325 protein-coding genes, 2 tRNA genes, 1 pseudogene and 2 riboswitches (1 of these 330 cut by a window edge) are annotated in these 368,981 nt (G+C 61.4%); of the genes and pseudogenes, 140 read left to right on the forward strand and 188 right to left on the reverse strand.

The window, feature by feature from the left end; translation table 11 throughout:
* The 3 genes from DYI22_RS05240 to pntB form a co-directional block, all read left to right on the forward strand.
* A protein-coding gene (locus DYI22_RS05240) for a TetR family transcriptional regulator (RefSeq protein WP_213476989.1) crosses the window boundary here: on the forward strand, window positions 1–104 show its 3' end. It extends 529 nt beyond the left edge of the window; only the last 104 of its 633 coding nucleotides appear in the window; the start codon falls outside the window, past its left edge; its stop codon occupies window positions 102–104.
* A 113-nt stretch (window positions 105–217) separates the two neighbouring features.
* Entirely contained in the window at window positions 218–1,795 is a 1,578-nt protein-coding gene (locus tag DYI22_RS05245; protein ID WP_213476990.1) for a Re/Si-specific NAD(P)(+) transhydrogenase subunit alpha, read from the forward strand.
* Window positions 1,796–1,807: 12 nt separating this feature from the next.
* Window positions 1,808–3,199 (forward strand): Re/Si-specific NAD(P)(+) transhydrogenase subunit beta, encoded by a 1,392-nt coding sequence (gene pntB, locus DYI22_RS05250; RefSeq protein ID WP_213476991.1) that lies wholly within the window; start codon window positions 1,808–1,810, stop codon window positions 3,197–3,199.
* 5 nt (window positions 3,200–3,204) lie between these two features.
* Here the strand turns inward: pntB and bamE are convergent, their stop codons facing one another.
* Entirely contained in the window at window positions 3,205–3,513 is a 309-nt protein-coding gene (gene bamE / locus DYI22_RS05255; protein WP_213476992.1) for an outer membrane protein assembly factor BamE domain-containing protein, read from the reverse strand.
* A gap of 90 nt (window positions 3,514–3,603) precedes the next feature.
* Entirely contained in the window at window positions 3,604–4,716 is a 1,113-nt protein-coding gene (locus DYI22_RS05260) for an NADH:flavin oxidoreductase (RefSeq protein ID WP_213476993.1), read from the reverse strand.
* Window positions 4,717–4,806: 90 nt separating this feature from the next.
* Between DYI22_RS05260 and DYI22_RS05265 the strand changes: the two genes are divergently transcribed.
* Entirely contained in the window at window positions 4,807–5,277 is a 471-nt protein-coding gene (locus DYI22_RS05265) for a winged helix-turn-helix transcriptional regulator (RefSeq protein ID WP_213476994.1), read from the forward strand.
* A gap of 140 nt (window positions 5,278–5,417) precedes the next feature.
* Here the strand turns inward: DYI22_RS05265 and DYI22_RS05270 are convergent, their stop codons facing one another.
* A complete protein-coding gene (locus tag DYI22_RS05270; RefSeq protein WP_213476995.1) occupies window positions 5,418–6,740 on the reverse strand; it encodes a DEAD/DEAH box helicase in 1,323 nt (440 codons plus the stop codon).
* 350 nt (window positions 6,741–7,090) lie between these two features.
* Here DYI22_RS05270 and DYI22_RS05275 point away from each other — a divergent pair, with 350 nt between their 5' ends.
* Together DYI22_RS05275 and dsbG are read left to right on the forward strand one after the other, a co-directional pair.
* Window positions 7,091–7,936: a TlpA disulfide reductase family protein gene (locus DYI22_RS05275; RefSeq protein WP_213476996.1), complete on the forward strand. Its 846-nt coding sequence runs from the start codon at window positions 7,091–7,093 to the stop codon at window positions 7,934–7,936.
* Window positions 7,933–8,697, forward strand: a complete 765-nt coding sequence (gene dsbG, locus DYI22_RS05280; RefSeq protein WP_213476997.1) for a thiol:disulfide interchange protein DsbG — start codon at window positions 7,933–7,935, stop codon at window positions 8,695–8,697. Before DYI22_RS05275 ends, dsbG begins: the two co-directional genes overlap by 4 nt.
* 12 nt (window positions 8,698–8,709) lie before the next feature.
* On the opposite strand, the gene DYI22_RS05285 is transcribed toward dsbG, so the two are convergent.
* From DYI22_RS05285 to DYI22_RS05305, 5 genes are all read right to left on the reverse strand, one after another.
* On the reverse strand, window positions 8,710–10,020 hold the full coding sequence (locus DYI22_RS05285; RefSeq protein ID WP_213476998.1) for a hypothetical protein: 1,311 nt from the start codon (window positions 10,018–10,020) through the stop codon (window positions 8,710–8,712).
* Between the two features lie 95 nt (window positions 10,021–10,115).
* Window positions 10,116–10,571, reverse strand: a complete 456-nt coding sequence (locus DYI22_RS05290) for a DUF302 domain-containing protein (RefSeq protein WP_213476999.1) — start codon at window positions 10,569–10,571, stop codon at window positions 10,116–10,118.
* Window positions 10,572–10,644: 73 nt separating this feature from the next.
* Window positions 10,645–11,565 (reverse strand): lysophospholipid acyltransferase family protein, encoded by a 921-nt coding sequence (locus DYI22_RS05295; RefSeq protein ID WP_213477000.1) that lies wholly within the window; start codon window positions 11,563–11,565, stop codon window positions 10,645–10,647.
* A gap of 101 nt (window positions 11,566–11,666) precedes the next feature.
* Window positions 11,667–13,196 (reverse strand): flavin-containing monooxygenase, encoded by a 1,530-nt coding sequence (locus DYI22_RS05300; protein WP_213477001.1) that lies wholly within the window; start codon window positions 13,194–13,196, stop codon window positions 11,667–11,669.
* 152 nt (window positions 13,197–13,348) lie between these two features.
* On the reverse strand, window positions 13,349–13,906 hold the full coding sequence (locus DYI22_RS05305) for a YgjV family protein (protein WP_213477002.1): 558 nt from the start codon (window positions 13,904–13,906) through the stop codon (window positions 13,349–13,351).
* Between the two features lie 135 nt (window positions 13,907–14,041).
* Between DYI22_RS05305 and DYI22_RS05310 the strand changes: the two genes are divergently transcribed.
* Together DYI22_RS05310 and DYI22_RS05315 are read left to right on the forward strand one after the other, a co-directional pair.
* Entirely contained in the window at window positions 14,042–15,073 is a 1,032-nt protein-coding gene (locus tag DYI22_RS05310) for a histone deacetylase family protein (RefSeq protein WP_213477003.1), read from the forward strand.
* A gap of 96 nt (window positions 15,074–15,169) precedes the next feature.
* The gene (locus DYI22_RS05315) at window positions 15,170–15,841 is read left to right on the forward strand and encodes a transglutaminase-like domain-containing protein (RefSeq protein WP_213477004.1); all 672 of its coding nucleotides are present in this window, start codon (window positions 15,170–15,172) and stop codon (window positions 15,839–15,841) included.
* A 4-nt stretch (window positions 15,842–15,845) separates the two neighbouring features.
* On the opposite strand, the gene DYI22_RS05320 is transcribed toward DYI22_RS05315, so the two are convergent.
* The 3 genes from DYI22_RS05320 to ahpC all read right to left on the reverse strand — a co-directional run bounded on the left by DYI22_RS05320 (window position 15,846) and on the right by ahpC (window position 19,464).
* On the reverse strand, window positions 15,846–16,970 hold the full coding sequence (locus tag DYI22_RS05320; RefSeq protein ID WP_213477005.1) for an ABC transporter substrate-binding protein: 1,125 nt from the start codon (window positions 16,968–16,970) through the stop codon (window positions 15,846–15,848).
* A 168-nt stretch (window positions 16,971–17,138) separates the two neighbouring features.
* Complete coding sequence (gene ahpF, locus DYI22_RS05325; RefSeq protein ID WP_213477006.1) at window positions 17,139–18,704, reverse strand: alkyl hydroperoxide reductase subunit F; 1,566 nt, start codon at window positions 18,702–18,704, stop codon at window positions 17,139–17,141.
* 196 nt (window positions 18,705–18,900) lie between these two features.
* On the reverse strand, window positions 18,901–19,464 hold the full coding sequence (gene ahpC / locus DYI22_RS05330; RefSeq protein WP_213477007.1) for an alkyl hydroperoxide reductase subunit C: 564 nt from the start codon (window positions 19,462–19,464) through the stop codon (window positions 18,901–18,903).
* Window positions 19,465–19,752: 288 nt separating this feature from the next.
* Between ahpC and DYI22_RS05335 the strand changes: the two genes are divergently transcribed.
* Entirely contained in the window at window positions 19,753–21,870 is a 2,118-nt protein-coding gene (locus tag DYI22_RS05335; RefSeq protein ID WP_213477008.1) for a PQQ-dependent sugar dehydrogenase, read from the forward strand.
* An 11-nt stretch (window positions 21,871–21,881) separates the two neighbouring features.
* Here the strand turns inward: DYI22_RS05335 and DYI22_RS05340 are convergent, their stop codons facing one another.
* The 9 genes from DYI22_RS05340 to yghU form a co-directional block, all read right to left on the reverse strand.
* The gene (locus DYI22_RS05340; RefSeq protein WP_213477009.1) at window positions 21,882–23,099 is read right to left on the reverse strand and encodes a BCCT family transporter; all 1,218 of its coding nucleotides are present in this window, start codon (window positions 23,097–23,099) and stop codon (window positions 21,882–21,884) included.
* 102 nt (window positions 23,100–23,201) lie between these two features.
* Window positions 23,202–24,887, reverse strand: coding sequence for a choline dehydrogenase (betA, locus tag DYI22_RS05345; protein ID WP_213477010.1), 1,686 nt, complete (start codon window positions 24,885–24,887; stop codon window positions 23,202–23,204).
* Between the two features lie 27 nt (window positions 24,888–24,914).
* A complete protein-coding gene (gene betB, locus DYI22_RS05350) occupies window positions 24,915–26,390 on the reverse strand; it encodes a betaine-aldehyde dehydrogenase (protein ID WP_213477011.1) in 1,476 nt (491 codons plus the stop codon).
* A gap of 58 nt (window positions 26,391–26,448) precedes the next feature.
* Window positions 26,449–27,042 carry a transcriptional regulator BetI gene (gene betI / locus DYI22_RS05355; protein ID WP_213477012.1) on the reverse strand — a complete coding sequence of 198 codons (594 nt, stop codon included), beginning with the start codon at window positions 27,040–27,042 and terminating at the stop codon, window positions 26,449–26,451.
* 119 nt (window positions 27,043–27,161) lie between these two features.
* A complete protein-coding gene (locus DYI22_RS05360; RefSeq protein ID WP_213477013.1) occupies window positions 27,162–27,374 on the reverse strand; it encodes an acetyltransferase in 213 nt (70 codons plus the stop codon).
* A 28-nt stretch (window positions 27,375–27,402) separates the two neighbouring features.
* Window positions 27,403–28,431, reverse strand: a complete 1,029-nt coding sequence (locus DYI22_RS05365; protein WP_213477014.1) for an Ldh family oxidoreductase — start codon at window positions 28,429–28,431, stop codon at window positions 27,403–27,405.
* Window positions 28,432–28,455: 24 nt separating this feature from the next.
* Window positions 28,456–29,559, reverse strand: coding sequence for a histone deacetylase (locus DYI22_RS05370; protein WP_213477015.1), 1,104 nt, complete (start codon window positions 29,557–29,559; stop codon window positions 28,456–28,458).
* Window positions 29,560–29,646: 87 nt separating this feature from the next.
* Window positions 29,647–30,906: a DUF2254 domain-containing protein gene (locus tag DYI22_RS05375; RefSeq protein ID WP_213477016.1), complete on the reverse strand. Its 1,260-nt coding sequence runs from the start codon at window positions 30,904–30,906 to the stop codon at window positions 29,647–29,649.
* A gap of 42 nt (window positions 30,907–30,948) precedes the next feature.
* Window positions 30,949–31,827 (reverse strand): glutathione-dependent disulfide-bond oxidoreductase, encoded by an 879-nt coding sequence (gene yghU, locus DYI22_RS05380; RefSeq protein WP_213477017.1) that lies wholly within the window; start codon window positions 31,825–31,827, stop codon window positions 30,949–30,951.
* A gap of 174 nt (window positions 31,828–32,001) precedes the next feature.
* Between yghU and DYI22_RS05385 the strand changes: the two genes are divergently transcribed.
* Entirely contained in the window at window positions 32,002–32,811 is an 810-nt protein-coding gene (locus DYI22_RS05385) for a DUF1206 domain-containing protein (protein ID WP_213477018.1), read from the forward strand.
* 373 nt (window positions 32,812–33,184) lie between these two features.
* Here DYI22_RS05385 and DYI22_RS05390 read toward each other — a convergent pair whose 3' ends face one another.
* The 3 genes from DYI22_RS05390 to DYI22_RS05400 all read right to left on the reverse strand — a co-directional run bounded on the left by DYI22_RS05390 (window position 33,185) and on the right by DYI22_RS05400 (window position 34,629).
* Entirely contained in the window at window positions 33,185–33,904 is a 720-nt protein-coding gene (locus tag DYI22_RS05390; RefSeq protein ID WP_213477019.1) for a hypothetical protein, read from the reverse strand.
* A gap of 114 nt (window positions 33,905–34,018) precedes the next feature.
* Window positions 34,019–34,417, reverse strand: a complete 399-nt coding sequence (locus DYI22_RS05395) for a hypothetical protein (protein ID WP_213477020.1) — start codon at window positions 34,415–34,417, stop codon at window positions 34,019–34,021.
* Between the two features lie 44 nt (window positions 34,418–34,461).
* On the reverse strand, window positions 34,462–34,629 hold the full coding sequence (locus tag DYI22_RS05400) for a hypothetical protein (RefSeq protein ID WP_213477021.1): 168 nt from the start codon (window positions 34,627–34,629) through the stop codon (window positions 34,462–34,464).
* A 179-nt stretch (window positions 34,630–34,808) separates the two neighbouring features.
* Here DYI22_RS05400 and DYI22_RS05405 point away from each other — a divergent pair, with 179 nt between their 5' ends.
* Window positions 34,809–35,834: an IS110 family transposase gene (locus tag DYI22_RS05405; RefSeq protein ID WP_213477022.1), complete on the forward strand. Its 1,026-nt coding sequence runs from the start codon at window positions 34,809–34,811 to the stop codon at window positions 35,832–35,834.
* Between the two features lie 333 nt (window positions 35,835–36,167).
* Here DYI22_RS05405 and DYI22_RS05410 read toward each other — a convergent pair whose 3' ends face one another.
* The 6 genes and pseudogenes from DYI22_RS05410 to DYI22_RS05435 all read right to left on the reverse strand — a co-directional run bounded on the left by DYI22_RS05410 (window position 36,168) and on the right by DYI22_RS05435 (window position 41,430).
* A complete protein-coding gene (locus DYI22_RS05410; RefSeq protein ID WP_213477023.1) occupies window positions 36,168–36,989 on the reverse strand; it encodes a DUF2971 domain-containing protein in 822 nt (273 codons plus the stop codon).
* Between the two features lie 107 nt (window positions 36,990–37,096).
* On the reverse strand, window positions 37,097–37,597 hold the full coding sequence (locus DYI22_RS05415) for a hypothetical protein (protein WP_213477024.1): 501 nt from the start codon (window positions 37,595–37,597) through the stop codon (window positions 37,097–37,099).
* A 636-nt stretch (window positions 37,598–38,233) separates the two neighbouring features.
* Window positions 38,234–39,064, reverse strand: a pseudogene (locus DYI22_RS05420) (IS3 family transposase); the annotation flags it as partial.
* Complete coding sequence (locus DYI22_RS05425) at window positions 39,043–39,414, reverse strand: transposase (RefSeq protein WP_213477025.1); 372 nt, start codon at window positions 39,412–39,414, stop codon at window positions 39,043–39,045. The pseudogene DYI22_RS05420 and the gene DYI22_RS05425, both read right to left, overlap by 22 nt.
* 91 nt (window positions 39,415–39,505) lie before the next feature.
* Window positions 39,506–40,837 carry a reverse transcriptase domain-containing protein gene (locus DYI22_RS05430; RefSeq protein WP_213477026.1) on the reverse strand — a complete coding sequence of 444 codons (1,332 nt, stop codon included), beginning with the start codon at window positions 40,835–40,837 and terminating at the stop codon, window positions 39,506–39,508.
* Complete coding sequence (locus DYI22_RS05435; protein ID WP_213477027.1) at window positions 40,834–41,430, reverse strand: SLATT domain-containing protein; 597 nt, start codon at window positions 41,428–41,430, stop codon at window positions 40,834–40,836. Before DYI22_RS05435 ends, DYI22_RS05430 begins: the two co-directional genes overlap by 4 nt.
* A gap of 588 nt (window positions 41,431–42,018) precedes the next feature.
* Here DYI22_RS05435 and DYI22_RS05440 point away from each other — a divergent pair.
* A complete protein-coding gene (locus tag DYI22_RS05440; RefSeq protein WP_213477028.1) occupies window positions 42,019–44,169 on the forward strand; it encodes a molybdopterin-dependent oxidoreductase in 2,151 nt (716 codons plus the stop codon).
* Here DYI22_RS05440 and DYI22_RS05445 read toward each other — a convergent pair.
* From DYI22_RS05445 to DYI22_RS05525, 17 genes are all read right to left on the reverse strand, one after another.
* Complete coding sequence (locus DYI22_RS05445) at window positions 44,087–44,839, reverse strand: ABC transporter permease (protein ID WP_213477029.1); 753 nt, start codon at window positions 44,837–44,839, stop codon at window positions 44,087–44,089. The genes DYI22_RS05440 and DYI22_RS05445 overlap by 83 nt on opposite strands.
* Complete coding sequence (locus tag DYI22_RS05450; RefSeq protein ID WP_213477030.1) at window positions 44,839–45,786, reverse strand: ABC transporter ATP-binding protein; 948 nt, start codon at window positions 45,784–45,786, stop codon at window positions 44,839–44,841. The genes DYI22_RS05445 and DYI22_RS05450 overlap by 1 nt, the downstream gene beginning before the upstream one ends.
* Window positions 45,787–45,807: 21 nt before the next feature.
* Window positions 45,808–46,998, reverse strand: a complete 1,191-nt coding sequence (locus tag DYI22_RS05455; RefSeq protein ID WP_228300826.1) for an ABC transporter permease — start codon at window positions 46,996–46,998, stop codon at window positions 45,808–45,810.
* 3 nt (window positions 46,999–47,001) lie between these two features.
* Window positions 47,002–47,904 (reverse strand): ABC transporter substrate-binding protein, encoded by a 903-nt coding sequence (locus DYI22_RS05460; RefSeq protein ID WP_213477031.1) that lies wholly within the window; start codon window positions 47,902–47,904, stop codon window positions 47,002–47,004.
* A 107-nt stretch (window positions 47,905–48,011) separates the two neighbouring features.
* Window positions 48,012–48,707 (reverse strand): aspartate/glutamate racemase family protein, encoded by a 696-nt coding sequence (locus DYI22_RS05465; RefSeq protein ID WP_213477032.1) that lies wholly within the window; start codon window positions 48,705–48,707, stop codon window positions 48,012–48,014.
* A 53-nt stretch (window positions 48,708–48,760) separates the two neighbouring features.
* Window positions 48,761–49,594 (reverse strand): MipA/OmpV family protein, encoded by an 834-nt coding sequence (locus DYI22_RS05470; RefSeq protein ID WP_213477033.1) that lies wholly within the window; start codon window positions 49,592–49,594, stop codon window positions 48,761–48,763.
* A 133-nt stretch (window positions 49,595–49,727) separates the two neighbouring features.
* A complete protein-coding gene (locus tag DYI22_RS05475; RefSeq protein WP_213477034.1) occupies window positions 49,728–50,102 on the reverse strand; it encodes a phosphopantetheine adenylyltransferase in 375 nt (124 codons plus the stop codon).
* A 423-nt stretch (window positions 50,103–50,525) separates the two neighbouring features.
* Complete coding sequence (locus tag DYI22_RS05480) at window positions 50,526–50,942, reverse strand: hypothetical protein (protein WP_213477035.1); 417 nt, start codon at window positions 50,940–50,942, stop codon at window positions 50,526–50,528.
* A 98-nt stretch (window positions 50,943–51,040) separates the two neighbouring features.
* Window positions 51,041–51,376 carry a hypothetical protein gene (locus tag DYI22_RS05485; protein ID WP_213477036.1) on the reverse strand — a complete coding sequence of 112 codons (336 nt, stop codon included), beginning with the start codon at window positions 51,374–51,376 and terminating at the stop codon, window positions 51,041–51,043.
* A 94-nt stretch (window positions 51,377–51,470) separates the two neighbouring features.
* Window positions 51,471–51,785 (reverse strand): HigA family addiction module antitoxin, encoded by a 315-nt coding sequence (locus DYI22_RS05490; RefSeq protein WP_213477037.1) that lies wholly within the window; start codon window positions 51,783–51,785, stop codon window positions 51,471–51,473.
* 10 nt (window positions 51,786–51,795) lie between these two features.
* Window positions 51,796–52,074: a type II toxin-antitoxin system RelE/ParE family toxin gene (locus tag DYI22_RS05495; RefSeq protein WP_213477038.1), complete on the reverse strand. Its 279-nt coding sequence runs from the start codon at window positions 52,072–52,074 to the stop codon at window positions 51,796–51,798.
* 153 nt (window positions 52,075–52,227) lie between these two features.
* Entirely contained in the window at window positions 52,228–52,539 is a 312-nt protein-coding gene (locus DYI22_RS05500; protein WP_213477039.1) for a hypothetical protein, read from the reverse strand.
* Window positions 52,540–52,602: 63 nt separating this feature from the next.
* Window positions 52,603–52,896 (reverse strand): HigA family addiction module antitoxin, encoded by a 294-nt coding sequence (locus DYI22_RS05505; RefSeq protein WP_012137899.1) that lies wholly within the window; start codon window positions 52,894–52,896, stop codon window positions 52,603–52,605.
* Entirely contained in the window at window positions 52,896–53,174 is a 279-nt protein-coding gene (locus tag DYI22_RS05510) for a type II toxin-antitoxin system RelE/ParE family toxin (RefSeq protein ID WP_213477040.1), read from the reverse strand. Before DYI22_RS05510 ends, DYI22_RS05505 begins: the two co-directional genes overlap by 1 nt.
* 322 nt (window positions 53,175–53,496) lie before the next feature.
* The gene (locus DYI22_RS05515) at window positions 53,497–53,946 is read right to left on the reverse strand and encodes a hypothetical protein (protein WP_213477041.1); all 450 of its coding nucleotides are present in this window, start codon (window positions 53,944–53,946) and stop codon (window positions 53,497–53,499) included.
* Window positions 53,947–54,179: 233 nt separating this feature from the next.
* Window positions 54,180–55,238: a ribonucleotide-diphosphate reductase subunit beta gene (locus DYI22_RS05520; RefSeq protein WP_213477042.1), complete on the reverse strand. Its 1,059-nt coding sequence runs from the start codon at window positions 55,236–55,238 to the stop codon at window positions 54,180–54,182.
* A gap of 31 nt (window positions 55,239–55,269) precedes the next feature.
* Complete coding sequence (locus DYI22_RS05525; protein ID WP_213477043.1) at window positions 55,270–58,035, reverse strand: ribonucleoside-diphosphate reductase subunit alpha; 2,766 nt, start codon at window positions 58,033–58,035, stop codon at window positions 55,270–55,272.
* Window positions 58,036–58,158: 123 nt separating this feature from the next.
* A riboswitch (cobalamin riboswitch) is annotated at window positions 58,159–58,364 on the reverse strand.
* Window positions 58,365–58,462: 98 nt separating this feature from the next.
* On the opposite strand from DYI22_RS05525, the gene DYI22_RS05530 reads away from it, so the two are divergent.
* A complete protein-coding gene (locus DYI22_RS05530) occupies window positions 58,463–59,185 on the forward strand; it encodes a DUF3047 domain-containing protein (RefSeq protein WP_213477044.1) in 723 nt (240 codons plus the stop codon).
* A gap of 1 nt (window position 59,186) precedes the next feature.
* Here DYI22_RS05530 and DYI22_RS05535 read toward each other — a convergent pair whose 3' ends face one another.
* From DYI22_RS05535 to DYI22_RS05635, 21 genes are all read right to left on the reverse strand, one after another.
* On the reverse strand, window positions 59,187–59,969 hold the full coding sequence (locus DYI22_RS05535) for a substrate-binding periplasmic protein (RefSeq protein WP_228300827.1): 783 nt from the start codon (window positions 59,967–59,969) through the stop codon (window positions 59,187–59,189).
* A 68-nt stretch (window positions 59,970–60,037) separates the two neighbouring features.
* Complete coding sequence (locus DYI22_RS05540; RefSeq protein WP_213477300.1) at window positions 60,038–60,889, reverse strand: universal stress protein; 852 nt, start codon at window positions 60,887–60,889, stop codon at window positions 60,038–60,040.
* Between the two features lie 40 nt (window positions 60,890–60,929).
* Complete coding sequence (locus tag DYI22_RS05545; RefSeq protein WP_213477045.1) at window positions 60,930–62,417, reverse strand: SulP family inorganic anion transporter; 1,488 nt, start codon at window positions 62,415–62,417, stop codon at window positions 60,930–60,932.
* A gap of 86 nt (window positions 62,418–62,503) precedes the next feature.
* A complete protein-coding gene (gene nhaB, locus DYI22_RS05550; protein ID WP_213477046.1) occupies window positions 62,504–64,009 on the reverse strand; it encodes a sodium/proton antiporter NhaB in 1,506 nt (501 codons plus the stop codon).
* Window positions 64,010–64,200: 191 nt separating this feature from the next.
* Window positions 64,201–65,415 (reverse strand): D-amino acid dehydrogenase, encoded by a 1,215-nt coding sequence (locus tag DYI22_RS05555; protein WP_213477301.1) that lies wholly within the window; start codon window positions 65,413–65,415, stop codon window positions 64,201–64,203.
* 102 nt (window positions 65,416–65,517) lie between these two features.
* The gene (glmS, locus tag DYI22_RS05560; protein ID WP_213477047.1) at window positions 65,518–67,350 is read right to left on the reverse strand and encodes a glutamine--fructose-6-phosphate transaminase (isomerizing); all 1,833 of its coding nucleotides are present in this window, start codon (window positions 67,348–67,350) and stop codon (window positions 65,518–65,520) included.
* Between the two features lie 43 nt (window positions 67,351–67,393).
* Window positions 67,394–68,761, reverse strand: a complete 1,368-nt coding sequence (gene glmU, locus DYI22_RS05565) for a bifunctional UDP-N-acetylglucosamine diphosphorylase/glucosamine-1-phosphate N-acetyltransferase GlmU (protein WP_213477048.1) — start codon at window positions 68,759–68,761, stop codon at window positions 67,394–67,396.
* Window positions 68,762–68,928: 167 nt separating this feature from the next.
* Window positions 68,929–69,351, reverse strand: coding sequence for a F0F1 ATP synthase subunit epsilon (locus DYI22_RS05570; protein ID WP_213477049.1), 423 nt, complete (start codon window positions 69,349–69,351; stop codon window positions 68,929–68,931).
* Window positions 69,352–69,388: 37 nt separating this feature from the next.
* Window positions 69,389–70,783 (reverse strand): F0F1 ATP synthase subunit beta, encoded by a 1,395-nt coding sequence (atpD, locus tag DYI22_RS05575; RefSeq protein ID WP_213477050.1) that lies wholly within the window; start codon window positions 70,781–70,783, stop codon window positions 69,389–69,391.
* Between the two features lie 55 nt (window positions 70,784–70,838).
* Complete coding sequence (gene atpG, locus DYI22_RS05580; RefSeq protein ID WP_213477051.1) at window positions 70,839–71,699, reverse strand: F0F1 ATP synthase subunit gamma; 861 nt, start codon at window positions 71,697–71,699, stop codon at window positions 70,839–70,841.
* 66 nt (window positions 71,700–71,765) lie between these two features.
* On the reverse strand, window positions 71,766–73,310 hold the full coding sequence (gene atpA / locus DYI22_RS05585; RefSeq protein WP_213477052.1) for a F0F1 ATP synthase subunit alpha: 1,545 nt from the start codon (window positions 73,308–73,310) through the stop codon (window positions 71,766–71,768).
* A 28-nt stretch (window positions 73,311–73,338) separates the two neighbouring features.
* Entirely contained in the window at window positions 73,339–73,875 is a 537-nt protein-coding gene (locus DYI22_RS05590; RefSeq protein ID WP_213477053.1) for a F0F1 ATP synthase subunit delta, read from the reverse strand.
* Between the two features lie 12 nt (window positions 73,876–73,887).
* Window positions 73,888–74,358, reverse strand: a complete 471-nt coding sequence (locus tag DYI22_RS05595; protein ID WP_213477054.1) for a F0F1 ATP synthase subunit B — start codon at window positions 74,356–74,358, stop codon at window positions 73,888–73,890.
* 95 nt (window positions 74,359–74,453) lie between these two features.
* Entirely contained in the window at window positions 74,454–74,681 is a 228-nt protein-coding gene (gene atpE, locus DYI22_RS05600; RefSeq protein ID WP_152205805.1) for a F0F1 ATP synthase subunit C, read from the reverse strand.
* Between the two features lie 55 nt (window positions 74,682–74,736).
* Window positions 74,737–75,591, reverse strand: a complete 855-nt coding sequence (atpB, locus tag DYI22_RS05605; RefSeq protein WP_213477055.1) for a F0F1 ATP synthase subunit A — start codon at window positions 75,589–75,591, stop codon at window positions 74,737–74,739.
* A gap of 15 nt (window positions 75,592–75,606) precedes the next feature.
* Window positions 75,607–75,999 carry an ATP synthase subunit I gene (locus DYI22_RS05610; protein WP_213477056.1) on the reverse strand — a complete coding sequence of 131 codons (393 nt, stop codon included), beginning with the start codon at window positions 75,997–75,999 and terminating at the stop codon, window positions 75,607–75,609.
* Window positions 76,000–76,207: 208 nt separating this feature from the next.
* Window positions 76,208–77,080, reverse strand: a complete 873-nt coding sequence (locus DYI22_RS05615) for a ParB/RepB/Spo0J family partition protein (RefSeq protein WP_213477057.1) — start codon at window positions 77,078–77,080, stop codon at window positions 76,208–76,210.
* A gap of 50 nt (window positions 77,081–77,130) precedes the next feature.
* Window positions 77,131–77,925: a ParA family protein gene (locus tag DYI22_RS05620; protein ID WP_213477058.1), complete on the reverse strand. Its 795-nt coding sequence runs from the start codon at window positions 77,923–77,925 to the stop codon at window positions 77,131–77,133.
* A 16-nt stretch (window positions 77,926–77,941) separates the two neighbouring features.
* Window positions 77,942–78,586: a 16S rRNA (guanine(527)-N(7))-methyltransferase RsmG gene (gene rsmG / locus DYI22_RS05625; RefSeq protein ID WP_213477059.1), complete on the reverse strand. Its 645-nt coding sequence runs from the start codon at window positions 78,584–78,586 to the stop codon at window positions 77,942–77,944.
* 9 nt (window positions 78,587–78,595) lie between these two features.
* On the reverse strand, window positions 78,596–80,482 hold the full coding sequence (gene mnmG / locus DYI22_RS05630; RefSeq protein WP_213477060.1) for a tRNA uridine-5-carboxymethylaminomethyl(34) synthesis enzyme MnmG: 1,887 nt from the start codon (window positions 80,480–80,482) through the stop codon (window positions 78,596–78,598).
* A gap of 311 nt (window positions 80,483–80,793) precedes the next feature.
* Window positions 80,794–82,089, reverse strand: coding sequence for an MFS transporter (locus tag DYI22_RS05635; RefSeq protein WP_213477061.1), 1,296 nt, complete (start codon window positions 82,087–82,089; stop codon window positions 80,794–80,796).
* Window positions 82,090–82,321: 232 nt separating this feature from the next.
* Between DYI22_RS05635 and DYI22_RS05640 the strand changes: the two genes are divergently transcribed.
* The gene (locus DYI22_RS05640) at window positions 82,322–83,596 is read left to right on the forward strand and encodes an EAL domain-containing protein (protein WP_228300829.1); all 1,275 of its coding nucleotides are present in this window, start codon (window positions 82,322–82,324) and stop codon (window positions 83,594–83,596) included.
* 9 nt (window positions 83,597–83,605) lie between these two features.
* On the opposite strand, the gene DYI22_RS05645 is transcribed toward DYI22_RS05640, so the two are convergent.
* From DYI22_RS05645 to DYI22_RS05655, 3 genes are read right to left on the reverse strand one after another with little or no spacing between them, the layout of a single operon-like run.
* Complete coding sequence (locus DYI22_RS05645) at window positions 83,606–86,752, reverse strand: efflux RND transporter permease subunit (protein ID WP_213477063.1); 3,147 nt, start codon at window positions 86,750–86,752, stop codon at window positions 83,606–83,608.
* Window positions 86,753–86,755: 3 nt separating this feature from the next.
* Complete coding sequence (locus tag DYI22_RS05650) at window positions 86,756–87,850, reverse strand: efflux RND transporter periplasmic adaptor subunit (protein WP_213477064.1); 1,095 nt, start codon at window positions 87,848–87,850, stop codon at window positions 86,756–86,758.
* 12 nt (window positions 87,851–87,862) lie between these two features.
* Window positions 87,863–88,432: a DUF3833 domain-containing protein gene (locus DYI22_RS05655; RefSeq protein ID WP_213477065.1), complete on the reverse strand. Its 570-nt coding sequence runs from the start codon at window positions 88,430–88,432 to the stop codon at window positions 87,863–87,865.
* Window positions 88,433–88,678: 246 nt separating this feature from the next.
* Between DYI22_RS05655 and DYI22_RS05660 the strand changes: the two genes are divergently transcribed.
* On the forward strand, window positions 88,679–90,499 hold the full coding sequence (locus tag DYI22_RS05660) for an acyl-CoA dehydrogenase C-terminal domain-containing protein (protein ID WP_213477066.1): 1,821 nt from the start codon (window positions 88,679–88,681) through the stop codon (window positions 90,497–90,499).
* 84 nt (window positions 90,500–90,583) lie between these two features.
* On the opposite strand, the gene DYI22_RS05665 is transcribed toward DYI22_RS05660, so the two are convergent.
* The 6 genes from DYI22_RS05665 to rpmH all read right to left on the reverse strand — a co-directional run bounded on the left by DYI22_RS05665 (window position 90,584) and on the right by rpmH (window position 95,229).
* Window positions 90,584–91,237, reverse strand: coding sequence for a DUF2959 domain-containing protein (locus tag DYI22_RS05665; protein ID WP_213477067.1), 654 nt, complete (start codon window positions 91,235–91,237; stop codon window positions 90,584–90,586).
* Between the two features lie 11 nt (window positions 91,238–91,248).
* Window positions 91,249–92,619 (reverse strand): tRNA uridine-5-carboxymethylaminomethyl(34) synthesis GTPase MnmE, encoded by a 1,371-nt coding sequence (gene mnmE / locus DYI22_RS05670; RefSeq protein ID WP_213477068.1) that lies wholly within the window; start codon window positions 92,617–92,619, stop codon window positions 91,249–91,251.
* A 105-nt stretch (window positions 92,620–92,724) separates the two neighbouring features.
* Complete coding sequence (gene yidC / locus DYI22_RS05675) at window positions 92,725–94,425, reverse strand: membrane protein insertase YidC (protein ID WP_213477069.1); 1,701 nt, start codon at window positions 94,423–94,425, stop codon at window positions 92,725–92,727.
* Window positions 94,426–94,429: 4 nt separating this feature from the next.
* Entirely contained in the window at window positions 94,430–94,675 is a 246-nt protein-coding gene (gene yidD, locus DYI22_RS05680) for a membrane protein insertion efficiency factor YidD (protein ID WP_213477070.1), read from the reverse strand.
* Window positions 94,675–95,079 carry a ribonuclease P protein component gene (gene rnpA, locus DYI22_RS05685; protein ID WP_213477071.1) on the reverse strand — a complete coding sequence of 135 codons (405 nt, stop codon included), beginning with the start codon at window positions 95,077–95,079 and terminating at the stop codon, window positions 94,675–94,677. The genes yidD and rnpA overlap by 1 nt, the downstream gene beginning before the upstream one ends.
* A gap of 15 nt (window positions 95,080–95,094) precedes the next feature.
* The gene (gene rpmH, locus DYI22_RS05690; RefSeq protein ID WP_082146510.1) at window positions 95,095–95,229 is read right to left on the reverse strand and encodes a 50S ribosomal protein L34; all 135 of its coding nucleotides are present in this window, start codon (window positions 95,227–95,229) and stop codon (window positions 95,095–95,097) included.
* A gap of 657 nt (window positions 95,230–95,886) precedes the next feature.
* On the opposite strand from rpmH, the gene dnaA reads away from it, so the two are divergent.
* The 5 genes from dnaA to gyrB all read left to right on the forward strand — a co-directional run bounded on the left by dnaA (window position 95,887) and on the right by gyrB (window position 103,621).
* Entirely contained in the window at window positions 95,887–97,338 is a 1,452-nt protein-coding gene (dnaA, locus tag DYI22_RS05695; protein ID WP_213477072.1) for a chromosomal replication initiator protein DnaA, read from the forward strand.
* Between the two features lie 54 nt (window positions 97,339–97,392).
* Window positions 97,393–98,493 carry a DNA polymerase III subunit beta gene (dnaN, locus tag DYI22_RS05700; RefSeq protein ID WP_213477073.1) on the forward strand — a complete coding sequence of 367 codons (1,101 nt, stop codon included), beginning with the start codon at window positions 97,393–97,395 and terminating at the stop codon, window positions 98,491–98,493.
* A gap of 90 nt (window positions 98,494–98,583) precedes the next feature.
* Window positions 98,584–99,861: an ABC1 kinase family protein gene (locus DYI22_RS05705; RefSeq protein WP_213477074.1), complete on the forward strand. Its 1,278-nt coding sequence runs from the start codon at window positions 98,584–98,586 to the stop codon at window positions 99,859–99,861.
* 134 nt (window positions 99,862–99,995) lie between these two features.
* Window positions 99,996–101,126 (forward strand): DNA replication/repair protein RecF, encoded by a 1,131-nt coding sequence (gene recF, locus DYI22_RS05710; protein ID WP_213477075.1) that lies wholly within the window; start codon window positions 99,996–99,998, stop codon window positions 101,124–101,126.
* 80 nt (window positions 101,127–101,206) lie between these two features.
* Window positions 101,207–103,621, forward strand: coding sequence for a DNA topoisomerase (ATP-hydrolyzing) subunit B (gene gyrB, locus DYI22_RS05715; protein WP_213477076.1), 2,415 nt, complete (start codon window positions 101,207–101,209; stop codon window positions 103,619–103,621).
* 82 nt (window positions 103,622–103,703) lie between these two features.
* On the opposite strand, the gene DYI22_RS05720 is transcribed toward gyrB, so the two are convergent.
* The 3 genes from DYI22_RS05720 to DYI22_RS05730 all read right to left on the reverse strand — a co-directional run bounded on the left by DYI22_RS05720 (window position 103,704) and on the right by DYI22_RS05730 (window position 107,704).
* Window positions 103,704–104,441 carry a VC0807 family protein gene (locus DYI22_RS05720; RefSeq protein WP_213477077.1) on the reverse strand — a complete coding sequence of 246 codons (738 nt, stop codon included), beginning with the start codon at window positions 104,439–104,441 and terminating at the stop codon, window positions 103,704–103,706.
* A gap of 165 nt (window positions 104,442–104,606) precedes the next feature.
* A complete protein-coding gene (gene gabT / locus DYI22_RS05725; RefSeq protein WP_213477078.1) occupies window positions 104,607–105,884 on the reverse strand; it encodes a 4-aminobutyrate--2-oxoglutarate transaminase in 1,278 nt (425 codons plus the stop codon).
* A gap of 89 nt (window positions 105,885–105,973) precedes the next feature.
* Window positions 105,974–107,704, reverse strand: a complete 1,731-nt coding sequence (locus DYI22_RS05730) for an ABC transporter transmembrane domain-containing protein (protein WP_213477303.1) — start codon at window positions 107,702–107,704, stop codon at window positions 105,974–105,976.
* A 300-nt stretch (window positions 107,705–108,004) separates the two neighbouring features.
* Here DYI22_RS05730 and DYI22_RS05735 point away from each other — a divergent pair, with 300 nt between their 5' ends.
* A complete protein-coding gene (locus DYI22_RS05735; RefSeq protein WP_213477079.1) occupies window positions 108,005–109,798 on the forward strand; it encodes an ABCB family ABC transporter ATP-binding protein/permease in 1,794 nt (597 codons plus the stop codon).
* A 125-nt stretch (window positions 109,799–109,923) separates the two neighbouring features.
* On the opposite strand, the gene recD is transcribed toward DYI22_RS05735, so the two are convergent.
* Genes recD through recC form a run of 3 tightly spaced genes read right to left on the reverse strand, consistent with a single transcriptional unit; the run spans window position 109,924 to window position 119,497 of the window.
* Window positions 109,924–112,176 carry an exodeoxyribonuclease V subunit alpha gene (gene recD / locus DYI22_RS05740; protein ID WP_213477080.1) on the reverse strand — a complete coding sequence of 751 codons (2,253 nt, stop codon included), beginning with the start codon at window positions 112,174–112,176 and terminating at the stop codon, window positions 109,924–109,926.
* On the reverse strand, window positions 112,173–115,898 hold the full coding sequence (recB, locus tag DYI22_RS05745; RefSeq protein ID WP_213477083.1) for an exodeoxyribonuclease V subunit beta: 3,726 nt from the start codon (window positions 115,896–115,898) through the stop codon (window positions 112,173–112,175). The genes recD and recB overlap by 4 nt, the downstream gene beginning before the upstream one ends.
* Window positions 115,895–119,497 carry an exodeoxyribonuclease V subunit gamma gene (recC, locus tag DYI22_RS05750; RefSeq protein ID WP_213477084.1) on the reverse strand — a complete coding sequence of 1,201 codons (3,603 nt, stop codon included), beginning with the start codon at window positions 119,495–119,497 and terminating at the stop codon, window positions 115,895–115,897. The genes recB and recC overlap by 4 nt, the downstream gene beginning before the upstream one ends.
* Before the next feature lie 159 nt (window positions 119,498–119,656).
* Between recC and DYI22_RS05755 the strand changes: the two genes are divergently transcribed.
* The 7 genes from DYI22_RS05755 (at window position 119,657) to DYI22_RS05785 (ending at window position 129,052) form a co-directional block, all read left to right on the forward strand.
* Window positions 119,657–120,979 carry an imelysin family protein gene (locus tag DYI22_RS05755; RefSeq protein ID WP_213477085.1) on the forward strand — a complete coding sequence of 441 codons (1,323 nt, stop codon included), beginning with the start codon at window positions 119,657–119,659 and terminating at the stop codon, window positions 120,977–120,979.
* A gap of 6 nt (window positions 120,980–120,985) precedes the next feature.
* Window positions 120,986–122,389 carry a di-heme oxidoredictase family protein gene (locus DYI22_RS05760; protein ID WP_228300830.1) on the forward strand — a complete coding sequence of 468 codons (1,404 nt, stop codon included), beginning with the start codon at window positions 120,986–120,988 and terminating at the stop codon, window positions 122,387–122,389.
* A 43-nt stretch (window positions 122,390–122,432) separates the two neighbouring features.
* On the forward strand, window positions 122,433–123,467 hold the full coding sequence (locus tag DYI22_RS05765; protein WP_213477086.1) for an imelysin family protein: 1,035 nt from the start codon (window positions 122,433–122,435) through the stop codon (window positions 123,465–123,467).
* A 7-nt stretch (window positions 123,468–123,474) separates the two neighbouring features.
* Window positions 123,475–124,569, forward strand: coding sequence for a DUF1513 domain-containing protein (locus tag DYI22_RS05770; RefSeq protein ID WP_213477087.1), 1,095 nt, complete (start codon window positions 123,475–123,477; stop codon window positions 124,567–124,569).
* A 91-nt stretch (window positions 124,570–124,660) separates the two neighbouring features.
* Window positions 124,661–125,101 (forward strand): DUF4864 domain-containing protein, encoded by a 441-nt coding sequence (locus tag DYI22_RS05775; protein WP_213477088.1) that lies wholly within the window; start codon window positions 124,661–124,663, stop codon window positions 125,099–125,101.
* 1 nt (window position 125,102) lies between these two features.
* Entirely contained in the window at window positions 125,103–126,797 is a 1,695-nt protein-coding gene (locus DYI22_RS05780) for a VRR-NUC domain-containing protein (RefSeq protein ID WP_416234557.1), read from the forward strand.
* Between the two features lie 2 nt (window positions 126,798–126,799).
* A complete protein-coding gene (locus DYI22_RS05785) occupies window positions 126,800–129,052 on the forward strand; it encodes an ATP-dependent DNA helicase (protein WP_213477305.1) in 2,253 nt (750 codons plus the stop codon).
* Here the strand turns inward: DYI22_RS05785 and DYI22_RS05790 are convergent, their stop codons facing one another.
* From DYI22_RS05790 to DYI22_RS05800, 3 genes are read right to left on the reverse strand one after another with little or no spacing between them, the layout of a single operon-like run.
* Window positions 129,053–129,424 carry a VOC family protein gene (locus DYI22_RS05790; protein ID WP_213477090.1) on the reverse strand — a complete coding sequence of 124 codons (372 nt, stop codon included), beginning with the start codon at window positions 129,422–129,424 and terminating at the stop codon, window positions 129,053–129,055.
* A gap of 59 nt (window positions 129,425–129,483) precedes the next feature.
* On the reverse strand, window positions 129,484–130,770 hold the full coding sequence (locus DYI22_RS05795; RefSeq protein WP_213477092.1) for a sensor domain-containing diguanylate cyclase: 1,287 nt from the start codon (window positions 130,768–130,770) through the stop codon (window positions 129,484–129,486).
* Between the two features lie 20 nt (window positions 130,771–130,790).
* Window positions 130,791–133,163, reverse strand: coding sequence for an EAL domain-containing protein (locus DYI22_RS05800; protein WP_213477093.1), 2,373 nt, complete (start codon window positions 133,161–133,163; stop codon window positions 130,791–130,793).
* Window positions 133,164–133,343: 180 nt separating this feature from the next.
* Between DYI22_RS05800 and DYI22_RS05805 the strand changes: the two genes are divergently transcribed.
* Complete coding sequence (locus tag DYI22_RS05805; protein ID WP_213477094.1) at window positions 133,344–133,787, forward strand: hypothetical protein; 444 nt, start codon at window positions 133,344–133,346, stop codon at window positions 133,785–133,787.
* Window positions 133,788–133,840: 53 nt separating this feature from the next.
* Here DYI22_RS05805 and DYI22_RS05810 read toward each other — a convergent pair.
* From DYI22_RS05810 to def, 8 genes are all read right to left on the reverse strand, one after another.
* Window positions 133,841–133,917 (reverse strand) — tRNA-Pro (locus tag DYI22_RS05810).
* A gap of 35 nt (window positions 133,918–133,952) precedes the next feature.
* The gene (gmhB, locus tag DYI22_RS05815) at window positions 133,953–134,510 is read right to left on the reverse strand and encodes a D-glycero-beta-D-manno-heptose 1,7-bisphosphate 7-phosphatase (RefSeq protein WP_213477095.1); all 558 of its coding nucleotides are present in this window, start codon (window positions 134,508–134,510) and stop codon (window positions 133,953–133,955) included.
* Window positions 134,511–134,534: 24 nt separating this feature from the next.
* The gene (gene glyS / locus DYI22_RS05820; protein ID WP_213477096.1) at window positions 134,535–136,616 is read right to left on the reverse strand and encodes a glycine--tRNA ligase subunit beta; all 2,082 of its coding nucleotides are present in this window, start codon (window positions 136,614–136,616) and stop codon (window positions 134,535–134,537) included.
* A gap of 2 nt (window positions 136,617–136,618) precedes the next feature.
* Window positions 136,619–137,626: a glycine--tRNA ligase subunit alpha gene (gene glyQ / locus DYI22_RS05825; RefSeq protein WP_323132886.1), complete on the reverse strand. Its 1,008-nt coding sequence runs from the start codon at window positions 137,624–137,626 to the stop codon at window positions 136,619–136,621.
* A gap of 153 nt (window positions 137,627–137,779) precedes the next feature.
* Window positions 137,780–139,183 carry a Trk system potassium transporter TrkA gene (gene trkA / locus DYI22_RS05830; RefSeq protein ID WP_213477099.1) on the reverse strand — a complete coding sequence of 468 codons (1,404 nt, stop codon included), beginning with the start codon at window positions 139,181–139,183 and terminating at the stop codon, window positions 137,780–137,782.
* Window positions 139,180–140,481, reverse strand: coding sequence for a 16S rRNA (cytosine(967)-C(5))-methyltransferase RsmB (gene rsmB, locus DYI22_RS05835; RefSeq protein ID WP_213477103.1), 1,302 nt, complete (start codon window positions 140,479–140,481; stop codon window positions 139,180–139,182). Before rsmB ends, trkA begins: the two co-directional genes overlap by 4 nt.
* A complete protein-coding gene (gene fmt, locus DYI22_RS05840; protein WP_213477306.1) occupies window positions 140,482–141,417 on the reverse strand; it encodes a methionyl-tRNA formyltransferase in 936 nt (311 codons plus the stop codon). It lies immediately after the preceding gene.
* 117 nt (window positions 141,418–141,534) lie between these two features.
* The gene (gene def, locus DYI22_RS05845; RefSeq protein ID WP_213477104.1) at window positions 141,535–142,038 is read right to left on the reverse strand and encodes a peptide deformylase; all 504 of its coding nucleotides are present in this window, start codon (window positions 142,036–142,038) and stop codon (window positions 141,535–141,537) included.
* Between the two features lie 351 nt (window positions 142,039–142,389).
* Here def and DYI22_RS05850 point away from each other — a divergent pair, with 351 nt between their 5' ends.
* From DYI22_RS05850 to DYI22_RS05885, 8 genes are all read left to right on the forward strand, one after another.
* On the forward strand, window positions 142,390–143,406 hold the full coding sequence (locus tag DYI22_RS05850) for a LysM peptidoglycan-binding domain-containing protein (RefSeq protein WP_213477105.1): 1,017 nt from the start codon (window positions 142,390–142,392) through the stop codon (window positions 143,404–143,406).
* A 269-nt stretch (window positions 143,407–143,675) separates the two neighbouring features.
* Window positions 143,676–144,773, forward strand: coding sequence for a DNA-processing protein DprA (gene dprA / locus DYI22_RS05855; RefSeq protein ID WP_228300860.1), 1,098 nt, complete (start codon window positions 143,676–143,678; stop codon window positions 144,771–144,773).
* A gap of 3 nt (window positions 144,774–144,776) precedes the next feature.
* Window positions 144,777–145,352, forward strand: coding sequence for an L-threonylcarbamoyladenylate synthase (locus DYI22_RS05860; RefSeq protein ID WP_213477109.1), 576 nt, complete (start codon window positions 144,777–144,779; stop codon window positions 145,350–145,352).
* 9 nt (window positions 145,353–145,361) lie between these two features.
* Window positions 145,362–146,288 (forward strand): oxygen-dependent coproporphyrinogen oxidase, encoded by a 927-nt coding sequence (gene hemF, locus DYI22_RS05865; protein WP_213477110.1) that lies wholly within the window; start codon window positions 145,362–145,364, stop codon window positions 146,286–146,288.
* Window positions 146,281–147,108: a shikimate dehydrogenase gene (aroE, locus tag DYI22_RS05870; RefSeq protein ID WP_213477111.1), complete on the forward strand. Its 828-nt coding sequence runs from the start codon at window positions 146,281–146,283 to the stop codon at window positions 147,106–147,108. Before hemF ends, aroE begins: the two co-directional genes overlap by 8 nt.
* Window positions 147,109–147,163: 55 nt before the next feature.
* Window positions 147,164–147,937 carry a motility protein A gene (locus DYI22_RS05875; RefSeq protein ID WP_213477112.1) on the forward strand — a complete coding sequence of 258 codons (774 nt, stop codon included), beginning with the start codon at window positions 147,164–147,166 and terminating at the stop codon, window positions 147,935–147,937.
* 4 nt (window positions 147,938–147,941) lie between these two features.
* Entirely contained in the window at window positions 147,942–148,775 is an 834-nt protein-coding gene (locus DYI22_RS05880; RefSeq protein ID WP_213477113.1) for a flagellar motor protein MotB, read from the forward strand.
* 117 nt (window positions 148,776–148,892) lie between these two features.
* Window positions 148,893–149,210 (forward strand): PA4642 family protein, encoded by a 318-nt coding sequence (locus DYI22_RS05885; protein ID WP_213477114.1) that lies wholly within the window; start codon window positions 148,893–148,895, stop codon window positions 149,208–149,210.
* A gap of 32 nt (window positions 149,211–149,242) precedes the next feature.
* On the opposite strand, the gene DYI22_RS05890 is transcribed toward DYI22_RS05885, so the two are convergent.
* From DYI22_RS05890 to DYI22_RS05905, 4 genes are all read right to left on the reverse strand, one after another.
* A complete protein-coding gene (locus tag DYI22_RS05890; RefSeq protein ID WP_213477115.1) occupies window positions 149,243–149,698 on the reverse strand; it encodes an Hsp20/alpha crystallin family protein in 456 nt (151 codons plus the stop codon).
* A 172-nt stretch (window positions 149,699–149,870) separates the two neighbouring features.
* Window positions 149,871–151,430: a hypothetical protein gene (locus DYI22_RS05895; RefSeq protein ID WP_213477116.1), complete on the reverse strand. Its 1,560-nt coding sequence runs from the start codon at window positions 151,428–151,430 to the stop codon at window positions 149,871–149,873.
* The gene (locus tag DYI22_RS05900) at window positions 151,427–151,822 is read right to left on the reverse strand and encodes a hypothetical protein (protein ID WP_213477117.1); all 396 of its coding nucleotides are present in this window, start codon (window positions 151,820–151,822) and stop codon (window positions 151,427–151,429) included. The genes DYI22_RS05895 and DYI22_RS05900 overlap by 4 nt, the downstream gene beginning before the upstream one ends.
* 117 nt (window positions 151,823–151,939) lie before the next feature.
* Entirely contained in the window at window positions 151,940–152,476 is a 537-nt protein-coding gene (locus DYI22_RS05905; protein ID WP_213477118.1) for a gamma carbonic anhydrase family protein, read from the reverse strand.
* Between the two features lie 211 nt (window positions 152,477–152,687).
* Between DYI22_RS05905 and prlC the strand changes: the two genes are divergently transcribed.
* Both prlC and DYI22_RS05915 read left to right on the forward strand, forming a co-directional pair.
* On the forward strand, window positions 152,688–154,733 hold the full coding sequence (gene prlC, locus DYI22_RS05910) for an oligopeptidase A (RefSeq protein WP_213477119.1): 2,046 nt from the start codon (window positions 152,688–152,690) through the stop codon (window positions 154,731–154,733).
* A 1-nt stretch (window position 154,734) separates the two neighbouring features.
* Window positions 154,735–154,986 carry a YheV family putative zinc ribbon protein gene (locus DYI22_RS05915; protein ID WP_213477120.1) on the forward strand — a complete coding sequence of 84 codons (252 nt, stop codon included), beginning with the start codon at window positions 154,735–154,737 and terminating at the stop codon, window positions 154,984–154,986.
* 350 nt (window positions 154,987–155,336) lie between these two features.
* On the opposite strand, the gene DYI22_RS05920 is transcribed toward DYI22_RS05915, so the two are convergent.
* Entirely contained in the window at window positions 155,337–156,659 is a 1,323-nt protein-coding gene (locus tag DYI22_RS05920; protein ID WP_213477121.1) for a Na+/H+ antiporter family protein, read from the reverse strand.
* A gap of 116 nt (window positions 156,660–156,775) precedes the next feature.
* Entirely contained in the window at window positions 156,776–157,006 is a 231-nt protein-coding gene (locus DYI22_RS05925) for a DUF1653 domain-containing protein (protein WP_213477122.1), read from the reverse strand.
* 157 nt (window positions 157,007–157,163) lie between these two features.
* Here DYI22_RS05925 and DYI22_RS05930 point away from each other — a divergent pair, with 157 nt between their 5' ends.
* The gene (locus DYI22_RS05930) at window positions 157,164–158,984 is read left to right on the forward strand and encodes a diguanylate cyclase domain-containing protein (RefSeq protein WP_213477123.1); all 1,821 of its coding nucleotides are present in this window, start codon (window positions 157,164–157,166) and stop codon (window positions 158,982–158,984) included.
* Here the strand turns inward: DYI22_RS05930 and DYI22_RS05935 are convergent.
* The 7 genes from DYI22_RS05935 to DYI22_RS05965 all read right to left on the reverse strand — a co-directional run bounded on the left by DYI22_RS05935 (window position 158,929) and on the right by DYI22_RS05965 (window position 165,762).
* Entirely contained in the window at window positions 158,929–159,315 is a 387-nt protein-coding gene (locus DYI22_RS05935; RefSeq protein WP_213477124.1) for a DoxX family protein, read from the reverse strand. The two genes, DYI22_RS05930 and DYI22_RS05935, sit on opposite strands and share 56 nt — an antisense overlap.
* A gap of 16 nt (window positions 159,316–159,331) precedes the next feature.
* The gene (locus DYI22_RS05940; protein ID WP_213477125.1) at window positions 159,332–159,781 is read right to left on the reverse strand and encodes a group I truncated hemoglobin; all 450 of its coding nucleotides are present in this window, start codon (window positions 159,779–159,781) and stop codon (window positions 159,332–159,334) included.
* A gap of 2 nt (window positions 159,782–159,783) precedes the next feature.
* On the reverse strand, window positions 159,784–160,659 hold the full coding sequence (locus DYI22_RS05945) for a DUF3034 family protein (RefSeq protein WP_213477126.1): 876 nt from the start codon (window positions 160,657–160,659) through the stop codon (window positions 159,784–159,786).
* Window positions 160,656–163,010, reverse strand: a complete 2,355-nt coding sequence (locus tag DYI22_RS05950; RefSeq protein ID WP_213477127.1) for a putative bifunctional diguanylate cyclase/phosphodiesterase — start codon at window positions 163,008–163,010, stop codon at window positions 160,656–160,658. The genes DYI22_RS05945 and DYI22_RS05950 overlap by 4 nt, the downstream gene beginning before the upstream one ends.
* Window positions 163,010–163,627 (reverse strand): methylamine utilization protein, encoded by a 618-nt coding sequence (locus tag DYI22_RS05955; RefSeq protein ID WP_228300833.1) that lies wholly within the window; start codon window positions 163,625–163,627, stop codon window positions 163,010–163,012. Before DYI22_RS05955 ends, DYI22_RS05950 begins: the two co-directional genes overlap by 1 nt.
* A gap of 64 nt (window positions 163,628–163,691) precedes the next feature.
* Window positions 163,692–164,342 carry a hypothetical protein gene (locus DYI22_RS05960; RefSeq protein WP_213477129.1) on the reverse strand — a complete coding sequence of 217 codons (651 nt, stop codon included), beginning with the start codon at window positions 164,340–164,342 and terminating at the stop codon, window positions 163,692–163,694.
* Window positions 164,343–164,490: 148 nt separating this feature from the next.
* On the reverse strand, window positions 164,491–165,762 hold the full coding sequence (locus DYI22_RS05965) for an MATE family efflux transporter (RefSeq protein WP_213477130.1): 1,272 nt from the start codon (window positions 165,760–165,762) through the stop codon (window positions 164,491–164,493).
* Window positions 165,763–166,022: 260 nt separating this feature from the next.
* Here DYI22_RS05965 and coxB point away from each other — a divergent pair, with 260 nt between their 5' ends.
* The 4 genes from coxB to DYI22_RS05985 are packed head-to-tail and all read left to right on the forward strand — an operon-like array spanning window position 166,023 to window position 170,309.
* Entirely contained in the window at window positions 166,023–167,147 is a 1,125-nt protein-coding gene (coxB, locus tag DYI22_RS05970) for a cytochrome c oxidase subunit II (protein ID WP_213477131.1), read from the forward strand.
* Between the two features lie 53 nt (window positions 167,148–167,200).
* On the forward strand, window positions 167,201–168,787 hold the full coding sequence (gene ctaD / locus DYI22_RS05975; RefSeq protein WP_213477132.1) for a cytochrome c oxidase subunit I: 1,587 nt from the start codon (window positions 167,201–167,203) through the stop codon (window positions 168,785–168,787).
* A gap of 15 nt (window positions 168,788–168,802) precedes the next feature.
* Entirely contained in the window at window positions 168,803–169,405 is a 603-nt protein-coding gene (locus tag DYI22_RS05980; protein WP_213477133.1) for a cytochrome c oxidase assembly protein, read from the forward strand.
* Between the two features lie 16 nt (window positions 169,406–169,421).
* Complete coding sequence (locus DYI22_RS05985) at window positions 169,422–170,309, forward strand: cytochrome c oxidase subunit 3 (RefSeq protein WP_213477134.1); 888 nt, start codon at window positions 169,422–169,424, stop codon at window positions 170,307–170,309.
* Between the two features lie 7 nt (window positions 170,310–170,316).
* Here DYI22_RS05985 and DYI22_RS05990 read toward each other — a convergent pair whose 3' ends face one another.
* Window positions 170,317–170,520 (reverse strand): twin transmembrane helix small protein, encoded by a 204-nt coding sequence (locus DYI22_RS05990; protein ID WP_213477135.1) that lies wholly within the window; start codon window positions 170,518–170,520, stop codon window positions 170,317–170,319.
* 50 nt (window positions 170,521–170,570) lie between these two features.
* Here DYI22_RS05990 and DYI22_RS05995 point away from each other — a divergent pair, with 50 nt between their 5' ends.
* The 8 genes from DYI22_RS05995 to DYI22_RS06030 all read left to right on the forward strand — a co-directional run bounded on the left by DYI22_RS05995 (window position 170,571) and on the right by DYI22_RS06030 (window position 180,221).
* Complete coding sequence (locus DYI22_RS05995) at window positions 170,571–171,311, forward strand: SURF1 family protein (protein ID WP_213477136.1); 741 nt, start codon at window positions 170,571–170,573, stop codon at window positions 171,309–171,311.
* On the forward strand, window positions 171,292–171,939 hold the full coding sequence (locus DYI22_RS06000; RefSeq protein WP_228300834.1) for a hypothetical protein: 648 nt from the start codon (window positions 171,292–171,294) through the stop codon (window positions 171,937–171,939). The genes DYI22_RS05995 and DYI22_RS06000 overlap by 20 nt, the downstream gene beginning before the upstream one ends.
* Before the next feature lie 114 nt (window positions 171,940–172,053).
* A complete protein-coding gene (locus DYI22_RS06005) occupies window positions 172,054–173,055 on the forward strand; it encodes a COX15/CtaA family protein (RefSeq protein ID WP_213477308.1) in 1,002 nt (333 codons plus the stop codon).
* A complete protein-coding gene (gene cyoE, locus DYI22_RS06010; RefSeq protein ID WP_213477137.1) occupies window positions 173,052–173,972 on the forward strand; it encodes a heme o synthase in 921 nt (306 codons plus the stop codon). Before DYI22_RS06005 ends, cyoE begins: the two co-directional genes overlap by 4 nt.
* A gap of 23 nt (window positions 173,973–173,995) precedes the next feature.
* Entirely contained in the window at window positions 173,996–174,658 is a 663-nt protein-coding gene (locus DYI22_RS06015) for an SCO family protein (RefSeq protein WP_213477138.1), read from the forward strand.
* A gap of 82 nt (window positions 174,659–174,740) precedes the next feature.
* Entirely contained in the window at window positions 174,741–175,931 is a 1,191-nt protein-coding gene (locus tag DYI22_RS06020; RefSeq protein ID WP_213477139.1) for a YbfB/YjiJ family MFS transporter, read from the forward strand.
* A gap of 441 nt (window positions 175,932–176,372) precedes the next feature.
* Window positions 176,373–178,853, forward strand: coding sequence for an ATP-dependent helicase HrpB (hrpB, locus tag DYI22_RS06025; RefSeq protein WP_213477140.1), 2,481 nt, complete (start codon window positions 176,373–176,375; stop codon window positions 178,851–178,853).
* 549 nt (window positions 178,854–179,402) lie between these two features.
* On the forward strand, window positions 179,403–180,221 hold the full coding sequence (locus tag DYI22_RS06030) for an ATP-grasp domain-containing protein (protein ID WP_213477141.1): 819 nt from the start codon (window positions 179,403–179,405) through the stop codon (window positions 180,219–180,221).
* 9 nt (window positions 180,222–180,230) lie between these two features.
* On the opposite strand, the gene DYI22_RS06035 is transcribed toward DYI22_RS06030, so the two are convergent.
* Window positions 180,231–182,585, reverse strand: coding sequence for a fatty acid cis/trans isomerase (locus DYI22_RS06035; protein ID WP_213477142.1), 2,355 nt, complete (start codon window positions 182,583–182,585; stop codon window positions 180,231–180,233).
* Between the two features lie 270 nt (window positions 182,586–182,855).
* Between DYI22_RS06035 and DYI22_RS06040 the strand changes: the two genes are divergently transcribed.
* Window positions 182,856–184,031, forward strand: a complete 1,176-nt coding sequence (locus DYI22_RS06040) for a type III PLP-dependent enzyme (protein WP_213477143.1) — start codon at window positions 182,856–182,858, stop codon at window positions 184,029–184,031.
* 140 nt (window positions 184,032–184,171) lie between these two features.
* Here DYI22_RS06040 and DYI22_RS06045 read toward each other — a convergent pair whose 3' ends face one another.
* From DYI22_RS06045 to DYI22_RS06060, 4 genes are read right to left on the reverse strand one after another with little or no spacing between them, the layout of a single operon-like run.
* A complete protein-coding gene (locus tag DYI22_RS06045) occupies window positions 184,172–185,374 on the reverse strand; it encodes a CynX/NimT family MFS transporter (RefSeq protein WP_213477144.1) in 1,203 nt (400 codons plus the stop codon).
* 10 nt (window positions 185,375–185,384) lie between these two features.
* Window positions 185,385–185,780: an ectoine synthase gene (locus DYI22_RS06050; RefSeq protein ID WP_213477145.1), complete on the reverse strand. Its 396-nt coding sequence runs from the start codon at window positions 185,778–185,780 to the stop codon at window positions 185,385–185,387.
* Window positions 185,781–185,830: 50 nt separating this feature from the next.
* Window positions 185,831–187,261: a GTPase/DUF3482 domain-containing protein gene (locus DYI22_RS06055; protein WP_213477146.1), complete on the reverse strand. Its 1,431-nt coding sequence runs from the start codon at window positions 187,259–187,261 to the stop codon at window positions 185,831–185,833.
* Entirely contained in the window at window positions 187,254–188,666 is a 1,413-nt protein-coding gene (locus tag DYI22_RS06060) for a DUF2868 domain-containing protein (protein ID WP_213477147.1), read from the reverse strand. The genes DYI22_RS06055 and DYI22_RS06060 overlap by 8 nt, the downstream gene beginning before the upstream one ends.
* A gap of 83 nt (window positions 188,667–188,749) precedes the next feature.
* On the opposite strand from DYI22_RS06060, the gene DYI22_RS06065 reads away from it, so the two are divergent.
* Window positions 188,750–189,112, forward strand: coding sequence for a DUF6164 family protein (locus DYI22_RS06065; RefSeq protein ID WP_213477148.1), 363 nt, complete (start codon window positions 188,750–188,752; stop codon window positions 189,110–189,112).
* On the opposite strand, the gene DYI22_RS06070 is transcribed toward DYI22_RS06065, so the two are convergent.
* A complete protein-coding gene (locus tag DYI22_RS06070) occupies window positions 189,069–190,010 on the reverse strand; it encodes an alpha/beta hydrolase (protein ID WP_213477149.1) in 942 nt (313 codons plus the stop codon). The two genes, DYI22_RS06065 and DYI22_RS06070, sit on opposite strands and share 44 nt — an antisense overlap.
* Window positions 190,011–190,360: 350 nt before the next feature.
* On the opposite strand from DYI22_RS06070, the gene DYI22_RS06075 reads away from it, so the two are divergent.
* The 8 genes from DYI22_RS06075 to DYI22_RS06110 all read left to right on the forward strand — a co-directional run bounded on the left by DYI22_RS06075 (window position 190,361) and on the right by DYI22_RS06110 (window position 201,317).
* Window positions 190,361–192,469 carry a 3-hydroxybutyrate oligomer hydrolase family protein gene (locus DYI22_RS06075; protein ID WP_213477150.1) on the forward strand — a complete coding sequence of 703 codons (2,109 nt, stop codon included), beginning with the start codon at window positions 190,361–190,363 and terminating at the stop codon, window positions 192,467–192,469.
* Window positions 192,470–192,524: 55 nt separating this feature from the next.
* Window positions 192,525–193,937: a sigma-54 interaction domain-containing protein gene (locus DYI22_RS06080; protein WP_213477151.1), complete on the forward strand. Its 1,413-nt coding sequence runs from the start codon at window positions 192,525–192,527 to the stop codon at window positions 193,935–193,937.
* A gap of 323 nt (window positions 193,938–194,260) precedes the next feature.
* Window positions 194,261–195,346 carry a TRAP transporter substrate-binding protein gene (locus tag DYI22_RS06085; RefSeq protein ID WP_213477152.1) on the forward strand — a complete coding sequence of 362 codons (1,086 nt, stop codon included), beginning with the start codon at window positions 194,261–194,263 and terminating at the stop codon, window positions 195,344–195,346.
* A 77-nt stretch (window positions 195,347–195,423) separates the two neighbouring features.
* Window positions 195,424–196,038: a TRAP transporter small permease subunit gene (locus DYI22_RS06090; RefSeq protein ID WP_213477153.1), complete on the forward strand. Its 615-nt coding sequence runs from the start codon at window positions 195,424–195,426 to the stop codon at window positions 196,036–196,038.
* Between the two features lie 18 nt (window positions 196,039–196,056).
* A complete protein-coding gene (locus DYI22_RS06095; protein WP_213477154.1) occupies window positions 196,057–197,427 on the forward strand; it encodes a TRAP transporter large permease in 1,371 nt (456 codons plus the stop codon).
* A 48-nt stretch (window positions 197,428–197,475) separates the two neighbouring features.
* Complete coding sequence (locus DYI22_RS06100) at window positions 197,476–198,255, forward strand: 3-hydroxybutyrate dehydrogenase (protein ID WP_213477155.1); 780 nt, start codon at window positions 197,476–197,478, stop codon at window positions 198,253–198,255.
* 16 nt (window positions 198,256–198,271) lie between these two features.
* On the forward strand, window positions 198,272–200,257 hold the full coding sequence (locus tag DYI22_RS06105; protein WP_213477156.1) for an acetoacetate--CoA ligase: 1,986 nt from the start codon (window positions 198,272–198,274) through the stop codon (window positions 200,255–200,257).
* Between the two features lie 100 nt (window positions 200,258–200,357).
* Window positions 200,358–201,317, forward strand: coding sequence for a phospholipase D-like domain-containing protein (locus DYI22_RS06110; RefSeq protein ID WP_213477157.1), 960 nt, complete (start codon window positions 200,358–200,360; stop codon window positions 201,315–201,317).
* Between the two features lie 156 nt (window positions 201,318–201,473).
* Here DYI22_RS06110 and DYI22_RS06115 read toward each other — a convergent pair whose 3' ends face one another.
* On the reverse strand, window positions 201,474–201,806 hold the full coding sequence (locus DYI22_RS06115) for a hypothetical protein (RefSeq protein WP_213477158.1): 333 nt from the start codon (window positions 201,804–201,806) through the stop codon (window positions 201,474–201,476).
* Here DYI22_RS06115 and DYI22_RS06120 point away from each other — a divergent pair.
* On the forward strand, window positions 201,775–203,631 hold the full coding sequence (locus DYI22_RS06120; protein WP_213477159.1) for a cytochrome c3 family protein: 1,857 nt from the start codon (window positions 201,775–201,777) through the stop codon (window positions 203,629–203,631). The genes DYI22_RS06115 and DYI22_RS06120 overlap by 32 nt on opposite strands.
* A 7-nt stretch (window positions 203,632–203,638) precedes the next feature.
* Here DYI22_RS06120 and DYI22_RS06125 read toward each other — a convergent pair whose 3' ends face one another.
* Window positions 203,639–204,289 carry a hypothetical protein gene (locus tag DYI22_RS06125; RefSeq protein ID WP_213477160.1) on the reverse strand — a complete coding sequence of 217 codons (651 nt, stop codon included), beginning with the start codon at window positions 204,287–204,289 and terminating at the stop codon, window positions 203,639–203,641.
* A 321-nt stretch (window positions 204,290–204,610) separates the two neighbouring features.
* Here DYI22_RS06125 and DYI22_RS06130 point away from each other — a divergent pair, with 321 nt between their 5' ends.
* A complete protein-coding gene (locus DYI22_RS06130) occupies window positions 204,611–206,854 on the forward strand; it encodes an NADP-dependent isocitrate dehydrogenase (protein ID WP_213477161.1) in 2,244 nt (747 codons plus the stop codon).
* Window positions 206,855–206,917: 63 nt separating this feature from the next.
* On the opposite strand, the gene ybaK is transcribed toward DYI22_RS06130, so the two are convergent.
* Complete coding sequence (gene ybaK / locus DYI22_RS06135) at window positions 206,918–207,385, reverse strand: Cys-tRNA(Pro) deacylase (RefSeq protein ID WP_213477162.1); 468 nt, start codon at window positions 207,383–207,385, stop codon at window positions 206,918–206,920.
* A gap of 174 nt (window positions 207,386–207,559) precedes the next feature.
* Between ybaK and DYI22_RS06140 the strand changes: the two genes are divergently transcribed.
* Window positions 207,560–208,744, forward strand: a complete 1,185-nt coding sequence (locus DYI22_RS06140) for a sensor domain-containing diguanylate cyclase (RefSeq protein ID WP_213477163.1) — start codon at window positions 207,560–207,562, stop codon at window positions 208,742–208,744.
* Between the two features lie 111 nt (window positions 208,745–208,855).
* Complete coding sequence (locus DYI22_RS06145; protein ID WP_213477164.1) at window positions 208,856–210,142, forward strand: serine hydrolase domain-containing protein; 1,287 nt, start codon at window positions 208,856–208,858, stop codon at window positions 210,140–210,142.
* Window positions 210,143–210,163: 21 nt separating this feature from the next.
* On the opposite strand, the gene DYI22_RS06150 is transcribed toward DYI22_RS06145, so the two are convergent.
* Complete coding sequence (locus DYI22_RS06150; RefSeq protein ID WP_213477165.1) at window positions 210,164–210,508, reverse strand: hypothetical protein; 345 nt, start codon at window positions 210,506–210,508, stop codon at window positions 210,164–210,166.
* Between the two features lie 196 nt (window positions 210,509–210,704).
* Here DYI22_RS06150 and DYI22_RS06155 point away from each other — a divergent pair, with 196 nt between their 5' ends.
* Complete coding sequence (locus tag DYI22_RS06155) at window positions 210,705–210,956, forward strand: hypothetical protein (protein WP_213477166.1); 252 nt, start codon at window positions 210,705–210,707, stop codon at window positions 210,954–210,956.
* On the opposite strand, the gene DYI22_RS06160 is transcribed toward DYI22_RS06155, so the two are convergent.
* Window positions 210,950–211,945 (reverse strand): hypothetical protein, encoded by a 996-nt coding sequence (locus DYI22_RS06160; RefSeq protein ID WP_213477167.1) that lies wholly within the window; start codon window positions 211,943–211,945, stop codon window positions 210,950–210,952. The two genes, DYI22_RS06155 and DYI22_RS06160, sit on opposite strands and share 7 nt — an antisense overlap.
* A 187-nt stretch (window positions 211,946–212,132) precedes the next feature.
* Here DYI22_RS06160 and DYI22_RS06165 point away from each other — a divergent pair, with 187 nt between their 5' ends.
* The 3 genes from DYI22_RS06165 to DYI22_RS06175 are packed head-to-tail and all read left to right on the forward strand — an operon-like array spanning window position 212,133 to window position 216,633.
* Entirely contained in the window at window positions 212,133–215,609 is a 3,477-nt protein-coding gene (locus tag DYI22_RS06165) for a response regulator (protein WP_213477168.1), read from the forward strand.
* A 39-nt stretch (window positions 215,610–215,648) separates the two neighbouring features.
* Window positions 215,649–216,191, forward strand: coding sequence for a hypothetical protein (locus DYI22_RS06170; RefSeq protein ID WP_213477169.1), 543 nt, complete (start codon window positions 215,649–215,651; stop codon window positions 216,189–216,191).
* Window positions 216,192–216,219: 28 nt separating this feature from the next.
* Window positions 216,220–216,633 carry a response regulator gene (locus tag DYI22_RS06175; protein WP_213477170.1) on the forward strand — a complete coding sequence of 138 codons (414 nt, stop codon included), beginning with the start codon at window positions 216,220–216,222 and terminating at the stop codon, window positions 216,631–216,633.
* A gap of 21 nt (window positions 216,634–216,654) precedes the next feature.
* Here DYI22_RS06175 and DYI22_RS06180 read toward each other — a convergent pair whose 3' ends face one another.
* Window positions 216,655–216,927: a hypothetical protein gene (locus DYI22_RS06180; RefSeq protein ID WP_213477171.1), complete on the reverse strand. Its 273-nt coding sequence runs from the start codon at window positions 216,925–216,927 to the stop codon at window positions 216,655–216,657.
* Window positions 216,928–217,517: 590 nt separating this feature from the next.
* On the opposite strand from DYI22_RS06180, the gene DYI22_RS06185 reads away from it, so the two are divergent.
* On the forward strand, window positions 217,518–217,757 hold the full coding sequence (locus DYI22_RS06185; RefSeq protein ID WP_213477172.1) for a hypothetical protein: 240 nt from the start codon (window positions 217,518–217,520) through the stop codon (window positions 217,755–217,757).
* Window positions 217,758–217,791: 34 nt separating this feature from the next.
* On the opposite strand, the gene DYI22_RS06190 is transcribed toward DYI22_RS06185, so the two are convergent.
* A complete protein-coding gene (locus tag DYI22_RS06190) occupies window positions 217,792–218,328 on the reverse strand; it encodes a hypothetical protein (RefSeq protein ID WP_213477173.1) in 537 nt (178 codons plus the stop codon).
* A gap of 169 nt (window positions 218,329–218,497) precedes the next feature.
* Between DYI22_RS06190 and queC the strand changes: the two genes are divergently transcribed.
* Complete coding sequence (queC, locus tag DYI22_RS06195) at window positions 218,498–219,163, forward strand: 7-cyano-7-deazaguanine synthase QueC (RefSeq protein WP_213477174.1); 666 nt, start codon at window positions 218,498–218,500, stop codon at window positions 219,161–219,163.
* Entirely contained in the window at window positions 219,163–219,819 is a 657-nt protein-coding gene (gene queE / locus DYI22_RS06200; RefSeq protein WP_213477175.1) for a 7-carboxy-7-deazaguanine synthase, read from the forward strand. The genes queC and queE overlap by 1 nt, the downstream gene beginning before the upstream one ends.
* 16 nt (window positions 219,820–219,835) lie before the next feature.
* On the opposite strand, the gene DYI22_RS06205 is transcribed toward queE, so the two are convergent.
* From DYI22_RS06205 to DYI22_RS06220, 4 genes are all read right to left on the reverse strand, one after another.
* On the reverse strand, window positions 219,836–220,906 hold the full coding sequence (locus DYI22_RS06205; protein WP_213477176.1) for an AraC family transcriptional regulator: 1,071 nt from the start codon (window positions 220,904–220,906) through the stop codon (window positions 219,836–219,838).
* 122 nt (window positions 220,907–221,028) lie between these two features.
* Complete coding sequence (locus DYI22_RS06210; RefSeq protein ID WP_213477177.1) at window positions 221,029–221,916, reverse strand: alpha/beta fold hydrolase; 888 nt, start codon at window positions 221,914–221,916, stop codon at window positions 221,029–221,031.
* A gap of 106 nt (window positions 221,917–222,022) precedes the next feature.
* Complete coding sequence (locus DYI22_RS06215) at window positions 222,023–223,792, reverse strand: ExeM/NucH family extracellular endonuclease (RefSeq protein WP_323132877.1); 1,770 nt, start codon at window positions 223,790–223,792, stop codon at window positions 222,023–222,025.
* 9 nt (window positions 223,793–223,801) lie between these two features.
* On the reverse strand, window positions 223,802–224,707 hold the full coding sequence (locus DYI22_RS06220; protein WP_213477178.1) for a helix-turn-helix transcriptional regulator: 906 nt from the start codon (window positions 224,705–224,707) through the stop codon (window positions 223,802–223,804).
* Between the two features lie 296 nt (window positions 224,708–225,003).
* On the opposite strand from DYI22_RS06220, the gene DYI22_RS06225 reads away from it, so the two are divergent.
* The 7 genes from DYI22_RS06225 to DYI22_RS06255 all read left to right on the forward strand — a co-directional run bounded on the left by DYI22_RS06225 (window position 225,004) and on the right by DYI22_RS06255 (window position 232,585).
* Window positions 225,004–226,290: an MFS transporter gene (locus DYI22_RS06225; protein ID WP_213477179.1), complete on the forward strand. Its 1,287-nt coding sequence runs from the start codon at window positions 225,004–225,006 to the stop codon at window positions 226,288–226,290.
* 120 nt (window positions 226,291–226,410) lie between these two features.
* Window positions 226,411–226,836, forward strand: a complete 426-nt coding sequence (locus tag DYI22_RS06230; RefSeq protein ID WP_213477180.1) for a MarR family transcriptional regulator — start codon at window positions 226,411–226,413, stop codon at window positions 226,834–226,836.
* 30 nt (window positions 226,837–226,866) lie between these two features.
* Window positions 226,867–228,258 carry a DHA2 family efflux MFS transporter permease subunit gene (locus DYI22_RS06235; RefSeq protein ID WP_213477310.1) on the forward strand — a complete coding sequence of 464 codons (1,392 nt, stop codon included), beginning with the start codon at window positions 226,867–226,869 and terminating at the stop codon, window positions 228,256–228,258.
* A 240-nt stretch (window positions 228,259–228,498) separates the two neighbouring features.
* On the forward strand, window positions 228,499–229,062 hold the full coding sequence (locus DYI22_RS06240) for a TMEM165/GDT1 family protein (protein ID WP_213477311.1): 564 nt from the start codon (window positions 228,499–228,501) through the stop codon (window positions 229,060–229,062).
* A gap of 43 nt (window positions 229,063–229,105) precedes the next feature.
* Window positions 229,106–230,155 carry a L,D-transpeptidase family protein gene (locus tag DYI22_RS06245; protein WP_213477181.1) on the forward strand — a complete coding sequence of 350 codons (1,050 nt, stop codon included), beginning with the start codon at window positions 229,106–229,108 and terminating at the stop codon, window positions 230,153–230,155.
* Window positions 230,156–230,278: 123 nt separating this feature from the next.
* Window positions 230,279–231,745: an NfeD family protein gene (locus DYI22_RS06250; protein ID WP_213477312.1), complete on the forward strand. Its 1,467-nt coding sequence runs from the start codon at window positions 230,279–230,281 to the stop codon at window positions 231,743–231,745.
* Window positions 231,746–231,787: 42 nt separating this feature from the next.
* On the forward strand, window positions 231,788–232,585 hold the full coding sequence (locus DYI22_RS06255; RefSeq protein WP_213477182.1) for a slipin family protein: 798 nt from the start codon (window positions 231,788–231,790) through the stop codon (window positions 232,583–232,585).
* A gap of 77 nt (window positions 232,586–232,662) precedes the next feature.
* Here the strand turns inward: DYI22_RS06255 and DYI22_RS06260 are convergent, their stop codons facing one another.
* The 3 genes from DYI22_RS06260 to DYI22_RS06270 form a co-directional block, all read right to left on the reverse strand.
* Entirely contained in the window at window positions 232,663–232,944 is a 282-nt protein-coding gene (locus DYI22_RS06260) for an Lpp/OprI family alanine-zipper lipoprotein (RefSeq protein WP_213477183.1), read from the reverse strand.
* Window positions 232,945–233,154: 210 nt separating this feature from the next.
* Window positions 233,155–233,667 (reverse strand): L,D-transpeptidase family protein, encoded by a 513-nt coding sequence (locus tag DYI22_RS06265; protein ID WP_416234560.1) that lies wholly within the window; start codon window positions 233,665–233,667, stop codon window positions 233,155–233,157.
* A 150-nt stretch (window positions 233,668–233,817) separates the two neighbouring features.
* Window positions 233,818–235,551 (reverse strand): potassium/proton antiporter, encoded by a 1,734-nt coding sequence (locus tag DYI22_RS06270; protein ID WP_213477185.1) that lies wholly within the window; start codon window positions 235,549–235,551, stop codon window positions 233,818–233,820.
* Window positions 235,552–235,675: 124 nt separating this feature from the next.
* Between DYI22_RS06270 and DYI22_RS06275 the strand changes: the two genes are divergently transcribed.
* Window positions 235,676–235,749 (forward strand) — tRNA-Gly (locus DYI22_RS06275).
* A 20-nt stretch (window positions 235,750–235,769) separates the two neighbouring features.
* Here DYI22_RS06275 and DYI22_RS06280 read toward each other — a convergent pair.
* The 4 genes from DYI22_RS06280 to DYI22_RS06295 form a co-directional block, all read right to left on the reverse strand.
* A complete protein-coding gene (locus DYI22_RS06280; RefSeq protein ID WP_213477186.1) occupies window positions 235,770–237,080 on the reverse strand; it encodes an NAD(P)/FAD-dependent oxidoreductase in 1,311 nt (436 codons plus the stop codon).
* A gap of 190 nt (window positions 237,081–237,270) precedes the next feature.
* Window positions 237,271–237,876: a TetR/AcrR family transcriptional regulator gene (locus DYI22_RS06285; protein WP_213477187.1), complete on the reverse strand. Its 606-nt coding sequence runs from the start codon at window positions 237,874–237,876 to the stop codon at window positions 237,271–237,273.
* Between the two features lie 79 nt (window positions 237,877–237,955).
* Window positions 237,956–238,696 (reverse strand): spermidine synthase, encoded by a 741-nt coding sequence (locus DYI22_RS06290; RefSeq protein ID WP_213477188.1) that lies wholly within the window; start codon window positions 238,694–238,696, stop codon window positions 237,956–237,958.
* Window positions 238,697–238,701: 5 nt separating this feature from the next.
* The gene (locus DYI22_RS06295) at window positions 238,702–239,031 is read right to left on the reverse strand and encodes an ankyrin repeat domain-containing protein (RefSeq protein WP_213477189.1); all 330 of its coding nucleotides are present in this window, start codon (window positions 239,029–239,031) and stop codon (window positions 238,702–238,704) included.
* A gap of 123 nt (window positions 239,032–239,154) precedes the next feature.
* On the opposite strand from DYI22_RS06295, the gene DYI22_RS06300 reads away from it, so the two are divergent.
* Together DYI22_RS06300 and DYI22_RS06305 are read left to right on the forward strand one after the other, a co-directional pair.
* A complete protein-coding gene (locus tag DYI22_RS06300) occupies window positions 239,155–239,778 on the forward strand; it encodes a YbhB/YbcL family Raf kinase inhibitor-like protein (protein WP_213477190.1) in 624 nt (207 codons plus the stop codon).
* A 98-nt stretch (window positions 239,779–239,876) separates the two neighbouring features.
* A complete protein-coding gene (locus DYI22_RS06305) occupies window positions 239,877–240,728 on the forward strand; it encodes a UDP-2,3-diacylglucosamine diphosphatase (protein ID WP_213477191.1) in 852 nt (283 codons plus the stop codon).
* Between the two features lie 10 nt (window positions 240,729–240,738).
* Here DYI22_RS06305 and DYI22_RS06310 read toward each other — a convergent pair whose 3' ends face one another.
* Genes DYI22_RS06310 through DYI22_RS06325 form a run of 4 tightly spaced genes read right to left on the reverse strand, consistent with a single transcriptional unit; the run spans window position 240,739 to window position 244,153 of the window.
* Window positions 240,739–241,923 carry an ADP-ribosylglycohydrolase family protein gene (locus DYI22_RS06310; RefSeq protein ID WP_213477192.1) on the reverse strand — a complete coding sequence of 395 codons (1,185 nt, stop codon included), beginning with the start codon at window positions 241,921–241,923 and terminating at the stop codon, window positions 240,739–240,741.
* Between the two features lie 31 nt (window positions 241,924–241,954).
* Entirely contained in the window at window positions 241,955–242,701 is a 747-nt protein-coding gene (locus tag DYI22_RS06315; protein WP_213477193.1) for an amino acid ABC transporter ATP-binding protein, read from the reverse strand.
* Entirely contained in the window at window positions 242,698–243,372 is a 675-nt protein-coding gene (locus DYI22_RS06320) for an amino acid ABC transporter permease (RefSeq protein WP_213477194.1), read from the reverse strand. Before DYI22_RS06320 ends, DYI22_RS06315 begins: the two co-directional genes overlap by 4 nt.
* A 25-nt stretch (window positions 243,373–243,397) precedes the next feature.
* The gene (locus DYI22_RS06325) at window positions 243,398–244,153 is read right to left on the reverse strand and encodes an amino acid ABC transporter substrate-binding protein (RefSeq protein ID WP_213477195.1); all 756 of its coding nucleotides are present in this window, start codon (window positions 244,151–244,153) and stop codon (window positions 243,398–243,400) included.
* Between the two features lie 347 nt (window positions 244,154–244,500).
* Here DYI22_RS06325 and DYI22_RS06330 point away from each other — a divergent pair, with 347 nt between their 5' ends.
* From DYI22_RS06330 to DYI22_RS06365, 8 genes are all read left to right on the forward strand, one after another.
* Window positions 244,501–246,711, forward strand: coding sequence for an FAD-dependent oxidoreductase (locus DYI22_RS06330; RefSeq protein WP_213477196.1), 2,211 nt, complete (start codon window positions 244,501–244,503; stop codon window positions 246,709–246,711).
* Complete coding sequence (locus DYI22_RS06335; protein WP_213477197.1) at window positions 246,677–247,648, forward strand: radical SAM protein; 972 nt, start codon at window positions 246,677–246,679, stop codon at window positions 247,646–247,648. Before DYI22_RS06330 ends, DYI22_RS06335 begins: the two co-directional genes overlap by 35 nt.
* A gap of 301 nt (window positions 247,649–247,949) precedes the next feature.
* Entirely contained in the window at window positions 247,950–249,359 is a 1,410-nt protein-coding gene (locus tag DYI22_RS06340; RefSeq protein WP_213477198.1) for a sodium:solute symporter family transporter, read from the forward strand.
* A gap of 4 nt (window positions 249,360–249,363) precedes the next feature.
* A complete protein-coding gene (locus tag DYI22_RS06345) occupies window positions 249,364–250,314 on the forward strand; it encodes a hypothetical protein (protein WP_213477199.1) in 951 nt (316 codons plus the stop codon).
* A gap of 149 nt (window positions 250,315–250,463) precedes the next feature.
* On the forward strand, window positions 250,464–250,979 hold the full coding sequence (ectA, locus tag DYI22_RS06350; RefSeq protein ID WP_213477200.1) for a diaminobutyrate acetyltransferase: 516 nt from the start codon (window positions 250,464–250,466) through the stop codon (window positions 250,977–250,979).
* A gap of 168 nt (window positions 250,980–251,147) precedes the next feature.
* A complete protein-coding gene (ectB, locus tag DYI22_RS06355; RefSeq protein WP_213477201.1) occupies window positions 251,148–252,416 on the forward strand; it encodes a diaminobutyrate--2-oxoglutarate transaminase in 1,269 nt (422 codons plus the stop codon).
* A 50-nt stretch (window positions 252,417–252,466) separates the two neighbouring features.
* Window positions 252,467–253,909 (forward strand): aspartate kinase, encoded by a 1,443-nt coding sequence (locus DYI22_RS06360; RefSeq protein ID WP_213477202.1) that lies wholly within the window; start codon window positions 252,467–252,469, stop codon window positions 253,907–253,909.
* A 241-nt stretch (window positions 253,910–254,150) separates the two neighbouring features.
* Window positions 254,151–255,146 (forward strand): sigma-70 family RNA polymerase sigma factor, encoded by a 996-nt coding sequence (locus DYI22_RS06365; protein ID WP_213477203.1) that lies wholly within the window; start codon window positions 254,151–254,153, stop codon window positions 255,144–255,146.
* On the opposite strand, the gene DYI22_RS06370 is transcribed toward DYI22_RS06365, so the two are convergent.
* Genes DYI22_RS06370 through pdxH form a run of 5 tightly spaced genes read right to left on the reverse strand, consistent with a single transcriptional unit; the run spans window position 255,133 to window position 257,902 of the window.
* On the reverse strand, window positions 255,133–255,582 hold the full coding sequence (locus DYI22_RS06370; RefSeq protein WP_213477204.1) for a DUF3429 domain-containing protein: 450 nt from the start codon (window positions 255,580–255,582) through the stop codon (window positions 255,133–255,135). The two genes, DYI22_RS06365 and DYI22_RS06370, sit on opposite strands and share 14 nt — an antisense overlap.
* Complete coding sequence (locus DYI22_RS06375; RefSeq protein WP_213477205.1) at window positions 255,579–255,884, reverse strand: DUF6482 family protein; 306 nt, start codon at window positions 255,882–255,884, stop codon at window positions 255,579–255,581. The genes DYI22_RS06370 and DYI22_RS06375 overlap by 4 nt, the downstream gene beginning before the upstream one ends.
* A 59-nt stretch (window positions 255,885–255,943) precedes the next feature.
* Window positions 255,944–256,525 carry a DNA-3-methyladenine glycosylase I gene (locus DYI22_RS06380; RefSeq protein ID WP_213477206.1) on the reverse strand — a complete coding sequence of 194 codons (582 nt, stop codon included), beginning with the start codon at window positions 256,523–256,525 and terminating at the stop codon, window positions 255,944–255,946.
* Window positions 256,525–257,298 carry a 4'-phosphopantetheinyl transferase family protein gene (locus DYI22_RS06385; RefSeq protein WP_213477207.1) on the reverse strand — a complete coding sequence of 258 codons (774 nt, stop codon included), beginning with the start codon at window positions 257,296–257,298 and terminating at the stop codon, window positions 256,525–256,527. The genes DYI22_RS06380 and DYI22_RS06385 overlap by 1 nt, the downstream gene beginning before the upstream one ends.
* Complete coding sequence (gene pdxH / locus DYI22_RS06390; protein ID WP_213477208.1) at window positions 257,267–257,902, reverse strand: pyridoxamine 5'-phosphate oxidase; 636 nt, start codon at window positions 257,900–257,902, stop codon at window positions 257,267–257,269. The genes DYI22_RS06385 and pdxH overlap by 32 nt, the downstream gene beginning before the upstream one ends.
* A 126-nt stretch (window positions 257,903–258,028) precedes the next feature.
* On the opposite strand from pdxH, the gene DYI22_RS06395 reads away from it, so the two are divergent.
* Complete coding sequence (locus DYI22_RS06395) at window positions 258,029–260,827, forward strand: DUF748 domain-containing protein (protein ID WP_323132878.1); 2,799 nt, start codon at window positions 258,029–258,031, stop codon at window positions 260,825–260,827.
* A 19-nt stretch (window positions 260,828–260,846) separates the two neighbouring features.
* On the opposite strand, the gene DYI22_RS06400 is transcribed toward DYI22_RS06395, so the two are convergent.
* On the reverse strand, window positions 260,847–261,623 hold the full coding sequence (locus DYI22_RS06400; RefSeq protein ID WP_323132879.1) for a transporter substrate-binding domain-containing protein: 777 nt from the start codon (window positions 261,621–261,623) through the stop codon (window positions 260,847–260,849).
* 168 nt (window positions 261,624–261,791) lie between these two features.
* On the opposite strand from DYI22_RS06400, the gene yfbR reads away from it, so the two are divergent.
* A complete protein-coding gene (gene yfbR, locus DYI22_RS06405) occupies window positions 261,792–262,391 on the forward strand; it encodes a 5'-deoxynucleotidase (protein ID WP_213477209.1) in 600 nt (199 codons plus the stop codon).
* Between the two features lie 20 nt (window positions 262,392–262,411).
* On the opposite strand, the gene DYI22_RS06410 is transcribed toward yfbR, so the two are convergent.
* Together DYI22_RS06410 and DYI22_RS06415 are read right to left on the reverse strand one after the other, a co-directional pair.
* Window positions 262,412–263,446 carry an SPFH domain-containing protein gene (locus DYI22_RS06410; RefSeq protein ID WP_213477210.1) on the reverse strand — a complete coding sequence of 345 codons (1,035 nt, stop codon included), beginning with the start codon at window positions 263,444–263,446 and terminating at the stop codon, window positions 262,412–262,414.
* Between the two features lie 5 nt (window positions 263,447–263,451).
* Window positions 263,452–263,907: an NfeD family protein gene (locus DYI22_RS06415; protein WP_213477211.1), complete on the reverse strand. Its 456-nt coding sequence runs from the start codon at window positions 263,905–263,907 to the stop codon at window positions 263,452–263,454.
* Between the two features lie 177 nt (window positions 263,908–264,084).
* Between DYI22_RS06415 and DYI22_RS06420 the strand changes: the two genes are divergently transcribed.
* Both DYI22_RS06420 and DYI22_RS06425 read left to right on the forward strand, forming a co-directional pair.
* Entirely contained in the window at window positions 264,085–264,900 is an 816-nt protein-coding gene (locus DYI22_RS06420) for an SDR family NAD(P)-dependent oxidoreductase (RefSeq protein ID WP_213477212.1), read from the forward strand.
* A 106-nt stretch (window positions 264,901–265,006) separates the two neighbouring features.
* Window positions 265,007–266,116, forward strand: a complete 1,110-nt coding sequence (locus tag DYI22_RS06425) for a GGDEF domain-containing protein (protein WP_213477213.1) — start codon at window positions 265,007–265,009, stop codon at window positions 266,114–266,116.
* On the opposite strand, the gene DYI22_RS06430 is transcribed toward DYI22_RS06425, so the two are convergent.
* Window positions 266,061–266,954 carry a metal-dependent hydrolase gene (locus DYI22_RS06430; protein ID WP_213477214.1) on the reverse strand — a complete coding sequence of 298 codons (894 nt, stop codon included), beginning with the start codon at window positions 266,952–266,954 and terminating at the stop codon, window positions 266,061–266,063. The two genes, DYI22_RS06425 and DYI22_RS06430, sit on opposite strands and share 56 nt — an antisense overlap.
* Before the next feature lie 244 nt (window positions 266,955–267,198).
* Between DYI22_RS06430 and DYI22_RS06435 the strand changes: the two genes are divergently transcribed.
* Window positions 267,199–268,305 carry a helix-turn-helix domain-containing protein gene (locus DYI22_RS06435; RefSeq protein ID WP_213477215.1) on the forward strand — a complete coding sequence of 369 codons (1,107 nt, stop codon included), beginning with the start codon at window positions 267,199–267,201 and terminating at the stop codon, window positions 268,303–268,305.
* 382 nt (window positions 268,306–268,687) lie between these two features.
* Entirely contained in the window at window positions 268,688–269,095 is a 408-nt protein-coding gene (locus DYI22_RS06440; RefSeq protein WP_213477216.1) for an NINE protein, read from the forward strand.
* Here DYI22_RS06440 and DYI22_RS06445 read toward each other — a convergent pair.
* The 9 genes from DYI22_RS06445 to DYI22_RS06485 all read right to left on the reverse strand — a co-directional run bounded on the left by DYI22_RS06445 (window position 269,088) and on the right by DYI22_RS06485 (window position 280,885).
* The gene (locus tag DYI22_RS06445; RefSeq protein ID WP_213477217.1) at window positions 269,088–270,461 is read right to left on the reverse strand and encodes a WS/DGAT/MGAT family O-acyltransferase; all 1,374 of its coding nucleotides are present in this window, start codon (window positions 270,459–270,461) and stop codon (window positions 269,088–269,090) included. The two genes, DYI22_RS06440 and DYI22_RS06445, sit on opposite strands and share 8 nt — an antisense overlap.
* A gap of 432 nt (window positions 270,462–270,893) precedes the next feature.
* The gene (nirD, locus tag DYI22_RS06450; protein ID WP_213477218.1) at window positions 270,894–271,262 is read right to left on the reverse strand and encodes a nitrite reductase small subunit NirD; all 369 of its coding nucleotides are present in this window, start codon (window positions 271,260–271,262) and stop codon (window positions 270,894–270,896) included.
* A gap of 161 nt (window positions 271,263–271,423) precedes the next feature.
* Complete coding sequence (nirB, locus tag DYI22_RS06455; RefSeq protein WP_213477219.1) at window positions 271,424–273,940, reverse strand: nitrite reductase large subunit NirB; 2,517 nt, start codon at window positions 273,938–273,940, stop codon at window positions 271,424–271,426.
* 29 nt (window positions 273,941–273,969) lie between these two features.
* Window positions 273,970–275,223, reverse strand: coding sequence for an NAD(P)/FAD-dependent oxidoreductase (locus tag DYI22_RS06460; protein WP_213477220.1), 1,254 nt, complete (start codon window positions 275,221–275,223; stop codon window positions 273,970–273,972).
* A gap of 198 nt (window positions 275,224–275,421) precedes the next feature.
* A complete protein-coding gene (locus DYI22_RS06465) occupies window positions 275,422–276,312 on the reverse strand; it encodes an ABC transporter ATP-binding protein (protein WP_416234561.1) in 891 nt (296 codons plus the stop codon).
* Window positions 276,313–276,368: 56 nt separating this feature from the next.
* Complete coding sequence (locus DYI22_RS06470) at window positions 276,369–277,376, reverse strand: ABC transporter permease (RefSeq protein WP_213477222.1); 1,008 nt, start codon at window positions 277,374–277,376, stop codon at window positions 276,369–276,371.
* Window positions 277,377–277,398: 22 nt separating this feature from the next.
* Window positions 277,399–278,769, reverse strand: coding sequence for a CmpA/NrtA family ABC transporter substrate-binding protein (locus DYI22_RS06475; RefSeq protein ID WP_213477223.1), 1,371 nt, complete (start codon window positions 278,767–278,769; stop codon window positions 277,399–277,401).
* 236 nt (window positions 278,770–279,005) lie between these two features.
* Window positions 279,006–280,235 (reverse strand): CmpA/NrtA family ABC transporter substrate-binding protein, encoded by a 1,230-nt coding sequence (locus DYI22_RS06480; RefSeq protein WP_213477224.1) that lies wholly within the window; start codon window positions 280,233–280,235, stop codon window positions 279,006–279,008.
* A 29-nt stretch (window positions 280,236–280,264) separates the two neighbouring features.
* Window positions 280,265–280,885 (reverse strand): ANTAR domain-containing response regulator, encoded by a 621-nt coding sequence (locus tag DYI22_RS06485; RefSeq protein WP_213477225.1) that lies wholly within the window; start codon window positions 280,883–280,885, stop codon window positions 280,265–280,267.
* A 420-nt stretch (window positions 280,886–281,305) separates the two neighbouring features.
* On the opposite strand from DYI22_RS06485, the gene DYI22_RS06490 reads away from it, so the two are divergent.
* Window positions 281,306–284,044: a nitrate reductase gene (locus tag DYI22_RS06490; RefSeq protein ID WP_213477226.1), complete on the forward strand. Its 2,739-nt coding sequence runs from the start codon at window positions 281,306–281,308 to the stop codon at window positions 284,042–284,044.
* Here DYI22_RS06490 and DYI22_RS06495 read toward each other — a convergent pair.
* The 8 genes from DYI22_RS06495 to DYI22_RS06530 all read right to left on the reverse strand — a co-directional run bounded on the left by DYI22_RS06495 (window position 283,990) and on the right by DYI22_RS06530 (window position 290,759).
* Window positions 283,990–284,700: a hypothetical protein gene (locus DYI22_RS06495; RefSeq protein WP_228300837.1), complete on the reverse strand. Its 711-nt coding sequence runs from the start codon at window positions 284,698–284,700 to the stop codon at window positions 283,990–283,992. The genes DYI22_RS06490 and DYI22_RS06495 overlap by 55 nt on opposite strands.
* Before the next feature lie 133 nt (window positions 284,701–284,833).
* The gene (locus DYI22_RS06500) at window positions 284,834–285,352 is read right to left on the reverse strand and encodes an Hcp family type VI secretion system effector (protein ID WP_213477227.1); all 519 of its coding nucleotides are present in this window, start codon (window positions 285,350–285,352) and stop codon (window positions 284,834–284,836) included.
* Between the two features lie 225 nt (window positions 285,353–285,577).
* Window positions 285,578–287,305 (reverse strand): bifunctional protein-serine/threonine kinase/phosphatase, encoded by a 1,728-nt coding sequence (locus tag DYI22_RS06505; RefSeq protein ID WP_213477316.1) that lies wholly within the window; start codon window positions 287,303–287,305, stop codon window positions 285,578–285,580.
* Between the two features lie 10 nt (window positions 287,306–287,315).
* Window positions 287,316–288,134: a formate/nitrite transporter family protein gene (locus tag DYI22_RS06510; RefSeq protein ID WP_213477228.1), complete on the reverse strand. Its 819-nt coding sequence runs from the start codon at window positions 288,132–288,134 to the stop codon at window positions 287,316–287,318.
* A gap of 289 nt (window positions 288,135–288,423) precedes the next feature.
* Window positions 288,424–289,158 (reverse strand): energy transducer TonB, encoded by a 735-nt coding sequence (locus tag DYI22_RS06515; protein ID WP_213477229.1) that lies wholly within the window; start codon window positions 289,156–289,158, stop codon window positions 288,424–288,426.
* Window positions 289,155–289,568: an ExbD/TolR family protein gene (locus tag DYI22_RS06520; protein WP_213477230.1), complete on the reverse strand. Its 414-nt coding sequence runs from the start codon at window positions 289,566–289,568 to the stop codon at window positions 289,155–289,157. The genes DYI22_RS06515 and DYI22_RS06520 overlap by 4 nt, the downstream gene beginning before the upstream one ends.
* Window positions 289,565–289,966 (reverse strand): ExbD/TolR family protein, encoded by a 402-nt coding sequence (locus DYI22_RS06525; RefSeq protein ID WP_213477231.1) that lies wholly within the window; start codon window positions 289,964–289,966, stop codon window positions 289,565–289,567. The genes DYI22_RS06520 and DYI22_RS06525 overlap by 4 nt, the downstream gene beginning before the upstream one ends.
* Entirely contained in the window at window positions 289,953–290,759 is an 807-nt protein-coding gene (locus DYI22_RS06530; protein ID WP_228300838.1) for a MotA/TolQ/ExbB proton channel family protein, read from the reverse strand. Before DYI22_RS06530 ends, DYI22_RS06525 begins: the two co-directional genes overlap by 14 nt.
* Before the next feature lie 202 nt (window positions 290,760–290,961).
* Here DYI22_RS06530 and DYI22_RS06535 point away from each other — a divergent pair, with 202 nt between their 5' ends.
* Entirely contained in the window at window positions 290,962–293,307 is a 2,346-nt protein-coding gene (locus DYI22_RS06535; RefSeq protein WP_323132880.1) for a diguanylate cyclase domain-containing protein, read from the forward strand.
* A 5-nt stretch (window positions 293,308–293,312) separates the two neighbouring features.
* On the opposite strand, the gene DYI22_RS06540 is transcribed toward DYI22_RS06535, so the two are convergent.
* Both DYI22_RS06540 and DYI22_RS06545 read right to left on the reverse strand, forming a co-directional pair.
* Entirely contained in the window at window positions 293,313–294,101 is a 789-nt protein-coding gene (locus DYI22_RS06540; protein WP_323132881.1) for a sulfite exporter TauE/SafE family protein, read from the reverse strand.
* Window positions 294,059–295,174: a hypothetical protein gene (locus tag DYI22_RS06545; RefSeq protein ID WP_323132882.1), complete on the reverse strand. Its 1,116-nt coding sequence runs from the start codon at window positions 295,172–295,174 to the stop codon at window positions 294,059–294,061. The genes DYI22_RS06540 and DYI22_RS06545 overlap by 43 nt, the downstream gene beginning before the upstream one ends.
* A gap of 40 nt (window positions 295,175–295,214) precedes the next feature.
* Between DYI22_RS06545 and DYI22_RS06550 the strand changes: the two genes are divergently transcribed.
* Together DYI22_RS06550 and DYI22_RS06555 are read left to right on the forward strand one after the other, a co-directional pair.
* Complete coding sequence (locus tag DYI22_RS06550; protein WP_228300839.1) at window positions 295,215–296,717, forward strand: amidase; 1,503 nt, start codon at window positions 295,215–295,217, stop codon at window positions 296,715–296,717.
* A gap of 155 nt (window positions 296,718–296,872) precedes the next feature.
* Entirely contained in the window at window positions 296,873–297,490 is a 618-nt protein-coding gene (locus tag DYI22_RS06555) for a hypothetical protein (RefSeq protein ID WP_213477232.1), read from the forward strand.
* 70 nt (window positions 297,491–297,560) lie between these two features.
* Here the strand turns inward: DYI22_RS06555 and DYI22_RS06560 are convergent, their stop codons facing one another.
* From DYI22_RS06560 to DYI22_RS06575, 4 genes are read right to left on the reverse strand one after another with little or no spacing between them, the layout of a single operon-like run.
* Entirely contained in the window at window positions 297,561–298,709 is a 1,149-nt protein-coding gene (locus tag DYI22_RS06560) for a HupE/UreJ family protein (RefSeq protein WP_213477233.1), read from the reverse strand.
* On the reverse strand, window positions 298,706–299,944 hold the full coding sequence (locus tag DYI22_RS06565; RefSeq protein ID WP_228300840.1) for a tetratricopeptide repeat protein: 1,239 nt from the start codon (window positions 299,942–299,944) through the stop codon (window positions 298,706–298,708). Before DYI22_RS06565 ends, DYI22_RS06560 begins: the two co-directional genes overlap by 4 nt.
* Window positions 299,904–300,137, reverse strand: a complete 234-nt coding sequence (locus DYI22_RS06570) for a hypothetical protein (protein ID WP_213477234.1) — start codon at window positions 300,135–300,137, stop codon at window positions 299,904–299,906. The genes DYI22_RS06565 and DYI22_RS06570 overlap by 41 nt, the downstream gene beginning before the upstream one ends.
* A gap of 12 nt (window positions 300,138–300,149) precedes the next feature.
* Window positions 300,150–301,607 (reverse strand): DUF4331 domain-containing protein, encoded by a 1,458-nt coding sequence (locus tag DYI22_RS06575; RefSeq protein WP_213477235.1) that lies wholly within the window; start codon window positions 301,605–301,607, stop codon window positions 300,150–300,152.
* 17 nt (window positions 301,608–301,624) lie between these two features.
* On the opposite strand from DYI22_RS06575, the gene DYI22_RS06580 reads away from it, so the two are divergent.
* Genes DYI22_RS06580 through DYI22_RS06590 form a run of 3 tightly spaced genes read left to right on the forward strand, consistent with a single transcriptional unit; the run spans window position 301,625 to window position 303,035 of the window.
* On the forward strand, window positions 301,625–301,792 hold the full coding sequence (locus DYI22_RS06580; RefSeq protein WP_213477236.1) for a hypothetical protein: 168 nt from the start codon (window positions 301,625–301,627) through the stop codon (window positions 301,790–301,792).
* Window positions 301,789–302,346 (forward strand): sigma-70 family RNA polymerase sigma factor, encoded by a 558-nt coding sequence (locus DYI22_RS06585; protein WP_213477237.1) that lies wholly within the window; start codon window positions 301,789–301,791, stop codon window positions 302,344–302,346. Before DYI22_RS06580 ends, DYI22_RS06585 begins: the two co-directional genes overlap by 4 nt.
* Window positions 302,343–303,035: an anti-sigma factor domain-containing protein gene (locus DYI22_RS06590; RefSeq protein WP_213477238.1), complete on the forward strand. Its 693-nt coding sequence runs from the start codon at window positions 302,343–302,345 to the stop codon at window positions 303,033–303,035. Before DYI22_RS06585 ends, DYI22_RS06590 begins: the two co-directional genes overlap by 4 nt.
* 18 nt (window positions 303,036–303,053) lie before the next feature.
* Here DYI22_RS06590 and DYI22_RS06595 read toward each other — a convergent pair whose 3' ends face one another.
* Window positions 303,054–304,475, reverse strand: coding sequence for an HDOD domain-containing protein (locus DYI22_RS06595; RefSeq protein WP_323132883.1), 1,422 nt, complete (start codon window positions 304,473–304,475; stop codon window positions 303,054–303,056).
* A gap of 227 nt (window positions 304,476–304,702) precedes the next feature.
* Between DYI22_RS06595 and DYI22_RS06600 the strand changes: the two genes are divergently transcribed.
* From DYI22_RS06600 to DYI22_RS06610, 3 genes are read left to right on the forward strand one after another with little or no spacing between them, the layout of a single operon-like run.
* Window positions 304,703–305,710, forward strand: coding sequence for a methionine ABC transporter ATP-binding protein (locus DYI22_RS06600; protein ID WP_213477239.1), 1,008 nt, complete (start codon window positions 304,703–304,705; stop codon window positions 305,708–305,710).
* Window positions 305,710–306,375 (forward strand): methionine ABC transporter permease, encoded by a 666-nt coding sequence (locus tag DYI22_RS06605; RefSeq protein WP_213477240.1) that lies wholly within the window; start codon window positions 305,710–305,712, stop codon window positions 306,373–306,375. Before DYI22_RS06600 ends, DYI22_RS06605 begins: the two co-directional genes overlap by 1 nt.
* Before the next feature lie 21 nt (window positions 306,376–306,396).
* Window positions 306,397–307,179, forward strand: a complete 783-nt coding sequence (locus DYI22_RS06610; protein WP_213477241.1) for a MetQ/NlpA family ABC transporter substrate-binding protein — start codon at window positions 306,397–306,399, stop codon at window positions 307,177–307,179.
* 66 nt (window positions 307,180–307,245) lie between these two features.
* On the opposite strand, the gene DYI22_RS06615 is transcribed toward DYI22_RS06610, so the two are convergent.
* Both DYI22_RS06615 and DYI22_RS06620 read right to left on the reverse strand, forming a co-directional pair.
* Complete coding sequence (locus DYI22_RS06615; protein WP_213477242.1) at window positions 307,246–307,899, reverse strand: peroxiredoxin; 654 nt, start codon at window positions 307,897–307,899, stop codon at window positions 307,246–307,248.
* 99 nt (window positions 307,900–307,998) lie between these two features.
* Complete coding sequence (locus DYI22_RS06620; RefSeq protein WP_213477243.1) at window positions 307,999–309,366, reverse strand: alanine/glycine:cation symporter family protein; 1,368 nt, start codon at window positions 309,364–309,366, stop codon at window positions 307,999–308,001.
* 215 nt (window positions 309,367–309,581) lie between these two features.
* Between DYI22_RS06620 and DYI22_RS06625 the strand changes: the two genes are divergently transcribed.
* The 3 genes from DYI22_RS06625 to fghA all read left to right on the forward strand — a co-directional run bounded on the left by DYI22_RS06625 (window position 309,582) and on the right by fghA (window position 311,985).
* Entirely contained in the window at window positions 309,582–310,538 is a 957-nt protein-coding gene (locus DYI22_RS06625) for an alpha/beta fold hydrolase (RefSeq protein WP_213477244.1), read from the forward strand.
* A 141-nt stretch (window positions 310,539–310,679) separates the two neighbouring features.
* Entirely contained in the window at window positions 310,680–311,111 is a 432-nt protein-coding gene (locus tag DYI22_RS06630; protein WP_213477245.1) for a CBS domain-containing protein, read from the forward strand.
* A gap of 28 nt (window positions 311,112–311,139) precedes the next feature.
* Complete coding sequence (fghA, locus tag DYI22_RS06635; RefSeq protein WP_213477246.1) at window positions 311,140–311,985, forward strand: S-formylglutathione hydrolase; 846 nt, start codon at window positions 311,140–311,142, stop codon at window positions 311,983–311,985.
* On the opposite strand, the gene DYI22_RS06640 is transcribed toward fghA, so the two are convergent.
* Entirely contained in the window at window positions 311,982–313,103 is a 1,122-nt protein-coding gene (locus DYI22_RS06640; RefSeq protein ID WP_213477247.1) for an HD-GYP domain-containing protein, read from the reverse strand. The two genes, fghA and DYI22_RS06640, sit on opposite strands and share 4 nt — an antisense overlap.
* 313 nt (window positions 313,104–313,416) lie before the next feature.
* On the opposite strand from DYI22_RS06640, the gene DYI22_RS06645 reads away from it, so the two are divergent.
* The gene (locus tag DYI22_RS06645) at window positions 313,417–314,427 is read left to right on the forward strand and encodes a GGDEF domain-containing protein (RefSeq protein ID WP_213477248.1); all 1,011 of its coding nucleotides are present in this window, start codon (window positions 313,417–313,419) and stop codon (window positions 314,425–314,427) included.
* A gap of 15 nt (window positions 314,428–314,442) precedes the next feature.
* Here the strand turns inward: DYI22_RS06645 and DYI22_RS06650 are convergent, their stop codons facing one another.
* Window positions 314,443–315,834: an MATE family efflux transporter gene (locus DYI22_RS06650; protein ID WP_213477249.1), complete on the reverse strand. Its 1,392-nt coding sequence runs from the start codon at window positions 315,832–315,834 to the stop codon at window positions 314,443–314,445.
* A 135-nt stretch (window positions 315,835–315,969) separates the two neighbouring features.
* Here DYI22_RS06650 and DYI22_RS06655 point away from each other — a divergent pair, with 135 nt between their 5' ends.
* From DYI22_RS06655 to DYI22_RS06665, 3 genes are all read left to right on the forward strand, one after another.
* A complete protein-coding gene (locus tag DYI22_RS06655; protein ID WP_213477250.1) occupies window positions 315,970–316,839 on the forward strand; it encodes a carboxylate/amino acid/amine transporter in 870 nt (289 codons plus the stop codon).
* Window positions 316,840–316,917: 78 nt separating this feature from the next.
* The gene (locus DYI22_RS06660) at window positions 316,918–318,492 is read left to right on the forward strand and encodes a PAS domain-containing methyl-accepting chemotaxis protein (protein WP_213477251.1); all 1,575 of its coding nucleotides are present in this window, start codon (window positions 316,918–316,920) and stop codon (window positions 318,490–318,492) included.
* Between the two features lie 159 nt (window positions 318,493–318,651).
* Entirely contained in the window at window positions 318,652–320,034 is a 1,383-nt protein-coding gene (locus tag DYI22_RS06665) for a sodium-dependent transporter (protein WP_213477252.1), read from the forward strand.
* A 91-nt stretch (window positions 320,035–320,125) separates the two neighbouring features.
* On the opposite strand, the gene DYI22_RS06670 is transcribed toward DYI22_RS06665, so the two are convergent.
* The 5 genes from DYI22_RS06670 to dctP all read right to left on the reverse strand — a co-directional run bounded on the left by DYI22_RS06670 (window position 320,126) and on the right by dctP (window position 325,554).
* Window positions 320,126–321,700: a methyl-accepting chemotaxis protein gene (locus DYI22_RS06670; RefSeq protein ID WP_213477253.1), complete on the reverse strand. Its 1,575-nt coding sequence runs from the start codon at window positions 321,698–321,700 to the stop codon at window positions 320,126–320,128.
* 177 nt (window positions 321,701–321,877) lie between these two features.
* Window positions 321,878–322,456 (reverse strand): hypothetical protein, encoded by a 579-nt coding sequence (locus tag DYI22_RS06675; protein WP_213477254.1) that lies wholly within the window; start codon window positions 322,454–322,456, stop codon window positions 321,878–321,880.
* A gap of 102 nt (window positions 322,457–322,558) precedes the next feature.
* The gene (locus DYI22_RS06680) at window positions 322,559–323,869 is read right to left on the reverse strand and encodes a TRAP transporter large permease (RefSeq protein WP_213477255.1); all 1,311 of its coding nucleotides are present in this window, start codon (window positions 323,867–323,869) and stop codon (window positions 322,559–322,561) included.
* Window positions 323,866–324,411, reverse strand: a complete 546-nt coding sequence (locus tag DYI22_RS06685) for a TRAP transporter small permease subunit (protein ID WP_213477256.1) — start codon at window positions 324,409–324,411, stop codon at window positions 323,866–323,868. The genes DYI22_RS06680 and DYI22_RS06685 overlap by 4 nt, the downstream gene beginning before the upstream one ends.
* 96 nt (window positions 324,412–324,507) lie before the next feature.
* A complete protein-coding gene (gene dctP, locus DYI22_RS06690; RefSeq protein ID WP_213477257.1) occupies window positions 324,508–325,554 on the reverse strand; it encodes a TRAP transporter substrate-binding protein DctP in 1,047 nt (348 codons plus the stop codon).
* Window positions 325,555–325,724: 170 nt separating this feature from the next.
* Here dctP and DYI22_RS06695 point away from each other — a divergent pair, with 170 nt between their 5' ends.
* From DYI22_RS06695 to DYI22_RS06730, 8 genes are all read left to right on the forward strand, one after another.
* Window positions 325,725–326,465, forward strand: coding sequence for an enoyl-CoA hydratase-related protein (locus DYI22_RS06695; protein ID WP_213477258.1), 741 nt, complete (start codon window positions 325,725–325,727; stop codon window positions 326,463–326,465).
* Between the two features lie 181 nt (window positions 326,466–326,646).
* Complete coding sequence (locus tag DYI22_RS06700) at window positions 326,647–327,441, forward strand: SDR family NAD(P)-dependent oxidoreductase (RefSeq protein ID WP_213477259.1); 795 nt, start codon at window positions 326,647–326,649, stop codon at window positions 327,439–327,441.
* Window positions 327,441–327,905 (forward strand): PaaI family thioesterase, encoded by a 465-nt coding sequence (locus DYI22_RS06705; protein WP_213477260.1) that lies wholly within the window; start codon window positions 327,441–327,443, stop codon window positions 327,903–327,905. The genes DYI22_RS06700 and DYI22_RS06705 overlap by 1 nt, the downstream gene beginning before the upstream one ends.
* On the forward strand, window positions 327,898–329,100 hold the full coding sequence (locus DYI22_RS06710; protein WP_213477261.1) for an acyl-CoA dehydrogenase family protein: 1,203 nt from the start codon (window positions 327,898–327,900) through the stop codon (window positions 329,098–329,100). Before DYI22_RS06705 ends, DYI22_RS06710 begins: the two co-directional genes overlap by 8 nt.
* Before the next feature lie 165 nt (window positions 329,101–329,265).
* Window positions 329,266–330,033, forward strand: coding sequence for an SDR family NAD(P)-dependent oxidoreductase (locus DYI22_RS06715; protein WP_213477262.1), 768 nt, complete (start codon window positions 329,266–329,268; stop codon window positions 330,031–330,033).
* A 172-nt stretch (window positions 330,034–330,205) separates the two neighbouring features.
* Window positions 330,206–331,270, forward strand: coding sequence for a phosphotransferase (locus DYI22_RS06720; RefSeq protein WP_213477263.1), 1,065 nt, complete (start codon window positions 330,206–330,208; stop codon window positions 331,268–331,270).
* Window positions 331,267–332,046, forward strand: a complete 780-nt coding sequence (surE, locus tag DYI22_RS06725) for a 5'/3'-nucleotidase SurE (protein WP_213477264.1) — start codon at window positions 331,267–331,269, stop codon at window positions 332,044–332,046. The genes DYI22_RS06720 and surE overlap by 4 nt, the downstream gene beginning before the upstream one ends.
* A 22-nt stretch (window positions 332,047–332,068) precedes the next feature.
* The gene (locus DYI22_RS06730; protein ID WP_213477265.1) at window positions 332,069–333,736 is read left to right on the forward strand and encodes a long-chain fatty acid--CoA ligase; all 1,668 of its coding nucleotides are present in this window, start codon (window positions 332,069–332,071) and stop codon (window positions 333,734–333,736) included.
* Window positions 333,737–333,749: 13 nt separating this feature from the next.
* Here the strand turns inward: DYI22_RS06730 and DYI22_RS06735 are convergent, their stop codons facing one another.
* The 4 genes from DYI22_RS06735 to DYI22_RS06750 form a co-directional block, all read right to left on the reverse strand.
* Window positions 333,750–334,205: a MaoC family dehydratase gene (locus DYI22_RS06735; RefSeq protein ID WP_213477266.1), complete on the reverse strand. Its 456-nt coding sequence runs from the start codon at window positions 334,203–334,205 to the stop codon at window positions 333,750–333,752.
* A gap of 30 nt (window positions 334,206–334,235) precedes the next feature.
* On the reverse strand, window positions 334,236–334,997 hold the full coding sequence (locus tag DYI22_RS06740) for a class II aldolase/adducin family protein (RefSeq protein WP_213477267.1): 762 nt from the start codon (window positions 334,995–334,997) through the stop codon (window positions 334,236–334,238).
* A 124-nt stretch (window positions 334,998–335,121) separates the two neighbouring features.
* Window positions 335,122–336,264, reverse strand: coding sequence for an acyl-CoA dehydrogenase family protein (locus DYI22_RS06745; protein ID WP_213477268.1), 1,143 nt, complete (start codon window positions 336,262–336,264; stop codon window positions 335,122–335,124).
* Window positions 336,265–336,274: 10 nt separating this feature from the next.
* Window positions 336,275–337,471: an acyl-CoA dehydrogenase family protein gene (locus tag DYI22_RS06750; protein WP_213477269.1), complete on the reverse strand. Its 1,197-nt coding sequence runs from the start codon at window positions 337,469–337,471 to the stop codon at window positions 336,275–336,277.
* Window positions 337,472–337,815: 344 nt separating this feature from the next.
* On the opposite strand from DYI22_RS06750, the gene DYI22_RS17450 reads away from it, so the two are divergent.
* Together DYI22_RS17450 and DYI22_RS17455 are read left to right on the forward strand one after the other, a co-directional pair.
* Window positions 337,816–338,568 (forward strand): hypothetical protein, encoded by a 753-nt coding sequence (locus tag DYI22_RS17450; protein WP_228300841.1) that lies wholly within the window; start codon window positions 337,816–337,818, stop codon window positions 338,566–338,568.
* 24 nt (window positions 338,569–338,592) lie between these two features.
* On the forward strand, window positions 338,593–339,141 hold the full coding sequence (locus DYI22_RS17455; protein ID WP_228300842.1) for a hypothetical protein: 549 nt from the start codon (window positions 338,593–338,595) through the stop codon (window positions 339,139–339,141).
* A gap of 111 nt (window positions 339,142–339,252) precedes the next feature.
* Here DYI22_RS17455 and DYI22_RS06760 read toward each other — a convergent pair whose 3' ends face one another.
* Both DYI22_RS06760 and DYI22_RS06765 read right to left on the reverse strand, forming a co-directional pair.
* The gene (locus tag DYI22_RS06760) at window positions 339,253–340,422 is read right to left on the reverse strand and encodes an acyl-CoA dehydrogenase (RefSeq protein ID WP_213477270.1); all 1,170 of its coding nucleotides are present in this window, start codon (window positions 340,420–340,422) and stop codon (window positions 339,253–339,255) included.
* A 51-nt stretch (window positions 340,423–340,473) separates the two neighbouring features.
* Entirely contained in the window at window positions 340,474–341,679 is a 1,206-nt protein-coding gene (locus DYI22_RS06765) for a 3-oxoadipyl-CoA thiolase (RefSeq protein ID WP_213477271.1), read from the reverse strand.
* Window positions 341,680–341,877: 198 nt separating this feature from the next.
* Between DYI22_RS06765 and DYI22_RS06770 the strand changes: the two genes are divergently transcribed.
* Window positions 341,878–343,230 (forward strand): hypothetical protein, encoded by a 1,353-nt coding sequence (locus DYI22_RS06770; protein WP_213477272.1) that lies wholly within the window; start codon window positions 341,878–341,880, stop codon window positions 343,228–343,230.
* Between the two features lie 26 nt (window positions 343,231–343,256).
* Here DYI22_RS06770 and DYI22_RS06775 read toward each other — a convergent pair whose 3' ends face one another.
* Window positions 343,257–344,186 carry a 2-hydroxyacid dehydrogenase gene (locus DYI22_RS06775; RefSeq protein ID WP_213477273.1) on the reverse strand — a complete coding sequence of 310 codons (930 nt, stop codon included), beginning with the start codon at window positions 344,184–344,186 and terminating at the stop codon, window positions 343,257–343,259.
* 293 nt (window positions 344,187–344,479) lie between these two features.
* Between DYI22_RS06775 and DYI22_RS06780 the strand changes: the two genes are divergently transcribed.
* From DYI22_RS06780 to DYI22_RS06805, 6 genes are all read left to right on the forward strand, one after another.
* Window positions 344,480–345,304: an IclR family transcriptional regulator gene (locus tag DYI22_RS06780; RefSeq protein WP_213477274.1), complete on the forward strand. Its 825-nt coding sequence runs from the start codon at window positions 344,480–344,482 to the stop codon at window positions 345,302–345,304.
* A gap of 291 nt (window positions 345,305–345,595) precedes the next feature.
* Entirely contained in the window at window positions 345,596–347,689 is a 2,094-nt protein-coding gene (locus tag DYI22_RS06785; RefSeq protein WP_213477275.1) for a 3-hydroxyacyl-CoA dehydrogenase NAD-binding domain-containing protein, read from the forward strand.
* Window positions 347,690–347,953: 264 nt separating this feature from the next.
* Window positions 347,954–349,138 carry an acetyl-CoA C-acyltransferase gene (locus tag DYI22_RS06790; protein ID WP_213477276.1) on the forward strand — a complete coding sequence of 395 codons (1,185 nt, stop codon included), beginning with the start codon at window positions 347,954–347,956 and terminating at the stop codon, window positions 349,136–349,138.
* 174 nt (window positions 349,139–349,312) lie between these two features.
* Window positions 349,313–351,115, forward strand: a complete 1,803-nt coding sequence (locus DYI22_RS06795; RefSeq protein WP_213477277.1) for an acyl-CoA dehydrogenase — start codon at window positions 349,313–349,315, stop codon at window positions 351,113–351,115.
* A 197-nt stretch (window positions 351,116–351,312) separates the two neighbouring features.
* Complete coding sequence (locus tag DYI22_RS06800) at window positions 351,313–352,419, forward strand: zinc-binding dehydrogenase (protein ID WP_213477278.1); 1,107 nt, start codon at window positions 351,313–351,315, stop codon at window positions 352,417–352,419.
* Window positions 352,420–352,459: 40 nt separating this feature from the next.
* Window positions 352,460–353,875, forward strand: coding sequence for an aldehyde dehydrogenase family protein (locus tag DYI22_RS06805; protein WP_213477279.1), 1,416 nt, complete (start codon window positions 352,460–352,462; stop codon window positions 353,873–353,875).
* Between the two features lie 238 nt (window positions 353,876–354,113).
* Here the strand turns inward: DYI22_RS06805 and DYI22_RS06810 are convergent, their stop codons facing one another.
* On the reverse strand, window positions 354,114–354,692 hold the full coding sequence (locus tag DYI22_RS06810; protein WP_323132884.1) for a QsdR family transcriptional regulator: 579 nt from the start codon (window positions 354,690–354,692) through the stop codon (window positions 354,114–354,116).
* Between the two features lie 55 nt (window positions 354,693–354,747).
* Between DYI22_RS06810 and DYI22_RS06815 the strand changes: the two genes are divergently transcribed.
* From DYI22_RS06815 to msrB, 4 genes are all read left to right on the forward strand, one after another.
* Window positions 354,748–355,728, forward strand: a complete 981-nt coding sequence (locus DYI22_RS06815) for an NAD(P)H-dependent flavin oxidoreductase (protein WP_213477280.1) — start codon at window positions 354,748–354,750, stop codon at window positions 355,726–355,728.
* A gap of 91 nt (window positions 355,729–355,819) precedes the next feature.
* Window positions 355,820–356,527: a winged helix-turn-helix domain-containing protein gene (locus tag DYI22_RS06820; protein WP_213477281.1), complete on the forward strand. Its 708-nt coding sequence runs from the start codon at window positions 355,820–355,822 to the stop codon at window positions 356,525–356,527.
* Window positions 356,528–356,530: 3 nt separating this feature from the next.
* Window positions 356,531–358,018: a sensor histidine kinase gene (locus DYI22_RS06825; protein ID WP_213477282.1), complete on the forward strand. Its 1,488-nt coding sequence runs from the start codon at window positions 356,531–356,533 to the stop codon at window positions 358,016–358,018.
* Between the two features lie 109 nt (window positions 358,019–358,127).
* The gene (gene msrB, locus DYI22_RS06830; protein WP_213477283.1) at window positions 358,128–359,309 is read left to right on the forward strand and encodes a peptide-methionine (R)-S-oxide reductase MsrB; all 1,182 of its coding nucleotides are present in this window, start codon (window positions 358,128–358,130) and stop codon (window positions 359,307–359,309) included.
* On the opposite strand, the gene DYI22_RS06835 is transcribed toward msrB, so the two are convergent.
* The gene (locus DYI22_RS06835; RefSeq protein WP_213477284.1) at window positions 359,298–360,011 is read right to left on the reverse strand and encodes a 3'-5' exonuclease; all 714 of its coding nucleotides are present in this window, start codon (window positions 360,009–360,011) and stop codon (window positions 359,298–359,300) included. The two genes, msrB and DYI22_RS06835, sit on opposite strands and share 12 nt — an antisense overlap.
* A complete protein-coding gene (locus tag DYI22_RS06840; RefSeq protein ID WP_213477285.1) occupies window positions 360,004–361,878 on the reverse strand; it encodes a putative nucleotidyltransferase substrate binding domain-containing protein in 1,875 nt (624 codons plus the stop codon). The genes DYI22_RS06835 and DYI22_RS06840 overlap by 8 nt, the downstream gene beginning before the upstream one ends.
* A gap of 86 nt (window positions 361,879–361,964) precedes the next feature.
* Window positions 361,965–362,187: riboswitch (cobalamin riboswitch) on the forward strand.
* Window positions 362,188–362,318: 131 nt separating this feature from the next.
* Between DYI22_RS06840 and DYI22_RS06845 the strand changes: the two genes are divergently transcribed.
* The 4 genes from DYI22_RS06845 to DYI22_RS06860 are packed head-to-tail and all read left to right on the forward strand — an operon-like array spanning window position 362,319 to window position 366,769.
* Window positions 362,319–364,124: a TonB-dependent receptor domain-containing protein gene (locus tag DYI22_RS06845; RefSeq protein ID WP_213477286.1), complete on the forward strand. Its 1,806-nt coding sequence runs from the start codon at window positions 362,319–362,321 to the stop codon at window positions 364,122–364,124.
* 17 nt (window positions 364,125–364,141) lie between these two features.
* Window positions 364,142–365,044 carry a cobalamin-binding protein gene (locus DYI22_RS06850; RefSeq protein ID WP_323132885.1) on the forward strand — a complete coding sequence of 301 codons (903 nt, stop codon included), beginning with the start codon at window positions 364,142–364,144 and terminating at the stop codon, window positions 365,042–365,044.
* 10 nt (window positions 365,045–365,054) lie between these two features.
* The gene (locus DYI22_RS06855) at window positions 365,055–365,999 is read left to right on the forward strand and encodes a FecCD family ABC transporter permease (protein ID WP_228300874.1); all 945 of its coding nucleotides are present in this window, start codon (window positions 365,055–365,057) and stop codon (window positions 365,997–365,999) included.
* Window positions 365,999–366,769, forward strand: a complete 771-nt coding sequence (locus DYI22_RS06860; RefSeq protein WP_213477288.1) for an ABC transporter ATP-binding protein — start codon at window positions 365,999–366,001, stop codon at window positions 366,767–366,769. Before DYI22_RS06855 ends, DYI22_RS06860 begins: the two co-directional genes overlap by 1 nt.
* A gap of 17 nt (window positions 366,770–366,786) precedes the next feature.
* On the opposite strand, the gene DYI22_RS06865 is transcribed toward DYI22_RS06860, so the two are convergent.
* On the reverse strand, window positions 366,787–367,770 hold the full coding sequence (locus tag DYI22_RS06865; RefSeq protein WP_213477289.1) for an integron integrase: 984 nt from the start codon (window positions 367,768–367,770) through the stop codon (window positions 366,787–366,789).
* A 700-nt stretch (window positions 367,771–368,470) separates the two neighbouring features.
* On the opposite strand from DYI22_RS06865, the gene DYI22_RS06870 reads away from it, so the two are divergent.
* Window positions 368,471–368,857 carry a VOC family protein gene (locus DYI22_RS06870; protein ID WP_213477290.1) on the forward strand — a complete coding sequence of 129 codons (387 nt, stop codon included), beginning with the start codon at window positions 368,471–368,473 and terminating at the stop codon, window positions 368,855–368,857.
* The last annotated feature ends 124 nt before the right edge of the window (window positions 368,858–368,981 follow it).

Below are 368,981 nucleotides of genomic sequence, written 5' to 3' on the forward strand. Positions count from 1 at the left end.
TCCAGCGGGAAACCGAGCGCTTCATCAATCGCCAGTTCCGCGGCGCCATGCTGGATCACCTGTCCCAGACCGAGGTGGAAACACTCACTTCAAGACTGGCCTGAACAGCGGTCCGTTTCTTCTTCGCGCCGACCCACCGGGCAGATTTTGCAGCTTGAACTAGTATTGGGGTATCTAACCATCTGGTTCATCGGGCAATCCGGAGGTCGCAGCCACCATGATAATCGGTATCCCCAGGGAAATTTTCACGGATGAACGACGGGTCGCGGCCACGCCGCCGTCGGTTCACAAGCTGATTGGCCTTGGCTATCAGGTGGTCGTGGAAGCGGGCGCCGGCGAGGCGGCGCACTATTCCGACGAAGCCTACGAGAAAGTGGAGGCGGCAATTGCCACCGACACCGCCTCCCTGTGGCAGGAGGCGGACATCATCCTCAAGGTTCGCGCGCCCATGGAGAACCCGGCTCTGGGCAAGCACGAAGTGGATTTGATGAAGGAGGGCGCGTTCCTGGTCAGTTATCTCTGGCCGGCGCAGAATCCGGAGCTGCTGGAGAAACTGGCGGCCAGGAAGGTCACGTCCTTCGCCATCGACAGCCTGCCCCGCATCAGCCGCGCCCAGAAGATGGATGCCCTCAGCGCCATGGCCAACATTGCGGGCTACCGGGCGGTGATCGAGGCGGCCAATCATTTCGGCCGCTTCTTTACCGGACAGGTGACCGCCGCGGGCAAGGTACCGCCCGCCAAGATCATGGTGATCGGCGCCGGGGTGGCGGGGCTTGCCGCCATTGGCGCGGCCAACAGCATGGGGGCCGTTGTGCGGGCCTTCGATACCCGGTTGGAGGTGAAGGAACAGGTCGAGAGCATGGGCGCCGAGTTTCTGGTGCTGGATTTCGACAGCGAAGACGGTAGCGGCTCCGGCGGCTACGCCAAGCAGATGAGCGACGAGTTCATCAAGGCGGAAATGGCGCTGTTCGCGGAACAGGCCAAGGAAGTGGATATCATCATCACCACCGCGCTGATTCCCGGCAAGCCGGCGCCCAAGCTGATCACCGCCGACATGGTGAAGTCCATGAAGCCGGGCAGCGTGATTGTCGATCTGGCCTCCGAGCGCGGCGGCAACTGCGAGCTGACCGAGCCCGGTAAGGTGGCTCACCATCACGAGGTCACGCTTATCGGCTACACCGATCTGCCCAGTCGCATGGCCAAGGTGGCCAGTGACCTGTACGCCACCAACCTGGTGCACCTGCTCACCGAACTGACGCCGGAAAAGGACGGCCAGCCTGTGGTCAACATGGACGACGATGTCATCCGTGGCCTGACGGTGGTCCGTGAGCACGACATTACCTGGCCACCACCTCAGCCGGAGGCGCCGGTCAGCCCGGCGCCGCCCCCCGGCACCGAGGAGCCGTCGGCCGCCGACAAGGCAGCGGCCAAGAAGGACGCCGACCGCCGCAGCCTGATTGGCAAAGGCGTTTTGCTGGTGGTGACGGCGCTGGCGCTCTACGGCGTCGGTGCCCACGCGCCGGAGAGTTTCCTGCAGCACTTTACCGTGTTCGTGCTGGCCTGTTTCATTGGCTGGCAGGTGATCTGGAATGTAACGCCGTCGCTGCATACCCCGCTGATGAGTGTCACCAACGCCATCAGCGGCATCATTGTGATCGGCGCCATCCTGCACCTGGCCCAGGCGGAAAACATCGCCGTGGGCATCATGGCCTTTGTCGCGGTGCTGATCGCCAGCATCAACGTGGGGGGAGGCTTCCGGGTCACCCATCGCATGCTTAAAATGTTCCGCAAGTAGGAGACGCCCGAGATGAGTACAGGACTGGTGAGCGTGGCCTACGTGGTCGCAAGTATCTGCTTCATTCTCAGCCTGGGCGGCCTCAGCCACCAGGAATCCGCGCGGCGGGGCAACCTGTACGGCGTGGCCGGCATTATCATCGCGGTGGGGGCGACCCTCGCCAGCGTTGACGGGGGCGTGATTGCCATTGTGATCGCGGTGCTGCTGGGGGCCGGCATCGGCATTCCCATCGCCAACAAGGTGGAAATGACCCAGATGCCGCAACTGGTCGCCCTGTTGCACAGTTTTGTGGGGCTGGCCGCGGTGCTGGTGGGTTTCTCCGGCTACATCGAACCGCTGATCGCCACTGCCGGGGCGGAACACACCATCAAGCTGGTGGAGGTGTTTGTCGGCATCTTTATCGGTGCGGTGACCTTCACCGGGTCGCTGGTGGCCTGCGGCAAGCTGGATGGCCGCATCGACAGCAAGGCCCTGACCCTGCCCGGCCGCCACCTGATGAATCTGGTGGCGATCATCGTCTGCGTGTTGCTGGGCGCCTGGTTCCTGGCCACCGACAGCGTGGCGCTGGGCATCATCGCCCTGGTGCTGATGACCGTGATCGCCTCTGTGCTGGGTATCCACCTGATCATGGCCATCGGCGGCGCCGACATGCCGGTGGTGGTGTCCATGCTCAACAGCTATTCCGGATGGGCCGCGGCGTCCATCGGCTTCATGCTGGGCAACGACCTGCTGATCGTGGTGGGTGCCCTGGTCGGCAGCAGCGGTGCCATTCTCAGCTACATCATGTGCAAGGCGATGAACCGCTCATTCATCAGCGTGATTCTCGGCGGTTTCGGCCAGACTAGCAGCAGCTCGGCCGCCGCGGATTCCGACCAGACGGTTCACGAATCCAGTGTCGATGATGTCTGCGAGGAACTTCGCAATGCCGATTCGGTGATCATCGTGCCCGGCTACGGTATGGCCGTGGCCCAGGCCCAGAACGGGGTCAGCGATATGACCAAACTACTGCGGGAACGGGGTGTGACCGTGCGTTTCGGCATCCATCCGGTGGCCGGCCGGTTGCCGGGACACATGAACGTGTTACTGGCGGAAGCCCACGTGCCTTATGACATTGTGCTGGAAATGGACGAGATCAACGACGACTTTCCAAGCACCGACGTGGTACTGGTGATCGGTGCCAACGACACCGTGAACCCGGCCGCCGCGGAAGATCCCGGCAGCCCGATTGCAGGCATGCCGGTGCTGGAAGTATGGAAAGCCCGGCAGGTGGTTGTCCTCAAGCGGGGCATGGCCACCGGTTATTCCGGTGTCGAGAACCCGCTGTTCTTCAAGGACAACACCCGCATGCTGTTTGGCGATGCCAAGGACAGCATCGACAAACTGGTCAGTGGGCTGAGGGGCTGACGCCCTTACTCCGTTGAGTTGTAGTTATACGACTCAACGGTGCCATCGGCATTGAAGGTAATGATCAGGTCGGTGGTCTCGGCCTCATCGAAGGCGGACCAGCGGTATTTGCCATAGGTCCAGGTGCGCTTGCCATCTTTCAGGCCGGTGCGCCAAGGCTCACCGAACATCTCCTGAACCTGGGAGCGCGTGGTCTCGCCCACTTCCAGCTGATCCACGTTGTGGGTGGCGAAGTCCTGGCCTACCGTGGCACAACCAGCGAACACCAGGGTGGTGGCCAACGTACCGGCAACTGCAAGTTTCCGAAACAGCATGTGCTTACCTCCTTGATTGCAAAACAGAAAGCCATCATACCCTGTACGATGGCTTTGTGTTGTTACGCGGCGGCAAGGTTCTGTCCAGAATCAGTACAGTTTTGCCAGGGACTTCTTCGCGAAAGCTTCCACTTCGTCGAGCCGGCCTTCCTTCACTTTCACCAGCCATTCCGGGTCCTGCAGCAGGGCACGGCCGACGGCGATCAGCTCGAACTCATGGTTGTTCATGCGCTCGACCAGCTCATCAATGCCGGACTGCTCCACCGCTTCCTTCTTGCTGGCGAAGGTACCGCTGATGAAGTCCTCGGTCAGGCCCACGCTGCCCACCGACATGGTCGGCTTGCCGGTCAGCTTCTGGGTCCAGCCCGCCAGGTTGAGGTCGGAACCCTCGAATTCCGGTTCCCAGAATCGACGTGTGGAGGCGTGGAAGATGTCTACGCCGGCGTCCACCAGAGGCTTGAGGAACTGCTCCAGCTCTTCCGGGGAGTTAACCAGTTTCGCCTCGTAATCCTGCTGCTTCCACTGGGAGAAACGCAGCATAATCGGATAATCCGGGCCCACACGGTGGCGCACAGCCTCAACGATTTCCACAACGAAGCGCAGGCGATTTTCCAGGCTGCCGCCGTACTCGTCGTCACGCTGGTTGGTGCCTTCCCACAGGAACTGATCCAGCAGGTAGCCGTGGGCCCCGTGGATCTCGACACCGTCAAAACCCAGCGCCTTGGCGTCCTGGGCGGCGTCGGCGAAGGCCTTGATCACGTCGTCAATGTCGCCCTTGCTCATGGCCTTGCCATTGGGCTTGTCCGGGGCGAACAACCCGGACGGGCTGTAACCGGGCACTGACGGATCCGGCTCGGTGCCTTCCTTACGCACGGCACCCACGTGCCAGAGCTGGGGGAAAATCGCCCCGCCGGCCTCGTGTACCGCATCCACCACGTCTTTCCAGCCGGCAAGGGCATCGACGCCGTGGAAGAACGGCACGTTGGGGTAACCGTTGGCGCCCGGATGGTTCACCGTGGTGCCTTCGGTGATCAGCAGGCCGACCCCGTTTTCGGCACGGCGACGATAATAGGCAACCACGTCTTCGCTGGGCACGTTGCCCGGGGAGAAGTTGCGGGTCATCGGGGCCATGGCGACGCGATTGCGCAGCTTCAGATTGTGAATTTCAAACGGCTCAAACATCGGACCAAGATTCATGCTCATGGTATTTCGCAACCTCACTAATTTGGTTTCGTTAAGCAACCCTATTAAATCTGGTTTTACAATGCAACCCTTTTGGGTACACTCACGGACATGGCCAGAAAACGTTTTGATGACTCCAACTGCTCCGTCGCCCGCGCCCTGAATGAGGTCGGCGACTGGTGGTCACTGCTGATCGTGCTGCACGCCATGCACGGCACCCGCCGGTTCGTGGACTTCCAGCAGGAGCTCGGCATTGCCCGCAATATCCTCTGTGACCGCCTGGCGCGGCTGGTGGATAACGAAGTGCTGAGGAAAGTCGACGTTGGCGAGCACGGCTCGCGCTTCGAATACCGCCTGACCGAAAAGGGCCGCGACCTGTTCCCCATCGTCATTGCCCTGCGCCAGTGGGGTGACAAATGGAACCCGGCGCCGGACCAGACTCCCCTGGATCTGCGGGACCGGGAGACCGGACGTACCATTCTGCCGGTTGACGTGCGGGACGCGGATGGCAAACCACTGACGGTTCGCGATGTGTTCGTACCAGAGTCGGACGAGCCAGAGGGCAAAAAACGCACCGGCTGACAACCCGAAGATCTACCCACACCTTCGCTTTTCTTGAGTTAAATCAATCCCTCAGCGAACCTTGCACGGCGGGCCGATACGCTCTCCGGTGCGGGGCTTCTTCGGCCCCGCCGTTTTATGGCAGCGAGGCCGGATGCGGGTTACGCGCTCTGGCGAGCCGGTGAACGGCGACCCTGGCCACCGCCGCCGTTCTGGCTGCGACCACCACTACGGCCACCGGGCTTGGGGCCAAAGCTGCGGCCATTGCCGCCGGGCTTGCCGTTTCCACCGTTACCGTTGCGATTGCGGGCACGGCTGGGGTCAGCCTTGGCCTTCGGCTTCAGAGGCAGGTTGTTGGTCGGCTCAAAGCCTTCCACGCTCTTGCGCGGCAACTGCTTCTTGATCAGGCGCTCGATACCCGCCAGCAATTTACCCTCATCGGCGCTGACCAGAGACAACGCGTGGCCACTCTCACCGGCACGACCGGTACGACCGATGCGGTGCACGTAGTCTTCCGCCACGTTCGGCAGTTCAAAGTTCACCACCTGGGGCAGCTGCTTGATGTCCAGGCCACGGGCGGCAATGTCGGTCGCCACCAGCACACGCACTTCGCCGGCCTTGAAATCCGCCAGTGCGCGGGTACGGGCACCCTGGGATTTGTTGCCGTGGATTGCGGCGGCGGTAATACCGTCTTTCTCCAGCTTCTGGGTCAGGCGGTTGGCACCGTGCTTGGTGCGGGTAAACACCAGCACCTGCTCCCAACTGTTGTCACGCACCAGCTTGCTCAGCAGTGCGGTCTTCTGGCTCTGATCCACCGGGTACACCGACTGCTTCACCTTCTCGGCGGTGGTGTTGCGGGTAGCCACTTCCACCTGCACCGGGTTGTCCAGCAGGCCTTCGGCCAGGGTGCGGATCTCGTTAGAGAAGGTGGCAGAGAACAGCAAGTTCTGGCGCTTGGCCGGCAGCAACGCAAGGATCTTGCGGATATCGCGGATAAAGCCCATGTCCAGCATGCGGTCGGCTTCGTCCAGTACCAGGATTTCCACTTCGTTGAAGCGCACAGCGTTCTGCTGATAGAGGTCCATCAGGCGACCCGGTGTTGCCACCAGCACGTCCAGACCCTTGCGCAACTTCATCATCTGCGGATTGATTTTCACGCCACCGAAAACCACGGCGGCCTTGGTGGGAATGTATTTGCTGTACAGGTTCACACTGTCGTGAACCTGTGCGGCCAGCTCCCGGGTCGGCGTCAGAATCAGCGCGCGGGGGCCTTTGCCGGTGCGCGGGTTTTCACCCAGGCGCTGCAACAACGGCAGGGTAAATCCGGCGGTTTTGCCGGTGCCGGTCTGGGCGGCAGCCATCACATCCCGGCCGGACAACACCGCAGGAATGGCCTGGGCCTGAATGGGAGACGGGGTTTCATAACCCTGATCGGAAGTGGCACGGACCAGCTGCTCGGACAAACCGAGTGAAGAAAAACTCATATAAGATCAACTCTTGATTGTTCTGCCTCCACGAACACCGTTCTCGGCGAATGCGGGCAGAAGCCATGAAAATTCATGGAATAAAAGACGACTACGGTCACGCGCCGTTAACGGGGTGACGTCCTCTGACAGGTCGTATCGGATGGGTCGCAAAGCGGCACTTGGCCGGAAACTGCGGAAATCCTTAGAGGCAGGATGCAGGCACGGTAACAGAGGGTCCGGGAAATAGCCATAGGGGCTTTTCAGTAGTCCGCTATTTATTTTTCGACCAAAAGATGGAACTCCCGTCCATCTCTTGGGTCACTAGCCGCCGTGCGGCAATGCAAAATCACCCGATGACCGGAGAAGTCATGATTAGTATAGGCGTTGGCCCCGTCAGCCTTTCCATGGGGCATCTGTTGCTGGTTCTGGCCTTCGTGGTGGCCCTGATCGTGGGCGCGCTGGCCGGCCGTAAGGAAAAGCTCCCCGTATCCGGCGCCCTGGCGGACATATTCCTCGCCGCCATGGTCGGCGCCCGGATCGGCTTCGTCATCCGCTACCATGAACATTATCAGGGCGACTGGCTGGGCATCATCGATATTCGTGATGGCGGTTTCGACCTGGTATCGGGACTCGTGGTGGCGCTGTGTTTCGCGGGTTACCTGCTCTGGCGCCGCGCCAGCATCCGCCGGCCCCTGGGGTCTGCCGTGGCCGCGGGCCTGTTGACCTGGGGCTTCACCACCGGGGTGATCGCCTTGATTGATGACCAGACCAGCGGATTGCCCGAGGTCGCACTCACCAACCTCAATGAGCAACCGGTCAGTCTGGACATCCTGCCCCAGGGGCAGCCCACGGTGATCAACCTCTGGGCGACCTGGTGCCCACCCTGCATCCGTGAGATGCCGGTGCTGGAGGAGGCCCAGAGCCGATATCCGGGCGTTAATTTCGTGTTTGCCAACCAGGGGGAGCACCCCGAGACCATCCGCCGTTTTCTCAGCGAGCAGAACCTGGAGCTGCAGCATGTACTCAGTGACCGCCAGGGCGGTTTCGGCCGTGCCACCGGCTCCCAGGGCCTGCCCACCACCCTGTTCTACAACGCCGAAGGCAAGCTGGTGGACAGCCACATGGGCGAATTATCCAGCGCCAGCCTGGCCCGAGGCCTTGAGCGCTTTGCGCCGCGCCATCTCGAATCTTCACAGGAGGTAACAACCCGATGAAACCGTTCCTACTGCGCCATGCGTTGTTCGCCACTGCGGTCTTCGCCGCGACTGTCCAGGCAGCTGAGTTTCCGCCGGCTGTTCAGACACTGGAACGGCAAGGTGTGAAGGTCATCGACAGTTTTGAGGCACCCGGCGGTATGACCGGTTATGTCGGCGAAATGAGGGGGCGCTCACTGGCCTTCTACCTGACACCCGATGGGGATCACGTACTTGTAGGTACACTGCTGGATCAGCAGGGCAACAATCTGAGCGAAGCCAGCATCCAGGACCTCATCTTAGGTCCGAAATTCGCCAATGCCTGGCCTGATCTTGAAGACAGCCACTGGGTCCGCGATGGTCACGAAGCCGCAGAAACCGTGATCTATACCTTTACCGATCCCAATTGTCCTTACTGCCATAGGTTTCGTGAGCAGGCCGAACCCTGGATCGCGGCGGGCAAAGTCCAGCTGCGTCACATCATGGTGGGCATTCTCGCAGAAGACAGCCTGACCAAAGCAGCCACCATCCTCGGCGCCGACACGCCCGAAGCAGCACTGCAAGAGCATCAGGCGTCCTTCAGCCAAGGCGGCATAGAGATTGACCGAAAACGGGTGAGCGCCGCACACCTGGACGTAAAGGCTAACAACCGGCTGATGCAGGCTCTGGGTTTGCAGGCTACGCCCAGCACGCTTTACCGGGGCAACAACGGCAAAGTCACCATGGTGCAGGGCCTGCCCAATCCGCAGGCTCTGGAACGCATGATGGGCCCCCGCCCCTGACGGCGACCGGCTTCAGCCCAGCAAGAGCGTCAGGGAAGAGGCCATCAGACTCGCCAGGGTCAGCGCTGACAGGGAAAGCGCCAGGCTCCAGCGCAGGGACGCGTCACGGGCAGGATAGCCAGTCAGCCGTTCCATGATCAGCGCGTTGGCGGCAAAGGGCGTCCCGAAGGCGGTTATCCCCCAGCCACTGACCATGGCACACCCCAGCCCCAGCAGGGCATCGGCGGGCCACACTGACCCCAGAATACCGCCAGCAAGTGTGCCGATCACGATCGGGTTCACCCCTGCTAGCCCGGCGAGATAAAAGGTCCAGGGCACCAACGCGGCCAGCAGCGGCCAGGCCCAGCCGGGCAGGCTCACCGAACCACCCATTTGCCCCAGTACCACGGCACTGATGATGGAACCGATAAAGGCTGAACCACCCACAATGGCCAGCTCATTACTGACGTTGGCCATGTTGGGCAGCTTGGGGTTATTTCCATTAAACCAGGACAACAACCAGCCCCCGGCCACCGCCGACAGGCAGCTTAACGTGACCGAACGGGCGTAACTCAAGCCGTAAGTGTGGCTGAACAGGAACACCCCGACACAGATGGCGGCAATAATACCGCCGAACCGCAACCAGCTCGCCCACCCGGCCCGATCCGTCGACGCAACCGGGGCAATCACGGCGGGCTCAGGCTCCCGCCAGAGAAAGCCCGCTAACAGCACCAGCAGCGCAAATGGCAGTGCTACCGAAAACAACTGCGCACTGCCCAGGCCCGGCAACAGCGTCAACGTGAGGGCAACCGAGATCGACAGGGGTGACCAGATCGGCGACACGCCGAAACCGCGGAGTACCGCACGGGTAGCGTTGCGAGTGGCACTGGAGTCCCCTTCGGTACGGATACGCTCCGCGATCAAGCTGCCCACCACAGCCACCGAGCCAAAATTCAACGGCACTGACACCAGGGCGGTACCAAAGGTGACACTGGCATAGCGGGCACGGGGATTGCCCGAGAACAGACTGGCGGAGATTTTTTGCAGATCCCGGGATCTGGCCAGCACCGACGATAGCAGCAGCACCGCCAGAATCAGTCCGGCAAGGCTGGTCATATTGGTGGCGGCGCCGGCAATAAGCGCCGGATCACGGCCCAGCGCAAACACCAGTGCCAGCCCCGCCACCACGAAGACACCACGGGGAACAACCCGCATACTGCGCCAGCCCAGCACCACCGCCAGGCTGACTGCCAGCGCCCCCAGTATTCCGGCACCGGGCAGGAACGCCAGCACACCAGCCAGCAACGCGCTGTAGGCCAGAAGGGAGCTGAAAAAAGCGTACATAGGATAAGGGCCCGTGGAGGGAGAAGCCCCTATTGTAAGGAAGCTATATAAAACTGGCCATCATCCATTCATCCGGTTGGGGGAAGATCACTCAATTACTCAGTGGCGGCCTTGGCGAGCCCTTCCAGTGCGACACTGATCTTCGACAATGCATCGTCACATCCCTCAATATCGTGGCGGGATTTCAAGTAATCCGGATCGTTGTAACCCAGCCAGGTGTCACCGTTTTCATCTTCCCAGATCAGGGCTTTCTGGGGCAGATCGATGGCCACGCTCTGCGCACACTGCATCAGCGGGGTGCCTGCTTTCGGATTACCAAATATCAGCACTTCCGTCGGGCGCAGTTCCATCCCGGCTTTCTCGGCCCCTTGCTGATGGTTTACACGGGCCATAACCGTCATGCCCTTTTCTTCCAGCACGGCTTCGAGCTTGTCGGCCGTGGCCTGCACATCATGACTGCTTTTGACAGAGACCAGCCCGTCGGCGCCTTGGCTGAGAGCGGCATACAACAAACAGGCTACCACCAGAAAGGATCGCAGAACGCAGCGCATAGACACCCCCATGGCTTTCATTGGCAAGTGGATTGAGCATAGAACATCCGCCAGCGATACGCCGGGAACACCCTTAATAGATTTTTTCAGCCCCCTCGGGCCGGCTCTTGAACCGCTTGTGCAACCACAGGTACTGATCCGGGAACTCGCGAATGGTGGATTCGATAAAGCCATTCCAGGTGGCGGCGTCGAGGTCTTTGTCTTCGCCGAAATCCTCCTGAATAGGTGAGAACTCCACACGATAGCGGCCGTCGGGCAGGCGCAGGTGGCTGACGCACAGGACCGCCGCGCCGGATTCCCGGGCGATGTAACTGGGGGACGTAATACAGCCGGCCTCCACGCCGAAAAACGGCACAAAAAGCTCGGTTTTGCGACCGAAGTCCTGATCACAGGCGAACCACACCTGGCCGCCTTCCTTGAGGAATTTCATCATCCGCGGCAGGTTGCGCTTGGAAAACGGGCGGATATTGAAATGACGGCGCCGCCCCTTTTCGATCATACGATCGATCACCGGGTTGTCATTGGGGCGGTACATGTAGCCGGGCTTGTCCAGCTTGCAGGCAATCAGCGGCAGGGCAAAGTCGAAGATGCTGTAGTGGGCGCCGATCAGGAGCACACCCTGATTGCGGGCCTTGGCCTCTTCGAGATGTTCCAGGCCATGAATTTCCGTGCTCTCGCAGTACCCCGACATGTCCCGCCACCAGGCGTGGGTGCTTTCCAGAAAGCCACGGGTGCAGGCCACGAAGTTGTCCTGCACCAGTTGCGCACGGGCGTCGTCACTCAGCTCTGGCAGACAGGCACTGAGGTTGGTGTGGGCAACCCGGGAGCGGGACTTCAACTTGCGCTCCAGGAAACGCCCGAGGCGATGGCCAAACCGTTGTTTGACCGACATCGGCAGCAGCGACAACAGGTACAGGGTGAAGACGATCAGCCACGAAGGCCAGTGGGTCGGGTACCATAACGGACTGCTTTGTTTTTTGGGGGTGCGCGACATAACAACTTGCCTGTGCAGGGAATTCGAGGCCAGAGCCTGACACACTCCTGCACAGACTAACAGTTGCGAAAGGTAACCAGCCGCCGTCGGCGTGCGGTCGATCAGGAGCCGAACAGCGCCGAACGCAGGGGTTTCAGGAAGCCATCGTTACCGCCCTGCAGCTGCTCGCGGGGGCGCACGCCGTCGAATTCCAGGTATCCGTCTTCAATCGGGTCGAAACGCAGGACCTTCACATCTTCCAGGTAATTCTGGGAGGCTTTCCAGGGCCCGTGGGTGCCCTGCTTTGGCAACCGGTCTTCGGCCCGTTTGATGTAGCCGGAATTGAGTGCACCCAAAATGGTGTCCTCACCGCGGCTGTCAGCCGTATCGCGGGGCACCACCACACGGCTGCCCTTACGATCCATGTGGTTAATCAGCCGGCACAGGTACTCGCTGGCAATATCCGCCTTCAGGGTCCAGGAAATGTTGGTGTAGCCGAAGATCATCCCGGCGTTGGGCACGCCCTCCACCAGCACGTTCTTGTAGATAATCTTGTCTTTCATCACCACCGGCGCGCCATCCACCGACGGTTCGATGCCGCCGAGCATCTGGATCTCCAGGCCGGTGGCCGGAATGATGATGTCCGCCGCCAGTTCTTCGCCGGATTTGAGACGAATGCCGGTTTCGGTAAAACGCTCGATGTGATCGGTGGCGATGGAGGCCTTGCCCGCCTTCAGTACCTTGAACAGATCGCCGTCCTTCACCACGCACAGGCGCTGATCCCAGGGATTGTAGTCCGGCGTGAAGTGACGCATATCCGCCGTGCCGTTAACCTGCCGCCGGATCACACTCAGGAACAGCCGGCGCATGGCCTTCGGGCTCTTGCGCGAGCGCTCATACAGCAGGCGGGCAATGGAAATATTGCGGGCACGGGTCAGTTTGTACGCCACCTTGGCCGGCAGTACCTTCTGCAGCGCCAGGGTCACCTTGTCGGTGGACGGCAGAGGCATCAGATACGTGGGCGAGCGCTGCAGCATGGTGACGTGGGCCGCCTTCTCCGCCATGGTCGGCACCAGGGTGATGGCGGTGGCGCCACTGCCGATCACCACCACTTTCTTTCCGGTGTAGTCCAGGTTCTCCGGCCAGTGCTGGGGATGAACCACCTGGCCCGTGAAGTTTTCCTCGCCGGGGAAATCAGGCTTGTAGCCCTTGTCGTAGTTATAGTAACCGGTGCAGCCCACCATGAACCCGGCGGTGAAGGTTTCGGTGTCGCCGGTATCCGCGCGCTCCGCGGTCACCGTCCAGCACTTGTCGGCACTCGACCAGTCTGCGGTTTTTACCGCCAGGCCATAGTGAATATGCCTGTCGACACCGTTTTCCTCGGCGGTCTCTTTCACGTAATTCTTGATCGAGGCACCATCCGCCAGCACCTTGCCACCGGTCCAGGGGCGGAAATTGTAGCCAAAGGTGAACATGTCGGAATCGGAACGGATGCCCGGGTAGCGGAACAGATCCCAGGTGCCGCCGAGTGACTGACGGCGCTCCAGAATGGCGAACGACTTGCCCGGGCATTCACGCTTGAGGTGACACGCCATGCCAATGCCGGACACCCCGGCGCCGATGATCAGTACGTCAAAATGGTGTTGGCTCATGGTAGCGGCCTCGCTCCGTGTAGATTCTTATTTTGGCCCTTACACAGATTAGACAACATTGGGCCATGCATGGGTCAACGTTAGCGAGTTACAGCAACCGGGGAATTGGCCAGACTCCCGCCGCCCCACCGTTCGGCCGGCCAGTTGCGGGGTCATCGATCCGCTAAATTCTCCAGCACCTCGGGGTATTTGCGCTTCAGCCGGTAGAGCCGCACGATGGTAATGATATTAGTCACCAGCACCATACCCTCGGCCAGCGTGCCGCCGACCGAGCCGATCACGATGTTGTTCAGCATCCACGCCAGGGCGGCAAGGCCGAGCACAATCCTCAGGGGTATGCCCCGCAGCATGAACATGCCCACGGTCCCCAATACCGCTGCCGTCAGCGGGAAGATATCCGTCGGCACCCGCCAGGTCGCCGCGGCCACCAGAAGGTTGATTGCCAGGATCACCGCCATGATGCGCCAGCTACCCTGAAACTTGCGCGCCAGGGCAATGCGCAGGATCACCAGTACCGTCAGTGCCGCCGCGGTCCAGCTTGCGAAGAACGCAAACATCAGCGCGAACGCCACATTGGCGGAAATCAGCAGCACCATCAGCCGGTCGTCGTTCTTGTTGGCGAAGCCGGCGATGCAGAAACCCAGGGCCACCAGGCCGCAGATCTGCCCCAGCAGCGCAGACAGCGACAGGTCGGCTACAAACCCGCTCATTTCGGTAATCCCTCTCGCGGAAACAACCTCCACACTGCCACAATGACCGGCATTGAGCTACGGCACGGCCTGTGCCAGAGTGAATCGCGTCCACCAATCACCAATCACCATCCATCAGCCGGCGAAGTCCCTGTTATGAAAACCGTATTCTCCCCGCTCCACGCCCGCCGCACCGTGAAAACCGAACTCGACGGCGGCCTGCTGATCGAACCCCACGAGAAGCCTTCGCGGGCAGAAACCATTCTGGCGCGGGTGAAACATCAGGGTCTGGGGGAGATTCTGGAACCGGAGGATTTCGGCCTGGCGCCGATCAAACGCATTCACCCGGCCGACTACATCGCCTTCCTCGAAACTTGCTGGCAGGACTGGGTCGCTGCCGGCAAACCCGGCGAGGCGATTCCCGCGGTCTGGGCCGGTCGCGGCATGCGCCACCGCATCCCCAAAGACATTGACGGCCGGCTGGGGTACTACAGCTTCGCCGCCGAGACCTCGATCACCGAAGGCACCTGGGACGCCGCCTGCGCCTCGGCCAATGTCGCCCTCACTGCACAGAAGCTGGTGGCCGGAGGGGAGCGCGCCGCCTTTGCGCTGTGCCGGCCGCCGGGGCATCACGCCCACGCCGATCTGTTTGGCGGTTACTGTTTTTTCAACAATGCGGCCATCGCCGCCCAGGCGTTCCGCGACCAGGGTTACCGGCGGATTGCCATTCTCGATGTGGATTTCCACCACGGCAACGGCACCCAGGCCATTTTCTACCAACGCAGCGACGTGCTCACCATCAGCCTGCACGGCGATCCGGACCTGGTGTTTCCGCACTTCCTGGGCTTTGAGGACGAAACCGGCGAGGGCGAGGGTGAAGGCTACAACCTCAACCTGATCTACCCGCCCAACACGCCCTACAGCGTCTGGAGCCAGGGCCTGGAAACCGCCTGCCAGCGCATTGAGGCGTTCCGGCCGGACGCGCTGATCGTCGCGCTGGGGGTCGACACCTTCGAGGAAGACCCCATTTCCTTCTTCAAGCTCACCAGTGGGGATTACCTCTCCCTCGGCCAGCGCCTGCAGCAACTGGGATTGCCCACGGTGTTCACCATGGAGGGCGGGTACGACGTGGAGGCCATCGGCGTCAACGCCGTCAACGTGATGGAAGGCTTTGAAGGCAGGGGGTGATCAAACGGGGCAGTCGCCTTGGCGGAAATGGCCATTGCCTGTAGCTTGCTAATTGGTCACGATGGACCCTCAATGCCCCGAAACCGGATCAGCCCTATGGAACGCTACCTTCAGCCCACCGAGTTTTTTGATTACGATAAACCAGAAGTTCAGGCCTGGATTGCCGATCAACTGGCGGACGTGCCGAACGATCCGGTGGCGCAGGTCAGGGCGCTCTACCTGTCGGTGCGGGACAGCATCCACTACAACCCCTACGTGTTCAGCACCGAGGCGGCCACTTTCAGCGCCAGCTATGCCCTGTCCAGCGGAGAGACCTACTGCATTCCGAAAGCAGTGTTGCTGGGCGCGGCGGCGCGTTCCATCGGCATTCCCAGCCGCCTGGGTCTGGCGGACGTGCGCAACCATCTCTCCAGCCCGAAACTGATCGAGTGGTTGCAGTCGGACATCTTCCGCATGCACGGCTTTATAGAGCTGTACCTCAACGGGCGCTGGGTGAAGGCCACGCCGGCGTTCAACCGCCAGCTGTGTGAACTGATGAAGGTAGAGCCGCTGGAGTTTGACGGCGTCAACGACTCCATATTCCAGGAATACACCGAGTCCGGGCAGGCGCATATGGAGTACGTGCAGGATCACGGCGTGTTCGATGACGTTCCCCACGAGTTTATCGTGGCCGGCGTACGCGAGGCATACGGCCACCTGTTTGCCGAAGACACGCCGCAACCGGCAATCTCCGGCAGCCTTGAGGAAGAGGTCGGCGGCCGGCGGTAAGCCGTCAGCGTGCGGCGGCCCTGGTCTCGGCCAGCGCAGACACCAGGGCGTCCATCTGCTGATCAGCACTGGGCGCCTGATCGGCGAGGTCCTGGTTCAACGCCCGGCTGAACTGGCGGAAGTCCACACGCTGCCAGCTCTCGGGATCCATCACCCGCTCAATACGGTCGACATTGCTCTGGGTGGCGGCCTCGAAGCGGTATTTCAGTGCGGCGGTTGACGGGCCCTGAGCGAAATCCACACCAGCGTGGTAGTCGTGCAGCTGGATCAGAGCCAGCGCCCCACCCAGGAAATGCCGCCCCAGGCTGACGGTCAGCTCGCCACGGCGAATGGCGTCCAGAGCTTCCGGCTCCCAGTCAAATCCACCGATCACCACGTCCTTACCGGGCTGGCGCTCCACGTCCCTGGCCGCAGCGATCGCACCAACCGCCATGCCATCACTGGCACTCCACACCAAGGTCACTTCCGGGTACCGTTGCAGCAGCACCCGGGTTTTATCCCCGGCCACCTCCCGGCTCCAGTCGGCGAAGCTCAGTTGCCGCAGCGCGATGCGGTGATCCTGGGCCGCCTGCATTAAACCGAGGTTGCGGTCTTTGGCGGCGGAAGAATCCCGGGTACCGCTCAGCGCGATGGTGTCCGGCGCGGTGTCCTGCTGAGTCAGCCCGAGCTTTGCGGCCTGCTCAGCCAGTGCCACGGCCAGCTGGCGCCCGGCGGCGACGTTATCCGGCACCAGATGCCCGATCCAGTTTGGCAGCGACTCCCGCGGCATGCCTAGTAACTCCCGGGCCTGCGCCGGGATATCCGTATTGAAGGTGAACACCTTGACGCCCTCATCGCTGGCCAGCGTCAACATCTCTGCGGTGACGTTTTCCTTGGCCATGAACATCAGGTAGTCCGGCCGAACCTCCCGCTCGAGCACCTGTTCGGCCAGTTGCTGGTAGGTAAAGCGGTCACGGCCGCGGTCAAACAGAACCTCCAGATCCATCTCAAGGTCGGCGGCGGCTTCGGTCATCACCTCTGCCACCATCGTCCAGAAGACCGAATCGTCCGGTGACAGGAACACCACCGACGGGCGGGCCGCGGCGCCTGCCGCAGGAACCAGCAACAGCCAGCATAAGGTGACTGCCATCCACCGTGATCGAATCCCCATACCGCTCTTTGCTCCCAATAAGCCGTGCCTGCCGGAAATTGTACGCCGTTACCGTCAGCATGGCATATCAGCGCACAACACGTGGGTAGGGAACCACAAAAAAGGCACCGGTGCTCACCGGTGCCTCTTGTTGCGCGCGAAGCGGGTTCAGTCCGCGGAGTTGCGGATCAGGAAGTCAAAGGCGCTCAGCGCTGCCTTGGAGCCTTCTCCCATGGAGATCACAATCTGCTTGTAGGGCACGGTGGTGGCGTCCCCCGCCGCGAACACACCCGGCAGGGAGGTTTCGCCGCGCTCGTTGACGATGATCTCGCCGTGCTGGCTGAGTTCAATGTCGCCTTTCAGCCACTCGGTGTTGGGCACCAGACCAATCTGCACGAACACCCCTTCAAGCGCCACATGGTGGCTTTCACCGGTATTGCGGTCGGTGTACTGCAGGCCATTTACCTTGCCGTTCTCACCGGTGATCTCGGTGGTCTGGCCGGAGGTGATGATTTCCACGTTCTTCAGGCTGCGCAGCTTCTTCTGCAGCACCTCGTCAGCGCGCATCTCGGCGCCAAACTCGATCAGCGTGACGTGGCCGACAATGCCGGCCAGATCGATGGCCGCTTCCACCCCGGAGTTGCCGCCGCCGATCACCGCCACGCGCTTGCCCTTGAACAGCGGGCCGTCGCAGTGCGGGCAGTAGGCCACGCCCTTGTTGCGGTATTCTTCCTCGCCGGGCACGCCCATCTGGCGCCAGCGGGCACCGGTGGACAGCACCACCGTGCGGGATTTCAGGGACGCGCCGTTGGCCAGGCGAACCTCATGCAGGCCGCCCTTGCTGGCCGCCGGAATCAGCTTCTCGGCGCGCTGCATGTTCATAATGTCCACGTCGTATTCCTTGACGTGCTGCTCCATCGCCGCCACCAGCTTGGGGCCTTCGGTGTAGGGCACGGAAATCAGGTTCTCGATGCCCATGGTGTCCGCCACCTGGCCGCCAAAGCGCTCGGCGGCAATACCGGTGGCAATGCCCTTGCGAGCGGCGTAGATCGCGGCGGACGAGCCGGCTGGGCCGCCGCCGATGACCAGCACTTCGAAGGCGTCTTTAGCGTTCAGCTTCTCCGCGTCGCGGGCGTCGGAGTTGGTGTCTAGTTTGGCCACGATTTCTTCCAGCGTCATCCGGCCCTGGCCGAAGGTTTCGCCGTTCAGGTACACGCTGGGCACCGCCATCACTTCGCGCTGCTCCACTTCGTCCTGGAACAGGGCGCCGTCGATGGACGTGTGGCGGATCTTCGGGTTCAGCACGCTCATCAGATTGAGCGCCTGCACCACGTCCGGGCAGTTCTGGCACGACAGGGAGAAATAAGTCTCGAACTCGAAGTCGCCATCCAGCGACTGCACCTGCTCGATCACTTCCTGACTGGCCTTGGACGGATGGCCGCCCACCTGCAGCAGCGCCAGCACCAGCGAGGTGAATTCGTGGCCCATGGGAATGCCGGCGAAACGCACACCAATATCGGTGCCTACACGGTTGATGGCAAAAGACGGGCGCCGCACGTCCGGATCGTCCTCGGTGCGCAGGCTGATCTTCGCGGACATCGGCTCCAGCTCTTCCAGCAGCTCACGCAGCTCCTGGGACTTTGCGCTGTCGTCGTACGCGGCCACCAGCTCGATCGGCTGCTGCAGCTTGTCCATGTAGGCGTTGAGTTGTTCCTTGATATTGGCATCCAACATGTAGTCAATCCTCGTAAAACGTCAGGTAATGTAAATGTTTCGATTCAACAGATGGTCGCTAAGATACGGACAGCCATACCAATGCTCAAATTAATTGACCTTAAATGTTTAATAGCCCAGACCTATTTTAATTCCTGGCTGTCATAAAAAAGGCCCGCGATGCGGGCCTTTCTCATAAGCAAGCCTCGGAGGCTGCTTAGATCTTGCCAACCAGGTCCAGAGACGGTGCCAGAGTGGCTTCGCCTTCTTTCCACTTGGCCGGGCACACTTCGCCCGGGTTGTTGCGAACGTACTGGGCCGCTTTCACCTTGCGCAGCAGGTCGTCGGCGTCACGGCCGATACCTTCGGCAGTGATTTCCATCGCCTGGATCACGCCATCCGGGTCGATCAGGAAGGTGGCGCGGTCTGCCAGGCCCTGGCCTTCACGCATCACACCGAAGTTGTTGGTGATGGTGCCGGTCTGGTCGCCAACCATGTAGTAGTTGATCTTGCCGATGGTCTCGGAGCTGTCGTGCCATGCTTTGTGGGTGAAGTGGGTGTCGGTAGACACGGAGAACACTTCAACGCCCAGCTTCTGCAGCTCTTCGTACTTGTCCGCCACGTCGCCCAGCTCGGTCGGGCATACGAACGTGAAGTCGGCCGGATAGAAGAAAAAGACAGCCCACTTACCTTTTACGTCTGCATCGCTGATTTCAACAAACTCGCCCTGCTTGAAGGCGGTGGCGTTGAACGGTTTGATCTCGCTGTTAACAATACCCATTTAAGATATCTCCTGTTTCATGGATTCAAGGGTTAGTGATCAAGTCGGGGGCAAAGATACGGCCTTTCCATGCTTCGTTTAAATTGATTATTTCCAAACTCAACATAGGCATTCCCTATCTTCAAAAAATCGGCACAGCGGCCGTCCCTATGGCCGCTGACTTCCCTATATCGGGCCGTACCCCAGGATTTCAACCGCCGCTTCCGGCTACATCACCAGGTGCCATTGCGCGCTTTCACAATGCTCAGGATCGACTATTCTTAAAACTCTGACCGGAGGACAGGGCTCATGGAACGATGTCTTCTGCTACTCATCTGCCTGATGCTTACCGCCTGCGGCGGTGGTTCAGGAAGCGGCTCCGGCGGCGCGACCCTCGGCCTGTCCGAGCGCCCCGGTAACACCGAATGCCTGGCCTTTGAGGGCTCCGGGGAAGTGCAGCTTACCCCGGTTGCCCCTGACCTGAGTTTCAACCGCCCCTTACTGATGCTTCCCCACCCCAGCCAGAGCGGCATTGTCTACGTCGTGGAACAGGGCGGCGTCATTTATCGCCTTGACCTGACGACTGCCAGCCGCACCCAGCTGGCAGACCTGTCCCAGGCTTACCCACTGAGCACCTGCGAAGAATGCGGGCTGCTGGGCATGGCGTTTGATCCGGACTTCGCCAGCAACGGGTTCATCTACCTGTCGTTCACCGAGGACACCGGCGGCGGCAGGACCTCATTCGTCGCCCGCTTCGAATCCGCCGATAACGGCCAGAGTCTGCGGGTCGATGGCGGTGGTGCGTTGCTGCGCACCAACCTGCTGCAACAGTCCCAGCCTTTCGCCAACCACAACGGCGGTCACATTGTGTTCGGTCCCGACAACCTGCTGTACGTGGGGCTCGGCGACGGCGGCAGTGCCAACGACCCCGGCAACCGCGCCCAGGATCTGTCGACCCGACTGGGCAAGCTGCTGCGCTTCAACCCGGATGGCAGCCCCAACGGCAGCGGCGTCTCGGGCTCGGTGCCGGAAATCTACGCCTACGGCCTGCGCAACCCCTGGCGTTTCAGCTTCGATCGCCAGAACGGCGACCTCTGGGCCGGCGACGTGGGCCAGAATGCGTTTGAGGAAATCAACCGCATCACCGCTGGCGGCAACTACGGCTGGCGCTGTTACGAGGGTTTTGAGCGCACCAATAACAGCTGTGGCGCCTCCCCGGACGGCCCGTTTATCGATCCGGTGGCCACCTATGGTCGCTCCGAGGGCATTTCCGTCACCGGTGGCTACGTTTACCGCGGCAACAACATCCCCGCCCTGCAGGGCCACTACCTGTTTGCCGATTTCGGTTCCGGCACCCTGTGGGCCCTGGCGCCCCACGGCGACGGCAGTTTCCAGCGCCGCACCCTGCTAGAAACCGGCCGCAATGTGGCCTCCTTCGCCCAGGACAACGCCGGCGAACTCTACCTGGTGACCTTCTCCGGCCTGTTCCGCATTGATCCGGTGGCGGAGGAGATCGAACTGCCACAGCAGTTGTCGGAGACCGGCTGCGTGCAGGCCAGCGCGCCCTGGGAGCCGGCGGACGGGCTGATTCCCTACACCGTCATCGAACCCTTCTGGTCCGACGGCGCCGACAAGACCCGTTATCTGGCGCTGCCGGACAACACCCGCATCACCCTGGACGACAGCGGCGATTTCGCCCTGCCGCGGGGTTCCGTGCTGGTGAAAAACTTCCTGCTGGGCCAGAGCCTGATCGAGACCCGGCTGTTCCTGCACAACGCCGACGGCAGCTGGTCCGGGTACAGTTATCAGTGGGACGAGGCCGGTACCGACGCCACCCTGGTGGACGGCAGCCGAGACGTGCCTGTGGCAGGCCAGACCTGGCACTACCCCTCTGCCGGGGAATGCAGCCTGTGCCACACCGCTGCCGCCGGCTTCAGCCTGGGGCTGGAAACCCTGCAGCTGGACACCGACTTCACCTACCCGGGCAGCGGCGTCACCGCCAATCAACTGTCCACCCTGGCCGGAATCGGGGTGTTGAGTGAACCGCCAACCGCCGCCCAGCGCAGTGCCCGCCTGACCCGCAGCACCGATGCCGAGGCGTCAGTCACCGACCGGGCCCGCAGTTACCTGCACAGCAATTGCAGCCACTGTCACCGACCGGGCGGCACCACCCAGAGTGGCATGGATCTGCGCTTCAGCACCCCGTTGGCAAACACCGGCGCCTGCGGGGCGGCCCCAGACAACACCGATCTGGGCCGGCCCGGCGCCCAGTTGCTGACACCGGGCGACGCCGAGAATTCCCTGCTGTACCTGAGAATGCTCGCCGAAGCGCAGTTCCGCATGCCCCCGATCAGTGTGCTGGAACCGGACACCGAAGGCGCCCGGCTGGTGGCGGACTGGATCAATCAGCTGGCCGGCTGCAACTGAGCCGGGCCGGCTCAGCTGGCCAGTTCGATCTTGCGGAAATCGAGAGTGTTTTCCTTCGGCGACGCCTTGATGGCGGCCACTTGCGCCCGCTTGTTCGCCAGAATGTAGGCGAAACAGGCGAAGTACAGGCCGATCACCAGCGCGCCCACCCACTGGATGCGCAGGAAATCCAGCTGGAACAGCATGGTCAGCCCCACCATCGCCAGGAAGTTGAACACCACGTAGTTGGCGCGCCCGAGCCGTTGTGCGGTCAGGTTCAGGTTGTCGGTGTACAGGCGGATCAGCGAATCCAGCGAGTTCACCACCATCAACACGCCCACGCTGATCATCGCCAGATTGGTGAACGCGGCGATGTTCAGGCCCTGCTCGTGGTAGTGGTAGAGCACGGTAAACCACACCCCGATGGCGATGGAAGGCACCACCAGCATGGCGATCAGCAACTGCCAGGTGCGCAGGCCGCTGACAAAGCGCGCGGTGAACTGGCCGATCATGATGCTCCAGGAGAACCACCAGAACAGGTAGAACTCGTGGTAGTCGTTGATGGGCAGTACAAAGTGGTGAAGGTTGCTGAAGTACTCCCCGATCAGGCCCACGGTGCCGAAGAAGTCCCCGGGGGAGCCCTTGCCGAGGGCGAATGCCCGCAGCCACATGCCGGCTATCAGGGTGAGGAACAGCACGCTGGAGCCGATGCTGAGAATCCGCACGTACTTGATCTTGGAGCTGGAGTACACCGCCAGCCCGATTGCGGCAAACACGATGACATAGAACGCCGGCACCACCGATTCGCCATCCCCGAGCTGGGGCAGGTACCAGGGCAGGTTGGCCAGCAGCAGGTACGCGGTAAAGGCGCAGGTGCCAATGATCACCACGTTGTTGATCACTTTCACCAGCGGGATCTCGAAGAACTTCACCCGCGGTTCGATGATCGCGAAATAGAAGCAGGTCAGGAAATAGAAGCCCCAGATCAGAAACGCCCAGAACCCGAACTCAATGGCCAGCGGGTTGGCGAAGCCGTACTCGGGGCTGGCCGAGAGATCACCATAGCCGCCGAACTCGGTGAGCGGGAACATGATCAGCCCCACATCCAGCCCGGAGGTGAACAGAATGGCGATGAAGGTGAAGGTGCGTACCGGCGTCACGCCGATGCACCGGACGTCCCACCACTTGTACAGAATCAGGGCGATGGCGGCGAAGGTAAAGATCAGGCCTGTGGATAACCAGAGTGTCATGACGTCCTCCGGTTATTGGGTCTCTTTGCAATGAACAGCATGGGTGTTCCTCCTCTACTTTGTAAGCGCTGCTTCTTTCGAATCGGATACAGAAAAGGTGAGTCAGGTAAGCGCGCGCTTTGCCTGTCCCGGTCGTTGACGGGCCTGCCACTGGTCGTCCATCACCACGGGCGCGTCAGAAGGTTGCAGGGGCTCCCTGCCCCGGATCAGGTCGGCGGCCCGCTCGGCCACCATGATGGTGGGCGCGTTCAGGTTGCCGTTGGGAATGGTCGGGAAGATGGACGAATCCACCACCCGCAGATGTCGGATGCCGTGAACCCGGGTGTCGGGGTCCACCACCGCCAGCGCGTCGGTGCCCATCTTGCAGGAGCAGGAGGGGTGGTAAGCGCTCTCCACCGCCTGGCGGACGAAGGCATCGATATCCTCGTCGCTCTGCACGTCGGCGCCGGGCTGGATTTCCGCTCCGCGGTACTCATCCATGGCGGGCTGGCTGATGATTTCCCGGGTCAGGCGCACGCAATCGCGGAAACCTTCCCGGTCCGCCTCGTGCTGCAGGTAATTGAAACGAATGCTCGGCGCCTGCCTGGGGTCGGCGGACTGTACGTGCACATAGCCCCGGCTTTTCGGCTTGTTGTGGCCGATGTGCAGCTGGAAGCCGTCGCCGTCAAAGGCTTCTTTGCCGTCGTAGCGCATGGCCGCAGGCAGAAAATGGTATTGCAGGTCCGGCCACTCGACGCCAGCCTTGGAGCGGATAAAGCCGCAGGACTCAAAGTGGTTGGTGGCACCCAGACCGTCCTTGCGCAGAATCCAGCGCACGCCGATCTTCAGTTTGTTCCACCAGTCGAGCTTGCCGTTGAGCGAGACCGGCTGCTTGCAGCGGTACTGAAAGTAGAACTCCAGATGATCCTGCAGGTTCTCGCCAACGCCGGGCAACTCGTGCTGCACGGCAATGCCAGCCTGCTCCAGTACCTCCCGCTTGCCGATGCCGGAGAGTTGCAGCAGATGGGGCGAACCGATAGAGCCCGCTGACAGAATGACTTCCTCGGCGGCTTTCGCCTCGTGGACCTTGCCGCCCTGCTCGTAGCGGACACCGGTGGCGGTTTTGCCATCGAGCAACACCTTGTGGACCAGCGCGTGGGTGACCACGGTCAGGTTCGGCCGCGCCATGGCCGGGCGCAGGTAGGCATTGGCGGTGGACCAGCGGCGACCGTTTTTGACGGTCATGTGCATGGCGCCGAAGCCTTCCTGCCGCGCGCCGTTGTAGTCGTCGGTCTCGAAGTAACCGGCATCGGCACCGGCCCGGACAAAGGCGGTGTAGAGCGGGTTGCGCATGTTGTTGCCGTTATTCACACCCAACGGGCCTTTGTCTCCACGGTAGTCATCACCGCCAAACGCCCAGGTCTCGGCCTTCCTGAAATACGGCAGAACGTTGCGGTAATGCCAGCCGGTGGCGCCCTCGGAATCCCATTCGTCAAAATCCCGGGCGTGGCCGCGCACATAGACCATACCGTTGATGGACGATGAGCCACCCAGGACCTTGCCCCGGGGGCAGTGCATGCGGCGGTTGTCCAGATAGGGCTCGGGCTCAGTCTCGAACTGCCAGGCGTATTTCCTGGTGTTCATGGGAATGGACAGGGCGGTGGGCATCTGGATGAAGATGCTCTTGTCGCTACCGCCGGTTTCCAGCAGCAGCACCCGATGGCGGGCGTCTTCGGTCAGGCGGTTGGCCAGCACGCAGCCGGCCGAACCCGCGCCCACAATGATGTAGTCGTATCGGTTTTCTGTCATACGCGTTCTCCTCTGCAGCCCGCGGGATTAAAACGGGGCGTCGAGATCTTCCATCCCTACATACACCGATTTGAGCTGGGTGTAGTGGGCAATGGTCTCGCGCCCGTTTTCGCGGCCAACGCCGGAGAGTTTGTAGCCACCCACCGGCATTTCCGCCGGCGACGCACCGTAGCTGTTGATCCAGCAGATACCGGCCTGAATGCGATGAATCACCCGATGGGCACGGCGGATGTCGTTGGTGAACACACCGGCGGCCAGGCCGGTGTCGATGTTGTTGGCGCGGGTGATGACTTCCTCCTCATCGGAGAACGTGAGTACCGACATCACCGGCCCGAAGATCTCCTCCTTCACGATGGTCATGTCATCGGTGCAGTCGGTGAAGATGGTGGGCTCCACGAAATACCCCCCTTTGGAGTCCTCCGGCTCGAACGCCCGCCCACCGTGGCTGAGGGTCGCGCCCTCGGAGAGCCCTTTGGCGATGTAATCCAGCACCAGGTCCTGGTGTTTTTTGGAGATCAGCGCACCGTAGTTGGTGTCCGGGTTCATCGGGTCACCGGGCTTGATGTTCTTGCGGGTGCGCTCCAACAGGCGCTCCATGAAGCGCGGGTAGAGGTTTTCATGGACGAACACCCGGGTGCCGTTGGTGCAGATCTCGCCCTGGGTGTAGAAGTTCCCCACCATGGCGGCGGAGATGGCGTTTTCCAGATCGGCGTCGTCGAAGATGATCAGCGGGGACTTGCCCCCCAGCTCCATGGTCACGTCCTTGATGGTCGACGCTGCCGCTTCCATGACCTTGCGGCCGGTGCCCACCTCTCCGGTGAACGACACCTTGGCAATGTCCGGGTGATGGGTCAGCCACTGGCCAACCTCGCCGGCGCCCTGCACCACGTTGAACACGCCCGCCGGCACGCCAGCCTCAATGAAAATCTCCGCCAGCTTGATCGCCCCCATGGGGGTCTCTTCGGACGGCTTGAAAATCATCGCGTTCCCGCAGGCCAGCGCCGGCGCCGACTTCCAGCAGGCAATCTGGATGGGATAGTTCCAGGCGCCGATCCCGGCGCAGATGCCCAGCGGCTCGCGGCGGGTGTAGTAGAAGTCGCCGCCCAGGTCCTGCTGGTTGCCCTCGATGGACGGCGCCAGCCCGGCGAAGAATTCGATGGCGTCGGCCCCGGTAACCACATCCACCGCTTCGGCCTCCTGCAATGGCTTGCCGGTATCCCGCACTTCCACCGCGGCCAGCTCGTCGTTGCGCTCATGCAGCAGCGCCACCGCCCGCAGCAGAATCCGGCTGCGCTCAATGGCCGTCATCGCCGACCACTGGGCGAACCCGGCACGGGCACTCTCGATGGCGGCCTGCTGGATGGACTCGTCGGCCACTTCCACCCGGTAGATCTCCTGGCCGGTGGCGGGGTTCACCACCGGGAAGCTGTCGCCGGAGCTGTTGGCCAGAAAGCGGCCATGAATGAAGTTCTGAACAACGGTATCGGCAGTGGACTGTGACATGGTAGCGGTACCTTTCATCGAGCGATCGGTGGACGTCGAGGTCTTGTGAACCCCGGGTTCAGGCGCGGGTCGGCGCCAGTGTCTCGTGGACGAATTTCTTGCAGAGCCGTTCGCCGGCCTCGAAGCTCTCGGCCGGGTCAAGGCTCAGGGCACTGCGCAGCCAGAAGCCGTCGATCAGCGCTGCCGTCTGGCGGGCGGCCTCGGTTGCCTCCTGCGCTGGCAACACACGGGCGAAGGAGTAACGCAGATTGCTGTACAGCCGGGCGTTGTTGATCTGCTGCAGGCGCTTGAGCCCGGGCTCGTGCATGGAGCGCGCCCAGAAACTGAGCCAGGTCTTGGCCGCCAGCGCCGAGCGCTGGAACTCGGAAAAGTTGGACTCAATAATGCAGTTTAGCCGCTGTTCCGGGGAGCCGTCGGTCTTTGCCATACGCTCCCGCAGCTCTTTTCCCAGCTGATCCAGCATGTACCTCAGCGCCGCTTCGATCAGGCCCTGTTTGCCGCCGAAATAGTGGCTGATGATGCCGGAGGACATCCCCGCCCGCTTGCTGATGCTCACGATGGTGGTGTTTTGCATACCCAGCTCGGCAATGGACGCCATGGTGGCATCAATCAGCTGCTGTTTTCGGGTGTCTTTGACTCCAACAATCGGCATGGCGGCTTCTCTGCTTGCGGCTCCGAATTTTGTTAATTGAACGTTCAATTAAAATAAAGGCTACAGAAATGCCCGGAGCGTTTCAACTGCGGGCAGAAGCCGACAGACTTCTAGGAGCTCTACTTTTTCAGCCGGTAATTGGGATCGGTCCAGCATTTCGGCAGGGCTTCGCCGGAGGGAAACCCCAGCACGGCCTTGTCGTAGAATTCCGGGTCCTGGGCTTCCTCACCGTAATGCATGCTGCCCTTGATGCGGCTTTTGTGAGGATCGAACAGCGCCGGGGTATCCAGCACCTCGATCAGATGCCCGGTGGATTTCTCTGCCACAAACATAACCGTCTCCTTTGTTCGCGTTTCGGGCTCAGCCCGGTACCTTTGCCAGTTCCCGTAAATGAGCGAGCTCGTCGGCCCCGATTACCACGCCGTTAGCCATGGCCTCGGCCCGTTGCTGGTAGCGTTTGTCGCCCGGCTGCCGGGTCTGGCCTGCCCATTCCATTTCCTGCACCAGGGTTTCCACCCGTTTGGCAAAATCACTGCCCGCGCCCCGGGACGGGTCGATCACGATCACCAGCTCGCCGGTCCAGGGGGTTTTGGCCCCCGGGTAGGGGGACCAGTCGAATTCGAACGAAAAGTTGCCACCGGTGAGCGCGGCCGCCAGCAACTCCACCATCATCGACAACGCCGAGCCCTTGTGGCCGCCGAAGGGCAGCAGGGCCCCACCATTCAGGATCGCAGCGGGATCGGTGGTGGGTTTGCCATCGGCGTCGACACCACAGCCTCTGGGCAGTGTTCTCTCTTCCCGCGCAGCAATCTGCACGTCGCCGTGGGCCATGGCACTGGTGGCCAGATCAAACACCAGCGGATCGGAATGGGCGCGGGGCGCGGCGAAACTGATGGGGTTGGTGCCGAACAGCGGCTTTTTGCCCCCGAAGGGCACCACACAGGCCATGCTGTTGACGAAGGCCAGCGCCACCAATCCCTCACGGGCGTAGGGCTCCACATCCGGCCACAGCGCCGCAAAATGATGGGAGTTGCGGACCGCCAGCATGGCAATGCCATTAGCCCGGGCCTTCTTCAGCATCAGGTTGTGGGCGGCCGCGAGCGCCGGTTGGGCGAAGCCGTTGCCGGCATCGACCGTGACAAAGCCGGGGGCCACGTCTTCCACGCTCGGCACTGCCTGGCCGTTCACCCAGCCGCTTTTGAGAGTCGACAGGTAGCCGGGTATGCGGAATACCCCGTGGCTGAGGGCGCCGTCCCGCTGGGCACTGGCGCAGTTATTCGCCAGCGTGCGCGCAACCTCCGGAGAGGTGCCGTGACGTTCAAATATCGTCGCCAGCAGGGCTTCCAGTTCAGAAAAATCGATGCGCGTTGATTGCGCAGACGCCGTCATGGCGGGCCTCCTTCAGCAGACAGATCATTCAGTGTCACCCACGAAGGCACCCCGGTGAAACTCGATGGCCTGCTCCACCTCTTCCATACCACACACCCGCGGCTCCGGAACCGGTCCGCCCGCCAGCACACTGAGCACGGAATGCACGCCACGAGCCAGGGATTCGGTGTTGTACCCCCCTTCCAGCACAAACGCCAGACGGCCGTCACAGTGTTTGCGGGAGATCGCCTGCAGCGCGGCGGTCATCGCGGCGAACCCCTCGTAGGTGACGTTCATGGCCAGGTCATACCAGTGGGCGTCAAAGCCTGCCGAGACCAGAATCACATCGGGTTTGAAGTAATCCGCCGCCGGCACCACGATCTCGTTCATGGCACGCAGGTAGGCCATGTCACCGGCACCCCCGGGCAACGGAATGTTCACTGTCGCCCCTTCACCGAGGCCCGCGCCCACGTCCTGCAGCCCGCCGCTGCCCGGGTAAAATGGCGAGGCGCGATGCAGGTCAATAAACATCACATTCGAATCGGCCCAGAAGATGTCCTGAGTGCCATTGCCATGGTGGGCATCCCAGTCGACGATCAGTACGCGCTCGCAACCCAGTTCCGCCTGGGCATGGGCGGCGGCCACCGCGACGTTGTTAAACAGGCAGAACCCCCGCGCCCGCACCGGTTCGGCGTGATGGCCCGGGGGGCGGACAATGGCAAACGCGCTTTCGGTCGTCCCCCTGACCACTGCCTCAACCGCCGCAATGGCCGTACCGGCGGCGACTTCGGCGGCCTCGATACTGCCCGGCGACACCGCGGTGGTGTCCACATCCAGCCAGGCGCTCTGATCACGCAGGGAGAAAATGTCGTCAAGGAAGGACATGGTATGGACCCGCGACAGCTGCTCCCGGGTGGCCACAGCCCCGCTGGCAAGGGCTACCCCGGGTATGGGCTCGCGCTGCAGCAGATCCATGATGGCGGTGATGCGCCCCGGATGTTCCGGATACTTCCACTGCACGTTCAGGCCGGAGAGGATGTGACGAATCCGTTTGTCCAGGCGCCCCGGCAGAAAGGCCACGTTGACATCCGGGGCGTGACGCAGAACCCGCTCATCGTAGAATACAGTGACTTGGGTACGCTCTGACACAGGGCCCTCCGCAGTTGCAGTTCATGGAATGGTCATGCCCGGTCACCCGGGCCGGAGCCTATGTCCAAGCATAGTTGCAAATGCCGGCTAGCGCTCGATCCCGGCCGCCCGGCGCACCGCCGCGAGGTCTTCGGCCATCACCAACGCCTTTTCGGCCCGCGCCAGCGCCATGCGGGCGTGGTCATCGGCGGCCTCCGCCATGGCGCGGTTATCCAGCCCCGCCAGGCTGGCCAGCGCCCGCTGCAAGGTGACCGCCACCTCCACCATACCGGCACCGTCGCGGCCAATGGCGGTGAAGGCATCATTGAACACACCACGCATCGACAGCTCAGGCACTTCGATGCGGTCGCAGGCCGACTCGGCGGTGTGTTCAACGGGTTGGCGGTACCAGAAATGCAGCAGGCGAATCATCGTCTGGATGACCTTGTTCGCGGTACCGGGATCGTTGATCCCCGGCGACAGCGCACGCACGGCGATTTCTGACAACACGACGAAGCCGAAACGGGGGTCCTGGTCGAACACCCGGTCCGGCCCCAGGGTAAAACAGCCCGACACCGCCTCGGGCCAGTCCTCCGAGTCCGGAGGGCTGTCGAACGCGACCCAGGCCAGCGGGTCACCGGGCATCAGGAAGTCCCCCGGCAACGCCGCCAACCGCAGGCGGGCATTGGCCTCCTCGGCCCAGCTTTGCAGTTTGCGGACGTGGATTTCCTGCAGGTGGCCCGGGGACGGCACCGGCACGGCCTGCCCCTTGAAAGGCTCTGCTCCGGCGGGTTTACCGCCCAGCAGCGGCGCACGAAGCCTGTCCTGCAGCATCAGCATGGTGGCCCTTTCGGTCTTGTCGATGATCGGTCCCAGCAGCCCCAGGCGGGCAATCCGGTCGACCCAGCGCACGAACACCAGGATCACGATGGCGAACACACACATGGCGACCGCAAAGATGGTGAAGTAACCGGTGGGCTCGAAATACCCCTCTTCCACCGCCACCCGCGCCACCACACTGAAGATAAAGGAACCGACAAACGCGGAGTGGGCGATCTGGGAAACGTCATCCCGCAGCACCAGGCCAAACGCGCGCGGGGTGCCGTTGCTGCTGGCGGAGGTATAGGCGGCGACCATGGAACCCACGGCAAAGGTGGCGATCACCAGCATGCTGGCGGCCAGAATGGACAGCAGGGTTTCCACGGTGGCACGGGAGATGGATGGCAGCAGCGCCGACAGCTCACTGCCATCGATGATCCGCGCCGCGAACACGGAGATCACCGACAGCACACTGAACAGCAGCGGCCGGAACCACAGCCGCTCGCGCAACCGGTTAAGCCGGAAAATCAGTCGTTTACCACTGTCCATGGGGTCATTTCCTTCTGATTTTCCCGGCCATGCGGACCGCCGCTATTCGCCCTGTTGCGGCTCAAGCTTGTCCTGGGTGCGCAGCTCGAAATCGCTGGCATCGTGGCGCTCGTGCAGCTGGCTTGAAGGTTCGCCCCAGGCACGGTTGACCATGCGACCGCGCTGCACAGCCGGGCGCCGGGCCAGTTCGTCTGCCCAGCGAATCACGTTGGTGTAGGTGTGGGCCTCCAGGAACTCCGCGGCCTCGTACACCTTGTTCTTCACCAGCGCGCCGTACCAGGGCCAGATCGCCATGTCGGCGATGGTGTATTCGTCGCCGGCCACGTACCGGTGATCCGCCAGCTGACGGTCCAGCACATCCAGCTGGCGTTTGATTTCCATAGTGTAGCGGTTGATCGGGTACTCGTACTTCTCCGGCGCGTACGCGTAGAAATGTCCGAAGCCGCCGCCCAGCAGCGGCGCGCTGCCCATCTGCCAGAACAGCCAGTTCATGCACTCGGCGCGGCCGGCCACGTCTTCGGGCACAAAGGCGCCAAACTTCTCGGCGAGATACAGCAGAATCGAGCCGGATTCGAACAGCCGCACCGGCGGGTTGGTGCTGTAGTCCACCATTGCCGGAATCTTGGAATTCGGGTTCACACTCACGAACCCGCTGCTGAACTGTTCGCCTTCGGTGATGCGGATCAGGTACGCATCGTATTCCGCACCGTCAAAGCCACGCTCCAGCAACTCTTCCAGCATCACCGTTACCTTCACCCCGTTGGGTGTGGCGAGGGAATACAGTTGCAGCGGGTGCTTGCCCACCGGCAGTTCCTTGTCATGGGTCGGGCCGGCGATGGGGCGGTTGATATTGGCAAAAGCACCGCCGCTGGCGGACTCCCATTTCCAGACTTTCGGCGGGGTATAACTACTGTCAGTCATCAGTCGACCCTTTTATGGCTGGTGAGAAGTAACTCTGTACGGACGCAATCCGCAGGCAGACCGCAGCGACGTCCGCGCTCAGGAATTCTAGAATAGACAAAGGAGGCCAGCCACACGCATTATCAATCAGTGGCAGTGACATTCACGGAACAGGATGCGTGAGGGGATGCCCGGATGCAAAGCACGGAGGAATCAGACGCCAAAAGCGCGGTCACGATTTTCGCGCGCTGGGGCTACGCCGCACGGGGGATGGTCTACGTGCTGGTGGGCGGTCTGGCGGCGCTGGCAGTTATTGGCCAGGGCGGCGAAACCACCGACAGCCGCGGCGCCCTGCAAAGCCTGCTGACCGCCCCGCTGGGCCGGGCGCTGCTGGCGGTGATTGCCGTCGGCCTGGTGGGCTACGCACTCTGGCGCGGCATCCAGGCCATCAAAGACACCGACGACCACGGCATAAGCGCGAAAGGGCTCGCGATCCGCGGTGGTCTGCTGGTGAGCGCGGCCACCCACCTGCTGCTCGCCGGTTTCGCCGGCAGCCTGGCCACCTCCCTGGGGCGCTCGTCTTCCGGCTCCGGCAGCGGCTCGGAAGGCCTCGCCACCTGGCTGCTGAACCAGCCGGCGGGGCGCTGGCTGGTTGCCGCCGTCGGCGTTGCGATCATCGGTGCCGGCATCGCCCACTTGATCAAAGGGTGGAAAACCAAGTTCCACGCCCATTTCGACATGCCGGCCATCATCCAGCCCTGGGCCTATCCCGTGTGCCAGTTCGGCCTGGCGGTGCGGGGCGTGGTGTTTCTGATGATCGGCACCTTTTTCCTCACCGCGGCCTACCAGGTCAACCCGGACGAGGCCGGCGGCCTGGCCGAAGTGTTCCGCACCCTGCAGGATCAGTCGTTCGGGCCCTGGCTGATTGGCTTCGCGGCCCTCGGGCTGTTCTCGTTCGGGCTTTACAGCTTGCTGGAAGCCATCTTTCGGCGGGTAAACGTCTAGCGGGCGGATTCCATCCAGGCTGACCGTGTTGCGGGCCATCCATAAATCGTACGTGTCTTGCATCGCCGACCCGTCCGCGACGCGCCACAACCGCCCTCGAACTACCATGTACCGTCCATCGGGAGTCACTGGGTACTTCATAGGAGCCTAGCGCCAGATTTCGCGGCCGTTTGGGTGAGCGAAGCGATCAAAAAGCTTCGCCTGTTTAAGTTGTTACGTGAGTTATGCGCAGACCCGTTACCCTTAAAGGATCGCCAGTTCTTATTGTTCCAGCTAGGAACTGCTTCGGTGCCTGCCTGCAACGCCCTGGGTAAGCTGCCGATACGGAGCGCAGTGAAGTAGCGGTCAGCTTCACCCGCTGGTTACACGGACCTCACCACCGGGCTCGCCAGCATTCCTTTTCCGATAAAGCCTCTTCTAATGACGGTTCATTTCCAGATCCATCATTGAGACTAATGGTAGTAGCAATTGTCATGGTGGTAACCGACTGTGATTCGTCCTGCTTACGGCTGTTTTTGAGATGGTTAAGCACGGTTCGCTGGACCCCAATTGGGAGAGCCGTCTTCGTACGCTGCATTATTGGCCTAATGGTTTCTAATACAGCTTGGCCGTAGTCGATTGCCTCACTTCTAGATGGAATTTTTCCCTTGTGAATCACTTCATTTCGAAACTTTATCTGCTTTGGTCGAAGCAGCGCGGGTCTTTCCGAAAAACATTTCAGATAGAGGAAAATGAAAGCTCCAAGCTGACGCTCCGACTGCGATGAAACTTCTTTCCAAGTTTCAGCAAAAGCGCTTTCTTCTACCCCATCCTCCAAAAGTGATGCTTGTATAAAAAATTCGTAAAAACGTTCGAGGCTCGATGTGAAAGAGGCAACGGCCTCTCGGTAGTAACCATCAAGGATTGCGTAAGTTCCGAGATCAAACAGCACCTCAAACTTCTGTTCTTGTAATACCGTTACCGTCGTGTGGCCTTTTTCACAGGTGAATTCATAGCGGCCATCATCTCTGAGCTCGACATATTTCGGGTACGGAGGGTGGCTACTGGCATTCGCTCCGACAGCGCACTTCATACAAGTTAGCGGCAATCTCAAATCACATTCCCCAGAATTTCGGTAACCTCATTTCGTGTAACGCGATGCGCAGCGGCCGGTTTGTCGCGCGCAGCGCGACAAACCGGTCCGACTGGCACTACTGGTTAGGGAACATTACCTCGACGGCACAACATAAATTGGGTCATTCGAGTAAGGATTCCCGGCCCCATAGGGGTTATTGATGCTGTCCGGGGAATAGGGGCTTCCATACCTTCCATAAGGATTAGATGTTGAATCCGGATCGTATGGGTTATTGCTAAGCCGCCCGCGGTAGTCACCTTGACTATCGTAAAGCTTAGGAGCATCTGTTGCGTAGGGGTTGGTATGAGATTTGTTGCTGTACGGGCTGCCATATTGACTATAGGGGTTGTTTAGTCCGTCGGACTTATATGGACTTCCAGCGCCGTAAGGATTATTCAAGCAGTTTGGATCATAAGGACATGCGCCTGAAGCCGCTGCCGAAATGCCAAAAAAGAAAAATGCGATTAAAAGCAGATTTTTTTTAATCTTCATGATCTTCTCCTACCTTGCCCAACCGCTAACTAGAACGACTATAGCTACGAGAGGTCATCCAAGGAAATATTGGGGTATTTTCCGTCAACTACTTGCTTTCCAAACTCCATTGAAAGTTTCTCTGCTTCTTCGAGGCTTTTCACTTTTTTGCTGGCGCTGACAGTCTTTTCGAGTGACTGTGCCCTTGCGCCATGATGACGAATAATAGACACGCGAACCACCCACTCATTAGTGTCTGCCAACTGATAAGGGATTGGAATGCTTTATAGGTCGTGCGATTCATATTCCCTCCCTGGTCCTAACGAATGATATGGACTCCCCCAGCTCCCACGGCATCCATGTGCCACATTGAAGGTGTCGACATCTTCAATCAAAAGCAGGAGGAGTCATCATGAATGTTACAACCATTGGCATCGGTCTGGCGAAAACTGTGTTCAGTATTCATGGTACCGACCAACACGGCAAGGTCGTGGTTCGCAAACGACTGAATCGACCCGAGCTGTTGCCGTTCTTCGCACAATTACCTCCTTGCCTGATCGGCATGGAAGCCTGCTCGGACGCTCACTACTGGGCGCGTGAACTGACCAAGCTCGGCCATGATGTTCGGATCATTGCACCCCGGTTTGTGGCTCCGTATCGCAAGAGCAGCAAGAATGACGACAACGATGCCGAGGCCATCTGCGAAGCGGTCGGTCGGCCCAATCTGCGCTTCGTTCCCATCAAGACCGAAGACCAGCAAGCGACGCTGTGCCTGCACCGTATTCGCCGTGGGCTCACTATGGAACGCACTGCGCAGATCAATCAGATTCGGGGCCTGTTAGCCGAGTTCGGCCTGATCATTCCCCAGGGGCGTTACTCTGCGCGGCGCCGGGTTCCAGAGATCCTGGAGGACGCGGAGAATGGTTTACCGATGCTGGCCCGTCGGTTACTGAATAATATCAATCAGCGCATTCTCCAGCTTGATGAGGAAATACTGTCGTACGACCGGGAGATCGAAGCGATGGCCCGGCACGATGAGCGGGCCGAGCGCCTGATGGCCATACCCGGCATTGGGCCTCAAACCGCGACAGCCATACTCGCCAGCGCACCCGACCCCAAACAGTTTAAAAGCGGGCGACACTTCGCCGAGTGGCTGGGGCTGGTGCCTCGACAATACTCGACCGGGGGCAAAGTTCGACTGGGAAGAATCACCAAGCGTGGGGACAAATACCTGCGAACATTGTTGATCCATGGCACCCGAGCGGTGATTGCAAAATTACCGGATAAACACGATCGTCTCAGTCGCTGGGCGCGGGAACTGGTAGAGCGGCGAGGGTACAAACGAGCGGCAGTCGCGTTGGCGGCCAAGAACGCGCGGATCATATGGGCGCTAATGATGAACCAGACAGAGTTTAAGTCACAGCCTGTGGAGGGCTAATAACCGAGTACCAACGACAGGCAGAACACGCCTGCCAGCCGAGTCTTGCAACGGCAAGCGATGACGGAACGGTCAGACCGAGAGTGATAGAACCTGTTGCGCTCCGCGGCTTTAGAAAGCCGACTAACGAATGAGGTCATCACTCACACGCATCATCATCCTGGCCCGGGCAACAGTGCCCACAGAGAGGCCGAATGGAGAACCGCAGTCTCAAACCGCTCTGGAATCAAATGGCGTTGCTTGACCGCAGGGGGAGTCCATGTAGCCGTGCGCAGCGGCCATTTTGTGGAGTGCAGCGGAAAAAATGGTCCGACTGACGCTACTTGTTAAATCCTACCAATCCCGATATGGAGTTTCGCTTGCTGCAATACCGTTCCTGAAGCGAACTTTATTGAACATCACGGTTATGGCGTTCATCGCTAAATCTTTATGTGGAGTGGGCCCTACCCTTAGGTTCCATAAAGGCGTTTGATCTGATGAAAGGCCAAGCTTTACCTTCACATAGGGCACAAGAGTTGATTTTCCGGGCCTAAGTTCAGTTCGGCTATCATCAGTAGGAATTACTGATACAAGCCGCCATTCGCGTTCATCTTGGAAGGAACTGTGTTTTAGAAAAGGAGCGAACTGGATAAAGGTTTCCAAAATATGGCCGCTTTGCTTGCGACAATATTCTGTGAAGTCCTCGGAATCACGGTATCGAGCGATCAAATACTCAACTGCTTTTTCCACCCACCGTTTCACTATATTGCCTTGCTCGACCGACTCGTATATGCATGGCTTTAAGATAAAGCCTTGGTTTTTAACCAAAGCCTCTAGCTTGTCTCCATCGAAGCCCAGGCTGTAACCGAAACTTGGTGGACAGTAACCTCGCCACTGACTCAGTGAGTCATCAATTTCAGAAAAACAAGCTACATATATGGTTAATTTATCGGCACGATTTAAATTATCTGACACCGCCTCGCAAAACTTTTTCCTAAGGTCATCATCGCTTTCATGACCTATTTTTTTTAGGTGTTGTTCCGCAATCTCTATAGCGTGAAGAAATTCCTTCGCGTCATTCATATATTGTATGCGCGTTGCCCATATAGAGTCTGATTCGATGATCCCAAGAACTCCAGCTCCGCTCGTGTAATGGTGCAAAATGGGCTTTGACATCTAAGAAATAGTCCTAAAACAGTTTTAGATTTAACGCCGCTCAGCACGCGCGGCTACGGAATGGAGGCAAAGCCGCAATGTAGTAAACGTCGCCGTGACTGGCATTGTTAGGTTTTTGAAATTTTCCCAAATTCTTCAATGTCCTCAAGCGCCTTTTCTTCTTTCTTCCGAACATCGCCATCATCTAAGCCAAAGCTGAATGCATCTGGCAAGAGGCAACCTTCTGAGTTCTTCTGCCACCTATGAAGTGCCCGATTGTACAAAGCTTGCTTGATACAGTATTCGAGCGCTTTTTCATGACGATCATCATTAAAATTATTTGCCACCATGTCTTGGCGCCGCCACGATGCGGCAATTAGCCAGTGATGAAACGCATACTCATACTGCGCAGTAGCCTGATATTGGATGGCATGTTTTTCCAGGCCATGATATTCGGTGTTATTTTTCGCAGGCACACGAGAGTCTAAAACATCAGGCCGGTGGGCACCCCACGGGTAATCACCTCTCATGCAAGGAAAGCAATTTGTTAGACCTTGTGCCCCTCCAAAGTGCTGTTTCAGGAACTCTGAGGCCAGGTTCTCGTACTCTGGCTTCCAGCTAAAGTCCACCAGTCTCTCCTATACCTAACGCCGCTAAGCACGCGCGGTTGCGGAATGGAGGCGAAGCCGCAATGCAGTAACCGTCGCCGTGACTTGCCTGGTTATGTGTAGGCCTGCTTAACAGCGAAGGCATAGTCCAAACTGCTTAGAACTGCAGGCTTCAGCTTGCAAAGGAACCACCCCAACCTAGTACAGACAATTTCAAAATTCTTCACGTAGGGCTCATTTGCCCATATGTAGATGTTCTTCTGCACCTCTCGGTCAGTGTCGGAACCAAAAGAGTCCATTAGCAAAGTGCAGTAACTTTCCCGGTCTGAGGCAGCGACAAGCATAAAAGTCGCTCCACATTCGAAACTAGCCGAGTGCTTATCGTATGTGGCCCTGACCTGCTCATCACTGGGAAACCCATTCAGAGCATAGATATAAAGTCCGCTCTTCGTAAGTCGAATTTGCTCGCAATGCAGCCACACGATTCGCTGAGAAAAGCCGTGTTTCTCAAGCTCCACTCGGAATTCTTGTAAGAGACTGTCACCATTCATAAAGACACATAACGCTGAGGTAACCGGCGCCGGAGCGCCAGCGGAGGGAACCAAAAGCGCCAAGCTTTTGGCGTGATATTCCCCCAAATAATTGGACACGCCCCCATCAGTTAGCGCTCTCGAACTCCAGCGGACTCCGGTAACCGAGGCTGCTGTGCAGCCGTTCGGTATTATAAAAGCGCTCAATATAGTGTTTTATATGGTGTCTTAATTGGCGAAGCGTGACAAAGCTGGTTGCGTGCAGCAGTTCTCCTTTCAGGCTTTTGAAGAAGGACTCCACCTCGGCATTGTCCGTGCAGTATCCCGGCCGGCTCATGCTGTGAACGATCTGGTGACGGGCAAGCATGTCACGCATTTTAAGAGCCCTGAACTCGGTCCCCCGGTCGGTATGTAGTAACAGACCGGGCGGCGGTGAGCGGTCCGCCAGGGCTTGCTTAAGAGCGCCGCTGGATAGCTCGCCGTTCAGACTGGCCTCCAGCTTCCAGCCCACGATGCGACGCGAGAACAGGTCGAGTACCACGGCCAGAAACACGTTCTTCCGCCCCATTTTGATGTAGGTAACGTCGCTGCTCCATTGCTGGTTCAGGGTAACTGGCTTCTCCGTGGCCAGACGGTAGTTTGGCCATGCCCGCAGGAGGGCCCGCCGGGTGAGCAAACGCCGATAAATTCGGTAGGTCCTAGCCTTCATGCCCCATTCCCGCATCAAGCGGGCCACACGGTTTTCTCCCACTCGCACACCTTGGTTTTTCAGGGCTTGGTAAACCTTTGGGCTGCCGTAGCGGCCTTCACTATCGTTAAAAATCCTGCGTATCTTGAGCAACAGATCCGCATTCTCCATCGATCGTTTACCAGGCTTTCGATTGGCCCAGGCGTAGTACCCAGAGCGTGAAATGTTCAAGTGGCGGCACAGCGCTTTTACGCCGTGTTCTCGCCGGTGCTGCCAGACGAATCGGAACGCTTCCGTCGTTCCTCGGCCTGAAAACGTTGAAACTTTTTTAGGATGTCGTTTTCCTCCTGAAGCTCCGCTATACGGCGTTTCAGGCGAGCAATCTCATCCTGCTCCTGGATCTTCTTCTTGGCGTCAGCTGGCGCTTTCTTGACCCGTTTCATGGCGAACTTTCCTTCACGGTATTCCTTTCGCCAGCGTGACAGCATGAAGGGGTGAATATCCAGCGCCTCGGCAACGCTTTTGACACTGCGGTGCGCTTGGTGACTCCATTCCACCGCTTTGACTTTGAACTCAGTGGTGTACTGCTGAGTTTTCTTCCCAGTGAGCATCTTCGGCATCGTAGTTCTCCTGTTTCGGAGTTATCGATGCGTGTCTATTGAAGTGGGGGAAGTGCAGCGTCCGGTTGACCGCCTTGTTAAATGCACATTCTTAGTACTTGAAGTCTTTGATATCTTCTTGAAGATCTTTTACCTGCTTACCAATACGCTTATGGAAGTCAAAAGAAATCTCTTCATCAGTTTTCTTTCTAATGTTCATATTAAAATAATATGTCAGCACGTTCTTTTGTTGTTCTAGCGTATAATCATCAAAATTCGGAATATAATTTGTCACGTACTTTCTATGGCTTAGTTCTTTGAATGCTCGTGAGAATTTTTTTGGTTTTATCCTCAGGCCAAATCGTTTTACTAGCTTATTCACGTAATGATCTAAGGTATGGAGCAGATTTTCATCATTGATTTCTGAAAAGAAAAAAAGCCAGCCTTTGCTTTTATTTTCAAAAATACAGCCAGTTATTCTAAGATTTAACCGCCATTCTAAAAAATTCTCATTCCTTTTTTCTGAATATTTGAAGCTAGTAAATATTGCTGCTAGCGAGGCCCTCAGCTTCTCAACTGTAGCTTGCCTTGCAGTAACTAAGCTATTATCGAACTGGTAACCCAAATAGTCGAAGCGGTTGCTTATTCGGCCTATGCTAGATTTGTCTGGAACCTCAACAGGGTCGTGAATTTTTAATCCAATTTTACGAAACTTAGATATTACATCTCTAGAAATTTCTTCAGCATCTTTATGCTTACAGAATATAAGCACATCATCGACATAGCGATAGTAAGAGATATTTTGGTAGGCATTCATATATCTATCAATATTTATTAAATATATGGCAGCCAAAACATTTGATATCGCCAGGCCTTGTGGCACTCCACGCTCAACCCTCTCGTCACTGGGCTTCGATACTGAAACTGTTGGTGACGATATTGCTGACTCTATTACTTCCAGAATTCCTTCTTCTTTGATTCTCCTTCTTAATCTTGATCTAAGTTCTGAGTGTATTATAGAAGGATAAAAATTAGAGACATCAAGCTTTATGTAACCAGTATATTTTTTGGAGCAAACGTCTTTCTTTACATCTGAAATAACACTCTGAGGAAGCTCTAGATTCAAGCTGGACTCAAAGCGCTCACCTAAGAAATCGCACATTGCACGCATCGCAATGCGGTCCCGTATGGTTGGAATTGCTATTTCTCTAGGAACCTTACCCCTTCCTTTACTTACTAGCTTTAGCCGATATTTGCTGAACTTATAGGTTCCAGCCAGCATCTTTCGTGAAAGTATTTCTATTTGTTCATCCAACTGCTTCCTAAAAGAGTATTGATTTAGGTTGTCTATACCGGTCGCACCGGAATAGATCACATGCTCTGTGAAAATTCGCTTAAGATTCGCCTCTGAAAAGTGTTTTTCAAAATGCTTACGAACATTCACAGAAATGCCTCTAAACCAAAAAACAAAGCAATAGGAAGAGCATAGAGTGAACCAAGCATTAAATATCTCTTAAAGGTCCACCATGACAAACTTAGCCAATGATACCAAGTTGGGCCGCGGTCAAGGTCTGGTTTTAGTCCTGTTTCCTTATTGACAGGCTTTCTGTTCGTAACATACTCAAGGCAAAGAGCTAAAAAATAGTCGTGATCGTTATGATTCTCACATAAGCTTAGGACTTTTTCATAATCTTTAGCTATTACATCAATTTCGCAATTATCTGATCTTGACCTTTGATATATCAATTGTAGAGCTTCATAACTTTCTTTGATTAGCCCAGCTCTTTCTTTAAAAGATAAGCCAGAAATAAAACCCGACATACAGAGCACAAGAACAGAATAAACAACCCAGCTTATACCTGAAAGGTTATTCAGAGCGCCTTGGTCATCGACTTTCAAATAGTAAATCGAAGCAGCAACACCAAAAAATGAATACCAAAGCAGGAGCAGTTGAGATTGAAACGAATTTGCTAAGAGCCTCTTTTCCGCTTGAATTCTTGCCTTTCTTGTCCACCAGACGTTGTCTGAAAATGCCATCAGTCTTCCTTAAAAAATGGTCTTTGGGTGTCTAAAAGTTACAAGGTTAACACCCCTAGCGGGGCAAGGCGCGCAAGCACCTAAGAGACAAGCTCTTCAGTATTAGTTGCACTCACAAGTGAGTGGCCAGTAGAACTGACACACCCAAAGACGCATACAGTCTAACTGTTTGAAGATTTCACGTCACGGAACGGCACGATGAACATTTAACAATTGTATATGAGTCCCAACGATCACTTTGCCCCTGACTCATATCTCAATTCAATAACCTTCCCAAACTAGGTAGAAAACTCAACCACGTCAATCAGTTCCGCCTGATTTTCATCACAAGAGTCAATGCAAAAACGATCGCCGCGACTCATATCACGTTCCAGGGCGTCCTCGCTAACCAAATGAAATAATTATTAATTTCACAGATTAACGCGAACAGCCCCAGTTCATGGTCGCAATGATCGTTTTTCCAGTCTTTTGCCGGCTGGCTTGGCGGGATTGGCCAACTTTGTGTGAATTTCGACCGTCTGATTTGGCACCCGGTTGTGCCACACTTCCCGTACCAACAACGACAATACGCAGACCGAGCCTTTCGATATGAGCGAGACACAGACCCACTACCGTACCTGCAACATCTGTGAAGCCATGTGCGGCCTCGAGATACAGCATCGGGGCAGCGAGATCCTGTCCATCAAGGGTGACCACAACGACCCCTTCAGCCGCGGCCACATCTGCCCCAAAGCGGTCGCGCTGCAGGATTTCTACAGCGATGGCGACCGGCTGAAAACGCCACTCAGGCGCACCGCCGACGGCTGGCAGGAAATCAGCTGGGACGAAGCGTTCACGGAGATCGCCACCCGTTTTCGTGGCATCCAGCAGTCGCATGGCCAGGACGCGGTGGGCGTTTATCTGGGCAACCCCAACGCCCACAACTTCGGCAACGCCATCATGCTGCCGCGGTTTTTCAAGGCGCTGGGCACCAACAACCGATACAGCTCTGCCTCCGCCGATCAGTTGCCCCATCATGTGGCGTCCAATTACATGCTCGGTGCCGGCATGCTGATCCCGGTGCCGGACATCGACCACACCGATTTCATGCTGATCATCGGGGCCAACCCGATTGTCTCCAACGGCAGCCTGATGACTGCGCCGGGCGTCGGCAAGCGCCTGAAAGCCATCCAGCAACGGGGCGGCAAGGTGGTGGTCATTGACCCGCGCCGCACCGAAACCGCCAAAAAAGCCGACCAGCATCTGTTTATCCGGCCGGAAACCGACGCCCTGTTCATGCTGGCCATGGTGCACACGCTGTTCGAGGAACAGCTGGTTACCCTTGGCCACCTGGAAGGCCGGATCGACGGGCTGGAGCAACTCTCCGAGGCAGTGAAACCCTATGCGCCCGAAACCGTCGCCGATGCCTGTGGCATGACCGCTGACGCCATTCGCGAGCTGGCGCGGAACATGGCGGCAGCCGACAGCGCCGTCTGCTACAGCCGCATGGGCGCCTCTACCCAGTCGTTCGGGGGCCTCTGCCAGTGGCTGAACAACGTGCTGAACATCCTGACCGGCAACTTCGATCGCCGCGGCGGTGCCATGTTCCCGCAACCGGCCTTTGACCTGGTGCGGGACAAGAAGGGCAAGCCCAGCTCCTACGGCCGCTATGAATCGCGGGTGCGCAAGCTGCCCTACTTCAACAACGAATTCCCCGTGGCCACCCTGGCGGATGAAATTCTCACTCCGGGCGACGGCCAGATCCGCGCGATGATCACCATCGCCGGCAACCCGGTGTTATCGGCTCCCGGTGGCGCGCGGCTGGAAGATGCCTTTGCGTCCCTCGATTTCATGGTGTCGGTGGATATCTACCTGAACGAGACCACCCGCCACGCGGACATCATCCTGCCGGCCACCACGGGTCTGGAAGTGCCGCATTTCGATGTGTTTTTCAACTCGTTCGCGGTGCGCAATACCGCCAAATTCTCCGAACCGATGTTTGAGAAAGGCCCCGATCAAAAGCACGACTGGGAAATTCTGCGGGATCTGACGTTGCACCTGACCGGGCAGGAAGACGACGGGGTAACGCCGGAGGCGATGCTGGACCTTGGCCTGAAACACGGCGCCTATGGCAACCAGGGCATGAGCCTGGAGACGCTCAAAGCCAACCCCCACGGTGTGGATCTGGGGCCACTGCAGCCTTGCCTGGAACAACGCATGCAGACCGAAGATGGCCGCATTCGCATCGCCCCGACGCTGTATCTCGACGACCTGAAGCGCCTCGATGCCTCGGGCCTGCTGCAGTCAGCGCAGAACAGCGACTACCCTTTCACCCTGATCAGCCGTCGGCTGCCCCGCAGCCACAACACCTGGACCCAGAACTCCCACCGTCTGGTAAAAGGCAAGAACCCCTGCACATTGCAGATGAACGCCGCCGATGCCCGCAAGATCGGGCTCGAAGACGGCCAGATGGCGACGGTTTCCTCAGTTTCCGGCGCCATCCGGCTGCCCGTGGAAATCGACGACGACATGTTTGAAGGGGTGATCAGCATACCCCAGGGCTGGGGCCACAACCGGCCCGACACCGCCCTGTCAGTGGCACAGGGGCAACCGGGGGTCAGCATGAACGACGTCACCGATTCCCAACGGATTGATGCCCTGACCGGCAATGCAGCGTTTAACGGAACACGGGTGGCCGTACACGCCCGGAGTGACGATCCCAGTTCCGCTCAAGCGCTTCGAACAGACTGTCAGCGGTGAGCGCAAGCAGTCCGATCAGGATGGCGCCCTGCAGCACGTAGGCGGTGTTGCCGTTGACGAGCCCGGCGATCACCGGATCGCCGAGGGTGCGCGCACCGATGGTGGAACCGATCGCCGCGGTGGCGATGTTGATGGTGACCGAGGTGCGGATGCCGGCGAGAATGACCTTACCGGCCAGCGGCAGCTCCACCCGCAGCAACACCTGCAACGGCGACATGCCCATGCCGAGGGCCGCTTCCCGAACGGCCGGGTCGATGCCTTCCAGCCCGGCCAGGGTGTTGCGCAGGATCGGCAACAGACCGTACAGGATCAGCGCCAACAGGATCGGCGCCTCGCCGAAGCCGAGTACCGGCACCGCCAGCGCCAGCACCGCCACCGGCGGAAAGGTCTGGCCGATGGACGCAATCTGGCTGACCAGCGGCAGGAAGTCGCGGCCCGCCGGCCGGGTCGCGAAAATACCGCCCGCCACCGCGGCGATCGTGCCGATCACCGCAGACACAACCACCAGCATCAGGTGGTTGTACAGCAGGAACGCAAAACTCTCCCGCTCATAGATGACCCGCGAGGTGTCCGGTTGCACCCAGGCAAACAGAGGCTCAAGCACGGACATACCCACGCTCAGCCCGCCCAGCAGCGCGGCCAGCAACACCGTGGGCAACCAGACCCGCATCAGAGCCCGTCCTGCATGATGCGTTCGCGGGTGATCACCCCGGTTTCCTCGCCCCGGGCGTTGAACACCGCCAGCTGTTTCAGGTCCTGCCAGAGCATCACCGACAGCGCCAGGCGCACGCTGTCGTCCTCCTTCAGCGCGTCGGCTCCGGGGTCTGACCGTTTGGGGGATGCGTGGGGCGTCATCAGCTCACGCACCGGCCGCAAACTCATCAGTTTCAGCCCGCGGTCCTGGCGGCCCACCAGGTTTTCGACAAATTCAGACGCGGGCCGCCGGAGGATATTCTCCGGCGTGTCGTGCTGAACAATGCGGCCCCGATCCATCACCGCAATGCGGGTGGCCAGCTTGAGGGCTTCGTCGATGTCGTGGGTGACAAACACGGTGGTCTTGCGAACCTGCTGCTGAATCCGCAGCATTTCCAGCTGCAGGTTGTCACGGGTAATCGCATCCAGCGCGCCGAAGGGCTCATCCATCAGCAGGATGTTCGGGTCCGCCGCCAGTGCCCGCGCCACGCCTACCCGCTGCGCCTGGCCGCCGGAAAGCTGCTGGGGGTATTTGTCGGCGTGGGTGGCCGGATCAAGATCCAGCAGGGTCATCAGCTCACGCACGCGCTCATCGATCCGCGCCTGCGGCCACTTCAACAACCGCGGCACCATGGCGATATTGCGGGCTACGGTCCAGTGGGGAAACAACCCCGTGCCCTGGATCACGTACCCCATGTTCAGCCGCAGTTGCTGCGGATTCATGGTGGTGATGCTTTTGCCATCCACCAGAATGTCGCCGGCGCTGTGGGGCAGCAGGCGGTTGATCATGCGCAGCGTGGTGGACTTGCCACAGCCGGAACTGCCCACGAGCACGCAGACCTCACCGGTTTCAATGGTCAGGTCGATGGCGTCAACGGCGACCACGTTACCGAAGCGGCGGGTAACCTGTTTCAGTTCGATCATTCACACCTTCCCTTTGCCATATCAGGCTGTCGCCGGCACCGGCCGCAGGCTCGCCGCCAGCAGGGTGAACAACGCGTCCGCCACCAGGGCGAGCGCGATGGTGGGCAGCGCGCCAAGCAACACCAGATCCATGGCCGACTGCCCCAGGCCCTGGAAAATAAACCCGCCAAAGCCGCCGGCGCCAATCAGCGCCGCCACGGCGGTCAGGCCGATTGCCTGAATGGTGGTGATACGCACGCCCTCGATGATCACCGGCAGCGCCAGAGGCACTTTGAGCTGGAAGAACAGCTGGCGTTCGCTCATGCCCATGCCCCGACCCGCGTCGGCCAGGCTCTCCGGCACCTCCGTCAGCGCCACGAAGGTGTTGCGCACCATCGGCAACAGGCTGTAGGCGATCAGCGCCAGCAGCGCGGGGGCCCAGCCAATGCCGCGAACGCCCAGCTCCTGCAGCACCGGAAACGCCGACGACAGGGCGCTGAGGGGCGCAATCAGCAAACCGAACACCGCCAGGCTGGGAATGGTCTGCATAAAACTCACGGCGCCGAGGATTGGCCGCTGCCAGGCTGGGCTGCGCATCATCTTCAGCGCCAGCATCACCGCCAGCCCCGCACTGACCGCCACGGCACCAAAGGCCAGTGCCAGATGAGCCCGCAGCGCCTGCGCAAACTTGTCCGGCTGGGCATTGAACTCGCGCACCAGCGACAGACTCTCCAGCCCGGCGCCACGCAACAGCACCAGCCAGCTGCCGCCGATTACCACCATCACCAGCAGTTGCACACCGCGCCCCGCTTTCAGGCGGCCAAGAATCTCGATCAGCATCAGCGAGAGCAGGAACAACAGGCACCAGAAACCGGCGCCGACGGACGAGCGCGCGTAGGGAGAATCTGGTGGCAAATGGCGGGCGGCAAACACCTCGAGCAGCAGGGGCAACAGCGCAAGCGACAAGCCCGCCAGAACCAGCAGCGCCCAATAGCGCCAGGCCAGCGGCAGTATGGACACCGCCAATGAGGCAATCAGCACCAGTGAAACCAGCCCGGCACCCGGCCAGCCAACGGCCGAGACCAGGCCGTGGCCGGTGCCCGGCACAATACGGTTGGGTTGGATGGTGCCCAGGTCGAGCAGCCAGACCAGCACCAGTGCAACCGCCGCCAGCACCGGAACCACCCGGTTCGGCGTCGGACGAGGCGCCGCTGTGCCGTCGATCTTCGCCAAACCTTACTCCTGGCTCAGGGAGTCCAGATAATCCCTGGCCACCTGATCCGCCGGCACGCCGTTCACCGCCACCTGCCCGTTCAGGCGCTGGAGGGTTTCCAGATCGAGGGATTCGAACACGGGCGCAAGCACCTCACGGATCTGCGGGTAGGACTCCAGCACCTCGGCGCGCACAATCGGCGCCGGCTGGTAAACCGGCTGCACGCCCCGGGTGTCTTCCATTACCTTGAGGTCGAGGGCATTGAGACCGCCATCGGTGCCGTAGGTCATGGCACCGTTAACGTCGTTGTCGTTCAGCGCCGCGGCCCGCAGCGTCGCCGCGGTGTTGCCACCGGACAGAATCAGCAACTGATCAGACGACAGCGTGAAGCCATAGGCTTCCTGGAACGCCGGCAACGCACTGGCGGATTCCACGAACTCGGCGCTGGCCGCAAACCGGAAAGCGCCGCCACCATTGATGTATTCCGCCAGATCTTCCAGCGTATTGAGGCCATGCTCGCGGGCCAGATCGCCGCGCACGCTCATCGCCCAGGTATTGTTGGCCTGCGCCGGAGTCAGCCAGACGATGTTGTGGGCCGCTTTATCCAGGCTGGCTGCCTGCTCATACGCCTTGTCGGCGTCTTTCCAGATGTCCCGGTCACCCTGATCGTGAAAGAACGCGGCGTTCCCGGTGTACTCCGGGTACAGGTCGATTTCCCCCGCCTTGATCGCATTACGCACAATGTTGGTGGCGCCCAGTTGGAGGCGGTTCTCCACCGGAATGCCGGCTTCCTCAAGGGTCTGCAGCACCATCTGGCCCAGCACGGCGCCTTCGGTATCGATTTTTGACGACACCACCACCGGCTCGGCGGCCAGTGCAGGCCCGGTCAACAACAAGGCGGCGAACGCCGCGGCGCGGATCAACATAGTCTGACTCCCTTTCATCAGTATGGGCCCATGATGCCTTACGGCCTGGCTACCCTTTACAGCTTAGGGTAGGACGGGGTTCTTTCAACTCGTTACACGCCGCCGGATTAATCTCTGCCCAGGGCAAACCGAACCGCCTGCCCGGCATGGATTTCTGTGGTGTCGTAAAGTTTGACCTCGGTATCCGCACCCTGGATCAGCAGCCCTATCTCGGTGCACCCCAGGATGACGCCCTGGGCACCGCGCTCGGCCAGCGATGCCACAACATCCAGATACCGGGCTTTCGAATCCGGCCTGACCAGCCCGCGGCAGAGCTCGTGGTATATCACCGAATGAATCCGCTCTCTCTGTAACTCATCCGGCACCACAACCCGAATGCCATGATCCTGAAGACGGCCAAGGTAAAACGTCTGCTCCATGGTGAATTTGGTGCCCAGCAGCCCTACACAGGTGATCCCGTCCTGTTTGAGCACTCTGGCGGTGGCATCTGCGATGTGAAGCAGGGGAATGCTGACGGCGCGTTCAATTTGAGGGGCGACTTTGTGCATCGTGTTCGTGCAGAGAACCAGAAACTCGGCCCCGGCCGATTCCACCGACCGCGCGACCGAACCGAGTATGTCAGCGGTTGCCTGCCAATCGCCCCGGTGCTGCAGCGCCTCAATCTCGGCAAAATCCACGCTATGGAGAACGAGCTTTGCCGAATGGAGCCCGCCGAGTTCGTCACGGACTTTCTGGTTGATCAACCGGTAATAAGTCTGGGTGGATTCCCAGCTCATTCCGCCTATCAGGCCCATGGTTTTCAAGGGGAACCTCCGTGTGAGCCGGGGGTATGTCCTGCGTTTTGAGGAAAGTGCATTCAGAACACGTAAATTGCCGCAACGCCCACTTCCGCTTCGTAATCGCTGCGCGCAATTGGGCTATCCCGGACATCGCTACTAAAGTGCTCGTACAGCGCCTCGCCATAAATCTGCCAACTCTCGCTGACAAAGAAACGAAGGGTATAGTTTAGCCCGATAGAGCGAAAGCCACTGTCGAGATCGGTTTCCTCCAGCCCGGAATTGGCCGCCTGCTCTGCGTCGATACCGAAATCTCTGTTCGCATAATCGCTATCGTGATAGACCACAACAACACTCAGGTCCGACCCCGTACCGTCGGTTTGATCACCGAAACGACGCCCGGCCCCAAAAATAACAAGGTTCCCGTCTTCGCTGGCAATAAGCCGCCCATCCAGCCAATAACGCCAGTTCGCATCAAAGGCATGACGGGCCTGCAAAACGAGTTCCGTGCTCGCGTCGACATCACCGAGACCATCCAAACGACCGTCGTCGGAGTCATCCTCTTCCCGGCCCTCGTCGAAAGGGAAAGCCACAGCCGCGTCCAAAAGCCAGGTTTCTGATCGAAGCCCCCGCCACCCCAGGGCCGTACCCGCCCAATAGTAGATGTCGTCGTCGTTTCGCCATTGCACTGCGCCGGCCGGATCGATCTCCACTTCATACTCATCGGATCCTTCGTAGGCAGACTCGTACTCCACACCCAGGCCAAGCCCAACTCCCCAGCCATCTTCTCCGCGGGTGAAGTCATCCACCGAGGGCAATGGCACCAACGCTGCCCGGGACTCCTCGCCAATAGCGGTTGGAACGAATAACACATTGAAAGATAGAACCAACGCCAGACCCTTGAACATCCTCATTTCGATCACTCCCCGGTTTGTGGAGTTTGCTGTTTACCAGCGCCACATAACAGATCTTAGACGGCGATCCTGCAGTTCGCCCGGCGAAGAGGTTCACCCCATAAACCAAGTCGGTGATCCTGGTGTCCAGGTGTCAGTTGCGACTGACGACACGGATGATCCCTGCAGCAAAGAGGGCGACGATGGCAATAATGTCTGCGATAACGACCTTGCGGACAGACTCATTGTACCCACCAACGGACCACGCAATCGCGATGAAGGACACAACGCTCACCAGGCCCGCGATAATTGCCAATGTTTGTAGCGACGGCTGGAACGCTGCATACACCAAAAACACGCCAAGAAGACCGAACAGAATGGCCCGGTGACGCATCAGGATTTCGATGTTGGGCTCACCCAGCGAAACGCCATACAGAGCGGCAAGACGCTCCACTCCCAGTACCCCGGAAACGGGCAAGAGATGAATGATGCCTACCAGCACCAACAGGCCTGTGACAACTTTCTCCATGTTTGCCTCTCTTCCTTGAATTTAACGCCAGCCATGCAGCCTCACGGACGGCTGGCCGCTAAGATAAATGTAGAAGCTCTCCTGTCTGGACGTCCAACGCATAGCTAACCGGCGCCGGAGCGCCAGCATAGGGAACCAAAAGCGGCACGCTTTTGGCGTCCGGTTCACAGATTGATGACCAAGGAGACAGCAATAAAGATAAACCTCCAGGCCAGTAGCGAGTCTAAAACGGCCGAGGACCAGTATGAGACGACTAAGGGAATGATCACTGGCAGCAGGGCTGTACCCGGGAATGGCACTGGGCCGTGTTGAATATACTCTGCCAGAGCGAAGCTGAGGGCGGTCGTGCACACCACGGTGACCAGATAAGGATATGCGTAGGATTTCTTCACTTTCTCGTGGCTTGAACCCTTGCTGCATTGGTTACACAGCACCGTATTTACCCTTAAGAATGAAAAGAATAGGCGACAGGAGAATGAACGCAACAAAGAACGCTGGAATCAATGAGCGAGCCAACAGTGCCAGAAAGGTGGGCTTGCCATTCAAGACCACTCCAGGAAGTTCATCCGAAATCCAAACTTCCATCTCGGCACCAACCACCAGTTCTTCGTCTGGGGTGTAAGGTGGAGGGGCAATAAAGTGAATAGGCCCCTTCCCTTCAATTCTGATGCCCAGTCGCGCCAACTGATCGAGAGCCGCACGATGATTTTGCTCAACCAATGCAGAGGCTTTTCTGGCCCTGAACAATGGTTTTAACTGTGAGAAACGCACCAAAGCAATCAGCAAAAAAATCGCTGAAACCACTACCACGTAGTAAACGATAAACTCTGCTGTATTCATGGCCTATTCATGGTGTGTAACGCCAGCGGCAGGTGCGGCTTCGGAATGGACGCGAAGCCGCAATGTAGTAGACGTCGCCGTGACTGGTTATGTTTGGTCTACTGGGCACACGATTGTAGCGAAAAAACGAAAAGCCCAAACCATACATTACCAACCAATATCAGCAACTTGATCGCACCGCGAGCGAACGCGGGAATGTTTTGATAGCGGTACAAATAGCCAATGACGACCCATTGCACCGCCAGCCACACAGCTGAGAAATACAAAATACCTTTATGGCACTCTATCTCAGCGACGGTGTAATAGGCATACCACCAACCCGAAACCATACCCGTGGTGAGAAGCACGAGAATCGCGCAAGATAGCAGATTGCGCCAACGCGGGTACTCTGTGCTTAAAAGCTTCTCCTTCGCTTCGGTCAACTTTTCCGTCACTCAGAACCCTTCACGATCTGCCACATAACGCCCGGCTCACGCGCCGGTTTGGAGCCGCGAAGCGGCGTAAAAGCGGTCGCGGTGCAGCCGTTGGTTATGCCCTATGCCCCATTTCTGACACAGCACTCCAAGGGCGAATATTGTCCAATTGACCAGCCAGCGCATCTTCCGCAATCTCAGTGTCGTAGGCCGCCTGAGCACGCAACCAGTAACCATTGGACAAACCAAAGAAACGACAGAGTCGCAGGTCCGTGTCTGCGGTTATCGAACGCTTTCCCGCAATAATCTGGCCAATCCTCTGAGCAGGCACCCCGATCTCTTTAGCCAAGCGGTATTGAGAAATACCCATCGGCTCAAGAAACTCTTCTTTCAGTAACTCGCCTGGTGTTACAGCTTCAATATTGCGCATGAGTTACCTCCTAATGGTAATCAACAATTTCGACATCTTCCGCGCCCGCCTTGGTCCAGCAGAAGCAAACCCGGAACTGCCTATTGATTCGAATGCTGTGCTGACCTTGGCGGTCACCATGCAATGGTTCCAACATATTTCCGGGCGGTACTTTAAGATCATCTAACTGGCTTGCAGCCTGGAGTTGCCGAATTTTCCTCAAGGCAACTCGCTCAAAATTGACGAAGCGTCTGACGCGGCGTCCGCTTGCCAGCTTCTCGGTATCCTTACACTTGAACGATATGATCATGAGGAAATGATGACGCAGTACGTTATTAACGTCAAACGTTACTATTAGAAATAGTGTGTGGAGAGGGGCATAACGCCGCCAGCATGCGCGCCTTTGTAGTGGAGGCGAAGCCGCAACGGAAAAGGTGTTGCTGGGCCTGGCCTTGTTAAATGCTCACTTCCCACGACAGTGCCTGTCGTAGAAGTTTGATAAAAAAATGTCTGTTTCTTCGTTAGTTGCGAACCAGTCATACCCAAACCAGTTGTCCCAGCCAGACTCGATAACCAGCCTGCCTCGGTGAAACCGGGGATGGACCGCCTCATCCGAAAAGGGTGGCACATAAGCCCCCCAGCGATAAAAACCATAGCGAAACATTAGAAGCAGGCTGACTTTCCATGAACGCCAAAACGAGAAGGTTGAAATCTCAATTCTCCCGCTGGCGTTCTCTCTTATCTCAAATCCTTTGCTCATGGCTTCCTGTGACATTTAACGCCTGGCTTTGCGGCGTGCCGAAGCGCCAGCGCAGGCACGTCTGACAACAGCCACTGGTTAAGCTGCTTCGAAGTCCAGCCGATGAATACCCTCCAGATTGACTGTGCCGCGAGCCACCCATAGGTCATACATATCTTGCATCGCCAACCAACTCTCAGGAGTACGCCCGAGAACCTTGGACAGCCGCAGAGACATTTCAGGGCTAATGCCACTATCCCCTTTGAGCAACCGAGACAAAGTGGAGGGTGAAACGCCCAGACTGGAAGCAAGCTGACGAGAGCTGATGCCGAAAGGCTCCAGGTACACCTCACGAATGAATTCACCAGGATGCGGCGGATTATGCATAGTCATTAGTGATAATCCTCATAATCAAGAATGTAGGCGTTGCCGTCCTGGAATTCGAACGTCATGCGCCAATTTCCGTTAACCCTAATCGTCCACTGGCCTTTGTCTTTGCCCTTCAATGGATGAAGCCGAAAACCAGGGATATCCATGTCTTCCACTGAAGTCGCCGTATCCAGAGCAGCCAGCTGCATACGCAGCTTCTTGGCATGGTCGGGTTGTATGCCAGACGTGTGGCCGGTCGAGTAAAACCGCTTCAGTCCTTTGTGGCGGAATAATTTAATCATGAAGGAATACTAGAATGTTGCGCACCACGCAACAATAAAGCTTAGCAGTTGTATAAGAGTCTCACTGATCACTTTGCCCCTGACTCATATCTCAATTCAGTAATCCTCCCAAACTGGTAGAAAGCCCAACCACGTCAATCAGTTCCGCCTGAAATTCATCTCAAGAGTTACTGCAAAAACGATCACCGCGACTCATATCACATTCCAGGGCGCCCTCGCTAACCAGTTGAAATTCCTCTTAATTTCACAGATTAGCGCGAACAGCCCCAGTTCTTGGTCGCAATGATCGTTTTTCCAGTCTTTTGCCGGCTGGATTAACCGCTCAGGCAGAAGATTGCGAGGGGGCCGGAGCGGGGGCCGGGGCCGGCGCTTTGGGTACGTAGGGGCGCACATCCCAGCAGAAGTAGCGTTTCAGTACGCTGTTGGCTTCGGGGTCTTTCTGGCGCCAGCCGTACACTTTGGGTTTGCTGGTTTCGATGGCCAGGGTGCCGAACACCAGCCAGTCGTAGATCGCCAGCGTGGAGGTTACGTTGCGGGCGGAGTTGGGGCCGCGGGCGTGGTGGTGATGGTGCTGGGTCGGAAACACCAGAACATGGGCCAGCGCCCACATGGTTTTGCGCACCCAGGCCCAGCGGTGGTTGTGGAAATACAGGTCGTAGTTCCAGTTCACGTGGGTGTGGGCGGCCCACAGGCCTTTGAAGGCGGTGCCAATCAGGAACACTTCCACCAGCCCAAAGTACAGGCACAGCAGCTGGAAGGTGTAGTTGGGCATGGGCCCAGGGTCAGCACCAGCAGCACCAGCGGTCGCTGGACCGCCACCATCATGAAGGTGGCCAGAAAGGCCATGCGCCAGTCCTGTTTGGTTTTACGGCCGTCCCGGGTTCGGCCGCTGGACCAGATTCTCAATGAGCCGGGCTGGCAGCGGCGCACCGGTGATGGACAACGACCCCGCCCATCACTGGTTCCGTCAGCGCTTACTTAACAGCCTCACCGGCTGAGGAGCGGCTACCATTCCAGCTGCGCCCCGGTCTGGTACTCGATCACCCGCGTTTCGAAGAAGTTCTTCTCCTTGCGCATGGTGGCCTGCTCGTCCAGCCAGGGGGATACGTTTTTCGCCCCCGGGAAGGGTTCTTCCATGCCCACGGTGCGGGCCCGGCGGTTGGCCACAAAGCGGAACTGCTCGCTGTGGTACTCGGCGGAGTAACCCAGGATCGGGTCGCGCAGGATGTAGTTGGCGTAGGCGATCTCTGCCGCTTCGGATTCCTGCCACATGTCGCTGACGGCTTTGGGATCGAGGGTGATGTTCTCCTCTTCCAGAATCTGGTTCACCACTTTCAGGCCGAAGGAGAAGTGCATGGCTTCGTCCCGCAGGATGTACTGCAGCTGCTCGCCGGTGCCGCGCATCAGCCCGCGGCGTTGCAGGGCGAAGATGGGGCTGAAGCCGTTGTAGAACCAGGTACCCTCGAACACCGCCGCGAAGAACAGGTACGACATGACAAATTCCTCCAGGTCGTCCCGGTTGCGCAGGTTCATGTCGGAGCGCATGGCGGCATCCAGCCGGCGGTTGGCCATCTGGATCTTGCCGTTGATGGCGGGCACCACGCGGTAGCGGTTGTAGATCTCGCTCTGATCCAGGTTGAGGGTTTCGATGCAGTGCTGATAGGCCCAGGTGTGCATGGCTTCCTCGTACACCTGGCGGGCCTGGTAGATCTGCAGTTCCGGGGCGCTCATTTTCTCCATTACCGCCAGGCCGATATTGCGCATGGCCAGGATGTCGGAGGTGGTTAAGTACGCCAGCACATTTTCGTACACGTGCTTCTCCGGCGCGGTCAGGCGGTGGTGGTAATCGTGAACGTCCTGGGCCATGTTGACGTCCAGCGGGGTCCAGTGGTTTTTATTGGCGTTCATGAAGTACTCCCAGGCCCAGGGGTACTTGAACGGCGCCAGCTGGTTGATGTCGGTGTCGCCGTTGATCACGCGTTTGTCGTCCACGTTCACGGGGGCCGGTGCGCCGGTGGCGGCCGGTTTGTGATCGGTTTTCGGTTCGTCGTCCCAATCGAGCATGGTCTGTGCCTCTTGAATAGATAGTAAGTGGTTACTGACAGGCTTCGCAGCCGGGTTCGTCGATGCTGCATACCTGGGGCTGCGGCGCGGCGACCGGCGCGGATTTCTCGGCGCCGGTGGCACCCAGTGAACGCAGGTAATAGGTGGTTTTCAGGCCCCGCTCCCAGGCCAGCTGGTAAAGTGCGTCCAGCTTCTTGCCGCTGGGTTCGGCCATGTACAGGTTCAGGCTCTGGGCCTGGTCGAGCCATTTCTGGCGGCGGGCGGCGGATTCCACCAGCCAGCGGGCGTCGATCTCGAAGGCCGTGGCGTAACGGGCTTTCAGTTCGCTGGGAATGCGGTCGATCTGCTGCACGGAACCGTCGAAGTACTTGAGGTCGTTGACCATCACGTTGTCCCACAGGCCTTCCGCCTTGAGGTCCCGCACCAGCGACGGGTTCACCACGGTGAACTCGCCGGACAGGTTCGATTTCACGAACAGGTTCTGGTACGCCGGTTCGATGGACTGGGACACCCCCACGATGTTGGAGATGGTCGCGGTGGGTGCGATGGCCATGACGTTGCTGTTGCGCATGCCGTTTTTGGCAATCAGTTCACGCACCGGCGCCCAGTCCAGGCGGCTGGTGGTGTTCACTGACAGGTCGCCGTCGCGGCGGGCGTCCTTCAGCAGGTTGATGGAATCAATCGGCAGCATGCCCTGGTGCCACAGGGAGCCTTCATAGCTTTCGTAAGCGCCGCGTTCACCGGCCAGGGTGGCGGAGGCGCGGATGGCGAAGTAGCTGAGCTGTTCCATGGCCACATCAGCAAATTCCACCGCTTCCGGGCTGGTGTAGGGCAGGCCCAGCTGATACAGCGCATCCTGAAAGCCCATCAGCCCAAGGCCCACCGGGCGGTGCTTGAGGTTGGAATTGCGCGCCTGGGGCACCGCGTAGTAGTTGATGTCGATAACGTTATCGAGCATGCGCACAGCGGTGTTTACCGTCCGTTCCAGGCGCTCCACGTCCAGCTCACCGTCTTTGATGTGCGCCGCCAGGTTCACCGAGCCCAGGTTGCACACGGCGATTTCCTCGGCGCTGGTGTTCAGGGTGATCTCGGTACACAGGTTGGAGCTGTGCACCACGCCCCGGTGCTGCTGGGGCGAGCGCAGGTTGCAGGGGTCCTTGAAGGTGATCCAGGGGTGGCCGGTCTCGAACAGCACGGTGAGTATCTTGCGCCACAGCTGTTTGGCCGGGAGCTTCTTGAACAGTTTGATTTTGCCCTGCTCCGCCAGCGCTTCGTAATGCTCGTAACGTTCCCGGAAGGCGTTGCCGTAAAGGTCGTGCAGGTCCGGCACGTCACTGGGGGAGAACAGCGTCCAGTCGCGGTCTTCGCGCATCCGCTCGATGAGCAGGTCCGGCACCCAGTTGGCGGTGTTCATGTCGTGGGTGCGGCGGCGTTCGTCGCCGGTGTTCTTGCGCAGCTCCAGGAATTCCTCGATGTCCAGGTGCCAGCTTTCCAGGTAGGCGCACACCGCGCCCTTGCGCTTACCGCCCTGATTCACCGCCACCGCGGTGTCGTTGACCACTTTCAGGAACGGCACCACGCCCTGGCTCTGGCCGTTGGTGCCCTTGATGTGGGAACCGAGAGCGCGCACCGGGGTCCAGTCATTGCCCAGGCCGCCGGCCCATTTCGACAGCATGGCGTTGTCGCGGATGGCGCCGTAGATATCTTCGAGATCGTCGCCCACGGTGGTCAGGTAGCAGGATGACAGCTGGGAATGGCGGGTACCGCTGTTGAACAGCGTGGGAGTAGAGGCCATGTAATCGAAGGACGACAACAGGTTGTAGAACTCGATGGCGCGTTCGTTGGGGTTGTCTTCCCGCAGCGCCAGGCCCATGGCCACGCGCATGAAAAATACCTGGGGCAGTTCCAGGCGAGACTTGTTCCAGTGCAGGAAGTAGCGGTCGTACAGGGTCTGCAGGCCAAGGAAACCGAATTGCAGGTCCTGCTCCGGGCGGATGGCAGCGCCCAGCGCCTCCAGGTCAAAGGTGGCCAGGGCTTCGTCCAGCAGGTCGTAACGGATGCCGGCCTGGATAAAGGCACTCAGGGCCTGGGGATAGATCTCCGCCAGCGGCAGGCTGCGGGGCAGGTCCAGCGCCGTGGCAGTTTCCAGTCGTAGCTGCTCCAGCAGCAGGCGGGCGGTCACCGCGCTGTAATCCGGCTCCTGTTCAATGCGACCACGGGCGGTCATCACCAGCGCCGACAACACGTCCTCCTCGGCGATGCCGTCGTACAGGTTGCGCAGGGCGTCTTCCACCAGGGTGTCGCCGTTGATGCCTTCCAGCCCCGCGGCGGCCTGTTCCACCTGCAGCTTCATCAGGCCCAGATCCAGCGGTGCGGTGTCGCCACTGGCCTTTTTCACGGTCAGGTGCGGATGGGCTTCCACCGGTTCGTCGAGGGCTCGCTGGCGGGCGTGTTCTTCCCGGTAAAGCACATAGGCCCGGGCCACTTTCTGTTCCTCGGCCCGCATCAGCGCCAGTTCCACCTGGTCCTGAATGTCTTCGATGTGCACCTTGCCACCGGCTTTCAGCCGCCGGCTGATGGCCTGCATTACCTGATCGGTCATCCGCTTCACGGCATCATTGATGCGGGCGGAACCGGCGGCGTTGTCGCCTTCCACCGCCAGAAAAGCTTTGGTGACGGCAACGCTGATTTTGGACGGGTTGAATCCAACCAGGGTGCCGTTGCGTTTAATAACCTGAAGGGATTCGGTATTGGTTGGGGCTGACGGCCGGGCTTCGGCCAGGGCAGAGGCGGACATGTCGGTTCTCCTGAATACGCGTGGTTTCCATGTCCTTCGCGTAGGCAGAGAATCGGGTAGGGGGCATCGTCGGATTACGCTTGCGCTAATCCGACCTACGATTCTGCTCACCTTATGCGCGAAGGTGCAGTTGTTTTCCCTGGCAGGTCTTCGGACTCAGGGGCGTGAACCGTGTGGTTCGGCCTTGCGTGGCGACTTCCCGGCGCTTGCCAGTGTCTGTATGCCACGCTTGTTCCCCAATACCGCTGCGCGTCAGTTCCGGAGTCTCACCGGATTCCCGATACCGTCGGAGTGCTTACAAAATAAACACTACATCTGGTATTTGACCAAGGATGGGAACACTATATACACGAAATGCCACCGCAACAAGGCGCTTTTTACGCGGCGGGTCAACACACCGGGCGCACAATCGCTCAACGGAGGCACTATGGGCCAACTGCTTGGACGTACAGGGGCTGCACTGGGGGCGCTGATACTGCTGGCCAGCATCCCGGCATGGGCTGAGACCACGATCACGCCGTTCTCCCGCATGGCCAGTCTGGACGACGGCTGGGAACCCCTGGAATTTCCCAACATCGATCGCCACACCCGCTACCGGCTGGTGGAGGAAGATGGCGTCCAGGTGGTGGAGGCCACCACTGATAACAGCGCCTCCGGCCTGATCGCCCGTCTGGAGGTGAACCCCGGCGAATCGCTGATCCTGACGTGGCGCTGGAAGGTCTCCAACACCTTTGCCAAGGGCGATGCCCGCAAAAAATCCGGGGACGACTACCCTGCCCGTATCTATGTGGCATTCGAATTCGAGGCGGACAAGGCCAGCTGGTTCGAGCGCGCCAAACGCAAAACGGTGGAAACGGTGTTTGGGGAGGAGCTCCCGGGCAACGCCATCAACTACATCTGGGCCAACCGCCTGGCGGAAGGGGAGATCATTGCCAATCCTTACGCCGAGGAAACCATGATGATCGCGGTGACATCCGGTGAGGCACAGGCCGGGCAATGGGTGACGGTCGAGCGGGACATCGTGGCGGATTACCGCGCCGCCTTTGGGGAGGATCCCCCGCCCCTGCGGGGGGTGGCCATCATGTCGGATTCTGACAACACCGGCGAGTCCGCCACCGCCTGGTATGGCGACCTGACGCTGACACCCTGAGCTAGGGCAGCAGATCCTCGGGAAAACCGGGGATGAAGAAACCTTTGCTGATTTTCCGCGGCGGCGGCACCTCGCCCCGTTCCGCCAGCCGCAGGTAGGCATCGTCGAACTCGTCCCGCAGGGTGCTGGACCTGGGGTTGGCGAGGGAAAACAGCCAGGCGCTGTTGCGGGTGCGTACTTTGGAGTTGCGGATCACGCGGTCGGACGGATGCCTCAGGATCTCCTGCACCGGGCGCAGATAGTCCAGCAGGTAGTCGCCCCGGTTCCGTTTCAGCATATCGATGCCCGAGCGGTGGTTCGGGGCCTCGGTGATGGTGATATCGCCGATCTCCTGCAGCCGCTCGAGGAGTCCGCCGTAGGTGTAGCCACCGATCACGATCACCGTGCGGCCCCGCAGGTCGTCAAAATGAGTCAGCGGCGGCGTGGTCTCCACATACCAGGCGTTGAGCTCCACCGGCACCGGGCTGACCCAGCTCTCCAGCACGTCTTCCCGCAGCGAGGGAATCCCGGTCAGCCCCGGCCACACATCCACTTGGCCGTTCCTCAGGTAAAGGTAAATGCGGCCAACGGGGAGATAGATAAACTCCGGTTCGTAACCGGCTTCCCGCGCCACCTTGCGGGTCAGCTCAATCACCATGCCGTCGGCCTTGCCCTCGGCATTGCGGTACTCGATGGGGGGGAATTCGGTGTAAGCCACCCGCAGAACCGGGAGGGATTGTTCCTCGGCGATGGCACTGGCGGCCGAGACCATCGCCCCTATCGCAAGCAGCGCCAGAAAAGCCATCCCGCGAGAAAACCGGTTCCACCCTGTGCCCATAACCATCATCTTTTTATTGTGCTGTTGCAATAATCTTAGCGCAGAATGACCAGCGGTTTGTCCGCGGTCCTGAGCATGTTGGTGGTGGTGCTGCCCACCAGGAACTGACGGATGCGGGAATGGCCATAAGCGCCCATCACCAGCAGGTCAATGCCGTGCTCTTGCTGATAGGCGTGCAGGGTTTTCTCGACATCACCGGCGCGAATGGCCAGGTGCACCTCACAGCCCTGCTCCGCCAGTTGACGCTCGGCCTTCTTCAACTGTTCCCAACGGTCGTTGGTGTCCGGGCCAATCATCACCAGGTGCAGGGGAAAGCCCTTGAACACCGGGCTGTTGGCCAGCAGTTCCACACCCTTGAACGCGGTGGCGGAGCCGTCGAACGCCAGCATGGCGCTGCGGGGCTCGGCGTAGTCGTCCGGCACCAGCATGATCGGGCGGTGAACGCTGCGGATTACGGTTTCCAGCTGGCTGCCGATGTGCACGTCACGGTCGGTGCTGGTTTCCCCGTGCAGGCCCATCACCAGCAGGCGGGTTTCGTTCTCAATGGCCAGTAGTGAGTCGGTCAGGTCACCGTGGCGCTGGCGCTTGATCACATCGGTAACCCCGCGGGAGGTCACCCGTTCCTCGGCGGCATTGAGCATGTGGTGGCCCTGTTCCAGCGCCAGTTTGCTGCGCTTCTGGTCCAGCTCCGCCAGCTCTTCCATCAGGTGTTCCCGGCTGCCCAGACCAATACTGCCGGCCAGGTCGGTTTCCGCCGGGTAACGCTCCTGATCCAGCACGTGAAACAGGGTCAGCGGCGCTTGCAGGCGATGACCGGCCCAGGCCGCGTAATCACAGACGGCCACCGCCGCCCTGGAACCATCAATGCATGCTACAACCCGGGTCATCGTTACCTCGTTGCGCTCGTGTACGGAATCAATAGTCATATCAGTGCCCCATCAACTGGTCAACTGCATCCGGCTTGTCGTGCACGCCGAACCGGTCAACGATGGTGGCGCTGGCTTCGTTGAGCCCGATGATCTCGACATCCGCACCTTCCCGCCGGAACTTGATCACCACCTTGTCCAGTGCCCCCACCGCGGTGATATCCCAGAAGTGGGCGCGGCTGAGGTCGATCACCACCTTGTCCAGCGCTTCCTTGAAATCGAAGGAGGCGATGAATTTCTCGGACGAACTGAAGAACACCTGACCCACCACGGTGTAGGTGCGGGTCTCGCTGGCGTCGTCCAGATCGGAGCTGACCAGCATGAAATGGCCGATCTTGTTGGCGAAGAACAGCGCCGCCAGCAACACACCCGCCAGCACGCCGAACGCCAGGTTATGAGTCGCCACCACAACGATCACCGTTACCACCATGACGATGTTGGTGGACAGCGGATGTTCTTTCAGGTTGCGGATGGAATCCCAGGAAAAGGTACCGATGGACACCATGATCATCACCGCCACCAGCGCGGCCATGGGAATCTGCACCAGCCAGGCGTCGAGTACCAGCACCATCACCAGCAGGAACACACCGGCGGTGAGGGTCGACAGCCGGGTGCGGCCGCCGGATTTCACGTTGATGATGGATTGGCCGATCATCGCGCAGCCGGCCATACCGCCGAGCAGGCCGGAGCCGATGTTGGCAATGCCCTGGCCCTTGCACTCGCGGTTACGGTCGCTGGTGGTGTCGGTGAGGTCGTCCACAATGGTGGCGGTCATCATCGATTCCAGCAGGCCCACCACGGCCAGGGCCACGGAGTAAGGCAGAATGATCATCAGGGTGTCCAGGTTCAGCGGCACGTCCGGCCATAAAAAGATCGGCAGGGTGTCCGGCAGTTGCCCCATATCGCCGACGGTGCGGATGTCCAGATTGAGGAACATGGCCACGGCGGTCAGGCCGACAATGCAAATTAGCGGCGAAGGCAGGATTTTGCCGACCACCGGTAGCAACGGAAACAGGTAGATAATGCCCAGGCCCGCGGCGGTCATGGCGTAGACATGCCAGGTCACGTTGGTCAGTTCGGGCAGCTGGGCCATGAAAATCAGGATGGCCAGGGCGTTGACGAAGCCGGTCACCACGGACCGGGACACAAACCGCATCAGCCCCCCGAGCTTCAGGTAGCCGGCGCCAATCTGCAGCACGCCGGTAAGCAGCGTGGCGGCGAGCAGGTATTCCAGGCCGTGCTCCTTCACAAGGGTCACCATCAGCAGCGCCATGGCGCCGGTGGCCGCTGAGATCATACCCGGGCGGCCGCCCACGAACGCGATAATCACCGCGATGCAGAACGAGGCGTACAGCCCCACCTTGGGGTCAACACCGGCTATGATGGAGAACGCGATGGCTTCAGGAATCAGCGCCAGGGCCACCACGATGCCCGCCAGCAGGTCTCCGCGCACGTTGGAGAACCAGTTGTCTTGTATTGATTTGAGCATAAACAGTTCCGATTAATTCAGGAGTTCAAAACGACGACATTCCCGCCGGGCGACCGGGCCCGGCAGCGAGTAAACAGTCGCACTATTCAGATGTGATTGATGACCATGTACAGGCCGACGGAGCCCATCACAATCATGTAGGGGAACGCCATCACCACCATGCGGCCGTAAGAGAGCCGCACCAGCGGTGCGATGGCGGAGGTCAGCAGGAACAGGAACGCCGCCTGTCCGTTGGGGGTCGCCACACTCGGCAGGTTGGTGCCGGTGTTGATGGCGATAGCCAGGGTCTGGAAGTGGTCGTAGCTGATGCTGCCGGCATCCAGCGCCTGCTTGATCTCGCTGATGTACACGGTGGCCACGAACACGTTGTCGCTGATCATCGACAGCAGACCATTGGCGATAAAGAACATGCCCGGTTGCTGCTCGATCGGCAGTGACAGCACATAGTCGATGATGGGTTTGAACAGATGCTGTTCGTGAATCACCGCCACAATGGCGAAGAACACCACCAGCAGCGAAGTGAACGGCAGCGATTCCTGGAACGCCTTGCCGATCTGGTGCTCGTCGGTGATACCGGTGAACGAGGTGATCAGAATGATCACCAGCAGGCCGATCAGCCCCACCTCCGCCAAGTGGAACGCCAGCCCCACCACCAGGATCAGGGCCGCGATGGCCTGCACCCACAGTGCCGCCTGATCGGCCTTGGTGCGTTTTTTCCGCTCGTTGTCGGCGAACTCTTCCAGCACCCGGCGCACCGGCTTCGGCAGGCGACCGCCGTATCCGAACCAGCGCAGTTTCTCCAGCAGCCAGCAGGTGATCAGGCCGGCCACCAGAACGGGAATGCTCACCGGCGCCATGTGCAGGAAAAACTGGGCAAAGTCCCAGCCCACCACCTTGGCGATCAGCAGGTTCTGGGGCTCACCCACCATGGTGGCGACACCACCGAGGGCGGTGCCGATGGCGCCGTGCATCAGCAGGCTGCGCAGGAAGGCGCGGAAGTTCTCCAGGTCTTCCCGGTGCAGTTCGATCACGTCGTCGTCGCTGTTGGTGTTGTGATCCTTGTGCTGGTAGCCCTTGCCCGAGGCCACCTTGTGGTACACCGAGAAAAAGCCCACCGCCACGCTGATGATCACCGCGGTGACGGTCAGCGCATCCAGGAACGCCGACAGCAGGGCTGCGGCGCCACAGAACAGCAACGACAACGCCGACTTTGACCGCACGCCTACCAGGATCTGGGTAAAGGTGACCAGCAACAGCTCTTTCATGAAGTAGATGCCGGCGACCATGAACATCAGCAGCAGGATAACGGGGAAGTTGGTGAGCACTTCCATATACACCGCGTCCGGCGTGGTCAGGCCGATCAGCAGCGCTTCAATAGCCAGCAGGCCACCGGGCAGCAGCGGGTAGCATTTCAGCGCCATTGCCAGGGTGAAGATGAACTCACCGATCAGCAGCCAGCCGGTCAGGCCCGGGCCAAAGACCGACAGCGCGATGGGATTGACCACCAGAAACAGCAGGATGACCTGCTTGTACCAGACCGGGGCCTTGCCGAGAAAGTTGTGGGTGAAACCTGAGATGACCGAATTGGGCATTGCAACATCTTCTGAGTGATCGGGAAATAACCATAGTGCGGCAGAGACGCCACACCTTCCTTGATATTTGTGTAACAGCCAGTCACACGCTAGGGCGGCGTGATCATCAGAAAGCGTTTGTCACGGGCGGGCATGGGCCAGATTTCCGGGTGCGGGTGATTTAAGGGCGCGAATAATACCAGAAAAACGGGTCAGAAAGTAAGCAAAGAATCCGCCAGCATCTCGGCGGTAATCGCCGACAGGGTCCAGCCCAGATGGCCATGGCCGGTGTTGTAGAACACCGTCGGCAGGCGCCCGGCGCCGACCCGCGGCATCATGTTCGGCAGCATCGGGCGCAGCCCGGCCCAGGGCACCACCCGGCGGGTGCAGACGCCGGGGAAGCACTGCTCCACCCAGCGGGTGAGCGGACGGATGCGGTCATCGCGGATATCGCGATTGTAACCGCTGAATTCCGCCGTGCCGGCCACGCGGAAACGACCGTCCCCGAGGCGGCTGGTGACAATCTTGGTGGCGTCGTCCAGCAGGCTGACGGTGGGGGCGGACGTTCGCGAGTCCTCGTCGTCGAGCTCAATGGTGATGGAATAGCCCTTGACCGGATAGATGTTGACCCGGTCGCCCAGCTTCGCGGCCAGGGCCCGGCTGCCGACACCGGCGCAGATCACCACGGCATCAAAAGTGTCACGGTGTTGCTGCTGGCCATCGTGGGCGGTGACCCAGGCGTGGTTCTGGTCGGCACTGAGTTCGGTAACCGTGTGGCCATAGCAGGTTCTGACGCCCAGGCGCAGGATCGCTTCGGCCAGGCCGTTGGTGAACTTGTGGATATCACCGGTGGAATCGCTTTCGGTGTAAAACCCGCCGTAATAGTCGCCCGCCAGCGTGGGCTCAATGGCGCGCATCTCGTCCGGGGTCACGGCGCGGCGTTCCAGGCCGCCGGCCGCCAGCAGTTTCGACACACTGGCGGCGTGGTCGAAACCGGCCTTGTCGCGATAAATGTGGAGGATGCCCTGCTTCTTCAGGTCGAAATCAATGCCTTCTTCCTGCGCCCAGTTGAACAGATGCTCCCGGGCGGCGATGGCGAGGCGGGTGGTTTCGGTGGTGTTCTTTTCGTACTGGGGAATCGCGGCAATGAATTCTGCGAACCAGCTCAGCTTGTGCCAGGACGGTTTGGGGTTGACCAGCAGTGGCGCATCGCGGCGGGACATCCACTTGATGCCCTTGATCACCGTCTGCCAGTTGTTCCACACCTCGGCATTGGAGGCTGACAGCTGACCACCGTTGGCAAAGGAGGTTTCCATCGCGGCGTACCGGTGTTTTTCGTACACGGTAACGTCCAGGCCGCGCTTGGCCAGCGTGTAGGCGGTGGTAATTCCGGTGATCCCACCGCCAATGACGGCAACGGTCTTGATGGCGCTCTTCTTGGCACTGGTCATGGCACTCTCCATAACACCTTCCATAGCACCCTCCATAGCACGCTTTATGGCTATTTCGGTGCGGCGTATCCGGCAGCTTTACTCCACAGTCACGCTTTTCGCCAGGTTCCGCGGCTGATCCACATCGGTGCCCTTGAGCACCGCCACGTGGTAGGACAACAGCTGCAGCGGAATGGTGTACACGATGGGAGCGGTGATCGGGTGAACCGACGGAATCTGCATCACGTGGATGCCGTCCTGGGGCTTCACATCCGCCGCCTTGTCGGCAAACACGAACAGCTCGCCGCCGCGGGCGCGGACTTCTTCCAGGTTGGATTTCAGCTTTTCCACCAGGTCGTTGTTGGGCGCTACCGTGACCACCGGCATTTCACTGTCCACCAGCGCCAGCGGGCCGTGTTTCAACTCGCCAGCCGGGTAGGCTTCGGCGTGAATGTAGGAGATTTCCTTCAGTTTCAGCGCGCCTTCCAGGGCCACCGGGAACTGGGAGCCACGGCCGAGGAACAGGCTGTGGTGCTTGTCCATGAAGGCCTTGGACATCTCGGCAATCTCGCCATCCAGCGCCAGCACGTCACTGACCTGGCCGGGCAGCAGATGGATCGCCCGCACGATCTCCGCTTCCTGGTCTTCCGCCAGGCCATTGTGGCGGGCCAGGGCGAGTGTGAAGATCAGCAGCGCGGTGAGCTGGGTGGTGAAGGCCTTGGTGGAGGCCACCCCGATCTCCGGGCCGGCCTGGGTCATGATCACCAGGTCGGACTCGCGCACCAGCGAGCTGCCGGGCACGTTACAGATGGCCAGCGCGGCGCGGAAGCCGGCCTTCTTGGCCTGGCGCAACGCCGCCAGGGTATCCGCGGTCTCGCCGGACTGGGAGATGCACAGGAACAGGGTGTCGGGCTGGATCACGTGTTTGCGGTAGCGGAATTCGGAGGCCACCTCCACCGAACAGGGCACGCCGGCCAGCTCTTCAATCCAGTAACGGGCGACCATACCGGCGTGGAAACTGGTGCCACAGGCGATGATCTGCACATGGCGCACGTTCTCCAGCAGCTTGCCCGCCGAGGTGCCCAGCGCCTGCTCCAGCACGCGGCTGTCGGTGAGACGGCCTTCCATGGTGGCCTTGATGACCTTGGGCTGCTCGTAGATTTCCTTGAGCATAAAGTGGCGGTACTCGCCCTTGTCGGCGGAATCGGCGCCGTGCTCGAAGCGGGTCACCGCCCGCTCCACCGCATTGCCATCGCGGTCGCGGATGGCGACCTGATCACGACGGATGTCGGCAATATCGCCTTCCTCGAGGAACATGAAACGATCGGTCACTGGCAGCAACGCCAGCTGATCCGAAGCAATGAAGTTCTCGCCAATGCCCACGCCAATCACCAGCGGGCTGCCTTCGCGACAGACAATCAGGTGGTCCGGCTCGTCGGCATGAATCACCGCCAGGGCATAGGCGCCACGCAGGCGGCTGATGGCGGATTTGATGGCATCGTACAGATTACCCTGCACCCGGTAGTGTTTTTCGATCAGGTGAGCGACCACTTCGGTATCGGTCTGGGAGGTGAACTCGAAGCCATCGGCCTTCAGTTCATCCCGCAATTCCTGGTAGTTCTCGATGATGCCATTATGCACGATGGCCAGCCGGTCACCGGACATGTGCGGGTGGGCGTTGACCTGGGACGGCTCGCCGTGGGTAGCCCAGCGGGTGTGGGCAATGCCGAGGGAGCCTTCCAGCGCGGTGGTGTTGATGGCGTCCGCCAGGGCGGCGACCTTGCCCACTTCGCGGGCGCGCTGCACGGTGTTGCCGCCGTCGATGACCGCCATTCCGGCGGAGTCGTATCCCCGGTATTCCAGACGGCGCAGGCCCTCCAGAAGAATGCCCTGCACCTCACGTTCCGATACCGCACCTACAATGCCACACATGTGTTAATCACCTGTCAGAAAATTCGCTGTTTTGCCGGACCACTCAGGACTTCTTTTCCGGCCGGTCCCAGTCCGCGATGTTACGCTGACGGCCGCGGGCCACGGCCAGTTCACGGTCGGCGACATCGCGGGTAATCGTTGAACCGGCCCCGATGGTAGCGCCTTCGGCAACGGTTACCGGCGCCACCAGTGAGGTGTTCGAGCCGACAAAAACGCCATCGCCCAGCACCGTCTGGTGCTTGTTAACTCCATCATAGTTGCAGGTGATGGTGCCTGCACCCACATTCACATTACGCCCCAGCGAAGCATCACCGACGTAGCTCAGGTGGTTGATCTTGCTGCCCTCGCCAACCACCGCTTTCTTGGTTTCGACAAAATTGCCCACTTTGGTGTGGTCCGCCAGGCGGGTGCCGGGACGCAGCCGGGCAAAGGGACCGATCTGGGCGAAACTGCCGATCTCGGCACCCTCGATCACCGAGTGCGCCTTGATGTCGGCGCCGGCCGCAATTTTCGCATCGCGGATCACGCAGCCCGGGCCGATGGACACGCCGTCACCCAGTTCCACGTCACCCTCGAACACCACGTTGACGTCGATGAGGATGTCATTGCCGATGGTCAGGTTACCGCGCACGTCCACCCGAGCCGGGTCAGCCAGCGTAGCCCCTTCAGTCATCAGCCGCTCGGCTTCCCGGCGCTGGTACCAGCGCTCCAGTTCCGCCAGCTGAATGCGGTTATTGACGCCCTGCACCTCAAAGGCATTACCCGGCTGTGATACCGCCACCTGCATGCCGTGCTCCACGGCCATGGCTGTGATGTCGGTCAGATAATACTCGCCCTGGGCGTTGCGATTGGACAGCTGCGGCAGCCAGTCCTTCAGACGGCGGGCGGACACCGCAAGGATACCGGTGTTCACTTCGCGGATCTGGCGCTGGGCGTCGCTGGCGTCTTTCTGCTCCACGATGGCGGTCACGCGGCCCTGGTCATCACGCAGAATGCGGCCGTAGCCCTGCGGGTCGTCAAGGGTGACCGTCAGCAGCCCCAGGGTGTCGTTATCAATGGTCGACACCAACGCCTCAAGGGTATCCGCGCCGGTCAGGGGAACGTCGCCATAGAGCACCAGGACCCGCGCATCGTCGGGCAAATCGGGCAGCGCCTGGGCCACCGCATGGCCAGTGCCGAGCTGGTCCCGCTGCAACACCCAGTTCACCGGCTGGTCGGCGGTGGCGGAGCGGACCTGGTCCGCGCCGTGGCCGATGACGCCGTGAATCTGTGCGGCGCCAAGCTGACGGGCGGTGGCGATCACATGATGGAGCATTGGCCGCCCGGCCACGGCGTGCAACACCTTGGGCAGTGCGGATTTCATTCTCGACCCCTGACCGGCAGCCAGAATAACAACGTGTAGCGGACTCATAACGACAGACCCCCGGATCAATGGTCGGGCAGTTGATTCATAAACGAAAAAACCGCGTCCCTGGCGGACCGCGGGCTTCCCTCTGAATCGAGCGATTCGGAAAGAAACCTGCACTCCGCGTCAGGATGCGGCTTCAGATCGGGCGAACCCGAAACTGGCAATCGCAATCAGCGAATGTTCTTGCGCAGTTTCTGGATGGTGCGCAGCTGAGCGGCGGCTTCGGCCAGCTCCGCTGCGGCACGGGAGTACTCAAACTCGCCCGTTTTGTTTGCCAGTGCCTTTTCGGCTTCGCGCTGGGCTTCCTGTGCCGCTGCTTCGTCCACATCCTTTGCGCGAACCGCCGTATCGGCCATCAGGGTGATCAGGTTGGGCTGCACTTCCAGGTAACCCCCGGAAACGTACAGCACTTCCTCGGCACCGCCCTGCTTGACGATCCGCACTGCACCGGGCTTGAGCGCGGTCAGCAGCGGAGCGTGGCCATACTGGATACCCATCTCACCCTCGGTACCGGTAGCGGTCAGCGTCTCTACCAGCCCGGAGAAGATCTTCTCCTCGGCACTTACGACGTCACAATGTACGGTCATAGCCATTTCTTACGCCTCTTGGGTCAGAAAGTGAAGAAAGGGTTTATTTACCTTCCTTCGCCTTCATTGCCTTAGCTTTCTCGATCGCTTCCTCGATGCCGCCGCACATGTAGAACGCCTGCTCGGGCATGTCGTCGTAATCGCCGTTGAGAATGCCCTCGAAGCTGGCGATGGTCTCTTTCAGAGACACGTACTTACCGGGGGAACCGGTGAATACTTCAGCAACGTGGAACGGCTGGGACAGGAAACGCTCAATCTTACGGGCGCGGGATACGATCAGCTTGTCGTCTTCAGACAGCTCGTCCATACCCAGGATCGCAATGATGTCCTTCAGTTCCTTGTAACGCTGCAGAACGTTCTGAACACCACGGGCAACATTGTAGTGCTGCTCGCCGATTACCAGCGGATCCAGCTGACGGGAGGTGGAGTCCAGCGGATCGATCGCCGGGTAGATACCCTTGGAGGCGATGTCACGGCTCAGTACCACGGTCGCGTCAAGGTGCGAGAAGGTGGTGGCCGGAGACGGGTCAGTCAGGTCGTCCGCCGGTACGTAGACCGCCTGGATGGACGTGATCGAGCCGTTCTTGGTGGAGGTAATACGCTCCTGCAGCTCACCCATTTCCTGGGCCAGAGTCGGCTGGTAACCTACCGCGGATGGCATACGGCCCAGCAGTGCAGATACCTCGGTACCGGCCAGGGTGTAACGGTAGATGTTGTCAACGAACAGCAGAACGTCACGGCCTTCGTCACGGAACTTCTCGGCCATGGTCAGACCGGTCAGGGCCACACGCAGACGGTTTCCTGGGGGCTCGTTCATCTGCCCGTAAACCATCGCTACCTTGTCCAGTACGTTGGAGTCCTTCATCTCGTAGTAGAAGTCGTTACCCTCACGGGTACGCTCACCTACACCGGCGAATACGGACAGACCGGAGTGCTCTTTGGCGATGTTGTTGATAAGTTCCATCATGTTAACGGTCTTACCAACGCCGGCACCACCGAACAGACCAACCTTACCACCCTTGGCAAACGGGCAGATCAGGTCGATAACCTTGATGCCGGTTTCCAGCAGGTCGGCAGAGGCTGCCTGGTCCGCGTAGCCCGGTGCCTTACGGTGAATACCCCAGCGCTCTTCTTCGCCGATCTCGCCCTGTTCGTCGATGGGACGACCCAGAACGTCCATGATACGGCCCAGCGTCTTGGTACCAACGGGTACGGAAATCGGCTTGCCGGTGTTTTCTGCTTTCAGGCCACGCTTGAGGCCTTCGGTGCTGCCCATGGCGATGGTACGTACAATGCCGTCACCCAGCTGCTGCTGGACTTCCAGAGTTGTCTCACCACCTTCAAGCAGCAGTGCGTCATAAACGCTTGGCACGGCGTCACGTGGGAATTCCACGTCGATAACCGCGCCAATGATCTGAACGATGTGTCCGCTACTCATGCTCGGTTCCTCGTTATCTTGATAGTCAATAAAACCAGTAGGATCGTGGGGCGGATCAGACCGAAGCCGCGCCGCTCACAATCTCCGATATCTCTTGCGTAATGGCTGCCTGACGGGCCTTGTTGTAGGCCAGCTGGAGCTCGTCAATGATGCTGCCTGCGTTATCAGTCGCGCTCTTCATGGCAATCATCCGAGCAGCCTGCTCGCAAGCCAGATTCTCCACCACTCCCTGATACACCTGGGATTCGATATAACGTGGCAGCAGCCCATCGAGGATGGGGCGTGAATCGGGCTCGTAGATGTAATCCCACTGGTGACCGACGTCTTCGTCCTCGCCTTCCGGCAACGGCAGAAGCTGTTCTGATTGCGGCTGTTGCGTCATGGTGTTCACGAACTGGTTACTTACCAGGTACAGGCGGTCGATCTTGCCTGACTCGAACGCGTCGAGCATCACCTTGACGTTACCGATCAGCTGTTCTGCACTGGGGTTATCGCCCAGATGGGTCAGTGCGGCGATCACGTTTCCGCCGTAGCTGCGGAAGAAGGAAGCGCCTTTCTGCCCGATGGCACAGAGGTCGGTCTCAACACCTTTGTTTTTCCATTCGCGCATTTCGCGCACGAGGAGCTTGAACACGTTACCGTTCAGGCCACCGCACAATCCCCGATCCGAGGACACCACGATGTAACCCACACGCTTGACGTCACGCTCCTGCATGAACGGATGACGGTAATCCTGGTTTGCCTTGGCAATGTGCCCGATTACCTGACGCATCTTTTCAGCATACGGACGAGTCGCCTGCATGCGTTCCTGAGCTTTGCGCATCTTACTTGCCGCCACCATTTCCATGGCGGAAGTGATCTTCTGCGTGCTCTTGATGCTTCCGATCTGGTTACGTATTTCTTTTCCGACGGCCATAAGTCACTGCCTTTTCAAGTTAGACACTCATGTGGACCAACGGGCCCGCCGCAGCGGGCCATGGGCTTACCAGCTTTGAGTGGTCTTGAATTTTTCCAGAGCAGCTTTCAGGCCAGCGGTAATTTCGTCGTTGAAATTACCCTCTGCGCCGATCTTGTCGAGCAGGTCTTTCTGTTCGGCGCGCATCCAGTCGATCAGTTGCGCTTCGAACTTGACCACACTGCTGACTTCGACGTCGTCCAGGAAACCTTCGTTAGCTGCGAACAGTACGGTACCCATTTCCGCGACGGACATCGGGCTGTACTGGTTCTGCTTCATCAGCTCGGTGACCCGCTGACCATGCTCGAGCTGCTTCCGCGTGGCTTCGTCCAGGTCCGAGGCAAACTGGGCGAAGGCCGCCAGTTCACGGTACTGGGCGAGGGCCAGACGGATGTTACCGCCAAGCTTCTTCATGATCTTGGTCTGGGCCGAACCACCTACCCGGGAAACCGACACACCGGCGTTCATCGCCGGACGGATACCGGAGTTGAACAGGTTGGTTTCCAGGAAGATCTGACCGTCGGTGATGGAGATCACGTTGGTCGGAACGAAGGCGGAAACGTCACCGGCCTGGGTTTCGATGATCGGCAGCGCCGTCAGGGAACCGGTCTTGCCTTTCACTTCACCGTTGGTCAGCTTTTCAACCTCATCGGCGTTGATCCGGGAGGCGCGCTCGAGCAGACGGGAGTGCAGGTAGAAAACGTCACCGGGGTAAGCTTCACGACCCGGCGGACGACGCAGCAGCAGGGAAATCTGACGGTAAGCAACGGCCTGCTTGGACAGGTCATCGTAGATGATCAGCGCGTCTTCGCCACGGTCACGGAAGTATTCACCCATGGAGGTACCGGAGTACGGGGCGAGGAACTGCATCGCGGCCGGATCGGCAGCACCGGCGGCAACCACGATGGTGTGGTCCATGGCGCCGTGCTCTTCCAGCTTACGAACAACCGCTGCAATGGAAGACTGCTTCTGACCAACGGCAACGTAGATACACTTGATGCCGGTGTTCTTCTGGTTGATGATCGCGTCGATCGCAACCGCAGTCTTACCGATCTGACGGTCGCCGATGATCAGCTCACGCTGGCCGCGACCGATGGGAACCATGGTATCGATCGCTTTCAGGCCAGTCTGTACTGGCTCATCAACGGACTGACGGGCGATAACGCCCGGTGCAACCTTCTCGACCGGAGCGGTCAGGGAGGTACCCAGTTCGCCCTTGCCGTCGATCGGGTTACCCAGACCATCGACAACGCGGCCCATCAGTTCCGGACCAACCGGCACTTCCAGGATACGTCCGGTACAACGAACCTTCTGGCCTTCGGCCAGGTCTTCGTAGTCACCCAGTACCACCGCACCGACGGAATCACGCTCCAGGTTCAGCGCCATACCGAAAGTGCCGTTGGCAAATTCAATCATCTCGCCGTACATAACGTCGGCCAGACCGTGGATCAGTACGATACCGTCAGAGACGGAAAGAATCGTACCTTCGTTCTTTGCTTCGGAAGAGATGTCGAGCTTTTCGATTCTCTTCTTGATGATGTCACTGATCTCGGATGGATTCAGTTGCTGCATGCCTTTGTCCTCAAACCTTGTGCTGAAATCAGGAGCCCAGAGCCTTGGCCATTCTGGCCAGCTTGCCTCGGACTGAAGCGTCGATAACCAGGTCGCCCGTGTGAACCACTACACCGCCGATCAGGGACTGATCTGTCGCGGCTTCCAGGGAAACCTTGCGCTCCAGCTTTTTGGACAGTGCGTCGATCAACTGCTGCTGTTGTTCGGCCGTCATTTCGTAGGCCGTGCTCACCTTCAGGTTCACCGTACGCTCAAGATCGGCACGGTACAGGCTGAACAGGGCTGAAACTTCCGGCAACAGAGCCAGACGCTTGCTTTCAGCGAGAATCAACAGGAAATTTCTGAGTGCTTCAGGCAGCGGCTCTTCGAAACAGTCTGCGAAGAGTTCCGCCTTGCGTTGCTCAGACAGGCCGGGATTGGCCAGGATGTTCTTTACCTCTTGGTCAGCCGCCACCTGAGCTGCGAAAGCCAGCGCCTGATCCCACTGATCAACGGCATTCTGGTCTTGCGCGGCAGCAAAAACGGCCTTCGCGTAGGGTCGGGCTAACGTAGTCAGTTCTGCCATGATGACCCTCTTTTAGAGTTCTGCGGCCAGCTTTTCCAGCATCTCGCTGTGAGCTTTGGCATCTACAGAGGTTTCCAGAATCTTCTCGGCACCGGCAACGGCAAGTGCTGCCACTTCTGCTCTCAGTGCGTCGCGAGCCTGAACACGCTCCTGTTGAATTTCCGCCCTGGCCTGCTCAATAAGCCGCTCGCCTTCCTTGCGGGCATCGTCTTTGGACGCCTCGACAATCTGGGCGGCACGCTTGTTGGCCTGGTCAATCAGGGCTGCAGCGTCTTCTTTCGCCTTGTGCAGTTCCTTGGAGGCTTTTTCCTGCGCAAGTTCGAGATCGCGTGACGCGCGATCTGCGGCAGAGAGGCCGTCGGCAATTTTCTTCTGGCGCGCTTCCATGGCAGCCGTGATCGGCGGCCATACATACTTGACGCAGAACCAGACGAAAATAGCGAAGGCAATCGATTGCCCTATCAACGTAAGGTTTATATTCACGGCAATGTACCTCTTGCTATTCGTTGCGTCCTGGTATCCGTAAAACCGGGCGCCACCTCAGTTGTGTGAAGCGGTGCCCGACTCTTTCGGCTGAATTAACCAGCTACAACGAAGATCAGGTACATCGCGATACCAACGCCGATCATGGGAACCGCGTCCAGCAGACCGGCCATGATGAATGTCTTGGTTTGCAGCTGGTTAGCCATTTCCGGCTGACGGGCAGTGGACTCGAGCAGCTTGCCACCCAGCAGGCCGAAGCCGATGCCAGTTGCCAGAGCGCCCAGACCAATGATGATCGATGCTGCAATAAATACCATTTCCATTGAAGACTCCTCAGTTTTCTCAGATAGTTAAGGGTTTGTGTTTTAAAGCGTTTAATCAGTGATCTTCGTGCGCCGCGCTGAGGTATACCACAGTCAGCGTTGTAAAGATAAAGGCCTGCAGTACCACCACCAGGATGTGGAAGATGGCCCAGGGCACGTTCAGCGTCCACTGGATCCACAGCGGCAGCAGTGCAATCAGGATAAAGACGACTTCACCGGCGTACATGTTGCCGAACAGACGCAGTGCGAGACTGATCGGCTTGACGATGAGCACCAGGATTTCCAGGAACAGGTTGAACGGAATCAGCGACCAGTGGTTGAACGGCTGCATGGACAGCTCTTTGGTGAAACCGCCAATGCCCTTCACCTTCAGGCTGTAGAAGATGATTAGCAGGAACACACCGATGGAAATACCGAAGGTACCGTTGGGATCGGTGGTGGGAACAATCTTGAAGTACTCCAGACCCAGCGCGTGGGCGATGGAGGGGATGTAGTCGACCGGGATCAGCTTCAGACAGTTCATCAGCAGGATCCACACGAAGATGGTCAGGGCCAGCGGGGCAATCAGCGGATTGCGCGCGTGGAAGCCGTCTCTGACCACGCCCTGGATGAACTCGACGGTCATCTCCACAACGTTCTGCAGACCGGTGGGAACACCGGTGGTGGCCCGCTTGGCCGCGAAGCGGAACAGGCCAAGAAAGAGAATACCCATGAACAGGGACCAGCCCAGGGTATCAACGTGGAAAGCCATAAAGCCCATGTCCGAAGCTTCCTGGGCGGTTCGTGCGAACGTCCAGGTGGCTTCGTCGACCAGGGTACCGTCAGCGCGCTCATAGCCTTCCGGGAGTTTTCCGTAGGTGAGGTTCTGTAGGTGGTGCTTTATATACTCTACTGGGGTATCAGCTGCCATACTGCTCTCGTCCAGTCATCGCCGTGGTTGCGGCCGGATGAGGAAGCGCAACACTGCACTCATCACAACCATCACAGCAAAAGTGAATAACAGAGCCGGTACGTGTACTGGCTCCATTAAGATGAAAACGGCCGCAAAGAACACTGCGGTAAGGGCGATCTTGATGCTTTCCGCCCTGAACATGTTGCCCACCATCAGGCGCGCGTTTCTGGCGCCCTGGTACCGGTACATCCGGTGAGCAAAGTACGCGTTTGGTATGACAAATATAAGACCGCCAACAAAAGCGGAACACCCGGCCAAACGACTTTCAATGGTCCACAACAGACTCAGAATGACGATCGCTGAAAACTCTATGGCCAACCAACGGGCCAGAGGCAGGCGGGTGATTTGTGAACGCTTAATACTCATACCACCTGCTGTCATTCCAAGCGCGCGAAATTATATGTGTTAACCGATGGGGGTTCAACAGAACCGGCGCGAAAATTTGGTGGAAAAATAACCAGAAATTCTTTGGAATCACACAACTTTCACACAAGTTGTGTTCTCTAACCAACACCGTCACGACATGTGGTGGTTTCAGGCTTAAAACCACCGCGCGGACGAATTGTCACATTCCTTAACGGATATGGCCCAAAATCCCGTCAAGCTCATCCAGCGAACTGTATTCGATCACCAGTTTGCCCTTGCCGCGCTGACCATGGGCGATGGATACCCGCGCTCCGAGACGTTCCGCCAGGTCGTCCTGCAGGGCACGGATGTTGGGATCCACCTGACCGGATGGCTTCTTGCGATCCGGCGTTTCCTGCTGGATGCGGCGAACCAGCGCCTCGGTCTGGCGCACCGACAGGGATTTTGCCACCACCTGACGCGCCACCTGCATCTGCTGCTCCGGCGGCAGGGTCAGCATGGCACGGCCATGGCCCATTTCCAGGTCGCCGTGCTCCAGCATCAGCCGCACGTCTTCGGTCAGGCCGATCAGACGCAGCAGGTTGGTGATGGTGGTGCGGCTCTTGCCCACCGCTTCCGCCACCTGGGCCTGGGTGAGCCCGAATTCGTCCTGCAACCGTTGCAGGGCAAAGGCTTCTTCGATCGGATTGAGGTTCTCGCGCTGGATGTTTTCGATCAAGGCCATGGCAATGGCGGCCTCATCGGGCACATCGCGCACGATGGCCGGAATACGGTCCAGCTCGGCCATCTGGGTGGCGCGCCAGCGGCGTTCACCGGCGATCAGCTCGTAGCGGCCTTCGGCGATGGGGCGCACCACCACCGGTTGCATCACGCCCTGTTGGCGAATGGAGTCCGCCAGCTCCTGCAGCGCAGCCGGGTCCATATCGCGGCGGGGCTGAAAGCGGCCGCGCTGGATCAGATCCACCGGCACGTCCCGCAATTCGCCGTCGTGGTCTTTCAGCTCCTGATCCAGATTGACCCTGGAGCCCTGCAACAGCGCGCCCAGCCCGCGTTCACCCAGTCCTCGTTTCTTCGCCGCCATGGTATTTGTCATTCTTCCCGGTGAAAATCAGTGTGCAAAGGTGGGGTAGTTTACACGGCAACCGCCGTGGATGTCTTTTGCGCGCCATGGCGGCGAACCATTTCTCCGGCGAGGGCCAGGTAGGCCACCGCGCCCTTGGAAACGCGATCGTATTTCAGGGCCGGCATGCCGTAGCTCGGGGCCTCCGCCAGGCGTACATTGCGGGGAATCACCGCCTTGTAGACCTTGTCACCGAAGTATTCGCTGAGCTGACCGGACACATCCAGGGTCAGGCTGTTGCGGGGGTCGTACATGGTGCGCAGGATGCCTTCCACCTGCAGATTCGGATTGACCGTTTCCTGGATCTGCTCCACGGTGTTCATCAGCGCCGCCAGCCCCTCCAGGGCGTAGTATTCGCACTGCATGGGGATCAGCACGGTATCCGCCGCCGACAGGGCGTTGACCGTCAGCAGGCTCAACGAGGGCGGGCAGTCGATCAGGATGTAATCGTAGTTGTCGCGAACGGTATTCAGGGCGAGACGCAGCCGGTGTTCGCGGCCGATTTCATTCATCAGCTCCACTTCCGCGGCCGTCAGGTCACCGTTGGACGGCATCAGGTCAAAGCCCGAGGCTTCGGCGGCAATGATCACGTCCGCGGCCGCCGCCCGCTTGGTCAGCATGTCGTAACCGGACAGTTCGAGGGCGTTTTTGTCCACGCCGCTGCCCATGGTGGCGTTGCCCTGGGGGTCCATGTCCACCAGCAGTACACGGCGTTTGGTGGCCGCCAGGGAGGCAGAAAGATTGACGCAGGTGGTGGTTTTTCCCACACCGCCTTTCTGATTGGTCACTGCAATCACGCGCGCCATGTCTTGCCTCCTTTGATCACTGGGGTTGGGCTGTCCGGTCGATGGTCAGCAGGTGCCGCTCGCCATCGGACCCCGGCACCAGCAACGAATGACGGGATTTTACCTGCCACCCGGCTGGAAGAGCAGCCACTTCATCATCCGGAAACTGGCCTTTCATGGCAAGGAACTCGCCGTCATTTGCCAGCAAATGTCCGCACCAGCTCACCAGGTTATCCAGTGCGGTAAAGGCACGGCTGCTGATCTGACGATAGCGGCTTTGCGGATCACAGCTTTCGGCGCGGCCGTGGATCACCTCCACGTTGCCCAGCCCCAGCTCCAGCACACACTGGGTCAGGAAGCGGGTTTTCTTGCTGTTGCTGTCCAGCAGCGTAAATCGTTTGTCCGGAAATACGATGGCCAGGGGAATGCCGGGCAGTCCGCCGCCGGCGCCCACATCCAGCAGGTGATCGGTGGTCACGAACGGCAGGATGCTGAGGCTGTCCAGCAATTGTCGCGACACCATGTGGTGGGGGTCCCGCACGGCGGTGAGGTTGTAGGCGCGGTTCCATTTATTGAGCAGAGCCAGAAACGCCAGCAGCTGGCGCTGCTGGCTCTGGTCCAGCTCAATGCCCATTTCCGCCAGTCCGGTTTCAAGCTGGCGTTGCCAGAGTGCGTCGCTCATGGTCGGCAATCAGGCCGTCTGTTTGCGCAGCAGGTCGCGCTTCTTCAGGTGCACCAGCAGCTGCGACACCGCCGCCGGAGTGACGCCCTGAATGCGGGAGGCCTGGGCCACGGTTTCCGGGCGTACCGTTTTGAGCTTCTGCTTGATCTCGTTGGACAGGCCGCCAATGGCGTCGTAATCCAGATCCACCGGCAATGCGGTGTGTTCGTTGCGACGCAGGCGCTCGATCTCGTCGGTCTGACGGGAAATGTAACCCTCGTACTTGATCTCGATCTCCACCTGATCCGCCACCACCGGGTCCTCCGCTTTCGCGGCGCCAATGTCGGCGATGTGGGTGTAACCGATTTCCGGCCGGCGCAGCAGTTCCGCCAGCGACTGGTCGCGGGTCAGCGGCTGCTTGAGAAAGCCGTTGGCCCGCTCACCGGCGTCGGTGTTGGGGTGAATGCGGGTGGATTCCAGGCGGCTGCGCTCGCTGGCAATGGCCTCGCGCTTGTCGTTGAACTTCTGCCAGCGGTCGTCGTTTACCAGGCCCAGTTTGCGACCGGTTTCGGTCAGGCGCAGGTCGGCGTTGTCTTCCCGCAGGATCAGCCGGTATTCGGCGCGACTGGTGAACATGCGGTAGGGCTCGGAGGTGCCCATGGTGATCAGGTCATCCACCAGCACGCCGAGGTAGGCCTCGTCGCGGCGCGGGTACCATTCGTCTTTTTCCTGGGCCTTCAGGGCGGCGTTGATGCCCGCCAGCAGACCCTGGGCGCCGGCTTCTTCGTAGCCGGTGGTGCCGTTGATCTGGCCGGCAAAGTACAGGCCCTGGATAAACTTGGTTTCCAGCGTATGGCGCAGATCCTGGGGGTTCAGGAAGTCATACTCAATGGCGTAGCCCGGCCGCGTGATGTGGGCGTTCTCGAATCCGGGAATCGAGCGCACCGCCGCCAGTTGGATATCGAACGGCAGGCTGGTGGAGATGCCGTTGGGGTAGAGCTCGTGGGTAGTCAGGCCTTCGGGCTCCACAAAAATCTGGTGGGAGTCCTTGTCGGCGAAACGGTTGACCTTGTCTTCGATCGACGGGCAGTAACGCGGCCCAATGCCTTCGATATTACCGGCGAACATCGGCGAACGGTCAAAACCGCTGCGGATGATGTCGTGGGTTTCTTCCGTGGTGCGGGTGACGTAACAGCACATCTGCTCGGGGTGCTGGTCGCGGCTGCCGATAAAGGACATCACCGGCGTGGGGTCGTCGCCCCACTGTTGCTGCATCACCGAAAAGTCCACCGAGCGGGCATCAATACGCGGCGGTGTGCCGGTTTTCAGCCGACCCACGTTGAAGGGCAGTTCCCGCAACCGTTTGGCCAGGGCGTTGGCCGGTGCGTCGCCGGCGCGGCCGCCGGAGTGGTGCTCCATACCGATGTGGATAACGCCACCCAGGAAGGTTCCGGTGGTCAACACCACGGTTTTGGCGTTAAAGCGGATGCCGGTCTGGGTCACCACCCCGGTGACCTGCTCGTTTTCCACAATCAGATCGTCCGCCGCCTGCTGGAACAGGGTCAGGTTGGGCTGGTTCTCCAGAGTATGGCGAATGGCCGCCTTGTACAGCACGCGGTCGGCCTGGGCACGGGTGGCACGCACCGCCGGACCCTTGCGACTGTTGAGCACGCGGAACTGGATACCGGCACGGTCGGTGGCCTCGGCCATGGCGCCGCCCAGCGCGTCGATTTCTTTGACCAGATGGCTTTTGCCGATGCCGCCAATGGCCGGGTTGCAGGACATCTGGCCCAGGGTTTCGATGTTGTGGGTCAGCAGCAGGGTCTGCGAACCCATACGCGCCGCCGCCAAAGCGGCTTCGGTACCGGCATGGCCACCACCAATGACAATGACATCGAAACGGGTCGGAAAATCCACGGTTCACCTCGGAATTCGGGCTGAAATGAAGGTATTGAAACAGGGCGGCGAGTATAACGCCTTGCCTGGCAAAATGCAGTGGGAATGTGCAAATTTTAACCAGATCGGGGCGCATTGAGAACCTGACGCATAAGTGGATTCCGAAATGCTCAGATTTTCAGCAGCTTGGATAGTTGTCCTGAGAAAAGTTTTCAAGAAAGTTATCCACATGCCCGAACACTTGTTAAACAGCCTTATACATCACCTAACTCTTTGTTATTTCTGCAAACGATATAAACAATCCAACGCTTGTTCGAAGCTTATTCAACCCTTTATCCACAAGAACGGGCGGTCGTGTGGCGGGACAGCCGCCACACCAGCGCTACCACGATCAGATTGACGAGGGACAACAGCAGCAGGAATCCGGGGATGCCGACACCCAGAACCCCCAGCACCACGATCCCGGTCAGGGCACTGACAACCATGAACAAGGCGTTCATCACGTTGAGGGCGGCGATGATCCGGGCGCGTTTGAAGCGCGGCGTTTCATGCTGGATAAACGCATACAGGGGAACAATAAACAGACCACCGCAGACTCCGATACCCAGCAGATCCAGCAGTACCCTGAGATACTCCGCATCGGACAGCAGCGTCAGCCAGGTGCTGGCCACCGGCGTGGCAGGCACGGCGAAGTACAGGTCCACCCCGAACAGTGACAGCCCGGCGGCGCCCCAGGGCACCAGTTTCAGGGTGATGTGATGGCCGGTGAGCTTTTCACAAAGCATCGAGCCCACGGAAATGCCGATGGTGAAAAGGGCGAGCAGCAGGGTCACCACCGTTTCATCCCCCAGCAGACTGGTCTTGGCAAAATTGGGAAACTGGGTGAGGTAGGCGGCGCCCAGGAACCAGAACCAGGAGATCGCCAGTATCGCCAGCAATACCCTGCGCTGCTCCGCGGCCAGGGTTAACAGCCGCCAGGTTTCTTTCACTGGCTGCAGCCGTTCCAGCGCAGCGGCACCGCGGTTGTCGGTCGGCGGTACCTGGCGCGCGGCCAGATAACCGAGGATCGCCATCACCACCACGCCCACGGCGGTCAACCGCGCCGCGGTTTCAAACCCCATCAGCACCCCCGCGGCAATCGTACCCAGCAGAATGGCCACGAAGGTGCCCATGCCCACCAGTGCGTTACCGCCAACCAGTTCGTCGTCCGCCAGTACCTGCGGCAGGATCGCGTACTTTACCGGGCCAAAGAAGGTGGATTGCGTGCCCATCAGAAACAGCAACACCAGCAACAGCTCGTACCAGCCGAACCACAGCCCCACCGCCGCCGTGGTCATGATGCCGATTTCCAGCAGTTTGACCACGCGGATGATGCGGGATTTCTCCAGGCTGTCCGCCAGTTGGCCGGCCATTCCCGAGAACAGGAAAAACGGCAGTATGAAGAGAAACGCCGCAAAGTTAACCACCACATCCACCGAGAACCCCAGCAACCCACCGGCACTGTAGGTCACCAGCAGCAACAGCGCATTCTTGTAGAGGTTGTCGTTGAAGGCGCCGGAAAACTGGGTGAGGTAGAACGGCAGGAAGCGCCGCTGGCCCAGCAGGCGGAACTGGCTGTGTGACGTCATAAAACGGTCCTGTCCTGGTGCGTCCATGTGCTGATTCGCCCTGTTTTGGCGCGCCGTTTTGCTCGCTTGGGCGTGTTGGCTGTTTGTTGTCGCCGAATTACCCGCACTGGCGACGTATCTTCGTCTTTTGGCACGAATCTCGCAACAGATTGGGCAACAGCGTCTTTATACCTGCGTTTTAGAGTTGTCACCAATGGCCAGGATGGCTTTAACGTTTACAGGATTCCTGACCATGAGTCGTGTTGTTCCCCTGTCCCGGTTTGGCCGCGGCCACAACCGGGCGTCGAATGTGCCGGATATTATTGCCAGTTGTCGCTTCAACTCAGTGTATCAGCCCATCCTCAGCCCCACCCACCAGAAACTGGTGGGCTACGAAGCACTGGTGCGCGCCTCCCGCGATGACCAACCGCTGGCCCCACCGGCAGTGTTCAACGAAGCCCGGGCCTGTGAGCAAAGTGCGGAGCTGGACCGCTACCTGTTGCATCTGCACCTGGATAACTTCCGGTCCGGCTCCCACCCGGCCTGGCTTTTCGTCAATATCAATCCGGACACCTGCATCCATCCACAGGCGTCACTGGAACGGCTGGCCCATCACTGCCGCCGCTCCGGCATCCATCCGGAGCGGCTGGTGCTGGAACTGGTGGAAACCGCCTCCGACGATCCCCAGGCGTTGCTGGGATTTGTGGAACTGGCCAAAACTTTCGGCTTCCAGATCGCCATCGACGATTTCGGCACCGGGGATTCCAACTTCGAACGGCTGTGGCGAATGAACCCGCTGATCGTCAAACTTGATCGCAGTCTGCTGGTGAACGCGGAAAGTCATGCCCGCGCGCGGATGCTGCTGGAAAGCCTGGTGCGCATGATCCGCGAGAGCGGGAGCCTGGTACTGCTGGAAGGCGTTGAAAACGAGTCCCAGGCGCGGATTGCGCTGGATACCGAGGCGGATCTGCTGCAGGGGTTCCTGTTCGCTCGGCCAGGCGCGATCGGAGAACACACCGCCCGGCAGGCGGAAGCGGCCCTGCGCAAGGCCATGGCGCAGACCAGCGAATCGGGCCTGATGGATATTCAGCGCCAGGAGGGTTTTCTCCGCCTGCTGCGCCTTGAAATGATGGACGCCTGTCACCGGCTTGCTCGCGATGAACCGTTTGACCGGGCCTGCGGCCGCTTGCTGGAACTGGACAGTGTGAAACGCTGCTTCGTACTGAACCAGGCGGGGGTGCAGCAGGGCAACCTCGCCCGCGCCACCCCCGATATCCAGCGCGGCAGCTTCAATCCCCTGTATCACTCTGCCGGTGCCTGCTGGTCCCATCGCGAGTATTTCCAGAATGCCCTGTCCCGGCCGCAGCACATCAGCGTATCCCGCCCTTATGTTGCGTTACCGGATGCCAAACGCACCGTTACTCTGTCGACGGTGATCCACACCGACCATGGCCCTCAAGTGGTGTGTGTGGATCTGCATCCCGACGAGCTGTTTGACGGCCAGTTCACCTTCCCGGCCACCCTGTAAAACCGGTGCTCAGAAATCGTCCGCCCCCTTCTGGGGCGCGGCAGCAAAACCCTGGCCACCGGCGGACCCGCCGGCCTGGCGCTCCAGTTCCAGTTCCACCGCGTTCGCGGACTTGGCGAATCGTGCCAGCAGGTTATACAGCACCGGGATGATGAACAGCGTCAACGTGGTGGCGAACACCAGGCCACCGAGGATCACCACGCCTATGGACGCCCGGCTCTCGGCGCCGGCGCCCGTGGCAATGACCAGCGGCACCGCCCCGAACACCGTGGAGATGGTGGTCATCAGTACCGGGCGGAAGCGCAGGATGGCCCCTTCAAGAATCGCATCGCGAACCTCATACCCCTTGTCCCGCAGCTGATTGGCGAACTCCACGATGAGAATGCCGTTCTTGGCCATCAACCCCAACAGCATGACGATGCCGATCTGACTGTAAATGTTGAGGCTGATGCCCGACCAGTACAGCGCAAACAACGCCCCGGTGATCGCCAGCGGTACCGACAGCATGATAATCAGTGGGTGGATCCAGCTCTCGAACTGCGCGGCGAGGACCAGGAACACGATCACGAAGGCCAGGCCGAAGGTGAGGTAAATGGCGGCGGAAGAATCCTGGAATTCCCGACTCAGGCCCTTGTAACTGATGCGGGCCTCCGGCGGCAGGTTATCCACCGCCAGGTTGTTGAGGTAGGTCAGCGCCGAGCCGAGGTCGTAGCCATCGGCCAGTGACCCACTGATAACCACCGCAGGCAACCGGTCGACCCGCCGCAAATCCGGATTGGCGCCGATTTCGCTGACCGACACCAGCGCCTGCAACGGGATCAGATCGCCACCGGCCCGCGGGCGCAGGAACACCTGGCCCAGATCCTCGGGTGTCGCCCGGTCGGCATCCGCCGCCTGGACGATCACGTCGTATTCGCGGCCCCGGTCCACGTAGGTGGTTACCTGTCGTGATGCCAGCATGGTCTGCAGCGTCAGGCCCACGTCCTCCACGGTGACATCCAGGTCCGCCGCCCGTTCACGGTCGATATTTACCCGCAGCTCCGGCCGGGTCAGCTCAAAGTCGGTCTCGAGGTTCAGCAAGTTGGGGTTTTCCTTGGCCCGTTCCAGCAGCTCCTCGCTCCAGGCCTGGACCGATTCGTAATCCGGACCGCCCACCACAATCTCTACCGGCTGGTTGAAGCCGCGCTGACCCAGGCCCGGCGGATTCACCGCCACCGCGCGGATGCCCGGAATCGACGACAGCTTGCCTCGCAGCTCGCTGGTGACCTGCTGCTGCTTGATGTCGCGCTCTTCCCAGGGCCCAAGGCCCATGATCATGAAGGCGTTGTCGGCCTCGTTGCGGAAGCCGACGATGGACAGCAGACGGTCGGCGGTGCCGTTATCAAGGTAGGGAATCAGCTTCTCCTCCGCCTTGCGAACGTGATGATCGGTGTACTCCACCGTGGACCCCCGCGGCGCGCTGACCGGCATGATAATCACCCCGCGGTCCTCAATGGGCGCCAGTTCCTGGGGCAGTTTCGGAAACACCACCGCAATCAGCACCATACCCACCAGGCCCAGACCGATCAGCAGGCCCGGCTGGCGCAGGGAGAACCGCAACATGCGCTCGTAGCCCCGGGTCAGGCCATTCAGGCCGTTTTCGATGAAGGTCCAGATGCGGTGACCCTCTGCGGTTTCCGGGCTGTGTTTAAGCCACTTGGAACACAGCATCGGAGCCAGTGTCAGCGCCACCAGGCTGGACACCACCACCGCTGCCGCCAGGGTAAAGCCGAATTCAGCAAACAGCCGCCCGATGTTGCCGCCCATGAAGGAAATGGGCACGAACACCGCCACCAGCGTGAACGTGGTGGCGATGACCGCAAACGCCACCTGTTTGGCGCCCCGGTAGGACGCCAGCAATGGCGGTTCGCCGTCATCGATGCGGCGCTGAATGTTTTCCAGCATGACGATGGCGTCATCCACCACCAGACCGATGGCCAGAATCACCGCCAGCAGGGTCAGCACATTGATGGAAAAGCCCAGCGCGCCCAGACCAATGAAGGCGCCAATGACCGCCACCGGGATGGTCACCGCCGGAATCAGCGTGGCCCGCCAGGAGCGCAGGAACACGAAGATCACCAGAATAACCAGGGACACGGCGATGGCCAGGGTGATCATCACCTCCTTGATGGAGGCACGGATAAAGATCGACTCGTCGTAGTTAGAGGCAATGGTGACTTCCGGCGGCAGGGTTTGGCGAATCTTCTCCAGTTCCGCGGTGACCAGATCCGACACTTCCACGGTGTTCGATTTCGACTGGCGGATAATGCCCATGCCGATGGCAGTCAGGCCGTTGGCACGCAGGCGGCTGGTGTCCGATTCCACGCCCATCTGCACATTGGCCACCTCGCCAAGGCGCAGCAGGTCGTTGCCATCGCGACGAATCACCAGCTCGCGGAATTCCTCAACATTGGATAGCCGCCCCTCTGCGCGTACCGTGAAGTCGCGGGTGGCGGACTCCACCGAGCCGGCTGGCAGTTCCACGTTGTTGGCGCGGAGGGCCCGCTCCACTTCCGCCACAGTGATATCACGGGCCGCCAGGCGTTCCCGATCCAGCCATACGCGGATGGCGTAACGCCGCTCGCCACCGATACGCACATCGGCAACGCCATCGAGTACCGACAACCGGTCCGCCAGTACGCGATCGGCAAAATCACTCAGTTCGGCGCTGTCCCAGACATCGCTGCGCAGGGTGACCCACATCATCGGGCGGGCATCGGAATCGGCCTTGCTCACCACCGGCGGATCGGCTTCTTCCGGCAATTCATTGCTGATGCGTGACACCGCATCGCGGACATCGTTGGCGGCGATATCCACATTGCGCGAGGTATTGAATTCGATACTGGTGCGGGATTCCCCCTGTTCGGTGGAGGATTCAATAGAACGGATGCCCTCGATGCCGCTGATCGCGCCCTCGATCACCTGGGTGATCTGGGTGTCGACCACTTCCGCCGCCGCCCCGATGTAATCGGTGGAAATCGACACCACCGGCGGGTCGATGTCGGGGTATTCCCGCACCGGCAGACCGAACAGGGCGGCCAGACCGAACACCAGGATCAACAGGCTGAGAACAGTGGCAAAGACCGGGCGCTTGATGGAAACGTCGGACAGGATCATCGGTTACGACTCCAGCGACGTGGCAAAGCGGTTATCGGGAATCGCCTTGTCGTCCTCCACCACGTTGATGCGGTCACCACTGCTGAGCCGGTCCTGGCCGGTTATGATTACCGGATCGTCCACACTGAGACCCTCGGCCACTTCCACCAGCCCCGGCGTGCGGGAACCGAGGGTGACGGACACTCGCCGGGCCTTGCCGTCTTCGGCGATGAACACGTACTTGTCGGCGCCGCGCAGCAGCACGGCCTGCTCCGGAATCACCAGCGCCTCGCGTTCGCGCAGGGTCAGGTTCGCCGCCATGAACTGGCCGGGGCGCAGTTTGCCGTCCGGATTGTCGATCAGCGCCCGCACCGGCAGGGTACGGCTGAGCTCGTTGATGCGGGTGCCCAGTTCCACCAGTTCGCCATGGAAACCTTCCCCGGGATAGGCCGGGGAGGAGCCCTGCACCCGTTGCCCCAGGGTGATCTGGCCCAGGAAACGCTCAGGCACCGAAAACCCCAGCTCCATGCGCTCGGTGGAATCCAGTGTGGCCACGGCGGTACCGGCGCTCAGGTAGGCACCCAGGCTGATGTCGCTAAGGCCCACCGCGCCGGTGAAGGGCGCGGTGATGCGGTGATTGTCGAGACGGGTTCGGGCAGCCGCCAATTGGGCCTCGGCCACCTCCAGCGTGGTGCGCAGCTGATCCACCTGGGCCTGGGAAATGCTGTTGTTGGAGCGCAGGCTCTGGGCCCGCTCCACCTGCCGGCGCGCATCGGCGACCTCCGCTTCGGCCACGCGCAGGTCAGCCCGGGCCTGGCGATCGTCCAGCCGCAACAGGAGGTCGCCCTCGCGCACCCTCTCGCCGCTGCGCAGATTCAGCTCCACCACCCGGCCGCTGACTTCGGTGGTCAGTTCCACCGCATTCAGCGCTTGCAGGCTGCCGACCGCATTGACCCGATCACGCACCACCTCACGGGTCGGTTTGACCGCGTTAACCACCGCCGGCGGGCGCGCCCGCTGTTCGGCACCCTCCGAGCCCCGGTCCAGATACTGGAAGGCCAGGACACCAACCACAGCGAAGGCCACCAGTACCAGTGCGATCAAACTTTGCTTCAGCATACATCTCTCGATTCAGTCTTTGCTGTTTTTGGAAATGACCAGCACCACTTCCCCGACATCAATGCCCCATTTGCTCATGGTGGTCTGATTGATAAGCGTGTCTGGCGTGATCAGATACATCCAGTCGTCCATGCGGACGTCGATGGTGCCATCACCGTATGACACCCGTAATACATAGTTCATATGGATGGCGTTGCCCTGCCACCGCATGGTGCCGGGTTCCACCACGTCGCCGGCATCGGCGTGGTAGCCCTCCTCGGCCGGCGTCAGGGTCCAGACCCGGGTCTGCACCTCGCCGTCGTCGAAGCGGAACTCCTCGTCCAGGGTGCCCACGCCGTCGGCATCCCAGCTGGCAATGATGTCCGCATCAAAGGTGCGGATGACCTCGCCGGAAAAGTCCTTGACCACGCCGCGGGCGGAAAGTTCGCCCTGGAAAAACCGTTCAGGTACCAGCTTGGGCTCGCGGTCGCTGTAATCCTCCAGCGACGGTCCGGCACAGCCACTGAGCAATAGTAGCGACAACCATAACCACGCCAGTGATTTTGGGCCAGCCAGTTTTCTCGGTGATGAAGGTATTTGCATGACTTTTACACTCTTCAGAGCAGATGAATTTGCGGTCACAGTGCTGGTTAATACGGGCCACCGGCCGGTTTCGATCAGCTCCTGAGGGCAGCCACGCCCATTACCGTCATTTCAGCCAATTGTCTTTTCTGACAGCCCGGCAGGCGGTTTTCGTCAATGGAACGGCCTGTTGAATGCCGTAAAACTCTTGCCATCGGAAGGGCTGGCCCCTTCCTCCCGATTTGCCATCAGCACTGAGGTACTGTTATGCCGGTTTACAAGGCGCCCCTGCGCGATATGAAGTTCCTGCTCAACGAAGTGTTTGATTACCCCGGCCATTACGCCGGCCTGAAAAGCGGTGAAAACGCCACCCCCGACATCGTGGACGCGATTCTCAGCGAATGCGGCAAGTTCTGCGAGGAAGTGCTGAGCCCGCTGTACCAACCGGGCGATGAAGAAGGCTGCAAACTGGAGAACGGCGAGGTGACCACCCCGAAAGGCTATAAGGACGCCTACCAGCAGTATGCCATGGGTGGCTGGCAGGGGCTGTCCGCACCGGAGGAATACGGTGGTCAGGGCCTGCCCGCCTCCATGGGCCTGCTGAAGCAGGAAATGATGGGCACCGCCAACTGGCCGTTCTCCATGTACCCCGGGCTGTCGCTCGGCGCCATGAACACCATTTTCCTGCACGGTTCCGAGGACCAGAAACAGACCTACCTGGTGCCCCTGACCGAGGGCCGCTGGGGCGGCACCATGTGCCTGACCGAGCCCCAGTGCGGTACCGACCTGGGCCAGGTGAAAACCAAAGCCGAACCCCAGGCCGACGGCAGCTACAAACTGACCGGCACCAAGATCTTCATCTCCTCCGGTGACCATGATCTCACCGAGAACATTGTGCACATCGTGCTGGCCCGGTTGCCGGACGCCCCCAAGGGCACCAAAGGCATCAGCCTGTTCATCGTTCCCAAGTTCCTGCCGGACGGCAACGGCGGGGTGGGCGAGCGCAACGGCGTGAGCTGCGGCAGCCTGGAGAAGAAAATGGGCATCAAGGCGTCCGCCACCTGCGTGATGAACTTTGATGACGCCCGCGGTTTCCTGATCGGGCCCGAGAACGAAGGCCTCAACTGCATGTTCACCTTTATGAACACCGCCCGTATCGGCACCGCCATCCAGGGTGTTGGCCCGGCGGAGCTGTCGTACCAGTGGGCACTGGACTACGCCAGGGAACGGCGCTCCATGCGCGCGCTGTCGGGCAAGAAGGACCCGGAGCAGGTTGCCGACGCGCTGATCCACCACGCCGACGTCCGGCGCATGCTGCTGACCCAGAAAGCCATCGCCGAGGGCGGCCGCGGCATGCTGTATTACGCCGCGCGGGTGGCCGACCACATGGTCGAGGCCCATACCGAGGGCAACGACCGCAAAGCGGAAGCCTACGACGACAAACTCGGGTTCCTGACGCCGATTCTCAAGGGCTTCCTGACCGAGCTGGGTAACGAAGCGGCCAGCCTGGGCATGCAGGTGTTCGGCGGTCACGGCTACATCCGTGAACACGGTATGGAGCAGATCGCCCGCGACACCCGTATTGCCACCCTGTACGAGGGCACTACCGGTATTCAGGCGCTGGATCTGCTGGGCCGCAAGGTACTGCTGATGACCCAGGGCGGGGCCGTACGCGAGTTCACCCTGATTCTGGCCAACTTCGCCCGCAAACACCTGACCGACAAACGGTTGCGGCCCTTTGCCGTGGAGTTGCTGAAGCTCACCGCGCAGTGGAACCTGCTGACCGTGCGGGTCATGCTGTCGGCGCGCAAGGATCGTGATGTGGTCAGTTCCGCCGCCCACGATTTCCTGATGTACAGCGGGTATGTGTCGATGGCCTACATCTGGGCACGGCAGGCGGCGGTAGCGGCGGACAAGCTGGACAACGGCGGCGACGACTCCGCGGAATTCTACCAGGCCAAACTGGCCACCGCCGAGTTCTACTACGAGCGTCTGCTGCCTCGCGCCCAGGCCCACGCCACCAGTATGCTGAGCCCGAGCAAAAACCTGATGCAGCTGGATGCCGAGGATATGAGCTTCACCGCCTGAATCGCAGCGGTACCGACCTGAAAAAGGAGCCTCACGGCTCCTTTTTTTGTATCTGCGGCATGGCGCCGGGCTACGCCCAGGGTGTTACTGGTCGCGGAATCTCTGGATAAAGCGTTCCGATTCAGCGATCGACGCCTCCATGTTGCGGATCAGCGCGTCCACATCCCCGCTGATGCGTCCCAGCTCGCTCTCCAGTGCACCGATAGCCTGGGCATTGAGGTTGTGCTTGAGGTACAGCACCTGATCCTCGAAGGCCTGCAGCACCGGGTCCATCCGTGATTCCGCCTCGTGCATGCGGGTGATGAGCTGCTGGTACTGCTGCCGGGTGTCCTTCAGCTGCTGCTCACTGCTGCGCCGCAGCGATGCACTCTCGTAGCGGTCGAGTTCGTCTTCCCATTCCTCGAACAGCGCTTCCGAGACGTCCTCGACACCGTCGATACGGTCGCGCACCTTGTCCGCGGCGGCCACGCTGTCGTCATAGGCGTCACTGAGGTCGTCGTACTTGGCCTTGAGCTCGGTGTCCGGAGTGTCGACCGCGTTCTGAAAACGCTCCAATGATGAGCGGAAGGTTTCCTGGGCGTCGCTCTGAGCGTCCCGGGTGTCCTCCACTCGATCCACCAGGATCTCGCGCTTTTCAAACCCCAGTTTTTCCATGGTGCTGTAGTACACCGTACTGCAGCCGGACAGGACGAGAAGGCTCACGAGCAGGAGCAGGGCAGGTCGAAACAGGTTGGCCATGGTGGTGTCCTTTATTTTCCGATGCAGAAACTGCTGAAGATTTTCCCCAGCAGGTCGTCCGGGGTCATCACCCCGGTAATTTCGCCCAGTGCGTCCTGGGCCGCGCGCAGATCCTCGGCCAGCAACTCGCCGGCGCCAAAGCCATCGAGCTGGCCCTGGCCCTGCAGCATGGCGGCGCGGGCCCGCTCCAGCGCATCCAGGTGACGGCGGCGGGCAAGAAAGCCGCCCTCGGTGGTGGCCGCGAAACCCATGCACTGCTTCAGATGGTCGCGCAGGGTTTCAAGCCCTGCGGCGGACTTGGCCGCCAGACGGACCACCGGCGCGGTCCCGTCTGCGGTCTCCTGGAAGCCTGCGGTTTCACCGCTGAGGTCCACCTTGTTGCGGATCACCGTGACCGGGGCCGACGCCGGTAGCTGGTCAATAAAGTCAGGCCAGATATCGTGGGGGGCGGTTTCCGTGGTGGTGGTGGCGTCCACCATCAGCAGAATGCGATCGGCCTGGCGAATCTCGTCCCAGGCACGGGCAATGCCGATCTGCTCCACCTCGTCGGGGCTGTCCCGCAACCCCGCGGTATCGATGATGTGCAAGGGCATGCCGTCGATGTGGATGTGTTCCCGCAGCACGTCGCGGGTGGTTCCCTCGATGGCGGTCACAATCGCCGCTTCGCGGCCGGCCAGCGCATTGAGCAGGCTGGATTTGCCAGCGTTCGGCCGCCCGGCAATCACCACCTTCATGCCGTCGCGCAGAATGGTGCCCTGCTGCGCTTCGGCGAGGATGCCATTGAGCTCGTTGATCAACTGCTGAAGATCCGAGGCCACCTTGCCGTCGGCCAGAAAATCGATCTCTTCTTCCGGAAAATCGATGGCCGCTTCCACGTAGATGCGCAGGTGGGTAACCGCTTCCACTAGAGCCTCAATGCGGCGGGAGAATACCCCCTGCATGGAGCGCACCGCGCAGCGCGCCGCCTGCTCGGAACTGCTCTCGATCAGATCGGCGATGGCTTCGGCCTGGGTCAGATCCAGTTTGTCATTGAGAAACGCCCGTTCGGAAAACTCCCCGGGGCGGGCCAGCCGGGCGCCCAGCTCACAGACCTGGCGCAGCAGCAGGTCGAGAATCACGGTACCGCCATGGCCCTGAAGCTCGAACACATCCTCACCGGTAAACGAATGGGGGTTGGGAAAGAACAGCCCTATGCCTTCGTCGATAAGCTGCCGCTGCTGATCGTAGAAGGGACCGTAATGGGCATAACGTGGCCTGGGCTGGTAGCCCAGCATGGCGCAGGCAATGTCCCGCGCACCGGGGCCGGAGACCCGCACGATCCCGACACCGGCCTGACCGGGCGCCGTAGCAATGGCGGCAATGGTATCGGTGACGTAGTCCATGGTGCTCTCTGTGCTCTCTGCGTTGGTTTGCTGTGGCCCTGAACCAGCAGAGGCTCCACGAAGGAGCCTCTGTCAGGTTACGGTATCAGCGCTGATCTGTGCCGATCAGTGCTTTCTCGCCGCGACTTGCGCTTCAATCTTGCGGGTAATGTACCACTGCTGGGCAATGGACAGAATGTTGTTCACCAGCCAGTACAGTACCAGACCGGCCGGGAACCAGAGGAAGAACACGGTGAAGATCAGCGGCATCATCTTCATGATCTTCGCCTGCATCGGATCCGGCGGCGTCGGGTTCAGGCTCATCTGCAGGAACATGCTGGCGCCCATCAGAATCGGCAGGATGAAGTAGGGATCCATCACTGACAGGTCATTGATCCACAGCATGAACGGGGCATGCCTAAGCTGAACGCTTTCGAACAGCACCCAGTACAGGGAGATGAACACCGGCATCTGCACCAGAATCGGCAGACAGCCACCCAGCGGATTGATTTTCTCCCGCTTGTACAACGCCATCATTTCCTGCGACATGCGCTGGCGATCGTCGCCGTACAGTTCCTTCAGCCGGGTCAGCTGGGGGGCTACCGCCCGCATACGCGCCATGGAGCGGTAACTGGTGGCGGACAGATGGAAGAACACCGCCTTGACCAGCACCGTCAACAGAATGATCGCCACGCCCCAGTTGCCCACCAGACCATAGAACCATTCCAGCACGATGAACAGCGGCAGGGCGATGAAGAACAGGAAGCCGAAATCAACGGTGCGGTCGAGGTTCGGAGCCACCGCTTCCAGGCGATCGATGATCTTCGGCCCGACGTAGGCACGGGCGCCCACTTCCGCGGTTTCACCGGGAGCCACGGTGGTGGCTGGGTAAACAAAGCCCATCACATAAAGCGGGCCGCGTTGTGTGGTCTGGAACTGGGCCGGTTGATCCCGCTCCGGTACCCAGGCCGCCAGGTAGTAATGCTGGAGAAACGCCAGCCAGCCGTTGGTCACCGAGCGGTTGATCGGGTTCTCGTTCAGATCACTGAAATCGTATTTCTCGTAAGGGTCTTCCGGGCTGCTGACCACCATTCCCAGGAAGGCCTGGATACCGAGGCTGTTCTGGGCGGTTGGATCCGGTGCCTGGTCCCGCACGATCTTTCCGGTCAGGTTGGCCTGCCAGGTATCTGCTGACTGGTTATTGATCAGGTAACGCACGCCAATCTCATAACTGTCGCGGGCAAACTGGTATTGCTTGGTAATCTCGACCCCGTCGGCGGTGGTATGGGTGAGGTCCACGACCAGTTCGCTGGCGTCGTCAGACAGCTCATAGCGGGTGGCGGCAGAGTCATACACCGGGGCACCGCCATTGCGGCGACTGTCGATCCCGTCACGGCCAATCAGCCCGCTTTCCATGACATAAGTGCGGTTACCGGCGTTGGTCAGGATTTTCAGCGGTTCTTCGCTGTCGAGGGACTTGTCGTGCTTTAGCAGTGAGGATTCCACCAGGTTGCCGCCAACACGATCGATGGTCAGCTCATAGACGTCGGTGGTGACGGTGATCAGGTTGTCACTGCTATCAACACCGTTGCTGCTACTGACACTGGGGGCGCCGGTTTCCGGAGTAGAAAACTCCTCGTTATCACTGGTTTCCGATCCGTCGGGCAGTTGCAGGTCCTCACCGCGCCCGGTCTGTCCGGAGACACTGGCGTTTTCGGTAACCTGGGGCTGCTGTTGCGGCTGGTGATAATCTTCGTTCCAGGCAAGTACCATCAGGTAACTGACAATAGCGAGGCCGGCAAACAATACAATGCGTTGAATATCCATAAACTTACTGTTCAGTCTGGTTCGAGTTATGGGAATGGGTGCCCGGTACCGGATCATAACCGCCTTCGGCCCAGGGATGACACCTCAACAAGCGTCGGGTGGCAAGAAAAAGCCCTTTTAGCGCACCGTGTTGGGTGATGGCCTCAACGGCATACTGGGAACAGGTTGGATAGTGCCGGCAGTGACTGGCCATCATCGGGCTGATGGCGTACTGGTAAAAGCGGATCGGGAGAAGCAGCAATTTGCGCATTAATCCGTTCCTTTACCAGCAGAGGATGCGTCGGGAGTTGACGCCCGGCTATGACGGCTCTTTCTGATCAGGCGTGACCAGAGATCGGTCATTGTTGCAGTCAGGGTGTGATTATCAAGCTGGCTCAGACCCTGTCTGCCAAGAACAATAATGTCCAGCGCCGGTAGATCGGGCTGAAGCCTGAAGGTTTCCCGTACCCGCCGTTTCACGCGGTTTCTCTGTACGGCAAGTTTCAGATTCTTCTTGGAAAACACCAGTCCGATCCTGGCATGACCCAATGTGTTGGGTGTAGCCAGGATCAGAAAATTCCGGTGCGGAACTCTGATTTGGACGTCGTTGAAGACCTGGCCGTAATCTTTCGGTGTCAGCAACCGGTGCGATTTCGGAAAACCCAACGCCTTCATGAAGCGAACGATGTCTTACGCAGACAGACGAACACGACCTTTCGCACGACGACGGGAAATCACTTTGCGACCGTTGGCAGTGGCCATGCGGGCACGGAAACCGTGAACGCGCTTACGCTTCAGTACGCTTGGTTGAAACGTTCTTTTCATGGTGATGGTCTCACATTACAGGTATTGGAAAATTCATGGTTGGCTGGAAAATGAACAGCCAAAACAGGAGCGGCATTCTATGCAAAGTGGCGAATGAATTCAATGGTTATTGCGTAGGCAGGAATGCGGATCTCCGGGAACCAGATCGAAGGGGCGAAGTTGTCCCGCCACTAATCATAGTAGTAAGTCTTTTGTTAATTTTCTTAAGGATTAATTATTACTGTTATTACTGAGCACGTTTTCTGTGGATAAGCGATCTTTAGCGCTAGAAAACAGTAGCTTGCTCGGTTTACAAAGGGGTTGAAAAGGCTCCCTGAGGCCTGTGTACAGGCCAGGCATGGATTGTGGGTAACCTGGCCTCGGGTGAAAAACCGAAGTTATCCCTGTATCCGTCAAAGGTCTGCACACAGGGTTAACGGCAGGGTATACACACAGGCCTGTGGGTAACCTTTCGGAGATGAATTTTCTGTACACAAGGCTGTAGGTAAGTCTGTAAAAAATTGAAAAAAAAGAAAATAGATTTCCACAGGCTGTTCATGAGTGGCTTTTCGCTCTTTTACTTGCGGGGCCCGCGGGTTAGAATTCCGGGTCATCTCTGAGAACGATTTGCAGCTGATTCGTTTCGAGAAATTCCTGAGGCATCGGAGGCAGGCTGTCGTGCCGAACACCATCTGGCATCAATGTCTAGAAGTACTCCGGGACGAGTTTCCCGCCCAACAGTTCAATACCTGGCTGAGGCCCCTGCAGTCTGACCATCGCGAAGGTCAGCTGATGCTGTTTGCGCCCAACCGGTTTGTGATGGACTGGGTGAACGAAAAGTATCTCAGGCGCATAGAAGAGGTATTGAAGGACCTGAATGGCGGGCAGGCTCCCCGGGTCAATATGAAGGTGGGCTCCGCGCCCCGTGCCGGCGACCTGGTGGTGCGGTCGGACCCCGGTAACGATGCCGGTAACGCCGCCCAGGAGGAGGCCACCAGTCGCGTGACCGAAGAGGAACGGGGCGTGGCCGCAACGGTGGTGTCGTCGTCGGTCAAGCCGAAAAACGACAGGGAGCGGCGGACGGTCCAGGTTGAAGGCGATATCAAGCATCAGAGCTTCCTTAATGAAGGCTTCACGTTTGAAACCTTCGTGGAAGGCAAGTCCAACCAGTTGGCCCGTGCGGCCTCCATGCAGGTGGCGGAGAACCCGGGCGGCGCCTACAACCCGCTGTTTCTTTATGGTGGTGTCGGGCTTGGTAAAACCCACCTGATGCACGCCATCGGCAACGACATTGTGCGTCGCAATCCGTCCGCCAAGGTGGCGTACCTGCGCTCGGAGCGGTTCGTGGCGGACATGGTGAAAGCGTTACAGTTAAACGCCATCAATGAATTCAAGCGCTACTACCGGTCGGTGGATGCGCTGCTGATTGATGACATCCAGTTTTTCGCCCGCAAGGAACGGTCTCAGGAAGAATTTTTCCACACCTTCAATGCGTTATTGGAGGGTGGCCAGCAGGTGATCGTGACCTGTGACCGCTTCCCGAAAGAAATCGTCGACATGGAAGAGCGGCTGAAATCCCGTTTCGGCTGGGGCCTGACGGTGATGGTCGAGCCACCGGAACTGGAAACCCGCGTCGCGATTCTAATGAAGAAAGCCGAGCAGGCGAACGTCAAGCTCAGCAGCGAGGCGGCGTTCTTTATCGCCCAAAAAATTCGCTCAAACGTGCGAGAGCTAGAAGGCGCGCTTCGTCTGGTGATAGCGAATGCTCACTTCACCGGATCGGAAATCACGCCTCCCTTTATCCGGGAGAGCCTGAAAGACTTGTTGGCGCTGCATGAAAAGCAGGTCAGTATCGACAATATTCAGCGCACGGTGGCGGAGTATTACAAGATCAAGGTCGCCGATCTGCTGTCCAAACGGCGGACGCGGACGGTGACCCGACCGCGCCAGGTGGCCATGTCGCTGTCCAAGGAGCTGACCAACCACAGCCTGCCGGAAATTGGCGATGCGTTTGGCGGCCGCGATCACACCACGGTGCTGCACGCCTGCAAGAAGATTATTGAGTTGCAGGAGACGGATCCCAGTATCCGTGAGGATTATCAGAATTTTATGAGGCTGCTGACTACCTGATAGCGGGTTGGTTGCCGACAACATTCACCTTCCGGAAGAAGAATGCTGAGTGCCATGAAACTGACGATCAGCCGAGAATCATTGCTTACCCCCCTGCAGTCGATCGCCGGGGTTGTCGAGAAAAAACAGACCATGCCGGTACTGTCCAATGTGCTGCTGGTGGCGGAGGACAATACCCTCACCATGACCGGCACCAACATGGAAGTGGAACTGGTTGGCCGGATTACCCCGGTGCATGTGGATCAGCCCGGTAAAATCACCGTGCCGGCCCGCAAGCTGGCGGATATCTGCCGTGCTCTGGGGGACGAGGCGCCGATCGAGCTGGCGCTGGAAGGGGATCGCCTGCATCTGCGTTGCGGCGCCAGCCATTTCACCCTGTCAACACTGCCGGCGGAGCATTTTCCGAATGTGGAAGACGAGGCCGAGAGTTTCCGGCTGGAACTGCCACAGAAAGAACTGGGCCGGATGCTGGATGCCACCGCATTCGCCATGGCCCAGCAGGACGTGCGCTATTACCTGAATGGTCTGCTGCTGGAAGTGGACCAGGGGCACGTGCGTACGGTGGCCACCGACGGCCACCGGCTGGCGATGGCTCATTTCGATCTGCCCACCGGCAGCGATCTTAAACAGGTGATCGTGCCGCGCAAGGGTGTGCTGGAACTGGCGCGGTTGCTGGACGACGTGGAAACACCGGTAACGCTGGTGATCGGGGACAACCACCTGCGTGCCACCGTGGGCAGTTATACCTTCACCTCCAAACTCATCGAGGGCAAATTCCCCGACTACAACCGGGTTATTCCGCGGGGCGGGGATAAAGTGGTGCTCGCCGACCGGTCCACGCTCAAGAACACCCTGCAGCGGGCCGGTATCCTGTCCCATGAAAACATTCGTGGGGTGCGTCTGAATCTGGCGCCGAACGAGCTGCAGGTGTTCGCCAACAACCCGGATCAGGAACAGGCCGAAGACGCGCTGCCGGTGGAGTATCAGGGCGAATCACTGCAGATCGGCTTTAATGTAGGCTATCTGGTGGATGTGATGAACGCACTGGACGAAGAACAGGTGAAGATCACCCTGTCCAATCCCAATGCCAGTGCGCTGATCGAAGCCCAGAACGACAATCGCTGTCTGTACGTGGTCATGCCCATGCGCCTGTAGCATCAGGCGAACCGGGCCGCTGCCAGGGTGGCGCTTTCTGATGTCGCGGGTGTGGATAAACATCGGATTCAGGACAAGGTGAGGGATGAAATGGTTTTCGGAACGGTGAATAACGGTATCAAAGGCGCATTCCGCATTGGTCAGACGGTGTCGGTGCTTGGGCGCACCGGCGTCAACTGGCTGCGTGGGGAGCGGCCACCCGCGCCGCGGTTACTCAGACAGACCTTCGAATCCCTGGGTGCCACCTACATCAAGCTGGGCCAGTTCATCGCCAGTTCCCCGACGTTCTTTCCCAAGGAATACGTTGAGGAATTCCAGTACTGCCTCGATAAAACGCCGAATCTCCCGTTCGGCGTGATCCGCAAGATCATTCGCGATGAGCTGGGTCGTCCTATTGAAGAGGTGTTCTCCGAGATTGATCCGGTGGCGCTGGCGTCGGCGTCCATCGCCCAGGTCCACGCTGCCCGGCTGGTCAGCGGCGAAGACGTGGTGATCAAGGTCCAGAAGCCGGGTGTGGAAAACATCCTGCTGACCGACCTCAATTTTCTTTTCCTGTCGGCCAAAATCCTCGAGACGCTGGCTCCGAAACTGTCCTGGACCTCGCTGTCCGGTATTGTGGAAGAAATCCAGCGCACCATGATGGAAGAGTGTGACTTCATCAAGGAAGCTAACAACCTCAAAGTGTTCCGGGATTTTCTCCACAACACCCACAATGAGGACGCCGCGGTACCTTTGGTGTACGAACACTGCAGCACCCGCCGGATTCTCACCATGGAGCGTTTCCACGGTGTGCCGTTGACGGACCTGGAGAGTATCCGCGGTTACGCGCGGGATCCGGAGCGTACGCTGATTACCGCCATGAACACCTGGTTCTCCAGCCTGACCCAGTGCGAGTTCTTTCACGCCGACGTGCATGCGGGAAATCTGATGGTGCTGAAGGATGGCCGCGTGGGGTTCATTGATTTTGGCATTGTGGGGCGGATTCGCCCGGACACCTGGCAGGCCGTCAGTGACTTTATCTCCGCCATCATGGTGGGTAACTTCGATGGCATGGCGGACGCGATGATTCGAATCGGAATCACCCGGGAGCACGTTGAAGTGTCGGCGCTGGCCGCGGATTTGCGCAGGCTCTATCAGCAGATGGACAGGATGGTTCCGGACCAGGTGCCCTATGAGGCGGAACAGGCGGAAGACGATGTGAATAACATCCTGATGGACATGGTGAAGATCGGTGAGAGCCACGGCCTGCATTTCCCGCGGGAGTTCGCGCTGCTGCTCAAGCAGTTCCTGTATTTTGACCGCTATGTACACATCCTCGCGCCGGAAATGGATGTGTTTATGGATGAGCGACTAAACATGTTGCATTGACGCGGTCGGTGCCGAGGGCTTGGTGATAATACCGGCGTCGCCTTCGGACCTTGGGTTTTGTACACTAAGGCAGCATTCGCACCGCGGACGCTGCCTTTTTCTTTTCGATACACGCTCCGGAATGTCCTGACTCTATGGCGCTGGTCAAACTGCAAACGGAAAATTTCCGCAACCTCACCTCTGCGCCTGTTTCTTTTTCCCCGTCCTTCAATCTGTTGTTTGGCGAAAATGGCAGTGGCAAAACCAGCGTGCTGGAGGCCATTGGCTATCTCGGACTGGGGCGATCTTTTCGGGTCAGTCGGCATCAGGCGGTGGTCAGCCATGGTGAGCAACGGCTCACCGTATTCGGTGGCCTTGATCAGGGGCTGACGGGGAGCGAAGAACCGGCGGAGTATGGCGATGCGCTGAGACATCGTCTGGGATTCGGCCGGGATGTAGGGCTCAAGGAAACCACGTTAAGGGTGGATGGGGAAGCGGTGAAGAACCTGTCCGCCCTGGCCAGACATCTGCCGGTATCGGTAATCGACCCCGGCGTTTTCGAGATCGTTGCGGGTGGACCGGGCAAACGCCGTCAATTTCTGGACTGGTCAGTGTTCCACGTGGAACCTTCGTTTGCAGGTCTTTGGCAGCAATGCCAAAGAGTGACATCACAGCGGAATCAAACGCTGAGAAATGGTAGACTAGACGACGCTTTGATCCGTGTCTGGGACAAACAGTACACCCTGCTTGCTGACCGTCTGACGGAGGCTCGCAGGGCCGCCTTTGACCTGTTCCGGGAAGCGTTCGCCAGACTGGTCCGCGAAGTGGATGCGCCCTGGGTTGAGGGCATGAAAATGGACTTCCACCCGGGCTGGGATACCAGCCAGTCATTGGCGGACGTGCTCGCATCTCATCGGGAGCAGGAACTGCGAATGGGCCACACGCTGTATGGCCCCAATCGCGCGGATATAAAAATGCGGTTTCAGGGTCGTCCGGTGGCGGAGACTTTTTCCCGCGGCCAACAGAAGACGCTGGTCATTCTGATGAAAATCGCTCAGGGCATGGTTCTGAGCTCGCTGGGTAAGCAGGTGACGTTTTTGCTTGATGACATCAACGCGGAGCTGGATGTCGGTCACCGGGCGATGCTGGCAACCAAGCTTCACGAATTGCGGTGTCAGGTTTTTATCACCTCCATCGAATCGCCCCGGCCAGAGGAACTCTGGCAGGACACGAAACCGGATTATCGAATGTTCCACGTGGAACATGGCACATTGACGGAAGAATAAGACCCGGGTGGCAACGCGTGGTTCTGCCAATGAGCAGCCACCCTGACCGGACCCGGTAATCACCCTTCAGGAGTCTCCTAATGAGTGAATCGAACTACAATTCCTCTAGTATCAAAGTCTTGAAAGGACTGGATGCGGTTCGCAAACGCCCTGGCATGTACATCGGTGATACCGATGATGGCACGGGGCTGCATCACATGGTTTTCGAGCTGGTGGATAACTCCATCGACGAGGCTCTGGCAGGGTATTGTTCGGAAATCGGGGTCATCATTCACCCGGACGAGTCGGTGTCGGTCAAGGACAACGGTCGCGGCATTCCCACGGACATCCACGAAGAAGAGGGTGTGTCGGCGGCGGAAGTGATCATGACCGTGCTCCATGCCGGTGGTAAGTTTGATGACAACTCCTACAAGGTGTCCGGCGGTCTCCACGGGGTTGGCGTGTCCGTTGTAAACGCCCTCTCCTCCACACTGACGCTGACGATCCGCCGCGAAGGGAAAGTCTACGAGCAGAGCTACACCCACGGGGTACCCAATTCCCCCCTGGCGGTGGTGGGTGATACCGATGCCAGCGGCACCAAGGTGCATTTCATTCCCTCGCCGGAAACCTTTACCCACATCGAATTCCATTACGACATCCTCGCCAAGCGCCTGCGGGAGCTGGCCTTCCTCAACAGCGGCGTGCGTATTCGCCTGACCGATGAGCGCAGTGGCAAGGAAGAGGTATTCGAATACGAAGGCGGGCTGCGAGCCTTCGTTGAGCACCTGAACAGCAACAAGACGCCCATCAACCGGGTTTTCCATTTCAACAAGGATCGCGAAGACGGCATTGCGGTGGAAGTGGCGATGCAGTGGAACGACGCGTTCCAGGAGAACATCTACTGCTTCACCAACAACATTCCCCAGCGCGATGGTGGCACCCACCTGGCTGGCTTCCGGGCAGCCCTGACCCGCTCGCTGAACAACTACATCGAGCACGAAGGTCTCGGCAAGAAAGCCAAGGTCAGCACCTCCGGCGACGATGCCCGTGAGGGCCTGACCGCGATCATCAGCGTGAAGGTGCCGGACCCGAAGTTCTCCTCCCAGACCAAGGACAAGCTGGTGTCTTCGGAGGTGAAGACCGCCGTTGAGCAGGAGCTGTACCAGGCGTTTGCCGATTTTCTCCAGGAACAGCCCAACGAGGCCAAGCTGATCGTCAACAAGATGATCGAAGCGGCCCGGGCCCGTGAGGCCGCTCGCAAGGCCCGTGACATGACCCGCCGCAAGGGCGCACTGGACATCGCCGGTCTGCCGGGGAAACTGGCGGACTGTCAGGAGAAAGATCCGGCTCTGTCAGAACTGTTCATTGTGGAGGGTGACTCGGCCGGCGGCAGCGCCAAACAGGGCCGGGACCGCAAGACTCAGGCCATCCTGCCGCTCAAGGGTAAAATCCTGAACGTGGAAAAAGCGCGGTTTGACAAGATGCTGTCTTCCGCGGAAGTGGGCACGCTGATCACCGCCCTGGGCTGTGGCATTGGCCGGGAAGAATTCAACCCGGAAAAACTGCGCTACCACTCCATCATCATCATGACGGACGCCGACGTGGACGGCTCCCACATCCGGACCCTGCTGCTCACCTTCCTGTTCCGCCAGATGCGGGAAATCATCGAGCGCGGCCATGTGTTCATTGCCATGCCCCCGCTGTACAAGGTCAAGCGCGGCAAACAGGAACAGTACCTGAAGGACGAGAAGGCCAAGGTTGCCTACCTGACCCAGACCGCCCTGGAAGGGGCCCAGCTGTACGTCAATGCGGAAGCACCGGCGATCAAGGACTCGGCCCTGGAAACCATGGTGAAGGACTATCAGGCGGTGATGGCGATGATCGAGCGCCTGTCCCGCGCGTTCCCCGCCAAGGTACTGGAGCAGATGCTGCAGAACGTCACGCTGAAAGCGGAAGATCTGAAGGACGAAACCGTGGTGGCTCGCTGGGTCGCGCGTCTGGGCGACGGCCTGGATCTCGATACCCGGACCGGCACCAAATACACCTTCTCGGTGGAGAAGGATGCCGAGCGCAATCTGTACCTGCCCAAGGTGACGATTTACGTGCACGGTATTCCGTACACCCACGTGTTCAACCACGAATTCTTCGAGTCGTCGTCCTACGCCGCCATTGCGCGCATGGGTGAAACCCTGGACGGACTTATCGAGGAAGGCGCCTATATTCAGCGGGGCGAGCGCAAGCAGTCGGTGCTGTCGTTCGAAGGTGCCCTGGCCTGGCTGATGAAAGAAGCGCAGCGGGGGCTGAACATCCAGCGTTATAAGGGACTGGGCGAGATGAACCCGGACCAGCTGTGGGAAACCACCATGGATCCGGAAACCCGTCGCATGATGAAGGTGACCATCGAAGACGCCATCGCGGCGGACCAGATCTTCACCACCCTGATGGGCGACGACGTTGAACCCCGTCGTGTGTTCATCCAGACCAACGCGCTGGAAGTCACCAACCTGGACGTCTGATCACCGGCGCTCAGTCAGCACAAAAAAAGGCGACCAGTTGGTCGCCTTTTTTATTTAAATCAGACTATTGCTGAAGAACCTCTTACTTGCCGCTGTCGTGCTGGGCGGCCAGGTGCGGTGCCATGACCTCTTCCAGGGTATAACCGGTCAGCCGGCGAATGGAGCGCCACAGGTAGTAAAAGATGGCGATCATCATGATCATCGAGGGAATGGCGATCATCGGATAGCTCACCAGGGTCATCCGCCCCAGCTCCTCGTTGAATGCCTGGGTGCCGGAGGGGCTGACCACAATCCAGCGAGCCAGCACGTAGTTCATGATCGACGAGAACAGGAACGTCAGGCTGAAAAAGTAGGTGGCCTTCAACAACCGCGCCTCGAACTCCGCTTCGCTGCCCTGCTCTTTCAGCGCCGCCTGGATCTTGTCGACGTTCAGCACCGAGGGGTTATACAGCAGCGTTCGCACCAACGGGTAGCGGGTTCGGGTGGAAATCAGCACCGCCAGCCCGATGATGGCCGGTATCGCCGCTTCCTTGACCGCGAGCCACCCGGCATCCAGCTCCAGCAGGCCGATGCCGCCGGTCAGGCCGACGCTGATCAAACCCAGCACGGCGATGAAATTCTTCTTGTGATACCGGATCAGCTCAAAGAGTCCCCAGCCCAGGGGAAAGGCGAGCCCGATCAGCAACGCATTCACGCTGCCAAGGTGCTCGTCGCCACTGAATTTCATCAGGATTACGGAGGGGATGATAATACTGACCAGCAAATCGACCCAGGGCCTTGGCTTGTGGTCCGGAATGTTGGAGGTGTGCGGAGAAGTCATGGTTCAGCCTGGTTGGTGAAACAGCCGCAGGCCCCTTGGACCCGGCGGAAAACTCCCGGCAGTATACGACGAATCGAAAGTCTGAAGTAAGACGCCGGCCGCCGCCCACAAAAAAGCCGGACCCGAAGGCCCGGCTTGTTGCGCTGGCAGTCGCCTGTGTGGTGTTTAGGCGCCCACTTCCTTCAGGCTTTCCTCAACGATGGCCAGGCCTTCTTCAAGCACCTTGTCCTCGATGGTGACCGGCATCAGGAAACGCAGGGTATTGCCGTACATGCCACAGCTGAGCAGAATCAGCCCCTTCTCTTTCGCCTTCTTGGTGACCGCGGCGGCAAGCTCCGGCTTGGGCGTGCGGCTGGATTTGCTCTCCACCAACTCAAAGGCCGCCATGGGCCCGAGGTTGCGAACGTTATCCACATGCTCGAACTGCTCCTGCCACTGGCTGAAGCGTTTGTTCAGCTTCTCGCCCAGGGCCTGGGCCTTACCCAGAATGTCCTCTTCCTTGAACACATCGAAAACCGCCAGCGCCGCGGCACACGCCGTCGGGCTACCGGTGTAGGTGCCGCCCAGGGAATTCGGACCGGACGCGTCCATGTGCTTGTCGGTACCGACAATGGCGGAAATCGGCATACCGTCCGCCATGCTCTTGGCCATGGTCATCAGGTCCGGCTCGATACCGCTGTGTTCAATCGCAAACATCTTGCCGGTACGGCCGAAGCCACTCTGCACTTCATCCACGATCATCAGGATGTCGTTTTCGTCGCAGATCTTGCGGATTTCCTTGAGGAAGCTGGTCGGCGCGGCATAGAAACCGCCTTCACCCAGCACCGGTTCAATAACAATCGCGGCGGTGTTGTGAGCCGGCGAATCCGCTTTCATAGTCATCTTCAGGCCACGAAGTGCTTCGTCTTCACTGACGCCGTGATACGGCACCGGGTACGGTGCCCGGTAGACGGTGCCCGGCATGGGGCCGAAGTCGGTCTGGTAGGGAGCTGCCTTACCGTTCATCGCCATGGTGTAGAAGGTGCGGCCATGGTAGCCGCCGTCGAAACAGATCACGTTGGTCTTGCCCGTTGCTGCCCGGGCAATCTTCATGGCGTTCTCCAGCGCTTCCGCCCCGGAGTTGGCCAGCATGACCTTGGCGTGTCCCTTGACCGGAACCACTTCGCTGAGCTTCTGCGCCAGCTTGACGTAGCCCTCGTAGGGCATCACCGTCTGACAGGTGTGCATGAGTTTGTCGAGCTGGGCCTTGACCGCTTCCACCACTTTAGGATGGCGATGGCCAATGTTAAGGACACCGATACCGCCGGCAAAATCGATCATGCGTTTGCCGTCAGCATCCCACAGTTCCGCGTTGGTCGCGTGGTCGGCAAACTGCTCATTGGGACTTGCCGCGCCCGCTGCAACGTAGCGTTCTTTGAGTGCCTGCAATTCTTTATTGCTCACTTTGCCATTCTCCCTGGGTTCAGGTTCGAAAGTTTCATTTACCAGTGTAAGTAGTACGGTGACAGGAAACAAACCGACTATTGTCGCCCTCAGGCCGCATGGTCGCGAAACTGCAGTCTGGCCAGCCGTTGATAGAGGCTATTGGACCGCATCAGTTCGTCGTGGGTGCCGACCGCCAGCAGTCGGCCCTGGTCGAGCACCGCGATGCGATCCGCGTCTCGGACCGTCGCCAGGCGATGAGCGATGACCAGGGTGGTGCGCCCGGCCGTCAGCGCCGGCATGGCCTGCCGGATGAGATTTTCGCTCTCCGCGTCCAGGGCGCTGGTGGCTTCGTCCAGCAACAGCACCGGGGCATCCGCCAGTAACGCCCGGGCAATGGCCAGGCGCTGCTTCTGGCCCCCGGACAGCCCCAGGCCGGCATCGCCGAGGCGGGTGTCGTAGCCCTGAGGCAGGTGACGAATAAATTCATCGGCGTGAGCAATCCGTGCCGCCTGCTCCACATCCGCCTGGCTGGCTTCCGGGCGGGCGTAGCGGATGTTGTCTGCCACCGTTCCATGGAACAGGGCAGGATTCTGCGGCACCAGCGCGAAACACCGACGCAGGGATTCCAGTGACAGCTCTGCGGTATCCAGACCATCAATCAGGATGCGACCGTCAGTAGGCTGGTAGAAATGCAGCAACAGATCGAACAGAGTGGACTTACCGGCCCCGGAGGGTCCAACGATAGCCAGGGTTTCTCCCGCATTTACCGTAAGTGAGAGGTCGATCAGGGCCGGTTGCTGACTGCGGCCGGGGTAACTGAACCCGAGGTGTTCCAGCCGGATCTCCCCGTGGATAGGTTGCGGCAGAACGGTGATGCCGCTGTCGCGAACAAAGTCCGGCTCGGTCTGCAGCAGCTCGAACAGCCGCGCCGCCGACCCCGCCGCCCGCTGCAGCTCACCGATCACCTCACTGATCGCACCGGCCGCCACACCCACCAACAGGCTGTAGAACACAAAGGCCGCCAGTTCACCGGGGCTGATGCGGCCGTGGATCACGTCCAGGCCGCCGATCCAGATCACGACGCCCACCGACCCCATCACCAGCGAAATGGCCAGTGTGGTCAGCCAGGCGCGCTGACGGATGCGCTGCCGGGCAATCTCGAAGGCCCGTTCGGACACTTCCGCAAAAAAGCGCCGATCGTGGGGCTGATGATTGAACGCCTGAACGGTTTTAATCTGGGTCAGGTTTTCGCCCACGTAGCTACCCACATCCGCGACCCGGTCCTGACTGATCCGGGACAGCGCCCGCACCCGTCGGCCGAAGAACAGGATGGGCGCGATCACCAACGGAAAGCCCAACAGAATGATACTGGCCAGCTTGGCGTTGGTGATGAACAGCAGCAGTAACCCGCCAACCAGCATCAGCGCATTGCGCAGCGCAATGGACACCGTGGAGCCGATCACCGACTGCAGCACGGTGGTATCAGCGGTAAACCGCGACTGGATTTCCAGAGCCCGGTTCTGCTCGAAGAAGCCCGGGTGCAGATCGATCAGGTGGTTGAACACCTTCTTGCGAATGTCCGCCACCACCCGTTCACCGATCCAGGACACCAGATAGAAGCGGGCAAACGACCCGAACGCCAGGCCCAGCACCAATACGAAAAACAGCCCGATGGCCCTGGCCAGATTCTCTGGCGACTCGGTGGCCAGGCCCTGGTCCACCAGGATTCGCAGGCCCTGGCCGAGCCCCAGGGTAATCCCGGCGGTGATCACCAGTGCCACCAAGGCACCGGCAACGGCCCGGCGATAGGGGCTGATGAACTCGATAACGAGTTTCAGTGCTTTGCGGTGACGGGTTCTGATGATGTGTCTCCTTTGCTAGTGGTGCTGTAGACTCCTGCTTCAATACGGTTTGTTCTCGGGACAAGACCTATCATACCTTCGGGAAGAGCCCGCATGGGTGGAGGGTCCTTCCGGGACACGCTGTAAATACGTCCATGTACGCTCGGCAAAAGCCATCCATGGCTTTTGACGGTCCCGGAAGGACCCTCCACCCACGCGGCCTCCCAGAATTGAGAGTTCCCTCGTAGGTCGGATTAGTCCAGCGTAATCCGACAAAGCTGTCAAAGGATACTCTCAGTGCGCCCCTACGCCGATCACGACTACCCGGCAGACCACAAACCGGACTGGAAAATTATTTCCGGCCTCTGGCCCTATTTAACGGAATTCCGGGGTCGGGTGGCGTTGGCGCTGAGCTTGCTGGTGCTGGCGAAACTGGCAACGGTGGCCACGCCAATTGCCCTGAAATACATCGTAGATTATCTCGACCAGAATCGCGGCGCCGATATGCTGCTGTGGATTCCGGTGGTACTGGTAGTGGCCTATGGGGCGTTGCGGTTTGGCGCCACTCTGTTCAACGAACTGCGGGATGCGGTATTCGCGCGGGTGGCGGAGCGGGCCATGCGGCGGGTGTCCCTGCGGGTGTTCGAGCATCTCCACAACCGGGAACTGGCGTTTCACCTGGACCGCAAAACCGGGGGGCTGGCGCGGGACATCGAACGCGGCACCAACGGCATCAGCTTTCTGCTGCGCTTTACCCTGTTCAACATCGTGCCCACCATTCTGGAAATCCTGCTGGTGGCTGGCATTCTGCTGGTGGTGTTCAACGTTGGCTACGTGCTGGCCATTCTGGTGGCGGTGGTGGTCTACGTCGTGTTTTCCATCAGGATTACCGAGTGGCGTACCAAGTTCGTGCGGGAGGCCAACGCCCGCGATAACCAGTCCAACTCCCGAGCCATCGACAGCCTGCTGAATTACGAGACGGTCAAATACTTCAATAACGAACGTCACGAGGCGCAGCTGTACGACCAGAATCTGGATGACTGGGAGCAGGCGAGACTGAAGAACCGCCTGTCACTGGCCACCCTGAACGCCGGCCAGGCACTGATTATCGGTGTGGCGATGATTGTGATCATGGCCATGGCCGTTCAGGAGGTGGCCAGCGGTGAGATCACCCTCGGCGATTTCACCATGATCAACGCCTACCTGCTGCAGCTGTTCATTCCCCTGAACGCGCTGGGCTTTGTCTACCGGGAAATCCGCCAGGCGCTGGTGAACGTGGAGCGGCTGTTCAAGCTGCTCGGTGACCAGCCCGCCATTCAGGACGCGCCTGATGCCAGACCACTGGCCGTTAATAACGGAGAAGTGCGTTTCGAACACATCCACTTCGCCTACCGACCGGACCGCCCGATTCTGCAGGATGTGGACTTCACCATCCCCGCCGGGCACACCGTGGCGGTGGTTGGCGCCAGCGGTGCGGGTAAATCCACCCTCGCCCGACTGTTGTTCCGGTTCTACGACCTCAACCAAGGCGCCATCCGGATTGATGGTCAGGACATTCGCGAGGTTACCCAGGACAGCCTGCGGTCCGCCATTGGTGTGGTTCCGCAGGATACGGTGCTGTTCAACGACACCCTCTACCGGAACCTGGCCTATGGCCGCCCCGATGCGACGGAAGAAGAGGTTCACCGGGCAGCGCGGTTGGCGCATCTGGAGGCCTTTATCCACAGCCTGCCGGAAGGCTATGACACCAAGGTGGGCGAACGGGGGCTCAAGCTGTCCGGCGGCGAAAAGCAGCGGGTGGCGATCGCCCGGGTGATATTGAAAAACCCGCCGCTGCTGATTCTGGACGAAGCTACGTCGTCACTGGATTCGTTATCCGAACAAGCGATCCTCGGTGCGTTGAAAGAAGTCAGCCGTCAGCGCACAACGTTGGTCATCGCCCACCGGCTGTCCACCATTCGCGATGCCAACACGATTCTGGTGATGGATGGTGGCCGTATCGTTGAAAGTGGAAGCCACAGCGAACTGCTGGCCGCCGGCGGCTACTATGCAAATCTTTGGGAACAGCAGCATCGGAGTGGCGAACAGTGAGGAGGGGAAGCCCTTCCAAAACACGCTCCTTCGGCACATCCATGTGACGCTCGGGCTCCGCCATCCCTGGCTCCGCACGGTTTTGGAAGGGCTTCCCCTCCTCACCGTCGCATCGGGCTTTGGTGTTAGTCTTCTCCCAGACGAAGCGCTAATCCTGAGGCCCGCACCACCTGTTGCTCTACGCTGTCTTTGAACACCTGCGCATCTCCGGTAATCAGGCTGAACCAATTCTTCGCCCGAGTGATGCCGGTGTAGACCAGCTCTTTTGTGAGCACCGGGCTGAGTCTGTCGGGAAGCACCAGGCAGGTGTGGTTGAACTCCGAGCCCTGGGATTTGTGTACCGTCATGGCATACACGGTTTCCAGTTGCTGCAGGCGGCTGGGGGAAATCCAGCGGATGCCGCCGTCGGCATCGCCGCTGGGGAAGGCCACACGCAGGGCATAGGCCGCTGCGCCGTCAGGCGTTCGGTCCCACGGCACACGGAAGGTGATGCCGATATCACCGTTCATCAGGCCCAGGTTGTAGTCGTTGCCGGTTATCAGCACGGGGCGTCCGGGGTACCAGCCTTCCGTCCTGTCGATCAATTTTTCAGCCAGCAGATGATGCGCAATACGCTGGTTCAGGCCCTCGACACCCCAGGGGCCCCGGCGCAGGGCGCAGAGCATCTGGAAGTCGTTGAACGCTTCAAGCACCGCTTTGGCGTGGGTGTCCCAGTCTTCCCGGGGACTGTCCGCCGTCAGACCGGAATTTTTCATCAATTCCAGATAGTGGCGATAGCCAACGGGCGGTGGAATCACTGCCTCATTCACGGTTCTGCCTTCCCCGGTGTTGCGGAAAGCGCCGGGCGAACCGGTCACCGCGTGCTGGCAGATCAGCGCCAGCGTCTGTTCAGGATCAGGTCTCGGCGAATTCCCGTTCAGCCAGATTACGTCCTCGAAGGCCTCCTCCCGGATCTGCTTCTGGATCGTGGGCGTCAGCGCCCGGGTATTCACCGCCTCCGCCAGCTGGCGAATGCCGCTGTCCTCGCTGAAACGGTAGCTCTTGCGCAGCATGGCCACAGCCTGGTCGAGCGGTTGGCCTGCTTTATCCACAAGGCTATCGGGTACCTGCGCGCCGGTGATGGCGGCCAGCCACTCGGCCGTATCCGGGGTGTAGTGGGCGTCGAAGGCGCGCTGGCAGAGTTCGCCCAGAACCGCACCGGCGTCTACCGAAGCCAACTGGTCCTTGTCGCCCAGCAGGATCAACTGGGCGTGGGCGGGCAGGGCGTCGAACACCGAGGCCATCAGGTCAACATCCACCATGGAGGCTTCGTCGATCACCAGGATGTCCACCAGCAGCGGATTGTCCCGGTGGTGGCGGAACTGGCGGGTGTCTGGCCGGCTGCCCAGCAACCGGTGCAGGGTGGTCACTTTGGTGGGAATGTCCTCCAGCTCGACCGAACCGGGCAGCGCTGCCAGTGGCAATCTGCTGACTGCGCCGCCAATGGATTCGTTCAGGCGGGCGGCGGCCTTGCCGGTGGGTGCGGCCAGGCGGATACGATACTTGTACCCTGCCCGTTCGGGGCTTTCCCCAGCGACGGCCTGCAGGGCGGCCAGCAGGTTCACCACGGTGGTGGTCTTGCCGGTACCCGGGCCGCCGGTGATCACCGCAAAGCCGTTGCGGGCGGCCAGGGCGCAGGCAAGCTTCTGGTAATCCACCGGTTCTTTTGACTGGAACAGCGTGTCGAGTGCCCGGGACAGGGTAAGTGCGGCGACCGACTGCGGGTCGGCCAGAGGCGACGGCAGCGCCAGCCGCTGCCGGATGCCCTCGGCAATGCGCTGTTCATAGCGCCAGAACCGGCGCAGATACAGCCGGGTGCCGTTCAGCACCAGCGGTGCCGGCACCGAGCCGTCGCTGACCGCACGTGAATGCCTGAGGGCGATCAGGCAATCGTCCAGTTGCACCCGGGCCAGCAGATCCTGGGGATGGGTTTCGGCCAGATCGGCGGCTTCGATGTCGGTCAGGGTTGGCTTTGCCGGTTCCTCCGGCGGCAACGCCAGGGTGTGGCCGGCATCGGCCAGCAGCGTGGCCAGGTCAATGCACACGTGACCCCGGCCCACCTGGTGGGAGGTCAGCGCCGCCAACAGCAGCACCAGCGGCTGCGGGGTATCGCCCTGCTCTTCGCTGAGCTCCCGGATCAGCCGGGCAAAGCCGGTATCCAGCGGGCGAATCCAGCCGGCCTGTTGCCACTGTGCTAAAAGCGCTTCGGTGTCGCTCAGGGTGGCCAGGCGGTGGGCGTTATCCACAGGCTCCCGCTGACCCGTGTTTGGGGTCCTCATGGGCGTGTCGTCCCCCAGGTCCAGGGCAAACTGATTCTCCGTGTTGCGGGTGCGGCTCATGCGGCCACCTCCCCGGTGATCGGCGCGCCATCGAACAGGGCGTCCAGCTGTTCCATCAGCGCTCTGGGTGGTTTGTCGGTAAAGGCACCCCCGTTGGGGGCATTCACCCCCCGCAGGAACAGGTAGACCGCGCCGCCGATGTGCTCATCGTAGTCATAGCCGGGCAGCCGGGCTTTCAGCAGCCGGTGCAGGGCCAGCAGGTAGAGCACGTATTGCAGGTCGTAGCGCTTGTCCAGGATGGCCTGGCCCATGGCCTGGTCGGTATAGGCCGGGTCGTCCTCGCCCAGGGTGTTGGATTTGTAGTCCAGAACGTAATACCGGCCCTGGTGTTCAAACACCAGGTCGATAAAGCCCTTGAGCATGCCGTTGAACAGGCTGGGCTCAGCCTGAGGACGGTCGGCGCCGTTCAGGGTGTGCTGGGTGACCAGACGGTCAAGTTGCCGGATATTGACGTCGCGGCTCTCAAACCAGAATTCCAGCTCCGGGCGCAGGCTGGTCAATTGCGCCAGGCTGACAGTTTCCCGACCGTCACGATCCAGTGTCAGGGGTTTGCGGATCAGCGCCAGCAGCCACTGGTGCAGCGGTTCCACCCACTCGCTCCAGCCCCGGGTGCCGCAGCGGCGTGAAAGTTGAGCGTGCAGCAGCTCGGGGTGGTCCAGTACCCGTTGAAAGCCCTGGGCGGTGCACCATTCCAGCAGCTCGTGCAGGAAGGTGCCGGGGCCGGCGCCCTTGGGGAAGTGGTGATGGTTGCGCGCGCCGGGGGCCGCCGGTGTGTCGTCGGTGTCCTCCTGGGCGCTTTCTTCCAGCAGGTTCTGGGTCTGGGCGTCTTCCACCTCGCCGGTGAAGGTGATGCCGGTGCCTGCCATGCCGGTGTACTCAATGCTGGAGTAACTGGCAATCCACCAGTCCTCTTTGGCTTCGCGATGGGGGACCAGCGCCGGCCCAAGGGCCTCCGGGGCGGTTTCGATGAACACAGTTTCATCGGGCTCCGGCAGCGGAGTAATGGCGATTTCCGGCCGATCCTGCGCCATTGGTGCCAAGGACGGCAGGAGACCCTGTTCGGGAGTACCTGCAAGCACGTAGCCCAAACCGCTCTGATGCCAGTTGTCCAGTGCGGCGGCGCCCACCCAGGTGGCAAACCGGGCCCGGGTCAGGGCCACGTAGAGTTTGCGGATGTCTTCGCCCAGGCGTTCCTGATCGGCTTTATCGATGTCGTCCGGGGTCGGATCAAACACCGTGACCAGCTTGCTAGTGTCATCGTGGTAGCGCACGTAGGCCTGCTTCTGGTTCTCCGCCCGGAAGGCGGTGCCGAAGGGCAGGAACACCAGTGGGTATTCCAGGCCCTTGGATTTGTGCACGGTGATCACCTTCACCAGCCCGGCGTCGCTTTCCAGGCGCAGGGTACGGTGTTCGTCTTCTTCGTCGGCCGCCCGGAGAATCTGGGTAAAGTGGTGCACCAGCGCGTGTTCGCCGTCCAGTTGCAGGCTGTCCTGCTGCAGCAACTCGGCAATGTGCAGAATGTCAGTAAGTCTTCGCTCACCGTCTGGTCTTTGCAGCAGACGGCCCGGCACTTCAAAATCCATCAGGAAGCTGCGCAGCATGGGCAGCACGCCCTGTGTCTGCCACTGGTGTTGGTAACCTTCGAAGCGGGCGATCTCCGCCTCCAGCACCTGCTCATCGGTTAACAACCGATCCAGCACCTGCCAGCTCTGGCCCAGGGTGGGGGTGGCCAGGGCGGCGCGAATCAGCGCCAGTTGCCGGGGCTCGGCGAAGGCCCGCAGCCAGCACAAGATTTCGCTCGCTTCCCGGGAGGTCAGCACCGAATCCCGGTCCGACAGGTACACGCTCTTGATGCGCCGTCGGCCCAGGGCGTCCCGCACCGCCGCCGCCTCGTTGCGATTATTGACCAGCACGGCGATGTCTTTGGGGGCTACCGGTTCCAGATCCGCGGGGTTTTCCGCCTGGGCAAAACCGGCCTGCCCGGCCTGGCCCAGGGTCAGCAAGCGGGCGATCTCGCTGGCGCAGGTTTCGGCGACTTCGGCGGTGGCAGTGCCTTTGGCCAGCCCCTTCGGATTACCTTCCTTGTCTTCTTCACCGGATTCCTGGGTCCAGAACACCAGGCTGGGCTGGATCTCACCCTGCACTGCCCACAGGCGTTTGGTGCCGTTGGCATCCACGCCCTGGAACGGCAGCGGCGTGCTGTCGCCCTTGCCGAACAGGAAGGCGCCCCGGGGGCTGTACTGGTCGCTGTGTTCGAACACCCGGTTCACCGCGCTGACCATGGTTTTGGCGGAGCGGTAGTTGGTACCCAGGGTGTAGGTGCGGGCCTGCACTCCCAGGCGAGCCTGCAGGTAGGTGTAGATGTCCGCGCCCCGGAAGCCGTAGATGGCCTGTTTCGGGTCGCCGATCATCAGCAGGCAGGTGTCAGGGTGGTTGGCTTCGACGTTGTAGACCCGGTTGAAGATGCGGTACTGCACCGGGTCGGTGTCCTGGAATTCGTCAATCAGCGCCACCGGGAACTGGCGGCGAATGGTGGCCGCGAGCTGATCACCCCGGGGGCCGTGCAAGGCGTCGTCCAGGCGGGTGAGCAGGTCATCAAAGCCCATCTCCGAGCGCTGCTGCTTTTCCTTCTCCAGCCGGTCGGCGATCCAGTGGCTGGCGTGGCGCAGGATGTCGGACTTGGCGCTGGGTTGGTTCTGACCGAATTCCAGCAAGGCGTCGATGGCGTCGAAGGCGGGGTGATGGGGCGCGGGGTCATCTCCCTTCAGAATGTTACCCAGGCCTTTGGGCGTCTGGTTCCTGAAGCCGGCGGCGCTGTCGAGTTTCTCCGGCAGCAGCTCGTCGGAACCGGCCCAGGCGACCAGGAATTCCCATACTTTGAGCATGGCGTTCTTGCTGGCGCCGTGCAGGCGTTTGCGTTTGTTCAGATCGTTCAGCAGGTCGGTGACCTCCTGCTGCCACTGGGCCCAGGGATAGGCTTTCAGCTCACTGGACCGTGCCAGCCGCTGGCGGACCACGCCATCGATGGCCTGGTGCACGCTCTCCGGCGGCTGGCCCAGGGCGTCCGGGTCGTCGATCAGGTTGCGCACTGCCTTGCGCAGGTCGGTGGGAGTTTTCCAGTGGCTGAGGGCTTCGTCCATCAGCGCCGGCGGCAGGGGGTACACAAAGGTGCGCCAGTAATCCCGGGCCACGTCGTCCAGCAGCTCACTCTGGTCGGTTTCCAGGGTGAGTTTGAACAGGCTGCCGCTGTCGAAGGCGTGCTCGCTGAGCATGCGGTTGCACCAGCCGTGGATGGTGGAGACGGCCGCCTCGTCCATCCACTCGGCGGCCAGTAGCAGTTTCTTGCGGCAGTCGGGCCAGGTGGCCGGGTCCGGGTAGCTGTCATCCCGCAGCTTGTGGATCAGGGCAGTTTCCGGTGTCGGCTCCAGACGGTCGGCGGCGTCGGAAAACACGTCGGCGGCCTGGGTCAACCGGGTGCGAATTCGGTCCCGCAGTTCCTTGGTGGCGGCGTCGGTAAAGGTCACCACCAGCAGGTTCGGCGGCAGCAGGTTCTGCAGCGGGCTGTCGTCGCTCTGGCCGTGGCCCAGTATCAGCCGCACGTACAGGATGGCGATGGTGAAGGTTTTGCCGGTGCCGGCACTGGCCTCGATCAGCGCGCTGCCGTTCAGGGGCAGCGCCAGCGGGTTCAGGTTTGGATTGCGGTTGTCGGTTGCCTGGTTCATGCCTGCTCCTCCGGATAGCCCACCTGTTCGGCGGCGGATTTGCCCTGCTCCGCTTCCCACACCGGCACATAAAGCTGGTGCAGCAGCGCTTCGAACTCGCCACTGGCCATCAGGGTTTCCGGGCTGTCAAACGCCCCGTGCAGGTAGCCGGTGTCCCGTTCCAGCGCGGTGGTGTAGGCCTGCTCTGCTTCGCTGGTGGCGCGCTCGTGGTCACCCACGTACTTCTTGCCGCCGTAGAAGCTGGTGATCCAGGCAAATCCGGCGTCGCAGTGAACCGGCAGTGCCCGGGTGGTGGCGTCCATCCAGCGGCCGAGAAGGGCGTCGAAGTGTTGGCGTGCCTGCTCGGGTGCCATCATCGGGAAGTGAAACTTGCGGCCTTCTTCCTTGCCCAGAATCAGGGTGTCGAAGGGCTGGCCGCTGAGCTGCCCGGCCAGGTGGATCACCCAGTCCCGCAGCAGATTGGCGTAGCGCACTTTCTTCGAGTAGCCGGAGCCGGTGAGCAGGCCAGAGCCGGCGATCACCAGCCGGCACAGCTGTCCTTCGGGATTGCAGCGCAGGTTGTCGATCAGGTCCGCCACCTCGACAGCCCCGGTGCTATCCGAATAGCAATACTCAAACGCTAACGGCTCGGCCACCGCTTCCGGCCAGTCGGCCAGGGCACCGCGATAGCGCTCGAACAGGTCCGGCAGTCGGCCAGCCAGTTCGGTGCGCAGGCGATGTTCGGTCACCCCCATGCCCAGGTCGCCCCGCCGGGCCATGCGGTCCAGGGTGGTTTCCAGCCGTTCGTGCAGTTCTTCCTCGCTGGTAGCTTTCAGCACGCTTTCACCAATCAGCTCGTTGTCGAGGCGCCAGCGGTCCAGACCGTTCAGGTCAAAGTTTTCGTTGTCCGTGTCCTCGTCTTCCACGGCGTCAAACCGCACCTGCAGCCGGCGCTGGTAGAAGGTATCAATGGGCTTTTTCAGGAAGTTGGCCAGGTCACTCAGGGTGAGCGGCTCTTCCGGCGCCTGGTATGGCAGGGGCTGACTGGCCTGCCCGGTGGCGTCGACACCGTGGGCGCTGCGCCATTCCCGTTCATAGGTGAACAGTCCGCGGGTTTGCCGTATCTCGGCCAGGGGTCGGGGCTGGGCCTCTTCGCCTTCGCCCACGCCATTAGCTTTCGGGAAATAGTCCCGGCTGAAGGGTTGCAACGGGTGCTGGGTGGTCAGTGCCCTGGTGACCGCTTTTTCCGGTTGCCCGGCCACTGTCCACAGGCTGTCCAGGTGATCCTGCAACTGGCCCACCAGCACCGACGGCGGCCGTTCGGAGTCGTCCCGGATGCTTCGCCCGACCCAGCTGATGTAGAGCTGTTCCCGGGCCGACAGCAGGGCTTCCAGGAACAGGTAGCGATCGTCTTCCCGGCGGGAACGGTCACCGGGGCGATAGTCCTGGGCCATCAGGTCGAAATCCACCGGCGGGCGGGAACGGGGGTAGTCGCCGTCGTTCATGCCCAGCAGGCACACCTTGCGGAAGGGAATGGCCCGCATGGGCATCAGGGTGGCAAAGTTCACCTTGCCGGCCAGGAAGCGCTGGTTCAGGCCGCCTTCGTCCAGGCCCTGCAACAACACGTCCTTGACGATGTTCAGGGGAAGCGGCTGGTGATCGAGCCCGGCGGCCAGAGCATCTTCCAGCCATTGCTCCAGCTGGCGGCGGAAGCGGTTCAGCAACAGCAGGTCCTGGCCTTCCACCTTGTGGAAAAACTGCTCGAGCATGATGGAAAACAGGGCTTCCCATTGTTCCGGGGTACGAGTGGTTTGCAGGGCCTGCCACAGGGTTTCCAACTGGTGCACGAACTCGCCGATCCGCCCTGCGAGGCTGGCCTGCAGGCCGCCGATCTCGCCATAGGGTTCTACCCCGCCCCAGGGTTCGTCGTCGCCCATGCCGTAACCGAGCAGCATGGAGCGCAGGCCAGACTGCCAGGTGTTGCGATCCAGCTCCGCCGGCAGGTCCAGGCTTTCCCGGTGCTGGCCATGCAGGCCCCAGCGGATGTTGGCGCCTTCCACCCAGCGCCGGGCCAGGGGGATGTCGTCTTCGCCGATATCAAAGCGGTCGCGGATGCCGGGCACTTCCAGCAGGCTGATGATCTCGCTCACGCCGAAGCGGCTGCGGGGCAGCGACATCAGGGTTTCCAGGGCAATCAGCACCGGCTCGTGGTGGCGCTGGCCCTGGTCGGAAATGGTGAACGGAATGTGGCGCTTGCGCCCGGGCGAGTAACGCCCGAACGCCGCCTGGATGTGTGGCGCGTAGACGTTGATGTCCGGCACCATCACGATCACATCCCGGGGCCGCAGAGTCTCGTCGGCGTTGAAGGAGGCCAGTAACTGGTCGTGCAGGATTTCCACCTCCCGCTGGGGGCCGTGGGCGTCGTGGAACACCACGGAATGGTCGCGGGCCAGATCCACCGTGCGGTTCTGGGCGCGGATCTCCTGCAGCGGCGTCAGGTTGTGGATATCGTTCTGCAACTGGTGCAGCAGGCAGGGCGAATCCGCATCGCCATGATCGGTGAAAATATCGATCTTCTGGCCCGGGGTCTGGAAGCTGGCGCGGTAATCGTCAGGGTTGTCGAATTCATCCAGCAGGCGAATGTAGTCCCGGCCCTGCTTGCCCCAGGCGGCCAGCAGCGGGTTGGCGTGCTGATGCAGTTGGTCCGGATCGTCAATCTGCGACAACACCGGGTGCACTGCGCCGCGCTTGCGTTCGGCTTTCAGCAGTTCCCGGTCGCTGATGATGTCGGCCCAGTAGAACTGACAGGGGTTGTGCACGCACAGCACCACCTGGCTGAAGCGGCTCAGGACGTACAGCGCTTCCAGCGCCTGCCGGGGCAGGGATGACACGCCAAACACCACGATCCGTTTGGGCAAGCGGCCCGGATTGGCAGGTTGAGTGATGCGCTGGCCCTGCTCCATAAAGCGGGTGTGGATTTGCGAACGGCTGGTATGGGCTTCACTGCCGACGTCTTCAACCAGCGCCCGCCAGAGCATCGGCTGCCAGAGGGTCTCCGCATCCAGGGCCTTTTCTTCGCCCCGGGCGGTGATCACCACATCCTTGCCCTGCTCCCAGGCGGCCAGCCAGTCGGCACGGAACACCTGGTACTGGTCGAACAGGTCCGCCACTTTTTCGGCTAACTGGAAGTTGCGCAGGTCGGTATCGCTGCCGTCCAGGAATCGCGCCAGGGGGGTGAAGGCGTCGTGCTGCCTCACCAGCGCCGGTAGCAAGCGATAAAGCCGCCAGACCAGCCGGGATTTGTCGAAGGGGGACTGTTCCGGTACCTCACCGTCGGGCAGTACCGCCCGGTACGCCTGCCAGATAAAGCGTGCGGGGAACAGGAAATCCATGCCCGCAGCAATGCCCAGCCCGCCTTCCACGCCATCGTCGGTGCGCTTCTCCGCCAGCGCCAGCTTCAGCCACTGGGCAATGCCGTTACTCTGCACCAGAAAGGTCTCGCTCTGCAGCGGCGGCATGGGATTCTGCCGGCAGATGTACACCACGGCCCGGCGCAGATCTTCCAGGTGGTTGGCGTGGATGGCGTGGAAGCCGGGTTCGATGGCGGTGTTCTGAACCATGAGGGTCCTTGATGGCGAATGGTCTTGGGCGCGTCGGGTGTTCACAATGTACCGCAAAAACAGCGTGGATTTCTCGATCCCGCGCCATTGTATTCAATGAGTGCACCTCTATAATGGGAATGACTTTCACTACCATTGGCAAATAACAAGGATTCACATATGAAGCAGGTTTACCGCCCTCTTCCGTTGGCCCTGGCAGTTTCCCTCGTGGCCGTGGCCGGTTGCAGCAACCAGCAGGAAAGCGATGTAAAGGAATCCGGTACCAGCGAACAAGCTGCTGTTGTAGCCCCGACCAAAGCTCAGGTTGTGGAACATTACAGCGACCTGGCGTACGCCAACTTCAGCGATGCGCTGACCACGGCCGAGGCCCTGGACGAGGCGGTGGATACCTTGATCGAGAATCCTACCGAAGCCAACCTGGCAGCCGCCAAACAAGCGTGGTTGGCGGCCCGTGTGCCCTACCAGCAGACCGAAGTGTTCCGTTTCGGCAATGCCATTGTCGATGACTGGGAAGGCCAGCTGAATGCCTGGCCGCTGGATGAGGGGCTGATCGATTACGTCGCCGCCGATGGCTATCAGTACGAGCTGGGCAACGACGGCGCCACCGCTAACATCATCGCCAGCCCGAGCATCAACATCGGTGGCAATACCGTCGACGTATCCGAACTCACCCCGGAGCTGCTGGCGAACCTGAACGAGATCGGTGGGTCCGAGGCCAATGTGGCCACCGGTTATCACGCCGTGGAATTCCTGTTGTGGGGCCAGGATCTGAACGGCTTTGATGCCGGAGCGGGCAACCGGCCGGTCACCGACTACGCCCAAGGGGAGGAGTGTACCCACGGCAACTGCGACCGCCGCGCGGCCTATCTGGATGCTGCTACTGATCTGCTGATTGATGACCTGGAGTGGATGGTGGCGCAGTGGGCGCCGGGTAAGGATGATAACTATCGCGCTGAACTGCTGGCGGAATCACCGGATGCGGCGATCCAGAAAATGTTGTTCGGCATGGGTTCCCTGTCGCTGGGCGAACTGGCCGGCGAGCGCATGAAGGTGGCGCTGGAGGCCAACTCCTACGAGGACGAACACGACTGCTTCAGCGACAACACCCACAACAGCCACTATTACAATGGCCAGGGGGTGGCCAACGTCTACAAGGGCACCTACACTCGTGTTGACGGAACCGTGGTCAACGGGCCCTCCCTGTCGGATCTGGTAGCCGAGGTGAACCCGGAACTGGACAAGACCCTGCGGGTTCAGCTGGTGGAATCCATGGCGGCCCTCGCCACCATGAAGACCGTGGCCGAAACCGACAATCAACCGCTGAAATTCGACATGATGATCGCTCCGTCCAGTGAGCGGGGCGCTGACATCGTCAACGGTGCCATTGTTGCCCTGGTCAATCAGACCGGCTCCATTGAGCAGGCGGCTGGTGAACTGGGCATCGACTCGCTCGAGCCAGACGACGCCGGCCACGCCTTCTGATCCGCTATGTCCTTCAGACGTTTGCTTGCACTGACAGCACTCGCCCTGGCTTCGGCCAGCGGCGGGGCTGCAGACTCACCGCCGATACAGACAACCCCGATGACCGGTGGCGAGGGTACGGTGGAACAGTTCGATCACAACGCCTATTCCCTGCCGCAGGGCAACCTGGCCATGACCAAACGGCTGGACTTCAGCGTTGGTAACAGTTTTTTCCGCAATCCCTGGGTGGAGGCTCCGGCCAGCACCGATGCCCGGGACGGGCTGGGGCCGCTGTTCAACACCAATTCCTGTCAGGGTTGTCACCTCAAAGACGGTCGCGGCCATCCGCCCACAGCCGAAGCGCCCTCGGTGTCGCTGTTTCTGCGGCTTGCGGTACCGGCGGATCCGCACACTGACGCCGACCTGCTTCGTACCCGTGGCTTCAAGCCGGCACCCGTGTACGGCAGCCAGTTACAGACGGCCGCCATCCCGGGCATGAAACCGGAGGCCGACCTGGTGCTGACCTGGCAGGCGCGCACCGAATCCTACCCGGATGGTCGCACCGTGGAACTGCGCGCGCCGCAATACGCCATAGATAATCCGAACTATGGTCCGCTGCCGGAGGACCTGCTGGTATCGCCGCGGGTCGCGCCCGGGATGATCGGGCTGGGATTGCTTGAGGCCATTGAGGAAGCGGATTTGCTGGCCGCTGCGGATCCCGACGACGCCAACGGCGACGGTATCTCCGGCCGTGCCAACCGGGTCTGGCATGCCCGTACCGAAACTACGGTGCTGGGCCGTTTCGGCTGGAAGGCGGCCGAACCGGACGTGCGCCAGCAGAGTATGGGCGCGTTTTCCGGCGACATGGGGCTGACCAGCGCCCTGGTGCCGGTCACCGACTGCACATCGGGACAGACCTGCGACCAGTTTGCCGATGGAGGCACACCGGAAGTCAGCGACAAGGTGGCGGACTTTATCACCTTCTACGCCAGCAGCCTGGCGGTGCCGGCGCGGCGGGAGCTGGACCACCCGCAGGTGCAGCAGGGGGCGACAACCTTCAACGAGATCGGATGCGCCGGCTGCCACACGCCCAGACACACCACCGGCCAGGTGCCCGATCGGCCGGACCTGAGTAACCAGACGATCTGGCCCTATACGGACCTGCTGTTGCACGACATGGGCGCGGCGCTGGCCGATGGCCGCGATGAGTTTCTTGCCAATGGCAACGAGTGGCGCACGGCACCGTTATGGGGGATTGGTCTGGCCCAGACCGTCAATCCGAGCGCCGGTTTCCTGCACGACGGCCGCGCCCGAACCCTGGAAGAGGCCATTCTGTGGCATGGTGGAGAGGCGTCCGCCAGCACAGATCGGTTCAAGGCGCTGCCTGCGGATCGACGGGCTGCGTTGATCCGTTTCCTGCAATCCCTTTGAACAAGCGGCTTAGCCAAGGTAATCAACCCGGAATGAACACACCATGAAACACCCAATCCGCACCGCGATCACTGCCGTTGTTATCGGAGCTGCTGCCTGCCCGGCCATGGCACAGGAGCCCGCTGACACCCGGGCCGTCTGGCACCAACAGGTCGCCGACGGGTATGCGGCGCTGCAGGCCGAAACCGAGGCCCTGGTGAGCCAGACCCTGAGCTACTGTGGCTCGCCGGCGGACGCACAACGGCAGGCGCTCGAACGCCAGTGGCGGCAAGCGTTCGAGGCCTGGCAGGCGGTGCGCTGGGTGGATTTCGGGCCGGTGGAGCAGGGCAATCGGGCCTGGCAGTTCCAGTTCTGGCCGGACCCGAAAAACCTGATCGGTCGCAAGGCCAGCCTCCTGCTGCAGACACCGGACGCTGACATCGGTAAGGCTGTCGCCGAGGGCGGCGTTGCGGTTCAGGGATTTCCCATGGCGGAATACCTGATCTTCGATTCGCGGCTGAACCAGGGTGATCAGGCCCTGCCCGCCCCGGCCACCTGCCGCGCCCTGCGCGCTGTGGCGGCTTTCGCCGCGGACAACAGTGCCGCCCTGGTCAACGAATGGCAGGTTTTCGAGGCCGCTTATACCGCCAACGAGCTCTACCTTGATAGCACCGTGCGCGCCGGCATGACCGCCCTGGACATTCTTGCAGAGCGGCGGCTGGCGGCGCCAATGGGGTTTCGCGGGAACGACCGGCGCTCGGTCTACCTCGCCGATGCCTGGCGCAGCGAGTATTCGCTGGCGGCCGTACGGGCGAGCCTGGAAGGCCTGCGCCAGCAGTTCTTGCCGGGCCTGCGCCAGCGGCTGATGCAGGCCGATGAAACGGCCCTGGCAGACCGTATCGCACGGGCCTTCGACGATGCGTTGGCTCGCCTCGACGCCATGCCGGTTGCCATGAGGCCATTGCTTGATGACGACGAGGCCTTCGGCCAGTTGCAGGGCCTGTACGTGACCATCAGCCAGCTACAACAGCTGGTCAATGGACAGGCGGCGACCGCCCTGGGCGTGATCCGGGGCTTCAACTCCAGCGATGGCGATTGAGTCGCTGATGTCCCCCTCCCGACGCCAGCTACTCCGGGCCATTTCCGGCGCACTGGTGGCCACTCCATTGGCGGGTTGCGGAGCCTGGCGGATCGGTGGTTCGCAACCCTCAGTGACCGTCAGCGCAGCCCGCCTGCCGGATGGCGGACCCGGGGCGGTGGCCTTCGATCCGCACGGGCGGATTCTCTGGCAACGCCGGTTGCCGGCCCGCTGTCACGGGGGCTGTCCGACCCCGGACGGAGCCGGGGTGGTGTTGTTCGAGCGCCGGCCAGGCTGGCGCGCCTATGTTCTGGATCTGCACACCGGCGAGTCACTGGCGCAGCTGCCGTTGGCGAAGCAGGAGCATTTCTATGGTCACGGTGTGTTCAGTCCGGCCGGTGACCGGCTCTACGCCACGGTAAACCACTATGGGACGGGGACCGGACGGGTCGCGGTATACGATGCCCGCAACGGATACCGCCGCCTCGGCCACATCGACCTTAACGGCATCGGCCCCCATGAGATTGTCCTCAACCCGGTGGACGATACCCTTGTTGTTGCCCTGGGCGGCATCGAAACTCACCCGGACTACCCCAGGCTAAAGCTGAATGTCGACACCATGGATCCCGCGCTGCTGGTGATCGACCGTCACAACGGTGCCCTTATCGCCCGTCATCGACCCTCTCACCATCAGCTCAGTTGTCGTCATTTGGCGGTGTCCCCCGCCGGGCGGGTGTGGGTCGGCTATCAGTATCAGGGGCCTTCCCATTACCAGCCGCCACTGATGGCGCGGCTTGCCGGCAATCAGATGCTCGAGGTCGCGCTACCTGAGACGATCCAGCGCGGCCTGGACAACTACATTGCCAGCGTTGCGATCTGTCCGCTCACCGGCCAGGTTGCCATGACCGCCCCCCGCGGAGGCACTACGCTGATACTGGACGACCGCGCCGCGGAGTTGCTACGCACGGTCAGTATCCCGGACTGCGCCGGTGTCCATGGCGCGCCCGCCGGCGGTTTTTTGCTGACCTCCGGTGAGGGGGCAATGGTGCGGCTTCATCCGGATGGCCGGTCGGAAGCCCTCACTACCGCGCCCTGCCGCTGGGACAACCATCTGATCGCCTGACACCAGCGTGGTGATGACCGCAATGGCTAAAGGATCCGCGGCACTTCCCTGCCCGTACCGTTTGAAATAAGATCAGACGAGGGGTGGTGCCATGAACAGCAAACGCATCAATATCCGTAAGACTGCACTACCGATTCTGCTCGGTGGCCTGGTTGCTGTGCTGATCTGGTCTTCCCACCCCCTTGCCGACGACAAGGACGCAGACATCCGCAACGCCATTCTCAGCCAGATCGAAGCGTTCGCCAATAACGACAGCGAACAGGCGTGGGCTTACGCCTCCGACGGAATCAAGCGCCGCTTTGGCTCCTCTGAGGTGTTCCTGGCGATGGTGCGGGAGGCCTATCCCGCCGTACACAGCGCGACGGCCATCGAATTTGCCGAGCGTGTGCCCCACGGGATGTTCGAAATCCAGACCGTGAGGTTGCAGGGTCCCGAGGGTAGGCGTTGGGACGCTTACTACAACATGGTCCTGACCGATGGGGTCTGGAAGATTGCGGGGGTTCGGCTACAACCGGCTGACATGGGAATCTGAATTGAGTATTGAACCCCCGCAAACGGCGGACCTTGAAGACCCCCTGTATTACCTGAAGAACATGAACACAGTCGTGTCATGGGTGGTACGCCACCATGGGGATCTTTTGACCGCCGCAGAACTCAGGGTGCTAGACCAATTTTTAACCCTGCCAACCGCCCCAAGAGCGCTGCTCGTTCGGATGGTGATGCGCACCGGGGAACTGTTCCGCGTCGACAAGCTGCAGTATCCGGAACTCGGTGTTGCCCAGACCGACGCGCTGGCGGCACTGATCGCCGGTGGCTGGTTGGATGCCGCCCCGGCGCTGTCGATTGACCAGTTGTTCCGTCTGTATACCCTCGGCCAGTTGCGGCCGGTGTTTGCACCGGCACTGCAGGAAGCGGGGGCATCGAAAACCGAGCCCAAGGGCCGGATGCTGGCGCTTCTTCAGCCGCGGTTTCCCGATCCACAACCGTTGGCGGACTGGCTGGGCCCCTCGGCACCCCCCGTGGTGCGGTTGCGGCACATGGCGCTGTTCGACCGCGTGCGGCTCATGTTCTTCGGCAACCTCCGCCAGAGCTGGGCCGATTTCGTGCTGGTGGAGCTGGGCCATCAACGCTTCGAACCCGTCCCTCTCACCCCGGGCTCCCGCGCTTTTCGCCATCGTGACGAAGTGGACCTCTACCTTGCCATGCATCAGTGCCGGGAATGGCTGGATCAGGGCGTTCCAGCCAGTGAGGTGTGGCCGCAGGTTCCGAGGTCGTCGGATAACGCCTGGCTCAGCAGCCGCCGCAACAGGCTGTTGCTGGAGCTGGGCCGGCAGGCCGAACGGCAGGGTGAGCGGGAACTGGCGCTGCAAGCCTTTGGCGCCAGTGGCCATCGTGAGGGCCGGCTGAAACAGCTGCGCCTGCTGGAACGGATGAAGCGCCACCAGCAGGCCTGGGAAATCGCATCCCAGTGGCACACACAGGAACTCAGTGACGCCGAGGCCCAGGGCCTGGCGCGGATCCTCAAGCGTGTTGCCGCCCGGCTTGGAGAAACGCCGCCGCCGGTGACGCCCGAGGTTACCCTTGAGACGGTCACCCTGACGTTGCCGCGGCCGGCCACTGGCTCTGTAGAGTATGCGGTGCAGGCACACCTGAACCGGGCAGAGGCCCCGGTGTTTTACGTGGAGAATACCCTGATCAACGGCCTGTTCGGGCTGCTGTGCTGGCAAACGATTTTTGCGCCGATACCGGGTGCGTTTTTTCACCCCTTCCACGTGGGTCCGGCGGACCTGACCCGGGAAGACTTCGTGGCCCGCCGCCAGGCGTTGTTTGATGAGTGCTTTACCAGATTGGCGGATGGCAGTTACCGGCATCAGATTCTGCAGAATTACCGGGCCAAGCAGGGCATCGCCAATCCGTTCGTGATCTGGCCCGTGGTCACCGAAGAGGTACTGGAACTGGCTCTGGACTGCATGCCCGCGGTCGATCTTGATCGCCTGTTCCGGCGTCTGCTGCTAAATATCCGCGAGCACCGCAGTGGCTTCCCCGACCTCATCCGTTTTCGCCGCGGCGATGACGGCGGCGGTCGCGGTTACGACATGATTGAAGTGAAAGGCCCGGGCGACCGTTTACAGGATCACCAGCGTCGCTGGTTGGCGTTTTTTGCCGAAGAGGGCATTCCGGCGAGCGTGTGTTACGTGCGCTGGCGGGACAATGGGATGACCGGATGACGATAAAAGTTGCCGTTCGCACCCTCTGCGAATTCGCCGCCCGCCACGGCGACCTGGATTTCCGGTACACCCCGGCCCCCACCGCTGAGCAGGGCATCGCAGGTCATCAGGCCATCCAGTCCCGTCGTGGTTACGGTTATATAAGCGAGTACTCACTGACCGGAAAATGCCTGGGGCTGGAACTGTCCGGGCGCGCCGATCTTTACAACCCCGGCCGCCGCCGGCTGGAGGAAATCAAGACCCACCGGGGTGATCTGTCCCGCGTGCGTGCCCACCAACGGGCCTTACACCGGGCCCAGTTACGGGCGTACGGGGCACTGGTGTGCCGACAGGAGAAGCACAAAACCCTGGAACTCGCCCTGATCTACTACGACACCGGCAACGACAAGGAAACGCCGGTGATAGAAACGGCCACCGCCGATGAGCTCTGGCAGGAACTCGAAGGCTTGTGTCAGCACTATCGGGGATGGGCTGAACAGGAGGCCCATCATCGGGAACAGCGGGACGCGCTGCTGACCGGGCTGGTGTTTCCCTTTGCCGATTTCAGGCCGCGACAACGTCAGCTGGCGGAAACGGTGTACCGCAACTCGGTCATATCCGCGACCCTGCTACTGGAAGCGCCGACGGGTCTCGGCAAAACCCTGGGCACCCTGTTTCCGGCACTCAAGGCAATGCCGGCCGCCGGGCAGGATCGGTTGTTCTACCTGACCTGCCGCAACACTGCGCGCGCGCTGGCGATGGACGCGGTGGCGCGTCTACGGTCCGCTCAGGGTGATCCGCGGTGGCCACTGCGAACGCTGGAGCTAGTGTCGAAAGACGATGCCTGTGAACATCCGGACAAGGCCTGCCACGGTGATTCCTGCCCGCTGGCGAAAGGGTTTTTCGATCGTCTGCCCGACGCCCGGGCCGAGGCGGCGCAGGCGACGGGCATCCTTGATCAGACCACCCTGGCAAGAATCGCCGCCGGCCACCACATCTGCCCCTACTTTCTCGCCCAGGAAATGGCTCGCTGGAGTGATCTGGTGATCGGCGATGTGAACCGGATGTTCGACCAGTCCGCCCTGCTGCACGGCCTGATTCGCCAGAACAACTGGAAAGCCGGTGTGTTGGTGGACGAGGCCCACAACCTGGTGGACCGGGGCCGGGGCATGTATTCGGTACGCCTGGACCAGCAACGGCTGTTAAAGGTGAAGAAGACGGCCCCGGCGCCATTGAAACCGGCACTCGACCGCACCGCCAGGGCCTGGCAGAGCCTGATCCGGGAGCACCCGGGTGTCGACCCTGCTCCGGTCTTTCTCGACACCCTGCCTTCCCGGCTATTGGGTGCCTTGCAGGCGATGGTTTCCCGGCTCACCGACTACCTGACGGACCACCCGCCGGAACTCGTGCTACAGGAGCTGCTGTTTGAAAGCGTGGCGTTCCTGAAGCTGGCCGATACCTTTGGCGATCACTCCCTGTGTGAGTTCCAGCGCACGGGCCGCGGTCGCGCCAGCCTGACCATACAGAACCTGATACCGGCGGACTTCCTGCGTGAGCGGTTCACGGCGGCGCAATCGGTGTTGCTGTTCTCTGCCACACTGAGCCCCGGCGTCTATTACCGGGATCTACTCGGTCTGCCGCAGGACGCGCGCTTCAAGTCGCTGCCCAGCCCATTCAGCGCCGATCAGTTACAGGTGCAGTTCACCCCGGACATCAGTACCCGCCAGCGGGACCGGCAACCCTCCCTGCAGCCGATTGCCCAACTGATCGCCCGCCAGTTCCGTGAGCGACCGGGGCATTATCTGGCGTTCTTCAGTAGTTTTCATTACGCCCGCCAGGTCAGCGAAGTGCTGGCCGACATCGCCCCGGACGTTCCGCAGCGGTCACAGCAGCCGGGTATGTCACCGCAGCAGCGCAAGGAGTTTCTGGCGGACTTCCGGACGCCCGATGGCAGCGTCGCGTTCGCGGTACTGGGGGGCGTGTTCAGTGAGGGGATCGATTTACCGGGAGATCAGCTGATCGGGGCGTTTGTGGCCACCCTGGGCCTGCCGCCCTTCGACCCTTGGCATGACATTCTCAAGGACCGGCTGGAACAGCGTTACGGCGCAGGTTATGAGTACACCTACCTGATTCCCGGCTTGCAGAAGGTGGCCCAGGCGGCCGGGCGGGTGATCCGCACCCCGGAGGACCGGGGTGTGATCTGGTTGATCGATGACCGCTTTCTGAAGCCGGCCATCCACCCTCTGTTGCCGCGCTGGTGGTTCGGCGCCAGCTGATTACCCGAAGTGGAAAAACGCGAGCTTGTTGCCGTCCGGGTCTTTCACGTAGGCGCCGTAGAACTGATCAGGAATGCGCTGGCCGGGCTCGCCGTCACAGGTAGCGCCCAGTTCGATGGCCTTGTGGTAGTGGGCGTCCACCGCTGCTTTGGAGCCCGGCTGCAGCGCCAGCATGTTGCCGTTGCCCGGGTGGTTGGGCTCGCCATTGTAGGGCCGGCATACGGCCAGCATGGGCGATTTCATGTTCTTGCCGATAAAGGCAATGCGGTCCATATCCAGCAGTACCCTGGCGTCCAGGTCTGCGAGCAGGTCGGTGTAGAATGCCTTGGCTTTTTCCATATCGCTGACGCCCAGGGTGACGTATCCGATCATATTCGTTCTCCTCTGATGGGTGTTTCGGTTTGTAGAATACGCCGGGTTCGGCGTCGGGATCAGTATCCCGTTTTGGCCACCACCCGGTTGCGGCCGGATCGTTTGGCAGCGTAAAGCGAGTGATCACAGGCTGCCAGTAGTTCCCGGACCGGGTTTTTCACCATCTGTCCGCCGGACCAGCTGACCACCCCGGCACTGAAGGTAACATTGAAGGTTTCCCCATCATCGCTCAGGAAATCCGTGGTTTCGAGGGCGAGTCTGAGAGACTCCGCTACCGCTTGCGCTTCTTCCAGGCTGGTGTGAGGCATCAGGATGATGAACTCTTCGCCACCGGTGCGGGCGACGATGTCCGACTCCCGCATTCGCTGGGCAACCAGTTCCGAAAATCCGCGTAGCACGGCGTCACCGGTCGGGTGCCCGTAGGCGTCATTGATGGCTTTGAAGAAATCGATGTCCAGCGACACCAGCGAGAAGGTGTCGCCATAGCGCTTACTTTCGGCCACCGACTCGTCCAGTTTTCTGAGCATGTAGCGGCGGTTGTAGAGCCCCGTCAGTTCATCGGTGATGGAAAGCTGTTCCAGCTCAAGCTCGAGGGTTTTTTGCCGGTCGATGTTGGTGACCATGCCATGCCAGCAGATGGTGCCGTCGGGGTCCTGTTCCGGTCGGGCCACGCCGCGAACCCAGCTCACGCGGTCATTGACCACTACCCGGTATTCGCATACCCATTCCTCCAGCGTGCGAGCAGATTCGTTGATGCTCTCGTGCACCATTGCAAGGTCGTCAGGGTGAATCATATTGAAGATGCGCTCGGGGTCGCGGACCCCGTCTTCGGCCGAGACTCCATAGAAGTCGAGGGTTTTTTCACTGAGAAAAGAGAAATAATAGCGTCCGTCCGGCTCACGCACGAAGGTGTAGATAATGCCGGGCAGCGACCGTGACAGCTGTTCGAGGTGGTGCTGGCTGACCACCTCACGGGTCACGTCAAGATGGGTACCCATCAGCCAGCGGGTGTCCATGCCCTGCTCGTCGGTCAATAGCGTTCCGCGAGTGTGGATGTAGCGCCATTCCCCTGATTTGTGATGCATGCGGATCACGCATTCGAACTGTCCGGCTTCGTTATTCAGATAGCGGGCCAGGGCCACTCTCGCCTCGTGGAGATCGTTGGGATGACACAGGTCTTCCCAGGTCTGGAAGTTGATGGGTTGCAGTTCGGCAAGGCCGTAGCCGAGCATTTGCGCCCAGCGGTCATTGTAGATGACTTCCTGGGTGTCGAGGTTCCATTCCCAGGTGCCGGCGCCGGTCCCCTCGAGAATGGCTTTCAGTCGGATTTCCGGTGTCAGTTCCATGTGATCTATTACTCCGGGGCTCAATGGCCGGCTTGGGGTTTTATCCTGTTATCCCAGTGGAAATCTTGGACCAGAGCCAGTGCCTGTGTCAGTGGCATGGGGGCGCCATAAACGAGCCCCTGGCCCAGTTCGCAGCCAAGGTCGACCAGTTGCGCCTCGGCCGCTGCTGAAGTGATTCCCGCGGCGACCTGCCGCCGCCCGAAGCTACGGGACAGGCTGATGATGGCGCCGACGAAGGTCGCGTGTTCTTCATTATCGGCCAAATCTGTGACAAAAGAAGGATCGATTTTCACTTCCTGCACCGGCAGCCTGCGGAACAGCTCTACCGACGACGCTCCAGTGCCGTACGCGGCGAGTGAAAAGTTCACGCCGAGCTCGCGACACGCCTGCAGCGTTGAAATCACCTCCGTGGTATCGTCCAGTGCAGTCGTTTCGAGGACTTCCAGTACGAGGCGGGAGCGCAGCGGTTCTGGGCAATGCGCCAGCACTGTGGTGAGGTCAGCGGTGAAACCCGGGTTCAGCAAGTGGGAGGGGCTCAGGGCGACGCTCACGCTGCCGGGCAGTTGCGCGCGGTGGAGCTCCTGGATGCAGGCCACCGCCTCACGGAGCATCAAATTGCCAAGGCTGCGGGCGTGTTCGGTGTACTCGATGTGCTCGAGGAAGTCGTCTGCCCCCAATAACCCTTTTTGCGGGTGGTGCCAGCGAACCAGCGCCTCAAGGCCATCGATGGTTTGCCAACTGAAGCTAAGCCTTGGCTGATAGTGGAGCGATAGCTGGCCAGCACTGATGGCCGTACCAATCTCCTCAATGACCTGTACCCGCTCCTTGCGGGAAATGTGGGCGTGCAGATCGAATAGTGTGAAGTTGTTCTTGCCGGCCTCCTTGGCCGCGTACATGGCCTGATCCGCGTGGCGAATGAGAAGGTCGGCGTCCGCCTTGTCCTGTGGATAAACCGTCACCCCCATACTTCCGGACAGGTGGAGCACGTAATGCTTGTAGTTGATGGGTTGGCGAATAGCGTCGAGAATGCGAGCGTAGACCCGCTCGTCGTCCACGTCGCGCAACACCGCGACAAACTCGTCTCCACCGAGCCTGGCGACGATATCATGGTCGCGCACGCTGGAGAGCAACCGTTCGGCAACCGATTTGAGTACCGCATCCCCGACCGCGTGACCGTGCGTATCATTGATTTCCTTGAAGCCATCGAGATCGATAAAGCAGACGGACACCAGACCGGAGCGCTGATCGGCCTCGTACAACTCCTGTTCGAACAGCTCGGTAAGCCGACGTCGGTTGGGCAGCCCGGTCAGCGCGTCGTAATTGGCAGCCTGCTCCAGACTCTTTTGCTGGTCCTGCTTCTGCTGGTAGAGCCGTTTACGTTTGATCAGGCTGCCGATGGTGTGCAGCAGCGGCGCCAGATCGTCGGCGAGTGATCGTCGGTAGCCGTCAAGCCGGTTAGCAAGGCCAACCAGCCCGATCTGCCGCTGTTCCGAGAACACCGGGATACCGATGTAGGCGTCAATGGGCGGATGGCCTTCGGGCAGGCCGCCGCGGCGGGGATCGGACCCCATATCGTTGGCGACAATCACCTCCCCGGTGGTCATCGGTAAGCCCAGAATGTTGTCCAGACGCTCGAAAATCAGACCTCGCCGCTCCACCTCCTGGTACAGCGCCTGGGTCGCAGGGCTCCAGGCGATATTGGTGATGGCGCCAATCTTCAGGTACGGCGTCTGGTCGTCCCGATACAGCACTTCGCCAATGAAACCGAACTGGCTGCCGGTCAGGGTCAGCAGATCGCTGAGCATCAGCTCGAACGCGCCGCGTTCGTTGTCGTTGGTCAGAAAAACCGTCTGGGCGCGCTGGATCGCCCGGGTTAGATGGGACACCGGTACGTACTGATTGGTGTCCGAATCCAGATAAGAGCGTTCAATCTCGTCTTCAACGATGCTGGCCAGACTTCGCAGAACGTCCAGATCGATTTCGCGCAGCGAGCGTGGTTTGTCGTCGATGATGCACAAGGTGCCGACTTTGTAGCCGCTGGGTTCACGAACAGGCATGCCAGCGTAAAAGCGGATGTGTGGCTCGCCGGTAACCAGTGGATTTTTCTGGAAACGGGGATCAAGGGCGGCATCCTCCACCAGAAAAAGCTTGTCCTGTTGGATGGCGTAGTCGCAGAATGCAACGGAACGGGGTGTTTCCGCGATCTCCAGCCCCTGGCGGGATTTGAACCACTGGCGGTCGGCATCAATGACCGAAAACAGCGCCGTTTTCACCTGATAGTACTGGCGCGCAATTCTTGTTAGCCGCTCAAAGCGCTCTTCCGGCGGTGTGTCAAGAATGCCCAGGCGCTCGAGAGCGGCCAGCCTGCGTTGTTCGGTGCCCGGTGATGCCATTGACCATGCTCCGTAAAAAAATCAGCGCTTTGTTGAACGTTACAATGATTCGCAAAGGTTAGCTCGCTATTTCCGACATTGGTCTGTCCCGCAGGGTTCATACTCGTGGCGCTGCGGGATGGATTCGTACGGTTTGTCGCGTGATGCACGGATGAACCACTGAGAAAGGAGGCTCCTGTGATGATCTACCCGTTGAAAACCCTGGTTTTTGCCACCCTGACTGCCATTACACCAATTTGCGCTACCGCCGATAACGGCGGTGCTGCCGTCGACGAGGTGCTGGTGATAGTTTCAAGCGCATCGCAACAGACCCAGGGCATGGCGATGGTGCTTTCCTCCACGATGCTGGAGAAGGGGGCAAAGGTGAACGTGCTGCTCTGCGATCAGGCCGGCGACCTGGCTCTGAAAACTTACGACGCGCCGGCGTTGAAGCCCAGGGAGGTCACGCCGGGGCAATTACTGCGCGGCCTGCTGGCCCAGGGCGCCAGTGTTAACGTTTGCGCACTCTATCTGCCCAACAGCAAGTATGGCCGCGAAGAGTTGTTCGAGGGTGTGGGCATTGCGATGCCACCGCAGGTTGTGGATCAGATGCTGGATTCCGGGGTGCGAACGTTTGAATTCTGAGTGCCGGCGAATGCCGGAAGGGATCAAAACGGAAGCGGGATAAAGCGGGAAAGTGGTCGGCGTGGCAGGATTCGAACCTGCGACCCCTTCGTCCCGAACGAAGTGCGCTACCAAGCTGCGCCACACGCCGATCAACGGCCGGTATTATACGGATTCGCTTTGTTTTTACCAGCCCTCCGCGGATAAAAGCGCATCCGTAAATCTGCCGAGATTGTCGTAGATGACCACCTCGGCCCCGGGGATCGGGCGGGCATCCAGGTGGCGCTCGGTGTCCAGGCCATTACCCGTGCGGACCAGGACCGGCCGGCAGCCCACCCGATGACCGGCTTCCAGGTCTTTGCGACTGTCGCCGATCATGATCGCACCCTGCAGGTTCTCGAGGTGAAAATGATCGCGGATCTGCTCCAGCAGGCCAGTCAGGGGCTTGCGGCAGCGGCATTGGTCATCGGGGTGATGGGGACAATAGGCGATGAAATCGACGCAGCCGCCCTCGGCTTCCACCAGATGCTCGAGCTTGTCGTGCATGGCGTCGAGGCCGTCGGTGTCGTAGAAGCCACGGGCAATGCCCGACTGGTTGGTGGCAATGGCGATGCGGTGCCCGGCGTTACAGAGCCGGGCAATCGCTTCAATGCTGCCGGGAATGGGAATCCATTCATCCGCTGAGCAGATGTAGTTGCCATCGTATTCGTTGATGACCCCATCCCGGTCGAGAATGATCAACATCGTGCCTTTTCGTTTGCCTCTGTCTCAGCTCGCTGTCGGCAGCAGAGAGATATCGGCCACCCGCAGGAACAGGTTACGGAGCTGGTTGAGCATCGCCAGACGGTTGTTCCGGATAGCCTCATCCTCCGCCATCACCATGACTTCGTCAAAGAAATTGTCCACCGGCTCACGCAGGCTGGCCAGCGAGCTCAGCGCGGTTGCGTAGTCACCCTGCTCAAACAGCGGCAGCACCTTGTCTGCCTGCTGGCTGATCTGCTCCGCCAGGGCCTGTTCGGCCTGGTCCTGCAGCAGGTTGCGGTCCACAGACTCCGCCACGGTGTCGCCACCCTGTTTGGTGAGAATATTCGACACCCGCTTGTTGGCACTGGCCAGGGCCTGGGCTTCAGGCAGCTGGCGGAAGGCCTCCACCGCCTTGACGCGACGGTCGAAGTCCAGTGGCTGGGTGGGCCGGCGAGCGTGGACTGCCAGGTACACCTCGGCACCGATCCCCTGCTCCTCGTAATGGGCGCGGAAACGCTCGAGCATGTAGTCGACCACGGTAGCGGCGGTGTCTTTCTCGGTCAGCACGGTGAAGTTGTCTTCCGCCCACTGGCAGCAGGTCTGCAGATCCAGCGGCAGCTGCCGTTCGATGATGATGCGCAGCACACCGAGAGAGGCGCGGCGCAGCGCGAACGGATCACGGGTACCGGACGGCGGCTGGTTGATGCCGAACAGGCCCACCAGGGAATCCAGCCGATCGGCAATGGCCACCGCGCAGCCGGTCAAGGTGGTGGGCAGGTCGTCGCCGGCGAAGCGGGGCATGTACTGCTCGTTCAGGGCGCTGGCCACGTCGGCGGCTTCGCCATCGTTGGCGGCGTAATACTGACCCATGATGCCCTGCAGGTCGGTGAACTCCAGCACCATCTCGGTAACCAGGTCGGTCTTGGCCAGCATGGCCGCCCGTTCGGCCTGAGCGGGATCGCCGCCAATGGCTTCGGCGATCTTTTTCGCCAGTGCCGCTACCCGCACGGACTTGTCGTACAGGCTGCCCAGTTTTTCCTGGAACACGATCGGCTTGAGCTGATCAATTCGCTCTTCCAGCCGGGTTTTGCGGTCGGTTTCGTAGAAGAAGGCGGCGTCTGACAGGCGCGGGCGGATCACCTTCTCGTTGCCGGAAATGACCTGAGCCGGGTCCTTGCTCTGCAGGTTAGCCACGGTGATGAACAGCGGCAGCATGTCGCCATCCGCAGCCACCACGTGGAAATATTTCTGATGTTCCTTCATGGAGGAAATCAGCGCTTCCGCCGGCACCTCGAGGAAGCGTTCTTCGAAGCGGCCCATCAACGGCACCGGCCATTCGTTCAGTGCGGTGACTTCGTCCAGCAGCTCGTCGTCAATGACGGCCTTGCCGCCGGCTTCCTTTTCCGCCAGCGCAATGACTCCGGCGCGGATCTGTTCGCGACGTTCGGCGAAATCCGCCAGCACATAGCCTTCCTGCTTCAGTACCACCTCGTAGTCGCCGGGGGTTGGCACGATCAGCGATTTCGGGCAATGGAAGCGGTGGCCCCGGGTCTTGTTGCCCGGCGTCAGGCCCATGATCGGGGTGTCGATCACCTTGTTGCCGAACAGCATGATGGCCCAGTGAACCGGGCGGACAAACTCGGTACGGTAGGCGCCCCAGCGCATGCGCTTGGGAATGGGCAGGGCAGCCAGCGCCTGTTCGACCAGCTCGGGCATCAGCTCGGCGGTGGGGCGGCCTTTTTCCACGGTGCGGAAGACCACCCAGGCACCCTTGTCGGTCTCCAGGGTGTCGAGCTGATCCGGGGTGACGCCGAGGGAAGTGGCGAAGCCGGTCAGCGCGCGGGTCGGGTTGCCGGCGTCGTCAAATGCGGCTTTCACCGCCGGGCCGCGCTTTTCCACGGCCTTGTCGGGTTGTGCATCGGCCAGATCACGTACCCGCACCGCCAGACGACGGGGCGCGGCAAAGCTTTCCAGCTTGCCAAAGGCAATACCGGCGTCCTGCAGACCTTTTTGGATGCCGGCGTTGAAAGCGTCAGAAAGCGGTTTGAGGGCCTTGGGGGGCAGCTCTTCGGTGCCCAGTTCGACCAGAAAATCCTGTGTTGCCATGATTATGCGTTCCCCTGTTCCTGCTTGGCTTTCTTCGCTTTCTTACCCTTCTTGCCGTTGGCCTTCTCGTCGGCGGCGTCGGCCGTCGCCAGCACTTCCTTGCGCAGCGCTTCCGGCGCCAGCGGGAAGCCGAGCTTGCGGCGGCTGTCGAAATAGGCCTGGGCCACGGCACGGGCAAGAGTACGCACGCGCAGGATGAAACGCTGACGCTCGGTCACCGAAATGGCGTGGCGGGCATCCAGCAGGTTGAAGGTGTGGGAGGCTTTCAGCACCTGCTCGTACGCCGGCAGCGCGAGGCCGGCTTCGATCAGCCGGGCACTTTCACGCTCATGCACGTCGAAGCTGTGGAACAGGAATTCGGTGTCAGCGTGCTCAAAGTTGTAGGTGGACATCTCCACTTCCTGCTGGTGGAACACGTCGCCGTAAGTGACCACGCCATCCGGGCCGTTGGTCCACACCAGGTCGTAGACACTGTCGACGCCCTGCAGGTACATGGCGATGCGCTCCAGGCCGTAGGTCAGTTCCCCGGTGACCGGGAAGCATTCCAGACCGCCCACCTGCTGGAAGTAGGTGAACTGGGTGACTTCCATGCCGTTGAGCCAGATTTCCCAGCCCAGACCCCAGGCACCCAGGGTGGGTGATTCCCAGTTATCCTCGACGAAGCGGATGTCGTGCACCAGCGGATCCAGGCCCAGGGCCTTGAGGGAATCCAGATACAGTTCCTGGATGTTGTCCGGTGACGGCTTCAGCACCACCTGAAACTGGTAGTAATGCTGCAGACGGTTGGGGTTTTCGCCGTAGCGGCCGTCGGTGGGGCGACGGCTGGGCTGCACGTAGGCCGCGTTCCAGGTTTCCGGGCCGATGGACCGCAGGAACGTCGCCGGGTGAAAGGTGCCGGCACCCACTTCCATGTCCAGGGGCTGGAGCACGACGCAGCCGTGCTGCGCCCAGAAATTCTGCAGGGCCAGAATCAGACCCTGGAAAGTTTTGACGTCCGGGGTATTGTTGATAGTTACCTTGTCTGTCACGACGATTGCCTGCTGATCGGTCTGTGTGTGGCGCCCTGTTGCCTGGCCATGGCCGGGCCGGGGCACGCTGAAAAAAGGCGCATTATACGCTGGCTAAACCTGTATTTCTAAGTGGCGTTCACTGCCTTGTTTTTGCTAGAAGAACGTGAGCCCCACCTGGAACAGTTTTTCCACGTCCCGGATCCGGGTTTTGTCCACCAGGAACAGGATCACGTGGTCATCCGGCTGCACCCGCAGATGGTCGTGGGCGATCAGCACTTCGTTGCGGCGCACGATGGCGCCGATGGTGGTGCCCTCCGGCAGTGAGATTTCATCGAGTCGTTTGCCCACTACCTTGGAGGAGCGATGGTCCCCGTGGGCGATGGCTTCGATGGCTTCGGCGGCGCCCCGGCGCAGGGAGTGTACGTTGACCACGTCACCGCGACGCACGTGGGTCAACAGACTGCCGATGGTGGTCTGCTGCGGCGAAATCGCCACGTCAATGTCGCCGCCCTGAATCAGGTCCACGTAGTCCGGGTTGTTGATCAGCGTCAGCACCTTGCGGGCGCCCAGGCGCTTGGCCAGCAGCGAGGCCATGATGTTGGCTTCGTCGTCGTTGGTTACGGCGCAGAACACATCGGTGTTCTCGATGTTTTCTTCCAGCAAGATGTCCTTGTTGGCGGCGTTGCCTTCCAGTACCACGGTCTTGCGCAGGTTTTCCGACAACATCACGCAGCGCTCGCGGTCGCGCTCCAGCAGCTTGACCTGGTACCGGTTTTCCAGGGTGTGTGCCAGCCTTTGACCGATGTTGCCGCCGCCACAGATGAAGATGCGCTTGTAGGGTTTTTCCAGTGGCTGCAGTTCGCTCATCACCGAGCGGATATGGTCGGACGCGGCAATAAAGAAGACCTCGTCGCCGTCTTCGATCACGGTATCGCCCTGAGGCATGATGGCGCGGCCCTTGCGGAAAATGGCGGCAACCCGGGTATCGATCTTGGGCATGTGGGTGCGCAGGTAGGACAGCTCATGGCCCACCAGCGGGCCGCCTTCCGTGGCGCGGATCGCCACCAGCCGCGTCAGCCCCTTGGAGAATTCCAGCACCTGCAGGGCGCCCGGGTATTCAATCAGCCGGGTGATGTGCTTGGTCACCAGATGTTCCGGGCTGATCAGTACGTCGATGGGAAACCCCCGCAGGCTGTCCAGATCTTTCTGCTGATCGCGCTGGTAGAACAGCTCGGCTTTCGCCAGGTAGGCGTTGGCCCTGACCCGGCAGATGGTGGTCGGGGTCTTGTACAGCAGTTTGGCCACCTGGCAGGCCACCATATTGGTCTCGTCGCTGTTGGTGACGGCGATGATCATGTCGCCGTCTTCCGCACCCGCCTGCCTCAGTACCGTGGGAAACGAGGCCTTGCCCTGTACTGTGCGGATATCGAGGCGATCCTGCAGTTCCCGCAGGCGGGTGCTGTCGCTGTCGACCACGGTGATATCGTTGGCCTCGTTGGCCAGGTTTTCCGCCAGTGTGCCACCCACCTGGCCGGCGCCCAGTATCAGGATTTTCATAGCTCAGGTTTCTCCAATACGGCATAGAAAAAGCCGTCGTGGCTGTGGGAATCCGGCAACAGTTGTCGCCCGGCGGTCATGGCCCTGCCCCAGGCGGCTTCCGGCGTCCCCAGCGTGGCCACTGGCTGCTGCTTGAGGAACCGCTGGATTATACGGTGATTTTCCTGGGGGAACACCGAACAGGTGGCATACACCAGCCGCCCGCCGGGTTTGAGGATAGACCACATGGCCTCCAGCAGGCCAAGCTGGATGGACGCCAGCGGTACGATGTCGGATTCACGCCGTAACAGTTTGATGTCCGGATGGCGGCGGATCACGCCACTGGCACTGCAAGGCACATCCAGCAGGATGCGGTCGAATGGCCGGCCATCCCACCACTGATCGGTGGCGGCCGCGTCTGCCTGTTGCAGGGTGGCCTGCAGATCGAGCCGGTCCAGATTCTCCTGCACCCGCGGCAGGCGTTCGGCGGAGGCGTCGATGGCCACCACTTCGTCCAGTTCGCCACAGGCCTCCAGAATGGCGCAGGTTTTCCCGCCGGGGGCCGCGCAGGCGTCCAACACCCGCTGGCCCGGCGCCAGGTCCAGCAAGGTGGTGCACAGCTGGGCGGCTTCGTCCTGCACGCTGGCGGCACCGTCGGCAAACCACGGCAGCCGGTCCACCGGCACCGGCGTGGCCAGCTGAATGCCCTGGGGCGCGAAGGTGGTGGCGTGCGCGGCGATGCCGGCGTCGGCGAGGTGGCCAAGGTAGTCCTCGCGGGAAAAGCGCAGGGCGTTGACCCGCAGCGTCATCGGCGCCTGCGCGTTATTGGCCTCCAGAATGGCCTGCCAGTCGTCGGGCCAGTTGTGCCGCAGCTTTTCCACCATCCACTGCGGGTGGCTGAAACGGGCCGCATCGGTTGCCGGCTCGGGAGCCCCTCCCCGTTCGGCGCTGCGCAATACGCCATTGACCAGACCGGTGAGGTTGGGTTTGCCCAGCGCGCGACAGGCCTCCACGGTTTCGTTCAGCACCGCGTAGGTGGCTTGCTGGCTGTAACGGAGCTGAAACAGCGCCACCAGCATCAGATGGTGAATGACCCGGTCCGGAGTGCGCAGGGGCTTGTTCAGGCGCTGGCCGAGTTCATCGTCAAGCCGGTGGAACCAGCGGCAGGTGCCGTAACAGAGCGCTTGCAGCTCCGGGCGCTCGGCCGGTGGCAACTGATTCAGCGCCGCCGGCAGGCACTGGGTCAGCGACTGGCCGTTCTCCACCCCTTGCAGTACCTGGGCAGCGAGGGCGCGCATGGGCTGGCGGCGATGGTTCATTCAGCTCAGCTCCTGACCCGGTAACAACAATTCCTTGCCGCCGTTGATCAGATCGTTCGGCGTCTGGGCGCGGGTTCCGGGCAGCTGCAGGCTGGTAATGCGCAGTACGCCGGCGCCACAGGTCACGTCAATGCCGTCTCTTTCCCGCCGCAGCACGGTACCGGGTACCGGTCCTGACGCCTGCGCAAGGGCGCTGGCCTGGTGGATGCGTATGCGCTGGCCGTCAACGTCGGTGTAGGTGCCGGGCCAGGGGTTGAAAGCGCGCACCAGGCGTTCGATGGCGATGGCGTCCTGCTGCCAGTCGATGTGGCCTTCATCCTTGGACAGTTTGTGGGCGTAACAGGCCTGCTCACCGTTCTGCGCTTCACCGCGCAGTTCGCCTTTTTCCAGTAACTGCAGGGCCTTGACGATTGCCTGGCCACCGAGATCCGCCAGGCGGTCATGCAGGCTGCCGCCGGTGTCCTGGTCTTCCACGGCGGTCACCATTTTCAGCAGCATGTCGCCGGTGTCGAGCCCTTCATCCATCTGCATGATGGTGATGCCGGTTTCCCGGTCGCCGGCGGCAATGGCCCGGTGAATGGGCGCGGCACCCCGCCAGCGGGGCAGCAACGACGCATGGATGTTGAGGCAGCCATGGCTGGGAATCTCCAGCACCGAGGGGGGCAGGATCAGACCGTAGGCGGCGACAATCATCACGTCGGGTTTCAGGTCCCGCAGTTGCTGTTGCGCTTCCGGGGTTTTCAGGCTGAGGGGCTGAAACACCGGGATAGCTGCGTCCAGCGCCACCTGCTTGACCGGTGTAGGCGCCAGTTTGCGGCCGCGGCCGGCGGGGCGATCGGGCTGGGAATAAACGCCCACCACGTCATGGCCGCTGGCCAGAAGGGCTTTGAGGGCGGTGGCTGCAAAATCCGGGGTGCCGGCAAACACGATGCGCACGGTGATGTCGTCTCTGTTCCGTTGAATACGAAAAAACCGGGCTTCCACCCGGTCTGTCATGTCTGGCTGTGCTCGGTCTCCGCAGGCCCGGCGCCCGGCCAGACCGGGCACCCGCGATCAGGCGCTCTTTTTATGCTGTTTTTCCAGCTTCTTGCGGATCCGGTTGCGTTTCAGGGAGCTGAGGTAGTCCACAAACAGCTTACCGTTGAGGTGATCCATTTCGTGCTGGATGCACACCGCCAGTAGCCCGCGGGCCTCCAGTTCGAACGGCTTGCCGTCGCGGTCCAGGGCGCGGATCATGCAGTGTTCGATCCGCGACACGTCTTCGTAGAAACCCGGCACCGACAGGCAGCCTTCCTGCATGTCCTCGAGTTCACCGTCCAGCACTTCCACGCTGGGGTTGATGAACACCCGCGGTTCGCTTTTGTCCTCGGACAGGTCCATCACAATGATCTGCTTGTGAACGTTCACCTGGGTGGCCGCCAGACCAATGCCGGGCGCATCGTACATGGTCTCGAACATGTCGTCGATGAGCTTGCGGTCGGCGTCTGTCACCTCATCCACCGGCTTGGCAATGGTGCGAAGGCGGGGATCGGGGTATTCGAGAATCTCTAGAATCATGTCGCTTGTACTTTTGGCCTGTGAACCTGAGTGTCACCGTTATCTTTTGTAACGGTGTGACTGCGCTCTCCGAATTGCGACAGCGTACTGCGCAAATTATGGAACCGAGTCTATTATGACCGGACAGCTTGTATTATCCCCCATCTTGGCGATTGAGTACAAACTGATCAGTCAATAGCTAAAATCTCTTGACGGCGCAGTAGAAATTACTGGAAGAACAAAAGATAACATCACAATTTGCGTGACTTCTTCTATAGTATCGGAAACAGCAACATAATAAGCTGCACCCGACAGGCTGCATATCAAGAACAGAATCTTTTGATTCAAGGCACGCGATCAAGGACTTAGACAATGAGGAAACTGCTGTACGCTCTGGCGGCAAGCTTGCTGCTGGTAACCTCCTGGGCTCACGCTCAACCGGAGCTCCGGTCCGATCATCCCGAGCGTTACACGGTCGTGAAGGGTGACACCCTCTGGGACATCTCCGCCCGTTTTCTGAACAACCCCTGGTACTGGCCGGAAATCTGGCACGTGAACCCCCAGGTGCAGAATCCTCATCTGATCTACCCGGGCGACCGGCTGGCGCTGGTGTACATCGACGGCAAACCCCGGGTCACCAAAGTGGCCAGCAACGACGTGGTGAAGCTTTCGCCCAAGGTCCGCTCGGAAGCCATCGACACCCCGATTCCTGCCATTCCTCTGGATGCCATCAGCAGCTTCCTGACGGATACCCGCATCGTGTCCGTCGAGGAAATCAACGCGGCGCCCTACGTGCTTGAGGGCGAAGACGGCCGCATCATCACCGGTGCCGGCGACCGTGTGTACGCCCGCGGAGAAAAGCCAGCCGACAAGGTGGGTATTTTCCGCCGCAGCAAGCAGTTCCTGGATCCCGAAACCGGTGAATTCCTCGGTCTGGAAGCCCGCAGCATTGCCAAGGGCGAAGTGACCGCAGAGAACGGCGATGTGCTGACCCTCAATCTCACCAATTCCAGTGAAGAAGTCCGGATCGGCGACCGCCTGCTGACCAGTGAGGATCGTCGTCTGACCACGAACTTCGTGCCCAGCGCCCCGGATGGCGACATTGAGGGTGAGATGATCTCCGTAGAGGGCGGCGTCAGCCAGATCGGCCAGTTCGACGTAGTGGCCCTAAATCGCGGCGAGCGCGAAGGTCTGAAGGCGGGTAACGTGATGGCGGTGCTGAAGAGCGGCAACGTGGTGCGTGATCCGGTGACCAATGAAAACATCCAGCTGCCGTCCGAGCGCGCCGGCCTGCTGATGGTGTTCCAGACCTACGAAAAAATGAGCTATGGTCTGATTCTGCAGGCCACGCGCCCACTGTCGGTGGGTGACAAGGTGACCAACCCCTGAGGCGCGGCCTCGGTCACCAGCAGATCGCAGAGCGGGAGCCGGACAGCGGCTCCCGTTTTTTTATGAGATAATCGGCAACCCGGTGCCAGGATGGCAAAACCGGTGCGCAGCCTGAAGCTGCCGAATTCACCCGCCACGGAAGGATGGTCATGTCAGATGTAACCCCCGTTCTTGATACCCCCACGCCTGCGTCAGTGCACCCAGAGCCCACCTTGAATCCAGAGCCGTCGGCTTCCGGCTTTTTCGACAGCGCCGAGGGCGCCTGGCTGATGCTCTCCTGCCTGCCGAAATTCGGTGCCCGTCGGCGGCAGGCGGTGTTGGCGGCGCTGGCCGACGATCTGACCGCCCTGCTGAGCGCCAGTATCGCCACCCTCAAGGCCATCGGGCTGCACAGCGACACCCTCGAGTCGGTACAGGCATGGCAGCGTCGGGACTGCCGGCACTCGGTGGTGGCAAAAGCCAGGGCCATCCAGCAGGCCTGCCGGGCACAGGGTATCTGGCTGTTAACGCCGGGCGACGCCGACTACCCCGAGCCGTTGCGTCACATTCACGATGCACCGGTGGTGCTCTACTGCCTCGGCAACCGTGCCCTGCTGCAGCTTGAGCAGATCGGCATTGTCGGCAGCCGCAACGCCACCCGCGCCGGGCTGGACCATGCCCGTGGGTTTGCCGCTGCGCTCGGAGGGGAAGGGTTTGTGATCACCAGTGGGCTGGCACTGGGCATCGACGGCGCCGCCCATGCCGGCGCACTGGACGCCGGCTACCCCACCCTGGCCGTGATCGGGAGCGGGTTTGACCGGCTGTACCCCAGCCAGCATCGCAAACTGGCGGACCGGATCGTCAACCACGGCCTGCTGATGAGCGAGTACCCACCCGGTGTGCGCGCCCGCGCCGCCCACTTTCCCCAGCGCAACCGGCTGATCAGCGGTATGAGCCGGGGGATACTGGTGGTGGAGGCGGGCCTCAGGAGCGGCTCGCTGATTACCGCCAGGCTGGCGCTGGAACAGGGCCGGGAAGTGTTTGCCATCCCCGGGTCCGTGCACAGTCCGGTGGCGCGGGGTTGCCATCACCTGATCAAGCAGGGTGCCCGTCTGGTGGAAACGGTGGACGACGTGCTGGAGGAGCTGGGCACCTGGTGGACGCCGTCCGGATCCGCCCCGCCGGTAACCTCCCGAGCCACCCCGGCGGGCGAGCTGGAACCGCGGGAAATCGCGGTACTGGAGGCTTTAGGGTATGATCCGCAATCAACCGATCAACTGTGTTCAGAAACCGGATTACCCGCCGATCAGTTGATGCAGTCGCTGCTGTTGCTTGAGCTGCAGGGGCTGGTCAGCTCGGTGCCGGGAGGTTTCCAGAGGATAGCCTGAGCCATGCCGCATTCGCCCAAACCGCTGACAGACTGGCAACTGCACTGTGCCCGCCGCACCCTGCTGGGAGGTGGCGTTATCGCCTATCCCACCGAGGCGGTGTGGGGCCTGGGGTGCGATCCCTGGGATGCGGAGGCGGTCGACCGGCTTCTCGACCTGAAACAGCGCCCGATGGACAAGGGCGTGATTCTGGTGGCGTCTTCGGTCGACCAGGTTCGTTTCCTGCTGGACCCGCTGCCCGCAGACCTGCAGCAGGAAGCGCAACGGCACTGGCCCGGACCGGTCACCTGCCTGTTGCCCGATGTGAAACAGCAGATTCCCGAATGGGTGCGCGGTCGCCACAGTTCCATTGCCGTGCGGGTCAGCAGCCATCCGGTGGTTCGTGCCCTGTGTGAAACCGCCGGCATGCCACTGGTCTCGACCTCCTGCAATCCCGCCGGCCGGCAACCGGCCCGCTCGATCTGGCAGGTGCGCCGCTATTTCGGGGAGTCCCTGGACTGGATCGTGCCGGGCGACCTGGGCGGCAACCGCCAGCCCAGCCGGATTCTGGATATCGTCAACGGCCGTCAATTGCGGTAGGAGCATCAGATGTCGCAGCAACCCGACAGCAACGCCGTCAAACAATACCTGCTGACATTGCAGGACACCATCGCCGAACGCCTGACGTCTGTTGACGGCAAGGCCGGCTTTATCACCGACGCCTGGGATCGCCCCGAAGGCGGTGGCGGTATCAGCCGGGTGATCACCGACGGCGCGGTGTTCGAGAAAGGCGGTGTAAATTTCTCCCATGTCATGGGCGAGACCATGCCCCCTTCCGCGACCGCCCATCGCCCCCATCTGGCCGGTGCGCCGTGGCAGGCCATGGGGGTGTCCCTGGTGATCCATCCCCACAACCCGATGGTGCCTACCTCTCACGCCAATGTGCGGTTTTTCATTGCCACCCCGCAGAACGCGGAACCGGTGTACTGGTTTGGCGGTGGCTATGACCTCACCCCCTATTACGGTTTCGAAGAGGACTGCGTGCATTGGCATCGAACCGCACAGCAGGCCTGCGCGCCTTTCGGCGACGACATCTATCCCCGCTTCAAACACTGGTGCGACGAGTACTTTTACCTGAAGCACCGGGATGAGCCCCGGGGCATTGGCGGGCTGTTTTTTGACGACCATAACACCGAAGACTTTGCCCGTGACTTCGGGCTGATGCAGGCGGTGGGCAGCAGTTACATCGACGCCTACGAACCGATTGTGCAGCGTCGCAAGGCGCTGCCCTACACCGAGCAGCAGCGGGAATTCCAGCTCTATCGCCGTGGCCGCTACGTGGAGTTCAACCTGGTGTACGATCGTGGCACGCTGTTCGGTCTGCAGTCCGGTGGCCGCACCGAGTCGATTCTGATGTCGCTGCCACCGCTGGTGCGCTGGGATTACAACCGCACCGCGGACCCTGGCTCCGCGGAGGCGCGGCTGACGGACTACTTCCTCACCGACCGTGACTGGCTGGAGCTCAATCATGAATAATGATCTTTATGCCGTGGTGGGCAATCCGATCAGCCACAGCAAATCTCCGCGCATTCACAGCTTGTTTGCGCAGCAAACCGGCGAGTCGGTCGAATACACGGCCATTCAGGCGCCGCTGGATGATTTCGCCGGCACCGTCAGCAATTTCTTCGACCGCGGTGGTCAGGGCCTGAACGTGACCGTGCCCTTCAAGGAACAGGCGTGGTCCCTGGCCGAAAGGCGCACCCCGGAGGCCGAGAAAGCCGGAGCCGCCAACACCCTGTACGTCGATGGTGAGGGCCTGCTGACCGCCGACAACACCGATGGCAAAGGCCTGGTCACAGATCTGACCACCAACCATGGCGTGGATCTCCGTGGCCGCCGCATTCTCATGCTGGGTGCCGGTGGTGCCGTGCGCGGCGTATTGGCACCATTGATTGCCGCAGGGCCGGCGGCCATCACGCTCGCCAACCGCACCGTGTCCAAAGCGGAGGCGCTGGTGGCGTTGTTCAGCCCCGAGGCCGGTAACGTAGAGCTGTCCGCTTGCGGTTTCGAGACGCCGGATGAGCCGTTCGACCTGATTATCAACGGCACCAGTGCCAGCCTGCAGGGAGATTTGCCGCCGCTGTCACCGAATGTGATCGAGGCCGACACCGTGGTCTACGACATGATGTATTCTCTGATCACCACCCCGTTTAACCAGTGGGCGCTGGACCACGGGGCAACCCGGGTGTTTGACGGCCTGGGCATGCTGGTGGAACAGGCGGCGGAATCGTTCCGCATATGGCGTGGTATTCGTCCGCAAACAGCGGCGGTGATGGAGGAACTGCGTAACGACTGACCCCGAGGGTCCGGGATGGGCTATGCTTCGGGTCAATTCACAGAAAAGGTTCCAGATGGATATTCTTACCCTTGTGGGTCTGGTGGCGGGCGTGCTGATCGTAGTCCTTGCCATGCTGGCCAACGCCTCCCTGCTGACATTTCTGAATCTGCCGGGCCTTGCCATCGTGCTGGGCGGCACCTTTGCCGTCACCCTGATCAAGTTCCGCCTGTCGTCGGTGACCGGCGCGTTCCGGCTGGCCTTTGCCGCCGCCTTTACCGACCGGGTGCCGAGCCCGACGGCGCTGATCCGCGAAGTCGGCGCGCTTGCCATGGTGGTGCGCAAGGAAGGCATTCTGGGGCTGGAGAGCCACCAGACTGACAACGGATTCCTGCAGAAAGCCATCAACCTGTGTGTCGACGGCCACCCGCCGGAACTGGTGGAAGAGGCCCTGGTGCAGGAGTCCCGCCAGATCGAGGAACGCTACGAAGTGGCCGAGCGGGTGTTCCGCGGCATCGGGGAGTCGGCGCCGGCCATCGGTATGCTGGGCACCCTGGTGGGGCTGGTGCAGATGCTCAATACCCTGGACGATCCCTCGTCCATCGGTCCGGCCATGGCCATCGCCCTGCTGACCACGCTCTACGGTGCCTTCCTGGCCCAACTGATTGCCCTGCCGCTGGCGGACAAGCTGCAGCTCAAGGCAGAAGACGAAGGCCGCAATCACCTGCTCATCATCACCTCCATGCGGAACATCATGCGCGGCGAGAATCCCCGGGTAATGACCGAACTGCTGTCCTCGTTCGTGACCCCGGACCAGCGTTTGGGGCTGGCACCGGAGCGGGAGGCCTGACGCTGTGCTGCTGGTGAGGCAGAAGCATAAAACGCGGCTGAAAAGTCAGACACCGGCCTGGATTGTCACCTTCGCGGACCTGGCCACCCTGCTGCTGACTTTCTTTATCCTGTTGCTGTCGTTCGCCGAAATGGACGTGGAAAAATACCGGGCCATGGCCAATTCCATGGCGGTGGCCTTCGGCAGCAATAACGTGGTGGGCGACGACGTCGGCGGCTCGCCGCTGACACTTATCGAAACCGACACCGTCTCCCTGCCCGAACCCAGCGACAACATGCCCGATGAGCCGGAATTCATTGACGAGCGTCGCGCCGATGTGGCGACCACGGGCATTGCCGAGGGCATCGTGGAACTGGCGACCCGTCTGGTCAGTGAGCTGGAAAACGAGGTGGCCGCTCAAGCCCTCAGTGTCAATTACGACGACAGCAAGGTGGTGATCCGGTTTTCCGAAGAGGCCACGTTCCGCTCCGGCGAGGCGGCCATCAAACCGGACATGATCCCCATCATCGAGCGGGTGGTGGGGGTGCTGGCAAATTGCAGCGGGGACGTGCTGGTGTCGGGCTACACCGATGACCGGCCCATCTCCAGCAGCCGCTACCGCTCAAACTGGGATCTGTCGGCCGCGCGGGCGGTGTCGGTGGTGCACGAGCTGGTCTTGAACCGCCAACTGCCTGCGGAACGGGTGGTCGCGGCGGGGCGGGCCGAAACCAATCCGCTGGTACCCAATGACAGCGCGGAAAATCGCGCCCGCAACCGCCGCGTGGAAATTGCCATTCGTAACCCGGAATGCGTGGACGCCCTGCCGGCGGGGGAACCTGCGGTGGACATCCTGCCCTGAGGGGCTTATGCCCGTGTGATAGCTCCTCATAGTCAATTCAACTAACTTCTTTGCTTTCAGATCCTTATACTGTGCCCCCACATTGAATCATCAGCCGGACAACAACCGGGAGAGACCATGAGCGGACCAGACAAACCGAAAGTGATTGGCGAGGAGTGGAGTGACGAGCGGGTTAAAAGCTTTCTTGCCATTGAACCGGCGGACGCCGGTGCCCACGCTGACTTCGTGGTGCTGCAGAAAGCCTACCAGGCCATGCGCGCGGAAGACTTTGAGCGTTTCATCGGCTTTTTTGTCGCGGCGGGGAGAAACCTCAATGCCGCTGACGAATCCGGCGAGACCATTCTGGATCACATCCTCAAGCACCGCCGCAGCACCGCGTATGCCGAGGCGCTGAAAGCGGCCGGAGCCAAGACCGGGGCAGAAGCCGGGAGCTGAGGCCCCCGGCCCTGCTGCCTGCGACCGACTGGTTACTGGACATCCACCTCGATGGCTTTGGGTTCCGCCGGTTCGGATTTCTGCAGCGTCAATGACAGCACACCGTCCTTGAAGTTGGCCTTGATGCTGCTGTCATCCACGTTCTCAGGCAGCGTGAAGCGACGCAGGAAGCTGCCGTACACCCGCTCAATGCGGTGGTGCTTCTTGTCGTTGGTTTCTTCCTCGTGCTTGCGCTCGCCCTGAATGCTGAGCACGCCGTCGTGGACGGTCACCTTCACGTCTTCCTTGGACATGCCCGGTAGTTCGGCTTCGATGGTGAATGCCTCCGGGGTTTCCTTGATGTCGACGGCGGGGGCCCAGTCGCTGCGGCTGAACAGGTCTTTGCCTTCCCGTTCGCCATTGCTGCGGGTCAGCCCGAATAGCCGGTTGTAGCGGTTCATCAGGTCATCGAATTCACTGACCGGATTCCAGCGGGTTAGATTGCTCATGATGAAACTCCTCCTGTTACGAATCTGAGATCGATGTGACATCAGCTTCGCTCGCGGAACAGCTCCATGCCGGTGGCGCCAACCGGATGGTACTCCGTGAACTTCTGCTAAGTTCGAATGTAGGTTCGTCCGAACGGTTTTCAAGTCGTCATCGGAGCAAGTTTGATCTGGGTCAGGAACCGGAGAAAATCTGCTGAAATACCCGTCGGAACCGGTCCATTGGCATGCCCGCGACATCCAGGCGGGGCAGTGCGCCGGCCTGGAATCCCGGCAGGCGGGCTTCGAGGAAAGGGGTTACCAGGTCGGGATTCGCGCTGATGATGTGAATGACCGTATCGCGGCTGGCATCGTCGCCGGTGATCAGCGGCGCTGGCTGGTGATCGCCGACTATGATCAGCAGCGTGTCGTCGGCGACGAAGCGGCGGGCGTAACCGGTGATCACCTCCAGCGCGTAGTCCAGTGCCCGGCCGTAATGTGCCCGCACCCGGTCCGGATCCCGCCACAGGCTCGCTGGGGCCTCTCCCTCGTCGCGCCAGGTTTCAAATACCCGACCGTCGCCAATCTCGTTCCAGTCTGGCAGCACCGGCAGGATGGGCACCCAGGGGGCGTGGCTGCTGATCAGCGCCATTTCCGCGAATAACGGTCGCCGCGCCGGTGCGCGCAGTGCCCGTTCGAACCAGGACCAGGTGTACTGATCGGGCATGGTAACCCAGTTGAACGGCGGTCCCTGATAACCCATGGTGGCAGCGTCGTAGATGCGGTCGTAGCCGAAGCGGCGCCCTTCCGGCCAGTTTTCGGTGATGGCCGGCATCACCGCCAGGGTTTCATGCCCGGTCAGTTTCATGTCGTCAATCAATGTGGTGTGGCGGCTGCTGAGCAGAATATCGTAATCCAGCTGGCTGTCGACCCAGCGCCCACTGAGCAGGGTGGTGTGGGCCAGCCACGACTGACCGCCCTGGACCGGTGACGTCAGCCGACCGCTGACCAGGTGCAGCCCGCAGTCCCGCAGCACGGATTCCATCTCCTGCAGGCGCGGGCGGATTAACCGGCTGTAGCGCGGGTCGCTGATCGCCGAGATACCGTAGGATTCCACAAAGCCCAGAATCACGTCGGTGCCCGCAAGCCCGGGCAGCGCTCGGGTTTCACTGCCGAAACCGGCGTCGACGCTCTGGCGGAAGGCACGTGTGGCGTCGTGGGTGTCCGCCGCCAGCGTGACCTGCCGCCCCAACAACGCGGCGCCGGTTGCGCCCATGGGTGAGGGCACGGCCACCGCCGTCAGCGTCAGCAGGGCCGCCGCGGGCATCAGCAGCCGGTGCCCGTGAGGTGGCGTGTGTCGCCCGAGCCGTTGCAGCAACAGGGCGAACAGTGTGCCGAGCACGACCAGCCCAACCAACAGCACCAGCAGTACCGCCACTGCCAGCAGCTCGCCGAGGTTGGTTTTCAGCAAATGGAAGGCGGCATCGGCGATGCCCAGCTCCAGGTAGAGGTTCAGCGGCCGGCCCAGGCTCTGTCGTACCAGCACATCGACGAGGGCGAGCGTGGCGAGTACGGCGTAGAGAATGCCGCCGCCTATGGCGAGGCCCCGTTGCAGGGCGCCGGGGCTGAGGAACGCAAACAGGCCCCAGAGAAACAGGGTTTCCAGCGCCAGCCAGGGCAGATGCGGGAAACCGGGCAGCGCAAGCGCCACCAGCATCAGGTTCAGCAGCAGCGCCGCCAGCAACGATGATTTCATCCTGCGCAGAATCCTTCTGCGACCGGGGTACCGCCCTGGACGTGGCGAGTGCGCGGCAGCGGAACCTCAACGGGCTCCAGTGTGTTTGGTAACTCGTGTGCCAGGCGCGGCGCCGTCTGGAGAATTCCGATGCGTGGCCGGTGTTCCATCATGCGCACCAGCCGGGTTATGCAGTCGCCGGCGATCAGGCTGTCGGCGGCTTCACGATCATGTAGCGGTAGGCGCCGCTTCAGCGCACGGGAGTGCTCGTCGGTCGCCGCCGCACCGGAGGCAACCGCCTGCTCAATGGCACCGACGAGACCCTGGCACTGTGCGTGCGACAGGGACGATCCAGCGGCGCGCAGATACAACCGCGCCCGTGACATTGAGGGAGAGTGTAGATCCTTCACCATTGCCTCCTTCCGAATCGGTCCGCGACAGCGAACCGGAAAGCGACGACAACAGCACCATCCTGCGAATTGTCATCGCAGGGAAACATACGGCGGAGGGCGGAAGATCAGACCACCGTTTCAGCGATCGTTCAGGTACTCGTCTTTGAGTTTGACGTAATTGGCCGCCGTGTAGCGGAAGAAGGTCCGCTCCTTGTCGGTCAGCGGTCGCGCCTGCTTGCAGGGTGACCCGACATAAAGGTAGCCCGATTCCAGCGTTTTCCCCGGTGGCACCAGGCAGCCCGCCGCCACGATAACTTCATCCTCCACCACGGCGCCGTCCATGATGATGCACCCCATGCCCACCAGCACCCGGCTGCCAATGGTGCAGCCGTGGAGCAGCGCCTTGTGGCCCACGGTGACGTCATCGCCCAGGGTGAGGGGATAGCCGCCGGGATTGAAATCGCTGGCGTGGGTAATGTGCAGCACCGAGCCGTCCTGAATACTGCAGCGGTCGCCGATGCGGATTTCGTGCATATCCCCCCGTACCACCGTCATCGGCCAGATCGAAACGTCGTCACCGGTCTGGACGTCGCCAATGACCACGGCACTGGGATCAATCCACGCGCGCTCGCCGAAATGTGGCGTGATACCCTTGTGAGATCGTACATTCGTCATTACATATACCTTCAAGGTGTTCTTTTGCTGTGGAGCATGGAGCACCCGGGGGAAGCCTTTCCGAAACACGCTCCTTGCGGCACATCCATGTGACGCTTGGGCTCCGCCATCCATGGCTCCGCACAGTTTCGGAAAGGCTTCCCCCGGATGCTCCCCCGTCAATGGAGTCACCTGAAACTACCTTAGATTCTGACAGCTGAGAAGGGGACCTATGAATAACCCATTACTGACCGACGACCTGCTGCCGAAGTTCGACCATGTCCGCACCGAGCACATGGAAACGGCGATTGACCAGATTCTCAGTGAAAACCGCATGAAAATCGCCAGTCTCGCCCAGAATGACGACCCGGACTGGACCACGCTGGCGCAGCCGATGCAGGACCTGGAAGACAAGCTCAGCAACGCCTGGTCGGTGATTTCGCACCTGAACGGCGTGATGAACAACGACGAGCTGCGTAAGGTTTACAAGAACTGCCTGGAAAAACTGACCGAGTACAGCACCGAGCTGAGCCAGAACGAAGCCCTGTGTAACGCCTACAAGAAGCTGGCGGCGCGTGAGGATTTCAGTCAGCTGAGCGAAGCCCAGCGCAAGTCGGTGGAAAACACCCTGCGGGACTTTCACCTGGGCGGTGTTGATTTGCCAGCGGAGCAGAAAAAGCAGTATGCGGAGCTGTCGCGGGAGCTGGCGGAACTCTCCAATCGCTTCAGCGACAACGTGCTGGACGCCACCCAGCACTGGTACAAGCACATCACCGACGTTGATCAGCTGGCCGGTCTGCCGGAGAGCGCCATCGACGGCGCGAAACAGGCGGCCAAGCAGAAAGACCTGGATGGCTACGTCATCACCCTGGATTTCCCGAGCTTTTTCCCGGTGATGACCTACGGCGACAATCGCGACCTGCGTCGCGAGGTCTATGAAGCCTTCGTCACCCGTGCCTCCGACATGGGCCCGGACGCCGGCACCTGGGATAACACGCCGGTGATGGCGGAAATCCTCAAGCGTCGACATGCCCTCGCCCAGCTGCTGGGTTTTGATAACTACGCCGAGCGCTCGCTGGCCACCAAGATGGCACGCAGCACAGACGAAGTGCTGGATTTCCTCAACCAGTTGGCGACCAAAGCGAAGCCCCAGGCGGAGAAAGAATTCGCCGAGCTACAGGCGTTCGCCCGAGACGAGCACGGCGTGGACGACCTGCAGGCGTGGGATGTGGGCTATTACAGCGAAAAACTGCGCCAGCAGCGCTACGACATCTCCCCGGAAACCCTGCGCCCCTGGTTCCCGGTGGACAAGGTGGTGCCCGGCCTGTTCGCGGTGGCTGAAAAGCTGTTCGACGTACAGATCGAAGCGAAACCAGAGGTGGAAACCTGGCACGAGGACGCCACCGCCTATTGCATCAGCCGTAATGGCGAGCCGCTGGCCTGGTTCTACCTCGACCTGTTCGCCCGCCAGGGCAAGCGTGGCGGTGCCTGGATGGCGGATTGCCGGGTGCGCTGGCAGAACCTGCGCGGCCAGCTGCAGCTGCCGGTGGCGTTCCTGACCTGTAACTTCACCCCGCCGGTGAATGGCAAGCCGTCGCTGCTGACTCATGACGAAGTGACCACGCTGTTCCACGAGTTCGGCCACGGCCTGCACCACATGCTGACCCAGGTGGACGTGATTGACGTGTCCGGGATCAACGGCGTGGCCTGGGACGCGGTGGAGCTGCCCAGCCAGTTCCTGGAGAACTGGTGCTGGAACCCGGAATCCCTGGCGCTGATCGCCTCGCACCACGAAACCGGGGAACCGCTGCCGGAAGATCTGCTGCAGAAACTGCTGGCGGCCAAGAACTTCCAGTCCGGCATGGCCATGGTGCGCCAGCTGGAGTTCTCGCTGTTCGACTTCCGCCTGCACGCGGAATTCACCAGCGAGGCCCCCACCAACCCGCTCGACATGCACCGCAAGGTGCGGGAAGAAATCGCGGTGGTGCAGGCGCCGGCGTTCAACCGCTTCCCGAACAGCTTCTCCCACATCTTCGCCGGCGGCTACGCGGCGGGCTATTACAGCTACAAGTGGGCGGAAGTGCTGGCGGCAGACGCCTTCTCACTGTTCGAGGAACGGGGCATTTTCGACCCGGAAACCGGTCAGGCGTTTTTGCACAACATCCTGGAAAAAGGCGGCTCCCAGGAGCCCATGGAACTGTTCAAGGCCTTCCGCGGCCGCGAACCGCAGGTGGATGCGTTGCTGAAACAGAACGGCATTGCCGGGGAGGCTGCCTGACATGGCCAGTCCCAAACGCTTTATCGCCGGCGCTGTCTGTCCCCGCTGCGCGGAGATGGACAAGATCATGATGTACACCACCGATGATGACGATCAGGTGCGCGAGTGCGTGGCCTGCGGCTTCACCGATGCGGTGTCGGATGCCGAGGAGCCCGCTGCGCCCGAGCTTGAGACGCGGGTGAACAAGCGCAAGAACGAAGACGATCATACGGTTAAGCAGGTGGTGTTTTTTAAGGCCGGGTCTGAGGACTGACGTCTGGAGGTTGGCCTTGTAGCCTGCTGGCCTTGGGAGTGAGAGGGTCTGGGGGAACGTTCCAAAACGGAGAAACGTGGTTTCTTTTAATGTTTTGGAACGTTCCCCCAGACCCTCTCTTATCTGAACAGCCTGATATCGCTTTGGTGTGTTTGCCGAGAAAACCCTTCTTTGTCTTCTTTGTGGTTCTTCCTGTTTTTCTTTGATATCCCATCAGTGTCGAACGTGAGGGTTGGGGGACGAGGGGGCAAAACATTAAAAGAAACCACGTTTCTCCGTTTTGCCCCCTCGTCCCCCAACCCTCACACCCCGCCAACTCACAGACTACAAAGAGCGGACAACCACCAAACCTAAAGCACCATAGCCGCCAACCACCCAAACCCGAGCAACGGCAGGTTGTAGTGCAGGAACGTAGGCACCACCGTGTCCCAGATGTGGTTGTGCTGGCCGTCCACGTTCAAGCCAGCCGTAGGCCCGAGGGTGGAATCAGACGCCGGGGAGCCGGCATCGCCCAGGGCGCCGGCGGTGCCGACCAAAGCTACGATGGCCAGCGGGCTGAAGCCCATCTGCAGGGCTAGTGGCACGTACAGGGCGGCGATGATGGGAATGGTGGAGAACGACGAGCCGATGCCCATGGTGATCAGCAGGCCCACCACCAGCATCAGGAACGCTGCCATCGCCTTGTTGTCGCCGATGGTGGCCACCGAGCTCTCCACCAGGGCCTTGATCTCGCCGGTTTCCCGCATCACTTCCGCGAAACCGGAGGCCGCGATCATGATGAAGCCGATCATCGCCAGCATTTTCATGCCCTCGGTGAACAGATCGTCGGCTTCCTTCCATTTGACGACGCCGGACACATTGAACAGCACGAAGCCGGCCAGCGCGCCAAGAATCATCGAGCCCAGCCAGAGCTGGACCACGAAGGCGGTCACGATGGCGACCAGCGCCATCGACAGCGTGCGGCCGTTGTACTGGATATCCACCCGTTCGGTCTTCTCGATGGTTTCCATGTTGTACTTGCGGTCACCGCGGTAACTGAAGAATACCGCCACAAGAAGGCCGCAGAGCATGCCCAGGGCCGGCAGCGCCATGGCCGACATGACGTTCAGATCGCTGGCGTCGACGCCGTTGTCACCCACATTGGCCAACAGAATTTCGTTCAGGTAGATGCCGCCGAAGCCCACCGGCAGGAACATGTAAGGGGTAATCAGGCCGAAGGTCAGCACGCAGGCCACCAGGCGGCGATCCATGTTCAGTTTGGCCATCACGTACAGCAGCGGCGGAACCACCAGAGGGATAAAGGCGATGTGGATCGGCAGGATGTTCTGGGAGGAAATGGCAATGGCCAGCAGCAGGCCGACGATGAGAAAGCGGATGCCGCCGACGGCCTTGCCCTCGTCCTGTTTGCCCACCAGTGCCAGGGCCTTGTCCGCCAGCGCATGGGCCAGACCGGACTTGCCGATGGCCACGGCGAACGCGCCCAGCGTTGCATAGGACAGCGCGACGGTGGCGCCGCCGCCGAGGCCGTTGTTGAAGGCTTCAATGGTGGCTTCCAGGGACAGGCCGGCGATCAGGCCGCCGGAGACGGCGCCAATGATCAGGGCAACAACAACGTGGATGCGGCACAAACTCAGCACGAGCATGATGGCGACCGCGGCGACAACGGCATTCATGGCAGACTCCGGATTCAATTCGATGGCTCTCGCTACCGCTATTGCAGAAGTGTAGCCGGTTCAGGAAAGCGCGCTAATGTGCAGGAAATCGACGTCGCAGTCAAAACCGGTGGGGATCAGTCCTCGCTGACCCAGGCAAAGCGGGGGATCTGTTCGCCGGCCACATCCACGGTTTCCTGGAACATGGAAAGCGGACGTACCCACAGGCTGTGGTCGCCGTACAGGCATCGGTAGACCACGAGTTTTTCCTCGGTTTCGCTGTGGCGGGCGATGTCGATGACCTGATAGTCCTTGCCCTTGTAGTGGCGATATCGCCCTGGGCGCAACTCTGGCTTCTTGTCACCCATCCGCAGTCTCCGGCGTTTTGTGGGGTTAATGTTACCGGCAGCAGAAGTTCTGGCCGCAAGCGTCTAAACTTAACACCATTCTGGCAGGGATGCATAAGGGCCGCGGGGCCCCATCTTTCGACTTACTCAAATAACAGCGGGTGCCGGATCTCCAACTATGAATCACCATGCGTCGCGTTGCTGCCAGTGCCTGTTGCTGTTACTGGCGTTGTCTGGCGGGAGCAGCCTGAAAGCTGCGGCCGCTGGATTTGCATGGCTGGAGGACGCCGAATCGTCGCTGTCTGCTGGCGAGGTGCGGTCGTTGCCTGCCGAGCGCTGGCAGGGCTTTGATTCACAGGAGGTGCTGAACCTGGGCTTCAGTGATGGCAGCTTCTGGCTCCGGGTGCAGGTGCCGCCGGAGCCGGTGAATCGCCTGCTGGAGATCAGTTACCCCCTGCTCGATCACGTCGAGGTGTTCTGGGAGCGCCGGGGGGCGCTGATACAGTCTCACAGTACCGGCGACCGGTGGGCCTTCGATACCCGCCCCATTCCCCATCGCAACTTTGTGTTTCTGGTGCCGTCCAACACCGAGCCGGTGACGGCCTACGTGCGCATACAGACCCAGGGTTCGGTGCAGATTCCGGTGCGCATCGTGCAGTCGGCGGAGTTTCTCGCCCAGGAGCAGGTCTCCTACGGCTGGCAAACGGTGTTTGTCGGCATCATGCTGGCGATGGCGCTCTACAACCTGTTTGTGTACCTGATTGTCCGCCACCCTACCTACCTCTGGTATGTGCTGACGGTGATCACCGCGGCGCTGGTGCAACTGAACCTGAACGGCATGCTGTTCCAGTGGTTGTGGCCCGACCTGCCGGTGCTCAACCGCTATTTCACCACGCCGGTGATTGCTCTCAACATCATCTTTGCCGCGCTGTTTGCCATGAGCTTTCTGGCTCTGCGGCGCTATACCCCCTTCATCTACCGGATATTCCAGTTGGTCATCGCGCTGGCGGGACTGACCTTCCTCTACGGTTTGTTCGGATCGTATCAGACCGGGATTGTGATTGTCGGTATCTTCGGCGCCATCATCACCCCCCTGGCCTGGGTGACCGGGCTGGTGGCGTGGTGGCGGGGGCAGGTGCTGGCCGGCTTCTACGTGCTGGCGTGGACACCGCTGTTGCTGGGGCATCTGGTGCTGGCGGTGAGCAAGCTGGGCTACATTCCTCGGAGTTTCCTGACCGAGCTGGCCCCGCAGGTGGGGGTGGCGCTGGAGGTGATTCTGCTCTCCTTCGCCCTGGCTTATCGCATCAATCTTGAGCGCCGCGGCCGGCTGCAGGCCCAGGAGCATGCGTTGCAGGTGCAGCTCCAGGCCAATCAGACGCTGGAGGCGCGGGTGCAGGCCCGCACCGAGGAACTGGAGCGGGCCAACGAGCAGTTGAAGGCAATCTCCCTCACCGACGGCCTGACCAAGGTGGCCAATCGCCGCCGTTTCGATGAGAAACTGCACACCGAATGGCAGCGGGCACGCCGGCGCAGCTTGCCGTTGTCGCTGCTGCTGCTCGACGTCGACCACTTCAAGCAGGTCAATGACGAACTGGGTCACCTGGTGGGAGACGACTGTCTGATCAGCATAGCGGAGCTGTGTGCCGGGGAAATTCAGCGCTCCGGCGATCTGCTGGCGCGCTATGGCGGCGAGGAGTTCAGCGTGTTGCTGCCGGCCACCGAAGAGGAGGGCGCCCACCGGGTGGCGGAGCGCCTGCGCATGGTAATCGCACGAACCCCGGTCTACCCCGGTGACGGCGGTGCGCCGGTCCATCTGACGGTCAGCGTCGGCGTCGCTTCCATGATCCCGAGTGAGGGAGGCGAGCCTGCCGAACTGATCCAGCGTGCGGATCAGGCGCTGTACGCCGCCAAGGGCGGCGGTCGCAACCAGGTTCGGCGGTGGCTCAGTTTTTCAGCTTATAGCGACCCGGCCCGAGGAAAATCAGGGCAATCGCAGTGAACAGGAAAAAGCCCTGCAGCTCCAACGCCCAGCCGCCACTGTTGCCCAGCGCCATCAGTTCGTGCCCGTGCACCAGCGCAATCGCCACCAGCATGTTGAAGACAATCAGCAGGGCGCCGATGCGGGTCTGGTATCCCAGAATAACCATCAGTGGTGCCAGCAGCTCACCAATGAACACGCCATAGGCGAAGAAGGCGGGTATGCCGTGGCTGACCAGTTGGCTTTCGATAAAGCCGGTGCCGTTAAACAGTTTGGCGACACCATGAAACAGCATGAGCCCGCCAAGGGTCAGGCGGATGATCAGTTTTCCGAGATCAGCGTTGTCGAGCAAGGTAAAGGTCTCCGTTCTATAGGTTGCGAATGTCAGGATACAGCGGCAGCAGCTGTTTGATCAGCCGGTTTTGCGCGCCGGTGGGAATATCGTTCTGCTCCATGGCCAGAATCAGATTCTCAGCCAGGGCATTGAACTGTGTATTGGTGATGGTCATGTGGGAGTGAAGCTCGCGCATCTCTCGTCCAGTGTAGGTGCAGGGCCCGCCACTGAGCTCGCACAGCTGGTCTGTCAGGTTGTGGTGAAACTGGGCGACATCCATGCCCTTGAACTGCCGGTTGATGCGTTCGTCATCCACAATCAGGTAGAGCAGATCCTCAACGACGTTGGCGATGCCCGCACGTTCACCGAGTTGCTGATACAGTGAATCATCGGGTTTGTGGTTGAGGCTCTGGCAGCCACCGAGAACCAGTGCCATTCCTGACAACAGGGCGACGAACAAGGGTTTTAGGTTCAGGTTAGTCATGATCAGAAACTCCCCTGCAGCGACAGATACAGGCCTTGCTGGTCTTCCAGGGTGGCAACGTCACCCAGATTGACCAGGGCCCCTGTGACAGCCAGGCGACGGTCCGGCACCCAGGCCACGAACAGATCCCACCAGTCATCCTCGGAGGCAAAGCCCAGGTTGTCCGGCTTTTGCCGGTATTCCGCGCCTACCAGCCACTGGCGGTTGAGGAAAAGCCCGACGCTGCCCTCCATCATCAGTTCGTGGCTGTTGTTACGGTCACCGCCAAAGCCGAGCAGCCCGCCCTGGTTGGCCCGGGAAGCCCGGGCGGTCAGGCTCACCAACAGATTGCGCTCCATCGCCGCGGCGAAGAAAAGCTTGCTGCCACTGAAGTACACATCAGTTCCACTGTCGTCGCGGGCACCGATCGCCCGGGGTACGGTGAAATCCCGCTGCCGCTTGTACTGAACGCCGGCAGACCACTGGCCCCACGGACTGTATAACACATCACCGGCGAGCCGGACCTTGGCGCCGAAAATATCCTGGTTCAGTTCGTCTTCCTGGAGGCCGAAACCGTCTTTGAGGGTAAATACAAGGCTGTCCAGATCCAGGGTCTGCCGCGCCACGGTGATTTCCAGGCGGTTATTCCAGTTCAGTCCAACGCCGGTGACCGAGAGGGTGTAGTCGTCCACTTCGGCCCGACCAAGTGCCAGGGTGCCGCCCCACTCCTCGTCGCTGGCGTAACTGCCCAACAGAGCCCAGGGCACCAACCCCCCACCGGCACTGCCTTCTATGGTGGTGACGCCCCCGGTAGCCCAGATCCGGCTGCCGATGTCGGCCATTGCGGACGGTGCCACCAGCAGCGCCATGGTGAGTGTGACCAAATGTCTGGTTGTCATTCTGAATACTCCGGATTGGGTTGGGTCAGTTCCCCTATTCGGGTGGCGAGGGAGCGAGCAGTCTCCGGCAGATCGTCAGGGGCAACCGGGCGGCTTAGGTAAAAGCCCTGGCCCAGGTTGCAGCCCCAGTGGCGCAGCAGCTGCCAGGTCGCAAGATTCTCGATACCCTCCGCTACGACTTTGAGCCCGAGACCGTGTGCCATATCAATGGTGGACCGCACAATCAGCTGGTCCTGAGGCTCACAATCCAGCTTCAGCACGAACGACTTATCGATTTTCAGCTCCTGCACCGGGAGCTTGCGCAGCTGGGACAACGAGGAATAGCCTGTTCCGAAGTCATCCACCGACAGGGTCACGCCCAGCTCTCGCAGCCGGTTCAGAGTGGCCATGGCACCTTCCGGGTCCTCCATCAGGGCACTTTCGGTGACCTCCAGCGTGATTCGCTCCAGATCATGGTGCCAATCACGAAAGGTCTCAGTGATGTGCCGGGTCAGTGCGGGCCAGGTCAGGTCCATGGCGGACAGGTTGATGGCGACGCCCGCATCGATGCCCTGCTCATGCCAGCGCCGCGCATCGTTGGCGACCTGTTGCAGTATATGAGCGGTCAGGTCGTGGATCTGTCCCGACTGTTCAGCTAGGAATATGAACTCGTCTGGGGAAACGAAGCCTAGTTGCGGATGAGTCCAGCGCACCAGTGCTTCGACCTGCACCAGTGCGCCGGTCTGGCCGTCCAATTTCGGCTGGTAATGCATGTGAAGCCCGTTATTCAGGATGGCCTCGTGCAGGTCGGTGATCAGTTTCAGCTCTCTGAGGTGGCTCTCATCCTGGCCTCGCTGGTAACGGGTAACCGGTTGATGGAGTGCCTCCGCCTGTTCGAACGTGAGATTGAGTCGGCGTCGCAGGGCGTCGGTGTCGGCGGCGTCCTCCGGTAGCTCCATGGTGACGACGGTGGCGCGCAGGGAGAACGGGGTCTGGTCCAACTGTAACGGGGATTCGATGAGGTCGTGCAGGTTCCCGACTCTGTGGCTTCCCTTCTCCGGCGGCAACGGCGGGATCAGGGCCAGGAATTCGCCGCCGCCGGTGCGGGCGAGAATGCGGGCATCCGGGAGTTCCTCTTGCACGCGCTTGGCAATGCCGATCAGAACCTTATCGCCAAATTCCAGCCCCAGGGTATCGTTGATGTCGGAAAAGTCATTCAGCCGGATCCCCACCAATGTGGCCCGGCCTTGGTTGTCAAACAGCTCGACGGCCTCCTGCATCAGGGCGTTCCGGTTTTTCAGCCCGGTGACGTCATCGTGGGTAGCCGCATAGCGGATCTGGGATTCCCGTTCCCGCAAGCCCGACAGCATATCCCGCAGCGCGTTCCGAAGCTGTGTCAGCTCGCCGCCGGCCCGGATCGCCGGTGCCTGGGGGGTATTGCCCTCACCGATGGCGCGGGCATAGCTGGCCAGTTGCAACACCGGGCGCCCCAGGTTGCGGGCGATGACCAGTGCCAGCAAAATGGCGAAAATCAGGATGGCGGTTACCAGCAACGCAATCTCCACGGCCCGTCGGTAGTAGTTCTGAAGTGTGGCGTCACGACTGATTAGCAGCACGGCCTGAACGGCGGCCGGGACTGATTCGCCAAGGTTGATAATTCGGGTGAAATAGCCAGCGCTTTCGATGAAATTGGCGCTATCGGAGGCGCCTGCAAGCTCCTGTTCCAGCTTGTCGTCGATGCTGGTGGTGGCGGCAAAACTGCTCAGGCTATCACTTTGGCTCGATCGCGCCCGGAAGACCACCGAGGTGCCACTGAGTCGAGCGATGACCTCCGCCAAGGATTGGTCCATGGCAAAACCGGTAACCAACCAGGCCCGCAGTCCGGGCGCCGCTATCGGGATAATGAGAATCTCGTAGCCCCTGCCGTCTATGGCTCGCAACGAGCGGGTGAATCCGTTGTGGCGAGTGTGTGTCAGCTGTTCCTGCGTAATTGCAGGAAAGGCGCTTTGCAGGGTCGAGGCCAGGGGCTCCCCCTGACTGTCCAGCAAGAGCGCAAAGTCGGCACCAACCCTGCCGCCGTGATTTTCCAGGGCGCTGTCGATGGTTGCCGGGTCGCGGCTGGCAATGGCCGACCGGAAGCCGAAATCCTGCACCACGACGCTGAGCCGGGATAGCTCCAGATCGGTGCGGCGGTCAATGACCTCGTGGGTTAGCCGCTCTCCGATAGCCAGCTGTTCCAGTGCCCGGTTTTCTTCGTCCTCGAACAGATAAACCATTAGCAGGGCGACGATCACCAGACTGACGAGGGCCACCAGCGAGATCATGGCGGCAATGAGTCGGCCACGGAATCCAAGACGGGACGCTAAACCCATCAAAGCTCCCGAAAGCGTTGCTGGAGCCGGTCCAGCGAGCCTTCTGCGGCAGGCTCGGGCTCAAGATTGAGGGCTACGATTGCCGGCGCGCTGCCGCGTTCGATTTCGCGGGTGACGGGGCGTGTGTTGTCTGGCAGTCGTGGGTGCCAGATCTCAATTGTCACCTTGCCCTGGCTGCTTACGGTATCCGGAGCTGCGATAGACAGAGTGACCTGGCCAGAGGCATCTGTCTGACCGACTGAGGCGGAATCGGTGACCACCACAAAGCCCTGCATGTGATCGTGAATGTTGCAGCCCAGTTCAACGATGCCTGGTTTGTCGAACACAATTGGAGCAGCCGGCCGGTCAGCGTACAGTTCAATGTTGAAGGTTTTTGCCGGCGAAAAAGAGTACACGTGGTGCTGGGTATTGTCGCGATTTGGAAAATCCACGCTGGAGCCAACGGGAACCACTAGCACGTCGGGATGGAAAGCGCGATCCTTCTGATAGATTTCGGCAGAAACCGGGGTGCCCGGACGGGCGCTGTTCACGGAAACCACGGCATTAGCCACGGGCTCGGTGTTCCCATCCAGGGTAACGGTTACAGACAGTTCGTACGCGTTAGCTGTCACGGCCATGGCAGACATCAACAGGCCCGCTAGTACTGCAATCTCTGGTACTCGCATCTATCCTCTAAGGCTGTCAGGCCAGACCGGAACCGAGGGAAAATCGTATGTGGTTCCTCACTAACAGATTTTCCCAGTAATGTCGCATCCAGTCCCAGGCGGCGTTGTTCACCTGCTCGACAAAAGGGTCAAGATTCAGCTCGAAATAGTCCGGCGTGCCTGCAATCTGCAACACCGTAACGGTGATCGAATCGTCCAGCTCATTGGCGAAAGGCTCGCCGATGAGCTGATGCACTAAAAGATTAGCACGAGTAGCCTCTATATCCACCAGCTCGCTGGCCCGGGTCCAACGGTTGTTCTCATACATTTCTTCCATCAGGCGATGGCATTGGTAGGCCCGGATCAGCAGGCCGTCGAGCCCGTCGTAGTGAACCAGCAGCATCGACGGTTGGGTGAAGTAGCGAGTGGCGGCGTCGATGAAGGGCGCGAACAGTTCGGCCTTGTCCGCTTCGCGGGCACAGGCGTCGACGCATTCGATCAGACGCGGCGCCATCTCGATGTATTCCACCGCAAACTGGAACAGGCAGGTGGCCGGCTGGTAGCCGTCGATGGTGATGGTGCCCGGCAACGACGCGGCTTTGTCCCTCAGCTGACGAAGAAACGTGCCGGAGCGGGCTTCCTGCCGTCGTGCCTGATCAATAATGTCTAGGACTGCCTGTGGTGTCATTTCTGGGGATGCCGGTGTCTGAACGAATTGAGGTCGCAAGGCGCCTCCCATTGTTCACTAAAGGGTCGCTGTGGGCAGGTAAGCAGGGGCTGGCTACCGCAACAAGCCTGCCATTTAGCATTATTGTAGTCGAGATTCCGCAGCCTGCTTACTGTGGGGTAAACCAGCGCCCGTGGCGGCTGTGGGAGAGAAACAGCCAGCCCATGGTGAGTGCCCGCGCCAGCATCAGGCAGATCAGCGAGAACCACAGCCCGTGGTTGCCCCAGCCGGTGGTCAGCCACCAGACCGGCAGGAATACCGCCAGGGCCGAGAACAGCATGGTGTTCTGCATGTCGCGGGTGCGGGTGGCGCCAATAAACACGCCGTCGAGCAGAAATCCCCACACCGCAGCAAGCGGCAGGGCCCAGAGCCAGGGCAGGTACTGCCAGGCGGCGGTACGGACCTCCTCAATACCGGTCAGCAGGCTGATCAGGTAGCGACCGCCAAGCACGAATGCCACAGTGAAGATCAGCGAGCCGTACAGGGACCAGCGCAACGCGGTCCGGAACACCAGGCGAAACCGCCGGCGACTGCCCTTGCCGACCGCCTCGCCGATCAGCGCCTCGGCGGCATTGGCAAAGCCGTCCAGGCCGTTCGAAATGACCAGCAGGAAGGTGATGAGCACGGCGTTGGCGGCGAGAATGGTATCGCCCTGCCGCGCGCCCTGTGCGGTGAAAAATGCCAGCACCAGCAGCAGCGCAACGGTGCGCACCATGATGTAGCGGTTGACCTGCAGGATACGAAGGTAGTCCGCCAGTTGCCCCACCAGGGCTCGGCTGAATGCCTGCCCCGCCGGCATGCGCAACAGCACCAGGCGTAGACCGATGGCGGCGGCCGAGTACTCCGCAATCACCGTGGCAATGGCCACGCCCTGGCTGTTCCATCCCAGAACGGTCACGAACAGCACATCGAGCACAATGTTCAGGCTGTTCGCGACGATCAGCATGATCATCGGCGCGCGGGCGAACTGGGTGCCGATCAGCCAGCCCACCAGGGTGTACTGACACAGCACCGCCGGGGCGCTCCAGATGCGGATGGCGGCGTAGCCGGCGGCCAGCTCGGTGACCCGTTCGCTGGGGTTCATCAGTGTCAGGCCGAGGTGAATGAGCGGCCGGTGAAACAGAATCAGCAACAGGCCGATGGCCACGGCCAGTGCGAGGGACCGCACCAGCAGGGCCACCTGGGCGAAGTGATCGCGTTTGCCCCAGGCCTGGGCCGCCAGCCCGGTGGTGCCCATCCGCATAAAGCCGAACGTCCAGTACAGGATGCTGAAAAGATTGGCCCCCACGGCGACCGCGCCCAGGTACTCCGGGCTTTCCAGGTGGCCAAGCACGGCGGTATCCACCAGACCCAGCAGCGGTACCGTCAGGTTGGTGAGCATCAGTGGCCAGGCCAGCGCCCAGAGGCGTCGGTCGGTGGCGGAAAGTGAGAATACGTTATTCGGTTTGATTATTACCTTTCCCTGCTTATTACTTTTGGGTTTACTGGTTTCTTAGCAATTCTTTGATCTGTGTCTATACTCAACTCTGAGTTATCCATAAGCAGACTTCCACTCTGGACTGATAGCGTGTGCGAGCGCCGTCGGCACAGAGGGATTAGACGCCAAAATCCGACAAGAATAACACTCTGTGGAGACACAGTATGCGCGTGCACGCTAAGCGGGCAGGTGCCCTTTTGGGCGGCTTGTTGTTCCCCGCCTGGTCCATGGCGGACTGGACGTTGAACATGGCTCCCGGGGTCACCGGCACCAGTAATGAAATTTTCAGCCTTCATATGACCATTCTCTGGATCTGCGTCGCCATTGGTGTCGTGGTGTTCGGAGTCATGTTCTGGTCAATATTCGCTCACCGAAAGTCCCAGGGCGCCAAGCCGGCGAATTTCCACGAAAACACGCTGGTGGAAATCCTCTGGACCATCATTCCGTTCGTCATTCTGGTGGTCATGGCCATTCCGGCGACCGCCACCCTGGTGGACATGTACGACACCACCGAATCGGACGTCGACATCAAGGTCACCGGCTATCAGTGGCGCTGGAAGTACGACTACATCGAAGAGGACTTCGGGTACTTCTCCAACATGTCCACCAGTCGTGACGAGATCTACAACCGTACTGCCAAGAGCGAGAACTACCTGCTCGACGTGGACAACCCGATGGTGGTGCCGGTGGGCGCCAAAGTGCGCCTGCTGCTGACCGCCAATGACGTCATCCACTCCTGGTGGGTGCCGGCCTTCGGCGTCAAGAAAGACGCCATTCCCGGCTTTATCAACGAGACCTGGACCCGGGTCGATGAACCGGGCATTTACCGTGGCCAATGCACCGAGCTGTGCGGCAAGGATCACGGTTTCATGCCGGTGGTGGTCAAGGCCGTGCCCCAGGAGGAATACGACCAGTGGGTGGCCGAGCAGCGCGAGGCGGCCGAGCGGGAGCGTGAACTGACCGAGAAGGACTGGACCCTGGAAGAGTTAATGGTCCGCGGCGAGAAAGCCTACGCCAGTGCCTGTGCGGCCTGTCACCAGGCCGACGGTAGCGGCGCACCCCCGGCCTTCCCGGCGCTCAAGGGCAGCCAGATTGTTCTCGAGGACATGGAAGCCCACCTGGATGTGGTGGTGAACGGCGTCTCCGGTACCGCCATGCAGGCCTTCGGCGAACAGCTGAACGAAGTGGATCTGGCGGCGGTCATCACCTACGAGCGAAATGCCTGGGGGAATGACACCGGCGAAATGATCACGCCGAAAGAAGTATTCGAGTACAAGAATCAGGAATGATTCCTCAAATGACATCACCAGCCAGTACAACACGGCGGTAACGGGGGTTTTTCATGAGTGCGGTTGCAGATACCCACGCCCAGGATCATCATCACCACGGCCCGGCCAAAGGCTTCAGCCGGTGGTTGCTGACGACCAACCACAAAGACATCGGGTCGATGTACCTGATCTTCAGTTTTGCCATGTTCCTTCTCGGCGGCACCATGGCCATGGTCATTCGCGCCGAGCTGTTCCAGCCCGGCCTGCAGATCGTCGAGCCGGAATTTTTCAACCAGATGACCACCATGCACGGGCTGATCATGGTGTTCGGCGCGGTCATGCCGGCCTTCGTCGGCCTGGCCAACTGGATGCTGCCACTGATGATCGGCGCGCCCGACATGGCGCTGCCGCGGATGAACAACTGGAGCTTCTGGCTGCTGCCCTGTGCCTTCCTGATCCTGGTTTCCACGTTGTTCATGGAAGGGGGTGCCCCCAACTTCGGCTGGACCTTCTACGCGCCGCTGTCGACGACCTACGGGCCGCCGAGTACCACCTTCTTCATCTTTGCCGTCCATATCATGGGGATCTCCTCGATCATGGGCGCCATCAACGTGATCGCCACTATCCTCAACCTGCGGGCGCCGGGCATGACCCTGATGAAGATGCCTCTGTTCGTGTGGACCTGGCTGATCACCGCGTTCCTGCTGATTGCCGTGATGCCGGTGTTGGCCGGTGTGGTCACCATGATGCTGATGGACATCAACTTCGGCACCAGCTTCTTTGACGCCTCCGGCGGCGGCGACCCGGTTCTGTTCCAGCACGTGTTCTGGTTCTTCGGCCACCCCGAGGTCTACATCATGATCCTGCCGGCCTTCGGCGCGGTGTCCCACATCATTCCGGCGTTCTCCCGCAAGCCGCTGTTCGGTTACGCTTCCATGGTCTACGCCGTGGGTGCCATTGCCCTGCTGTCGTTCGTGGTCTGGGCGCACCACATGTTCACCGTGGGCATTCCCATCGCCGGCCAGCTGTTCTTCATGTACGCCACCATGCTGATCGCCGTGCCCACCGGGGTAAAGGTGTTCAACTGGGTAGCCACCATGTTCCGCGGGGCGCTGAGCTTCGAGACACCGATGCTGTTCGCCGTGGCCTTCGTGATCCTGTTCACCATCGGTGGCTTCTCCGGCCTGATGCTGGCCATTGCGCCGGCGGACTTCCAGTACCACGACACCTACTTCGTGGTGGCCCACTTCCACTATGTGCTGGTACCGGGCGCCATCTTCGGCATTTTTGCCTCGGCGTATTTCTGGCTGCCGAAGTGGACCGGCCACATGTACGACGAGACCCTGGCCAAGACTCATTTCTGGCTGTCCTTCATCGGCATGAACCTGGCGTTCTTCCCGATGCACTTCCTTGGCCTGGCGGGCATGCCGCGCCGGATTCCGGATTACGCCCTGCAGTTCGCTGATTTCAACATGGTGTCCAGTGTCGGCGCCTTCATGTTCGGGGCGACCCAGCTGCTGTTCCTGCTGATTGTGGTGAAGTGCGTCAAGGGTGGCGAAAAAGCGTCGGCCAAGCCCTGGGACGGTGCCGAGGGTCTGGAGTGGACCGTGCCTTCACCGGCGCCCTACCACACCTTTTCGACACCACCGGAAGTCAAGTAAACGGAGCATCTGGCCATGACCGACGCACCTCAGGACAGATCACAACCACCCCGCAGCAACACGCGGGTGGTGGGATGGTGCCTTGGCGGCGTGGTGGGCATGTTCGCCTTCGGGTTTGCCATGGTGCCGCTGTACGACGTGTTTTGTGAAATTACCGGCATCAACGGCAAGACTGGCGGGCGGTACGAGTCCACCGTCGCCGCTGAGCGGGATGAGAACCGCACGGTTCAGGTGCAGTTCCTGGCCCAGAACGGACCGGACATGCCCTGGACCTTCCGCCCGGTGACCCGCAGCGTTGAGGTGCATCCGGGTGAGCCGGTGACCATCAACTATTTTGCCCAGAACCCGACTGATCGGGCTATGGTGGCGCAGGCGGTGCCCAGCCTGTCGCCGTCCGAGGGCACCCTGTACTTTCACAAAACCGAATGCTTTTGCTTTAACCAGCAGCCACTGGAGCCTGGTGAGAGCGTCGAGATGCCGCTGATCTTCATTGTGGATAAGGACCTGCCGGAACACATCACCAAGTTGACGCTGTCGTACACCCTGTACGATCAGGACGTCAGCCCGGCGGTTTCCAGCAATTCCCGGGTCAGGAAAACAACAAACGATAACGGATAAGCCATCGGAGACTGTCATGGCGGATAACCAGACCTATTACGTTCCCGAACAGAGCAAGTGGCCCATTGTTGCCACCGTCGGCCTCGGGGTCACCCTGTACGGGGTGGCCGCGATCATGGTCAACGGCAAGCAGGGCGAATCCACCACCGGCGCCTGGATCATGTTCTGGATCGGCGCACTGATCATGGCCTACATGCTGTTCGGCTGGTTCGGCAACGTCATCAAGGAAAGCCGTGCCGGACTTTACAGCCCGCAGATGGATCGCTCGTTCCGCTGGGGCATGAGCTGGTTCATTTTCTCGGAAGTGATGTTTTTCGCCGCCTTTTTCGGCGCGCTGTTCTACGCCCGGGTCTTTGTGGTTCCCTGGCTGGGCGGCGAAGGCGACAAGGGCAGCAGCAACATGCTGTGGGAAGGCTTCCAGGCCACCTGGCCACTGATCAACAATCCGGACCCCGGTGCCTATCCCGGCCCGAAGGAGGTGATCGGTCCCTGGGGGCTGCCGCTGATCAACACCATCCTGCTGGTGACCTCCTCCTTTACCGTGACCGTGGCGCACCACGCCATCAAGGCCGACCACCGCGCCAAGCTCAAGCTGTGGCTGGGAGCAACCATTGCTCTGGCGGTGGTGTTCCTGTTTGTCCAGGGGTACGAATACATCCACGCTTACCAGGATCTGGACCTGACCCTGCAGTCCGGTATCTACGGCAGCACCTTCTTCATGCTGACCGGTTTTCATGGCGCCCATGTACTGCTGGGTACGCTGATGTTGACCATCATGCTGATTCGCATCCACAAGGGACACTTCAGCGCGGAAAAGCACTTCGGCTTCGAGGCGGCGGCCTGGTACTGGCATTTCGTGGACGTCGTCTGGCTGGGCCTGTTCGTTTTCGTGTACGTTATCTGAACCGGCGTCAGGGGGTCGGGTTCAGTACCAGGCCCCCTTGCCACAGGGAGATCAGGATCACCAGCAACAGCAACACACTCAGCGCGACCCGCACCGTCAGTGAGTTCACCACCCGGTTGGTTTTGCCGCCGTCCTTGATCAGAAAGAACAGCCCGCTGAACAGACTGAAGATAACTGCCAGCATGAGTAGGATTACGACCGCTTTCAGCATGGGGTTTCCCGTACCTGATTGTGTTTATTGTCAAACCACTATAGCAGAGCATGCCCAGTACCGGGCCGCGTAAACCTCGCCGCTGGCGGTTTGACTGGCGATTGTTGCTGTTTGCCGGTCTGTTCCTGCCGCTGCTGGTCAGTCTCGGTCTCTGGCAGCTTGATCGTGCCGCCGAAAAGCAACAGCAGCTGCAACAATGGCAGCAGCAAGCCGGCCACCTGGACTGGCCTCAGCAGTTGGCCGCCGGGCTCGCGCCCGGACAGCCGGTGACTCTGTCCGGGCACTACAGTGAGCGAACCTGGCTATTGGACAACCGCACCCGCGACGGCGTTCCCGGTTACGAAGTGCTGACCCTGTTCTATCCGGAGGAAGGGCAGCCGGTGGTGGTGAATCGCGGTTGGTTGCGGGCACCGCGCACCCGCGATGAGCTACCGCCGGTGGCCACGCCGAGCGGCAAGGTGGTGATTGCCGGCCGCCTCGCCGGGTTTCCGGAACCGCCGGTTCTCGCCGACCCGACCGTCGGGGAGGGGCGCTGGCCGAGACGGGTGCAGGCGCTGCCCGCCACGCTGGCAGCGCGCGAGGCAGCGGATCTGACGCCATTGCTGGTGAAGTTGTCGGGCGCCGAACAATCCGGTGCCTACCGGGCAGACTGGGCACCGGACATCATGGGGCCGCAAACCCATTACGGATATGCATTTCAGTGGTTTTCACTGGCGGTCGCACTGGTTATATTGACGGTGGTAGCGAGTTACCGAAAAACAGGAGCCAATAATGACAACGACAATGGCTAAGCGGGCGCCGGAGCAGCGCTCCGAAGGACCCACTCCCGAACAGATCCGCCGTGGCCGGCGCACTGCGCTGCTGCTGTTTGTTATCGGCTTCGGCCCCATGGTGTTTGCCACCATCATGTTCTACACCGGCTGGCTGAATCCCGCCGGTCATACCAACAACGGCCAGCTGGTGCAGCCTGTGGTGCCGGTTGCCGGCCTGCACCTGCAGACGTCTGACGGCCAGGCGCTGGCCGATCGTTTCGGTCCCGAGCGCGCCGACGCCGAGTGGATGATGCTGGTGGTGGCCAGTGACTGCAACGACGCCTGCGATAACCTGCTGTACCTGTCCCGTCAGGTCAACATCGCCCTCGGCAAGAACGCCGACCGGATGACCCGCGCCGCCTGGCTCGGTGCGGTTCCGGCCGCTCTGGAAGACCGCTGGGCGGGCGAGTACAGCTCAGTGGATCGCCTGCAGGTTGAGCGCGGCGCTGCCCCGGCATGGCCCCCGGGCGTCCAGCCCGAGCAGGAACCCCGGATCCTGCTGATCGATCCGTTTGGCAACGTGATGATGCATTACGGCAAGGAGCATTCCGGCAAGGACATGCTCAAGGATCTCAAGCACCTGATGAAACTGTCCCAGATCGGGTAACCGGATGTTCGGAGGAAGCGGATCTTGAATCAGCCCCAGGCTTCGTTATCGGATCGTGCCCGCAAGCTGGCGCGTTGGTCTCTGTTTGCCACCTTGCTGGCGGCGGTGGTGATCATGCTGGGCGCCTGGACGCGCCTGGTGGATGCCGGCCTCGGCTGCCCCGACTGGCCCGGTTGCTACGGCTTTCTGTCGGTTCCCCAGAGTGCCGAAAGCATTGCCATTGCCAACGCCCGCTTCCCGGATACACCGGTGGAAGTGGAAAAGGGCTGGCCGGAAATGATTCACCGTTACGCCGCCGGCACCCTGGGGCTGGTGGTGTTCGGGCTGGCCGGCTACGCGGTTCGCCATCGTCGCGAGGGGCTGCCGGTGAAGTTGCCACTGTTCATTGCCGGGTTCATTGTGCTGCAGGGCGCGTTCGGTATGTGGACGGTCACCCTGAAACTCTGGCCACAGGTGGTCGCGCTCCATCTGCTGGGCGGATTCACCACCATCACCCTGCTCACTCTACTGACCCTGCGCCTTCGTGGCCGGCAGTCACCGCCCGCCCGGCCCGATGCGGCGCCTGCCCGTGGTTTCCGGCCCTGGCTGTATGGCGGGCTGGCGCTGGTGATCATGCAGATTGCCCTGGGCGCCTGGACGGCCGCCAACTACGCCGCGGTGGCCTGCCCCGAGCTGCCAACGTGCGAGGGCCAATGGTGGCCTGCCGACATGGATTTCCGCCACGGCTTCGATATTGCCCAGCACGTGGGCCCTAACTACCTGGGTGGCCAGTTGACCGCCGATGGCCGGGTGGCCATTCATGTGACCCACCGGCTGGGCGCCGTTCTGGTGCTGGGCTATCTTGGCGTGCTGCTGGCGCTGATGTGGCGTCGCTTCCGGGGCAGTCATCTGGGTGGTCACATCCAGCTGGTGGCGATGGTGCTGGCGGCACAGATTGCCCTGGGGCTTGCGAATGTGGCCTTCCATATTCCACTCTCTGTGGCGGTGGCCCACAACGCCATGGGTGCCGGTCTGCTGCTGGCGGTGGTTAACCTGCTGTGGCGTCTTAGAGAACAACCGCAAACCCAGGCGGTAAATCGCCCGAACACAACAATCAACCGAGAGGTGACGGCATGAGCGAGCATGCGGAAACACTGCCGGCCCAGAGTGCTGGCAGTCATACGGATTCCACCATTTCCTGGCGGGATTTCCTGGAACTGACCAAGCCGCGGGTTGTCGCCCTGATGATCCTGACGTCGGTGATCGGCATGCTGCTGGCAGCTCCGGGGGTGCCCGGGTGGGCGGTACTGGTGTACGGCAACCTGGGTATTGCTCTGCTGGCCGGGGCGGCGGCCGTGGTCAACCATGTGGTGGACCAGAAAATTGATACCGTCATGGCCCGCACCCGCAAACGACCGGTCGCCACCGGCAAGATCAGCCCGTTGGACGCCATGATGTTCGCCACCCTGCTGGCGGCCGCCGGCATGGGTATCCTGGTCTGGCAGGTCAACGCGCTGACCGCCTGGCTCACGCTGGCGTCACTGGTGGGGTACGCGGGGGTCTATACCCTGTTCCTCAAGCGCGCAACGCCGCAGAACATTGTGATTGGCGGCCTCGCCGGAGCCATGCCGCCGCTGCTGGGCTGGACCGCGGTCACCGGGCAGGTCGAGGGCCACGCCTTGCTGCTGGTGCTGATCATTTTTGCCTGGACACCTCCCCACTTCTGGGCACTGGCCATTCATCGCAAAGAGGAATACGCCAAGGCCGGGATTCCCATGCTGCCGGTGACCCACGGCAACCGCTACACCGAGTTGCACATTGTGCTGTACACCTTCATGTTGCTGGCGGTGAGCGTACTGCCCTTTGCCACTGGCATGTCCGGGGGCATCTACCTGATTGGTGCGCTGGTGTTGGGGCTGCGTTTCCTGCAATACGCCATTCGCTTGCTGAAAGGCGATGACCGGCGGGTCGCCCTCACCACGTTCAAGTATTCCATCACCTACCTGATGGCGCTGTTCGTGGTGCTGTTGGTGGACCATTTCGTCTTCTTCTGAAACCACTGATAAAGAGAGATTGCATGAACCGCTCGATCCGCCTGACCCTGATCATCTTGCTGCTGGTTGTGATGCTGGTGTTCGGTCTGGTGGTCGGGCGCCAGGTGTTCCTTGTCGGCGACACGGAGCCGGCACCGGCTCCCGAACTGACCGAACTCAATACCTACGTGTACGACCAGGGGCGGCCGTTACCGGAGTTCGAACTGTTGAACGAACACGGTGAAACGGTCACTCGCGAGGACCTCAAAGGGCGCTGGACGTTCGCATTTGTCGGTTACACCAACTGCCCGGATATCTGCCCGGCCGCCATGGCCAACCTGCGGCGGACCGAGCAGCTGCTGTCAGAGGAGCTGCCGCAGCCGGAGTACCTGCTGATCAGCGCCGACCCCGAGCACGATACCCCGGAACAGCTGCGGAATTACGTCAGCTTCTTCGGCGACGATTTCCATGGCCTGACCGGTGATCTGGAGATCCTGCGTGCAGTCGCCAAAGCCATGAATGCGGTGTTTGTTCACCGCCAGGTGGACGGCCAGCTGCTGGTGGACCACAGCGGACACTTTGCCCTGCTTAATCCCGACGGCGAGATGATCGCGGTGCTGCAGCCGCCCCACGATCCCGAGGCCCTGGCCGAGGCGTTCGAACGGATCTACGAATGGGCGCGGGCCAATCATTCCCGCGCCGGTTAACGCAGGCCCGCCTTAAGTCCCACTGACTTCATCTCGCCATTGGCTTACACTGCGCGCCTGTTTGATGTCAGGGTTGTCTGCTATGTCCACGTCGCTAACCGGTACCACGTCCAACCGCGACCTGTTTTCGGTGCTGGCTGCCGGGGCGGTACTGCTGTTGATCGTTCACGGCCTCGGCCGCTTTATCTACACGCCGCTGCTGCCCTATCTGGTGGACGACGGACAGTTCAGCGCCGGTGATGGCGCCGCCGTCGCCACCTGGAACTATCTGGGCTATCTGATGGGCGCGCTGCTGGCGATCCGCTGGCATCGCATCGACCAGATTCGCACCTTATTGCCCGTGTCCCTGGCGGTTCACGTGGCCACCACGCTGATCCTTACCCAGACGGATCACCTCACCGTGATTTCCGGCACCCGCTGGCTCAACGGTGTGGCTAACGGCATTGTGTTCGTCCAGGCCCCGGCGCTGATTCTTGAATGGTTGGTTCTGCGTCAGCGCGCCGCTATGAGCGGGCTGGTCTACATTGGCGTCGGCCTCGGGCTGTTGCTGTCGAGCGCACTGGTGACCGGAAGCGCCGATTGGCTGCATGGCGCCCAACGCTGGTGGCCCGCCGCGCTGATTTCGATTCCCCTGGCCTGGTGGGGCGCGGTACGGCTGATCAAGCTGGATGTGCCATTGCGCCAGGCCCCGGACGATGGCTCCCACGGCGCCACCAGCCCCCTGCTGGATCGTGCCAGTATCCCGCTGTTCCTGTCCTACGCCGGCGCCGGGCTCGGCTACATCCTGCCGATGACCTTCCTGCCCCTGCTGGCCAAGGTTCAGCTGCCGCCGATGCACTGGCTGCTGGACGGCACCTGGCTGATCGTCGCCCTGGCCACCATCCCCGCACCCTGGATCTGGAACCGGCTCGGCGCAACCATGGGTGATCTGCCGGCCCTCAAGCTGAATTTTGTCATTCAGTTGATCGGCGTTCTGGCGGCGGTGGTATTGCCCAGCGAGATTGGCCTGGTGTTGTGTGCGGCCCTGGTGGGCAGCACCTTCCTCGGCACCGTGCTGCTGACCCAGCGCATCGGCCGCGCCCTGCACCCCCACCAGGGGCCCCGACTGTCGGCGGCGATGGTGGCGCTGTACGGTTTCACCCAGATGGTCGGTCCCTGGCTGACCAAGCAGTGGCTGGATGGCGGTGGCACGCTGGTAAGCGCGTTCGGAATCGGGGTGGTGGCGTTGGCGTTTGGCCTGGTGTTTGTGTTTTTTGTGCCGGATTTGGAGTAGGTTTTTTGCGGGACTGCGGGTTGAGGGGATTGATCGGGGTGGCGGGGTATTTTTTCCTTGGAAATGGAACTCGCTGCGCTCAGACACCCATTTCCGGCGGACAAAAATACCCCGCCACCCCGCTCTAGCTAACGACACAGATATCGCTGTTTAAAGACAAAGTGAAAAAAATGGTTTGGAAGACTTCGGTATACCTTAGGTCTGATCAGGTAGATCGGTAATCCGACGAGCTGCTCCATCCCTTAAAACCTTTTGTCTCAGACAAACCCAAGCCTAACCATGGTAAGTTGATGCGAAAACTGGCGTTACGTTGGGTATGGGGGGGATTCATTTTCAAAGCGGACAAAGGTGTTTGAGCGAAGCGAGTTCTTTTCCGCTTTGAAAATGAATCCACCTCCGTGCCCTCCCCCAAACCCAGCAGACCTGACCAAACCAAAAACCATGCTCCCAATAGACAACATCCTCCCAGAGCTCACCGACACCCTGAATACCACCACCACGGCCCTGCTGCAGGCTCCCCCCGGCGCCGGCAAGACCACCCGTGTGCCGCTGGCGTTACTTGATGCCCCGTGGCGGGGTGATCGCAGGATCCTGATGCTGGAACCCAGGCGTCTGTCGGCGCGGTCGGCGGCCCGCTTCATGGCCAGTCAGTTGGGGGAGAAACCGGGGCAGACGGTGGGCTATCGCACCCGGCTGGATACCAAGGTATCGGCGCAGACCCGCATCGAGGTGGTGACCGAGGGCATTCTGACGCGGCTGATCCAGAGCGATCCGATGCTGGAAGACTACGCCGCGGTGATCTTTGATGAATTCCATGAGCGCTCCCTGCAGGCCGACCTTGGCCTTGCGCTGGTGCGGGAATCCCAGCAGGCGTTGCGGGAGGATCTGCGCCTGCTGGTGATGTCTGCGACGCTGGATACCGCGCCCATCGCCAGGATTCTCGGCGATGTCCCGGTGATCAGCAGCGAGGGGCGGGCGTTTCCGGTGGCGGTGATGTACCGGCCGCTGCCTCGCCAGGGCCGTGTGGTGGATCAGGTGGTTGCGGTGGTGCACGAGGCGCTGCGGGACCAGGCCGGCTCCCTACTGGTGTTTCTGCCGGGCGCCGGCGAAATCCGGCGGGTGGAACAGCAGTTGCGGGGGCAGGTGCCGCAGTCGGTGGTGATTGCGCCGCTCTACGGCAACCTGAAGTCCGAAGAGCAGGATCGCGCCATTGCGCCCGCCACCGACGGCCAGCGCAAAGTGGTGCTGGCCACCGCCATTGCCGAGACCAGTCTGACCATTGAAGGCGTGCGGGTGGTGATCGACAGCGGCCAGCAGCGCCGGGCGGTGTTTGACGCCAACAGCGGCATGACCCGGCTGGTGACCGGCCGGGTGTCCAAAGCCTCGGCGGAACAGCGCAAAGGCCGGGCCGGGCGAGTGGAGCCCGGGGTGTGTTACCGGTTGTGGAGCGAATCGGAGCAGTTCGGGCTGGCGGAGTACACGCCGCCGGAGATTCTTGAGGCGGACCTGGCGCCGGTGGTGCTGGAGCTGGCCCAGTGGGGCGCCCGCGACGCCGCGGGCGTGACATGGATTGATGCGCCGCCGCCGGCGCACTGGCAGCAGGCGGTGGCGCTGTTGCAGTGGCTGGATATGCTGGATGGCGAGGGAGCCATCACCGACCACGGCAAAGCCGCCCGCGAACTGGGCATCCACCCCCGCCTTGCCCACATGGTGTTGCGCGGGCGGGCGCTGGGGTTCGGGCTTCTGGCCGCGGAGTTGGCCGCGCTCTTGGGTGAGCGTGATTTGCTGGGTTCCAGTGCCGGGGCGGACATGCACGAACGCGTTCGCGTGCTGCACGGCGAGCGCGGCCAGTCGTCGCTGGATCCGGCCCGCCTGAAGGCGGTGCGCCAGGCCGCCGGGCGTCTGGCCGGCAACGACAGCCGCTCCCAAGAGCCTCCGACAGAAACCGAAGTCGGCCGGTTATTGTCGCTGGCCTATCCCGACCGCATCGCCCGTCGCCGCCCCGGCGATGCGCCGCGCTATCAGCTCAGCAACGGTAAAGGCGCCGCCTTGCGGAACGACGATCCGCTGGCCCGGCACGACTGGCTGGTCGCCGCCGAGCTGGATGGCCAGGCCCGGGAGGCGACCATCTATCTCGCGGCACCGGTCGATCTGACGGATCTGGAACAGGATCTGGCCAGTCATATCCGCGAGTGGGAGGAGGCGCTGTGGGATGAAGCCCGGGGCAGGGTGGTGGCGCGTAGGGTGAGAACACTCGGTGAGCTGGTGCTGCAGGAGAAACCCCTGGCGCAGGTGGCGCCGGAGCTGATCCAGCAGGGCCTGCTCAGCGCCATCCGCAAAAAAGGGCTGGAAAGCCTGCACTGGACCGACAGCAGCCGCCAGTGGTGCGCCCGCGTTCAGCTGCTGGCACAAACCTGTCCCGACGACGGCTGGCCGGATGTCCGCGAGGCGGCGCTGCTGGCCGGCCTGGAACAATGGCTCGGGCCGTTCACGGCGGGCATGGCGAGTTGGTCGGACCTGCGCCGCCTGGATCTGCTGGCCGCCCTCAACAGCCTGCTGGATTACTCGCAACAGCAACGTCTGCAGACCCTGGCGCCGGTGGCCCTGACCATTCCCACCGGGCAGCAGGTGCGCCTCGATTACACCGCCGACAACGGCCCGGTGCTGGCCGCCAAACTCCAGGCCTTGTTCGGCTGGACCGAGACCCCGAAAGTGGCCGGAGGGCGCGTAGCCGTGGTGATCCACCTGCTGTCACCAGCCCAGCGGCCACTGGCCGTCACCGCCGATCTGGCCAGCTTCTGGCGCAACGTCTATCCGGAGGTTCGCAAAGATACCCGTGGCCGCTACCCAAAGCATCCCTGGCCGGAGGACCCTCTGACTGCCGTGGCGCAGCAGGGGACCAAAAAGCGTCCGGCGCTGTAATCTTTTTGTAGGACTGCGGGTTGAGGGGGTTGATCGGGGTGGAGGGGTATTTTTTCCTTGGAAATGGAACTCGCTGCGCTCAAACACCCATTTCCGGCGGATAAAAATACCCCTCCACCCCGCTCTAGCTGACAGACCCGATATCTCGACTTAACGACAAAGCGAAAAGATGTTTTGTAAAACTCCCGGATACCGGAGTAGTACCGTAGGTCGGATAAGGCAAAGCCGTAATCCGACAAACAGCCCAAATTTTAGAAGTCTTTTCTCCCGGACAAACCCAAGCCCACCCTTGGTAAGTTGATGCGACAACTGGAGTACCGATTGGGTATGGGGGTGAAATCTATTTTTGAGCGGACAAAGGTGTCTGAGCGCAGAAAGTTCTTTTCCGTTCAAAAATAGATTTCACCCCCGTGCCCTCCCCCAACCAATCCAGTCCTGGAACAAGCCAAAAGCCCAAAGCCCGAACCCAAATCCAGACCAAAAAACAGCTTGCCAACCACCAGCCGCTGTATAAAATGCGCGCACTTCAACCCTGAGTGCCGCTGTACCATGCACCTTGTTTCCTTCGATATCTTCCGAACCCTCGGTTATCCCCACACCACCGTGCTCAAGCCCGATCAGTTCCTGCGCCACAAGGAATTGCTGCGGGAGGCCGACTGGGTATTGTTTCCCGAATACTGGCAGCTGAACGCTCTGGTGCACGGCCTGAAGTGCCGGGTGTTTCCGAGCGTGGCCAGCTACCGCATTGGCCACGACAAGGTCGAAATGACGCGGGCGTTCCAGGCCGTGGCTCCGGAGCACACCCCCTGGACGATGATTGAAGCGAACGGCCCCCACGAGCGTGAGCGGATCTGGTCTGCCATGGCACACCCATTTGTGGCCAAGCTTCCCAAAGCCAGCATGGGAGAGGGTGTCTGGCTGATCGAAACGCCGGAGGACTGGCGTCGTTATTGTGAGATTGCGCCGGTGCTCTACGCTCAGGAATACCTGCCCATCGACCGTGATGTGCGGGTGGTGATTGTCGGCGATCAGGTGGTGACGGCTTACTGGCGCACCCAGGCCGATCAGGGCTTTTACAATAACGTGGCGCGGGGTGGCCGGATCGATGCCAGCCCGGTGCCGGCGTCGGTCACCGAGCTGGCGCTGAAACTGGCGCGGGAGCTGGAGGTGGATCACGCCGGCTTCGACATTGCACTGGTGGACGGTTACTCCTACGTGCTGGAGTTCAACCGCCTGTTCGGCACCCAGGGGCTGGGCCAGGGCAACGAACTCAAAGAGGCGGTGCTCGGGTATCTGCGTCGCCAGTGGGCGCCGGAAGATCCGGACGGGCCCACCGAGCCGGAGCCGCTCTGGCCGGTGGCGGTCTAGGAGCGGTGGTTACAGGTTCTTGTAACGGTTGATGTCGAAGATGCCGGCCTGCAACGGCTGGTGCTCCCGCTGCCAGGCGGTGATGTCGTGCAGGATCGACCAGAACTGGCGATGGGTGCGTCGCACGCCCCAGGTGCTGACGATGCGTTCGAAATCCTCCTGCTCGTCAAGCGCGGCGAGCTGCTCAGTAAACAGTGGCAGCTGTTGGGCCGGCACATCGAACATGAAGTTCGGGTAGCTGCCGATGACCCCGGGATAGACTGTCAGCTTGTCATTTTCCGGCTCGTAGCGCAGATCCTCGCCGAACAGGAAGGCGACATTGCTGTGGGCGCGGTCGCGAATCAGGGTGTACACGGTGCGCGCGCCACTGTCGTTATGAACCCACACGAAGCTTACGTCGGGCAGGTAACCGATGGCGGGCAGGAATTCCGCGCGGGTGGCGGCCAGTTCCGACAATGCCTGATCGGCGCTGCGTATCCACTCGGCTTCGTTGTCGCGTCCGCAGTCACTGCCGCCACACCGGTTGATCGGATCGCGGGCCTCGGCGTTGAGGTTCTCGAAGCGCAGCAGCATGCGAGCCCCCAACTCGTCGGTGTAGGACCCGGTGGCGTAGGGCACGTCCGCCGGCGCGGAGTCGTCCATTTCGGCGTAGGTGAAATCGAGCTTGAGGTCGCCGGCGCCCCGATACCACTCGCGTAGAACCCGATTACGCTCCCCCGGTGGAACCAGACGCAGGAAGTTCTGCTCGGAGCCGTTGCGGATCAGGTCGAAATAGAGCCGGGTCTGGGCCTGATGGGCGACATTGCCGAACACATCGAAATTCACCACCAGCTCATAGTAGGTGCGCTCGAACAGCGGGTAGTCCATCCACCAGGTGGTCAGCGGTACCTGACCGATCAACCCCCGCTGCACCGAGGCGCTGTCGTGGTGGCGGAAGATGGTCAACAGGGCGTTGTTATTGTGGTCATCACCGTCCCAGATGTGGTCGAGGCTGGCGCCGTCCGGTACTGCCAGGCGATACGCCTTGGCACGCAGGGTGTTGTAACGGTTGCGTTTGTCGCTGTAGTCGAGCCAGTTGCTGCCCAGAGCCAATAAGTCGGTGTCCTGACCCGGCAGCGCCAGCAGCTCGGTTACCCGCTCGCGATAGTCGGCGTTGGTGATGAACAGGTCGTGATCGGGGTCCTGGAACACCGTCCAGAAATGGTCGCGGATGACATCGGTAGCGATCTGCCCCCGGCACACCGGCCCGCGGATAAAGGTGCGGGTGAAGTATTCGGCGTTATCCAGCATGAACTGGTAGCGGGCCCGCGGCGGAATGGCGCGGAAGGTGAGAAACGGGTTGGCGCGCTCTTCGGCCCCGTAGCCCGGCAGTGTGTCCACCTGCCAGTCAGTGCCAGAGAACAGCTCACGGGTACGCTCCCGCACCTGCGGCGTAAAAGCGAAGGTGATGTGGCGCTTGTGAACGATGCTGCCTTTGACCGGACGGATGCGGTAATACACCGGCCCTTGCGGGTCGTCGTTGGGGCGGGTGGTGGCGACAGGCGCAATGGTTTCGCCGGGCGGGGTGGCGGAGCGCAGGATTTCGAAGAAGCGGGTGTCGGCGCCCCGGTCTTCCAGATACAGCCGGGCCAGATACAGGTGTTCGTATAGCCAGCGGCTGACTAACTGCTGTTCGTTGCCGTCGCCATTGAGCCAGCGTTCCCAGCGATCGATCTGCTGTTGCTCGTCATCGCTGACGGTCAGGCGCGCCGGAGAAAGGGCACCGCCTTGTTGCAGCCAGCCGATCAGGGTGGCGTACTCGTCGTCGGTCAGCCCGGTGACCGCCAAGGGCATCCCTTCCCAGGGATGGTCCTCGGCGTAGTCGGCAAAGTCGGCGTTGCTGGTGCACTGGTTCTGGCGAGCGATGCCCAGCTCGATCTCCTCCGGCAGCTTGCTGTTGGGCGCAAACGTGCGCTCCTTGCCCAGGCGAATCATCTTCTCGAACAGGCTGCGGGTGTCCTCGCCGCGGGCCAGCACCGAGTAGAACCCCAGGTCCCGCCACTGTTGTTCGCTGGTGGCATCCAGCCCCAGCCGGGTGGGTTGCTGGTTCTCCAGCCGGGCACCGTTATACACCGGGCGGTTGTGGGCGCCGCGGATCAGGCCATCGGCGGATTCCATCTTGAGCTGGCAGGGCGCATCAAAACAGCTGTGGCAGGCGAGGCATTTGGTCTCGAGGATCGGTCTGACGTCGTCGTCAAACGATACCGGCGTCTGCACCGCGGTGGGCAGGGGCTGGCGGTGGTCGGGCTGGTTGGCATTGTCAGCGCAGGCGGCAAGTAACAGGACAAGACCGAGGATAGCAACACGAATACTGGACTGGACCACGGCCTGCTCCCTGGCGATTGAATTGAAAATTTCGGATCAACTATAGGGATTTTCTACGACATTCACCACCGCTTGGCCTACTTTCGCCGCAGAAATAAGGACAGCACAGGCCTCAGAGGAGGTGTTGGCAAGACAGTCGCTTATGGGTAGATATGCTCATATCCGGCCGCGAAAAAAAGCCCGATGATCGCGCCAATTCCGGGGGGGCTGCAGCCAGGCTGTAGCGCCCCTTTTTTATGCCCGTTTGCCCGCTGGAGGGAAACACTGTCCATGACCGAGTCTGCCAACGCCACGCTTGCTGATTACTACGATGCCGAGACCTTTGCCCGTATCAAGGCGCTTGCCGATACCAAAGAAACTCCGTTCGTGGTGATCGATACCGCCACCATCGACCGTCAGTACAACGAGCTGGTGGAAGGCTTTCCGTACGCCAGCGTTTACTACGCGGTGAAGGCCAACCCCGCGCCGCAGATTCTCACCATGCTGCGCGACAAGGGGGCGAATTTCGACATTGCGTCGGTTTACGAGCTGGATAAAGTCATGGCGCTGGGCGTGACTGGCGAGCGCATCAGTTACGGCAACACCATCAAGAAGGCGCGGGACATCCGCACCTTTTACGAGAAGGGTGTGCGCCTGTTCGCCACCGATTCCGAAGCGGACCTGCGCAACATCGCCAAGGCGGCTCCGGGCTCGAAGGTTTACGTGCGTATTCTGACCGAGGGCACCCTGACCGCTGACTGGCCGCTGTCCCGCAAGTTCGGCTGCCAGACCGACATGGCCATGGACCTGCTGATTCTGGCCCGCGACCTGGGCCTGGTGCCTTACGGCGTATCGTTCCACGTGGGTTCCCAGCAACGGGAAATCGGCGCCTGGGACGCCGCCCTGGGCAAAGTGAAAGTGATCTTCGAGCGTCTCAAAGAAGAAGACGGCATCGAACTGAAGATGATCAATATGGGCGGTGGTTTCCCGGCCAACTACATCACCCGTACCAACGCGCTGAAGGTGTATGCGGAAGAAATCGCCCGTTTTCTCCATGAGGACTTTGGTGACAACCTGCCGGAGATCATCATTGAGCCGGGCCGCTCATTGATTTCCAACGCCGGTGTGCTGGTCAGTGAGGTGGTACTGATTTCGCGGAAATCCCGCACCGCCCTGCACCGCTGGGTGTTTACCGATGTGGGCAAGTTCAGCGGGCTGATCGAGACGCTGGATGAGGCGATCAAGTTCCCGATCTGGACCGAGAAGGTGGGCGAGGGCGAGGACTGCGTGATTGCCGGTCCGACCTGCGACAGCGCGGACATCATGTACGAGCACCACAAGTACCCGCTGCCGCTGAACCTGGCGATTGGCGACCGGATGTACTGGTTGTCGACCGGGGCTTATACCACGACTTACAGTGCGGTGGAGTTTAATGGCTTTCCGCCGCTTAAGGACTATTACATCTGAGTTGGGAGTCTGGCCGCGGGGCGGGATGCCTTTTCCTCTGGGAAAAATAACTCGCTGCGCTCAGACATCTTTTTCCCGGCGGAAAAGGCATCCCGCCCCTCGGCCGTTCGGCCATTGGTGGGGTCGTCACTTATAGGGGGTCAGCTTTCGGGTTGACCCTTTTGTTTTTTCAGGTCGAGGGTGAAGGCCAGGGGGAGTACTAGCAGGCTGTAGGCGATCATCACCATCAGGGCGTGGCGGACGTCGCCGGTCCAGTCGGCGAGTACGCCGCCGAGCATGGGTACTGAGAACGCCAGGGTGTAGCCCACCAGGAAGGTCCCGGCGGACAGGCGGCCGGTTTCCTCCGGGGGCATGACCAGCGGTGGCACGGCGACAAGCAGGATCAGCAGGATGCCGGCGACGAAGCTCATCAGGGTGGCGCTGGCGATAGCCCACCAGCCGGTGAACAGCACGGTGCCCAAAGTACCGATGATGCTGATGGTGGCCATGATGATGATCAGGGAGCGGCGTCCGACCCAGTATCTCGCCATTTTCAGCATTATCAGCGAGGCAAACACCTGGGCAATGTTGTACCAGAACAGGGCTTCGGAGAGTTTCTCGAAGTGCCCCTGTTGTTGCAGCAGGTTGCCCATGTAGGCGTTGAGGCCGAAGAACATGGAGCCGGAAAGCCCCAGCAACAGGCCGATACGCAGCGTGAGCGGGTTGCGCCAGTCCGGCAGCCAGGCCACGTTTCTTTGGGGGCGGGCGCGGTCCCGTCGGGGCAGGAACAGGGCGGCGGCCACCAGCAGCGCCGGCAGGGACCAGGCCAGCATGGTGGCGCGCCAGCTGTTGTCCAGCAGTGGCATCAGTACCGGCAGGGTGATGCCGGCGCCGATGAACTCGCCCATCAGCATGCCGTTCATGTAGATGGCGGAGCCCAGGGCGAGATGGTGAGGTTCCAGCCACCGTGGCAGCAGGGCCGGCAGTGCCGGTTGCATCATCGCCACGCCCAGGCCCATGACGGCGCTGGCCAGCATCAGGGTGAGGGTGTCCGGCACCAGTCCGCGCCCGGCGGAGCCGATGACCATGATCACCATCGCCAGGGCCAGGGTGTTGCGGGGGCCGAGGCGGGCGATGGCCAGGGAGCCGGGCATGGAGCCGACCGCGAGCATCAGGATGGGCAGGGTGGTCAGTGCCCCGGTCAGTGCCTGGGACAGGGCCAGTTCGTCGCTGATGAAGGGGGCCAGCGGCGGTGCCACCAGCACCGGTATGCGCAGGTAAACGCCGGCCAGCCAAAGCAACACCGCCACCGGAAGCAGTGATGCCTGCGGTGGCGGTGCGGTGGCGCTCCGGGGATCAGCCACGGAGAGCGGGTCAGTCTTCGCTGGTGTCCGGCAGGTAGGCGCCGTCTTCGTCGTGCACTTCGGCGCCGGTAACCGGCGGGTTGAAGGCGCAGATCAGACGCATGTCCTCGGTGCCGCCCCGCAGGGTGTGCTGATCGTGCTGGTCGAGTGCGTACAGGGTGCCGTCGGAGATCTGATGGGTCTCTCCGGTGGCCTTGTCGGTGATGGTGCCGTTGCCGCCGACACAGTACACCGCCTCAAGGTGGTGCTTGTACCAGAGGTTCAGTTCGGCGCCTGCGGGAATGATGGTCTCGTGGAACGAGAAACCCATGCCGTCTTTTTTCAGCAGCATGCGGCGGCTGGTCCAGCCCGGGCCACTGACTTCACGCTCGGTACCGATGATGTCTTGCACTCGTACAATTTTCATTCGCATTCCTCATTGTGTGATGGAATAGCCTTACAGTATAAACATCCCTGTCACGTCCGGTTCAACCGCCAATCGTCGTAGACCGTCATGGCATGCTCGATCGCGGTGATGAAGTCGGCCCGCAGCCGGTCGTCGGGCGGACGCTGTTTGCGGCAGCGGTCGAACGCCCGCTGGATCGCCTGCCGGCTGTGGCGGTCCAGGGTCTCCAGCCAGTGGCTGTCCGCGGGCGCCAGGTCCAGCAGGTCGCGCCCGGCGTGGTTGCGCTGACTGATGTGCCACCAATGATCGACGGCCCGCCCTAATACAACGTAGCCGAACTGGCTGTCCTGTACAGGGCCGAAGCTGGCGGTTTTCAGGCCATCCTGCAGCGCGCCGATCTTCAGCGCCGGCAGTGCCAGGCGATCGCCGTAGAAATAACTGCCGGCGGCGCCCAGCAGACCGCCCACCAGCGCCCCGGCGCCCAGGGAATGCCCCAGGGTCAGCGCATCAATGCCGGCGCCGCCGACCGCGCCGGCGCCAAAGCCGGCGGTGGCCAGGTAGCGCTTGCTCACCGACCAGGCCCGCCGGCTGTCCTCGCTGAACAGATCGTGTTCGTTGTGCCATTCCAGTTCCGCTTCCTGGCGCTGGATGCGGTTGTGCTGGTACAGGCGCTCGATGGACACGCGCAGTGTCTGTTCCCGTTGACGCTGCCGCTGGTACCAGCGTCGTCGCAGGGTGTCCGCCAGATTGGCGTCGCTGGTGCCGGCGACCTGATCAAGGGTGAGGGTGCGTCGTTCCTGAAACCCCATCATGTCTTCCAGCGCACGGGCGATCAGCGAGGCCGCATGGCGCTTGCGCTGCTGACGCTGGCCGGCAAGAAACCGGGTGGCCTCGGCCAGTGGCGCTTCCCAGTCGGGCTCCAGCTGGCCAAACGCCCGTAACAGACCCAGATGCTGGTCGAACGGCGCACGCACCGCATCGAACCGGCGAACCACCTGGAAGAACTGCCCCAGTGCCGCCTGCCAGGTGTCGCTGTGATCGTCGGTGCCGATGCTGTTGATCAGTGCCAGGCTGGGGCGGCCGGTCCAGCGCAGGATGGTCATTTCCGCCTCGTGTTCGGCGCTGTAGGGCACCGACCCGTCCACCACGTAAATGATGCCGGCGCCGTCGATCAGCGGCGTCAGTAGCTCGCATTCGTCGGAAAAGCGGGGGTCATCCCGATGCTGGGTGACAAAGGCGGCCACGGTTTCGGCCCGGTCGGAGGCGGACGCGCTGTGAGCCTCGAGCCACGCCAATACCCGGCGGGGGCGCTGGAAGCCAGGGGTGTCCACCAGGGTGTAAAGCGTCTGGCCATCCACCGTCAATGGGTATGGCTGGCGCTGGCGGGTGGTCCCCGGCTCCAGGGCAATGGCGATGGCGTCGTTCTGGGACAGGGTGGCGACCACACTGGATTTGCCCTTGTTGGGGTGGCCGACCACGGCAAACACCGGTGCGCTACCCATGGCTGTGATCCTCACCGCGATAGGGATTGTAAAGCGTCATCTGGGGCTGGCTGACGTGAACAAACTCCGTGCCCAGCCGTTCCGCGAATCGCAGCCATTGTTGCAGCTGGTGGCGCGGCGGCTCGTCCGCGGCCGCTTCCGCCAGCGGTACAATCGCCACGTGACTGGCCGCCGGCCATTGCTCACGGGCCTGTTCCAGAAAGTCCTGCAGCTCTCCGGTGGGCGGCTCCCAGCTGCGGGTCGCGACAATGACCGCGGGGCGCGTGATGCGCGCCAGCTGTGCTGCAGCGTTGGCCAGGGTGTCGGCGTCGTCCTGCAGCGAGGCGCGACCACCAGCCCGCAGCACCAGGGTTTCCGGGCCCCTGAGGGCGTCGGGCAGTTCCGGCTCACCGGCGCCGGCCCAGCAGATGACCAGGTCGCTTTCCGGCAGCGGCCGCAACTGGTTGTGGGTGGTGATGTCGGGCTGATGTTCGGCGTCGTTGTGTGCGTTGCCGGTGTCCAGGCTCGGGGTCTCCATGCGGTAATGCAGGGCGGTCATGCCGGCGTGTTGGTGCAGCAACCGTCGGGCCCGCAGGCGCAGATGAAGCTGGCTGGCGCCCGCCAGTACCAGCCGCGGTGCGATCACATAGAACAGCCAGAGCATGGCGACAAACAGCCACCAGTCGCCGAGGCGGGCAGGGTTCACACTACTGCTGTCGGTGCCGGCCCGGAAAAAACGGGTGGCGTCCACCAGGGCGGCGTCGGGCACGGCGGCGGGCCACAGCCAGTGCCACGGTGTGGCGATGGCCTGCACCAGACCGAGGAAACTGCGGTTGTCGGTGTTCAAGGTGGTGCTCCAGCCAAACGCCAGGTCCTGGATCACCACCAGCACCAGCAGGGTGACCAGCCCGGCAATGCCAAAGGCCACGCCGCCAGCGTGGGCGGCCCGCGCCATCAGCTGCGGCTGCAGCCGGTTAAGCACGCCGGTGGGCGTACTGGCGGCGAAACGGTTTAGCACCGGGCGCCAGGGTTGCCAGCCGGCCAGGGCCTGAACGCTGGTGAACGCGGCGAGCAGGCATTGCAGCAACACGAAGCCGAGAATCACGGTGATGTTGATGCGTTGGCCTCCGTCGTAAAACAGCAGGCCCAGCATGGTCAGCGCACCCAACACGGCGCCGGCGGCCACAAACCCCAGATTGATCTGCCACCAGCGCCGGATCGGCCCGTCGCTGGGGGACTGCCGATTCGGGCCATTGGCCCGGTCCAGGTACTCCAGCCATTGCCGCGGCCCCGGGGTGAGGCCGTTGTCGCGGCAGGTCAGCGCGAACTTGCGGTCCCGCCGGTGCAGGAACGTCGGCGGCTGTTCCTGGTCACGGCGTACCCTGGCGTCAAAATCCAGCAACAGGCGGAGGGGGCTTTCGGTCATTCAACATCCCGGTAGCAAGTTCGGTCGATGGTCCCTGTGAGTGTTAGGATATAGGGATTCCCGCTGCCGATACCAGACATACCATGCCCCATCACCTGATGAATCTCCGCCATGTCCCCGACGACGAAGCCGACGAAATCCGTGAGCTGTTCGAGTCCCACGGCGTTCGCTATTACGAAACCCCGCCCAGCCGGTGGGGCATCAGCATGGGTGGGTTCTGGGTGCACGATGCCGAGGAAGCCGCCCGGGCGCGAGAGTTGCTGACCGACTATCAGCGGCGCCGGCTGGAGCGGCAACGGCAGGCGTACGAGCACAGCCTGGCCCAGGGAACAACCGGCGGTTTCTGGTTCCGGCTGCGACACAAGCCGGTCACCACCCTGGCCGCGTGCCTGGCTATCGTGGTTATTGCCGCCCTGAGCCTGCTGCCGTTTGTGCGGATCGGCTAGTGACCACCGGCGGCGCAGCGTGCCGCAGCAGAAAGTCCGTGGCCCGGTCCACCGCCTGGCCCGAGGTCAGAAAGCTGGTGATGTGACCGCGCAGGTGCATTTCATAGAATTCAGTCTCGACACCGTGGTTCTCCAGTTCCTCCCGTAGCCATCGCGCCTGGCGGACCGGCACCAGCATGTCCATGGCGCCATGGAACAGGAAGAACGGCGGCGCATCCGCCGTGACATGGGCAACCGGCGAAGCCTGGCGATACACCTCCGGCATGTCCGGCTGCTCACCACCGAGGAACTGACGGATCAGCTTGCCCGACCCGAACGCCCGCAGATCGGCGGGTATGCCCCCGGCCACCACCGCCACCGGTCGCGTGGCCGGCCCGCCGTGGGGAGCATTGAGCTCGCTGCCGGAACTGGCCACCAGCGCCATCAGCGACACCAGGTGGGCGCCGGAGGAAAACCCGAAAGCACTGATGTTGCCGGTATCGAGCCCGTAACGACGACCGTTGCGGTGCAACCAGTGCATGGCCACCTGCAGATCGTGCAGTTGCGCCGGAAAGGTGTACTCCGGCGCAAAGCGATAGTCGATGTTCATCACCGCAAAGCCGCGGCTGGCCAGATCCTCCGCAATGCCGGTCATGTCGTCGCGGGAGCGCCGCTCCCAGCCTCCGCCGTGCACCAGCAGTACCACCGGCTGGTCGCCGCCACTGCGGGTTCCGGGCAAGTAGAGATCGGCAGCCAGCGGCTCCGGCCAGTCGTCGGGGGTGTAGATCAGGCTCTTCCGCACCTCGAACTCGGTGTCGGGCCAGGCTGGCGTGTCGGCCTCCGGCACGCCGTGATGGGTGGCGCACCCTGACAGGCCAATCCAGGCCATGGCTACAAGCACCACGGCTTTGGGGAGCATGTTGTTCACAGTCACTGTTCTCGCTGGTGGAAGCACATTGTTGTCTCTACGGCACAGGGGGCGTGCCGGATGCCTGCAGCGGGCATCCTGGCGCCTGTCAGGGGTTCCGGACGGTGTCCGGGATTCAGGACGCCGGCCCGGAGGCAGGCGCGGCGGCACCCGTAACCGGCTCGACTGGCGCGGAGGCGTCCGGAATTCCGGAAAAGGCGCTGGTCGAGCCCCGGGCTCATTTCGAATTGAACGGCATTTCAGCAGCTTAGCGGATTGGCACGACATCCGCATGGGGCGGTTCAGGCCGCAACGCCTGAGGTTCGGCCTGATCGTTAACAACAACAAACAAGGATCGACTGATGAAACGACTGCTGCTATGCACCCTGATCGCGGCCACCGGTGTGGCCTCCGCCGCCGGCAAGGCCGGCAAGCCACCTTTCAACACCCTGCCCGATTTTATCGTCAGCGACGTTCAGCGCACCCACTATGATGGTCTCACCGACGATCTGCTGACCGCCGGCCTGGGCGCTGCCGGCCTGGCCAGCCCCGTTGCTCCCGCGTTCGCCGACAGCCTGAATCCGACACCGCAGGAACTGCGCCGCCTGGCGATTTACAACAATTATCGCGCACTGGTGGATACCGTGCCCGGCGGCGGCTACGGCCGTTTCTTCGGGCCCGCCGTGGGCGTGGACGGTGACGGCATGATTGCCGGGCAGGAGACCCTGGCCCTGATGCGGGTGGACGGCCACGAGGTGCCGGTAACGGTCATGGTCCAGGTACCGGACAGCTTTGATCCCCGTCGCCCCTGTATGGTTACCGCGCCGTCGTCCGGGTCCCGCGGGGTGTATGGCGCCATCGGCACGGCCGGCGAGTGGGGCCTGAAGAAAGGCTGCGCCGTGGTCTTCAGCGACAAGGGCACTGGCACCGGGTCTCATAACCTGGTCAGCGACAGCGCCCAGCGACTTGACGGTACGCTCACCACCGCTGATGAACCGGTGCTGTTCCGCGCCGATCTGACCGATGCCCAGCGGCAGGACTTCAACCAGCAATGGCCGGACCGGTTTGCCTACAAGCATGCCCATTCCCAGGTCAATCCGGAAAGGGATTGGGGGACCCACGTGCTGCAGTCCATTGAGTTCGGCTTCTATGTACTCAACGAAACGTTTGGCCGTGAGCTGGGTAATGGCGAACGTCTGATCACCATTCACCCGCGCAATACCCTGGTCATTGCCTCCAGTGTCTCCAACGGCGGCGGCGCCTCGGTGCGTGCGGCCGAGCAGGACGAGCGCGGCCTGATTGATGGCGTGGCGGTGTCCGAGCCCAATGTGAATCCACGGCCGGACCGTTCCTTTACCCTGCGCCAGGGTGACGGTCCGGTGATCGCCGACCACAGCCGCAGCCTGCTGGACTACACCACGGCGCTCGCGGTGTACCAGGGCTGTGCCAATCAGGCGCCGTCGATTCGGGATCTGGCGCCGCTGAACGCCGCCTTCAATCCGCCGGCGGTGGGCAGGAATATCTGCACCTCGCTGGCGGCCAGGGGGCTGGTCAGCGGCGCCACGGTGGAGCAGCAGGCCACCGATGCGCTGCGCATTCTTAACGAAGAATTCGCCATCCAGCCCGAGCAGAACCTGCTGGCACCGGTGCATTTCGGGCTGGCGGTTGCCCAGAGCATAGCCATGACCTACGCCAACGCCTACGGCCGTGCCGGCGTGGAGGACCGGGTATGCGGGCTGAGTCTGGCGGCAACGGACGCCACCGCTGCCGTAACGCCAATTGCGCCAGCCACCGAAGCGGCGCTGTTCTCCGCCAGCAATGGCATTCCGCCCTCGGCCGGCGTCAACATTGTCTTTGACGATGCACCGGGTCAGCCCACGCACCTGGCCGCGAGCACCTCACCCAGCACCGGCCAGGCGGACTACGGGCTGGATGCATTGCTGTGTCTGCGCAGCCTGGTCGAGGGCCGCGATCTGGTCGATGGCGGCGCGCTCGATGAGGCCGCGCAAACCCTCGCCGGCGCCATCGCCGAAGGTGTCGCAGAGGTGCGGGCCTCCGGTGATCTGCAGGGTAAACCCACGGTGTTTGTAACCGGCCGCGCCGACGCAATCCTGCCGATCAATCACACCTCCCGGCCCTATGTCGGTCTCAACCAGCGGGTCGAGGGCAAGAAGAGTCGGCTGCGGTACTATGAGATTCTCAACGCCCATCACCTGGATGTGCTGAACGGCTTCCCCGGTATCGCGGAACGTTACGTGCCGCTGCATCATTATTATTTCCAGGCGCTGGATCTGGTGTGGGCCCACCTGACCGAGAAGCGGCCCTTGCCGCCAAGCCAGGTGGTGCGGGCAGTGCCGCGGGGTGACCTGGCCACCCCGCTGTCGGCGGACAACCTGCCACCCATCCGCCGCCGGCCAGCGGTGCAGGACCGCATCGTGTTTGCGGAGAACCAGCTCCACATCCCTGATTGACGGGCTGCCCAGGTTTTGTACCATGCAAGACACTCTCTCTTGCGGTAAGCGGACCATGACACAGCTCTTTGCCCAGAATAAGAAGAATGGCCTGACCCGGGAACTGATCGAAGCCCTGTTCCCGATGTTCGAGGAAGCCAGCGCCGGGGCAATTGCCGTCGATGTGGACAGCCGCATCACCTGGATCAACGCCAGCTACTCGGGGTTGCTCGGGCTGCGGGATCCGTCGGCGGTCATCGGCCGTTTCGTGCGGGACGTGATCCCGCACACCCGCATGCCCGAAGTGGTGGAAACCGGCAAACCGCTGTTGCTGGATATCATGGAACATCAGAAACAGCAGCTGGTGGTCACCCGCTTGCCCTACTTCGGTGAGGACGGGGCCATCGTCGGTGCGGTGGCCTTCGTGCTGTACGACGACCTGCAACCGCTGACGCCACTGGTCAGCAAATACCGGCGGCTGCATCAGGATCTCGCCGCCGCCCGCAAGGCACTGGCGAAGAAGGCCCGGGGTACCCGTTACAGTCTGGGCGACTTCGTCGGCGCCAGCCCGGCGGCGCTGGAAGTGAAGCGCCGTGCCCGGCTGGCAGCCGGTCGCGATATGCCGGTACTGCTGTTGGGCGAAACCGGGACCGGCAAGGAGGTGTTGGCCCAGGCCATTCATTCCGTGTCGGCCCGCGCGGACAAGCCCTTTGTCGGGGTCAATGTGGCGGCCATTCCGGACAATCTGCTGGAGGCGGAATTCTTTGGCGTGGCGCCCGGCGCCTACACCGGCGCCGACCGCCGCACCCGTGAAGGCAAGTTCCAGCTCGCCAATGGCGGCACGCTGTTTCTCGATGAGGTCGGCGATATGCCCCTGCCGCTTCAGGCCAAGCTGCTAAGGGCGTTGCAGGAAGGCGAGATAGAACCCCTGGGCTCCAACAAGGTGGTGTCGGTGGATGTGCGCGTTATCGCCGCCACCAGCCGTAACCTCGAGGCCATGATGGCCGAAGGCAGCTTCCGCTCGGACCTCTATTACCGGCTCAATGTGCTGGAAATTCCCATTCCGCCGCTGCGGGAGCGACTGGCGGATCTGGGCGTGTTGTGTGAGGCACTGCTGGAGGACATCGGCGAGGGCCTGGAGGTGCGCGGCGAGATCACCGATGCGGCAGTCTCGGCGCTGAGCAGCTACGACTGGCCCGGTAACATCCGTGAACTGCGCAACGTGCTGGAACGGGCGCTGACCATGGGTGAGGAAAACGGCCTGCTGGATGCCGACGCCATCTTCAAGGTGCTGCCCCGCAATGGCTCCCGTCCCCAGGCGAGCCTGTCGCCGCGCCCGGTTCGGCCATTGGCCCAGGTCATGGCGGAAGCCGAAGGCCAGGCCATTGAATCGGCCCTGGTGGCCTGTCGGGGCAATCGCACCCGGGCGGCCAAGCTGCTGGGCATTTCCCGTTCGGTCCTCTACGAAAAACTGGCCAGAATGTCCTGATTTCCGGACAAGTGTTCGGGCATCCGTACAACTCCCTACGACTAAGGTTTCAGGCTGTCCGGTTTTTCGGACAGTCTGGCCCGCGCTGTTCTCGCGTTTTAATCCTATCGTTATGATTCATAAGCAATTTATTTGTCTGGCACGGCACCTGCAGATTCTCCGGTGCAGGACGTCAGAACAACGCAGAAAACAACACTGACGCTCACCGTTGGACCCCAAGACCCTGTCGGTTTTGTTTCCTGCGTTTTCTGGCTGAACTTCAGCCCGGGCCTGTGCTGGCTGACGCCAACAGGCCAAAGACAACAACAAGAAGGATCATCTTCATGTCGATTAAACAGAAGCTTTCGCGTCTGAGTGTTGGCGTTGCCGCGGCCGCCGTATTATCCGGCAGCATGATCAGCAGCAACGTGATGGCCGCGGAGAAAATCCGCTGGCAGGTTCCGCTGGCATTCCCCTCTCATCTGGTGGGCCTGACCACACCGGTCAAGCACCTGTCCGAGAGCCTGAAAGCGATCTCCGACGGTGACGTTCAATTGCGTTACTACGAGCCGGGCGAGCTGGTGCCGCCGTTCGAGATCATGGATTCTGTCAGTGAGGGCAAGTACCCGGCCGGTTACACCTGGGTCGGTTACGATCAGGGCACCATCCCGGCACTGCCGCTTTACTCCGGCGCACCGTTCAACATGGAGCCGCCCGCCTATCTGGCCTGGTACTACGAGGGTGAGGGCAAGGCGCTGCTGGAGGAAATCTACGACGAGCGCAACATCCACCCGATGCTGTGCAGCATCATCGGCCCCGAGGGTGCGGGCTGGTTCGCCAAGCCGATTGAAGGCCTGGATGACTTCGATGGCCTGAAGATCCGCTTCGCCGGCATTGGCGGCAAGGTGCTGGAAAAACTGGGTGCCTCAGTGACCATGATTCCCGGCGGCGAGCTGTACCAGTCCCTGGAGCGCGGCACCATCGACGCCACCGAATTCTCTCAGCCGGCGATCGACAAGATGCTGGGCCTGGACCAGATCATCAAGAACTACATCATGCCGGGCTGGCACCAGACTCTGACCACCTCGCATCTGCTGGTCAACAAAGACGTGTGGAACGAGCTGGAGCCCCAGAGCCGTGCACTGATCGAGATGGGCTGCGAGTCTGCCACGCTGAAAGGCTTCGCCCAGAGCGAATTCGCCCAGCCGACCGCCCTGCGGGATTACGAGAGCGAAGGCGTGAACGCCCAGACCCTGCCGGAGCCGGTTCTGCGTGAACTCGAGAAAGCCACCAACGAGGTGCTGGACGAGATTGCCGCCGAGGACGAAATGTTCCGCCGTGTGCTTACCAGTCAGCGTGAGTTCATGGAGCATCACTCCATCTGGCACAGCAAGGGCTACCTGCCCCGGGATTTCTATCAGTACGACTGATCAGAGCCCGATTGCGTGAAGCAGGCACCGCCGCGGTGGTGCCTGCCCTCCCTATCTGTTAAATCCCCGAGGTTCCCGTGACTGAAACGCACGATACGCATGATGCGCCTGCCCCGTCGCTGGCCAGCGACGACCTGCCCTACAACCGCGTGTCCTGGCAGCTCGACCGATTCGTGGTGGCCGTGGGCAAGCTCAGTTCCTGGCTGTGGATCGGCGTACTGGTGGTGGTGCTGGCCAACGTGTTTGCCCGCTTCGTCCTGAACGCCGGTTCGGTGGCGCTGGAGGAGTTGTCCTGGCATCTGTTCGGCGCCGCGATGATGCTGACCCTCGCCTACGCCGTGGTCCGGGATGACCATGTCCGGGTCGACGTGTTGCATGAGAAGTTCTCGCCGAAGGCGAAAGCCATCATTGAGCTGGCCGGCCTGGTGTTACTGGCCCTGCCGATTGTCTATCTGATGATTGAGGTGCTGGTGCCCTACGCCTACAAGGCCTTCGAGCTGAGCGAGCGCTCCCAGGCACCGAGCGGGCTGCCCCATCGTTTTATTTTCAAGAGTGTGTTGCCACTGGCGCTGATGCTGGTGTGGGTGGCGATGTTCTCCCGTGTGCTGCGCTGCACCACGCTGCTGTTCCGCTTCCCGCGGGAAATCCACGTTCACCGCGATGACCGCAACGGCGGCCATCCGCACCCCTGAGCAAGAGGCAAAGACGTCATGGGTTTGGAAGCAATTCTGGTTACCACCATGTTTGCCAGCTTTATGCTGTTGCTGCTGCTGGGCTTTCCGGTGGCCTGGTCGCTGGCGGGTATCGGCCTGGTGTTCGGCGGCGTTGGGTTTGTACTGGTGGAGTATTTCGACGCCGATCTCTGGTTTACCTGGGCCGGCACCATTGGCGCGCTCGATGCCCGCCTGTACGGCGTGGTCGCCAATGAGCTGATGGTGGCGCTGCCGCTGTTCATATTCATGGGCATCATGCTGGACCGCTCCGGCATTGCCGAGAAGCTGATGCACAGCCTGGTGCGGGTGCTGGGCCCGCTGCGGGGCGGTTACGCCATCACCGTGGTGATTGTGGGTGTCCTGCTGGCGGCGTCCACCGGCATTGTGGGTGCCTCCGTGGTGTTGCTGGGCATGCTCTCCCTGGGGCCGATGATGCAGGCGAACTACAACAAGTCGCTGGCGGTGGGTACTGCCTGTTCGGTGGGCACCCTCGGCATTCTGGTGCCACCGAGCATCATGCTGGTGCTGATGGCCGACCGCCTGGGTACCTCCGACGCGTCGGTCGGCAAGCTGTTCATGGGAGCGCTGATTCCCGGCATCATGCTGGGCGCGATGTACATCCTGTACATAGTCATCGCCTCCTGGATCAAGAAGGACCTGGCCCCGGCGCCGAAAAACCGACAGCCGCTGGACCGTCGCGCGGTGCTGGACCTGTTCCTGGCCGTGGTGCCGCCGATGGCGCTGATCATGGCGGTACTGGGGTCGATCTTTTTCGGCATTGCCACCACCACCGAAGCCTCGGCGGTCGGTGCCGCCGGCGCCCTGTTGATGGCGCTGCTGAGCCGCCGGCTGGACCTGGCGGTGCTGAAGGAATCGTTGTACCAGACCAGTCGCACCACCGCGTTCATTTTCGGTATCTTCATCGGCGCCACGGTGTTTGCGGCGGTGCTGCGGGGGCTGGGCGGCGACGACGTCATCCGCGATGCCATCACCGGCCTGCCCTTTGGCACCACCGGCGTGCTGCTGACAGTGCTGTTCATAACCTTCCTGCTGGGTTTCTTCCTCGACTGGGTGGAAATCACCCTGATCATCCTGCCGCTGGTGGCACCGGTGATTTTCTCCATGGGGGTGGAACCGGTGTGGTTCGCCATCATGTTTGCCATCTGCCTGCAGACCTCGTTCCTCACGCCCCCGGTTGGCTTCTCCCTGTTCTACATTAAAGGGGTGTGCCCGCGCGGTGTCACCACGCGGGACATCTATCTGGGTGTGTTGCCGTTTATCGGATTGCAGTTGCTGGGGCTGGCGCTGGTGTTCTGGTTCGAGCCCCTGGCCACCTGGCTGCCAAATGAGGTCTACGGAGGGCCCTGACCCGCCGTACCGACAACTGAATAGCAATAAAAACAAGGAGTTGACGCCATGCGTCTGAAGAACAGAATTGCCCTGATTACCGGCGCCGGGCGCGGCATTGGGCGCGCCATAGCCGAGCACTACGGCCGCGAAGGGGCCAAAGTGGCGGTGGCCGATCTGGATCTGGCCGGTGCCCAGCAGGTGGCGGACGCCATTGAGGCCGCCGGCGGCACGGCCATGGCGCTGGCCATGGACGTGACCGATGAACGCGCCGTGGATGAGGGCGTCAACGCCGTAGCGTCGCGCTGGGGCGGCCTGGACATCGCCGTTGCCAATGCCGGCATCCAGCACATTGATCCGCTCCACAAGCTGTCGTACGGCAACTGGAGCAAGGTGATGAGCGTTCACCTGGATGGCGCCTTCCTGCTGACCCGCGCGGCCCTCAACCAGATGTACGCGTCCGGCGGCGGCACCATGTTGTACATGGGCTCGGTGCATTCGCTGGAAGCCTCCCCCCTGAAAGCGCCCTATGTCGCCGCCAAGCACGGCATGCTGGGGCTGTGCCGTGCGGTGGCCAAGGAAGGGGCGGAACACGGGGTGCGCAGCAACATCATCTGCCCCGGGTTCGTGCGCACCCCGCTGGTGGACAAGCAGATCCCGGAGCAGGCCAAAGAGCTGGGCATCTCCGAGGAAGAGGTCATCAGCAAGGTGATGCTGAAAAATACAGTGGACGGGGAATTCACGACTCTGGAAGATGTATCGGAACTGGCCGTTCACCTGGCTGCCTTCCCCTCCGCAGCCCTGACTGGCCAATCCATCGTGGTCAGCCACGGCTGGCACATGCAGTAAGGGACAGGAGAGACGGATGAGCAACACAGAACAATCACCGGTAGTCTGGTCTCCTTCGGCAGACACACTGACCAACTGCCAGATGGGCCGTTTCAAGGCGTGGCTGGAAGATCAGGGTTTCGGACCCTTTGCCGATTATCACGCCCTGCACCAGTGGTCCATCGATGAGCTGGACACTTTCTGGGCGAAGGTGTGGGACTTTTGCGGCCTGATCAGCAATACCCCGGCGGACCGGGTGCTGGGCAGCCGCGCCATGCCGGGGGCCGAATGGTTCCCGGGCATGACGGTGAACTTCGCCGCCAACCTGCTGCGCCTGGCCGACGGCGAACAGGCGGACAGCGAAGCGGTGGTGGCCTACTGCGAAACCCGTCCGGTGTTGCGCCGCAGCTACGCCGAACTGAAAGCGGACACCGGCGCGCTGGACGCCTTCCTGCGGGATCAGGGTATCCGCCAGGGCGATCGCGTTGCCGGCGTGGTCACTAACGGCTACGAGGCGCTTGTCGGCATGCTGGCGGCCACCAGTCTGGGCGCCATCTGGAGTTCCGCGTCACCGGATTTCGGTGTCGGTGCGATTCTGGATCGCTTCGGCCAGATAGAACCCGCGGCATTGATCGTGGTGAACGGGTACGGCTACGGCGGCAAGGTGTTCGCCCGCCAGACCGATTTCGCCGAGCTGATTGCCGGCCTGCCAACGCTGAAGTGCGTGGTCAGTGTCCAGCAGTTGCCAGACCAGGCACCCATCGCGGGTGAACGGGTCACCACCTGGGAGGAGGCCCTGGCGTCCGGAGCCGGACAGGCGCCCACGTTTACCCCGCTGCCCCCGGATCACCCGGTCTACATCCTGTATTCCTCCGGCACCACCGGCAAACCCAAGTGCATCGTCCACGGCGCTGCCGGTCTGCTGGTCAACCACGCCAAGGAACTGATGCTGCACGGCGACGTCGGGCCCGAGGACCGTTTCCTCTACTTCACCACCTGCGGCTGGATGATGTGGAACTGGCAGGCTTCCGCGTTGCTCACCGGGGCTGCCGTTATCACCGTGGACGGCTCGCCGGGCTACCCGGACCTGAATTTCCTGTGGCAGGTGGTCGCTGACGAGAAGGTCACCCACTACGGCACCAGCGCCCGCTTCCTGGCCGGTTGTCGCAAGGCGGACATCAAACCGGCCCAGGCGTTGGATCTCAGCGCCCTGAGGGTCCTGTTCTCCACCGGCTCGCCGCTGCTGCCGGAGGATTATGACTGGGTCTACAGTGACGGTGCGCCCGGTGTTCTGCTCGGCTCCATTGCCGGCGGCACCGATATCTGCGGGTGCTTCGTGGGCGCCACCCCATTGCTGCCGGTGCGTCGTGGCGAGATCCAGTGCCGTTTCCTCGGCGTCGACGCCGTGGCCTACGGCGACGATGGCCAGCCGGTCAGAGAAGGGCGCGGGGAACTGGTGTGCCGCCAGCCGCTGCCCTCCATGCCCGTGTGTTTCTGGGACGATGCCGACGGTGAGCGCTACCGCAGCGCCTATTTCGACACCTTCCCCGGTGTCTGGGCCCACGGTGACTTCATCGAGTTCACCGAACATGGCGGTGCCATCATCTATGGCCGCTCCGACGCCACCCTGAATCCGGGCGGTGTGCGGATCGGTACCGCAGAAATCTACCGGCAGGTGGAAACCGTGGCGGAAGTGGCCGACAGCCTGGTGGTCGGGCGCCAGATCGACGGCGATGTGGAAGTGGTACTGCTGGTGGTGCCCGCCGCGGGCCAGACCCTGGACGACGCGCTGCAGCAGCAACTGCGCCGCCGCATCCGCGAGGGCGCCAGCCCGCGCCATGTGCCCAAGCACATTCTGGCGGTGGCCGACATTCCCTACACCCGCAGCGGCAAGAAGGTGGAGCTGGCGGTGGCGCGGCTGATTAACGGCTCGACAAAGGCTGATAACCGCGACGCGCTCGCCAACCCCGAGGCGCTCGATCAGATCCGGGAGCGCGCGCAGGCAGCCGGGCTGCTGCCCTGATCCTGTGGTCCCATCGGCAAGGTGCGCACGGCCCGCAACCTGCGGAGCCCTGTGCTACCTTGTAAGTGACTGACCATCAGGGAGCAGGGAAGGTGAAACAGTGCTAGGGGTTCGACCGGGCAGCGCCCTCGTGGGACTGTTCATCCTGCTTCTGCTGACCGGTTGCAGTCTGCCGATGGTGGATCACAGCAGTGACTTTCAGGGGCTCAGTGAGGCTGAGGCCGCTAACACCCTGATCGGTCGAGGGACCTCTGCACTGGAGGCCGAGCACCCCGGCGAAACCGGTGTTTTCGCGCTCGCCGACCCTCTCGACGCCTTTGCCAGCCGGGTGCTGCTGATCCGCGCCGCCGAACGCACCCTGGATGTCCAGTATTACATCTGGCAGCAGGACACGACGGGCGTGCTGCTGCTGGGTGAATTGCTGACGGCGGCGGAACGGGGCGTGCGCGTAAGGCTGCTGCTGGATGACAACGGCATTGGCGGCCTGGACCCTCTGCTCTCAGCGTTGGATAGCCATCCGGATATCCACGTTCGGCTTTTCAACCCCTTTCTCTTCCGCCGGGCCAAATGGTTCAGTTTCGTGACCGATTTCAGCCGCGTGAACCGCCGCATGCACAACAAGTCGATGACGGCGGACAATGCCCTGACCGTTCTGGGCGGGCGCAACATCGGGGATGAGTATTTCGGTGCCACCCAGGGTGCCTTGTTCGTGGATCTGGACGTTATGGCGGTCGGCGCGGCCGTTGGCGCGGTGACGGACCAGTTCGACCAATACTGGACCAGCGAGTCCGCCTTCCCTATTGACGCGTTGGTGGAGCCGGCGGAAGCGTCGGAGCGGAGCGAATTGCGACAGCAGGTTCGTGATATTGCCCGCGATCCGGAGGCGCAAACCTATGCCAGGGCCGTGAGGGAGCGGCCGTTTGTCAGTTACCTGGTGGATGACACGCTGGAACTGCAATGGTCGCCCGCGAGACTGGTGAGCGACGACCCCGGCACCAATGCGTTCGACCGGGGCATGCTCTGGTTCTTTTCACTACTGCCCATTGAGGGATTGCTATAGGTTCTTTGCCAAACCGGCGTCCATGGGCCAATCTTTTAAGCAACCTGATTGCGCCCGGAAGGACCTGAAGTGCATCGAACGTCAATCCACGCCCTGTGGCTGATACTGACCTGCCTGTTGGTCAACCCGGCAGCGGCGAAAACCCCGGCCGCTGCCTCACCCGGCATGGCCCCGGACGACTACGGCTATGTGGGGGCTGCCACCTGCGCGGGATGCCATGAAGATGAGCACAATCACTGGCAGGGCTCGCACCACGACCTGGCCATGCAGCCGGCGACAGCGGAGACGGTACTCGGGGATTTTTCTGGCGCCACCTTCGAGTATTTCGGCACCACCTCCACCTTCTTGCGCAAAAACGACACCTTCCATGTGCGCACCGATGGTCCTGACGGTGAGCTGACGGAGTACCCGATTGCCTACACCTTCGGTGTAGACCCCCTGCAGCAGTATCTGATCGATGCCCGGCGGCCGACTCCAGGCGCTGAGCATTGTCTGGGACAGCCGCGCGAAGGCAGAAGGTGGCCAGCGCTGGTATCACCTGTACCCGGACGAACCCATCCGCGCCGGCGACGAGCTGCACTGGACCGGGCTCAATCAGAACTGGAATTTCATGTGCGCCGACTGTCACTCCACCAACCTGCAGAAGAATTACGACGTGCAGTCGGATACCTACGCGACCACCTGGAACGAAATCGATGTGGGATGTGAAGCCTGCCATGGCCCGGGCCAGCAACATGTCGACGCCATGCAAAAACAAGATGGGAGCCTGCCATTCCATGGCTTCAGCCTGACCCTGTCCCGGGCAGAACCCCGGGCATGGGCCATCGACCCGCAAACCGGCAGCCCGCAGCCGGCGAGCGCCGGGCCGGCCATGCAGCCGGAGCTGCAGGTGTGTGCCCAATGCCATTCCCGGCGGGCCACCCAGTTCCACGGCGCCCGGCCCGAGGACGGGCTGTTCGAGCATTTCTTGCCCTCGCTGTTGTCCGAGGGGCTATACCACGTCGACGGTCAGGTGGCGAATGAGGTCTACGTGTATGGCTCGTTCGTGCAGAGCGCCATGTACCACGCCGGCGTGACCTGTTCGGACTGTCATAACCCCCACAGCCTGGAGCGCAAAGCCGAAGGCAACGCCCTGTGCGGTCAGTGCCACCTGCCGGCGACCTTCGATACCGAGGCCCATCACGGCCACCCGGAGGACAGTGCAGGCAGCCAGTGCGTCAACTGCCATATGCCGGCATCCACGTTTATGGGGGTGGATGAGCGCCAGGCCCACAGCTTCCGCATACCGCGACCGGATCTATCGGTTTCCCTGGGTGTGCCCAACGTCTGTACCGACTGCCACAGTGACCGGGAAGCGGAGTGGGCTGTCGAGTCCTTGCGTGAACGGCACGGCCCGCCACCGGAAGGACACTTTGCCAGTGCCATTCATGCGGGCCGATACGGCGGCCCGCAGGCGGAGCAAAAGCTGGCGCAGTTGATCCGCAATCAGACCCAGCCGGCCATCGCCCGTGCTACGGCCGCTACCCTGTTGCCCCGTTACCTGAGCCAGCAGTCGGTGCCGGTACTTCAGCAGGCCAGCCAGACAACGGATCCACTGATCGCGTTGGGCGTTGCCCTGGGGCTACAGGACATTCCTGAGCAATACCGCGCCTTTTTTGGCATTCCCGGGCTGTACGATGAACATCGTGTGCCCCGCAGCCTGACCGCCAGTAACCTGCCGGAAAGCGCCCTGCCGCCCAATCAAGCGGAGGTTGGCCGTCGCCACGGGGCCGCGCTGGAGGACTACATCCAGTCCCAGAAGAACAACGGCGACCGACCCGAGTCACTGGTCAATCTGGCGGGAATTTATGGCCAGCGCGGGGCCTTCGAGCGCGCAGAAACCTACTACAGACTGGCCATGGCGCGGGCACCCTGGTACACACCCGCCTATGTGAACCTGGCTGATCTGTTGCGGGCCCGTGGCCGGGACAACGAAGGACAGCAGGTTCTGCAGGACGCCCTGGGCCGGGTTCATGATCCGGCGCCCATCGAGCATTCCCTGGGGCTGCTGCTGGTTCGGCAACAGCGCCTCGATCAGGCGCTCGACCACCTGGGCCGTGCAGCAAATGCGGCTGTTTCTTCCGCCCGCTATGCCTATGTGTATGCCGTCGCACTGGACTCGGTGGGTCGCACGGCGGACGCCATAACAGCGCTGGAATCGGCACTTCGTCGATACCCCGGCGACCCGCAGATACTGTCAGCACTGGTCGGTTATCACCGCCAGATGGGCAATACGGCTCAGGCCTCCCAATATCAGAGAATGTTGAATCCCTGATTATTGGTCATCGCTTCTTCCACTCACGTTCCGGCGTGTTCAGTGCATCGACAATAACCCTGGCGAAACCTTCTGCCGCCTCTTCCAGCGAGTCCGGATCGACAGTACGGGGCAGGGCCTGCCAAACGGCCTCCCCTGTGGCGCTGTCATAAAGGGTTGACTGGATTACATAATCCACAGAACGTTCGATGCTGGCGGGCTGTACCGAATGCTCCATATAGGTCACCGAGGCGCCGGCGCCGATTTCCCGGGTGTAGGGGATGTAGGAGACCGATTCCGGCTTGTAGTCCGTGTGGACCCTTTTATCGACCAGCGATAACACCAGAACACTGTCGTGCTGACCTTCCCGGGCGATGTCGAGCAGCTGGCCGCGCAGTTCGGTCGGTGTGTCCCAGGAAAGCGAATCGTGTTCGGAGTTCAGGAACGTGGCTGCGTTGCCCTGTTCGTTCAGCCTGTTGGCCATGGCTTGACCCACCACTGTCCGCACCCGGGCATTGGGGCTGGCGGCAACGACGAGTGTATCGGAAAACTCACGGGCGGAATCGCCCCCGGACCGGACATTGGTAATGGACGTGCTGGGGCTGGAGCTTGAGCACGCACCGAGCAGAAACGATGCGGCCATGAGTGCAGTGAACAGAATGATCCATCTTGGCGTCATGCGGGTTCTCCCTGAACCTGTCGGAATATGGTACCGCTGCTGACTCAAGCAAAGCACAGCCTGCGGACAAGCGCCAGATCAGGACGCACCGAAAATGTCCGAAAGTTTCGTAAAATCGTGCCTTTTCACGATGCTGTAACAGGTTTTATCGCATTTTTAGTCCGTTCTTATACTAAGATCGTAACCAGAATTCCCCAAAAAATGGTATCTTACTAGGTCTATCAAAAGTTCCCGTATCAGTCATTGCTCAGGTCGGGCGTTCACAAGACCCCTGACCCTGCCATGACCGTCCTGAACTCACATACTAGCCTGAGGACGAAAATGACTACCTCCAAAGCCAAGATTATCTACACCCTGACCGACGAGGCCCCCGCGCTCGCTACCCGGTCTCTTCTTCCCATCCTTGAAACCTACGCCAAGCCGGCCGGCATCGACTTTGAAACCAGCGACATCTCTCTGGCGGCACGTATTCTGGCGGCGTTTCCTGATTACCTGGAAGAAGATCAGCGGGTGCCGGATGCTCTTGCCGAGCTGGGTGAATACACCAAGAACCCGGAAGCCAACATCATCAAGCTGCCCAACATTTCTGCCTCCATTCCGCAGTTGCGCGCAGCCATCCGGGAACTGAACGAGCAGGGTTACAAGGTTCCCGAATACAAGGAAAACGCCGAGACCGACGAAGAGAAAGAAGCCCAGACCCGCTACGCCAAGGTGCTGGGCAGCGCCGTCAATCCGGTGCTGCGGGAAGGCAACTCCGATCGTCGTGCCCCGTCCGCGGTCAAGGCCTTTGCCCGTAAATACCCCCATACCATGGGTGAGTGGAGCCCGGCGTCCCGTACCCACGTGGCGCACATGCGCGGCGGTGATTTCTACTCCAACGAACAGTCCGTCACCCTCGACAAGGCCACCACGGCCCGCATCGTGTTCGAAAACAAGAAGGGCGATCAGACCATCCTGAAGTCCGAGCTGCCGCTGCAGGAAGGCGAAGTGCTGGACGGCATGTTCATGAGCAAGAAGGCGCTGATCAAGTTCTTCGAAGACGCCATTGCCGACTGCGAAAACACCGGTGTGATGTTCTCCCTGCACGTCAAAGCGACGATGATGAAGATTTCCCACCCGATCGTGTTCGGTCACGCGGTGAAGGTCTTCTACAAGGAGCTGTTCGAGAAGTATGGCGAGCTGTTCGACGAAATCGGCGTGAATCCGAACAACGGCCTGTCGTCGGTTATCGAAAAGATCAAACAGCTGCCGGAATCCAAACAGGAGCAGATCCAGGAAGACCTGCACAAGTGCTATGAGCACCGTCCTGAAATCGCCATGGTGGATTCCGTCAAGGGCATCACCAACCTGCACGTGCCCAGCGACGTGATTGTCGACGCCTCGATGCCGGCGATGATCCGTAACTCCGGCAAGATGTGGGCCCGCGACGGCAAGCTCAAGGACACCAAGGCGGTGATGCCCGAGTCCACCTACGCCACGATTTACCAGGAAGTGATCAACTTCTGTAAGACCCACGGCGCATTTGACCCCACCACCATGGGTACCGTGCCGAACGTGGGTCTGATGGCGCAGAAAGCGGAAGAATACGGTTCCCACGACAAGACATTCGAGATCAAGGAAGACGGCGTCGTGCGCGTGATCGCCGAAGATGGCACGGTGCTGACCGAGCATCAGGTCGAGCAGGGCGATATCTGGCGCGCCTGCCAGACCAAGGACCTGCCGATCCGTGACTGGGTCAAGCTGGCGGTGAATCGCGCCCGCGCCACCGGCATGCCGGCGTTGTTCTGGCTTGACGACGAGCGTCCCCACGACGCCCAGCTGATCAAGAAGGTCGAGATGTACCTGAAAGAGCACGACACCGACGGCCTGGAGATCATGATCAAGTCGCCGGTCCGCGCCATCCGCTGGACCATGGAGCGCCTGATCCGTGGCCTGGACACCATCTCGGTGACCGGCAACGTGCTGCGGGACTACCTCACGGATCTGTTCCCGATTCTGGAGCTGGGTACCAGCGCCAAGATGCTGTCCATTGTGCCGCTGCTTAATGGTGGTGGTCTGTACGAGACCGGCGCCGGCGGCTCCGCGCCCAAGCATGTCCAGCAATTGCTTGAGGAAAACCACCTGCGCTGGGATTCCCTCGGTGAGTTCCTTGCCATTGCGGTCTCTCTCGACGAGCTCGGCGAGAAGGAAAGCAACGAGCGAGCGCGCCTGCTGGGTCAGACCCTGGACAAGGCCACCGAGCGCCTGCTGGAGAACAACCAGTCGCCGTCCCGCGTGACCGGTGAGCTGGATAACCGCGGTTCCCACTTCCACCTGGCCCGTTACTGGGCCGAAGAGCTGGCGAATCAGGACAGCGACAAGGAACTGAAAGAGTTCTTCGGCAAGCTGTCCAGCCAGTTGGAAGACAACAAGGACAAGATCCTCGAGGAAATGAGCGTGATTCAGGGGCACCCGGCTGACATTGGCGGCTATTACCATCCGCCCGCAGACAAGGTCTGCGAGGTCATGCAGCCGAGCGAAATCCTGAACCGGATCCTCGCCGAAGCCCGCGACTCCGTGAAGTAACACCCGGGTGGCACCAGAAACCGGGCGGCTGCGAGGTCGTCCGGTTTTTTTGTGCCCCCAGTCTCAGGCTTGCAGGGGCGCGAACCGGGCGGCGGTCAGCCTGGCCAGGTCGTCCGGTGACAGTTCGATCTCCAGGCCGCGGCGGCCGGCACTGACATAGAGCGTGTCGAAATCCCGGGCCGAGCTGTCGATGAAGGTGGGCAACGCCTTTTTCTGGCCCAGCGGGCTGACGCCACCGAGTACGTAGCCGGTACTGCGCTGCACGGCCTGCTTGTCGGCCATGGCGGCTTTCTTGCCGCCGGCGGCCCGGGCTATCTGTTTCAGGTTCAGCATTGCGGTCACTGGCACCACGGCAACGGCCAGCGTCTTGCCGTCAACGCTGACTACCAGGGTCTTGAACACCCGGGCCGGATCGACGCCCATTTTCTCCGCCGCTTCGGTGCCATAGGACTCGCTGGACGGGTCGTGCGGGTATTCGTGAAGACGGTGGGGCACCTTGGCCTGTCGCGCTGCGTTGACGCCGGGAGTCATGGGGTCTCGCTTCCTTTGACGTGAAAATGGTAAGCAGATTTAACGCATTTGTTATCAATTGCAAACTCCCCTCGACGAATCCCTTATGAGTGACTATTTTTCATACAGAAAAACCAACCTCAGCAACCAAGTGCTTGCCGTACCACTCATGACCCGTATTCGCGATCTGACCACATGAAAACTCTGAAAACCAGGCATCTTCCGCTGCTGCGAACCCTGTGGGTGGTGGCCATCTACCTGTGCGCCGGGTGGCTGTGGATAACCTTCTCCGATGCCCTGGTGGAAGCCTGGGTGACCGATTCCCAGGCGCTGAGCCGGGTGCAGACCTGGAAGGGCCTGCTGTTTGTGCTGGTGACCGCGGTGGTGCTGTTCGTGGTGCTGCTGAGGCAACTGCAGAAGGACCGCAACCTGCTGCAGCTGCAGCAGCACCAGCGCGACGCGTTGCGCAAGCGGGAACGCCAGCTTGCCGTGCTGATGGACAACCTGCCGGGCATGGCCTATCGCTGCCGCTTCGACGAACACTGGACCATGCTGTTCGCGTCCAGTGGCTGTGGTGAGCTGACCGGTTACCAGCCCGAGGAACTGGTCGGCAACCGGGTGACCAGCTATGCCCGCCTGATCGGCGACGAAATCAACCCGGCGCTGGCCCGCCAGGTGCAACAGGCCGTGGAGCGCGACGAGGCTTTCTCCATCGAGTACCCGCTGACCCGCAAGGACGGCCGGCGCATCTGGGTGTGGGAGCGCGGGCGAGGCGTGGACGAAGACGGCGAGACGCTGCTCGAGGGGATCGTGCTGGATATCTCTGACCGCAAGGCCCTGGAAGAAGAGCTGTCGGATCTGGCCATCCGTGATTCCCTGACCGGGCTGAACAATCGCCGGGAAATGACCCGGGTGCTGGAAGAGGAAGTGGCCCGCGCCGCCCGTTACCGGCGTGAGATGGCCGTGTTGTGGATCGACTTTGACCATTTCAAGGACATCAACGATTCTCTCGGTCACGCCGCCGGCGACGCGGTGCTGAAAAACGTCAGCCAGCTGTTGCTCAGCGGCATTCGCAGTGTCGATACCATCGGCCGCTTCGGCGGTGAGGAATTCGTTGTGGTGTTGCCGGAAAAGGGTGTGGAAGGCGCGCGGGAAACCGCCGAACGCCTGCGGCGCCTGGTCAGTGACCGGCCGGTAGCGCTGGACAGCGGAGATACCGTGCCCCTGACCATCAGCATCGGCGCGGCGGTCTTCCCCCATCATGGCCGCAGTCCTCGCGCGTTGAGCGCGGCGGCGGACAAGGCCATGTACCTGGCCAAGGCATCCGGGCGCAATTGTGTAATCATGGCGTCTATCGCGGAGGAAGCCCATAATTCCTGACGGCGGCAGCTGGAAAGACTGACAGCCGTGCCACTGCCCTCCGGCCAATGATCCGGCGCCGGCCAGCACCGATCATGAGCGAAAAACAGCAACCCCAACGAAGGCTTACCGATGAACCGAATTGCCCGACGAGCCCTTCACACCTGCCCTGTACCAACAGATCTGGCCGCAATCACCTGCCGTGACAGCGCAGGCGAGCGCCCGGAGGCCGCCGGAGTGTCATCCCAGGTGGTGGACGATATCTGGCAGGGCGTGGAGCGTCTGTACCGTACCGGTGTGCACCCGGGCATCCAGTTATCGGTGCGCCATCGCGGGGAGCAGATACTGCACCGCGCCATTGGTCATGCCAGCGGGAACGGCCCCCATGACCCGCCCAATGCCGTTAAGGTACCGATGACCACCGACACGCCGATCTGTTATTTCTCGGCCTCCAAGGCCGTGACGGCACTGCTGATGCACATGCTGGCGGAGCAGGGACTGATCAACCTGAGTGATCCGGTGTCTTACTATTGCCCGGAGTTTGCGGCGGCCGGCAAGCGCACTATCACCGTGCACCAGATCCTGTCCCACCGCGGCGGCATACCGGGCATCCCCAGGGAAACCCCCATCGAGGTGTTGTGGGACCGGGAAGAGATCTGGCGGGTGCTGTGTGCCGCCAAACCGGTGGAAGTGGACGGCGCCAAGGTGGCGTATCACGCCATCACCGGCGGCTTCGTGCTGCAGCGGGTGCTGGAGAAAGTCACCGGGGATACCATAGAGAATTTTCTGGATCGCCACCTGCGCCAGCCAATGGGGATGCGCTGGTTCACCTACGGTATTGCTCCGGACAACGTCAACGACCTCGCCAGCAACTACGCCACCGGGCCAACCCCGCGTTTCCCGGTCTCCTGGATCGTCCAGCGGGCCCTGGGCGGCGATATCCGCACGGTGGAGCAGGTGGTCAACGATCCGCGCTTCCAGGAGGCGGTGATTCCGGCGGGCAATCTGTGCGGTACCGCCGAGGAAATGGGGCGGTTCTTCCAGATGATGCTCAATGGCGGTGTCTGGAACGGCAAGCGGATCTGCAGCGAATTGACCATTCGCCGCTCCATCCAGCAGTTCGGTTCCCTGCAGATCGATCGCACCATGATGATTCCGATGCGATTCAGCGCCGGCATGATGCTTGGCGGCAACCCCTTCGGCCTGTGGGGCCAGCAGAGCCGCTACGCCTTCGGACACATCGGTTTGATCAACAAGCTGTGCTGGGCCGACGCGGCACGGGATATTTCCGTGAGTCTGCTCAATACCGGCATTCCCATTGTCGGCCATCACCTGCCGGCGCTGGCGAGGTTTGTCTATACGGTCTGCGACCGCTTTCCGCTGGTGCCCGAGAGTCAGCGTCCACTGATTGCGGCCTGAGACAAGGATCGGCGAGCGCGCCTACAGCGTACGGAGCTGATCCTCAAGAATGCCCTGGACCGACGACAGAATGTCGCGAAAATCGGTGAGGGTCTGGGTGCGCTGAATGATGTCCTCGCGGTGCTCGTCAAGGCGCTCCAGTTTGGGCACCACGCGGCGGATGCCCTCGGTGATCACTTCGTAGGGATAATGGTGGTCCATCACGCTGAGTTTGTTGATCTCCGCCACTTCCTGACTGAATATGCTGACGATGTCGTACAGCAGATCCTTATGCTGGATGCTCGCCGCTTCCCAGTAGGCGTCGTCAAGCAGCTCCAGGAAAGACAGGTATTCCCGCAGGGTATCGGCAACTGAAGTCTGGCTCATGGGCGATCCGTCCGTTTGGAAGAGTGGTGCGTATAACCGGGAACTATAGCAGGAGATCGTTGCGCCGTTTCTGCTGGGCCATGACGCGACCGTTAAAATATGAAAGCTTATTCATTTTTATTGAGTTTTGTCGGACAACCGTGCAGACTCCCGATGTGCGTTATGGATATACCACACTCAACGGAAGAGAAGCGTGATGGACAAGCACCTTCACACGGCGACCAAGACGGCTCGCCAACGCCCGGTCAAACTCGATCACCACGACAGTGTTCGTTCCCATGTGCGTGAGCAGGTCAGCTCGGAAGTCGCGCGTCTGGAGCGTCGTATCGAAACCCTGCGTCTGACCCGGGGGCCCCACGCCGAGATCATGATTTCCGCCTACCAGCGCATGCTCGATCGCAAAAAGGGCTTCCTGCTCAACTGGGACCTGCGCGACGGCGGTTACTGACGACTGCTGACGACCACCGTTTCGTAGTTGATGGCCTCGTCGCCATTCTGCTGATTACCGCAATGCTCCGGATTGGGCCGGCGCTCCCCGTTTTCCTCAAGGGTTGGCTCCTCGTCCGTGGAGGTAAATACCCGGGCCAGAGATTCGCCATAAGTCAGTACCACTTTGACACAGTCCGGTTGCTCGCCGTTGATCTCCAGGCCGTTCGCCTTGGTGAGTGTTAACGTGTCTCTCTGGGTGCCGACAAACTCCTGCAACAGCTCTACGTTACCCCGGGTGCGTCCGGTGTAGCTGGTGGCGGCGTATTCCGGCTGGTTAAACCCGCTGTCGCCGAAGGAACTGGCGTTGTAGCGGCCGCTCCACGACGCACTGGCGACCTCCGCCGGGTTGTCCTCGCTGTCGGCCGGCGCCCGCGCGACGAACTGGGTGGCGCGGTAGACCTTGTCCTGCATCGGATTGTAGGTCCAGTCCAGCATCACGTATATCCAGGTGCTGTCGGAGGCGGCCGAGTCACCCCCGGTCTCGGTGAAGCGCACCAGGGCGTCGTTCGCCGGAGTGTTGTAACTGGCCGCCTCATCCTCCGCGATACTGTCCCGCATCAGCCGTCGGCCGTCGTTGAAGTTGCTCACCTGGCCGCTGCGGATCACTTCGTTGATCAGGTCCAGCGGGTTGCGCACACTGGTGTAATCGCTGCCGTCGTCCGTCGGTGTGGTGCCCAGAAACGCATCAAGGTGGCCACGCAGGGCCATGGCGCTGCCGTTGTCCTTGCCGTCAGTGGCCGGTTCAAGGCCGCGGTACAGATCCTGAAAGGTGGTGTACTGCAATACCGGCGCCAGCCCCTCGGTGTTGCGCAGGCGGAAACTTTCCATGGGCAGGTCCACGTCTGTCGCCGGGTTGAGGTAGCCGTCGTCGCTGGAACTGTCCGGACCGCAGCCTGCGAGTCCGAAAGCCGTCAGGGTAAATGCGGCGAAAAGGCAGGAATGTCTCATTATATAGGGGCCCTGGGGTGCGAAAATGATGTTTAAGCGCTAAAGTGACGGACTGCGGCGCGGGAACCTCCTCGCTCCGGCCTGACTGCTGACAATAAACCATAAAGCAGGCATCTGCCCTCGCGGAGATCACATTTTGCAGCAATGGCAATCCCTGAACCGCCGGTGGCTCCTGCCGGTTCTTGTTATGCTGGCGCTATGGCTGCCGGGCTTAGCCAGCGCCAGCGAGCAGTGCCAGGACGGTGAGATTGTGCTCAACAGTGCAACCACCAGCGTGCGCGACCTGGGCAACTGCATCTGGTACCTGGAAGACCCGGACCACACCCTGGGCTTCAACGATGTGATCGCCGCCGGGGCCGAACGGTTTACCCGCCACGACGGCGGCGTGTTGAATTTCGGTTACACCGAGTCGGCCTACTGGGCCCGGTTCGATTTGCGGGTCGGTGCCGGCGCGGCGCTATCGGACTGGATTCTGGAGCTGGCGCTGCCGCTGGTGGATGAGGTGGTGCTGTACGTGGTGCAGGGCGGCGAGCTGGTGGACCAGCGTCGTGCCGGCTACGAGGGCGACTGGTCGTCGCGGGATCTGGCGGTGCCGAACCCCACGTTCCGCCTGTCGCTCGAGGCCGGGCTGCCGGCCCGCGTCTACCTGCGAATCACCAATACCAATACCTTCCGCCTGCCCATCACGCTCTGGCATCCGGACAGCTACATTGAAAAAGTCTCGGTCGATGAGGCCGTTCGCGGCATCCTGCTGGGCAGCATTCTTGCGATTCTCGCCTACAACCTGTTTGTAGCGGTGTCCGTGCGCGAGCGCAGCAACATCTACTACGTGCTCTATCTGGTTTCCGCCACGGTGTTTATCGCCACGGAGCAGGTCCACGGCACCCAGCTTTTCGAGGGCCGCCCGGCGTTCCTCAACAAGGAGTATCTGCATTACCAGATCATGATGACTTGGTTCTGGGGGCTGTTGATGGCTCGGTCATTGCTGGAAACACGCCAGCGGTCGACGGATCTGGACCAGGTCATCCGGCTGTGTCTGTACGCGGTGGTGGTCACCTTCGTGCTGTCGCTGTTCCTGCCCTACCATGTGGCGATGGAGTGGATCGTGCTGGGTTCCATTGTGCTCAGTACGCTGATGATTGTGGTCAGCTATCTGTCCTGGCGCTATTACAACCCGGCCGCGCGCTCCTATTTCTTCGCCTGGACACTGGCGCTGGTGGGCTTCGGTATCTACGCCCTCACGGTCATGGGCTACCTGCCGTTGAACATGTTTACCACCTACGCACCCCAGTTTGGCCTGACCGCGCAGATCATCCTGTTTTCCTTCGCCCTCGCCGATCGCATCAAGCAGGTACAGGGCGAGGCCCTGGGCTGGAGTGAGCGGGCCCTGGCCAACCTGCGCCGGTACCAGTCGCTGTTCGATAACGCCATTGAGGGGGTGTTCCAGATGTCTCTGCACCGGCGTTTCGTCACCGCCAATCCGGCCATGGCGAATCTGATGGGGTATCGCAGCAGTCGTGAGCTGCTGGACCGTGATCCCGACGTGCTGGATACCTGTTTTGCCGATGAGCGGGTGCGTCGGCGGGTCGTGGAGCAGCTGGAAACCCGCGGTACGGTAAAAGGCATCGAGGCCCGGTATCACGATCGCGACGGCAACGAGCGCTGGGCCACGATATCGCTGCATACGGTGTACGACAGCGACGGACTGCCGACCCATCTGGAAGGCACCTGCATCGATGCCACCGAACGCCACCAGCGCCAGCACATCGAGCGTGAACGCGAACAGGAGCGGCTGGAAAAGGAGCTGGCGCGTAACTCGGCTGAAGCCAAGAGCCAGTTTCTGGCGAACATGAGCCACGAGATCCGCACGCCGCTGGCCGCCATCATCGGTTATGGCGAGACCCTGCTGGACCCGGATCTTAATGACGAGGAAAAACGCGGCAGTGCGGAAACGGTGGTGCGAAGCGGGCGTCACCTGCTGGACCTGGTCAACGACATTCTCGACCATTCCAAAATCGACGCCAACAAGCTGGATGTGGATGTGGTCACCGTCAACCTGCCCGAACTGCTGGACGAGATACGCGCGTTCTTTGCCCCCAGAGCGCGGGAGAAAGGGCTCGATTTCAGTATCATCTGCGACTATCCGCTGCCGGAAACCCTCCGCACCGACCCCACCCGGTTCAGGCAAATCATCATCAATCTGTGCGGAAATGCATTGAAATTCACGGAAAAAGGCTCTATCTCCCTGGCTATCCGCTGTGATCGCCAGCGGGAGCAACTGGTGGCCCGGGTGGTGGATACCGGCATCGGCATGAAACCGGAGCAGTTGCGCCGGCTGTTCGATCCGTTCGCCCAGGGCAGTGCCGCCATTGCCCGCCAATACGGCGGCACCGGCCTGGGCCTGAGTATTTCACGGCGGCTGGCGGAACTGCTGGGCGGTGACATTACGGTCGCCAGTACCTATGGTGAAGGTAGCGAGTTCGAGCTGCGGATAACCACCGGAGCGCTGGACGGGGTGCATTTCCTGCGGGACGCGTCGGAGCTCAGCCAGCGCCGCCGCACCATTCCGATGGTGGTGGCGCCGCGCCTGTGCGGCCGCATCCTCTGTGCCGAAGACAACGACGTCAACCGCCGCCTGGTGTCATTGCTGGTCAGCCGCACCGGGGCCGAAATCGTGCATGTGGGCAATGGTGCGGAAGCGCTGGAGACCGCCATTCGTGAGTCGTTCGACCTGATCCTGATGGACATCCAGATGCCGGTCATGAATGGGCGAGACGCAACGGCCGCACTGCGGGAGGCGGGCATTAACACGCCGGTGATTGCGCTGACCGCGAACGTGATGGCCGAAGACATCGCGGATTACCGCGTTGCTGGCTGCAACGAACACCTCGCCAAGCCCATCGACAAGCAGCGTTTTTACGAGGTGCTGGCCCGCTACCTCAAAGTGCAGCCGGATCAGGGCTATGGCAAGGACCGCCAGTACCGCGGTACGGTGCTGGTGGCGGAAGACAACGACGACAACCGGCAACTGGTGGAGCGTATGCTGCGGCGCCGCGGGCTTGAGGTGGTGGCGGTAACCAGCGGCGATGAAGCGGTGCGCGCGGCCCTGTCCGGCTCGGTGAATCTGGTGTTGATGGACCGTCATATGCCCGGGCTGGACGGCGTGGAGGCCACGAGGCTGTTGCGTCAGACCGGGTTCCGCCGCCCCATTGTGGCGTTCACCGCCGGTGATCAGCAGGAAATCGAGGCACTGAAGGACGCCGGATGTGACGGCGTGTTGAACAAGCCCATGGACACCGACCATCTGTTGGCGCTGCTGGAGCGCACACTGGGCAGCCCGGAGCCGTTCGCAGGCGATGCCCTGACCGCTGAGGACAGCGGCATCGAGGCGCTGGTGGAGCAGTTCCTGTCAGGCTTGCCGGCACGCCAGCAAACCATGCAGCGGGCATTGGCAGCAGAGGACCCCGAGAGCCTGCGCAGCGAGGCTCACCAGATCAAGGGCACGGCCGGGGCTATGGGCTATCCGGCGATGACCGCTCTGGCCGGTGCAATTGAGGCCAGCCTGAAAGCCTCGGCCCCGGACTGGGACCGGATTCGCAGTGAACTGGCGCGACTCGATGAGATGATTGACCGCGCCTTGACCGCACGCAAAGAACGTACATGAGCCAACGGCGGGCAGGATATGACCACAGGAAACCAGACGATGACTGACCATCAGCAACCCAACGAACAATACTCACTGAGTATGATGTACGGCACCTACGCGGACATTCTGTTTGTCCTGTTTCCTTTTCTGGTTATCACCATGCAGCGGTTATGGGACGGCAACCTGGCGCAGATTCTGATGCAGCCGGACCTCAGTATTGCCTCGGCCATCCTTGCCGGCCTCGCCATTGGCAAGTTTGTGCTGGGCCTGGTGACCAATCGTGACCTGGGCCGCTACAAGGAACGCATCGTGTTTTTTATCGCGCTGACGCTGTTTGTGGTGCTGGGGCCATCCATCATCCTGATGCTGAGCATTGTCGGGAACAGTGAGGTGCCCGGTTTCGTGGCGTTTGTGCAGCCGGTGCTGCTTATCATTGCCATATCGCTCTACACCAGCGCGGTCAGTATCAGTAACATCCTCACCCGCAGTATCGGCGCGGAAGCTGAGTCGCCCGGCGGTCTGCATGGCAGCGCTGGCGCAGCCGCGCCGGCCCATGAGCCGTTGGCCATACCGCGCCGTACCGGCAGCGACACGGTCTGAACGCACGGGGAAAATCAGGAGAGAGTCCATGAGTGATCTCAGGGTATTAGTGGTCGAAGACGAGCCGGTGATGCGCGAGCATCTGGTGCAGATGCTGTTTAACGCCGGTGCCACCGGTGTTGAATCCGCCCGGGACGTTGCCAGTGCGCGAGCGGCCTATGACGCCAGTGAATTTCAGATCGTGCTGCTGGATATTGGTCTGCCCGATGGCAACGGGCACGACCTGATGCTGGAATTCAAGCGGATCAGGGAAAGCCAGCATATTGTGCTGGTCACCGCCGACGACTCCATTGAAAGCATTCAGAAAGCCATCAGTGCCGGAGCCAATGGCTACGTGGTCAAGCCCTATTCCCAGGAAAAGATCTTCGACGTGGTCAACAACTACGCCATGGTGCACAGTGGCGACCGGGGCAAAATGCAGGGCCTGAACCGTCCCCACTGAACGTTTCAGGCCCAGGACTGCTCAGGCAACCTGGCGGGCAATCCAGGAGTTGTAGCGGGTTGCCAGTGCTCTTACGTATCGGGCTTCCGCCCCGTCAAGCCGGCACAGTACGCCATTAAAGATCCATCCCCGCTCATACAGGCCGAGCACCCGCTGCTCGTCGTCGAGATTGACCCGCTGGTTCAGTTTCTTGCAGATGGCATCCAGCAGCGGCAGCTTTTCAGGGCGCCGGATCGGGCCCGGTTGGTTGCCGGCTGGCGGATGCGCTGCACGTGTTGTTGGATGTCTTCTCATGATGTTCTCCTTGTCGTTTTGCGGCTGCAAAAACAAAAACCCCGGAGCTGTAGCAACCGGGGTCTGGCGGAGAGACTGGCCCGGTCGCTCGAACGGCTCCCGGGACTGACCGAAAGCCGTTAGCTGTTTTTCACCATGACGAGAACACACTGGTCGGCGAGACGGCCCGCGCCCGTGTGAATCAGGGAATGTCGGATAAACTGTCGCATGGATTCTGGCTCTTGGTCGGCGGTGCGCCGGATGGGCGTCGCCTTACGGTTTCGGTAACAGCATCAGTGTATCGGTTGCCAGCCGCTTTGCAAGGCCTGCGAGGCTTCGGCAAACCCCTACAGACCGGGGCGGGTCGGGCGCTCATAATTGCATCTGTCACGTGTTTTTACGTTGTGCAATCCCGGGTGCCCGGCAGTGAATTGCCCTGGCATCCAGTGGATCTCTCCTTTACGACGCAGCCTCTTGGGGCTGCGTTTTTTTTGGTAGTGGATAATCCGTAGCCACTACTTCGTACAGCCTTCCAGCCTGTTTTTGCCGATAATTTAATCACTAACGCAGTGTTGAATATCACCAGTAAAGAGAGGTTGAAACCTAGCAAGATGTCCGAAGAAGCCGGATCTGCTCGCCAAAAGTTACACGCACACGCACTTGTCGAATTCCTGTTGATCGCCGCCCTGGCGGTGTACCTGATGCTGGCCCGTGGCCAAGTGGTGGGGGATGACCTCGCGTTCACCGTTGTGGGCGCCGGCCTGATGGCGTTGGTCACCTACTGGACCCTGAATACCCTGCGGGATGTGCTGGAGGTGGTGGCGGTGAGAGCGCACCGGCTGAAACACTGACGCGCGAGTGACGGCCGCAGGGATACCCGGTCGGTCAGGCCTGACGGCTCTCGTCAGACAGCGGTGCTAACCCGCCGGAGTGCAGATCAATCTGCTGCCAGGTCCGGTGAAGAATCAGCGCGTCGTTGGCCGCCCGGTGAACCGGCAGCCCGAGTTCCCTGATAACCTCCTGACGCACCGCCGACCAGTGGCGGACCTGCACCGAGTTCAGCAGCATGGAAATGGATTCCAGCTGGAACGCGGGAGTGACGCCGGCTACCCGGTAGAGCCGGTGGAGCCAGAAACTGTCGAAGGTCCAGGCGTCGCAGAAAACCTGGGCGGGCAGCAGCCTGTTCAGCTCCTCGGCCACGATGGCCACCGGCGTACCCTCGGCCTCGAGGGTTTTGCGGTCAATGCCGTGAATCTGCTCCGCGTTGTCCGACCAGTCCTGCCAGAGCACATGAGGGCGGATCAGCCAGCTGTGCAGTTGGCCGTCGGGCAGGCAGATACCCACTTCGATCGGGTAACTGGCGATGAGATCAAGGCTGGAAGCCTCGAAATCGATGAACGCTGGGTGGAGTTCGGAATTCATTATTCCTGTATTTTTGTTGATGTGCCGTTGGCTGAGTTTACCCGCCCCCTAGTCAGGACGCGAACCTATCGTGTGATTCCACTGTTACAATATGCTCATCGAATGTAAAAACCCGATGACAGCCGCTGCTGACTGGCGAAATGGCGAAATGGCGAAATGGAAAGAACCGATGTCCGAAACCGTTGTAGTTATTTATTCCGGAGGGATGGATTCCTTCACTCTGTTGCATCTGGCGCGTGCCCGCGGCTACCAGGTTCATGCCCTGTCCTTCGACTATGGCCAGCGCCATGTGCGCGAGCTGGACTGCGCCCGTCAGGTGTGCGATGCCGCCGGAATTCCCCATAAAGTGATCGATATCCGTGCCCTGGGTGCGGTGATGGCCGGCTCGGCGCTGACCTCCGACGTTGAGGTGCCCGAAGGCCATTACGAGGAAGAATCGATGAAGGCCACGGTGGTGCCCAATCGCAACATGATTCTGTTGTCGCTGGCCACCGGTTACGCGGTCACCGCGGGTGCGAGTGCGGTGTGGTATGGGGCCCATGGCGGCGACCACGCGATTTATCCGGATTGTCGTCCGGAATTTGTCGAGAAAATGGACGCCGTATGCCGGGTCGCCAATTACCAGCCGGTGGCAATTGAAGCGCCCTTCATGGCCCTGGACAAGTCCGACATTCTGGCGCAGGGGCTGCAGCTGAACCTCGATTACAGCCAGACCTGGACCTGCTACAACGGCCGTGAACGGGCCTGTGGTGTCTGTGGCTCCTGCGTTGAGCGTCGCGAGGCGTTTGCCGCCCACGGCCTGACCGATCCCCTGCCTTATGAGGATGCGCGCTGATGTACCGGGTCAAGGAAGCGTTCTACACCCTGCAGGGCGAGGGTGCCCAGGCGGGCCGCGCCGCGGTGTTTTGCCGATTCAGCAAGTGCAATCTGTGGAACGGTCGTGAAAAGGACCGGGCGCAGGCCGTCTGTGATTTCTGTGACACCGACTTCGTCGGCACCGATGGCCAGAATGGCGGCCGCTTTGACAGTGCCGAGGCGCTGGCGCGGCACATACGAAGTCTCTGGCCCGACGCGCCCGGACAACCCTATGTGGTCTGCACCGGTGGCGAGCCACTGCTGCAGCTCGACACTGAGCTGATAGCGGCCTTTCACCAGCAGGGGTTCGAGGTGGGTGTGGAAACCAATGGCACCCTGCCGGCCCCGTCCGGTATCGACTGGTTGTGCGTCAGCCCCAAGGCTGATGCCCCGGTGGTGATTGAGCGTTGTGATGAGCTGAAACTGGTCTATCCCCAGCCGAAGGCCATGCCGGAGCGTTTTGCGGATGTGCAGGCCAGACACTACTTCCTGTCACCCATGGCGTCACCGACAGCGCCGGAGGGCGGGTCGGATCCGGTCAAGCAGAGCAATACCCGCAAGGCAACCGATTACTGCCTGGCCCACCCACGCTGGCGCCTGACGCTGCAGATGCACAAGATTATCGGCATCGACTGATCCCCCTGGCCGCAGCTCAGGCGGTTGCGCCCATGCCGAAAGTGCGGGATTTCACCGCCGGTTGCAGCGCCTGGCTGCGATAGTGGCTGGGGCTGGTGCCGGTCCAACGCTTGAACGCCCGGGTGAAGTTGGCGGCGTCGGCGTAGCCCAGCGCGTCGGCAATCTGGCTGAGGTTCATGCCGGTATTGGTCAACAGTTCCCCCGCCCGTTGCAGCCGTACATGATCAACCAGATTCTGGAAACTGGCCTGTTCTTCCTGCAAGCGGCGTTTCAGGGTGCGTTCGGAAACGAAGAGTGTGGCAGCGACCCTGGCCAGTTTCGGCGGAAACGGGTGGCTGGTCTCGATGACCCGTCGGACGCGGCAGGCAAAGCCGGCATCTGCAGTCAGCTGCTTCAGCGCCTCCTCGCATTTGGCCCGTGACGACGCGGCCAGCTGGGCGTCACTGAAGCGCACCGGCAGGTACAGTTGCGCGCGCGGGATGAGCAGCGCGTCCACCGCCGAGTTGTACCTTACCGGCACCGGAATGTGCTGGCGGAAACGATGGAAATACGCCGGTTCGGCATGGCGGCGCAGTATGGCGGAGCCGGGCACCGGGGTACCGGTCAGTTGCGCGCCCATGGACACGCAACCGAACAGCATGGCGTCCATGATGAACCCCTGCAGCGGGCCGAGATCGACGCCACAGGACACGTTGAACAGCACGTTATCGCCTTCCTGTCGGCGCTCGACGTTCAGGTGCGGCGCCCGCAGGGTCAGATAGCGGGTCATCAGTTCCAGCGCTTCATCGAGGGAGCGACTGCTCATGACGGCGGTGCCCAGTGCGCCATGCAGCGGAAGCTTGAGCTCCCGCGCCAGCATGATGCCCAGCCCCGGCTCGCCGCTTTCAATAATCGCCCGGGTCACGAATTCGCTGGCCTGGGCCTGGCTGACTCGCAGATCGGTGGATTTCAGTCGGGCCGGATCAAGCCCTACCCGCAGCAGCAGAGCCCGTTCATCCACTCCAATGGTGTTCAGCAGTTCCGCCAGCAGATGCAGGTAAATGGCCGGCATGCCCAGATCCTGAACCGTCGATACGGAGGCGCGCATGGTGTTTCCTCGTTGTGTTCTGTTCTTGTTATGTAAGGGAGCAACGTCTGACCCCGATTATGACCGTAACCCGGGGCCGGCCCCATGACTTCGCTGACGGGTCAAGAGGCCACGCAGGCCAATCAGTGCTGGTGGCGTTCGATAAAGCCCGCCAGGGTGGCGGCCGAACGGCCGGGATTCTCCAGCATTGGCAGGTGCCCGACGCCACGGAACACATGAATATCCGCCTGGGGGGTGGCGGTGCGGAACCAGTCAACGCAGCGCGTCGGCGTGATCACATCGCGGTCGCCCCACTGCACCTGCAGCGGTGGTGTGCCGGAGCCGAGGTAGCGGGCGGGCGCCAGTGCGTCGGCCAGCATGTCATCAAAAATATGGCGAAGGGCATCACGGCGCTGCAGCAGATCGGGTCCCAGCAGGCCGGTCATGGCCAGCCCCATGGCGGTGGGTTTGCCATTGCCGACGCTGTTGAACATGCGATAGACGCCGGCCCAGTCCCGGGGGATGAGTATGTCGTCGCGATCGGATTCGAACGGCGCGTCGATGTCCACGCCATCGTGCTCGGGGATGCCGGCGCTGTTGAGCAGGGTGATCGAGCGCGGGGCCGGTTCCATGCGGTGGGCCAGTACCGCCGCGATGGCCCCGCCCATGGAACTGCCGGCCAGATGGATATTGTCTGTAGGGAAGGTAGCCAGCCAGTCCCGCAGCCTCAGTGCCTGGGCTTCATAGCGGTAGCTGGCGCCGGGGTGGTAGTCGCTTTCACCGAGCCCCGGTACGTCGGGGACAAGGATATGCCAGTCCCGGGGCAGCTTCTGTAACCACAACGCCCAGTTCTCCTTCATGGCCGCAAAGCCGTGTATCAGCAGCACGGTGGGCCGCGAGGGGCCTGGCGCGCCACGCTCAAGGTACACGAGGCGATGGCCGTCGATCCGGGTTTCCCGTCTTTTTGCCTGCAGCAGCCAGCGTTGGCCGCTGCGTGCCAGCGGCCACAGATTGGGGGTCGGTAGGTTCATGGTGCATTCCCGCAGTCGTTGAGTGGTTCCAGTGTACCCCTCAGAGGATGGCGGGCGATGGCTTTGCCGCCGGTTTACGGCGGCACCCGAGCAACCAGGCAGACGTTCAGAGGGCGAGATCGACGATCACCGGGTTGTGATCGGAGGATCGCCACGGTGACGCCGGAGAGGCGTTCTGGCGGTAACCCAGCGCTGGCGGCTCCTCCGCGTTGATGGCCCAACTCCAGGCGCCGAGCACCAGCGGCATCAGGCTGTCGGAGGCCAGGGCGTAGTCGAGGCTGCCGTTCCTGCCCTTGTAACGGTAAGTGGTCTGGGGGCAGCCGGCGTCGGTACAGGGGTGGAAGTGATGAACCAGGCTGGAAAAGCCGGCGTTGCGGAAGATCGTCAGCGGTGTTTCCCGGGCGTAGCTGTTGAGGTCACCGGTGATCAGCGTGCCGGCGGTCGAGGCTGGCGCAGGGTGGGTTGAAACCCATGCCACCAGCGCACGGGCGGCCTTTTCACGACGATCACTGAAACACCCCTGGCCATCCTGTTGATCCCGGTTGCGCCCGCGGGCGCCGTGACAGGCCTTTGATTTCAGGTGAGGGACGATGATCTGCACGCCGCGCTCGCTACCGAGCGGCCGCAAGGTCTGGGCCAGAGGCCGCCTGCCCTGCTTCTGGAAAGGACCGGATGCCAGGTGCGAGGCCTGGCCGTCGGGTTCAACCCGGTCTGTCCGGTACAGCAATGCGGTACGGATAGCGTCCGTGCCACTGGACGCCCAGGCGCGAATGGCGCGCCACTGCGGACCCAGTGCCTGAGCGAGCCGAAGCAGTGCGCTGTGCTCACCATGGCCGTCGTTCTCCAGCTCAGCCACTGCGATAACGTCGGGGTCCGGTAGCGTGAGGGCGGCGATCAATCGCTGCGACTGGCGCTGAAACTGCTCGAGGGTGCGGGCGCCCCGGTCCGTGGGAAAACCCTGACCACGGCCGTTGCCATTGAAATAGTTCTCGAGATTGAGAAAAAGCACCCGCAGCGTGGCGTCGGTGTGCCGGGGCGGCGGTGGCTTGCGAGGGTTGTCCCGGTGGAACGCCGGGCCGGCCGTCGGTTGCAGCCGCCAGGCGCCAAAGCGATAGTCGAGTACGCCCTCGAGTCCGGAGAGGGTGTCGCCGGTCCGGACGGTGTTGTCCAGTGCCAGAGCTGGCGTGGGCCAGGGGGTTGGATCGGGATGGCGCACGCCGCGGTTGTCGTCCAGCACCAGGCGATGACGGTCTTGCTGCTGCGACAGCGCAGCGGCCGCCGGTCCCGGTGGCAGGATCTCGGTCGGGATGGTCTGGGTGGCCGCCGCCAGGGTCAGCTCGCCGTATTGCGCCAGCTGATAGCTGTCGATCACCGTGAGCCGGTTGCTGACCCGCACCCGCATGTTTTCCAGCCGTTCGGGGGGCGAATCACCGGCGGGCCAGGGCAGGCGGATGCTGACCGGTTGCGGTAGCGCCGAGGGCCCGCAATCGCGCACAAACCGGACATCGGTCAGCTCGGTAAGATCGTGGAACTCCTTGACCCGGCCGCGCACCCGCACCCGGTGACCGGGTTTGCCAGCATTGAGGCCGGTGTGGATAAACAGGGCTTCGGAAGTTGCAGGCAGCTGGTCGGTTTCGTCGTCGGCCTGCTGCAGGTAAAACCCGCGGAAGCCGCCGGCGTGTCGGGAATCGAGGGTGATGATGCCCTCGACGCTGACGTCGGTGCCCGCCAATAGCGAGCGCGCCCCGCTGCCCTGCACCTCAGCAATCGGGGTGGCGGGGCTATGGCATTCCTCAGCCGCCGCCGATCCGGTGCAAGCGGCAAGGGCGGTGGCGAGGAAAGCGACGGTTAGCGGGCTGGCGGTATAGGCGGTCACCCGGTGAGTCTAGCAAAGCCCTGCCACGGCTTTCACCGCTTTATGCTGACGAGGGCTGCCAAGATGGACCTGCTCGGGGTTGGCCAGCTCCAGTTGCTGGATCAGCGGGTCCGGGTGCGGGGCGTCCATCGACACCCCCAGATTGGAGAGCAAATAGGGGGCCAGGGCCGCCCGCGTGGTCAGTTCCAGGCGATGGTCGGTCATGCCGTAATCGGTCGCAATGATGTCGCGGCAGTCCCGGCTCAGGCGGCTGTCCGGCGCCAGCACCAGCGTGAGTTCACGGTTCCATTCATCGTCCTGGTGCACCGTGTGGCGCGCCCGCTGGCGCACCACGTCAGGTTCGCCGCGGAAACGGCTGAGCGCAAAGTCGCGGTAACCGCCGGTGGTTTCGCACCAGGCCCGCACATGCCAGTTCCGGCCCACGCAGACCAGTGTATGGGGCTCCAGGACCCGCTGGCTGATGCCAGACTGGGACAGCGACGCATACCCCACGCGCAGTTGACGGCCATGGCGTGTGGCGGTGACCACGGCACGCATCACGGCGGGCTGCACCACCCGGTGCGGCCCCTGGATCACCGTGCTGTCCGGCAGGCTGATGTTGAGGGATTCAAAGGTGTCGCTCAGGTGTTCCTGGCGCGCCAGCAGATCCAGATACTCGCTGGCGTGGCCGCGGGTGACGACGGGCCGGAAGTCGGACGCCGGCACGTAACCTTTCAGGTGCCGGTCATAGATCAGGTTGTCGGGCGCAAGCTCCCGCAGGTAGGTATTGATGTCCTTGGAGGCCTGCTGCCGACCAATGCCAAAGCTGTGACAGATGTGGTTGGTCGTCAGCCGTCCTTCCCACAGGGCAATAATCTCAATCAGGCGGTAGCGAAGCAGCAGATCCCACCGGATGGGCCAGTCCGTTTTTTTCATAACAGGCACTCACGGGTTTGGTGAATAGCTGGAATAATGTTAACCGCTCGTTGCCGGCAGGTCTGTTACGTCACCTTAATGTAAAACAATGTCAAAAGCAGCCGTGACGCGCTCCCCGGCGCCATAAATGTGACTCTGTGCGCGGCGGTGATTGTGGCAAGTGCGTAGTGGTCAGCCGCCAGCCCGGCTGGTCTAATGCGCGGTCGGCAAACTCCGGCCTGCGCTGCTATGTTTTGTCACAGTCACCTTTTGGCACAACCCGCGAACCGAACTCCCTAAAGTCCGGAGCTGTATCGATGACCCGCATGGTCGCCTCTCTCTCTGCATTGATTCTGAGCATCATTCTGCTGGTCAGTGGTAACGCGTTCCTGATGACGCTGCTGGGTATCCGCCTCAGTATCGAATCGGTACCGGCAGACATCATCGGCTGGGTGCTGGTGTGTTACTCCATCGGCTTCGTGCTCGGCACCCTCTACGCCCAGAAAATCATTGCCCGGGTTGGCCATATCCGCACCTTCGCCGTGTTTGCGGCCGCTGCCGCGGTGGCGTCGCTGATGTATCCGATGGCGGTGTCGATGATCTTCTGGGCGTTTTTGCGGGTGTTGTCGGGATTCAGTATCGCCGGCGTGCTGGTGGTCATTGAGAGCTGGTTCAGCAGCCGGGCCACCAACGACAACCGCGGCGCGTTGTTTGCTATCTACCAGATTGTGTTCTATCTGTCCGCCGCCGGTGGGCAGCTGGTGGTGAACATCGGCGACCCGGCCAACTTCATGCCGTTTTCCATCGCCGCCATGCTGCTGGTGCTGGCGCTGATTCCGCTGTCGCTGACGCGAATGGAAGCGCCGGTCATCGAACAGGCCGAGCGCATGTCGATCTTCAAACTGGCACGGGAGTCGTTCACCGGGGTGGCCGGCGCCCTGATCTGTGGCGTACTGATCGGCTCGTTCTACGCGCTGGGCCCGGTGTACGCCACCATGGTGGGGCTGGATGTGGCCCGCACTTCCACCTTTATGGCCAGTGCCATTGTGGCGGCCATGCTGCTGGCCTGGCCCCTCGGGCTTTTGTGTGACAGCTTCGATCGCCGCCGGGTGATGTTCTGGATTGCAGTGACCGCGGCCACCGCCGCGGTGCTGGTGGGCGTGCTCGGTGCCGAGCGGTTATGGTTGCTGACCATTCTGGTGGGTCTGTTTACCGGGCTGTCGGCCACGGTCTACCCGGTTGCGGTGGCCATCACCAACGACCGGATGGAAAGCAACCGGATTGTGGCTGCCAGCGCTACCCTGCTGCTGAGCTACGGCGTTGGCAGCGTGATCGGGCCGATTGTGATGGCCGAGCTGGTCAGTCAGCTGGGACCGCGCGGCCTGTTTCTGGGCAACGCCGGCTTCCTGCTGGTACTGGCGGTTGTGACCAGCTACCGCATCAGTCACACCGACGATGTGGCGGTGGCGGATCAGGAGCACTTTGTGCCGGCCATGCCGGAGTCTTCCGTGGTGCTGACCGAGCTCGATCCTCGCAACGAATCGTTCCATGAATCCCCGGAAGTGGTGGAGATGAAGGAAGAAGAGTTGCGGCAGGCGGGCTGAACGGCCTGCCTTTCGGTTTTCACCCATTTTGATTCCGTCTTCACATCTGTTTTTATCTCAATGGTTAGCTTACTATTGTTAGCATTAACAGTTTATTAGTTCCTGACCGGAGTTCAGACCATGAGAGATCAGTTCCCCTTTGCGGTTGCCCGGGTAACCCGTCGCTGGCGCAAGCTGCTGGATGAACGCCTGAAAGATCTGGGGGTAACCCAGGCGCGCTGGACCACCATGGTCTACCTGCAACAGGGCGGCGAAGGGCTGACCCAGCGCGAGCTGGCCAGCCTGATGGCGATCGAGAACCCCACGCTGGTGCGCCTGCTGGACAGCCTCGAGCAACAGAAGCTGATCGAACGCCGGCCCTGCCCCAACGACCGCCGGGCGCGACGCCTGCACCTGACCGACAACGGCCGGGCGTTTATGGACGATCTCACCGAGCGCGCGGCGAAACTGCGCGAACAGATGCTTGATGGCGTTGCGGATGACGACATCGAAGTTGCCATCAAGGTCTTCCACAAGATCATGGAAAACGCCGAAAAGCAGAAGTAATGCCATGCGTCCCCGACAGGAGCCTTTGCCCTGAGCGACAATACGGTTGAAGGGCTGCGTGCCCGATATGGCGAGCGCTGGCGCTGGCTAGCGGTGGCTACGGTCATGCTGGGCACCATGGCCACGGTGCTCAGTGCCACGGTGGTGAACGTCGCCCTGCATGACATCATGATGGAATTCGGTATCCGTCAGGGCCAGGTGCACTGGCTGGCGACCGGATTCATTGCCGCCATGACCACCACCATGCTGGCATCAAGCTGGCTGCTCGACCACTTCGGCGTGCGCAAGACCCTGGGCACCGCCATGGCGGTGTTCAGTGTTATTTCCGTCGCCGGCGGTTTCGCCACGTCTCCGGAGCAGCTGATCGTGGCCCGTATTGGTCAGGGGGCCATGGCCGGCCTGATGCAGCCGATGGGCATGTATCTGGTGTTCCGGGTGTTCCCGCGGGAACGTCGCGGGCAGGCCATGGGCATCTACGGGATGGGGGTGATTCTGGCGCCGGCGCTGGGGCCGGTGCTTGGCGGTTTTCTGGTCGATCAGCTGGACTGGCGCTACGTGATGTTTGCCCCGGTACCGGTCACCCTGATCGGGGTGGCCATGGCGTGGCGTTTCCTGCCGCTGCCGGTGTCGCGGCCAGCGCCCTACCGTTTCGATCTGCCGGGCCTTGTTCTGCTCGGCGCCACCATTGCGCTGGCCCTGGACGCCCTGAACCGGCTGCAGCAGTTCGCCGGTCAGCAAACCCTGATTGCACTGGAAATGGCCGTGGCGGCCATTGCCCTGGTGCTGTTTGTGATCCGGGAACGCCGCACGCCGCATCCGCTGGACAATATCCGCCTGCTGCGAAACCGCGCGTTCCTGTTCGCCAATCTGGGGGCCATGGCCCTCGGGCTGGCGCTGTTTGGTTCCACCTATCTGGTGCCGTTGTTTGTGCAGACCGCGCTCGGGTTCTCCGCCACCGACGCCGGGCTGCTGATGCTGCCGGCGGGTATCGTGCTGGGCGCCACGTTTCCAATTGCCGGCCGTCTGGCGGACCGCAAAAGCGCCCGCTCGCTGGTGGTCTTCGGGATCACGCTGTTTGCCACCTCGGCGGTCCTGTTCGCCCTGTCGGATCTTGAGCTGGCGTTTGGCTGGCTTGCACTGTGGACCGTGATCGGCCGGATCGGCATCGGTTTCATGCTGCCGGCGCTGTCCACCGGTGCATTGAACCCGCTGGAACCGGCGGAGCTGGGCGCCGGTTCCAGCACCATCAATTTTACCCGGCAGCTTGGCGGTGCCTTCGGCGTCAATCTGGTTGCCCTGACCATCGAGTTCGGCGATCACCGTGGTGGTGTGCCCACCATCGATGCGTTTCATTCGGCCTGGTGGCTGGTGGCCGCGTTTGTCGCGGTGGCGGCCATACCGGTCTGGAAAATGCGGGTGTAGTTGCCGCGGCCGGGACGATTGGCTAAGATGCGCACTCTCTTCAGGGGAGTAGCCTCTGTGGCGGAACCAGCGGTTCCGCCCAGATGGTAGTCAACACACTTGGGGCTCAATCTCCATGGCTACCATGTTTCACTGCAGGCCGGGCAGGCCGGTGAAATTGGCAAGACCTGAGGCAGTGTCACCTCCAGAGGGCGGAAGGTGGGCTGTCTCATGTCTGATTATCCGCCCCCGGAGCATTTCATGGACGCTTTTCTCGCCTCAACGATTGCCGTAGCCATCGCCGAAATCGGTGACAAGACCCAGCTGCTGTCTCTTTTTCTGGTTGCACGGTACGCCCAGCGCCTGCCGATCATTCTGGGTATTTTCATTGCCACCGTGCTGAATCATGCGTTGTCCGCATGGCTGGGCGCCTGGGTCGCCGAATGGATACCCGACCAGTGGTTACCCTGGATACTGGCGGTCAGTTTTATGGCCATCGCCCTGTGGCTGCTGATTCCCGACAAAGACGACAGCGAAGACTCCCGCTTTCTGGGCATGGGCGCCTTCATGGCCACCACGGTGATGTTCTTCATCGCCGAAATTGGCGACAAGACCCAGGTGGCGACGGTGGTGCTGGCGGCCAGGTACCCGGAAACCCTCTGGGTTATCATCGGCACCACGGTCGGGATGCTGTTGGCGAACATACCGGTTATCATGGCGGGCAAGTGGCTGATGGATCGGTTGCCCTTGGCAACGGCTCGCCTCGGCGCCAGTATCCTGTTTGTGCTACTGGCGATCGCCACTGTATGGGCGGCCCTGGTCTGAACCTGACGCCTGGAAACCGAAATCGATGGGTGGAAAACGAGTTATGCGGTGTAAACGACTCCTGGGGGTGATTGCCATCGGGCTGATGCTGGCCGGGAGCGTGGCCTATGGGGCCGTGCAGGACAAGACCCGGGAGATAGACGGTGACGAGCAGCCGGATCGTCAGCCGCGCGTGCCGACGTTTGCGATCGATGGTGATCTGGCCGGGCGTCTGGCCGTGTTCACTACCCGCTATGAAGACACCTTCGCCGCCATTGGCAACGACCTGAGCCTCGGTTATCTGGAACTGGTCAAGGCCAATCCCGGTATCGATCCCTGGCTGCCCGGGGATGGCACCCGCGTCACCCTGCCGCAGCAGTATGTGCTGCCAGACGTCGAGCGTAAGGGCATTGTCATCAACCTTGCCGAATACCGCCTGTACTATTTCACCGAAGAAGGCGTGCAGGTGTATCCGGTGGGCGTCGGTACCGACGACAACCCCTCCCCGCTGACGGACGCCGAAGTCACCATGCCGCTGGAATCGCCTGCCTGGTATCCGCCGGCCAGCATTCGCGCCGAGTACGAAGCCTCGGGCGAGTACCTGCCACGGATGATCCCGCCCGGTCCGGGCAATCCATTGGGTACCCACGCACTGATGCTCAGTGAAAAGGGGTATCTGATTCACGGCACCAACAAACAGTTTGGTGTCGGCATGCAGGTCAGCCACGGCTGTTTCCGCATGTACAACGAGGACATCTCGCGCTTCGTCTACCAGGTCAGCAAGGGAACGCCGGTTCGCGTCATCAAGGAGCCGGTGAAGATCGGTGTGTCCGGCGGTGAAGTCTGGCTGGAAGTGCACCGCCCCCATGAAGAATACAGTCAGAAAGACCGTGAGTGGCTGTGGCAGGAGGTGAGCGAAGCGGTGGATGGGTTTCTCCAGCGCCGCCCGGATGTCGAGATCCAGCGCAGCGCCATTGAGCTGGCGGTTGATCAGGCCGATGGCCTGCCCACCATGGTCGGCGAGCAGGTACGTCAGATGGCAGCGGGCGAGTCCGGTGCCGAGCAGTCCCCGGCAGCGGAAGAGGAAAGCGAGAGCCAGCAGCTCTGGTTCTGATCCGACGCCAAATGAAACAAAACCGGTCGGGCCGGGTCACACATCCAGTGTCCGCGCTATAGTCGTAATAGGATAATTGAACAATAACGACGACGCCGTTTCACCCTGATGAGGGGAGGAATGATGAAAGCCCGCCAACCCGATCAAGTGATTCGCACCAGGCCAGCTGCCTGGTGCCTGTCTGTATTCCTGCTCGGCGCACTGCTTGCGCTGGCTTCCCTCGCCCATTCTGTATACGCCCAGCAAACCCAGGGCCCCACGGCCCTGGTATTGACCGTGGATGGCGCTATTGGTCCGGCCACCGTGGACTATCTGGCCCGCGGCCTGCAGCGCGCGGACGCAGAGGGCGCTGCCGTGGTGGTCATTGAGATGGACACCCCCGGCGGGCTGATGGATTCCATGCGCGCGATCATCAAGGACATTCTCGCCTCGCCGGTACCGGTTGCCACCTACGTGTCACCGGAAGGCGCCCGCGCCGCCAGTGCCGGCACCTACATCCTGTATGCCAGCCACATCGCTGCCATGGCGCCCGCCACCAACCTGGGGTCAGCGACTCCGGTACAGATGGGCGGCGTACCGGGCATAGATGAACCGGCGGAAGAGCCGGCGGAATCCGACGGCGGGGAGGCCGGGGACAACAAACAGGCAGACGGCGAGCGGCCAGACACGAAACGCCGTGGCGGCACCGCCATGGAACGCAAAGTGCTGGAAGACGCTGTCAGCTACATTCGAGGCCTGGCCCAGCGCCATGGTCGCAATGCGGACTGGGCCGAGGAAGCCGTTCGCGAGGCCGTCAATCTCGGGGCCGAGGAAGCCCGGGAGCAGCAGGTGATCGAGGTGGTGGCAAGCAACCTGTCCGACCTGCTGGCGCAGATCGATGGCCGTACCGTGCGCATGGCCGACGGCGAGCGCACCCTGCAGACCAGCGGGCTGGAGGTAGTGCGGGCGAAACCGGACTGGCGCACCCGGCTGCTGTCGGTGATCACCGACCCGAACGTCGCCTACTTCCTGATGATCATCGGTTTTTACGGCATCATTTTCGAGTTGTCCAACCCCGGCGCCATCTTCCCGGGGGTCATCGGCGCCATCAGCCTCATTCTGGCGCTGTTCGCCTTCCAGGTGCTGTCGGTGAATTACGCCGGTCTTGCGCTGATACTGCTGGGTCTGGCCTTCATTGTCGGGGAGGCGTTCATGCCCAGTTTCGGGATACTGGGCATCGGGGGCATTGTGGCGTTTATCACCGGCTCGGTGATTTTGATGGATGGCAGCCACCGCGACATTTCCCTGCCCATGATCGGGGGCACGGCGGCGGTTGCCGCCGGCTTCATGCTGTGGACGGTTACCCGCTTCATCGGCCTGCGCAAACGCGATCCGGTCAGTGGGCCGGAGCAGATGTCCCATGAGCAGGTGGTGGCGCTTGAGGATTTTGTGCCCGATGACGAAGGCTTCCGCGGCCACGTCCGCATGAGCGGAGAGCGCTGGAACGCCCGCAGTTCGGTACCGGTGCCCGCCGGTAGCCGCGTTCAGGTGCACGAGATCAGCGGCCTGACCGTGCTGGTGGAACCGCTGGATGCGGTTGCTGGCCGCTGACCCAGTCATTGCTCAGAAAGCTGAACCAGTGAAGGAGACGGTATGATGTTCGGAGATCTGATTCCCTATCTGGCACCGACGGTGGTGCTCCTGCTGATCCTCGGGTCGGCCATCAAGATCCTGCCCGAGTATGAGCGTGGCGTGGTGTTTTTCCTGGGGCGCTTCCAGGGTGTGAAAGGCCCGGGTCTGATCATTGTGATTCCCGGTATTCAGCAGATTGTCAGGGTGGATTTGCGGGTGATCACCCTCGATGTGCCCAGCCAGGACGTGATATCCAAAGACAACGTCACCGTGCGGGTCAATGCCGTGCTGTATTTCCGGGTTGTTGATCCGGAGCGGGCGATTATCCGCGTCGAAGACTACGGTGCAGCGACCAGCCAGCTGGCGCAAACCACCCTGCGCTCGGTGCTCGGCAAGCACGATCTGGACGAGATGCTGTCGGAGCGCGACAAACTCAATATCGATATCCAGGAGATCATCGACGCGCAGACCGAGGAGTGGGGTATCAAGGTGGCCAACGTCGAGATCAAACACGTGGACCTCAACGAGTCGATGATCCGGGCGATCGCCCGTCAGGCCGAAGCGGAGCGTGAACGGAGGGCAAAGGTGATTCACGCGGAAGGCGAACTTCAGGCCTCGAAAAAACTGGTGGAAGCGGCGGATGTGATGTCGACCAATTCCGGTGCCATGCAGCTGCGGTACCTGCAGACCCTGGCGGACATGAGCAACAACAACTCCTCCACCATTGTCTTCCCGTTGCCGATGGACATGATGAAAACGTTCATGGAAAAGCAGAAGCAGGGGCTGAAGACGCCCCGCCCCGATGATTCAGAGACGTGATGGGGGGCCACTGAAGGGCAAACCGCAGGCACAAAAAAAGGCCGGACGAATCCGGCCTTTTTCGTTACGTGTCAGCCTTATTTCTGGCTGGCACGCTCGAGCATACGCTTGGCGCGCTCGTTTGCTTCGTCAGCAGCCTGTTGGGCGGCTTTCGCAGCAGCCAGAGCTTCGTCTGCAGTCTGCTGGGCAGAACGTGCAGCGCTGGAAGCACTGTTAGCGGTGTTCATTGCGTTTTCAGCAGTCTGCTCGGCGGATGCGGCGTTTGCGTTCGCTTCCTCGATAGCTGCGTTGTCAGTGGTGGCGCAGCCAGCAGTCAGTGCGGCGGCCATTGCAAACCCTGCGATCGTCAGTTTACGCATATCTTTTCCCCTTTATTGGTCGTTATATATCCTGTGATCCAGAAGTCTGGATGACTTCCTGTCAACCCGGGCCCGATAGGCTTTGACTACCGGAGTCGTCAAACAGTGTAAAACACTCTACGGGAAAATGTTAACTAAGGATACGTAAAAGTTCCTAGGTTATGACAACAACTTAATAAACAGGAAAGTTTGATAACCGTCAGTAACGTATCAGGGAAGGATGCGAATGGGGGTGCCATCGGCGACCAGTTGCCAGATCTCGTCCATTTCCTCATTGGTCACGGCGATACAGCCGTTGGTCCAGTCGAGGCCGGAGTAGGCGAAGGCCATATCGCCTGCTTCGTTGGGCAGGCCGTGGATCATGATGCTGCCGCCCGGGTCGAGCCCCCAGGCGCTGGCCAGCTCCCGGTCGCGGGCGTTGGGATAGGAAATGTGAATGGATTTGTAGAAGTCACTGTTCGAGTTGCGCCAGTCCAGCTGGTAATCGCCCTCTGGCGTGCGCTGATCGCCCTCGTACAGCTTGTGCCCCTCGGGGTTGTCGCCCAGAGAAATGCGGTAGCTGCGCACTACCTGGTCATCGTCCATCAGGAACAGCCGGCGCTCGCTCTTGCGAACCAGCACCTTGTTGATGGTCAGCGGCAGGTCCGATGCGGCTTTCTCCGGCGGCATGCGGGTATCCGCCCGCGCCAGCAGTTCCGTTGCAGCTGCCGCATGCGGCAGCATCAGACAGCCGACGGCAAAGATGAACAGAAAGAGGCGGTTGCGGAACGTCATGGGCTTGCTTTACCAATTATTAATGTGTGTCTGGCACAGTTTATAGCATAGCCGGGCGCGGTGTTGTGAAGTGGTTTTGTTAACTTTCTTGGTAATCCATTATCCGGATCGGCCACCCTGGGAGCTGTCCATCTTCAGACCGACCTTGGTAACCCGGTCGGCTTCGGTGGCGCGGGCCACCAGCGTAACCGGGCCCAGAATCACCTTGTCGCCCACCACCGGATGGCCCTTGGTGCGCCGTGCGAAGCACTCCGCCAGTGACAGTTCCGGTGGCAATTCATCGAATTCGATACCGTATACCTGTTCCACATCCCCCAGCAACGCGTCGCCGTTCAGGACAAAGTCGCCGAAGAAGGCCCGTTCGGCCAGATGTTTGGGTGCCTGGCGGCCGCTGAGCGCCTTGCCCAGCTCTGACAATGCCGCCGGTGTGGCGAACATGGCGATGACATCGCCGCTGGAGACTTCCATCTCGGGACTGGGCTGATAGCAGACCCGCTTGCGGAAAACCCCCGCGATGGCCGTGTTGGTGGGCAGGCGCAACTGGCCCAGCGGCCGCGGCGTGTTCCAGTTATCTCCCCGCAACGGGAACAGCATCAGTTCGTGGTCGCCGGTGGCGGGTACGTCCAGGGGCAGGCGGCGATACGGATCCTCGCCGGCGGGTACTTCCAGCCCCAGCTTGCGCGCCAGCGGCGCCATGGTGGTGCCCTGGACAATCAGCGACACCAGCACAATGAAGAACGCCGCGTGAAAAATCAGCTGGGCGTCGGGCAGATCGGCAATGATCGGGAACAGTGCCAGCACAATGGGCACTGCGCCGCGCAGCCCCACCCAGCTGATAAAGCCCAGTTCGCGGCGATTGAACCCGAACGGCCAGAGCGTGATCAGTACGGTCAGCGGCCGGATCAGGAAAATCAGTGCCAGTGCCAGTACCAGCCCGCCACCGGCCAGCAGCCACAGGTCACTGGGGGTCACCAGCAACCCGAGAATAAGGAACAGGCTGATCTGGGACAGCCAGGCCAGCCCATCGTGCACCTGCAGGATCATCGGCATCATCCGCACCGGGCGATTGCCAATGACCACCCCGGTCAGGTAAATGGCGAGGAAGCCACTGCCGCCTATGGCGTTGGTGCCGGAAAACACTGCAATCCCGGCCGCGGCCACCAGCAAGGGATACAGTGAAGGGGTCAGGCGTATGCGGTTGGCCAGCTCCACCACCAGATAACCGCCGATCAGACCCGCCGCGGCGCCGATGCCGAATTGCTCAATCAGCATCAGAAGCGCGGTCCAGCCCTCGCTCTGGCCGTCGCTGGCGATCATGGTAACCAGCATCAGGGTCAGGAAAATCGCCATCGGGTCGTTGCTGCCGGATTCAATCTCCAGCGTGGCGCTGACCCGTTCGTTCAGGTGCAGGCCGCGGCCCTGCAACAGGGAAAACACCGCAGCGGCATCGGTAGAGGAAATGATGGCGCCAATCAGCAGCGCCGTGAGCCAGTGCAGATCAAACACCCACCAGGCCACCAGACCCGCCCCCGCTGCCGTCAGGAAGACCCCGGCGGTGGCCAGCATCAGCGCCGGTTTCAGGCCCACACGGAAGGTTTCCGCGCGGGTGCGCATGCCGCCATCGAGCAGGATGACGCCAAGGGCCAGGTTGGCGATTACAAAGGCGAGTTCGAAGTCGTCAAAATCAATGCCCCCGGGGCCATCCTCACCCATTATCATGCCGACGATCAGGAAAATCAGCAGCACAGGCATCCCCACCCGGCTGGACAGCGGGCTGAGTACAATGCTGATAACCAGCATCAGGGCGCCAATCAGGGTGAACGTGGGGTCCATCGAGTCTCCATTCGTCGGTGCTACAGCATATCAGGACTGTCCCGGCCCCGGGCACGGAAATCCGCTGGCGGGTCTTGCCGGCCGGTGGCAACTCCGCTTATATTGCCGTGGCACCGGGTGTTTTGCGGGTGTAGTTCAATGGTAGAACGGCAGCTTCCCAAGCTGCATACGAGGGTTCGATTCCCTTCACCCGCTCCATCTCTCGCCCAGGGCGTTACTCAGTGCAGTTTAAGTCGCGGTTGCATGGCCCGGCTGATCTTGTCCATCAGCCAGATCACCCCGGTGCGGAGCATGCCGTGCAGGGCGACCTGGTGCATGCGGTACAGCGATACGTAGAACAGCCTGGCCACCCTTCCTTCGATGTACATACTGCGCCCCGACAGATTGCCCATCAGGTTTCCCACCGTGGTATAGCGGCTGAAGTTGATCAGTGAGCCGTGGTCCTTGTAGACAAAGGGCACGGGGTCCTTGCCGTCGAGCCGGTTGCAGAGCGTCTTGAACAGGGCGTCGGCCTGCTGGTGTGCGGCCTGGGCCCGCGGCGGCACGGGTTTGTCGGTGTCCGGCTGCGGGCAGGCGGCGCAGTCGCCGAAGGCAAAGACGTTGGCATCGAGGGTGGTTTGCAGGGTCTGCGCCACGATCAGCTGATTACCTTTGTTAACCTCCAGCCCGTCCAGTTCCGCCAGGAACGCCGGTGCCTTGATCCCGGCGGCCCAGATGGTCATTTCCGAGGGCAGCTCGGTGCCATCTTTCATCACCACGCTGTCTGCCCGCACTTCACTGACCGGCTGCCCGGTGAGTACCTTGACATGCTGGCGCTCCAGTTCCCGCGTCGCGGCGGCGGACAAGCGCCCGGGTAGCGCGGGCAGAATGCGGTCGGCGGCTTCAATCACGGTGATCGACACGTCCGAGGCCTGCAGATGGTTCATGCCGTAAACCGGCAGTTCCCGGGAGGCCAGGCGCAGTTCGGCAGCCAGTTCAACGCCGGTAGCGCCGGCGCCGATGATACTGATGTTCAGGGCGCGTCGGGTGCCTTGCAGGGTCTCGTGATTCTTGCGCAAGAAGGCGTTGAGCATCAGGTTGTGGAACCGCCGCGCCTGCTTGAGGCTGTCCAGAAACAGGCAGTGATCCTTGGCACCGGGAGTGCCGAAGTCATTGGCGGTACTGCCCACGGCAAGTACCAGGGTGTCGTAGCTTATGCGGCGTTCAGGCACCACTTCGGCGCCGTCCTCATCGTGGAAGGCGGCAATGACCAGTTGCCTGGCGTCGCGGTCCAGCCCGCACATGCGGCCCAGCTGAAACTCGTAATGGTGCTTGCGGGCGTGGGCGCGGTAGTTGATCTCGTTGGCGTTGGCATCGAGGGAGCCGGAGGCCACCTCGTGCAGCAGGGGTTTCCAGACGTGGGTCAGTCCCGCATCGACCAGAGTGATGCGTGCCCGTTTTTTGCGACCGAGTTTGTTGCCGAGGCTGGTGGCCAGTTCAAGACCGCCGGCGCCACCGCCGACCACCACGATGTGATGAAGGTTGTCCATAACAATCAGACCTTTAAGTGAAGAGAGCCAAGCGCTCTCGGGAGAAAACGCTTGGCTGTCCTCACTGAGTGTCGGGCATCACTGGGCGTGACGTCAGGGACTTAATAGTAACGTTGGCAGGGCGACGGAAACAATTGCATAGCTAAACCATCGTCGCCGCATAGGGAGGCTCAAGGTGAGCAGGCCGGGATTAATGGTGTGTGCGGTATCCGTCCAGAATTGCGGCCATGTCGTCACCGAGCTGTTGCATGGCCCGGGGAGCGAGATGGCGCTCACCCATCGAGCGCAGGCCCATAATCTGTGCCTGAAACAGGCGCGCGAGCCTTTCACAGTCAACCGTGGGGACCAGCTCACCGCGTTGCCTGGCCTGATTGAGCAGATCAGTGAGGGATCGTTCAATCGCGGCAAGTATGCTGTTGGCCTGGTCTGCCAGCAAGCTGTGGGTGTTGCTGGCCTCGAACAGGGTTTTGACAATCATGCAGGCCTGCGCCGGCGATTGGGTTTCCGGGTTGCAGCTGCCCGCGATGTTGCGCAGGTAATCCTGGAGACCGTCGACAATCGAGTCGTAACCGGCCAGGTGCGCCGCCATTTCCCGGCCCGCCTGTTCAGCGTAGCTGGCAAGCGCCTCGGTAAACAACCCATCCTTACTGCCGAAGGTCGCGTAAATGCTGCCAGGCCGCATATCGAGCACCTGCTCAATCTGCTTCATCGAGCTGCCATGGTAGCCTTTTTCCCAGAACAGGCCCACGGCCTTATCAAGAGCGGTTTTGCGATCATAGCGTGCTTGCCTGGCCATACAACGATCCATCAGTGCCTTGTGTTGAAAATCTGAACAATGTTATCGCGAAAGGGCGGCCGTTAACAGTTGACCTCATTCACAGTCTGCTGACTTTGCCCATCAGCCTGCGCCAGTCAATGGGTAGCCGTTGTTCCAGATCGGCTAACACCGGATCTCGCGAGGCTATGGATTCGAAATGGGTTTTGCTGGCGTAGATCACGGTGTTGTTGCTCTTGCTCCTGAACATCAGTACCACCCGGAAGTGCTGCTTCAGTTGGCGAAGATAGGGCCCTTCCGGGTCCGGGGCGCGGTGGTAATTCAGCACCAACCAGCCGTCGCTCCCCAGCGCCCGCGCGCAGTCATCCACGAATTGCCGCTGCGCCTGGGCCGGACTCATGCGGTCAGCGGTATAAAGATCGGCCAGAATCATGTCTGTGCCGGCGGGAGGCAGCGTTGCGAGGGCGTCCCGGGCATCGGCGATGGTCACCGTAAGGCGTTCGCTGTCGGGCAGATCGAAGAATGCCCGTGCGGTATCCAGCACCGCCTGACGCAGCTCGACCGCGTGTATCCGGCAGTGCGGGTACAGGTGGTGAAAGGCGCTGGCCATAACGCCACCGCCAAGCCCGAGAACGGTGACGTGGCGAGGGTTGGCAAAAACGGCCGGTAACATCATCGCCCGGTTGTATTCATGAACCGGCAGGTACGGGTAGCGACGATCGATCTTGCTCTGCTCGAACGCCGAGTTGAAGGTCAGCACCCGATGTTTGCGGTAGTCGATCACCAGGATACTGCCCAGAGCATCCCGGGTGTGATGGATAATATCGCCTTTGCCGAACACGCCGGTTACGGCTTCGAAGCGCTGAACAGACGCCTGACACGGTCCGTTGGCGCCAGTGACAACGCGGTGTCGCCCTGATGGTTGCGGGCGTCGCTGTCGGCGCCCTTGTCCAGCAGCAGCTGCACCGTCTCGGCGTGGCCGCTGCGGCTGGCCAGCATCAGCAAGGTGTCGCCGTCGCTGGTGCGCAGGTTCACCGGTACGCCGGCATCCAGCATCACGCTGAGCGGGCCGGCGCCACCGTTGCGGGCCAGATCGAAAATGCCCTGGGCAAAGGCCACGGCGTCCTCATCCTTCTGGCTGGCGGGTTGTTGCGGCTGGCCGGGTTTGTGAGTCATTCGGGCTCCGTGGTCAGGTTGGAGGATTGTGTGTTACAACCTATTATCACAGAACAGGCTCCTTGCAGACACCGGCAAAGAGCCGCAGGCCAACGACCAACAGGATCAACAGGAGACATCGCCGTGAAACTAGAGGTTCGGGGAATTGAGGAAGGCCAGCCGATTGCGGAGAAATTCGCCTTCGGGGTCTACAGCGAAGAAGACCACATGAGCTTCGGGCCCAACCGCAACCCTGAGGTAGTCTGGGACGACGCGCCGGACGGCACCAGAAGCTTCGTGGTGATGATGTTTGATCCGGATGTGCCCAGTGTGGCGGACGATGTAAACCAGGAGGGCAAAAGCGTCTCCAAAGACATCCCGCGGGTCGATTTCTTTCACTGGTTGCTGGTGGACGTGCCGGCCAGTATCAGCCGCATTCCCGAGGGTGAGGACAGCGATGGGGTCAGCCCCAAGGGCAAAAATCCCGGGCCCGGCCCCATCGGTCTGCGTGGTGTGAACAACTACACCCAGTTCCTGGCTGGCAACCCGGATATGGCCGGCACTTACGCCGGTTACGATGGCCCGTGCCCGCCCTGGAACGATGAAATCATCCACCGTTACCACTTTGAAGTGCACGCGCTGGATGTCGACAGCCTGGGCCTGGACGGCGAGTTCGACGGCAACGACGTGCGCGAGGCCATGGCCGGGCATGTGCTGGCCAGCGCCCGGGTGACCGGCACGTACACGCTGAATCCGGATCTGCGCTAATCTGCCCGGTCATCAAATTGTCTTCTGATCGTCACCTGCCCGTCACCCGCCTTTGAGAGGGTGACCTCATCCGGAATGGTTGAAGGGCGGGAGACGACATGCGGAACTACCGGAGCGTTTTCATTTCCGATGTGCACCTTGGGACGGCGGACTGCCAGGCAGAGTATTTGCTGGATTTCCTCACCCGGGTGCGCTGCGAAACCCTCTATCTGGTCGGCGACATCGTCGATCTGATCGCCATGCAGCGGCGCGTCCACCTGCCCGCCTCCCATCAGGCGGTGATTCACAAACTGATTGAGCTGGCCGCCAGCGGTACCCGCGTGGTCTACGTGCCCGGCAATCACGATGACTTTATGCGCCGGTTCTGCGGCCAGACCATTGCCGGTATCGAACTCCACTACAAGGCCGTACACACCACCGCCGATGGCCGCCGCTTCATGGTCTGCCACGGCGATCAGTTTGACCAGGTGGTGCGCTGCAGTCCGCTCATGCTTCTGGTGGGCGACCGGGCCCACGGCATCCTCCTGCGACTGAACCGCTGGTTCAACGCCTGGCGCCGCCTCAAGGGCAAGCCTTACTGGTCACTGGCGGCCTGGGTGAAAAGTCGCGTTGGCAAGGCCCGCACTTTTATTCGCCGCTTCGAGCTCGCCGCCCTGACCGCCGCTGAACGGGGTCACTATGACGGTTTTATCTGCGGCCATATCCACTCAGCCGGTTTCCTGCGCAGCGAGGAAGGCCTGTACTGTAATGATGGCGACTGGGTGGAACACTGTACGGCGCTGGTGGAACGGGACAACGGTCGGCTGGAGCTGCTGCATTGGTCCGAATCGCCGGTGGTGCTGGCAGTGGAACCGGATGCCCCGCATCCGGATGTGTGCGGGGATGCCCGGCCAGTCATTGATATTCTACCGGCCGGGTTCGTCGAGCAGATGAATCGACTGGCTGGTTGATCCATCCGCTTCAAGTTGATGACTGTCCGCTCACCAGTGACTCGATCTGAGCAAGGATGACCGGTGCACCGGTCAGCCGGGTCAGCCAGCTCAACGGGATGCCCCGCTCACCCCCGACGCCGAATTGAGCGGCCATCGCTGGCCCGATCAGCCAGGCCCGCCCACAGGAATCACCCCCACACCGGATGTTTGCGCGCACCGCCTCGGTAAAGCTGTTGCTGTGGCTCAGGATGTGGAAGATCACCGGCATCGCCTCGTTCAGGTAACAGGTACGGCCAAACACATCGCCAGCGCCTACAGCATCCAGTTCGGAGCCGGAACGGGCTTTCTGAAGGTTTGCCGGATCGGGTGCCCCTGCCATCGCGGCATCCAGTGCCACTGGCATTGGTTCGCCCCGGAATAACCGGTCGAGCAGTCTTGCGGCACTCTTCGCCCAGGCGACGGCTTCGTCATTGTGGTTGGTCATCCTGACGGCCGTTTCTGTGGCCTCAAGCAGATCGTCATGGCCGCTGTAGCAGGCTACCAGCGGTGGCAGCTTGGAGACTGCAGGCAACTGCAGGTCATCGGCGCCGCTTTCAGACACCATATGGCGATCTATGGTTTCGGCGAGGTGAACGCCCGCTTGCTGAATGTCGGGGTCGCTGTAGGTAAGGCTAATGGCCTGGCGCACCGGGTCCGCGAGTTGGTCGCCGCTCAGGTGACGGGTGTAGGGCAGAACTTTCTGTACCAGCAACCGCTTCTGCTTGTCAGTCAGTGGGGTTGTGGTGGTTGAGCGGGCCTGCTCAATAGCGTTCTTTTCAATGCGGTTGAAATTGTCCAGGGTGACCCGGGTCGGGTGGTCGATGTACCCCTGCCACTGCCCGCCTGGCCCAAAATAGGTGCGGAAGCGCCGCTGATAATCGCGTATATCCAGTACGCCTTCGCTGGCAAGCAGGCTGTCGGTCAGTACCCCGGTAGCCGCCCCGTAATGACTGGTGTCGCCCGTCTGTTTGCCCTCATGGGCGAAGTAGCCGAACCCTTCGCTGAAGTATTCGGCTTTCGGCGGCAGGAATTCGGGTGTCTCAGCGCCGATGTCGATGATCCGTTGGCTGTTGTACAACCAGTGCAAGCCAAGACTTGCCGCATCGGCGACCCACCCCCCGGCCAAGGCAGCGATGAGACGTGGGCCGTTGCAGGTTGAGGAAGACCTGGTCATGAGAGAGCCTCCGGGTTCCGTGGGCAGGTGGTCAGACTGTGTTGCTTGCGAGAATTTTCTTCAGGAAATCCTGGGTGCGAGGGTCCTGAGGGTGGTGGAAGATCTCGTCGGGCGGCCCCTGCTCCACAATGCGGCCACCGTCGATAAAGATCACCCGGTCGGCCACATCCCGGGCAAAAGACATTTCATGGGTGACCACCATCATGGTCTGGCGCTCGGCCGCCAGCTGTTTCATCAGTCCCAGCACTTCTTCCACCCATTCCGGGTCGAGCGAGGAGGTGGGTTCATCGAAGAGAATGACTTCGGCGCCGGCGGCCATCGCGCGGCCGATGCCCACCCGCTGTTGCTGGCCGCCGGACATGGATGCAGGGTAGGCATCGGCTTTGTCGGCGAGGCCAATCCGCTCCAGTATGTCCCGCGCCCGCTGGTAGGCTTTCGCTTTCGGCCAGCGGTCCACCACCAGTAATCGCTCTGCGATGTTCTGCAGCGCCGTCTTGTTGGCGAACAGTGCGTAGTTCTGGAACACAAAGGCGGTTCGGCGCCGCATGGCGAGGATGTCGGCGCGGCTGGCGCGGTTCACATCCACCGTGAGGTCGCCCACGCTCATGGTGCCCGCGGTAGGCTGTTCCAGAAAGTTGATGCAACGCAGCAGCGTGGATTTTCCGGTCCCTGAAGGGCCAATCACTACCACGATTTCACCCTTTTCAATGGTGAGATCGATCCCGTCGAGAACCACGCTCTTACCGAAATGTTTGCTCAGTGATGCCAGCTTGATCATCGGCTGTAAGCCTTGTTGAGTCGGATTTCCAGATGGTGCTGAAGCTTGGAGAGGAGCTCGACCACGATCCAGTACATGATGGCGGCCACGATGAAGGCCTCGAAATACAGGAAGCTGCCGGAGGCTTCCTTCTGGGTCGCCCCCATCAGTTCGGTGACACCCAGTGTGAAGGCCAGCGAGGTGGCCTTGATCATGTCGATGAAGTAGTTCATCAGCGTCGGCAGGGCCACACGGGTCGCCTGGGGCAGCACAATGCGTCGCATCAACTGGCCATTGGTCATGCCAATCGACAGCGCGGCCTCGGTCTGGCTGCGATCAACGCCCACGATGGCAGCCCGGATCGATTCGGCCATGTACGCGGAGAAATGCATGGTCAGGCCCATGATGGTGGCCGTAATGCCGTCGATGACCGTTAACGCGCTGACCAGTTGCGGCAGCCCGTAATAGAACAGGAACAGCTGAACCAGCAGGGGTGTGCCTCGGAAGAAGGAGATGAACACGATGGTCAATTGATTGAGCACCGGAATTCGCAGCACCCGCACCACCGCAAACAGGCAGGCAAGAATCAGAGCCAGCACCATCCCGATGCCGGCCAGTTGCAGGGTAAGGGGCAGGTACCTGAGTAGCACAGGTACCAGCCCGAGCATGTAATCGACGTTCAGCACGTCCATAGTCAATCAGACCTCGGTTTACCCGTCAGGGCTGGGTGATATCCGTTCCGAACCATTTCTCGGAAATGGACGTCATGGTGCCTTTCTCACGCAGGGCTGCCAGGGCTTGGTTGACGTCGTCCCGCAGGGCGCGTCCGGCCTCGGTGTCCTGAAACGGGTAGGCGTTGGTGATTTGTGAGAATGTGGGGCCGGCCAGTTCAAGTGGCAGTGGTTTTTCCTTGATGATCTGGCTGGCACTGACCCGGTCCATGACGAACGCGTCGACGCGGCCCAGAGCGGTATCCCGCTCCAGATTACTGTCGTAGGTCTTGATGTCGATCTGGTCGGCATAGGGCAGCTCGCGTAACAGCGCTTCAAAGTTGGAGCCCAGATTCACGGCGACGGTTTTGCCTTTGAGATCCTCGACCCCCTCAATCTCGGTATTGCCTTTCTTGGTCACCACCTGCGCGCCGTCATAGACATAGGGCTCGCTGAAAATATAGGCTTTCTGGCGCTCTTCGGTGATGGTGATCTGGTTGGCCACGGTGTCGATACGGCCGGATTCCATCATGCCGAACAGCCCGGAGAAACTGGCGGTTTCGTACTGTATGTCCCGGCCCAGCTCCTCGCCGATGGCATTCATCACGTCAACGTCGAAGCCTTTGAGTTCATCCTGCTCCACGAAGGTAAACGGGAAATACTGGCCGGACATGCCCACCCGTATCGGGGCTTCCTGCGCGAGCAACGATGGACTCGCCAGCGCGGAAGCAAGCAGCGAAACGCAGAATATCAGTGATTTCATAAAACCTCCCTATCCAGGATTGACGCGTTGGGGTATGCAAGAAGGGTGAATTTGAGCGAATACTCAACATACTACACCTGGGGTCGGATTCGCTAACATCGCTGTTAAGGTGTTATGGCACACTAGGCGATGATCAGCCAGTCGCCGCCGGTGGGGGCCGCCAGCGTTGTCATCAATTTGTTAGAGAATGTTGATGTCAGATTGACACATTTACTGTGTGGGTCACGTACAACTGGTGGGGTGACGTCGGCTGACCCGGTGTTTTTAACACTTTTTCGGTAACACTTCCGCCACTCCGGTGTCATAGCGGCATCAGGAAGCAACTTCAGGCTATAAAGGACTCGTTCATGGCAGTGAAAAAATGGATTCTGCTCGCAGTGATCGCGGCGGTGGTTATCGGATTTATCGCCAGCGGCGGCAATGAGCTGCTGACACTGCAGAATCTCAAGGACAATCAGCAGCTTCTGGCCAGCTGGATCGAACAGAATCTGGCCGTAGCGGTGTTTGGCTTTGTCGGCATCTATGTGGTGGTGACGGCATTGTCGCTGCCCGGTGCGGCCATCATGACCCTCGCCGGCGGGGCGTTCTTCGGTAATCTCTACGGACTGATGGCGGTGTCGGTGGCTTCGACCATCGGGGCGTCGATTGCGTTTCTGGTGGCCCGCTTTCTGATGCGGGATACGTTACGCAAGCGCTACCGCGACACGGTCGCCAAGATGGACCGGGGCATCGAGAAAGACGGCGCGTTCTATCTGGCGACCCTCCGCCTGGTGCCGGTTTTTCCCTTCTTTCTGATCAATCTGGCCATGGGCCTGACGTCCATGAAACTGCGCACCTACGCATTGGTGAGCTGGGCGGCGATGCTGCCGGGGACGTTCGTGTTTGTGAATGCCGGGACCCAGCTCGGGCAGATCCAGTCCACCGGTGACATTCTGTCGGCCGAATTGCTGCTGTCGTTCGCCTTGCTGGGGCTGTTTCCCCTGATCGCCAAGCTGGTGGTGGGCTTTATTCGCCGGCGCCGGGTCTATGCCGGCTGGCAGAAGCCCGACGCCTTTGACTACAACCTGTTGGTGATCGGCGGCGGCTCGGCCGGGCTGGTGTCCGCCTACATTGCCGCCGCGGTGAAAGCCAAAGTGGCGCTGATCGAAAAAGACAAGATGGGGGGCGATTGCCTCAATACCGGCTGCGTGCCTTCCAAGGCGCTGATTCGCAGCGCCAGGGCGGCGGATACCATGCGCCATGGCAACCGTTACGGTCTCGAATCCGTGCCGGTGAAGGGCTCCTTCAAAAACATCATGAACCGCGTGCAGAAGGTCGTGGCCAAAGTAGAACCCCACGACTCGCCCGAACGCTACCGCAACCTGGGGGTGGACTGCCTTTTCGGTGAAGCCAGCTTCGTCTCTCCCTGGGAGCTGGAAGTGAAACACAACGACGGTCGCACCGAGCGACTGACGGCGCGCAGCATCGTGGTGGCCACCGGCGGTAAACCCGCCATGCCGCCGATTCCCGGACTGGCGGACATGAACCCGCTGACCTCGGATAACCTGTGGCAGCTGGAGGATCAGCCGCAACGCCTGCTGGTGCTCGGTGGCGGCCCCATCGGGTCGGAGCTGGCCCACGCCTTTGCCCGCCTGGGCAGCCAGGTGATTCAGGTGGAAATGGCCGAGCGCCTGCTGATCAAAGAAGACCCTGAGGTGTCGGAGCTGATCCGTCAGCAGTTCGAGCAAGACGGCATTGATCTGAGGCTCGGCCATGCGGCGAAAGAATTTGCCCTCGAAGACGGCGAAAAAGTGGTGTACTGCGAGCATCAGGGCGAGCGGGTTCGTATAGCGTTTGATGAAGTGCTGGTGGCGGTCGGGCGCGCCGCCAATACCCGCGGGCTGGGGCTGGAGAACATCGGCGTGGAAACCCTGCCCAATGGTACCGTGCCGGTGGCGGAGGACATGAGCCTGCGTTTCCCCAATGTGTTCGCCTGTGGAGATGTGGCGGGCCCCTACCAGTTTACCCACGCGGCTGCCCATCAGGCCTGGTACGCGGCGGTCAACGGGCTTTTTGGTCAGTTCAAGCGCTTCCGCGTGGATTACCGGGTGATGCCCTGGGTGACCTTTACCTCACCGGAAGTGGCGCGGGTGGGCCTCAGCGAGACAGAAGCGCAGCAACAGGGGGTTGCCTACGAGGTGACCCGCTACGGCCTGGATGATCTGGATCGTGCCATTGCGGAAAGCGAGGACCACGGCTTCATCAAGGTGCTGACGCCCCCGGGCAAGGACCGGATTCTGGGTGCCGTGGTGGTGGGAACCCACGCCGGTGAAATCCTGGCGGAATTCACCCTTGCGATGAAGCATGGCCTGGGTCTGAACAAAATCCTCGGCACCATCCACCCGTACCCGACCTGGAACGAGTCGGCAAAGTACGCGGCCGGCGAGTGGAAACGTGCCCACGCCCCCCAGGGCGTGCTGAACCTGCTGGAAAAACTGCACGGCTGGCGCCGTGGCAAAAACACGAATGCATCAAGGAACACCTATGCCCCTGACCGTAACCCGACCGGCCCGCAGTAAGCGCATTCCGGCCGTGGAAGTGCTCGAACCCAGGGCGCGCGACAGCTGGACCCACACCCGCAACGGCGACCCGCGCGGCTACATCGATGCGGACCAGCTGAAAGAGCTGTGGATTCACACCGGCACCGCCTGCAACCTGGCCTGCCCGTTCTGCCTCGAGGGTTCGCACCCCGGCGACGGGCGGATTCCCGGCATGAAACTCAGTGACGTGAAACCGTTCATTCACGAAGCCATCGACATGGGTGTGGAGCAATTCTCCTTCACCGGTGGTGAGCCGTTTGTGATTCGCGATTTCGTCAACATCCTCGACTACGCCAGCCAGCACCGGCCCTGCTTCGTGCTCACCAACGCCACCGAACCGCTGCTGAAGCGCCGCCACCAGGTGCTGCCGTTGCTGGACAACCCCTACCCGATTCACTTCCGTGTCAGCCTGGATTTCCCGGACCGCGCCCGCCACGACAAGGATCGCGGCGATGGCAGCTTCGATCAGGCGCTGGAAGGCATTCGCTGGCTGATCGAACAGGGCTTCAAGGTATCGATTGCCCGCCAGACCGATCCCCAGGAGATCCCCGCGGACGTGGAAGCGAGGTTCCGCGACATCTTCCGCGCATGGGAGATTCCCGAGACCCTGGCATTCACCGCGTTTCCGGACCTGGGTACGCCCGGTTCGGAGGACGGCAGCCCGGAGATCACCGAAACCTGCATGGAGAAGTACCCGACCCGGGAAGCCCGTTCCCACTTCATGTGTACCTACACACGCATGCTGGTGAAAAAGGGCGACCAGGTGCGGGTGTATGCCTGCACGCTGGTGGACGACGATCCCCAGTACGACCTGGGCGGCACCCTGGCCGAGAGCATGGACGAGCGCATCATGTTGCGGCACCACCGGTGCTTTTCCTGTTACCGGTTCGGAGCCAGTTGTTCGGCGCCTGGCTGATTGTTTTGTCTCCGGGTTTGGGGCCGCTGGTTTCTGGGCTCGGAGTTTCGGCCATTGGGGTTGGGGAGACCTTCCAAAACGAGAACCGTGGCTTCTCTGACTGTTTTGGAAGGTCTCCCCAACCCCAACGGCCTTGTTTGACTGACGTGGTGTTTCAGACGGCGTTTGCCAAAGTTCGGTGGCTGGTGAGGGGCAGGTGTAGGAATCCAAAACATTAAAAGAAGCCACGCTTCTCCGTTTTGGATTCCTACACCTGCCCCTCACCGGCCCGCCCCCAAAGACAAAGAACCGGAAATGAACAATGAACTTCACTGAAGCCTCCCTGTTCTGGGGATTTTTGCTGGTCTACGGCGTGGTCATGTACGTGCTGTCCCCGAAGAGCAAGAACGCCAATTCGTTCTACAAGGGCGCGGATGATCACGGTAACCCGGTGGGTCAGTGGTCACTGACCGCCAGTATCTTCATCAGCTGGATTTTCGCCAAGTCCGTCACCAACGCCGCCAATCTGGGTGCCGCGTATGGCGTGGTGGGCGGGCTGGCGTATGCCAGTTACTGGCTGTCCATCCCGGTGGCCGGTTACGTGATCTACCTGATCCGTACCCAGACCGGCGCCCGCAGCCTGCAGGACTTTCTGACCTCCCGGTTTGGCCGGCTTGCCAGCCTGGCGTTTGCGGCAGCCATCCTGATCCGGCTGTATAACGAGGTCTGGAGCAACACCGCGGTGGTGGGCGGTTATTTTGGGCTGCCCGGTGAGTGGGAGTACTACTCCGCGGCGATGCTGTTCACCCTGTTTACCCTGGCCTACAGCCTCAAGGGTGGGCTGCGGTCATCCATATTCACCGACGTGATTCAGGCGTTCGTGTTTGTGTTTTTCGTCGGGGCCGTGCTGTTCCTGATCGTTCCCGCCAACGACACCAGTGCGCTGCTGACCAATGGCGAATTCCGACTCAATGCCGGCTTCGACCTGCTGCTGGTGGCCCTGCTGCAGCTGTTCAGCTACCCGTTCCATGACCCGGTACTGACCGATCGGGGCTTCGTGAACAAAGAAAAGACCATGCTCAAGAGCTTTGTGGTGGCGGGCCTGCTGGGCTTTGTCGCGGTGTTTATCTTCAGCCTGGTGGGCGTGCATGCGCGGCTTAACGGCATCGAGGCCATGGGCAACGCGCCGGCGGCTGTAGGACAGTCACTGGGGTTGGCGGCGCTGTTCTTCATGAGCGTGGTGATGATGACCTCGGCGGGCTCCACCCTCGACTCCACCTTTACCTCGCTGGCCAAATCCCTGGCGGTGGATCTGCCCCGGCTGGCACGCCGCGCCTCAGAAAAACTGCCGAGTATGCGAGTCGGTGCCGTGGTGATGGTTGTGTTCGCGTTTCTCGGCAACCTGCCGATGTTCGCCGGCACCGACATCCTCAAGGCCACCACCATCTCCGGCAGCATGGTGATGGGGCTGGCGCCGGTGTTTCTGTTCTACGGTTTTACCCGCTGGTCGCCCTGGAGTTTCCACCTGAGTTTCTGGACCGGGCTGGGACTGGGTGTGCTGCTGGCGGTGGGCCTGATTCCGTCAAGCTGGGCGATCGGCGACGGGGCCTACGGGCTGCTGCTCGGCGTCAATGCCTATGGCTTCCTGATCTGTACCGCCGGGTTTTTCCTGCCGTTGTTGGTTCGCCGGCTAGCGGGCCGTTCACTGGCGGCTGGCGAGGCCCGGGGTTAGCGGAATGAACGAAGGTCGTAGCTGTCCGCTGGCGTACCGGTACGATCCGGCGTCCCTGTGTGATAACCCCGCGCCGGTGGTGGAGGATGTGCTCTACGTGGTGGGCGGCCTCTATGGCAATTCGTTCGCGCTGGACGAAGTCGAGCGCATGGCCCGTGTCGAGGCGCGTCAGGGGCATCGGGTCAAGCTGGTCTTCAACGGTGATTTCAACTGGTTCAATGCCAGTGATGAACTGTTCCGGCAGATCAACAACCGGGTACTCGAGCACACCGCCAGCGCAGGCAACCTGGATTACGAGCTGGCGGATCCGCAGGCCGGTGCTGGTTGCGGCTGTGCCTATCCGGATTTCATCGACCAGGGTGTGGTGGAGCGCTCCAATCGCATCATGGAGCGGCTGCAGGCGGTTGCTGCGGACCATCCGGACATTCAGCAACGTCTGTCTCGGCTGCCCCGGTACCGCTGCCTGATGTTTGGAGGCCTAAAGGTTTTGGTGTTGCACGGGGACCCCGAGTCGCTGGCGGGCTGGGGGTTGGCCCGCGAATCCTTCCTGGCCGGCAACGACACCGCGGTGGAAAACTGGCTGCAGGCAACCGGTGCCGATCTGATCGCCTGCACTCATACCTGTCTGCCGGTGCTGTGGCGGGGGGCGGCCAGCGGTGCCGTCGGGGCGGTGGTGAACAACGGCTCCGCCGGCATGGGTAACCTGCGGGGTGACCGCCGCGGTCTGATCACCCGTATCGGTTTTACCAGCCCCGTGGCTGAGCCGGTTGCCGGGATCGAATGCGCTGGCCTGAACGTCTCGCTGCTGCCCGTCGCCTTCGATGCAGACGCTTGGCTCGCGCAGTTTGACCGCTTGTGGCCGCCGGGCTCGGCGGCCGCTGTGTCCTATCGCGAACGCATTATGAGGGGCACTGACCTGGGGCCGGATGACATCGTTTTGCGGCCGGTTTCTTAACCATTTTGTCACTGGCGATTGCGTTAATTCGGACTATTCTGAAAGAACAGGCTGGGCGTCGGTGGTGTGCGTTACGGAGGCCCGGCTTGAAATATATTTTGTGGTCTATATAATTTAACCCTAACTTTTTGACGCGAAACCATCACGCTATGACCTCAGAAGGATCGAATACCACCGCCATCACCCTCCGCACACCGGTCAAGGATGATGGCTACAGACTTCACCAGCTGGTGGCGGAATGCCCGCCGCTGGACCCCAACTCGATTTACTGCAACCTGTTGCAGTGCAGCCACTTTGCCGACACCGGCGTGGCCGCGGAGAAGGACGGCGATCTGGTCGGCTTTATCTCCGGATACATCCCTCCCCAACAGCCCGATACCGTGTTTGTGTGGCAGGTGGCCGTTCACGAGAAAGGTCGTGGACAGGGCCTGGCTAAGCGGATGCTGAAAGAGATCGTGGCCCGGGATGCGTGCCGCAAGGTGACGCACCTGGAAACCACCATCACCGAGGACAACGAAGCCTCCTGGGCGCTGTTCCGTTCGTTCGCACGTGATCTGGGGGCGGAGCTCACCTACCACGAGCACTTTGAGAAAGAGACCCACTTCGGCGGCCAGCACGATTCCGAATTCCTGCTGCGCATCGGGCCTTTCACCAAGCCAGTCTGAGAGTCTGTGACAGACACAGGCATTACTGACCGCAATACGGACGAGCCGGCAGGCTACTGAGGTAGGCCTGCCAGCAAGGCTCTAACCAACGTGTGGCTGGCTGATCGCGACCGAACCCGATGGGCTGCCCACAGTTACCTCGAACCTGACATGCTAAGAGGCAAGACAATGGAACTTTTCAAGTCGACCGAATCCGAAGTACGCGTTTATTCCCGCGCTTTTCCGGTGATTTTTAACCGCGCCAAGAACGCGCATCTGTACACCGAAGACGGCAAGGAATACCTGGATTTCCTCGCCGGTGCCGGGTCACTGAACTACGGCCACAACAACGACATTCTCAAGAAGGCACTGCTGGAATACATCGAGGCGGATGGGGTCAGCCAGGGCCTGGATATGTTCACCACCGCCAAGCACGACTTCATCGAAGCCTACAAGAAGTACATCCTCGATCCCCGCGGCCTGGACTACAAGATGCAGTTCACCGGTCCCACCGGCACCAACTGTGTGGAAGCCGCGCTGAAGCTGGCGCGTAAGGTCAAGGGCCGTAACGGCATCATTTCCTTCACCAACGGCTTTCATGGCGTGACCATGGGCGCCGTGGCCGCGACCGGTAACAAGCACCATCGTGGCGGTGTGGGTACGCCGCTGGGCAACGTGGATTTCATGTTCTACGACGGCTACCTGGGTGACGATGTCGACAGCCTGGCCATCATGGACAAGCTGCTGAGCGATGGCTCGTCCGGCTTCGAGCTGCCTGCCGCAGTGATTGTGGAAGCGGTTCAGGGTGAGGGTGGCCTGAACGCCTGCCGCGCCGAATGGCTGAAAGGCCTGTCGGAGCTGTGTAAAAAGCACGACATCCTGCTGATTGTTGACGACATCCAGGCCGGCAACGGCCGCACCGGCGAGTTCTTCAGCTTCGAGTTTGCCGGCATCAAGCCGGACATCGTCACCGTGTCCAAGTCCCTCAGCGGTTACGGCCTGCCGATGGCGCTGGTGCTGTTCAAGCCGGAACTGGACGTCTGGGATCCGGGCGAGCACAACGGCACCTTCCGCGGCAACAACATGGCGTTCATCACTGCCCGTACCGCCGTGGAGACCTACTGGAAAGACGATGCCTTCGCCAACGAAGTGAAAGCCAAGACCAAGGTGCTGGGCGATGCGCTGCAGGCGATTTGCGACAAGTACCCCGGTGAGTTCAAAATGAAGGGACGTGGTTTGATGCGTGGTATTGAAGCCACACATGCGGACATCACCGGCGCGATCACCAAGCGTGCCTTTGAGCACGGGCTGATCATTGAAACCAGTGGGCCGAATGATGAAGTCATCAAGTGTCTGATGCCGCTGACCACCAGCGAAGATGACCTGAAGAAAGGTGCGGCGCTGCTGGCCAAAAGTGTGGATGAAATCATGCAGGAAGGGATCAGCGAGGCGTCCTGAGGCGCCCGCTCACCCCGACATTCATTCTGCAGGATAGCGAAGACAACACTATGACGAGTCAATTGCATACCGTAGAGAAAATCGGCGGCACCTCGATGAGCAACTACGAGGCCGTTCGCGACAACATCATCATTGGCGGGCGCAGCAAGGAAGACCTGTACCAGCGGATTTTCGTGGTCTCCGCCTACGGCGGCGTCACCAATGAGCTGCTGGAACACAAGAAAACCGGCGAGCCCGGCGTGTACGCGCTGTTTGCCGATGCCGAATCCGACTGGGCCTGGGGTGACGATCTCACCAAACTGGTGAAGTTCCTCACCGACATCAACGGCGAGCTGTTCGAGGACCCGATGCTGAAGCAGCAGGCGGACCAGTTCATCACCGACCGTATCGAGGGTGTGCGGGGCTGCCTGATTGATCTGCAGCGGTTGTGCTCCTACGGTCAGTTCCAGCTGGAAGAGCATCTGCTGACCGTGCGCGAAATGCTGGCGGGCATCGGCGAGGCCCACAGTGCCTTCAATACTGCACTCAAGCTTCAGCAGGAGGGCATCAACGCCCGCTTTGTGGATCTCACCGGCTGGCGCGACAACGAGTTGCTGCCGCTGGACCAGAAACTGAAGCAGGCGTTTGACGCTGTGGATCTGACCCGCGAACTGCCGATTGTCACCGGCTACGCCCAGTGCAAGGAAGGCCTGATGCGGACCTTCGACCGTGGCTACAGTGAAATGACCTTCAGCCGGGTGGCGGTGATTACCGAAGCCCGTGAGGCGATCATTCACAAGGAATACCACCTCAGCTCCGCCGACCCCAACATCGTCGGCGCCGACAAAGTGGTACCGCTGGGCCGCACCAACTACGACGTGGCCGACCAGCTGGCCAACCTCGGCATGGAGGCGATTCACCCCCGTGCCGGCAAGGGCCTGCGCCAGAACGAAATTCCGCTGCGGGTGATGAACACCTTCGAGCCGGAGCATACCGGTACCCTGATCACCGGCGACTACGTCAGTGAGAAGCCCCAGGTGGAGATTATTGCCGGTGCCAAGGGTGTGTTTGCGGTGGAGGTATTCGACCAGGACATGCAGGGTGAGCCCGGTTCCGATCGCCGCATCCTGGACGTGCTGAGCCGCTTCAAGGTGCGTTTCATGTCCAAGGACACCAACGCCAACACCATCACCCATTACGTGGGCAGTACGCTGAAACACGTCAAGCGGGTGGTCAAGGCGCTGAAGGAAGAATTCCCCAACGCCGAGATCAACACCCGCAAGGTGGCGGTGGTGTCGGCCATTGGCAGCGACATGAAAGTGCCGGGCATCCTCTCCCGTTCCGTGAAGGCGCTGGCCGACGAGGAAATCAGCGTACTGGCGCTGCACCAGTGCATGCGTCAGGTCGACATCCAGTTTGTGGTGGATGAAGACGACTACGAGAAGACCATCGTGGCTCTGCACGGCGTGCTGATTGAACCTCACAATCACGAGTACGCCATTGTCGCGGCGTAAGCCGTGACGACGTGATTGCCTCCGCCGGAACCGGTCGCTCCGGCGGGGGTGATGGGGGTGGTCTTGCCTCCCGATCGGAGCGCCCGGCGGCCTGATCCGCCGGGCGTGGCCGATCCCTTCCCGATGACCGTCCCTACACCCTCCGTAGTTGCCCTTATCTGCGCTCTTACCGGCCATTGCGGGGAATCCACGCCCTGATTCCGAGCGTATCCCCAATACATTCGTAACCGGACCCAAAGCCATGAGTAAATCTGAAAGGCTGGGACCGTCTCCGACCATGACACCGAACGGCGAAACGGATTCCCTGGTCGGGTTGTACTTCAGGGATGCGTCCCGCTACGAATTACTGGGTGACAAGGGCGAGCGCCGGCTGGTACGCCAGCTTACCCGCTGCTACCGGGTGATTGCCCACGAGCTGGCGTTGCCGGACGACACGCCGCAAACCTACCGCGAGATCGTCGGCAGTCTTGGCGATGCCTGTGCCTTCTCGACCCGTTGCCGACGCGCCTTTCATCTGGCCCGGGCCTGCCGTGCCCGGCTGGTGGAAAGCAATTTGCGGCTGGCGGTGCATATAGCCCGCCGTTATGGCCATCACGGGATCGCCATGGCGGACCTTATTCAGGACGCCAATGTGGGGCTGATCAAGGCGGTGGAACGCTTTGACCCGACCAAAGGCTTCCGTTTTTCCACCTACGCCTACTGGTGGATCAGTGAGGAGGTCAAGCGCTGCCTACAGCGGGGTACGCGTCTGGTTCACACCCCGGAAAACGTGGTGGAGGAGATCCGCCAGCTGCGCCGGGTGTCCATGCAGTTGCATCAGGATCTCGGTCGCGCACCGCTGCAGAGCGAACTGGCCCGGGAGATGGAGGCGTCGCCGTCACGGATCGGCGAGCTCAGAGCACTGGCCAGTCGGGAGGTATCGGTGGATTCGCCGGTGTCCGACAGCACGGGCATCACACTGGGGGACAGTCTCAGTGCCGGCGAGCAGATGGCGCCGGAGCATTTCATGGCGCAACGGGACCGCAACCGGTACCTGACGGGCATACTCGCGCAGCTGAGTGAACGGGAGCAGGCGGTGCTGGCGCGCCGCTTCGGCCTGGGCCGGCCCGAGCCGGAAACCCTGCAGATCATTTCCGACGACCTGGGCATCAGCCGCGAACGGGTGCGGCAGATTGAGAAAGGGGCGATTCGCAAGCTGCAGGCCAGCCTTGGCGTTGACCAAGTCAGTGGGCGGTGATAAACCAGGCGCCTGCGGCCACCTGACAGGCCAGCACAACGGACGTCAGGCCGAGCCGCAGCCGCAGGTACCAGGTGGGCCAGTAACCCCGCATCCAGCGTGCGTCCACCATGTACAGCGCCAGGAACGCGGTGGTGTACAGCGCAATCTGCCAGCGTGTGGTCAGCAGCAGACCAACCCCGGCGACGACGAAGAAAACCTGACTGAGCACCATGGTGACCAGCGGCGAAAGCGGGTAGCAGCGCTGCTCCAGTTGCATGGCAATGGGCCAGTAAACCCCCGCCATAAAAGCGAGAATGCCGGCGCTGTACAGATAGAACCAGCCAATGACGTTGTCGCTGAGGGCGGGCATGGAAAACAGGCAGGTAATCGCGGTCAGAAAGGGAATCAGCCCGAGAACGCCCACCAGAATGGCCAGTCGCGCCACGGCAATCACGATTCGCGCCCCTGCACCCGGATTCTCATCGGCTCGACGGCGGCGGGCTCCATGCCCACCATTTCGTGGTACGCCGAAGCGTGAACCACATCGGTTCGGGCAATACTCAATGCGCCCAGGGCGTCCTGGATCTGCCAGCTGCTGCGAAACAGCCGCGTGTTGCCCTTGTTGTCCGACAGGATCATCAGCTGATCGCCGATACGGAGGCGGGCCATATACTGCTGGCCCTCAATGGAGAGGATCTCGAGCAGGTCTATCTGGCTGTCACCGCTGTTGACGAGTTGATCGAGGGTTATTCTCACCGTGGTGCTCCGGGCGTGGAATGTTACCGAAGGGTTTACGAGCCCCCGCAGTAATAAGATCAATCGCCCAGTTTGCGGCAGACCTCGTGCTGGGGGCAGCCCACCAGATGATCGTTCACCATGCCGGTGGCCTGCATGAAGGCGTAGACGATGGTGGGGCCGACAAAATTGAACCCGGCTTTTTTCAGCGCCCGTGACATGGCTTCCGCCTCGGCGGTGGTGACCGGCACGTCGGCAAAGGCCTGCCAGCGGTTCTGAATCGGCCTGCCATCCACGAAGTCCCAGAGAAACTCACTGAAATCCCGACCTTGTTCCTTCAGCTCGAGAAAGCTGCGGGCATTGCGGATGATGGACCGGACTTTCAGCCGATTACGGATAATCGCCGGGTTGGCCAGCAATTCCTCGACCTTGCGCTCGTCGTAGCGGGCGATTTGCTGGGGATCGAAGTGGTCGTAAGCCTCGCGGTAGCCCTGCTGTTTGCGCAGGATGGTGATCCAGCTCAGGCCCGCCTGCTGACCGTCCAGGCACAGTTTCTCGAACAGTGCGTACTCGTCGTACTCCGGACGACCCCAGACGGTGTCGTGATAATGCACGTACAACGGGTCGGTGCCGCACCAGGGGCAGCGGTTGGGGTCTTCCATCAGGCCTCCTTGTGATGATCGGTGGCGGGGCTCACCGCCTGGTGCCAGCTCAGGGCCAGCCGGTCAGACTCGGACCGGGGGCTGTCCAGCGCAAGGCTGGGCGGAATCTCGCGCAGCAGGTGACCCTGTGGCAGCACCCATCGCTCGTGGTGATAGACAAGGGTTACCAGAAATCCCGCAATGATCCCGCTGGCGGCCTGCCAGCCGGTCTCGTCCCGATCACCCTGCAAGCGGAAGTCTGGGCCCACCTGCAGCGTTTGCAGATTGCCGGCAATGCCCCGGCCGGTGGCTTTCAGCCAGGCCTCCTTGAGTGTCCAGACCCGCAGGAAATCCTGCTGGCAATCGTTCGCCAGCAGCCAGTCCTGTTCGGCGGGCGTGAACCAGCGCCGCACCACTTTCTGCCATTGCGGGTGCCGGTCCAGCGGTTCGATATCCAGCCCCAGGCCCGGCTGGGCGCCGACGGCGCAGGCAGAGAGCTGTTTGCTGTGGCTCAAAGATAGGTGCCAGCCCTGCGGCTGGTCGGACGCCGTGGGGCGCCCGGCTACCGGCCTGCAATCCGCCGCGGGGCAGCCGGCACTGTGGGCAATGGCCTGGCGTAACAACCAGCGGCTGCTCAGGTACTCCCGCCGGCGGGGGCCGGCGAACCGGGCCACGGTGGCCTGTTCGTAATCGGTGAGCCAGGTGGGGGCCGCAAGCCCGTCTGTTTCTGGCTCACGGCACAGCCAGATGGTTGGCGCGCCGTCAGGGCTGCAAGCGCTGGATGTGCCAGCCATCGGCTTCCCTTACATACTCGAAACGGTCATGGAGCCGGCTGGGGCGGCCCTGCCAGAACTCGATACGCTGTGGTACCACCCGGTAACCGCCCCAGAAGCTGGGTAACGGCACCTCGCCGTTACCGAATTTCTGTTTTATTTCCGCCACTTTCTGTTCCAGCAGCCCCCGTGACGTAATCACCCTGCTCTGCTCCGAGACCCAGGCGCCAATCTGGCTGCCTCGGGGGCGTGAGGCAAAATAACGCAGGGATTCGGCCTTGCTGACCCGCTCCACGCTTCCCTGGATACGCACCTGCCGGTTCAGCCCGATCCACGGGAACAGCAGCGCGGCCTGCGGATTCTGCTCCATTTCCCGGGCCTTGCGGCTGCCGTAGTTGGTGTAGAACACAAAACCCTGGTCATCAAAGTACTTCAGCAACACCGTGCGCAGGTCCGGCATGGCGTCACTGCCGGCGGTCGCCAGTGACATGGCGTTGGGCTCCAGAATGCCGGCGTCCCGGGCGTCTTCGAACCAGAGGTGGAACTGGCGGATCGGATTTTCATCCAGGGCGTCACGATCGAGGCCTTCGCTCTCGAAATCCCGGCGCATGTCACTGATGTCCATCTGGCGAATCCTGTCGTTGTGGGCGACTCTTCAGTTATATTGAAAGCATCACCTTGATACGGTGGTCTATTCTTTCAGGATTGGCGAGTGATGGAAACCAGCGGACAGCAATCAGGGAGCGCGGGCGTGGCCAAGACAAAAGCGGCAAAACCAATGTACCGGAGAATCTCGTTCTGGCTGGTGGTGCTGGTGGCGATTTATGCGCTGGCCGGGTTTCTGCTGTTGCCGTGGTGGCTGGAACGCGTGCTTCCGCAACAGCTGGAACAGCGCATGGGCTGGCAGGCCCGGATTGGCGACATCCGTACCAACCCGTTCCGCCTGAGCGTTGATGCCCGCGAGCTGAGCGCCGATGACCGCAGCGGTGAGAAAGTGCTGGGGTTTGACCGTTTGCACATGAACGTCGGCTTCTGGCGGCTGTTCACCGGGGTGATCGGGTTGCAGTCGGTTGAGCTTGACGAGCCGTTTATCCGTGCCGACCTGCTGGAGGATTACCGTGTCAATTTCGCCAGGGACTGGCAGCAGGCCAACAGCGACCAGCCCGCCGCCGACGCGGCCGACGAGCCCTCGCCCCCTCCCCGGCTCTATCTTGGGCAGCTGACCGTCTCTGGCGGCGAGCTGCTGTTTCGCGATTTCACCCAGTCGGAGCCGGCCAGCTTCCGCTTTGAACCGCTCGATCTGCAGTTGAGCGATCTGGCAACCTGGCAACGGGAGGGGGATCAGAGCAGTTACCAGTTGCAGGCGGCCCTGGGCGAGCAGACCCTGTCATGGCAAGGCGAGCTCAGTATTAACCCGCTCTATTCCCGCGGCATCCTGCGCATTGCTGATCTGGACCACGCCACCGTCGGACATTTCATCCGGCCCTATGTGCCGTACGACCTTCGGGGCGGCAACGTCACGATCAGCACCGGTTACGAATTGCGTGTGGAAGAGCAGCTGTTGCTGAGTACCTCGGACGGGGTGCTGGAACTGGAAAACCTGACACTGGCCACCGATGGCGATCGGGAGTCGGCGGCCCTGTCTACCGGCCGCCTGGCAGTTGATCAGATCCGTTTCGGGCTGACCCGCCGCACCGCCGACGTGGGGGTGGTCACCGTTGAAGGACTGGACCTGGCGGTGGAACGAAACGCCGATGGCGTCATTGACTGGCTGGCGCCCTGGCAACAGGCCAACGGGGAGGCGGATAACGCCGACGCTCCGCAAGACGACAGCGGCAGCGCCGCGTTCCAGTGGTCAGTGGCCGGTGTGGAGGTGACGGGCAGCCGCATCCTGTGGCGGGATCTGCAGCCGGATGCGCCGGTGGAACTGGCAGCCACCGAGCTGTCGCTGACCCTGGGGGCGCTCAGCGATGAGCTGGAAGAGCCGGTGGACTATCGCCTGCAGGGATCGCTGACCGAAGGCGGATCGCTGGGGGTGCAGGGACAATTGACTTTGCAGCCGTTTACCCTGGAGGCCGGGCTGAACGCCGCCACCATTGATCTGGCTGTGTTTGGCCCCTACATCCGGCAGCTGGCCAACCTGGAAATTCGCAGCGCCCGCCTGACCCTCGACGGCAATCTCGATCTGGATGGTCAGCAGGCGCCATTGACCGGAACCTTCAATGGCACCGGTGAGATTACCGGCCTTGATGTCACCCTGCCGGACTCCGACGAACCGCTGGTCAACTGGCAAACCCTGCGGTTGGCGCCGGTGGCCTACAACGTGCATCCGGCGCGGTTGGAGATCGGCACGGTGACCCTGAGTGAGCCGTCGGTTAACGTGGTGCGTGGGGACGACGGGCTTCACAACCTCGAACGTATCATCCGCGCCTCGGATGACAGCGACCCCCCGGAGGGGGGCGAAGACAGCGGCGAGCAGGAGTTCATTTTCCGTATTGAGCAGTTCCTGCTGGAAAACGGCGAAGTGTCTTATACCGACCGTGCCATTGAACCGGTGTTTACCACCCGGGTGAATTCACTCGCCGGATCGGTCAGTGGCCTCACCAACGTGTCGCCCCAGCAGGGCGAAGTGCAGGTGCGGGGGCGGATCAACGACCAGTCCGAACTGACCCTGAACGGCTCCCTGGGCACCCTGGGCACAGACGATGTCAGTGCCCTGACCCTCGGTTTGCAGGGCGCGTCGCTGCCCAATCTGTCGCCCTACTTCGGACGCTATCTGGGGTATGGGGTCGACAGTGGCAAGCTGGATGTGAACATGGACTATGAGATTACCGGCAGCCGCATTGAAGCCACCAACCTGATTGTGATGGACCGGCTGGAACTGGGGCAGCCGGTCACCAGTGACCAGGCGGTCAACGTGCCGGTGCGCCTGGGCCTGGCCCTGCTCCGGGACGGCGACGGGGTGATTGAAATCAATGTGCCGGTCAGTGGCGACCTTGACGATCCGGAGTTCAGCGTCGGTAAAGTGGCGATGCGGGCCTTTGTGAATATCCTCAGCAAGGCCGCCACCTCGCCGTTCAGTGTGCTGGGGTCGGTGGCGGAACTGGCGGGGTTGTCTGGCGAACAACTCAGCGAAGTACGGTTCGTGGCGGGAAAAACCGAGCTGGCGGACGGCGAGCGCGACAAGCTGGATGCCCTGGCGGGAGCGCTGAAAAAACGCCCGGCCCTGTTGCTCAATATTCGCGGCGGCGTGGCGCCGGACGCCGACGGACTGGCCCTGCTGCGGCAGCGGTTGACCGAGCAGCGCGGCGGCAGCCTGTCTGACGAAGAATGGGCCCAGGCCCGGGAAGCCTACCTGGCAGGCGAACGTTCACTGCCGCCGGAGGCGCTGGGCAATCTGGCCTCGGCGCGAGGCGCCTGGTTGCGGCAACAGCTGGCGGAAGACTACGGTGTTGATGAAGCCCAGCTGTTTCTGCTCGACCCCGAGCGCGACGCCAAAGCCGATGATCAGGGCCTGGTCGCGGTGCGCTTTGCCCTCGACGCCCGCTAGGAATCAGAGTTGATCGGGGTCAGGGTTGATAGGGTTCGGGTTGATAGGGAAACCCGGTCAGAAAGCCTGCTGGCAGCTGCAACCCCCACTTTTCCACCAGCCGACGATAGGTGCCGCTTCGCATCAACGGATCGAACAGCCGGATCATGTCGCTGGCGTTCACCGGGCCGTCCGTGCGGGTAATGATGGCCAGGCGGTACACCTGGTCCGGCTCGGCGGCAATCAGAAAGGTGTCCCAGTCCTGCGGGTTGCGTTCCAGGTGTTGCTGCAGGTAGGAGCGGCTGACAATGGCCACTTCGGCCACTGAAGGTCGGTCCGCCTTGATCAGGTTGATGTTGCGGCGGTGGCTGTCGGAGAATTCGATGTTGAAGCGTTTGTTCAGTTTCTCGGCGTCGATCTCGAAATCGACGAAACCGTAATGATAGCCCGACATTGCGACGATGCGCCGCTTGGTCAGGTCATCGAAGAAGCTCGGGTCGCGCCCCGGTTTTCGCAATGCCAGGTAGATTTCTTCATCGGTGAGAATGGGCATGGAAGCGTCGTGTTCGTGCTCATCCCAGCCCCACGCCGGGCTCTCGAAGAAGATCACGTCGTAGAGGCCGGCATTGAAATCCAGGTAGCGGCGTTTGGGTGAGGTGTGAATCACCTTGAAGCGCACCTGCGGGTTGGCCTCGTCCAGATGCTTCAGGGTATCGGCGAGCAGACCTGTGGCCTGGCCATCCGCCCCGATGCCGGCGATGGGCGGGAAATTGTAGACGCCCACCTTGATTTCCTGCACGCCTCCGTTGTCGGCCACCGCGAGCCCGGAAACGCCGAGCAGGAGGGCAAGAACGATGCATGTGAATGTGTGAACGAGTGACAAGGCGCAGTCCCGCGGGTTGGAAGTCTGAGCGTTCGTTCAGATTAACACCAGGGGATTCCGCTCAGAAACCGCCAATTTATAAACTTGTGCAAAACGGAGTGTATGAGTGTGAACCGAGCCCGCAGCCATTTCTTTGCCTACGTCTCCCGCCTGCGCTGGATCAAGCGCTGGGGGCTGATGCGCAACGCCATCGAAGAAAATGTCGCCACCCATTCCTGGGAGGTGGCGACCCTCGCCCATGCCCTGGCGTTGATTCGCAACCGCCATTTCGACGGCGCGGTGAATGCCGATCGCATTGCCGCCGCGGCGCTGTATCACGATGCCACCGAGGTCATCACCGGCGATCTGCCGACACCGGTCAAATACCATTCCCAGGTCATGCGGGAAGCGTTCGGTGACATTGAACACAAGGCCGAGGCGGAACTGTTGGCGCTGCTGCCTCCGGATCTGCGGGACGATTTCGCGCCCTATGTGCGGGAGTCGCAGCTGTCGGAGGAAGAAAAGGAGCTGATCAAGGCGGCGGACCGGCTGTCCGCGTTGCTGAAATGCGAAGCGGAAATGCGGGCGGGCAATACCGAATTTGAACCCGCCGCCGAGCAGATTGCCCGGCGGCTGGAGCAGGAGGGGTTACCGGAGATCGCCTATTTCATGGAGGTGTTTGCCCCCGGCTACCGGCAACCCCTGGACAACCTGCTGGGCTGAGGAGGCTCGATCAGCGCCCATCAGGCGCCGGCGGATGACCCCACCATGCCGCCACGCAGGCCGTCCCGTTGCAGCGACTGGCGCACGATGTCTTCGGGGCTGCCGGCCAGCTCCCGGAACATGCCCATGGAGCCGAGCAGCGCGGAGGATTCGTAGGGAACGAACACCCGCTCGCCGTCTTTGGCCATGTTCGGCAGCACCTTGATGTAGCTCTGGCCGAGCAGGTAGCCGATAACGGCTTGCTTGTTCTGCTCGGTTTCGCCCAGGGCGCTCAGTACCAGACGAATGGATTCCTGCTCACCCTGGGCTCGTAGAATGGCGGATTCCTTGTCGCCCTGGGCATTGAGAATGGCGGATTCGCGCTGGCCCTGGGCCATGGCAATGGCGGCGGATTTCTCGCCCTCGGCCTCGGTCACGGTGGCCCGGCGCTTACGCTCGGCGGCCATCTGCAGGCGCATGGCCTCTTCCACTTCCTCCGGCATGCTGATGTCCTGAACTTCCACGCGGGTCAGTTTGACCCCCCACTTCGACGCCGCCTCTTCCATTTCCGCCTGGATGGCGTTGTTCACTTCGCTGCGGGATTCGAACAGCTTGTCCAGCTCCATCTTGCCCACCACCGAACGCAAGGTGGTTTTCGCCAGTACTTCGACGGCCTGGCTCATGTTGGCCACCTCGTAAACGGCGCGGCGGGGGTCGATAATCTGGTAGTACAGCGCGCCGTTAATGTTCACCGTGACGTTATCGGTGGTCACCACCGGCTGGCCGGGAAAGTCCATGACGGTCTCGCGGCGGTCGATGCGGGTCTCGAAGCTGCTGCTGGGGTGGTACTCGTCGCCGATGCGCATGTAGCGGGTCATGGTGATGGCGCGGGGCCGCTCAATGAACGGGATGATGATGTTGACGCCGCTCTCCAGAATCCGGTTAAACGACCCCAGCCGTTCAATGACCATGACCTCGGACTGGCGCACGATCACCAGTCCTTTGGCAATAATGGCAATGCCGATAACAACCAGAACCAGGCTGATGACCAGCCCCGGTGAGAGAAATGCTTCCATACCTGTTACTCCGTGGGTTTTACGCGGTGAACAACGGCGGTGGTGCCGTCGAATTTTTCGAAGATGACTTCCGTGCCGGGCGCTGGCTCGGTGGTGTCGCGGTCACTGGTCCGCAGGCGGTAAAAGTCGCCGTTTACCTTGATGCCAATGGCGCCGTCGAATTCACGCCGTTCGCAGTAATAGCGACGGCCGTGCTCAACGCCGGTGCCGGTGGTGCCGTAGGCCACGCCTTTGGGTGAAAACCGCGGGCGGATCCAGCGGATGGCCACCGGAACCAGCAGGCCCGAAAACACGCCCATGCCGACCAGTTGCCACTCAAACGGGATGCCAAGGAACGCCAGCACGGCTGTCAGTGCCGCCGCCACGCCGAGCGCCAGCAAGACCAGTACGCCGGAGGTCAGTTCGGCAAGGCTGAGAACCAGCGCGAGGATCAGCCATAAGTGGGTGAGACTCCATTCCATACAAGCGGTGTCCGTAGTGATTGGTTGGAAAAAGCCGTGGCGATTGTAACACGCCTGTGCGGGTTGGCCTGAGTGCCCGCGGTAACAAACCTCTGATGCCATGGCGGGAACGCGAACAGCTGCTAGAGTAAATATTCTAAACAGCACCCGTTACAACATCGATAAGAGGCAAGGGCCATGAAAGATCTGAAGAACAAGGTTGCGGTTGTTACCGGCGCGGGCTCCGGCATTGGCCGTGCGCTGGCGAAAGCCCTGGCAGGCCGCGGCTGCCGCCTGGCGCTGTCAGACGTCAACGAGGCGGGGCTGGCGGAAACCGTCGCCGAGCTCAAGGGCGCTGACGTCAAAACCTACCCGCTGGATGTGTCGAACCGTGATGCCATCTACGCCCACGCCGCGCAGGTCGCCAAGGACTTCGGTCAGGTCAATCTGGTGATCAACAATGCTGGCGTGGCCCTCTCCGCCACGGTGCGCGAGATGACCGACGACGATTTCCAGTGGGTCATGGACATCGATTTCTGGGGCGTCGCCCACGGCACCCGGGCGTTCCTGCCCCACCTGATTGCCTCCGGCGACGGCCACGTGGTGAACATCTCCAGTGTGTTTGGCCTGATCGGCGTACCCAAGCAGAGTGCCTACAACGCCGCCAAGTTTGCGGTGCGGGGCTTCACCGAGTCACTGCGTCAGGAAATGAAGCTGGAAAACCAGCCCGTGGCTGTGAGCTGTGTGCACCCGGGCGGTATCCGCACCAACATTGCCAACGCCGCGCGCATGGGCAAGTCCGAGAACGGCGCCGCCCAACGCAAGGGCTTTGACAAGCTGGCGATGACCACGCCCGACAAGGCTGCGGACATTATCGTCAAAGGCATCCTCAAGAACGAATCGCGGATTCTGGTCGGGCCCGACGCCTGGGGCATCGATGCCGTCAACCGGTTGCTGGGTTCCGCCTACCAGCCCCTGGTGGAGCGCTTCTCCCGCAAGAATCTCTATGTCTGAGCCGCAATAGGCGCTGAGCGGGCCTGGCGGAGCATTCGGCCCGCTGTACATTTTACATACAGATTTATCGTTCTATACTGGCTGTTAATCTAGGGAAAGAGACAGCATGAACACACCACACGATTCCGACCTCGGGGCGACGCTGGAACGCAGTCGCTCGGGCCTTCGCGATAGTCACCGCCGCTCGCTGATGCGGCTCCTGTTCCTGATCACCGGCGCATCGCTGGGGGTGTTCGCCTGCCTGCAGGCCCTCAATGGGTTCTGGTGGGTGGCATTCAGTGAACTCTCCGCCAGCCTGCTGCTGTTTGTTGGCGTGTTTCGTCTGCGCACCAGCCCGTATCTGCAGCGCTGGATATACGGCTACCTCGTTACCCTGTTTGTGTTTTTTCTGGCCATCATGGTGTTTCCGGATGCCTCGGTGACGGCGTTTGTCTGGGTGCTGATGATGCCGGTGCTGGCATATCTGCTGCTGGGCAAGCGCGAGGGGCTGATTCTCAGCGCACCATTCATGCTGGTGGGCGCCGGTGTTTATTTTGTTCATCTGGGGCAGGTGAACAGTGCCTACCTGGTGATCGATCTGCTCAACATGGTGCTTTGCGGCGCCCTGATGCTGGCCTTTATCCACATGTACGAGATTCGGCGTGAGGAGGCGGAGCAGCGGCTGGTGGACCTGGCACAGACGGATTTCCTCACCGGCCTGGCCAACCGCAGCAGTTTCCAGAGCACCCTGGCGCGCACCATTGCCGAATGCGAGCGCAGTGGCAACGGGTTTGCACTGGTGATCATGGACATCGACCATTTCAAACTGGTCAACGACACCCTGGGCCACGACGCCGGGGATCATGTGCTCAGGGATATTGCCGAGAGCCTGGCCGAGCGGCTGCGCGGTACCGATTTCGTGGCGCGCCTGGGCGGGGAAGAATTCGGGCTGATCCTGCGGGACGTCAAATCGCCGGATGCCTACGAGCTGATGGACGAGCTGCGCCAACGTATCGCCGATCGCGAGCTGGTGTACGGCGAGGCCCGCATCCGCGTGACCGCTTCCTTCGGGATTGCCCAGTGGCCGGAGCACGGGCGCCAGGCGGAAACCCTGTTCCGCGTTGCCGACCGGTGCCTTTACAGCGGTAAAAACGCCGGCCGCAATCGCATTGCCCGCCCGCTTACTGCAGCGTCCGGCGATTACTCTTCTGATACTGCGGTGCAATGTACCCGTTGATCTGTTCCTTGAAACGGGCGATAAGTTCGCTGTTATCGTGATCCCAGGGGTGGAAGCCGGGCTTGAAGTATTCCAGCCAGGTTGGAATCAGGCTGGAGAACGTGCCGTTCTTACCCCACATGCGCCATAGCCCTCTGGCGCTGTCCTTCAGCGAGAAATGGCGGCGGTCGTTCAGCATCATCCGCGTGGTGAAGTAACTGGCCACCACCCCCAGCGCCGCGGTGCTGAACGCCAGGTAGAACGCCCGCTCGGCGTAGGTCCCGCCCACTTCCTGGAACACGTCGTAGGTCACCGCCTTGTGCTCGGTTTCCTCAATGGCGTGCCACATCCATAAAGGCCGCATGCTTTCATGCATGTCCTCGCGCACGTCACTGCGCTCCAGCAGCATGTCCGCCATCATCGCGGTGAGGTGTTCAAGGCCGCAGGTAATGGCCAACTGGTGGCGCTTCGGCAGCTTCTTGGCGATCCCCAGAATCACTTCCAGGTGCGCTTCCAGCTCCTCCACCGGCATGCCGCGGTCTCGCACATGCTGGTTCATGGCGTCGTGCTCCAGCGAATGCATCGCTTCCTGGCCAATGAAACCCCGTACCTCGGCCTTGAGCTTGGGATCGGTAATCCGGTCGCGGTAATAGCGCACCGAATCCACGAAGAACTGCTCCCCCTGCGGGAAAAGCACCGACAGCGCGTTCATGGTATGGCTGAGCAGGTGGCTGTTGTCCAGCCAGTACTGCGGTACCTGTTCACCGAACTCAAAGCCCATGCGCTGGGGCTTGATGGCCACGTTGTCCGGCGTCTGAGAAGCCGGTGCCCGGGATTCTGCGGTTTTTGTCCTCAGCATGTTCTCACTCCTCTGCGATAGAACGCTTTGGCGGATGTCATGGCTTCAGTGTGAGCAGGTCAACGGGGCATTTGAAGGCGAGAAAGGGACGGCCGTCGTTCAGGTTGGGACAGCTGACAGTGCCGCCGAACGGTTTCCATTGACTGGGATGACGGCGTCACCGGTGCTTCCAGCCCCAGTGTTGGCGGTGGATGCATCTGCTAGCATCAGGACATCGACTTCCTTTCGACAACAAGGACACACTATGGCCAACACCAGTCCGGACAAAGAACGACAGATGCTGGGGTTCTTCCTGGTGCCGGGCGTCTATATGCGGGTACTGGCGGAGACGGTGCGCCAGCTAGGCCATAACGACCGGCTGCTGTACGACGGCCTGAGCTTTACCGCGCAGGATTTGAAGGCGAACGATAGCCGCGTGTTCGTCACCGATGCGATTTTGATGGCCCAGCGGGCGCTGGATCTGGCCGGTAAGGACGGCCTCAGCCTGACGCTGGCGCGGGAGTTGCGCCTGACCATCCACGGCACCCTGGGCTTTGCCGCGCTCACCAGCCCCACCTTTGCCGACGCCCTGGACTCGGTGCGTCGCTACCTGCAGTTGCGGGCACCGTTTCTGAGCATGAGCCAGTCCGAAGCGGGCGATAAGGTGCTGGTGCAGCTACGCACCGAATTCGATGTGCCCGGCCTGTACCCGTTCCTGGCCGAGACCGTCAGCGCCACCCTGATCCTGCTGACTGAACAGCTGCTGGACCGGGACGACGCCGAAAAGCGGGGGTTTACCCTCACCGACGGCAAACTGCCGGGGGTTACGGTACACCTGAGCAGCCCGGCGCCGGAGTATTACCCGCGCTTTGCCTCGGCACTGCCGGTGCGTTTCGAATACGGCAAGCCGGAGGAAATGATGGTGTTCCCGAAGGAGCTGCTGAATGTACGCATGCGGCTGGCGGATGCGGACGCGTCGCGGATGGCCCGGGACCAGTGTGAATTCGAGCTGCAGAAGGCCCTGAAAGACCAGGGCGACATCACTCTGGCGATCCGCAACATGCTGCGAATGATGCCGGGGCCGCTGCCCTCGCTGGAAGACATGGCCGAGCGTTTCTGCGTGTCGTCACGGACACTGAAGCGGCGGTTGGCGGAGAAAGACACCTCCTACCGGGAGATTGTCGAGCTGGTGTTGAAAGACCGGGCCATTCAGCTGTTGCGGTACACCAACCAGTCGGTGAGCGAGATCGCCTACGAGCTGGGTTATGCGGACCTGTCGAATTTCAGCCGGGCGTTCCGCAAGTGGACCGGGAAGTCGGCCAGCGAGTTTCGCGAGGATGGTCCGGATCCTGCTCCGGAGCTTGGGCCCTGAGTTTGGGAGTTCTTGATCGCCGGGCCTTTGGCTTGGGAGCGTGGTCGCAGGGTGGTTACTTATTTTTTCTGAGAAAAAGAACTCGCTTCGCTCAGACACCTTTGTTCTCAGAAAAAATAAGTAACCACCCCACGCCCTAGTGACCCTGATGAGGGCCGTCCTGATTCATGATTTTTTGCCTTTTTTCCTTTGTTTTTACCGACTATGCCTCCATTGTTCGTCGGACGGGGGGTTGGATTATTTTTCCCGCCAGGAAAAAGGTGTCTGAGCGCAGCGAGTTCTTTTTCCCAAGGGAAAAATAATCCAACCCCCCGGCCACGCTCCAACCAAGGCAGGCTAGGTCAGTACAAGACCCCAACACCAAACCCACAAGGAAACCACCATGGAAGCCAGACCCGACACCCACAGCAAACTCTTCGGCTACCTGCTCTGGATCTTCGGGTTTCTCGGAGCCCATCGCTTTTACTATGGCAAGCCCATCACCGGCACCATTTGGTTCTTCACTCTGGGCTTGCTGTTCATCGGCTGGATTATTGACCTGTTCCTGATACCGGCGATGGATCGGGAGGCGGATCTGCGGTTCCGGGAGGGTGAGGTCAATTACAACATTGGCTGGCTGTTGTTGACCTTCACCGGGGTCTTCGGCCTGCACCGGATGTACATGGGCAAGTGGATTACCGGCATCATCTACCTGCTGACCGGTGGCCTGTTCCTGATTGGCGTGCTCTACGATTTCTGGACGTTGAACGGGCAGATCTCCGAACGCAATCGTGAGGTGAAGTTCAGCTGATCCCGGCCGCCACTTCCAGCTCCGCCAGACCCTCCTCCAGGTAATCCAGCATGCGCTGCAGACTGGGCAGGGTACGGCGGCAGCCAATCAAGCCGAACTCGATCTGGTCACGGTAGCTGGTCAGGGTCATGTTCAGCGCCAGGCGGTCCATGGCGATGGACACCGGGTACATGCCCTCCAGACGGGCGCCGTTCCAGTATCGCTCCTCCGCGGGGCCCGGCACGTTGGAGATGACCACGTTGAAGGTCTGCCATTTCGGCGCCAGCCCGGTGAGCAGGTTGAACGCCGCCGGCGCCAGGGCCAGGGCGGTGTAATTGAGGATTTCTTCCGGCGACATGCTGGCGTAGCGGTCCTTGGCCAGTTTCACGTCGTGGTGGATGTGCAGCAGCCGGTCCGCCGGGTCGCTCAGATGGGTGCCCAGTGATGCCAGAATGATACCCACCTGATTGCCCTCTTCACTGTCATCCCGCCGCAGCGACACCGGCACCATGGCAATCAGCGGTTGCGCTGGCAGCGCGTCCTGGTTCATCAGGTAGGTGCGCAAGGCACTGGCACACATCGCCATCACCACATCATTGACCGTGGTGCCATAGGCCTCGCACACGGCGCGGATGCGCTTCAGGCAGTAGGATTCCGCAGCGAAGCGGCGCGAGCCGGTGATTTTCTCGTTCAACAGGCTGCGCGGCGCGTGGAAGATCGACTTGTAGGCCGGGTCCTTGCGGGCCTGGTTGATGGTTTTCATCAGCTCCCGGGCCACCGTGGGCACCGTGCCCAGCTGCTTGCCCGACTCCCCGATCAGGTGGCCCAGAGTGTGCCACACCGAGGCTCGACCGCCTTCCTCCTCACGCCGGTTTGCGCGTGGTGGCAGCGCCCAGATCGGCGGCATGTCCCGTTGCGCCGGGTCCGCCGACAGCATCCGCTGGGCCATGCGCATGGCCGATACGCCGTCCACCAGGGAGTGATGCACCTTGGTGTAGACCGCGAACTGGCGGTCCCGAAGGCCCTCGATCAGGTGGAACTCCCACAGCGGACGCTCGCGATCCATCAGGTGGGAGTGTTCGGCGGAGACAAACGCCAGCAGCTCCCGCACCCGGCCGGGGGTGGGCAGCGCCTCGAACCGGAAATGGTGCTCCAGATCCAGGTGGTCGTCGTGCACCCACACCGGCTGGGTGAAGCGGCTGTCCAGGCGCCGGTCGAAGGGCGGCGTCACCCGGGTGTGGTGGCGCAGGGCCTCCGCCAGTTGCGCCACGTAGTCATCGGGTGCGTCCTGCGGAAATGAAAACAGTTGCAGGCCGCCCACGTGCATGGGTTGCTGGCGTTTTTCCAGCCAGAGGAACAGTTGGTCGGCGGGGCTGAGCGGTTTCAAAATGCATCCTTGTTTACAACAGTGTGGTGATAGTAACCCACCAGGTTGGCGACGCAATTGACTTTTCAGCGGTGCTGACCCTGATACGGGGTCAGGTCTGAATGAGTAGATCTTGCGTAGTTTTTAGTCCAGTTTAAGTCATAAGTTCATATAAACCGCCAGGAGGGTCCGTTGTGTCAAAGGTTGCAGCTGCGACGGTGACCTTGACGTTCTTACCGGCGTTGACGGTTTTTGTGTTGCAGTGGCGGGAGCGGCGTTCTTCCGCTTCTGAGTCTGGTTAGCGGCCTTTCGGACTTGGGAGCTGACGCCGCTCCGGAGGTCGGACTATTTTTCTTCTGGAAAAAGAACTCGCTTCGCTCAGACACCTTTTTCCTGACAGAAAAACATCCCCACCCCCGAATCGGCTCGTTCTGACTGCCGGTTGGGCCGCTTTTAGGCTGCGGCGGTTTCCTGCTTGTTCTTCGGGACTTCCAGTCGGATCTGGTCGCCGTCCAGAAGCACGGGGTAGGTTTTGATCTTGACCGTTTCATCCTCCAGGCATTGGCCGGTGATCAGGCTGAAATGTTGTTTGTACAATGGGGAGGCCACCACTGGTTCGCCCTTGATGTCTCCGGTAATACCCCGGGCCAGGACGTTTGAGCCGCTGAACGGATCGGTGTGGCTGATCGCAAACAACGCCGGCAGCCGGTGCGGTAGGTAAAACACCGCCACCGGCCCGTCTGCGGTCCACACGGCGACGCCGGATTCCGCCACCAGATCCTCCACCTTACAAACGCAATCCCAAGTAGTACGAGCTTTCATAAACAGTCTCCAACGTATCTTTTGATATCTCTGTACGGTCACGCGAGTGAGGGGTATGGGGGGTATTTTTCTGTCAGGAAAAAGGTGTCTGAGCGAAGCGAGTTCTTTTTCCAGAAGAAAAATACCCCCCGTGCCCCTCGCTCATCCCCTCAACCAGCAGGCTACAAAGCAGCCTCAGACTCCAAAACCGGCCGCCGCTGATCCCGCTCGGTGGTCCACTGCTGCACCGGGTCGGTCTTTTCTGGAGCGTTCACAAACTCCCGGAACCGCTTGCGTTTCTCCGGGTCTTCCACCGCCGTTTTCCACTCGCATTGGTAAGTGCCCACCAAGGATTCCATGTGCTCTTCCAGTTCCTGGCCAAGGCCGAGGCTGTCTTCCAGAACCACCTGTTTGAGGTAATCCAGGCCGCCCTCCAGGTTCTCCATCCACACACTGGTGCGCTGGAGCCGGTCGGCGGTGCGCACATAGAACATCAACACCCGGTCGATGGTGCGGATCAGCTCCTCGTCGGACAGATCGGTGGCGAACAGGTCGGCGTGTCGCGGGCGCATGCCGCCGTTGCCGCACACGTACAGGTTCCAGCCGTTTTCGGTGGCGATCACGCCGATGTCCTTGCTCTGGGCTTCGGCGCATTCGCGGGTGCAGCCGGAAACCGCCATCTTCACTTTGTGGGGCGCGCGCAGGCCCTTGTAGCGGTTCTCCAGGAAGATCGCCATGCCCACGCTGTCCTGCACGCCGTAGCGGCACCAGGTACTGCCCACGCAGGATTTCACCGTGCGCAGGGACTTGCCGTAGGCGTGGCCGGTCTCGAAGCCGGCGGCGATGAGTTTTTCCCAGATCGCCGGCAGCTCGCTCAGGGTGGCGCCGAACAGGTCGACCCGCTGGCCGCCGGTGATCTTGGTGTACAGGTTGTACTCGTTGGCCACTTCGCCCAGCACGATGAGCTTGTCCGGGGTGATTTCACCGCCGGGGATGCGTGGCACGATGGAATAGGTGCCGTTTTTCTGCATGTTGGCCATGAAGGTGTCGTTGGTGTCCTGCAGCGGCACGTGGTCAGTGGCCAGGATGTGCTCGTTCCAGCAGGTGGCGAGGATCGACGCCACCGTGGGCTTGCAGATGTCGCAGCCGTGGCCCTTGCCATGGTCGCGGATCAGCGTGCGGAAGGTGCGGATACCGTTCACCTTCACCAGGTGGAACAGCTCCTGGCGGCTGTAGGGAAAGTGTTCGCACAGGTCCTTGCTGACCTCCACGCCGCGTTTTTCCAGTTCGTTGTCCACCACGTTCTTCAGCAGCGCGGCGCAGCCGCCACAGCCGGTGCTGGCCTTGGTTTCGCCTTTCACGCTGGCGAGATCGCTGCAGCCGGCGTCAATGGCGCCGCAGATGTCGCCCTTGGTGACGTTGTGGCAGGAGCAGATCGAGGCGGTTTCCGGCAACGCGTCCGGGCCCAGTGCCGGGGCGCCGCCCTGGCTTTCCGGCAGGATCAGGGTTTCCGGGTTGTCCGGCAGGGTGATGCCGTTTAGGGCGTACTGCAGCAGGGTGTCGTAGTGGCTGTTGTCGCCCACCAGGATGGCACCGAGCAGGGTTTTGCCGTCGTCGCTGATCACCATGCGGCGGTAATGGCCGGCTTTCTCGTCGTTAAATCGGATGTTGCGGGCGCCCGGTGTCTGGCCGTGGGCGTCGCCGATGGAACCCACGTCCACACCCAGCAGTTTGAGTTTGGTGCTCATGTCGGCGCCGGTAAAGGCAGCTTCTTGATCACCGTTGAGAGTGGCCGCCAGGGTGCGAGCCATGGTGTAGCCGGGGGCCACCAGGCCGAAAATGCGCTCGCTCCACAGGGCGCACTCACCAATGGCATGAATGTGCGGATCGGAGGTGGTGCATTGATCGTTGATCACGATGCCGCCGCGCTCGCCGATGTCCAGCCCGCTGGCGCGGGCCAGGGTGTCCTGGGGGCGGATACCGGCGGAGAATACGATCAGGTCGGTTTCCAGATGGCTGTCATCGCTGAAGTTCATGCGCAGGCGGGCGGACTCGCCGTCGACGATCTCGATGGTGGCCTTCTCGGTGTGCACCTGCACGCCCAGCTCCTCGATCTTGCGCCTAAGCAGGGCGCCGCCGTCGGCATCGAGCTGCACCGGCATCAGGCGCGGCGCGAATTCCACCACGTGGGCGTCCACACCCAGACTCTTCAGGGCGTTGGCGGCCTCCAGCCCCAGCAGGCCGCCGCCCACCACCACGCCGGTTTTGACGCCGTCGGCACTGGCACGGATGCGGTCGAGGTCTTCCAGGGTGCGGTACACCAGGCAGTGGGGGTGCTCGTTGCCCTTGATCGGCGGTACGAAGGGGTAGGAGCCGGTGGCCAGCACCAGTTCGTCATAACGGTAGTTGCCCAGGGGCGTGGTGATGGTCTTCTGGTCGCGATCAATGGCGGTGACCTGCTCGCCCAGATGCAGGTCGATGCGGTTCTCGGCGTACCATTGCGCGGTGCCCATGGCCAGGTCGGCGTGGGTGGAGCCGCCGAAATACTCGGACAGGTGCACGCGGTCGTAGGCCAGCAGCTTTTCCTCGCCGAAGACCTTGATGTCAAAGCGCTCGGCGGCTGCGGTGGCGATCAGTTGTTCCAGGAAATGGTGGCCTACCATGCCGTTGCCAATCACGATCAGGGTTTGCTTGTTCATGGGTGTTCCTCTCTCTTGCACCGGCGCCATCACGCGGCGTCGCAGTAAGGTTTGCCAAAGGCCAGATGGGCCCGGTAGGCGCTGATGTCATCGCCTTGTTGAATGCGTTCGCTGTACCAGGGGCCGTTGGTGGTTTCGCCGAACAGCACCGCGCCGGTCAGGCGCTGGTCGCGAACCAGCAGCCGGCAATAGTGTCGGGTTTCATGGTCCTGCCAGATCACCGATTCGGTGTCGCCGTCCGGCTGGGTCTGGCCGCAGGAAAATATGGGAATGCCGCTGATTTTCAGGCGTGTAGCTATCACTGCAGGCTCGAACGCGGCGGTGCTGGTGTTGTCACACAGCGCCTGTGCCAGCACCTCGGCCTGCTGATACCCGGGTTCCACCAGCCCGAAGGTGTGCTCGCCCACCTGGCAGCATTCGCCAAGAGCAAAAATGGCCGGGTCGCTGGTTTGCAGCCGGGAATCGACGACAATGGCGCGGTCGCAGGCCAGGCCGGCGGTATCGGCCAGAGCGATGTTGGGGCTGATGCCGGCGGCAATCACCACCAGGTCGGTGCTGATGAGGGTTTCGTCGTCCAGTTGAACCGCGCGCACCGAATCCCGCCCCAGCAGCGCCGCCGGCGATGTGCGGGTGCGGATGGTCAGCCCCCGCTCGGTCAGCGCCGTTTCCAGCAGGGCACCCCCGGTGGAATCCAGCTGGCGGTTCAGCAGATGACTGCTGCGATGCAGCACGGTCACGGCCATGCCCCTGCTACGCAGCCCTTCGGCGGCTTCCAGACCGAGAAAGCCGCCGCCGATGACCACCGCGCGACGATGGCGCTGGCTGATATCAATGAGTTTGCGGGTGTCCCGCAGGTCGCGGAAGCCCACCACGCCCGCCAGGTCCTCACCGTCAATGCCGAGACGGGCGGATCGGGAGCCGGTGGCGATCACCAGGCTCGAGTAGCACTGGACCCGTCCGCCGGCGGTGACGACCGTGTTGTTGTCGCGGTCGATCGCGGTCACCGGGTCGCCCTGGTGTACCTCGATGTTGTGCCTGTGATACCACTCGGGCGCTTGCAGGCACAGGCTGTCTTCACTGGCGTCGCCGGCAAGCAACGCCGACAGCTGAATGCGGTTGTAGGCCGGGCAGGCTTCGCCGTTGAACACCACGATACGCCCGAACGGCTGGCGCGGTTGCGCCACCAGTCTTTCCAGCAGGCGTTGCGCCACCATGCCGTGGCCGCAGACAACCAGGGTGTTCTCGGACGGGGTGGTCAAAGAGTTATGCCCTGCGGTGGTCATGTTCGCTGTCCTTTCCCGGCGTGATTCCAGCCCAACAAAAAAAGCCGGACATCTCCTCCCCGAAGGGACTCGATGGTCCGGCACCAATGCCAACAACAATGATCTGATGGTCCGGCCGATCCATGGCCGGGACATTCTTCCCTGTTTCTACTGTTGCTAACTCCGTGCCAGTTTCACGAAGTCAACGTAAACAATGGCTTAGGCGTTCTCCTCCGCAGGCTGAGCGAGCGCTGTGCGCCCGGACGGGGCGGCGTGCACCGTGAAGGTGCCGGCGTCGCCGTCCGCTTCCTCCGTGGCGCTGTCGGCACCGGGCTCGGTCCGGGGCGGCGTCTGCTTGGCGGGGAAGCTCTGCTTCTCATAGAGGAACGACAACACCGCCTGGCGGTAGTGCACGTACTCGGGATGATCCGCCAGGGCTACGCGGTTGCGGGGTCGGGGCAGCTTGATGTGCAGCTCCTCACCGACGGTGGCTGCGGGCCCGTTGGTCATCATCACGATGCGGTCTGACAACAGCACCGCTTCATCCACATCGTGGGTAATCATGATCACCGTGCTGTTCAGATCCTGCTGGATCTCCATCAGTGAATCCTGCAGGTGCGCCCGGGTCAGCGCATCCAGCGCGCCGAAGGGTTCGTCCATCAGCAGCACGCTGGGTTTCATCGCCAGCGCCCGGGCAATACCCACCCGCTGTGCCATGCCACCGGAAATCTCGCCGGGTCGCTTGTCCAGGGCGTGCCCCATGTTCACCAGGTTCAGGTTATGCAGTATCCAGTCGCGGCGCTCGGCTTTGCTCATGGACTTGCGGAACACCTGCTGCACCGCCAGTTCGACGTTCTCGTAAACGGTCAGCCAGGGCATCAGCGAATGGTTCTGGAATACCACCGCGCGCTCCGGCCCCGGGGTATTGACCTCATGGCCGTCCAGCACACAGCCGCCGCGGGTGGCCTGCAGCAGCCCGGCGACAATGTTCAGTACGGTGGATTTACCGCAGCCGGAATGCCCGATCAGGGATACAAACTCCCCCTTGCGGATCTTCAGATCCACATTCTCCAGTGCGATGAACGGCCCGGTCGGGGTGTCGAAGGCCATTTGAACGTTGGTTAGTTCGAGATGGGGCTTGCTCATAGCTGTTTCCTCAACTGACATTATTCGTTCCAGGCCACTTTCTTCTGCACCAGCAGCATGATGCGATCCAGCAGAAAGCCGATAAAGCCGATGGCCAGTACCGCCACCATGATCCGGCTCAGGGACTGGCTGCTGCCGTTCTGGAACTCATCCCACACGAACTTGCCCAGCCCCGGACTCTGGGCCAGCATCTCGGCGGCGATCAGTACCATCCAGGCAATGCCCAGCGACACCCGCAGGCCGGTGAAGATCATCGGGATCGACGACGGCAGCACCACCTTGCGAACGTGAGTCCAGAACGACAGCTGCAACACCTTGGAGACGTTCAGCAGGTCCGGATTGACCGCCGCCACGCCCACGCTGGTGTTGATCAGGGTGGGCCACAGGCTGCACAGGGTCACGGTGATCATCGAGGTCAGGAATGACTTCTCGAACATCGGGTCGTCGCTGACGTAGGTGGCGGACACCACCATGGTGACCAGCGGCAGCCACGCCAGCGGCGACACCGGCTTGAAGATCTGGATCAGCGGATTGACGGCCGCCGAGAAGTGTCGGTTCAGCCCGATGATGATGCCGAGTGGTACCGCGATCACGGTGGCCAGCATAAACCCGGCCAGCACCGTGCCCAGGCTGGTGACGATCTGATCAAGGAACGTCGGTGCGCCGGGATAGTCGCGGATCTTCACCTCCGCCTCGGGATTCTCCGCCAGAATGCGTTCGTTGCGCTGTTCCTGCATGGTGACGAATTTTGCTGCCCGATCGCGCTGATCACTGTGCTCCTGCCACAGCTGGCCGGATTGCTCCAGCACCTGGGCCGGCCCCGGAAAGGCCCCAAGGGAGGTCTCCACCTGGGGCGCCGCCAGATGCCAGAAACCCAGGAACAGCAGGATACCGATGGCCGGCAACAGCAGCTGGCGGGCGGTGCTGGCCAGGTTGCGCGCGGTCAGTTTGTCGCTGACGGCGCGCAGCCATTGCTGGGCCTGGGCCAGCGGGCGGCTTGGATTGTGGGTCTGATTGAACGTGGTCATGTGATGTCTCCTGCCCCCGGTTTCAGGGGGTTTCTGATCCTTTCAGGCCGATCTCGAAGCTGTCGATGTAGGCGTTCGGCTCCCTTGGGGTAAACGCCACGCCGTCGATCAGTTCGCCCTGGAAGGGGCGGACGAAATTCTCGCCCTCAAGGTCCGGGAAGTCCTCGGCACTGAGGGTGCCATCGGCGATCAGCGAGCGGGCGGCTTCGGCGTAGATGTCGGCGCGGTAGACCTTGGCGGCCGTCTCCATGTACCAGTCATCGGACTTGGGTTCCGCAATCTGGCCCCAGCGGCGCATCTGGCTGAGATACCAGATGGCGTCGGACGGGTACGGGTAGGTGGCGAAATGACGGAAGAACACGTTGAAATCCGGTACCTCACGCACGTCGCCTTTCTCATACTCGAAGGTGCCGGTCATCGAGTTGGCGATGACTTCCTCATCGGCCCCCACGTAGCTGGAGCGGGCCAGGATCTTGACCGCTTCCGCGCGGTTGGCATTGTCATTCTCGTCGAGCCAGTGGGCCGCACGGATCAGGGCCCGCAACAGACGCAGGTGGGTATTGGGGTACTGCTCGGCCCAGTCTTCGGTCACCCCGAACACTTTTTCCGGGTTGTTGGGCCAGATCTCGTAATCGGTGATCACCGGCACGCCGATGCCCTTGAACACCGCCTGCTGATTCCACGGCTCACCCACGCAATAGCCCTGGATGGTGCCGGCCTCCATGGTCGCTGGCATCTGCGGTGGTGGCGTGACGGACAGATGCACATCCGCCTTCAGGGTGCCGCTGGTGTCGCCGCGCTGGGGGGCGTAGAAACCCGGGTTCAGGCCACCGGCGGCCAGCCAGTAGCGCAGCTCGTAATTGTGGGTGGAGACCGGGAACACCATGCCCATGCGGAAGCGTTCGCCGTTGTCGCGGTAGTGTTCGATGACCGGTTTGAGGGCGGCGGCACTGATGGGGTGGGCCGGCTGGCCGTCGGCGTTATCGTCGATGTGCGGGCGCATCTGCTCCCACACATCGTTGGAGACGGTGATGCCGTTGCCGTTCAGGTCCATACTGAAGGCGGTGATGATGTCGGCCTGGGTGCCGTAGCCGATGGTTGCGCCCAGCGGCTGGCCCGCGAGCATGTGGGCCCCGTCCAGGGAGCCGGTGACCACGCCATCCAGCAGCACTTTCCAGTTGGCCTGGGCTTCCAGCTCCACAAACAACCCTTCATCCATGAAGAAGCCCTGCTCCCACGCGATGGCCAGGGGAGCCATATCCGTGAGCTTGATAAAGCCCAGTTTCAGGTCTGGTTTCTCCGCCGGTCCGATCTCGGCCTGGGCAGTCGCGGCGCCGGCCAGCAGCAGGGTGGAGGCGGTCAGTACTCTGATTATCGTTAGTCCGGATGTCATGGGTGTCTCCTGACGTTGTTCAGTCCCAAAAAAAACGCCTGCTACCCTGGGGAGGGGAGCAGGCGCCTGTGCCTGGGAATGGAATTTGTGATCTGGGTGGTGAACGTTGCCTGTCGTTGGCTCTGTCTCTGCAGGCCCTGTGCCAGTTTTCCATCATTATGAAATTAAAGGGTATTTCGTTTTTCCGGTCTGAGTGCTGCGGGAGGATGGCCGGTATTCGGAGCAATTTTGGTGCGTCAGGCCTCATTTGCGGGCAGCGATGAGGCGGGCCCGTCGCACCGCCAGTCGTGACGCTGGTCGCCCAACAGATAGTCGCCAGCGACGTTCACCGGACCGAACTGGCCGTTGAGAACAAACGGGCGCTGGTGCTGCCCTTCGGTCTTGCTGTCGATCACCGGTGTGTCGATACCCAGCGAGCCCGCGGCGTCGCGGAAAATATCGGGGCGGACAATGTCCCGCAGCGCGTCATTGTCGATGCTGTCCAGCTGCCGATGGGCGATCAGTCGCGTAGCCAGCCAGTGGGCCTGCGACAGCCATGGGAAATTGGCGGAGTGACGGAAGAAATGCTGGTGCAGCCCGGGATGAAACGGAGTGCGGCCGTCGGAATGCAGGGGAAACTGCTCACCGATGTTGCGGTCGAAGTATTCTCCAAGGTATTCCGGCTGCGACAGAATCTGCGCCAGCATGGCGTGGTTGTCGCTGCAGTCCAGCCAGCGGCAGGCCACAAGCAGGGCGCGGATCAGATGGCGATGCATCTCCTGGTGCTGAGCGGCCCAGTCGCTGCGAACCCCGACAACCTTCTCCGGTGCGTTCTGCCAGATCTGGTGACCAGAATGCAGGATGTGCCCGAGCCTGCGGCGTTCCAGCACACTGTTCCACGGCTCGCCCACGCAGCAGCCCTCAATGGCGCCGCTTTGCAGCGCGTCCATCATCTGCACCGGTGATACCGGAATGATGTGAAAATCCTGGCCATGGATGGCGCCGGCGGAATCCAGCCAGTCCCTTAACTGCAGGTCGTGGCTGGACCAGGGCGCCACCGAGGCCAGGCGTATCGGTTGCTGGCGCTGGCGCGCCACGGCCACCAGGGCGCGGGCGGTTTCGATGGGTTTCAGCAGGTTGGCGTTCGTCTGCAAAATGCGGTCAAACAGGTGGTTGCCGAGGGTGATACCGTTACCGTTGCGGCTCAGCACCATGGCGGACGTGATCGGGATCCGCGGGCGGTCGCTGGCGAGGGACATGCTCAGGGGCATCGGTGCCAGCATCTGGCCGCCCTCCAGCAAGCCGAAGCTGACCTTGTCCCGCAGGGACGCCCAGGAACTCTCCCGCACCAACTCCACCCGCAGTCCTTCGGCTTCAAACAGACCCAGTTCTTCGGCCATGATCAGCGGCGCGCTGTCCAGCAGCGGCACGAATCCCAGCCGCAGGTGGAAACCGGAGCGTGGATGGAGGGGCGTGGGGGTGACCATGGTTTCAGTGACCTCGTTGCCGCATTACGTTAGCCGGCCTGGCGGACGGCCACAGTGTCTGCGGGCTCGCCAATCAGGGTGATGATGCGTCTGGCCATGTCCGATAGCCGCTCGCTGTGGTCCATGGCGGTAGAGCGCAGGATCTGGAACGCAGTGTTCTCGTCACAGCCCTCCCGTTTCATGATCAGTCCCTTGGCCCGTTCGATGATCTTGCGGTCTTCCAGTGCGCTGCGGGTCTGCGCGAGTTCGGCGCGCAGGGCCTGGAAGGATTCGAACTGGGCAATGGCGGAATCAATAATGGAGCGGACACTGTCCGGCTTGACACCATCCACCACGTAAGCGCTGACACCGGCGCGCACCGCCGCCTGAATGGTGGCGCGATCCCCGGGTTCATCGGCGAAGAACACGATAGGCCTGGGGGCATGATCATTCAGGGTGCTCATGTTTTCCAGGGTGTCGCGATCGGGTGATTCCATATCGATGATCACCATGTCCGGCTGGTCGCGGGCGACGGCGGCGGTCAGACCCGTGGCGTCGGGACGCTGGCGAATGACTTCGTGACCACTGTGGGTCAACGCAGCGCAGACCTGGCTGGCCCGCTGCGGGTTGTTGTCGATCAGCAGTATGCGTAGTGACTCTGATGACTGCATGGTGTTCCCTCAAATTCCCAATTCGTATGGGTTCGCTGGAGCAAAATGTCTGCCATTGGTGCTGAATAGCGGTAAAACAGGGATTTAGATGCTTTTTTACGGGCTTCAGCGCCCCTGGAAAGGTGCCTGGCGTGCGTCGCCCCGGTGCGCTGATGCCGCGCTGTGCACCAGAATGTTGCCGCTGGTCGCCCGCCGGGCGGCACTGAGGCGGGCATGGATGGCGGGTTGGCGGGGTTTCCCGCGCTTTGGCCTCCGATTTGCTTTACTCAATGCATTACCAACAAGGATTCCGCCATTCTGACACCCCGTGTTTGTCCAGAATGACCCTGAACACAGGCAACGAAGCCCGCCATGATCCGGCCGCCAACGCACCCGGACCATGCCGGGCTTTTTTGTTGCCGTCCGATATCTGGAGTACCCATGTCGACGCCGAATGCGGGCCAGCCAACGCCGATCAATACCACCTGCCCCTACTGCGGGGTGGGATGCGGGGTGTTACTGAGGGAAGCGAGGGAAACGAGGGAAGCGAAGGCCGGGGAAGTGCCCGGCGTCAGCGGGGATTCCGCTCATCCGGCCAATCTGGGCAGGCTGTGCGTAAAAGGCGCGAGCCTCGGTGAAACCCTGGGCGATCACGGCCGGCTGCTCAGCCCGAAGGTTCGCGGCGCCGAGGTTTCATGGCCGGCGGCTCTGGAGGCGGTAGCGTCGTCTATCAAAGCGGCGGTGGACAGCTACGGCCCGTCGTCGGTGGCTTTTTATCTGTCCGGGCAATTGCTGACGGAAGACTATTACGTGGCCAACAAGCTGGCCAAGGGCTTTATCGGCACCCCCCACGTCGACACCAATTCCCGCCTGTGCATGTCGTCGGCGGTGGCCGCTCACAAGCGGGCCTTCGGCGGCGACCTGGTACCGGCGTGTTATGAGGATCTCGAGCTGGCGGACCTGCTGGTGCTGACCGGCAGCAATGCCGCCTGGGCGCATCCGGTGCTGTACCAGCGCATGAAAGCGTCGGCCCGCCCCGGCCGCAAGGTGGTAGTGATCGACCCCCGCCAGACCGCCACCACCGAGTTGGCTGACCTTCACCTGGCCCTGCGGCCGGGTACCGATACTATTCTGTTCAACGGTCTGTTGGTGTGGCTGGCGGCCGCCGGTGAACTGGATCAGGCCTACGTGGCACAGCACTGTGCCGATTTTGACGAGGCGCTCGCGGCCGCCACGGTGGCGGCGCCTAGTGTGGCGGCGGTGGCGCAGGCGTGTGATCTGCCGGTGGCGGATGTGGAAACCTTCTACCACTGGTTTGCGGCGGAGCAGCGCACGGTCACGGCATTCTCCCAGGGCGTCAACCAGTCGGTGGCGGGCACCGACAAATGCAACGCCATCATCAATTGCCACTTGGCCACCGGCCGGGTGGGCAAACCCGGCGCCAGCCCGTTTTCCCTGACCGGCCAGCCCAACGCCATGGGTGGCCGGGAGGTGGGTGGTCTGGCCAACACCCTCGCCGCCCATATGGATTACGACACTCCCGGCGCGAAAGCGCGGGTTGCACGCTTCTGGCAATGTCAGGCGGTGGCAGATGGCCCCGGGCTGAAGGCGGTGGACCTGTTTGATGCTGTCGAGCGCGGTGAGATCAAGGTGCTGTGGGTGATGGCCACCAATCCGGCGGTGAGTCTGCCGGAGTCCGACCGCATACGTCAGGCGCTCAAGCGTTGCCCGACGGTCATCGTATCGGACTGTGTCGCCCACACCGACACCCTGGACTGCGCCGATATTGCCCTGCCGGCGGCCGGCTGGGGCGAGAAAGACGGCACCGTGACCAATTCCGAGCGCCGCATTTCCCGCCAGCGCCGGTTCCTGCCACTGCCCGGTGAGGCCCGGCCGGACTGGTGGATCGTCTCGGCGGTAGCTCGACAGCTGGGGTACGGCGAGCAGTTCGACTACCAGAGCCCGGCGGACATTTTCCGTGAACACGCCGGGCTGTCCGGGTTCGAAAACCGGGGCAGCCGCGTGTTTGATATTTCCGGGCTGGCGAATCTCAGTGATGAAGCCTACCACTCGCTAGCGCCAACCCAGTGGCCGGTGCCGGCGGCCGGCGCCCGTCCCCCCCGGCGGCTGTTTGGTGATGGCCGGTTTGCGACCGAAGACGGTCGTGCCCGCTTTGTGCCTGTGCAGGCGATTCTGCCCGCCCAACAGCCCTGTGACGACTATCCGATGATCGTCAACACCGGCCGTATCCGCGACCAGTGGCACACCATGACCCGCAGCGCCCGTGCGCCGCGGTTGCTGGCCCACCGCGCCGAGCCATTTATTGACGTGCATCCGGATAACGCCCGTGATCTGGGGTTGGAGAACGGCGCAATGGCGTTACTGGAGAGTGAGCGTGGACGGTTTGTGGGGCGGGTCAGTATCCAGGCAGGACAGCGTCCCGGCGAGGTGTTTGTGCCCATTCACTGGAACCGCCAGTTTTCCGGAGAGGCGGTGGCCACCGCGTTGACAGACGCCGTGGTGGATCCGGTGTCTGGCCAGCCCGAGGCAAAACATGGCCGCGCCCGGCTGCGGCCCTGGCGCGCGCGCTGGCATGCCCGCCTGCTGGTGCGGGAAAACCGCCCGCAGCGCTGGCGCGCCGATTACTGGACACAACAGCCCCTGGCTGGCTGCACCAGCTGGTGGCTGGCCGGCAAAGCGCCGGTGGATTGGTCACTGCACGGTCGCGACTGGCTCGGTGGGCCGCCGCAACTGGTGATGCAGGACAGCCCCATGGGCCGTTTCCGCGCCGCGCGACTGGTGGATGGCAGGCTGGAGGCGGTGTTGCTGGTGGAGCGTGATCCCGAACTGTTACCGGCGGTGGACTGGTTGGCCGGGGTGTTCGCCGAGGAAGAGTTCAGCGCGGCCACCCGCCGGCAGTTACTGGCGGCTCGCGCAGTGGATACCGAGGACATTGGCGCGCTGGTGTGCAGCTGCTATCAGGTGGGCGAGAAGCAGATCGAACGGGCCATCGCCGCGGGGGCCGGCAGCGTGGAAACGCTGGGCGCGAAACTGCAGTGCGGCACTGGCTGCGGTTCCTGCCTGCCGGAACTCAAGGCGCTGATTGCCGGTGCCGCCGGGGTGGCTCAGGAGGTGGGCGCGGTGTCTGCCTTGCTGAGCAGTGACACCGGCACCCGGTAGCGTAAGCCCCGTGACGGACCGGTGCCCTCCACGGTGCAGGTCTTGCGGTTGACCCGGATGATGTCGCCACAGTGACGGCGGCGCCCGCTGCCAAACTGGACGCGGTCGCCCACCTGCCAGTCGGCCATCAGTTGCCTGGGCTGCAGGACTTCAAAGCGCTCCTGGGGCAGCTCGATACCTGACTGCTCCGCCTGCTGCTGCAGATGGCTCCGCGCCGCCTCCGCGCCGCCACTGGCGTGCAACTGATCGAGAATCTCGTAGAAATGCCGGTTGTGCACCGAGCCGCGGAAGCGTTTGCCGGCACTGTACTGCAACAGGTGCGCAAACTCGTGACAGCAGGTGTGCGCCAGCAGGTTCAGCGTGGTCAGCTCACCGCCGAAATACCCCCGCTGCTGAATCTCACGCCCCGACAGCCAGCCGGCCGCCGAGCGGGCCTCGTGCTTGGCCGCAATCATGCGGGCGCCATAGGTGATCTGATGCTGCCTGGTGCGGGGATCAAAACGATGGTATGTGGCCTGCCCGGAGCCGACGCGGCAATGCAGGGAGCTGCGGGTGGATTGCTGACGAATCCAAGGTTCAGCCGGTGCCCAGAGAATATCCCGGGTGGTGTCGCACATCAGCCTGCCGATGGCACGTGCGGTGGTTCGTTCAGCCATGGTGTATCCGCTGCAACCTTGAAGGTTCTGAAAGTGACGTTTGCAGCGTTGATGATACCGTCAGTTCGCGGCGGGGTAAAAACAACAACGGCCAGCAAAGGCTGGCCGCTGGTCTGGCAACGTCCGGAAGCGCTTACGCCTCGAACGGGGAGCGCCAGTCGTCGGCACCGGAAGTACCGGCAACGGCGTGTTCCCAGGTTACCTTGCGGTAGGCCACAGATACTTCCACCAGCTGGGTGAACTCGGCCTTGGCCGGGTCCTGGCAGTGGGGCATCTTGCAGTCGATGTTGATGATGGTGGCGTCTTCCAGGATGGTGGAGAAGAAATGCTCCTGCTTACCTTCCACAGACGTGCGGTACCACTTCATTTCAACTTTCGGCAGCATCTCGCCGGAGGCCAGGGCGTTGTACATCAGCGGGGTCGCTTTGTTCAGGGCCGCGGTGAACTTGAACGGCTTGTGAACGCGCTGACCAGCAGGCTGACCGGACTGGGGATCGGTCGGTACGGTGACAACGTGGCTGAATTCCTGAACCAGCACTTCGTCTTCGTGGCCTTCAACGTAGATGTTGCCGACGGAATCGGAAGTGAATGCGCCTGCGGTGATGTTCCCCTGGGTCTGGCCTTCGATGCTGATATAACAAGGAGTTGGCATAGTCTGCTCCATGACATGTGAATGAATAGTGTCCGTGGGCTCTTCCCTGGACGAACAGAGTAGTAACAAGAGCTGTGCCAGTTATAGAAAGTCTTTATAAAACAATACGTAAGGTTTTTCCTGAATCGCTGGCGATCGGGCTGAGGCAAGAGTTTGCTTCGTTGCGGGCGAGAGTTTGCTGGGCGGGCAAGATATTGCCCGGGTGCCTGCCCTGGCGTCGCGCTCTCATCGTAAGGCAAGGACTCCCAGCAGGGTCAGCATCAGCAGCGCCGATAGCCCCTGCCAGAACGCCAGCGGATGGCGTTCGATCAGCGGCGGCCGGTGTCTGCTGCGCCAGCCGGGGCTGGGGTAACGCAGATCAAACAGGAACTCGGACAGCGCGGGGTAGCGCTTGTGGGGCTCCGGGTGCAGGGCCCGTTCCAAGGCGTCGTCCACCCAGGCGGGGACATCGTGGCGGTAAAGCCGGACCGGCCGGTAACGGAGTGTTCGAAGCTGCCGCCGATGGGACAGTTTGGGGATGTCCGTGTCATAGGGCAGCCGCCCTGTAAGCATCTGATAGGTAACGACGCCGAGGGAAAACAGGTCCACGGCCCAACTGCCCGGCTCACCGAGAAAGGTTTCCGGGGCGCTGTACAGCGCGGCACCCCGCGGATGGCCGGGCTCTTCACCGCCGCGGATCTCCTGCAGGCCCGCTACCCGCGTGGCGCCGAAATCGATCAGCGTTACCGTGCCATGGGCATCAAGCAACACGTTCTCCGGTTTCAGATCCTGATGCACCATTTCCAGTCGGTGAAAGGCCCGGAGGCCTTTGCCAATCTGTTCAACGAGGTCACGCACCCGGTTCAGATCGGGCGTCGGATGATCGAGCATCCATTGGCGCAGGGTCGTGCCCTCGACGAATTCCGTGGCCAGGTAGAGGCAACTGGGCTGGCGATCCGGTGCGAAGGGGCGAACGACGTGGGGGTTGCGGATGCGCCGGGCAATCCACTGCTCCGCCAGAAACGTTTCCAGAGACCGCGGATGGTCGCGCAGCTCGGCCGACGGTACCTTGAGCGCAACCAGCCTCTGGCTGGCTTCGTCGACCGCCTGATACACGTGGCTGCGGCTACTGGCGTGGATCTGCCGCAGAATACGATAGCCATCAAGGACGTGGCCGGGTGCCAGCTCCGGGGCAAACGGCAGGTCGCCGTGCTGCCCATGCAGCTCGCTGACCTCGCGGTCGCCGGGCACCGAGTCAACGCGGATAATCTGCGCCGTGAGGTTATCCGGGCTGCCCTGTTCGAGGGCTCTGGCGGCCAGCGTCTGCGCGGCGGCATCCAGATCACCGTTCGCTTCGGCGATGATCATCGCGATGTCGGCGTCACTCAGGTGTTCGTGAATGCCGTCGGTTACCAGCAGGAAGGTGTCACCCGGCGCAAGTGCGAGGCTGAGGTAGTCAATGTCCAGCTGGTGGCCGATCCCCAGCGCGCGGGTCAGGCAGCTTTCCTCTGCCGACAGCCAGAGCCGGTGATCGGTGGTCAGCTGTTCCAGTGTCCGGGCGTGAACCCGGTAGATGCGAGCATCGCCGATGTGGAACAGGTGGGCGGTGGCGGATTTCAGCACCATCACGCTGAGGGTGCAGACGTAGCCCCGGTCCCGGTCGTAGCGGTGCTGGCTTTGCCGGGTCTGGGCGTACAACCAGGCGTTGGTGGCCCGTAACACCCGTTGCGCCGACTGTTTGACCGACCAGCTGTCGGGGGTGGAAAAGTAGTCGTTGAGAAAGCCGGCCACCGCCGATTCACTGGCAATCTGGCTGACGTTGCTGGAACTGATGCCGTCGGCGATGGCCACCGCGATACCCTTGCTGCGGAGCTGATGCTCACGGGGTATCAGCAGGCCGTGGAAATCCTGGTTCACCGGTTTCCGGCCAGCGTCGGAATGCTGGCCGGTGGTGATCGACAGGGTGTCGGTCATACGCGGCGCGTCAGCCGGCGTGAACCGCACGCTTGGGCGCGGTACGGACGTGGGTGGCATAGAGCGTCAGACCGGTGAACGACAGGCCGCCCACCAGGTTGCCCAGCACCGTTGGGATTTCGTTCCAGACAAAGTAGTCCATCACCGAGAACTCGCCGCCCATCATGATGGCGAACGGGAACAGGAACATGTTGACGATGGAGTGTTCAAAGCCCATGAAAAAGAACAGCATGATCGGCATCCACATGGCCAGCACCTTGCCCGGCACGGTGGTGGAGATCATCGCGCCGACCACGCCCATGGACACCATCCAGTTGCACAGCATGCCGCGCAGGAAAATGGTCAGCCAGCCTGCCACGCCATACTCGGCGTAACCCAGGGTACGCTCCTTGCCCACGCTGGCGATCTTGTCACCCACCGCACCGGGGTCGGTATTGAAGCCGTAGGTGAAGACAAACCCCATGATCACCGCCACGGTGAGTGCCCCGCCAAAGTTGCCCAGAAACACCCAGCCCCAGTTTCTCAGAATGGCTTTGGGGGTAACGCCCGGACGTTTGTCCAGCAACGCCAGGGGCGTGAGCATGAACACGCCGGTGAGCAGGTCGAAGCCCATCAGGTACAGCATGCAGAAACCCACCGGGAACAGCATGGCGCCAATCAGCGGGCTGCCGGTCTGCACCGCAACCGTGATCGCGAACACGGCAGCCAGGGCCAGGATGGCGCCCGCCATGAACGCGCGAATCAGCACGTCACGGGTGGCCATGTAGATCTTGGACTCGCCGGCGTCGACCATCTTGGTGGTGAACTCCGAGGGTAGGATGTAGGACATGGGATTTTCCTCTGGCACAAAAAAAGACGTCGCTCCGTGATCTGATCGGGCAGATACGGGGCAGACGTCGTTGTCTGGGTTATCGGATTGTCTGCGAACATGCCCTGTCAGGGCCCGCTGCTTTCATTACTACCGGGGAAAACGCGAGCAGGGACTGTGCCAATCGCCACCTCAGCGAGAAAAACCTTTTTATAACAGGGTGTTTGCGATAGTAGGGCGGGGAAACGTCCGGCCGGGCCCGCTACCGGTCTGCACTGATCCGGTGCGGGCGTGCAACCGCTGGCGCAAATCAGCGCAGGCTGAAGCGGACCGGCAGTGCGTAGCGAAAGCGTTTGCCGGCCATGGAGTCGGGCACTTCCGGGAGCGGGGCCGCCTGCTCCAGCATGGCCATGGCGGCGTCGTCCAGCAGGTCATGGCCGGAAGAGTCTCGTAGCGAATGGTCGACCAGAGTACCGTCGCGGCTGAATTCGAACACAATCACCGGTGAGCCCTGCTGGCCAAGCCGGCGGGCGCGTCGCGGATACTCGTAGAAGCGGCTCAGGTGCCGGCTCAGTCTGGTGAGGTATTCATCCACGTTGGCGGACTCGCCGGCACTCAGCTCTACCTGCTGGGTTGCGCTCTGGTCTTGCGCGTTCCGCTCAGCGGGTTCATCGTTCACCTCGGCGGCTTCGGGAAGGTTTACCTCTTCAACGGGTTCCCGGGCCGGCTGTTTTACTGGCTCTGGCTCTGGCTCCGGTTCGGGTTCGGGCTCCGGTTCCGGTTCCGGTTCGGGTTCGGGTTCGGGTTCGGGTTCTGGTTCTGGTTTCGGCTCAGGTTCGGGCGCTGGCTCCTCAGGCGGTTCAGCGACTTCGTTGCGGGGCGCGCCGGCAAGGGAAATCTTCATCGCCGGTGCCGAGCTCACCGCTGCCTCTCCCAGCGGCTGCAGGGTGGGTACACGCGCCGGTGCTGCCAGCACCACGGCAACGGCCGTAATCACCACCGCCAACATCAGAAAAGTAACTCTTACTTTGTGACCCGGGGTCATGATTGCGACGGCTCCGTCAACAGCAGTACTTCCGTAAAGCCAATGTCTTCGAGCGCCTGCAGCAGGGTCTCCAGGTCGGCCATGGACACGTTCTCGGCGGCGGCGATCCGCAATGGCTTGCTGGCATCGGGCGCCGGCAGTCTGGCCGGCAGGGCCTCGCGGGTGACGGTTTCACCATCAATGCGCCATTGCTGGTTACTGCTTACCAACAGATCGGCCTCCGGCGACTGCGACTGATCCGAACGAGCAGCCGAGGGCAGATCAGGCAGGGGCGTATCGGCCAGTTGCCCGGCCACGATAAAGAACATCAGCAGCAGAAACACCAGGTTGATCAGGGGCAGCAGGGCGTCTTCCACCCGCTCCATCAAAGATTTGCCCGAGCTGGCGGGTGGTGGGACCAGATCCGTCATGGCTGGCTCCCGGAACGGCCGGTGCGTTTCCAGTGTGCGGTGATGTCTGTGCCATTGAAGGTGCTCAATGCGCGGGTGAATTCACTCAGCGGCGTGTCCGCGGAGGTACTGACGTTAATCTCGTGAATTCCCCGGGACTGCAGCCGTGCGGTGAGTTCCGGCAGGGGATGACGGTCGCCTTCCCATTCCACCAGGCCGTTCGCCAGCACTTTTACTTCCGGGATGGGCTCACCGGTGGTCGGGCTGGTATCGCGGGTCTGGTTGGCCAGTTCCAGGTGATCGACCGGCAGCAACCGGCTGGTGAGCATGAAAAACACCAGCAGAATGAACACCACGTCGATCAGCGGCGTAATGCGGATCGGCAGGGGGCGGCTTGGCCGTGGTTCAACCAGCTGCATGGGCCAAGCGCTGTTCGCTGGGGTCTTGGGTGTCGTAGTGTTTGGTGCTGCCAGCCGGTTGCTGCACCGAGGGTTCTGGGGTAACCACTTCGGTGCTGGCGCGGCCAGGCTCCCCTGGCTGATCCAGCTCCACCGCCAATACACTGACCAGGGCGCCGTTGATGGTTTTGTGAATGCGGCGCAGGCGGAACTCGATCCAGGCCGCCAGGGCGGCGAAGGGAATGGCCACCACCAGACCGGCGGCCGTGGTGCTCAAGGCTTCGTAGATGCCGCCGCTCAGTTGGCTGGCATTGGCACGGCCTTCGGCCGCTGCCATGGCGCTGAAGGCCTCCATCATGCCCAGGACGGTGCCCAGCAGGCCCAGCAAGGGTGCCAGAGCCGCAATGACTTCGATGATTTTCAGGGGCGCTTCAAATGGCTCCAGTGCTTTCTGTGCATCACGGGCCGCTGTTTCGCGTACCTGCTGGGCGCTACGACGTGCCAGCTGGTTTTCCATGGTTGCGATCAGCAAATGGTGGAGGGGATTCAGGCGAGACCAGAGCGTCTGCTGTTGTCGTAACTGCTGCGGGGCCTGATCAGACGGATTTTGTTGCCAAAAGGTAATCGCTTTTTTAAGTTTGGTGCTCAGCCGCGGCGAGTAAAAGGTGCCGAACAGCATCAGATAGACGAAAGTGACGGCGCCGGCGACGGCCAGGGCGAGCAGCACGATCATCACCGGTCCACCCATCTCAAGCAGCTGGCTGAGCGGTGTTGCAAGGGAATGCCCGGTGGTGGCGAGTGGCATATCAGACATGGGGCGCCTCGGTCGCGAAAAAATAGATCTAAATAATAACGATTATCACTAAATTTTCAAGTCCGTAACCTGAGCTTGATGGCCCTCTCTGTTAAAATGCTGAAACCATGACCCTTGTACTGACGTCCATGTACTAACCTGTGTTTAATACACCTGATTCTCTAAATGCTGTCCGTTTCTGTGTGTCCGGAGTAACGCTGTTGTGCTGATCAAACGCTGGTTTGGCAGTCTGGTGAACCGTGCCGTTGCCTTCGTTATTCTGGCTATCGTGCTGTCTGCCGTGGTGGTCACGGTGGCCGGCACGGTCATGAGCCGGGTGGAGCTGGAAGCCCAGGCTGCGGCCGAGGTGGAAACCATCGCCTCCCTGGTGGCAAACGATCTGGATGAGAAGCTGGCCCAGCGGCGTGAAATCCTGTCCGATATTGCCAGCGGCCTGACCATGGACGCCGACGTGCTGGCGGTGCGCGCCCAGCTTCTGATTCGTCGCGAAATCGCCCTGCGGCATCTGTTCAATGCATTCTACCTGTTCGACGAGCAAGGCAAGGTGCTGGCCGAGTACCCTGAGGAGTACGGCCAGACCGGTCTCAATGCCAGCCAGCGGGAGTATTTTCAGTCTACCGTTCGGCAATTAACGCCAATCATCAGCCAGCCCTTCCGGGCGTTCCATCAGGATCAGCCGGCGATCATGATCACGGCGCCGATTTTTGACCATCGCGGCCGTTTCATCGGCATGCTCGGTGGCGCCACTTTGCTGGGCAAGAACAACTTCATGGAAGAAGTGAACAGCGTCCGCCTCGGGCAGTCCGGTTACCTCAGTGTGGTGACCCGCGGCGGCATTACCCTCGCGGACGGGCGCGGCGGCCGGGTACTGAAACCGGTGCAGCACGGTAGTGATTTCATGCGGGAAGCGATGGCGGGGTTCGAGGGGGTAACCCAATCGCGCGATGCCGAGGGTGAAAACACCATCAAGGCCGTGCGCCAGCTGTCCCAGGTGCCGTGGTTTGTGGTGGCGGCCTGGCCCTCCCGCGAAGCCCACCTGCCCGCCGGGCGGCTGGTGGACAATCTGCTGTGGGTGTTGCTGGCCGTCATGGCTCTGTTGGCGCCCATTGCCTTCGTGATGTTCCAGCGACTGATGGCCCCGATGAAGGCGCTCGGTCGCCAGATTACCGAACGGCACCTTGGCGTCAGAACCGAAGCGGTGGCGGTCTCCGGCGTGCGGGAAATCCGCCAGGTGGCGGAAACCTTCAATACGGTGATGGATGAGCGCGACGAAGTGCTGGCATCAATGGCCGAGCGCGAGGCGTTCTTCCGCTCGCTGACCCAGAGTGCCCCAATTGGTATTGTCCAGACCGACGTACTCGGCCGCATCGAGTTCGTCAATCCCGCCTTCGAGGCGATCACCGGTCAGGACGCCTCATCGCTGCTGCACCAGTACCTGATTTCCGGTGTTTATGAAGAGGATCGCCCGGGAATTATTGAACAGTGGTACTCGGCGCTGAAGCGACACACGGTCTTCCGAGGCCAGCTGCGATTGCAAGGGCGGAGCGCCGGGGAAGTGATCTGGGCCGATGTGATGACCTCGGCTATTGAAACGCCGGAGAAATCCCTGGGTACCATCACGGTGGTGAGGGACATTACCCGTGAGTTGCGCGTGGAAGAGGCCCTGCGTGAAGAGCAGCAGCGGGCCGACAGCATCCTCGCGGTGTTGCAGGAAGGAGTGTTGATGGTCGATACCGGCGGCCTTATCCGCTATGCCAACGGCGCCGCGTGCACTTTCCTGGGCAACGGCGAGAACTGCGAGGGCAACAACTTTTTCGAGCGGGTAACGATTGAGGACGAGAACCGGCAGTGGCAGGCCACAGACTTCCTCGCCGGCGATGACTTTGAAAGCCTGTACGTGACGCTCCGCAATCACCGGGGTCAGCGCTTCGACATCGATCTGACCATGCTGCACCTGCGCAAGGGCCACGAAAACGAACGGCTGGTCTTCGTGTTGCGGGATGACAGCGAGCGCCGCAGGCAGGAAGAGCGGCTGTCCTGGGAAGCCACTCACGACAGCCTGACCCAGTTGATGAACCGCCGGGCGTTCAACGCCTCTCTGGTGAAGTGCATGAGCCAGGCCGGTGATCATGCCACCGACAGCGTGCTGATGCTGATTGATCTGGATTACTTCAAGCCGGTCAACGACGAGGGTGGGCACCTGCTGGGGGATGACCTGCTGCGGCGGTTGGCAGACCTGTTCAAGGAGTCCGTGCGCCAGTCGGATACCGTGGCCCGGCTGGGCGGTGACGAATTCGGCATTATCCTGCCAGCCTGTGGCCTGCAGCGGGCGGAGGCGCTGGCCGAGCGAATCCGGGCGTCGGTGCAGGACCTGCGCATCGACCACGACGGCAAAGCATATGGGGTGACCACCAGTATCGGCCTGACCGCGGTGTCCCCCGGCGACTCAGGTCCGCGTGAGGTCATGGCCCGGGCCGATGAGGGCTGTTACATCGCCAAGGCCCAGGGCCGCAACAAAGTGGTGGTTGTCGACGTCCCCGATGCCTGATCCGATCAGCTACTGAACGCCGTAAACGCCTGCCATATCAGGCGCAACGCCAGAACGGTCAGTAACAGGTTGAAGACTTGGGTGAAGCGACGATTGCTGATCGTTCTGAGCAGGTGCAGTCCGACCCAGGTGCCGGCAAAGCCGCAGGCGATCATGGCTATAATGAACGCCAGCCAGTCCCGGAACACGAAACCGGCAACCCCGAAGACCAGGGCCTTGGGCGCATGTTGCAGGCACATGGCGGTGGCGAAGGTGGCCACGGTGGTGAAACGGTCGCTGTGCATCTGTTTGATGAAGGCCGCGACCAGGGGGCCGGTGGCGCCCACAAACAGGCTGACGAAGCTGGTCACCGCCGAGGCGACAAACACGCCAAACCGACCGAAGGCACCCTTCGGCAGCGCCGGGCCCCAGCACAGATACAGAACGAACAGCGCGATGGTCAGTTGCCAGAGATGCGCCGGCAGGTCCACCAACAGCCAGGCGCCCAGTGCCGATCCGGCCAGCACTCCCGGGGCGAACGCGGCAATGGTTTTCCAGTCGGTGTGGCGCCAGGTAAGCACGGCCCGTCCACTGTTGGAGCCAAGCTGGATCATGCCGTGAACGGGAATGATCGCCGCCGGCGGCACCCACATGGCCATCAGCACCAGCAACAGCACCCCACCACCGGCGCCGAGGCTGGCGGTGATCATCGAAGTCACGGCCGAGGCCAGCAAAAGCAGCAGTGCGACCAAAGGCGGCAGGCTTTCGGGAATCAACGGCAAAACCCCGAAGCGCTGAGGTCGGGACGGTTGCACAGGGCTTCGGTGGCCAGCTGCACGTCCGCAACGTAATACAGCGACGCCAGGCCGAACCGGTCCCGCCCCAGATTATGGAAGATCATGCCGAAGGCAATATCCCCGGCACTGAAATTCTCATGGTTAGCCGCAAAGTAAACCGCCGCCCCGCCGAGGGTATCGTCTTCAAGCAGTGCCCGCACCCGACTGGCGCCACCGTGGTAGGCCTGAACCAGCAGCAGGGTGAACAGCCGGTCCTGTTTCTCACGCGGCAGGTGTCCGAAACGGTCATCAAAGGCCGGCCGCAGGTTGCGGGCATTCTGGTCCATCAGCCGCAGGGCGCAGTCGATCTGGGCAAGTCGGTGCCAGTAGTTGCCGGGCTCTATACGGCAGTCGCTGAGGGCAGAGGGGGACAGTTGCAGAATACCGCGGGCATTGGCGCGGGAATGGGCCCGCTGCTGGCCACCGCTCTCGATCAGCACCTGCCCACCCAGGTAACGGGGCAGTTCCGGCGGCAGCGCCAGCCGCTGCTGCTGCATCCGTGTGCGATACACGTACATCAGCGCGTCGTGCAGCGTTCCGGGGGTGTCGGCAGAGGCAAAGCGCAGGTCGTCCCAGGCGCCCCACAGGCGGTCGGCCGGAAGGCTGCCGAGGTAGCGGGCCATGGCGTCATCAAGATTGACGTGGGGCTGATCGCAGGCCAGTGCGAACGGGTAGCCGGTGGTCTCCGGACCGCCGCCGGCCCAGGCGTCCGCGCGGCCACTGGCGGCCATGCGGGCACGGGTTTGGTTCAGCCGCTGCTGGGTTTCCTCACGGCTGTCGCCATCGTTCATGTAGCCGAGAAACTGACCGCGCATGTCGTAGAGAATGTGGCGCTCGCTGTCGCTGCAGTAACCGGTTTCCTTCAATACCCAGCGGCGGATGGTGATGATGTTCTCGTAGACCCCCTGGCTAACCCAATAGGGGGAGGCACGGACCACGTCCTTCCAGTCGTCGACCGGCTCGGCGGCGCCGGTGGCCCTGGCCGCGATACCCAGCATTAAGAGCGGTAAAAGCAGGCCAGTCAAGCGGCGGCTATTGAGTCTTGTGTTCATAAGCGTTATACCCATGATTCGCCAGAGAACAGAATAACAAATGGAAGCGATGATGAAGCAATCCGAATACCTTCGATACGATGCCGTTGCGCTGGCTGATCTGATTCGCCGCGGCGAAGTTTCCTCGCGGGAAGTGTGCGAGGCGGCGATTGAGCGGGCAACCCGGGTGAACGGCCGTCTCAACGCCATCTGCTATCCCCAGTTTTCCGCCGCCCTTGACCAGCCCCATCCCGATAGTGCCACCTTCTCCGGAGTGCCGCTGCTGCTGAAGGATCTTGCCCAGGAGCAGGAGGGGCATCCGTGCACCTATGGCAGCCGCGGGCTGAGGAATCATATCGCGCCAAAGAACTCGGAATACGTCCGCCGTGCCCTGGACGGCGGCCTGGTGATTCTCGGGCGCACCGCAACACCGGAATTCGGGCTCAAGGCCGTGACCGAATCGCGGCTGTGGGGGGCAACCCGCAATCCCTGGGACACACGCCTGACTCCGGGAGGCTCCAGCGGTGGGTCCGGAGCGGCGGTGGCCGCCGGCATCGTGCCAATGGCCGGTGCCAATGACGGCGGCGGCTCCATTCGCATTCCCGCCGCCTACAACGGCGTGTTCGGGCTCAAACCTTCCCGTGGCCGGATCTCCTCCGGGCCATACCAGGGAGAGGCGTGGACCGGCGCCTCCACCGACCACGTGGTCAGTCGTACGGTTCGCGACAGCGCCGCCATGCTGGATGTGTTGTCCGGTGCGGCGTCCGGTGATCCGTTTGTGATTCCGCCACCGGCGGAACCCTTCGCCAGCCTGATGGAAAAGACCCCGGGTCCTCTGCGAGTTGGCGTATTCACCTCGTCACCCTACCACACGGAAGTCGACCCGCACTGTGTCGAGGCGGTGGAAGAAACGGCGAGAGTCCTGGAAAACCTGGGCCACCATGTCGAGTACGCGCGTCCGGATTTCGACGGCATGGCCCTGGCGCGATGCTATTTGGGGCTTTATTTTGGCGAAGTCGCCACGCTGATGGAAAAGGCCCGGTCCGAGCTGGGTGCCAAAGACGAGGATTTCGAGCTCGATACCCGTCTGCTAGGCATGCTGGGGCAGACCATGCCGCTGCCGGAGTACGTCAGCCGACGCCAGCAGTGGAATGAGTTTGCCCGGGCGTTGGGTGCCTATTTCAGCCGGTTCGATCTGTACCTGTGCCCCACCACAGGTCAGCTGCCCGCCAAGATCGGGGAGCTCGACACGCCGGCGCACCTGCAGTTTGCCGCCCGTCTGATGCTCACGCTGAAGGCCGGCAAGCTGGTGCACAAGACCGGTCAGGTTGATCAGATGGCGCTGGAAAGCCTGGCACGCACCCCGTTTACCCAGTTGGCAAACCTGACCGGTACCCCGGCTATGTCGGTGCCTGTGCACTGGACGGCTCGCGGGTTGCCGGTGGGTGTCCAGTTCGGCGGCGCCCATGGCAGTGAAGGCACGCTGCTGCAGCTGGCGGCACAGCTGGAAGAGGCCCGCCCCTGGTTCGCGCAGTACGAGCGCCTGGAACAGATTGACGGCTGACGCTGGCTGGTCGGGCGCGGGGTTGAAATTCCAGTTTGTGATCCGACATCGCAGACGTCACGTTTATCTTTATGGCCGGAACAGGCTATGCTGTAGGTCAGGAGGGTGCCAGCCTTCCTGACAGACCCTGATGGCATCGAGGAGGCGAGCGCATTATGAACCAACCGATGGCAATCGACGAACTGGTATCAGTAGCACAGGCCGAAGCCATGGGGGAACTTGATGCCCCGATGATGGCGATAGTCCTGTCCAGCGAACAAAGCTACGACTTGCCCATCAATTCCCTTGAAACCGATGCCGACAAGGCCCGCTGGGGTTTGATCCTCCGCGCCGCCCGTGAGCATGTGGAAGCGGATGCCGTGGCCGTGCTCTATCCGGCCTGGACCACCATCCGTCACAAAAAACCGGAAACCGATGCCGTGGAGGCGGCGGACGCCAGGCCCGAAGACATCGGCGAAGACGCCGAGCCCTCAGGGCCCATCGACACCCTGTTCGTGCAGTTGCATACCCGGGATCACGTGTATTGGCGGGGCTTCGAGCAGATCCGTGATCCCAAGCACCAGCGCATTATCGGTTTCCGCCGGATCAAGGCGCTGTCCACCGACTACCGCCGTGAGGAAGCGCCGTCGGTTGCCGCCTGGCTGAGCACCCTGTTCGAGCCCCTGCCGGATGAGGGGGAGGAAACCGAAGTCGATCGTGAGCTGGCGGATCTGCTGGAAGAACCCGAAGTGAGCGCTGCGCTCTACCCGCGTCAGATGCGCGCGCTGCACTGACACTGCCTGAACGGCAGACGACGAAAAAACGCCCGACGGTCAAAGGCCGCCGGGCGTTTTTTTCGGCACCCTAGATGGCGGTGGCGCGCTCCGCTACCCAGTACAGGCTGAGCGAGCCCACCATCAGCAACATGGCGGGCACTGCAGCGCGCTCGTATAACCGGAACTGGCCGCACAGATACAGAGCCGGGAAAACCAGCCCCAGTAACGCCAGTTGCCCCAGCTCCACACCCAGATTGAAGCCCGCCAGAGCGACGACCGTCTGCGAAACCCCGGACGTCAGTTCCCCCAGCACACTGGCAAAACCAAAGCCATGAATCAGACCGAAACCGAAGGCCAGTTTCCAGGTTTTTCGACCCAGAACCGGCCAGAATACGTTCAGCGCGGCAACCGCGATGGACAGGGCAATGACCGTCTCCACCCAGGCAATGGGCAGCGTCACGATGTCCAGTGCCGCCAGTGCAAGGGTAATGGAATGGGCCACGGTAAACGCGGTGACGATGCCCGCCAGTTCCAGCAGGCGCAGTCGAAAATCACGGATCGGCCGAGTTGGCGACGGGCGCTGGCTCTGCTTTCGCGGCAGTGTGGCCGGCAGAATCAGCACCAGCAGGAACAGGATATGGTCGAGGCCGATCAGCAGGTGGAGCACGCCTTCATAGAGAAAAGTTCCGAACAGCTGCAGGGTATTCCCCACGGCGCTGCCCGGGTTGTCCAGACTGATGCGCCGTTTGTCGGGCGCCAGTACATCAAGGCGCTCACCCTGAGCATCGGTAATGCTGACCAGGCTGCGATGTAACGGGTCCCGTTCGAACAGCAATTGGTATTCAAGGGATGACGGAGACAGCTCGTCCGGGCACGCCACCCGGTAGCGTGCCGCGGCGTAGGGGCCGTCGCTGTGTCGTGACAGGCCCCACCGCATACCAATCAACTGACACGGGCCGCTGGCGTTGCTGACAGCAACCCCCTGATCCACCAGACCGGTGATGGCGCCCCGGCTGTTTCGAACTTCCGCACCGCTGAGTTGCCCGTCGCCGTTGCTGTCCAACGGCAGTAACAGCGCCAGGTCCCTCAGCGCCAGATCTATACGCAGCTGTGATTGGTTCTGGTCCAGGTAGATAAAGCTGTCACTGGCTTTGTGGGCCCAGGCCGTGAGCGGCAGGGTAAGGAGAACGAGCAGGCAGAGGCCGGCGGAAAGTCGGCGGCAGCAATTCGGTGTCATGACCGTTCCTCCGGGTAGCGGGCGTCGGCCTGGTTGTGACGGTTTAGCCAGGCTCTGACCTCGGCTACCAGGGTTCCCTCCTCCGCCGCTATTGCGGCGCGCAGTAACAGGCGGGTGTCCAGCGGTTCGCGCTGGTCCTGCCAGTTGCGTTGGGCGTAGGAGAGCGCGGTATCCGTGTCCCCGGCGATGTCCAATGCATAGCGGGCGAGATCCCGCTGGTGCAGCAGATTGCCGCGCCAGCGCGCTTCACGAAAGCGCTCTTCCAGCCGGGCGGCCAGCCGGTCACCTTCGGCATGTCCGAGCTGCTTCATGGCGATGGCACGGATAACGGCGAGAGAATCGACCTGCTCGTACTGATCGGTCAGCGTCACCACACTCCGGGCGTTGCCCTGCTCCAGCAGCCAGTCAGCCAGCTGGGTGCGGGTGTAGAGGTCATCCGGAGCCAGCGTCAGTACGCGGCGCCAGTGTTGCTCGGCCTCGGGTTTGCCGAGCTGGGCCGCGATGTCGGCGAGGGTGCCTTCGGCCCATAACAGGCTGGTGATATCTTGTTCGGAAGCGCGCCTTGTCAGGGTTTTCAGGGTTTCATAGGCGTCGTTGGGATTGCCGGTACGGGCGTCCACCTGAGCCATACAGCTGGCCGCTATGAGCCCGGGTAACGCAGTGGCGAGGTGCTCGCAATGCCCCCGGGCGGCGGCGTATCGGCCCTGCACCAGTTCGAGGTTGGCCAGCGTCAGCCGGGCCTGGGATACCTGTGCCTGATCGACCGATTGGTCTATGACCTGTGTCAGTTGCGCGCGCGCGGGCTCGAAGCGGTGCAGGCTCTGGTCCAGCGTGGCGCTGAGGATGCGCAGGCGGTCGGTCATCCGTTCGTCAGGCCAGCCCTCGATGAGTGCCTGGCCATAACCCAGATACCGCGGATCACCTTCTGCCCGTGCCCGTGTGAGATAGGCCTGTACCCGGTCTGCGGCAGTCGTGGCGTTCACTGGCGGGGTGTCCGCACTCACCTCGGTTGGCAGTGTGATCAGTATTTCCTGGTCGGAATAGTCCGTTTCAATCGCTGTGGGCGCAGCCAGTGCCGTTTCCACTGTCAGCGCGATAATCAGTGCTGCGATGGAAAAAGCCCTGCGCCGTAGCGCAGGGTGAAAGGCCGTCAGTCCGGGATCGGAGGCGAACTGACGGCAGTGCCCACAGGCGTTAAAACAGGTCGTCGAACGCCTGTTCGTTGTCCTGATCATTGAAGCTGAACTCCACTTGGTTGATGTTGACTGCTTCGCGGTCATTCCCGGTATTGTCAATTTCATTTTTCACGAACGTGGTGAAATCGACCGCCAGCTCCGGCGACAGGTCCGGAGCCCGGCTGCTGGAGCTGTCCGAACAGCCCGCCAATACCAGCGCAGCAAACAGGGTGATTCCGATGCGGAATGTCATGGTCGTGCTCCCTTAGATGCTGTTGGGTGAACCGGCGATCGGCGTCGCGAGGTATGGGAACACTTCCTGCAGTTCCGTCGGATCGAGCTGAACGCCATCGGTCAGCGGCGCGTCCTTGTTCGGCGCATCTGTCGTCAGGGCGCCCATGACTACGCGCAACGCAATATCGACGGTGTCATCCACCGGGCGACGACCATTGGGGAAGCCGGCGTTGTCCATGCCCAGGACACCCAGATCATTCTGTGCTCCCGCCGCAGTTGCTGGGATGCTGGGGTTAAGCCTCAGCATTTCCGAAGCGGTAACGCCTTCGGGGCCGTTCACGTCTGGTACGCCGGTCAGGAAAGCGGTGACCAGATCGTTTCTCGGCGTTGCGGGCGCCACAGCCGTCCCGGCGAACAGGATCTCCAGCAGGGCTGGCAGGGTCGGATTGGTCACGTAAGTGGCAAACTGGCCGTCGTCCTTGGGTTCGCTGGCGTTAAAGCGATCCTTGTCTTTCAGACCAATCACCACCTCGTTGACCAGCGGCATGCCCAGCCGTGAGACCTGGGTGTAGGCGCCGCCCTCGACCGTCGCGCCTTTGCCATCCGCAGCGGGAGCCGGGTTCAGCACGCGGGCCTGGCGAACGCTGGCGGTGGTCCATCCACCAATGACCGGATCGCCGGAGGCAGTCTGGGCACTGCCGGTCAGGCAGGCGGTGGGTACTTCCAGCGCAAAGGAAGTGGTGTTTTTATCCGCCAGATCTCCGGCGCCCTCACCGTCGCGCGCGCCCAGGGGGTTGGTGTTCACCAGATCGAAGATCTCGCCAAGGTTGACGGCAAACGCTTCCTTGCGCTGGCCCACGAAGACCTTGCCATTCGTGCCGCAGCCCGGAATTGCAATGTCGAAGACATGCTGGTTGGCATAGGCTTCGTAGTCTGCAAACGACTTGCCGCCAATGTTGTCCAGCGGCTTGGCAAAGGTTTCCATGCCGGTGGTGGCGTTGGTCGCGGTCTGTCGCGTGCCGGTGCGACGGTCACCGCGAATCACTGTCACCGTGTATTCCTGACGCATCTGGACATTGGCGTTGTCCGTGGCGTCGCCAATGTTTTTCAGGGGCACGGAAACCATCTCCCCGCCGATATCCAGCTGAATGTCGTTCATCACGTCCTGCATCTGGAACTGGAAGGTGATGTCTTCCCGGGCGTTACCGGAATTATCGATGTGGATCTCGTAGATGGCGTCTTCGTCCAGATCGAAGTAGTTCGGGCCGCCATAGGCATCCTGAAGCGGCAGGTAGTTGGCGATCAGAGTTGTGAAGCTGTCCCTGCCACTCTCGTAGCTGCGGAACATGTAGAAGTCGGTGCCGTCCACCTTGGGCACTTCGGTGATGAACGGCGCTTCCCGGTGGCTGGAGGCCGATGCCGTACCTGCGGTCAGACAGATTCCGGCGATCGTTAGGGCGAGGCCGGAGCGTTTTATTACTGTGTTCATTCCCTGTTCCTCATCTGATGTTTGATGTTGTATTGGGAGAAACGGAGCGGGCTGGCGAAAAGATGCAGGGTTCGAAAAAAATTTCTCTGGCGGATTTTTCCAGTTGCGGGTGCAACCTGATGGCCTTCCCACGCGTACTGGAAACAGGAGAGGTACTAGCTGAAGACGGAGTCAACAAACAATGACAACCAGTGACGCGAACCAGGACGAGCTGATGAAGCTGCTTGTTTCGGTTGCCAGAAGCGACCGCCACGCCTTCCAGACGTTATACAACAGGATGTCCGCCCGGATGTTCGGATTGTGTTTCAAACTGGCAGGGCAGCAGGAGCTGGCCGAAGAAGCGCTTCAGGATGCTTTTGTGCAGATCTGGCATCACGCCTGCGAATACCACAGTGACCGGGGATCGCCACTGAGCTGGATGTTGACCATCGCGCGGTATCGCACACTTGACCTGATGCGGGCGAGGACGGTACGCCGTACCGGCGGTGAAGAGTATCTGGAACACCTCGAGGATCAACGTGGCGGACCTCTTGATGCGGAACTGCGCAGTGCCGGTGCGGCGCAGTTGACCGGTTGTTTTGGCGAACTGAGTGACTCGCAACGGGACAGTATCCTGCTTTCGTACTACCGTGGCTTCACTCACGATGAGTTGGCGCAGGCGTTGAGTTCCCCGGTCGGCAGCGTCAAGAGCTGGATTCGCCGGGGACTGATGGCGTTGAAGAGGTGTCTGGAAAGATGAGAAAAACGCCGGAACGCATAGAAAGCCTGGCGGCCGAATACGTGCTGGGATCATTGAAAGGCAAAGCAAGGCAACGCTTTGAGCGCTGGATGATGGAGTCGGTACGGGTTCGTCAGGAAGTCTGGTATTGGGAAGAAAAGCTTGGTCAGCTTGGCGATCAAGTGCCCGATCGTATTCCCCCCGGCTCGGTCTGGCGGGGGATTGAACGACGGCTTTGGCCCCCGGGGGAGCCGGCAGCCACGAAAACGAAGTCGGGACGACTCTGGCCGGCGTGGAGTCTGGTTGCCACGGCGGCGGCTCTGGTGCTGTCGTTGATGCTGGTCCAGCAGCCGGCGTATACGCCAGACACACGGCTTTCCGGCGCTATCGTTCAGGCGGGTGTCGGCGAGCCCTTGTGGCTGGTCGACGAGTCCGGTGGTGAAGGACGCCTGCGACTGCGCTCTGTGGCCGCGATGTCCGCTGCGGCGGGAAAGGATTATGAGTTATGGATCGTGCCGGACAATGGCAACCCATTATCTCTGGGCGTGATACCAGTCGGGGATGTGCATCAGGTGGAGCTTACGGACCAGGCCCGCCAGTCCCTGGGCCGGAGCCGCACGCTGGCCATCAGTCTGGAGCCGGGAGGCGGTTCGCCCACCGGACAGCCGACTGGTCCGATACTGCACGTGACCAAACTTTACGAGCTGTGAGGCTGTGCCGGGCCGGCGTCAGTTTGCCGCCAGCAGCGTAATGCACAACTGGGCGTTCTGGACGAAGTGTCCGAACGCCGTCAGTTGTTCCTCGGAAGGGACATAGTCAGCGGCCGCGTTGTCGGCGTAGAACAGGCCCACCAGCCGTCCTTTTGCGGTCAGCGGGCCGATCAGGGCCGGAACCTTGCCCAGCCAGCGGTCGTAGGGTACGCCCTCTTCCACCGGCCGTGGTTCGTAGATGACGCAACTGGCGTGGGGCAGCAGGCGCCCGAGCGGCCCGGTGCCGTCCCTGGAAATCACGAAGTCCTCCCGCCAGGTCTCTGTGCCGCGACCGCCGACTTTGCGGGGAATCAGATTGTGACCGGTTTTATCCCCCATCAGTAGTGCTACCCGTTGCATGCCAATGGCCCGGTGCGTGCCCTCAATCACCAGCTGGCACACCTCGTTCAGGTCCGGTTTGTCGGTGAGGCTGACGGTCAGGTCCCGCAGGATCTGCAGTTGCAGATTCGGGTCAATATCCGGCGCGCGCCCGGCGCGGCCGCCGCTGCCGTCCTGGCTCCCGGGCATCAGCGCGGTTACCTGTGGGATGCCAAGCGAAACCGCCACCTTGGCCGCTTCCTGGGCATTCACCTTGAGCTGATCGCGCACCGCCGCCGGGGTCTGGTCGGTGTCCTTGCCCAGCTGTTCCAAGACCTTGTCCATCTCGGCCCCGCGCCAGCCTTTCTCTGACAGCGTGGCCATTTCCACCGAATGGCGCACCAGGCTGGCCGCCATGGAGTTGGCCTGGCCCGGGGCCACCACGTCCTTGATGAACGGCCCCAGCGCCCAGGCGTCGACCAGGCCGCGGGTGATCTCGGTGAAGGTGGTATGCAATACGGCTTTCTGCGCCTCGACCGGCGGTTCCTCCAGGCGCAGCCGCTGCTCCAGCTCGTGAGCCTGTTCGGTGTCGCAGGACCAGAACGCCAGCTCGCCAATGTTCATCAGCAGGGCGCCGATAAATACCTCTTCCAGAGCATGGTCGTTGCGCTTGGGCATCAGGCAGCGGGCCTGAACTGCGGAATGGATGGCGCGGGCCAGGCAGCGCAGCAGGTGCGGGCGATCATTGCGCTGCAGCAGTGTGTCGACCAGCAGCGACGATATCGCCATGGATTTCACCGAATCGAAGCCGATCAGGGTAATGGCACGGCTGACGGTACTGACCTGGGTACGGGTCTGGTTGTAGAACACCGTGTTGGACAGCCGCAGTACCTGGGAGGTCAGCTGGGCATCGTTGAGAATGACGTTGGCCAGCTCGTTGACCGTGCTGTTGGTGCTGTCGGTCAGCTCATTGATGCGCTTCAGGGTATTGGCCAATACCGGAAGCTCGACCTTGCTGAGGTAGGTTACCCATGCCTGGGTGGAATTCATCCTTGAGGGCGGTGTCTCGTTTGTTGTGGTCACTGTGATCGCGCCTCGGAGTAAAGATGCTTTTATTACGAGAGTTTAGCGTAAGGGCTGCGGCAGTGTCAGGTAACAAAACGTGTACGGGCATGTACCAAGCGTGCAGATTCGGGTTTGGCCCGCGAATCGGCTATAATCGCCGGTTTTAACGCGGCACCGTCGGGCTGTCGGCTGAACGCCGGCCTGTGGCTGGCGAGGTGCCGGCAGAATGCTTAAAAGGCTGATTCGTGATTGTATTTGACCAGGTACAGAAGTCATACCAGGTAGGCGGGCGGGCGATTCCTGCCTTGCACCCCACCAGTATGACCATCGAAACCGGTGAGGTGTTCGGCATCGTCGGTCACTCCGGGGCGGGAAAATCCACTCTGGTGCGTCTTATTAACCTGCTGGAACCACCCACCGGTGGCCGTATTCTTGTCGACGACGAGAACATCACCGACTACGACGCCGCCGAATTGCGGGCCTTCCGTCGCAAGGTCGGCATGATTTTCCAGCATTTCAATCTGCTGTCCTCGAAAACGGTCGCCGACAACATCGCCTTTCCGATGAAACTGGCGGGCATCTACACGCGCAGTGAGATTCGCGAGCGGGTGGAGGAATTGCTGGCGCGGGTGAGTCTCAGCGATCACGCCAATAAATATCCGTCGCAGCTTTCCGGCGGACAGAAGCAGCGGGTGGGCATTGCCCGGGCGCTGGCCTGTCGCCCCACCATCCTGTTGTGCGACGAAGCCACCAGCGCCCTTGACCCCCAGACCACCCAGTCGGTGTTGCGCCTGCTGGCAGACATCAACCGCGAACTGGGGCTGACCATTGTGCTGATTACCCACGAAATGGACGTGGTGCGCCGGGTCTGCGACCGGGTGGCGGTGATGGACGCCGGTGAAGTGGTGGAGATGGGCGCGGTCAGCGATGTGTTTCTGCATCCGCAACACCCCACCACCCGGGATTTCGTGTTCGAAAGCGAGAGCATTGACCGGGACGAGCTGCAGGAAGACCTGCAGAAGGCCAACGGCCGCATCCTGCGCCTGACCTTCCGCGGCGAGTCCACCTACAAGCCGTTGCTGGGCAGTGTGGCGCGGGAATCCGGTGTTGATTTCAGCATCCTTTCCGGGCGCATCGACCACATCAAGGATACGCCCTACGGCCAGCTGACCCTCTCGCTGGTCGGCGGTGACCTGGACGTGGCGATGAACGCGCTGGAAGCCGCGGATGTTCACGTAGAGGTGGTGCGCTGATGGAAGCTTTACTGAGTAACGTCGACTGGTCGGAAATCGGCATCGCCAGCTGGGACACGCTGGTGATGGTGGGCATGTCGCTGCTGTTCAGTGTGCTGATCGGCCTGCCGATCGGCGTGCTGCTGTTCCTGTTCGGCAAACGTCAGCTGCTCGAGCAGCCGGCGGCCTATGCGGTGCTGTCGTTCGTGGTGAACGTGCTGCGGTCGGTGCCGTTCATTATCCTGCTGATCGTGATGATTCCGTTTACCGTCATGCTCATCGGTACCTCCCTCGGCGTTGCCGGGGCCATTCCGCCGCTGGTGGCCGGCGGCGCGCCGTTTTTCGCGCGGCTGGTGGAAACCTCATTGCGGGAGGTCGACCGCGGCATCATTGAGGCCACCCAGGCCATGGGTGCGAACGTGCGGCAGATCATTTTCGGGGCCTTGCTCCCGGAGGCGTTGCCGGGCATTATCGCCGGCATTACGGTGACGGCGATTACGCTGGTGTCCTACGCCGCCATGTCCGGTGTTATCGGTGGCGGTGGCCTGGGTGATCTGGCGATCCGTTTCGGTTATCAACGCTTCCAGACCGATGTCATGGTGATTACCGTGGCCTTGCTGGTGATTTTTGTGCAGCTGTTACAGATGGCGGGCGACCGCCTGGTTCTGTATTTCAGCCGTAAGTAACTCAAACAGGAGTATCGACTCATGAAGCTGAAGCAAACTCTCGCGGCACTGGCTGCTGCTGCAACGTTTTCCACGGCGGTTACCGCTGAAACACTCTCTGTGGCGGCCACCCCGGTGCCCCATGCCGAGATCCTGGAATTTGTGAAGCCGCAGCTGGCAGAGCAGGGCGTGGAGCTGGAAGTGAAGGTGTTCACCGACTACATCCAGCCGAACATTCAGGTGGATCAGAAGGGGATGGACGCCAACTTCTTCCAGCATCAGCCGTACCTGGACGAGTTCAACGACGGCCGCGGTACCAACCTGGTGACCGTGACCGGTGTGCACGTCGAGCCGTTCGGTGCCTACTCCAGCAAGATCGATTCGCTGGATGAGCTGCAGGAAGGCGCTGTGGTGGCAATTCCCAACGACCCCACCAACGGTGGTCGCGCCCTGCTGCTGTTGCAGAAAGCCGGCCTGATTACCCTGGAAGACGAAAGCAAGATCACCGCAACCCCGCGTGACATTGCCGACAACCCGAAAGACCTGGACTTCAAGGAACTGGAAGCCGCCACGCTGCCCCGTATCCTGAATCAGGTGGACGTGGCCCTGATCAACACCAACTACGCGCTGGAAGCCGGTCTGAACCCGTCCGAGGACGCGTTGATCATCGAGGGTTCCGAGTCACCCTACGTCAACATTCTGGTGGCACGTCCGGACAACAAGGACAGCGACGCCATGCAGAAGCTGGCGGCCGCACTCAAGTCCGACGCGGTGAAGGAGTTTATCCTCGAGAAATACGAAGGTGCCGTGGTCCCGGCGTTCTGAGCCTTCCGTTAAGACAAAAAAAGCCGGGCAATCGCCCGGCTTTTTTATTCCTGAAGGTGCGACAATTCAGTCGCCGCTCCAGTTGGCCTTCGGGTCCGGTGTCATCCGCAGATAGGATTTCACCGCCTTGTAGCCCTTCGGGAAGCGCTGTTTGATTTCGTCCTCGTCCTGCAGGGACGGCACGATCACTACGTCGCCGCCGCGCTCCCAGTTACCCGGGGTGGCAACCTTGTGCTCATCAGTGAGCTGCAGCGAGTCGATCACCCGCAGCACTTCGTTGAAGTTGCGGCCGGTGCTGGCCGGATAGGTGATCATCAGACGAATCTTCTTGTTCGGATCGATCACGAACAGCGAGCGCACGGTCAGGGTGTCGTTGGCGTTGGGGTGGATCATGTCATACAGATCCGACACCTTGCGATCGTGATCGGCGATGATGGGGAAATTCACCGAGCAGCCCTGGGTTTCGTTGATGTCTTTGATCCACTCGTTGTGGGAATCCACCGGGTCCACGCTCAGGGCGATCGCCTTGACGTTGCGCTTGGCGAACTCGTCCTTCAGCTTGGCGGTCAGCCCCAGCTCGGTGGTGCACACCGGGGTGAAGTCGGCGGGGTGCGAGAACAGTACGCCCCAGCCATCGCCAAGCCAGTCGTGGAAGCGGATGGTGCCTTCACTGGAATCCTGCTCGAAATCCGGAGCGGTATCTCCAAGACGTAAACTCATGGTGCTCTCTCCTTTGCGTTGGTTAAGCAAGCCTATAGATTACTGTGTGGAGGCGGATGAGGTGAATACAAGGGCACTTGATCCACCTCATCCCCTGGCTCAGCGACTGACGCCGAGCGCCTTCTCCTTCTCGAAGTGCTCCCGCGTCAGCCTGAACACCACCGGGCTAAGTAGCAGCAGGGCGATCAGGTTGGGCAGCGCCATCATGGCGTTCAGCGTGTCCGCCACCAGCCAGATAAAGCCCAGGTTGATGGTAGCGCCCACCGGAATGGCGAGAATCCACAGCACCCGGTAAGGCACGATGGCTTTCACCCCGAACAGGAACTCCACGCAGCGCTCGCCGTAGAACGACCAGCCGAGAATGGTGGTAAAGGCGAAGATCGCCAGCGCAATCGCCACCACGTAGTTGCCAAAGCCGGGCAGGCCGCCTTCAAACGCCAGGGAAGTCAGTGCCGCGCCGGTTTCGCCGGAGGTCCAGGCGCCGGAGGTGATGATCACCAGGCCGGTGATGCTGCACACGATGATGGTGTCGATGAAGGTACCCAGCATCGCCACCATGCCCTGATTGATCGGGTTCTTGGTCTGCGCCGCGGCGTGGGCAATGGGCGCGGAGCCCAGGCCGGCTTCATTGGAGAAGATACCGCGGGCCACACCGAAGCGAATGGCCGCCCACACGGCGGCACCGGCGAAACCGCCTTCTGCGGCGACCGGGCTGAAGGCATGGGTGAAGACCAGTGCGAACGCATTGGGGATCTGGTCGGCGTTGATTGCCAGCGCAATCAGACCAACGAACACGTAGGAAATGGCCATCAGTGGTACCAGCGCACTGGCCACGTGGCCGATGCGTCGAATACCGCCGATCAGCACCATGCCGACCAACACCATCAGGATAACGCCGGTCAGCCAGGTGGGCATGTTGAAGTTGGCCTGAAGCACGTCGGCCACCGAGTTGGCCTGCACCGTGTTGCCAATACCGAAACCGGCGATGGCGGCGAAGATAGCGAACACCACGCCCAGCCACGCCCACTTCTTGCCGAGACCGTTGCGGATGTAATACATCGGGCCGCCGACGTGGGCGCCGCGCTCGTCCACCTCACGGAAGCGAACCGCCAGCACCGCCTCGGAGTATTTGGTGGCCATGCCCACCAGCGCGGTCAGCCACATCCAGAATAGCGCGCCGGGCCCGCCGAGAAACACGGCGGTGGCCACGCCGGCGATGTTACCGGTGCCCACGGTGGCCGACAGCGCGGTCATCAGTGCCTGGAAGGGCGGAATTTCACCCTCGCTTTCGTCGCCGGTGGCGGAGCGGCCTTTCCACATCAGCCGGAAACCGGCGCCGAGCTTGAGGATCGGCATCAGTTTCAGGCCAAGGCTGAGGAAAAGCCCCACGCCGAGGATCATCACCAGCATGGGTGGGCCCCACACCAGTCCGTTTACCATACCTATAAAGTTTTCAATGGCTTCCATGGGAGCTCCCTGAGTTATGCCAAAGGGGTTGTTGTCATTCAGTACCCTTATAAGGGTATAACTGATTGAGTTTAGTCAGATATTTGAATCTGTAAACCGTCCGGGGCGGGAATTTGCCGGACCGGCGCGGCGATTTGTCAGCCGGGTGATTGGATTTGGCGGATTTTGCGGTACTGTAAGTGTTTCCACGCCCGCGATAAGACCCGAGGAATTTCATGACCCAGCCCGCCACTACGTCAAATGCACCGCAGGCCGAGATCCCGGATCCGTCCGGCGGGAACAGTCGCTTTGTCTCGGCCAACGGGCTGTCTTTCTGCGTCGAGACCCGCGGCGATCCTGCAGGTGAGCCCGTGCTGTTCATCATGGGGCTGGGGGCGCAAATGACACTCTGGCCGGAAGCCCTGCTGGAGCGCTACGCCGCCGAGGGTTACCACGTCATCCGCTTTGATAACCGCGATATCGGGTTGTCATCGCACCTGAAAGACCGGCTGGCCGGCCATCCGGCCGCGATGATGGCGCGTTCCCGGGTGGGCTTGCCGGTGCCTGCGCCTTACACCCTGCGGGATATGGCCGCGGATGCGGTCGGCGTTCTCGATGCCATGGACGTGAGCCGCGCGCATCTGGTGGGGGTGTCCATGGGCGGCATGATCAGCCAGCTGGTAGCCTCGCTGTGGCCGGAGCGGGTGCGCAGCGCGACCCTGATCATGACCTCCACCAACAGCCCGAGGTTGCCCATGCCCAGGCCGAAACTGATCTGGCGGCTGGCCGGTATCGGTGCCAAGGGGCACGATGAAGCCTCGGTGGTGGCGCGGTCGCTGGATTTCTGGAAGGTGATCCAGAGCCCGGCCTTCCCGCCGTCGGAGGAAGAGGTGCGCGCGCGGATCGTCCGTGACTACCGCCGCAGTTATCACCCGGCCGGCATTCTGCGCCAGACCCGGGCGATTCTCGCCAGTGGCAGCCTGTCGTCTCTGAGCCGGCGTATCCGGGTGCCCACCGCGATCATTCATGGCACCGCCGATCCGCTGGTGCGCCCGGTGGCCGCGGAGCAATTGAAATACCTGATCCCCCACGCCCGCCTCGAACTGATCGACGGTATGGGCCATGACCTGCCGGAGCCCCTGCTGGAGCGCTTTGTCGACATCAGCCTGTCGGCGGTGCAGTCGGGCCACTGACGTGGTAGATGATCCGCGTCAGATTCTGTTGATTATCGGGCCCCGGCGGTTTTCATTTCCCGGCGCATTGCCTATGGTTATAGAAAGCACATCGGTTCCGGCACGAGACCCCGGAGAGCAGACCGGCAGGGAGGATCGCCCATGCGTTCATTGAAAGTGTCTGATGTCATGTGGAACCACATCGAGCCTATCCGCTGTGGTACGCCATTAACCCGGGTGGTGAAAATACTGCTGCAGAACCACGTCAGTGGTCTGCCGGTGGTGGACGACCACCGCAAGGTCATCGGTTTTATTTCCGAACAGGATTGCATTCACGCCTTGCTGGTCAGCAGTTATCACTGCGAAGGCGACCCGATCGTGGACGACGTGATGTTCCGTGAGCCGGTGACCATCTCGCCGGAGATGGCCATGGTGGACCTGGCCCAGAACCTCGGTGCGGGCAAGCCCAAGGTGTTCCCGGTGGTGGATCATGGCCGCCTGATTGGTATTGTGACCCGCACCGCCATCCTGGCGGAACTGGCCCGATCCGGCTGCGGCATCGAACTGCCTAAATACGCATCGGCGGAAGACTGACCAGCCTGCAACCCGAACCGAGGACATCATGGAACTGCTATCGACCAACGTCTGTTTCGGCGGCGAACACCGCCGTTATCGCCACAGGTCAGACGCTCTGGGCTGCGACATGGAATTCGCGGTGTTTCTGCCGCCGGCGGCGGTGGGCGGCGCGGCGCGTCCGGTGCCGGTACTCTACTGGCTGTCGGGGCTGACCTGCACTGACCAGAACTTCATGCAGAAGGCGGGCGCCCTGAAACACGCCGCGCAGCTGGGCATGGCCATCGTGTGTCCGGACACCAGCCCCCGCGGGCTGGGGTTGCCCGGGGAGGACGACAGCTACGATTTCGGCAGCGGCGCGGGGTTTTACATCAATGCTACTGAGCAGCCCTGGGCACCCCATTACCGCATGTACGATTACGTTGCCAAGGAGTTGCCCCAGCTGGTGGAGGCCGAATTGCCGGTCACCGACCAGCGCGCCGTCAGCGGCCACTCCATGGGTGGTCACGGCGCGCTGATCTGCGCCCTGAAGAATCCGAGGCGCTATGCCTCGGTCTCCGCCTTTGCGCCGATTGCCAACCCCATGGAGTGCCCTTGGGGCCAGAAGGCCTTCAGCGGCTACCTGGGAGATGACCGCAGCCGCTGGGAAGAGTGGGACGCCACCATGCTGATCCCCACTGCACGGGAGCGGCTGCCGTTACTGATTGATCAGGGCACCGCCGACGAGTTTCTGGAAAGTCAGTTGAACCCGGAAGCACTTGCTGACGCCTGTGAGAAAATGCACCACCACATCAACCTGCGGATGCATCGGGGTTACGATCACAGCTACTTCTTTATTGCGTCGTTTATCGACGAGCACCTGGATCACCACGCCGCGGCCCTGGGCCTGCGCTAGCGGAATCCCCAAAGCAGGCTGAAGTCCATGGAAGGCATGACTTCAGGCTGCTCCACCGCTTCGATGGTGAACTCCGGTTCGCTGCAATCCCGCTCGAAAGTGCCGCTGTAGCGGTTGCCCCGGGGGCCGATAATGGCTTTCACAAAGGGCCCGCGATGGCGCACCGGGCGGCGGGCAACTACACCGACTTCATTGTTGCCCAGGCGCACCAGGGTTCCGGGCGGGTAGTCCGTCAGAATCGTCAGTAACGCCCGCGGAATGGCCGGTCGGAACTTGCCGTCAGCGAGGGTGTTAATCAGTTTGCGGGCGTCGGTGATATTCATCCGCTCGCGGTAAGCCCGCTTGGTGATCATCGCCACGTACCGTTCGGCCATGGCCAGGATCTCGGCTTCCGCCCGAATGTCGTTGCCGCTCAGGCCTTTGGGATAGCCGGAGCCGTCTGATTGTTCGTGGTGCTGGGCAATGACCTCGAACAGGGCGTTGTTGCGGATGCCCGCGTCGTGGAGTGCCTGGATGCTGCGTTGCGGGTGCTTGCGGATCACCGCGCGCTGTTCCTCATTGAGTATCTTGCGCGAGGCATTGAGCTGGTCTGCCACCGGCACCAGGGCCAGGTTGGCCACCAGAGCGGCACTGGTGAGCAGGCTGGTGCGCGCCTTGTCGAGGCCGAAGGTCTGGCCAATGGTGTGGCAGAGGATGCCGTAAAACAGGATCTGCTCATGGATGGTGGGTTCGATGGAGTACAGGTGCACCAGCGCCAGGCTGGCATCCGGCGACTCATCGCAGGTGCGCTCGATCATCCGCGTCAGCCCCAGTAGGCGCTTGAGAGCGCTCTCCTCGCCGGCCGTGATGGCCTTGATGGTGGATTCGAGGGTCTGTAACAGTATCGGGTATTCGGCGAAGGGATTGAGCTGGCGAGTGTCGTCCGGAATATCGTCGGGAGAACGCTCGATGTTGCGGGGTTGGAACAGCCCGCGGTCAAAAAGCTGTTCCAGCTGCATGTCGCTCTGAATCACATAGCCCTGACGCAGCAGCACGGTGCCTTCGGCGTCATAGACGGTCCATGGCAGGGGTTTGCCCACTACCAGAGCGCCAGGTGCGATACGAACAAGATTCGACAAAGATGGATTCCCGAATGTTATTTTTAGAATACCTGATTCTAACGCCGATTCCGGGTGAAACTCCACTGGCAGACACGCTTGGTTCCGGACGGATTCGGTGTCAGATGATCGTTTCGCCCAGGGAAGTTCGAGGAATGTCCGTTAATTGGGTCACAAAATCATGATTCCGGTCATGTTCTGTAAAATTTCGTACCGGCATAGCGAACGCTCAAGTTTCTTGCGCTATGCTAGGTTGCGAATGATACCAAGGTCTGATGTCGTAGCAGACGTCATACCTTTTGGCCCCCAATAACAAGCAACAACCGGACGCTGAATGCTCTACCGCCTGAAAACCGATTTTCGGTTATCCATCATTACTCTGCTTGGCGCCAGTGCGGTTCTGGGGATTACCCCTTTCGCCTTTATGCGGTTCCTGCAGGGGAATGTGGTGGCGGGTATTGTGGATACGGCCATCCTGCTTGGCATCACCGGAACGCTGGCGTATGCCTGGATCACTGGCGACACCCGGCGCAGTGGGCTGTTTCTCGCCATTATCTGCTGCAGCGGCGCTGTGGTGGTGGGGGCGGTGGTTGGCGAGCCGGGCCTGTTCTGGCTGTATCCCTGCCTGGTAACGTCTTTCTTCCTTACCGGTCCGAAAACAGCCGCCTTTATCAACGTTGCAGCGGTGGTGGCGCTGATGGTGCACGGGGTGGCGTTCAGTTCTGACCTGCAGATGTGGTCCTTTGCCGCTACCGCGTTCGTGGTCAGTGCCTGCGCCTACGTGTTCGCCTACAGAAACGACGATCAGCGCCGCCGGCTGGAGCATCTGGCCACCATCGATCCGCTCACCGGGGTGAAGAACCGTCGCTCCATGGATGAAGAACTGCAACTGGCAGTCTACAGCGCCGAGCGCAACCGGGTGCCCTGCGGTCTGGCGCTGCTGGATATCGATCACTTCAAGCGCATTAACGACACCTACGGCCATGGCGTCGGCGATCAGGTGCTGTCGGAACTGGTGGCAATGATCGAGCAGAATACCCGCAAGACCGATCAGCTGTTCCGCTACGGTGGCGAGGAATTCGTGCTGTTGTTACCGGGTGTGGACGATACCGGTTTGCGGGCGGTGGTCCACAACCTCCAGCAGGTATTGCGCAAGTATATGCATTGCCCGGGCGGGCCGGTCACCGTGTCGTTCGGTGTAGCCAGTCTGCAGGCGGATGACTCCGTGGACAGCTGGCTGCAGCGGGCGGATGCGGCGCTGTATCGGGCGAAGGAAACCGGCCGTGACAAGGTGGTGTTCTCGGAACCGCAGGACATCCGGGAATCCGTCACCGGGGTGGCCTGAACCCCGGCGCCTTACTCAGGGTTGAGATGCGGGCGCGTACCGGAACAGCCGCCAACCCAGCAGCACACTGGCCGAGGCCAACCCACCGGTCAGCCCGACCCAGAAGCCGGCCGCGCCCATGGCCGGCAGCAACCAGCCGGTAAAGGTCAGCACATAACCCAGCGGCAGGCCCACACCCCAGAACGAAAACAGCATGATCAGCATCGGAATGCTGGTGTCTTTATACCCCCGCAGCGCACTGATGCAAGTTACCTGAATAACGTCCGCAATCTGGAAGAAGGCCGCGAATACCAGCAGGCTGACGGTCACTTCCCGCACCGCCGCATCGCTGGAATACAGTGCGGCGATGCCCTCGGAGAATGCGAACAGCAGGGTAGCGAACACCAGCGCCACCGCCGACGCGAGGATCAGCGAACTCCGTGAAATCAGCCGGGCGGTGTCCGGCGCACCCGCGCCAATTAAGAAGCTCACTCGCAGGGTCAGCGCCATGCCGATGCTCAGTGGCAGCATGAACAACAGCGACACGACGTTCAGGGCGATCTGGTGGCCGGCCACCACCACCGGCCCCAGGGGCGCGAGAAACAGGGCGATGACCGAGAACATGCTGGCCTCGACAAAGATTGTGAAGCCAATGGGCACGCCGATTTTCAGCACGTAGCGAATGCCCGCCGGGTCGGGCTTTACCCAGTCGGCCAGCAGGTGGAAACGGCGATATACCGCACTTCGATTCAGATAGACCAACAGCGCGATGGCGGCGGTGCCGTTCGACAACGAGGTGGCCCAGCCGCAACCTACGCCCCCCATGGCGGGCAGCCCCAGTTTGCCGTAAATGAAGATGTAGTTGAGCGGCAGGTTGATCAGCGTGCTCAGTACCGAAAACGCCATGATCACGCGGGTGTGGCCGAGGCCGTCGGTCAGGCCTCGCAGCGCGGTCATCAACAGCATGGCGGGTACGCCCCAGGCAAAGGCATCAAGATAACCCTGGGAGATCCCGGCGGTGACGGGGTCCAGTCGGAACACGGCGAGCACCGGCTGCACGTGGGTCAGCAGCAGGATCATGATCACTGAGCCAATCGCGGCAATGTAGAGGCCCTGCCAGGTGGCCGGCATGATCTTGTCGGTGGTGCGGGCGCCGTTGTAGCCGGAAATGATGGGCTGCAGTGCGCTGAGCACGCCCATGAAAAACAGGAACAGCGGCATCCACAGGCTGCTGCCGATGCCGACTGCCGCGAGATCCTCCGCACTGGCGTGGCCGGCCATAACGGTATCGATGACGCCGTTGGCCATCTGCGCTACCTGGGCGATCAGGATGGGGCCGCCCAGAATGGCGAGGGTTTTCCACTCCGCCAGTGTGCGCGCTATCAGGGGTTGTCGGGGCGCCGGTAGTGGCTGATGGCTATCGTCCATGGGCGAAAGGCTGCCTTGCTGATGGTGTATGGCATAAACGCCGGAGAAGGGCCGCATCTTACCTGATCCCACCCGTCGCCGGCATTGCGCTTTTCCGGTACAGTGCCGCTCTCGGAATGAACAGGGGTGAGCGTTATGGGTCTTCTGGTTTTTGTCACGGTTCTGTGGGCATTTTCGTTCAGTCTGATCGGCGAATTTCTGGCAGGTCAGGTCGACAGCGATTTTGCGGTACTCACTCGGGTACTGCTGGCGGCCCTGGTGTTTCTGCCGTTTACCCGCTGGCGCGACGTGGCCACGGGGCAGAAGCTGGGGATTCTGGTCACCGGCATGCTGCAGTTCGGCATCACCTACCTGTGCCTGTACCGGTCGTTCAGTTACCTTACGGTGCCGGAAGTACTTCTGTTCACCATTTTCACGCCGCTTTACGTCACCCTGATCGACGACGCCCTCTACCGCCGCTTTTCACCGATGGCCCTGGTGGCGGCCGCGGTGGCCACGGTGGGGGCTGGCATCATCCGCTACGATGGCCTGAGCCAGGATTTCATCACCGGGTTCCTGTTGTTGCAGGTCGCCAACTTCACCTTCGCCGCCGGCCAGGTGGGGTACAAGCACGTGATGCGCCATTATCCGTCCGAGATCCCGGCGTTCCGTACCTTCGGGTATTTCTTCTTCGGCGCCCTGATCATTGCCCTGCCGTCGTTCCTGATTTTCGGTGACGCCGACCGCCTGCCGTCCACCGGCCTGCAATGGGGCATTCTGGGCTGGCTGGGTCTGGCCGCATCCGGGATCGGGCTGTTCCTGTGGAATCGGGGCGCCTGCCGGGTGGATGCCGGTACCCTGGCGATCATGAACAACGCCCTGGTTCCGGCGGGTTTGCTGGTCAACCTGCTGATCTGGAACCGCGATGCGGATTTGCTGCGCCTGGCGGTGGGCGGTGCGGTGATTGCCGCGTCGTTGTGGCTGAACACCCGTTTCCACCCGCGCGCGCACCTGGCCGCTACGTAAAGTCGCCTATTCAGTTTCCGCGGGATCGGCCGTTAACAGCGTCACCTGTTGCTCACGTTTGCTAAGACGGATTTAGTTATGAGAAAGAACCTTCCGGTTACCCAGCGGGAAGTCCGAATGCGCGAGGGTGGTCGTCTGATTACCACGACCGATCTCAAGGGTGTGATCACCTACTGCAATGACGACTTTGTGGAGATCAGCGGCTTCTCCCGCGAGGAGCTGTTGGGTGAGGCCCACAACATCATCCGTCACCCGGACATGCCCCAGGCGGTGTACGGGGATATGTGGGCGTACCTGAAAGCCGGCAAGCCGTGGATGGGGGTGGTCAAGAACCGCACCAAAGCCGGCGACCATTACTGGGTAAGTGCCTATGTGACGCCGATTCTCGAAGGCGGCCGCATGGTGGGCTACGAATCGGTGCGCGTGGCGCCGACCCGCGAGCAGGTGAGCCGGGCGGAGCGTCTGTATCGCCAGCTCAGTGCCGGCAAGCCCGCTCTCAGCTGGCAGAGCCGGCTGCTGTCAATGTCCAAATCCGGATGGCCCTTTGCGCTTTCGCTGGCGCTGAGCCTGGTGGCCCTTGGCACCGGTGCATCGGCGCTGGCGATGGGGCTGGTTGTGGTCGGCCACCTGGTGGCGGCCGGGCTGGTGCTCAAGTCTGTCACCGGCCGGCTCCAGCGCGTGCTGGCTCTTCGGCCGGACGCTTTCCACGATCCTGTGGTGGCGCGCACCTACAGCGACGAAAGCGGCCTGTTCTCAGAAGTCTCGATGCTGCTGATGAGCGAGGAAGCCCGCATCCGAACCGCGCTGGCGCGGATTGATGATCAGGCGGAACTGCTGTACGCCCAGGCACGGGCCTCCCATGGCTATATCAGCGACGGCGCCGAGGCTATTGCCCGGCAGCGGGCGGAAACCGACCAGACCGCCTCGGCCATCAACGAGATGACCGCCTCGATTCAGGAGGTGGCGGAAACGGTCGCCAGCAACGCCCGCGACGCGGAACATGCCAACCGGTTTGCTGCCACCGGCAGTGATCGCAGCGCGGAGGCACTGGAGGCCATCGAACAGCTGGTGACCCGGGTGAACGGCATTGGCACCGCCATTGGCAAGCTAGGGGAATCCACCAACAGCATCGGCGCCGCCGCCAAGCTGATTTCCGACATCGCCGAGCAGACCAACCTGCTGGCGCTCAACGCAGCCATTGAAGCTGCCCGCGCCGGCGAGCAGGGCCGCGGCTTCGCCGTGGTGGCCGATGAAGTCCGTACGCTTGCAAGCCGTACCCGCGAATCGACGGTGAAGATACAGGACGTCATTGATGATTTCCGGGATCAGGTCGAACAGGCGGTTGCCGCCACCCGGGCGGGCGAGGAAACCGCTGAGCAGGGTCTGGCAAAGGTGCGTGAAGCGGAAACCGCGCTGGCGGATATCGTTGCGGCGATCGGCAATATCTCCGACAGCTTTATCAGTATGTCCGCGGCGTTCGAGGAGCAGAGCCAGGTGTCTGACGAGATCAACCGCCAGATCGTCAACATTGCCGAGCTGGCGGACCACAGTACCGGGCAGGCGACATCCGCCCGGGACAGCAGTACCCGCCTGAGCGACATGTCCCACGGGCTGAAGGATCTTATCTCCCGTTTTGTCAGCAAAAACAGCTGATTATCGATTGAAGGCGGGCCTCCGTTCCGGGCGGCCCGCCGGTTAACTGGCATCCCCCCGCCACTACTGGCAAAATCCCGCCCCAATTGCTGGCGCAGCTGCGTTGGCAACGCCTATTGTTATAACGATTCATCAGCCAAAAAAGCACAGGATGAAAACATGACTGACAACAATGCGGACACTGCCCAGCGCGGTATGTGGTCTTCGCGGCTGGCCTTTATTCTGGCGGCCACCGGCTCGGCCGTTGGCCTCGGTAATATCTGGAAGTTCCCTTACGTTACCGGCGAGAACGGCGGCGGCGCCTTCGTGCTGGTTTACCTGCTGTGTATCGCCATCGTCGGTATTCCCATCATGATGGCGGAAGTCTTTATCGGCCGGAACGGTCGTCACAACCCGATTGCCAGCTTCCGGCTGGTGGCCGAGCGCAACCTGGCGTCGCCGGCCTGGCGCGTGTCGGCGATTGTCGGCGTGCTGGCGGCGTTTGTGATCCTGTCTTTCTATTCGGTGATTGGTGGCTGGGCAGCGTCCTACATCGGCCATGCCGCCATGGGGGATTTCACCGGCCAGAGCGCCGACGCCATCGGTGCCATCTTCGGTGATCTGCTCGCGAGCCCCGGTGTGTTGCTGGCCTGGCACACGCTGTTCATGGCGCTGGTCATCGTGGTGGTGGCCCGGGGTCTCAAGTCCGGCCTGGAGCGGGCAGTCAACATCCTGATGCCGGCACTGTTCGTACTACTGCTGGTCGCGGTTGGCTACGCCGCCACCACGGACGGCTTCGGCCAGGCGGTCAGCTTCCTGTTCACCCCGAACTTCGGCGCGTTGACGGTAAACGGGGTGCTGATTGCCCTGGGCCATGCGTTCTTCACCCTCAGCCTGGGTATGGCCATCATGATGGCCTATGGCTCCTACCTCAGCCGGGATGTGTCCATTGGCCGCACCGCAGTGACGGTGTCCATTATGGATACCATTGTGGCGCTGCTGGCGGGTCTGGCCATTTTCCCGGTGGTCTTTGCCAACGGCCTGGAAGCGGGTGCCGGTCCCGGCCTGATTTTCCAGACCCTGCCGCTGGCGTTCGGGCAGATGCCCATGGGCAGCCTGTTCGGTGCGCTGTTCTTCATTCTGCTGCTGTTCGCCGCCTGGACCTCCGGCATTTCCCTGCTGGAGCCGGTGGTTGAGTGGGTGGAAGAGAAGCTGTCCATTGGTCGCGCCGCCAGCGCGGTGCTGGTGGGTGGGGCCTGCTGGCTGCTGGGTATTGCCTCGATCCTGTCGCTGAACGAGTGGTCGGGCTTTGCCCCGCTGGGGATGTTCGAGCGCTTCGAAGGCAAGACCATTTTCGACCTGCTGGACTTCTTTACGGCCAACGTGATGCTGCCGTTGTCCGGCCTGCTGACCGCGGTCTTCGTGGGCTGGTTTGTGGCCAAGGAATCCCTCAAGAGCGACCTTGCCCTGGACGGTGGCGCGTTCACTCTCTGGTACAACCTGCTTCGCTTCGTGACACCGATTGCGGTTGCCATCGTGTTTGTCTACAACCTGATGGCCTGATCCTTCAACGGGATCTGAAAAAAAGGGGGCAGACCGCAAGGTCTGCCCCCTTTTTTCGTTGCATTTTCTAGAGCGCTTGTTGGCGTCCCGGTTATACCCGGAAACGACTCACCTGGGTGCTCAGGCCCTCTGCCAGACGGGCAAGTTCGTTGCTGGCGGACGACACCTGTTCGGTGGACGCGGCGGATTGTTCGCCCACGTCGCGGATCAGGGTGATGTTCTGATTGATGTCCTCGGCGACCGACGTCTGCTGCTCGGCGGCGGTGGCAATCTGGCTGTTGTACTGGCGAATTTCTTCCACCGCACTGGCCATCTCGCGGATGGTGGTCCCGGCGGTTTCGGCGCGGTCCAGGGTCTGTTCGGCCAGGGTGGTGCCTTTCTCCATGGTGGTGACCGACCCCTCGGCACTGGCCACCAGCGTATTGATCAGTGTTTCGATCTCAGACGCCGAGCTTTGGGTGCGCTGGGCGAGTGAGCGGACCTCATCGGCGACCACGGCGAAACCGCGGCCCTGCTCTCCGGCCCGGGCGGCTTCGATGGCGGCGTTCAGCGCCAGCAGGTTGGTCTGCTCGGCCACCGACTTGATCACATCCAGCACGGTGCCGATGTTCTGGGTCTCGGCCTGCAGGCCGCGCAGCTGGGTCATCACCTGGCTGATCTGCGAATTCAGGTCGGTGACGTAGGACAGCGTTTCGTTGACCGCGGTTTCGCCGTCGGCGGACTTTTCACTGGCGTGGTTGGCGGCGCTGAAGGCGGCCTCGGCACTTTTCGCCACGTCGTTCACGGTGGCCACCATCTCGTTCATTGCGGTCGCGACCTGATCGGTCTGGTCGCGCTGCTGGGACACGCCGGCACTGGTCTGCTCAGTGACGGTGGACAGCTCTTCCGAAGACGAGGCGATGTTGTTGGCGCCGGCATCGATTTGCTGGATCAGGTCGCGCAGGCTGGTGACCATGGTGGAGAAGGCCGCCTGCAGCTGACCGAATTCGTCGCCGCGGTCGCTGTTGACCTGCACGGTGAGGTCGCCGGAGGCGACTTTGTTGGCGATGTCCACGGTTTCCCGCACCGGGGTGGTGATGCTGCGGGTCAGCGCCCAGCCGACCAGAGCGGCCAAGGCGGCAATGATGACCGTGATGGTGATCAGGGTGGTCACTGCACCACTGTATTGTTCTTGCATCCGGTTGACCTGGATTTCCTGCAGTTCCACCGCCAGACCGACAATTTCGCGCGCCTTGACCCGGAGTTTTTCCTCAATGGCTTCCACCACCATCGGCAGGTCGTTGATCCGTGATTCCAGATCATCAATCAGGCGGTTGTAATCGGCGACGCCGTCGATGATGCCCTGGGCACGGGCGTCGTCCGCCGGCACGACCAGCAGTTCCATCAGCGCTTTGGCCTCTTCGGCAGCGTCATTGGCGAGGGATTTCGCTTCTTCCGCGTATTCTTTGCGACGGCGCAACTGGAAGTTTTTCTCTTCCGCCCGCGCCTGCAACAGGCTCGATTCCGCGCTGCTGGCGCCAGCGACGATCAGCGAGCGCTCGTTGTACTGGCTAAGGGTGTTGATGCCGATAGCGGCAATCACGATGGCAAGAATTACCATGAAGGCAAAGCCGGCGGCCAGTTTCTTGCCGACGGCAATGTTGTTGAATGAACGTGCGATGGACATCTGCTGTTCCCGATCCGGACATCGTTAAAGGTTGTCAGAGGCGGCGTGGAGAGCGACGCTGAACTCTGTAAGTTCTTTGTCGGCTCCTTCGCGCAAACCTTTATCGACAATCCGCAATATTCATAACGTTCGGGTAACCAAATGTAAAGGGGGCACCGGCGCTTTGCCGGCCCCGGTTCAGTAACTGCTGTCCGATTCGGTGACCGTCCGCAGTTCATCCATATGGGGGCGTACCGCCTCTTTGTCGGCTTCCGGCGCGTTACGGGCGTTCTCCATCGCCGCGGTGGCGCCGCCCATCATGGTGCGCATCTGTTCTTTCTGCGCTTCGCTCAGGTTCGGGTTGTTGTTGATCTGGTCCATGGCCGCGGCCATCTCGCGGGCCATTTCCGGATGCTGTGCTTCCATCTCAACGGCCATCCAGGCCTGGAATACCCGGTCGCCGGTGGCACCCCACTGCTCCATGGAATCGAAGCCGTGGTCTTCGACAATCTCTTCCATGCGGTCGTAGGCCTCATGGCCACGCATCTTGGCGACGGAATCGGAAAAGATGGATGAGAAGTCCGGCATTTCCGAGCCGTCATCGACGTCCGGTAGCTCCTGGTTCAGTTTGTCGAAGTCGTCCTCAAGGGTTTCGGCGTCTTTCAGGGTGTTGATGAACGCCCGGACGTTCTCGTCGGTCAGGCTTTCGGCCGCGGCGACGAGTGGGAACAGAGCAGAGAGTGTAAAGGCAAGGCAAAGTGAGAGTGCGCGTTTCATGAATTCCCTCCGTGAACAGGATGCCCCCGCATCCTTTGGGCGGGGGCCTGTCTATAAAATAGACGCTGTATCACGAAACGCGCAACCTGAGCCCGGATTGGCTCAGAAGAACAGATCCGGCAGGTAGGTGGCAATTTCCGGGAAGATCATGATCAGCGCCAGGCCGATAATTTCCACGATGACGAACGGAATGATCGACTTGTAGATGTCCTTCATGGTGATGCTCGGTGGCACCACGCCTTTGAGATAGAACAGGTTGAAGCCGAAAGGCGGCGTCATGTAGCCGATTTCCATGTTGATCACGAACAGGATGCCGAACCAGATCGGATCGAAACCAAGGGATTCCACGATGGGCATGAACACCGGCAGGGTGATCAGCATGATGCCGACCGGGTCGAGCACCATGGCGAGGAAGAAGGTGATCACCATCATGGAGATAATGATGCCCCAGGGGCCGCCCGGGATGTGCGTCATCAGGCCTTCGATCAGCGCCTGGGCGCCCATGCTCTGATAGGCGGCGCTGAAGGCGTGGGCGGCGAACAGAATCCACATGATCATGCCGGTCAGCTTGAAGGTGCGAATCGCCGCTTCCTGCAGGATGTGCCATTTGAACTGCTTGTACACCGCCGCCGAGATCAGTGCGCCCAGCACACCCATGGCCGCTGCTTCGGTGGGGGTGGTGATACCGCCGATGATCGAGCCGAGCACCATCACCACCACCCCGATGGGCAGCAGGACGGCGCGCAGGGCGCGGAATTTTTCTGGCCAGGTGCCCCGTTCTTCTTTCGGCAGCGCCGGCGCCAGGTGAGGCTGCAGGTGGCTGCGCACCAGGATGTAGATGGCGGTCAGCACCATCAGCAGGATGCCCGGCATGATGCCGGCAGCGAACATCTTGCCCACGGACACGCCGGTGATCAGCGCGTAGAGGATCATCAGGATGCTGGGGGGAATCAGGATGCCCCAGCCGCCGCCGGTGTTGATCACCCCGAGGGCCATGTTCTTGTCGTAGCCGCGCTCCAGCATCGAGGGCAGGGCGATGGTGCCCATGGCCACCACGGCCGCACCACTGATGCCGACCATGGCGGCGAACACGGCGCAGATGCCCAGGGTGCCGATGGCCAGCCCGCCCTTCAGGCCGCCGCACCAGAGGTGCATCATGCGGTACAGGTCCTTGGCAACGCCGGTTCGCTCCAGAATCATCGCCATGAACACGAACAGCGGAATGGCCACCAGGGTAAAGCTTTCCATGGTGCCCCAGATCTGGGAAGCCACCATATAGAAGGAATCAAACCCCCAGGTGAAGTACAGGAAGATCACCGACACGCCGCCCAGCACGAAGGCCAGCGGCAGGCCGAGGATCAGGAAGAACAGCAGTGATCCGAAAAACAGCAGGGTCAGGGCTTCAATACTCACAGCGCCTCTCCTTTTTCATTCTGCTCTTCCGGGGTGTAGTAACTGAGATTGAAAGCCACGGCGATGTCTTCCAGCAATTTGACGATTCCCTGCAACAGCAGCAGCCCGGTACCCAGGGGAATGGCGGCTTTGATCGGCCAGATCGGTGGATTCCAGGCGGAATAGGAGGTTTCCCAGCTGGCAATGGACTCGCGGGCCATGCTGACGCCGAAATACAGCAGCGCCAGGGTGAAGATAAAGAAGATAACTGACGTCAGGATGTCGAGCACCGCGCGACCCCGTGGCGACAGGTGTGAGTGCAGCAGATCCACATTCACGTGGCCCCGGTGCGCCATGATGTACCCGCCGGACATGATGGCGTAGAACCCGAACAGCATCTGGGTCAGCTCATTGGTCCACACGGTCGGTGAGTTGAACAGGTAGCGGAACGCCACTTCCATGATCAGAAACAGGAACATGGCGAAAACGATCAGGGCTATCCCGCGCCCGATAACATCATTGAGACGGGTGACCCCTCTCATGAATGCAGTCAGCACACCCATGGCATTCTCCGGGAAACGGTAAGTGGATCAGAAAAGCCGGGCCAGTTCGTCTGGCCCGGCTCTGGTCAGCTCAGGGCTATCAATAGCTCAGGGCTGTTAGAGGTAGCCGAGCTCGGTCAGGTAGTTTTTCAGCAGGTCCAGCGCCTTCTTGGCGTTGTCGCCGCGCTTGGCTTCTTCGTCCCACAGGCTCTGGGCGGTCTTGGTCAGGCGCTGCTGCACATCGTCCGGCAGGGTGTTCACTTCCACGCCCTGCTCGGAGATGGCCTTGGCCAGGGTGATGCGCTCTTTATACAGGTACTCGTTGGTGCGTACCCAGAACTGTTCATCCAGTGCCTGCTTGACGATTTTTTGCATGTCTTCCGGCAGTTTGTCGAGGGCCTTCTGGCTGACAATGATGACGTCGGTACCGGCAATGTTCAGGGCGGGCTGAACGTGGTACTTGGCCACTTCGTACAGGCCCATGCTGTACGCACCCTGGGAAGCACCCCAGTGGGCACCGTCCACGATGCCGGAATCCAGCGCGGAGTATAGTTCGCTACCCGGGATGTAGGAGGCGGCGGCGCCGGCTTCGGTGAGGAACGTCTGCAACGCGCCGGAGGAACGGATCTTCAGTTTGGTGAAGTCTTCCCAGCTGTTGACCGGCTGCTTGATCACCATCTCGGTGGGGTACACCTTGTCGGTGGCCCAGTAGACGCCGTGCTCGGCTGCTTCGTCACGGAGCATCTGCTCGAAGCCCAGGCCCTGGTGGAAATAGGCGGCTTCCCAGACATTGCGGAATGCGAACGGCAGGCCGGAAGCGATGCCCGCGAGCGACATCTTGTCCTGGGCGTAGGACGGGGAAATGGTGCCCATTTCCAGAATGCCGCGGCTGACCGCGTTGAAAGTATCCTTGGCCTTGAACAGCGAGCCGGCTTCGTACAGTTGCAGTTTCAGGCGGCCGTCGGTGCGCTCTTCAAGCACTTTCTGCAGGCGAACCAGGCTGTCCTCATAGGAGCTGCTGGACCCGGGCCAGTGTGACTGGACCTTCCAGGTCACCGTTTTCTCCGCGGCCACCGGGGCACTGGCCAGGGCGGCGGTCAGGCCCAGCGTCAGGGCCGAGGCATAGACAGTAAGGGTTTTTCGGGCGGTGGTTAGCATCTTCATCGCTGGACCTCGATCATTATTGTGTTAGTCGTCCCATTCCTAGTTTCGCACTGCAGAACTTATGACTGCAGAATGAATCCTTGTATCTGAATCTATCATACGCTTTGCTTTTTGCAATAGGATGGAAGTCGAAATTCTGTTACCGATCTTCAGACGACAGGGGAAGTATAGTGATTATTGCTCATCGCGGGGCCGGACATGTCCATCTCGTCATCTCCCGAACCGACAAGAAAAATGCTCTCACCCGCGCCATGTACCGACAGTTGGGGGAGGAGATTGCCCGGGCCGCGGCCGACCCCAGCGTCAACGCCATTGTGCTCAGTGGTGACGGCGGCGTGTTCACCGCCGGTAACGATCTGGACGACTTCCGTGCCCGCGCCATGGATGAGAATCCCCAACCCTCAGCGGGGCTGGCATTCATCGAAACCCTGATGGCGTGTGATACACCGGTCATTGCCGCGGTGGAAGGGCTGGCCATTGGCATCGGGACCACCCTGCTATTGCATTGCGACCTGGTGATCGCCGGCCGCTCCGCCCGCTTCAAGACCGCCTTTGTGGACCTCGGGCTGGTGCCGGAAGCGGCCTCCACCGTCACCATGCCTTTGCATCTGGGGGCCCGTAAAAGCGCCGAGCTGTTGCTGATGGGCGATACCCTGGACGGTGAGGAAGCCCGGGAATGCGGTCTGGTCAGTCGCACGGTGGCCGATGGCGAAGCACTGGCTCAGGCATTGGCGCAGGCCGAGCGGCTGGCGGCAAAGCCCCGCGACGCGCTGGTTGCCAGCAAGCGACTGCTGAAAGCGCCCTGGCGGGAGATGGTCCGCGAAGCGCTGGAGCGGGAGCGCACGGTGTTCGCCGAGCGCCTGCGTTCCGAGGACTGCCGGGCGGCGCTGGCGCGCCTGGGCAAGCGTTAGGTCAGGGCCATGGCGTCCAAGGTTTGATCCGGTTTTCCATGTTTTCTCTTTTTTGGTGTTACTGTGTTTTATCTGGTGAAATTATCTTCCGTTTATGTTGACTAAAAACTGGAAGGCGTGACAAATTACGGTCATGTTGAATAAGTGACGACGCGAATAAACCACAACAAGGAGCATCGGCATGGGGCGTTTCGACAACCGGGCAGCCATTGTGACCGGTGCCGGCAGCGGCATCGGCAGGGCGACCGCCGTGCGTCTGGCCCGCGAGGGCGCGCGGGTGATGATGGTGGACCAGTCTGAACCGGGACTGCTCGACACCGAGAGCCTGCTGCCCGAGGGCGCGCAGGCACTGCGGCGGGTTGCCGATGTGGCCGATGAAGCCCAGGTCAAAGCTCTGGTGGAGGAAGCCGCGGGTACCTTCGGCAGGATTGACGTGCTCTGTAACATTGCCGGCATCGCCAGCACCAGCGGCGCGCACCCGCCGGTTACCGGTAATGACCGCGAAGAGTGGGAGCAGGTGCTCTCGGTCAACCTGATTGGCACCATGCTGTTCATCAAGCATGTGGCGCCGCACATGCAGGCCCGCAAACTGGGCGCCATCGTCAACACCGCGTCGGTGGCGGGTATCCGGTCCGGCGCCGGCGGCAACGCCTACAGTGCCTCCAAGGCCGGGGTGATCAACCTCACCATGACGGCGGCCTGCGATCTCGGCGACGACAATGTGCGGGTGAATGCCGTGTGCCCGGGGCTGGTGGAAACCGGCATGACCCAGGCGGTGTTCGACTACGCCCGCGCCCAGGAAAAGGCCCACAAGCTGGGTTCCCGCTGTGAGTTACGCCGCTACGGCGCGCCGGAAGAAATCGCCGCGGCGATCCTGTTCCTGGCCAGCGACGACGCCAGTTACATCACCGGGCAGGCCCTGCCGGTGGATGGCGGCAACACCGCGTCTCTTAACCTGCCGGGGATGAAAGTGTGATGAGTGAGCAAGACCCACTGTTTGCCCATGGAGAAGACCTGCCAGGATTTCACAGCCTGCTGGGCTATCGCCAGGTGTCCTGGGACGAGAACGAAGCGGTGCTGGAGCTGGCGCTGCAACCCCGGCACCTGAACCTGGGCGGCGTGATCCACGGCGGTGTGCTCACCTCCCTGCTGGACATTGCCCTGGCCCAGGCCGGCACCCATTGCCCTTACCCCGGCCGCATGCGCAAGGCCATTACCCTGTCGCTGACCACAACGTTCACCGGCCAGTGTTCCGGCGGCACCATCCGCGTCACCGGCCGCAAACGAGCTGGCGGCAGCCGCATTTTCAATAGCAGCGGCGAAGTGCATGACGAGCAGGGCAACCTGCTGGCGATCGCCGAAGGCACGTTTCGCATCCGTTCCGGCAGTGAACAACCGGAAGGTGTGCCAATCAACCAACGAGGACCCGGACATGTTTGAGCTGTCTGATAAAGCCAAGAAGTTACAGACGCAACTCCACGAGTTCATGGATGCCTACATCTATCCCAATGAACACAAGCACCATGAGCAGGTCGAGCAGGCGGAGAATCGCTGGGCGCCGGTGCCGATCGTCGAGGAGCTGAAAGAAAAGGCGAAAGCCGCCGGCCTGTGGAACCTGTTCCTGCCGGAAAGCGAATACGGCGCCGGCCTCACCAACTATGAGTACGCCCACCTGTGCGAGGTGATGGGCCGCTCCGCCATGGCGCCGGAGGTGTTCAACTGCTCGGCGCCGGACACCGGCAACATGGAGACCATTGCCCGCTACGGCAATAAAGAGCAACAGGAGCAGTGGCTGAAACCGTTGCTGGCCGGCGAGATCCGCTCCTGCTTCTCGATGACCGAGCCGGATGTGGCGTCGTCCGATGCCACCAACATTGCCTGTGAGATTCGCCGTGAGGGCGACGAATATGTGATCAATGGCCGCAAGTGGTGGTCCTCCGGTGCCATGACCACCACCTCAAAGATTGCCATTGTGATGGGCAAGACCGACCCGACCGCGGAAAAGCACCAGCAGCAATCGATGATTCTGGTGCCGCTGGACACCCCGGGGGTGAAAATGATCCGCCCGCTGACGGTGTTCGGCTACGACCATGCGCCCCATGGTCACGCCGAGATTCATTATGACAACGTGCGGGTGCCGGTGGACAACATTCTGCTGGGCGAGGGCCGCGGCTTCGAGATTGCCCAGGGCCGCCTCGGGCCGGGCCGTATCCACCACTGCATGCGCACCATCGGTGTTGCCGAGCGCGCGCTGGAGCTGATGTGCAAGCGGGCGAATGAGCGTGAGGCCTTCGGCAAGCCGTTGTCCAGTTTCGATTCCATCCGCAAGGACATTGCCCGCAGCCGCATCGAGATCGAGCAGGCGCGGCTGATGACGCTGAAAGCGGCGCACATGATGGACACCGTCGGCAACAAGGTGGCCCGTCAGGAAATTGCGATGATCAAGGTGATTGCCCCGAGCATGGCGTTGAAAGTGCTGGACCGGGCCATTCAGGTTCACGGTGGCGCTGGTGTATCCCAGGACACCTTCCTGGCCGAAGCCTGGGCCAAGGTGCGGACCTTGCGGCTGGCGGACGGCCCCGATGAGGTGCATCTGGATTCCGTGGCCAAGATTGAGCTTCGTCAGTATCGCTAAAGATTTTCGGCCCGCTTTGACGGGTGTATGAACGAACGGGGGATCACCTGCCGGGACACGCCGTGAATACGTCCTTGTAGGCTTGGGCAAAACATCCCTGTTTTGCACAGTCCCGGCAGGTGATCCCCCGTTCGTTCTCAAAGTTTTGAGCATGAGGATCGATTAATGACTAACCCACTGTTTGATATGACCGGGAAGGTCGCCTTGATAACCGGTTCCACCAAAGGCATCGGCCGTTCAATTGCTGAAGAAATGGCCCGTCTGGGAGCCAAAGTGGTGATCTCCAGTCGCAAGGCGGATGCCTGCGAGCAGGTCGCCAGCGAGCTGAAAGAACAGGGCTATGAAGCCATCGCCATTCCTTGCCACGTTGGTAAAAAAGAAGACCTTCAGAACCTCGTCGACAAGACCAACGAAGCCTGGGGCGCCATCGACGTGCTGGTGTGCAACGCCGCCACCAACCCGGTGTACGGCACCACCGCCGAGATGACCGACGATGCCTGGGACAAGATCATGGACACCAACGTCAAAGGCACGTTCTGGCTGACCAACATGGTGTTGCCGCAGATGGCGGAAAAAGGCGAAGGGGCTGTGGTTCTGTTGTCCAGCATCGCCGGTATCCGTGGTAACACCACCATCGGCACTTATGGTGTTTCCAAAGCTGCCGAAGCCGCATTGGCGAGAAACCTGGCTGTGGAATGGGGTCCAAAAGGCATCCGCGTGAACAGCATTGCCCCCGGCCTGATCAAAACCGATTTCGCCAAGGCTCTCTGGGAAGACCCCGTGCGCGTGAAGCGTGCGGAAGACAAGACGCCGCTTAGACGAATTGGTGATCCGGTCGATATCGCAGGCCTGGCTGTTTTCCTGTCGACCAAGGCCAGCGCCTACGTCACGGGACAAGTCATTGTGGCCGACGGTGGTGAAACGATCTGCTAAGGGTTGCCATCAGTCGTGGGGGAGGCCGACAGGTGGGGGTGTCTTTGTTCCGGGAAAAAGAACTCGCTGCGCTCAGACACCTTTGTTCCCTGCACAAAGACACCCCCACCCGCCGGCCATCGCACTTTTGTGCGGGCTTTGAATTTAAAAGATTGAAAGGCATGAACGAATAATGAGTATGACGCCAGAGTTGGTGGATGTTTTGCCAGCCCACAAGTTTGACGAGGTTGCACTGCTGGGATGGCTGCAACAGGCTCTGCCGGAATTTGGTAGCCGCATGGTGGTTAAGCAATTCCAGGGTGGGCAATCCAATCCGACCTTCCTGCTGGATACCGACAGCGGTCAGTACGTTCTGCGCAAAAAGCCACCGGGAAAGACCTTGCCGTCTGCTCATATGGTGGAACGGGAATATAAGGTCATGCGGGCGCTTTCCGAGTACACAGAGGTTCCGGTGCCGGTCACCCGGGCGCTTTGCGAGGACAGCAGCGTTATCGGAACGCCGTTTTATGTCATGGACTACCTGGAGGGCCGCATTGTCAGCCATCCAGCCCTGCGGGCGCTGGATCGCCATGAGCGGATGCTGGCCCATTTCTCGGCCGTTGATACCCTTGCCGCTCTGCATTCGGTGGACGTGAACCAAATCGGCCTGGGCGATTATGGTCGCCCGGAGGGCTACGTCGCGCGGCAGGTCTCCCGCTGGACCAAGCAATACCTGGCGTCGAAAACCGACGACATGCCGGCCATGGACAAGTTAATGGACTGGCTGCCGAAGAATCTGCCGTCCACAGACGAATGCGCCATCGCTCACGGCGACTACCGCTTCGGCAATCTGATGCTGGCCCCGGACAAAGCGGAAGTGATCGCGATTCTGGACTGGGAATTGTCCACCCTCGGGCATCCGCTGGCGGATCTGGCTTATTACTGCCTGCCTTACCATTTACCTTCGGATATGGATGGCATGCGTGGACTGGTGGGCGAGGATCTGGAAGCTTTGGGTATTCCTGACGAGCAGGAAACCATCGCGCGTTACTGCAAGCAGACCGGCCGTGATGGCATTGCCGACTGGCACGTATTCCTCGCGTTTTCGCTGTTCCGCCTGGCCGCCATTCTGCAAGGCGTTTACAAGCGCGCCCTGGATGGCAATGCCGCCAATGCCGATGCACTGCAGGTGGGTAAGCGGGCGAGCCTGCTGGCCGAGGCGGGTTGGCGCATTGCCAGTGAGGGTGAGCGGTCATGAACGAGCCGATGGTTCAGCGCATCCTGATCACCAACGACGATGGCATTAACGCCCCCGGGCTGAAGGTGCTGGAGCAGATCGCCCGTAACCTGGCCGAGGAGGTGTGGGTGGTGGCGCCGGAGCACGATCGCAGTGGCGCCGGTCAGAGCATTTCCATTCACGATCCGCTGCGGGTGTACGAGCAGGGTGACCGGCGCTATGCGGTGTCCGGCACGCCGGCAGATTGCGTGCTGTATTCACTGGCGCAGTGGTTCGGCGAGACGCCGCCGGATCTGGTGCTGTCCGGGGTGAACTGCGGTGCCAATATCAGTGATTCGGTGCAGTACTCGGGCACGGTTGGCGCGGTGCTCAGTGCCGAGCACATGGGTATTCCGGCGATTGCCCTGAGCCAGGCCTTCATGAGCCGTGAGGGTGTCGACTGGTCACCGGTTGCCACCTTCGGGGAAGCCGTGGTGCGCCGGCTCTGGCAGCCGGGGCAGCGACGTGCCTGGAACGTGAATTTCCCCGCCTGCGAGGCGGCCGCCATTACCCAGGCAAAACTTTGCAAACAGTCCAACGGCTCGATCCAGCGTGCCCGCCTGCTGGCGGGTCAGGATGCCCGCAGCCTGCCGTACTGGTGGCTGGGGTTTGATCGCAGCTCGCGGCATATCGTGGCGCCGGACGAAGACGTCAGCGTACTGCGGGACAAAGCCATCGCCATTACACCATTGCGCCACCGGGAGCGACTGCCCGGTGGCTCCGACGTATTAGATCTGGCCGCAACGGCGGCTCACTGAACTGAATAAGGGGATCACAATAATGACCTTTACCCGCCATCACGCCGTTTGGCCGAAAGAACTGCCCAAGAGCATGGCGCTGCCGCAGACCAGTGTCTTTACCAATCTGGAAATATCGGCACGGCGTTATCCGGACCGCACCGCGATCATTTTTTACGACGCGCCGATGACTTACCGCCAGCTACTGCAGGAAGTGGAGGCCATGGCCGGTTACCTGCAGGCACAGGGCGTGAAAAAAGGCGATCGGGTGCTGCTGTACATGCAGAATTCCCCCCAGTACGTGATTGCTTACTACGCCATTCTGCGCGCCGACGCCGTGGTGATTCCGGTTAACCCGATGAACCGGGCGGCGGAGCTGGAGCACTACGTGGCTGACACCGGCGCCAGTGTCTGCCTGGCGGGGCAGGAGCTGACCGGCTTTATCGCGCCGTTGCTGGAAACCACTGATCTCAACCACATCGTGGTGGCGTCTTACAGTACCTATATAAGCCCGGACACCGATCTGGATCTGCCGGCGGAAGTTGCCGCTCCGGCCTGGTCCCGGGAAGTGCCGGGCGTGGTCACCTGGGAGCAGGCGCTGGCGGAGAAGCGGGTACCGTCTGCCCACACTGCCGGCCCGGACGATCTGGCGGTGATTCCCTACAGCTCCGGCACCACCGGCGCGCCCAAGGGCTGCATGCACACCCATCGCAACGTGATGGCCACCGCCGTGCACCGGGCGTTCTGGAACCTGAGCACCGCCAACACCGTGCAGCTGGCCACTCTGCCGTTCTTCCACGTCACCGGCATGACCGGCTCCATGAACAGTCCGATCTACAGCGGCTCCACCACCGTGATCATGACCCGCTGGGACCGCACCACCGCGGCGCGGTTGATCGAGCGCTACCAGGTCACCGGCTGGACCAACATCGTCACCATGGCGGTGGATTTCCTGTCCAACCCGGACATCGGCCAGTATGACCTGACCAGCCTCAACACCATCGGCGGTGGCGGCGCGGCCATGCCGGAAGCGGTCGCCGCCAAGCTCAAAACCATGACCGGGCTGGATTACATTGAGGGTTACGGGCTGTCGGAAACCATGGCGGCCACTCACATCAACCCGTCCGACCACCCCAAGCCCCAGTGCCTGGGTATCCCGGTGTTCGATGTGGACAGCCGCATCATTGATGTGGAAACCCTGGAGGAGAAAGGGCCCAATGAAGTGGGCGAGATTGTCTCCCACGGCCCCCAGGTGACCCAGGGCTACTGGAACCGTCCGTCGGAGACCGAAGCGGCCTTTGTGGAGATCGATGGCAAGCGCTTCTTCCGCACCGGTGACCTGGCCTACTACGACGAGCAGGGTTACTTCTTCATGGTGGATCGAGTCAAGCGGATGATCAACGCCTCCGGTTTCAAGGTCTGGCCCTCGGAAGTGGAAGGCTTGATGTACCGACACCCGGCGATTCACGAGGTGTGCATCATCTCATCGCCACACCCCAAGCGCGGCGAGACCGTGAAGGCCTGCATCGTGCTCACCCCGGACGCCGATACCAGCACCACGGAGGCGGATATCGTTCTCTGGTGCAAGGAACAGATGGCCGCCTACAAGGTGCCGGAAATCATCGAGTTTGTGGACGAGCTGCCGAAATCGCCCACCGGTAAACTGATGTGGCGGGCGTTGCAGGAAGAGGAGTGGAAGGCCAAAGCCTGATCGCTGCCGGCCGCTACGCCACGTACATCACCAGATTCTCAGCCACGCAGGCCGGCTTGCCCTCACCCTGGATTTCCACGGTGGTACGGTAAGTGGCCAGCGTGCGCTGATCGTCCAGTCTGGCCACCTCCACCAGTTCCATCTTGCTGCGAATTGCCGCTCCGGATTTCACCGCGGCGGGGAAGCGCAGCTTGTTCATGCCGTAATTGATGCTGGCGCTGGTACCCTGCACGTTGATCACCTCCTGATTCAGCTGCGGAATCAGCGACACCGTCAGAAAGCCGTGCGCCACCGGGCTTTTCCACGGCGCTTCCCGGGTCGCCCGTTCCACATCCACATGAATCCACTGATGATCGCCGGTGGCGTCGGCAAACGCCTGAATCATCTCCTGGGTGATGGTTTTCCAGGGGCTGTGGCCGATCACCGAGCCGGTGTGACTATCCAGTTCGTTAAGTTCAACCAATAACATGTCTGCGTCCTTACACTGGTGGGTTTGAGTCTAGACTGCGTACCCGGGATTTTTGCTGTCCAGCAGCCGGACCAGAGCCGGCCAGGTCAGTGCCGAAGCTCGCCCCAGCGACTGGGACTGGTCCGCCGTGGTCTGAATGGCCTGCTCAGACGGCCTATGCGTCGGCCCACAGCTCTGGGCCTTGACCTGAATTTCGCAGGCCTTCATCAGAAAGTACAGATAGGTGAAGGTCTCTGGCACGTCTTTTCCTGCCGTCAGCACACCGTGGTTGCGCAGCAGCATCATCGATTTGTCGCCCAGGTCCCGGATCAGCCGTTCCCGCTCATCGAGATTCAGCGCCACACCCTCGTAATCGTGGTAGCTCAGGTGATTCAGACACAGCATCGCGGTCTGGCTCAGTGGCAACAGCCCGTCCCGGTGTGCCGACACCGCCACGCCGTCGGGGGCGTGCAGATGCATCACCGCGCCGGCGTCCTCCCGGCCCATATGCACGGCGCTGTGAATGGTGAAGCCGGCGGGATTCACCCGGCTGACGCCGCCGGATTGCACCACCTGGCCTTCCTTATCCACTTTTACCAGCGACGACGCGGTGATCTCATGGAACAACAGCCCGTAGGGGTTGATCAGGAAATGATGCTCCGGCCCCGGGACTCGCGCCGACAGATGAGTGAACACCAGATCGTCCCAGCCGAACAGCGCCACCAGACGGTAGGCCGCGGCCAGCTCGGTGCGTACCTGCCATTCGGCTTTTGCCAGCGCCTCTGGTGTTGACGGATCGCTTGTTGTTGTCATGGTGATAGTCCTCAACCCGGTGAATGAAACGGTTATGCATAAAAAAGGGGGTGGCAAACGCCACCCCCGCAAAAAGACCACCGACTGGAGAGTGGGGTCTCAGGCTCACAAGTCCAAAAGCCTGTTAACTGGCCTGCAGCAGGGCGGCGTAACGTTCCAGATGGAAATCGTCGTCACCCAGCTGATGGTTGATGGCGATCAGCCGCTTGGCGTAGTGGGCGAAGTTGTATTCCCAGGTCATGCCAATGCCGCCGTGGGACTGAATGCCGGCCTCGGAGATGAACTGACCGGCGCGGCCGATCACATTCTTGGCGGCGGCCAGCACCCGGCGGCGCTCATCGCTCTGCTCGCTGTCGGCCACGCTGGCCGCCAGGATAGCCATGGAGCGGGCCTGTTCCAGCTCCGACATCATGTCCACCATGCGGTGCTGGAGCACCTGGAACTTGCCAATGGGCACCCCGAACTGCTTGCGCTGCTTGAGGTAGTCCAGGGTCAGTTCATTGGCCATTTCCATGACACCGACGGCTTCGGCACACAGGGCAGCGATGGCGCGGCCGGCCTGGTATTCGATCACGCTGCCGGCCTGGCCTTCGTCGCCGAGGAGGGCGTCTGCGCCCACCTGAACGTTAGTCAAAGTAATGTCGCAGCCCTTGGCACCATCAATGGTGGGGTAGGTACGACGTTCCACGCCGTCGGTGTCCGGGCTGAAGGCAAACAAACTGATGCCGTCGGCGCTATCGCTGTTACCCGAGGTGCGGGCCGATACAATGATCAGGTCGGCGCAGTGGCCACCGATGACCACGGCCTTGCGGCCATTGAGTAGGTAACCTTCGCCGTTTTTCTCGGCGCGGGTCTCCACGTTGTTCAGATCGTAATAGCTCTGGGGCTCCTGGAGGCCTACCGCGGCCTTGAGTTCGCCGCTGGCGATGCCGGCCAGCCAGTTTTCTTTCTGGCGGTCGTTACCGGCCTGACCGATCAGGCCGCCACCGAGAATGACGGACTGCATATACGGCTCCAGGCACAGGCCACGGCCGAGCTCAGCCATTACTGACTGCACTTCCACGCCGCCCCCGCCAAAGCCACCCAGCTCCTCGGAAAAGGGCACGGCGGTCAGGCCCAACTCACTGAGCTGGCGCCAGAAATCGGCGCTGAACCCCAGTTCGGTCTCGCTGAACTCCAGGCGCTTCTCAAAACTGTATTCACCGCGCACCAGGCGCGCCACGGTGTCCTGCAGCATCTGCTGCTCTTCGTTGAGTCGGAAATCCATGGTCGCCTCCTTAAAGCCCGAGAATCATTTTCGACACGATGTTCTTCTGGATCTCGTTGGACCCGCCGAAAATCGACAGCTTGCGGTTGTTGAAGTACTGGGCGGAGAGCGGCGCGGCGTTCTCGTCCGACAGGAACTCGCCGTCGTAAGCCAGATCCAGCTCTTCCTCCACGAACGGCAGGGCATAGGGGCCGATGGCGCGGCGCGCCAGATCGTTGATGGCCTGACGAATCTCGGTGCCTTTCACTTTCAGCATGGAGCTTTCCGCGCCCGGAACACCGCCGCCTTCCACCGAGGCGATGATGCGCAGGTTACTGATGGCGGCGGCGGTCAGATCGATTTCTACCTTGGCAATGCGCTGGCTGAAGGACGGGTCCTCGATCAGCGGCTTGCCGTTCTTCATGCGGCGGCTGGCCAGTTGTTTGAGGTGAGACAGCGCCGCCTTGGACATGCCGATGCCTGCCAGTCCGGTACGCTCGTAAGTGAGCAGGAACTTGGCGTAGGTCCAGCCTTTGTCCTCTTCACCGACCAGGTTTTCCACCGGGACTTTGACGTCTTCAAAGAACACTTCGTTGACTTCGTGTTCGCCATCCAGGGTGATGATCGGGCGCACGGTGATGCCCGGGGTGTTCATGTCGATCAGCAGGAAGGAAATGCCCTCCTGGTTCTTGACCTCGGTGTTGGTGCGCACCAGGCAGAAAATCATGTTGGCGTGCTGGCCGAGGGTGGTCCAGGTTTTCTGGCCGTTGACGATGTAGTGGTCGCCGTCGCGCACGGCACGAGTCTTCAGGGACGCCAGATCGGAGCCTGCGCCGGGCTCGGAATAGCCCTGGCACCACCAGTCCTCGCCACTGAGGATGCGCGGCAGATAGTGCTGCTTCTGGGCGTCGTTGCCGAACTTGATGATCACCGGCGCCACCATGTTCACCCCGAACGGGATGGAGCGGGGCACGCCGTAACGGCAGGATTCTTCGTCCCAGATGTGCTTCTGCACCGGGGTCCATTTCACACCGCCGTACTCTTCCGGCCAGTGGGTGGCGTACCACCCCTGTTTGCACAGGATCTGCTGCCACCGTAGGTGGTCCTCTTTGGACAGGCGGCGGAATCCTTTCACCTTGGCGGCGATGTCCGCCGGCAGCTTCTCATCCAGGAATGCTCTTACCTCGTCGCGGAAGGCAAGTTCCTCGGCCGTGTAGTTCATGTTCATCGAATAGACCTCGTCAATGCATTACAGCGAAAATATATACCGCATAGCAGAATTACTCAATGATCTTTTAAAGCTTGCCGCTCTGTCAACGATAGTGAAACAAGAAAACACACAGTAACTACGACTTTCATCAAAATTTGGTTTCAAAGTCTTGTTGATTGATTTTCGCTCGTCTATATTCGTTAACTCGGAAATGGGTACTGCTAAGTGGAATTGGAATCCACATAAATACCGCAGAGTGAAATAAGTGTGCGAGTTGTGCTTTTACTCACCACTTGCCATGCCCGTGACCGGCGTTCGCATAACAACGAGACATTCAACCAACGCCTTTCAAGAGGTCTGACATGACAAGAACAACATCCATTCGCCCACGCCCGCTGGCGCGGGCCGTCGCTGTTGCCAGCCTCCCGCTGATTGCCCTGGGCTCCGCCACAGCATCGGCACAGAGTGATGAACTGCAGGAGCTGCGGGATCGCATCCAGAAACTGGAAGCCCAGCAGGCGGCCCAGGAAACCGGCACGGCGCCGGAGCCCGCCACCGACAACGAATATCTGACTCGTGATGGATCGGGTATCCGTATCGGCGACACCACGATCACCATTGGCGGCTTCATCAAGGCCGACGTACTGGCGGGGTCCAATGGCAATGGCTGGGCCAACGCCTATTCCATCGGCCTGCCCCGGTCGCTGGCGAGCGCCGCCAAAAACGGCGAGAGTGACTGGAAAACCGGGTTCAGTGCCCGCGAGAGCCGCATCAGTCTCGGCACCCGCACGCTGGACGTGGCTGGCCACGACCTGACCACCTATGTGGAAGTCGACTTTAACCAGGGCGCGAATGCTGACGGCAACGAAGTCGTCTCCAACAGCTATGCGCCGCGCCTGCGTCAGGCGTATGGTTCCTGGAATGGCTGGGATTTCGGCCAGACCCACACCACCTTTACCGAGTTGGCGGCGTTGCCGGAAATTCTCGATCAGGGTAAGCAGGCGGCCTTCATCTACCTGCGCCAGCCGATGGTCCGCTACAACGCGGCGGTGCCCGGTGGCAAGTTGATGGTGGCGCTGGAGAATCCGGAAGACGGATTTGGCTCCAACTCCTAAGACGACCAGTCCTACCCGGATCTGGTGGCCCGTTACCAGATGCGCAACGACTTTGGCATCTACTCCATTGCCGGCCTGGTGCGTAATCTCGAAGATGACGCCGCCGATGAAACCAAGGTGGCCGGCGCGGTGTCGGTCAGTGCACGCATTTCCACGGTGGGTCGTGACGACCTGCGCCTGCAGTACAGCTACGGCGCGCTGGGCCGCTACGTGGGCCTGTTCACCTATCCGGATACCGACCTGGTGGCCCAGGCCGGTGGCGACGTTGAGCCCATCGATACCTTTGGCGCCACGGCAGCCTACCGCCATTTCTGGAGCCCGAACTGGCGCAGCAACCTGACCGTGTCACACACCGAGATCACCAGCGATCTGGAGGCACCCGCGGCGCCCAGCGGCAACGGCACCCTGAGCTATTTCGATTCGGCCACCTCGGTACACGCCAACCTGCTGTGGTCGGCCAGCCCGAAACTGACCCTGGGGCTCGAATACGCCTACTGGGATTTCAGCGAGATCGGCACCGGCAGCCGCTACCAGTACGAGCAGGTGATGGCGTCAGCAAAGCTGAGTTTCTGATCGCAAAGCCATAGCCTGTATCCAGCCCCGGAGCGTTCACCTGCTCCGGGGCTTTTGTTTGGGCATAAAAAAAGCAGAGCCGCAGCTCTGCTTTTCCGTCCGTCAGTGGACTCAGCTGAACGCCTGCAATCCCGTCTGGCCACGGCCCAGAATCAGGGCGTGAACATCGTGGGTGCCTTCGTAGGTATTCACCGCTTCCAGATTCATCACGTGGCGAATCACGTGGTATTCATCAGCGATACCGTTACCGCCGTGCATGTCGCGGGCGACCCGGGCAATGTCCAGGGCTTTGCCGCAGTTGTTGCGCTTCATCAGGGAGATGGCGTCGGTCGAGTAGTCGCCGGTGTCCATCATCCGCCCCAGCTGCAAGGCACCCTGCAGGCCGAGAGTGATCTCGGTCTGCATGTCTGCCAGCTTTTTCTGGATCAGCTGGTTAGCCGCCAGCGGCTTGCCGAACTGCTTGCGCTCGAGGGTGTAGTTGCGCGCCGCGTGCCAGCAGAACTCGGCGGCGCCCAGGGAGCCCCAGCTGATGCCGAAGCGCGCCTTGTTCAGGCAACTGAAGGGGCCTTTCAGCCCTTCAACGTCCAGCTTGTTGCCATCCGGTACGAAGACCTCGTCCATAAAGATTGAGCCGGTCTCGGAGGCCCGCAGCGAGAATTTCCCCTCAATCTTCGGGGTGTCCAGCCCCTTGGCACCTTCCCGTTCGATGACGAAACCGGTGATCTTGCCATCGAGCTTGGCCCAGACCACGCAGATGTCAGCAATCGGAGAGTTGGTGATCCAGGTCTTGGAGCCACTGAGCAGATAGCCGCCGTCGACTTTCTTGGCGCGGGTTTCCATGTTGCCCGGGTCCGAGCCGTGGTTGGGTTCGGTCAGGCCGAAGCAGCCGACCAGTTCGCCAGACGCCAGTTTCGGCAGGATGCGCTTTTTCAGGGCTTCCTGGCCGAAGGCGTGAATCGGATGAATCACCAGTGAGGACTGGACGCTCAGTGCCGAGCGGTAGGCGGAATCCACCCGCTCCACTTCCCGGGCAATCAGCCCGTAGCACACGTGGTTGAGGCCCGGGCCGCCGTATTCTTCCGGCAGTGTGGCGCCGAGCATGCCCAGCTCACCCATCTCGGTGAAGATCGAGCGATCAAACTTTTCATGTCGGTTTGCTTCGGTAATGCCGGGCATCAGACGCTGGTCACAGAAGGAACGGATGCTGTCCCGTACCTGACGCTCGGTTTCATCCAGTTGCTTGTCAAATTGCAGCAGGTCATCCCAGGGTGTGGAAGCCATGGTGTGTCTCCTCAGAATAATTACTCGGTTGCTCGTTCAATCGGATGCTTTTCAGTCGGTAAACCGTTCAATCACAGCGGCGATGCCCTGGCCCACGCCAATGCACATGCTGATCAATGCGTAACGCCCGCCGCTGCGCTCAAGCTGGCGTGTGGCGGTCAGTGCGATTCGTGCGCCGGAGGCTCCCAGCGGGTGGCCAACGGCAATGGCGCCGCCGTTGGGGTTCAGTCGGGAATCGGTGGGGTCAATGCCCAGTTTGGTGGTGCAGCCGAGCACCTGGGCGGCAAACGCCTCGTTGATCTCGATCACATCCATATCGTTGAGGCTCAGGCCCGCGCGGGCGAGGGCTTTCTCGCTGGCCGGTACCGGGCCGTAGCCCATCACCCGCGGTGCCACCCCGGCAATGGCCGCGGATACGATGCGGGCGCGGGGGCGGATGCCGGCCTTTTCGCCGGCCGCGCGGGAGCCAATGATCAGCGCGGCCGCCCCGTCGTTGATGCCGGACGCATTGCCGGCGGTCACCACGCCGCCCTCGAATAACGGGCGCAGGCCGGCCAGGGCTTCCACGGTGGACTGGGGACGCGGGTGCTCATCGGCACTGACGCTGAGCGGCGGCTTCTTGCGGCCCTGGGGGACGTCAATGGCGAGAATTTCGTCTTCATAGAAGCCGTCTTTCAGGGCGGCGTCGTAGCGGGCCTGGCTCTGGGCAGCGAAGGCGTCCACCGCATCGCGGCTCAGGTTCAGCTCCCGCGCAATGTTGTCGGCGGTTTCGGGCATGGTGTCTGCGCCGAAGGCACTTTCAATGCGCGGATTGGGGAAGCGCGCGCCGATGGTGCTGTCGAAGGCGCGGAAATCGCGGCTGAACGGGCTTTCGCTCTTGGCCATCACGAACGGTGCACGGCTCATGCTCTCGGCCCCGCCGGCGACAAACAGCTCGCCCTCGTCGCAACGGATGGCCCGTGCGGCATCAATGATCGCCGCCAGGCCGGAGCCACACAGCCGGTTGACGGTGAGGCCGCCGGTCTCAACCGGCAGGCCCGCCATCAGCCCGGCGTGACGGGCGAGGTTGCGGGCGTCTTCACCGGCCTGGTTGGTGCAGCCGGCAATTACATCCTCGTAGAGGTCGGGGGCAAAGGCATTGCGCTCCACCAGGGCCCGGATCACGCCGGCCAGCAGGTCATCCGGACGCACTTTCGCCAGTGCCCCGGCGTGTCGACCGAAGGGGGTTCTCAACCCGTCGTAAATGTATGCGCTCATGGCAGCTCCCGTTTCATCAGCAGACAAGCTCTATTGTGGTCCTCCCCTTATAACGAAGAAAGTTCCCGCACTTGTCTTGGCATTAATGTTGATATAGTTTCGTATAGCGGAATTAAGTTTTGTATATTGAGAGTGAAAGACTAATCCGGGTCTGTGTGAAATGCAACCGATACCATCATCGAGGGTCGTGAATCGTTTATGAGCCGTTTTCTGGTGCCTGTTGCCGTCCTTATGGAGCTGGTGGCGCTGTGTATTGACAGCCCAGGGCTGAGCGCGGCCTCCGGCGTGCTGTTCCTGCTGTATTTCCTGGCCATTCTGGGCCGGCTGCAGGCCTATGCCCGCTATCTGTTTCTGGTTTCCGTACTGCTGGTTGGTTATCTCGCGCTGGCGGGGGAGCTGGCAATGGACGGCCTGGAGCGCGCGGCGTCGAACGCGGCGTTCTACGCCAGTTTTCTGGGCAGCCTGGGCATGATGCAGTGCCTGGTGCGGCGGCTGGAAGTGCTGCAGCGCATCCACGATGTACTGCTGGGCGGCCGGCCTGCCCTGCTGTATCCCAAGTACGCGGTGGTCAGCTGCGGCATTGCCTCGGTACTCAGTTTCGGCGTTATGAACCTGCTCTGCGGCACGCTGGCGGACACCCTGCGGGAGCGGGGCATCACCGGCGAGTCACGGCTGCGCTGGCTGCGCAGTGTGCTGATCAGTACCTTGCGGGGTTTTGCGCTGGTACCGCTGGTGGCACCCACCAGCGTGGCCGTGGCCATCATCACCCGCGAAGTGCCGGCACTGAGCTGGTCGGGGCTGTTGCCCTACGGCATCGCCAGTGCGGTGGTGCTGGTAATGGTGGGCTGGTTTCTGGAGCACAAGCGCTTCCGGCTGGTCAGTACCGAACGGCAGTTGCTGGAACACTGGCCGGCGGGCAGTGGCCGGCTGGCGCTGCTGGTGGGGGTTATTTTCATGGCGATGGGATTACTGGTGCAGTTTGCCGACCTGAGGGTGTCGGTGGCGGCGATGCTGACCGTGCCGGTGGTGACCTTCCTTTATATGGGGTGGCACGACCGCTCGGTGGCCGGCGCCGCGGGGGAGGCGGTGGACAACCTGCTGGGAATGCGCAATGAAATGTCGATCTTCGCGGGTTCCGCCGCTCTCGGGGTGGCGCTGGTGGCGGTGATCCCGGCCGATGCCCTGGCGGGGCTGGCCTCGGGAGAGCTGGGGGTGTTTCTGCTGGCGGCTTGCGGTCTGCTGATGATGCCCATGCTTTCGGCCGTTGGCATTATTCCCATCACCGTACTGAGTGTGCAGGCGGGGCTGATGCCCCAACTGGTGGCCGAAGGCGTGAACCCGCTGCCGATTGCCGTGGCGCTGGTGATCGGCTTCTCCCTGGCGATGATGCTGTCGCCGTTCGGGCCGGCGGTGATGCTGCTGTCGCGGTTCGGGAAGGTGTCGCGCTGGGTGGTGGCGTTTGGCTGGAACGGCTTGTTCGTGCTGTTGTCGGTGCCGTTGTTACTGCTGTTGCTGTGGGGGCTGTTCGTGCTGCCGCCGGCCATCGGGTGAACCCGGGGCCGGCGATGATTGGGCTGTCAGTAGCCGCGCGCGGTATCCACGATGCCGGTGATGGGTTCACCATTATGATGGGCACGGATCTTTGCGGTGATCTGCGCCAGCGTGGCATCCCGCAGGGTGCGTGCGGAAATGTGCGGGGTAATGGCGATCTCCGGGCGCTGCCAGAACGGGTGGTCGGCGGGTAAGGGCTCCTGGCGGAACACATCCAGGGACGCCCGTGCCACCTGGCCCTCATCGATGGCCCGCAGCAAGTCCTCTTCCACCAGGTGCTCGCCACGGCCCACGTTAATCACCACAGCGCCGGGCATCAGCTGGCTGAACAGCCGGTAGTCCAGAATGTCGCGGGTTTCAGCGGTCAGCGGCAGGGTGTTGACCAAAACCCGCGTGGCACCCAGAAAGCCGTGCAGGGAATCGGTGCCGGCATAAGTGGTCACCTGGTCCAGACTGTGCTCACTGCGGGCCCAGCCATTCACGCGATAATCCAGATCGGCGAGGGTGCGAGCCACCCGTTTGCCAATGTGGCCAAGGCCCAGAACCCCCACCGGCCATTCGCTGCGCTTGATGGGGCGATGAATTTTCCAGACGTTTTGCCGTTGCTGCTCGCGGTAGGTTTCCATGCCGCGGCTGGCTTCCAGCAGCTGGTGCAGCACGTATTCCGCCATCTGCACCGACATGCCCGCATCTTCCAGGCGCACCACCGGCAGGTGCGGGGGCAGATTGGGCACCGCCAGCAAGCCGTCGATCCCGGCGCCGAGATTGAACACCGCTTTCAGCCGGGTTTCGCGCTCGAACAGCGCCGCCGGCGGCTGCCAGACAATTGCATAGTCGGCGTCCACCGCCGGGCCGTTGGCGTCCCACACGTGAACCTCCGCTTCCGGCAGCAGCTCCCGGATGGGCACCGTCCAGCGCTCGGGTTTGGGGTCTCCGGCTACAAACAGGATCTTCATGCAATCTCCCGGGATCGTCAGGTGGATAAAAATTCTCTATAATGTTTCGCTTTGCAGAATAATATACCGAATATGGTTCGTAAACCCGGGTATGAGTATCGCAAAACCGGCTCAGTCGTGAAACATAAAGGAAGAGTGTTCCAGGTTTGGCATGAGTTTTGACTCTTTTCAGTACACTGTGTGGTACTTGATATCTGCAGCTATTAAAATAGCGCAACTTTTCTTATATCTGGCCAGGTTCCCGGCACTGCGGGCTTAGCGGATCAGGCAATGCTGTTGGAGGATGCCCCACGATGTCAAAAGCACAAATCCCTTCCCCGGAACTGTTGGCCGCGTCCGGCGACGGTGAGCCGGTCAAGCCGGAGAAAGACCGCAAGTTTGTCGAAGCGCTGTCCCGCGGTCTCGACGTGCTGCGCGCCTTCAGTCAGGGCTCGGTGATTCTGGGCAACCAGGACATTGCCCGCCTGACCGGCCTGCCGAAGCCCACCGTGTCGCGCATGACCTACACCCTCACCAAGCTGGGTTACCTCAGTTACAACCCGCAGCTGGAGAAGTACCAGCTCAGCTCGGGTGTGCTGGCACTGGGTTACGCCTACGTGTCCAATCTCAAGGTGCGCCAGCTGGCCAAGCCCTACATGGACGAGTTCGCCCGCCAGACCAACATGTCCGTTGGCCTGACCTGCCGCGACCGCCTGCACATGATCTACGTGGAGAACCGGCTGCCGCCGGAAGCTTCCCTGCTGCGTATGGACATTGGCCTGAAACTGCCCATGTCCACCACCTCTGCGGGCCGTGCCTATTACTGCGCAATCTCTGATAAGGGCCGCAAGGTGATCGATGACGCCATGGAAGCGAAGTATGGCGACGCCTGGCCCGAGAAGCAGGCCGGGCTTGAGCGCGCCATGGAAGACTACAAACAGTACGGCTTCTGCCTGTCCATCGGCGAGTGGGACCGCAACATCAACTCCGCGGGCGTGCCCATTCATCTGCAGGACGGCACCATCATGGCACTGACCTGCGCGGCACCCTCCTATCTGGTGCCGGCTGAAAAGCTGCGTGAGTCCATTGCTCACCAGTTGGCAATGCTGGCCAGCGATATAGAGTCGCTCGGCGTGTAAGCCTATCGTCTATCTGAGCATGCCTGGGGCCGGGTGGGGATCGCCCTCCGGAACCGTGCGGAGCCATGGATGGCGGAGCCGAGCGTACAGGGACGTATTCACAGCGTGTTTCGGAGGGCGATCCCCACCCGGACCTCCCCCGAGCTGAACAGACAAAAACCTCAAGATTCGTCTTGGGGTTTTTTTGTGCCTGCACTTTAATTGATGGTTGAAACCTGCCAAAAACTTCTATTAAATCGTTCCTATGTTTCGCTTGTTAAAACTACATTCCATATAAGGCGAGGAAGAATTATGTCTGAGGTCGTAACTTACAACCGGGAAGGCTCCATTGGCGTGATCACCGTGAACTACCCACCGGTGAATGCCCTCAGCCACGGGGTACGTTCCGGCCTGGTGGCGGCGCTGGAGCAGGGCCAAAAAGACGCGGACGCCAAGGTGCTGCTGCTGGTGTGCGAAGGTCGCACCTTTATTGCCGGTGCCGATATTCGCGAATTCGGCAAACCCATGCAGGAGCCGGGGCTGGCCGCGGTGATTGACCAGTACGAGAACAGCGACAAACCCATTGTGGCGGCCATCCACGGCACCGCACTGGGTGGCGGACTGGAGACCGCGCTGGGCTGCCATTACCGGGTGGCCCTGAGCAGCGCCAAGGTTGGTCTGCCGGAAGTCAAGCTGGGGCTCTTGCCCGGCGCAGGTGGTACCCAGCGTCTGCCGCGCCTGACCGGTGCCCAGAAAGCGCTGGAAATGATCACCACCGGTGATTTCGTATCCGCCAAAGACGCCCTCGGATTGGGCATTGTGGATGCGGTGGAAGACGGCAGCGACATTAAGGCAGTTGGTCTGGCATACGCGCAGAAAGTCGCCGACGACAACAAGCCGGTCCGCCGTGTGCGGGATCTGACCGACAAGATCGACGCCGACAAAGGCAGCGATGTGTTCGACCAGTTCCGTGCCGGCCTGCAGAAAAAAGCCCGCGGCCTGTTCTCGCCCTTCAAGTGCGTGGATGCGGTGGAAGCCGCCTTCAACCTGCCGTTTGACGACGGCATGAAGCGTGAGCGTGAATTGTTTATGGAGTGCATGGAGTCACCCCAGCGGGGCGGGCTGATTCATTCCTTCTTCGCCGAGCGTGAGGTGTCCAAGGTCAAGGGTCTGGCCAAGGACACTCCGGTGCGCGAGATCAACAAGGTTGGCGTGATCGGCGCCGGTACCATGGGCGGCGGCATTGCCATGAACTTCGCCAATGCGGGGATTCCGGTCACCATCGCCGAGGTCAAGCAGGAAGCCCTCGACAAGGGCCTGGCGGTGATCCGCCGTAACTACGAGAACACGGCGAAGAAAGGCCGTATCACCCAGGCGCAGGTGGAAGAGCGCATGAGCCTGATCAGCGGCACCCTGACCTACGACGATTTCAGCGATGTTGACCTGGTGATCGAGGCGGTGTTCGAGAGCATGGATCTGAAGAAAACCATCTTCGGCCAGCTGGACAAGGCCTGTAAGCCGGGTGCGATTCTGGCGTCCAACACCTCGACCCTTAGCATTGACGACATTGCCGCGGCCACCAGCCGCCCGCAGGATGTGATCGGCCTGCACTTCTTCAGCCCGGCCAACGTGATGAAGCTGCTGGAGATCGTGCGCGGCGAGAAAACCTCGGACGAGGTGAAGGCCACCGCCATGGCGCTGGCGAAGAAGATCCGCAAGGTGGGTGTGATGGTCGGCAACTGCTACGGCTTTGTCGGCAACCGCATGCTGCACAAGCGGGGTGCCGAGGCCATGGCACTGGTCAATGAAGGCGCCAGCCCGCAGCAGGTGGACAAGGTGCTGACGGATCTGGGCTTCCCCATGGGTCAGTTTGCCATGTCGGATCTGGCGGGCATCGATATCGGTTACAGCATCCGCAAGGAGCGCCGTAAGGCAGGTGAAGATGTACCTGCAAGCTGGATGGACAAACTGGCGGAGCAGGGGCGTCTGGGGCAAAAGACGCAGGCCGGTGTATACAAGTACGAAGAGGGCAACCGCAAGCCCATTCCCGACCCGCAGGTGGATCAGATCATCGCCGAGTTCCGAGCCGAGCAGGGTATTACGTCGCGGGAGATTACCGATCAGGAGATTCTGGAGCGGTGTATGTACGTGATGATCAATGAGGGCGCGAAGATTCTTGAAGAGGGCATCGCTGACCGGGCACTGGATATCGACATTACCTGGATCTACGGCTATGGCTTCCCGGCGTACCGCGGTGGGCCGATGTTCTGGGCCGACCAGGTTGGTCTGGACACCATCTTGGCTTCGGTAAAGAACTTCCAGGACACCGTTGGGGGTGAGCAGTGGAAGCCGGCCGGGCTGCTGGAGAAGCTGGTGGCTGAAGGGCGCCAGTTCGGGGATCTCTGATTGCTGAGCCTTGGGGCTGGTCCCGGGGCTGGGTGTCTTTTCTTCTGGGAAAAATAACTCGCTGCGCTCAGACATCTTTTTCCCGGCAGAAAAGACACCCAGCCCCGTGACCGACCGTACTGTGGAGGTTTGATCCCTTCGGTCCTGTAGGTCGGATTAGGCGAAGCCGTAATCCGACAATACTGTCGAAACGCTCTCCCTGGTGTCGGAATACGGCTTTGCCTGATCCGACCTACCTGTACACCGATTTTGAAGGACACTGTTATGTCTGATGCCGTTATTGTTTCCACTGCCCGTACCGGCCTGGGTAAATCCTACCGGGGCGCGTTGAATAACACTCACTCCGTGGACCTTGCCGGTCACGTGATCCAGCACGCCGTGCAGCGGGCCGGGATCGATCCGGCCATCGTCGAAGACGTGATTCTCGGTGCCACCTTCCACGAGGGCGCTCAGGGCAAAAACGTCGCTCGCCTGGCGGCGATTCGCGCGGGTTTGCCGGTGACGACTGCTGGCCTGTCGATCAACCGCTTTTGCAGTTCCGGTCTTCAGTCCATCGCCATTGCCGCCCAGCGGGTGGTGTCTGAGAAGGTGCCGGCGATGGTAGCCGGGGGTGTCGAGTCCATTTCCCTGGTGCAGAACGACAAGCTCAACAGCTTCCACGCCACCAACGACTGGCTGATGAAAAACAAGCCGGAGCTGTACCTGGCGATGATTGAAACCGCCGATATTGTGGCTCAGCGTTATGGCGTCAGTCGTGAGTCCCAGGACGAGTACGCGCTGATCTCCCAGCAGCGCACGGCGGCGGCCCAGGAAGCCGGCAAGTTCGACGATGAAATCGTGCCGTTTGACGCCACCATGATGGTGAAAGACAAGGAAAGCGGTGAGGTCAGCCACAAAGACGTGACCCTCACCCGCGACGAGTGCAACCGCCCGAACACCACGCTAGAGGGCCTGCAGGGGCTGAATCCGGTGCGCGGGGACAACCAGTTCGTGACCGCGGGCAATGCCTCCCAGCTGTCGGACGGGGCTTCGGTGTGTACGGTGATGAACAGCACCTACGCCGAGAAGCACAACATCGAACCCATGGGTATTTTCCGTGGCTTTGCGGTCGCCGGTTGCGAGCCGGATGAAATGGGCATCGGCCCGGTGTTCGCCATTCCACGCCTGCTCGAGCGCACTGGTCTGACGATGGATGACATCGACCTGTGGGAGCTGAACGAGGCCTTTGCATCCCAGGTAGTCTACTGCCGTGATCGTCTGGGTATACCCATGGAAAAACTGAACGTCAACGGCGGCTCCATCGCCGTGGGCCACCCCTACGGTGTGACCGGTTCACGCCTGACAGGACATGCCCTGATTGAAGGCAAACGCCGGGGGGCGAAGTATGTTGTGGTGACTATGTGCATCGGCGGCGGCCAAGGCGCGGCTGGCCTGTTTGAAGTAGTTTAATTCAGATTTAACGGCGCAGTCAGGCCGGTCATGGGGTGGGGGTGCCTTTTCTGACGGGACAAAGGTGTCTGAGCGAAGCGAGTTCTTTTCCCATAAGAAAAGGCACCCCCACCTCAGGACCAGACTCCACCCCAGCAGGCTACCGTGTTCTTTCATGCCAAGAGTAATGAGGCCATGCAACAGAAAATCATCAACCTTCAGGACCTTGCGTTCCAACTCTTTGAGTTGCACGAAGTTGAGCAGGTACTGAACTACGAGCGCTACTCCGAGCACAACCGTGAAACCCTGCAGGCGGCGCTGGATCTGGCACTGAAGGTAGCGGCGGAAGAATTCGCCCTCCACGCGCGCCTGGTTGATGAAGAAGAACCCCGGTTCGAGAACGGTCGGGTAACGATGCGCCCGGAGGTGAAAAAGGCTCTGGACGTGTTGCGCGACACCGGCTTGATGGCCGCCGGTCAGGATTTTGAGCGTGGCGGCATGCAGTTGCCCGCTGCCGTGGCCCAGATGTGTGTGGGCATGCTCAAGGGCGCGAATGTGGGCACTCAGGGGTACGCCGGGCTGACCATTGCGGCGGCGAACCTGATCATGGCCCAGGGCAATGACCAGCAGCAGAAAACCTACGCCGAACCGATGATGGCGGGGCGGTTTTTCGGCACCATGTGCCTGACCGAGCCCCACGCCGGGTCGTCTCTGGGGGACCTGCGCACCCGCGCAGAACCGCAGGACGATGGCAGCTACCGGCTGTTCGGCAACAAGATCTACATTTCCGGCGGCGACCACGAGCTGAGCGAGAACATCATCCACATGGTACTCGCCCGCTTGCCGGATGCCCCGCCGGGGGTGAAAGGCATCTCGCTGTTTATCGTGCCCAAGGTGCTGGTCAATGAGGACGGCAGCCTGGGTGAGCGCAACGACGTGGCGCTGGCGGGCCTGATCCACAAGATGGGCTACCGCGGCACCACCTCCACCATGCTCAACTTTGGCGAGCAAGACGGCGCCGTGGGGTATCTGGTGGGTGAGGCCAATAACGGCCTGGCCGCCATGTTCCACATGATGAACGAAGCCCGCATCGGCGTTGGCCTGGGCTCGGTGATGCTGGGCTACACCGGCTACCAGCACGCGCTGGAGTACGCCCGTGAGCGCAGGCAGGGCCGACCGGTGGGCGAAAAAGACCCGAACTCTCCGCAGGTGCCGCTGATTCGCCACGCCGACATCCGCCGCATGCTGCTGACCCAGAAAGCTTACGTGGAAGGCGGCCTGGCCCTGTGCCTGCAGGGGGCGATGCTGGTGGACGAGAAAAAGCACGCAGCTACCGACAGCGAACGCCAACTGGCGGCGGGCCTGCTGGATCTGCTCACCCCGATCATCAAATCCTGGCCCTCACAGTTCTGTCTTGAAGCCAATAGCCTAGCCATTCAGGTACACGGCGGCTATGGCTACACCCGGGAATACCCGGTGGAACAGTTCTACCGCGACAACCGCCTCAACCCGATCCACGAAGGCACCCATGGCATACAGGGCCTCGACTTGCTGGGTCGCAAAGTGTCCATGTCCGATGGCAAGTTCTTCCGGGCACTGATGGACCGTATCGAAGCCACCATTGCCGAGGCCCGCCGCAATGAGCGACTGGCCTCCTGCGCCGACCAACTGGACCGGGCGGTGCAAGCCATGACGAAAGCGACGGCGGCCATCAACGCAGAAAAAGCCAGCGGCAACGTGGAAAAGGCCCTCGCCAACGCTTCCCTGTATCTGGAAGCCTTCGGCCACACCGTCGTCGGTTGGCTGTGGTTGCGCCAGGCTATCAAGGCCATTGCCGGTCTGAACGGGCAAGGTGAGCAGACAGCGGAATTCTACGAGGGTAAGGTGAAAGCCTGTGGCTATTTCGCTCGCTATGAGTTACCGAAGGTGATCAGTCTGGCGGAGTTGCTGGGGGCAGTGGACGCCACAGCGTTGGCCATGAAAGATTCAGAGTTTTGAGGGAGGTTTATTGTCGGATTACGCCTGCGGCTAATCCGACAGGTTTCGAAGTTGTCAGACCGGTCACGGGGTGGGGTACCTTTTCTGGCGGGAAAAAGATGTCTGAGCGCAGCGAGTTATTTTTCCCATAAGAAAAGGTACCCCACCCCGTGACCAGCCCCTAGTCCCCAAACAAGAACACCAAGGAGCCAAACAGAATGGACAGAAAAGCAAAGGCAGTCGTCTGCCGCGAATGGGGCCAACCCGTTCAGGTGGAGACCATCACCGTACAAGGCCCCAAACGGGACGAAATCACCATCAAGATCGGCGCCTGCGGCGTCTGCCACAGCGACCACTCCGCCACCACCGGCAAGATTCCCTATCCGGCACCGCTGGTGCTCGGCCACGAAGCCGCCGGTGTGGTGGTGGAAGTGGGCGAGGGTGTCACTGCCTTCAAGGAAGGCGACCACGTGGTCAGCTCCTTTATCTCCATGTGCGGCAAATGCCGCCAGTGCGTGCGCGGGCGCCCGGTACTCTGTGAGAATGCCCGTAAAGCCATGTTTACCCTGCCCGATGGCACCGTCCGAACCAAAGGTGCGGAGGGCGAAGACCTCAACGTGTTCGGCGCCTGCGGCGTGATGGCCGAATACGCCACCATGCACGTGGACAACTGCGTCAAAGTGGACGATACCGTTCCCATGCAGAACGCGGCCCTGGTGGGCTGCGCGGTGATGACCGGTGTCGGTGCCGTGTTCAACACCGCGAAGGTGGAACCGGGTTCCCGCACCGCCGTGTTCGGCATTGGCGGCGTGGGTCTGAACGCCATTCAGGGCTGCGTCACCGCCGGGTCGGAAATGATCGTGGCGGTGGACAACAACGAGGGCAAACTGCAAATGGCGCGGGACTTTGGCGCCACCCACACCGTCAACATCAGTGAAGTGGACGACGCCGCCAAAGCCGTCAAGAAACTCACCGGCGGCGTGGATTACGCCTTCGAATGCGTCGGGGCCGGCGCCGTCGTGGAGCAGGCCTACAAATGTCTGGGCCGCGGCGGCACCGCTGTCGTGGTGGGCGTCTCCGACCCGAAAGACAAAACCTCGATCACCACCCTGACCCTGCCCGCGGACGAGCGCGTACTCAAAGGCAGCTGGCTGGGGTCCGCCCGTCCACAATACGATTTCCCGCGTATTCTGGGGTTGTACAAGGCAGGCAAACTCAAACTCGACGAACTGGTCACCCGCACCTACGCCATCGAAGACGCCCCGCAGGCGTTCGAAGACATGCTGGCTGGCAAGAACGCCCGCGGCGTGATTGTGTTTGATTAAACGGCGACTGACGGTACCCGACAGACAAAGGAGTGACGACATGAACAACCTGAGCAAAAACTACATCAACGGCCAGTGGGTTGACTGGAACGGCGACACCATCGACGTGCACGAAGCCGGTACCGGTGAGGTCATCGCCAAAGTGCCCGCCTCCGACCGAGAGGCAATGGAGCAGGCCATTGCCGCCGCCGACGCGGCCTTCGAGAGCTGGTCAGAAAGCACGCTGGATCAGCGCATCAAGGTTCTGGAGCAGCTGCACGCCGGGCTGAAAGAGCGCGCTGGCGAGATCGCCGAAACCGTGTGCCGGGAAGTGGGCATGCCTATCAAACTGGCTACCGGCATCCAGGCGGGCCTGCCGGCGACGGTAACCAAGACCTACCTGAAGATGCTGCCGGACTTTCCCTTCACCGAGCAGTGTGGCAACTCCGAGGTGCAGTACGCGCCGGTGGGCGTGGTGGGCTGCATCACGCCGTGGAACTACCCGCTGCATCAGGTGATCCTGAAAATCGTGCCGGCCATCGCCGCCGGTTGTACCGTGGTGCTGAAACCTGCGGAAATTGCCCCCCAGAGCGCCTACATCCTGGCGGAGATCCTCGACGGCACCGACCTGCCCAAGGGGGTGTTCAACCTGGTGTGCGGCGAAGGCCAGACCGTGGGCGACACCCTGATCAAGCACCCGGCTGTGCGCATGGTGTCCTTCACCGGCTCCACCCGCACCGGCAACCTGATCGCCCACGCCGCCGCGGACGATTTCAAGCGAATCGCGCTGGAGATGGGCGGCAAATCCGCCTCGGTGATCCTGCCGGACGCCGACCTGGCGGCGGCGGTCAAAGGCACCATCAACAACTGCCTGCTCAACTCCGGCCAGACCTGCACTGCGCTCACCCGCATGCTGGTACCGGCGGACAAGCACGACGAAGCCTGCGAGCTGGCGGCTGCCGCCGTGGCCAAGATGACCCCGGGCAACCCGCTGGAGGAAACCACCCGCCTCGGGCCGCTGGCCTCGGCGCAGCAGCGCGACAAGGTGATCGATTACATCAAACTGGGCATTGAAGAAGGCCACACCCTGGTCGCCGGCGGCCCGGAAGCCCCGGAAGGCTGTGACAAGGGCTATTTCGTGAAGGCAACCGTGTTCGGCAACGTCAAACCGGGCAGTCGTCTTGAGCAGGAAGAAATCTTCGGCCCGGTGCTTTGTGTGGTTCCCTACCAGGACGAAGCCGACGCCATCCGCATCGCCAATGGCACCCAATACGGTCTGTCCGGCGCGGTGTGGTCAGCAGACGCCGAAAAGGCGAAGAAGGTTGCCAGCAAATTTCGCACTGGCCAGGTGTTCGTCAACGGCGGTGACTTCAACCCCATGGCGCCGTTCGGCGGCTTCGGCCACTCCGGCATCGGCCGCGAATTCGGCAAATGGGGGCTGGAGGAGTTTCTGGAGGTGCGGTCTCTGCAGTTGTGATGGGCCGATAGCTGGGTGTCGGATTACGCTTCGCTAATCCGACCTACGGTGAGATGGACAATGTAGGTCGGATTAGGCGGCAGCCGTAATCCGACAGCGTCACTCGGAAGCCCGGTCGGTCACGGGGTGGGGGTACCTTTTCTGTCGGGAAAAAGATGTCTGAGCGCAGCGAGTTATTTTTCCCAGAAGAAAAGGTGCCCCCGCCGCGGGATCAGCCCCCCAGGCTTGGGATTCCGGTTCAGGCCTTGCCGCCAAGCAGAATCCGCACAGCGGTGCAGGCATCTTCCAGTTCTTCTTCCCGGGGCTCGCGGCCGTTGATGACGTCACTGTACAGGCAGGATTCGGCCAGCCGCACCATGAAGTAAGACAGGCTTTCGATGCGCATCGGCGGGCTGATGTGGCCCTGGGCCACCTGGTCTTTCAGGGTTCGGGTGTTGGCCTCAACCGTTCGGCTGTGAATGGTGGACTGGGACGACGTCAGAATCTTCAGGGCGTATTCGGGATCCTGGTGGATGAACCGCCGCAGAGGTTCGGAGTGCAGCAAGGTGGAATTGATGTGGCGGTAGACCCCGACGACAAAGTCGACGCCTTGCCCGGGTGTTTGGCTTAACGCTTCCAGCCGCAGGGGCTCGTAGAGTGACCAGAGCACTTCGCCCAGCAGCAGCTCCTTGTTACCAACCCAGCGGAACAGCGTTGCCCGCCCGATGTTCAGCTCCGCAGACAGCGAAGCGAGGTGTATACGTTCGCCCTTGAGCCACATCCTGCGGGCCTTGCGAAACGCATCGGCCGGTGTGGCTCTTGTTGTTTTTTCAGTCACTGCAACCTCGTTTTGGAAACTCATTTCATTCTAACGACAAAACAGGAAACCCGCTATGAAGACCCGAATCACCGAACTGTTCGGCATCCGCCACCCCATTATCCAGGGCGGCATGCACCATGTGGGCTATGCCGAGCTGGCGGCGGCCGTCTCCAACGCGGGCGGGCTGGGGATCATTACCGGGCTGACACAGCCTACCCCGGAAGACCTGGCCAGGGAAATTGCCCGCTGCCGCGAGATGACCGATCAGCCCTTCGGCGTGAATCTGACCTTTCTGCCGTCGTTCCAGGCGCCGCCGTACCCGGAATACATTCAGGCGATCATCGAGGGCGGCGTGACCGCGGTGGAAACCGCCGGCCGCAGCCCCGAGCAGTACATGCCGCAGCTCAAGGCTGCCAGCATCAAGGTGATTCACAAGTGCACGTCGGTGCGCCACGCGCTCAAGGCAGAGAAGATCGGCTGTGATGCGGTGAGTGTGGACGGCTTCGAGTGCGGCGGCCATCCAGGGGAAGATGACATTCCCAATTTCATCCTGCTGCCCCGCGCCGCGGAGGAGCTGACGATCCCGTTCGTGGCGTCCGGCGGCATGGCCGACGGTCGCAGCCTGGTGGCGGCGATGGCGCTGGGCGCCGAGGGCATGAACATGGGCACGCGCTTTCTGGCCACCACCGATGCGCCGATCCACGACAACGTCAAACAGGCCATTGTCGAGGCCGATGAGCTGCAGACCCGGCTGATCATGCGCAATCTGCGCAACACCGAGCGGGTGATGAAGAACGCCGCGGTGGACGAGATCATCCGCATTGAGCGCGAGAAGGGGGAGACCGAAACCATTGACGATATCCGCCACCTGGTGACCGGTGCTAAAGGCCGGCTGGTGCTGCAGGAAGGCAAGATGGATGAAGCCGCCTGGAGCTGCGGCATGGTGGCGGGGCTGATCCACGATATCCCCAGCTGCGAGGAGCTGATCGGACGCATTATGGACGACGCCGATAACCTGATCCGTCAGCGCCTGCTGGGCAGCCTCGGCGGCTGACCGCCACGCCGTGCCGGCAGGCGTGACACAATTGTGAAGATTACCTTGTACACTCAGGGGCATAACGTTGATTCCGCGGAGTCCGCCGCCGATGACAAGGCATGTTCTGATTATTGAAGACAACCCCGGCATCGGGGAACTGGTTCGTATGCAGGTGCAGGATCTGGGCATGCGCGCCACGCTGATGGATCGGGGTGACACCGGTCTGGCCCGGTTCCGTGAGGGCGGCATTGATCTGGTGGTGCTTGATCTGATGCTGCCCGGACTGGACGGGCTGGCGGTGTGCCGGGAGATTCGGGCCGGGGCGGATTACGTGCCGGTGCTGATGCTGACCGCCAAGGGCACCGAGTTGGACCGGGTGCTGGGCCTGGAAATGGGCGCCGACGACTACCTCACCAAGCCGTTCAGCGTGGCGGAGCTGGCCGCGCGCATCAAAGCGCTGTTTCGCCGCATTGACGCCATGGCCGCCCGGCCGGACGCCAGCAGCCAGCCAGCCAACGACGAAATTGCCGTGGACGGGCTGCGCATCGACCCGGTGCGCCGCCGGGTGCATGTCCATGAGCGGGAGGCTGACCTGACCGCGCGGGAATTCGACCTGTTGTGGCATTTCGCCCGCCATCCCGGCCGGGTATTCAGCCGCGCCCAGCTGCTGGATGCGGTCTGGGGCTACAACCACGAAGGTTATGAGCACACCGTAAACACCCACATCAACCGCCTGCGCAACAAGGTGGAGCAGGACCCGGCCCATCCGGTTTTTATCCAGACCGTGTGGGGCGTTGGTTACCGTTTTTTGGACTGAGCCATGGCCCGATTTCCGGCGAAAACCCTGTACGCCCGCCTTGCCCTGGGGCTGTTCCTGCTGCTGGTTACGGTGGGTATCAGCTATTCCTTTCTCAGCAGCTATACCCTGCGGCACTACCACGCCTCGCTTAATCAGGAGTTCAACCGCGACCTGGCCCGCAACCTGGTGGCCGACCGCAATCTGGTGGACGAGGGGCGGCTGGATGAAGACGCCCTGCGGGAACTGTTCAGCCTGTACATGACCATCAATCCCAGCATCGAGATCTACCTGCTGGACCTGACCGGCCACATCCTCGCCTATTCCGCCGACCCGTCGAAGATCAAACGCAAGCGGGTGTCGCTGGCACCGATCCATACCCTGCTGGCGGACATGGAGGAATACCCGGTGCTGGGTGACGACCCCCGCAGCCACGATCGCCGCAAGGTGTTCTCCGTTACCCCGGTGCCCTCGGCCGAGACGCCCGAAGGGTACCTGTACGTGGTGTTGCGCGGTGAAGAATACGATCTGGTGGAGACCATGGCGCGCAGTGACCAGTTCATCGCCATGGGCGCCTGGGCGCTGGTGATCAGCCTGGTGCTGGGCCTGGTGGCCGGCCTTGCGGTGTTCCATCTGCTGACCCGTCGGCTGGCGCGGCTGACCCGCCGGGTCGAGGCCTTTGCCGACAGCGATATGACCGAAGTGCCGGCCGCGACCGCAGCGGCGTCGCCGACCCCGGCGCGGGATGAGATTGATCACCTGGCCCTGCGTTTCGAGCAGATGGCCACTCGCATTGCCGCCCAGCTGGAGCAACTGCGTGACAAGGACGCCGAGCGCCGGCAACTGGTGGCGCGGGTGTCTCACGATCTGCGTACGCCGCTGGCGTCGGTGCAGGGCTATATCGAGGCGCTGGAACTGAAACACGACAGCCTGAGCGCCGGCGAGCGGCAGGCGTTCCTCGGCGTTGCGCGCCGGGAAAGCCACCGTCTGGGCCGTCTGGTGGATGAGCTGTTCGAGCTGGCGGCGCTGGATGCGCGGGAAACCACCCCGGCACCGGAACCGTTTGTACTGGCCGAACTGGTTCACGACGTTGCCCTCAAGCACGGCCCTGCCGCCGCCCGCCGGGGCGTGCAACTGGTGGTCAGCGGCCAGCCGCCGGCCGCCATGGCCTACGGCGATCTGGCCATGACCGAGCGGGTGCTGGACAACCTGATCGGCAACGCTATTGCCTTCAGCCCGGAAGGCTCCCGGATCTCCCTGGTGATGTCAGGGGATGAGCGGTTTCTGGAGGTGGCGGTGCAGGATCAGGGGCCGGGCATCCCCGAGCAGGACCTGCCCCATATCTTCGAGCCCTTCTACCGTGGCAGCGCCGGGGAATCCTCCGGCCACAGCGGCCTGGGGCTGGCCATTGCCGAACGGATGATGACGTTGCAGGGCGGATCAGTGCATGCCGAGAACTGCCCGCCCGCGGGCGCCTGCTTTACCCTGCGCCTGCCGGTGGCCGAGGTCTGAACCGGCAGGTGATCGGGTCGGCGTTATCAATTCGTAAACATTGTGAGACGCCGGCGTGATTCTGCGGTCACACAATCAAGGCTGGTATCCCATGAACGGAGACAGAGCTATGAAACGCACATTGACCTACGGATTGCTTGCTCTGGTGGTCGCCCTTGCCGGGGCGGGTGTCAGTGCCACGGATCGCGAGCAGGCCGAATCCGCCCATGCGCCGGATGATCCGGGGCTGGCGGTAGCCACCTTCGCCGGCGGCTGCTTCTGGTGTGTTGAAGAATCCTACGAAGAAAAGGTGCCGGGGGTTGTCGAGGCGGTGTCCGGCTACAGCGGCGGCGAGGAAGCGAACCCGACCTACCAGCAGGTTGCCGGTGGCCGCACGGGCCACACCGAGGCGGTTCAGGTGTATTACGATCCCGAGGTGATCACCTATGAGGGGCTGCTGCAGGCCCTGTGGCGCACCGCCAATCCGACTGACGTCGACGGCCAATACGTGGACCGGGGCCAGCAGTACCGGCCGGCCATTTTCTACCACAACGACGAACAGAAACGGGCAGCGGAAGCCTCGGTGCAGGCGCTGGAAGCGTCCGGCCGCTATGACAAGCCGGTCGCCATCGAGATTGTGCCCTTCGAGAGTTTCTACGAAGCTGAAGACTACCATCAGGATTACTACGAGAAGAATCCGGTCCGGTACAACTTCTACACCTTCAATTCCGGCCGCTACCAGTTCATCGAAGAGGTCTGGGGTGACGATCAGGAGGTGGATTACGCCCGCTACGCCCCTGAGAAGGACGCCGAGGACGCGATGGCCGCCGATCCGGCGTCGTTCGTGAAGCCTGATGACCAGGCGCTGAAGCAAATGCTGACCGCCGAGCAGTACCGGGTAACCCAGAAAGACGGGACGGAAACCCCCTTCGACAACGAGTACTGGGACGAGAAGCGCCCGGGGCTGTACGTGGATGTGGTGTCCGGAGAGCCGTTGTTCTCCTCCCGCGACAAGTACAAGTCCGGTTCCGGCTGGCCCAGCTTCACCCGCCCGATTTCGGACGACGCGGTGGTGGAGAAGCAAGACCGTTCGCTGTTCATGACCCGCACCGAGATTCGCAGCGCCATCGCCGATTCCCACCTCGGCCATGTGTTTGATGACGGCCCCGCGCCCACCGGGCTGCGCTACTGCATGAACTCCGCCGCCCTGCGGTTCATTCCGCTGGAGCAGATGGAGGACGCCGGTTACGGCCGCTACATCAGTGAAGTCAAAGGTGGCAGTGAGGCCCCGGTGGCTGCGTCACAGCCATAGGTCCCTGACGGCCGTGGCGGGGCTGAAGTGGTGGAGAATCTGCGCCTGCAGTAACTCCGCCGTGGCAATGGCGTCAATCAGCGCGTTGTGGGCGGCGTAGTGGGGCAGCCCATAGCGCAAGCGGCTGTCGGGCAGGCGGATCGACACTGGCTTCTTGCCCCGCAGCCGCTGCCAGCGGCCGGGATTGCGATCGGGGTGCAGGTAGGCCTCGATCGCCATGGTATCGATCACTGGAAAGCGTAAACCCTCCCCCAACCGCCATTGCATCGCCACGTCAAAAAACGGCCGCTCGATGCTGCGGTAGTGCACCACCACGATTCGCCCGGCCATCGCGGCCAGCACGTCATCCAGAATGTCGTTCAGATCCGGCGCCTGGTCGATGTCGGTGTGGGTGATGCCGTGAATGGTGATGGAGGTCTGGTGCAGCGGCAAGGGTGGCCGCACCACCCAGTGCCGGCCCTCGCCCAGCTGGATGCCATCGAGGGAAAACGGCACCAGCCCAACGCTGACAATGGAGTGCCGGTCCGGGTCCAGGCCGGTGGTTTCAAAATCCAGCGCCACCATGGGCGTATCGGCAATGGCCGTGTCAGGGTGGACGCAGCCGGCCCGGTAATAGCCCTGTAGGCGGCTGTCGCGGGCGCTGGCGGCCAGTTTGTGAAATTCCTCATGCCAGTCCCGGTTTGTGGTGGGAAACTCAGACATGCCGGCTGACCTGGGCGGTGTAGCGGAACTTCAGGAATTTCTGGGCGTTGCTGACCACCTGGAAGGCGTCTTTCAGGTGGCTGCGTTCGAAGGGTGACAGGTCTTGCGGGCGCACGTTGTTGTCCGGCTCGCGCCCGGCTTCAATGGCCAACGCCTGATGGCGGATGCGCACGATAGAGATGAACTCCAGCGCATCCCGCAGGTTGCCCACGCCGTCTTCGGGAATCAGTTTGGTCTCGCCAATGGCCTTGAGGCGATCGAAGGAATTCTGCGCACGGGAGCCGCAGGCCAGCGCGTGCACCCGGATCAGATCCGACAGCGGGGCGGTGCCCCGGCGTTTGAGGTTGAAGGTCTTGTTGTGCTTGCCGTCCTCTTCCATCACGAAAGTACGGAAAAAGCCCAGCGGCGGGGTGCGATTCAGCGCGTTGCGGGCCAGCAGCGCGAGGAAACGCTGACTGTCGCTGGCCTGTTCCGCCACCAGGGTTTTCAGCTGTTCGGCAAAGTCGTTCTCGCCGTAGATGCCGTCGAGATCGAAAAAGATGTTGCTGTTGAGCAGGGCTTCCGCCCGCGGGTTCTGGATCCAGTCGGTGAAATACTGCTTCCACACCTTCAGCGGCTGCCGCCATTTTTCATTGGTGGCCATGATGTCGCCGGTGCAGTAGGTGTAACCGCAGGCATCCAGGCCATCGCTGACGAACCTGGCCAGCGCCAGGAAGTAGGCGTCGTGCTCTTCCGCCACGAAGCGGTCGTCCAGGATCAGCGCGTTGTCCTGGTCGGTCACCACCAGTTGCTCGTCCCGCGCCATGGAGCCCAGTGCCATGAAACAGTAGGGCACCGGCGGTGGCCCCAGTTTCTCCTCACCCAGGGCCAGCAGGCGCTGGGTGAAGCTGCGGCCGATCCCGGCCATGGCGCTGCCGATCATGTGGGAGTTGGCGTCTTCGTTGACCATGCGCACGAAACTGTCGCGCACATCGCGGCTGATTTTCTTCAGGCCCTTGATGTCGTTCTGGCGGTAGATGTTGCCCACCAGATACAGGCTGCTCTGGCTTTCATACTTGACGATGTCGGCAAGGGCGATCACCCCCCGCACCTCGCCGTTGTCCATCACCGGCAGGTGGTGCACGTTGTTGTGCAGCATGGTGAGCATGGCTTCGAAAATGAAGCTCTGCGCCTTGGTGGTGATCAGCCCCTCGCTCATGATCTCGCTGACCGGCGTTTCCGAGGGTAGCGCCTCGGTCACCGCGCGGGTGCGCAGGTCGCGGTCGGTGATGATGCCTTTCAGCTTTGGCCGGTCGCCTTCCTCGTCCATCAGCAGCAGCGCCGACACTCCCTGCTCGGTCATGATCCGCGCCGCTTCCTGCAGGCGTACGGTGCAGGGGGCGGCCACCGGCGGCCGGGAAATCAGCCGGGTTACCCGCGAGGTCATCAGTTCGTTGGATTTCTCCCGCCGGGATAGGGCCGAGCGCAGCCGGCTGCGGTCCTCGATTTCCACGAAATCCGCGAACGTCTCGTCGTTTTCCCACAGGTGCTGGAAGATCTGATCGGGAATGCGGTAGACCAGGCAGTCTTCGATGGCCTTGGCCGGAAAGCGCACGGTCTTGCCCATCAGCAGACCGAACTGGCCGAAAATTTCGCCTTCGGCGATGCGGTTGTACAACTCGCCAGAGCGGCGGTAGATCTCCACCGCGCCGCTGCGGATGTAGAACAACCAGTTGTTACGCTGGCCGAATTCCAGTATCTCGGTGCCGGCGCGGAAGTAGGCGATCTCAATGCTGGCCACCACTTTGTCGAGCATCTCCTCCGGCAGCTCGTCAAACGGCGCGTGCTGTGCCAGATGATTGCGAATATCGATCAGTTCTGCCTGCATGAAATCTCCCTGAAAGGCCGGCGGGGGTGGCGTTCTCTGGGGCAATATAGCAGTTTTCATTGACCACTTTCCCGCCTGTTGCTAGCCTTGCCCCACTTTTTTCAGGTGTCCGTCGCAAAGCGCGACGGGTGAAACGGGAAATCGGTGCGTTCGGCCTCAGGCCTGAGCCAATCCGATGCTGCCCCCGCAACGGTAAGCAAGTTAACGGCAATCAGATGCGCCACTGTGCCAAGGCATGGGAAGGTGATTGCCCGGGAGAATTCACTCCGCTTGCAAGCCCGGAGACCGGCCTGGAAAAACACCCGGAGTTGCGGTGGGCGGCTCAGGTGGGCGACTCCCTGCGCTGTTCCGGCTCACCCGTTTGCCTGCCTGTCATTCCCCGTCCGCGACCATAATAAACAACCTCGTGCGGGTGCGCGCGGTGTGCGGAGCAGTAAAAGATGACAGCAAAATCCCCTTTTCCAGCCTTACTGGCAGGCGCCTCACTGGCAGCCATGCCCACTCTGACCCTGGCCCAGAGCGACAGCGAATCTGAAACCCTGGATCCCATCGTGGTGACCGCCACCCTGGGCCCGCGAACCGTTGGCGAAAGCCTGTCGTCGGTGACGGTGGTGGACGAAGACGACATTCGCCGCCAGCAACCGAAGGAATTCCGCGAACTGATCGAATCCCAGCCTGGCGTGACCGTCTCTGGCAATGGCTCCTTCGGCAAGCAGACCGGCGTGCTGATGCGCGGCCACGCCTCGGATGCCACGATACTACTGGTGGACGGGGTTCGTATCCGATCCGCCACCGTCGGCGGCCCGGCCTGGCAGTACCTGCCGCCGCAGTTGCTGAACCGCGTGGAGATTGTGCGGGGCAGCCGCAGCAGCCTGTACGGTGCGGATGCGGTGGGCGGCGTGGTGCAGGCGTTTACTCTGCCGCGCGTCCAGGGTAACCGCGGCTGGGTGGAAGCCGGTGCCGGCAACTTCGACAGCCAGCAATACGGCGCGGGCTTCACCTCGGTCACCGAGCAGACCAGCGTGAGCGTGGGCGCCAACCGCTTCCGCACCGACGGGGCCCCGGTGATTGAAGGCGGCGACGACAAGGGTTACGACAACACCTCCGGCGTGGCCAGTGCCCGTCATGAATTCGACAACGGTGTGCGGGCCGGCTTCAGTTTCCTCAGCGCCGAAGGCAATACCGAATACGAGGGCGGGGAAGAGGACTTCCGTTTCCAGACCGCCGGGGTCAACCTGGATGTGCCGGTTACCAGCCACTGGCGCACCTCATTGCACCTGGCCGACGCCCGGGACGAGCTGGAAGATATCAGTGACTTTCCCGGTACCTTCAACACCCGCACCCGCAGCTCCCGGCTGGAGAACTGGCTGACCGCCGGCACCCACGAATTCGTGATCGGCGCCGAGTACCTGGTGGATAAAGTGGAAAGCACCACCGCGTATGACGAGAGCAGCCGCTCCAACGAAGCCTACTTCAGCCAGGCGCTGCTGAATTTCGGCCGCACCGACGTTCACCTGAGCCTGCGCAGTGACGACAACGAAGCCTACGGCAAGGAAGAAACCTGGGGCGCGGGCGCGGGTTACAAGTTTGATCGCAATCACCGGGTTCGCGCCAGTGCCGGTACCTCCTTCAAGGCGCCCTCGTTCAACGATCTGTACTTCCCCGGTTTCGGTAACCCGGACCTGGAGCCGGAAGAGGCCACCAGTTATGAAGTGGGCATTGAAGGCCGCTATACCCGGTGGTTCTGGGATCTGGCGGCGTACCAGAGCGATGTGGAAGACCTCTCCCTGCCTACCCAGGATCAGGCCGGCAGCGTGCCGGAAGCGCGCTTGCGCGGCGTGGAACTGACTGGCGGCTGGGTGTACGACGGCTGGAGCCTGAAAGCCGCCGCCTCGGTGGGGGATTTTGAAGACAAGGAAACCGGCCGCCAGCTGGCCCGCCGGGCCGAGCGCACGGTGCGGGTGGACTTGGACAAGCAGGTGAACACCTGGAGCTTTGGCACAACGGTGCGGGCAGAAAGCCAGCGCTACGAAGACCTGTTCGGCATTGGTCGTGAGCGCATCCCCGGTTACGGAGTCTGGGACCTGCGGGCCAGCAAGACACTGGCGCCGGGCTGGCAGGCATCGCTGGCCGTGGATAACGTGCTGGATAACGAATACGCTACGGCTAAGCGTTTCGACAATACCGACTTTATCGCGGCCGGGCGCACCGCCTTCCTGTCGATTCGCTACGACTTCATCCGTTAATTCCTGAAGGTGCCGGTTTGATTCCCAGGTTATCTTTTCCACGGGTTTTTCTGAGGTGGGCGGCAACGCCCCTTCTCGCGCTGCTGGCCGGGCCGGCCGCGGCGACCTGTGTGGACGATGACCGGGGAACCAAGGTGTGCCTGGACCAGCCGGCGCAGCGGATTATCTCGTTGTCGCCGGGGGCCACCGAGCTGCTGTTCTCGGCCGGTGCAGGCGACCAGGTCAAAGCTGTCAGCGCCTGGAGCGACTACCCACCGGAAGCGGCCGGTCTGCCTCAGGTGGGCGACAGCAACCGTCTGGATCTGGAGGCCATCGTGTCGCTGCGGCCGGATCTGGTGGTGGCCTGGGTGGATGGCAATTCCGTGCCGCAGCTCGAGAAAATCGCCGCCTTGGGGGTGCCGGTGTTCTGGCTGGAACCACGCACCTTTGAACACATTGCCAGTGCCGTGGAGCGCCTGGCGACCCTCAGTGGTCACGACGAGGTCGGCGCCGAACGGGCTGGCGACTTTCTGGCGGGCATTGCGCGGCTGCATGCCCGCTATCGCGGGGCGGAGCCGCTGCGGGTGTTCTATCAGGTGTGGCATGAGCCGCTGATGACCATCAACAACGACGAGCTGATCGGCCGGACCATTCGCCTGTGCGGTGGTGACAACGTGTTCGGCGATCTGCCGCGACTGGTGCCCCGCATCAGCACCGAAGCGGTGCTGGAGGCCAACCCCGAAGTGATCCTTACGGGTGGTGAAGACCGCGAAGACCGCCGCTGGCTGGATCAGTGGCGACAGTACCCGGAGCTTGCGGCCGTCGCGCGGGATAACCTCTACCTGGTGTCGCCGTCGCTGATCCAGCGCCCCACCTTGCGGATGCTGCAAGGCACCGATGAGTTGTGCCAGACCCTGGAGCAGGCCCGTGCGCGGTTATAGCCGGCCGCTGATGGCGCTGGGCGGCCTCGGGTTGCTGTGCATCGCGCTGTCGGTCAGCATCGGCAGCGCGTCGCTGTCGCTAACCGACACCCTCGCCGTGCTGACCGGAAGCGGCACGCCCCTGCAACAAACCCTCATTCTGGAACTGCGCCTGCCCCGCACCCTCAGTGCGTTCGCCACCGGCGGATTGCTGGCGGTGGCCGGTGCCTTGATGCAGGTGCTGCTGAGGAACCCGTTGGCCGATCCTTACATTCTGGGGCTGTCCGGCGGCGCCGCGGTGGGCGCGTTGCTGGCCATGCTAGCAGGATTCGCCGGGGTGCTGGTGTCGGGTTCGGCCTTTGCCGGCGCGATGCTCGCGACCCTGCTGGTGTTCGGCCTGGCCCACGGCACCGGCAGCTGGACGCCGTCCCGCCTGCTGCTGACCGGCGTGGTGGTCGCCGCCGGCTGGGGCGCCATCATCACCCTGATTCTTGCCATGAGCCCGGCCCGGCAGCTGCCGGGGATGCTGTACTGGCTGATGGGTGATCTCTCCCATGCAGGCAGCCCGGGTGCCGGCCTGGGGTTGCTGGCGCTGGTGTGCGCCCTGGTGTTTCCGCTGGGGCGAAGCCTGAACGTGCTGGCCCGGGGCCCGCTGCAGGCAGCGGCGCTGGGGGTGTCGGTGCGGCCGCTGGAATGGCTGATTTACGTGCTGGCCAGTGTGCTCACGGCCGCGGCGGTGTCCATGGCCGGCAGCATCGGTTTCGTGGGGCTGGTGGTGCCCCACATGCTGCGGCTGGTGCTGGGCAATGATCAGCGGCTGATACTGCCGGCCTGTGCTCTCGCTGGCGGCTGCCTGCTGGTGCTGGCCGACAGCCTGGCACGGGTGGTGATCGCGCCGGAACAGTTACCGGTGGGCGTGATCACCGCTTTGCTGGGGGTGCCCACCTTCCTGTACCTGCTGTACCGGAGCCGCTGATGCCAGGCCTGCACACCGACCAGCTGATCATCGATATTCCCGGCCGCGCCGACGGCACGCCGCTGAACCTGCGGATTGGCGCGGGCGAAGTCTGGGGTGTATTGGGCCCCAATGGCGTGGGCAAAACCACATTGTTACACACGCTTTCCGGACTGCGGGCGCCCCGCCAGGGCAACGTAAGGCTGGGCGACACGGCCCTTGCCAATCTGGGCCGGCGAGCCATTGCCCGTAAACTCGGTGTGGTGTTTCAGGATCAGCAGGACGGCTTCCCCGCCACCGCGCTGGAAACCGCACTGGTTGGCCGCCACCCCTGGCTGTCTCCGTGGCAGATGGAAACCGCCGAGGACGAGCGCATAGCCCGCGACGCCTTGGGCCAACTGGGCGTTGATCACCTGAGCGCGCGCCTGGTCAATACCCTCTCCGGTGGCGAGCGCCAACGAGTGGCGATTGCCACGGTGCTGGCACAGAACCCGGACACCTGGCTGCTGGACGAGCCCACCAACCACCTGGATCTGCATCATCAGGTGGCGGTGCTGCAGCTGCTAAGCGAGCAGGCACGGTGCGGGCGCTCGATTTTCATGTGCCTGCACGACCTGAATCTGGCTGCGCGCTGGTGCGATCACCTGCTGCTGCTCTATCCCAGCGGAGAAGCCTGCTGGGGCACAACCGACACCATGCTGGTTCCATCTGCTCTGGAGCGCCTGTACGGCCAGAAGCTGATCACGGTGGAAGCCGACGGCGCACCGGTGTTTGTGCCGGTAAAGGGCTGACGCAACGGGGCTGTACCTCAGGCATCCAGTGGACTGCTGATGCCCCGTTCGTGAGTGCCGACCACATGGGTGTAAATCTGCGTGGTGGAAATGTCATTGTGACCCAGCAATTCCTGGATGCTGCGAATGTCGGTGCCGCGCTTCAGGAGGTTGGTGGCGAAGCTGTGCCGAAAGGTGTGGCAACTGGCTTTTTTACGGATCCCGCTGGCGCGAATGGCATCGTTCACCGCACGGCGAACCTGCTGCTCACCGATATGATGTCGGCGCCGCACCCCAGACCGCGGATCGATCGTTAGTCGCAGCGCAGGGAACACATACTGCCAGGCGGGGCTGCGTGCCGCGGCAGGGTATTTCTTGTTCAGCGCCTGGGGCATGTAGACTTCGCCGAAGCCGTCCTCCAGGTCCTGCTGGTGAAGTGCCAGTGCATACTCCACCTGATTCTTCAGGCTCTCACAAATGGAGGCGGGCAAGATCGTGCGTCGCCATTTGTCGCCCTTGGTTTCGCGCACAAACAGGCAGGGCTCAGAGAAGTCCACGTCCTGAATCCGCAGGCGCGCCGCCTCCATCACCCGCAAACCAGAGCCATACATCAGGCTGGCGATTAGTCGATTCGTGCCCTGCATATTCGACAACACCGACATGGCTTCCTCGTGACTGAACACCGTCGGCAACTTGCGGCCCCGGGAGGTGTTGATGAACTGCAACTCCCCCAGCTCTCTCCCCAAGAACTGGTGATACATAAATACCACCGCATTCAGCGCTGTTTTCTGGGTGTTCACTGCCACATTGCGGTTATTCGCCAGATGACTCAGCCAGGCGTTTACCTCTTCCGCCCCCATAGATTCCGGATGGCGCTTGTCGTGAAACCGGATAAATTCCCTTACCCAGTTGCAGTAGGTTTTCTCTGTGCGGTAAGCGAGATGCCGGGCGCGAATGAATGCGCGGAAGCGATCCATGAACCGGGTCGGGATAGCTGGCAGTGGGACCGGAATGTCATCCATGAATACAAGTCCTGGTTAATGCTGTATATGCATACAGTTTATGTTCGGATTATGGCGTTGGCAACTGGAAAAATGATCATTGCGACTATGATCTGGGTGAGTTTGTAGAAATCCGTAATTTTCTTTTCCGAATCAGGGGGATGGAGAGTTGGCCAGAAAAGTGGATAGTGGTCTTTGTGATCATTTTTGTTCGGTACGGGTGTCAGGAAAATAGCCAGAACTTATTGACCTGACTGGATTTTCTACCTAGTTTTGAGGGATTATTGAATTGAGATATGAGTCGTGGGAAAAGTGATCATTCAGACTCATATACAAATGTTAAAGGCCTTGGCTTCGGTGGCCATTGGCGTGGTGCAAAGCCGGTAAAAAGGTGTTCGGCCTCGCCAGAAAACAACCTTCAGTCTGGTATCGGATTTGGCGGGTAATCTGGCGTTCAGGTCGCGGGGCAATCCGACGCCATTTCTGAATCAATCCGCCCATTCGGTGTTCTGGTTCCTGGCGCCATGGGTTAAGTTGGTACACAGTATCGGGAGTAGGCATTCGGTATTGGGTGCCGGTTCAAAAACCACGGGTAAACAGGCCCTTAACAAGTCGCAGCAGTACGCGGCCTACGGCCGCCGGACACCCTTTCCGTGGCTCCTTCGTCGCCACTCCAAGGGTGCCGCTGTGCTCAGCGTTATGTTGCTAGGAGAGCCTCGTTGTGATCTTGAGACTTGACCATTTAGTACTCACTGTTCGCAGCATAGAGGATACGGTTCGCTTTTATACGGATGTCCTCGGTATGGAGCAGGAAATTTTTGGTGAGGGGAGAGTTGCGCTGAAATTTGGTGCCCAGAAAATCAATCTGCACCAATCGGGTAAGGAGTTTGAACCAAAAGCTCGCACTCCTACGCCGGGTTCGGCAGATGTATGTTTTATTACCGATCTGCCTATCCACGAGGCTTACGATCGAGTTTCAGAAAAAAAGGTTCAAATCGTAGAAGGCATTGTTTCGCGCACAGGGGCGGTAGGGCCAATACAATCCTTTTACTTCAGAGATCCCGATCAAAATTTGATCGAGGTTTCGTCGTACGGAACCGCAACATAACCAGTGACTGTGGTGTCAATCACATATATTAAGCCATATTTTCACGCCACGGCTCTTGGTTCTTGATCATGGTATTGAGCACCACAATCATCTTTCGCATGCAGGCAACGACGGCCACTTTTGG

This window comes from Marinobacter lipolyticus (assembly GCF_018424605.1).
Taxonomy (GTDB): Bacteria; Pseudomonadota; Gammaproteobacteria; order Pseudomonadales; family Oleiphilaceae; genus Marinobacter; species Marinobacter lipolyticus_B.

Excerpts from the sequence above, each read along its gene's own strand:
- DYI22_RS05245 (WP_213476990.1), top strand. The coding sequence starts at position 218 with ATGATAATCGGTATCCCCAGGGAAATTTTCACGGATGAACGACGGGTC.
- pntB (WP_213476991.1), top strand. The coding sequence starts at position 1,808 with ATGAGTACAGGACTGGTGAGCGTGGCCTACGTGGTCGCAAGTATCTGC.
- bamE (WP_213476992.1), bottom strand. The coding sequence starts at position 3,513 with ATGCTGTTTCGGAAACTTGCAGTTGCCGGTACGTTGGCCACCACCCTG.
- DYI22_RS05260 (WP_213476993.1), bottom strand. The coding sequence starts at position 4,716 with ATGAGCATGAATCTTGGTCCGATGTTTGAGCCGTTTGAAATTCACAAT.
- DYI22_RS05265 (WP_213476994.1), top strand. The coding sequence starts at position 4,807 with ATGGCCAGAAAACGTTTTGATGACTCCAACTGCTCCGTCGCCCGCGCC.
- DYI22_RS05270 (WP_213476995.1), bottom strand. The coding sequence starts at position 6,740 with ATGAGTTTTTCTTCACTCGGTTTGTCCGAGCAGCTGGTCCGTGCCACT.
- DYI22_RS05275 (WP_213476996.1), top strand. The coding sequence starts at position 7,091 with ATGATTAGTATAGGCGTTGGCCCCGTCAGCCTTTCCATGGGGCATCTG.
- dsbG (WP_213476997.1), top strand. The coding sequence starts at position 7,933 with ATGAAACCGTTCCTACTGCGCCATGCGTTGTTCGCCACTGCGGTCTTC.
- DYI22_RS05285 (WP_213476998.1), bottom strand. The coding sequence starts at position 10,020 with ATGTACGCTTTTTTCAGCTCCCTTCTGGCCTACAGCGCGTTGCTGGCT.
- DYI22_RS05290 (WP_213476999.1), bottom strand. The coding sequence starts at position 10,571 with ATGCGCTGCGTTCTGCGATCCTTTCTGGTGGTAGCCTGTTTGTTGTAT.
- DYI22_RS05295 (WP_213477000.1), bottom strand. The coding sequence starts at position 11,565 with ATGTCGCGCACCCCCAAAAAACAAAGCAGTCCGTTATGGTACCCGACC.
- DYI22_RS05300 (WP_213477001.1), bottom strand. The coding sequence starts at position 13,196 with ATGAGCCAACACCATTTTGACGTACTGATCATCGGCGCCGGGGTGTCC.
- DYI22_RS05305 (WP_213477002.1), bottom strand. The coding sequence starts at position 13,906 with ATGAGCGGGTTTGTAGCCGACCTGTCGCTGTCTGCGCTGCTGGGGCAG.
- DYI22_RS05310 (WP_213477003.1), top strand. The coding sequence starts at position 14,042 with ATGAAAACCGTATTCTCCCCGCTCCACGCCCGCCGCACCGTGAAAACC.
- DYI22_RS05315 (WP_213477004.1), top strand. The coding sequence starts at position 15,170 with ATGGAACGCTACCTTCAGCCCACCGAGTTTTTTGATTACGATAAACCA.
- DYI22_RS05320 (WP_213477005.1), bottom strand. The coding sequence starts at position 16,970 with ATGGCAGTCACCTTATGCTGGCTGTTGCTGGTTCCTGCGGCAGGCGCC.
- ahpF (WP_213477006.1), bottom strand. The coding sequence starts at position 18,704 with ATGTTGGATGCCAATATCAAGGAACAACTCAACGCCTACATGGACAAG.
- ahpC (WP_213477007.1), bottom strand. The coding sequence starts at position 19,464 with ATGGGTATTGTTAACAGCGAGATCAAACCGTTCAACGCCACCGCCTTC.
- DYI22_RS05335 (WP_213477008.1), top strand. The coding sequence starts at position 19,753 with ATGGAACGATGTCTTCTGCTACTCATCTGCCTGATGCTTACCGCCTGC.
- DYI22_RS05340 (WP_213477009.1), bottom strand. The coding sequence starts at position 23,099 with ATGACACTCTGGTTATCCACAGGCCTGATCTTTACCTTCGCCGCCATC.
- betA (WP_213477010.1), bottom strand. The coding sequence starts at position 24,887 with ATGACAGAAAACCGATACGACTACATCATTGTGGGCGCGGGTTCGGCC.
- betB (WP_213477011.1), bottom strand. The coding sequence starts at position 26,390 with ATGTCACAGTCCACTGCCGATACCGTTGTTCAGAACTTCATTCATGGC.
- betI (WP_213477012.1), bottom strand. The coding sequence starts at position 27,042 with ATGCCGATTGTTGGAGTCAAAGACACCCGAAAACAGCAGCTGATTGAT.
- DYI22_RS05360 (WP_213477013.1), bottom strand. The coding sequence starts at position 27,374 with ATGTTTGTGGCAGAGAAATCCACCGGGCATCTGATCGAGGTGCTGGAT.
- DYI22_RS05365 (WP_213477014.1), bottom strand. The coding sequence starts at position 28,431 with ATGACGGCGTCTGCGCAATCAACGCGCATCGATTTTTCTGAACTGGAA.
- DYI22_RS05375 (WP_213477016.1), bottom strand. The coding sequence starts at position 30,906 with ATGGACAGTGGTAAACGACTGATTTTCCGGCTTAACCGGTTGCGCGAG.
- yghU (WP_213477017.1), bottom strand. The coding sequence starts at position 31,827 with ATGACTGACAGTAGTTATACCCCGCCGAAAGTCTGGAAATGGGAGTCC.
- DYI22_RS05385 (WP_213477018.1), top strand. The coding sequence starts at position 32,002 with ATGCAAAGCACGGAGGAATCAGACGCCAAAAGCGCGGTCACGATTTTC.
- DYI22_RS05395 (WP_213477020.1), bottom strand. The coding sequence starts at position 34,417 with ATGAAGATTAAAAAAAATCTGCTTTTAATCGCATTTTTCTTTTTTGGC.
- DYI22_RS05405 (WP_213477022.1), top strand. The coding sequence starts at position 34,809 with ATGAATGTTACAACCATTGGCATCGGTCTGGCGAAAACTGTGTTCAGT.
- DYI22_RS05410 (WP_213477023.1), bottom strand. The coding sequence starts at position 36,989 with ATGTCAAAGCCCATTTTGCACCATTACACGAGCGGAGCTGGAGTTCTT.
- DYI22_RS05425 (WP_213477025.1), bottom strand. The coding sequence starts at position 39,414 with ATGCCGAAGATGCTCACTGGGAAGAAAACTCAGCAGTACACCACTGAG.
- DYI22_RS05435 (WP_213477027.1), bottom strand. The coding sequence starts at position 41,430 with ATGGCATTTTCAGACAACGTCTGGTGGACAAGAAAGGCAAGAATTCAA.
- DYI22_RS05440 (WP_213477028.1), top strand. The coding sequence starts at position 42,019 with ATGAGCGAGACACAGACCCACTACCGTACCTGCAACATCTGTGAAGCC.
- DYI22_RS05445 (WP_213477029.1), bottom strand. The coding sequence starts at position 44,839 with ATGCGGGTCTGGTTGCCCACGGTGTTGCTGGCCGCGCTGCTGGGCGGG.
- DYI22_RS05450 (WP_213477030.1), bottom strand. The coding sequence starts at position 45,786 with ATGATCGAACTGAAACAGGTTACCCGCCGCTTCGGTAACGTGGTCGCC.
- DYI22_RS05460 (WP_213477031.1), bottom strand. The coding sequence starts at position 47,904 with ATGTTGATCCGCGCCGCGGCGTTCGCCGCCTTGTTGTTGACCGGGCCT.
- DYI22_RS05470 (WP_213477033.1), bottom strand. The coding sequence starts at position 49,594 with ATGAGGATGTTCAAGGGTCTGGCGTTGGTTCTATCTTTCAATGTGTTA.
- DYI22_RS05475 (WP_213477034.1), bottom strand. The coding sequence starts at position 50,102 with ATGGAGAAAGTTGTCACAGGCCTGTTGGTGCTGGTAGGCATCATTCAT.
- DYI22_RS05480 (WP_213477035.1), bottom strand. The coding sequence starts at position 50,942 with ATGAATACAGCAGAGTTTATCGTTTACTACGTGGTAGTGGTTTCAGCG.
- DYI22_RS05490 (WP_213477037.1), bottom strand. The coding sequence starts at position 51,785 with ATGCGCAATATTGAAGCTGTAACACCAGGCGAGTTACTGAAAGAAGAG.
- DYI22_RS05495 (WP_213477038.1), bottom strand. The coding sequence starts at position 52,074 with ATGATCATATCGTTCAAGTGTAAGGATACCGAGAAGCTGGCAAGCGGA.
- DYI22_RS05500 (WP_213477039.1), bottom strand. The coding sequence starts at position 52,539 with ATGTCACAGGAAGCCATGAGCAAAGGATTTGAGATAAGAGAGAACGCC.
- DYI22_RS05505 (WP_012137899.1), bottom strand. The coding sequence starts at position 52,896 with ATGACTATGCATAATCCGCCGCATCCTGGTGAATTCATTCGTGAGGTG.
- DYI22_RS05510 (WP_213477040.1), bottom strand. The coding sequence starts at position 53,174 with ATGATTAAATTATTCCGCCACAAAGGACTGAAGCGGTTTTACTCGACC.
- DYI22_RS05515 (WP_213477041.1), bottom strand. The coding sequence starts at position 53,946 with ATGCCCAACTACACCTTCCAGCTGCTGTGCCTGTACTTTGGGCTGGTG.
- DYI22_RS05520 (WP_213477042.1), bottom strand. The coding sequence starts at position 55,238 with ATGCTCGATTGGGACGACGAACCGAAAACCGATCACAAACCGGCCGCC.
- DYI22_RS05525 (WP_213477043.1), bottom strand. The coding sequence starts at position 58,035 with ATGTCCGCCTCTGCCCTGGCCGAAGCCCGGCCGTCAGCCCCAACCAAT.
- DYI22_RS05530 (WP_213477044.1), top strand. The coding sequence starts at position 58,463 with ATGGGCCAACTGCTTGGACGTACAGGGGCTGCACTGGGGGCGCTGATA.
- DYI22_RS05535 (WP_228300827.1), bottom strand. The coding sequence starts at position 59,969 with ATGGCTTTTCTGGCGCTGCTTGCGATAGGGGCGATGGTCTCGGCCGCC.
- DYI22_RS05540 (WP_213477300.1), bottom strand. The coding sequence starts at position 60,889 with ATGACCCGGGTTGTAGCATGCATTGATGGTTCCAGGGCGGCGGTGGCC.
- DYI22_RS05545 (WP_213477045.1), bottom strand. The coding sequence starts at position 62,417 with ATGCTCAAATCAATACAAGACAACTGGTTCTCCAACGTGCGCGGAGAC.
- nhaB (WP_213477046.1), bottom strand. The coding sequence starts at position 64,009 with ATGCCCAATTCGGTCATCTCAGGTTTCACCCACAACTTTCTCGGCAAG.
- glmS (WP_213477047.1), bottom strand. The coding sequence starts at position 67,350 with ATGTGTGGCATTGTAGGTGCGGTATCGGAACGTGAGGTGCAGGGCATT.
- glmU (WP_213477048.1), bottom strand. The coding sequence starts at position 68,761 with ATGAGTCCGCTACACGTTGTTATTCTGGCTGCCGGTCAGGGGTCGAGA.
- DYI22_RS05570 (WP_213477049.1), bottom strand. The coding sequence starts at position 69,351 with ATGGCTATGACCGTACATTGTGACGTCGTAAGTGCCGAGGAGAAGATC.
- atpD (WP_213477050.1), bottom strand. The coding sequence starts at position 70,783 with ATGAGTAGCGGACACATCGTTCAGATCATTGGCGCGGTTATCGACGTG.
- atpG (WP_213477051.1), bottom strand. The coding sequence starts at position 71,699 with ATGGCCGTCGGAAAAGAAATACGTAACCAGATCGGAAGCATCAAGAGC.
- atpA (WP_213477052.1), bottom strand. The coding sequence starts at position 73,310 with ATGCAGCAACTGAATCCATCCGAGATCAGTGACATCATCAAGAAGAGA.
- DYI22_RS05590 (WP_213477053.1), bottom strand. The coding sequence starts at position 73,875 with ATGGCAGAACTGACTACGTTAGCCCGACCCTACGCGAAGGCCGTTTTT.
- atpE (WP_152205805.1), bottom strand. The coding sequence starts at position 74,681 with ATGGAAATGGTATTTATTGCAGCATCGATCATCATTGGTCTGGGCGCT.
- atpB (WP_213477055.1), bottom strand. The coding sequence starts at position 75,591 with ATGGCAGCTGATACCCCAGTAGAGTATATAAAGCACCACCTACAGAAC.
- DYI22_RS05610 (WP_213477056.1), bottom strand. The coding sequence starts at position 75,999 with ATGAGTATTAAGCGTTCACAAATCACCCGCCTGCCTCTGGCCCGTTGG.
- DYI22_RS05615 (WP_213477057.1), bottom strand. The coding sequence starts at position 77,080 with ATGGCGGCGAAGAAACGAGGACTGGGTGAACGCGGGCTGGGCGCGCTG.
- DYI22_RS05620 (WP_213477058.1), bottom strand. The coding sequence starts at position 77,925 with ATGGCGCGCGTGATTGCAGTGACCAATCAGAAAGGCGGTGTGGGAAAA.
- rsmG (WP_213477059.1), bottom strand. The coding sequence starts at position 78,586 with ATGAGCGACGCACTCTGGCAACGCCAGCTTGAAACCGGACTGGCGGAA.
- DYI22_RS05635 (WP_213477061.1), bottom strand. The coding sequence starts at position 82,089 with ATGACGTCACACAGCCAGTTCCGCCTGCTGGGCCAGCGGCGCTTCCTG.
- DYI22_RS05640 (WP_228300829.1), top strand. The coding sequence starts at position 82,322 with ATGAGTCGTGTTGTTCCCCTGTCCCGGTTTGGCCGCGGCCACAACCGG.
- DYI22_RS05645 (WP_213477063.1), bottom strand. The coding sequence starts at position 86,752 with ATGATCCTGTCCGACGTTTCCATCAAGCGCCCGGTCTTTGCCACTGTT.
- DYI22_RS05650 (WP_213477064.1), bottom strand. The coding sequence starts at position 87,850 with ATGCTGAAGCAAAGTTTGATCGCACTGGTACTGGTGGCCTTCGCTGTG.
- DYI22_RS05655 (WP_213477065.1), bottom strand. The coding sequence starts at position 88,432 with ATGCAAATACCTTCATCACCGAGAAAACTGGCTGGCCCAAAATCACTG.
- DYI22_RS05660 (WP_213477066.1), top strand. The coding sequence starts at position 88,679 with ATGCCGGTTTACAAGGCGCCCCTGCGCGATATGAAGTTCCTGCTCAAC.
- DYI22_RS05665 (WP_213477067.1), bottom strand. The coding sequence starts at position 91,237 with ATGGCCAACCTGTTTCGACCTGCCCTGCTCCTGCTCGTGAGCCTTCTC.
- mnmE (WP_213477068.1), bottom strand. The coding sequence starts at position 92,619 with ATGGACTACGTCACCGATACCATTGCCGCCATTGCTACGGCGCCCGGT.
- yidC (WP_213477069.1), bottom strand. The coding sequence starts at position 94,425 with ATGGATATTCAACGCATTGTATTGTTTGCCGGCCTCGCTATTGTCAGT.
- yidD (WP_213477070.1), bottom strand. The coding sequence starts at position 94,675 with ATGCGCAAATTGCTGCTTCTCCCGATCCGCTTTTACCAGTACGCCATC.
- rnpA (WP_213477071.1), bottom strand. The coding sequence starts at position 95,079 with ATGAAGGCGTTGGGTTTTCCGAAATCGCACCGGTTGCTGACACCGAAA.
- rpmH (WP_082146510.1), bottom strand. The coding sequence starts at position 95,229 with ATGAAAAGAACGTTTCAACCAAGCGTACTGAAGCGTAAGCGCGTTCAC.
- dnaN (WP_213477073.1), top strand. The coding sequence starts at position 97,393 with ATGAAACTGACGATCAGCCGAGAATCATTGCTTACCCCCCTGCAGTCG.
- DYI22_RS05705 (WP_213477074.1), top strand. The coding sequence starts at position 98,584 with ATGGTTTTCGGAACGGTGAATAACGGTATCAAAGGCGCATTCCGCATT.
- recF (WP_213477075.1), top strand. The coding sequence starts at position 99,996 with ATGGCGCTGGTCAAACTGCAAACGGAAAATTTCCGCAACCTCACCTCT.
- gyrB (WP_213477076.1), top strand. The coding sequence starts at position 101,207 with ATGAGTGAATCGAACTACAATTCCTCTAGTATCAAAGTCTTGAAAGGA.
- DYI22_RS05720 (WP_213477077.1), bottom strand. The coding sequence starts at position 104,441 with ATGACTTCTCCGCACACCTCCAACATTCCGGACCACAAGCCAAGGCCC.
- recD (WP_213477080.1), bottom strand. The coding sequence starts at position 112,176 with ATGAGCCGCACCCGCAACACGGAGAATCAGTTTGCCCTGGACCTGGGG.
- recB (WP_213477083.1), bottom strand. The coding sequence starts at position 115,898 with ATGAACCAGGCAACCGACAACCGCAATCCAAACCTGAACCCGCTGGCG.
- recC (WP_213477084.1), bottom strand. The coding sequence starts at position 119,497 with ATGGTTCAGAACACCGCCATCGAACCCGGCTTCCACGCCATCCACGCC.
- DYI22_RS05755 (WP_213477085.1), top strand. The coding sequence starts at position 119,657 with ATGAAGCAGGTTTACCGCCCTCTTCCGTTGGCCCTGGCAGTTTCCCTC.
- DYI22_RS05760 (WP_228300830.1), top strand. The coding sequence starts at position 120,986 with ATGTCCTTCAGACGTTTGCTTGCACTGACAGCACTCGCCCTGGCTTCG.
- DYI22_RS05765 (WP_213477086.1), top strand. The coding sequence starts at position 122,433 with ATGAAACACCCAATCCGCACCGCGATCACTGCCGTTGTTATCGGAGCT.
- DYI22_RS05770 (WP_213477087.1), top strand. The coding sequence starts at position 123,475 with ATGTCCCCCTCCCGACGCCAGCTACTCCGGGCCATTTCCGGCGCACTG.
- DYI22_RS05775 (WP_213477088.1), top strand. The coding sequence starts at position 124,661 with ATGAACAGCAAACGCATCAATATCCGTAAGACTGCACTACCGATTCTG.
- DYI22_RS05790 (WP_213477090.1), bottom strand. The coding sequence starts at position 129,424 with ATGATCGGATACGTCACCCTGGGCGTCAGCGATATGGAAAAAGCCAAG.
- DYI22_RS05795 (WP_213477092.1), bottom strand. The coding sequence starts at position 130,770 with ATGGAACTGACACCGGAAATCCGACTGAAAGCCATTCTCGAGGGGACC.
- DYI22_RS05800 (WP_213477093.1), bottom strand. The coding sequence starts at position 133,163 with ATGGCATCACCGGGCACCGAACAACGCAGGCTGGCCGCTCTCGAGCGC.
- DYI22_RS05805 (WP_213477094.1), top strand. The coding sequence starts at position 133,344 with ATGATCTACCCGTTGAAAACCCTGGTTTTTGCCACCCTGACTGCCATT.
- gmhB (WP_213477095.1), bottom strand. The coding sequence starts at position 134,510 with ATGTTGATCATTCTCGACCGGGATGGGGTCATCAACGAATACGATGGC.
- glyS (WP_213477096.1), bottom strand. The coding sequence starts at position 136,616 with ATGGCAACACAGGATTTTCTGGTCGAACTGGGCACCGAAGAGCTGCCC.
- trkA (WP_213477099.1), bottom strand. The coding sequence starts at position 139,183 with ATGAAAATCCTGATACTGGGCGCCGGCCAGGTGGGTGGCACACTGGCG.
- rsmB (WP_213477103.1), bottom strand. The coding sequence starts at position 140,481 with ATGAACCATCGCCGCCAGCCCATGCGCGCCCTCGCTGCCCAGGTACTG.
- def (WP_213477104.1), bottom strand. The coding sequence starts at position 142,038 with ATGATTCTAGAGATTCTCGAATACCCCGATCCCCGCCTTCGCACCATT.
- DYI22_RS05850 (WP_213477105.1), top strand. The coding sequence starts at position 142,390 with ATGAGGAAACTGCTGTACGCTCTGGCGGCAAGCTTGCTGCTGGTAACC.
- dprA (WP_228300860.1), top strand. The coding sequence starts at position 143,676 with ATGCTCTCCTGCCTGCCGAAATTCGGTGCCCGTCGGCGGCAGGCGGTG.
- DYI22_RS05860 (WP_213477109.1), top strand. The coding sequence starts at position 144,777 with ATGCCGCATTCGCCCAAACCGCTGACAGACTGGCAACTGCACTGTGCC.
- hemF (WP_213477110.1), top strand. The coding sequence starts at position 145,362 with ATGTCGCAGCAACCCGACAGCAACGCCGTCAAACAATACCTGCTGACA.
- aroE (WP_213477111.1), top strand. The coding sequence starts at position 146,281 with ATGAATAATGATCTTTATGCCGTGGTGGGCAATCCGATCAGCCACAGC.
- DYI22_RS05875 (WP_213477112.1), top strand. The coding sequence starts at position 147,164 with ATGGATATTCTTACCCTTGTGGGTCTGGTGGCGGGCGTGCTGATCGTA.
- DYI22_RS05885 (WP_213477114.1), top strand. The coding sequence starts at position 148,893 with ATGAGCGGACCAGACAAACCGAAAGTGATTGGCGAGGAGTGGAGTGAC.
- DYI22_RS05890 (WP_213477115.1), bottom strand. The coding sequence starts at position 149,698 with ATGAGCAATCTAACCCGCTGGAATCCGGTCAGTGAATTCGATGACCTG.
- DYI22_RS05895 (WP_213477116.1), bottom strand. The coding sequence starts at position 151,430 with ATGAAATCATCGTTGCTGGCGGCGCTGCTGCTGAACCTGATGCTGGTG.
- DYI22_RS05900 (WP_213477117.1), bottom strand. The coding sequence starts at position 151,822 with ATGGTGAAGGATCTACACTCTCCCTCAATGTCACGGGCGCGGTTGTAT.
- DYI22_RS05905 (WP_213477118.1), bottom strand. The coding sequence starts at position 152,476 with ATGACGAATGTACGATCTCACAAGGGTATCACGCCACATTTCGGCGAG.
- prlC (WP_213477119.1), top strand. The coding sequence starts at position 152,688 with ATGAATAACCCATTACTGACCGACGACCTGCTGCCGAAGTTCGACCAT.
- DYI22_RS05915 (WP_213477120.1), top strand. The coding sequence starts at position 154,735 with ATGGCCAGTCCCAAACGCTTTATCGCCGGCGCTGTCTGTCCCCGCTGC.
- DYI22_RS05920 (WP_213477121.1), bottom strand. The coding sequence starts at position 156,659 with ATGAATGCCGTTGTCGCCGCGGTCGCCATCATGCTCGTGCTGAGTTTG.
- DYI22_RS05925 (WP_213477122.1), bottom strand. The coding sequence starts at position 157,006 with ATGGGTGACAAGAAGCCAGAGTTGCGCCCAGGGCGATATCGCCACTAC.
- DYI22_RS05930 (WP_213477123.1), top strand. The coding sequence starts at position 157,164 with ATGAATCACCATGCGTCGCGTTGCTGCCAGTGCCTGTTGCTGTTACTG.
- DYI22_RS05940 (WP_213477125.1), bottom strand. The coding sequence starts at position 159,781 with ATGACTAACCTGAACCTAAAACCCTTGTTCGTCGCCCTGTTGTCAGGA.
- DYI22_RS05945 (WP_213477126.1), bottom strand. The coding sequence starts at position 160,659 with ATGACAACCAGACATTTGGTCACACTCACCATGGCGCTGCTGGTGGCA.
- DYI22_RS05950 (WP_213477127.1), bottom strand. The coding sequence starts at position 163,010 with ATGGGTTTAGCGTCCCGTCTTGGATTCCGTGGCCGACTCATTGCCGCC.
- DYI22_RS05955 (WP_228300833.1), bottom strand. The coding sequence starts at position 163,627 with ATGGCCGTGACAGCTAACGCGTACGAACTGTCTGTAACCGTTACCCTG.
- DYI22_RS05960 (WP_213477129.1), bottom strand. The coding sequence starts at position 164,342 with ATGACACCACAGGCAGTCCTAGACATTATTGATCAGGCACGACGGCAG.
- DYI22_RS05965 (WP_213477130.1), bottom strand. The coding sequence starts at position 165,762 with ATGCTCACCAACCTGACGGTACCGCTGCTGGGTCTGGTGGATACCGCC.
- coxB (WP_213477131.1), top strand. The coding sequence starts at position 166,023 with ATGCGCGTGCACGCTAAGCGGGCAGGTGCCCTTTTGGGCGGCTTGTTG.
- ctaD (WP_213477132.1), top strand. The coding sequence starts at position 167,201 with ATGAGTGCGGTTGCAGATACCCACGCCCAGGATCATCATCACCACGGC.
- DYI22_RS05980 (WP_213477133.1), top strand. The coding sequence starts at position 168,803 with ATGACCGACGCACCTCAGGACAGATCACAACCACCCCGCAGCAACACG.
- DYI22_RS05985 (WP_213477134.1), top strand. The coding sequence starts at position 169,422 with ATGGCGGATAACCAGACCTATTACGTTCCCGAACAGAGCAAGTGGCCC.
- DYI22_RS05990 (WP_213477135.1), bottom strand. The coding sequence starts at position 170,520 with ATGCTGAAAGCGGTCGTAATCCTACTCATGCTGGCAGTTATCTTCAGT.
- DYI22_RS05995 (WP_213477136.1), top strand. The coding sequence starts at position 170,571 with ATGCCCAGTACCGGGCCGCGTAAACCTCGCCGCTGGCGGTTTGACTGG.
- DYI22_RS06000 (WP_228300834.1), top strand. The coding sequence starts at position 171,292 with ATGACAACGACAATGGCTAAGCGGGCGCCGGAGCAGCGCTCCGAAGGA.
- DYI22_RS06005 (WP_213477308.1), top strand. The coding sequence starts at position 172,054 with ATGCTGGGCGCCTGGACGCGCCTGGTGGATGCCGGCCTCGGCTGCCCC.
- cyoE (WP_213477137.1), top strand. The coding sequence starts at position 173,052 with ATGAGCGAGCATGCGGAAACACTGCCGGCCCAGAGTGCTGGCAGTCAT.
- DYI22_RS06015 (WP_213477138.1), top strand. The coding sequence starts at position 173,996 with ATGAACCGCTCGATCCGCCTGACCCTGATCATCTTGCTGCTGGTTGTG.
- DYI22_RS06020 (WP_213477139.1), top strand. The coding sequence starts at position 174,741 with ATGTCCACGTCGCTAACCGGTACCACGTCCAACCGCGACCTGTTTTCG.
- hrpB (WP_213477140.1), top strand. The coding sequence starts at position 176,373 with ATGCTCCCAATAGACAACATCCTCCCAGAGCTCACCGACACCCTGAAT.
- DYI22_RS06030 (WP_213477141.1), top strand. The coding sequence starts at position 179,403 with ATGCACCTTGTTTCCTTCGATATCTTCCGAACCCTCGGTTATCCCCAC.
- DYI22_RS06040 (WP_213477143.1), top strand. The coding sequence starts at position 182,856 with ATGACCGAGTCTGCCAACGCCACGCTTGCTGATTACTACGATGCCGAG.
- DYI22_RS06050 (WP_213477145.1), bottom strand. The coding sequence starts at position 185,780 with ATGAAAATTGTACGAGTGCAAGACATCATCGGTACCGAGCGTGAAGTC.
- DYI22_RS06055 (WP_213477146.1), bottom strand. The coding sequence starts at position 187,261 with ATGGGTAGCGCACCGGTGTTTGCCGTGGTCGGCCACCCCAACAAGGGC.
- DYI22_RS06060 (WP_213477147.1), bottom strand. The coding sequence starts at position 188,666 with ATGACCGAAAGCCCCCTCCGCCTGTTGCTGGATTTTGACGCCAGGGTA.
- DYI22_RS06065 (WP_213477148.1), top strand. The coding sequence starts at position 188,750 with ATGCCCCATCACCTGATGAATCTCCGCCATGTCCCCGACGACGAAGCC.
- DYI22_RS06070 (WP_213477149.1), bottom strand. The coding sequence starts at position 190,010 with ATGCTCCCCAAAGCCGTGGTGCTTGTAGCCATGGCCTGGATTGGCCTG.
- DYI22_RS06075 (WP_213477150.1), top strand. The coding sequence starts at position 190,361 with ATGAAACGACTGCTGCTATGCACCCTGATCGCGGCCACCGGTGTGGCC.
- DYI22_RS06080 (WP_213477151.1), top strand. The coding sequence starts at position 192,525 with ATGACACAGCTCTTTGCCCAGAATAAGAAGAATGGCCTGACCCGGGAA.
- DYI22_RS06085 (WP_213477152.1), top strand. The coding sequence starts at position 194,261 with ATGTCGATTAAACAGAAGCTTTCGCGTCTGAGTGTTGGCGTTGCCGCG.
- DYI22_RS06095 (WP_213477154.1), top strand. The coding sequence starts at position 196,057 with ATGGGTTTGGAAGCAATTCTGGTTACCACCATGTTTGCCAGCTTTATG.
- DYI22_RS06100 (WP_213477155.1), top strand. The coding sequence starts at position 197,476 with ATGCGTCTGAAGAACAGAATTGCCCTGATTACCGGCGCCGGGCGCGGC.
- DYI22_RS06105 (WP_213477156.1), top strand. The coding sequence starts at position 198,272 with ATGAGCAACACAGAACAATCACCGGTAGTCTGGTCTCCTTCGGCAGAC.
- DYI22_RS06120 (WP_213477159.1), top strand. The coding sequence starts at position 201,775 with ATGCCCGGCGGCCGACTCCAGGCGCTGAGCATTGTCTGGGACAGCCGC.
- DYI22_RS06115 (WP_213477158.1), bottom strand. The coding sequence starts at position 201,806 with ATGCTCAGCGCCTGGAGTCGGCCGCCGGGCATCGATCAGATACTGCTG.
- DYI22_RS06125 (WP_213477160.1), bottom strand. The coding sequence starts at position 204,289 with ATGACGCCAAGATGGATCATTCTGTTCACTGCACTCATGGCCGCATCG.
- DYI22_RS06130 (WP_213477161.1), top strand. The coding sequence starts at position 204,611 with ATGACTACCTCCAAAGCCAAGATTATCTACACCCTGACCGACGAGGCC.
- ybaK (WP_213477162.1), bottom strand. The coding sequence starts at position 207,385 with ATGACTCCCGGCGTCAACGCAGCGCGACAGGCCAAGGTGCCCCACCGT.
- DYI22_RS06140 (WP_213477163.1), top strand. The coding sequence starts at position 207,560 with ATGAAAACTCTGAAAACCAGGCATCTTCCGCTGCTGCGAACCCTGTGG.
- DYI22_RS06145 (WP_213477164.1), top strand. The coding sequence starts at position 208,856 with ATGAACCGAATTGCCCGACGAGCCCTTCACACCTGCCCTGTACCAACA.
- DYI22_RS06150 (WP_213477165.1), bottom strand. The coding sequence starts at position 210,508 with ATGAGCCAGACTTCAGTTGCCGATACCCTGCGGGAATACCTGTCTTTC.
- DYI22_RS06155 (WP_213477166.1), top strand. The coding sequence starts at position 210,705 with ATGGACAAGCACCTTCACACGGCGACCAAGACGGCTCGCCAACGCCCG.
- DYI22_RS06160 (WP_213477167.1), bottom strand. The coding sequence starts at position 211,945 with ATGAGACATTCCTGCCTTTTCGCCGCATTTACCCTGACGGCTTTCGGA.
- DYI22_RS06165 (WP_213477168.1), top strand. The coding sequence starts at position 212,133 with ATGCTGGCGCTATGGCTGCCGGGCTTAGCCAGCGCCAGCGAGCAGTGC.
- DYI22_RS06170 (WP_213477169.1), top strand. The coding sequence starts at position 215,649 with ATGACTGACCATCAGCAACCCAACGAACAATACTCACTGAGTATGATG.
- DYI22_RS06175 (WP_213477170.1), top strand. The coding sequence starts at position 216,220 with ATGAGTGATCTCAGGGTATTAGTGGTCGAAGACGAGCCGGTGATGCGC.
- DYI22_RS06180 (WP_213477171.1), bottom strand. The coding sequence starts at position 216,927 with ATGAGAAGACATCCAACAACACGTGCAGCGCATCCGCCAGCCGGCAAC.
- DYI22_RS06185 (WP_213477172.1), top strand. The coding sequence starts at position 217,518 with ATGTCCGAAGAAGCCGGATCTGCTCGCCAAAAGTTACACGCACACGCA.
- DYI22_RS06190 (WP_213477173.1), bottom strand. The coding sequence starts at position 218,328 with ATGAATTCCGAACTCCACCCAGCGTTCATCGATTTCGAGGCTTCCAGC.
- queC (WP_213477174.1), top strand. The coding sequence starts at position 218,498 with ATGTCCGAAACCGTTGTAGTTATTTATTCCGGAGGGATGGATTCCTTC.
- queE (WP_213477175.1), top strand. The coding sequence starts at position 219,163 with ATGTACCGGGTCAAGGAAGCGTTCTACACCCTGCAGGGCGAGGGTGCC.
- DYI22_RS06205 (WP_213477176.1), bottom strand. The coding sequence starts at position 220,906 with ATGCGCGCCTCCGTATCGACGGTTCAGGATCTGGGCATGCCGGCCATT.
- DYI22_RS06210 (WP_213477177.1), bottom strand. The coding sequence starts at position 221,916 with ATGAACCTACCGACCCCCAATCTGTGGCCGCTGGCACGCAGCGGCCAA.
- DYI22_RS06220 (WP_213477178.1), bottom strand. The coding sequence starts at position 224,707 with ATGAAAAAAACGGACTGGCCCATCCGGTGGGATCTGCTGCTTCGCTAC.
- DYI22_RS06225 (WP_213477179.1), top strand. The coding sequence starts at position 225,004 with ATGACCCGCATGGTCGCCTCTCTCTCTGCATTGATTCTGAGCATCATT.
- DYI22_RS06230 (WP_213477180.1), top strand. The coding sequence starts at position 226,411 with ATGAGAGATCAGTTCCCCTTTGCGGTTGCCCGGGTAACCCGTCGCTGG.
- DYI22_RS06240 (WP_213477311.1), top strand. The coding sequence starts at position 228,499 with ATGGACGCTTTTCTCGCCTCAACGATTGCCGTAGCCATCGCCGAAATC.
- DYI22_RS06245 (WP_213477181.1), top strand. The coding sequence starts at position 229,106 with ATGCGGTGTAAACGACTCCTGGGGGTGATTGCCATCGGGCTGATGCTG.
- DYI22_RS06250 (WP_213477312.1), top strand. The coding sequence starts at position 230,279 with ATGAAAGCCCGCCAACCCGATCAAGTGATTCGCACCAGGCCAGCTGCC.
- DYI22_RS06255 (WP_213477182.1), top strand. The coding sequence starts at position 231,788 with ATGATGTTCGGAGATCTGATTCCCTATCTGGCACCGACGGTGGTGCTC.
- DYI22_RS06260 (WP_213477183.1), bottom strand. The coding sequence starts at position 232,944 with ATGCGTAAACTGACGATCGCAGGGTTTGCAATGGCCGCCGCACTGACT.
- DYI22_RS06265 (WP_416234560.1), bottom strand. The coding sequence starts at position 233,667 with ATGCTGCCGCATGCGGCAGCTGCAACGGAACTGCTGGCGCGGGCGGAT.
- DYI22_RS06270 (WP_213477185.1), bottom strand. The coding sequence starts at position 235,551 with ATGGACCCCACGTTCACCCTGATTGGCGCCCTGATGCTGGTTATCAGC.
- DYI22_RS06280 (WP_213477186.1), bottom strand. The coding sequence starts at position 237,080 with ATGGACAACCTTCATCACATCGTGGTGGTCGGCGGTGGCGCCGGCGGT.
- DYI22_RS06285 (WP_213477187.1), bottom strand. The coding sequence starts at position 237,876 with ATGGCCAGGCAAGCACGCTATGATCGCAAAACCGCTCTTGATAAGGCC.
- DYI22_RS06295 (WP_213477189.1), bottom strand. The coding sequence starts at position 239,031 with ATGACTCACAAACCCGGCCAGCCGCAACAACCCGCCAGCCAGAAGGAT.
- DYI22_RS06305 (WP_213477191.1), top strand. The coding sequence starts at position 239,877 with ATGCGGAACTACCGGAGCGTTTTCATTTCCGATGTGCACCTTGGGACG.
- DYI22_RS06310 (WP_213477192.1), bottom strand. The coding sequence starts at position 241,923 with ATGACCAGGTCTTCCTCAACCTGCAACGGCCCACGTCTCATCGCTGCC.
- DYI22_RS06315 (WP_213477193.1), bottom strand. The coding sequence starts at position 242,701 with ATGATCAAGCTGGCATCACTGAGCAAACATTTCGGTAAGAGCGTGGTT.
- DYI22_RS06320 (WP_213477194.1), bottom strand. The coding sequence starts at position 243,372 with ATGGACGTGCTGAACGTCGATTACATGCTCGGGCTGGTACCTGTGCTA.
- DYI22_RS06325 (WP_213477195.1), bottom strand. The coding sequence starts at position 244,153 with ATGAAATCACTGATATTCTGCGTTTCGCTGCTTGCTTCCGCGCTGGCG.
- DYI22_RS06330 (WP_213477196.1), top strand. The coding sequence starts at position 244,501 with ATGGCAGTGAAAAAATGGATTCTGCTCGCAGTGATCGCGGCGGTGGTT.
- DYI22_RS06335 (WP_213477197.1), top strand. The coding sequence starts at position 246,677 with ATGCCCCTGACCGTAACCCGACCGGCCCGCAGTAAGCGCATTCCGGCC.
- DYI22_RS06340 (WP_213477198.1), top strand. The coding sequence starts at position 247,950 with ATGAACTTCACTGAAGCCTCCCTGTTCTGGGGATTTTTGCTGGTCTAC.
- DYI22_RS06345 (WP_213477199.1), top strand. The coding sequence starts at position 249,364 with ATGAACGAAGGTCGTAGCTGTCCGCTGGCGTACCGGTACGATCCGGCG.
- ectA (WP_213477200.1), top strand. The coding sequence starts at position 250,464 with ATGACCTCAGAAGGATCGAATACCACCGCCATCACCCTCCGCACACCG.
- ectB (WP_213477201.1), top strand. The coding sequence starts at position 251,148 with ATGGAACTTTTCAAGTCGACCGAATCCGAAGTACGCGTTTATTCCCGC.
- DYI22_RS06360 (WP_213477202.1), top strand. The coding sequence starts at position 252,467 with ATGACGAGTCAATTGCATACCGTAGAGAAAATCGGCGGCACCTCGATG.
- DYI22_RS06365 (WP_213477203.1), top strand. The coding sequence starts at position 254,151 with ATGAGTAAATCTGAAAGGCTGGGACCGTCTCCGACCATGACACCGAAC.
- DYI22_RS06380 (WP_213477206.1), bottom strand. The coding sequence starts at position 256,525 with ATGGAAGACCCCAACCGCTGCCCCTGGTGCGGCACCGACCCGTTGTAC.
- DYI22_RS06385 (WP_213477207.1), bottom strand. The coding sequence starts at position 257,298 with ATGGCTGGCACATCCAGCGCTTGCAGCCCTGACGGCGCGCCAACCATC.
- pdxH (WP_213477208.1), bottom strand. The coding sequence starts at position 257,902 with ATGGACATCAGTGACATGCGCCGGGATTTCGAGAGCGAAGGCCTCGAT.
- yfbR (WP_213477209.1), top strand. The coding sequence starts at position 261,792 with ATGAGTGTGAACCGAGCCCGCAGCCATTTCTTTGCCTACGTCTCCCGC.
- DYI22_RS06410 (WP_213477210.1), bottom strand. The coding sequence starts at position 263,446 with ATGGAAGCATTTCTCTCACCGGGGCTGGTCATCAGCCTGGTTCTGGTT.
- DYI22_RS06415 (WP_213477211.1), bottom strand. The coding sequence starts at position 263,907 with ATGGAATGGAGTCTCACCCACTTATGGCTGATCCTCGCGCTGGTTCTC.
- DYI22_RS06420 (WP_213477212.1), top strand. The coding sequence starts at position 264,085 with ATGAAAGATCTGAAGAACAAGGTTGCGGTTGTTACCGGCGCGGGCTCC.
- DYI22_RS06425 (WP_213477213.1), top strand. The coding sequence starts at position 265,007 with ATGAACACACCACACGATTCCGACCTCGGGGCGACGCTGGAACGCAGT.
- DYI22_RS06430 (WP_213477214.1), bottom strand. The coding sequence starts at position 266,954 with ATGCTGAGGACAAAAACCGCAGAATCCCGGGCACCGGCTTCTCAGACG.
- DYI22_RS06435 (WP_213477215.1), top strand. The coding sequence starts at position 267,199 with ATGGCCAACACCAGTCCGGACAAAGAACGACAGATGCTGGGGTTCTTC.
- DYI22_RS06440 (WP_213477216.1), top strand. The coding sequence starts at position 268,688 with ATGGAAGCCAGACCCGACACCCACAGCAAACTCTTCGGCTACCTGCTC.
- nirD (WP_213477218.1), bottom strand. The coding sequence starts at position 271,262 with ATGAAAGCTCGTACTACTTGGGATTGCGTTTGTAAGGTGGAGGATCTG.
- nirB (WP_213477219.1), bottom strand. The coding sequence starts at position 273,940 with ATGAACAAGCAAACCCTGATCGTGATTGGCAACGGCATGGTAGGCCAC.
- DYI22_RS06460 (WP_213477220.1), bottom strand. The coding sequence starts at position 275,223 with ATGACCACCGCAGGGCATAACTCTTTGACCACCCCGTCCGAGAACACC.
- DYI22_RS06465 (WP_416234561.1), bottom strand. The coding sequence starts at position 276,312 with ATGGCCTTCGACACCCCGACCGGGCCGTTCATCGCACTGGAGAATGTG.
- DYI22_RS06470 (WP_213477222.1), bottom strand. The coding sequence starts at position 277,376 with ATGACCACGTTCAATCAGACCCACAATCCAAGCCGCCCGCTGGCCCAG.
- DYI22_RS06475 (WP_213477223.1), bottom strand. The coding sequence starts at position 278,769 with ATGACATCCGGACTAACGATAATCAGAGTACTGACCGCCTCCACCCTG.
- DYI22_RS06480 (WP_213477224.1), bottom strand. The coding sequence starts at position 280,235 with ATGGTCACCCCCACGCCCCTCCATCCACGCTCCGGTTTCCACCTGCGG.
- DYI22_RS06485 (WP_213477225.1), bottom strand. The coding sequence starts at position 280,885 with ATGCAGTCATCAGAGTCACTACGCATACTGCTGATCGACAACAACCCG.
- DYI22_RS06490 (WP_213477226.1), top strand. The coding sequence starts at position 281,306 with ATGTCGACGCCGAATGCGGGCCAGCCAACGCCGATCAATACCACCTGC.
- DYI22_RS06495 (WP_228300837.1), bottom strand. The coding sequence starts at position 284,700 with ATGGCTGAACGAACCACCGCACGTGCCATCGGCAGGCTGATGTGCGAC.
- DYI22_RS06500 (WP_213477227.1), bottom strand. The coding sequence starts at position 285,352 with ATGCCAACTCCTTGTTATATCAGCATCGAAGGCCAGACCCAGGGGAAC.
- DYI22_RS06505 (WP_213477316.1), bottom strand. The coding sequence starts at position 287,305 with ATGACCGACACCCTGTCGATCACCACCGGCCAGCATTCCGACGCTGGC.
- DYI22_RS06510 (WP_213477228.1), bottom strand. The coding sequence starts at position 288,134 with ATGTCCTACATCCTACCCTCGGAGTTCACCACCAAGATGGTCGACGCC.
- DYI22_RS06515 (WP_213477229.1), bottom strand. The coding sequence starts at position 289,158 with ATGACCCCGGGTCACAAAGTAAGAGTTACTTTTCTGATGTTGGCGGTG.
- DYI22_RS06520 (WP_213477230.1), bottom strand. The coding sequence starts at position 289,568 with ATGACGGATCTGGTCCCACCACCCGCCAGCTCGGGCAAATCTTTGATG.
- DYI22_RS06525 (WP_213477231.1), bottom strand. The coding sequence starts at position 289,966 with ATGCAGCTGGTTGAACCACGGCCAAGCCGCCCCCTGCCGATCCGCATT.
- DYI22_RS06530 (WP_228300838.1), bottom strand. The coding sequence starts at position 290,759 with ATGTCTGATATGCCACTCGCCACCACCGGGCATTCCCTTGCAACACCG.
- DYI22_RS06545 (WP_323132882.1), bottom strand. The coding sequence starts at position 295,174 with ATGAACACAAGACTCAATAGCCGCCGCTTGACTGGCCTGCTTTTACCG.
- DYI22_RS06550 (WP_228300839.1), top strand. The coding sequence starts at position 295,215 with ATGGAAGCGATGATGAAGCAATCCGAATACCTTCGATACGATGCCGTT.
- DYI22_RS06555 (WP_213477232.1), top strand. The coding sequence starts at position 296,873 with ATGAACCAACCGATGGCAATCGACGAACTGGTATCAGTAGCACAGGCC.
- DYI22_RS06560 (WP_213477233.1), bottom strand. The coding sequence starts at position 298,709 with ATGACACCGAATTGCTGCCGCCGACTTTCCGCCGGCCTCTGCCTGCTC.
- DYI22_RS06565 (WP_228300840.1), bottom strand. The coding sequence starts at position 299,944 with ATGATCAGGACAACGAACAGGCGTTCGACGACCTGTTTTAACGCCTGT.
- DYI22_RS06570 (WP_213477234.1), bottom strand. The coding sequence starts at position 300,137 with ATGACATTCCGCATCGGAATCACCCTGTTTGCTGCGCTGGTATTGGCG.
- DYI22_RS06575 (WP_213477235.1), bottom strand. The coding sequence starts at position 301,607 with ATGAACACAGTAATAAAACGCTCCGGCCTCGCCCTAACGATCGCCGGA.
- DYI22_RS06580 (WP_213477236.1), top strand. The coding sequence starts at position 301,625 with ATGTTTGATGTTGTATTGGGAGAAACGGAGCGGGCTGGCGAAAAGATG.
- DYI22_RS06585 (WP_213477237.1), top strand. The coding sequence starts at position 301,789 with ATGACAACCAGTGACGCGAACCAGGACGAGCTGATGAAGCTGCTTGTT.
- DYI22_RS06590 (WP_213477238.1), top strand. The coding sequence starts at position 302,343 with ATGAGAAAAACGCCGGAACGCATAGAAAGCCTGGCGGCCGAATACGTG.
- DYI22_RS06605 (WP_213477240.1), top strand. The coding sequence starts at position 305,710 with ATGGAAGCTTTACTGAGTAACGTCGACTGGTCGGAAATCGGCATCGCC.
- DYI22_RS06610 (WP_213477241.1), top strand. The coding sequence starts at position 306,397 with ATGAAGCTGAAGCAAACTCTCGCGGCACTGGCTGCTGCTGCAACGTTT.
- DYI22_RS06615 (WP_213477242.1), bottom strand. The coding sequence starts at position 307,899 with ATGAGTTTACGTCTTGGAGATACCGCTCCGGATTTCGAGCAGGATTCC.
- DYI22_RS06620 (WP_213477243.1), bottom strand. The coding sequence starts at position 309,366 with ATGGAAGCCATTGAAAACTTTATAGGTATGGTAAACGGACTGGTGTGG.
- DYI22_RS06625 (WP_213477244.1), top strand. The coding sequence starts at position 309,582 with ATGACCCAGCCCGCCACTACGTCAAATGCACCGCAGGCCGAGATCCCG.
- DYI22_RS06630 (WP_213477245.1), top strand. The coding sequence starts at position 310,680 with ATGCGTTCATTGAAAGTGTCTGATGTCATGTGGAACCACATCGAGCCT.
- fghA (WP_213477246.1), top strand. The coding sequence starts at position 311,140 with ATGGAACTGCTATCGACCAACGTCTGTTTCGGCGGCGAACACCGCCGT.
- DYI22_RS06645 (WP_213477248.1), top strand. The coding sequence starts at position 313,417 with ATGCTCTACCGCCTGAAAACCGATTTTCGGTTATCCATCATTACTCTG.
- DYI22_RS06650 (WP_213477249.1), bottom strand. The coding sequence starts at position 315,834 with ATGGACGATAGCCATCAGCCACTACCGGCGCCCCGACAACCCCTGATA.
- DYI22_RS06655 (WP_213477250.1), top strand. The coding sequence starts at position 315,970 with ATGGGTCTTCTGGTTTTTGTCACGGTTCTGTGGGCATTTTCGTTCAGT.
- DYI22_RS06660 (WP_213477251.1), top strand. The coding sequence starts at position 316,918 with ATGAGAAAGAACCTTCCGGTTACCCAGCGGGAAGTCCGAATGCGCGAG.
- DYI22_RS06665 (WP_213477252.1), top strand. The coding sequence starts at position 318,652 with ATGACTGACAACAATGCGGACACTGCCCAGCGCGGTATGTGGTCTTCG.
- DYI22_RS06670 (WP_213477253.1), bottom strand. The coding sequence starts at position 321,700 with ATGTCCATCGCACGTTCATTCAACAACATTGCCGTCGGCAAGAAACTG.
- DYI22_RS06675 (WP_213477254.1), bottom strand. The coding sequence starts at position 322,456 with ATGAAACGCGCACTCTCACTTTGCCTTGCCTTTACACTCTCTGCTCTG.
- DYI22_RS06685 (WP_213477256.1), bottom strand. The coding sequence starts at position 324,411 with ATGGGTGTGCTGACTGCATTCATGAGAGGGGTCACCCGTCTCAATGAT.
- dctP (WP_213477257.1), bottom strand. The coding sequence starts at position 325,554 with ATGAAGATGCTAACCACCGCCCGAAAAACCCTTACTGTCTATGCCTCG.
- DYI22_RS06700 (WP_213477259.1), top strand. The coding sequence starts at position 326,647 with ATGGGGCGTTTCGACAACCGGGCAGCCATTGTGACCGGTGCCGGCAGC.
- DYI22_RS06705 (WP_213477260.1), top strand. The coding sequence starts at position 327,441 with ATGAGTGAGCAAGACCCACTGTTTGCCCATGGAGAAGACCTGCCAGGA.
- DYI22_RS06710 (WP_213477261.1), top strand. The coding sequence starts at position 327,898 with ATGTTTGAGCTGTCTGATAAAGCCAAGAAGTTACAGACGCAACTCCAC.
- DYI22_RS06715 (WP_213477262.1), top strand. The coding sequence starts at position 329,266 with ATGACTAACCCACTGTTTGATATGACCGGGAAGGTCGCCTTGATAACC.
- DYI22_RS06720 (WP_213477263.1), top strand. The coding sequence starts at position 330,206 with ATGAGTATGACGCCAGAGTTGGTGGATGTTTTGCCAGCCCACAAGTTT.
- surE (WP_213477264.1), top strand. The coding sequence starts at position 331,267 with ATGAACGAGCCGATGGTTCAGCGCATCCTGATCACCAACGACGATGGC.
- DYI22_RS06730 (WP_213477265.1), top strand. The coding sequence starts at position 332,069 with ATGACCTTTACCCGCCATCACGCCGTTTGGCCGAAAGAACTGCCCAAG.
- DYI22_RS06735 (WP_213477266.1), bottom strand. The coding sequence starts at position 334,205 with ATGTTATTGGTTGAACTTAACGAACTGGATAGTCACACCGGCTCGGTG.
- DYI22_RS06740 (WP_213477267.1), bottom strand. The coding sequence starts at position 334,997 with ATGACAACAACAAGCGATCCGTCAACACCAGAGGCGCTGGCAAAAGCC.
- DYI22_RS06745 (WP_213477268.1), bottom strand. The coding sequence starts at position 336,264 with ATGGATTTCCGACTCAACGAAGAGCAGCAGATGCTGCAGGACACCGTG.
- DYI22_RS06750 (WP_213477269.1), bottom strand. The coding sequence starts at position 337,471 with ATGAACATGAACTACACGGCCGAGGAACTTGCCTTCCGCGACGAGGTA.
- DYI22_RS17450 (WP_228300841.1), top strand. The coding sequence starts at position 337,816 with ATGACAAGAACAACATCCATTCGCCCACGCCCGCTGGCGCGGGCCGTC.
- DYI22_RS06760 (WP_213477270.1), bottom strand. The coding sequence starts at position 340,422 with ATGGCTTCCACACCCTGGGATGACCTGCTGCAATTTGACAAGCAACTG.
- DYI22_RS06765 (WP_213477271.1), bottom strand. The coding sequence starts at position 341,679 with ATGAGCGCATACATTTACGACGGGTTGAGAACCCCCTTCGGTCGACAC.
- DYI22_RS06770 (WP_213477272.1), top strand. The coding sequence starts at position 341,878 with ATGAGCCGTTTTCTGGTGCCTGTTGCCGTCCTTATGGAGCTGGTGGCG.
- DYI22_RS06775 (WP_213477273.1), bottom strand. The coding sequence starts at position 344,186 with ATGAAGATCCTGTTTGTAGCCGGAGACCCCAAACCCGAGCGCTGGACG.
- DYI22_RS06780 (WP_213477274.1), top strand. The coding sequence starts at position 344,480 with ATGTCAAAAGCACAAATCCCTTCCCCGGAACTGTTGGCCGCGTCCGGC.
- DYI22_RS06785 (WP_213477275.1), top strand. The coding sequence starts at position 345,596 with ATGTCTGAGGTCGTAACTTACAACCGGGAAGGCTCCATTGGCGTGATC.
- DYI22_RS06790 (WP_213477276.1), top strand. The coding sequence starts at position 347,954 with ATGTCTGATGCCGTTATTGTTTCCACTGCCCGTACCGGCCTGGGTAAA.
- DYI22_RS06795 (WP_213477277.1), top strand. The coding sequence starts at position 349,313 with ATGCAACAGAAAATCATCAACCTTCAGGACCTTGCGTTCCAACTCTTT.
- DYI22_RS06800 (WP_213477278.1), top strand. The coding sequence starts at position 351,313 with ATGGACAGAAAAGCAAAGGCAGTCGTCTGCCGCGAATGGGGCCAACCC.
- DYI22_RS06805 (WP_213477279.1), top strand. The coding sequence starts at position 352,460 with ATGAACAACCTGAGCAAAAACTACATCAACGGCCAGTGGGTTGACTGG.
- DYI22_RS06815 (WP_213477280.1), top strand. The coding sequence starts at position 354,748 with ATGAAGACCCGAATCACCGAACTGTTCGGCATCCGCCACCCCATTATC.
- DYI22_RS06820 (WP_213477281.1), top strand. The coding sequence starts at position 355,820 with ATGACAAGGCATGTTCTGATTATTGAAGACAACCCCGGCATCGGGGAA.
- DYI22_RS06825 (WP_213477282.1), top strand. The coding sequence starts at position 356,531 with ATGGCCCGATTTCCGGCGAAAACCCTGTACGCCCGCCTTGCCCTGGGG.
- msrB (WP_213477283.1), top strand. The coding sequence starts at position 358,128 with ATGAAACGCACATTGACCTACGGATTGCTTGCTCTGGTGGTCGCCCTT.
- DYI22_RS06835 (WP_213477284.1), bottom strand. The coding sequence starts at position 360,011 with ATGTCTGAGTTTCCCACCACAAACCGGGACTGGCATGAGGAATTTCAC.
- DYI22_RS06840 (WP_213477285.1), bottom strand. The coding sequence starts at position 361,878 with ATGCAGGCAGAACTGATCGATATTCGCAATCATCTGGCACAGCACGCG.
- DYI22_RS06845 (WP_213477286.1), top strand. The coding sequence starts at position 362,319 with ATGACAGCAAAATCCCCTTTTCCAGCCTTACTGGCAGGCGCCTCACTG.
- DYI22_RS06855 (WP_228300874.1), top strand. The coding sequence starts at position 365,055 with ATGGCGCTGGGCGGCCTCGGGTTGCTGTGCATCGCGCTGTCGGTCAGC.
- DYI22_RS06860 (WP_213477288.1), top strand. The coding sequence starts at position 365,999 with ATGCCAGGCCTGCACACCGACCAGCTGATCATCGATATTCCCGGCCGC.
- DYI22_RS06865 (WP_213477289.1), bottom strand. The coding sequence starts at position 367,770 with ATGGATGACATTCCGGTCCCACTGCCAGCTATCCCGACCCGGTTCATG.